The organism is Variovorax sp. J2L1-78 (genome assembly GCF_030317205.1).
Taxonomy (GTDB): Bacteria; Pseudomonadota; Gammaproteobacteria; order Burkholderiales; family Burkholderiaceae_C; genus Variovorax; species Variovorax arabinosiphilus.
The window spans coordinates 163,917-607,192 of sequence record NZ_JASZYB010000002.1 but is presented as its reverse complement, the minus strand read 5'-3'; the positions used below and the strand labels follow the sequence as shown (position 1 = coordinate 607,192).

Below are 443,276 nucleotides of genomic sequence, written 5' to 3'. Positions count from 1 at the left end.
AGCCCGGAATCGGCGGCCAGCTGTTGGGCTCGAAGTGCGGGCCGGCGGCCGGGCCGCGGTGGTAGTCGTCGTTGGGCACGCCCGAGGGGTCGATCGAGAAGGACTCCTTCAGGTCGCCCGGCGCGGCCTCCTCGAGGCTGTACGACAGGCCTTCCTCGCCGACCGCGCTGTAGCCGCGCACCGCGTCTTCGCGGGGCCGGTCGACCTTGCGCTTCTCGGCCAGCGGCAGCGCGAAGAACTGGCGCGAGAGCGCCGACACGCGCGCGATCAGCGCGGGGTCGATGCCGTGGTTCGTGATGACCAGGAAGCCGATGCTGCGGCAGGCCTCGTCCACCTTTTGCGCCAGCGCGGCGCGCGCGTCCGGCGTGCCCTCGAAGTAGGGGGCGAGGTCGATGATCGGTACGGACAGCAGCGTCATGTCGTCATTCCTTGATCCAGCGCGAAGACGGTCGCGACACGGTGTGGCATGCAACGTCCATGCCAGTTGGACCAAATGGACAAATGCGTTACCGTCGCCCCGCCGCACCAAGCGGGTACGGCTCGTGCAAGCAGATGTGCACGTTTGAAGAGCAATGCACAAGAAAGCACCAGGACATGGCAAAGATGACAGGGAGCACCGCGGGGAAGCCCACCACCAAGCCAGCTCCCAAGACAGTCGCCAAGCCGTCGCAGCGGGTGCTGGCCAAGCGGGCGCCGGCCGCGCGCGGGCCCGCCGCGATCAACCGGCGCCTGCGGCAGATCGAGGACAAGCGCAGCGTCATCCTGGCCGCGGCGCTCGGCCTGTTCTCGCGCTACGGGCTGCACGGCACCAGCGTCGACCAGGTGGCCGCGCGCGCCGACGTCTCCAAGAGCAACCTGCTCTACTACTTCGCCAACAAGGAGGAGCTCTACGTCTGCGTGCTGCGCGATCTGCTCACCGTGTGGCTCGAGCCGCTGCGCGGCTTCAGCGTGGAACAGGACCCGCACGAGGCCATCGCCGACTACATCCGCCGCAAGCTGGTGATCTCGCGCGACCGGCCCGATGCATCGCGGCTGTTCTGTCTGGAGATGATCCAGGGCGCCCCGCTGCTGCGCGACGAACTCAGTCGCGAGCTGCGCGACCTGGTCGAGCGCAAGTCGGAGGTCATCCGCGCGTGGGTCGCGGCCGGCAAGCTCGGCGCGGTCGACCCGCACCACCTGATCTTCGCGCTGTGGGCCACCACCCAGCACTACGCCGACTTCGGCGTCCAGGTGCAGGCCATCACCGGCCGCACGCTCGACGACCCGGCCTTCTTCGAGCAGACGGTGGAGAACGTGCAGCGCATCGTGCTGCAGGGCATCGCGGCGGACTGACCCGGCGGACGGATCAGTCTGCCGTTGTCATGAGGCCGTGATAGCGCCGGTCGAAGTACACGAGCCCGTGGGCCGTGTCGCCGAGCGTGATGGCGGCCACCTCGCAGAACAGCACGTCGTGCGTGCCGACGGCGGTGCTGCGCACCACGCGGCAATCGAAGGACACGGCGGCGCCGTCGAGCATCGGCGAGCCGGTGACGCCCGCGTGCCAGCGGCCGGCCGCGAAGCGCTCGTCCATCGGCGTCTTGCCGCCGAACACGCCCGAGAGCGCCTGGTGGTCCGGTGCCAGCACGTTCACGCACAGCACGCCGTTGGCCTCGAAGGCCGGGTACACCGACGCCGTGCGGTTCAGGCAGATCAGCAGCGTGGGCGGCTCGTCGGTCACGCTGCACACGGCCGAGGCCGTGAAGCCTGCGCGGCCGGCCGGGCCGTCGGTGGTGATGATGTTGACGGCCGCGCCCAGGCGAGACATCGCGTTGCGGTAGTCGGCCTTCTGCATGAGGATGAACGGGTTCAGGCGAGCGTGCAGGCCTCGGCGAAGTCCAGCCGCGGCAGGCGGCCGAAGACCTTCGACGCGTCGCCGTGGCCGAGGTTGATGAGGAAGTTGACGGTCCAGGTCGTGCCGCCGAAGAAGGCGGCGTTGACCTTGGCCTTGTCGAAGCCCGACATCGGGCCGGCGTCCAGGCCCAGCGAGCGGGCCGCCAGGATCAGGTAGGCCGCCTGCAGCGTGCCGTTGCGGAAGGCGGATTCGTGCGCCAGCTCCGGGGTGCCGGCCACCCAGGGGCGTGCGTCGGCATGCGGGAACAGCTTGGGCAGCTTGTCGTAGAAGGCCGTGTCCCAGGCCGCGATCACCGTGACGGGGGCCGTCATCGTCTTGTCGACGTTGCTGGGCGACAGGGCCGGCTTCAGACGTTCCTTGCCCTCGGGGGTGCGCACGAAGACGAAGCGGGCCGGCGAGCAGTTGACCGAGGTCGGGCCCATGCGGGCGAGTTCGTAGACCTGCTGGAGCAGGTCGTCGGACACGGGCTCGGCCGTCCAGCCGTTCTGGCTGCGGGCTTCGGTGAAGAGGGTCGCCAGGGCGGCGGTGTCGAGTGCTTGGGTCATGGGATGTCAGTAAGCGCCCGTCTTGGCGAGGAAGGCGAGCAGGGTGGCGTTGAAGGTGTCCGCGTCCGTCACGCTGTGGGCGTGTCCGCCATGCGGTACCCGGTCGAGTATCGCGCGGGGCAGGGCGTCGGCCAGGCGCTGCGACATCGTCCAGGGCACGAGCACGTCGTCCATCGCGGCGGCGACCAGTGTCGGCACCGCGATGCTGCCCAGTCGCGCGTCGACGTCGAAGGCGCGCAGCGCGCCGATGCGCGCCCGCATGTTGGCTTCGCCGGGGAAGTGCGCGAAGGCGTGATCGACTTCGGCCTGCACCTCGTCGGCATGCGCGGCGCACCAGTCGGCCGGGTACAGGAAGATTGGCTGCGCCTCGACATAGGCACGCGGGCCGACCGCGCCCAGCAGCGCCAGCCGCGCCTCGAAGCAGCGCGCCGAATGCGGGTTGGGCCGGGACCAGGCGTTGACCAGCACCAGCCCGGCCACGCGCGACGGTGCATCGAGCGCGAACTGCAGGCCGACCAGGCCGCCCAGGGCATGGCCGATGACGATGCATTGCGCGGTGTCGGTCGCGTCGAGCACCTCGACCACGTCGTGTGCCATGTCGGCGATCGTGTAGTCGGCCTTCAGCGCTTCGGGGCTGCGGCCGGTGCCGCGCTGGTCGTACGCGACCACGCGCCAGCCGGCAGCCACCAGCGCCGGGATCTGCGGCTTCCAGAAATTCGCCGAGCCGCCCAGGCCGGACGACAGCAGCAGGCTGGGCGCGCCGGGCGTCGCCTGGCCGTGGACCTCGTGGTACAGCGGCATCAGGGCTTGCCGACGTGGGCGATGGAGGCGATTTCCACCAGCGCGTCGGGCTTCACCAGGCCGCACTGGATGCAGTAGCGCGCCGGCTTCACGCCCGGGAAGTACTCCGCATAGACCGCGTTGACCTTCGCGTAGTCGGCCCAGTCCTTGATCATGATCATGTTGAAGGTCACGTCGTCCATCGTGCCGCCGGCGGTGGTGATGACGCTCTTGATGGTCTCGAGCACATGGCGCGTCTGCAGCGTCGCATCGCCCACGTGGACCACGTTGTTGTCCTTGTCGAAGGGCAGCGTGCCCGACACGTAGACGACGCCGTCGGCCATGGTGCCGGGAACGAAGGGCGCGATGGGGGTGGTGGTGCCGGGCGGGATGATGGCTTGCTTGGGCATGGACGAAGTTCCTGAAAAACGAGGGGTGGAGGAAAGGGGTCAGGCCGCGGTGGTCTCGCGTGCGGTCATGGCGGCGGCCGGCGTGCTCGGCGCAGCCACGGTGCGGCAGAAATCGTCCACGGTCGAGACCCAGCCGAAGAAGGTCTCGACGTTGTAAACGGCGGCCTTCTGGATGGCCGCGCCGCCCAGCTCGTGCGTCGCGTCTTCCAGCATTACGGCGAAGTACTCGAGGTGGAAGGCGTCGCGCAGCGTGGACTCGACGCACACGTTGGTCGCGATGCCGGTGAACACCAGATTGCGGATGCCGCGGGCGCGCAGGGTGCTGTCGAGCGTGCTGTTGAAGAAGCCGCTGTAGCGCGTCTTGGGGATCACGATGTCGCCGGTCTGCGGCTTCATCACGTCGAGCAGTTCGTAGTCCCAGCCGCCTTTGGCGAGGAACTTGCCGGCCAGCTCGGGCTTCTTGCGCATGGTCTTGAGCGCGTTCGACTTGTACCAGTTGGGCGAGCCCGGGCCGCCGGCATCGACATACGCGGCGTCCCAGCCGTTCTGCAAAAAGATGACCAGGATGCCCGCCGCGCGCGCCGCCTCGACGGTGCGCACGATGTTGGCGATGGTGCCCTGCGCGCCCGAGATGTCGAAGCCCGCCGAGTCGACGTAGCCGCCCACCGAGGCGTAGGCATTCTGCATGTCGACCACGATCAGCGCCGAATTGGCCGCGTGCAGCGCCACCGGTTCGGGCCGCGCGGGCAGCACCAGTGGGGCGGGCGCACCGGGCGCATTCGGCACGCCGACCGGCACGGTCGAGGTGAGGGTGGTGTTCTTCGGTGTCGTCATGGGGCGATTCCTTCGGGGATCAGGCGGCCAGCGCCTGCGGTTGGACCTGGGAGGGCACGGGCGAATCGACATTGACGCGGCTCTTCATCAACGGCTGGATGCGTTCACCGAAGGCCCCGACGCCCTTCACGAAGTCGTCGAAGGTCAGCAGCACGCCCTCGGTGCCGGGCACCTCGGCCACCTCGTCGAGCATGCGCGCCACGTTGGCATAGGAGCCGATCAGCGTGCCCATGTTGATGTTCACGGCGGAGGTGGGGTCGGCCATCTGGCGCACGTTGGTGTCGGCGCCCGATTTGGTGTCGGCCGCGCCCTGCACGCCCAGCCAGGCGATGGCCTCCTGGTCGGCGCCGGCCTTGTAGTGTTCCCACTTGGCGCGGGCGGCCTCGTCGGTCTCGTCGGCGATCACCATCATCAGCACGTAGGTCGTGACGTGGCGGCCGGTCTTGGCGGTGGCCTCGATCAGCTTCTGCGCCGAGGGCGCGAAGGCCTTGGGTGTGTTCACGCCCTTGCCGAAGCAGAAGTTGTAGTCGGCGTACTTGGCCGAGAAGTCCATGCCGGCGTCGCTCGCGCCGGCGCAGATCACCTTCATGTCGGCCTGCGGCTGCGGGCTCAGGCGGCAGTCTTCCATCTGGAAGTGCTCGCCCTTGAAGTCCGACTGGCCCCGGCCCCACAGGTCGCGCAGCACCTGCACGTACTCCGAGAGGTACTGGTAGCGCGTGCCGAAGAACTGGTCGCCCGGCCACATCCCCATCTGCGAGTACTCGGGCCGCTGCCAGCCGGTGACCAGGTTCACGCCGAAGCGCCCGTTGGAAATCGAATCGATGGTCGAGGCCATGCGCGCCACGATGGCCGGCGGCATCACCAGCGAGGCCGCGGTGGCGAAGAGCTTGATCTTGGTGGTCACGGCCGCCAGGCCGGCCATGAGCGTGAAGGACTCGAGGTTGTGGTCCCAGAACTCGGTCTTGCCGCCGAAGCCGCGCAGCTTGATCATCGACAGCACGAAGTCCAGCCCGTAGTGCTCGGCCTTGAGGGTGATCTCCTTGTTGAGCGCGAAGGTGGGCTTGTACTGGGGCGCGTTCTCCGACAGCAGCCAGCCGTTGTTGCCGATGGGGATGAAGATGCCGATGTTCATGGCGGACCATTCCAGGAGGGGACGAGGGCCGAGGCCGAGCCTGCGGAGCGATGGACATCGCTTTGCATGCTTCGTGCCATCTTGAAAAGTCCTTGTGCATCAAGGACTTGTTCGGCTCAACGTGTCAAGTTTTGACCAAATGGTCCAAAGTGGATCGTTCGGCCGGGCCGAGCCGGTGCGCAGTGCGCGCCGGTGGTGCGTCACCGGTCAAACGACATATTGCAAGCACGCGGCGCACTTTCAGAATGGGTGGTCCACCACCGGAGAGTTGCCATGAAAGCCGTCGGTACAGCGCTGGCCGCGTGTCTCCCGCTCTTCGCAGTCGCGCAGACGGCGCAGATGTGGGACGGTAAATGGCAGGTCGCCTTCAAGACCGAACGCGGCATCGATCGGGACGGCACCATCATCGTGGCGGGCAACGCAGGCACCTGGGACCTGAATGTGGCCCAACGCAACGACCCCTGCGCCGGCCGCGCCTATCCGATCGAGGTGCAACGCGCGACAGCGGAAGAACTTGTCTTCAAGGTGGCACGCTCGACGGCGTTGGCGGGCTGCCAGGACAACACGATGCGAATGAAGGCGACGGACGCGAACACGCTGGAAGGCACCTTCATGGGAAGGCCGTTCAAAATGACCAAGGCGAACTAGCGGGCAAGAAGTAAGCGCGCTCGCCGCCGGCCTGCGTGCGTGCCGTTCAGACGTTGCTGGTCGCGCGCACTTCGTCGATGGTCGTCGTGCCCGCCAGCACCTTCTCGATGCCGTCCTGGCGCAGCGTGCGCATGCCCTCGCGCAGGGCGGTGGCCTGCAGCGCCTCGGCGCGTGCGCCGGTCTGGATCAGGTGACGCAGCTCGCGCGAGATCATCATCAGCTCGTGCAGGCCGGCGCGGCCCTTGAAGCCGCTCTGGTCGCAGGCGGCGCAGCCGGGGCTCGTGTGCATCTGCAGCCGCCCGTCCTTGCCGTGCTGCGACGCCCAGCGCGCCAGCACTGCGTCGCGCGATTCGGGCAGGTCGGCCTCGCCGAAGGCGTGCAGATAGTCGGCCAGCAGTTCCTCGATCTCCACCTGCTCGGCATCGCGGCTCGTGCGGCAGTGCGTGCAGAGCCGGCGCACCAGGCGCTGGGCCAGCACGCCGAGCAGCGAGTCGGCGAAGTTGAAGGGGTCCATGCCCATGTCGAGCAGGCGCGTCACCGTCTCGGGGGCGCTGTTGGTGTGCAGCGTGGAGAGCACGAGGTGGCCCGTGAGCGAGGCTTCCACCGCGGTCTTGGCGGTTTCCTCGTCGCGGATTTCGCCGACCATGATCACGTCCGGGTCGGCGCGCAGGAAGGCGCGCAGCGCCTTGGCGAAGGTCCAGTCGATGCGCGGGTTCACCTGCACCTGGCGCAGGCCGGGCTGGGTGATCTCGATCGGGTCCTCGGCCGTCCAGATCTTGCGTTCCGGCACGTTGATGTGGCTGAGCGCCGAGTGCAGCGTGGTGGTCTTGCCCGAGCCGGTCGGGCCCACGCACAGCACCATGCCGTATGGGCGCTCGATGGCGTCGCGCAGGCGCTCGAGGTTCGGCTCCGACAGGCCGAGCCGGTCGAGCGCGATCGGCTTGGCCGAGGCCAGGATCCGCATCACCACGTCTTCCAGGCCGCTGTTGGTCGGGATGGTGGCCACGCGCAGCTCGATGCGGTGCTGTGGCGAGAACTTGGCGAAGTTGATCTTGCCGTCCTGGGGCTTCCGGCGCTCGCTGATGTCGAGGTCGCACATGATCTTGATGCGCGCGATCATCGCATTGCGGTAGTTCGGCGGCAGCTCGAGGTAGGTGCGCAGCTGGCCGTCCTTGCGAAAGCGGATGCGGATCTTCTCGCGGCCCGGATAGCTCTCGATGTGGATGTCGGAGACGCCGGCGCCATGGGCTTCCAGGATCATCCGGTTGATCATGCGCACCAGCGAGTTGTCCGACTGCTCGATGGGCGTGTCGTCGTCGGGGCGGTCCTGCTTGCCCTCTTTCTCGAGGGTCTGGAGCAGTTCGCTGGTGTCGTCCGGCACGAACTCGATGGGCTGCAGCGCCACGCTGCCCGGGCGGCTGTCGGTCGTCGCGCCGATCTTGTCGTAGGCGGCGAACATCATGCGTTCCATGTCGCGGCACTGGGCCAGCACCGGCACGGCCTTCATCTGGGCGATGAACTCGACCTCGTCGACCGCGCTGCGCCGGTTCGCCGGGTCGTCCAGTGCGACGATCAGTCGGCCGTCGCGCACCAGCAGCGGCATCACCTGCAGACGCTGGGCCGCGCTGTAGCTGATCTTGCGCAGCGCCTCGGCTTCCGCCGGGAAGGTGTCGAGGTCGACCAGCGGGTAGCCCATCTTGCGGGCCAGCGCGACCTGCAGGTCGGCGCGCGACACGGCGTTCTGCCGCACCAGCAGCTCGCCCAGCGGCACGCGGCGGTCGCCCTGCTGCGCACCGAGCGCTTCCTGCAGCTGCGCGGCGGTGATCATGCCCAGCGAGATCAGCGCCTCGCCGATGCGCACCATCGGCATGCGGGTCTGCTGCTCGATCGCCTCGAGCAACTGGTCGTGCGTGGTCACGACGCGCGACAGCATCATCTCGGCGGCGGCGCTCGGGGGCGCGGCGACGCTGCTGTCCAGTTCGAACTTCACGTACGCGCTGCGCGGGATGAACAGGCGCTGCACGCTGCCGTCGTCGCTCACCGGCGGAAAGAGGAAGAGGCCGACGCCGTTCTCGACATGGCCGACCGTCTCACCCGCGAGCTTGCTGCCGCTGGTGAAGCGCAGCTTGAAGCGGCTCTGGCCCGGCTGGCGCAGCGCACCCGATTGCGGGTCGAGCGCCGGCGGGTTCAGCGGCGCGATCGGCGCGGTGAGGGTGATGGCGCGGATCTGGTCGAAGCGCAGTGCCAGGGTGGTGCGGGCCCGCGGCAGCTGCACGTGCAGCACCCGCTCTTCCGGCACGAAGAAGGTCATGCGCCCGGCCACGCGCTGGTCGTTCAGGCTGTGGATCTCGCAGGGCAGCGGCTCGGTCTGCGGCTTGGCCGCCGGATAGCCGCCCTGGGGCGGGTTGGGCCACAGGAAGCCCTCGCGCTTGCTCGCACGTCCCCCCGGGATCTCCTTGGGGGGATCCCAGTCGATCGGCTTCAATGTGACTGTCATTCGTGAACTCCAGGGTCCTGGCCCGTTCAACGGCCCCGCTGCCGCTTCGGGTCGGCTTGTCGCGGGCACTTCTCCCATGTCGACATCACTCTACAGCGGTCGAGCCGACGGTGAAGCGCCAATGAATGCAGGAAAACCCCTTCGCTTCGCGCAATGGCGAAGTCGAAAGTTCGCGTCTGCTTGCGTCTACATCAGCGCGCCGGGGCGGGCGTCGCGTCGGGCAGCTCGATCTTGATGTCGAGCACCTCGAGGTCGTCCTGGCGTTCCAGGTGGACCTTGATGTCCTCGGGGTTGATGGACACGTACTTCGAGATCACCGCCACCAGCTCGCGCTGCAGGTCGGGCAGGTAGTCTGGGCGCTTCTTGCCGCTGAGGCTCGAGCGCTCGTGGGCGAGGATGATCTGCAGCCGCTCCTTGGCGACGCTGGCCGTCTTCTTCTTTTCGCCGAGCAGGAAGGAGAGGAAGGACATGGCTTACTTCCCCCCGAAGATGCGCTTGAAGAAGCCCGGCTTTTCCGCTTCGATGAAACGCATGGGACGGTCTTCGCCCAGGAAGCGCGCGACCACGTCCGAGTAGGCCTCGGACACGTCGGTGCCCTTGTCGTGGATGGCCGGCACGCCCTGGTTGGACGCGTTGAGCACCGTCTCCGACTCCGGGATCACGCCGATCAGCTTGATGCGCAGGATGTCCTGGATGTCTTCCAGCGACAGCATCTGGCCGCCGGCCACGCGGTTCGGGTTGTAGCGCGTGATGAGCAGGTGTTCCTTGATCGGGTCGCCGCCTTCCTTGGCGCGCTTGGTCTTGCTGCCGAGCATGCCCAGGATGCGGTCGGAGTCGCGCACCGACGAGACTTCGGGGTTGGTCACGATCAGCGCCTCGTCGGCGAAGTACATGGCCATCATCGCGCCGGTCTCGATGCCCGCGGGCGAATCGCAGACGATGTAGTCGAAGTCCATCGCCGACAGGTCGTTGAGGACCTTCTCGACGCCCTCTTGCGTGAGCGCTTCCTTGTCGCGCGTCTGCGAGGCGGCCAGCACGAACAGGTTGTCGCACTGCTTGTCCTTGATGAGCGCCTGGTTCAGGTTGGCCTCGCCCTGGATCACGTTGATCAGGTCGTACACCACGCGGCGTTCGCAGCCCATGATGAGGTCGAGGTTGCGCAGGCCCACGTCGAAGTCGATCACCGCCGTCTTCTTGCCGGCGAGCGCCAGGCCCGTCGCGAAGCTGGCGCTCGTGGTCGTCTTGCCGACGCCGCCCTTGCCCGAGGTCACCACCACAATTTTGGCCATTGCCGTTCCTTCTTCGTTTTTCGGTTGTTCAGGGTGCGGAGCGGCGATCAAAGGATCGGCTCCATCAGAAGCTTTTTGTCGTCCAGATGGATCTGGACGGCCTTGCCCGCGATGTCGGCCGGCAGCGCGACCTCGGAGGTCCGGTAGATGCCGGCGATCGCCACCAGCTGCGCTTCCATGCAGGTGGTGAAGATGCGGGCCTCGGTGTTGCCGCGCGCGCCGGCGATCGCCTTGCCGCGCAGCGGTGCATACACGTGGATGTTGCCGTCGGCGATCACTTCGGCGCCGAAGTTGACGACCGCCATCACGATCACGTCGCCGCCGCGGGCATAGACCTGCTGGCCCGAGCGCAGCGGCTTGTCGATGACCAGCGTGCCGGCCGCGGGCACCGGCACCTCGCGCACGATCTGCGGCGCTTCACTCACCGGTGCGGGAGCCGGCGCCCGTGGCGTGGGTGTGGGCGCGACCGGCATCGCCGCGATGGACAGCCCGGCATCGCGCGCCGCGGCGTTCTGCGCATCGCTGCCGCCGCGCACCGCGATCGGTTGCGTCTGGTGGCGCGCCAGCAGGTTGCGCAGGGCCGTGAAGTCGATGTCGGCGGCCTCGCCTTCGTCCTGCAGCAGCGACAGGTCGATCACCACCGGCTCCTGCTCGAAGAAGTCCGGCGAGTCGGCCAGCTGGGCGTCCAGCGCATCGGCCAGCACGTCCAGCTTCGCCGTCTTGAGGATCACCGCCACCAGCGGCAGTGTGGCGCTCTTGAATTCGAATACCGCCTTGTTGCGCGCGGCGGAAGCATCGGCCATGGGAAAAGGTCGTCCGAAAAGCGCTGAAGTCTAACGGCTGGGCCCGGCACGGCAGCTGCCTGGGGGCGCAAGAGCGGGTTCTGCAACAGTTTCTTGCATCGCGTTTCAATTCCGCCGGCACGTTGTGGCCGGCGAGAGATCGAACACCAACGGCGCGCCGACGCCGGTAACTAGAACAGAGCAGGGATGGCATCCAAGAAATTCGCTGTACTCGACGGCTTGCGGGGCCTTGCCGCGCTGCTGGTCCTCACGCGCCACACCGAGGCGTACTGGGCCGCGCCGTCGCTCTCACACAACCACAGCTACCTCGCGGTCGATCTCTTCTTCGTGCTGAGCGGCTTCGTGATCAACCACGCCTACGCGCAGCAGCTCCGGGAGGGCCGGCTGTCGGCCGGCCGCTTCATGCTGACCCGCTTTATTCGCCTGTGGCCGCTGCATGCGCTGGGGGCCGCGCTGGGGACGGCGCTGGTGGTGACCAAAGATCTGTACGCGCCGGACGTCTGGGTGCTGCCCCTGGTCCTGATGCTGCTCTTTCTGCCCTCGCGCATGCCCGAAGCCGGGCACGGCCTCTTCGAACTCAACCCGCCGGGCTGGTCGCTGTTCTACGAAATGGCGGTGAACCTGCTGTACGCGCTGACGCACCGCTGGCTGACGCACCGGGTGCTGGTGGCGGTGCTGGCCGCGAGCGGCGCCGGCCTGGTCGCGACCGGTCTGTACAACGGCAGCCTCGACGTCGGCTTCACGTGGAGCCTGCGCTCGCTGGCGGGCGGCACGCTGCGGGCCGTCTTCGGCATCTTCCTGGGCATCGGGCTGCATCGGCTGTACCTGGCACGCCAGCGGCGGCCTCGGAAGGCGGGCCCGGGGCCGTGGGCCCTGTGTGCCGCAGTCACGGCGCTGCTGATGGTGCCGCGCATCGAGGGCCTGGGAAGCACGGTCGATCTTCTGGCCATCTTCGTCGTGTTTCCGGTGTGCGTGTACCTCGGCGCGCAGGCGTCCGTCGGCGCGTCCTCCGTGAAGCTGTTCGCGCTGCTCGGCCTGCTGAGTTACCCGGTCTACGTGCTCCACGTGCCGCTGGGGAGTTGGCTCGAGGGCGCCCTGGCCGCGCCGCTGGCGCCGTATGCCCCGTTGGCCGGCGTGCTGTTCGCTGCAGGACTGGTGGGCCTGGCCTGGGCGCTCGACCGCTGGTTCGACCAGCCGCTGCGGCGCTTCCTCACCCGCGTGACCGCCGCCCGGAAGGCATCGCGCCCCGCCTGAGAGCCTGGATCAGGCGTTGCGTGCCCGCCCCAGCAGCGCCCACAGCAGGATCGCGCCGAAGGTCGCGGTGCCGATGCCGCCGAGCGCGAACTGGCCGAACTTCAGCGTGAAGTCGCCGGTGCCGATGATCAGCGTGATGGCCGCGACGATCAGGTTGCGGTTCTGCGAGAAGTCGACCCGGTTGTCGACCCAGATCTTCGCGCCGGCCACCGCGATCAGCCCGAACACCACGATGCTCACGCCGCCCATCACCGGCAGCGGAATCGCCTGGATCAGCGCGCCGAACTTGGGCGAGAAGCCCAGCACCAGCGCGATGATCGCCGCCACCACGAACACCGCCGTCGAATAGATGCGCGTGGCGGCCATCACGCCGATGTTCTCGGCATAGGTCGTCACGCCCGTGCCGCCGGCGGCGCCGCTCACCACCGTGGCCACGCCGTCGGCGATGAAGGCCCGGCCGATCAGCGGGTCGAGGTTGCGGCCGGTCATGGCGGTCACGGCCTTCAGATGGCCCAGGTTCTCGGCCACCAGGATGATCGCCACCGGCGCGATCAGCAGCATCGCGCTGCCCGTGAAGACTGGCGCGGTGAAGGCCGGCAGGCCGAACCAGGCCGCGTTGGCGATGCCGCCCAGGTCCACCGGCTTGCCCAGGCCCAGGCCGTTGGTGAGCAGCGCGTAGACGACGGTCGCGAGGATCAACCCGACCAGGATCAGCAGCCGCTGCACCATGCCGCGCGCGAACACCGCGACCAGGCCGACGCACAAGAAGGTCACGGCCTGCATCCAGGCGTCGAAGTTGCCGGCCTGCATGTTCTTGATCGGCACGCCCGCCAGGTTGAGCCCGATGACGGCCACCACCGCGCCGGTGACCACTGGCGGCATGAAGCGCTCGATCCACCCCGTGCCGATGGCCTGCACCAGCGCGCCGATCGCGATGTAGAGCACGCCGCAGGCGACGATGCCGCCGAGCGCCACCGCCAGGTTGGCGTTCGGGCCCGAGCCCGAATAGCCGCTGGCCGCGATCACCACGCCGATGAAGGCAAAGCTCGAGCCCAGGTAGCTCGGCACCCGCCCGCCGGTGATGAAGAAGAAGAGCAGCGTGCCCACGCCGCTCATGAGGATGGCGATGTTGGGGTTGAAGCCCATCAGGATCGGCGCCAGCACGGTTGCGCCGAACATCGCGATCACGTGCTGCACGCCCATCGCCGCGGTCTGCGGCCAGGGCAGGCGCTCGTCGGGCGCAACGACGGCGCCCTCGGTGGCCTGCACCTCGCGCCACTGGAAAATCTTGCTCACGGTTGTCTCCTCGTTTGAATTTATGCGGGGTGCGTTATGCGGGTGCGCGGGCGTTGGGCTGGCCGCGCGGCAGCAGCATGGACATGGTCAGGCGTGACACGCAGGTCAGGTCGCCCGCGTCATTCACCATGTCGATCTGCCAGACCTGGACCGTCCGGCCGCGGTGCACCGGGCGCGCGGTGCCAGTCACCCAGCCGCTGCGCGCCGAGCGCAGGTGGTTGGCGTTGATGTCGAGCCCGACGGCGCCGTGGCCTTCGGGCGACGAGTAGTAGGCGCCGCTGGAGCCGAGCGTTTCGGCCAGCACCACCGACACGCCGCCGTGCAGCAGTCCGAAGGGCTGCACCGTGCGTTCGTCCACCGGGACGCGGCCACGCAGGAAATCGTCGCCGATCTCGGTGAACTCGATGCCGAGTCGACCTGCGGCGGTCTTTCCGTTCGCGGCGGCGAGCAGTTCGAGCGAGATCGGTTTTTGCCAGATGGCCATGGAAACTCCGAAGAAGAAATGGTCAAAACTATAGCGAGCGTCCAACTCGGGCCGCCGGCCGACAGGCCGCCTGGGACCCCGCGGCTAAGCTTGCGGCATGACACGCACAGGTCGATGGCTGGTACGGGGCGCGGCAGGGCTGGTCGCGCTGGGCGTCGTCGGCGCGGCGCTGGTCGCATGGTGGCTGCCGAGTGACGCCGAACTCGCGGCTCGTGTCGGTTCCGAGTTCGAGCAGCGCACCGGCATCGGCCTGACGGTGGGCGGATTGCATTGGGCGCTGTTCCCGGTGCCGCGCGTGGTGCTGGAAGACGTCGCCACCGTGCAGGACGAACCGATCCGCGTGCACCGGCTCGAGGTCAACCCGCGGCTGCGCTCGCTGCTCGCGCGCGAGGTGCGGATCGACAGCGTCTCCGCCGACGGTGTCGCACTGCCGCGCCAATCGGTCCGGGCCTTTCGCGGCCGCGCCGAGGCAGCGCCGGCGCCGCGCGGCAACTGGACGCTGGCGGCGGTGCCGGTCGAGCAGGTGCGTTTCACCGAGCTGACCTGGGTCGACCGCCGCAACATCCCGCTGGCCTACGACGGCCGCGTCGACTTCGATCCGCACTGGCGCCCGCGCACCGCGGAATTCAGCCGCCACGGCGTGACGCCGCCGGCGCGACTGCGCCTGGAGCGCGACGGCGATGCCGACCGCTGGCGCACCCTGATCGACGTCGCCGGCGGCACGTGGAACGGCAGCAGCGAACTCGCGATCCAGAAGGACGACACGCTGCTGCTCACCGCGCAGCTGGAGCCGCGCAGCGTCGACATCGAGCAGTTGATGCAGACCTTCGATCGCCGAGCGCCGGTGGCCGGCAAGGTCAACGGCCGCACCGAGGTGCGTGCCACCGGCGCCAACGTGGCGGAACTCTGGCGCAACGCGACCACGCGCACGCGCTTTTCGGTGCAGCCCGCAACGCTCACGCGCTTCGACCTGGCCAAGGCGATCCAGACGGCCGGGACCAGCCGCGGCGGGCGCACGCCGCTGGATGAACTCACCGGGACCCTCGCTACCGAGAACACCGACGACGGCATGCGTTTCAGCTACACCGGACTGAAGGCACACTCGGGCCTGCTCACCGCCAGCGGCAGTGCGCGCATCTACCACCGGGCGATCGATGGCGAGGTGGCGGTCGACCTGGTCGACGGCGTGGTCGGCGTGCCGCTCAAGGTCAGCGGGTCGCTCGACGACCCGACGCTGTCGCTCACGGGGGGCGCGCTCACCGGTGCCGCCGTCGGCACCGCAGTGCTGCCGGGCGTGGGCACGGCCATCGGCGCGCGCATCGGGCAGCAGGTCGAACGCCTCTTCGGCGGCGACGACAGGAAGACGCCGCCCAAGGGCCCGCGGGCACCTTGACGGCGCGTCGCGCGCGGGACAGGCGCGCGACGCCCATGGGACATTCCCCGGGACCGCGCAAGGCCGGCGCGCCGTAAGCTCCCGGGCGACATGACCGCTCCCAACGTCCCCCAACTCCGCCTCTACCAGGACTGGCTGCGCGACACGCGCGGCCTCGCCTTCGACCGCTACGACGACCTCTGGCGCTGGTCGACCACCGACCTGGACGGCTTCTGGCAGAGCATCTGGGACTACCACGGCATGCAGTCGCCGACACCGCACAGCGCCGTGGTCGCCGATCGCAAGATGCCCGGTGCCGTGTGGTTCCCCGGCGCCCAGGTCAACTACGTGCGCGAGGTGCTGCGCCATGCCGACGCGGCGCACGCCGCGGGCATGCCCGCCATCGTGAGCGACAACGAACGTGGCGAGGTGCGCGAGCTGTCGTGGCCCGAGCTGCGTCGCCAGGTCGCCTCGGTCGCGCTCACGTTGAAGTCGCATGGCGTGCAGCGCGGCGACCGCGTCGCGGCCTACCTGCCCAACGTGCCCGAGACCATCGTCGCCTGCCTGGCCTGCCTCTGCATCGGCGCCGTGTGGAGCGTGTGCGCGCCCGACATGGGCACGGCCGCCGTGGCCGACCGCTTCCGGCAGATCGAACCCAAGGTGCTCATCGCCGCCGACGGCGTGTACTACGGTGGCAAGGCCATCGACCGCAGCGCCGTCGTGCAGGAACTGCGCGGGCAGCTGCCCAGCGTCGAGACGCTGCTGCTGCTGCGCACGCCGTATGCGGCGAGCCCAGTCGATCCCGAGATCGACTGGACCGACGCCATCGCGCGCGACGACGCCGAGGTGGCCGCCTTCGCGCCCGAATGGCTGCCCTTCGACCATCCGATCTGGATCGTCTATTCGAGCGGCACCACCGGCCTGCCCAAACCCATCGTCCACGGGCATGGCGGCATCGTGATGACGATGTACGCCTGCGGCCTCCACAACGACATCGGCGCCAGCTACGGCGCCAACAACCTCGGCGAGCGCTTCCACTGGTACAGCTCCACCGGCTGGGTCATGTGGAACTGCCAGATGGCGGGCCTCGCGCACGGCGCGACCATCGTGCTGTACGACGGCCACCCGGCCGGCAGCAAGGACAAGCCCGACTGGGCCGTGCTGTGGCGCTTCGTCGCCAAGCACCGCGTCACCTTCTTCGGTGCCGGCGCCGCCTACTTCACCAACTGCATGAAGGCCGGCGTGAGCACGGCCGCCTGCGGCGACCTGTCGTGCGTGCGCGCCCTGGGCAGCACCGGCTCGCCGCTGTCCGAAGAAGTACAGCGCTGGGGCACGGAACAGTTCCGCGCCGCGGGTTCTGAGGACATCTGGTGGTGCAACATTTCAGGCGGCACCGACTTCTGCGGTGCCTTTGTCGGCGGGAACCGCGAGCTGCCCGAAGTCCCCGGCCAGATGCAGTGCCGCCAGCTCGGCCATGCGGTCGAGGCGTGGAACGCGCAGGGCGAGCCGGTGATCGGCGAAGTGGGCGAGCTGGTGTGCGTGCAGCCCATCCCGTCGATGCCGCTCTACCTGTGGAACGACGAGGGCAACGCGCGCTACCTGTCGAGCTACTTCGACACCTATCCCGGTGTCTGGCGCCACGGCGACTGGCTCAAGATCGGCGAAGACGGCGGCTGCATCATCTACGGCCGCAGCGACGCCACCATCAACCGCCAGGGCCTGCGCATGGGCACCAGCGAGATCTACAGCGCGGTCGAGGCGCTGCCCGAGGTGCTCGACTCGATGGTGGTCGACCTCGAGTACCTGGGGCGCGAGAGCTACATGCCGCTCTTCGTCGTGCTGCGCCCCGGCGTCGTACTCGATGAGGCGGTGCGCGCCAAGATCGAGGGGGCGATCAAGACCTCGCTCTCGCCGCGCTTCCTGCCCAACGACATCTTCGAGGTGCCCGAGATCCCGCGCACGCTGTCGGGCAAGAAGCAGGAGCTGCCGATCAAGAAGCTGCTGCTGGGCCTGCCGATCGAGAAGGTGGTCAACAAGGAGGCGATGGCCAATCCGTCGAGCCTCGACTGGTTCGTGGCGCTCGCCGCGCGGCGCGCCGAGGCGCCGGTCGTTGCGTCGTAGCCGACTGTTGAGGCAGGTCAAGGCGCGAAAGCGCCCGCCTCGATAGCCTGGGGTTTTCCGATCCAAGGAGTGCCCCATGGCCGTACTGCAATGGTCCGAGTCGCTGTCGCTCGAACTGCCCGCAATGGACGAGACGCATCAGGAGTTCGTCGCCTTGCTGGCCCGCGTCGAAACCGCCGACGACGCGCATCTGGTGGCGGCGTGGCGCGCCCTGGTCGACCACACGGCGGATCACTTCGGCCGCGAGGACGACTGGATGCGCCGCACCGGCTTCTCGTCGGCCAACTGCCACACCGTGCAGCACCGCGTGGTGCTGGAGGTCATGTGCGAAGGGCTGGTGCAGGGCCTCAAGGGCCAGAACGAGGCGATCCGCCAGATGGCGCGCGAGCTGGCCGTGTGGTTCGTGCAGCATGCGCAGACCATGGACGCTGCCTTGGCGCTGCACCTGCGCAGCGTGGGCTTCGATGCCGCCAGCGGCGAGGTGCGCATGCCGCAGGCGCTGCCGGCGGCGCCGGTGCACGGCTGCGGTTCGGCCGCCTGCGCGACCTGACCGGCCGCCAGGCCCGGCTTACAGCCAGTTGCCGCCGCTCGGCATCTGGATCGTCGTCGCCGGGTCGCTGCCGCCGACCAGCGCGCCGATGGCGATGCTCAGCAGGGAGATGAAGATGCTGGCGAAGAAGGCGGTCCAGAAGCCCGACACCTTGAAGCCCCGCACCAGCGCCGACACGAGCAGGATCATCAGTGCGTTGATGACGAGCAGGAAGAGCCCGAAGGTCAGCAGCGTCAGCGGCAGCGTGAGCACGATGAGCAGCGGCTTGACCACCGCGTTGGCCAGGCCCAGCAGCAGGGCCGACACCACGAGCGCGCCGGTGCTGTCGAAGGTAAGCCCGCGGAACAGGTAGCTCGCGATCCACAGCGACAGCGCGGTGATGGCCCAGTGGATGAGGAAGGGGGTCAGGTTCTGCAGCATGTGGAGGACGCCGAAAGGTGGCGGTGGAAGGCGAGGAGAGCGATGCGACCCATCATATCGGCGCCTCGCCCGTGACTGACGCAGCGCGCCGGATCGGCTATGGTCCGGTGCATGTCGCCACTCCCCATCAATCACTTCAAGCGCGCGCTGGCCGAAGGCCGTGCGCAAATCGGACTCTGGTGCAGCCTGCCCGACCCCTACGTCTCGGAGATCGTCGCCGGTGCCGGCTACGACTGGCTCATGTTCGACACCGAACACACGCCCACCGACGTGCCGCGCATGCTGCAGCAACTGCAGGCCGCCGCCTCGGCCGTGCCTGCGGGCGCGGTGCCCTCGTCGGCCGTCGTGCGCCCGGCGTGGAACGATACCGTGCTGATCAAGCGCTACCTCGACATCGGCGTGCAGACGCTGCTGCTGCCCTTCGTGCAGAACGCCGACGAGGCCCGCGCGGCCGTGCGCGCCATGCGCTATGCGCCCGAAGGCATCCGCGGCATGGGCGGCTCCACGCGTGCCACCAACTACGGCCGGGTGCAGGGCTACGTGCAGCACGCGCACGAAGAGCTCTGCCTGCTGGTGCAGGTCGAGACGCGCGAGGCGCTCGAGCACCTGGAAGAGATCGCGAACGTCGACGGCATCGACGGCGTGTTCATCGGCCCGTCGGACCTGTCGGCCAGCATGGGCCACCCGGGCAACCCGAACCATCCCGAGGTGCGTGCGGCCATCGACGGCGCCATCGCCCGCATCCGCGCCTGCGGCAAGGCGCCGGGCATCCTGCTGCTCGACGAGGCGCGGGCGCGCGAGTGCCTGGACCTGGGCGCGCTGTTTGTCGCCGTCGCGATGGACCTGCAGATCCTCGCGCGCGGCGCCGAGGCCGTGGCCGCGCGCTTCGGTGCCGGCGGCGGCGCGGCGAAGGCCAGCTACTGACGCCGCGCCACCTCGCTCAGCGCCGGTGACGGGGCCGCGGCGCGCAGCGCCCGCACCGGCAGCGTGATCAGCACGACGCTGCGCTCGCCGTCCGGGCCTTCCGCCTCGATGCGCAGGCCGATGCTGCCGCCGTCGCCGTCCAGGTGCGTCAGCGCGACATCGGTGGGAATGGGGCAGCGGTGGTAACCGGCGATCTGCGGGCCGCAGGTGGTGCGCACCGCCGCGACCGCGCGGGCGCCGGGGCGGTCGGGCCGCGCCGCGACCGCGACGCTCACCTGCCGCAGCGGGTCGGTCGCCATGAAGGTCAGCGCGGCGTGGCCCTGGCCGCTTCGCGTCGGCTCGCCGCCGAGGCTGCGCGGCGCGATGTCGAACACGACGAAGGGCGCCTCGTTGGCGAGGTACTCGATGCGGGCCGGGTCCATGCCCAGCGGCGAAGGCGCACTGGCCGCGGTCGCGTGCAGCCATGGACAGAGCGCGAGCGTGAACACGAGCGTGCGTGCGGTGCGGATGTGCTTCATGGGGCTCTCCACCGTTCGTCTGCCCCGCAGTGTGGTCCCCGGCAAGCGCCCTGTCTTGAGGGTGGACCCGGAGAGCGCGTCGGCCCGCTGCCTACATTCGCAAGATTGCCGTGCGCGTCAGCCGCCCGCGCACCCGCCACAGCAGCGTCGCCGCGATCGACAGGTTCAGCAGGTTCCACGCGATGCCGTTCACGAACGCGGCGTGGTAGCTGCCGGTCAGGTCGAACACCTTGCCCGACATCCAGCCACCGAGCGCCATGCCGAGCAGCGTGCACATCAGCACCGTGCCGACGCGCGCCCCGGCCTCGGCCGGCGGGAAATGCTCGCGCACGATGATGGCGTACGAGGGCACGAGGCCACCCTGGAACAGCCCGAACATCGCCGACACGACGAAGAGCGGCACGAGTCCGTCGAAGGGCAGGAACAGCAGCAGTGCCACGCACTGCAGCGCCGAGCCCAGCAGCAGCGTGCGCAGTCCGCCGATGCGGTCGCAGATGGCGCCCGACACCAGCCGGCTGACGATGCCGCAGGCCAGCATGAGCGACAGCATCTGCGCCCCACGGGCCGCGCCGAAGCCCAGGTCGGTGCAATAGGCCACGATGTGCACCTGCGGCATCGCCATCGCGACGCAGCAGGCGACACCGGCCACGCACAGCAGGCCCTGCGCGGTGCCCAGGCTCAGGCCGAAGGGGCGCAGGGTGTCGGCCGCGATCGGCGACCCGGCGACAGGTGCAGCGTTCAGCACCACGGCGGGTGGGCGCGGGCGCATGAGCAGCGCCAGCCCGAACATCGTGACGCCGCAGAACACGCCCATGCCCAGGTAGGCCTGGCGCCAGCCCACCGTCTCGACGAAGTGCTGCACGATGGGCGGCCACACGGCCCCGGCGATGTAGTTGCCACTGGCGCAGATCGCCACCGCGATGCCGCGCCGCTTCACGAACCAGAGCGAGGTGTCGGCCACCAGCGGCGCGAAGGCGGCCGAGCTGCCGAGCAGCCCCACCAGCACCGCTTGCGCTGCCACGAAGACGACGATGTTGGGCGCGAGGGCGCACGCGACGTAGCCCAGCCCGAGCGCGACCGCACCGCCCAGCAGCGGCCACATCACGCCGAATCGGTCGGCCAGCCGGCCCATCACCACGCCGCCGACACCGAAGCCGATCATCAGCAGGGTGTACGGCAGCGAGGCCTGGGCGCGGTCGATGCCGAAGTCGGCCTGCACCGCGGGGATGACCACCGACACCACGTACATGCCGCTGCTGCCCACCGTCATGATCAGCAGCGTGACGAGCAGGCGCCACAGGGCGTAGCGCGAATCGGGCTGGTGCGCGTCGGGCAGACGCGGCGGGGGCGCGGTGGTGGGCATGTGGTGTGTCTCGTCGTTCGCCATCTCGGGGTGGCATTCATCGGCAGCGGCCTGGCGCCGCGCCTGTGTGCATTGTGGCCGGTGCGGCGGCGATCAGCCGGTCAGCGGCAGGGTGAGGGTGGCCGTCAGCGGCACGCCGTCGACGCGCTCGCCGCTGGCGACGATCACCGCACGGCCGCCTTCCTGCGCCACCTCCGCCAGCGTGCGCCACAGGCAGCGCATCGAGCCGGCGTCGAGGCCGGCGGTCGGCTCGTCGAGCAGCGTCAGCGGCCGGCTGGATGCGAGCGCGGCGGCCAGCCACACCTTGCGCTTGGAGCCCGTCGACAGCATGAACATCTTCTTCGCGAGATGCGGCGCGAGCGAGAAGCCGTCGACCAGCGCCTGCCAGCGTGCCGCGTCGAAAGGCACGTCGGCCGAGCGCGACGCGGCGCATTCCTCGACGCCCATCGCATCGAAGGCGTCGGTCGACGGGTCGACGAAGAACACCTGGCGCCGGTAGGCCTCGGCCGCATCCGGCAACGCCGCGCCGGCCAGCGTCAGCCGGCCGCCGGTGGCGGGCAGGACGCCGGCCAGCACGCGCAGCAGCGTCGACTTGCCGCTGCCCGTGTCGCCGTGCAGCAGCGTCACGCCGGCCCCGATGCGGGCCGACCAGCCGGCCGCGATCGGCGGGTCGCCGGGATAGGCGAAGCGCAGGTGGTCGATGTGGAGGATCGGGGGTGTCGCAGCGAGGCTCATGGCGCCAACCCTAACGCAAGCGCGCCTGCGCCCCCAGCCACTCGGCGAAGGCGGCCAGCAGCGGGCGCGGTTCGCCGCGGTCCGGTGTGACGAGGTAGTAGTTGCGCTGGCCGGAGAGGGGCCGCGCGCAAGCCACCATCAACTCGCCGCGCGCGATCTCGTCGTCGACCAGCATCGTCGGCATCAAGGCCACGCCCAGGCCGTGCGCCGCCGCCGTGGCCAGCATCGAGAACAGCTCGTAGCGCGGCCCGGTGCGGGCGCGCGGCGCGTCGACCTGCTGCGCGTCGAACCACTGGCGCCAGCCGTCGGGCCGGGTGCTCTGCTGCAGCAGCGGCATCTGCGCGATGGCGGCCGGCGCCACCGGCTTGCCGCGCGGCAGCAGGCGCGGGCTGCACACCGGCACCACGTCCTCGGGCATCAGCAGCAGCGCGCGCGTGCCGGCCCAATTGGCGACCTGCGCCGGCGTGCCGGCATAGAGCGCGGCGTCGAACTCGCCGTCGGCGAAGAGGAAGGGGCGGGTGCGGGTTTCGATGTGCACCACCGCGTCGGGCTGCAACTGGGCGAAGCCGGGCAGGCGCGGCAGCAGCCAGCGCGTGGCGAAGGTGGGCACCGCCGCCAGCGCGAGCGAGCCGCCGCTGCCCTGGTCGGCCATCGCATCGAGCGTGTCGCGCTCCATCGATTCGAGCCGCAGCGCGGTCTGGCGCGCATAGGTCGTGCCGCTGGGTGTCAGCGCCACCCCGTGCCGCGTGCGGCGGAACAGCGCCACGCCGAGGAAGGCCTCGAGCGCGCCGATCTGGCGTGACACGGCGCTCTGCGTGAGCGACAGCTCCTGCGCGGCGCGCGTGTAGCTCTCGTGGCGGGCAGCGGCGTCGAAGCAGACAAGGGCTTGCAGGGGTGGGATCTTGCGGCGCATGGGCAACCTCAGACATTCTCGAAAGTCATATCTGGCTGAGTATTGCTCGTTTGCCTCGACCTGGCGCGGCGGCTAGGATCGTCCGATCCTTTTCCCCCGATTCCTCTCTTTTCCGGAGACAGCACATGGCCGCCAAAGCGCAATTCCACTGGGACGATCCCCTTCTTCTCGACCAGCAACTGACCGACGAAGAACGCATGATCCGGGACGCGGCCAACGCCTACTGCCAGGAACGCCTGCTGCCCCGCGTCACCGAAGGCTTCCGCACCGGCGAAACCGACCCGGCCATCTTCCGCGAGATGGGCGCGCTGGGCCTGCTGGGCCCGACGATCCCCGAGCAGTACGGCGGCCCCGGCCTCAACTACGTGGCCTACGGCCTGATCGCCCGCGAGGTCGAGCGCGTCGATTCGGGCTACCGCTCGATGGCCAGCGTGCAGAGCTCGCTGGTGATGGTGCCGATCAACGAATTCGGCACCGAAGCGCAGAAGCAGAAGTACCTGCCCAAGCTCGCCACCGGCGAATGGATCGGCTGCTTCGGCCTGACCGAACCCGACCACGGCTCCGACCCCGGCAGCATGGTCACCCGCGCCAAGAAGGTGCCGGGCGGCTACGCCATCAGCGGCGCCAAGATGTGGATCAGCAACTCGCCCATCGCCGATGTCTTCGTCGTGTGGGCCAAGGAAGTCAGCGAGTCCGGCACGGTTGGTCCGATCCGCGGCTTCGTGCTCGAGAAGGGCATGAAGGGCCTCAGCGCCCCGGCCATCCACGGCAAGGTCGGCCTGCGCGCCAGCATCACCGGCGAGATCGTCATGGACAACGTGTTCTGCCCCGAAGAGAACGCCTTCCCCGAAGTGCAGGGCCTCAAGGGCCCCTTCACCTGCCTCAACAGCGCACGCTACGGCATCTCGTGGGGTGCCCTCGGCGCCGCCGAAGACTGCATGCACCGCGCCCGCCAGTACACGATGGACCGCAAGCAGTTCGGCCGCCCGCTTGCCGCCAACCAGCTGATCCAGAAGAAGCTGGCCGACATGCAGACCGAGATCGCGCTGGGCCTGCAGGGCAGCCTGCGCCTGGGGCGCATGAAGGACGAAGGCATCGCCGCGGTCGAGATCACCTCGATCCTCAAGCGCAACAACTGCGGCAAGTCGCTCGACATCGCCCGCCAGGCGCGCGACATGATGGGCGGCAACGGCATCAGCGACGAGTTCGGCGTGGCGCGCCACCTGGTGAACCTGGAAGTGGTGAACACCTACGAAGGCACGCACGATATCCATGCCTTGATTCTGGGCCGGGCCATCACGGGCATCGCCGCCTTCGCGAACTGAGCATGAGCAGCCCGTCGAAGGAAGGTGCGCTCGCGGGCCTGAAGGTGCTCGACCTGTCCCGCGTGCTCGCGGGCCCGTGGTGCACGCAGATCCTCGCGGACCTGGGTGCCGACGTCGTGAAGATCGAACGCCCCGGTGTGGGCGACGACACCCGCGGCTGGGGCCCGCCCTTCCTGAAGGACGCGGACGGCCACGACACGACGCAGTCGACCTACTTCACCGCCTGCAACCGCAACAAGCGCTCGGTCACGGTCGACATGGCCACGCCCGAGGGCCAGGCGCTGCTGCAGCGCATGGCCGCGCAGAGCGACATCGTGGTGGAGAACTTCAAGACCGGTGGCCTCGCGCAGTACGGGCTCGACTACCAGAGCCTGAAGGCCGCGAACCCGCGCCTCATCTACTGCAGCGTGACCGGCTTCGGCCACGACGGTCCGCATGCGCAGCGCGCCGGCTACGACCTGATGATCCAGGCCACCAGCGGGATGATGAGCATCACCGGCCGGCCCGACGACGAAGCCGGCGGCGGCCCGCTGCGCGTGGGCGTGGCGCTGACCGACCTGTTCACCGGCGTGTACGCCAGCACGGCCATCCTCGCCGCGCTCGAGGTGCGGCACCGCACCGGCGAAGGCCAGCACATCGACATGGCGCTGCTCGACGTCGGCATGGCGATCCTCGCGAACCAGGCCAGCGCCTTCCTCAACACCGGCGACGTGCCGCAGCGCCAGGGCAATAGCCACCCGAGCCTGGCGCCGTACCAGGACTTTCAGACGCAGGACGGCGCCATGCTGCTGGCCATCGGCAACAACGGCCAGTTCGCGCGCTTCTGCGAAGCAGCCGGCCATGCCGAGTGGGCGGCCGACGAACGCTTCGCCACCAACACGCTGCGCGTGAAGCACCGCGGCGTGCTGATCCCGCTGATGCAGGCCGTGACGCGCACGCGCACCACGGCCGCATGGATCGCGCTGCTCGAGGACAAGGCCGTGCCCTGCGGCCCGATCAACAACATCGCGCAGGCCTTCGACGACGAACAGGTCAAGGCGCGTGGCCTGGCGGTGACGCTGCCGCGCGAGGCGGGCGACGGCATCGCGAGCATCACCGGCGTGGCCAGCCCGCTGCGCCTGTCGGCCACGCCGCCGGTGCTGCGCCGCGCACCGCCGGCGCTGGGCCAGCACACCGACGAGGTGTTGGCCGAATGGGGCGTGGACGCGCAGCAGATCGCTGCGCTGCGCGCCGCCGGGGTGGTCTGACGGCGCGTTCCGAGGCGCGCCGCCGGGCGCTCAGAAGGCGCGGCCGACCACCGCGAGCGCGACCACCCCGACGCCCAACATCAGGTTGACGGCGACCAGCTTGCGGATGTTGCCCAGCTGTACCGCCGCCACCGGCCATTCGCGCGCAGCGACGGCGCGCTGCAGCCGGGCGTAAGGCGCAAAGCGGATGTGCAGGAACAGCACCATCATCACCAGGCCCACGGTGAACATGCCGTGCACGCTCCAGTGCACACGCGCGAATCCCCCGGCCGCCATCACCAGGCCCAGTCCGCTCACGAGCACCGTCGCCACCGCGATCGACACACCGACAAAGAAGCGCGACAGGGCGGCCGCCATGAAGGGCAGCCGCTGCGGTGGCTCGAGTGTGGCCACGGCGGCGGGCCGCACGGCGACATGCATCACCGCCATGCCACCGACCCAGAAGGTCACGGCGATCAGGTGGAGAAAGAGGAGGAGCGAGGTCGTGAGCATGGCGCAGCGTAGACCACAAAGCCCGACATTCTTGCTGCCAAGGGCTTCAGCCTTGGCGCTCGCGTGCCGATAGCTGTCTCAGACAGGGGCCGGCGTCGAGGGTCGCGCATGGTGCGCGGCGCGCGCGGCCCTCGTCGCCCAGGCGGTGTGCGCCGCACGTCACCCACGGCGCACCAGACCACCGGAGAGATTTCGATGAGCACCTACACGGCCGTCCGACTGTCGTTCGCCAAGCGCAAGCAAGGCGGTTCCACCGCGCACGTGCGGGTTGCCGGGCGCGGCTCCATCTTCGAACCGCTGCGCACGCGTGGCCCACGCCCTTCGGACATTCATGCGGCCGCTGTGCTGGCCGAGCGCGAGGCATCAGACGCTGAGGCGTTCAAGGCCATCGTGTTGTCGGTGCTCGACGTTCGCTGGCGCTAGCCGACCATCGCCCAGCTTGCGCAGCACCGTGCGTTCAGTGGTTCCAGGGCGAGCGGTGGGTGATCTCCGTCGCGACCACTCCTGAACTTCGCTGCGGCCGATGCCCAGGTCGTTGAGTTCGTGATCGCTCATGCCGCGCAGTTCGAGCGTGTCGCCCGATGCAGCGCCGGTGCCGCGCACGCGGCTCAGCCAGCGGCGCAGCAAGGCAAGCAGACTGGGGGCGGTGGCGTCGTGCGGGCGGGTCATCGAAAGCTCCTTGGCTGAAGTGAGCCGCCATCTTCAGCATTCGCATGCTATTGTGGAAGTTGAGATTTCTGAGGCCGTCGATCAGCCTTCCTGATAGCTCACCACACCCACGACGCCATGCGCCAACTCAACCTCGACCAGCTGCGCACGCTGGTGGCCATCACCGATCTCGGCACCTTCTCCGCCGCCGCGAAGGCGCTGCATCTCGCGCAGCCGACCGTCAGCCTGCACATCAGCGAACTCGAATCGCGCCTGGGCGCCCAATTGGTGGCGCGCGGCAGCCGCAGCGTCACCCTCACGCCGGCCGGTGCGGCGCTGGTCGAGCGCGGTCGGCGCCTGCTGCGCGATGCCGACGACGCCGTCGACGCGGTGCGCCGGCAGGCCGAAGGCCGCATCGGCCGTGTGCGGCTGGGCACCTCGACCGGCGTGGTGATCGACCTGCTGCCGCAGGTGCTCGAAACGCTGCAGGCGAACCACCCGGGCATCGATGTCGAAGTGAGCATCCTCGGCTCCGCCGATGCGATGTCGCGCCTGGCGCAGGGCACGCTCGACATCGGGCTGGTCGCGATGCCGCAGCCGCCGCTGCGCGACCTGGTGGTCACCGCCTGGCGCAGCCAGCCGATGATGGCCTTCGTGCCACCGAAGTGGAAGGCGCCCAGGCGGGTCACGCCGGCCTGGCTCGCCGCCCAGCCGCTGATCTTCAACGACGCCACCACCCACATGTACCGGCTCGCCGTCGAATGGTTCGCCAACGCCGGCCAGGCGCCGCGCGCACGCATCGAGCTGAACTACGACGTCGCCATTCGCAGCCTGGTCGCCGCCGGCTACGGCGCGGCCATGCTGCCGCTGACGCCCAGCACCGACGACGCCTGGCGCGAGCGCGTGCAGATCCTGCCGCTGAGCCCCAAGCTGACGCGGCACCTGGGCATCGCGCACCGCAGCCAGGCCTCGCTCGACGGCGCGACCGAATGGGTCATCGAGACGCTGATGGGGTTCCGGCAGGCTTGAATCCGGCCCAGGTCTCGACCTGTGTCGCGACCCAGTCGGGGTCGTCCAGTGCGAGGTCATGGCCGGCCGTCGGATGCTCGGCGATCGGCAACCGCCACGCCTGCGCCAGGCGGCGCGAACATCCCGGATCGACGAGCACATCGCCCCCGCCCACCAGCACCAGCAACGGCACGCCCGGCGCCTGCACCGGCGCCCGGTAGCGCGCCGCCGCAAGCAGCTGGCGCAGCGCGTTCGTCGTCGACACCGGGTGCCGTTCGCGCAGCGCGACCCAGGCATCGATGACGGCCATCTTCTGCGCCGCGGTGAAGCGGCGCCGGCTGGTGAGCTGCAGCACGACGGCTTCGCGCGCCTGTGCATCGCGCCAGGGCCACAGCACGCCGAGCAGCGCGGGGTAGTGGCGGGGCCGCAGGCGCTGGTGCCACGCGCTGAAGGGGCGCAGGCTGGTGTTGACCAGCACGGCGCTGGCGACCTCCTGCGGATGCCGATGCGCCCACTCGACCGCGACCATCGCGCCGAGCGACATGGCGAGCAGGTGGCAGCGCGTCACGCCGAGCGCGTGCAGTTGCGTGCGGCAGTCGTCCATCGTGGCGCGGATCGACGTCGGGCTGCGCACCGCGTGCCGTTCGCCGGCACCGGGCAGGTCGAGCGTGAGGATGCGGGCGCCAGGCAGCCGCTCGGCCAGCAGTGATGGCAACGGCCCCCAATGGCCGGCTTCGCGCGTGAGGCCGCGCAGCAGCACCCAGGGCAGGTCGTCGGCCATCGTGCTCACACCGCCTCGTACCAGCGCGCCAGCGCCTGCGCATGGTGGCGGCGCCGCGTCTCGTCGACCGGCACCCACTGCTGATAGCTGCTGGCCGCGCGCGTGATGAAGTCCATCCACCACAGGTGACGCCTCAGCACGCGCTGCTGCCGGTGCGCGATGACCGGGTTGAAGATGCCGTGCCGCGAGAAGAGCTGGCGTGGGTTCTTCTTCACCCACAGCCACGAGCCCATCTCCAGCGTGAGCGGCAGGAAGAGCGTGTCGGGCCGCGTGCAGGCTGTGAGGTAGAGGTGGTCCCACAGGTCGCCGTGCGCGGTGTACTGCCGGCTCTGCGGCTCGAGCACGTAGGGGTGGTGCATCAGGTTCAGGTCGATCAGCTCGCCCAGCGCATGCATCTCGGGCAGGTGCGCCATCGGTTTGGGCGTGTGCGCGTACGGGAACCACAGGCGGTCGGCCAAGCCGAAGCCGGAGTGGCAGTCGAGCGCGATGCTGAAGGGGCGGCTGAGCAGTTCGCGCTCGACCAGCGCGCACAGCGCCTGGCTTTCGTCCTCCATCGCGGCGCCTTCCACGCCGCGGTACCAAGGCAGCGTGGCGCTCAGGCGTTGTCCGCCGAGCAGCCAGGGCACGCGGCCGAGCGCATCGACCGGTGCGTTGCGCATCAGGTCGACGCCGCGCGGGTTGGCACGCGTGCCCAGCCACAGGCCGCCGGGGTTGACGATGGGCAGGAAGACGAGCCGCAGCGTCTCGAGCTGCCGCTGCAGCGTGGTGTCCCACTGCAGCCGCGTGACGATGTTGCGCAGGTAGGCGATGGTGACCTGCGCGCCGATGCGTTCGAGCCCGTGCACGCCGCCGAAGAAGCCCACGGCCGGCACGTCGCTGCGTTCGCTGCCGAGCAGGAAGGCCTGCACCTCGAAGCGTTCGCCGCCGGCGTCGACGCTGCACAGCACGCGCCGCTCCATGGCCGGTCCGGCGAGGTCGACGAGGGCCTGGAGCTCCAGGAGTTCGGGCAGGTCGGAGGGGCTGGCGGGGCGCATGGCAGGGGGTGGAATCCGCCGTGAGCATAGCCATCGGCCTGCCATCAAAACGTCATGTTCGGCGCGTAGGGTGGCGGTGTTCCTCCCTCTTGTCGAAACCTTGCCATGCGCGCTGCCCTGCACCTGCCGACGACCGCGTTCCACGTGTGCCGCGTGCTCGCTGGCGCCCTCGTGTGGGGCGTGACGGAATCGATCGCGCTGGCGCGCTCGCGCCGCCGTACCGCGCGCTGATCAGCGCCGCGATCAGCCAACGCGGATCGCGTTGCCGGCCAGCGTGCCCAGGCGCCGCAGGGCCGTGTCGAGCCCATCGTCATAAGGCCAGCCGCAATTGATGCGCAGGAAGCGGTCGCTGCGTGCGTTGTTCGAGAACAGCCAGCCCGGTGCGATCGCGATGCCTTCCTGCAGCGCGGCATCGAACACCACGGCCGACGAGCAGCCCTCGGGCAACTCGACCCACAGCTGCAGGCCGCCCGGCGGCAGGTTCATGCGTGTGCCCTCGGGGAAGTAGGTGGCGATGGCTTCGGCCGTGCGCTCGCGCTGCCCGCGCAGGGCGGTGCGCAGGCGCCGCAGGTGGCGGTCGTAGGCGCCGGTGCCCATGAACTGCCCGGCGCCCAGCTGCGAGAGGATCTCGTTGTTGCGCGTCTGCGTGTACTTGAGCATCTCCACGCGCGCCTGCCAGCGACCGGCGGTGATCCAGCCCAGCCGCAGGCCGGGCGCCAGGATCTTGTGCATCGATGCGCAGTGCAGCACGTTGCCCGTGCGGTCCCACGACTTGAGCGCGCGGGGCGTGCCCTCGGCGTCGAGCAGCTCGGTGTAGGTGTCGTCCTCGATCAGTGCGATGCCCTGCGCCTCGCACAGCCGCACCAGGCGTTCCTTGTGCGCATCGGGCATCACGCTGCCCAGCGGGTTCTGCAGATGCGGCACCACCACCAGGGCCTGGATGTCGCCGTAGGTCTGCACGGCGAGTTCGAGCGCCTCGATCGACAGGCCGGTCTGCGGGCTGGTCGGGATCTCCAGCGCGCGCAGGCCGAGGCTCTCGAGCACCTGCAGCAGGCCGTAGAAGGTGGGCGACTCCACCGCGATGGTGTCACCGGGCTTGGCCACCGCGCGCAGCGCGAGGTTGAGCGCCTCGATGCAGCCGTTGGTGACCAGCACGTCGTCGGGCGCGATCGCCATGCCGGCGGCCACCGCGCGCTGGGCGATCACGCTGCGGAAGTGCGGGTCGCCCTGCAGCGGCGGCACGCTGGAGACGACGTCCGGCCACAGGCGCAGGGCGCGGGTCATCGCGGCGCGCAGTTCCTCGGCCGGGTAGAACTGCGGTGCCGCACGGGCGATCGAGAGGTTGAGCTTGACCTTGGCCGCACGCCGCCGTGCCACGAAGTCCGACACCTGGCCGTGGATGCCCACGTACTGCGCCGGGTCGGGGCGCAGGCCGGCGAGCGGCTCGTCCATCTGCGCCATGCGCAGGCGCTGCGGCCGCCGCACGAAGTAGCCCGAGCGTTCGCGTGCCTCGGCCCAGCCGTCGGATTCGAGCGTGCGGCACAGCTGCAGCGCGGTCGACAGGCTGATGTCGTGCAGCCGCATCAGACTGCGCAGCGACGGCATGCGCGTGCCCGGCTGCAGCGCGCCGGCCTCGATCGCGCCCCGGTAGTGGGTCGCGAGCTGGCGGTAGAGCGGCGGTGTCGTCGTCGTGGACATGGGCCGATGCTGGCCCGTGCCCGGGCCGTGGAACAGATGCAGATTCTCGGAAAGTGACCATAACAGAGGGCGCCGCAGCCCCGCTGTTCCGGTTGTATCGCCGCCGCCTGTGCCTGTTGCGGGATGGCCTCGCGGCGGAGCATCGAGGCCTCGCTTCAAGGAGTTTCCGATGACCTCGATCTCGACCTCGACCCGGCCCTCGACGATCCGCACCCTGCGGCTGCAACGCGGCCAGGCCGTGCACGCGGCCTTCGACGCCGGCACCGTGCTGCAGGTCGCGGCCGGTGCGCTGGTGCTGCGCGAGCCGATGCGTTGGCTGGCCGACACCGTGGTGGCGCCCGTGCGTCGGCTGGACGAAGGCCAATGCCATGCACTGGCGCAAGGCGGTGGTTGCGTGCTGGAGGCAGCCGATGGCGACGTCGAACTGCTGCAGCATGCGCCGGCCGCGCGCTGGCACGGGCTGTGGCCTCGCTGGGGGCGGCCCGCAGCGTTGGCCTGACCGGGTGCGCACATGGCCTATGCTGGGGGCCGTCCGAACCGTCAGGAACCTATGAAAAGCACCACCCTCCTGCTGGCCGCCGTGCTGGCCGCAGCCGCCTTCCCTGCCACCGCGCAGGTCTCCGTGAACATCAACGTCGGTGGCGACGTGGTGCGCAGGGCGCCACCGCCGCCGCGCCATGAGCGCATGCCCGGCCTGCGCGCCGGCCACGTGTGGGTGCCCGGTCACTGGCAATGGAACGGCCGGGACTACGTCTGGATGCGCGGCCACTACCAGGCCGCGCGCCCCGACTACGCCTATGCGCCGGGCGCCTGGGTGCGGGTCGACGACGGGTGGCGCTGGCGCGAGGGCGACTGGCGCCGCGCGGAGCGGCGTGCCGAGCGCCGCCATGACCGGCATGACGACCGCCACCACTGCCCGCCCGGACAGGCCAAGAAGGGCAACTGCTGAGCGCTGCGCGCGCTCACGGCGCGCGCCCCAAACTCACTGCATCCGGCCGCTGAGGTAGGGCTCCGGGTCGACCGCCACGCCGGCCTTGCGGATCTCGAAGCGCAGCTTCACGCGGTCGGTGCCGCTCTGGCCCATCTCGGCGATCGGCTGGCCGCGCGCCACCTGGTCGCCCTCGGCCACCAGGGGACGGCTGATGTGCGCATAGGCGGTGATGAAGTCGTTGTCGTGCTTGAGGATGACCATCGTGCCGTAGGCCGGCAGCGCACTGCTCACCAGCACCACCTGCCCGGCGCGGGATGCGCGGATCGGGTCGCCCATCCGCCCGCCGATGTCGATGCCCTTGTTCGCGTTGCCGTCGAAGCGTCCGATCACCGGGCCGGCCGCGGGCGCGCCGAAGGTGGCGCCGGGGGCGTCGCGCAGGCCGGGCGGCGTCGGGGCGGGGAGGGGCGCCGGCGGCGGCGCGGCCGGCACGGGGTAGGTGGGCAGCGGTGCCATGGGCGGCAGCGGCGTGGTGGTGCCGCAGGCAGCGAGGGCGGCGGCCGCGACGGCCACCAGCGTCGAGCGGCGCATCACGGACGGAAGAGGAAAGAGGTGCATGTTCGAGCCCATGGTGTGTGCATTGCCTTCTGGCGAGGTTCGTCGGCGTTCGATGGTTCCCTGTTCGACGCGATCATCGCGCCGATGTTCCGGGCCGGCGGCGGGGAAGTCCCTGAGGGGCGGCCGGCTATCGCGGCTTCGAAGGGTAGCCGTTCTCGACCCAGGCCTCCGCGCTGGTGGCCGTGAGCTTGAAGGTCGGCGCCACGCGCGCTTCGCCGAGCGTCGTGCCCGATTCGTCCTGCGCGCTGAGCAGGCCGTGCGGGTTGTCCTCGTCCGGCACGATGCGCAGCGCCACGCGGATGCGTTCGGTGCCGTGCCCGACGAACACGTGCTTGTTGAGCTGCGCATGCAGCTGCTGCTCGTGACGGCGCAGCACCTCGTTGGCGGTCTTCACCAGCGTGTGGAAGGCCGGCGTGTCCAGCGGCTTGGGGTTCTTCTTGTCGCGGCCCATGGTCCAGGGGCCGACCAGCGCGGGTTCGGGGTCGCCGTGGCGCGTCATCGCGACGGCCCAGCCGTCGTCGTCTTCGTTCTTGATGATGCGGGCGGTCCACTGCTCGTCGCCCCACAGCGTCGGCGTCTGGATCGGTTCGGTGCCGGATTCGTCGGCGGTGCTTGAAATGTCGGTCATGAGGGGTCGAGTCTTGCACAGCTGCACGACACGGCGCCGAGCGGCTCAGAACACCGACAGCCCGGTCTTCGCGACGAACAGCTCCAGCGCCTTCAGGCCGAGCAGCGAATTGCCCGTGGCGTCGAGCGCGGGCGACCACACGGCCAGCGTGAGGTGGTCGGGCACCACCGCCACGATGCCGCCGCCCACGCCGCTCTTGCAGGGCAGGCCGATCGAGAAGGCCACGTCGCCGGCCGCGTCGTAGGTGCCGCAGGTGAGCATCAGCGCATTGAGCCGGCGCGTCTGGCGCTCGGTGCACACGGCCGGCTGCCCGCCGAGCGGATGGGCGCCGTCGCGGCTCAGAAAGGCCGCGGCGCGCGCCAGCTGCAGGCAGGTCATGCGCAGCGCGCACTGGTGGAAGTACACATCGAGCACCGGCGTCACGTCGTTGTCGATCTTGCCGAAGCTCTTCATGAAGTTGGCCAGCGCGTAGTTGCGGTAGCCGGTGGCCGCCTCCGACGCGGCCACCTCCTCGTCGAAGCCGATCGGCTCGCCCGCCAGGTCGCTCATCAACGCGAGGATGTCGCGCTGGGCATCCCCCTGGCTCAGCAGCCGGTCGGCCACCGCGATGGCGCCGGCATTGATGAAGGGGTTGCGCGGCTTGCCCTGCTCGTTCTCCAGCTGCACCAGCGAGTTGAAGGGATTGCCCGAGGGCTCGCGGCCGATGCGCTCCCACAGCGCGTCGCCCATGCGCCGCATGGCGAGCGTCAGGGTGAAGAGCTTCGAGATGCTCTGGATCGAGAAGGGCACGGCCGCGTCGCCGGCGCAGGCCTCCTCGCCGTGGCAGGTGCGCAGCGCGATGCCGAACTGCTGCGCCGGCACGCGCGCCAGCGCCGGGATGTACCTGGCCACCGTGCCGGCCTGCCCGAGCAGCGGGCGCAGTTCGGCGTCGATCTCGTCGAGGACGGGCTGGAAGTTCATCGAGGCGCTTCGGCGCCGTCGGCCTTCATGATGGTTTCGCCGCGCAGCATGCCCATGTCGCGGATGTTGAAGCGGTGGCGCTTCCAGCCGGCATAGGTGCGGCGGAAGTTCAGCAGTGAGACGAAGTAATAGACCACCTTGAACATCAGCAGCGAGCGCCGGTAGCGGGGCCCTTCCTGATGGATGTCGGCGGCGAGCAAGGACATGAGCCCCTGCTTCACGTTGAAGATGTTCTGCGGGTGCATGAACATGTCGCGGATGGTCGGGTTCGTCACGCGGTAGATGAACCACGAGTAGTCGCGCGGGCCGACGCGCATGCGTTCCTCCAGGGCTTGGCGCGCCGCGGTCAGTTCGGCGGGCCGGTCGAGCGCCGTCTGCACCAGCTTCGCGCCGTCGAAGGCGCTCTGCATCGCCAGGAACACGCCCGACGAGAACATCGGGTCGATGAAGGTGAAGGCATCGCCCACCATCAGGTAGCGGTCGCCGGTGGCGTGCGTGCTCGAATAGGCGAAGTTGCCCGTGGCGTGCACGGCGTCGTCCACCAGCGTCGCGTCCTTCAGGCGGTCGTGCAGCTCGGGGCAGAGCGCGATGGTGTCGAAGAAGTAGTCCTTCAGCGGCTTGTCGCGCGCCTTCAGGTAGTAGGCCCAGCACACCGCGCCGACGCTGGTGGTGCCGTCGGCCAGCGGAATGAACCAGAACCAGCCGTGCTCGAACCAGCAGATGCTGATGTTGCCTTCGCGCCTGCCCTCCAGGCGCCGCGCATTGCGGAAGTGCCCGAAGAGCGCCGTGCTGTTGTGGTCGGGGTTCTTCTTCTTGCTCTTGAACTTGCTGGCCAGCACCGTGTCGCGACCACTGGCGTCGACCACGAAGCGCGTGCGCCAGGTGCGGTTGGCACCGTCGTCGAGCACCGCCTGCACGGTGGCGCCGCTGTCGTCGAAATCGATCTCGCGCACCTTCGCGCCCTCGAGGGTCAGCGCGCCCAGCGTGGCCGCATTGCGGAACAGCAGCTCATCGAGCTCCGAGCGGCGCACCTGCCAGGCCGAGTCCTTGCTCGGGTCCCAGCCTTCGGAGAAGTCGACGTAGCTGCAGTAGTCGAGGTCGGGCGGCACGAACTCGATGCCGAACTTCGGCATGCCGATCTTCTCGACCTGCTCGCGCACACCGAGTTTTTCGAACAGCTCGACATTGCCTGGCAGCAGCGATTCGCCGATGTGGAAGCGCGGGTGGTGCGCCTTCTCGAGCAGCACCACATGGCGGCCTTCGCGCGCCAGAAGCGCCGCGATGGTCGACCCCGCGGGGCCGCCGCCGACGACGAGCACATCGCATTCCTGAACTGTTGGCATGGGTCGCGTTCTCCTTTTTGGTGTGTTGTGCGGGGCTTCAGGCCCGTCGTGCGCCGTCGGCCGTGGCGTCGTGGCTGGGACGGGCGATGAGGCTGAGCAGCGGGCCGGTCGAGGCCGTCGTGACGAGCGCCATCACGAGCAGCATCGTGAACAGCTCGGGACCGATCAGGCCGGCATCGAGGCCGACCTTGATGACGATGAGTTCCATCAGGCCGCGCGAGTTCATCAGCGCGCCGGTCGCCAGGCTGTCCCGCCAGCCGTAGCCGCTGACCCGCGCGCCGGCGGCTCCACCGGCGATCTTGCCGACGCTGGCGACCACCAGGATCAGCGCCATGGCGCCAAGTCCCGCGTGGGCGAAGGCGCCCGAGGTGGTGCCCAGCCCCGCCAGCGCGAAGAAGATCGGCATCAGCACGATGATCGACAGCGGCTCCAGCCGCTCGACCAGGTGCTTGAGCAGGCGGTCGTCGCGCGGCAGGCTCAGGCCGAACAGGAAGGCGCCGAAGACGGCGTGCAGGTGCAGCCACTCGGTCACCATGGCGCAGGCGAACAGGCCGATCATCAGCGTCGCCAGCACCGTCGGCGACGGCACGCCGCCCGGCGCATGCACGCGCAGCATGCGGGCAACGAGCGGCTTGACGACGAGGAAGATGACGGCCACCAGCACCGCGAGCCCCAGGCTGATGCGCATGAAGCCCGCCAGCCCGGCGCCCGAACTCGCGAAGGCGACCACCAGCGCGAGCAGCACCCAGGCCAGCGAGTCGACCACGCCGGCGGCACCGAGCGCCAGCTGGCCCACCGGCGTGCGCGTCATGTGGCGGTCCTTCAGGATGCGGGCGAGCACCGGGAAGGCCGTGATCGACAGCGCCACGCCGAGGAACAGCGCGAAGGGCCAGAAAGGCAGGCCCGCCGGTGCCAGCGTCGGGTGTAGCACCGGCGCGATCGCCAGGCCCAGCACCATCGGCAGCAGCATGCTGCACACGCCCACCCAGCCGGCCGACTTGACCTGTGCCGCCATGCCGCTCGGCGACCGAAGCTCGGCCCCGACGACGAACATGAAGAGCACGATCCCGAGCGAGGCCAGCGACGACAGGCCCTGCAGCGAGGCCGGCGGAAACAGCTGCGCGTGCCACGCGGGGAAGAGGGCGCCGAAGACGATCGGCCCGAGCAGGATGCCGGCCGTCATCTCGCCGATGACCATCGGCTGACCGAACGCGCGCAAGAGCAGGCCGCAGCCGCGGGCGACCACCAGGATCACGGTGAGCTGCAGGAGCAGGAGGGCGAGTGTCATGGCGGGCATTCAAAAATGGCGGCTTGCAGTATGTCGCATCGCTGGGGGCCGATGGGCAGCTCGGCCGCAGGGCCGGCACCGGCCGAAAGGGTGGTGCGGGCGCGGACAGGCCACCGCACAATCGCCGGGGCAGAAGGTCTGCACTTCGAGGGATTTCGTTATGCGCCGTATCGCGGCACTCATCGGGCTGATGCTCGTGGCGGCCTGCGCCGCCGTCGTCACCGGGTCGGGCTTCGCGTCGCGCTTCGGCGCGGCCGACACCGAACGCTTCGACGTGCGGGTCACCCAGCTCGATGCGCCTTCCTACGAGGGCGTGATCCAGCCGATCCTCGACCGCCGCTGTGTCGTTTGCCATGCCTGCAACGACGCACCGTGCCAGCTCAAGGCCACCAGCTGGGAAGGCCTGGCGCGCGGCGCCAGCAAGACACCGGTGTACGACGCCACGCGCCTGCTGGCGGCCGCGCCGAGCCGGCTCGGCATCGATGCCGACAAAGCCTCCGAATGGCGCGAGCGCGATTTCTTCGCGGTGCTCAACGAGCACGCGCCCACCGTCGAGGCCAACCGGACGGCCGGCCTGATGCACCGGCTGCTGGCGCTCAAGCAGCAGCACCCCTTGCCCGCCGGCGAGGTGGCCGACGCCAGCCTGGATTTCTCCATCAACCGCGAAGCCAGCTGCCCGGCCGGCACCCAGATCGATGCCTACGAGCGCACCACGCCGCTCGGCGGCATGCCCTTCGGCCTGCCGGGCCTGGCCGCGGACGAGTACCGAGCGCTCACGCGCTGGCTCGAACTGGGGGCGCCTGCCAGCCCCGCGCGGGCGCCGACACCGCTCGCGCTGCAGCGCGTGGCGCAGTGGGAGCTGTTCTTCAACGGCGATGCGCTCAAGCAGCAGCTGTTCAGTCGCTACGCCTACGAGCATCTCTTCCTCGCGCATCTGTACTTCGACGACGATGCCGATCGCCAGTACTTCAAGCTGGTGCGCTCGGCCACGCCGCCAGGGCAGCCCGTGCAGCTGGTGCGCAGCCGCCGGCCGGTCGACGACCCGGGCGTGGCGCGGGTGTACTACCGGCTGGTGCCCGAACGCGAAACCATCGTCGCGAAGACGCACATGCCCTACGCGCTCGGTGCCGATCGCATGGCGCGCTGGCGGTCGCTGTTTCTCGATGCGTCTTACAGCGTGGACACGCTGCCGGGCTACAGCGCGGCCACGGCCGCCAACCCCTTCGCCACCTTCGCGGCGCTGCCGGTCGGCGCGCGTTACCGCTTCATGCTCGACGAGGCGGAGTTCACCATCATGGGCTTCGTCAAGGGTCCGGTCTGCCGCGGCCAGATGGCGCTCGACGTGATCCGCGACCGCTTCTGGGTCACGTTCATGGCGCCGACCGAGCGCTACGACGCGGCGATGGCCGATCTGCTGTCGCGCGACGCCAACCTGCTGCGCCTGCCGACCGGCCACAGCAACACCGATGTGCTGATTCCGTGGCTGCATTACGCGCGCCTGGAGAACCGCTACCTGAAGGCGCGCACCGACTTCTACGCCGGCGAGCTGCGCGGCCCCGAGAACCTCGACCTGCGCCTGCTGTGGGACGGCGAGGGTCGCAACGCCAACGCCGCGCTCACCGTGTTCCGCCACTACGACAGCGCGAGCGTGGTGAAGGGCTTCGTCGGCGACACGCCCGAGACCGCCTGGGTCATCGGCTACCCGCTGCTCGAGCGCATCCACTACCTGCTGGTCGCCAACTTCGACGTGTACGGCAACGTCGGGCACCAGCTCAACTCGCGGCTCTACATGGACTTCCTTCGCATGGAAGGCGAGTTCAACTTCATCTCGATGCTGCCGCGGGCGCAGCGTACGGCCGTGCGCGACCGCTGGTACCGCGGCGACAGCCTCGGCACGCGCGAGCAGGTCTATGGCGGCGCGTCCACCACGCTCGATGTCGAGAGCGGCATCCGCTTCCGGACGGCGGACGTCAAGCGGGAGCTGCTCGACCAGATGAAGACGCGGCTCGCGCCGGTGCTCGGCGACGGCCTCGCGCTGAGCCGGGACGCGCCGCCGGCCCTGCGTGAGCTCGCCGCCCTGCGCGGTGCTGCGCTGCAGTGGCTGCCGGAGTCGTCGGTGCTCGTCGTCGACATGCCGGGTGCACCGGGTGCGCCGCCAGCCACCTTCAACCTGCTGCGCAACACGGCGCACGGCAGCGTGTCGCATCTGCTCGGCGAGCGCCGGGAACTGAGGCCCGACGAGAACACGGTGACCGTGACGCCCGGCCTGGTCGGCAGCTACCCGAATGCCTTCTTCCGTGCGACGGCCGGGGAGCTGCCGGCGATGACCGAGGCCATCCGCCGGCTGCGTTCAGACGCAGACTACACCGCCTTCGTCGAGCGCTGGGGCGTGCGGCGCACCAGCCCGAGCTTCTGGGCCGTGAGCGACGCGGTGCACGCGCGCTACGCGCGCGATCAGCCCTTGAGCGCCGGGGTGCTGGACTTCAATCGGCTGGAGAACCGCTGAACGCCGAGAGGGGTTCCTAGAATCTTTGCATGTCGCACCCCGAGTCGCTTGTCCCACCCTCGTCACCCCTGCCGGCGCCACCGCGCCGCCGCGGCACGGGCCAGGTGACGATCCGCGACGTGGCCCGGATGGCCGGCGTCGCGCCCATGACGGTCTCGCGTGCACTGAACAAGCCCGACCAGGTCTCCGCGCAGGTGCGGCTTCGCATCCGGGACGCCATCAAAGCGAGCGGCTACGTGCCCAACCTGACCGCGGGCGCGCTGTCGTCCGGCCAGAGCCGTCTCATTGCCGCCGTGGTGCCGACGATCTCCACGCTGACCCTGCATCCGATGTTGCAAGCCCTTGGCGATGCCCTGGAGGCCAACGGCTACCAGCTGTTGCTCGGACAGACCGGCTACGACAACGCACGGCGCGATGCGCTGCTGGAGACCATCCTGGGCCGACGGCCGGGCGGCATCGTGCTGACCGGTGTGCTCGAGGATGCAGCGTGGTCCGAGCGGTTGCGCGCCAGCGGTGTCCCCATCGTGGAAACCTGGGACCTGACGCCCACGCCGCTCGACATGCTCGTCGGCTTTTCGCACGCGGCCATGGCGCGGGACGTCGTGCGTTACTTCCACGGACGGGGCTATCGGCGCCTGGCGCTGTTCGGCGGCGACGACACGCGCTCGCGGCTGCGCAGCGAGGCCTTCTGCGACGAAGCGGCCCGCCTGGGGCTGCATCCGCCCGTCACCCATGCGGTGAAGGCGCCGGCGACCTTGATGGATGGGCGGATCGGATTGGCCTCCGTGCTCGCGGGCACGCCCGAGGTCGATGCGGTCTTCTGCAGCTCCGACCTCGTGGCCCTGGGTGTTCTCGCGGAGGCGCGGTTGCGCGGGCTCGCGGTGCCGGCCCGCCTGGCCGTGATGGGTTGCGGCGATCTTCCGTTCGGGAGCGACCTCGAGCCTTCGCTGAGCACCGTGCATGTCGACGGCGAAGCGATCGGCCGAACGGCGGCCGGCATGCTGATGGCGCTGATCGAAGGGCGCGCAGAGGCTGTGAAAGCAGTCGACGTCGGCTTCTCGATCGCGCAGCGCGGCACCAGCTGATCGGGTGCCCACCCCAGGGATAACCATGAGGATTCGCGGGTTGACGCCCCAAATGGTACCGATACCATTCCCGCTCCGCATCCAACAAAAACTCGGAGACAGCCATGCACCTTCCTCTCAGCCGGCGTGCTTTTGCAGCGATGCTGGGCACCGCCATGCTTCCGGCCGCCGTGTGGGCGCAGGGCGAGCCGTGGCCTTCCAAACCGGTGCGGCTGATCGTTCCGACCCCGCCCGGTGGCGCCACGGACCGGCTGGCACGCATGCTGGCTGTCGAACTTGGAAAGGCTTTCGGACAGCCCTTCGTGGTCGACAACCGCGGTGGCGCAGGAGGCTCGCTCGGGACCGCGGTGGTCGCCAAGGCGCCGGCCGACGGCTACACGTTGCTGTTCACCGGGGTGTTCAACACGATCAATCCCGGCCTGTACCCGAAGCTGCCCTACGACTATGTGAGCGACTTCGTCCACATCGCGCCCATGACCCAGGGACCGAACATCCTGGTCGCCAAACCCGACTTCGAAGCCAGCACCGTGGCGCAGCTGGTGGCGCTGGCCAAAAAGAAGCCGTCGAGCATCGACTTCGGCAGCGGCGGCAACGGCACCTCGGGACACCTGACGATGGAGATGTTCCAGCGCCTGGCCGGCATCCGGATGAATCACGTCGCCTACAAGGGCACCGCACCCGCCTTGCAAGATGTGCTCGCGGGGGTTGTCCCGCTGATGGCGATCAATCAGGACACGGCCATCCCGCACATCCAGGGTGGCAAGCTCAAGGCCCTGGCCGTGACGAGTCGCCAGCGCAATCCGGTGTTTCCGGCCGTGCCGACCTTCGTGGAGGCCGGCTTCTCCGAACTCGTGGTGACATCGTGGGCCGGCCTGGATGCGCCGAAGGGCACGCCGTCGGCCATCGTCGAACGGCTGCACGACGCCACCCTCAAGGCCGTTCAGTCCAAGGATGTGCAGGATCGGCTGAGTGCCGAGGGATGGATCCCCTTTGCCACCACCTCCCAGGCCGACTTCGACAAATTCGTGCGTGCCGAAACCACCCGCTGGCTTCGCACCATCAAGGATGCAGGAATCCAGATTGAGTAGTACCCAGACCCTTTCGATCGGCGAATTCCGGCTGGCCTCCGGCGTCTCCTTGCCCGCGGTCTCCGTGGCTTACGCCAGCTATGGACAGCTGGCCGCCGACGGCCGCAATGCCATCCTCGTCACGCACGGCTACACCGCGAGCCATCAGATGCTCGCGCACGGCGACGGCGTGGCGGAAGGCTCGTGGGCACCCTTGATCGGCCCTGGCAAGCCGCTGGACACGGACCGCTACTTCATCGTCTGCTCGAACGTGCTCGGTTCGTGCTACGGCACGACCGGCCCGGCCAGCATCGATCCGCGCACCGGGGCTCCTTACGGGCCGGACTTTCCCGATGTGTGCTTCGCGGACATCGTCCATGTCCAGCGCGAACTGCTCGGGCGGCTCGGCGTGCGCCACCTGCGTGCGGTGGTCGGGCCGTCCCTCGGTGGCTTCCAGGCCTTGCAGTGGGCACTGGACCATCCCGGATGGGTCGATGCGATCGGTGTCGTCGTGTCGGCGCCCTACCTGCCCCCGAACCCGCTCATGAATCTGCGGTCGCTGCAAGCCGAGCTGCAGGCCGATCCGTCGTGGAACGCCGGGCGATTCCATGCGGGCGGCGGTATGCCGGAGACGATGAAGCGTCTGCGGCGGGCCACGCTGCAGGCCTATGGGATGGATGCGGTCCTGGCGGCGCAAGGGATGACACCGCGCGAACGCGATCAGCGAATGGACCGGATGGCGGCGGCGTGGGCGGCCGAATTCGATCCGCACTCGCTGATCGTGCTGCTCAAGGCCGCGCTGGGTTTCGATGTCCGGCCGCGGCTCGAAGGCCTGCGTGCCGACGTGCTGTACGTGGTCGCCAACAGCGATCAGCTCTTTCCACCCGATCCGGCGGTGCGTGCGGCCCTGGCTCCCGCCAGCCGCCCGCAGGCTCTGCGTTACGTGGAAATGGACACGGCCTTCGGGCACCAAGCGTCCGGGCCGGCGCATGCGCTGTGGGGCCATGCGCTGCGCGATCTGTTGGGCGATCGTTAGCGGATCAGCCCCACAGCCGATACTGCAGGACCAGCGCACCGAGCGCAGCGGCCAGGGCGAGCGGCATCGCCACCGCGCCGACGCGCAGGAACTGCCAGGCCGTTACGTTCTCGCCCTCGCGCCGGATCGCGACCAGCCACAGCAACGTGGCGAGCGAGCCGGTGAGCGACAGGTTCGGCCCCAGGTCGATGCCGATGGCCACCGCGCTGCGGATCAGCGGCGAGGCATCGGCACTCGCCAGCACCGACCCGGCGATCAGACCGGCCGGCAGGTTGTTCATCAGATTGCACAGCAGGGCGACGAGCGCGCCGCTGCCGAGGGCGGTGCCGGTCGGCGAGGCCTTCGCGGCGTCGGCCAGCGTGTGGCTCAGCAAGGGGATCAGGCCCGAATGCACCAGCCCTTCGACGAGCACGAAGAGGCCGGCGACCAGCGCCAGCACGCTCCACGACACGCCGCGCAGGAGCGGCCAGGGCGCGCTGCGTTCGCGCAGCAGCACGCCGATGCAGGCCAGCGCACTGGCGCCGAGCGTCATCGCGCCGAGCGGTCCGTCGAGCGCCGACGTGACCACCAGCACCACCGCCACGATCGCGATGCCCCAGCCCGCCCAGCGGCCACCGGTGGACAGCACGGGCTGTTCGATGTCGCGTGCGATCGGCGCGGCCAGGGCGCCCCGCTGCAACCAACGCAGCACCGCGTAGGTGACGACGATCGACGCCACCGAGGCCAGCGCGAACTGCGCGATCCACGTCCCCAGCGGCGGCAGGTGCGCGCCGAAGATCACCAGGTTGGCCGGGTTCGAGATCGGCAGCACGAAGCTCGCCGCGTTGGCGATGAAGGCGCAGGCCAGCAGGTAGGGCAGGGGCTTGGCGCCGGCCTTCTTCGCGGCCGCGTACACGGCCGGCGTGAGCACCACGGCCGTGGCGTCGTTCGACATGAACACCGTCACCACCACGCCGATGGCATACACGCCGAAGAAGAGCCGCGTCGCCGAGCCGCGCGCGTGGCGCACCGCGCGTGCCGCCAGAAAGTCGAACAGCCCCTCGCGCCGCGCGAGCTCCGAGATCAGCATCATCCCGGCGAGAAAGAGGTACACGTCGAGTCCCTTGCCGACCGCGTGCAGCGCCTCGCGCCACGGCAGCAGCTGCGCCGCCACCAGCAGCAGTGCGCCGGCCACGGCCCAGACGGCCTCCGGCCAGCGGCCCGGCCGCAGGATGACGGCGGCGGTGGCGAGTGCGGCGATGGCCCAGGTGGCGAGGTGGGCCGGGGGGATGGCGGCGAGCGTCATGCGGCAGGCGCCTTCCGGTTCACCAGCAGGATCCCCACGCCCACCCCCAGCAGCGCCAGCACGAGCTGCACCGTGAGCGGCTCCTTGAGCAGCACCACGCCGAACACCAGCGCGAACAGCGGCGTGAGAAAGGTGAACGACGAGATGCGCGTGGCCGGGTAGTGCCGCACCAGCCACATCCACGCCAGGTAGGTGGCGAAGGCGCCGATGCCGGTCTGCAGCGCGATGGAGAACCAGGCGTAGCCCGAGTACGACCAGCCGCGTTGCTCGCCGAGCAGGAGCGACATCAGGGGCGAGGCCGCCGCCGTGACGGCGATCTGATAGAAGAGCGCCTTCTCGGCCGTGGCCGTCGCCATCTTCGTGGTGCGCAGTGCCAGCGTGGTCAGCCCCCACAGCAGGCCGGCCAGCAGTGCGAGCGCATCGCCGCGCAACTGCGTCGAGCCGGCCGGGTGCGTGAAGCTCTCGCTGAACGCGAACACAACCCCCGCGAAGGCCAGCGCCAGGCCGATCCATTGCACGCCGCGCAGCTTTTCGGAGGGCACGAAGCGCGGCAGCAGCAGCGCCACGGTGAAGGGCGCGCAATAGAGAAACACCGTGAGCCGCGACGCGCTCGTGTACTGCAGCCCGGTGTAGATGCAGAGGAACTCTCCCGCGAAGAGCCCGCCGACCAGCAGCCCACTCCCCAGCGTGCCGTCGCGCTCGAACAGCTTCACGCCGCGCGCCAGGCACCACAGCATCAGCAACACGACCGCACCCGTCATGCGGATGGTGGCCTGCCACATCGGCGGCACCTCGACGACCGTCGTCTTGATGAGGATCTGCTGCAGGCCCCAGAAGGCGCAGCAGGCGACGAGGATGGTGGTGGCGCGGGGGTCGAGGTGGGTCTTGCGGTCGGTCATGTCTCTGGAGGGCGCGAGGTGTCGGCCCGGGATCGTAGCTGGCCGCTTCAGACCGCGAACTTCACGGCCGCCAGCGCCGAGCCCGCACCCTCGAAGCGCTTGGCGATGGCCGTGAGCTGCGCCTCCAGGAATTCCAGGAACATGCCCATCGCGACCGTCGTGGTCTGGCCGCTGCGCTGGTACAGGCAGTCGTGCGACCAAGCGCCGGAGTCGGCCAGGCCCTGCCACGCCAGCGTGCCGGCGGCCACGTCTTCGACCACGTTCTCCGGGATCAGGAAGCCGATGCCGACGCCGCTGCGCACCAGGCGCCGCACCATCGCCACCGAACTGGTCTCGACCAGCGGCCGCGCCTTGCGGTGTTCGCGGTGGTCGATCTGGTCGACCATGGCGCGCAGCTCGGTGTCGGGCGTCATGAGGATCAGCGGGTGGTCGAGGCAGTCGCGCAGCCGTGGCGCGCGGCCCAGTTGCGTGAGCGCGTGGCCGGGCGGCGTGACCAGGCCCAGCTGCTGCGGGAAGCCGCGCACCTCTTCCACGCCGGGCGGAGGCTTGCGGCGCAGGCAGAAGCCGATGTCGGCTTCGCCGGTGGCCACCCATTTCAGGATGTTCTCGCCGCTGCCCGAGCGCACGCTGTAGGTCACGCCGGGGTAACGCTGCATCGCGATCTCGATCACGTCGGGCACCAGTTGCTCGGCCGACGAATGCGACACCGCCAGGCTGATGTGGCCGCGCCGCAGCGCGCGCAGGTCTTCGACATGCGACAGCGCGCTGTCGAAGTCGCGCTGGCTGCGGCGCACCGCCGCGACCATGATCTCGCCCGCGCTGGTCAGCTGCATGCCGCGCGGCAACCGGTCGAACAGCGGGGTGCCGACCTGAGCCTCGAGGTTGAGGATCTGCTGGTGCACCGCGGCGGCCGTGAGGTGCAGCGACTCGGCCGCCTTGCGAATGGAGCCGCGCCGTGCGACCTCGTCGAAACAGCGGAAGGACTGGGAAATGGCGGCCATCCGCGGACTGTACGGAATTTACGAACACGTCGTTCAAAACAATCAGGTTTTCCAGACGCTAACAAGCGCCTAGATTCCGCTCCATCGACAGGCTGCAACGGTGCGGCCTGCGCACCTCAGGAGCCCGAATTGACCACCACCGTCGACCAGATCACCCAGCGCCGCCGCGGCGTCGGCCTCATCGCCCACGACCCGGCGGCTTCGGCCGGCGGCTACACGCTGATCGCGCCGCAGACGGCCGACGGCAACGTCTACCTCGTCGGCATGGACGGCGAGGTGATGCACCACTGGAAGATGCCGCTGCGCGCCGGTCGCCACGCGGTGATCCTGCCGAACGGCAACATGGGCTACAACGGCAACCACGCGAAGTCGCCCGACCTCTACCCGGCCTGGTCGATGTGGCACGGGGGCGATTTCTCCGAGGTCACGCCCGAGGGCGAAGTCGTCTGGCACTACGAAGACCCGACGCATCACCACGACGCCAAGTGGCTGGCCAACGGTCACCTGCTCTACGCCGCCTGCGCGCCGGTACCGGCCGGCTTCGCCGACCGCGTGCCGGGTGGCACGGCGCACGGCCCCGACGAACAGATGTATGGCGACGTGATCCGCGAAGTGAACCGCGCGGGCGAGCTGGTCTGGGAGTGGAAGTCGTGGGAGCACCTGAAGCCCGAAGACTTCCCGATCCACCCCGGCTTCGGCCGCTACCACTGGCCGCTGGTCAACGGCCTCGACGTCGACGCCGAAGGCCGCGTGCTGATGAGCCTGCGCACCACGGCCGGCATCATCGGCGTCGACAAGGCGAGCGGCGGCGTGACGCTGCACATCCCGCCGAGCGTGGTGTCGCACCAGCACGCACCGATGGCGCTGTCCAACGGCCACATCCTGGCCTTCGACAACGGCAACTTCCGCACCGGCAGCCACGTGCCGTTCTCGCGCGTCGTCGAGATCGACCCGAAGACCGGCGAGGTCGTCTGGTCGTACGCCGACGAGATGGTCAATGCCTTCTTCACCGCCTTCATGGGCAACGCCCAGCGGCTGTGGAACGGCAACACGCACATCACCGAATCGGCCACCGGCCGGCTGTTCGAGGTGAACCCCGAAGGCGAAGTCGTGTGGGAATACATCCTGCCGTGGTTCGCCGAATACCCCGATGCGGCGGCCCGCAAGACCGGCCCCGGCCGGCTGAACAGCGTGTTCCAGACCTGGCGCTACCAGGCGGCGCAGCTGCCCTGGTTGCGTGCCTGAAGCGCGACCTTTCGATCCGATTCACGAACACTCACCGAGCACCCTCATGTCCACATTCACGTCTTCCATCACAGCCACGCGCCGTCGCTTCGCCGCGCTCGCGCTCCTGCTGACCATGCCCTTGGCCGCCTTCGCGCAACCGGCCGCCTGGCCCGCCGAACCCATCACGGCGGTCGTGCCGTTCTCGCCGGGCGGCAGCGTCGACGTGGCCGCGCGCCTCCTCATGCCCAAGCTGGCCGAGCGGCTCAAGCAGACCATCGTGATCGAGAACACCGTCGGCGCGTCCGGCACCATTGCGACGCAGCGGGTCATCCGCGCGAAGGCCGACGGCACCACGATGCTCTTCGGCGTCGCCAGCCCGGTCAGCGTGGCGCCGCTGGTGTCGCCCAACGTCTACAAGTACGACGCGCTGAAGGAGCTCACGCCGGTCGTCCCGGTCGCGGCCTCGCCCTTCGTGCTGGTGGGCCGGCCCGACCTGCCGGCGCGCACTGCGGCCGAGCTGGTCAAGCTCGTCCGCAGCCAGCCGGGCAAGATCAATTTCGGCACCGACGGCGTGGGCACCGGCCTGCACGTGACGGCCGAGATGATCAAGCAGCAGGCCGGGCTGGACATGGTGCACGTGCCCTACAAGTCGGGGCCGCAGGTGCTGACCGAGCTGGCCGGCGGGCAGATCGACCTGGCGGTGCTGCCGGTCGCGCTGGTGCAGGCCTTCATCCGCGACGGCAAGGTGCGCGGCTACGGCGTGACCTCGCGCCAGCGCTGGGCCACGCTGCCCGACGTGCCGAGCCTGTCGGAGACGGCCGAGTTCAAGACGCTCGACGTCGAATCGTGGCAAGGCCTGCTGGTGCCGGCGAAGACCGACCCGGCGATCGTCGAGCGCATCGCCCGCGAGATGACGGCGGTGCTGGCCGATCCCGACACCGTGCGGCGCCTCGCCGAGGCCGGCTTCAAGCCGATGACGATGACGCCCGCGCAGTTCGCGACCTACCTGGCCGAGGAGCGGCGCGACCTGGCGCGCATCATCGCGGCGGCGGGGATCAAGGTCGAGTAAGCCGCTGCTTGGCGTGCAACACGAGCGGTTGTCGCGTCGGAGAATGCAGCCATGCACGACATTCCCCTCATCGACATCGCGCCGCTCGCGTCCGACGACGCGGCCGACCGCCGCGCCATCGCCGCGCAGATCGGCCGAGCCTGCCGCGAGGTCGGCTTCTTCGTGATCACCGGCCACGGCGTGCCGGTGCCGCTGACCGATGCGACCTTCGCCGAGAGCGCGCGCCTCTTCGCGCAGCCGGCCGAGGTCAAGCGGAAGATGGCGATCGACCAGCTCGGCAGCAACCGCGGCTATGTCGGCCTCGGCGTCGAAGCGCTCGACGAGAAGACCGCGGCGGACCACAAGGAAGCCTTCAACCTGATCTGGACCGACGGCGCGACCCGGCCCGACAACGCGTGGCCCGAGTTGCCCGGCTTCCGTGACACGGTGCAGCGCTATTTCGACGAGGTGCTCGCGGTCGGCGCGCGGCTGCACCAGGCCTTCGCGCTGGACCTCGACCTGCCCGAGGACTACTTCGCCGACAAGATCGATCGCCCGCTCGCCACGCTGCGCCTGCTGCACTACCCGGTGCCCGCGCAGGCGGTGCCGGCCGGCCGGCTCGGCGCCGGCACGCACACCGACTACGGCAACGTCACCCTGCTCGCGACCGACGGCGTGGCCGGTCTGCAGGTGCAGCGGCGCGACGGCGTGTGGCTCGACGCGCCGGCGCTGCACGGTGCCTTCATCTGCAACATCGGCGACTGCCTGATGCGCTGGACGAACGACCTCTACGTGTCGACGCCGCACCGCGTCTTGAAGCCCGCGGCGGAGCGCTATTCGATCGCGCTGTTCGTCGACCCCAACCCCGATGCGCTGGTGAGCGCCATCCCGTCGTGCGTGCGCGCCGGCGAATCGCCACGCTACGCGCCGATCACGACGCACGACTACCTGCAGCAGCGCTTCGCCGCGACCTACGGCACGTCCTAAAGAGGCAACCGGCAGGCGGGAGTGGGAAGAGGAACGTCTTGCCGGTCGATCCAGTATGTTGGATACTCATCCAACATGAAGGAAGACAAGACGGCGAGCGTCGACGACATCAACACCCGCATTGCAAAGCGGGTGCGCGACCTTCGGGCGGCGCGTTCCGAGACTCTGGACGCACTCGCCTCGAACAGCGGTGTCAGCCGGTCGATGATTTCCCTGATCGAGCGCGCCGAAGCCAGCCCGACCGCCGTGGTCCTCGAGAAGCTGGCCGCGGGGCTGGGCGTCTCGATGGCCAGCCTCTTCGGCCCCGAGGAGGCAGACGAAGAACGACGGCCCCTGGTTCGGCGCGCGGCGCAGGCCATCTGGAAAGACCCTGAATCGGGCTACCTGCGGCGCAACCTGTCGCCACCGAACTGGCCGACGCCGATCCAGCTGGTCGAGGTCCACTTCCCCGCGAAGGCACGGGTCGCCTATGAATCGAGCGCGCGCCGGCCGGCGCTCGAGCAGCAGATCTGGGTGCTGCAAGGCCAGATCGAGGTCACGCTGGGCGATGCGCGCCATTTGCTGCGCAGCGGCGACTGCCTGGCGCTGCGGCTGGATAGACCGCTGGTCTACAGCAACCCTTCTTCTCAACCGGCCAAGTACATCGTGGCGATCTGCGACGAGGCGCTGGCCCGCTGGATTCAAGGTCCCATGCAATGACGAACGACGCCGTACGCCTCGTGGACTGCAACGAAGGCGCGCATGCCGCCGCGATCCTGGCCATCCTCAACGAGGCGATCGTCCACTCGACAGCGCTCTATGACTACGTGCCGCGTCCGCCGGAAGCGATGGCCACCTGGTTCGCAACCAAGCGAGCCCATGGCTTTCCCGTCGTCGGCGCCGTGGACGCCTCGGGGAAGTTGCTGGGCTTCGCGAGCTGGGGCACCTTCCGCGCCTTTCCGGCCTACAAGTACACCGTCGAGCACAGTGTCTATGTGCACCACGACCACCGCGGCCAGGGGCTCGGAAAGACGCTGATCGCGGAGCTCGTTCGCCGCGCTCGTGCGGCCGATCTTCACGCGCTCGTCGGCTGCATCGATGCCAGCAATCAGGGCAGCATCACCTTGCACGAGCGACTGGGCTTCACGCATTCGGGCACGCTCCAGCAGGTCGGGTTCAAGTTCGGCCGATGGCTGGATGCGGCCTTCTACCAGCTGCTGCTGACAACACCGGCCCGCCCGGTGGACGGCTGATCTAGAGCGGGTGTTCCGTGTAGAAGCGCCCGCCGTGGAACAGCAGCGGCGACGCGCCGGGCGTGTGCGAGCAGCGCTCCACCTCGCCGACGAAGATCACGTGGTCGCCTTCGTCGTAGCGGCTGCGGTTGAAGCACTCGAAGCTGGCCGCCGCGCCCGCGAGCACCGGCGCGCCGCCGATGCCTTCGGTGAAGGCGACGTCCTGCCAGCGGTCGTCGCGCTTCTTCGCGAAGCGCTCGGCAAGTTCTTTCTGGCTCGCAGACAGGATGTTGATGGCGTAGTGCGAGCCGGTGCTCAGCGTCGGCATCGAGCCCGCGCTCAACGCCAGGCTCCACAGCACCAGCGGCGGGCTCAGCGAGACCGAGTTGAACGAGTTGGCCGTGAGCCCGACCAGCGAGCCGTCGGCCGCGCGCGCCGTGACGATGGTCACGCCGGTGGCGAACATGCCGAGTGCCTGGCGGAACTCGTCGGCCGAGAAGGAGGGCGGCTGCGCCTGGACGGGAACGGTCACGGGGGAAGGGCAGAAGGAGAGGGAAGACCTATTCTGGCCGATGCGCCCCGCCCGCTCTGTCGCGCGGGCTATCCGAAGAACCAGTAGCAGACCGCGATGGCGGCGACCACGCCCGCGGCCTCGGCGGCCAGCGCGCACGCCACCGCATGCCGCGCGCGCTGGATGCCGACCGCGCCGAAGTAAACGGCCAACACATAGAAGGTGGTCTCGGTGCTGCCCTGGATGACCGCCGCCGCCAGTGCTGGAAAGCTGTCGACGCCCTGGCTCTTCATGGTCTCGATCAGCATGGCGCGGGCCGCGCTGCCCGAGAAGGGCTTGACCAGCGCGGTGGGCAGCGCGTCGACGAAGCGCGTGTCCCAGCCGGTCTGCACCACCAACCAGCGGATGCCGTCGAGCGCCATGTCGAGCGCGCCCGACGCACGCAGCACGCCGATGGCGCAGAGCATCGCCACCAGGTAGGGCAGCAGGTTCTTCGCGACGTCGAAGCCTTCCTTCGCGCCTTCGATGAAGCGCTCGTACACCGGCACGCGGCGCAGCGCGCCGATCACCAGGAAGGCGATCACCAGGCCGAAGAGCACGAGGTTGCCCAGCAGCGACGACAGGGCGGCCAGCGCCGCGGAAGAGAGCGTCGCCAGCAGCGCCATGAAGCCGCCGAGCAGCAGCGCACCGGGCAGCAGGTAGGCGAGCACGACCGGGTCCCACAGCTTCAGCCGTTGCACCAGGGCCACCGACAGCAGGCCGACCAACGTGGAAGCGCTGGTCGCCAGCAGGATCGGCAGAAAGATCAGCGTCGGATCGGCCGCGCCCTGCTGCGCGCGGTACATGAAGATGGTCACCGGCAGCAGCGTGAGTGACGAGGCGTTGAGCACCAGGAACAGGATCTGCGCGTTGCTCGCCGTCGTGGGGTGCGGGTTGAGCGTCTGCAGCTCGCGCATCGCCTTCAGGCCGATGGGGGTGGCGGCGTTGTCCAGCCCCAGCGCGTTGGCGGCGAAGTTCATGGTGATCAGGCCCAGCGCCGGGTGGCCGGCCGGCACCTCCGGCATCAGCCGGCGGAACAGCGGGCCGAGCAGCCGCGCCAGCCAGGCGACCAGGCCGGCCGCTTCGGCGATGCGCAGCAGGCCGAGCCAGAGCGTCAGCGTGCCGAAGAGCAGCACCATCACCTCGACGGCCAGCTTGGCCATGGCGAACAGGCTCTCGACCATGGCGGCGAACACGGTCGGGTCGCCGCCGACCAGCCAGCGGACCAGCCCGGCGACCGCCGCGACCAGGAAGAAGCCAAGCCACAGGCCGTTGAGCATCAGGCCACCTCGATCAGCAGGTCGGGGCGAAAGCCGTCCTGTTCGCCCTTGGCCGCGTAGCCCAGCGGGTTGGCGATTACCCGGCAGCCGTCCTTCACATAGTCGAAGGCGCAGTGCAGGTGGCCGTGCAGCCACAGGTCGGCCTGGGGCAGCAGGTGGTCCAGGCTGTTGCAGAAGCCGGCGGTGCCGGGGCGCAGGCCGTAGCGCGGGTCGGCACTGGCCAGCGTCGGCGCGAAGTGGGTGATGGCGACGGTCGTGCCGTCGAAAGGCTGGGCGAGGGCTTCGGTCAGCCAGGACTCGCAAGTGAGTGCATGCTCTCGCATTTGCGACGCCATGAAAGGGTGTCCGCCGCGCGTGGTGGCCGCCTTCGCCAGGTAGAAATCGGCGGCGCGCGTGGCCTTGCCGCGCTTCTTGAGCCGCTCGCCCAGGTCGTCGGTTGGGGCGACCAGCGCGTCGAAATCGGCCCACAGCGTCGTGCCGATGAAGCGCACGCCGTGGTGCACGACGATTTCCCGCTCCAGCCAGACGATGCCGAGTTCATCGCACAGTGTGCGCAGCCGCGCGTGCGTGTCGTCGAAATCGGTGGCGTCGTATTCGTGGTTGCCGGGCACGTAGAACACCGGTGTCGGCCAGCCGTGGCGCGGCGAGAAGCGGCCGAGGCCGAAATCCGTGTCTTCCAGCCGGGAGCCATTCTGGTAAGAGCCGAGGTCGCCCGCCAGCACCAGCAAGTCGGCACCGGGCGCGGGCGCGATGCGCAGGCGGGGGTGCGACTCCAGGTGCAGGTCGGAAAGCAGCTGAAGCTTCATTGGGTTCAGTCTAGGCGAATGCCCTTATGTGCAAGGCGCATGAAGTCGGGCTGGAAAGACTAGGGATAACCCTTAATCTACGGTCTAGTCCCAACACCAGCGCGGGATCCGGCCGCGCAAACATCATGTTCAGTCTGCTCGCCCACATCGCCCGTTTCTTCCGCTCCCCCGCCGACGAAACCCCCGCCAGCCCGGCATCGCTCCTGATGGAGAGCGCCGACCTTCGTGCCGGCCATGACGCCCACGATGCGCAAGACCTGCGCGTCGCTGCCAGCGCCTGGCTGCGCGTGGTGCGCTGAAGCGCGCCTGTCGGCCCCATACCAATACTCACGGCACCGCCGCCGTTCCCGGGGCGGGTTGCCCCAGCAGCGAGCGCGCGAACGCCGCCGCCGCCGCCCGTACCAGTGCCGCGCGCAGCCATTCGTGCGCATGCCCGTGCTGCGCACGCCGATGCCAGACCGCGTCCACGTGGACCAGCGGCTGGTCGAAGGGCAGATCGCGCAGCACCAGTTGCTCGTCGATGCCGGTCACCCGCACGAAGTGCCGCGGCAGGACCGTGAGCAGGTCCGAGTTCGCCACCACGCGGCCGGCCGTGAAGAACTGATTCACCGTGACCGCGATGCGGCGCTCCCGACCTAGAGCCGCGAGCGTCTGGTCGATGAAGCCGTAGGGCCGACCCGAGAAGCTCACCAGCAGGTGGCGCGCCGCGCAGTAGTCGTCGAGCGTCAGCGGCTTGTCCGCCAGCGGATGGCCGCGCCGCATCACACACACATACTGACCCACATAGAGCCGCTGCGCCTCGAAGGGCACTGCCACGCCGGACTGGCCGCGCGCGGTCAGGCTGGCGATCACGGCGGGAAAGTAGCCGATGGCCATGTCCGCTTCCTCGTTCTCGAGCAGCTGGCGCGGGTCGCGCGTGGTCAGCGGCACGACGCGCACCGAGATCGCCGGCGCCTCGGCCTGCATGATCTGGACAAGGCCGGGGATCAGCTCGGCGGCGGTGGCGTCGGCCATCGCCAGCACGAAGGTGGTGTCGGCCACGGCGGCGTCGAATTCGCTGGGTGCCAGGGTGTGCTGGAGCTGCTGCAGGGCGTCGCGCACGGTCGGCCACAGGGCGAGCGCACGGGGTGTCGGCTCCACGCCGGCACCGGAGCGGCGCACCAGCTCGTCGCCCAGCACCTCGCGCAGCCGCCGCAGCGCATTGCTCACGGCGGGCTGGGTCAGCGACAGGTTGCGGGCGGCGCGGGTCAGGTTGCGCTCGGCCATGACCTCGTCGAAAACGCGCAGGAGGTTGAGATCCAGCGTGCGAAAGTTGACGTTCATCATCCTGGTGAATGATAAACATCAGAAAGATAAAGTGGCGGAACACTAGGGTAACCCCTAATATTCGTTCCATCGGCTTCGGCCATTCACCCCTTGGAGGGAATTCTCATGACCAGCTTTGTCCACGTCGAACAACCCGCGGCTCATCCGGGCGTCGCCCGCGCCGAAGCCGTTTTTGACCATCTCCGCGCCACGGGCAACTTCAATGGTTCGCGCGGCCTGGCCGCCCTGCTGCTCGCCGCCATCGTCTCGGCCATGCTCGTCGTCGCCGACAAGCTGGTGTCGAACCTGAACGAAGGCGGCCTGCTCGCCGCCTGGCTGGTGATGTGGGGCGTGGCTTTCGTCGCCCTGGCCTTCTTCGCCGACACGGCCCGCACCCTGGCCGTCCGCGCCACCGCTGGCTGGACCGCCTACGCCCGTCGCCGCCACGCCGCACAAGCCGATGCACGCTTCCTGGCCTACGCCAAGTACGACCAGCGCATCATGAACGACATCCAGGCCGCCGTGACCCGTCACGAAGCGGTGATCGGTGCCCCGGCCGCCGTGCCGGCCCAACTGGCCCGCGCCATGATGGCCCAGCGTTCGGCCGACGTGAAGGTGCCGACGCTGTACGAAGCCATGCGCCGAGTGAACCTCGGCAAGTACTACTGAGCCCTGCGCTGAGCGCAAAGAAAAAGCCGCCCTCGGGCGGCTTTTTTCATGGGCGCGCGAAGCGCCCGTTGCGCGTTCAGGCCGCGAGTCGCTGGGCGATGGCCGCCTTGGTTTCCGGCAGCTCCTTCGGCAGGTGGTGCGCGAGTTGCTCGAACAGCTCGGTGTGCAGCTTCAGTTCGGCCTGCCAGGCGGCCTTGTCGATGCTGGTGACCGTGTCGAACTGGGCGGCGCTGAAATCCAGCCCGGTCCAGTTGAGGTCCTCGTAGCGCGGGCTCACGCCGGTGACGTGCGCGACGCCGTCGCCGGCCTTGCCCTCGATGCGGTCGATCATCCACTTGAGCACGCGCATGTTCTCGCCGTAGCCCGGCCAGACGAACTTGCCGTCCGCGCCCTTGCGGAACCAGTTGGTCGTGTAGATCTTGGGCAGCACGGCGCCCGAGGCCTCCAGCTTCTTGCCCAGGTCGAGCCAGTGCTGGAAGTAGTCGCTCATGTTGTAGCCCATGAAGGGCAGCATGGCGAAGGGGTCGCGGCGCACCACGCCGGCCTGGCCGGTGGCGGCGGCGGTGGTTTCCGAACCCATCGTGGCGGCCATGTAGACGCCCTCGGTCCAGTTGCGCGCTTCGGTCACCAGCGGCACGGTGGTCGAGCGGCGGCCGCCGAAGATGAAGGCGTCGATCTTCACGCCCTTCGGATCGTCCCAGGCGTCGTCGAGCGCCGGGTTGTTGGTCGCGGCCACGGTGAAGCGGGCGTTGGGGTGGGCAGCGGGCTTGAGCTTGCCGCCGACGCCGTCTGCCTTGGCGCTCTCCGGCGTCCAGTCCTTGCCCTGCCAATCGATGAGGTGTGCGGGCAGCGCCTTGCCTTCCGCGTCCTGCTCCATGCCCTCCCACCAGACGTCGCCGTCGTCGGTGAGCGCGACGTTGGTGAAGATCACGTCCTTGTCCAGGCTGCGCATGCAGTTCGGGTTGGTCGTGTAGTTGGTGCCCGGCGCCACGCCGAAGTAGCCGGCTTCCGGGTTGATGGCGCGCAGCGAGCCATCGGCCTGCGGCTTGATCCAGGCGATGTCGTCGCCGATGGTCGTGACCTTCCAGCCCTCGAAGCCGGCCGGCGGCACGAGCATCGAGAAATTGGTCTTGCCGCAGGCGCTCGGGAAGGCGGCGGCCACGTGGTACTTCTTGCCTTCGGGGTTGGTCACGCCCAGGATCAGCATGTGTTCGGCCAGCCACCCTTCGTCGCGGCCCATGGTCGAGGCGATGCGCAGCGCGAAGCACTTCTTGCCCAGCAGCGCGTTGCCGCCGTAGCCCGAGCCGTAGCTCCAGATCTCGCGGGTTTCCGGGTAATGGACGATGTACTTCGTCGTGTTGCAGGGCCAGCTCACGTCCTTCTGGCCGGCTTCCAGCGGTGCGCCCACGGTGTGCACGCAGGGCACGAACTCGCCGTCGGCGCCCAGCACGTCGTACACGGCCTTGCCCATGCGGGTCATGATCTTCATGTTCACCGCCACGTACGCGCTGTCGGACAGCTCGATGCCGATGTGCGCGATCGGCGAGCCCAGCGGACCCATCGAGAAGGGCACGACGTACATCGTGCGGCCCTTCATGCAGCCGTCGAAAAGAGGCTGCAGCGTCGCACGCATCTCCGCCGGCGCCATCCAGTTGTTGGTCGGGCCGGCGTCCTCCTTCTTGGCCGAGCAGATGTAGGTGCGGTCTTCGACCCGTGCCACGTCGACCGGATCGGAATTGGCAAGGAAGGAGTTGGGCCGTTTGGCCGGGTTCAGCTTCTTGAAGGTGCCGGCATCGACCAGTTGCTGGCAGAGGCGGTCGTACTCTTCGGTGCTGCCGTCGCACCAGTAGACGCTCTCGGGCTTGCACAGGGCGGCCATCTCGGCCACCCAGGCGATCAGCTTGGCGTTCTTGACGTAGCTCGGCGCCTGAATGGGCAGGCCCTTCATCGTGGGTGCGTTCATCGAAAGTCTCCAGGAGTTGAAAAATCGTCTTTTCGAGCGGGGCTCGGTGGCGGCGTGAGGGCCGTTTGAAAAAACGTTTTCGCTCTGTGCGGCTCGTGGGCCGCGTCGATGGAAGCAATGCGCCGCAGGCGAAGCGCTCAGCCTGCGACGTTGAAGGTGTGGTGGGACCGTCGCGAGCGGTTCGAGCTTGCGCCGAGAACCGCAGCCGTACTGCTGTACGGCGAGGACCGCAGGTGCGAGATCGAGCCGCGCAGCAGGTCCAACCGCACCTTCAGGCCATGTAGATGGCGATGGAGGCTAGGAGCAGCATCAGCACGCCCCCCACCAGCGGCAGCACGAGCGGCATCAGGTGCACGACCGATTCGACCGCGTCTTTCTCGACCAGGGCGTCGTGGCCGGGCTCAACAGGCGTGGGGGTGGACATGAGTAGTTCCTTTGTATTCAAACCGGGGATTGCCTTCATTTTAGCCAACCGACCCGGTCGCCGTCCAAGGGCCTTCCCGGGGCAGGGGTCAATGCGACTGCTGTTCTTCCGCCTCGAAGCCCGCCTGCCGCAGGGCGGCGAGCACGGCGGCCAGGTGCTCGCGCCCCCGCGTCTGCAGCACCAGTTCGATCTCCACGTTCTGTGCCGCCAGCATGGTGAAGGCCCGCTGGTGGTGCACCTCGTCGATGTTGGCGCCCGCTTCGGCGACCGTCGTGGTGATGCGGGCCAGCATGCCTGGCACGTCGCGCGCGCTCACGCGCAGCCGGGCCAGCCGGCCGGCCCGCACCATGCCGCGCTCGATGATGGCCGCCAGCAGCAGCGGGTCGATGTTGCCGCCCGACAGCACCAGCCCGACCTTCTTGCCCTGAAAGCGCGCCGGATGCCGGATCAGCGCCGCCAGCCCGGCCGCGCCGGCGCCCTCGACCAGCGTCTTCTCGATCTCCAGCAGCATCAGCACGGCCTGCTCGATGTCGCCTTCGTCGACCAGCAGCAGGTCGTCGACGTGCTTTTCGATGACGTCCCGCGTCAGCACGCCGGGCGTGCCGACCGCGATGCCTTCCGCGATGGTGCTGGTGCCCTGCACGTGGTGCGTGCCCTGCACGGCGTTCACCATCGCCGGAAAGCGCGTGGTCTGCACGCCGATGATCTCGATGCCCGGCTTGCGCGCGCGCGCCGCGATCGCCATGCCGGCGATCAGCCCGCCGCCGCCGACCGACACCACCAGCATGTCGAGGTCGGGCACCGCATCGAGCATCTCCAGCGCGACGGTGCCCTGGCCGGCCATGATGGCTTCGTCGTCATAGGGGTGCACGAAGGCCAGGCCGTCGCGCTCGGCCAGCTCGAAGGCATGGGCGCGGGCGGCGTCCAGGGTGTCGCCGTGCAGCACCACCTCGGCGCCGAAGCTGCGGGTGCGCTCGATCTTCACGCCCGGCGTGAAGCGCGGCATCACGATGGTCGCCTTCATGCCCAGCCGCTGCGCGTGGTACGCCACGCCCTGGGCGTGGTTGCCGGCGGACATGGCCACCACCCCGCGGACGCCGCTTTCACTGAGGTCGACCAGTTTGTTGCACGCGCCGCGCTCCTTGAACGAGGCGGTGAACTGCAGGTTCTCGAACTTGAGGAAGACCTGCGCGCCGACGATGTCCGAGAGCGTGCGCGACTCCACGCAGGGCGTCGCCAGCAGCTGGCCCTGCAGGCGCACCGCAGCGCGCTCGATGTCCTGGATTCCGATCATGCCTTGCATTGTGGATGGATTTGCAACATCGGGAGATTTACCGATGCGCTGTCTTCCCCAACACAAAACTCTGCGTTATGGTCGCGCTGAGATTTCCCTTAGCCAGAGGTTGTCGAATGGTCAAGCGTGTCGGCGTCGATGCGGTGGTTGCTCCCTTGCGCGGGCAGGCGCTGCCGTCGCCCGGACTCAAGGAAGCGCCGGTGCTCGAGCTCATGTGCTCGCACTTCGTGCTCACGCTCGCCGCCAAGCAAGGCCCGCGCTTCAATGTGCGGCGCGACCTGAACGGCCTTCTGTCGCTCACCGGCCGCCATCTCGTCTGGCCCATGCCGGTGTTGCAGCGCCTGCGCGAATTCCTCGGCCGCCGCTGCGTCGGGAACGAGGTCTGGAAAGGCGTCGAGCATTTCGACGGCCGCACGCTGCTCGAGCGCCACGGCGTCTGGCGTGGCCCGTATGAAGAAGGCACGCTCTTCTTCTACCTCGACGAGTACGTGAAGGACCAGCCGAAGGACCTGCTGTCGGTGCTCTCGGTTACGCGCGACTGGCTGACGCATGCGCTGCGCAAGCAGTCGACACTGGTCGAGAAGAACATCGACGCGCTCGCCGGCCTGCTGCAGCTCAACAAGGCCGAGCGCGCGCTGCTGCTCTACGGCACGCTGGCGCGCTACCAGCGCGACCTGCGCTCGCTGCTGGTCGAGTTCAAGGTCAACAACGCGCCCGAGGCCTATGCCGCCATCGCTGAGGTGGCCGGTGTCAGCGCGAGCGACGTGGGCGAGGCGCTGCGCGCCGGCTCGCGGCTCGAACGCATCGGCCTGGTCGAGAACCTCATCTCCGAACACAACATCACCGACCTGGCCGACCTGATGAAGGTCAGCGAGAAACTGCCGCCGGTGCTGATGCGCGAGTACCGCGACCACAACGAGCTGATGGCGGTGTTCACCCGGCCGTCGGCCAAGAGCGCGCTCACGGTCGACGACTTCTCCTTCGCCGCGGACGACACGCAGATGCTGGTCACGCTGCTGCGCGCGGCCGTGCAGCGCAAGGAGCCCGGCGTGAATGTGCTGCTCTACGGCCCGCCCGGCACCGGCAAGACCGAGCTGGCCAAGGTGGTGGCGCAGGCCGCGGGGCTCGAACTGTTCGAGGTCGAATACGCCGACCGCGACGGCAACTCGCTCTCGGGCCGTGACCGCTACCGCTCGCTGCAGATCGCGCAGGTCTTCCTCAAGGGCAGTGCGCAGGCCGCGCTGCTGTTCGACGAGGTCGAGGACGTCTTCCCGCCCATCAGCACCGAGGCCGCGCAGTTCATGTCGCGCGCCGAGCAGATGCCGTCGCCCGCCAGCGGCAGCGTGAGCGGCAAGGCCTGGGTCAACCAGATCCTGGAGTCGAACGCGGTGCCCACGCTGTGGGTCACCAACCGCATCGAGCAGATCGATCCGGCTTTTCGTCGTCGCTTCGCCTACCACCTCGAGCTCAAGTCGCCACCGCCCGGCGCGCGCGAGCAGCTGGTGCGCAAGACGCTCGAAGGCGTGACCGTGTCCGACGCCTTCACCGCCAAGCTGGCCGGGCGCAAGGGCCTGACGCCGGCGCAGATCCGCACCGCGGTGCGTTTCGCGCAACTGGCGAAGACCGACGACGCCTCGGTCGAAGGGCTCATCGAGCGGCAGCTGAAGAACGCGGACCTCGCGCTCGGCACCATCGACCGCCAGCATGGTGCGCGCCGCGCCGTCACCACCTACGACCTCGACATGCTCAACGTCGAGACGCGTTTCGAGATCCCGCGCATCGTCGAAGCCTTGAGGGTGCGCGGCCACGGTACGCTGTGCTTCTACGGCGCGCCCGGCACCGGCAAGACGGCGCTGGCCGAGCACATCGCCAAGGCCATCGGCCGCCCGCTGATCGTCAAGCAGGCGAGCGACCTGATGAGCAAGTACGTCGGCGAGACCGAGCAGAACATGGCCGCCATGTTCAAGGAAGCCGAGGCCGAGAAGGCGGTGCTGCTGCTCGACGAGGCCGACTCCTTCCTGCAGGACCGGCGCGGTGCGCAGCGCACCTACGAGGTCACCGAGGTCAACGAGATGCTGCAGGGCATGGAGCGCTTCGGCGGCATCTTCGTCTGCACCACCAACCTGCTCGACCGGCTCGACCAGGCGGCGCTGCGTCGCTTCACCTTCAAGATCAAGTTCATGCCACTGACCGACGCGCAGCGCGAGCACATGTTCGTGACCGAGGCGCTGGCGGGTGACGGGGTGCTCATGACGTCGGAATTGCGCCAGCGGCTGCAGCGTTTGCCGCAGCTGTGCCCCGGCGACTTCGCGGCGGTGAAGCGGCAGACCGACATCCTCGCCGCCGAGTTCAGCGCGACGGAGTTCCTCGACCAGCTCGAGGCCGAGCACCGCATCAAGCCCGAGGTTCGCGAATCGCGCGGCATGGGCTTCGTTCAATAGACACGCACGCACCCGGCGCCGCGACGATCCGATCGCGTGCGCCAAGGGTGGCGCGCGCAGGGAGGGAATCGCATGACAAACCGTTGGACAGGTGGTGAGGCGCGTGCGCTTCGGACGTTCTCGATCCTGGCCGCCGCCGTGGCGTTGGCGCTCGTGGGTTGCGGCGGCGGAGGAGGAGGCGATGGCGGTGCGGCGTCGCCCGCGCCCGCCGACGGCGGCAGCGTCCCGGCGATCGTGCCGTCGGCCAGCGTGGCCGACCGCTGCGTCGCACCGCGCGCCGGCACGAACCCCGACACCGGTCTTCCCTTCGCGGACGCGGCCGGCACGCTCGACGACGAGAAGACCTGGGTGCGCAGCTGGATCGACGAGACCTACCTCTGGTACAGCGAGGTGCCGACCACGCTGCAGTCCGCCGCCTACGCCACGCCGGTCGCGTACTTCGCCGATCTGAAGACGCCGGCGCTCATGCCCTCGGGCCGTGCCAAGGACCGTTTCCACTACACCTACGACACCGCGCAGTACCGCAGCATCCTGCAGAGCACCGAATCGGGCTACGGCGTCGAGTTCGCCTACCTCGCCCGCACGCCGCCGCGGCAGATCCGCGTGGCCTACACCGAACCCGGGTCGCCGGCGGCGCAGGCCGGCCTGGTGCGCGGCATGACCTTGCTCGCCATCGACGGCATCGACGCGGTCAACGCCGGCAGCCAGACCGACGTGGACCGCCTCAACGCGGCGCTGGCGCCATCGGCGAACGGACAGGCCCACGCCTTCCAGCGGCGCGCGGCCGACGGCAGCGTGGCGACCGTCAACCTCACGTCGGCCAGCGTGCTGCGTTCGCCGGTGCAGGCGGTGCGCACCCTCCCCACGCCCACCGGCAACGTCGGCTACCTGCAGTTCAACGACCATGTGGAGAAGGCCGAGGTTCAACTGGTCGATGCGGTGAACCAGTTGCAGGCCGCGGGCATCGCCGACCTGGTGCTCGACATGCGCTACAACGGCGGTGGCCTGCTGGCCGTCGCGAGCGAGCTGGCCACCATGGTGGCGCCGGCAGCGTCCACCCAGGGCGCGGCCTTCGAGCGACTCGTGTTCAACGCGAAGAACCCGTTCCATCTGAGCGCGTCGCAGTCCACGCTGCCGTTCTATGCCACGGGGCGCGGCTTGTCGGTGACCGCCGGCCAGGCCCTGCCGCGGCTGAACCTCCCGCGGGTCACGGTGTTGACCGGCCCGGACACCTGTTCGGCCAGCGAATCGGTGGTCAACGGCCTGCGCGGCGTCGGCGTCACGGTCCACCTGATCGGCGGCGCCACCTGCGGCAAGCCCTATGGCTTCTATCCCGAGGACAACTGCGGCACCACCTACTTCGCGATCCAGTTCCAGGGCGTGAACGCGCAGGGCTTCGGTGACTACGGGGACGGCCTCGTGCCCACCTGCACCGTGGCCGACGACTTCGACCATGCGCTGGGCGACGCGGCCGAAGCGCGGCTGGCGGCCGCCCTGCAGTACCGCAGCAGCGGCACCTGCCCGACGGCGCCGTCGTCCAAGAGCCTGAGCGCCGGCCTGCAGAAGGCCGAAGGGGCCGGCACGCCCTACCTGAACCGCAGCGCCCTGCGCACCAGCCGCATCGTGCGGCCGGTCGATCTGCCGAACTGATGAACCGAGGCTGGGGTCGCCGCCCGGTCAGCTGCACACCCGCAGCACATCGCTCCCATAAGCCTCGAGCTTCTTGGTGCCGATGCCGCTGATGCCCTGCAGGTCTTCCAGGGTGGCGGGCGCGCGCTCGGCGATGGCGGCGAGCGTGGAGTCGTGGAAGATCACGTAGGCCGGCAGGTTGTGCTCACGCGCCACCTCGCCGCGCCAGGCCTTGAGGGCCTCGAAGCGCTTCTGCGCGTCCGCGTCCAGCGTGGCCGCTGCGGGGGAGGGCGCACCGCGCGCCGCACGCTCGCGCCGTGGCTTGCGCTCGGCAGGGGACGACACCGACTCGCGCAGGCGCACCGTGGTCTCGCCCTTGAGCACCGCGCGCGAACCGTCGGTCAGCTGCAGCGTGTTGAAGGCTTCCGAGTTGACCGCCAGCGCGCCGGTCGCGATCAGCTGGCGCAGCACGCCGCGCAGCTGCACCTCGCTGAACTCCGCGCCGATGCCGAAGGTGCTGATGCGCTCGTGGCCGAACTGCTTGACCTTCTCGGTCGCCTTGCCGCGCAGGATGTCCATGATGTGCCCGGCACCGAAGCTGATGCCGCTATGCTGGCTCACGCGGTAGATCGTGCTGAGCAGCTTGCGTGCGGCATCGGTGCCGTCCCAGACCTGCGGCGGATTCAGGCAGTTGTCGCAATTGCCGCAAGGCGTGGAGGCCTCGCCGAAATAGCCCAGCAGCCGGACGCGCCGGCAGTCGCTCGCCTCGGCCAGCGACAGCAGCGCGTCGAGCTTGCCGCGCATCACCTGCTTGAACTCCTCGCCGGCGGGGCTCTCGTCGATCATGCGGCGCTGGTTCACCACGTCCTGCAGACCGTAGGTCATCCAGGCGTCGGCGGGCAGGCCGTCGCGGCCGGCGCGGCCGGTCTCCTGGTAGTAGCCCTCGATGTTCTTGGGCATGTCGAGGTGGCCGACGAAGCGCACGTCGGGCTTGTCGATGCCCATGCCGAAGGCGATGGTCGCGACCATCACGATGCCTTCCTCGCGCAGGAAGCGGTCCTGGTGCCGCTGGCGCACCGCCGCGTCGAGGCCGGCGTGGTAGGGCAGGGCGTTGATGCCCGCGTCCTGCAGCATGACGGCGGTGTCTTCGACGCGCTTGCGCGACTGGCAGTACACGACGCCCGCATCGCCTTCGTGCTCGCGCTGGATGAAGCGCAGCAGCTGCGTCGTCGCGTCCTTCTTCTCGACGATGGTGTAGCGGATGTTCGGCCGGTCGAAGCTGCTGACGAACTGCCGTGCTTCTTCGAGCTGCAAGCGCTCGACGATGTCGGCCCGCGTCAGGTCGTCGGCCGTGGCGGTCAGCGCGATGCGCGGCACGCCAGCGTAGCGCTCGTGCAGCACGGTGAGCGCCCGGTACTCGGGGCGGAAGTCGTGGCCCCACTGGCTCACGCAATGCGCCTCGTCGATGGCGAAGAGGCTCAGCTTGCCGCGCTCCTTCAGCGTGTCGAGCTGCTGCAGGAAGCGCGGCGTGTTCACCCGCTCGGGTGCGGCGTACAGCAGCGTGATCTCGCCGCTGAGCATGCGGCGCTCGACGTCCTGCGTCTGCTGCCAGTCGAGCGTGGAGTTGAGGAAGGCGGCGTCGACGCCGGCCTCGTGCAGCGCACCGACCTGGTCGTGCATCAGCGCGATCAGCGGCGACACCACGATGGCCACGCCGTGGCCCGCCCGTTGCCGGGCGATGGCGGGGATCTGGTAGCACAGTGACTTGCCGCCGCCCGTGGGCATCAGCACCAGCGCGTCGCCGCCGCCCACCACGTGGTCGACGATGGCGGCCTGGGCACCGCGGAACTGTTCGTAGCCGAAGACCTCGTGGAGGATGTCGGCGGGCGCGGCGGAGGGAAGGGGGGAAGACAGGTCGGACACGGGCGGGCTCTCAGGGAGCCTGCATTGTCGCGGCTTGCGTGCCTAGTGCTTGGGCGCGAGCTGCAGGGTCCTGGCGAAGGCCCGCCAGTCCCGGTGCCCGCGCGGCAGGCCGGCCAGCTGCGCCCGGGTCAGCCAGACGACCTCGGCGGTCTCCAGCACCTCGCGCACGCGCGGACGGCTCGGCACGGGGCCCAGCGCGATCAGGTCGTCGAACAGCTGGGCCGCCGGCATGGCGCTCTCGCACTGCAGCCCGGCGAACTTCTTGGCGCGCGACGCGCCCCGCAGGCGTTGCACGCGCAGGTCTCCGCCGCCGCCGTTGCGCTCCCACAGTGCCACGGCCTCGACGGAGGCCGCCGGTTCGACGAAGCCGTCGATGCGCCGGCAGGCCGTCTGCAGCATGTGCTCGGCCCAGGTCGACAGGTCCGCCGAGGTCGTCTTCGCTCGGAGCCCGAGCAGGTCGGCAACGTTTTCAATGAGTTCATCGGGCAGGCTCTCGCGCAGCGGCATCGGGGCTCCAGGGGACGGGAAGTAGAGAGGATGGTCGCGCTTTCTCCAGAAATCGCGGGTTTCCGATGGTACCGACACATTTCGTCACCAATAGGCGCGCGGGGCGGGACGCATGCCGGGCGCCGGGATCGAGGGGTTCTCTGTATAGACAGCTTGAGGCGCTGGATCGATCCTGCGCCAACTTGGGGCTCGCTCTCCCTCGTGACAGCTGTTCTCACTGGCATCCTTTTTGCGTGCGAGCTGTCTAGACTGATTTGGAAAGGCCTGTGCATGGAGACTTCGACTTCCGCCCCGGTATCCGCCCTCGTGAGCGCGGCCGATGTGGCGGCGTTCCAGCGCGACGGCGTGATCGTCCTGCGCCAGGTCTTCACCGACTGGGTCGAACCCCTGCGCGCCGGCATCACGGCGCTGATGGCCGACCCCAGCCCGCTCGAGCGCTCGGTGGTCCCGGCCGACGGCACCGCCCCCTTTTTCCAGGACCTGTGCAACTGGCAGCGCATCCCGCCGTTCCGCGACTTCGTCTTCGGGTCCCGTGCCGCCGAGATCGCCGCCGCGCTGATGCGGTCGAAGACCGCGCGCTTCTTCCACGACCACGTGCTGGTGAAGCAAGCGGGCGGAAGCACCGTCACGCCCTGGCACCAGGACCAGCCCTACTACTGCGTCGAGGGTCGCCAGAGCGCGAGTTTCTGGATCCCGCTCGACCCGGTCGGGCGCGACGTCGTCATGGAATGCGTGCGCGGCTCGCACCGCTGGGGCAAGGACTTCCGCCCGATGCGCTTCAATGGCACGCGGCTCTACGAGAACGACGACTTCGAGGTCATGCCCGACATCGAGGCGATGCGCGGCGAGCTCGACCTGGCCGGCTGGGACATGCAGCCAGGCGACGCCATCGCCTTCGACTTCCGCACAGTGCACGGCGCACCGGGCAATGCCTCACCCCGCGCACGCCGCGTCTTCTCGGCGCGCTGGGTGGGCGACGACGCCACCTACGCCGAGCGCGCAGGCAAGGGGTCACCGCCCTTCACCGGGCTGACCATGAAGCACGGCGACCCCTTCGACGCGCCGATCTTCCCGCTGGTGCACCCGACCTCTCAAGGCGACCAGGCCGGCACGACTGCTGCTTAGTTCCTTCTCTTTTCCCTTCATCCACCTTTCCCTACGGAGTCACGATGTCCTCTTTGAAGCAACTCGCCGCCTGCGCCCTGGCTGCCGCCACCCTCGTCGCCGGCCTGGTGTCGCCCGCCGCCGCCCAGGAGACCGCCGTCGCCGTCGGCATCTCCGGCTGGACCGGCTTCGCACCGCTGACGCTCGCGAAGGAAGCCGGCATCTTCAAGAAGAACGGCCTGGACGTGTCGATCAAGAAGATCCCGCAGAAGGACCGCCACCTGGCCATGGCCTCGGGCGACATCCAGTGCGCCGCCACCACGGTCGAAACCTGGATCGTCTGGAACACCAACGGCATCGCCGCCACGCAGATCTTCAAGATGGACCAGGGCATGGGCTCCGACGGCATCGTTGCCAAGAACGCCATCACCAAGGTCAGCGACCTGAAGGGCAAGACCATCGCCGCGTCGGCGCCCGGCACCAGCCCGCACTTCTTCCTGTCGTGGGTGCTCAAGAAGAACGGCCTGACGCTCAAGGACGTGACCGTCGTCACGCTCGAGCCGTCGCCCGCCGCCACCGCCTTCGTCGCCGGCAATTCGGGCCTCGACGCCGCCGTCACGTACGAGCCCTACCTGAGCCTGGTCAACGACAAGCCGGACGCTGGCAAGATGCTCGCCAACTCGCTGCAGTACCCGATGGTGTTCGACACCTTCGGCTGCACGCCGAAGTTCCTCAAGGAGAACCCGAAGGCCGCCAAGGCGCTGACCGAGAGCTACTTCGAGGCGCTGGACCTGATCAAGGCCGACAAGATCAAGGCCTTCACCATCATGGGCGCCGACGTCAAGCAGTCGCCCGAGCAGTTCGAGAAGTCGCAGTCCAAGATCCAGTGGGCCGACCGCGAAGCCAACATGAAGTTCTTCAGCGGCGACATCCAGGCCTTCAACAAGGAAGCGGCCGTGCTGCTGCAGGAAATCGGCGTCATCAAGACCGCGCCGACCAACATGGACGCGCTGTTCGACACCAGCTTCCTGAAGAAGTAATCGAGCGATGCAAGCTGCGCCTCTCCATGCCGCCGAGCCCGCCGTTACGCCCGCGGCGGTGTTTGCCGACAAGCCCCGCATGAAATTGCTCGTGCCCGTTTCTCCGCGCCGACGCGTGTGGCTGGGTGTCGCCTTCTTCGCCGTGTTCATCGGCTTCTGGTGGGCCATCACCGCCAGCGGCTGGGTCCCGCCGCACTTCCTCGCGTCGCCGTGGAAGACGCTGCAGTCGGGCTACGACCTCTTCGCCACGCAGAACTTCATCCGCGACGTCGGCATGACGGTGTGGCGCGTGGTCGGCGGCTTCCTCATCGCCGCCGTCATCGCGGTGCCGCTGGGCATCGCGATGGGCGCGTACAAGCCGGTCGAGGCCTTCTTCGAGCCCTTCGTCTCGTTCGCGCGCTACCTGCCGGCCTCGGCCTTCATTCCGCTCTTGATCCTGTGGGTCGGCATCGGCGAGGCGCAGAAGCTGTCGGTCATCTTCCTCGGCTGCTTCTTCCAGCTCACGCTGATGATCGCGATGATCGTCGCCGGCACGCGGCGCGACCTGGTCGAGGCGGCCTACACGCTGGGCGCGAAGGACCGCGGCGTGATCCGCCGCGTGCTGCTGCCCGGCGCCGCCCCCGAGATCGCCGAGGCGCTGCGCCAGGTGCTCGGCCTGGGCTGGACCTACGTCATCGTCGCCGAACTCATCGGCGCGTCCTCGGGCATCGGCCACATGATCACCGACAGCCAGGCGCTGATGGCCACCGAGAACATCATCGCGGGCATCGTCGTCATCGGCCTTGTGGGGCTGTGCTCCGACCTGCTGTTCAAGAAGGCCAACCAAAGAATGTTCCCGTGGAGCCTGCTGCGATGAGCCGCCTTTCCATCCGCCAGGTCGGCAAGACCTTCCCCGGCAACCGTGGCAAGGCGCCGACGCAGGCGCTGCAGCCGGTCAGCCTCGACGTGGTCGACAACGACTTCATCACCGTGCTCGGCCCCTCGGGCTGCGGCAAGTCGACGCTGCTGCGCCTGGTGGCCGGCCTCGAGACGCCAAGCACCGGCGAGATCCTGCTCGACGGCGTGCCCATCCACGGCCCCGGCGCCGACCGCGGCGTGGTGTTCCAGAGCTACACGCTGTTCCCGTGGCTTACGGTCCAGAAGAACATCTGCTTCGGCCTGCGCGAGAAGGGCATGCCCGCCGCGCAGCAGAAGGAGATCAGCGAACGCTTCATCGCGCAGGTCGGCTTGCGCGGCTTCGAAGACCATTTCCCCAAGCAGCTCTCGGGCGGCATGCAGCAGCGCGTGGCCATCGCCCGCGCGCTGGCGAACGACCCGAAGATCCTGTTGCTCGACGAGCCCTTCGGCGCGCTCGACAACCAGACCCGCGTGCTGATGCAGGAACTGCTGCTCGGCATCTGGGAATCGGCCCGCAAGACGGTGCTGTTCGTCACGCACGACATCGACGAGGCCATCTTCATGGCCAACCGCGTGGCCGTGTTCAGCGCGCGGCCGGGCCGCATCAAGGCCGACGTCGCGGTCGACCTGCCGCACCCGCGCCATTACACGATCAAGACCTCGCCCGAGTTCATGGACCTGAAGGCGCGGCTGACCGAAGAGATCCGCGCCGAATCGCTGGCCGCGGCGGCGCATTGAGGGCTCCGATGTCCGTCGCCTCGAGTCCCCGCGCTTCCGTGGCCGCACCCTCGGCGCTCTACCAGCAGGTCAAGGACTTCGTCGCGCGCAAGATCGCCGACGGCTCCTGGAAGCCCGGCGACCGCGTGCCGTCGGAGCAGGAACTGGTCGCCGAGTTCGGCATGGCCCGCATGACGGTCAATCGCGCCCTGCGCGAACTGGCCGAGCAGGGCAAGATCGTTCGCGTGGCCGGTGTCGGCTCCTTCGTGGCCGAAGAAAAGCCCCAGTCCACGCTGCTGCAGATCGCCAACATCGCCGACGAGATCCGCCAGCGCGGGCACGATCATCGCTGCGAGCTCGTCTCGCTGGCGCGCGTCGCGGCACCCCTCGACATCGCGGCGTCGCTCGACCTGCGCACCGGCGAATCGGTCTACGCGCTGACCTGCGTGCACTTCGAGGACGACGTGGCCGTGCAGCTCGAAGACCGCTACGTCAACCCGCGCATGGCGCCCGACTTCATCCGCCAGGACTTCACCCTCGCGCTGCCGTCGGAGTACCTGGTCAAGCACGTGCCCTTCGACCAGATCGAGCATGTGGTCGACGCCATCCTCCCCACGCCCGAGCAGGCCGAGCTGCTGCAGATGCCCGTGACGCAGCCCTGCCTGATGCTCACGCGCCGCACCTGGGCGGGCGGCACGCCGGTCACGCTGGTGCGCTGCCTGCACCCGGGGACGCGCTATCGGCTGGGCAGCCGCTTCCGGGCCGACGGCGCGGTGCCGCAGGGCTGAGCGGCTGTTGCACGCCGAGGAAATCTCCTGGACATTTCAGCTGTATAGACAGGATTAGACCAATGAACACACCACCCTTGGAACTGCACCCCGGTGCAGTGTCGCTCGTCGAGCTGCGGCGCATCCACGCGGGTGGCGTCGCGCTTTCGCTCGACCCCCGCGCACGCGCTGGCATCGCAGCGGCGCAAGCCACCGTCGACCGTATCGTGGCCGGCGGCGAGGTGGTCTACGGCATCAACACCGGCTTCGGCAAGCTGGCGCAGACGACCATCCCGCACGAACGGCTGGCCGAGCTGCAGCGCAACCTCGTGCTGTCGCACAGCGTAGGCACCGGCGCGCCGCTGGCCGATGGCGTGGTGCGCCTCGTGCTCGCAACTAAGGCGGTCAGCCTGGCGCGCGGCCATTCGGGCGTGCGGCCGCAGCTCATCGATGCGCTGCTCGCGCTCTTCAACGCCGGCGTGCTGCCGCGCATCCCGTGCAAGGGCTCGGTCGGTGCGTCGGGCGACCTCGCGCCGTTGGCGCACCTGGCCTGCGTGCTGATCGGCGAGGGCGAGGCGACCTTGCCCGATGGGCGTGTCGTCGGCGGCGCCGAGGCGATGCGCCAGATCGGCCTCAAACCCTTCGTGCTCGGCCCGAAGGAAGGCCTGGCGCTGCTCAACGGCACGCAGGTGTCGACCGCACTCGCGCTGGCCGGCCTGTTCGGTGCCGAGACCGTCTTCGCGGCCGGGCTGATGGCGGGCGCGCTGTCGCTCGAAGCCATCCAGGGGTCGATCAAGCCCTTCGATGCGCGCATCCATGCCGCGCGCGGCCAGCCGGGCCAGATCGCGGTGGCCGCGGCGGTGCGCACGTTGCTCGAGGGCAGCGACATCGTGCCTTCGCATGCCGATTGCGGCCGCGTGCAGGACCCGTACTCGGTCCGCTGCGTGCCGCAGGTGATGGGCGCCTGCCTCGACAACCTGGTGCATGCGTCGCGCGGGCTGGTCGTCGAAGCCAATGCCGCGTCGGACAACCCGCTGGTCTTCACCGACACCAGGGAGGTCATCAGCGGCGGCAACTTCCACGCCGAGCCGGTCGCCTTCGCGGCGGACATCATCGCGCTGGCCATCGCCGAGATCGGCGCCATCTCGGAGCGCCGCCTGGCGTTGATGCTCGACAGCGGCCTGTCGGGCCTGCCGCCCTTCCTGGTGCGCGACGGCGGCGTCAACTCCGGCTTCATGATCGCGCAGGTCACGGCCGCGGCGCTCGCCTCGGAGAACAAGTCGCTCGCGCACCCCGCCAGCGTCGACAGCCTGCCGACCTCGGCCAACCAGGAAGACCACGTCTCGATGGCGACCTTTGCCGCACGGCGATTGGGCGATATGGTCGAGAACACGGCGGTCGTCGTCGGCATCGAGGCGATGGCCGCCGCGCAAGGCATCGAGCTCAAGCGCGACCCGGCGGCACCGCTCAAGAGTTCGCCGCTGATCGAAACCGAACTGGCCCGCATCCGCATGACTGTCGCCTTCCTCGATCAAGACCGCTACATGGCGCCCGACCTCGAAGCGATGCGCCGCTGGGCGCTCGCCGACGACTGGCCCGAGCCGCTTCTGGCCGTGCTGCCCAGCCGTATCGGGCTGTCGCAATGAATTTGAAAGACGCCGTCTGCATCGTCACCGGCTCCGCCACCGGCGTGGGTGCGGCCGTGGCCACGCGCCTGGCCGGCAAGGGCGCGCGCGTGGTCGTCAACTACACGCGCAGCCGTGACGAGGCGCTGCAGACGCAGGCCGCCTGCGAGGCGCTGGGCGCGGAGACGCTGCTGGTGCAGGCCGACATCTCGAGCGATGCCGACTGCCGCCGCATGGCGGCCGAGACGCTGGCGCGCTGGGGCCGCATCGATGGCCTGGTCAACAACGCGGCGACCACGGTCGCGGCCGATCCCTTCGACCTCGAGTCGCTCGACGCGCAGGCCTTCAGCCGCATCTTCGACGTCAACGTGATCGGCACGTACCAGATGGTGCGCGCCGTGGTGCCCGCCATGCGTGCCGCGGGTGGCGGCGCGGTCGTCAACGTGTCGTCGTCGTCGGCCTTCACCGGCGGAGGCAGCTCCATCGCGTACACGGCGTCGAAAGGCGCGATCAATTCGATGACGCTCGCGCTGGCCCGTACGCTCGGCCCCGAAATCCGCGTGAACGCGGTGTGCCCCGGCCTGATCCAGACGCGCTGGATGCCCGCCGCCGTGGGCGCCGCGACCTTCGACACGCTCAGCCAGCGCTTCGCGCAGAGCGCGCCCATGGGTCGCATCGCGTCGGCCGACGACGTGGCCGAGCCCATCGTCTGGCTGCTCGAAGGCGCCGACTACGTCACCGGCGAACTGCTGATGCTCGACGGCGGCATGCGCCTGTCGGGCGGCGTGCAGCGCAAGAAGCCATGAGCACCGCGGCCACTCTCGACGACGACACGCTGCCGCTCGCGGGGCTGAAGGTGCTCGACTTCTCGCGCGTGCTGGCCGGCCCCTTCTGCACGGCGATGTTCGCGGACGCGGGCGCCGACGTGCTCAAGGTCGAGCCCTTCGAGGGCGACGACTACCGGCACATGGGCTTCCAGGTCGACGGCCGCAGCACCAACTTCGCCTTCGTCAACCGTGGCAAGCGCAGCCTCTGCCTCGACCTCAAGCGTCCGGCGGCGGCCGAGGTCATCGCGCGGCTCGCCGCCTGGGCCGACGTGGTGGTCGAGAACTTCAAGCCCGGCGTGGCCGACCGGCTGGGCATCGGCTACGCGCAGCTGTCGGCGCTGAACCCGGGGCTCGTCTACTGCAGCATCTCCGGCTTTGGCCAGCAGGGCGTGTGGTCGGGCCGGCCGGCCTATGACACCATCGTGCAGGCGCTCAGCGGACTGATGGCGGCCACCGGCGACGCCGACGGCCCGGCCACGGTGGTCGGCGAATCGATCGCCGACGTGGCGGCCGGCACCTTCTCGGCCTGGGGCGTGATGGCGGCGCTGTGGCAGCGCACGCGCACCGGCCGTGGCCGCCATCTCGACATCGCGATGGTCGACTGCCTGATGAGCATGATGCCCACGCTGGTGTCGCGCTCGGTGGCCGGCGGTGCGCCGCCGATGCGCGTGGGCAACCGCCACCTCAACTCCGCGCCCTTCGGCGCCTTCCGCGCAGCCGACGGCGTGTACGTGCTGGCCGTCGCGAACAACAAGTTGTTCCAGCAGCTCGCGCGCGCCATGGGGACGCCCGAACTCGCGCAGGACGCGCGCTTCGCGAGCAACGCCCTGCGCAAGCGGCACGAGGCCGAGCTCACGCAGGCCATCGAGGCCTGGTCGTCGTCACTGAGCGTGCAGGCGGTCGTCGCCGCGCTGCAGGCGCACGATGTGCCGGCGGCGCCGGTGCTCGACGTGCAGCAGGCCGTCGACTCGGCCCACGCCGTCGACCGCCAGCTGGTGGTGCGCCGCCCGAACGCCGGCGGCGGCATCGACTGCCACATCGAACAACCTGTGCACTTCGGCGACCTGCCGCGCGGCACGACATCGCCCGCGCCCGACCTGGGCGCCCACACCCGCGCGACGCTGGAGCTCTTGGGCTTCGGCGCCGACGACATCCAACGCTTCCAGAACGAAGGACTCACCGCATGACCACCACCGACCCCCGCCACGACCCGACCCGCGTGATCCGCGCCCCGCGCGGCAGCCAACTCACCTGCAAGAGCTGGCTCACCGAAGCGCCGTTCCGCATGCTGCAGAACAACCTCGACGCCGAAGTGGCCGAGCGCCCGCAGGACCTGGTGGTGTACGGCGGCATCGGCCGCGCCGCGCGCAACTGGGAATGCTTCGACCAGATCCTCGCGTCGCTGAAGGAACTGAACGACGACGAGTCGCTGCTGATCCAGTCGGGCAAGCCGGTCGGCGTGTTCAAGACGCACGCCAACGCGCCGCGCGTGCTGATCGCCAACTCGAACCTGGTGCCCAAGTGGGCGACCTGGGAGAAGTTCAACGAGCTCGACCGCGCCGGCCTCTTCATGTACGGCCAGATGACGGCCGGCAGCTGGATCTACATCGGCGCGCAGGGCATCGTGCAGGGCACCTTCGAGACCTTCGTCGAGGCCGGCCGCCAGCACTACGGCAACGACCTGTCGGGCAAGTGGATCCTCACCGCGGGCCTCGGCGGCATGGGCGGTGCGCAGCCGCTGGCGGGCGTGCTCGCCGGCGCCTGCGTGCTGGCGATCGAGTGCCAGCAGTCGAGCATCGACTTCCGCCTGCGCACGCGCTACGTCGACAAGCAGGCCAAGGACCTCGACGACGCGCTGGCCCTCATCGCGCACCACACGGCGAGGAAGGAAGCCGTGTCGATCGCGTTGCTCGGCAACGCCGCGGAAATCGTGCCCGAGCTCGCGAAGCGCGCGAAGGCCGGCACCGCGATCAAGCCGGATCTGGTGACCGACCAGACCTCCGCGCACGACCTGATCCACGGCTACCTGCCCGTGGGGTGGACGGTGCCGCAATGGCAGGCCGCGATGAAGGACGCGTCGCAGCACGCCGCGCTGACCGCCGCTGCAGCCCAATCCTGCGTCGTGCACGTGCAGGCCATGCTCGACTTCCAGGCCATGGGCGTGCCCACGGTCGACTACGGCAACAACATCCGCCAGGTCGCATTCGACGAAGGCGTGGCCAACGCCTTCGACTTTCCCGGCTTCGTGCCCGCGTACATCCGCCCGCTGTTCTGCGAAGGCAAGGGTCCGTTCCGCTGGGTCGCGCTCTCGGGCGACCCGGAGGACATCTACAAGACCGACGCCAAGATCAAGGAGCTGTTCCCGGAGAACAGGCACACGCACCGCTGGCTCGACATGGCGCGCGAACGCATCGCCTTCCAGGGCCTGCCCGCGCGCATCTGCTGGCTGGGCCTGGGCGAACGCCACAAGGCCGGCCTGGCCTTCAACGAGATGGTGAAAAGCGGCGAACTGAAGGCGCCCATCGTCATCGGCCGCGACCACCTCGACACCGGCTCGGTCGCCAGCCCGAATCGCGAGACCGAAGCCATGAAGGACGGCACCGATGCCGTCAGCGACTGGCCGCTGCTCAACGCGCTGCTCAACACCGCCGGCGGCGCCACCTGGGTCAGCCTGCACCACGGCGGCGGCGTCGGCATGGGCTACTCGCAGCACGCCGGCATGGTGATCGTGTGCGACGGCACCGACGCCGCCGCCCAACGCATCGCCAACGTGCTGTGGAACGACCCGGCCAGCGGCGTGATGCGCCATGCCGACGCGGGCTACGACATCGCCGTCGCGACCGCGAAGAAGCACGCCCTCAACCTCCCCATGATCCACAAGGCCTGAAGCACATGTCCGATTCGACCGCGGAGATCCATCTCCAGTACCTCAACTACCCCGACGTCCAGAAGCTGGCGATGACCGACGCCGAGATCATCGCGGCCGTCGAGCAGGGTCTGGTCGCGCAGGCGCGCGGCGAGGCGACCATCGAGCCGCGCATGCACCTGGTGCCCGAGAAGGACTACCCGGGCCACTTCAACGTGCTGCGCGGCTACATCCGCACGCTCGGCGAGCGCGGCGTGGCGGGCGTGAAGGTGGTGGGCGACTTCTATCGCAACTACGAGATCGGCCTGCCCTCGGAACTCGCCATCCTCAACCTGTTCAACCCGAAGAACGGCGTGCCGGTCGCGATCATCGATGCGTCCGACATCACCGACATGCGCACCGGCGCGGTGACGGCCATCGGCGCCAAGCACCTGGCGCGCAAGGACTCGAAGATCCTCGGCCACATCGGCGCGCGTGGCACGGCCTACTGGAACGTGCGCCTGCTGAATTCGATCTTTCACTTCGACGAGATCCGCGTGCATTCGCGCCGCAAGGAAAGCCGCGACGCCTTCGCCGCCAAGCTGGAACAGGACCTGGGCGTGAAGATCACGGTGACCGAGGACTGGGAAAGCTGCGTGCGCGGCGCCGACATCGTGGTCGAGGCCTCGCGCCTGGAGAAGCCCGCACCGATGCTCAAGACCGAGTGGATCAAGAAGGGCGCCTGCGTCATCCCCTACGGCACCAACAGCGCGGTGGAGCTGTCGCTCACCGACATCATGGACAAGATGGTGATGGACGACTGGGGCCAGGCCAAGGCCGGCCCCTTCGGCGCGTTGCGGGCGCACGTCGACAGCGGCAAGCTGTCGGAGACGACGCTGTACGCCGAGCTCGGCCAGATCGTCGCGGGCATGAAGCCGGGCCGTCAAAGCGACGACGAGACCAACCTGTTCTGGCACCGCGGCCTGTCGCTGTCGGACATCGCGCTTGGCTGCGCGATGCTCGACAAGGCGAAGGCGATGGGCATCGGACAAACCTTGCGCTTCCGCTGAGCAGGCCGCCATGCCCCTTGTCGCCAATGCGCGCATGTACTCGGCCACGCCGGCCGTGCGCGACGCCTGGAAGGTGCTGCTGCGCTGGGTGCTGGCGCGCGCCGGGCTCGCGTGGGAGGTGATCGACTACGACGCGCCCGCGCCGCTGTCGGCGTTGTGGGCGCGCGACGACCTGGGCCTGGCGATGATGTGCGGGCTGCCCTTCGCGCAGCGCGGCGTGCGGCCGACGCTGGTGGCCGCGCCCATCCCGTCACCGGCGCGCTACGGCGGCCGGCCCGTCTACTTCACCGACATGGTGGTGCGGGCCGACTCGGCATTCGAGCGGCTCGAGGACACCTTCGGCGGCACGGTCGGCTACACGCTGGCCGACTCGATGTCGGGCGGCGTCGCCTTCCGCGACCACCTCGCGCCGTACCGCGAACGCGAGGGCACGCGGCTCTACGCCCGAGCGGTCGGCAACCTCATCCACGCGCGCGGGGTCATCGAGGCGCTGGCCGCCGGGCGCATCGATGTCGGCCCGCTCGACAGCTATTACCACGACCTGTTGCGCCACGACGAGCCCGCGCTCGCCGCGCAGGTGCGCGTGGTCGCGAGCACCGGCGCGATGCCGATCCCGCCGCTCGTCGCCACCGCGGCGCTGGCGCCCGAAGACCTGCAGCGCCTGCGCCAGGCGCTGGCCGACGTGGCGAAGGCACCCGACCTGAAACCGGTGAGGGAACGCTTGTTGCTTGCAGGTTTTGCTTCCGCCGATCCGGCGGCCTATGACGCGCTCGCGGCCATGGCCCGGCGCCCCGTCCCATCCTTCGAGGAACTTTGATGATGAAGCGTTTTCTGTCGGCCACCTCCGCGGTGGCCGCATCGCTGCTGCTGGCGGTCGCGCCGTTGCAAGCCTCGGCGCAGGCCTACCCGACCAAGCCCGTGCACGTGATCGTGCCTTTCGCGCCAGGCGGCCCCGTCGACGTGCTCGGCCGTGTGCTGGGCCAGGACTTCGCCGAAGCCTGGGGCCAGCCCTTCGTGATCGAGAACAAGGTCGGCGCGGCCGGCAACATCGGCGTCGACTTTCTCGCCAAGGCCATGCCGGACGGCTACAACATCGGCATCGTGCCGGCGGGCAACATCGCCGTGAACCCGTCGCTCTTCCCCAGCCTCTCGTACAAGGCCTCGGAGCTGCAGCCGGTGGCGATGCTCGCGACGGTCGAGAACGTGCTGGTCGTCAACCCGGCGCTGCCGGTGAAGAACCTCAAGGACCTGCTCGCGATGGCGGCGGCGAAGCCCGAGTCGGTGAGCTTCGCGTCGCCCGGTGCCGGCAGCCAGGCGCACCTGGCCGGCGAGCTGATGGCGCTCAATGCCAACGTCCGCCTGATCCACGTGCCGTACAAGGGCACCGGCCCCGCGCTCGTGGACGTGATCGGCGGCCAGGTCACGATGATGTTCGGCCAGATGTCGTCGGTGCTGCCGCAGATCAAGTCCGGCAAGCTGCGCGCCATCGGCGTCGCCAGCCTCAAGCGCTCGGCCGTGCTGCCCGACGTGCCCACCATCGCCGAACAGGGCATGCCGAACTTCGAGGCGGTGTCGTGGTACGCGCTGATGGTGCCGGCCGCCACGCCCAAGGCCATCGTCGACAAGCTCAACGCCGAAAGCCTCAAGATGCTCGCCAAGCCGGCGATCCAGGAGAAGTTCGCGGGTCTCGGCCTCGAGCCCGGCGGCGGCACGCCGCAGGCGCTGGCCGCCACCATCCAGACGGAAACCGTGCGCTGGGCCGACGTGATCCAGAAGAAGAACATCAAGGCCGAATGAGCGCCGCCGCCCCGAACCACTCTCACCGCTTTCCAGGAACCCCCATGACCCTCCGCCGCAACCTCCTCGTCGCCGCACTCGCCATCGCCGGATTCACCGGCATCGCCCACGCGCAAGCCGTGCTCACCGTCGGCACCGACGCCACCTTCCCGCCCATGGAGTTCGTCGAGAACAACAAGCGCACCGGCTTTGACATCGAACTGGTCGAAGCCATCGGCCAGGCCATGGGCCGCAAGGTCGAATGGGTCGACATCGACTTCAAGGGGCTGATCCCCGGCCTCATGTCCAAGCGCTTCGACATGGCGGTGTCGGCGATCTACATCACCGACGAGCGCAAGAAGGTGGTCGACTTCAGCGTGCCGTACTACGCGGGCGGCCTGGTCGCGATGGTCAAGGCCGACAACACGACGATCAAGTCGCCGGCCGACCTGAACGGCAAGAAGGTCAGCGTGCAGGTGGGCACCAAGTCGGTCAGCTTCGTGAAGGAGAAGTACCCGCAGGTGCAGCTGATGGAAGTCGAGAAGAACCAGGAGATGTTCAACCTGGTCGACATCGGCCGCAGCGACGCCGCCGTGACCGGCAAGCCCGCCGCCTACCAGTACGTGCGTACCCGCCCGGGCCTGAAGGTGCTCGACGAGCAGCTCACCACCGAGGAATACGGCATGGCGATCCGCAAGGACACGCCCGAGCTCACCAAGGCGGTGGACACCGCCATCGCGAAGCTCAAGGCCGACGGCACCTACGCGGCCATCGTGAAGAAGTGGTTCAGCAACACCGCGGCGAAGTGACCCGGCCGCATTGATGGATCTGGATTTCACACCGGTATGGGCCGGATGGGCCAACCTGCTGCGCGGTGCGCTGGTCACGGTGGAGATCACCGCCTGCGCGCTCGCGCTCGGCTGCCTGCTCGGGCTGCTGGTGGGCATCGGCCGACTGAACCCGAAGCGCCGATGGCTCTATGGCGTGTGCACCGCCTACGTGGCGGTGATCCGTGGCACGCCGCTCCTGGTGCAGCTCTTCATCCTGTTCTTCGGGCTGCCGCACTTCGGCATCCTGCTGCCGGCCTTCCTGTGCGGGGTGCTCGGCTTGGGCGTGTATTCGGGCGCCTATGTGTCGGAGATCGTGCGCGGCGCCATCCAGTCGATCGACCGCGGCCAGACGCTGGCGGCGCAGTCGCTCGGCATGACGCCCGCGGTGGCGATGCGCCATATCGTGCTGCCGCAGGCGGTGGTGCGCATGATTCCCCCACTCGGCAACGAGTTCATTGCGTTGATCAAGAACTCCGCCTTGGTATCGTTGCTGACCATCCACGATGTGATGCACGAAGGCCAGAAAATCATCAGCGTGTCGTACCGATCGCTTGAGGTGTATCTGGCCATTGCCCTTGTTTACTTCCTGTTGACAGGCACCGTGACGCTCGTGCTGCGACATTGGGAACGGAAACTCGGACAAGGAGGATTGGTTCGATGAGCCTGCAGCGTTTCTCGCGTTCAGCCCTGGCGGAGACGCCGTGGAAGAACGGCGGGGGCACCACGCAGGAGGTCGTTTGCTTTCCGCCGGGCGCCGGCCTGGACGACTTCGATTGGCGCGTGAGCATCGCCACCATCGCGATGGGCGGCCCCTTCTCGGTCTTTCGCGGGGTGGACCGCACGATCATGCTGCTCGAGGGCGACGGTGTGCGCCTGCAGTCGGCCGCCTTCGACCACGTGCTCGACGCCCCGCACCAGCCCTTCGCCTTCGACGGCGATGCGGCGGTCGAATGCCACCTGCTCGGCGGCCTGTCGACCGACTTCAACCTGATGGCGCGGCGCGCCCGCGGCGAGGCCACCCTGCGCGTGCTCTCCGAGATGGCGGTGCTGGACCGCAGTGCCCACGGCCTGCTGATGACGCTGGATGGCCAGTGGCGCGTCGGCGGCGGTACGCTGAAGCAGGGCCAGGGCGTCTGGTGGACCGAAGAGCCCCACACCTGGACCGTCAAGCCGGCCAGCCGCGGCGCACGCCTGGCGGTGGTGCAGTGGCGGCCCGACGATGCCGTGCCCGCCCTCGACGATCTTCACATCTGACCCATGAAACCCTTCGACACCTGCCCCTCCGCCGACGGCCTCTGGACCGGCCTGCGGCTTGCCGACGCACCGACCGTGGCCGCTGCCATCGCGGTCATGGAGGGCGTGGTCCGCTGGGTCGGGCCGCAGGCCGATGTGCCGGCCGAGTTCCACGCACTGCCACGGCACGACGGTGGCGACGCGCTCGTCACGCCGGGCCTGGTCGACTGCCACACGCACCTGGTCTACGGCGGCCAGCGCGCCAACGAGTTCGCGATGCGGCTGGCCGGCGCGAGCTACGAGGAGGTGGCGAAGGCCGGTGGCGGCATCGTCTCCAGCGTGCGCGCCACGCGCGAGGCGAGCGAAGACGAACTGTTCGCCAGCGCGGGCAAGCGCCTCGAATCGCTGCTGGCCGAAGGCGTCTGCGCGATCGAGATCAAGTCCGGCTACGGCCTGTCGCTGGAACACGAGCGCAAGCAACTGCGCGTGGCGCGCCGCCTCGGTATCGCGTATGGCGTGACGGTGCGCACCACCTTTCTCGGCGCGCATGCACTGCCGCCTGAATACGCGGGCCGAAGCGGCGCGTACGTCGACCTCGTGTGCGACGAGATGCTGCCCGCGCTCGCGGCCGAGGGATTGGTCGATGCGGTCGATGTGTTCTGCGAGCGCATCGCCTTCTCGCTGGAAGAAACCGAGCGCGTGTTCCGTGCGGCGAAGCGCTTGAACCTGCCGGTCAAGCTGCATGCCGAGCAGCTGTCGGACATGGGCGGCGCGGCGCTGGCCGCACGCTACGGTGCGCTGTCGTGCGACCACATCGAGCACCTGTCGCAGGTCGGCATCGACGCGATGCGCGATGCGGGCACGGTGGCGGTGCTGCTGCCGGGCGCGTTCTACACGCTGCGCGACACGACGGTGCCGCCGATCGCCGCGCTGCGTGCGGCCGGCGTACCGATGGCAGTGTCGACAGACCACAACCCCGGTACCTCGCCGGCGCTGAGCTTGCTTCTGATGGTGAACATGGCGTGCACCCTGTTCCGGTTGACGGTGCCGGAGGCGATTGCTGCGGTGACTTCGCATGCAGCGCGCGCGTTGGGGTTGCAGGCGACGCATGGTTCTATTGGCGTGGGGATGCCGGCGAACTTCGTGCTGTGGGATGTGCGGGAGGTGGCGGAGCTGGCTTACTGGTTTGGGCAGCGGCCTGTGCGTTCCGTCGTTCGGCAGGGGAGGGTGGTGCTGTGATCGTTGGCGTTGGTGGGAGCGCCCGGCAGGCGGTGCGGGCCGGGCTTGGGCCTGCGCAATCGCTGCGCTCGCTGCGTAGCGGGATGTACCACGACCGTGTCCACGTCGGTGGGCGGTATGCCTTTGGGCGGCTGTTGAGGCTCCGGCGAGCACCGCAGGGGCAGGCGGATCAGGGCCGCGCGTGTTTGAGCGAAGCGAGTTTGCGCGGACCCCGCCTGACGCGAGGAGCAGCAGCGAAGCCCGAAGGGCCGGAGACGTCTGCCGCCCAAAGGCATATCGCCCGCCGACGCCCCACGCACAACACGATCACCACATGACACAGAGCATCCTTGCAAGCCACGCATTGCTCCCGACAGGTTGGCAAAAGAACGTCCGCCTCGCGTGGAACGACAAGGGCCAACTGACCCACGTCGAACCCGACACGAGAGAACCTGCAACGACACAAGGCCCCGTCATCCCCGGCACGCCCAACCTCCACTCCCACGCCTTCCAGCGCGCCATCGCCGGCCTCACCGAATACCGCGGCGAGGCGAGCGACAGCTTCTGGAGCTGGCGCACGCTGATGTACCGCTTCGCGTTGCGGCTCGACCCTGCGCAGCTCGAAGCCATCGCGCTGGGCCTGTACGTCGAGATGCTGGAGGCGGGCTACACGTCGGTGTGCGAATTCCACTACGTGCACCACCAGGGCGATGGTCGGCCCTATGCCGACGATGCCGAGCTCGCGCATGCGCTGATGCGCGCGGCGCAGCGCGCGGGCATCGGCCTCACGCTGCTGCCGGTGCTGTACCAGACGAGCGGCTTCGGCGCCAAGCCGCCGAGCGAAGGGCAGCGGCGCTTCATCCGCTCGACCGAATCGATGCTGCGCCTGCTCGAAAGACTCAAGCCGCTGTGCGACGGCCAAGGCGCACGCCTCGGCCTGGCGCCGCATTCGTTGCGCGCGGTGCCGCCCGATGCGCTGCACGACGTGCTCGCCGGCCTCGACGCCATCGACCCGACCGCGCCGGTGCACATCCACATCGCCGAGCAGACGCAGGAGGTCGACGACTGCATCGCATGGAGCGGCCAGCGCCCGGTCGCCTGGCTGCTGGACCATGCGCCGGTCGACGCGCGCTGGTGCCTGGTGCACGCGACGCACATGGACGCCGAGGAATACCGTCGCGCCGCCGCGAGCGGTGCGGTCGCGGGCCTGTGCCCGACCACCGAGGCGAACCTCGGCGACGGCATCTTCGACCTGCCTGCATGGCGTGCAGCCGGTGGCACATGGGGCATCGGCTCCGACAGCCACATCTGCGTGAACGCCGCCGAGGAACTGCTGATGCTCGAGTACAGCCAGCGTCTGGCCACGCGCCAGCGCAACGTGGCGGCGGCGGCGTCGCAGCCGAACGTCGCGAGCGCGATGACGCTGGCGGCGGTGCAGGGCGGGGCGCAGGCATCCGGCCGCGCCGTGGGTGGCCTGGTCGTCGGTCAGCAGGCCGACTTCACCGTGCTCGATGCCGCGCACCCCGCACTCGCCGGTCTCGACGCGCCCGACATGCTGTCGTCGCACGTCTTCGCCAGCCACCGCACCAGCGCGATCGACGCCGTGTGGGTGGCAGGCCGACCCCGCGTGCAGGCCGGCCGCCACCCGCTTCACGACAGCGCGTCGGCCGGCTTCGTTGCCGCGCGCCATCAACTGCTTCAGGATTCACGATGAGCTTTCAAACCACCGAACCCCCCTTCCGCTTCCGCCAGGGCACGCGGCCCTTGCTGATCTCCATGCCGCACGTCGGCACGCACGTGCCGCCCGCGCTGGCCACACGGTTCACCGCCGAGGCGCGCGAAGTGCCCGACACCGACTGGCACCTCGAGCGGCTCTACGACTTCGCCGACGAACTCGGCGCGTCGGTGCTGGTCGCCACGCACTCGCGCTACGTGATCGACCTCAACCGTCCGCCGGACGGCGCCAGCCTGTACCCGGGCCAGAGCGTGACCGGGCTGTGCCCGGTCGACACCTTCGACAACACGCCGATCTACGAAGCCGGCGACGTGCCGGAAGACGACGAGATCGCCGAGCGCCGCGACGCCATCTGGCACCCGTATCACGCGAAGCTCACCGAAGAACTCGCGCGCATCAAGGCGCAGCACGGCATCGCCGCGCTGTGGGACGCGCATTCGATCCGCTCCGTGCTGCCGCGCTTTTTCGAGGGCAAGCTGCCCGACCTGAACCTGGGCACCGGCAAGGGGACGAGCTGCGACCCGGCGCTCGCGCAGACGCTGCGTGATATCGCCGAAAACGCGACCGGCTACACCGGCGTGCTCAACGGCCGCTTCACCGGCGGCTACATCACGCGCCACTACGGGCAGCCCGCGCAAAACGTGCATGCGGTGCAGCTGGAGATGACGCAGTCGAGCTACATGCAGGAGTCGCTGCCCTTCGACTACCTGCCCGACGTGGCGGCCGGCGTGCAGCCGCATGTGCGTCGCATGATCGAAGCCATGCTCGTGTTCGTCGAGGCGCCGCATGGCTGATGTCGACTTCATCGCGGCGCTGATCGCCGCGGCTGGCGCTGACGCCGTGCAGACCGGCGACGCCGTGCCGCCGCGCCATTGCACCGACTGGAGCGGCGTCACGCCGGTGCAACCGGTCGCGCTCGTGCGCCCGCGCAGCACCGACGCGGTCGCGGCCGTGCTGCGCGCGTGCAGCGAATTCTGCGTCCCGGTCGTGCCGCAGGGCGGCCTCACCGGCATGGCCGGCGGCGCGGTGCCGGTCGCCGGGGCGATCGCGCTGTCGCTCGACCGCATGAACGCCATCGAGTCGCTCGACGTGGCGGCGTCGACCCTCACCGTGCAGGCCGGCGTCACGCTGCAGGCGGTGCAGGAGGCTGCCGCGGCGCAGGGCCTGCAGTTCGGCGTCGACCTCGGCGCACGCGGCTCCTGCCAGATCGGCGGCAACCTCGCGACCAACGCCGGCGGCAACGGCGTGCTGCAGTTCGGGATGATGCGCGAGCAGGCGCTCGGGCTCGAGGTGGTGCTGGCCGACGGCACGGTGCTGCCGATGCTGCGGCCCATGATCAAGAACAACACAGGCTACGACCTCAAGCAGCTCTTCATCGGCGCCGAAGGCACGCTCGGCGTCATCACGCGCGCTGTGCTGCGCCTGCACCCGGCACCGCGCGCCAAGGCGACCGTGCTGGTCGCGGTCGGCAGCTTCGAACAGTCGCTGGCGCTGCTCGGCCGGCTGCAGGCGCGTTTCCCCGGTGCGGTCGCGGCTTTCGAGCTGATGTGGCGCGACTTCGTCGCCGCGTCGCTGCAATGGCAATCGCTGCGCGAGCCCTTCGGTGCGCAGCACCCGTTCGCGGCGCTGATCGACGTGACGGGCAGCGACGAAGACACGCTGCGTGCCGCGATCGAGGAATTGCTCGGCGAATCGATGGAAGCTGGCGAGGCGCTCGACGCCGTCATCGCGCAGTCGCAGGCCCAGGCCCGCACGCTGTGGAAGATCCGCGAAGCCACGGCCGAACTGCCAGCCAACATGCACCCGCCGATCAATTTCGACGTGAGCCTGCCGATGGCCGACATCGGCCGCTTCGCCGACACCTGCCGCGCCGCGCTCGACGCGCGCTGGCCCGGCAACATCGCGGTCTTCTTCGGCCACGTGGGCGACAGCAACCTGCACCTTTCGGTGGACGCCAGCACCGTCGGCGGCGATGAGCACGGCGTCGAAAAGCTGGTGTATGACCAGGTCGCCGTGTTCAACGGCAGCGTGTCGGCCGAGCACGGCATCGGCACGCACAAGAAGCCGTATCTGGGTGCCAGCCGCACGCCGGCCGAACTGGCCGCGATGCGCGCCATCAAGCAGGCGCTGGACCCGCAGCACCTCATGAACCCCGGGAAGCTCTTCGACCGCGTCTGAGGAGGCGCGGCGTGGGCGCCGCGATCACCCACCGCGGCAAGCCCTTTGGCCGCTTCCTACAATCGCGGGCTATGAAGCCCCTCGTCTACACCCGCGGCCAGGCCCTGCCTGGCATCCTGGCCCAACGCATCGCCGTGCTCGATGGCGCCATGGGCACGATGATCCAGCGCTTCAAGCTGACCGAAGAACAGTACCGCGGTGAGCGTTTCAAGGACTTCGAGCGTGACGTGAAGGGCAACAACGAACTGTTGTCGTTGACCCGGCCCGACGTGATCCGCGACATCCACGAGAAGTACCTCGCGGCCGGTGCCGACCTGATCGAGACCAACACCTTCGGCGCCACCACCGTCGCGCAGGAGGACTACCAGATGGCGCATCTGGCGCGCGAGATGAACGTCGAATCGGCCAAGCTGGCCCGTGCCGCCTGCGACAAGTACAGCACGCCGGACAAACCCCGTTTCGTCGCCGGCGCCCTCGGCCCGACGCCCAAGACGGCCAGCATCAGCCCCGACGTGAACGACCCGGGCGCCCGCAACGTCGACTTCGAAACCCTGCGCGCGGCGTACTACGAACAGACCGAGGCACTGGTCGAAGGCGGCGCCGACGTGATCCTGGTCGAAACCATCTTCGACACGCTCAACGCCAAGGCCGCGCTGTTCGCGGTCGACGAGTACTTCGAAGCCTCGGGCGAGCGCTTGCCGCTCATCATCAGCGGCACCGTGACCGACGCGTCCGGCCGCATCCTGAGCGGCCAGACCGTGACCGCCTTCTGGCACAGCGTGCGCCATGCGCAGCCGCTGGCCATCGGCCTGAACTGCGCGCTGGGCGCGGCGCTGATGCGCCCCTACATCCAGGAACTGGCGCGCGTGGCGGAAGACACCTTCATCAGCTGCTACCCCAACGCCGGCCTGCCCAACCCGATGAGCGACACCGGCTTCGACGAGACGCCCGACGTCACGGCGCGCCTGCTGCACGAGTTCGCGTCCGACGGGCTGGTGAACATCGTGGGCGGGTGCTGCGGCACCACGCCCGACCACATCGCCGCCATCGGCCGCAGCGTCACGCCGCTGGCGGGGCGTACGCTGCAAGGCACGGCCTTCTACCGCGAAGCGGCGTAGCGCTTGGCTGATTGACAGTGCTTTCCGACAGGGCCTACCCTGCCGTGAAAGGACTTCACTATGAAAACCACCGTGTGGCGCTGGGTCGGTGCCGGCGCACTCGCTTTGTCGATGCCGCTGGCGGCGACTGCGCAGCAGGCCTTCACCCGCATTTCGGTCAACCTGCGTGCCGGACCAGCGGCCGACTATCCGGTGGTGGCAGTCCTCGGCGGTGGGCAGCCGCTCGATGTGATGGGCTGCACCGGTGGGTACAGCTGGTGCGACGTGGTGTTGCCCGACGGCCTGCGTGGCTGGGTCTTTGCGCAGGGTCTCGACTACGCCTACGAGCAGCAGCGCGTGCCGCTCGCCAGCTATGGCGCGGTGATCGGGGTGCCGATCGTGACCTTCGCATTGGGCAGCTACTGGTCGAACTATTACCGCGACCGCCCCTGGTACGGTGACCGCCGCTGGTGGGGTTCGCGCCCGCCGCCGCCGCCGCCGGTGCAGGGCTGGCGTCCACCGCCACCGCCTCGCCCCGAGTGGCGACCGAATCCGTGGCGACCCGGAGGCCCGGGCGGGCCGGGGCCGGGCTTCCGTCCGCGGCCGGACCGTCCACCGCCGCCGGGTCCGGGCGTGCGCCCGCCGCGGGACGACGGTTTCCGCCCGCGCCCCGACCCGGGCTTCCGTCCGCCGAGCCCGCGGCCCGAGTTTCGGCCGGACCGGCCGAGGCCACCGCAAGGCGCCGAGTTCCGGCCGCAGCGGCCGAATCCGGCCATGGAGGGCCGCCCCGGCCGCCCGCCGCCGGACGCCGGTCGACCCGACCGCGGTCCGCGCGAAGGCGGCGGTCCGCCGGGACGCGGCCGCGAGCACCGGGGCGGCGGGGAAGGTCGAGGCCCGGGCGAGGGCCGCGGCGGCCCGGGACGCTGAGCGGCGCGCGACGCGGCCTCAGGATTTGTCGCGCGCAATCAGCGCCACGAAGCGCTGCGCCCCCAGCCCCAGCGGCCGCTCGCGCGACCACACCACGTCGACCCAGAGGTCGAGCCCGTTGCTGAGGTTCTCGAACGGAATCTCCAGCAGCGCCCCCGCCGCCACGTGCGGCTTGGCGAAGGCGCGCGGCAGCCAGCCCCAGCCGAGACCGGCGGTGATCAGGCTCAGCGCGGCCAGCGCGTTGTCGGTGCGCCAGACGTGCCGGCCGAAGACGAAGCGCGGGTCGCTGGTCGCGAGGTCGCGCCCTGCCACCACGATCTGCCGGGTGTTGTGCAGGTGCTCCTCGCGCAGGCGCCCGCCGGCGGCGGCCAGCACCGGGTGGGCCGGGGCCATCACCGCGACCATCGTGTCGCTCGCCACTTCCTGAAAGCCCTCGCGGCCATCGAGGCTGGGCCGCTCGAACACCAGTGCCAGCTGCGCGCGCCCGGCATGCAGCAGCGCCAGCGCGTCGGCCTGCGGCGCAGCGAGCACTTCGACTTCGAGCAACGGATATTCCGCCGCCAGCGCCGCGAGCGCACCGCTCCAGGGCGCCGCCAGCAGTTCGGGCGCGATGGCCAGCGTCAGCCGGTTCTCCAGGCCTTGGGTGAGCGCCAGCGCCTGCACCTCGAGTTGTTTGAACTGGGCGGCCAGCAGGCGCGCCTGCGGCTCCAGGGAGCGGGCGGCGGCGGTCGGCTTGGGCTCGCGGCCGCTGCGGTCGAACAGCGGCAGTTCGAGCTCGGCCTCCAGCCCCGCGATCGCCATGCTCACGGCGGACGGCACGCGCCCCAGCGAGCGCGCGGCCGCGGAGAACGAGCCGTGGTCGAGCACGGCGAGAAAGACCTGCAGGTTGTCGGTGGAGAAGGCCATGCACCCGATCTATCAGTTGAATTGAAAGAAGATGACTTTTTATATCAGTCGGTGACACATAAAGTCCAGCACCTGTTCACTGTTTTCCGGGGATTTCCATGCAAGGGCTCAAGCGCCGCGTCGTCTACATCACGCTCTACGAAGGCATCGCCATCGTCGCGGCCAGCCTGGGGCTGGCACTGATGTCGGGCCAGGGCGTCGGCCATTCGGGCGTGCTGGCGGTCATGGCGTCGGTGGTCGCGGTGCTCTGGAACCTCGTGTTCAACACGCTGTTCGAGCGCTGGGAGGCGCGCCAGGCCGTGCGCGGGCGCAGCGTGTGGCGCCGCATCGCCCATGCCATCGGCTTCGAGGTCGGGCTGCTCTGTTTCCTGGTCCCGATCTTCGCCTGGTGGATGGACGTCACGCTGCTGCAGGCCCTGCTGATGGACCTGGGCCTGGCGATGTTCTTCCTGGGCTACACCTTCGTCTTCAACTGGGCCTTCGACGCGATCTTCGGGCTGCCGGCATCCGCCGCTGGCGCCGCCCAACCGGCCTGACGCGCAGCCCGTGTCGGGCGGCCGTGCAACACTCGGCGCATGTCTTCTTTGGAATGGGCCGCGTCCGCCCTGCAGGCGTTCGACGGGGTGGTCCAGGCCAGCGCCGGTTTCCGCAGCCGCGCCGGCCAGCGGCGCATGGCCGAGCAGGTGGCCGACACGCTGGCTGCGGCCACCCTCGGCAAGACCGAGGGGGATGACGGCGACGGCCCGGTCGACCCGCCGGTGCGCGCCATCGCGGTGATCCAGGCCGGCACCGGCGTCGGCAAGTCGCTCGCCTATTGCGCCCCGGCCATCGCGCTGGCCCTGGCGCGCAACACCCGCGTTGTGATCTCCACCGCCACCGTGGCGCTGCAGGAGCAGCTGGTCCACAAGGACCTGCCGGCCCTCGCCAAGCTGATGCCGCAGCCCTTCCGCTTCGCCCTGGCCAAGGGCCGCGGTCGCTACGTCTGCCAGCAGAAGCTGGAGCGTCTGACCGGGATGATGGCCGAGCACGATGACGAGGAGGACGAGGTCGAAGACGACCTCTTCGCCGACGACGACGTGGCCGCACAGGCCCGGCCCGCCAGGCCTGCGCACGAAGTGGAGGCTCGCCTCCAGTTCTACACGGGCATCGCCCAGACGCTCGCGACCGGCGCCTGGGACGGCGACCGCGACACCCTCGACACCCCGCCCGCTGCCGACGCCTGGCTGCCGATGGCCGCCGACGCGGCATCGTGCACCGGCAAGCACTGCCCGTCGTTCAACCAGTGCGTCTACTACGAGCGCCGCAAGACATTGGTCGGTGCGCAGGTGGTGGTGGTCAACCACGACCTGCTGCTGGCCTCCATCGGCAACCGCCAGCTGCCCGAGCTGGACAACTGCCTGCTGGTGCTCGACGAGGCGCACCACCTGCCGGCCACCGCGCTCGCGCAGTTCGGCTGCCGCATGGACCTGGGCCGCCACGGCTGGGTCGAACGCTTGGCGCAGCGTGCGGTGCGCGTGGGCGTGCGCTTCGAGGTGACCGAGGTGGCCGACGTGCCGATGCACGCCGCGCAGATGCGCCAGGCGCTGCAGGAAGCCGAGCGGCTCGTGATGGATTTGTACGGCGACGGCCTGAAGACCGACCTCGCCGGCCCGGCGGGCCTGCCCGGCCGCGGTCCCGCGCGTGCCCGCCTGCCGCTGGGTGCGCTTCCCGAGGTGCTGCAGGGCCCGCTGGGGCGGGTCGCGCATCACGCGTCAGGTTTCCTCGATGCCCTGCGCGTGATCGCCAGCGCCCTGCGCACCGAGATGCGCGAGCAGCCCGCCATGGCCCGCAAGCTGTCGACGATGTACGCCCAGCTCGGCGCGCTGGCCCCACGGCTGGAACAGACCCTCGACACCGCCCAGCTGCTGCTGCGCGACGCCGCGCCCGACGCGGTGCCGGCCGCCAAGTGGTTCACGCTGCAGGTCGACGGCGATCAGGCCACGCTGCAGGCGCACGCCAGCCCGCTGCTGCCCGGCGCAACGCTGCGCCACCACCTGTGGAACAAGGTCCGCGGCGCGGTGCTGACGTCGGCCACGCTCACCAGCTGCGGCCACTTCGACTTCTTCCTGCGCGAGTCCGGCCTGCATGGCGACGAGGCGGCGACGACGCTGGAGGTGCCCAGTCCCTTCGACTACGCGGCCCAGGGCAAGCTGATCGCCGTCGAGACCCGGGCTGACCCGCGCGACGCGGCCGGCTATGTCGCCGAGATGGTCCAGTCGCTGGTGCGCGATCTGGCCGAGGTGCGGCACGGCGCGCTGGTGCTGTTCACCTCGCGCGACCAGCTGCGCCAGGCCGTCGAGGCACTGCCCGCCCCGCTCAAGCCGCGCGTGCTGCTGCAGACCGCCATGCCGCGCCAGCAACTGCTGGCCACCCACCGCCACCGCGTGGCCGAGGGGCTGCCGTCGATCATCTTCGGCATGCAGTCCTTTGGCGAAGGGCTCGACCTGCCGGGCAAGCTCTGCGAATCGGTCTTCATCGCCAAGCTGCCCTTCGCACCGCCGGACGATCCGGTCGGCGAGGCACGGGCCGAATGGCTGCGCACGGTGGGGCGCGACCCATTCACCGAACTGGTGGTGCCGGCAACGGCCATTCGGTTGGCGCAGTGGGTGGGGCGGGCGATTCGCAGTGAGGAGGATCGGGCTTCCGTGTACTGCTACGACCGGCGGCTGGTGCGGACGTCGTATGGGCAGCGGCTGTTGAAGGGGTTGCCGCCGTTTGCTTTTTCTACAGTGCGGGTGGATGGGGTTGTTGCTGCCTGATCGTTGGCTTGGGTGAGGGCGCCCGGCAGGCGGTGCGGGCCGATCGACCCCGGTGCGCCGGCCCTTCGGGCTGCCTTGCGGTGCTCGCCTTTCGCGGGGTCCCGCCCAAACTCGCTGCGCTCAGACAAGGGCGAGCCCTGATCCGCGAAAGGCTGCGCTCCTCAGCGACGCACAGGGGATCGCCCGACCCGCACCGCCTGCCGGGCTTGGTGGGCGCAATCGCTGCGCTCGCTGGACAGAGATGCATAACGGTCGCGTCCACGTCGGTGGGCGGTAGGGCTGTGGGCGGCTGTCCGGCTGCGGCGAGCACCGCAGCGAAAGGCGGATCAGGGCCGCAGCTGTTTGAGCGCAACGAAGTGAAGCGAGTTCTGCGGACCCCGCCTTTCGTGAGGAGCAGCAGCGAAGTCCGAAGGACCGCAGTCGTCTGCCGCCCACAGGCCTACCGCCTGCCGACGCCCCTACACCACACCGAAACCCTGAACAACCATCCCTCCAACCAAAGGCAACTAAAATCGACGACCCCGAGGAGCGTTGCAGCGGCCAGCTTTCCAGCTACCGCCAGGCTCGGGTCCTTCCCCGCAACGACGCTCACCTGACCATCGCGAATCCAGGTGAGCCCATGTCCGAATCTTCTTCCTCTGCCGTCACGCCTGTTCCCCCGATGAAGCTGTCGGGCCTCGAGCCCGTGCGCATCGGCGACGGCACGCTGTTCGTCAACATCGGCGAGCGCACGAACGTCACCGGCTCCAAGGCCTTCGCGCGGATGATCCTAAACGGCCAGTTCGAAGAGGCCCTGGCCGTCGCGCGCCAGCAGGTCGAGAACGGTGCGCAGGTGATCGACATCAACATGGACGAGGCCATGCTCGACAGCAAGGCCGCGATGGTCCGCTTCCTGAACCTGATCGCGTCGGAACCCGACATCGCGCGCGTGCCGATCATGGTCGACAGCTCCAAGTGGGAGGTCATCGAGGCCGGCCTGCGCTGCATCCAGGGCAAGGGCATCGTCAACTCGATCAGCATGAAGGAAGGCGAGGATCAGTTCCGCCACCATGCCAAGCTGCTGCGTCGCTACGGCGCTGCCGCGGTCGTGATGGCCTTCGACGAGAAGGGCCAGGCCGACACGTATGAGCGCAAGGTCGAGATCTGCCAACGCGCCTACCGCATCCTGGTCGACGAAATCGGCTTCCCGGCGGAGGACATCATCTTCGACCCGAACATCTTCGCGGTCGCCACCGGCATCGAGGAACACAACAACTACGCGGTCGACTTCATCGAGGCCACACGCTGGATCAAGCAGAACCTGCCCGGTGCCAAGGTGTCGGGCGGCGTGTCGAACGTGAGCTTCAGCTTCCGCGGCAACGACCCGGTGCGCGAGGCGATCCACACCGTGTTCCTGTACCACGCGATCAAGGCCGGCATGGACATGGGCATCGTCAACGCCGGCATGGTCGGCGTGTACGACGACCTCGAGCCGGTGCTGCGCGAGCGCGTCGAAGACGTGATCCTCAACCGCCGCCCCGATGCCGGCGAACGCCTGGTCGAAGTGGCCGAGACGGCCAAGAGCGGCGCCAAGGACGAGAGCAAGCGCAACGACTGGCGCGGCACGCCCGAGGCGCCGGTGAGCGTCGGTGATCGGCTCAGCCATGCGCTGGTGCACGGCATCACCGAGTTCATCGTCGAGGACACCGAAGAGGCCTACCAGGACATCCTGGCCAAGGGCGGCCGGCCGCTGCACGTCATCGAAGGCCCGCTGATGGACGGCATGAACGTCGTCGGTGACCTGTTCGGCGCCGGCAAGATGTTCCTGCCGCAGGTGGTGAAGTCGGCCCGCGTGATGAAGCAGGCCGTGGCCCACCTGCTGCCCTACATCGAGGAAGAGAAGCTGCGCGACGAGGCGGCCGGTCGTGATGTGCGCACCAAGGGCAAGATCATCATCGCCACCGTGAAGGGCGATGTGCACGACATCGGCAAGAACATCGTGACCGTCGTGCTCCAGTGCAACAACTTCGAAGTGGTGAACATGGGCGTGATGGTCCCGTGCCACGAAATTTTGGCGCGCGCCAAGGTCGAGGGCGCGGACATCGTGGGCCTCTCCGGCCTCATCACCCCGAGCCTGGAAGAGATGCAGTACGTGGCCGGCGAGATGCAGCGCGACGACCATTTCCGCATCAAGAAGATCCCACTGATGATCGGCGGCGCCACCACCAGCCGCGTGCACACGGCCGTGAAGATCGCGCCGCACTACGAAGGCCCGGTCGTCTACGTGCCCGATGCCTCGCGCAGCGTGAGCGTCGCGCAGAGCCTGCTGAGCGACCAGGCGACCAAGTACATCGACGAACTCAACGCCGACTACGACAAGGTGCGTCTGCAGCACGCCAACAAGAAGCAGGTGCCGCTGTGGCCGCTGGCCAAGGCACGCGCCAACAAGACGCCGATCGACTGGACGGGCTACACGCCGCCGGTGCCGAAGTTCATCGGCCGCCGCGTGTTCAAGAACTTCGACCTGACCGAGCTCGCCAAGTACATCGACTGGGGCCCGTTCTTCCAGACCTGGGACCTGGCCGGGCCGTTCCCTGCGATCCTGAAAGACGAGGTTGTCGGCACCGAAGCGGTCCGCGTGTATGCCGACGCGAAGCGCATGCTGCAGCGCCTGATCGAAGGCCGCTGGCTCAGTGCGAGCGGCATCGTGGGCTTCTGGCCGGCGAACACCGTGAACGACGACGACATCGAGCTCTACACCGACGAGACGCGCAGCGAGGTCGCGATGACCTGGTACGGCATGCGCCAGCAGACCGAGAAGCAGGTGATCGACGGCGTGATGCGCCCGAGCCGATGCCTGTCCGATTTCGTGGCGCCGAAGGACAGCGGGCTGAAGGACTATGTCGGGATGTTCGCCGTGACGGCGGGCCTGGGCGTCGAGAAGAAGGAGAAGGCCTTCGTCGACGACCTCGACGACTACTCGGCCATCATGCTCAAGGCGCTGGCCGACCGGCTGGCCGAGGCCTTCGCCGAATCGTTGCACCACCGCGTGCGCACCGACCTGTGGGGCTACGCTGCGGACGAAGCCTTGAGCAACGAAGACATGATTGCCGAGAAGTACCGCGGCATCCGCCCGGCGCCCGGCTACCCGGCCTGCCCCGACCACAGCGTGAAGCGCGAGATGTTCGAGCTGATGCAGTGTGCCGACATCGGCATGACGCTCACCGAGAGCCTCGCGATGACGCCTGCGGCGAGCGTGAGCGGCTTCCATCTGAGCCACCCTGCGTCGACCTACTTCAACGTCGGCAAGATCGGGCACGACCAGCTGGCCGACCAGGCGGCACGCCGTCGGCTGCCGGAGAGCGAACTCGAACGCCTGTTGGCCCCCAACCTGTAGGCCGTGGTCGCAGTTACGGTTTTTACAGCGGGGGTGGGAGCCGCGGCGGGGTCGCGCTGTCTAAGCTTGGAACATCGAAAGTTTCGAGCGAAGGACATGACCATGGAAAGCCCGATGACGAACGGCGCCGACCCCCTGCAACGCACACCCGCACACCGCGGCGCGACCTCGCCCAAGGTGCTGTGGGGCACCATCGGCGCACTGGCCGCCGTGGTCGCCGCACTGGGCGGCACCATGCTCTACCAGCACAGCGCCAGCGATGGCGGCGCGCCCAGCGCGATCGCAACGCCGCAATCGCTCCATGGCCCGGAAGACGGCGACCGGCCCTCGGCCGCCCTGCCGGCGCCAGTGCGTGCCCCGGACAACGCGGGCACTGTCAGCCGCACAGCGCCGCCCCCGACCACCCCCTCGACCGCCGGCATGAACCCGTCACCGGGCAGTGGTGCCGTCGCTGCGATGCCGGCTCCCCAACGGGCGCCGGTCTGCGCGACCTGCGGCCGCGTCGAGTCCGTACGCACCGTTCAACACGCGGCCCCGCCCACGGGCGTCGGCGCGGTGGCGGGGGGTGTACTGGGTGGCGTGCTCGGCAACCAGATCGGCCATGGCGGCGGGCGCACCGCGGCCACGGTGATCGGCGCCGTCGGCGGTGGCTATGCCGGCCACACGATCGAGAAACGCACGCGCACCGAGACCCGCTACCAGGTCAGCGTGCGCATGGACGATGGCCGGCTGCGCACGGTCGAAACGCGCACCGCGCCGCCCATCGGCAAGCCGGTGACCCTGCAGGGTGACGTGCTGCGTCCCGCCGACGGTCGCGTCTGAGCGTCTAGCCTGAGCTGGCCCGGCGCGCGGTGCGCTTGCGTGTCGGCATCGGCTTCAACTCGTGCGGCTGCAGCACGAACTCGCTGTTGTCCGACAGCATCTCGACCGCGAGATCGATGAAGGCGCGCACGCGCAGCGGCTGCGCCACCCGGCTGCCGTAGTAGACGTAGAGGCCGAGGTGGTCCGTCACATGCGGCGTCAATAACGGCACCAGTTGGCCGTTGCGCAGGAAGGGGGCTGCCGTTGATCCGATCAACTGGCCGATCACCTGGCCCGCCGTCACTGCGCGAAGCTCGAGGTCGACATCGTTGGTGCACAGCGCGGGCGCGATGTCGCGCCCGACGACCTGCTCGCCGACCTTGAACTCCCAGGGCATCAGCTTGCCGCTGGTCGGGTGCCGGAAGCAGCTGCAGCGGTGGCGTGTCAGGTCGTCGATGGTCGCGGGCGCGCCGAAGCGTTCGATGTATGACGGTGCAGCACACACCACCAATTGCACCGGCATCAGCCGCCGCGCGATCAGGCCGTCCTGCGGCGCCGGGCCGGAGCGGAAGCCGACGTCGACCCGCTCCTCCACCCAGTTGGCGATGCGGTCGTCGAGCTGCACATCGGGCTCGATCTGCGGGTGCTGCGCGCAGAAGGCCTCCAGCACCGGCCACAGGATCTGCAGCATGGTCGCACGCGGGGCCACGATGCGCAGCGGCCCGGCGATCTCTTCCCGGCTGCGGCTGGCGCCGCGCAGCGCACGCTGCAGCGCCGCCAGCCCCGGCTGCGCCGCCTGCAGGAATTGCTGGCCTTCCTCCGTCAGGCTGAGGCGCCGCGTGGTGCGGTGGAACAGCCGCACACCCAGATGGGATTCGAGCTGCGCGAGCGCCTGGCTGGCGGCCTGCGGCGTGATCGCCTGCGCGGCGGCGGCCTGCCGAAGGCTGCCCAGCTCCGCCGCCTGGATGAAGGTGGTGATCGCGCGGAGTTCGTTGAAGGCCATGGCCGGATTATCACGATTGTCTTGCGGATGAAGCGAGCGAATGTGGGCTATTCCGATGCAGATGCAAAACCTACATTTCCCTCACCGCAACCCTTCATCACCCTGATTTCAAAGGAACCGACATGACTGCAACGAACGAATTCAAGCGCGTCTGGATGATCACCGGCGCCTCCCGCGGCCTCGGCGCCCGCATGGCCGAAGCCGCACTCGCCCACGGCGACGCGGTGGTGGCGACAGCCCGCAACGCCGCCGACGTGGCCAAGCGTTTCGGCGACCATCCCGCGCTGCTGGGTGTGTCGCTCGACGTGACCGACGAGGCGCAGGCCGCGCGTGCCGTCGAGGCGGCCATCGCCCGCTTCGGCCGCATCGACGTGCTGGTCAACAACGCCGGCTTCGGCCTGCTCGGCGCGGTGGAAGAAGCCACGGCCGAGGAGGTGCGCAAGCTCTACGAGACCAACGTGTTCGGCCTCTTGAACGTGACGCGCGCCGTGCTGCCATCGATGCGAGCGCGCCGCAGCGGCCATGTCCTCAACCTCTCGTCGCTGGGCGGCCACCAGTCCGGACCCGGCTTCGGGCTGTACTGCTCGACCAAGTTCGCGGTCGAAGGCATCAACCAGGCGCTGCACCAGGAACTCGCCCCGCTGGGCATCCATGTGACGGCGGTCGAGCCGGGCTACTTCCGCACCGAGTTCCTCGAAGGCAACTCGCTGACCGTCTCGCCGACGCTCATCGCCGACTACGAAGGCACGTCGGGCCAGGTGCGCATCGCCGCGCGGAACATCAGCCTCAACCAGCCGGGCGACCCGGTCAAGCTGGCGCAGGCGGTGATCCGGCTGGTCGAGTCGCCGAAGCCGCCGATGCGCCTGCCGCTGGGCACCGACACGCTGCAGGTGATCCGCGACCACATCGATGAGCTGCAGCGCGAAACCGCGGAATGGGCCGAGGTGGCAGCGTCGACCGACTACGCCGCAGCCTGATGCGGCGCTTGCGCCGGGAGCTCGCCCTGGTTGAACATCCGTTCGCTCGCGAAATCGACGAAGGCGCGCACCTTGGGCGACAGCTGGCGGCTCGACGGCCAGAGCGCGGAGAACTGGCCCTGGCGCACCAGGTGCGCGGCCAGCACGCGCTGCAGTTCGCCGCGGCACAGCGCATCGCGCGCGAGAAAGTCGGGCATGTAGGCGACACCGAGGCCCGCCACCGCGGCGCCGAGCATGGCTTCCATGTTGTTCGAGAGCAGGCCCGGCGGCAACTGCGTCGGCAGGCCGGGCAGGTCCCAATCCTCGATCCTGCCCCCGGTCACGAACTTGTAGCGCAGACAGGCATGGCGTGCCAGGTCGGCCGGCACCTGCGGCACGCCGTGGCGCGCCAGGTAGGCCGGCGAGGCCACCAGCACGAAGTCGAAAGGCCCCAGCCGCCGGGCCACCAGCCGCGAGTCCGCCAGGTCGCCACTGCGGATCGCGACGTCCACGTTCTCGGCGATCACGTCGACCAGGCGGTCGTTGAAGTCGAGGTCGAGTTCGATCTCGGGGAAGCGCGCCTTGAAGTCCGGCAGCACCGGCAGCAGGAAGCGGTAGCCGATGGTCGGCAGGCTCACGCGCAGGCGGCCGCGCGGCGTGGCCACCGCGTCTTGCATCATGGTGCGCGCATCGTCGAGCTCGTCGAGGATGCGGCGGCAGCGCTCATGGAACATCGCGCCTTCCGCCGTGAGCCGCACCTGGCGGGTGGTGCGGTGGAACAGGCGCAGGCCGAGTTGCGCCTCGAGCCGCGCGACGTTCTTGCCCACCGCCGACGCCGAGATGCCCAGGTGCCGACCGGCGGCGGCAAAGCTCAGCAGGTCGGCTGCCCGCACGAAGGATTCGAGCCCGCTGAAACTGTCCATGGTGATTGGCAACCTGGGGTTGGGAGTGCGAGGAGTCTGGCCGCCATTTTCATTCCATTGAATCCTTTTTATCTTCTGCTCCTCCATCCCCTTCCCGTGTGAAAGCCATCGCGATGTCCTCCTCCGTCTCCAAGAACTGGCTGCTGGCCGCCGTGTGCCTGGCGGCGCTGGGCATGCCGCTGAGCTTCACCGGGCCCGCCGTGGTGCTGCCCGCGATCCGCGACGCGCTAGGCGGCAGCCCGGTGCAGCTCAACTGGATCACCAACGCCTTCATGCTGAGCTTCGGCGCCACGCTGCTGGCGGCCGGCGCGCTTGCCGACGCCTGGGGACGCAAGCGCGTCTTCCTGCTCGGACTGGTCGTGGTGGCACTGAGCTGCGCGATGCTGGTGGGGGCGCCGGGCATCGTGACGTTCGACGCGGTGCGCGCGCTGCAGGGGCTGGGGTCGGCCGCCGCATTTGCCGCCGGCACCGCCGCGCTGGCCCAGGTGTTCGACGGCGCGGCGCGCACGCGGGCCTTCAGCCTGATCGGCACCTCGTTCGGCGTGGGGCTGTCGTGCGGCGCGATGCTGTCGGGCTGGCTGGCCCAGACCTTCGGCTGGCAGGCCGTGATGCTGAGCCCCGGCGCGGTGTGCCTGCTGGCGCTGGGCATCGCTGCGCCGGCCATGCGCGAATCGCGCAACCCGCAGGCGCAGGGGCTCGATCTGCCCGGCGCGCTGAGCTTCACCGCGGCGCTGAGCCTGCTCACGCTGGGCGTGCTGCAGGCGCCCGACAGCGGCTGGGGCAGCCCGTGGGTGATCGCTGCGCTGGCCGGTGCGGCGCTCATGGGCGCGGCCTTCATCGCCATCGAGCGCCGCGCCGCGCATCCGATGCTCGACCTGTCGCTGTTCCGCTTCCCGCGTTTCGTCGGCGTGCAGTTGCTGGCCGCCGCACCGGCCTATGGCTTCGTCGTGCTGCTGGTGCTGTTGCCGCTGCGCTTCGTCGGGCTCGAAGGGCGCAGTGCGCTGGAGGCGGGCGGCTTCATGTTCGCGCTGTCGGGGCCGATCCTGGTGGTGCCGACGCTGGCGGCCTGGCTCGCGCAGCGCTACCCGGCCGGCGCCCTGTCGGCGCTGGGCCTGCTGGTGTGCGCGGTGGGCCTGGTCTGGCTCAGCCGCTGCGCGCCCGGCACCCCCTTGCACGCCATGGTGTGGCCTCTGTTGCTGATCGGCGCGGGCATCGGCCTGCCCTGGGGCCTGATGGACGGCCTGGCGGTGAGCGTGGTGCCGCGCGAACGGGCCGGCATGGCCTCGGGCATCTTCAACACGGTGCGCGTGGCCGGCGAGGGCATCGCGCTGGCGCTGGTCGGTGCCGGGCTGACCGCGCTGGTGGCGCTGCAGCTTGCCCACCTGCCGGGGCACACGGTGCTGGCCGCCTCGCAGGCCGCGCAGCGCATGACGACCGGTGACCTGCCGCAGGCCCTGGCGCTGCTGCCAGGGCTGGGCCGCGAAGCGCTGCTGCACGCCTACGGTGCGGCCTTCGCGACGCTGCTGTGCGTGCTGGCGGCCGTCACCGTGCTGACCGCACTGGCGGTGTTCAGCTTCCTGCGGGGGGAGACGCAGCCGGTCGTCCCCGAGACCTCGGCGCTGGCATCGGAGCCGCGCGCCTGCTGAGCGCGCGCAATGGGCGCCCTGCCGGTGCGGCCGCGCGGCGCGCCGTGTGACATGTGGAAACCTGATCCCGGCGCCAACCGACAACCAAAGGCTTCACTTTCATGCACAGTGAAGCGCTATGTTCAATGCCAAGTCGTCGACGATCGCCTGCCCCGAATGCGGCCAACGCAACCGTGCCGAGGCTCGCTTCTGCGAGGCGTGCGCCGCCCGGCTCGGCGCCGAGCCGTCGATCGCGTCGGCGCGGGCTCCGACGCGCGCACCTCTGCCGCAGGCGACGGCCCCGGTGCCGCTCGCGGCATCGACGGCGGCAGGGGGCGACAGCCGCTTCGACGCGCCGCGCACCGTCCATTCCCGGCCCCTGCCGCTTCAGGCGCAGGCGACCAACAACAGTGGTTTCTGGTTCAAGTTCTGCATGGCCGGCCTGGCCGTGATGATCGGCTTCATCGCCTGGAGCCTCTACATCCTCACCGGCAGCAAGGCGCCGACGCAGTTGCCGGCGGGGCAGGTCAGTGCGGAGGTGCCGCCGGTCGCGGCATCGGCGGCACCCGCCGGCCCGAGCCCAGCGCCGAGCCCTCTGCCGGCGACCGTGGCGCCCGTAGCGCCATTGCCCACCACCGCGGCCGCAGCAGCCGACGCACCGCCCCGATCGGCCAGCCCGACAGCACGCGCGCCGCGGCCATCGTCGATCGTGCCGCCCGCGGCCCCACGCCCCGCCATCGACGCTGGCGAAAGGCCCACGCCTCAGCGCCAGGCCGCCGCCCGTGAACGCGTGCGGCCACCGCCTTCGGGGGTGCGTCCCGCCGATTTCGGCGGCTGGGTCGAACCCTCGCGCCCGCCCGCGATGACCTCGTCGCCCAACTACCAGGATGCCGGTCCGCCCATCGTGGCCGGCCCGGGTCCGCGCGAGCCGCTGCCCACGGCACCGCCAGCGCAGCCCGCCGGCAGCGTCGCCACCACGGGCCGGCAGGACCTGGGCCCGCCGGTCAGCGCCGGCCCCGGCCCGCGCTACGACTATTCGACGCCGGGCGCCGTGGGGCGTTAACGGCGACAGCGCCGAACCGCGGCGCGGAAGCGTCAGTCGTTCAGCGGGAACAGGCAGGCCACGGTGCGCGTGTCCGCGTCGGTCCGGCGTGTGAGCACCGGGTCTTCCAGACGACACGCCGCGCGGACGTCGGGGCAGCGCGACGCGAAGCGGCAGCCCTGCGGCAGGTCGATCGGGCTCGGGATCTCGCCGGCCAGCGACGCCTTCAGCGGCCGCTCGAAGCTCGGGAAGGCCTGCATCAGCGCCCGCGTGTACGGGTGCAGCGGCCGGGCCATCACCTCCGCCGTCGGGCCTTCTTCCACGATGCGGCCGAGGTACATCACGGCCACGCGCTGGCACAGGTAGCTCGCCACGCCCAGGTCGTGCGTGATGAAGACCAGCGTGAGCCCCATGTCGCGGCACAGGTCGCGCAGCAGGTTCAGCAATTGCGCCTGCACCGACACGTCGAGGCCCGCGACCGATTCGTCCGCGACGAGGGTCGTCGGCTCGCCGGCCAGCGCGCGCGCCACCGCCACGCGTCGTACCTGGCCGCCCGAGAGTTCGGCCGGGAAGCGGTCGGCCAGGGCCGCCGAAAGCCCGACGCGCTGCAGCAGCGCGGCCACGCGTGCCGCCTCGTCGGCCGGCGGGCAGATCTTGTAGAGCCGCAGCGGCTCGATCAGGATGTCGCGTACCCGCAGCCGTGGGTTCATGGAGCCGCGCGCGTTCTGGTAGATGAAGGCGACCTCGCGCGCGAAGCGCTGGCGGCCGGCCGCGTCGAGCGTGCCGAACTCGGCCTGCCGGTAGCGCAGGCGACCGTCGCTGGGCGGCTCCAGGCCGAGCATGAGGCGCACCAGCGTCGACTTGCCCGACCCGCTCTCGCCCACCAGCGCGACCGAGTCGCCGGCCGCGATGTCCAGCCGCACACCGTCGAGCGCCTTCAGGCGGCGCGGTGCACGCCGGCCGAACAGGCTCGTGCGCGGGCCATGCCCGACGGCGTACGACTTCTCCACGTCGTGCATTTCGAAGAGCAGGCTCATGCGGCGACTCCTTCGCTGGCGGCCGCGAGGAGGCGGTCGATCTCCCAGCAGGCCAGGCTGCGCCCCTCACGCTGAACCAGAGGCGGGCGCTCCGCCGCGCAACGGGGGCGGACGTGCGGGCAGCGGGTCGCGAAGCGGCAGCCCGCCGGCATGTCGGCCGCGCCCGGCACGGTGCCGGCCAGCGGTTCGAGCCGCACCGCGTCGAGTTCGACCACGCAGCGGCGCAGGCCCACGGTGTAGGGGTGCAGCGGGTGGCCGAGCACGGCGCGGGCGGGCCCGGTCTCGACGATCTGGCCGGCGTACATCACCGCGATGTCGTCGCACACCTGCGATGCCAGCGCCAGGTCGTGCAGCACGAAGATGGCGCTCGAGCCGAGCGCGCGCACCCGCGTGAGGATCAGCTCCATGATCTGCGCCTGGATGGTCACGTCCAGCGCGCTGGTCGGCTCGTCGGCGATCAGCAGCTCGGGGTTGCAGGCCAGCGCGATCGAGATCATCACGCGCTGCTGCATGCCGCCCGACAGCTGGTGCGGGTAGGCGGCCAGGCGCGTGCGCGCGTCGGGAATGCCGACGCTGTCGAGCAGTTCCACGGCACGTTCGATGGCCTGCCGGCGGTCGAGCCGCAGGTGGCGGCGCAGCGGCTCGCAGACCTGGTCGCCGATGGTGAAGCAGGGGTCGAGCGCCGCCGATGCGTCCTGGAAGACCAGGCCGATGCGGCGCCCGCGCAGCGTCTGAAAACGCTTCTCCGGCAGGCCGACCAGCTCTTCGCCGTCGAAGCGCATGCTGCCCTGCATCCGCACCTCGGGCGCCTGCAGCAGACCGATCAGCGCCATCGCGAGCGTCGACTTGCCGGCGCCTGATTCGCCCAGCAGGCCGAGCGTGCGGCCCGCACCCAGCGAGAGCGTCACGCGGTCGAGCACGGCGTTGCCGCCGCGTTCCAGCGTGAGGTCTTGCACCGCCAGCAGCGGCGGCCCGGCCAGCTCGGGCGCGGGGTGGCCGGCGTCGGCGGGCGCTGCGGCAGGAATGCCGTTGTCGACGTACATGCTCACCGGCCCTCCGATCGCGGCGCGAAGGCGTTGCGCAGCCCGTCGCCCATCAGCGTGAGGCCGACCAGCAGCACCGCCAGCGCGAGGCCGGGCCAGGTCGAGATCCACCAGGCCATCGTGATGAAGCCGCGGCCTTCCGCGATCATCAGGCCCCAGTCCGGCGTCGGCGGTACCACGCCCAGGCCGAAGAAGGACAGGCCCGACTCCAGCAGGATGGCCGTGCTGATGCGGATGCCCGCCTGCACCAGCAGCGAGGAGGTCACGTGCGGCAGCAGATGCCGTAGCACGATGCGCAGTTTGGGCACGCCCATCAGGCCGGCGGCCTCGACGAAGGGCAGCGACTTCACCTGCAGCACGTCGGAGCGCACGATGCGCGCGAACGGGCCGATGAAGGACACGGCCAGCGCGTACACCAGCTTGTCCACGCCCATGCCGAGCACGGCGATGAAGGCGATGGCCAGGATGATCTCGGGGAAGGCGAGGATCGCGTCGACCAGGCGCATCAGCGCCCATTCGATGCGCCCGCCGGCCAGGCCCGCGACAAGGCCGACGACCAGCCCGCCGGCCAGGCCGAGCGCCACCGAGCCGAAGCCGATGCCCAGCGCCAGCCGCGCGCCGTAGAGCAGGCGCGAATACAGGTCCTGCCCAAAGGAGTCGGTGCCCAGCCAGTGGTCGGCGCTCGGCGGCTGCAGCGCCACGGCGAAGTCCTGCACGGTCGGGTCGTGCGTGGCCAGCCACGGCGCGAACAGCGCCATCAGCGCGAAGAGGCCGACGATGCCGATGCCCACCAGCGCGGCGGGCTCGCGCCGGATCGGGTGCCACCAGCGCTGGCGCCAGCCGGCTGCGGGCGCCATGGCCTGCGGGGCCACCGCGGAAGAAGAAGGAGGAAGGACGACGCTCATGGGTACCCGTCGATGAAGAGCATGCGGCGCTCGGGCGTCATCGCCGGCGCAGCCGTGGATCGAGCCATTGGTAGGTCTGGTCGACCAGCAGGTTGACCAGCACGAAGAAGAGCGCGGTGAGCATGATCCCGGCCTGCACCACGCCGTATTCGCGGTTGAGCACGGCGGTGGTGATCATCATGCCCAGGCCGGGGATGGCGAACACCACCTCGGTCATGACGGCACCGCGCAGCAGCCCGCCCAGCTGCAGCCCGATCACCGTGACCAGCGGCATCAGCACGTTGCGCATCGCGTGCACGCCGACCACGCGCCACATCGGCTCGCCGCGTGCGCGCACCGCGCCGATGAAGGGTTGGGCCATCACGTCGATCAGGCTCGCGCGGGTGGTGATGGCGATGAGGCCGGCGTAGTACGCGCCCAGTGTGATGGCCGGCAGCGCCAGGTGGTGCATGCCGGCGGCGAAGTCTTCCCACGGGCGCACGAAGCCCATGGTCGGGAACCAGCCCATGCCCACGCCGAACACCCAGACCAGCACGATGCCCAGGTAGAAGCTCGGCACGGCCGAGCCGAGCACCGACAGCGACGAGACCAGCCAGTCGACCGGCCCGCCGCGGCGCAGCGCCGCGAGCATGCCGGCCGGCACGCCGATCAGCAGCGCCATCGCCAGGGCCAGCGCCGACAGCGTGAGCGTGATCGGCAGCGCCTCGTACACCGCCTGCTTGAAGATGTCGGCGTGGCTGATGTACGAGGTGCCCCAGTCGCCGCGCACGAAGCCACCGAGCCAGTTGAGGTACTGCTGCGGCCAGGGCAGGTCGAGCCCGAGTTCGCGCGTGAGCTTGGCGTGCGCCGCCGGCGAATACTCCGCGCCCAGCATCAGCGACACCGGGTCGCCCGGCGCCAGCTTGAGAAACCAGAAGGCGGCGATCGAGACCACCGCCAGCACCAGCAGTGTCTGCATCAAGCGGGAGAACAGCGCACGGGCCATCACGCGGTCGACCTCTTAAGCCTTCAGGCTGACCGTGTGCATGTTCATCAGGTTCACCGGCACGTACTTGAAGCCGTCCACGCGCTTGTTGAAGATCTTGTAGACCTTGGTGTGCGCGAGCACGGCCATCGGCGCGTCCTGCATCAGCATGATGTCCTCGGCCTGCTCGTAGAGCTTCTTGCGCGCGGCGACGTCGACGATCTGCGACGCCTGCAGGATCAGCGCGTCGAAGGCCGGGTTGGCGTAGCCCACGCGGTTCCACGGCATGCCGCTGAGCCACTCGGGGCGAATGGTCTCGTCCGGGTCCAGGTCGGCTTCCCAGGCGGCGTCATAGAAGTCGTAGTCGCCGGCGTTGGTGCGCTTGTTGAGCACGGCCGGGTCCATCAGCTCCAGCTTGGCCTTGATGCCGATCTTCGCCAGCATCGGGATGATGAGCTGCGCATTGCGGCTGCCGCTGCCGCCGTTGGAGGTGAAGGCCTCCGACGCCAGATACACCGGCGCCACCTCGCCCTGGTCCTTGGCCTTGGCGCGGTAGGCCTGCGCCTTCTTGAGGTCGAAGAACTGGCCGCGGCCCGACTTGGCGATGGCCGGGTCGTAGAAGTTCGACATCGGCGGCGAGACCATCGAATAGGCCGCGATCGCATCGCCGAAGTAGCCCTGCTTGACCAGCACGTCGCGGTCGATCGCGTAGGCCACGGCCAGGCGCAGGTTCGGGTCGTCGAACGGGGCGCGCTTGGTGTTCATGCCCAGGAAGGCGTAGTTGCCCTCGACCTCGCCGAAGACCTGCAGGTTCTTGTTCGCGCGCAGCTGCGACATGAACTGGAAGGGGCAGGCGTCGAGCGCATCGATCTGGCCCGAGATCAGCGCCGCCACGGCGGACGTCGGCTCCTTGATCAGCTGGATGTTGATCTTGTCGAGGTAGGGCAGGCCCTTCTCGAAGTAGTCGGGGTTGCGCTGCAGCTCGATCATCTCGTTCTCTCGCCACTGCACGAACTTGAACGGGCCGGTGCCCACCGGGTTGCGACCGAAGTCCTTGCCGAACTTCTCCACCGCGCGGCGCGAGACGATGGTGCCCGCGCGGCCGGTGGCGCCGTTCATGGCCACCGGGAAGAAGGCGAAGGGCTTGTTGTAGCGCACGCGGATCGTCAACGGATCGATGATGTCGATGCCTTCGAGCGAGGCCACCATCCAGGCGTGCGGCGAGCCGGTCTTGGGGTCCTTCACGCGCTCGATGCTCCACTTCACGGCGGCGGCGTCGCAGGCATCGCCGTCATGGAACTTGACGTCGGGGCGCAGCTTGAAGACGTGCGTCTTGTCGTCGGTCATCTCCCAGCTCGCGGCCAGGTCGGGCACGAAGGTGACCTTCTTGCCGTCGTACGCCACCTTGAGCAGGCCGTTGTAGATGTTGTTGTGGATCTTGATGGCGGCCAGCGAGCCGGTGAAGTGCGGGTCGAGCGTGTCAGGCGGCACCACCTGGCCCCACTTCAGCGTGCCGCCGCGCTTGGGCTCGGCGGCCGCTGCCACGTTCGGGCCGAGCAGCGCGGCACCGCCGGCTGCCGCCGTGGCCGCCGACAGGGCGCCGGCCTGCATCACGCGCAGAAAGTCGCGCCGGCCGAAATCGGTGGCAAGGCGTTCGGCGAGTTGGCGTTTGAAATCGGGCTGGTCCATCGAAAACTCCGTTGCGGTTGATGAGAAGAAGGGAAGGAGGAAGGGCTCAGTGGCCGAGCGCGCAGCCGTCCTTGCGCGGGTCGGAGGCGCCGTGCAGCACGCCCGTGTCCCAGTCGATCCAGATCGCCTGCGCGCCGCCGATGGGCATCTCGGGCTTCACGAGTTCGAAGCCGCGGCGCGTGAGTTCGTCGCGCGTGGCCGTCGGCAGCGTGCCTTCGACCTCGACCTGCGTGGTGCCCGGCACCGGGAACACGCGCGGCAGGTCGATGGCCGCCTGCGGGTCGAGCCCGAAGTCGAGCACCTTGGAGATGAAGTGCGCATGGCCCATCGCCTGGTACTGCCCGCCCATCACGCCGAAGGGCATGCGCACGCGGCCGTCCTGCACGACCATGCCGGGGATGATGGTGTGCATCGGCCGCTTGTGCGGGCCGATGGCGTTGGGGTGCGCCGCATCGAGCGAGAAGCTCTGGCCGCGGTTGTGCAGCAGCACGCCGCCCGGCGCGAGCTGGCCGCTGCCAAAGGGGTGGAAGATGGAGTTGATGAAGCTCGCGCAGTTGCGGTCGCGGTCGACCACGCTGATGTAGACCGTGTCCCGGTGCGCCGCCGGTTGCGGTGCCGGCACGTGCACCGCCGCGGTCCGTGGGTCGATGCGCGCGCGCAGTTCGTCGGCCAGGCCCGGCGACAGCAGCCAATCGGCGTCGACCGGCACGTGCTTCGGATCGGCCAGCCAGGCATCGCGCGCCGCATAGGCCAGGCGTGCCGCCTCGATCTCCCGATGCAGCCGGTCGGCCGACAGCGGGTCGCCCTCGGCCGCGAAACCCGAGAGGATGTTGAGCAGCAGCAGCGCGATCACACCCTGGCCGTTGGGCGGGCATTCGAGGATGTCCATGCTGCGAAAGCGCGTGCGGATCGGCTGCACGTACTCGCCGCGGTAGCGCGCGAAGTCTTCCGCCGTGTGCAGGCCGCCGCGCGACTGCAGGAACTCGACGATGCCGCGGCCGATCGCGCCTTTGTAGAACGCATCGCGCCCGCCGGCCGCGATGGCGCGCAATGTGGCGGCGAGTTCGGGGAAGCGGTGCACGGTGCCCTCGGCCGGTGCGTGGCCGTTCTGCAGGTACACGCGCGCGGCGTCGGCGTCATCGCGCAGCAGGGTGGCCTGCAACGCCCAGTCGCTGGCGCAGCGCGGCGCCACCGCGAAGCCTTCTTCGGCCAAGGCGATGGCCGGCTGCAGCAGCGCTGCGAGCGGCATCGTGCCGTGTTCGGCCGCCAGCGTGGCCCAGGCGTCGACCGCGCCGGGCACCGTCACCACATGGGGCGACTGGCGGGTCCATTCGGTCACGCCGCGGGCCTGTAGCGCAGCCGGCGTGGCCGCGGCCGGTGCCCAGCCGGAGCCGTTGAAGGCGACCACGTCGTCGCGGCCCTGGCGGGCGTACAGCGCGAAGCAGTCGCCGCCGATGCCGGTCGAGCCGGGTTCGACCACGCCCTGCACCGCGCAGGCCGCGATGGCCGCGTCCATGGCGTTGCCGCCGGCCTGCAAGATGTTGACCGCAGCGAGCGTGGCGCTGGGGTGCGAGGTGGCGGCCATGCCATTGCGGGCCATGACCACGGAGCGGCCGGGTCGTTCGAAGTTGCGCATGGGAGCGGTGTGAGGGCGAAAAAGGGGATGGAAAAAAGGTGCGGCTGGTCTATGCCTGGCGCGACACCGCCGCGGGCAACGGCACGCCGTCGGCCATCAGCTTCTCCAACGGCGGGATGGTGGAGACGATGTGCTCGCGCATCGCCTCCTCGACCTCGTCAGGGTCGCCGCGCCGCAGCGCGTGCAGCAGGGCGTGGTGGTCGTGCTCGGTGCTGTTGGGCTTGGCCGTGTGCTCCATCCACAGGCGCATGTGCGGCTCGACGAAGGAATGCAGCGCGGCGATCTGCGCGATCAGCCGGGGCCGCTGGCTCAGGCCGCAGAGATATTCGTGGAGGTTGCGGTGGTGCGTCACCCACTGCTGCACGTCGGCACCGTGGCGGTCCATGCGCTCGAGCAGGTTCTCGACGTCGCGCAGTTCCTGCGCGCCCAGATGGGGCAGTGCGACGCGCACCGCCTGGGCCTCCAGCACGGCGCGCATCTCGAACACCTCGCGCATCTCGGCCACGGTGATGCCGCGCACCGTCGCGCCGCGGTTCGGCCGGATCAGCAGCAGCCCTTCGGTCGCCAGGCGGCGGAAGGCCACGCGCACCGGCATGCGGCTGGCCGAGATGGCGACGGCGATGTCCTCGGCGATCAGCCGGTCACCGGCGCGGAACGCCCCATTGCGGATGCGCTGCAGCACGTAGTCGTAGGCCTCCTGCTCGGCGCTGGCCAGCAGGCGGTCCATCAGGCGTGCGCTCCGTCATCGTGACCGTCGCATTGCCTCGGCGAGGCGATCACGGCCCATTTGTAATATTGGATCCACGTATGCATGAAAGGCCCCGTAAGCACGGAGCGTGCCCGGCATTTCAGGCCTGCGGAGACGCATTTCGGGCGTGCGAGCGCCGACGTGGGGCGCAGCGCGCACCGTCACGTCCTGGAAAGGGGGTGGGGATGCTGGAGCGCCGGCAGTCGAGCGGCGCCCCGGCGGCGGGCGTCAGTGCCCGGAGAGAACGACCGGCACTTCGGTCGCCGGCGGCGTGTTCCGGCTGCGGCCGGCGCGCACGATGCCGTCGATCATCACCATGCCCACGCCCGGGATGTCGCCGAGCGCGACGCTCTCGAGCAGGCCGGCGGCGGGTGAATGCTGCGCGCGGTCCATGAAGACAAAGTCGGCATCGCGGCCCACTTCGATCAGCCCGCAGTTGAGGTTGCGGATGCGCGCCGTGTTGCCGGTTGCGAAGCAGAACACCTGCTCGGCCGGGATGTTGGCGAAAGCCGTGATGAAGGACACCATGCGCAGGATGCCCAGCGGCTGCACACCCGAGCCGGCCGGGCCGTCGGTGCCGAGGATCACGCGGTGCGGGCACTTCAGCTCGATCGCGGCGCGGGCCGCGGCGATGGCCGTCTTCTCGTTGCCGTTGTGCACGATCTCGATCGCGCGCGAGGACTTCTCGCACAGCTCGCACACATGCGCCTCGGGCAGCGAGGTGTGGCCGCCGTTGATGTGGCCGATGACGTCGGCGTCGGCCTCGAGCACCACGTCCTTGTCGATATAGCCCGAGCCCGGCACGGACGGGCCGCCCGTGTGGATGGTGCTCTGGATGCCGTACTTGCGCGCCCAGGCCACCATCTCCTTGGCCTCGTAGCCAGCCTTCACCGTGCCCAGGCCCACTTCGCCGAGCAGGCCCACGCCGGCCTCGGCCAGCTCCTTGAAGTCACTCTCGACCATGCCCTTCTCGATGACCGGCGCACCGGCCAGCACCTTCACGCCGCTGGGGCGGAAGTTGTCGTAGGCGCGCTGGGCGGTGATGGCCAGCGCCTTCAGGCCGACGATGTCCTTGGGACGGCCGGGCAGGTGCACTTCGCCGGCCGAGATCATCGTGGTCACGCCGCCGTTCATCGACGAATCGATCCAGCCCAGCTGGCTCTGGCGCGGCGTCCAGTCGCCGAAGACCGGGTGCACGTGGCTGTCGATGAGGCCGGGCGCGACGGTGGTCTTCCTGCAGTCGATGACGGTCTTGGCGCCCTCGACGTCGCAGTCCTTGTACTTGCCGACTGCGGTGATCAGGCCGTCGACGACGACGATGGTGTCGGCGTCGAGGATGGGGTGGTCGATGTCGCCTGAGAGCAGCAGCCCTATGTTCTGGATGACGACCTTGCCCGACTTGCCGCCGGCTGCGATTTCTGCCATTTGATGTCCTCGTGGGGGGATGTTGTGTCTGATATGTCGTCGGCGCGCACCGTGCGCAGCAGCGTTTCGATCACGAAGTCTTCCCAGTGCGTGACCGCCGCCGGCAACTCCAGCGGCTCGCCGAGGAAGGCGGTGAGCGTGTGGCGGTTGGCCGTGTAGAAATAGCCGGTGGCCGCGATCAGCAGGTAGACATCGCGTGCCACCAGGTCGGTGCGGAACAGGCCCTGCGCCGCACCGCTTTGCAGGATCTCGGAAACGATGGACACCGCGCGCGACGAGTACTCGCGTGCCCGCAGCGACTTCGAGATGTGCCGGCCCTTGTGCAGGTTCTCGGTGTTCAGCAGCGTGACGAACTCGGGGTTCTTGCGGTAGTAGCCGAGCACGAAGCGGATGACCGCGGTGAGCGCGTCCACAGGCCGCGTGGTGTCGAGGTCGAGCGCCGCCTCGGCATCGTCCATGCGCTGGTAGATGCCCTCGAGCACCGCGATGAAGAGGCCTTCCTTGCTGCCGAAGTAGTAGTAGATCATCCGGTCGTACGACTTCGCCGCCTTCGAGATCTTCTCGACACTGCCGCCGTCGTAGCCGTACTTGGCGAACACCTTGGTGGCCGCCTTCAGGATCGCATCGCGCGTGGCCTGCGCCGCAGCCTCGCGCACGCCCGTCTTGCGCTGGGGCTTGGCGGCAGGCTTGCGGGTGGTCATGCGTCGGCGCAATGCAGGAGTGCTCGGGACATGCCAGCGACATCCGCGGGCCTGGCTTTGCCAGACCGCAGGATGTGCCCCCCTGGGGGGGAGCCGCGCAGCGGCACGGGGGGGTTCATTTCTCGGCGAAGGCGCGTTCGACGACGAAGTCGCCGGGGGTGCTCGTGTTGCCTTCCTTGAAGCCGCGTGCTTCCAGCATGTGCTTCAGGTCGACCAGCATGCCGGGGCTGCCGCACAGCATCACGCGGTCTTCGGCGGCGTTGATCGGCGGCAGGCCGAGGTCGTCGGTGAGCTTGCCGCTTTCGACCAACTCGGTGATGCGGCCCATGTTGCGGAACTCTTCGCGCGTGACCGTCGGGTAGTACAGCAGCTGCTTCTCGATCAGCTCGCCCAGGAATTCATGCTTGGGCAGGTGGTCGATCACGAGGTCGTGGTACGCCAGTTCGTCGACCTGGCGCACCCCATGCACCAGGATGACCTTCTCGAACTTCTCGTACGTATCCGGGTCGCGGATGATGCTCATGAACGGTGCGAGGCCGGTGCCCGTGCCGAACAGGTACAGGCGCTTGCCCGGCAGCGTGTAGTCGATCAGCAGCGTGCCGGTGGGCTTGCGGCCCACGATGATGGTGTCGCCGACCTGGATGTGCTGCAGCTTCGAGGTGAGCGGGCCATCATCCACTTTGATGCTCAGGAACTCGAGGTATTCCTCGTAGTTGGCGCTGGCGATGGAATAGGCACGCAGCAGCGGCTTGTTGTTCACCTTGAGGCCGATCATGGTGAAGTGGCCGTTCGAGAAGCGCAGTGCCGGGTCGCGCGTGGTGGTGAAGGTGAACAGGCGGTCGGTCCAGTGGTGGACCGAGAGGACGCGTTCTTCGCTGAATGCACTCATGAAATGACTCGATGAAAAGTGGACGAAATGGCGGGCGACAAAATGCTTGCGAACGGGGCTGGCGGCGTCAACCTGCTGAAGTCGCCCAATTGTCGTTCACCGTATGCACCATGCCGGTGAGCCCAGGAAAACACCCATGCAAACATCGGGCCGGATTGGTAGATTCCGGACCGTTGATGTAGTGAACACCACATGAACGTGGAGTGGATGCTACACAAATGACAAATTGCGCACAAGCGTGAAACCGGCATGTTTGTTGCACGCGGTGGCAGCACGCTTTCTGAGAGAAACGCCACGATGACTGAACACACCAAGACAGATGGACTGCCGGGCATGGACGTGCCGGTGATCCCCGACGCCGCCGGTTTCGGCAAGGCCCCGCCGCGCAACGAACGCATGAGCACGGCCAAGGTCGAGTGCAACGCCTGCCCGGTGCTCTGCCAGATTTCCGACGGCCGCACCGGTGCCTGCGACCGCTACGCCAACCGCGACGGCGTGCTGGTGCGCGTCGACCCCGTCGTGCTGCTGCGCCGCGCGCTGAGCAACCCGTCGCCCGCGCTGGTGCCTTTCGCCCGCGACGGTGCCGAGCCCGCCGCTGAAGGCGCGGAAGCCGACTGGAACGGCGACCTGCTGCATGCCGACGAGGTCTTCGTCACCGGCGTCGGCTCCTCCACCACTTACCCTGACTACAAGCCCGCGCCTTTCATCGTCGGCTCCAAGGCGCGCGACGTCGACATGGTCACGGTCGTCACCGAAGGCATTTTCAGCTACTGCAGCCTGAAGGTGAAGATCGACACCGACCGCTTCCTGGGCGCCGAACAGGCCAACGTCCGCTACAAGGGCGAGGTGGTCGGCCACGTCACCACGGCCGAGTACGGCTCGCAGATGCTGTCGCTCGGCGGCGTGCACCACCTCACCGGCGGCAGCAAGAAGGAAGGCCGCATGGCGCTGGAGCTGATGCAGAAGCTCGGCAACAAGCAGGCGGCCGAATGCACCATCGACGGCGGCTCCAGCCTCGTCATCCAGGCCGGGCGCGCGCCCATCGTCAACGGCGTGGAAGAACAGCGCATGCGCGTGGGCTGCGGCTCGGCCGCCGTGGGCATCTTCGCGCGCCAGTTCGCCGGTGTGGCCGACGAGGTGGTGGTGGTCGACGACCACATCACCGGCGTGCTGACGCAGCACCAGGCCGGGCGCTGCCTGGACATGCCCGAATCGGGCATCAAGATGCTGGGCCGCAAGTCGACGCCCGGCCGCTACTTCCAGGTGGCCAACCCCGGCAACGGCTGGGGCGGCACCGACATCGCCGACCCGCTCTCGATCATCGAGGGCTGGGAAGAGGGCGTGGCCAAGCCGGGCCTGCGCCTGCTCATGACCTCCACCACCGGCGAGCATGCGCAGTGGTACGTGCTCGACGAGGCCCTGAAGCCGGTCGAGCAGCCGATGCCCGCCGAAGTGAAACGCATCGTCGAGCGCATCGGCGAGAACTGCGAACCCTCGCTCTGCACCGTGCTCTTCCTCGGCGGCGCGGGCGGCAGCCTGCGTGCGGGCGTCACCGAGAATCCGGTGCTGCTCACCCGCGCCATCAAGCGCGCGCTGGTCAACGTGACCTGCGGCGGTGCGCCGGCCTACGTGTGGCCGGGCGGCGGCATCACCGTGATGGTCGACGTCATGCGCATGCCCGACAACAGCTTTGGCACCGTGCCCACGCCGGCCATCGTCGCGCCCATCGAATTCAGCATGCGGCTCGAGGACTACGCCGCGCTCGGCGGCCACGTCGAGCATGTGTTCCCGCTGCAGGAGGCGCTGGCGCGCGGTGCGTGGCAGGACGACGGCGCGCCCGTCACGCGCCAGTGGGTGCGCATCGATGACGCCAACCCCTGGCCGCTCGGCCAGCCGCCGATGCTGGGCTGAACCTTGCACGCCGAACGCCATCTGCTCGACGCCCAGCGTTGGCATCTGCACCACGGCCCGATCGATCTGGTGATCGAGGCCGAGGGCGATGCTGCGGCCGTGGCGTCGGCGCATGCGGCGGCATGGGCGCGCTTCGAATCCCTGCTGGGTGAGTTGGTGGGTGAGCTGCCGCTGCTGCGCCAGCCCGTCGGTGCGACCTGTGGTTTGCGAGGCCCGATCGCGCGCCGCATGTGGAACGCCTGCGCGCCGTTCCGCCCGGCTTTCATCACGCCGATGGCGGCCGTGGCTGGCTCGGTGGCCGACGAGATCATCGCGCTCTATCGCCGACCCGGCATCGAGCGCGCCTGGGTCAACAACGGTGGCGACATCGCGCTGCACCTGGCGGCCGGGCGTTCGGCACGCGTCGGTCTGTTCGCGGACATCACCCGGTTCGACCTGGCCGACGCCGGCCCGCTCACGACCGACGGCCAGTTCGTCGTCGAGGCGGCCCAGCCGGTGCGCGGCGTCGCCACCAGCGGCTGGCGCGGCCGCAGCTTCTCGCTGGGCATCGCCGACAGCGTGACGGTGCTCGCCGCCACGGCCGCGCAGGCCGACGCGGCCGCGACCATCATCGCCAATGCCGTCGATGTCGACGACGGCGCGATCCGCCGGTTGCCGGCCAGCCAGTGCAAGGACGACAGCGACCTCGGCGACATCCCGGTGACGGTCGACGTGCCGCCCCTTGCCCCCGCGACGGTGCGCCGTGCACTCGATGCGGGCGCGGCCCGCGCGCGCAGCCTGCAGACCGGTGGAAACGCCTGGGCCGCGATGCTGGTTTGCCAGGGGCAGTGGCGTCTTGTCGAACCCTTATGCTCCATCACCGCGGCGACGCCGCGCGATGCAGTTGGTTCAGTATTTGCTTAACGAATGGCGAGCTTCATTCCATGATCGATATCCGCCGCGTCTTCACCCATGTCGAGCACATCCACCACGAGTTCGGTCCCCGCGCCGCAACGCCGCTGGTGCGTGGCGCCATCGGCGTGGTGATGACCAACCCCTTCGCGGGCCGCTACGAGCCCGACATCCTGCCCATGATGGCCTTGCTCGACCCGGTGGGCGTCGACATGGCGCACAGGCTGCACGCCGCCATGGACGTGCCGCTCGAGCAGATCGCCACCTACGGCAAGGGCGCCATCGTCGGCGCCGCCGGCGAACTGGAGCACGGCGCCCTGTGGCACGTGCCCGGCGGCTACGCCATGCGCGAGCTGCTCGGCTGGAAGGGCGACCGCGCCGCCTACACGGCCGGCAAGGCCGAGGAGAAGTCCGGCCAGCCCGGCAACGCGCTGTCCATCGTGCCCTCGACCAAGAAGGTCGGGCCGCCCGGCGCGGCGCTCGACGTGCCGCTGACCAACATCAACGCCAGCTACGTGCGCGGCCAGTTCGACGCCATCGAGGTGCGCGTGCCTGGTGCACCGGCCGCCGACGAGATCGTCTTCATCCTCGCGATGAGCACCGGCTACCGCGTGCACGCCCGCGTCGGCGGCCTGCTGGCCAAGGACATCAGCAAGTGGGACGGCCTGCGCTGAGCCCCGAGACAAAGGAAAACATCATGAGCGCCAACATCCGCAAACTCATCGTGCAGGTCGACGAGACCCGCAAGGAAATGGGCCAGGACATCACGCCGCCCACGCGCCGTGCCGTGGCCATCGCCGTCATCGAGAACCCCTACGCCGGCCGCTACAGCGAGTCGCTCGACGAACTCATCGCCATCGGCGAAGAACTGGGCGCGCTGCTGGGCCAGAAGGCGGTCGCGGCACTCGGCATCGCACCCGGCGAGGCGCAGAGCTATGGCAAGGCGGCCATCGTCGGCGAAGCCGGTGAGCTCGAACACGCCGCCGCCATCCTGCATCCGAAGCTGGGCGCACCGCTGCGCGCGGCGGTCGAAAAGGGCGCTGCGCTGGTGCCGTCGGCCAAGAAACGCGGCACGCTGGGCACCGCCATCGACGTGCCGCTGGGCCACAAGGACGCAGCCTTCGTGCGCAGCCACTTCGACGCCGTCGAGGCGCGCGTGTCCGATGCGCCGCGTGCCAACGAGATCGTCGTGGCCGTCGCCGTGACCGACAGCGGTCGTCCGCTGCCGCGCATCGGCGGCCTCCAGCATTCCGAAGTCAAGGGCGAAGACGGTCTGCGCTGACCGCACCGTCAGCGAGCCTGCCCCGTTGTGTTTTTTCTGTTCGACCTCTCCAGGAGTTTCCCCATGAACCCATTGCGTCATGTCTTCAGCGCGGCCGCCGTCGCCACGCTCGCCACCGCTCTCGTTCCCGCGCATGCGCAGGGCGTGATCAAGATCGGCGAAGTCAACAGCTACAAGGCGCAGCCCGCCTTCCTCGAGCCCTACAAGAAGGGGATGGAACTGGCCGTCGAAGAGATCAATGCCAAGGGCGGCATCAACGGCAAGAAGGTCGAGCTCATCACGCGCGACGACAACGCCAACCCGGGCGACGCGGTGCGTGTGGCCGAAGAACTGGTCGCCCGCGAAAAGATCGACGTGCTGACCGGCACCTTCCTGTCGAACACCGGCCTGGCCGTCGCCGACTTCGCCAAGCAGAAGAAGGTGTTCTTCCTGGCCGGCGAACCGCTGACCGACAAGATGACCTGGCAGGGCGGCAACGAATACACCTTCCGCCTGCGCCCCGGCACCTACATGCAGGCCGCGATGCTGGTGCCCGAGGCCGTCAAGCTCAAGAAGAAGCGCTGGGCCTTTGTGTACCCCAACTACGAATACGGCCAGTCCGCCGTCGCCGCGTTCAAGACGTTGCTGAAGGCCGCGCAGCCCGACGTCGAGTTCGTCGCCGAACAGGCGCCGCCGCTCGGCAAGGTCGATGCCGGCGCCGTGGCGCAGGCGCTGGCCGATGCCAAGCCCGATGCGATCTTCAACGTGCTCTTCGGTGCCGACCTCTCGAAGTTCGTGCGCGAAGGCAACACGCGCGGCCTCTTCAAGGACCGCGCGGTGGTGAGCGTGCTCACCGGTGAGCCCGAGTACCTCGACCCGCTCAAGGACGAGACGCCCAACGGCTGGATCGTGACCGGCTACCCGTGGTACGGCGTGCAGACGCCCGAGCACAAGGCCTTCTTCCTGGCGTACCACGAGAAGTACAAGGACTACCCGCGCCTCGGCTCGGTGGTCGGCTACAGCATGATCAAGTCGGTGGCAGCCGGCGCCGCCAAGGCCAAGAGCACCGAAACGGCCAAGATGGTCGCGGCCTTCAAGGGCCTCGTGGTCGACACGCCGTTCGGCAAGATCACCTACCGCCCCGAAGACCACCAGTCGACCATGGGCGCGTTCGTCGGCAAGACCAAGAACGACAACGGCAAGGGCGTGATGGTCGACTACACCTACTTCGACGGCGCCAAGTTCCAGCCGAGCGCCGCCGACGTCAAGAAGTCGCGCGCAGCCGACTGATCATCTTTCCGGAACGCTCGCACCCATGAGTCTCTCGTCCTTGCTGCTGCAGTTCCTCACCGGGCTGTCGTCGGCTTCTTCGCTGTTCCTCGTGGGGGCGGGCCTGTCGCTGATCTTCGGCGTCACGCGCATCGTCAACTTTGCGCACGGCTCCTTCTTCATGGTCGGCATCTATGTCGCCTACACGCTGGTCGACAAGCTCGGCACGGGCTTCGGCTTCTGGCCCGCGCTGGTGATCGCGGCGCTGTCGGTCGGCGTGCTCGGCGCGCTGATCGAAATGGTGCTGCTGCGCCGCATCTACAAATCGCCGGAGCTGTTCCAGCTCCTGGCGACCTTCGCGCTCGTTCTCGTCATCAAGGACGCGGTGCTCTATTTCTGGGGGCCCGACGAACTGCTCGGCCCCCGCGCGCCGGGCCTGTCGGGCTCGGTCGAAATCCTCGGCCGGCAGTTCCCGACCTACGACCTCTTCCTCATCGTCGTCGGGCCGGTCGTCCTCTTCCTCATGTGGCTCCTGCTCACGCGCACCCGCTTCGGCACGCTGGTGCGGGCCGCCACGCAGGACCGCGAGATGGTGAGCGCGCTGGGCGTGAACCAGGCGTGGCTCTTCACGGCCGTGTTCGCGCTCGGCGCGATGCTGGCGGGCCTCGGCGGCGCGCTGCAGTTGCCGCGCGAACCGGCCACGCTGGCGCTCGACCTGAACACCATCGGCGCCGCGTTCGTGGTGGTCGTGGTCGGCGGCATGGGCTCGATCCCCGGGGCCTACGTGGCGGCGTTGCTGCTGTCGCAGATCAAGGCCATCTGCATCTGGCTCGGCGTCGTCGATGTCTTCGGCTTGAGCATTTCCTTTTCCAAGCTCACGCTGGTGACCGACTTCGTCGTGATGGCGATCGTGCTGGTGTGGCGCCCATGGGGCCTGTTCGGCCGCCCGCAGGCACCGAGCCGCTATGTCGGCATGCCTGAAGAGCCGTTGCGCCGCGCGAGCAAGGGCTACCTGTGGCTGGTGGGTGCGCTCGGCCTGGTGCTGATGGCGATGCCGCTGCTCACGGCCGACTCGCCGTACACGACGGTGCTGATGATCGACCTGCTGATCGCGGCGCTGTTCGCGGCCAGCCTGCACTTCATCATGGGTCCGGCCGGCATGCATTCCTTTGGCCATGCCGCGTACTTCGGCCTCGGCGCGTACGGCGCCGCGCTGCTGGTGCGCGCCAGCGGCTTGCCGATGGAAGTCGCGCTCATCGTCGCGCCACTGGTTGCCGCCATCGGCGCGTTGATCTACGGCTGGTTCGCGGTGCGGCTGTCGGGCGTGTACCTCGCGATGCTCACGCTGGCCTTCGCGCAAATCACCTGGGCGGTGGTCTACCAATGGGATTCGTTCACCGGCGGCAGCAACGGGATCACCGGCGTCTGGCCGTCGGAATGGCTCGCGGACAAGCGTGCCTACTACTGGCTCACGCTGGTGCTGGTCGCGGCCGGCATCCTGCTGCTGCGCCGCGTGCTGTTCTCGCCCTTCGGCTATGCGCTGCGGGCTGGTCGCGATTCGGTGCTGCGTGCCGATGCCATCGGCATCGACGTCAAGCGCATGCAATGGACCGCCTTCGTCATCGCCGGGGCCGCAGCCGGTCTCGCGGGTTCGCTCTACGCGTTCTCGAAGGGGAGCATTTCGCCGGAGAGCCTGAGCGTCGACAAGTCGGTCGACGGCCTGGTGATGGTGCTGCTCGGCGGCATCCAGACGCTGGCCGGCCCGGTGGTCGGTGCGGTCACCTTCAGCTGGCTGCACGACACGGTGGCGCGCAACACCGACTACTGGCGCGCGATGCTCGGCGCGATCATCCTGCTGCTGGTGCTGTTGTTCCCGCAAGGTATCGCGGGCTTCGCCAAGCAGCTGTTCGACAAGCGCAAACGCAAGCCCGCAGCGGCTGCAATCGAAGAGGCCAAGGCATGAGCGGCACACCCCTTCTCAAGGTCGAGAACCTGGGCAAGTCCTTCGGCGGCGTGAAGGCCGTCGACGGCATCAGCTTCGACCTGGCGCCGGGTGAACTGCTGGCGCTGATCGGGCCCAACGGGGCCGGCAAGTCGACCACCTTCAACATGGTCAACGGCCAGCTCAAGGCCGACCAGGGCTCGATCAAGCTCAATGGCGACGAGCTCGTCGGCCGCAAGCCGCGCGAGATCTGGCGCCTGGGCGTGGGCCGCACCTTCCAGATCGCCGAAACCTTTGCGTCGCTGACCGTGGTCGAGAACGTGCAGATGGCGCTGCTCTCGCACGACGGCAAGCTCTTCTCGATGTGGCGCCGCGCGGCCGACCATCGGCGCGACGACGCGCTGGCGCTGCTCGACCAGGTCGGCATGAAGGCGCAGGCCGACCGCCCCTGCAGCGAACTCGCCTATGGTGACGTCAAGCGCGTCGAACTCGCCATCGCCATGGCCAACGAACCCAAGCTGCTGCTGATGGACGAGCCCACCGCCGGCATGGCGCCCAAGGAGCGCAATTCGCTCATGGCGCTGACCAAGGACCTGGTGATCCAGCGCGGCATGGCGGTGCTCTTCACCGAGCACAGCATGGACGTGGTTTTCGCCTATGCCGACCGCATGATCGTGCTGGCCCGCGGCCGCCTCATCGCGCAGGGCAAGCCGCTGGAGATCCGCGACCACCCGAAGGTGCAGGAGGTGTATTTCGGCAGTGGCAAGACTTTCGAGAAGATCGCAGAGAAGGCCGCGGAAGTGAACGCGGCAGTGGGAGCCTGAGCATGAGCAAGCACGAGACACTGCTGACCGCCCAATCGCTGTGCGCCTGGTACGGCGCCGCGCAGATCCTCTACGACGTCGACCTCGAAGTCCGCCGCGGTGAAGTCGTCGCGCTGATGGGCCGCAACGGCGCGGGCAAGTCGACCACGCTGAAGGCGCTGATCGGCATGCTGACCAAGCGCAAGGGCGCGGTGAGCTTCCTCGGGCACGACATCTCCAAGAGCGAACCGCACCACGCGGCCAAGATGGGCCTGGGCTTCGTGCCCGAGGACCGCCGCGTGTTCACCGACCTCACGGTCATGGAGAACCTCGAGGTCGGCAAGCAGCCGCCGCGGCGCTGGGCCGACGGCAGCGAGGCACCGCTGTGGACGCCCGAGCGGCTGTTCAAGCTCTTCCCGAACCTCGGCGAGATGCCGCAGCGCCCCGGTGGCCGCATGAGCGGCGGCGAGCAGCAGATGCTGACCGTGGCGCGCACGCTGATGGGCAACCCCTACCTCGTTCTGCTCGACGAGCCGTCCGAAGGCGTGGCGCCGGTCATCGTCGAGCAGATGGCGAACATGATCCTCGAACTCAAGGCGCAGGGCGTGAGCATCCTGCTGTCGGAGCAGAACATGCACTTCGCCGAGCTGGTGTCCGACCGGGCCTATGTGCTCGAGAAGGGCCAGATCCGCTACCAGGCGACGATGGCCGAACTCGCCGCGAACGACGACGTGCGCCGCGCCTACCTGAGCGTTTGAACGCGGCGTCCGATCACCGTTCTTCTCCACCTTTGCCAGGAGCCCCGCCATGCAACGCAGAACCTTCCTTCACGCCGGTGCCGCCCTCGGGCTCGTGGCGCTGTCGCCGCAGCTCTTCGCTGCGGGCAAGCGCAAGCCGGCCGCCAACGCCGCGCTGATCGTGGTCGATGTGCAGAACTGCTTCATCGAGGGCGGCACGCTGCCGGTGAAGGGCGGTGCCGAGGTGGTGCCGGTGATCAACAAGCTGGCCGGCGCCTTCCGGAACGTGGTGGTCACCCAGGACTGGCACACGCCCGGCCACGCGTCCTTCGCGACGGCCTACCCCGGCAAGAAGCCCTTCGAGACGACCACGCTCACCTACGGCACGCAGGTGCTGTGGCCCGACCACTGCGTGCAGGGCACCGACGACGCGTCGCTGCACAAGGACCTGAAGCTGCCGACCGCGCAGCTCATCATCCGCAAGGGCTACAACAAGGGTGTCGACAGCTATTCGGCCTTCGAGGAAGCCGACCACAAGACGGTGACCGGCCTGGCCGGCTACCTCAAGGCACGCGGCATCAAGACGGTGTACATCACCGGTCTGGCCACCGACTTCTGCGTCGCCTGGACCGCCATGGACGCGCGCAAGGCCGGCTTCGAGGCCTACGTGATCGAGGACGCTACGCGCGCCATCGACCTCAACGGTTCGCTCGCGGCCGCCTGGAAGCAGATGGCGGCCAAGGGCGTGAAGCGCATCCAGTCCAGCGATATCGAAACGGCCTGACGCGTGATGCCCGTCTCCCGCCGCACGATGGTGGCCCGCAGCGCCGCCGCCGTGATGATCCCCGCCGTGTCCGGTTTCGCCCGTGCCGAGAACGGCGTGTCGGACAACGTGATCCGCATCGGCCAATCGGCCGTGTTCAGCGGTCCGGCCAAGGACTTCGGTGTGGACTACCGCGCGGGGCTGCAGGTCTGCTTCGGCCGCATCAACAAGGGTGGGGGCATCCACGGCCGGAAGATCGAGCTGATCTCGTACGACGACGTCTACGAGCCGGCGAAGACCGCCGTCAACACCGCCAAGCTGATCGACGAGGACAAGGTCTTCGCGCTGATCGGCTACGTCGCCACCGGCAACCTCGCTGCGGCGATGCCGCTGGCCGACAAGGCCGGCGTGCCGATGTTCGCCCCGCTGGTGGGCACCACGTCGTTCCGCACCAGCTTCAACCGCAACCTGTTCCATGTGCGCGCGGGCTACGACTTGGAGCTGCGCAAAATCATCAGCCACCTGTCGACCATCGGCATCGGCAACATCGCCGTGGTCTTTCAGGACAGCGCCTTCGGCAAGTCGAACCTCGCCACCTGCGAACAGCTGGCGGCCGACTACAAGGTGCAGGTGGTCAAGGCCGTGCCGATGGCGATCGCCGCGACCGACGCCAAGGAGATCAGCGCGACGCTCGCGGGCGCCAGGCCCGGCGCGGTGGTGATGATCATGGCGGGGCGCATGGTCGAGGTCTTCATCCGCGATTACCGCGCCGGCGGCGCGGCGGCGCCGCTGTACACGCTGTCGGTGGGCATCACCGATGCGCCGGGCTCGGCCGAACGGCTGCAGGGCAAGCTCGAAGGCCTGGTCACGGCCAGCATCGTGCCGCCGCCGCAGTCGCTGTCGGTGCCGATCGTGGCCGACTACCAGCGCGACCGGGCCGAGGCCGGCGAGAAGATCGACAGCTACACGGCGCTCGAGGGCTACATCGTGGCGCGCGTGTTCGCCGAGGGCTTGCGTCGTGCCGGGCGCACCCTCACGCGCGAAGCCTTCGTCGCGGGCATGGAGGGCATCGGCAATGCACGCTTCGGCGAGTTCCCGGTGACCTATGGCCCGAGGAACCACAACGGCTCGACCTTCGTCGACCTGGAGATGTACAAGCGTGACGGACGGCTGCAGCGCTGACACCACGGCGCATGCGGCCAGCCTGGTCACCTTGACCGTCAACGGCGAGCCGCAGGCGCTGGCCGTGTCCCATGAGACCTCGTTGCTGCAGCTGCTGCGCAACGACCTCGGCCTCAATGGCCCCAAGTACGGCTGTGGCCTCGGGCAATGCGGCGCCTGCACCGTGTGGGTCGACGGCGTCGCAGCGCGCTCCTGCGTGATTCCCGCGCATGGCGTGGCCGGCCGTGCCATCACCACGCTTGAAGGCCTGGGCTCGCGCGTGAACTGGCACCCCGTGCAGGCGGCCTTCGAAGACGCCCAGGCCGCGCAGTGCGGCTACTGCCTCAACGGCATGGTGATGCAGGCCGCGGCGCTGCTCGCGCGCGAGCCGCACCCGAGCGAAGAACGCATCCGTGCCGAGCTCTCGGGCAACCTGTGCCGTTGCGGCACGCACGTCGAGATCGTGCGCGCGGTGCAGCTCGCCGCATCGCGGCTGGCAGCGAACGCATGACGAGCGTGCGTCGGGCCGACACGCCGCACACGCGCGGCGATTTCCTGACGGCCGACGGCGTACTGGTCATCACCCGGCCGACGCCGCTGCCGCCGCCTCCGGCCCAGGGCCAGCCCATCGCGGTGTCGGGCAACCCGGCCGAAGGCGACGAGATCCTGCTCGCGGTGTGGGACGACGGCAGCGTCACCGCGCTGCACGGCCACGTCGACCTGGGCACCGGCATCCGCACGGCCCTGGCGCAGATCGTGGCCGAAGAACTCGACATCCCGCTCGGCGACCTGAACATGGTGCTGGGCGACACCGCGCGCGTGCCCAACCAGGGCGGCACCATCGCCAGCGCGTCGATCCAGATCCACGCGGCGCCGCTGCGCGCCGCGGCCGCCCAGGCGCGCGCCTGGCTGCTGGCACAAGCCGCGGTGCGGCTCGGTGTGCCGGCCGATGCGCTGTGCATCGAGGCCGGCGTGGTGCAGCTGCGCGACGACGACGGTCGTCGGCTGCCGCTGGGCCAGCTGGTCGCGGGCCAGCGCACCGTGCTGTCGCTCGACACGTCGACACCGACCAAGAGCGCCGCGGACTACCGCCTCGTCGGCACGCGCCAGCCGCGCGTCGACATCCCCGCCAAGCTGGCGGGCGAGCTGGTCTTCGTGCACGACATGCGCGTGCCCGGCATGCTGCACGGCCGCGTCGTGCGGCCGCCGTACGCGGGCGCCGACCATGGCGACTACATCGGCAATACGCTCGAATCGGTCGACGAATCGTCCATCGCGCACATCCCCGGCATCTGCGCCGTGGTGGTGCTGCGCGACTTCGTCGGCATCGTGGCCGAGCGCGAGGAGCACGCCGAGCAGGCCATGCGCGAACTGCGTGTGACGTGGAAGGCCTGGCCTGGCATGCCGGACCTGTCGAACGTCGAACAGGCGCTGCGCAACAACCCCGCGACGCAGCGCCTGCTGATCGACGACGGCGATGTCGACGGTGCCATCGCGCGCGCGGCGCAGCCGATGCGGCGCACCTACGTGTGGCCCTATCAAATGCACGCGTCGATCGGGCCGTCGTGCGCGCTCGCCGATTGGCGTGCCGATGCGCCTGACGGCTTTCCCTTGCGCGTGTGGGCCGGGTCGCAAAGCCCGCACGTGCTGCGCGACGACCTCGCCAGACTGATGGGCCTGCAGGACCTGCAGGTCGACGTGGTCCGCATGGAAGCTGCCGGTTGCTACGGCCGCAACGGTGCCGATGACGTGGCCGCGGATGCCGCGCTGCTGGCCCGCGCCGTCGGTGCACCGGTGCGCGTGCAGCTCACGCGCGAACAGGAGCACGCGTGGGAGCCCAAGGGTGCTGCGCAGCTGATGGACGTCAATGGCGGGCTCGACGCCGACGGCGGCATCGCCGCCTACGACTTCGAGACCTCGTACCCGTCGAACGGCGCCCCCACGCTGGCGCTGCTGCTCACGCGCACTGTCGAGCCGGTGGCCCAGGCCTACGAGATGGGCGACCGCACGGCGCGCCCGCCCTACACGGTCGACAACCTGCGCGTGAAGGTCAACGACATGGCGCCGATCGTGCGCGCCTCGTGGCTGCGTGGCGTGTCGGCGTTGCCGAGCTCGTTCGCGCACGAGTCGTATATCGACGAACTCGCCACCGCGGCGGGCGTCGACCCGGTGCAGTTCCGCCTGCGTCACCTGCACGACGAGCGAGCGGTCGAGCTGGTGCAGGCCACCGCGCAGAAGGCCGGCTGGCGCATGCGCACCGGGCCGCAGGAGAACGCGGATGGCGGACTTGGCCAAGGGGGCGACATCCTCTTCGGCCAGGGCTTCGCCTATGCGCGCTACGTGCACAGCAAGTGGCCCGGCTTCGGCGCGGCCTGGGCCGCCTGGGTGGCCGACGTCGAGGTGAACCGCAAGACCGGCGAGGTGCACGTGCGCCGCGTGGTGGTCGGCCACGACGCGGGGATGATGGTCAACCCCGCGGGCATTGAGCACCAGATCCACGGCAACGTGATCCAGACCACCAGCCGCGCGCTGATGGAGGAAGTCCGCTTCGCGCCGCAGCAGGCGGGTGGCGCGCCTGCCGGTGAGGTGATGGCCGGCCGGCCGGCGTCGGGCGTGGTCGCGAACCGCGAGTGGGGCGGCTACCCGATCCTCAACTTCCGCCAGGTGCCGGTGATCGAGGTGATGCACATGCCGCGGCAAGGCGAGGCGCCGCTGGGGGCGGGCGAGTCGTCGTCGGTGCCGGGCACGGCGGCCATCGCGAACGCGATCTTCGATGCGACGGGGGTGCGTTTTCGTTCGCCGCCCTTCACGCCGGAGGTGGTGCGTGCGGCGCTGAACCCTTTGATGCCGCCCGATGGTGAGGGTGCCACTGCAGATCTACCACGCGCGCACGCGCCAGGGGCCACGCCGCCGTTACGCATGCCGACCGATGCGCCCTGGCCGAAGCGCAAGGGCATGTGGGCCGCGGCGAGTGCCGTGCTCATCGGCGGCATCGGCGTGTTCGCCGGCGTGCTGGGCTGGCGCTCGGCCATCGCGCCCGTGTCGCTCACCGCACCGGTCTACAGCGCGACGACCATCGAGCGGGGCCGCGTGCTCGCCGCGATGGGCGACTGCGCCGTGTGCCACACCGCCGAGGGCGGCACGCCCAATGCCGGCGGCCGTGCGATGAACACGCCCTTCGGCACGATCTACACCACCAACCTCACACCCGACCCCGAAACAGGACTGGGCCGCTGGTCCTTCAGCGCCTTCCAGCGCGCGATGCGCGAAGGTGTCTCGCGCGATGGGCATCACCTGTACCCGGCCTTTCCATACACGGCCTTCGCCAAGACCAGCGACGACGACCTGCAGGCGCTGTACGCGTACTTCATGTCGATGCCACCGGTGCAGTCAGCCACGCCGAAGTCGGACCTCAAGTTTCCCTTCAACATGCGCCCGCTGATGGTCGGCTGGAACGCGCTGTTCCACGACCCCACGCCGTATGCACCGGTCGCCACGCAAAGCGCCGAATGGAATCGCGGGGCCTACCTGGTCAACGGCCTGGGCCATTGCGGCGCCTGCCACACGCCGCGCAATGCGCTGGGCGCGGAGCAGGGCGGCCGTGCCTTCTTGTCGGGCGCGATGGTCGACGGCTGGGAGGCGCCTGCGCTCACGGCGCTGTCGAAGTCCGCCGTGCCCTGGAACGCCGACGCGCTTTATGGCTACCTGCGCAACGGCCATGCGCCGTCGCACGGCACCGCTGGCGGGCCGATGGCCGAGGTGGTGCGCGAACTGCAGCAGGTGTCCGACGAAGACATCCGCGCGATGAGCACCTACCTCGCATCCTTCAACCCGGCCGTGCCCGACCCGCAGGCCCTGGCCGCGCAAGCCGTGCAGACGGCTGCCGCCACCAAAGGCCGGCTGCTCGGCGCACCGCAGCGCCTGTTCGACAACGCCTGCGCCGCCTGCCACCACGACGGCGACGGGCCGACGCTGTTGGGCGTGAACACGCCGCTGGCGCTCAACACCAACTTCACGAGCGACCGGCCCGACAACCTGCTGCGCACCATCCTCGACGGCGTGCGCGAGCCGGCCACGAAGGACATCGGCTTCATGCCGGCCTTCGGCGGTGCGCTGGACGACGCGCAGATCGTCGAGCTCGCCGGCTACATGCGCGCGCGCTTCGCGCCGCAGGCTGCGCCGTGGGCCACCCTGGCGAAGGATGTGGCGCGGCTGCGTGCCGAAACCACCGTCAGGCGCTGATCAAGTCTTCGCGGCCGCCGTATCGGACGGTGCGGCCTGTGGCGGCATCAGCGCGTCGATCTCCGCATCCTTGGCGGCCCAGATGCCCGCCAGCCATCGGTGGAACCGGCCGCGGAAGACCGAGTCGGCGACGTAGTCGCCCTGCGCGAAGTCTGCCGGGATCGCCACTTCGCGCGCCCGCACGACGACGCGTGTCGTGCGGCCGCAGAGAAAGTCCCAGAAGCTCGGCACGCCGTCGGGGTAGACGATGGTCACGTCGATCAGCGACTGGAACTTGGCGCCCATCGCTTCGAGTGCCAGTGCGAGCGCGCCGGACTTGGGCTTGAGCAGGTGGCGGTAGGGCGAGCCCTGCGCCTGGTGCTTGGCGGCGGTGAAGCGCGTGCCCTCGGCGAAGTTCATCACGCTGGTGGGCACCAGCGCGAATTTCTCGCAGGCGCGGCGCGTGGTCTCGCGGTCCTGGCCGCGCAGCGCGGGGTTCTTGCGCAGGTCGGCCTTCGAGTGGCGCGCCATGAAGGGGAAGTCGAGCGCCCACCAGGCCAGGCCGATCACCGGCACATAGATGAGCTGCTGCTTGAGGAAGAACTTCAGCATCGGAATGCGGCGGTTCATCGTGTGCTGCAGCACGAAGATGTCGACCCACGACTGGTGGTTGGCGTTCACCAGGTACCAGCCGCGGTAGGCCAGGTCGTCGACACCCTGCACGTCCCATTGGGTCCGCTGCGTGAGCCGCATCCAGCCGCTGTTGCAGGCGATCCAGGCCGTGGCCACGCCGTTGAGCACCGGGTCGATGGCTTTGCGCACGGCGGCGAAGGGCAGCACCAGCTTCACCAGCGCGAGCACGAAGACCAGGCTGCACCAGAACAAGGTGTTGACGACCAGCAGCAGGAAGGCGATGACGCCGCGGACGACGGGGGGCAGAAAACCGAGCATGGGACGGGCGGCGCCGCGAAGGCGCGAGTGAGCGCGAGGACTGCGATTGTGCGCACAAGATGGCCCGAGGCTTCCTGCGCCAGATCAGGCCGGTGCGGAATCCCTGCGGCACGCACGCGGCGGCCGGGCGCGTTATCGTTGCGGCGCACGGCCTTCGCGGCCGGTGCGTCCTTCAGAACTTCAGAGCCGAGACAACACCATGCCCCTCTCCCTCCGTGCCTCTTCCTCTCTTCCGCACGATACCGCCCAGGCCACGCTGGTCGGCCGCCTTTGGCAGCCGGACGTCGGCCCGGTGCTGGTGGCGGTGCATGGCGACCACCTGCACGACCTGTCGCGCGTCGCGCCCACCATGAGCCAGCTGCTCGAAGGCGACGCGCCCGCAGCCGCTGTGCGCGCGGCGCTGCAGGACGGCATCGCGCATCGCATCGCATCACTCGAAGGAGCCCTGGCCAACAGCGACGAGACGGCACGCGACACGACCCAGCCCTGGCTGCTCGCGCCCTGCGACCTGCAGGCGGTGAAGGCCAGCGGCGTGACCTTCGTCGCGAGCCTGCTGGAGCGCGTGATCGAGGAGCAGGCGCGCGGCGATGCGTCGCGGGCCGAGGCCACGCGCCAGGCCATCGGCGACGTACTCGGCGACAACCTGGCGGACATCGTGCCGGGCTCGCCCGAGGCGGCGCGCGTGAAAGAGGTGCTGATCGCCCAGGGCGCGTGGTCGCAGTACCTGGAGGTCGGCATCGGACCGGACGCCGAGATCTTCACCAAGGCGCCGGTGCTGTCGGCCGTGGGCACGGGTGCCGACGTGGGCATCCATTCGGGGTCGGTCTGGAACAACCCCGAGCCGGAGGTGGTGCTGGCCGTGAACAGCCGGGGCCAGACCCTGGGCGCGGCGCTGGGCAACGACGTGAACCTGCGCGACTTCGAAGGCCGCAGCGCGCTGCTGCTGGGCAAGGCCAAGGACAACAACGCCTCCTGCGCCATCGGGCCTTTCATCCGCCTGTTCGACGCCGGCTTCGGCATCGACGACGTGCGGCGCATCACGGTCGGCCTGCAGGTCACGGGGCCGGAAGGCTTCACGATGGAGGGGTCGAGCTCGCTCGCGAAGATCAGCCGCGATCCGCTCGACCTGGTGGGCCAGGCCATCAACCAGCACCACGACTACCCGGACGGGCTGATGCTGTTCCTGGGCACGATGTTCGCGCCCACGCAGGACCGCCACGGCCCAGGCCAGGGTTTCACCCACGTCGTGGGCGACCAGGTGCGCATCTGGGCCCCGGAACTCGGCGCGCTGGTCAACCGCGTGGTGCACGCCGACCAGGCGCCGCGCTGGCGCTTCGGCATCACCGCGCTGATGCGCAACCTCGCGCACCGCGGGCTGCTCTGAGCCCGAACGTTCTCACCAGGGCAGCGGGTCGCCCAGATGGAAGAAGCCACCGCTGGGGCCATCGGCCGGCAGCGTCGCCAGCTGCACGCTGGTCTTGGCGCCGTCGACCACGTTCATCGGCGCATTGCTGCCGCCCATGGCGGTCTGCACCCATCCGGGGTGGGCCGAATTGACTTTGGTGGTGCTGCCCTTGAGCTCGTAGGCCAGGTGCACCGTGTAGGCGTTGAGGGCCGTCTTGGAGGCGTCGTAAGCGGTCGCCTTCGCATCGTAGATCGGTGAGGCGGGGTCGCTGTGCAGCGTCAGCGAACCGAGGATGCTCGACAGGTTGACGATGCGGCCGGCCGGCGCCAGGCGCAGCAGCGGCAGCAGCGCCTGCGTGACGGCGATGGGCGCGAACAGGTTGGCGTCGAAGGTCGCGCGCAGCACCTTGTCGGGCACCGTCGAGGGCAGGTAGCGCGGCGCGCCGCCGGGCTCGCCTTCGAGGTAGACGCCGGCGTTGTTGATCAGGATGTCGAGGCGCCCGGCCTTCTTCTGGAAGAAATCGAAGGCGCGGCGGTGGTCGGCGTCGTCGGTCACGTCGAAGACGATCGATTCGGCCTCGATGCCTTCCTCGCGCAGCTGGGCGACGGCGTCGCGGCCGGCTTCGGCGCTGCGGGCGCCGATCACCGGCAGGATGCCGAGCGCGCCGAGCTGGCGCGCGGTTTCGAAGCCGATGCCGCGGTTGCCGCCGGTGATGAAGGCGATCTTGCGATCGAGGGGGGTGCTCATGGGGTTCTCCTGGGTTTGAGGGATTGACCGCGCCCGGTGCGCTGCCATGGCGCGATGGTCGCGCAGCCGGTCGTTGCAGGCGCGGTTGCTTTGCGAATGCAGTGTTCGCCGAAAAGCCAACAGTGGCAGGGAACCCGTTCAGCGCAGCGCGCGCCGGTACTGCACCGCCTCGGCCACGTGCGGCTGCTGCACGGTTTCGGTGGCCGCCAGGTCGGCAATGGTGCGCGCCACCTTGAGCGCACGGTGTGTGCTGCGTGCCGACCAGCCCAGCCGCGCGGCCGCGGTGTGCAGAAAGCCGAGCGCGGCCGGCGCCAGCGCGGCATGGCGGTCGATCGCCGCACCTGCCAGCGCTTGGTTCGGCATGCCCTGGCGGGCGATGGCGCGTTCGCGGGCGGCGACGACGCGCGCACGGATGTCGGCGGTCGATTCCCCCGGGGCGGCGTCGAGCAGTTGCCGCGGTGCGATCGCCGGCACCTCCACGTGCAGGTCGATGCGGTCGAGCAGCGGGCCGCTGAGCTTGCCTTGGTAACGCGCCACTTGCTCCGGCGTGCAGCGGCAGGCCTTGAGCGCGGAGCCGAGGTGACCACACGGGCACGGGTTCATGGCCGCGATGAGCTGGAAGCGCGCGGGGAATTCGGCCCGGCGAGCCGCGCGCGAGATGGTGATCGTGCCGGTCTCGAGCGGCTCGCGCAGGGCTTCGAGGGCGGCGCGGGCGAACTCGGGGAATTCGTCGAGGAAGAGGACGCCTCGATGCGCCAGCGAGATTTCGCCCGGCCGCGGCGGCGAGCCGCCCCCGACCAGCGCCACCGCGCTGGCGGTGTGGTGCGGCGCCGCGGTCGGCCGGCGCATCCATGCATCGACGGTGAAGCGCCCGCCCAGGCTGGCGATGGCGGCGCTCTCGAGCGCTTCCTCGACCGTCATCGGCGGGAGCAACCCGGCGAAGCGCTGGGCCAGCATCGACTTGCCCGAGCCCGGCGGGCCGACCATCAAGAGCCCGTGCTGGCCGGCGGCCGCGATCTCCAGCGCGCGCTTGATGCCGGCGTGGCCCTTCACGTCGGCCAGGTCGGCGTAGGGCGTAGCGGCCGCGGCCGGACTGGGCGTCACACGGGCCCAGCCTGCGGCCGGCGGCGTTTCGGGTGTGCCCGCCGGCTGGTGCAGGAACTGCCCGACCACGTCGAGCAGGTGCTGCGCGCCATACACCACCGCGTCGGGCACCAGCGCGGCCTCCTGCGCGCTGTCGGTCGGCAGCACCAGCCGCGTCGCCACGCCGCGCGTGTGCAGCGCAAGCGCCATCGCGAGCGCACCACGCACAGGCCGAAGATGGCCGGAGAGTGAGAGCTCACCTGCGAACTCGTGACCGGCCAGCCGCTCGGGGTCGATCTGGCCGCTGGCGGCGAGGATGCCCAGGGCGATCGGCAGGTCGAAACGGCCGGAATCCTTCGGCAGATCGGCCGGCGCGAGGTTGACGGTGATGCGCTTGTTGCTGGGGAATTCCAGCCCGGCGTTGTGGATCGCCGAGCGCACGCGCTCGCGGGCTTCCTTGACCTCCACGTCGGCCAGACCCACCAGCGTGAAGCTGGGCAGACCGTTCGCCAGGTGCACTTCGACCGTGACAGCGGTCGCTTCGAGCCCGAGCAGGGCGCGGCTTTGCACCAAAGACAGACTCATTCTTCTCCCTTTCACCAATATGGTGCGATCTTGTATGTCCAGAGCGACAACGTTCACATTGGTGCGCACCTGCGGTTTGAAACAATTTTGGCTACGTTTCAAGCCGTGACAGCGCTTACGTGATCACTCTCGCGCCCAAGACCCGTGCAGTTTGGCACGCTCCCTGCTTTGACAGGCTTCCCCCTACCTTCAATTCCCGCACAGGAGCCAAATCGATGATGCACCGTAAAACTGCCCAGGCCTTGGCCGTGGTCGCCCTCGCTACCCTGCCGATGCTCGCCAGCGCACAGCTGACGGCCAATGTGGCACTCACGAGCAACTACAAGTTCCGCGGGCAGGACCAGGACACGGGCCGCACGCGTGCCTTCAAGCCGGCGATCCAGGGCGGCTTCGACTACGCCTTCGGCGAGAGCGGCTGGTACGTGGGCAACTGGAACTCCAGCGTCAACTGGCTGTCGGGCAACAGCATCGAGAGCGACCTGTACGGGGGTTACAAATTCACCGCCGGTGGCGTGAACTGGGACGTGGGCGCGTTGACCTACATCTACCCGGGTGCCAAGGGCGCCAACACCACCGAGCTGTACGGTGCCGGCAGCTTCGGTCCGCTGACGCTGAAGTACTCGCACACGATCTCCAAGGACTACTTCGGCTGGGCGGGCGAGGACGCGGGCTCGGGCTACAAGGGCCGCAACACGGGGTACCTGAACCTGGCGTTCGCACAGGAAGTGGCGCCCTCGTTGACGCTGAAGGCGGCGGTGGGCTACACGCGCTTCAACGGCGGCATCAAGGACAACGTCCCTGGCATCCCGAACTACGTGGACTACGCGCTGGGCGTGTCGTACGACTTCGGCAGCGGCGTGGCGCTGTACGGCGGTGTGCAGGGCGCGAACAAGAAGGACTTCTACGGCTTCGTGAACAAGGCGCGTGGCATCGTCACGCTCAGCAAGACGCTGTAAAGAACAAAGGCGCGGCCCATGCTGCCGCGCCGACCCATTTCATCTCTAGGAGAAACGCCATGAAGCTGGTCACAGCCATCATCAAACCATTCAAGCTCGACGAGGTGCGGGAAGCACTGTCGACGATCGGTGTCCAGGGGATCACCGTGACGGAAGTCAAGGGCTTCGGTCGCCAGAAGGGCCACACCGAGCTCTATCGCGGCGCGGAGTACGTGGTCGACTTCCTGCCGAAGGTCAAGATCGAAGCGGCTGTGGCCGACGAACTGGTCGAACGCGTGATCGAAGCGGTTGAGGGCGCCGCCCGCACCGGCAAGATCGGCGACGGCAAGATCTTTGTCTACAACCTGGAACAAGTGGTGCGCATCCGCACCGGCGAAACCGGCCGCGAGGCACTCTGACCCGTATCGAGGCACGAAAGAACAATCGACATGAAAAAACTGCTTGTCTCACTCGCGCTCGGCCTGAGCGTGCTCACTGCCGGGGTGACCGGTTTCGCACAGACACCCACGCCGAACGCCCAGGAAGCCGGCGCTACGTCGGCCTCCGCACCCGCCGCCGCGACGCCTGCGGCAGCCCCCGCGCCCGCCGCCGCGACGGCCGCAGCCCCTGCTGCTGCCGCGCCCGCGGCCGACGCTGCTGCCGCACCCGCCGCCGCGCCGTCGTTCAACAAGGGTGACACCAGCTGGATGATGCTGTCCACGCTGCTCGTCATCATGATGACGATCCCCGGCCTGGCGCTCTTCTATGGCGGCCTGGTCCGCAGCAAGAACATGCTGTCGGTGCTCATGCAGGTGATGGTCACCTTCTCGATGATCGTGGTGCTCTGGCTGATCTACGGCTACAGCCTGGCGTTCACCGAGGGGAACGCCTTCATCGGCGGCTTCGACCGGCTCTTCATGAAGGGCATCTTCGATGCGGCCACCGGCACCTTCGCGCCGGGCGCGACCTTCAGCAAGGGCGTCTACATCCCCGAGCTGCTGTTCGCCGCCTTCCAGGCCACCTTCGCCGGCATCACCTGCTGCCTGATCGTCGGCGCCTTCGCCGAACGTGCCAAGTTCGCGGGCGTGCTGGTGTTCATGGTCATCTGGTTCACCTTCAGCTACGCGCCGCTGGCGCACATGGTCTGGTTCTGGATGGGTCCTGACGCCTACACTGCCGCCAACGTGGTGGACGGCATGAATGCCAAGGCCGGTCTGATCTGGCAATGGGGCGCGCTCGACTTCGCCGGCGGTACCGTCGTGCATATCAACGCAGCCGTTGCCGGCCTCGTCGGTGCCTACGTGATCGGCAAGCGCATCGGCTACGGCAAGGAAGCCTTCACGCCGCATTCGCTGACGCTGACGATGGTCGGTGCCTCGCTGCTGTGGGTGGGCTGGTTCGGCTTCAACGCCGGTTCGGCCCTCGAAGCCGGCACCAGCGCCGTGCTCGCCTTCATGAACACCTTCTCGGCCACGGCAGCGGCGGTGCTCGCCTGGTGCATCGGTGAAGCGATGATGCGCGGCAAGGCCTCGATGCTGGGTGCAGCGTCGGGCGCCGTCGCCGGCCTCGTGGCCATCACCCCGGCCGCCGGCAACGTCGGCCTGATGGGCGCGATCATCATCGGCTTCATCGCCGGCTTCGCCTGCCTGTGGGGCGTCAATGGTCTCAAGAAGCTGCTGGGTGCGGACGACTCGCTGGACGTGTTCGGCGTGCACGGTGTCGGCGGTATCGTCGGTGCGCTGCTGACCGGCGTGTTCAACACGCAGGCCCTCGGCGGCCCGGGCCTGGTCGGCGACTGGGTCACGGCATCGGTCACGTCCAACGGCATCGGCGCCCAGGTCTGGATCCAGCTCAAGGGCGTGCTGCTGACCATCGTGTGGTCGGGCGTGGTGTCCTTCATCGCCTTCAAGATCGCCGATCTGACGGTGGGCCTGCGTGTGACGGAAGAAGAAGAGCGCGAAGGCCTCGACATCTCCGCCCACGGCGAAACCGCCTACAACCGTTGATCGTCCGAAGCGGCCGTTGCAACCCGCAGCGGCCGCTTCGTCAAAGAATCTTCAAAGAGTTTTCAGCGAGAGTCTCCTTTGGATGTTCAGCCCGCAGCGCTTTGGCGCCGCGGGCTTTTTTTTGTCCTCGGCGTGTGGGCCGGGCCACGGCCGCGCCCCACAATGGCCGCATGAACTGGACTCCCCTCGACGACAGCGTGTGCGAGCTCGGCGAATCGCCGTTCTGGCATCCGGACGAACAGGCCCTCTACTGGCTGGACATCCCGGCGCGCACCGTGCTGCGCACCCGCGGCGACGGCAGCGCGATGCGCATCGAACGCTGGCCACTGCCCAGCGAGCCCGGCTGCATGGCCCCCGCACGCAGCGGCGGCCTGGTGCTGGCGCTGCGCGACGGCATCTACCGCGCCCGCGCATGGGGAGGCGAGCTGCAGTTGCTCGTGCGCGCCGACCACGACACGCGGACCATGCGCTTCAACGACGGCAAGTGCGACGCGCAGGGCCGCTTCTGGGCCGGCACGATCAACGAAGCGAAGGACCGCGCCAACGCGGCGCTCTTCTGCCTCGATGCGCGCGGCGGGCGGTCGCCCGTCTTCACGCAGATGGCGAACGAGGCCACGACCGCCAACGGCCTGGCCTTCTCGACCGATGCCCGCACGCTCTACTGGGCCGACACCGCCGCGCATGCGGTGCGCGCCTGGGACTGGGATGCGGCGGCCAACGCGCTCTTGGGCGAACGGGTCTTCGTGCGCTTCGACCCCAAGCCGGCGGGCTGGACGCCCGAGTCCGGCCTGCGCTACGACGGCCGGCCCGACGGTGCCACCTTGTCGTCCGACGGCCACTACTGGGTGGCGATGTTCGAAGGGGCGCAGGTGTTGCGCTTCGATCCGTCGGGCGCACGGGTCGAGGCCTTGGTGCTGCCCGCCCAGTGCCCGACGATGCCCTGCTTCGGCGGGGCCGACCTGCGCACGCTCTTCGTCACCACGGCGGTCAAGGGCCGCAGCGACGCAGAGCGCGCGCGCCTGCCGCATTCCGGCAGCGTGTTCAGCACCCGCGTGGCGACGGCCGGCCTGCCGGTCCATTTCTTCGAGGACTGATCTTCGAGGACGGATGCCGGCCGGCAGCGGGCAGCACGGCAGTACCATCGACCGCATGAACCCCGAGCTTCACGCCATCGCGGAGCGCATTCGCGCCGCCACCGCCGCCGGCACCCCGCTGCGCATCCGGGGCGGTGGCTCCAAGGACTTCTATGGCGAGCCGGTCGACGGCGATCTGCTCGATACCCGGGCGTTGTCGGGCATCACGAGCTACGAGCCGAGCGAACTGGTGGTGACGGCGCGGGCCGGCACGCCGCTGGCCGAACTTGAAGCCGTGCTGGCCGAGAAGGGCCAGTGCCTGCCCTTCGAGCCGCCGCATTTTTCCGAAGGCGGCACCGTAGGCGGCATGGTCGCCGCTGGCCTCTCGGGCCCGGCGCGCGCCAGCGTCGGCGCGGTGCGCGACTACGTGCTGGGCGCGACGCTCATCAACGGCCGCGGCGAGCTGCTGAGCTTCGGCGGCCAGGTGATGAAGAACGTCGCAGGCTACGACGTCTCGCGCGTGCTGGCCGGATCGCTGGGCGTGCTGGGCCTGATCACCGAGGTGAGCCTCAAGGTGCTGCCGGTGCCGCCGGCCGAGGCCACGCTGCGCTTCGAATGCGGGCAGGCCGAGGCGCTCGAACTGCTCAATGGGTGGGGCGGGCGGCCGCTGCCGCTCAACGCGAGCTGCTGGGTGTCCGAGGCCGGTGACGGCGTGCTGTACCTGCGCCTCAGCGGCGCCGTGGCGGCGGTCGACGCCGCCTGCGCGCACCTGGGCGGCGAACGGCAGGGCGACGTGCAGGCCGACTGGAATGCCTGCCGCGACCAGCGCCTGCCCTGGTTCGCCGACGCCCCGGCGGGCCACGACCTCTGGCGCCTCTCGGTGCCGCAGAGCACGCCGGTGCTGGCGCTGGGTAGCCCCCCGCTCGTCGAGTGGCACGGCGGCCAGCGCTGGTACTTCGCGCCGGTCGGTGAAGGCGCGCGACTGCGTGCGGCGGCGCGGGCCGCCGGCGGCCATGCCACGCTGTTCCGTGCGGCGCAGCACGACGCGGCGGTGCCGCGCTTCGATGCGCTCACGCCGCCGCTCGCGCGCATCCACCATGCGCTGCAGCGCGAGTTCGACCCGGCCGGCATCTTCAACCGCGGCCGCCTCTACCGCGCCGAGCCCGCGCTCGGCTAGCCGGAGCCCCACACCGCCGCCATGCGCCGCCTGCTCCATCTCACCGGCCAGCATCGGACCGCCTCGGTCGACCGGATCTTCGGCCTGCTGCTGGCCTTCAATGCCGGGGCGGTGAATGCGGGGGGGCTGCTGGTGGTGCACATGTACACCTCGCACATGTCGGGCTTTGCCTCGCAGGTGGCCGACGGGCTGGTGCTGGGCAACGTGGCGCTGCTGCTCGGTGCGCTGGGCGCGTTGCTGGCGTTCATCGCCGGTGCGGCCACGACGGCCGTGATCGTGCACTGGGCCCAGCGCCACCATCTGCGCAGCGCCTTCGCGCTGCCGCTGATGCTCGAGGCCGCGCTGCTGCTGGTCTTCGGCCTGCTCGGCGCCATCACGCTTACCTGGCCGACGCCGTTCGCGGTGCCGCTCACCGTCCTGCTGCTGTCGTACATCATGGGCTTGCAGAACGGGCTGAGCTCGGCGATGTCGCACGGCAAGATGCGCACCACGCACATGACGGGGCACGTCACCGACCTGGGCCTCGAGCTCGGCCGGCTCGTCTATCGCAACCATCGTCTGACCCCCCCGGAACAGCGGGTGCGCGCCAACCGCGTGGCGCTGCGCTTCTACGGAGGGCTGATCGGCATGTTCATCGTCGGCGGCATCGTCGGCGCCACCGGTTTCAAGTACATCGGCTTCGTCTGGGTGGTGCCGCTGGCCGCGCTGTTGCTGGCGCTGTCGCTGCCGCCCTTCCGGCGGGACCTGCGGCGTTCGGTCTACCTGCAACTGCTGCTCGGCTCAGCCGTGCGGCGCTTCGGACGACGCGCGCCACCGTCCGGCCCGTAGGGCGCTCACAATCGACGCAGAACGAGACAACCCACGATGCAAACCCAACTGGCCCCCGAATTCCAGGGCACGGCGGACGGCCGCGAAGCCGAAGCCATCCTGCGCAAGTGCGTGCACTGCGGCTTCTGCACCGCCACCTGCCCCACCTACCAGCTCCTCGGCGACGAGCTCGACGGCCCGCGCGGCCGCATCTACCTGATGAAGCAGGTGCTCGAGGGCCAGCCGCCCACGCGCGCCACGCAGCTGCACCTGGACCGCTGCCTGACCTGCCGCAACTGCGAGACCACCTGCCCGAGCGGCGTGCAGTACGGCCACCTGGTCGACATCGGCCGCCGGATCGTCGACGAGAAGGTGCCGCGCCCGGCGATGGAATCGGCCACGCGCTGGCTGCTGAAGGAAGGCCTGACCTCGCCGCTCTTCGCGCCGGCGATGAAGCTCGGCCAGTCGGTGCGCGGCCTGCTGCCCGAGAAGCTGCGCGCCAAGGTGCCGGCCCGGCAGGACGCCGGCGCCTGGCCGACGCGCACGCACGCGCGCAAGGTGCTGATGCTCGCGGGCTGCGTGCAGCCGTCGATGATGCCCAACATCAACAGCGCGACCGCGCGGGTGCTGGACGCCGCGGGCATCCAGACCGTGGTCGCGCCGGAAGCCGGCTGCTGCGGCGCGGTGAAGTTCCACCTCAACGACCACGAAGGCGGCAAGGCGCACATGCGCGCCAACATCGATGCGTGGTGGCCGCATGCCGAGCGCGACGACGTGGAAGCCATCGTGATGAACGCTTCCGGCTGCGGCGTCACGGTGCGTGACTACGGCCACCTCTTCAAGGACGACCCGGCCTACGCGCTGAAGGCCGAACGCATCAGCGCGCTGACGCGCGACCTGAGCGAGCTGCTGCCCGACTTGGTGCCCACGCTCAAGCCGCGCGTCAGGGCACCGGCCGGCGTGGTGGCCTACCACCCGCCGTGCACGCTGCAGCACGGCCAGAAGCTGCGCGGCGGCGTCGAGGTGAACCTGCGCGCGCTGGGCTTCGACATGCAGGTCGCGAAGAGCGAAGCTCATTTGTGCTGCGGCTCGGCCGGGACGTATTCGGTGCTGCAGCCCGAGCTGGCCTACCCGCTGCGCGACCGCAAGCTGGGGCATCTGAACCAGCTGCAGCCGACCACCATCGTCTCGGCCAACATCGGCTGCATCACGCATCTGCAGAGCGGCAGCGCCACGCCGGTGCGGCATTGGATCGAGCTGCTGGACGCGGCGCTGACGGCGGCCTGATCGGACAGTGGGAGCCGTCATCCGCCGACGCATGCGGGCCGGGCTGTGCGGCATGGTGCCGGCATGTTCAAGTTCGAGGAGTTCCGCATGTCCCCCCGCCGTCTGCTGGTCGTTCAAACGTATGTCGCGCTGGCCTGTGTCGGTGCCAGCGCGCTGACCTTGGTTCAGGCACAGGGCGCCGTGCCCGCGATGCGCAGCGAAGGCCCGGTCCGCTACGCCTGCGGCGGGATCGGCGTGGACGAGTCCACCGCCATGCGCGCGGCGATGAAGTCGCACCCGCTTTCGCTGCTGTTCGCACGCACCGATGGCGCTTACTTGGCGGATGTGGTGGTGACGTTGACCGGTGCGGGTGGGGCGCCGGTGACGCTGCGTGCGGGCGGGCCCGTGTGTCTGCTGAACCTGCCCGCCGGCAGCTATACCGTGGAGGCGGTCACCGACAGCATGAGCAAGCGCCAGAGCGTGACCGTGGGCGGTACGCCCAAGACACTTGATTTCCGTTTCTAAGCGGGTGCCCTCGCCTCGGGCGCGCACTGCGGCAGCCCGATCATGAACTGCGTACCGGCGCCCGGGCTGCTGGTCACGTCGATCCAGCCGCCGTGGCGCGACACCACGGTATTGACCACGGCCAGCCCCAGGCCCCAGCCGTGCGCCTGACCCGAGCCGGTCCGGCGATGGCCTGCTTCACGCACCCGTGAGAGGCGCTCGCTGTCCATGCCGGCGCCTTCATCGCGGATCGACAGCAGGACCTCGGAAGACTGCTGGTCCAGCGAAAACTGCGTGGCCACGCAGACATCGATCTGGCTGCCCGGCGGGCTGTGGCGGATCGCGTTGTCCAGCAGGTTGCGCAGGGCGCGCATCAGCAGCGCGCCATCGGCCAGCACGAAAGCCTCGTTGTCGTGCAGCCGCTCGCGCAGCGTCACGCTGCTTTTCTGCGCGTAGGCCCACACGGCATCGAGCGCGTCCATCGTCACGCTCGCGATCGACACGGCCATGATGCGGTAGTCGGTGGAATCGGCCTCGAGCATCGCCATGAAGCTGTCGGCCATGGTGAGCGTGCGCTGCGCTTCACGCGCGACGGCGGCGTTCAGATCGCGCGCGGCCATGGCCGAATCGCCGGACGCATGCAGTTCGAGCAGGCTCAGGATCGACACCTGCGGCGCTCGCAGATCGTGCGAGAAGAAGGAGAACAGCGCGGCGCGTTCGCGCTCCGCCTGGCGCTCGCGGGTGAGGTCGCGCAGCACGACGATCCAGCGCTCCGACGCGGGGCCGGCGGCGCCCTTGCCGATACGCACCGCCTGCGCGCGGAAGACCGAGCCGACGCCTGTCGTGTACTCGCCGGTCGCGGCCTCGCGCCACAGCGAGGGCAACGCCGACACGGCGGTGGGGGGGCCGTCGACGATGTCGAGGCGCGTCAGGGGGGCCAGCAGACTGAACAGCTGGCGTCCGGCCAGCGCATCGCCTGGGCCTTCGGGGGCGACGCGGCCCCAGCTGGACGGTGTCAGCAGCGCGCGTGCCGCAGCGTTGGCCTGGCCGATCAGGCCATCGCCGCGGCAGATCAACACCGCGACCGGCATCAGCGCCAGACTGTCGCTGAGTGTCGACTGCAACGTCACCAGGCGGTCGATGGCGCGGTCGAGCGAGTGGGTGCGCTGCTCGAGCGAATCCATGGCCACCGCCCGGGCCACCGGTGCCGGCTCGAACGCGCCGGCGGGCACGGCGTTCAGGACGTCGACGCGCTGCCGGAAGAACTGCATCAGCGCCGCCAGGCGCCGCCAGCTCCACATCACATAGGCCAAGGCGATGCCGGCGAGCGGCGTGGCGATGGGCAGTGCGGTGCGGGCCTCCTGCAGCGCGACGATGCCCAGCCCCGCCGTGACGGCGCCGAGCACCAGGGCGCCGATCGCTGCGTGCCGTGCGAGCACGAGAAAGAGGGTCAGGGCCGCCCACATCGGCAGCGCGATCCACAGCCACACCGTGCGCATGCCGGGAAACTCGATGGTGCGGCCCTGCATCAACACGTCGAGGGCATTGGCGTGGACCTCCACCCCGGGCAGCGCGGCGCCCCGCGCGCCCATACCCGTCACGGCCAGCTGATCGTCGAGCCGCGAGTCTTCCACCGCGCCCACCAGCAGGTTTTTCCCGCGAAAGCTCTCCGGCGGCACCGTGCCCAGGAGTACGTCCACATAGGACACCGTGCGGTAGCTGCCCGCCGGCCCGGCCAGCCGGAAACCGAAGCGCGACAGCCGCGTCCACTGGCCGTCGGGCTCGAAGGCCGGCCGTGCCGGTGCCGCGTCCTGCGCGCCGGAGGCGACCAGCACCCCGACATAGGGCGCCAGTCGTGCCGATGTGCCTTCGTAGCGAAACAGGGTCCGGACCCGATCGTCGCTGTCGGCGCTGGCATTGACGTGGCCGAGGCCGCGGGCCGCCGCGGCCAGAACCGGGACGGGTGCGCTGTAACCGACGGTGGGGGGCGTCAGCTTGGACGTGCCCGTGGGCACTGCGCCGAAGTTCATCGGCAGATAGACCGGCAACTTCGTCATGGCGGCGGCCAGCCACGCGTCGTCTGCCGGCGGCCCCGGGGTGTCGAAGAACACGTTGAACAGCACGCTGCGCGGCGCATGGGGCGCCAGTTGTTCCAGCAACCGCGCATGGATGGTGCGGGACCAGGGCCACGGGCCGAGCGCCGCGATGCTGCGCTCGTCGATGCCGATGATCACGATGTCGGGCGAAGGCGCGGCGCGTTGGTCGGCGCGCAGCACCTGGTCGTAGAGCAGACGGTTGATGTCGCCCAGGCCGGGGCGATCGTTGGCCCACAGCAGGACCAGGGGAAGCAGCGCGGCGATCAGCAGCCACTCGATCAGGAAACGGCGGCGCATCGGAGGCTTTGGGGAAGCGCCGTCGTCTCAGGAGGTGGCGGGAGCCACATGCGAGCGGACCCACTCGAGCCGATAACCCTGGCCGTACACCGTCTGGAGTCGAATGCCGTTGGCGGGGTGAAGGCCGAGTTTGCTGCGTAATCGGTAGATATGGCTGTCGAGGGCGCGGGACGACAAGGTTTCGCCCCGGTGGCTGCCTTGCTCGAGCAGGTACGAGCGCGACACCGGCTGGCCGATGTGCCGGAACAAGGCCAGCGCCATGCGGAATTCGCGGTCGGTGACCTCGCATCGATGGGGAATGTCGCCCGACGGCGATGCAATCTCCACCATCAGCAAACCGCGGTCGAACAGCCAGGCGCCATAGCGTTCCTGCAAGGGCGTCTGCGTGGCCGCGTTGGCCTGCGTCAGGTCGCTGCGCTGCTTCAACAGGCGGCGCACGCGCGCGCACAGCTCGAGCGAGCGAAAGGGTTTGACCACGTAGTCGTTCGCGCCTTCGTCCAGCGCTTCGGCGATCTGCCGCTCCGAGCCGTGCACGCTGAGCATCAGCACGGGGGTTTCGTCCTTCTGGTAGTCGCGCAGCCAGCGGAGCAAGTCGATGCCGTCCAGGTCGGGCACCGTCCAGTCGAGGAGCAGCAGGTCGAAGGTGTCCAGGCGCAGGGCCCGGCGCAGCGCCTCGCCCTTGTCGAAGGCAACGATCGTGATGTGCTCCTCCGGCAGTGCCATTTGCTGATTGAGGGCCCTGATCACGTGCACCCGTTGATGGGTGTCGTCTTCGAGTACTGCGATTCGCATTCGTGGAATGTCCTACATCTCAAGAGTTTCCGCGGCAAATGTCGCCGAATCTGAGGCTTCGTACGAGCTCGTTGCTGCATCTTCGACGGAGGGCCTCGGCTAAATTGTAACTTCAAGGTTAAATCACGCCAATTAAGTAACAGTTCTACGTGGAAATCGATACCAAATCTCGCAAAAACTCGCACCTTTTGTCGCATCGCTGCTGCCTCGACACCATCCGCCCCTCGCAGGGAGAGCCGGGCCAAGGGCATCAAACAACGTTGCGTCGAGGCCTTCATCAGAACAGACAAAGGAGCGAAATAGTGAAAAAAACTTATCGATTGATTGGGAATGAGGGACTCGGCGTCGAGGCGTTGGTCCCGGCGTTCATCGGTGGCCGCCGACGTCAACAGCACCGAATCCTGATGAGAGGGGGCCACCAACCCACCTGAGCCTGAGAACAGGCGAGCGGCTGCGGACCGTTCGCCCCGGGGAGGGGCACAAGAGACTCGGCCAACGAGCCTGTGCCATCGCGCAATAAGTAACGTCCTGTTGGTTTGTTGGCGGCAGTTCCTCGCGAACTGTCGCAACCCACACGTTCGTGCACGTCCCCCGGCCACCATCGCGCCCGCCATCAAGGGGCGCCTGGGCGCCCGCTGCAAATCCATTCATTCGCAAGCGTACACAAGGGGGAAAGACATGAACAAGACGTATCGATCAATCTGGAACGAGGCGCTCGGCGCCTGGGTCGCCACATCGGAAATCACATCCGGGCGTGGCAAGAAGAGCAGCAGCAAGAGGCTCGCCGCCACAGCCGCGCTGCTGACCACGGTGCTGGCGCTGGGCAGCACGGCTGCGATGGCCGGCGATGTCGTGCAGACGACGGGCGGCACGCTGGGTGCGACAGCAACCGGTGCCGCTGCCATTGCTTTGGGCAACAACGCGGAAGCCAGCGGCACCAGCATGACGGCCATCGGCGGGTCGGCGGGCACCGGGACGACGGGCTCCGACATCATCGTCATCGGCAACAACGCTGGCCAGGACATGAACGGCGCCTACATCACGGTGATCGGCAACGGCGCTGGTACCAACATGACGGGTCAGTACAACGCGGTGGTCGGCTACAAGTCGGGCGAGGGCGTCACGGGCAGCTCCAACACGCTGCTCGGCGGCTATGGGGCGGGCACGGGCACCACGGGCAACTTGAACACCAGCGTGGGTAGCTTCAGCGGTCAGGGCATCACGGGTGATCGCAACACCAGTATCGGCACACGTGCCGGCCAAAACAACAACGGCGCAGCGGGCGGCAACGACAACACCGCCGTGGGCTACCGCGCCGGTCAGAACGCTGCGAGCAGCGGCAACACTGCGCTCGGCAATGTCGCAGGCAATGGTGTGACCGATGGCGGCAAGACCTACCAGCTCACCACGGGTGAAGGCTGGACCATGAGCGGCGTCTTCAACAGCGCCGTGGGCGCGGGTGCCGGCCAGCTTGTCAGCGGTGCCGACAACGCGGCGCTGGGCACCAACGCCGGTGTCGGCATCACCGGCAGCGGCAACGTCGCGGTCGGCAAGGGCGCAGGCAGCGGAGCCATCACCCCGGGCGGAACGGTCAATTGCATGCAGCCTGGCGTGAATGACGGTTGCAGCCAGGCAGGCACCACTGTCGGAACGCTGGCCGTCGACAACACGGTGGCCATAGGCACCGCCGCCATCGCTAAGGCCAATGGCGCCATGGCCATCGGGCAGGAAGCCGGCGCCACCGGTAGCAACGCCATCGCGCTGGGCGTGAAGGCGATGGCGGGCATCAACGGAGCGGGCACGACCGGCGTACTGAGCGGCGGGATTGCCATCGGCGCGGAAGCAAAGGCGATGTCCACCGGCGCTGGCAGCACCATCGCGATCGGCGCCCGGTCCGTGGCATCGAGCCCGAGTGGGCTCGGCGATTCGATGGCGCTGGGCACCGATTCACAGGCCATAGGGCCAGATTCGCTTGCCGTCGGCGGGCAGACCGTCGCCAGCGGCAAGTACTCCGTGGCGGTCGGACACGACTCAACGCGTGCTTCCGGAGACCTGAGCTCCGCCTTCGGCGTCGGCGCCGTGGCGAGCGCCAACAGGTCGACCGCACTTGGTGGCGACTCCGCGGCCGCGCAGGTGGGGGACGTGGCACTCGGCTACGGTTCCAAGACCGCCCCGGTCGTCAACACGGCAGGCACCACGATCCGCGGCACGCCCTACACCTTTGCCGGCACCGATGCGAGCAGCACTGTGAGCGTGGGTTCGGGCGCGGCGGTCGACGGCGTGCGCACCATCACCAACGTGGCCGCCGGCCGCATCAGCAGGACCAGCACCGACGCGATCAATGGCTCGCAGCTGTATGCCACGAACTCGGCGATCGAGGACCTCTCGGTCACGGTGGCCGCCAACAAGACCAAGTACTACAGCGTCAAGTCGACCGGCGGCACCAACGAGGACAACCTGGGCGCCACCGGCGTCGACGGCATCGCCGCAGGCAAGAACGCCGTGACCAGCGCCGACGCGGGCGTCGCGATGGGGCTCGGCGCCACCGCCAGCGGGGCCGGCAATGCGGTCGCTGTCGGCAGTGGGGCCGTGGCCTCTGCGCAGAACGCACTTGCCTTGGGCGCGGGTTCGACCGCCGGCGCCGAGAACACGATTGCGATGGGCTCGGGCTCGCAGAGCAGCGCGGCCCAGGGCACGGCCATCGGCAACGGCGCCCAGGCCCTGACGGCGTCGAGCGTGGCGCTGGGCAGCGGCTCGGTGTCCGACCGCGCGGTCGTGGCGACGCAGGGCCAGATCCCGGTCGTGCTGACGCCCGAAGGCGGCAGCATCAGCGTGCCCTACAACACCACGGACAAGACGCTGCTCGGCGCCGTGTCCGTCGGCAACGCCACCGGCTACCGGCAGATCATCAACGTGGCCGACGGCACGCAGGCGAGCGATGCGGTCACGATCCGCCAGCTGACCGGTGCGCTCAGTGCGTTCTCGACCACGCCAACCAAGTACTTCCATGCGAACTCGGCGGCCATCGATTCGGTCGCCGCAGGGGCCGAATCGATCGCGGTCGGCCCGCAGACGGTGGTCAACGGCGACAACGGCATCGGCATGGGCAACGGTGCCATCGTGCAGCAGACGGCACCGGGCGGCATCGCGATCGGCCAGGCGGCGACCTCGCACCTGGCGGATTCGATCGCCGTCGGCACCGGCGCCTCGGCGGCGGCTGTGCAGGGCGTGGCGGTCGGCCGGGGCAGCAGCGTGACGCAGGTCGGCGGTGTGGCACTGGGCGCAGGCTCGGTGGCGAGCACGGCAGCCGGCGTCGCGGGCTACATCCCGCCGACGGCCACGGCCGAGCAGCGCACGGCGATCGGCGCGACCACCAGCACGCTGGCGGCGGTGTCGGTGGGCGATGCGGCCAACGGCCAGTTCCGCCAGATCACCGGCGTGGCGGCGGGCACGGTGGACAGCGACGCGGTCAACGTGAGCCAGCTCAAGGCGGTGCAGGGCCAGGTCACGCAGATCGACCAGGGCTCGGTGAAGTACGACACCAACGTCGACGGCTCGGTCAATTACAACAGCGTGACCATGGGCGGCAACAACACGACCGGCCCCGTCAGCATCCACAACGTGGCACCGGGCGTGGCCGGCACCGACGCGGTCAACGTGAACCAGCTGAACGCCGTCAACAGCAACCTCAACAGTCGCATCGATTCGGTCAACAACCGCATCGACGGTGTCGCCAGGAACGCCTATGCGGGCGTGGCCTCGGCGATGGCCTTGCAGATGCCGGCGAGCTACGTTCCGGGCAAGACGGTCATGCGTCTCGGCGTGGGTACGTTCAAGGGCGAGAGCGCCGTAGGCATCAGCTTCCGGCGCACCTCCGACAACAACGCCTGGAGCCTCACCGGCGGCCTCGCCACCAGCCGGGCCGGCGTGGGTGCCACGGTCGGCGCCGAGTGGGTTTTCAACTGATCACGACACGGACTGCATTCATCATGAAAACGATTCTTCAAACCAAGACCCCCGTTGTCGGCTACGCGCTCCCGCTCATCGCGGCCTGCGTATCGGCGATCGTGACCATCGGTTGCGCCGCGCCGAGCCACACCATCACGCCCGAAATGCAGGCGCGCGCTGCCGCAGACAACCCGGCGCCGCCGAAGGACGCGGACTTCCCGGCAATGAACTCGGCCAAGTGGCAGCAAGGCAGCTTTCCGAGCCTCGAGGCCCTGCGCGCCATGCGCACCGGCATGGGCAAGGACCAGGTGCGCGAACTGCTGAGCTTTCCGCATTTCAGCGAAGGCCTGGGCGGCGTGCGCGAGTGGAACTACATCTTTCACTTCCGCACCGGCGCCGGCCCCGAGTACATCACCTGCCAGTACATGGTGCGCTTCAACGCCGACGTGCTGACGAACGGCATGTACTGGAAAGGCCCGGGCTGCGCGGACCTGCTGGCGCCCGCGGTGGTCGCGGCCAAGCCGACGCCGCCCGTCGTGCCGCCACCGCCCGTGGTGGCGGCGAAGACCACGCTGGGGGCCGACGGCCTGTTCCGCTTCGACCGCAGTGCGGAAGGCGACCTGCTGCCCGACGGCCGGCAACGCGTCGAGCGGCTTGCCGCCGCCTTGCGCGGGCAGGCCTTCGACCAGGTGGTGGTCACCGGTCACACCGACCGGCTCGGTTCCACCGCCTACAACGATGCGCTGTCGCTGGCACGCGCGCAGACGGTGCGGCAGCTGCTGGTGCAAAACGGCGTCGACGCCGCGCGCGTGCGCGCCGAAGGCAAAGGCGAGCGGCAGCCGGTGGCCCATTGCGCCGGCACCGCCCGGACGCCCGAGCTGATCGCCTGCCTGCAGCCGGACCGTCGCGTCGAGATCGAGGTCACCGGTCTGCGATAGGACGCAGGGCGCCCCCAAGCCCCTCACACGGCCCGCCTGGCTTCAGGCGGGCCGTTCTTTTTCGAGCGGTTGAAGCGCGTTGATGCGCCGCAACGGGCGCGCATCGTCCGCCTAGCCGATCGCAGGCAGGCGAGCACGCACCCGGGACACAACGGTGAACCTTTGTTGCGAACTAGTTTGCATTTTTGCTACGAAATGCATCTCAAATCTCGCGAAACCTCGCATCTGCGGCCGTCCCCCCCGCGTCCTCGACACCATCCGCCTCCGTGACAGGGAGCCGGGCCCGAAGCAACCAGACGACGTTGCGCTGAGGCCTTCAATCGAAACGTAAACAGGGGCGAGAACATGAACAGAACCTATCGATCGATCTGGAATGAGGCGTTGGGCGCCTGGGTGGCGACGTCGGAAATCTCCGGCCGCCAGGGCAAGGGGAGCGCACGCGCCGGCATGGGCATCGCCCTCTTGGTGCTGGCGACCGGGCTGGCGCATGGCCAGACGAAGATTGGCAACAATTCGACCGTCATCAACCCGGGCTCGCAGTTGGAAATCGAGGACCCCACCCGCGGCGTCCTGATGCCGCGCGTGGCGCTGACCGACCGGGCCACCTGGACCCTCAACGGCAACCAGCCGGTCGACGGGATGATGGTCTACAACACGAACGCCACCACCGGCGCGAACGGCCTGCAGGCCGGCATGGCGGTCTGGAAGGGCGGCCAGTGGGTCAGCGTCGACGAGACGCCCTACCTGCATGTCAATTCCACGGCGGTGGGCAATTCGACCCTCTCGAACTCGGGTGCCACCGGTGCGAACGGCATTGCGCTCGGTGGGGATGCGACCGCCACCAGCTTCAACGCGGTCGCGCTGGGGACCAGCGCGGATGCCACCGGTATTGGTAGCACCGCGATCGGTGGGGATGCGGCCGCCACCGGCTTCAACGCGGTCGCGCTGGGCACCAGGGCGGCTGCGGGCGACAACGGAGCGGGCGGGGGCGGCATTGCCATCGGTGTCGGAGCGCGGGCGCTGTCCGCTGTCTCTGGCAGCACCATCGCGATCGGCGCCCGGTCCGTGGCCTCGAGCCCCACCGGACTTGGCGATTCGATGGCGCTGGGCACCGATGCGAATGCCACCGGCCAGGATTCGCTCGCCGTTGGTGGGCAGACCACCGCCAGCGGCAGGTACTCCGTGGCGGTCGGACACGACTCAACGCGTGCTTCCGGAGACCTGAGCTCCGCCTTCGGCGTCGGCGCCGTGGCGAGCGCCAACAGGTCGACCGCACTTGGTGGCGACTCCGCGGCCGCGCAGGTGGGGGACGTGGCACTCGGCTACGGTTCCAAGACCGCCCCGGTCGTCAACACGGCAGGCACCACGATCCGCGGCACGCCCTACACCTTTGCCGGCACCGATGCGAGCAGCACTGTGAGCGTGGGTTCGGGCGCGGCGGTCGACGGCGTGCGCACCATCACCAACGTGGCCGCCGGCCGCATCAGCAGGACCAGCACCGACGCGATCAATGGCTCGCAGCTGTATGCCACGAACTCGGCGATCGAGGACCTCTCGGTCACGGTGGCCGCCAACAAGACCCACTACTACAGCGTCAATGACGGCGGTGCGCCGGCCGGCAACTACGACAACGATGGTGCCACTGGCAGTTATGCCGTGGCGGCTGGCGTCAATGCCACCGCTAAAGGTTCCCAAAGTGTGGCACTGGGTCTTGATGCTGCCGCGACGGGCAGAGGGGATGTCTATGTTGGCAACGCTGCCGGTCTCGGCGGCCTGACGACGAATTCCGACAACGTGGGTATGGGTTCTTTCGCGGGTCAAAACGTGAACGGCATTCTCAATACGGCGGTTGGTGCCCGGGCGGGTGACAACGTGAATGGCACTGGCAATATCGGGATGGGTTATCAGGCGGGCAACAATGTGGTGGGCAATGACAATGTCGCACTCGGAAGCTATACCGGTGTGTCGGTGACCGGCAATCGAAACATCGCCATCGGGGCGGGTGCCGGTCTCAATGTGACAACCAGCCAGACGGTGAGCATCGGCACCAACGCCATCGCATCAGGTAGCAATTCCATCGCAGTGGGTTTGGGTGCTACTGCAACCGGCTCGGGTGGCCCTCAAGACAACAACATTGCCATCGGCCCCAGCGCATCGGCTGCAACCCAGGGGGCGACGGCGGTGGGTCAAGCGTCCCAGGCGATCGGCGTCAATTCATCGGCCTATGGCAACGGTGCCATGGCGCTCAACGGCAACGATGCGGCCATGGGCAGTGGCGCGAAGGCTTCGGGTGGCGGCAGCTCTGCTTTCGGGACCGGGACGGTGGCTTCTGCCAGAGTGGCGACAGCGGTCGGTTACGCAGCCTCCGCATCGGGTGACTCTGCAACCGCACTGGGTGTGGGTGCCACCGCGAACGGTATCAATTCGCTGGCATTGGGCGCCTCAGCGGTTGCGGTTCCGACTGGCGCCGTGGCGCTGGGCTCGGGCGCGGTGTCCGACCGCGCCATTGCCGGCACGCAGGGCGACATCCCCGCGGGCAGTTCGCTCATTCACTACAACACCACCGACCGCGCACTGCTGGGCGCCGTCTCGGTGGGCAACACCACGAGCTACCGCCAGATCACGAATGTGGCCGACGGGACGCAACAACAAGACGCCGTCACGGTGCGCCAACTCTCGGGCGCCCTGCAATCCTTTGCTGTCACGCCGACGATGTACTTCCATGCCAACTCCAGCGCGGCTGATTCGCTGGCGGTTGGCATGGATTCCGTCGCCATCGGACCGCAGACGGTGGTCAACGGCAACAACGGCATCGGCATGGGCAACGGGGCGACCGTGCAAGCCAGCGCGCCGGGCGGCATCGCCATCGGCCAGGCATCGACCTCGGGCGCGGCCGACGCGGTGGCCCTGGGAACGCAGGCCTCGGCGAACGCGGTGCAGGGCGTGGCCCTCGGTGCGGGCAGCAACGTGACGCAGGCGGGCGGTGTGGCACTGGGCGCAGGCGCGGTGGCCAGCACGGCCTCCGGTGTGGCGGGCTATGTGCCGCCGACGGCGACGGCCGAGCAGCGCACGGCCATCGGTGCGACCACCAGCACGCTGGCGGCGGTGTCGGTGGGCGATGCGGCCAACGGCCAGTTCCGCCAGATCACCGGCGTGGCAGCGGGCACGGTCGACAGCGACGCGGTCAACGTGAGCCAGCTCAAGGCGGTGCAGGGCCAGGTCACGCAGATCGACCAAGGCTCGGTGAAGTACGACACCAATGTCGATGGCTCGGTCAACTACAACAGCGTGTCCATGGGCGGCAGCAACACCACCGGGCCGGTGACGGTGCACAACGTGGCAGCGGGCGTGGAAGGCACGGACGCCGTCAATGTCAACCAGCTGAACGCCGGCCTCGAGGGCAACCGGCAGTACACCGACCAGCGCTTCAACCAGCTGAGCGGCGATCTGCGCAAGAACGCCAAGCGCGCCAGCGCTGGGACGGCCGGCGCCATCGCGATGGCGAACCTGCCGCAGGCTTACCTCCCCGGCAAGAGCATGGTGTCGGTGGGGGTGGGCGGCTTCGACGGCGAGGCCGGCCTGGCCCTCGGTGTTTCGAAACTGTCCGACAACGCGCGCTGGGTCGTGAAGTTCAGCGCCACCGGCAATTCGCGCGGCAAGTTCGGTGTGGGTGCCGGTGCCGGCTTCCATTGGTAAGCAGTGCTCGACGAACGCATCACAGAGGAAACGAACATGACGAACAAGATGATTCAACGCACCGCGCTGGCCGTGGGACTGGTGGCATTGCTGACCTTGCAGGCCTGCGGCACGTCGACGGTGAGCCAGCGAATTTCAGGCGAGGGCACGGCCGGCGAGGTCGTGTTCCCAGCGCAGAAAGACGCCTGGTTCAAGGAGGGGACCTTTCCCAACCTCGACAACCTGCGCCGCATCGCGCCGGGCGTGACCAAGGACCAGCTCTACGACTTCGTCGGGCGGCCGCATTTCAGCGAAGGGATGGGCGCGGTGCGCGAGTGGGACTACATCTTCCACTTCCGCACGCCGACCGGCGTGAAGACCTGCCAGTACAAGGCGATCTTCGACAAGCACGTGGTGGCGCAGAGCTTCCATTGGCTGCCGACAGATTGCGCCGATGTGCTCAAGGTCGCCGCGGCGCCGATGCCGCCTGCCCCGGTGGAGCGCGTGGTGGCGCGGCCGGCACCCAAGCGCGTGGAGCTGTCGGCCGATGCATTGTTTGCCTTCGATGGCTCGGCCACCAGCGATCTGTTGCCGCAGGGTCGGCAGGAACTCGACGCACTCGCCGCCAGCCTGCGTGGCGCCCAGGGCGTGGAGCGCATCGACATCACCGGCCACACCGACCGGCTCGGCTCGTCGCGCTACAACCAGCAACTGTCGCTGGCCCGTGCGGCCACGGTGCGCGACTACCTGGTGAAGGCCGGCGTGCCCGCGCGCGGCATCCAGGTGCAGGGCCTGGGCGAGACGGCACCGAAGGTGCAGTGCGCCCAGGCGAACCGGAATGCACTGATCGCCTGCCTGGCGCCCAACCGCCGCGTCGACATCAGCGTGCAGTCGGCATCCTGAGCTTGCGCAGCGCACCGGCGACGACTGTCTGCGCAGGACGCATTTTTGAATCTTTGTTGTTGAATAGTTTGCACTTTGACAAAGAAATGCGTCCCAAATCGCGCAGAACCTCGCTAACGCTGCCGCGAGCCCGCACTTGCCGACACCATCCGACCTCATCAGGGAGTGACACCGCGCGCCAAGACGCTCAGACGTCGCGCGGTATTTTTTAGAACACACAAAGGTACATGCCATGGACGGGATGCAGCACGGGGCGGGAGGAAGCATCGAGGATCACTCGGTGTGGTCTGCAGCGTCCCGTCTCCAGCGCGCTGCCTACACCGTCCCGGCCCGGCCATTCCGCAGGGCACGCGCCACCGACGACACCCCACACCAAGATGCCATCACGGTGCGCCAACCCCAGAGCGCACCGCCACCCTTTGCTGTCACGCCGACGCTGTACTTCCACGCCAACACCAACGCTGCTGTAGCGCTGACTGTTGGCGTGGAATCCGTCGCGATCGACTCGCCCAGGGTGGTGACCCACGTTCGGGCCGTGCCCTGAGTCGCCAGCCGGACGGAGTCATTCCATGCGTATTTCATCGGTGATGGGCATTGCCGCCGCGCGTTTGCATCTCACCGTCTTCGGCGCGGTGCTCATGGCGGCATCCATGGCCTTTGCTCTGCCTGCGCTCGCCCAGCAGCAGGACGCCGCATCGTCGGTCGGTACCGTGGCCCGCCTGGCCGGGCGCCTCGGTGTGCAGACCTGCCTCGACGCAACCCGCCGCTTCGGGCCGGCGCTGACCGGCACCACGGGCAGCCATTCCGCGGTCGTCATGACCCACCCAGCGGCGCCGGATGCCGCGACGCTGGGCGTGGCGATCGAGCGGAACGACGCGGAAGCGACGAGCCTCGTGAGCGCGACCTTCGCGCCGACCTTCCGTGGTGGTTGCGACCTGAGCTACGACAAGGTCGATGTGTGGCGCAAGTCGTGCCAGGACGTCGCACTGGAAGAGCTGCGCTACACCCAGGCGCTGGAACGTCTGGGCGAGCAGATCGCCGTCATCCCCTACAGCCCGACACACCATGTCTACCTGATCCGGATCGCGGGCGGCTGCGTCAGCGTGACGAAGGAAGTGGTGTACCCGTGACGGCGCCGCCGGCCAAGGGGAGATGAGCATGGATTTCTGGATCGCGGCCCTCGCCATCTGGCTGGCGCTCCTGTGCACCATCGTCGGCGTGCGGAGGGGCTGGAGCGATGCGAACTGGGCCCGCGGCATCGCGTTCGCACCCACCGAGGCGATCGCGGCGCATCAGCTCTTCGGGCTTCTGCTCAGCGCGAACCTGGCGCTGCTCGAACACGATGACTTCAACCAGTTGGCGAGCACACTGCCCCGCCGGCGCATCCGAGAACTCCTCGCGCGGTACTGGAACGTGCGGTCTGCACGTGACTTCCAGCAGGTGATCGACACGCGACTTCGCACGCTGGGTGCGGTGTCGTCGGACGAAGCCGAGGCCTTCGAGGCCTGGCGGGTTGGCGAGCCTGTCGACACCGCGGCGTACCGATCGCTGCGGGATGTGCTCGTCTTCCTGTCGGCCCATGCCGGCATCGTGAAGCCCGGCGAGATCCGCGACCAGCACTGCCACCTGATGGCCTGGGATGTCCAGCAGGTGGCCTACCTGCTGCGGCTCGGCTTCACGATGGGTTACGCGTCCCGCGAATCCGTCTGGCGCACGCTCGATCGCCTTCAGCCGACGGCGCGCATGCGCTACACGTCCTGGAAGGACTACTCGCTGTCGGCCCTCGTCGGCATGGGGGTGCGTGGTGTGCTCGATCTGGACGACATCGGCGACTGGCACCACATTGCACGCAGCCACACGGTGCTGCTCGCCGCGCGGCGCTCGCTGCTGGCGCGGGCCACCGACTGGGCCGCCCCCGCCGATGCGCCAGACGTCGAATTGGTGAGCAGCTTTCTCACCGCTGGAATGCCGATCACGGCTTTCGATCCGCTCCGCTGACGGAGCGCAGCGTGCTCAGCCCCTCAGCGCGGCCTCGATGTCCTTGGCCAGCGATGCCGGCGTGTCGAGCGGCGCATAGCGCTTGATCACCTGCCCGTCGCGGCCGACCAGGAACTTGGTGAAGTTCCACTTGATGACGGTGCTGCCGAGCAACCCTGGCTTCTCCTGCACCAGCCATTGGTACAGCGGCACGGCCTCGCTGCCCTTGACGTCGACCTTCTGCATCATCTGGAAGCTGACGCCGTAGTTCTTCGTGCAGAAGGCGCCGATCTCGTCGTTGCTGCCCGGGTCCTGTCCGCCGAACTGGTTCGACGGAAAGCCCAGCACGCTCAACCCTTCGGCGGCATAGCGCTGGTGCAGTTCCTCGAGCCCGGCGAACTGCGGCGTGAACCCGCACTGGCTGGCCGTGTTCACGATGAGCAGCACGCGGCCGCGGTAGTCCGCCAGCGAGAGGGTGTGGCCATCGATGGCCTGCGCGGTGAAGTCGTAGATCGATGCCATGGGCGTTCCTCGGAGGTTGAAGAAGGTCGCGCCGTCGGCGGCGCTCAGTGGTGCTTGTCGCTGCGCGCGATCGACAGCAGGTGCTCGACTTCTTCGGGGTACCTGCGCAGGTTGTTCTCGTGCCAGCGCTTGATGAGCCACATGAAGCCCGCGACCACCACGCCGAAGGCGGTGATGGCCGTGTACGCCGACAGGCCGAGGCCGGTGCATGCGCTGTAGAACGCACCCAGGATCAGGATGCAGGCCTGCTCGTTGAAGTTCTGCACCGCGATCGACCGGCCCGCGCCCATCAGGTTGTGGCCGCGGTGCTGCAGCAGTGCATTCATGGGCACCACCAGGAAGCCGCCCAGCCCGCCCAGCAGGATCAGGAAGGGCACGGCCACCCAGATGTTGCCGATGAAGTTCATGCCGATCACCAGCAGGCCCATGCTGATGCCCAGCGGAATCACGCGCGTCGCCATGTCCAGCCGCATCTTCATCGACGCGACCACCGCACCGACGGCCGTGCCGATGGCGACCACGCCGGTCAGCGAGGACGCCTGCGCCGTGTTGTAGCCCAGCGCGAGCGATGCCCAGGCCAGCACGATGTACTTGAGATTGCCGCCCGCGCCCCAGAACAGCGTGGTGGTCGCCAGCGAGATCTGGCCGAGCTTGTCGCGCCAGAGGCGCGCGTTGCAGTGCCAGAAATCGGGCAGCAGCGCGGCCATGTTGCGCGCGAAGCCGTGCTGCGGATTGGCGCGCAGCGGGCGCATCTCCACGCCGGTGTGCGGGATGCGCGTGTTGAACCACGCGGCCAGCATGTAGACGAAGATCAGTGCGGCGATGGCTGCTTCGGGCGGCGTGTCGATGCCGGTGTCCATCCCTGGCAAGTCCCAGGCCAGCAAGTGGCTCGACACCATGTGGCCCACCAGTTGGCCACCCAGCACGATGCCCAGGATGATCGACGCGATGGTCAGCCCCTCGATCCATCCGTTGGCCTTGACCAGCTGCGACGCCGGCAGCAACTCGGTGAGGATGCCGTACTTGGCCGGGGAGTAAGCGGCGGCGCCCAGGCCGACGATGGCGTAGGCCAGCAGCGGGTGCGAACCGAACAGCATCATCAGGCAGCCGATCACCTTGATGAAGTTGCTGATGAACATGACGCGCCCCTTGGGGTAGGCGTCGGCAAAGGCGCCCACCAGCGGGGCGAGCGCCACATAGAAGAGCGTGAAGATCGGCACCAATGCCGCCCGCTGCCATTCGGGAGCGCCCGAGGACCGCATCAGTTCGACGGCCGCGACGAAGAGCGCGTTGTCGGCCAGTGACGAAAAGAACTGGGCCGACATGATGGTGTAGAAACCGCGCTTCATCGATGGGCTGGCTGGCCAGGGTGGGACTGGCGATGTGGTGGTGCGGTAGAAAAAAGACCTCGCCCCGGCGGCGAATGCGCGGTTATAGCATGGGGGTGCAATGCCAAAATGGCGTTCCCCCACGACGGCGCCGCCCATGGGCCCAGGGGTTTTCCATCCTCCGAGAGATCCAGTTTCGTGCCCCGCCCCATCCTCGCCACCATTCATGCCGGCGCGCTGCGCCACAACCTGGAGCGCGTGCGCCGCTCGGCGCTCGACTCGCGCGTCTGGGCCGTCGTCAAGGCCAATGCCTACGGCCACGGCATCGAGCGTGTCTTCGATGCGTTCCGCGGGGCCGACGGCTTCGCGCTGCTCGACCTGGCCGAGGCCGAGCGCGTGCGCGCCCTCGGCTGGCGCGGACCGATCCTGCTGCTCGAAGGCGTGTTCGAAGCGCGCGACCTGGAGCTCTGCTCGCGCCTGGGCCTTTGGCATGCGGTGCATTGCGACGCGCAGATCGACATGCTCGCCGCCCACAAGACGCAGGTGCCGCACCGCGTCTTCCTCAAGATGAACTCCGGCATGAACCGCCTGGGCTTCTCGCCCGAGCGCTATCGCGCGGCGTGGACCCGGCTCAACGCGTTGCCGCAGGTCGACGAGATCTCGCTGATGACGCACTTCAGCGACGCCGATGGGCCGCGCGGCATCGCCGATGCGCTGGCCGCCTTCCACCGCGCCACGCAGGACCTGCCGGGCGAGCGTTCCATCGCCAACAGCGCCGCCGTGCTGCGCCATGCGCCCGAGACGCGCATCGACTGGGTACGGCCCGGCATCGTCCTCTACGGTGGCGTCCCCGACTTTCCCGAGCACGACAGCGCGCATTGGCAGCTGCAGCCGGGCATGACGCTCTCGACGCGGCTCATCGGCACGCAGGAACTGCAGCCCGGCGCGACCGTCGGCTACGGTTCGCACTTCGTGGCCGAGGCGGCGATGACGATCGGCGTCGCCGCGGTCGGCTATGCCGACGGCTATCCGCGCCACGCGCCCACGGGCACGCCGGTGCTGGTCGACGGCGTGCGCACGTGCGTGGTCGGCCGCGTCAGCATGGACATGGTCACCGTTGACCTCACGCCGCTGCAGGCGGCGGGTCGCCCGGTCGGCTTCGGCAGCGAGGTCACGCTCTGGGGCCGCGCGTCGAACGGCAACGCGCTGCTGCCAATCGACGAGGTCGCGCGCGCCGCGGGCACCGTCGGCTACGAGCTGATGTGCGCCGTGGCGCCGCGCGTGCCGGTGGTGCTGGGCGACTGAGCACGCTGCACTGCACCCATGAAGGTTCTTTCCAACTGGCGCTCGGTGCGGCTCTGGGAAAGCGCCTTCGAGCGCGACCTGCACCGGCGCCACAGCCTGCGCACGCACGGGTTGCTGCTGGGCACTTGCACGCTGCTGCTGATGTGGGCCGTGTCGGCGCTGCAGATGATGGCCGGCAACGACTCGCTGGCGCTGCGCTACGCCGTCACGCTCGGCGTCGGGTACCTCGGCTACCTGGGTCTGCTGCGCTGGTGGGCGCAGCGGCTGGTCGAGGGGCGCACGGAGATCGACCCCGACATCCCTGATGTGCTCGACCTCACGTCGAACCATTCGGCGCATGTCGAGACAAGCGATGCCTCGGCGATCGGCGACCTCGCCGGTGGCGCGCTCGAAGCGGCCGCCGGTGCCGACGAGGGCGCCGTCATCGTGGTGCCGGTGGTCGCCATCTTCCTGGTCGGCATCGCGCTCGTGACAGGGGCAGGTGCCCTGGCGTTGCTCTACTTCGGGTGGGACGCATTGCTCGCCGTGGCGGTCGAGATCGCGTTCTCGTATGTGTCGGCGCGCGCCGCCGTGCGCGTGGCGCGCGAAGGCTGGCTCACCGTCGCAGTCAAGCTCACCTGGAAGCCCCTGTTGGGTGCGCTGCTGTGCGCCGTGCTGCTCGGCGCTGTCATCGATCGCTTCATGCCGCAGGTGAACTCGCTGCCGCAGGCGGTGCGGGTGCTGCTGCACCGTTAGCAGCGCAACCGTTCAGTACAGCCCGAGCTGGCGCGTGCGCAGACGGGCCAGCCCCAGCAGGGCGGCGGTAAAGGGTGTCGGCACGCCGGTGCGCTGGCCGAGTTCGTGCACCACGGTCACCAAGGCATCGAGTTCGACCGGCCGGCCGGCTTCCACATCCTGCAGCATTGAGGTCTTGAAGGCACCGAGCTTGCGCGTCACCGCATGGCGGTCTTCTGGCATTTCGGCGATCGGGATGCCGATGCGCGCGCCGATCTCCTTGGCCTCGAGCATCACCGCCGAGATGAAGCCGCGCACCTCGTCGTCGGCCAGGATCCGGTCAGTCGTGACGCCCGTCAGCGCACTGATCGGGTTGACCGTCATGTTGCCCCAGAGCTTGTACCAGACGTCCTTCTGGATCTGCGGCGAGACGCGCGCCTCGATGCCGCCGCGCACCAGCAGCGCGACCAGCGCGTTCACGCGCTCGCTCGCCTCGCCGGAGGGCGTGCCCACGATCAGCCCATTGCCGAAGTGGTGGCGCACCACGCCCGGCGCGTCGAGTGCGCAGCTCGCATGCACCACGCCGCCGACCACGTGCCGCGCCGGGATGGCCGCCGCGATCGCGCCGTCGGGGTCGATCGCCTGCAGGCGCGTGCCGGCCAGCGCGCCGCCGAAGCCGCCGTCGAGAAACCACCACGGCACGCCGTTCATGGCCGTGAGCACGAGCGTGTCGGGGCCGATCAGCGGTGCGATGCGCGCGGCCACGGCCGCCAGTGACGGCGCCTTCACGGCGATGACGACCACGTCCTGCACGCCGAGCGCGGCCGGGTCGTCCACCGCATTCACCGGCACTTGCGTGCGCTGCTCGCCACGCATCAGCACCAGGCCGTCGCGCCGCAAGGCGTCGAGCGTGGCACCGCGGGCCACCACGTTCAGTTGCTGGTCGGCCTGCGCGAAGGCAGCGCCGATCCATCCGCCGATCGCGCCGGCGCCGTAGATGCAGATGTTCATGGTCGCGATGGTGCCAGATGCACAGCGCACTCAGAACGTGTGGAGGAACCGTCGCGAGCGCCCCGAGCTTGCGTCGAGGACCGGAGCCGCACTCGCGTGCGGTGAGGACCGCAGATGCGAGATCGGGGCGCGCAGCAGGTTCATCCGCACGTTCTCAGCCTTCGGCGGTGAAGCCGACTTCCTTGACGATCGGGCCCCACTTGGCCGTGTCCTTCTTGATGAGGTCGGCCAGCTCGGTCGGCGTCGACGACATGGCTTCGAGGCCGAAGGTGCCGAGGCCGTCGACCACGTCCTTGGAGGCCAGCGCGTTCTTCATGGCCGCGTTCAGGCGCGCCACCAGCTCGGGCGAGGCCTTGGCCGGCAGGAAGAAGGCGAACCACTCGCTGTGCGCCATGTTCGCGATGCCTTGCTCACCATAGGTCGGCACGTCTGGCGCGAAGCGGCTGCGCTTGGCGCCCGACACCCCCAGGATGCGCACCTTGCCGCTGGGCAGATGCTGCGTGATGTCGCCGATTGGGCCCGATACCGCCGAGATGTTGCCGCCCAGCAGGTCGAGCATGGCCGGTTGTGTGCCGCGGTACGCCGCGTGCTTGAGCTCCACGCCGCCGCTCTTGCCGAGCAGCGCGCCGATGAAGTGCGGCGTCGAGCCGGCGGCCGGCGAACCGAAGTTCGCGCCGGCCGGGTTGGCCTTGGCCCAGGCCAGGAACTCGGGCACGTTCTTCACGCTGGCCGGCACCGACGGGCCGACCGCGAAGCCGAAGTCGAACACGCAGCCCAGCGACACCGGCGTCAGGTCGGTCTGCGGGTCGTACGGCAGCTTCTTGTAGATGTGCGGGTAGATGGTGAGCATCGACGTCGGCGTCTGCAGGATCGCCGAGCCGTCGGCCGGACGGCCCTTGATGTAGCCGATGGCGATCTGGCCGCCCGCGCCGGTGCGGTTCTCGACCACGGCGGCCTTGGCGAACTCGGGGCTGATCTTCTGCGCCAGGCGGCGGCAGATGGTGTCGGACGTGCCGCCGGCCGCGAAGCCGGTGACGATGGTGGTGGTCTCGAGCTGGGCCTGGGCGAAGGCCTGCTGGCCGATGCCGGCCAGCAGGGCCGAGGCGCCCGTGGTTTGCAGCAGGTGGCGGCGGGTGATGTGCATGAGGTCTGTCTCCGATGGATGAATCGTTCGCGGCACGCCGCAACTCCCGGCGCGCTGAACCGCGTATTTTTCCAGCAGGAAGGACTTCGGCACCCCCGCGTTTACGCCACGTCCGGGGGGCTTTTTTTCAGTAGCCGCTCACCGTCGGCGTGCCCGTGCCTTGTTTGTAGCGTGCCAGCAGCGCCTTGGCCGCCGACGTCAGCACCACGGTGTCGACGCCCACCGCCACGAAGCGCGCCCCCGCCGCCAGCCACTTGCGCGCCTGCTCCTCGGTCGTCGCCAGGATGCCCGGCGCCTTGCCGGCCTTCAGGATGCGCGCCACGCCGTCGGCGATGGCGGCCTGCACCTCCGGGTGGTTCGGCTGGCCCGGGAAGCCCATCGACGCCGACAGGTCGGCCGGGCCGATGAAGACGCCGTCGACGCCCGGCGTGGCAGCGATGGCGTCGAGGTTCTTCATCGCCTCCACCGTCTCGGCCTGCACCAGCAGGCAGGCCTGCGCGTTGGCCTCGTGGATGTAGTTGGGGTGCGCCTGCCAGCGCGAGGCCCGCGCCAGCGCGCTGCCCATGCCGCGGATGCCCTCGGGCGGGTAGCGCATCGCCTGCGCCAGTTGCGCGGCCTGCTCTGCGGTGTCGACCATCGGAATCAGCAGCGTCTGCGCGCCGATGTCGAGGTACTGCTTGATCAGCGCAGTCTCGCCGACCGGCAGGCGCACCACCGGTTGCGTGCGGTGCGGCAGCGCGGCCCAGGCGCTCGAGATGGCCTGCAGCTGCGCGAGCACCGAGCGCACGTCGTTGGGCGCGTGCTCGCCGTCGATCAGCAGCCAGTCGTAGCCAACGCCGGCCAGGATCTCGGCGGCATAGCCGTCGGCCAGGCCGACCCACAGGCCGATCTGGGCGGGGCCGTCCTGCATGGCTTTCTTGAAGGTGTTGAGTGGTGTGTGCATGGCGTTTTCAGGCGGGGATTCAGGTTGGGAAGAGAGGCATGAGGTTGTTGTTCCGGCCGTCGTAGACCATGCCGGGGTTCTCGTCGATCTGCAGCGTGAGGCCGAAGTGCCGGCGTTCGAAGACGGGGTCGAAATGCGCCTTGGCCGCAGCCAGTACGGCGTCGCCGATGCGCTGCTTGGTGGCGTCCGATCGCCCGGCCGCCATGCGCAGGTTCAGGTAGACGAAGCCATGGTCGCCGGAGCCGTCGGCCACCGCGTAGTGCGCGGCCGGGTAGGCCAGTACGCGCGTGCCGCCGGTCGGAAAGACCTGCTTGCCGTCGTCGTCGCGCTGGGCGAGCAGGGTGTTGCACAGCGTGCGGCACAGGGCGTTCATGTCGGTGTCTGCGGCCACGTTGGGCGTGCAGAGGATCACGAGATGGGGCACGGCGGTCTCCGTTTGTTCGGTTGGAGCGCCGATTATTCAACGCGGGCCGCGCCGCTCCCTACACTCGTGCGATGGCCAAGGAAAAAACCAACTACGTCTGTACCGAATGCGGCGGCACCAGTGCCAAATGGCTGGGCAAGTGCCCGAGCTGCGGTGCCTGGAACACGCTCGTCGAACAGGTGGCGCCCCCCGCGGGCGGCGCCGCCAACAACCGCTTCGGCACGCAGTTCGCCGCACTCGGTGGCACGGCCGACCTGGCGGTGCTGTCGGAGATCGAGGCGAGCGACGTCGACCGCACGCCCACCGGCATCGACGAGCTCGACCGCGTGCTGGGCGGCGGCATCGTGCCCGGCGGCGTGACGCTGATCGGCGGCGACCCGGGCATCGGCAAGTCGACGCTGCTGCTGCAGGCGGTCGACGCGCTGCAGCGCCAGGGGCAGAACGCGCTCTACGTGTCGGGCGAGGAGAGCGGCGCGCAGGTCGCGCTGCGTTCACGCCGGCTCGGCCTGGAACGCTCGCAGGTGCAGGTGCTGCCCGAGATCCAGCTCGAGAAGATCATCGCCACGCTCGACGCGCACCGGCCGGCCATCGCGGTCATCGACTCGATCCAGACGGTGTATTCGGACCAGCTCACGTCGGCGCCCGGTTCGGTCGCGCAGGTGCGCGAATGCGCGGCGCACCTCACACGCTTCGCCAAGGCGAGCGGCACGGCGATCGTGCTGGTCGGCCACGTCACGAAGGAAGGCGCGCTGGCCGGCCCGCGCGTGCTCGAGCACATGGTCGACACGGTGCTGTACTTCGAGGGCGACACGCACTCGAGCTTCCGCCTGGTGCGCGCGATCAAGAACCGCTTCGGCGCGGTCAACGAGATCGGCGTGTTCGCCATGACCGAGCGCGGCTTGAAGGGCGTGAGCAACCCCAGCGCGATCTTCCTGAGCCAGCACACCGAGCCGGTGCCCGGCAGCGTGGTCATGGTCACGCTCGAAGGCACGCGGCCGATGCTGGTGGAGATCCAGGCGCTGGTCGACAACGGCGGCCCGAGTCCGCGGCGCCTGTCGGTCGGCCTCGACCGCGACCGGCTCGCGATGCTGCTGGCGGTGCTGCACCGGCACGCCGGCGTGGCCTGCATGGACCAGGACGTGTTCGTCAATGCGGTGGGCGGCGTGCGCATCACCGAACCCGCGGCTGACCTGGCGGTGATGCTGTCGATCACCTCGAGCCTGCGCGGCAAGCCCTTGCCCAAGGGCTTCATCGCCTTCGGCGAAGTCGGCCTGGCCGGCGAGGTGCGGCCCGCGCCGCGCGGGCAGGAACGGCTGAAGGAGGCTGCCAAGCTCGGCTTCAGCGTGGCCGTCGTGCCCAAGGCCAATGCGCCGAAGAAGGGCAGCAAGGAGATCGAGGGGCTGACCATCCATGCCGTCGAGCGCGTGGAAGAGGCCCTGGACATCGTGCGCCGGCTGGACTAAGCGGTCGGCCGTCGCGGCGACAATGCGGCCCATGAATTTTCAGAAAGTCTTCGTCCCGCTGACCGGCCTGCTGCTGCTCGGCCTGTCGTACCGCAGCTTCGGCTGGAGCGGGGTCGCCGTGGCTTGCACCGGCATCGTGATGTTCCTGCTGCTGCACTTCACCCGCACGATGCAGGTGCTCAAGCGCGCGGCCGAACGGCCGATCGGCTACGTGGCGAGCGCGGTGATGCTCAACGCCAAGCTCAAGCCGAACGTGACGCTGCTGCATGTCGTGGCCATGACGCGCTCGCTGGGTGAACTCAAGACGCCGAAGGACCAGCAGCCCGAGACCTACCGCTGGACCGATGGCGGCATGTCGTACGTCGAGGCCGTGTTTCTCAACGGCAAGCTTCAGAGCTGGACGATGACGCGGCCACCGGCGGAAGCCGATGCCGCAGCTGACGCACCGCAGGAAGGCGGCACGCCGCCTGCGGCCTAGAACGGCGCGTCTTCTTCGGCCTCGGCGGTCGCCGAGGCCACGGCTGCGGCAGGTGGGGCCGGCTCGGCCACCGCCGCCGTGAAGGCGGCCTCGCCACCCAGTGCATCGAGCAGTGCCGGCATCAGCTCGCCGAGCTCACCGGTGGCGATCGCCACATCGGCGTCGAAGTTGTCTTCCTTCTTGCCGTCCTTTGCATCGTCGGTGCCTTCGAGGAACACGATCTTGCGCAGCTGCATCGTTTCGCTCAGCTCGAAGGACACGCGGTCTTCCCAGGTCATGGCCAGGCGCGTCGGGCGCTTGCCGGCGGCGATGTGCTGTTTGACTTCCTCGATGTCGAGCGGGTGCTTGGCGTAGCGCACCACCGACTTCGATTCGTCGGTGGCCTTCAGCTCGCACTCGCGATCGATGGTGAAGCCGGCCGGCGGTTCCTGGCTCGACAGCCAGCCCGACATGGCGGTGGCCGGCTCGATGTGGGTGTTGACCTGCGTCACGGCGAAGCCCTCGAACGATTTCACCAGGCTGGTCACCACCTCGTCGGCGCGCGCCGCGTTGCTGGCATTGATCACCAGGCGGTGTTCCTTGGGGTCGATCCACACGGCCACGCGCGCATGCCGGGTGAAGGCCATCGGCAGCAGTTCCTGCGTGATGTCTTCCTTCAGGTCGCGCTTTTCCTTCTTGCCCGGCTTGCGGCCGGTGGCGGCTTCGATCTGTGCGCAGCGCTCGTCGACCTTGCGGCGCACCACGGAGCCGGGCAGCGTCTTGGCCTCGATCATGAATTCGAGCACCCACTGGCCGCCGACGGATTCGACCAGCGGGCCGTGGTCCTGCCCGCGCGGCTCGGTCCAGCCGGTGGACTTCTCCTGCGAGGGGGTGCAGGGCACGAAACGGAACTTGTCGAGCGCGGCTTCGGCCTCGGTCAGCGAGGCGGACCAGCCGCCTTCGATGCGGTAGACGATGACGTTCTTGAATACGGACACGAAATCCCTTTACGGACGGATTGGCAAAGCCGGCCATTGTCGCGGGAACCCGGCCGCGCCCGCCGCCGTAAAATCGAAAGCTTTTGCGACATCTCCCTCCGGAGGTGCCTTTTCCCCCGAAGGACAAACAACATGAGCGTGCTCCCCCCCTCGCTGGACGACCGCGACGGCAAGATCTGGATGGACGGCCAGCTGGTCGAATGGCGCGATGCCAAGATCCACGTCCTGAGCCATACCCTGCATTACGGCTGCGGCGCCTTCGAGGGCGTGCGGGCGTACAAGACGGTCGACGGCACCGCGATCTTCCGCCTGCAGGAGCACACCGACCGCCTCTTCAACAGCGCGAAGATCCTGCGCATGACGCTGCCCTTCACCCGGGAAGAGCTCAACGAGGCGCAGAAGCAGGTCGTGCGCGAGAACAAGCTCGAGAGCTGCTACCTGCGTCCGCTGGTGTGGATCGGCTCCGAAAAGCTGGGCGTCAACCCGCGCGGCAACAAGATCCACGCCATGGTGGCGGCCTGGGCCTGGGGCGCCTACCTCGGCGAAGAGGGCATGAAGCGCGGCATCCGCGTGAAGACCTCCAGCTACACGCGCCACCACGTCAACATCACGATGACGCAGGCCAAGGCGGTCAGCAACTACAGCAACTCGATCCTCGCCAACATGGAAGCGCTGGACGACGGCTACGACGAGGCGCTGCTGCTCGACGCGAGCGGCTTCGTCTCCGAAGGCGCCGGCGAGAACGTGTTCGTGGTGAAGGACGGCGTGGTCTACACGCCCGACCTGTCGGCCGGCGCCCTCAACGGCATCACCCGCAACACCATCCTGCACATCTGCAAGGACCTGGGGCTCGAACTCGTGCAGAAGCGCATCACGCGCGACGAGGTCTACATCGCCGACGAAGCCTTCTTCACGGGCACCGCCGCCGAAGTGACGCCCATCCGCGAGCTCGACCGCGTCGAGATCGGCAACCGCGGCGACGGCGGCTCGCGCGGCCCGGTCACCGAGAAGATCCAGGCAGCGTTCTTCGACATCGTGAACGGCAAGAATCCCAAGTACGCCCACTGGCTCACCAAAGTCTGATCATGGCCACCACCCAAGCAGCCGTCGAATTGCTCGCCACCGACCTGAACGCCCAGGGCGGCGTGTTCTGCCCCAGCCCCAAGGCGGACATGAAGCTCTGGAACAGCCACCCGAAGGTCTACCTCGACGTGGCCCGCAGCGGCGAGGCCAAGTGCCCGTACTGCGGCACGGTGTACCGGCTCAAGGCCGGCGAAACCGTCGGCCACGGCCATTGAGCCCGCGCGCGTGTCCGAAGCGGCCGGCGCCCGTCCCACGCTGACCATCGGCGTCCTCGCCAAGAACGAGGCGCACCGCATCGAGGCCTGCCTGCGCAGCGCCGCCTTCGCCGACCAGCTGCTGGTGATCGACAGCGGCAGCACCGACGACACGGTGGCGTGCGCCCAGGCGGCCGGCGCCACCGTCGTGGCCTACCCCGACTGGCAGGGCTTCGGCGTGCAGCGCACGCGGCTGCTCGCGCACGCGACGGGCGACTACCTCTTCTTTCTCGATGCCGACGAAACGATCACACCCGCGCTGCAAGCCGAACTGCAGGCCGTTGTCGCCTCGGGCGCGCTCGGTGTGTGGTGCGTGCGCTGGCGGCTGGTCGCCTTCGGTCAGGAGCTCAAGTACTTCCGCTCCCAGGCCAAGCCGGAGCGGTTGTTCAGGCGCTCGACGCTGCTGGGTTACGAAGGCGTGGTGCATGAAGAGGCGAAGCTCAGCGAGCCTGGATTGCCGCGCCATGTGTTCCGCAGTCCGTTGCTGCACCATTCGCGCGAGACGGTGCGCAGCAGTCTCGTCAAGCTCACCCAGTACACGATGCTGGGCGCCGCCAAGCGTGCGCAGCGCGGCAAACGCGGTGGCGTACTGCGCGGCCTGGCCTCGGGGCTGTCGATGTTCGTGCGGCTCTACGTGCTGCACCTGGGCTTCCTGTGCGGCGCGGCGGGCTTCCTGTACTGCGTCTTCGTGTCGCTGGAGAGCTTCTTCCGCTACGCCGCGATGCGCTTCGACCGCGACCAGCTGACCCAGACCGAAGGCCGCTGAACGACGCCGTCGGCTACTTGCGGCCCGACGGCGCGAAGGCCGAAGCCCAGGCCGAACAGCTCCAGGCCGCCCACTTCAACGCGTGCTTCGGCTGCAGCAGCAGGCCGTAGAGCACGGCTGCCGGCGGTCCGCCCACCATCGTCTTGAGCAGGTAGCGCCAGGCGGCGCCGACGCCGAGGTACTTGCGGATCGCCAGGTGCCGGGAGCGCGCGTAGTGGTAGTGCTTCCGAAAACTGGTCTTCCAGCTGGGCGTGGACGAGGCGCCGCCGATGTGCTGCGCATTGGCCGCCGGCTCGAACAGGCAGTCGAAGCCGGCCTGGCGAAGCCGCAGGCACAGGTCGTCGTCTTCGTAGTAGAGGAAGAAGCGCTCGTCGAAGCCACCGATCGCGTTGTAGGCCTCCGTGCGCACCAGCAGGCAGCAGCCATGCAGCCACTTGGCCGAACAGGTGCCGTCCGGCACGCGGTAGGGCGAGCGCAGCCGCGGCTCGTAGAACGCCTGGCGAAAGCACATCTGCGCGCTGCCGTCGGCCAGCCAGCTCTGTGGCGCGACCACGCCGGCCGTGGGGTAGCGCTGCAGCGTGGCGAGCAGCGTGAGCAGGTCGGGCACGTCCAGCGAACAGTCGGGATTGAGCAGCAGGGCGTAGGGCGTGCGCACATGGCGCATCGCGTCGTTGTTGCCGGTGCCGAAGCCGCCGTTCTTTGCGCGTTCGACCAGCGTGGCGCGCGGCAGGTGTTGCCGCACGGCGTCGACCGTGCCGTCGCCGCTGGCATTGTCGACGACCACCACATGTTGGAACGGCGCCAGCACCGAGGCCAGATGCTCGATGAGTGCATGGCTCTTGTAGGTCACGCAGACGACGGTGACGAGGTCTGTTTCAACACTCATGGGTCGACGCGCGCGGGGAGCACGGGCTGTTTCTTCGTCGATGCGAGAGGAATGCAGGCAAGCAACAGGATGAAGACGTGCCGGTGCGAGAAATCGGCCCAGAGCCCGTTGGCAAGCCCGGCCGTGACGTAGATCAGGAGGATGCCGGCGTAGATGTCGCGGTAGGGTGCATCCAGCCGTCGGATGTAGCGCGCCAGCGCCACCAGCAACGCCAGGTAGGCCAGCAGGCCCACGGTACCCTGCTCGGTCCAGATCAGCAGCATCTCCTGGTGCGGATGGCCCATCAGGAACGCGTCGAACTGCGGCAGGTTCTCGATGGCTGCGCGGTAGAGCGGCTGCCACTGGCCCAGGCCATGGCCGAAAACCGGCGCGTCCTCGATGAGTGGCAGGGTGCGACGCCACAGCTCCAGCCGGATGCCCATCGAGGTCGGTTCACGTTGCGTGGCATAGCGCGTGATTTCCTGGGTGACGGACTGCAGCAACCGTTCGCGTACCGGCTGCACCGCCCACGAGAGCGCGGCGATGGCCAGCAACAACCCGCCCGTTGCCGCGACAGCGCGCCACCCGGCGCCTCGCCGCCCGAACAGGCGCCACGCCCAGTAGACGATCAGCGGCACCAGTGTGATGTAGGTGGTGCGGCTCTTCAGGATGAACACCACGTTGACGAGCGTCAGCAGCGCCAGCGCACAGGCGAGCATCCGTTGCTTCGGCCGCTGTGCGACCAGGGCGACGGCCACGGCCATCGACGCCAGCATGAGGAAGGTCAGGCCCTGCTGCGTGTATTCCTTGAAGACCGTGTTGCGCATGGCGGGCAGCGCCAGGGCCACCTCGCGCTGCGGGAAGAGGCCGAGGAACTGGCCGCACGAGATCAGCAGCACCCCGCCCACCGCCACAGCGAAGGCGATCAGACCGCGCCGGCGCCATGCCGTGTCGGTGAGCAACGTGCCGAGGATGAGCGGATACCACAGCGCCCAGACCGGCGAGCCGGTGAGCTGGCTCGCATGGCCTGCGGCCCAGGCGTGCAGGCCGCTGAGCACCATCACGCCCCACCACGCCAGCGCGCCGATGACGACCGGGTGCCGCGCCGAGGCCATCCAGCGCGCGCGCGTCTGGCTGCCGAGCAACGCGCAGACCAGGCTCAGGGCGAGGAGGATGTTGGTCGCCGGCTTGTTGAGGGAGACGGCGAAAAGACTCAAGACCGCGAACCAGCGCCCGGAGACAAGCAGCGCATCGCGGGCGGTTTCCACCCATCGGGCGGGCGCGGAGGTCATCAAGGGTGGGGACGAGGGCAAGGACATGCCGCAGTGCGTGCCCGATGCGTGTCGGGCCAGATCGTTGGGGCATCGATCTTAGCCCGCGCCCAGGGGCCATCTGCGGCGCCTGCCGCACTCGGCATTCAAGTCCGCGGCAGCTCGAGCACGAAGCTCGCCCCGCCGCCGGGCCGTTCTTCGCAGCGCACGCTGCCGCCGTGCCGCTCGGCGATCGATTTCACCAGCGCCAGGCCCAGGCCCACACCGCCTTCGCGCTCGCTCGCGCCGGGCAGGCGGTAGAACGGTTCGAAGATGCGCTCGCGCAGGGCGGGCGGCACGCCCGGGCCGCGGTCGTCGACGCGCACGCGCGCCCAGCGCCCGTCGGATTCCAGGCGCAGTTCGATCGTGCCCGCCCCGTAGCGCCGCGCGTTCTCCAGCAGATTGCGGATGGCGCGGCGCAGCAGGCGCGATACGCCCTGCACCTGCAGCGTGGCGCTGTCGGTGCCCTCGACCAGGTCGAGTTCGGCGTCGACACGCGCGCTCTCCTCGGCGGCCAGGCCGATCAGGTCGACCGTCTCGATCGTGCCCAGGTCGGCCTCGCTGGCGTCGAGCCGGCTCGACAGCAGGATCTCGTCGATGAGCTGGTCGAGTTCGCCGATGTTGCGCGAGATCTCGTCGCGTGCGGACGGGCTCGGCCGTTCGCCCATCAGCTCCAGCCCCATGCGGATGCGGGTGAGCGGGGAGCGCAGTTCGTGCGAGGCGTTGGCCAGCAGCGACTTGTGCGAGCGCACCAGCGTTTCGACGCGGGCCGCCGCGGAATTGAAGCGGATCGACAGGTCGGCCACCTCGTCCTGCCCGTCTTCGGGCACGCGGGCCGACAGGTCGCCATCACCCCAGCGCTGCACGCCACGCTGCAGGGTTTCCAGGCGCTGCGTCAGGCGCCGCACGATCGGGAAGAGGCCGATGGCCGTCGCCAGCCCGACCAGGCCCAGCAGCCAGAAGAAGCCGGTCTGCGGACGCACCCACGGCGGCGGGCCGCCCTGGCGGTCCTGGCGCGGGCCGAACTGCATCTGGAACACCTGGCCGTCCTTCAGCGAGATGGTGAATTCCAGCGCCTCGCCTGGCCGGCTGGTGCGCAGCGAGGTGCCGGTGCCGATCACGCGGTCCTGCGTGTCGCGCAGCACCACCTCGCGCGGCAGCGGCGCCGAGCGCTGCTCGTCGGCCATCTGCCACGCCCAGCCGGCCGCGAAGGTGACCACGGCCACGCCGGCCAGCACGGCCAGCCAGATGCGGACGTAGAGGTGGCGCGTGAAGAGCTGGATCATCGGCGGCGTCAGTCCTGCTGCTTGGCGAAGACGTAGCCCACGCCGCGCACGGTGAGGATGCGCTTGGGGTTCTTGGCGTCGGCCTCGATGGCGGCGCGGATGCGCCCCATGTGCACGTCGATCGAGCGGTCGAAGGCCTCGAGCTCGCGGCCGCGCACGGCTTCCATGATCTGGTCGCGCGTGAGCACGCGGCCGGCGCGCTCGGCCATGGCGACCAGCAGGTCGAACTGGTAGGAGGTGAGGTCGGCCAGCGCGCCGCCGACGGTGACGGTGCGCGCGTTGCGGTCGATCTCCAGCGTGCCGAAACGCATCATCGTCGCGGCCGCCGCCTCGCTGGTGTTGTCGCCGCGGCGGCGCAGCACGGCGCGGATGCGCGCCAGCAGCTCGCGCGGCTCGAAGGGCTTGGGCAGGTAGTCGTCGGCGCCGATCTCCAGGCCGATGATGCGGTCCATCGGGTCGCCCTTGGCCGTGAGCATGAGGATCGACACCTTCGCCAGCGCGCCGGGCAGCGACCGGATGCGGCGGCAGACTTCGAGGCCATCGATGTCCGGCAGCATCAGGTCGAGGATGACCAGGTCGGGCGCGTGCTGCTGCAGCTGCTCCAGGCCGGTCTGGCCGTCGGCCGCGTGCGCCACGCCGAAACCCGACTTCGTCAGGTACTCGCTCACCATCTGGGCGAGGCGGGCGTCGTCTTCGATCATCAGGATCTGGGGGGTGCTCATTGCAGCCATGATGGGTCGGCGCCGCCAAGGCGGCTTGAATGCTCCGTAAAGTTAAAGTAAACGGTCCGTCCTGGTCCTGCAGTTGTAGACGGGCCTGCCCGCTACGGGAGGGCGGCACTCGCGGCCCGGCTCAAGCCGCTTCCACGGCGTTCCCGGACACCGCGTCGAACAACATGGTGCATTCGACGGCGGCGTTCGCGGGCCAATGCTGGGCCAGCAACGCGCGCAGGTCGCCGTCGTCCAGTGCCGGGTCGCACGCCATCGCACGCGCATGGATCTCCAGGGCCAGCTGGCGCAGCAGCGCCACCGACGCATGGATGCGCGCGCTGAACTGCGCGTCGTCCAGCGTGTCCGTGAGGCTGCGGTTGAGCTCGGCGAACCAGGGCAACGCGGCATGGTCGAGCATCTGCGCCACGTTGCGCTTCTCGCTCGAGCCCGACCACGCGCGCAGCAGCGCCTGCACCGCGGTGTTCAGCCGCTGGCAGTGCTGCAGCTCGTCCTTCAGGCTGCCCAGCAACGCCAGGTCGGTCAGGCGGTCGTGGAAGAAGATCTGCGAGAGCACGCCCCAGTAGTAGCTGTAGTCCCAGATGACCTTCACCGGCAGCACCTCGGGGTCGCCGAAGAGGCCGTACTGGTCCTGGTAGAGCGCCAGGGTGCTCTCGTAGAACGAGTGGTAGATCTGGTCGTAGAGCTGGGCCCGCGCTTCCACCGAATGGCCGGCGCGGTCGTGGCCGATCAGGTCGGTGATGTAGGTGTTGGCGATGGCGATGAAGTCGCTGCCCGGCGAATAGAAGGGGTCGAGGAACAGGCCCGCCTCGCCGGTCAATGCCCAGCGCTGGCCCGAGAACACCTGCTTGCAGCCGTACGAGAAGTTCTTGAAGAAGGCGAAGTCCTGCAGCAGGTGCCGCTTGCCGTCGAGCTCGTCGAACAGGCGCGGCTGGTACTGGGCGAACCAGTCCATCGCCTTCTCGAAGCTGTCCATGGTGTCGAGCGGGTGGTAGCGCGGGTCGGCCACGATGCCGACCGAGTGCGAGCCCGAGGCCAGCGGAATCAGCCAGACCCAGTAGCCCGCGCCGACCAGGTGGTTGGTCGAGAGCCAGCGCGCCTGCGGCGTGCAGCGGGCGCGCCATTCGGGGTCGTCGCTCCAGTCGTCGAGCGTGATGCGGTCGCTGATGCGGAACCACACCGCGTGGGCGTCGTGCGCGTTCGGCGCGGCCAGGCCCAGCTTGCGCTTGAGCAGGCCGGCGCGGCCGCAGGCGTCGACGATCCAGCGCGCGGCAATGACGTTCGTCTGCCCGTCCTGCGTCCAGCTCAGGCGGTGCAGGCCCTGGGCGTCGTCGGCCAGGTCGATCTGCCGCACCATCGCGTGGTCGGTGAACTTCACGCCGCGGCGCGCGGCCTCTTCGGCCAGGTAGTTCTCGAAGATGCCGCGGTCGATCTGGTAGCTGGGCACCGAGAGGTAGCGGCTGGCGCCGATCTCGGTGACCCGGTCGATGTCGCGCCGGCCTTCGCTGAAGAAGAAGCGGAAGCCGAACTTGCGCAGCTGTTCGCCATGCATGTGCGGCTCCAGGCCCAGCACCGTGTCGAAGTAGTGGGCGCCGATCTCCACCGACGACTCGCCCACCTTGTGCGCCGCATGCGGCACCGGGTGGGCACGGCGCTCGAGCACCAGCACGTCGATGTCGGGAAAGCGCTTCTTGAGCTGCAGCGCCAGGGTGAGCCCCGCCAGGCCGCCGCCCATGATCACCACGTCGTGCTGTTGTTCCTGCGTTGTCGTGGTGATCGTCATCGGCTTCAGCCTTGGGTGAGTTGGAGTTGCAGCGACAGGCGCGCCGACAGCGGCATCGCGAGCGTCTCGCTGCGGCCTGTCGCCAGTGCTTCGAACAGCGGCAGCGCGTCGGCCATGGCGTTGGTGGTCAGCGCCTGGGCGGCCTCCGAGCGTGGCGTGATCGGGTGCGACGGGCCGGGCAGCAGCGACCAGTCGAAGGCCGCCACGGTGTGCTCGGTGCGTTGCGGCGCGATCACCAGCGCCACCGCGAGCAGGCCGCGGCTGCGCGTGATCGACGCGAGCGCGCCCACGGCCGGCATGTCGTAGCCCACCAGCAGCACCGGCTGGTCGTCGGCCGCGCACTGCGCCGCGGCTTCGAGCAGGGCCGACGCGAAGGTGGTCTCGTAGGCGGCGACCGAATTGCTGGCCGCCATGCAGCCCACGCCGATGGTCCAGTAGCCGACCGCGGCGTTGTGCACCGAGTTGTGGAACTTGATCGGCGACAGCACCGTCGGGTCGCTGGCCAGCACGCCGCACATGTAGTCGTTGATGCCCAGGTCGCCGTGCGCCGACGCGAAGATGCAGGGCAGGTCCTTGGCGTCGCGGCCGGACGCGGCGATGGCGTTGGACGCGACCTCGAGCGCCAGCGCCACGGTGTCGGGCGCGCGGCGGCGCTCGGCCGGGGCCAGCACCTGCGGCGACGGCCGCTTGGCCGGCGGGTCGACCGGCGCGCCGGTGCCAGTGAAGGCAGCGCGGGCGATGTCCCAGCCGGGCAGCGTCGGCGCCCAGAAGGCCGGGCCTTCGATGTAGAGGGTCGGGGTCTTCACGGTCGCGTTCATGCCTGCACCCCCTTGCCGAAGACCAGCGCGCAGTTGTTGCCGCCGAAGCCGAAGGAATTGGACAGCGCCACCTTCACGTCGCCGCGCGCGGGTTCGAGCTTGATCTGCGGGCCGCAGTCGGTGTCGAGCTGCGTGGTGTTCACGGTGCCCGGCATCAGGCCGGTCTCCAGCGACAGCAGGCTGATGGCCGCCTCGACGATGCCGGCGGCACCCAGCGTGTGGCCGGTGAAGCCCTTGGTCGAGCTGGCGTGCGTGCTTTCGGGGAAGCGCCGGGTGACCAGCGCGCCCTCGACCTCGTCGTTCTTCATGCTGGCCGTGCCGTGCATGTTGATGTAGTCGACCGCATCGGTCGTGAGGCCGGCGCGGGCCAGCGCGTCGTCGAGCGCGCGCTCGGCGCCCAGGCCCTGCGGGTGCGGCGTCGACATGTGGTGCGCGTCGCTCGCCTCGCCATAGCCCAGCAAGTACAGGCCGTCGGCCTGGGTGGCCGCGGCGCGTTCCACGAGCGCAAAGCCGGCCGCCTCGCCCAGGCTGATGCCGTCGCGCGTGGCGTCGAAGGGCTTGCACGGCCGGGGCGACACCAGCTCCAGCGAATTGAAGCCGTACAGCACGCTGCCGCAGAGCGTGTCGACGCCGCCGACCACGGCCGCGTCGATCAGGCCCAGGCGGATCAGCCGTTCGGCCGACGCGAAGACCTTGCCGCTCGACGAGCAGGCGGTCGAGATCGTTTCCGACGGCCCCTCCAAGCCCAGCACGGCCTGCACGAACATGCCCAGGGAGTGCGGCGTGTGCACCAGCGGGCGGTCCTGCCCGGGCGGGAAGGCGCCCTCGGCGGTGAGCTTCGTGTAGGCGTCCTCGGTCTCGCCGATGCTCGACGTCGACGTGCCGAGGATCACCGCGATGCGCGACGGGCCGTATTTGGCGCGCGCCGCCGCCACGGCGTCCATGAAGCCGTCGGCCTGCAGGCCCATCCAGGCCAGTCGGTTGTTGCGGCAGTCCCAGGCGGCCAGGGTGTCGGGCAGGCGCACGTCTTCCACCCCCGCCACGCGGCCGATCCACGTCGTCAGGCGCGCGCCGCTGGCGGGCACCTCGCCGAAGTCATTGGCCCGCAGGCCGCTGCGTGAGGTTTCGAGGGCGTCGAGCAGCGACGCCTTGCCCACGCCGACGGCCGAAGTCGCGGTGTAGGCGCTGATCTGGAGAGGGGGGATGCGGGACGGCACGGTGGTGGAAAAATAAGTGGCGAAGCGCGAACGATGCCACAGACTAGCAGCCGGCCGCAGGTCGCCGCGTCGGCCGGCATCCCGCCATCGCAGGGTCTTAGCGCTGCCCGCGTGCCGCCAGTGCCACCAGCACCAGCACCGGCAGGCCCAGCAGCGCCGTGCCCACGAAGAAGGGGACGTAGCCGTAGGCGTCGACGAACACGCCCGAATAGCCCGCCAGGAACTTGGGCAGCAGCAGCATCAGCGAACTGAACAGCGCGTACTGCGTGGCCGAGTAGCTGATGTTCGTCAGGCTCGACAGGTAGGCGATGAAGGCGGCCGACGCGATGCCGCCGGCCAGGTTGTCGGCCGACACCACCAGCACCAGCATCGTCATGTCGTGGCCCTGGGTGGCCAGCCAGGCGAAGAGCAGGTTGCTCGCGGCGCTGAGCACCGCGCCGAGCATGAGCACCCGCATCACGCCCAGGCGCATCGACAGGATGCCGCCCACGAAGGCGCCGACCAGCGTCATCACCACGCCGAACACCTTGCTGACCGCCGCGACCTCTTCCTTGCTGAAGCCCATGTCGACGTAGAAGGGGTTGGCCATGATGCCCATCACCACGTCGCTGATGCGGTAGATGGCGATCAGCGACAGGATCAGCACCGCTTGCCACTTGTAGCGGCGGACGAAGTCGGCAAAGGGCTCGACCAGCACGTTCTTGAGCCACTCGGCCGCATTGCGTGCCCGGGGCATCACCCGCTGGGCGGGTTCGGACGACAGCAGCACCGTGATGACGCCGACCGCCATCGAGGCGGCCATCACCAGGTAGGCGGCCTTCCAGCCGGCGTTCTGGTAGCCGCTGGCGCCGGTGATCTCGGTCCACGCGGCGATCGACAGCACGCCGGCGCCGGCCCAGATCATCGCCAGGCGGTAGCCCGTCTGGTAGGCGGCGGCCAGTGCGGCCTGCTTGCGCGTCTCGGCCGATTCGATGCGGAAGGCGTCCAGCGCGATGTCCTGCGTGGCCGAGCCGAAGGCCACCAGCAGCGCACACCACACCAGCGGCGCCAGGCCGCCGCGCGGGTCGGCCAGCGCCATGCCGACCAGCCCGCCGATCACCAGCGCCTGCGCCAGCAGCAGCCAGCTGCGGCGGCGGCCCATGCGCCCGGTAAGCAGCGGGATGGGCAGCCGGTCGACCAGTGGCGCCCAGGCCCATTTGAAGGCGTACACCAGGCCGACCCAGCTCAGGTAGCCGATGTCGCTGCGCGCCACGCCGGCCTCGCGCAGCCGGAAGCTGAGCGTGCCCAGCACCAGCAGCAGCGGCAGGCCGGCCGAGAAGCCCAGGGCCAGCATGCGCAGCGTCGCGGGTTCGAGGTACACCTTGAGCGCATCGCGCCAGGACAGCGGCGCAGTAGGCGAGGGGGCGGAGGTGGCTTCGGCGGCCGAGGGTGGGGACATTGAAGGGGCAATCGGGGTGGCTGCTTATTATTCCCGCATGTGTTCACGCTGCGAGCTTTCCATCGGTCCCTGGCCAGCGCGCCGGGCGTTCCTGGCGTTGGCGGGTGCCGCTGCGGTGACGCCCGCGCTGGCGCAGGTCGAGGTGGGCAAGGCCTCGGTCGCGCGCAACCTGGTGCCGGCCGACACCATCGAGCAGGCCGGCGTGCAGCAGTACGACCAGTTGCTGCAGCAGGCGAAGGCCAAGGGCGCGCTCGCGCCCGACGGCCACCCGCAGCTGCAGCGGCTGCGCACCATTTCCGCGCGGCTCATCCCCTTCGTCGAGCCCTGGAACGCACGCGCGGCGCAGTGGAAGTGGCAGGTCAACCTGATCGGCAGCTCGCAGATCAACGCCTTCTGCCTGCCGGGCGGCAAGATCGCCTTCTACACGGGCATCCTCGACCAGCTCAAGCTCAGCGACGACGAGGTCGCGATGGTGATGGGCCACGAGATGGCGCATGCCTTGCGCGAGCACGCCCGCGCGCGCCTGGCCAAGAGCGCCGGCACCGGCGCGGCGCTGTCGATCACGGCACAGCTGCTCGGCCTGGGGCAGATGGGCGACATGGCGGCGCGCGCCGGCACGCAGTTGCTGTCGCTCAAGTTCAGCCGCGGCGACGAGACCGACGCCGACCTGGTCGGCCTCGAACTCGCGGCGCGGGCCGGCTACGACCCGCGCGCCTCGGTATCGCTCTGGAAGAAGATGGCCGCCGCTTCGAAGAACCAGGGCGGCCTGAGCTTCCTCTCGACCCACCCCAGCGGCACCGACCGCATCCGCATCCTCGAAGCCAACATCGGCAAGGTCGACGGCCTGTACCGGGCGGCGAAGCGCGGTTGAGCCCGCGCCCCATCTTTTCCTGACGCACCGAATCCAGGCTGCCGGGGCTTGCTGAGCCCCGGCAGGCGTTGGCACGCCACTTGCATCTCAACATGTACACAAGACAGGATGCTTGATGATGGTGCATGCAAGGATTTCGCAGCCGACCGATGACGGGCAAACCGCCGACCCCGGCGCCGCTGCCTGGATCACGCGGATCGACCCACCGATCGCCGCCTCTGGCGCCGCGGCCGCTGGCCCGCTGGCCGGGCTGCGCTTCGCGGTCAAGGACAACATCGACGTGGCGGGCCTGCCGACCACCGCGGCCTGCCCGGCCTTCGCTCGCGAGGCGGCGAACCACGCTCAAGTGGTGCAGCGCCTGCTCGACGCCGGTGCGGTGCTGGTCGGCAAGACCAACCTCGACCAGTTCGCCTGCGGCCTGAACGGCACGCGCTCGCCGTACGGCGCGGTCCCCAACAGCTTCGACGCGCGCTATGTGTCGGGCGGCTCCAGCTCCGGCTCGGCGCGCGTGGTGGCGACCGGCGAGGTCGACTTCTCGCTCGGCACGGACACGGCGGGCTCCGGCCGCGTGCCGGCGGGGCTCAACAACATCGTGGGCCTCAAGCCGACCAAAGGATTGATCAGCACCCGCGGCGTGGTGCCGGCGGCGCAGAGCGTCGACTGCGTGTCGATCTTCGCGCGCACCGTCGAGCTGGCGGCGCGCGTGCTGAGCGTCGCGATGGGGCATGACGCCCACGACCCGTACTCGCGCGCGCTCACGCCGATCACCGCGCCGCTGCCGCCGCGCCTGCGCATCGGCGTGCCCTCGACGCTCGAATTCTTCGGCGATGCCGAATCGGCCGCCGCCTTCGAGCGCTCGCTCGCGCAGCTCGAAGCGCTGGGCGCCACGCGCGTGCCGATCGACTACGCCCCGCTGGCCGAGGCCGCGGCGTTGCTCTACGAGAGTGCGCTGGTGGCCGAACGCTACGCGGCGGTGCGCCCGTTCTTCGATGCGCACGAGGACGAGGTGATCGAGCCGGTGCGCAGCATCCTGGCGCGCGGGCGCCAGTACAGCGCCGCCGACTTCGTCGATGCCCAGACCCGGCTGCGCGCGCTCGCGCAGCAGGCCGCACCGATGTGGCAGAACATCGACATCCTGGTGGTGCCGACCGCGCCCACGCACTACACCATCGAGGCGATGCGGGCCGATCCGGTCGCGCTGAACCAGCATCTCGGCGCGTACACCAACTTCGTCAACCTGCTCGACTACGCGGCGCTCTCGGTGCCGACCTGCCTGCGCAGCGACGGCCTGCCCTTCGGCCTGACGCTGATCGGCCCGTGCGCCAGCGACTTCCAGCTGGCCGAACTGGGTCAGCGGCTTCATCACGCCACCGGCCTCACGCTCGGCGCGACCGGCGCACCGATGCCGGCACCCGCCGCCCTGCCGCTGGTGAAGCCCGCCGCCACCGTGAAGGTGGCCGTGGTCGGCGCGCACCTGTCGGGCATGCCCCTCAACGGCCAGCTCACCGAGCGCGGCGCGACGCTGCTGCGCGAGATGCTCACCGCCCCGCAGTACCGCCTCTACGCCTTGCCCGGCACGGTGCCGCCGAAGCCCGGCATGGTGCGCGTGCCCACAGGTGGCGCCTCGCTCATCGTCGAGGTGTGGGAGATGCCCGCGACGGCCTACGGCTCCTTCGTCGCGCTCATTCCCGCGCCGTTGGGCATCGGCACGCTCACGCTGGACGACGGCAGCAGCGTGCAGGGCTTCGTCTGCGAGTCGATCGCGCTCGACGGTGCCGAGGACATCACGCACCACGGCGGCTGGCGCTCGTACATCGCCTCCCGCCAGGCCGCGCTCGCCTGAGCGCAGCAACTACCTCTTTCTTTCGCTTCCACCATCACGCAGGAGTCGGACCCATGGGATCTCAGCACACGTCAACCGCAGCGCTCAAGCCATCGCGCCGCCATGTCCTCCAGGCCGGTGCCGCCGGCCTCGCCGCGCTCGCGGCACCATCGCTGGTGCTGGCCCAGGCCACGCCCAAGATCCGCATCGGTTTCTGGCCGGTGGCCGCGGGCCTGCCTTTCTTCGCCGCCGTCGACAAGGGCTACTTCAAGGAGGCCGGCCTCGACGTTGAGCCGCTGAAGTTCGCCGGCGCGCAGCAGGTGATGGAGGCGATGCTCTCGGGCCGCTCCGACGGCAGTTCGAACGGCACCGGCTCGGCCAACCTGGCCATCGGCGAGATCGCGCAGCCCGGCCTGTTCAAGATCTTCTGCACCAACCCGAGCAACGCGAAGTTCGTGCTCGACGAGTTCATCACCGCCAAGGACAGCCCGATCAAGACGACGGCCGACCTGAAGGGCAAGAAGGTCGCCTCGGGCCCCGGCATCCAGAACGTGACGCTGTGCAAGACCATGCTCGAACGTGCCGGCGCCACCGGCGCCACGGTGAGCGAACTGCCCATCGGCCAGCACGTCGCCGCGCTGGTCGCCGGCCAGGTCGACGCCTGCTACACGCTCGAGCCGACCGGCACGGTCGGCCGCATGAACGGGACGACGCGGGTGATCGAGGCCGGCGTTGTCGCCAAGTACATCCTGGGCGATCCGATGGCCCCATGGCATGGCGGCGCCGCCAGCCTCACGACCGAGTTCATCAAGAAGAACCCCGAGGCGACGAAGAAGTTCATCGCGGCCTACGCGCGCGGCGTCGAGCTGGTGCGGACCAAGCCCGACGAGGCACGGCAATACATGAAGGGCTACACCGCCATCGAAGGCGCGCTGACCGCCGAGGTGCCCCTTGCGTCGTACATGCTCTACAACGAGTTCAAGCCGAGCGACGTCGCCTACTTCCAGAAGTTCTACGACCTGTTCACCGAGAAGGGCATCTTCGAGAAGAAGGTCCTGGTGGACGGCCTGCTCTACAAGGCCTGAGCCATGGCCGACACCAGCATCGCGCCGACCGCAGGCGCCAAGCCCTGGGCGCCGCCGGCCGGCACCGCCAGCGCCGTGCCCAAGCCGCCGGTCTGGGAAAAGCTGCTGCCCTTCATCGGGCCGGTCGTGCTCTTCATCCTCTGGGACCTCGTCGTGCGACTCGGCTTCATCAAGCCGATCCTGCTGCCGGCGCCTGCCGACACGGTGTCCACGCTGATCACCGGTCTGGCCGGCGGGCCGCTGCTCGCCGACTTCGCGGTGACCGTGTGGCGAACGCTGCAGGCCTTCCTGATCGCGGCCGTCGTCGGCGTGCCGCTGGGCGTGCTGCTGGGCAGCAACGAGAAGGCGTACCGCAGCGTCGAGTTCCTGATCGACTTCTTCCGCTCGACGCCCTCGTCGGCACTGATCCCGCTCTTCCTGATGATCTTCGGCACCTCGGACGTCAACAAGATCGCGATCGCCGCTTTCGGCGCGCTGCTGATCGTGGTGTTCAACAGCGCCTACGGCGTGATCAACGCGCGCAAGCAGCGGGTGATGGCGGCCAAGGTGATGGGGGCGACGCGCTGGCAGACCTTCCGCGACGTGCTGGTCTGGGAAAGCCTGCAACCGAGCTTCGTCGGACTGCGCTCGGCGGTCTCGATGGCGCTGGTGATCGTGATCGTCGCGGAGATGTTCATCGGCGCCGACTCGGGCCTGGGCAACCGCATCATCAATTCGCAGCAGGTGCTCAACGTCAAGAGCATGTACGCGTCCATCCTCGCGGCAGGTGCGCTGGGCTATGCGCTCAACATCCTGTTCCTTGTCGCCGAACGCAAGATCGTCCACTGGTCCGGAAGGTAACGCCATGTCCGCAGTCCTCAACGGCCCGGTGTACGCCGACGTGCCCACCCCCGCCTTCCAGCCCGGCCCGGCCGGTACGCACATCACCATCCGCGGCCTCACCAAGTACTTCGCGGGCTGGCCGTTGTACGAGAACTTCGACCTCGACATCCCCAAGCACAAGATCGTCTCGGTCTTCGGGCCGAACGGTTGCGGCAAGTCGACGCTGATCAACATGATCGCGGGGCTGATCCCCATCGACTCGGGCGAGATCCTGTTCGACGGCAAGTCGCTCAAGGACACGAAGATCGGCTACGTGTTCCAGAACTACCGCGAGGCGATGTTCCCGTGGATGCGCACCATCGACAACATCGCCTACCCGCTCAAGCTGGAAGGCCGGTCGAAGGCCGAGGTGGACCGCCGCATGGAAGAGCTGGTCGCGTCCTTCGACGTCAAGTTCGACCTCAAGCGCTTCCCCTACGAACTCTCGGGCGGGCAGCAGCAGACGGCGTCGATCATGCGGGCGCTGGCGCCCAACCCCGAGGTGCTGTTCCTGGACGAGCCCTTCTCGGCGCTCGACTTCGAGATGACGCTGTTCATCCGCGAGAAGCTGCAGGAGGTTTTCATGAAGACCGGCACCACCATGCTGCTGGTGTCGCACGACCTGGAAGAAGCCGTGTACCTGGCCGACGAGGTGCTGCTGCTGACCAAGCGACCGACCAAGGTCGCGGAGATCCTCAAGTACGACGACGCGCGACCCCGCACGCTCGAGACGCTCAGCTCGGCCAGCTTCGTCGCGATGAAGAAGCTGAGTCTGGAGATCTTCCAGCGCGAAGTGCGCCGCTGACCACGCGCACCGAAGGAGCCGCGATGACCCCCGCACAGACCGAAGCCTATGTCGACGCGGCGGCTGCCGCGCTCGGCCTGAACCTGCGGCCCGACCACCGCCCCGGCGTGCTGCGCTTCTTCGCGCTGGCCGCCGAGATGGCGGCTGTGGTGGACGCCGTGCCGCTCGAGCCGCATGCCGAATCGGCGGTGAGCTTCGTGCCGGTGGCGCCCAAGGAGGCCGAGGCATGAGCGCCGATGCACTTCTGTTGAAGGACGGCGGGGCGATGGCCGATGCCGTCCGCCGTGGCGCCGTGAGCGCAGTCGCGCTGGTGCAGGCCAGCCTCGACCGCATCGCGGGCACCGACGGCCGCGTCAACGCCTTCACCGACGTGGTGCGCGAACGCGCGTTGCGCCGCGCCGGCCAGGTCGATGCGTCGCTGGCCTCGTCAAACGGGCACCGCACCCGCGAGCTGCCGTTGCTCGGCGTGCCCTTCGCCGTGAAGAACCTCTTCGACATCGCCGGTCTGCAGACGCTGGCGGGTTCGAAGATCGAGCGCGACAGCACGCCGGCACGCAGCGACGCCGCGCTGGTGCGCCGGCTCGAAAGCGCCGGCGCGGTGCTGGTCGGCGCGCTCAACATGGACGAGTACGCCTACGGCTTCACCACCGAGAACAGCCACGTCGGTCCGGCCCACAACCCGCACGACCTGACGCGCATTGCCGGCGGCTCGTCGGGCGGTTCGGGCGCCGCGGTGGCGGCCGGCCAGGTGCCACTCACGCTGGGTTCCGACACCAATGGCTCGATCCGCGTGCCGGCCTCGCTGTGCGGCATCTTCGGGTTGAAGCCGACCTTCGGCCGGCTGCCACGCACCGGCAGCTACCCGTTCATCTCCAGCCTCGACCACCTCGGGCCCTTCGCGCGCTCGGTGCGCGACCTGGCGCTCGCGTACGACGCGATGCAGGGCCCTGAAACGCGCGCGCCGCTCGACCCGGGCTGCGCGCAGCGCGCGGTCGAGCCGACCTTGTCGCAGCTGTCGCATGGCACGCGCGGCCTGCGCATCGGCGTGCTGGGCGGCTACTTCCGCGAGCGGGCTCAGCCCGAGGCCTTGAGCGCGGTCGACCGCGTGGCCGAGGCGCTGGGCGCCAGCAAGACGGGCGAGCTGCCGATGGTCGAAGCCGGCCGGGCTGCCGCCTTCCTCATCACCAACGCCGAGGGCGCCGCGCTCCATCTGCACGACCTGCGCGAGCGTCCGCAGGACTTCGAGCCGTTGTCGCGCGACCGCTTCCTGGCCGGCGCACTGATTCCGGCGGCCTGGGTGGCGCGCGCGCAGCGTGTGCGGCGCCTCTATGCTGAGCAGGCCGCCAAGCTGTTCGAGCGCTTCGACATCCTGCTCGCGCCGTCGACGCCCTGCGCCGCAACGCCCATCGGTGCCGAATGGTTCGAGCTCAACGGCCAGCGTCTGCCGGTGCGCCCCAACATGGGGGTGCTGACCCAACCGATCTCGTGCATCGGCTTGCCGGTGTGCGCCGTTCCGGTGTGGGGCGCGCACGCCAGCCTGCCGATCGGCGTGCAGGTGATCGCAGCACCGTGGCGCGAGGACCTGGCGTTGCGCGTGGCCGCGACGCTGGAGGCCGCGGGCATCGCGCAGGCCCCCGTCGCCGCACTCGCCTGAGGCGTACGCCAGCCAATGGGCGCAGGCACACTTTATGCACACCGTCTTGTATCCAAGAAAGAACAAGCCGATGACCTTGCCGCGTTCCGCCTTCGTCGAGTCTTCCTCGTGCCGCGATGCGCTGTCGCGTCGACGCGTACTCCAGGCGGCCGCGCTCACGCCGCTGTTGGGACAGATCGGTTTCGGCATGGCGCAGCCCGCCGCGTATCCGAGCCATGCATTGAAGATGGTCATCCCCTTTCCGGCCGGGGGTGCGACGGACTACGCGGGACGTGCCATCGGCACCGCGCTGGCGACCACGTGGAAGCAGCCAGTGGTCTTCGAGAACCGCGTCGGTGCGGGCTCGACCATCGGCACCGAAGCCGGCGCCAAGAGCGCCCCCGACGGCTACACGCTGGTGATGGGCATCCCGGCCGGCGTGACCATCGCGCCGCACATCTACCCCAAGCTGGGCTACGACCCGATCAAGGACCTGGTGCCGGTGGCCGGCTTCGCCACGTCGCCGCTGGTGGTCGTGGTGCCGATCGACTCGCCCTTCAAGACCTTCCCTGACCTCATCGCCTTCGCCAAGGCGCACCCGGGTGAACTGAGCTACGCGTCCAACGGCAGCGGCTCGCTGCCGCACCTCACGGCCGAGTGGTTCCTGTCCGAGGCCAAGCTGAAGATGACGCACGTGCCCTACCGGGGCAGCGCGCAGGCTTTGCCCGACCTGATCGCCGGGCGAACGCAGGTGATGTTCGACATCATCGTGTCGGCCCTGCCGCTGATCGAAGGCGGCAAGCTGCGCGTGCTGGCCGTCACGGGCGCCAAACCGACCACGCGCTTGCCCGGCGTGCCGACCGTCGCGAGCTTCGGCTACCCGGGCTTCGCGGCCGACCAGTGGTACGGCCTCTTCGTGCCGGCCGGCACGCCCGACGCGGCGGTTCGCAAGGTCGAGGCCGACGTGCAGGCGGCCACCGCCGACCCGCGGCTGCGCGGCCAGATGTGGCAGCGCGGTGCCGAGATCCAGTACCTGCCGGCCAAGGCGCTGTCGGAGGCCGTGCGCACCGACTCGCAGCGCTGGGCCGTCATCGCCAAAGCCACCGGCGCGCGCGCCGAGTAGGCCTGTCGCACCGCCCGCGTTTTCTCTGCAAGACCCATCCGTTCATTCCTACCGGAGCCCACCCATGAGCCAGATCAATCGCCGCGACTCCCTCAAATCCATCGCCGCGCTCGGCGCCGCCGGCACGCTGGGCGGCTGGAGCGCGCTCGCCAGCGCACAGGCCAAGCCGCTGACCGTCGGCGTGATCTACGTCGGCCCGCGCGACGACTACGGCTACAACCAGGCGCACGCGCAGGCCGCGGCCGAAGTCAAGAAGATGCCCGGCGTGAAGGTGGTCGAGGAAGAGAACGTGCCTGAGACCGCAGCGGTGCAGAAGACCATGACCGGCATGATCTCGCAGGACGGCGCCAAGCTGCTGTTCCCCACGTCCTTCGGCTACTTCGACCCGCACATCCTGGCGCTCGCGCCGAAGAACCCCGACGTGCGCTTCTCGCATTGCGGCGGCATGTGGACCGAAGGCAAGCACCCGAAGAACGTCGGCAGCTTCTTCGGCTACATCGACGAGTGCCAGTACTTGAACGGCGTGATCGCCGCGCACATGACGAAGAGCAACAAGATCGCCTTCGTCGCGGCCAAGCCCATTCCTCAGGTGCTGCGCAACATCAACGCCTTCACGCTGGGCGCGCGCTCGGTCAAGCCCGGCATCACCTGCAGCGTGATCTTCACCGGTGACTGGTCGATGGCGGTGAAGGAGGCCGAGGCTACCAACAGCCTGGCCGACCAGGGCTGCGACGTCTTCACGATGCACGTCGACGGGCCGAAGGTCGTCGTCGAGACGGCGGCCAAGCGCGGCAAGATGGTCTGCGGCTACCACGCGAGCCAGGCCAAGCTGGCACCGCAGGCCTACCTGACGGGCGCCGAATGGAACTGGCTCACCGCGTACAAGACCATCATCGACGCGGCCCAGGCCGGCAAGCCGCACCCCAACTTCCTGCGCGGTGGCCTCAAGGAAGGCTACGTGAAGATGTCCGCCTACGGCCCGGCCGTGACCGACGCTGCCAAGAAGCAGGCCGACGGCGTCAAGGCCCAGATGATCGCGGGCACCTTCGACATCTTCAAGGACGGCATCAAGGACAACAAGGGCGCGGTCGTGGTGCCGGCCGGCAAGTCGCTCAAGCAGACCGACCTCGAGCTCGAGAAGATGAACTACCTGGTCGAAGGCGTTCTCGGTTCCATCTGAGCGCACGGCCATGCGCAACGCGCTGAAGGAAATCGCCCTGCCGGCCTTCGCCATCGCGGCGGCGCTGCTCGTGTTCGGGGTGCTCGTGTGGTTCGCCGGCGTGAGCCCGGTGGACGTGTGGGTCACGCTCTTCAAGGGCGCCTTCGGCGACTGGTTCTCGTGGCAGAACACACTGCAGCGCGCCGCGCCGCTGATGCTCACCGCGCTGTGCGTGGCGATCCCGGCGCGCGCGGGGCTGGTCATCATCGGCGGCGAGGGTGCGGTGGTGCTCGGCGGGCTGGCCTGCGCCGCCTTGCCCTATGCCATTCCGCTGCCCGGCAACATCGTCGGCACGGTCGCCATCTGCTTCGCCGGTGCGGTGGTGGGCGCGCTGTGGATCATGTTGGCGGGGTGGCTGCGCCAGTACCGCGGCATCAACGAAACCATCAGCAGCCTGCTGCTGGCCTACATCGCCATCGGCATCTTCAAGCACCTGGTCGAAGGCGCGCTGCGCGACCCGGCCAGCCTGAACAAGCCGTCGACGCGCTCGCTGCCCGACGGGCTCGGCATCGGCGGCATCGCGGGGTCGGACGTGCACTGGGGCCTGGTCATCGGCATCGTGGCCTGCGTCGGCCTCGGGCTGTGGCTGCGCGCGACTGCATCGGGCTTCTCGATCCGCGTGGTGGGCGGCAACCCGCGCACGGCGCAACTGGTCGGCCTTCCGGCCACGCAGCTCATCCTGGCGGCCTGCGGTGTGGGCGGTGCCTGCGCCGGCGTGGCGGGCGCGGTCGAGGTGGCGGCGGTGCACACCAACGCCAATGCCTCGATCATCGCGGGCTATGGCTACGCGGGCATCCTGGTGTCCTTCATCGCGCGGCACAACCCCATCGCGATCATCCCGGTCGCCATCCTGTTCGGCGGCTTCGGCGCGGCCGGCAGCCTGCTGCAACGGCGGCTCGGCCTGCCCGATGCGTCGGTGCTGGTGCTGCAGGGCATCGCCTTCGTGCTCATCCTCGCGAGCGAGGGCCTGCGGATGATCGACTGGAAGACGCTGCTGAAGAACCGCATGCCGCGCGCGGTGCAACCCAAGCTGGTCAAGGAGAGCACATGACGGCCGACCAATGGATCGCGCTGGTGGCCGGCATCGTCGGCGGTGCATTGCGCGTGGGCGCCCCCTTCCTGTTCGTGAGCCTGGGCGAATGCCTCACCGAGAAGTCGGGTCGCATCAACCTCGGCCTCGAAGGCGTGCTGGTGCTGTCGGCCATGGCGGCCTTCGGCGGCGCCTACCTCACCGACTCGGCTTGGCTCGGCGTACTGATCGGTGCCGCCGCCGGCGCCGTGCTCGCACTGCTGCACGGCCTGCTGTGCTCGCTCGACCGCGTGAACGACGTGGCCACCGGCATCGCGCTGATGCTGCTGGGCACCGGGCTCGCGTTCTACCTGGGCAAGCCGCTGATCCAGCCACAGGCGCCGCAGCTGCCGGCCATTCCGCTGGGCTTCTGGAGCGACAACACGGTGGTGCAGTCGGCGCTCCAGGTCAATGCGCTGGTGCCCGTCGGCATCGTGCTGGCCGGCCTGATGTACTGGGGCTTCGCGCGCACCCGCGCCGGCCTGCTCGTGCGCATGGCGGGCGATTCGGCGAACGCGACACGCGCGCTCGGGTATTCGGTGTCGGGCATCCGCGTCGCGGCGACAACGGCCGGCGGCTTCATCGCCGGCCTCGGCGGCGCGTCGCTCACGCTGTTCTATCCGGGCAGCTGGAACGAAGGCATCTCCAGCGGGCAGGGCCTGATCGCGGTGGCGCTGGTGATCTTCGCGCGCTGGAGCCCGCTGCGCTGCGTCGGCGCGGCCTTTCTCTTCGGCGGCGCGGGCGCCATCGGCCCGGCGTTGCAGTCGATCGGTGTCGGCTGGGGCTACCACCTGTTCAACACCGTTCCCTACGTGCTGACGCTGGTGATTCTGGTACTCACGTGCAAGCCGGGCAGTGTCGCCATCGGCAGCCCTGGCGAGCTGTCATCCACACGTTGAGGAACATCCCATGAGCGGTTTCGGTGGTTTGAACAAATCGGAAAACGGCGTCGTCATCGGCCTGGTGCAGTGCCAGCTGCCGGTGGTGCGCACGACGGAGGAACTGGCGGCGCAGACGCGTCGCATCGTCGAGCTGGTCGGCAAGGCGCGGCGCAACCAGGGCACGATGGACCTCGTCGTGTTCCCGGAGTATTCGCTGCACGGCCTGTCGATGGACACCTCGCCCGAGATCATGTGCACGCTCGACGGGCCCGAGGTCGCGGCCTTCCGCAAGGCCTGCATCGACAACACCATCTGGGGCTGCTTCTCGATCATGGAAGCCAACCCCGGCGGCAACCCGTACAACAGCGGGCTCGTCATCGACGACATGGGTGCGATCCGCCTGTACTACCGCAAGATGCATCCGTGGGTGCCGGTCGAGCCGTGGGAGCCGGGCAACCTGGGCATCCCGGTGTGCGACGGCCCCAACGGCAGCAAGCTCGCGCTCATCATCTGCCACGACGGCATGCTGCCCGAGATGGCGCGCGAGGCCGCGTACAAGGGCGCCGAGATCATCCTCCGCACCGCCGGCTACACCGCGCCGATCCGGCACGCCTGGAAGATCACCAACCAGGCCAACGCCTTCTGCAACCTGGCCTACACCGCGAGCGTGTGCATGTGCGGCAGCGACGGCACCTTCGACTCGATGGGCGAGGGCATGTTCTGCAGCTTCGACGGCACCGTGATGGTCGAGGGCGGCGGCCGCGTCGACGAGATCATCACCTGCGAGCTGCGGCCCGACCTGGTGCGCGAAGCCCGCACCGGCTGGGGCGTGGAGAACAACATCTACCAGCTCTACCACCGTGGCTACGTGGCGGTGAAGGGCGGTGCGCAGGACTTTCCGTACACCTACATGCAGGACATGGCGTCGGGCCAGTACAAGCTGCCGTGGAGCGACCAGGTGAAGGTGGTCGATGGCACGTCCTGCGGCTTCACGGCGCCGCTGCGCGCGTACAAGGGCCCCGAATCGCACCCGCTGGTGCCGCAGGTGCCCCGGACCGTGCCCGACATCCCCGAACAACCCGACTCCTCGCACCGCAAGGCCACCGGCGCATGACGACCGTCTCCGCCCAACCCTACGCCTGGCCCTACAACGGCGACCTGCGTCCTGAGAACACGGCACTCATCGTGATCGACATGCAGACCGACTTCTGCGGCCAAGGCGGCTATGTCGATGTGATGGGCTACGACCTGTCGCTGGTGCAGGCGCCGATCGAGCCGATCCGGAAGACGATGGCGCACCTGCGCGAAGGGGGCTTCCACATCATCCACACGCGCGAAGGCCACCGGCCCGACCTGGCCGACCTGCCGGCCAACAAGCGCTGGCGCTCGCGCCAGATCGGCGCCAACGGCGTGGGCATCGGCGACGACGGGCCGTGCGGGCGCATCCTGGTGCGCGGCGAGCCGGGCTGGGAGATCATTCCCACGCTGGCGCCGTTGCCCGACGAGGTGGTGATCGACAAGCCGGGCAAGGGATCGTTCTATGCGACCGACCTCGAACTGATCCTGCGCACACGCGGCATTGAGAACCTGATCCTCACCGGCATCACGACCGACGTGTGCGTGCACACGACCATGCGCGATGCGAACGACCGCGGCTTCGAATGCCTGCTGCTGTCGGACTGCACGGCCGCGACCGACCACGGTAACCACCTCGCGGCGCTGAAGATGATCACGATGCAGGGCGGCGTGTTCGGTGCGCATGCCGACTCCGAAGCGCTGCTGGCCGCCCTGGCCTGAGCCCCATGCAAGGACCGAGTCCATGAACGCCGTCGCCACGCCCATCGGTGCTTTGCCCGCCGCCACCGGCGCGCTGGCGCTCGACACCTACCAGCTCACCAAGCGCTTCGGCGCCTTCACCGCGATGGACAGCGTGACGATGCATGTCGAGCCCGGCACGGTGCACGCGCTGCTCGGTGAGAACGGCGCAGGCAAGAGCACGCTGGTCAAGTGCGTGGCCGGCTTCCAGCGCGCGGAGGAGGGCAGCATCCTGATCGACGGGCGCGAGCAGGACATCGCCAACCCCATCGTCGCGCGCGCGCTGGGCATCGGCATGGTCTACCAGCACTTCACGCTGGCGCCCGGCATGACGGTGGCGGAGAACCTGCTGCTGGCCGGCGGCAAGACGCCCGCGCTGATCGACTGGAAGAAGAAGCGCGCCGAGCTCGAAGCATTCCTCGCGACCACGCCGTTCCGCCTCGACCTCGACGTAACGCCCGCGTCGCTGGCCGCCGGCGAGAAGCAGAAGCTCGAACTGCTCAAGCAGTTATACCTGCGCCCGCGCCTCTTGATCCTCGACGAGCCGACCTCGGTGCTCACGCCGCAGGAGGCCGACGAGGTGCTGGGCCATGTGCGCGATTTCGCGAAGAGCGGCCTGTGCACCGTGCTCATCATCACGCACAAGTTCCGCGAAGTGATGGCCTACGCCGACGGCGTGACGGTGCTGCGCCGCGGCAAGGCGGTGCACCACTGCCAGGTGGCCGCCACCACGCCGGCACTGCTGGCCGCGGCCATGATGGGCGAGGGCGTACAGGCGCCTGCCGAAGACGGCGCACCCGTGGCGGCCGCAGTGACCGGCCGTGCGCTGCACACCATGAAGGCGGTAGCTGCTGATGCGCCGGTCGCGTTGAACGTCGATCGCCTGCAGGCCATGGGCGACCGCGGCACGCTGGCCGTGCACGACCTCAGCCTGTCGGTGAAGGCGGGGGAGATCCTCGGTGTGGCCGGTGTGTCGGGCAATGGCCAGCGCGAACTGGTCGAGGCGCTCGTCGGCCAGCGCGCGCGCTTGTCGGGCCAGGTCACGGTGATGGGCCAGCCCTATGCCGCGACCCGCAGCGAGAACCGCGAACTCAAGGTGCGCAGCCTGCCCGAGGAGCCCTTGCGCAACGCCTGCGTCGGCGACCTGAGCGTGGCCGAGAACATGGCGCTGCGTGACTTCGACCAGGTGCCGCTCGCGCGCGGCGGGCTGCTCAACTTCCCGACATGGCGCAGCCGTGCCCGCGAATGGATCGCCGAGTACGGCGTGAAGACGCAGGGCGAGGGCGCACCGATTCGCAGCCTGTCGGGCGGCAACGTGCAGCGTGCCGTGCTGGCGCGCGAGCTGGCGGGCGACATCAACGTGCTGATCGCCGCCAACCCGGTGTTCGGCCTCGACTTCGCTGCGGTCGCGGAAATCCATTCGCGCATCGTGCAGGTGCGGGAGAAGGGCGGGGCGGTGCTGCTGATCAGCGAAGACCTCGACGAGCTGCTGGAGCTGTCGGACCGCATCGTGGTGATGAGCGAGGGGCGGGTGGTGTTCGAGACGCCGGCGGCGACGGCGGAGCGACATGAGCTGGGGGCGCATATGGGGGGAGGGCATCATTGATGTCTTCTTGTTCGTTCGCTTGGCTTGCGGAGGGCGCCCGGCAGGCGGTGCGGGCCGGCCGACCCCGGTGCGCCGGCCGCTTCGCGGCTGCCCTGCGGTGCTCGCGCCATCGGCTGCGTCGCAGAACTCGCTGCGCTCACTTCGTTCTCTGCGCTCAAACAGCTGCGACGAGTCAGTGGTTGAAGCGCGCTGCGCGCGCAGCCGATGGCGCTGCGCGCCTCGGCGACGCACAGGGGATCGCCCGGCCCGCACCGCCTGCCGGGCTTGGGGTGGCGCAATCGCCGCGCTCGCCGGGGAAAGATCACAACGATCGCGCCCACCGACGCTCCCCGCACCACACAACGAACGCACGCTGAGACAACCCATGCGCATAGCCCAAGCCCAACCCTTCCCCTACGACTTCGACCTGCAGAAGACCGCACTGGTCCTCATCGACATGCAGCGCGACTTCATCGAGCCCGGTGGCTTCGGTGAGACCTTGGGCAACGACGTGTCGCTGCTCGAGGCCATCGTTCCCACGACGAAGGTGGTGCTGCAGTCGTGGCGCGCCGCCGGCGGCCTGGTGGTGCACACGCGCGAGGCGCACCAACCCGATCTGTCGGACTGCCCACCGGCCAAGCTGAACCGAGGCAACCCGACCTTGCGCATCGGCGACGAAGGGCCGATGGGGCGCATCCTCGTGCGGGGAGAGCCAGGCAACCAGATCATCGACGCGCTCGCGCCCATCGCCGGTGAATGGGTCATCGACAAGCCGGGCAAGGGCATGTTCTATGCGACCGGGCTGCACGAGAAGCTGCAGGCGCGCGGCATCACGCACCTGCTGTTCGGCGGCGTGACGACCGAGGTGTGCGTCCAGACCAGCATGCGCGAGGCCAACGACCGCGGCTACGACGGCCTGCTGCTCGAAGACTGCACCGAGAGCTACTTCCCCGCCTTCAAGGCGGCCGCCATCGAGATGATCCGCGCGCAGGGCGCCATCGTCGGATGGACGGCGCCGAGCGCTCAGTTGCTGGCCGCGCTCAAGGGCTAACATCGACCCCGTGTCCGTCCTCGCTCCCACCTCGACTCCCGAACCCGACGCCGCCGTGTTTCGCACGCGCGCGGACGAGGTCTACGCGCAGCTCAAGCGCGACATCTCCGAATTCAAGCTCGTCCCCGGCGACCGTTTCACCGAGAACGAAATCAGCGAGCGCCTGGGCGTCTCGCGCACGCCGGTGCGGCAGGCGTTGTTCCGGCTGCAGCAGGAGGGCTTCGTCGAGGTGCTGTTCCGCAGCGGCTGGCGCGTGCTGCCCTTCGACTTCGATCAGTTCGAGCAGTTCTACGACCTGCGCATGATCCTGGAGACGACGGCCGTGCACCGCCTCTGCGAAACCGATCGCCATGTCGACCGCGGCATGCTCGATGCGCTCGCGGGCATCTGGCTCGTGCCGGCCGCGCAGCGCAGTAGCGACACCGTGCAGGTCGGCCTGTGGGACGAAGAGTTCCACTGCGCCCTGGTGGCCGCGGCCGGCAATGCCGAGATGGCCCGCGTGCACCGCGACGTGACCGATCGCATCCGCATCATTCGACGGCTCGACTTCACCAAACAGCCGCGCATCGACGCCACCTACGACGAGCACGCGAAGATCCTCAAGGCCGTGCGCGCCAACCGCGGCGACCAGGCCGCGATGCTGCTGCGTGCGCACATCGAGACCAGCCAGGCCGAGGTGCGCAAGATCACGCTGCACCAGGTGCACCTCGCGCGTCGTAGCGGACAAAGCAGCAGCCGGTAAGCGGCGCCGGCAATCACCCACGGGAACGTGCGGGCTTCCCAGGGGTGTCACAGAGTGTTTTTCTAATGGGTGACGGCGCCCCGCATGACGCGGCGCCCGCCGGCAAGCGATGGGGTCCATGCCTTCTTCGCGCCGGTGATCCCTCATCCTCGAAGAGATCCTCTCCATGAAAAAGACACTCGTCGCCGTTGCGGCACTGACCGCCGCAGCGGGCGCATTCGCCCAGTCCACCGTCACCCTCTTCGGCGTACTCGACACCTCCGTCGCCCACATCTCCAGCGGCAACAGCAAGGTCACCGGCCTGGCCAGCGGCGGCGTGTCCAGCAGCCGCCTGGGCTTCCGTGGCACCGAAGACCTGGGCGGCGGTCTCGCGGCCGGCTTCTGGCTCGAAGGTGGCCTTGCCGTCGACAACGGCAACAGCAGCGGCTACGCCTTCGAACGTCGCTCGACCGTAAGCCTCTCGAGCAACGCCATCGGCGAACTGCGCCTGGGCCGCGACAAGGCGCCCGCGTACCTGAACATCGAAACCTTCGACCCCTTCGGCGACGTCGGTGTCGGCGGCGTGAACGGTTCCAACCTCGTCGGCAGCGCCACGTCGGCCGCCGGCACGGCCGAAGGCAGCGCGCCCAAGCGTGCCAGCAACAGCATCAACTACCTGCTGCCGGCCACGCTGGGCGGCTTCTACGGCCAGGTGCAGTACGCCTTCGGCGAACAGATCAAGTCGCCGGGCGTCACCAACGACACACTGCGCAACAGCATGGGCTTTCGCCTCGGCTACGGCGCGGGCCCATTGAACGTGGCGCTGGGCTACGGCCAGGTGCGCGGCGGCACGACGACGACCGAGATCGACTACCGCGCGACCAACGTCGGCGCGTCGTACAACTTCGGCTTCGTCAAGCCGATGGTGTTGATCGCATCGGAACGCGGCAACGGCCGCAAGGTCGAGCTGTACGAAGTCGGCGCGACCGTGCCCGTGGGTGCCGGCGAAATCCGCGCGGCCTACAGCATGTACAAGCGCAAGGACATCTCGGACGCCGACTCGAACCGCTTCGCGCTCGGCTACGGCTACAACCTGTCCAAGCGCACCCAGCTCTATGCGACGGTCGCACGGGTCGACAACGACGACCGCGCCAACCGCGGCCTCACCGTGTCGTCGTCCTCGCTGGCCAGCCCGACCATCGCGGCCGGCCGCAACGTGACGGGCTACGAGTTCGGCATCCGCCACAGCTTCTGATCGACGCTTCAGCCGGGCACCGCGGACCACTCGGCGCCCCGGAGCCCGGACTTCGTCCAAGCAACGCCTACTGCGGCAGCTCCCCGGCGGGCTTGCCCAGCCACTTGACCGCGAGCTTGTCGGTCTCGCCGCTCTTGCGCGCCTGCATGACGATCTCGTTGACCTTCTGGCGCAGCGCGTCCTCGCCCTTGGCCACGCCGATGAAGTTCGGGGAGTCCTTCAGGCCGAACTTGTAGTCGACGCCCGTTTGCGGATTGCGCGCCGTGATGCTCGCGGCGGTGGCGATGCTGGTGGCGATCAGCTGCGTCTGACCCGAGACGTAGGCCGACACGGTGCCGGCGTTGTCCTCGAAGCGGCGGACCTCGGCACCGGTGGGCGCCACCTTGGTCAACTCCTGGTCGTCCACCGAACCGCGCGTGACGGCGATGGTCTTGCCCGCCAGGTCCGCGGGGGTCTTGACCTCGGTCGCCTTCGGACCGAACACGCTGATGAAGAAGGGCGAGTACGCCACGGTGAAGTCGATCACCTTCTCGCGCTCGGGGTTCTTGCCGAGCGTGGAGATCACCAGGTCAACCTTCTTGGTCTGCAGGTAGGGGATGCGGTTGGCGGTGCTCACCGGCACCAGCTCGACCTTCACGCCGAGCTTCTCGGCGATGTAGTGGGCGGTGTCGATGTCCAGGCCGCGCGGGGCCATGTCCGCGCCCACCGAGCCGTACGGCGGGAAGTCGGTGGGGATGGCGATCTTGATCAGCTTGGACTTCAGGATGTTGTCGAGCGCGGCTTGCGAATGCGCGGCGGTGCCCGCGAACGCGCAAGCGCCGACGGTGGCCAGCAGGGCGAACTGGAAAGTGCGACGCGATGGCGTGCAGCGGGTGCGGGAAGGGTTCATTGCAGCGTTCCTGTGAGAGTGGAGGGAGGGCGGGAAGAAGACGACGTGCGTGGGGCGCCCGGATGTACCGGCTCCAGCGCTTGCCTCAGCTGGTCCAGTGGATCGCTGGGGTTCTCTGGCACATGCAGCTTGCTCTGCCAGCTGCCCAGGTGGTCGGCCAGGCGCTGCTCCGCGAGCGCCATGTCGCCCGCCTCCAGTGCCGCCACGATCTGCGCATGCTCGGCGCACGAGCGCATCGCCTCGCGCGGCGACTGGTGGCGCATGGCCACCAGCATGGTGCGGGCCGTCAGATCGCGCAGTGCTTCGGTCAGCATCGCATTGCCCAGGAGGCACTCGGCCAGGCAGACATGAAAGTCGCCCAGCAGAAAGCTGCGCAGGCCGGCATCGTCTTCGCGGATGGCTTCCTCCTGCCGCTCGACATGGGCACGCAGGCGCTTCACCGTGGCGGGCGCGACCGCCTGAACGCGGCGCAGCACCGAGGTCTCGATCAGCTCGCGGGCCTCGAAGGCCTGGCGTGCCTGCTCGGGCGTCAACTCGACGACATACCAGCCGCGACGCGCGCTCGATGCCACCAGGCCTCGCACGGCCAGCTCGGTGAGCGCTTCGCGCACCACGGTGCGGCTGCAGTCGAACAGCGTGGCCAGCGGCTGCTCACCGATGCGGTCGCCCGCGCCCAGCTTGCCGGCCAGCACGGAATGAAGAATGCGTTGCGCGATCTCGGATGAACTTCCCATGCGGGATGCCAAGCACGTCCCGTGCCACTGGAATGCAAGAGGAGATCCATCTGGTATGCCAGATCTTCACCGTCTGATCTGCACAGAAGCAGGGCGCCACGCGCCGCGCGTGTGCGCGTCTGCCGCGCTTACCGGGCTCGGGAAACCGGCTCGACGTCGAGCGCGGAAAGCCTGTTCTTCAGGAACTCGGCAAACGCGTAGGCGATCACCGGCAACTGGCGCCCGCGCAGGTTCGCGAGCACCAGTTCTCCGCGTGGGAAGCCGCGGTCCTCGATCTCGCGCGCGACGATGTTCGGGTCGTCGAGGGCCGTACCTATCGCCATCTGGAAGGAAATGGATTCGCGATCGTCCAGGCAGCCGCGCAGGAACTCGAAGCTGTTGCTCTCGACCATCGGCTGGAAGCGGATCGAGCTGCGCGCGAGAAAGCGCTCCAGCAGTTGCCGCCCGCCGGTGTCGCGGTTGGGCAGCACCACCGGGTAGTCCACACAGTGGCGCAGCCGCAGGCCGGGCTCGCGGGCCAGCGGATGCTTCGCATGCATCACGGCCATCAGCTTCTGCTCGACCACGGCCAGGCGGTCGATGTCGGGTTCGGGCGTGAGGTTGAAGACCACGGCCAGTTCCGTCTCGAGCCCGCGCAGCGCCTCGGCCGCCTGCACGTGGTCGCCGATGCGCGCCTCGAAGGCGACCAGCGGATGGGTCTTGCGGAAGGCCGCGATGGCCGCCGGCAGGAAGCGCGGCGCCAGCGCCTGGCTGGCCACCAGCCGCACCGTGCCGCGGCGCAGGCTCTGCAATTCCTCGATCTCGGAGCGCACGCGGTCGAGTTCCGCACTGCGGTCGCGGATGTAGCGCACGAACAGTTCGCCCGCCGCGGTCAGGCGCATGCCGCGCGGCAGTCGCTCGAAGATCGGCGTGCCGAGTTCCTCCTCGATGTCCTGGATGCGGCGGTTGACCGCCGAGGGTGCGACGTGCAGCCGTTCGGCCGCCTGGCGGATCGAGCCCACACGGGCCACTTCGTCGACGTAGCGCAGCAGGCGAAGATGGTTCATGCGGCTGGATCTTGCAACGATCGTGCCGCGGGGAATGGTGCCGTTTCGGCAACGGTCGTGACGCGATAAAGCGGCAAAGCAGAGCGGTCTTTGGCACGTCGGGTGCATGGCTTTCGGCATGAAAGCTCCCTCGCGCTCCCCACGCCCCAAGTTGGCGCCGACGATGCCCGAAAGCGCGGCATCGTTTGGGCCTGCGACGCACAACGCCTGGCAACTGCAGGGCGGCACGGCAGACCAGCGCGTGAGCTTCATTCGCAAAGCGCGTAAGCCGCGACCACTGACCATCGCCGATGCGGCGCCGCAGCCCGTGGAGATCGACCTCGCCCGCACGGCGCTGATCGTGGTCGACATGCAGAACGACTTCTGCCACCCCGAAGGCTGGTTCGCGCAGAAGGGCCTGGGCACCAAGGCGGCACGCCAACCGATCCCGGTGCTGCAGAAGCTGCTGCCGGCCTGGCGCCAGGCCGGGGGCGCACTGGTGTGGCTCAACTGGGGGATTCGTGCGGACCGGGCGAACCTCTCGCCGACCATCCATTTCAAGGGCAAGCGCACGGCCGACGGCGTGGGCTATGCCGAAGCGTCGCCGATCGACCATGGCCCCTCGCTGGTGCAGGGCAGCTGGGGTGCGCAGGTGATCGACGAGCTCGCCATCGCGCCAGGCGACCTCACGGTCCACAAGCATCGGCTCTCGGGCTTCTGGGACAACGAGCTCGACAGCGTGCTGCGCCAGCAGGGCATCACCACGCTGCTCTTCGCCGGCATCAACACCGACCGCTGCGTGTTCTCGACGCTGCAGGACGGCGCCTTCCTCGGCTACGACTGCGTGTTGCTGCAAGACGCCTGCAGCACGCCGTCGCCGGCCTACGTCACGAAGGGCGTGCTCTACATCGTCGAACTGCTGCACGGCTTCGTCGCGAGCGCGGCGTCGCTGATGCGTGCGCTGCCTTCTTCTTCCCCCCGTTCCTCTTCGTCCCAACCCAAGGAGTCCTGAACCATGAAATTCCTTTCCTCCCCGCTGCTGTCCGCCTGCGGTCTCGCGCTGGCGCTGGCCGCCACGACGGCATCGGCCCAGGTGCCGATCAAGATGGTGCTCAACTGGAAGTACGAAGGCGCACAGGCCTGGTTCTTCCTGGCCCAGGACAAGGGCTACTTCAAGGAAGAGGGGCTCGACGTGACCATCGACCAGGGCGAAGGCTCGGCCGCCTCCATCCCCAAGGTCGCAGCCGGTGCCTACCAGGCGGGCTTTGGCGACATGAACGCGCTGATCGACCTGGCGTCGAAGCGCCCGGCCGACGCACCGGTGGGCGTGTACATGCTCTACAACACGCCGCCCTTCGCGCTGGTGGTCAAGAGCGACAGCCCGATCAAGACGCCGAAGGACCTCGAAGGCAAGACCGTTGGCGGCCCGGCGAACGACGGCGCGCTGAAGCTGTTCCCGGCCTTCGCCAAGATCGCGAAGATCGACGCGAGCAAGGTGACCATCACCAACATGGCGCCCAACCTGCGCGAGCAGATGCTGGTGCGCGGGCAGATCGACGCCGGCTTCGGCTACGTGACCACCGTGAGCTTCAGCGCCAAGGGCATGGGCCTGGACCCGGCGAAGGACCTGCGCTTCATCCGCTACGGCGACCACGGCATGGACCTGTACTCCAACACCGTGTTCTTCGCACGCAGCTTCGTCAAGGAGAACCCCAAGGCGGTGCAAGGCTTCGTGAAGGCGCTCAACCGCGCCGTCAAGGAAGTCATCGCGAACCCCGAGGCCGGCATGGACGCCGTCATGAAGCGCGAGCCGCTGCTCAAGCGCGAGGTCGAGAAGGAGAAGCTGCTCGCCACGCTCAAGAACGACATGAGCCACCCCGAGATCGCCCGCATCGGCCTGGGCGATGTCGACGACGCCCGCCTGACGAAGAACATCACCATCGTCGTCGAGGCCAACCAGCTGCCGCGCGCGCCCGAGACCAAGGAGGTGTTCGACCGCAGCTTCATGCCGGCGCGTGCCGAACGGCCTTCCACCACCAGCGCGCCCTGATCCCCCACACCCGCTACACGAGATACTTTTCATGGACCTGCAACTCAAAGACAAGGTGACGCTGATCACCGGCCCTGCCAAGGGCATGGGCGCCGCGATCACGCTGGCCTTCGCACGCGAAGGCGCGAAGCTGGTGCTCGCCGGACGCGACACCGCCGCCATCGAACCCGTGGCCGCCGAGGCCCGCTCGCTCGGTGTCGAAGCCATCGTGGTGCCCTGCGACCTCACGAAGTCCGAGCAGACCGAGGCGCTCGCCGCCGCGGCACTGAAGAGCTTCGGCCGCATCGACGTGCTGGTCAACGTCGCTGGCGGCTCCGGCCCCATCGGCAAGACCGGTTGGGAGACGACGACCGACGAGTTCAACGAGATCGTCGAGCTCAACATGACCGGCTGCTTCAACACCATCCACGCGGTGCTGCCGTCGATGATCGAGCGCCGCAGCGGCAAGGTCGTGAACGTGGGCGGCACCTTCGGCCTGCGCGGCCGGGCAGGGCGCACCGCCTACTCGGCCTCCAAGTGGGGCCTGCGCGGCATCACCAAGAGCTTCGCGCTCGAAGCCGGCCCCTACAACATCAATGTGAACAACGTCGCGCCCGGCATGGTCGACGGCCCGCGCTTCCGTGAGAAGGTGTGCGCCAACATGGCCCAGAAGCTGGGCATCACGCTCGAAGAAGCGATGACGCGCCACGCGGCTGACTACGCCCTCAAGCGCGTGTCGACCGACATCGACGTGGCCAACGCCTGCCTGTTCATGGCGAGCGAAGTCTCCAAGCAGATCACCGGTGTCGACCTCCCGGTCGATGGCGGCTGGGCCGCACTGTAAGGAGCCGAGCATGAAAGAAGTCGACCTCGTCATCCGCGGCGCGCGCATCGTCTCGCCGGACCAGATCATCGAAGCCTCGGTCGCCATCGCGGGCGAGCAGATCGTGGCCGTCGGCCACGACGACACCATGCCGCCCGCGCGCGAAGAGATGCGCGCCGACGGCCTGTACCTGCTGCCCGGTGCCATCGACAGCCACGTGCACTTCCGCGACCCGGGCTACCCCAACAAGGAAACCTGGAAGACCGGCTCGGCGGCCGCCGCGATGGGGGGCGTGACCACCGTCTTCGAGATGCCCAACACCAACCCGGCCACCGGCACCCTCGAGGCGCTGCGCATGAAGCAGAAGGCGGCCGAGGCGTCGTACTGTGACTTCGGCATCCACGGCTTGCTGGGCGACGACACCGTCGACCGGCTCGAAGAACTGCTCGATGCGGGCGTGACCAGCTTCAAGGCCTTCGTCGGCAACACCTTCGGCAATCTGCCGGCACCGACCGACGGCGCGCTGCTCGAAGGCTTCGAGAAGCTCGCGCCGCTGGGCATCCGCACGGTGGTGCACGCGGAGAACTCGTCGATCCTGTTCCGCCGCCAGAAGAAGATGCAGGACGCTGGCCGCATCGATGCGATGGCGCACCTGGCCGCCCGCCCGGCCGTGGCCGAGATCGAGGCCATCGGCCGTGTGCTCACGCTGGCCGAATGGACCGGCGCGCGCGTGCACATCGCGCACCACAGCGCGGCCGATTCGCTCTTCCTGCTGCGCGAGGCCAAGCGCCGCGGTGTCGACGTGACGGCCGAGACCTGTCCGCAGTACCTGCTGCTCAACACCGACCACATGCTGAAGCTCGGCGGCGTGATGCGGCTCAACCCGCCGATCCGCGAGGCGCGCCACAACCAGCCGCTGTGGGACGCGTTGATGGACGGCACGCTCGACATGATCGCGACCGACCATGCGCCACACGCGCCGGAAGAAAAGACGCGCGAGAGCATCTGGGACTGCGACTGCGGCTTCCCCGGCGTCGAGACGCAGATGCCGCTGATGCTCACCGAAGTGAACCGCGGCCGGGCGTCGCTGATGGACTACGTGCGCTGGAGTTCGGTCGCACCGGCCAAGGCCTGGGGCATCTACGGCCCCAAGGGCGTGATCGCGCCGGGAGCGCATGCCGACATCGCCTTCGTCGACATGGAGCGCGCGGGCATCCTGTCGCAGAACAAGCTGCAGAGCATCAGCAAGATCTCCCCGTGGAACGGTCGCCCCGTGAAGGGCTACCCGTTGCACACGCTGCTGCGCGGGCGCTTCGTGATGCGCGACGGCAAGCTGGTGACCGATGCGGTGGGTTGGGGCCGCTCGGTGAAGACCGTGCAGCAGATGCCGACGGCGAAGCCGCGCAACACCGAGCACTACAGCAGCGCGATCCTCGAGACACCGCCCGGCGTGCCGCGCACTGCGGTGCCGGTGGGCGAGGTGGATTGGAGCGCGTCGTGAGCCAGAAGGTCGGCGTGCACGTGGTCGCGTGCCGTGGCCCCGGCGACCTGAGTGGCGTGCAGGCGCTGATCGACGCGGGTGACATCGACCCACGCCACATCGTCGCGGTGATGGGCAAGACCGAAGGCAACGGCTGCGTCAACGACCACACGCGCGACTTCGCGGCCACGGCCTGGTGCCATTTCCTCGCGCCGCACCTGGGCTGCACGGCCGAGGCGGTGCATGCGCGCGTCGCGCTGGTGATGTCCGGCGGCACCGAGGGCGTGCTGTCGCCGCACTTCACGATGTTCACGCGTGAGACGGTCGAGGCCGAAGCGATGCACGCCGAGAAGCGGCTGGTCGTCGGCATCGCCCACACCCGCGACTTCGCACCGGAAGAGATGGGCCGCATGGCGCAGGTGCACGCGACCGCCGAGGCAGTGCGCGAAGCGATGCGCGACGCCGGTATCGCGGACGCGGCCGACGTGCACTTTGCGCAGGTGAAGTGCCCGCTGCTCACCTCGGCCAAGGTCGACGATGCGCTGCGGCGTGGCGCCGAGCCGGTCACGCGCGACACCTACGAATCGATGGGCTATTCGCGTGGCGCCTCGGCGTTGGGCGTGGGCCTGGCGCTGGGCGAGATCGCGCCCGAGCGCCTGAGCGACGCGGCGGTGCTGCACGACGCCACCCTGCATTCGGCGCGCGCGTCGGTGTCGGCCGGTATCGAGCTCGAAGGCAACGTCGTCATCGTGCTGGGCGAGGCACAGGGCAGCGCGTCGGCGTTCCGCATCGGCCACACGGTGATGCGCGATGCGGTCGATGGGATGGGTGTGCGCACGTTGCTGCGCACGCACTTCGGGCTCGATGCGGAGCGCGATGCCGACGCCATCGCATCGCGCCTGGTCAACCTGCTCGCCAAGGCCGAGGCCAGCCCCGACGGCCGCGTGCGCGGCGCGCGCCACACGATGCTCAACGACTCCGACATCAACTCGACGCGCCATGCGCGTGCTGCCGTGGGCGGCGTGCTGGCGTCGGTCGTGGGGCGCACCGCGCTCTATGTGTCGGGGGGTGCCGAACACCAGGGGCCGCCGGGCGGCGGGCCGGTGGCGGCCATCGTGCGGATGCCTTCCTCTTGAGCCAACTCTTTTCCCGAAAGACACCATGAGCCAGAGCTTCATCCAACTGTCCGACGTGATGCTGCGCTACGGCGGCGGCACCATCGCGCTCGACCACACCACGCTGGGCATCGCCGAGGGCGACTTCGTCACGCTGGTGGGGCCGAGCGGCTGCGGCAAGTCGACCATCCTCAAGCTGGTGGCCGGGCTGCTCAAGCCGACGGCCGGCGCGGTGATCGCCGGCGGGCGCGAGGTCGGTGCGGTCGGCACCCAGCCGTCAGGCGCACACGCGGCGCAGGCACCGCGCCTGCGCATCGGGCTGGCCTTCCAGAACCCGACGATGCTGCCGTGGCTCACCATCCGCGAGAACGTGATGATCCCGCTGAAGATCGTCCAGCCCTTCCGCCAGGACTTCGCGAAGAAGAAAAAGGGCGAGTACCGGGACCGCGTCGATGCGCTGCTCGCGCAGGTCGGCCTCAAGGGCTTCGGCGACAAGCGGCCGTGGCAGCTGTCGGGGGGCATGCTGCAGCGCGCGTCGCTGTGCCGTGCGCTGGTGCACGAGCCTGAGCTGCTGCTGCTCGACGAGCCTTTCGGCGCGCTCGACCAGTTCACGCGCGAGGAGCTGTGGGACATCATGCAGAGCCTCTGGATGGCGCGCCGCCCCACGGTGCTGCTGGTGACGCACGACCTGCGCGAATCGGCCTACCTCGCCAACCGCATCTGCGTGATGAGTTCGCGCCCCGGCCGCATTCTGGAGACGCGCGACGTCGGCTTCGCCCGGCCGCGCACGCTCGAGAGCAGCTACGCGCCCGAGTTCGCGACGTTGGTGCAGCAACTGCGCATGCGCATCGCGGAGGCCCGGCGCGACGGCGATGCCACGCCGCCTACGGTGGCAAGGCCTTCGATCGAAGAGGTGGCGGCATGAACGCGATGTCCCCGGTCGTGCGCCAACGCGTGCTGTCCGCCGCTGCGCTCGTCGGCTTCTTCGTGCTGTGGGAAGTGGTCTGCCTCGCCTTCGGCGTGTCCGACCTGATCCTGCCGCGCCCGAGCCAGATCGCCCATGTGCTGGTCGAGAAGATGCCGCTGCTGTGGCCACACGCGCTGCAGACGCTCTACACCACCTTCGTCGGCTTCGCGTTCGGCGTGCTGGTGGGCATCGTGATCGGTGTCGGCATCGGTTCGTCGAAGCTGGCCTACGACGTGACCTACCCGCTGCTGGTCGGCTTCTCCAGCATCCCGAAGGTGGCGGTGGTGCCGCTCTTCGTCGTGTGGTTCGGCGCGGGCACGGTGCCGGCCATCCTCACCTCGATGGTGATCAGCATCTTCCCGGTGGTGGTGAACGTGGCCACCGGCCTGGCCAGCACCGAACCCGAGCTCGAAGACGTGCTGCGCGTGCTCGGCGCCCGCAAGCGCGACATCCTCTGGAACGTCGGCCTGCCGCGCGCCATGCCCTATCTGTTCGCGTCGCTCAAGATCGCGATCACGCTGTCCTTCGTCGGCACCGTGCTGGCCGAGACGGTGGCGTCGAACAAGGGCATCGGCACCGTGATGATGATCGCCAGCGGCAACTTCGACGTGCCGATGGTGTTCGCCGGGCTCTTCCTGCTGGCGGCGATGGGCGTGGTGCTCTATGGCATCTCGTCGCTGGTCGAACAGCGCGTGACCGGCTGGTCGCAGCGTAAGACCGACCTGGCGATGGGCTGATGCGCATGCCTCTTCTCTCTTCCCCATCTCACACAGGAGCTTTCATGCGTCCCCGTCTTTCCCGCCGCACCGCTGTCGCAGCGCTCGTCGCACTGGCGTCCTTCGCCGCGCTGGTGCCGACGCGCGAAGCCGCTGCGCAGGCCGTCACGCCCATCAAGTTCGTGCTCGACTGGAAACTGCAGGGCATCCACGCCTGGTACTACCTGGCCGAGGACAAGGGCTACTTCGCAGAGGAGAAGCTGGCTGTGACCATCGACCAGGGCGAAGGCTCGGCCGCCACCGTGACCAAGGTGATGGCAGGCGCCTACCAGGCCGGCTTCGGCGACGTCAACGCCATCGTGCAGAACGCTGCGGCCAAGCCGGGCCAGGCACCCGTGATGGTCTACGTGCTCTACAACCGCGCGCCCTATGCGCTGATCGTGAAGTCGTCGAGCCCGGTCAACACACCGAAGGACCTCGAAGGCCGCACGCTCGGCACCCCGGCCGGCGGTGCGGCCGCACGCATGTTCCCGGTGATCGCGGCCAAGGCCGGCATCGACGCGGGCAAGGTGAAGTGGACCAACGTGGCGCCCAACCTGCAGGAGCAACTGCTGCTCAAGGACCACGTCGACGGCGCCGCGGTGTTCTCGGTGACCAGCTACATGAACCTGGTCGCGCAGGGCGTCGACCCCGACAAGGACATCCGCTGGTTCCACTATGGCGACTACGGCGTCGAGCTCTACGGCAACGGCGTGATGGTGTCCCAGCAGCTCGTGAAGGACAAGCCCGAGGCCGTTGCCGGCCTGGTGCGCGCGGTGAACAAGGCCGTGCGCGACACGATCGCCAACCCCGATGCCGCCATCGCCGCGCTGATGAAGCGCGAGCCGCTGCTCAACAAGGACCTGGAGAAGCGCCGCCTGATGTACACGCTCAAGACCGTCATGCTCACGCCCGAGGTCGCGACGCAGGGCCTGGGCGACGTGAGCGATGCCCGATTCGCGCGCGCCTTCCTGCAGCTCAAGGCAGCCTTCGACCTGCAGCGCGTTCCGACGGCGGCCGAAGTGTTCGACCGCCGCTTCCTGCCGCCGCTGGCCGAGCGCAGGATACTGGCGAAATGACGACTGCCGAACCCACCACCCTCGACTGCGCCTGGCTGCTGGCCGACCCCGGCGCCGCGCCCGCGCAGCGCGACATGCGCATCGCGTTGGCCGACGGTCGCGTCGATGCGCTCACGCCGCTGCACGATGCGGTGCCCGGCCGACGGCGGCTCGCCCTGCCGGCGCTGGCCAACGCGCACGACCATGCGCGCACCCACCGCAGCGCCACGCTGGGTGCCTTCGGCCAGCCGCTGGAAAGCTGGCTCCCCTTTCTCGGCCTGACGCCGGCCATGGACCCGTACCTGTGCGCCGCCACGTCCTTCTCGCGCTCGCTGCGCAACGGCGTGGTCGACCTGATGGTCCACTACACCCGCGTGCAGGGCGGCATGCCTTACGCCGACGAGGCGGCCGCGGTGGCGCGTGCCGCGCGCGACGTGGGCGTGCGCATCGGCTTCGCCGTGTCGATGCGCGACCGCCATGGCATCGGCTACGGTGACGACGCGACGGTGCTTGCGGCGTTGCGGCCGGGCATCCGCGAGGCCGTTGCGCAGCGCCTGTCGGTGCAGCCGGTCGAGCCGGCCCGGCAGCTCGCCGTGGTCGACGAGGTCGCGGCCATGGTGGCGACAGACGGCCACGGCACGCATGTCGATGTGCAGTACGGGCCGACGGCCGTGCAGTGGTGCAGTACGCCGTTGCTCGAAGCCATCGCGCAGGCTTCGGCCGACACCGGCCGGCGGGTGCACATGCACCTGCTCGAAACCAAGTACCAGCGCGCCTGGGCCGACGCGGCGCATCCCGGCGGCATCGTCCGCTTCCTCGATGACATCGGCCTGCTGAGCCCGCGGCTCACGCTCGCGCACTGCACCTGGGCACGGCCGGAAGACCTGGCGCTGATCGCTGAACGTGGCGCGACCATCGCGGTCAACACCAGCTCGAACCTCGGTTTGAAGTCGGGCATCGCGCCGCTGGCCGAGATGCTCCAGCAGGGCTGCAAGGTCGCGATGGGCCTCGACGGCATGGCCTTCGACGAGGACGACGATGCGCTGCGCGAAGCGCGCCTGGCCTATGCGCTGCACCGCGGCTGGGGCTACGACGCGACCATGACGCCGGCCCAGCTGTGGCGCTTCGCCTCCCGCGGCCGCATTGCGCCCGGCGCGCCGGCCGACATCGTGCTGCTCGACTGGGATGCGCTCGACGACGACGCGCTGTTCGACGACGTCGACCCGCTCGACCTGCTGCTGGCGCGCGGCAACGGCCGCCACATCCACACGGTGATCGCGCGTGGCCGCACGGTGGTCGATGCCGGCCGGGTGTGCGGCGTCGACGAGCTCGCGCTGCAGGCAGAATTGCGCGGCCGCCTGCGCGCCGCGCTCGCGTCCGATGACGCCCACCAGGGCTGGCGTGGCACCGTGCAGGCCCTGGCCCGGGACCTCGCTCCCTTCTACCGCGACGGCCGCCTCGGCGGCTGCTGCGGCTGACTTCAACTCACCCACCCATGACCCGACTCAAGATCACCGCCGGCGGCTATGAATTCATCGCTGAAACCCACCCCGACGCGCCGCTCACCGTCGCAGCGTTCGCCAAGCTGCTGCCCTACCGCCAGAAGCTGATCCACGTGCGCTGGAGCGGCGAAGGCTGCTGGGTGCCGCTGGGCGAATTCAAGCTGGAGAACGACGGCACGCCCGTGGGCTTCGAGAACCACACCAGCCATCCGTCGGTCGGCGACATCCTGTTCTACCCCGGTGGCTACAGCGAGACCGAGATCATCCTGGCCTACGGCGCCTGCAGTTTTGCCAGCAAGATGGGCCAACTCGCCGGCAACCACTTCCTCACCATCGTCGAAGGCAAGGAGAACCTGCGCGCGCTGGGCGTGAAGGTGCTGTGGGAAGGCGCGCAGGACGTGGTGTTCGAAACGTACGAATGAGCCGACTGCGCGACAGGCGCTTCGTGAAACGTGCCTAACGGCTGGCCCGCGCCGCAAGTTGCCGCGCAAGTGCCTCTCGGGCCCGTCGTGCGCTTTCTGCGTCGACGCGATCGGCCAACACCTGCGTCAGCTGCTTCAGCTGACTGGCCGTGAGGCCCACGTTCATGCTGATGCCCATGTGCGACTGCACTTGCGAATCGGCGCCCTGCAGTGCCGACAGCATCGCGACGGTCGCGAGTTCGCGGCTTTGCCAGTCGAGGTTGTCACGTTCGAAGATGTCGCCGAAGAGGTGCGCTTTCAGGTACGCATCGATCGCCGGTGCGAACTCGAACAGCGCCCCCTTCACGGGGCTGCCCACGAGCCGGGTCTGATTGGCCGTGCCGGCCGCCAGCAGTGCCTCGCCCTGGGGGATGGGACGACTCGGTAATTGACCCTGAGCATCGTGCACACCGCGCTGTCGGCGAGCCTCGACCACTTTCATCAATTCGCCCAGCGCATTGAGGCTGCGCGGAAATCCTGCGTACGCATAGAGCTGGACCAGGACTTCCTTCGTGTCGTTCACGGTCAGTCCGGCGTCGAGGCCCTCGTTCAATGCCGCATGGAGGCGTGGCATGTCCCCTGCGGCGCCGAATGCTGCGATCGGAATGATGGCCTGCTGGCGCACGGAGAGTGATTCCGACGTTGGGGTCTGGGTCATGGCGGGTGAGCTCTGTGCGTTTGAATGGGCTTGGCTGAACAGGGCGGCAAAGCCCAGTGCCAGGCTGGCACCGACCCGCGACGAACGACTAAGGTGCCGTGTATTGCTCATCGCTCACCTTTTCCATCCAGTTGACGTTCTTGCCGTCGAGCGTGCCTGTGACCGCGAGGTGGGTCATGGCCGTCGTCGGAGAGGCGCCGTGCCAGTGCTTGACGCCTGGAGGACACCACAGGACGTCGCCGGGGCGGATTTCCTGGACCGGCTTGCCCCACTCCTGCGTGAGACCGACCCCCGACAGCACGACCAGTCGTTGGCCGGCCGGATGGGTGTGCCAGGCCGAGCGAGCACCGGGCTCGAAGGTCACGTTGGCGCCTGATGCATTGATGTGGTCGTCGCCGGGCCAGACCGGGTCGACGCGCACACGTCCGGTGAAGAACGCGTCGGGGCCCGCGGCGGAGGGTTGCGATCCTGCGCGCGAGATCTGGACGGCGCCCGAGGCGGGTGCGGCCTGTGCATCAGCCAGCGATGTCTGCATCAGTGCGAGGCACGCGACGATCGATGGCAGATGCGGAAGGGTTGTGGAATTCATAGTGGATTGGAACGATTGCCGGGTGTTCGCCCACTGTATTTACGGACCCTTTGGTTGAGAAGGCTGCAAAATCAGAATGCACATGTGCAAGCTAATCACCAATGGCCAAAGAAAACCTCAATGACCTGCAGGCCTTCGTGGTGGTGGCGCGCGAGCGCAGCTTCACCCGTGCCGCCGCGCAAATGGGCCTGTCGCGTTCGGCGTTGAGCCACGCGATGCTGGCGCTGGAAGCGCGCCTGGGCGTGCGTCTGCTCACCCGCACCACGCGAAGCGTTTCGACCACGGAGGCCGGCGCCCGGCTGCTCGCCACGGTGGCGCCACGCCTGCAGGAGATCGAGGCTGAACTGGGTCAGCTCAGTGCGATGCGCGACAAGCCGGCCGGCACGGTGCGCATCACGGCCCACGACCACGCCATCGGCACCGCGCTCTGGCCCCGCTTGATGCCCTTGCTCAAGCAGTACCCGGACATCCGGATCGAGTTCAGCGTCGACTACGGCTTCACGGACATCGCGGCGCAGCGCTTCGATGCCGGCGTGCGCGTCGGCGACCGCATCGACAAGGACATGGTGGCCGTGCGCATCTCTCCCGACATGCGAATGTCGGTGGCGGCCTCGCCCGACTATCTGCGAGGCAAGACGCCGCCGAAGAAGCCGCAGGACCTGACCGACCACCAGTGCGTGAACCTGCGCCTGCCGACGCGCGGCAACCTGTACGCGTGGGATTTCCAGAAAGGCAAGAAATCGGTCAACGTGAAGGTCGATGGCCAGACCATCTTCAACAGCACGAACCTGATGCTGCAAGCGGCGCTCGATGGCCTGGGCTTTGCCTACGTGCCCTTCGACCTGATGAAGCCGCACATCGATGCCGGCCGGCTGGTTCCGGTGCTGGAGGACTGGTGGCCGCGCTTTCCGGGGTATCACCTGTATTACGCCAACCGGCGTCAGATCGCACCGGCGCTGGCCTTGGTGATCGACGCATTGAGGTACCGCGAAACGTCGCAGCGCTGACTCGAGCGTCGCCTTACGGCGCCCGTGATCCGTCGAAGCGCAGCGCCTTCACGACCAGCGAAAACGCCGGTGAGGGTTGGCGCTTGCTGGGGTAGTACAGGTGGTAGCCGGCGAACTTGGGGCACCAGTCCTGCAGCACGCGCACGAGCCGGCCCGATTCGATGTGCGACATCAGTTCATCTTCCGGCAGCAGCGAGATGCCCAGCCCTGCGAGGGCTGCGTCCACCTGCGGTGCTGAGGTGTTGAAGATCAGCGGTCCATCGACGCGAACGTTGACCTTGCGGCCGCGCTTCTCGAAGTCCCAGACATACAGCCCACCCGACGTCGGCATGCGCTGGTTGATGCACTGGTGCCGGGTCAGGTCGGCCGGCGTCTTGGGGATCGGGTGGACGGCGAAGTAGCCGGGTGACGCCACCACCGCCATCTGCAGCGGCGGGCCGATGGGCACGGCGATCATGTCGTTGTCGATCGTGTTGCCCATGCGGACCCCGGCATCGAAGCGGTCGGCCACGATGTCGCGAAACCCGTAGTTCATGTCGAACTCCAGCTTGATGTCGGGGTAGTCGCGCAGCAGGGGTGTGAGCTTGGGCAGCAGCACGCTGTGCATGATGTGATCGCCGCAGGTGATGCGCACGGTACCCGCAGGCTTGTCGCGCAGCTCGGTCAACGCCTCGAGCTCGGCCTCGATCTCGTCGAAACGGTAGCCGATGGCCTTCATGAGCCGCTCGCCGGCCGAGGTCGGCGCAACGCTGCGCGTGGTGCGGGTCAACAGGCGGATCTGCAGCCCTTCTTCCAGCCCGCGGATCGCCTGGCTGAGGGCCGACTGGGTCACGCCGAGCGTGCCGGCCGCCTTGGTGAAGCTGCCCTCGCGGGCCACCGTCACGAAAGCCAGCAGGTCGTTGAGATTCCGTCTGGGCATGTGGCTTTCCGCATCGCGCGGACTGATTAGCTGAGTTAATAAATGTATTAAGCATTCATTACCTAGTCAACATCCACCTCGCTCGGCAAACTTCTTCGCATTGCAAGGCCCCACCGCATCCGAAGGAACATCGACCATGAAAACCGCAGCAGACACCGCAGCCGAACGCCGCGAATTCCTGAAGAGGGCCGGTACCGGCGTGGCGGCCGTCGGCATGTTGTCGACGACCGGCGCAGCCATGGCAGCGGGCCCAGGGAAACGCGCCCAGCTGCGCAACGGTGCCGACAACTTCTACGTGAGCGACAAGGTCACCGTGCAGAAGGTCGGCTTCAAGAACCAGTACCGGATGTCCGTTGCAGGGAACCTCTTCCTGCCCAAGTCGCTCGACCGGAAAAAACAGACCGCGGCGCTCGTCGTCGGCCACCCGATGGGTGCGGTGAAGGAGCAAAGCGCGAACCTGTACGCGACCAAGATGGCGGAGCAGGGCTTCGTGACACTGTCGCTGGACCTCGCGTTCTGGGGCGGCAGCGACGGTCAGCCGCGCAATGCGGTCTCGCCCGACATGTACGCCGAGAGTTTCAGCGCTGCGGTCGACTTCCTCGGCAGCCAGGCGTTCGTCGACCCCCAACAGATCGGCGCCATCGGTGTCTGCGGCAGCGGCAGCTTCGTCATCAGTGCGGCGAAGATCGATCCGCGCATGAAGGCCATCGCCACGGTGAGCATGTACGACATGGGGGCGGCCAACCGCGACGCGCTCAACCACTCGCAGACGCTCGAGCAGCGCAAGCAGATCATCGCGGCCGCCGCCAAGCAGCGTCAGGCAGAGTTCAACGGCGGCGCCGTCCAGTACACCGGCGGCACGGTGCTCACGCTCGCTGCCGACACGCATCCCATTCAGCGCGAGTTCTTCGATTTCTATCGCACGCCGCGCGGCGAGTTCACGCCCAAGGGGGCATCGGCGCGGACCACCACCATGCCGACCTTGAGCAGCAACGTCAAGTTCATGAACTTCTATCCGTTCAACGACATCGAGACGATCTCGCCGCGGCCGATGCTGTTCATCACCGGGGATCAGGCGCATTCCAAGGAATTCAGCGAAGACGCCTACAAGCGGGCTGCCGAACCGAAGGAGCTGTACGTGGTCCCGGGCGCCGGCCACGTGGATCTGTACGACCGGGTGTCGCTGATCCCGTTCGACAAGCTGACGTCGTTCTTCAACAAGCACCTCGTGCCGGCGAGCGCCTGATGGCAGCGCAGGCGATCGGCACGCAAGCAAGCGGCGCCTTGTTCGACGACCGCGCCGAAGCGCGGCCCGCACACTGGGGTGGCGTGTTCGCGATGACGCTGTGCGTCTTCGCGCTGATCGCGTCGGAGTTCATGCCGGTCAGCTTGCTGACGCCCTTGGCGTCCGACCTCGGGGTCACCGAAGGCATGGCGGGGCAGGGCATCGCCATCTCGGGCGTCTTCGCGGTGCTCACCAGCCTGTCGATTTCGGCGATCGCCGGCAGGATCAACCGCAAGAAGTTGCTCCTGTCGCTGACGGCGATGATGTGCCTGTCCGGCGCCGTCGTCGCGATGGCGCCGAACTACATGACGTACCTGGCCGGCCGCGCGTTGATCGGCATCGTCGTCGGCGGCTTCTGGTCCCTGTCGGCGGCCACGGCCATGCAGCTGGTGCCGCCGTCCAAGGTGCCGCGGGCACTGGCGATCTTCAACGGCGGCAACGCGCTGGCCACGGTCGTGGCAGCGCCGTTGGGCAGCTATCTCGCCGCGATCGTGGGCTGGCGCGGTGCCTTCTTCTGCCTGGTGCCGGTCGCGGCGATCGCGTTCGTCTGGCAATGGTTCAGTTTGCCCGCCATGAAGCCTCAGCCGCGCGCGAGAGGGGCGAGCAACGTCTTCATGCTTTTCAGGCACCGGCGGGTCGTGCTCGGCATGCTCGCCGTTGGCGTTTTCTTCATGGGGCAGTTCGCGCTGTTCACTTACCTGCGTCCGTTCCTGGAGACGGTGACGCGGGTCGACGTGTCGATGCTGTCGCTCGTGCTGCTGACCCTGGGTGTCGCGGGCTTCATCGGCACCACGGTCATCGGCCGATTCCTGACGATCGGCTTCTACGGCACGCTCACGATCATCCCGGTGCTGATGGCGGCGATCGCGGTGCTGCTGATGGCCGTTGGCACTTCCGTTGCTGCCACCACCGTGTTGCTGGGCATCTGGGGGCTGGTGGCCACCGCTGCGCCGGTGGGCTGGTGGCTGTGGATCGCACGAACGCTCCCGCACGACGCCGAAGCCGGCGGCGGGCTCATGGTCGCCGTGGTCCAGCTTTCCATCGCGCTGGGCTCGACGCTCGGTGGCTTGCTGTTCGACGGCAGCGGCTACCAAAGCACCTTCGCTTTCAGCGCCGGCCTCTTGCTGGTCGGCGCGTTCCTGGTGGTCATGACAGCGCGTGCAGACCGCACGCCATTGACATGACTCCCAGCCGCAGTCCTCTTGCAATGAAGATGAAGCCCTGGCACCTGCGTCTTGCGGGCTTGTGCATCGGCTTGCTCTCCGTCGGTGTCGGCCACGCCGAATCACGAGTGTGGATGACCGTTGGCGAACGGCGCATGGCCGTGACCCTGGCCGACACGGATGCCGCCCACGCGTTCGCTGCGCGACTTCCGCTGACGCTCGACATGAGCGATCTCAACGGCAACGAAAAGAAGTTCGACCTGCCGCAAGCGTTGCCCGCAAATCCAAGCCGGCCGGGAACGATCCGCAACGGTGACCTCATGTTGTATGGGGCGCACACCGTGGTCCTCTTCTACCGGACCTTCGACTCTCCCTACGCGTACACGCGGTTTGGCCGCGTGGAGAACCCGGATGGCTTGGCACAAGCGCTCGGCCAGCGCAATGTGAAGGTCGGGTTCGCGCGGGACTGAACGCCCGCACTGCGCCACGAAGTGATTAGCCAGGCTAATAAAGGCATTAAGCGTTCATCGGGTAGTCGATCGGCGGCGTGTTTGACACAGTCAGGCGCGGCGAACTGCCGACGCATCTTTCATCAAGGACGAAGTCCATGCCCCACGAAATCCAGAACGACACACCGGCGGAACTCAGTGCCGACGAATCGGCGCTGCTCGCAGAGATGCCGGCGCTGAATGGCGTCGGCACGTCACGCCGCACTTTCATGATGCAGACCGGCGGCAGCGGCATCGGCCTCTTCGCCGCGAACCTGCTGGCGACCGAGTCCGCGCTTGCGCAACTGCCGCCGGTGCCCGGTGCGGCGTCGGCGCCTGTCGTGGTGCAAAACGTCGTGAAGGTCAGCTTTCGGGTCAACGGAACGCCGCAGACGCTGGACGTCGACTCACGCGTCGTGCTGCTCGATGCGCTGCGTGAACGGCTTGCGTTGACCGGCTCCAAGAAAGGCTGCGACCAGGGCCAGTGCGGTGCCTGCACCGCGCTGGTCGACGGGCAGCGCGTGCTGTCCTGCCTGACGCTGGCCGCCACGCTCGAAGGCCGCGAGGTCACGACCATCGAAGGCTTGGCGACGGGTGACCAGCTGCATCCCATGCAGGCGGCCTTCATCAAGCACGACGGCTTCCAGTGCGGCTACTGCACATCGGGCCAGATCTGTTCGGCCGTCGGCATGCTGGGCGAGGTCCAGCGCGGCCAGGTCAGCCACGTCACCGAGAACGTCGGCAAGACCACGACGCGCCTGACCGACGACGAGATCAAGGAGCGCATGAGCGGCAACCTCTGCCGCTGCGGTGCCTACCCCGGCATCGTCGCGGCGATCCAGGAGGTGCATTCGGGTCGACAGGCCGCGCAGACCTGGGGCTTCGCCACCGAGACGCAACTGGCCATGACCACCGATGGAAAAAAGGAGGACGGCCATGCGACCGTTTGAGTACGTCCGCGCGGCAGATGCCGCCTCCGCGACCGCCGCCCTGTCGGCCATGCCGCAAGCCAGGTACCTCGCGGGCGGCAGCAATCTGCTGGACCTGATGAAGGAGGACGTCGAGCGCCCGACGCGCCTGGTCGACATCACCCGCCTGCCGCTGCGCGAGATCCAGCGCACGCGCGCCGGTCTGTCGATCGGGGCCCTGGCCACCAACACCGAGACGGCCAACCATCCGCTGGTCCGCGAGAACTACCCGCTGCTCACGCAGGCGATCGTCGCGGGCGCCTCGGGGCAGTTGCGCAACATGGCCACCAACGGCGGCAACCTGCTGCAACGCACGCGCTGCAACTACTTCTACGACACGTCCATGCCGTGCAACAAGCGCGAGGCCGGCAGCGGTTGCGGCGCGCGCGAGGGCCTCAACCGGATCAGCGCGATCATGGGCTGGAGCGAGGCCTGCGTGGCGACCTATCCCGGCGACATGGCCACGGCGTTGTACGCGCTCGATGCCCGGGTGCGCGTCCGCGCGCCGGACGGACGCGAGCGGCTGATCGCCATCACCGACTTCCACCGGCTGCCGGGCGACACGCCCGAGCGCGACAACAACCTCGCGCACGGTGAACTCATCGTTGCCATCGAACTGCCCGTGCCCGCGGGTGAGTTCGCGCGACACTCGCACTACCTCAAGGTGCGCGACCGTGCCTCGTACGCGTTTGCGATGGTCTCGGTGGCTGCCGCACTCGACATGGACGGCAGCCGGATCCGCCAGGCGCGCGTGGTGCTGGGCAGCGTCGCGCACAAGCCCTGGCGCAGCGCCGAGGCCGAAGCGGTGCTCGTGGGCCAGCGTGCCGACGAGGCGACGTTCAAGCGCGCGGCCGACGCCGCGCTGCGCGATGCGCGCCCGCTGGCGCACAACGCCTACAAGGTGGAACTGGGTCGACGTTCCGTCGTGCGTGCGTTGATGCGCGCGTCGCGCCTGGCGTGAAGAAAGGCATCACATGGCACGCTATCTAGGCAAAGAGACGACCCGCGTCGACGGGCTCGCCAAGGTCACCGGCAAGGCGAAGTACACCGCCGAGTTCCAGATCCCGAATGTCGCCTACGGCTTTATCGCGCTGAGCACTGTGGCCAAGGGCCGCATCACCGCCATCGACACGCGCGCAGCAGAACAGGCGGGCGGCGTGATCCGCGTCTTCACCCACCTGAACGCGGGCAAGCTCGGCCCCGCACCGGCAGCCGGCGCAGCACCGGCGTGGTCGTGGCCGCTGCAATCGGACCGGGTGTTCTTCAACGGCCAGCCGATCGCACTCGTCGTGGCGGAGAGCTACGAACAGGCCCGGTATGCGGCGCGGCTGGTGAAGGCCACCTACGAGACCGAGCCGCACAACACCGACTTCTCGGCGGTGCTGGCGCGCGCGCAGCCGGACCCCGCCACGGCGCAAGGCGCGCCCCGAGGCAACCCGGTTGCCGCGATGCAGGCGGCGGCTGTCAAGATCGAGGCGGAATACCGCATTCCGATCCACCACCACAACCCGATCGAGCCGCACGCGGCCATCGCGTTCTGGCAGGGGGATCAACTCACGATCTTCGACAAGACCCAGGAAGTCTTCGGTGTGCAGAAGCATCTGGCGGAAAGCCTGGGCGTGCCTGCCGAGAACATCCGCGTGGTGTCGCCGTTCGTCGGCGGTGCCTTCGGCGCATCGCTCAAGCCGAACTACTACCCGTCATTGACGGCGATGGCGGCGCGGGAACTCAAGCGTCCGGTCAAGGTCGTCTACACGCGTACCCAGATGTTCACCGGGCACGGCTACCGGCCATACACCATCCAGAAGATCGCGCTGGGCGCCGATCGCAGCGGCAAGCTGTCGTCGATGATCCACGAGGCGTTCCACAACACCTCGTCGTTCGAAGCCTTCTCGGATTCGACCACCGGCTTCACGCGACAGGTCTATGCCTGTCCCCATCTGCACGCGCCGCTGAAAGTCGCGGCAACGGATCTGGCCACGCCCACGTGGATGCGCGCACCGGGGGCGGTGAGCGGCATGTTCGCGCTGGAATGCGCGATGGACGAACTGTCGTACGCGCTCAAGATCGATCCGATGGAACTGCGCCTCGTCAACTACGCAGAGACCGACCCGGAGAGCGGCAAGCCCTTCTCCAGCAAGGCGCTGCGCGAGTGCTATCGGCTGGGTGCCGAGAAGTTCGGCTGGAAGAACCGCAAGGCCGAGCCGCGCTCCATGCGCGACGGCCGTCTGCTGGTGGGCTGGGGCATGGCCTCGAGCGTCTGGGGCGCTTTTCAGCAGCCTGCGAGCGCGCGCGTCACGTTCCGCGCCGACGGAACAGCCGGCGTGACCAGCGCGACCAGCGACATCGGGCCGGGCACCTACACGGTGATGACCATGATCGCGGCCGAATTCCTCGGGCTTCGGCTGGACCAGGTGCACTTCGAGCTGGGCGACACGCGCCAGCCCAAGGCGCCGGCGCAAGGCGGCTCGTGGACGACCTCCAGCGTGGGCTCGGCCGTGCGCGGGGCCGCGCTGACGATCGTCGCGAAGCTGCTGGATCTGGCGAACCGGGACGCCGCATCGCCGCTGAAGGACGCGAACGCCGCAGAGGTGGAGATGCTCGACGGTCTGTTGCGCCGCAAGAGCGACCCGTCGCGGGCCGTCGTCATCGCCGACGTCATGCGCCGCACCGGCACCCACGAGATCACCGAGACCTACGATTCGACGCCCTCGCCCGAGCGCGCGAAGTACGCGTCGCTCGCGCACGGCGCCCAGTTCGTCGAAGTGAAGGTCGATCCGGACCTGGGCACGGTGAAGGTCACCCGCGTGATCGAGGTCACCGCCTGCGGCAAGATCCTCAATCCGCTCGCCTCCCACAGCCAGGAGATCGGCGGCGTGGTCTGGGGCATCGGCATGGCGCTGGAGGAAGCGACTGAGATCGACCACCGCTACGGCCGCATCATGAACGCCAACCTGCAGCACTACCACGTGCCGGTGAACGCGGACATTCACGCCATCGAGACCATCTTCGTCGAGGAAGACGACACCATCGTCAATCCGCTGGGCGTCAAGGGCATGGGCGAACTCGGCATGGTGGGTATCCCGGCGGCCATCGCCAACGCGATCTTCCACGCTACCGGCAAGCGCGTGCGCGACCTGCCGATCACGCCGGAGAAGCTGATGTGAGCACGCGCGGCGTTCGGATCCAGCTGACCGTCGACGGCGCCGTGGTGGCGACGGCGACCCTCGAGGGCCACGCCAGCGCCAGAGACTTCGTCGCCTTGCTGCCGCTGGAACTGAGCCTGGAAGACTACGCGGCGACGGAGAAGATCGCCGTGCTGCCGCGCCCGCTCACGACGACCGAGCCCATGGCGGCCTGCACGCCGTCAGCCGGCGACATCAGCTTCTACGTCCCATGGGGAAACATCGCGATCTTCTACAACGACGGCCAGCTCTCGCAGGGACTGGTTCGACTCGGAAGGCTCGATTCGGGGCTGTCGGCGATCCGGCGCAAAGGTTCGATGGTGGTGACCTTCGAGCCGGCGCGCGAGTGACATGGGTGCGCTCGCGCCCTCGAAGAGCGGCCGGCCTCAGAGATCGAAGTCGTAGTCCACCGTGATCGGCGCATGGTCGCTGAACTTCACGGTCTTGTAGATCGACTCGTGCCGCGCCAGCGCGCCCAGCGCCGGCGTGGCCAGGTGGTAATCCAGCCGCCAGCCCACGTTCTTCGCGTAGGCCTGGCCTCGGTTGCTCCACCAGGTGTAGGCCTCGCCGGTGGTGTCGGGCTTGAGCATGCGGTAGACGTCGACCAGGCCCGCCCCGTCGGCACCCGCGTCGAGCAGGCGGGTCATCCAGGCGCGCTCCTCGGGCAGGAAGCCGCTGTTCTTCATGTTGCCCTTCCAGTTCTTCAGGTCGATCTCCTGGTGGGCGATGTTGATGTCGCCGCAGAGGATGAATTCGCGTTCGCGCTTGAGCGCATTCAGGTGCGGGAAGAAGCCCTTGAGGAAGCGGAACTTGGCGGCTTGGCGCTCCTCGCCGGACGAGCCGCTCGGGAAGTAGCAGCTGATGATCGACAGCTTGCGTGCCGGCGTGTCGAAGCGCAGTTCGAGGTAGCGGCCTTCGGCGTCGAATTCGGCGTCGCCCCAGCCCACCACCACCTCGCTGGGGGCGTGCTTGGTGTAAATCGCAGTGCCGGCGTAGCCCTTCTTCTCGGCAAAATGGAAGTGACCTTTGAGGCCGGCCATCTCTTCGAAGCGGCCTTCGATGTCGCTGGCCTGGACCCGGATCTCCTGCATGCAAATACAATCCGGCGCCAGTTCGGCCACCCAGTCGGCCACGCCCTTGGTGGCGGCCGAACGCAGGCCATTGAGGTTGAGGCTGGTCAGTTTGAACAAAAGGAATTCCCGATGGCTGAGGTGAAGGGGGCGGGCGACAGGCTCGCGCTGGATTTCGTGCAGTTCGCGCTCGACGCCGGTGTGCTGCGATTCGGCGAATTCAAGACCAAGGCCGGACGGCTCAGTCCCTACTTCTTCAATGCCGGCCTGTTCGACGACGGCGCCAAGATGCTGCGGCTGGCGGAATTCTATGCAGAGCGCCTGATCGACAGCGGCTTGGAGTTCGACATGCTCTTCGGCCCGGCCTACAAGGGCATTCCCCTGGGCGCCGTGCTGGCCGCCGAGCTCGCCCGGCGCGGGCGCAACGTGCCCTTCGCCTACAACCGCAAGGAAGCCAAGGCCCATGGCGAAGGCGGCACGCTCGTCGGCGCCAAGCTGCAGGGGCGCGTGCTGATCGTCGACGATGTGATGTCGGCCGGGACGGCGGTGCGCGAATCGATCGCGATGATCCGCCAGGCCGGCGCCACGCCGCACGCGGTCATGATCGCCCTGGACCGACAGGAGATGGCGACGGAAGACGGCGTCGACGTGGCGCACAGCGCCGTGCAATATGTGCAGAACCAGTTGGGGCTGCAGGTGCTGTCGATCGCCAGTCTGGACGACTTGCTAAAGTACTTGGCCGAACGCGGCGGCGGCGAACTCGACGCCCACCGCGACAAGGTGCTGGCATACCGCCAGCGCTACGGCGCCGTCTGAAGTCGGACCGTCACGGGAGAACGGATGCTGCTGCCGAACCGAACCTTCTTGGCGACCTGGTCGCTGTGCGCGCTGGCAGCCTCCGCTTCGGCGCAGGGGCCGACGGCCTCGCCCGGCATCTACAGCTGCACCGACAGCCGGGGACGCACCCTCACCGCCGACCGGCCGATCGCCGATTGCGCCGACCGCGAACAGCGCGAGTTCGGCCCGAGCGGCACCGTGCGCCGCACCCTCGAACCCACCTACACCCCGCGCGAGCAGGCCGAGCGCGAAGAGCGCGCTCGGCAGGCGGCGATGCAGGCGTCGCGGCTGAACGAGGAGCGGCGGCGCGAGCGCGCCCTGCTGATGCGTTACCCCAATCCGACGGCGCACGAGCGCGAGCGGTCCGAAGCCATGCTGCAGATCGATGCGGTCATCGACGCCGCCCGCAAGCGGCTCGGCGAGCTGGGCAAGGAGCGCCAGGGCATCGACGACGAGATGGAGTTCTACAAGAAGGACCCGAGCAAGGCCCCGCCGTCGTTGCGTCGCAAGCTCGACGACAGCGAGCAGAGCGTGGCGGTCCAGAACCGCTTCATCGCGGCGCAGGAAGACGAAAAGAAGCGCGTGAACGCGCGCTTCGACGAGGAGCGCGCGCGGCTCAAGCCGCTGTGGTCGGCGAACGCGGCCGGTGGCGCCGGCCGCTGAGTCCGCTCAGCCCAGCTTGCTCTTCAGCAGCGCATTGACCTGCGCCGGGTTGGCCTTGCCCTGGCTGGCCTTCATCACCTGACCCACCAGCGCGTTGAAGGCCTTGTCCTTGCCGGCGCGGTATTCGGCGATGTTCTTCTCGTTGGTGGCGAGCACGCCGTCGATGATGGCTTCGAGGGCGCCGGAATCGCTCATCTGCTTGAGGCCCTTGGCCTCGATCACCGCATCGACATCGCTCGCTTCGCTGGTCCACAGGGCGTCGAAGACCTGGCGTGCGGCGGCATTGGAGATGGTGCCGTCGCCGATGCGCACGATCAGCTTCGCCAGCTGTGCCGCCGTGACCGGCGCTTCGCCGATGGCGATGTCCTGCGCATTCAGGCGTCGGGCGATCTCCCCGGTGATCCAGTTGCTGGCCAGCTTGGGCGACGCGCCCGCGGCCACCGTCGCATCGAAGTAGTGCGCCAGCGCCACGCTCTGCGTGAGCTGCGCGGCGTCGTACGCCGACAGGCCGTGCGTCGTCACATAGCGCTCGGCCATCGCGCGCGGCAACTCGGGCATCTCGCCACGCACCCGCTCGATCCATTCGGGCGCGATCGCCAGCGGCGGCAGGTCCGGGTCGGGAAAGTAGCGGTAGTCGGCCGCGTCTTCCTTGGTGCGCATCGCGCGCGTCTCGCCGGTGTCGGGGGCGAACAGCACGGTGGCCTGCTGGATCGCGCGGCCGTCCTCGATCTCCTCGATCTGCCAGCGGATCTCGTAGTCGATCGCCTGCTGCATGAACTTGAAGCTGTTCAGGTTCTTGATCTCGCGGCGCGTGCCCAGCTTGGCGCCGGGCTTGCGCACCGACACGTTGGCGTCGCAGCGAAAGCTCCCTTCCTGCATGTTGCCGTCGCAGATGCCGATCCAGGTGACGATCTTGTGCAGCTCCTTCGCATAGGCCACGGCCTCGGCGGTGGAGCGCATGTCGGGCTCGGTGACGATCTCGAGCAGCGGCGTGCCGGCGCGGTTCAGGTCGATGCCCGACTGGCCGATGAAGTCCTCGTGCAGCGACTTGCCGGCATCTTCTTCCAGGTGCGCGCGCACCAGGCGCACGGTCTTGGATTCGTCGCCGACGAAGAAGCTCACGGCGCCACCCTGCACCACCGGGATCTCGAACTGCGAGATCTGGTAGCCCTTGGGCAGGTCGGGGTAGAAGTAGTTCTTGCGCGCGAAGACGCTGCGCGGCGCGATGGTCGAGCCCAGCGCCAGGCCGAGCTTGATGGCGCGTTCGACCGCGCCCTTGTTCATCACCGGCAGCGTGCCCGGCAGCGCCAGGTCGACGGCGCAGGCCTGCGTGTTGGGCTCGGCGCCGAAAGCCGTCGAGGCGCGGCTGAAGATCTTGCTGGCGGTCGACAGCTGCGCGTGCGTCTCGAAGCCGATGATGACTTCATAGCCCTGCACCAGCGGGCCGGTCGGACGGCCTTCCTGCTGCGCTTCGAATGTGTTCACGGGGTCGCTCATCTCAATTTCCCTTGGGCGCGCGCGCATGCCAGTCGGTGGCCTGCTGGAAGCGGTGCGCGGCGTTCAGCAGCTTCGCCTCGGCGAAGTAGTTGCCGATCAGCTGCAGGCCGACCGGCATGCCGGCTTCGCCGAAGCCTGCGGGCAGGCTCATGCCGGGCAGGCCGGCCAGCGAGGCGGGCAGGGTGTAGATGTCGGCCAGGTAGTCGGCGACAGGGTCGTCGCCGTGCTCGCCGAGCTTCCAGGCCACCGTCGGCGCCACCGGACCAGCGATCACGTCACAGCCTTGGAAGGCCTGCCGGAAGTCGTCGGCGATCATGCGGCGCACCTTCTGCGCCTGCAGGTAGTAGGCGTCGTAGTAGCCGTGGCTCAGCACGTAGGTGCCGATCATGATGCGGCGCTTGACCTCGTCGCCGAAGCCTTCTTCGCGGGTCTTGCCGTACATGTCGGCCAGGTCGCGGTAGTCCTTGGCGCGGTGGCCGAATTTGACGCCGTCGAAGCGGCTCAGGTTGCTCGATGCTTCGGCCGCCGCCAAGATGTAATAGACGGGAATCGACAGCGAAGTTCGTGGGAGATGCACAAATTTGTAGGTCGCCCCCAAATCCTCATAAACCTTCATGGCGTCCCAGAATGCATCGGAGACCCCCGCTGACGGTCCTGGATTGGTCGGGTCCATGTCTTTCGCCGCTTGATCCGCAGGCTTGGAAATCCATTCGAGCGGCACTCCAATAACTAAGCCCTTGAGCGGCGCGTTCAGTGAGAGCGAGAAGTCTTCGGCCGGTCGGTCGATCGAGGTCGAGTCGCGGTCCAGGTCGGGGCCGCACATCGCCGACAACAGCAGCGCGCAGTCTTCGGCCGAACGGCCCATCGCCCCGGCCTGGTCGAGGCTGGAGGCGAAGGCGACCATGCCGTAGCGCGAGGCGCGGCCGTAGGTCGGCTTGATGCCGGTGATGCCGCAGAAGGAGGCGGGCTGGCGGATCGAGCCGCCGGTGTCGGTGCCGGTGGCGGCCGGCGCCAGGCGCGCGGCCACGGCCGCCGCACTGCCGCCGGAGGAGCCGCCCGGCACGCGGGCGGTGTCCCAGGGGTTGCGCACCGGCACGGCCTTGTCGGAGCCCACGGCGGGCACGGCCACGTTCTCGTTGGCCGACCCCATCGCGAATTCGTCGCAGCTGAGCTTGCCCAGCGTCACGGCACCGGCCTCGGCCAGCTTGCGCACCACGGTCGCGTCGAAGGGCGAGCGGTAGCCGGCCAGCATGCGCGAACCCGCGGTGGTCGGGAAGTCGGTGGTGACGAAGATGTCTTTGTGCGCGATCGGCACGCCAGCCAGCGCCGGTGCGTTGCCCTTGGCGATCCGCGCGTCGGCGGCCCGGGCCTGCGCCAGCGTCACGTCGGCATCGACCGCGACGAAGGCGCCGAGCGCCTGGTGCGCATCGATGCGCTGGAGGAAATGCTGGGCGGCCTCGACCGCCGAGACCTCGCGCGATGCCAGGGCCTTGGCGAGGCCGGCCACGCCCAGTTGATGCAGGTCCGCGCTCATTCGATCACCTTTGGCACGAGGAACAGGCCGCGTTCGACGGCGGGGGCGCTCTTCTGGTTGGCCTCGCGGTTGTTCGGCTCGCTCACCACGTCGTCGCGCAGGCGCAGGGTGATGTCTTCGATGGCGGCCACGGGGTGGGCCAGCGGCTCGAGGCCAGTGGTGTCGACGGCGCGCATCTTCTCGACCAGGTCGAAGAAGCTGTTGATCTGGCCCTGCAGGCGCGTGCTCTCGTCGGGCGCCAACTGGAGGCGTGCCAGCGTGGCGATGCGGGCAATATCGGTGGAGGTGAGTGACATTCGGAAATGAGGGCGAAACGGTGTCGAAACCGGCCCCGCCGGGGGGCGAAAACGAGGGAAGTCCAGGGGATTCGGGTATTATCCCGCCTTTGCCGCAACCCCCGCGAACGCGCCGGCTTTTGCTGCAAAAACCATCAATCCATCCCTTCAGACGACCCAAAAAATAGAGCGACGACCTGCCGATGCGCATGCCGTGCTCCAGAGGAATTCCACATGTTTGGAGCTTTCCGTCGGTACTTTTCGACCGACCTCGCCATCGACCTCGGCACCGCCAACACCCTGATCTTCGCCCGCAACAAGGGCATCGTGCTGGACGAACCGTCGGTCGTGGCCATCCGCCATGAAGGCGGCCCGCACGGCAAGAAGGTGATCCAGGCGGTCGGCCGCGAGGCCAAGGCCATGCTGGGCAAGGTGCCCGGCAACATCGAGGCGATCCGCCCGATGAAGGACGGCGTGATCGCCGACTTCGTGATCACCGAGCAGATGATCAAGCAGTTCATCAAGATGGTGCACCCACGCTCGCTGCTCGCGCCGAGCCCGCGCATCATCATCTGCGTGCCTTGCGGCTCGACCCAGGTCGAGCGCCGCGCCATCAAGGACGCGGCCGAAGCGGCGGGCGCCACTTCGGTCTACCTCATCGAAGAGCCCATGGCCGCGGCCATCGGCGCCGGCCTGCCGGTGTCGGAAGCGTCGGGCTCGATGGTCGTCGACATCGGCGGCGGCACCACCGAAGTCGGCGTGATCTCGCTCGGCGGCATGGTCTACAAGGGCAGCGTCCGCGTTGGCGGCGACCGCTTCGACGAAGCCATCATCAACTACATCCGCCGCAACTACGGCATGCTGATCGGCGAGCCGACGGCCGAAGTCATCAAGAAGACCATCGGCTCGGCCTTTCCGGGCTCCGAGGTCAAGGAGATGGAAGTCAAGGGCCGCAACCTCAGCGAGGGCGTGCCGCGCAGCTTCACCATCAGCAGCAACGAAGTGCTGGAAGCGCTGACCGATCCGCTCAACAACATCGTTTCGGCCGTGAAGAACGCGCTGGAGCAGACGCCGCCCGAACTGGGCGCCGACATCGCCGAGCGCGGGATGATGCTCACGGGCGGCGGCGCGTTGCTGCGCGACCTCGACCGCCTCCTGGCCGAGGAAACCGGCCTGCCGGTGCTGGTCGCCGAAGACCCGCTGACCTGCGTGGTGCGCGGCTGCGGCATCGCCCTCGAGCGCATGGACCGTCTCGGCAGCATCTTCACCTCGGAATAACCCCGGCGGTCGCGTATGCCGCTCGGCACGCTGGATCGCTCCGCGCCACCGCTCTTTCACCAGGGCCCGTCGGCGCTCAGCAAGCTGATCTTCTTCAGCGCGCTCGCCGTGTTCCTGATGGTGGCCGATGCGCGCTTCCATCTGACGCAGCCGGTGCGCGCTGCCGTCGGTGCCGTGCTCTATCCCTTCCAATGGCTGGCGCTCAAGCCGGTGCAGCTGTTCGCCCAGGGCGGCACCTACCTCGAAGATCTGCAGGTGGCCCAACGCAACGAGGCCGAGGCGCGCCGCGCGCTGACGCTGCAGGCCGAACGTGCGGGCCAGGCCGACAGCCTGGCCAAGGAAAACGAACGGCTGCGCTCGCTGCTCGAACTGCGGCAGACGACGCAGACGCCGGGCCGTGCGGCCGAGGTGCTCTACGACGCGGCCGACCCGTACACCCGCAAGGTCGTCATCGACCAGGGCCTGTCCAGCGGCATCGCCCCCGGCTCGCCGGTGATCGACGAGCGCGGCGTGATCGGGCAGGTGACGCAGGTGCTGCCCTTCAGCAGCGAAGTCACCCTGGTGATCGACCGCGACCTCGCCATCCCGGTGCAGAACACCCGCACCGGCGCACGCAGCGTGGCCTTCGGCGACGCCAGTGCGCACGGCGGCGGGCTCGAACTGCGCTTCATGGCCGCCAACGCCGACCTGCAGGAGGGCGACCTGCTCGCGACCAGCGGTGTCGATGGCGTCTACCCGCCGGGGCTGCCGGTGGCGAAGATCGAACGCATCGAACGCCGTGCCGATTCCGGCTTCGCCCGCATCTACTGCCTGCCGCTCGCGCAGGTGACGGCGGCGCGCTATGTGCTGGTGCTGGCGCCGATCGGCAGTGCGGCGTCGATGCGCTCGGCCGCGGCCGCATCGGCAGCGGCGTCCGCCGCCAGCGTCAAGAAGAACGCCGACGCCAAGCCGAAGGCACCGGCGGCTTCGGCGCCGAAACCCGCTGCTCGCCGGGAAGGGCGCACACCATGATCATGCGTCCCGGCCAGCAGCAGCTCCTGCTGCCCGTCAACCCGGTCTTCATCTGGGCCAGCCTGATCGTCGCGCTGCTGTTCGACATGGTGCCGCTGGGCCGCGCGGCCTGGACGCCCGATCTGCTGGCGCTGGCGATCGTGTTCTGGAGCGTGCATCAGCCCACGCGGATCGGCATCGGCGCGGCCTTCGTGTTCGGCCTGTGCATGGACGTGCACCAGTCGGCCATGTTGGGCCAGCACGCGCTGTCGTACACCACGCTGGGCTTCTTCGCGATCATGTTGCACCGCCGGCTGCTCTGGTACCCGGTGCTGTCGCAGGCGCCGCAGGTGCTGCCGCTGTTCGCCGTGTCGCACCTGATCGAGCTGGCCATCCGCATGATCGGCGGCGGGGTGTTCCCGGGCTGGTCGCTGCTGATCGCGCCGGTGATCGAGGCGGCGCTGTGGCCGCTCATCAGCCTCATCCTGCTGGCGCCGCAGCGGCGCACGCCCGAGCCCGATGCCAATCGACCCCTGTGAACTTGCTCCGCGCGCCCTGCGCGCGTAGTCTGCGTCCCGCATGACCGAGATCCGCAATGTCGCCGCCGACCTCGCCCGCTTCAAGCGGCGGGTGATCGTCATCGGCCTGGTGGTGCTCACCGCCTTCGGGCTGCTGTGCTCGCGGCTGGTCTACCTGCAGGTGGTGCGACACGTCGATCTGGCCGAGCAGGCCGAGAGCAACCGCACGGCCGTGTTGCCGGTGGTGCCCAACCGCGGGCTGATCCTCGACCGCAACGGCGTCGTGCTGGCCTCGAACTACTCGGCCTACACGCTGGAGATCACGCCGTCGAAGGCCGGCAAGGTCGATGAGACCATCGACGCACTGGCCGAGGTGGTCGACGTCACGCCGCGCGACCGTCGCCGCTTCAAGCGCCTGCGCGAGGACTCGCGCAGTTTCGATTCGGTGCCCATTCGCACGCGCCTGTCGGACGAGGAGGTGGCCCGTTTCGCGGCGCAGCGTTACCGCTTCCCGGGCGTCGAGATCAAGGCGCGGCTCTTTCGCAATTACCCCTATGCCGAGACGGCGAGCCACGTGCTCGGCTACATCGGCCGCATCAACCAGCGCGAGAAGGAAGCGATGGAAGACTGGCCGGAGGAAGAGGTGTCCAACTACAAGGGCACCGACTACATCGGCAAGCTCGGCGTGGAGCAGAGCTACGAAAAAACCTTGCACGGGCTGACCGGCGTGGAGCAGATGGAAACCTCCGCGGGCGGGCGCGCTGTGCGCCGGCTGGCCAGCCATCCGTCGACCCCGGGCGACACGGTGATGCTGTCACTCGACATCAAGCTGCAGAAGCTGATCGAGGACATGTACGGTGATCGCCGCGGTGCGCTGGTGGCCTTCAACCCCAAGACCGGCGAGGTGCTGGCCTTCGTCAGCAAGCCGACCTTCGACCCCAACCTGTTCGTCGAGGGCATCGACAGCGAGAGCTGGAAGGAACTGAGCGAGTCGCTCGACAAGCCGTTGCTCAACCGCGCGCTGCGCGGCACCTACCCGCCGGGCTCGACGTACAAGCCCTTCATGGCGCTGGCTGCGCTGCAGACCGGATCGCGCGGGCCGAATGTCGTGGTCAACGACCCGGGTTATTTCAATTTTGGCGGGCACCGCTTCGGCAGCCCGGAAGGCAACATCGGCGGCGTCGACATGCGCCGCTCGATCCAGCTGTCGAGCAACATCTACTACTACTCGCTGGCCAACGAGATGGGCGTGGACAAGATCCACGACTTCATGAAGCCGCTGGGCTTCGGACAGATCACCGGCATCGACCTGGGCGGCGAACTGCGCGGCGTGCTGCCCAGCACCGAATGGAAGCGCAACGCCTACAAGCGGCCCGAGCAGAAGAAGTGGTACGCCGGCGAAACCATCTCGCTGGGCATCGGCCAGGGCTACAACACCTTCACCATGCTGCAGCTGGCGCAGGCGACGTCGATCGTGGCCAACGGCGGCGTGCGATACCGGCCGCACGTGGTGCTCGCCACCCGTGACACGGTCACGGGCCAGGTCAAGTCGGTGATCCAGCCGCCTGCGGAGAACCTGGGCTTCTCGCCGGCCAATGTGGCCGTGGTGCGCGAAGGCCTGGTGAGCGTGGTCACCAGCGGCACGGCGCGCGGCGTGTTCGCCGGGGCGGGTTACCAGGCCGCGGGCAAGACCGGTACAGCGCAGGCCGTGACGCAGGCTCAGAACACCAAGTACAACGCCAAGGCCCTCGAGGAGCACCAGCGGGACCACGCACTCTTCATGGGTTTCGCGCCGGCCAACGACCCGAAGATCGCAGTGGCGGTGATCGTGGAGAACGCCGGCTGGGGCGCCGGCGCGGCCGCGCCGATCGCGCGGCGGGTGATGGACTACTGGCTGCTCGACCAGTACCCGAGCGAGGCCGACATGGCGGCAATCCGCGTGGGCAAGGCGACGGCACCGATCGGTAAGCCGCGCGTGGCGAGCGAGGTCGCGTGGCCACCAGCGGGCGCGAACGCCGCGGCGACGGCGCCCTGAGCGCTCACCTCACCATTCGCCGAGCTGGCGTACGCGCTGGTCGAGGTCCATGCGCTCGAAGGCGTCGGCGGACGGACGCGCGACCGGGATCTGCAGGGTGGGAGCGGTCGCGCGGGAAGACGTCTTGCGGCGTCCCATGGCTTGCGCGATGCGCTGGCGCCACGTGGCCGCCGACGCATCGGCAGTGCGGTAGGTGGGGGTGTGGGCGGGCATCGCAGCTCCTTTGAGGGGATCTGCCGATCTTCTGCCTGACGCGCGTCCCGCGGGAAAAAGTTTCCGTGAACTCTGTCGTGTTTCCAGGCGTTGGTCGCGCCACTGTGTGCGGCGCACCACAATGAAGCCATGCCGCCGACGATCGCCGTCCGACCCCGCCAAAAAAAAGACGCCGTCCAGCGGCGTCTTTTTCTTTTGTGCGGCTTCTCTGTGGAAGCCTGTTGTCTCGGGTCTTCGAGTTTTGTGCGAAAGCTATGTCTCCTCGGCACCCCGCGGGACGGGCAGGCCCGTTTGCGAGTGGCGCGACTTTAGAGTGCGCACCGCGGCAGTGCATTAGGACTAACCCGTTACCAGACGCGTCGCTTCGCCCAAGATGTATCGAGACGTGAGAGGCCCCGATCTCAACTCGCCGCGAGCGCGGCCTTGCGGATGCTCTGCAAGGTGCTGCCGGGCGTGATCGCCTCCGGGTCGAGCAGGCAATGCAGGATGGCCGGCTTGCCGCTGGCCCGCGCGCGCGCCAGCGCCGGGCCGAACTCTTCCGTCGTGGTCACGCGTTCGCCGTGGCCGCCGAACACCTCGGCATAGCCGCGGAAGTCGGGGTTCTTCAGCTGCGTGGCGCTGATGCGGCCGGGGTAGTGCTTCTCCTGGTGCATGCGGATCGTGCCGTACATCGCGTTGTCGAGCAGCACCACGATGATCGGCAGCCCGTATTGCACCGCGGTCGCGAATTCCTGGCCGTGCATCAGGAAGTCGCCGTCGCCGGCGAACACGACCACTTCGCGCTGGGGCCACAGCCGCTTGCCACCCACGCCCGCCGGCAGGCCGTAGCCCATCGAGCCGCTGGTGGGGGCCAGCTGGCTCGCGAAGGTGGTGAAGGGCCAGAAGCGGTGGACCCAGGTGGCGAAGTTGCCGGCGCCGTTGCAGAAGATGGTGTCGGCCGGCAGCACTTCGCGCAGGTGCGTCATGATCTCGCCCATCTGCAGTGGGCCGGGAATGCGGATCGGCGCCGGGTCGCTCCAGGCCAGGAAATCCTGGTGCGCCTGGGCCGTGGTGGCCGCCCACGCCGGCGGCGCCGAGGGCCGCAGCGGGGCGACCGCTGCTGCAAAGGCCTGCGGCGTTGCATGGATGGCCTGCGTGGCGCGGTACAGCTTGCCCAGCTCGTCGGCGTCGGCGTTCACGTGCACCAGCGCCTGCTGCGGCGTCGGGATGCCGATCAGCTCGTAGCCCTGCGAGGGCACTTCCGACAGGCGCCCGCCGATCAGCAGCACCAGGTCCGACCCGCGGATCGCTTGCAGCAGCTTCGGGTTCGCGCCCAGTCCCAGGTCGCCGCCGTACGACGGGTGCCGGGCGCTGAACAGCATCTGCCGGCGGAACGAGCAGTACACCGGCAGCGCGAAGGCTTCGGCGAAACCGGCGAACTGCTGCACCGCCGAGTCGGACCAGCGGCTGCCGCCGAGGATCACGACCGGCCGCTCGGCCGCCTCGAGGCGCTGTTGCAGCTCGGCGATCTGCGCCGCGCCCGGATGCGTTTCCGCGACGGCATAGGGCAGCGCGTCGGCCACGGTCGCGGCCTCGGTCAGCATGTCCTCGGGCAGCGCGATCACGACAGGGCCGGGCCGGCCGGAGGTCGCGACGTGGAAGGCGCGCGAGATCAGTTCGGGCACGCGCGCCGGGTCGTCGATCTGCACGACCCACTTGGCCATGCTGCCGAACACCGCCCCGTAGTCCAGTTCCTGGAAGGCCTCGCGGCCCAGCGCATCGCGCGCCACCTGGCCGACGAAGAGCAGCAGCGGCGTCGAGTCCTGGTGCGCGATGTGCACGCCGGCCGACGCGTTGGTCGCCCCCGGGCCGCGCGTGACGAAGCAGATGCCCGGCTTGCCGGTGAGCTTGCCCTGCGCCTCGGCCATCATGGCCGCGCCGCCTTCCTGGCGGCACACGGTCACGGCGATCGAGGCGTCGTGCAGCGCGTCGAGCACCGCGAGGAAGCTTTCGCCGGGCACGCAGAACAGCTGCTCGACGCCGTGGGTGATGAGTTGGTCGACCAGGATCTGGCCGCCGGTGCGGGGTGAGGTCATAGGGATTCCGAGAGGATGGATGGGTTCATTCGAGCGCGGCACAGGCCGCGGTGATGCGCGCGCAGGCTTCTTCCAGCTGCGCCATCGAGGTCGCATACGAGATGCGGAAGTACGGCGCCAGCCCGAACACGCTGCCCGGCACCACGGCCACCTCGACCTCCTGCAGCAGGTAGCGGCAGAAGTCGCTGTCGGTCTGCAGCAGCGTACCGCCGCGTGTGTGCTTGCCGAGCACCCCGGCGCAACTGGCGTAGGTGTAGAAGGCGCCTTCGGGCACGCGGCAGTGCAGGCCGGGCGCCCGGTTCAACGCCGCCACCACGACGTCGCGCCGCGCCTGGAAATCGGCACGGCGCGTGGCCACCACGTCCTGCGGCCCGGTCAGCGCCTCGATGGCCGCGGCCTGGCTGATCGACGATGGGCAGGAGGTCGTCTGGCTCTGCACCACGGCCATGGCCGCGATCAGCGCGCGGGGCCCGGCCCCGTAGCCCACGCGCCAGCCGGTCATGGCGTAGGCCTTCGACACGCCGTTGACCGTCAGCGTGCGCTCGCGCAGCCGCGGCTCGACGGCCACGGGCGTCGCGAAGGCGAGGCCGTCGTAGAGGATGTGTTCGTAGATGTCGTCCGCCAGCACCCACACCAACGGATGCCGCAGCAGCACCTCGCACAGCGGCGCGAGTTGCGCCGCGCTGTAGGCCGCGCCGCTCGGGTTCGACGGCGAATTCAGGAAGAGCCAGCGCGTGCGCGGCGTGATCGCCGCTTCGAGCTGCGCCGCGTCGAGACGGAAGCCGTTCGCTTCGGTGCACGCGACCGGCACCGGCACGCCGCCGCAGATCTGCACGATGTCGGCGTACGAGGTCCAGTACGGCGCCGGCAGGATGACCTCGTCGCCCGGGTCCAGACTGGCCATCATCGCGTTGAAGATGACCTGCTTGGCGCCGGCGCTCACGCTGATCTCGTCGAGCGCGAAGTCCAGCCCGTTGTCGCGCTGGAACTTGTGCTGCACCGCGGCCTTCATGGCCGGGCTGCCGTCGAGCACCGTGTAACGCGTCTCGCCGCGGCCGATGGCGCGCACGGCGGCGTCGAGCACGTTCTGCGGCGTGTCGAAATCCGGCTCGCCCGCGCCCAGCACGATCACCGGCCGGCCGGCGCGCTTCTGCGCATTCGCGTGGTCGGTGATGCGCAGGATCTCGGACACGCCGATGGCGCGCACGCGCTGCGCCGGCACGAAAGCGGTCGTCACGCTCAGTCCCCGATGTCGAAGGTCACGCCTTGCGCCAGCGGCAGGGCGGTCGAGTAGTTGATGGTGTTGGTCGCGCGGCGCATGTAGGCCTTCCAGGCGTCGGAGCCGGCTTCGCGCCCGCCGCCGGTTTCCTTCTCGCCACCGAAGGCGCCGCCGATCTCGGCGCCGCTCGGGCCGATGTTCACGTTGGCGATGCCGCAGTCCGAGCCCGCCGCCGACATGAAGCGCTCGGCCTCGCGCATGTCGAGCGTGAAGATCGACGACGACAGGCCCGCGCCCACCGCGTTGTGCCATTCGATGGCTTCGTCGAAGGACGCATAGCGCACGACGTAGAGGATGGGCGCGAAGGTCTCGCGCAATGCCGGGCCTGCGTGCGATTTCAGCTCGACCAGCGCCGGGCGCACGTAGTAGGCGTCCTGCGTGCCGATGCCGTCGACGCGCTGGCCGCCGTGCACCGTCGCGCCCAGCTCGCGGCATTCGCCCAGCGCCTTCTGCATGCCGTCGAAGGCGGCGCGGTCGATCAGCGGGCCGACCAGCGTGCCGGCCTCGCGCGGGTCACCGACCTGCACGCTGGCGTAGACCTTGGCCAGCTTGGGCACCAGCGCGTCGTACACGCTGTCGTGCACGAACAAGCGGCGCAGCGTGGTGCAACGCTGGCCGGCCGTGCCCATGGCGGCGAAGGCGATGCCGCGCAGCGCGAGGTCGAGGTCGGCCGAGGGCGCCACGATGGCTGCGTTGTTGCCGCCCAGTTCGAGGATGGCGCGGGCGAAGCGCGCGGCCAGCTTGGGCGCCACCTGGCGGCCCATCGCGGTGGAGCCCGTGGCCGAGAGCACCGGCACGCGGTGGTCGTCGACCAGCACTTCGCCGATGTCGCGCTGGCCGATGAGCAGATCGAGCAGACCCTCGGGCGCATCCGCGCCGAAGCGGGCGATGGCGCGCTGGGCGATGGCGTGCGTGGCGAGCGCGGTCAGCGGCGTCTTCTCGGATGGCTTCCACACCACCGGGTCGCCACAGACCAGCGCCAGCGCGGCGTTCCACGACCACACGGCCACCGGGAAGTTGAAGGCCGAGATGACGCCGACCACGCCCAGCGGATGCCAGGTTTCCATCATCCGGTGCTCGGCGCGCTCGGTGGCGATGGTCAGGCCGTAGAGCTGGCGCGACAGGCCGACGGCGAAGTCGCAGATGTCGATCATTTCCTGCACCTCGCCGGCGCCTTCGGACGGCACCTTGCCGGCTTCGAGCGTCACCAGCCGGCCGAGGTCGGCCTTGTGCAGGCGCAGCTCTTCGCCGAGCAGGCGCACCAGTTCGCCGCGGCGGGGCGCCGGCACGTTGCGCCATGTCAGGTAGGCGGCATGGGCACGGCCGATGGCCTCGGCGGCCTGGGCGGTGGAGGTCTCGGCGACGGCCGCGATCTGTTCACCGGTGACGGGCGAGCGCACCGGCAGCGAGCCGCCGGTGTAAGCGTCGCGCGGCACACCGAGGCGCTGCAGCAGTTCGGCGACTTCGGTCGGCAGGGAGGAGGGGGTGGAAGCGTTGGGCATGGCAGGGTCCGGCTGGGAAAGACGATGGCGACACTGTCCGCCACCGCGGCCGGCTTGCATAGCGAAAATGTGGAACGAGTTGATGCGAAGAGGGAATGAAGTCGGCAGAATGCTCCCTCGATGCTTGTAGAGGACGGAGATGGAGTCACGGCTTCATTCCCCCTCCGAATGACGATGTTCAAGAAATCCTTCCTCCCGCCGGTCGCCGACCTGCTCGCCTTCGAGGCGGCCGCGCGGCACCACAGCATCTCGCGCGCGGCGGACGAGCTGCACCTGACGCAGAGCGCGGTGTCGCGGCAGATCCGCCAGTTGGAGCAGCAACTGGGCATCGCGCTGTTCCACCGGGTGCGCCAGCGCATCGTGCTCACCGACATCGGCCGCGTCTATGCGGCCGACGTGCGCGCGGTGCTGCAGCAGCTGTCGGGCGCCAGCCAGAAGGTGATGGCGTCGGCGGGAGGCGGGCTGCTCAACCTGGCGGTGCTGCCGACGCTGGGCACGCGCTGGCTGATCCCGCGCCTGGGTGGCTTCGTCGCGCGGCACCCGGAGGTCACGGTGAATTTCGCCGCCCGCTCCGAGCCTTTCGACTTCGCGCAGGAGCCCTTCGACGCGGCCATCCACTTCGGCGCGCCGCACTGGGCCGGCGCGGCCTGCGCCTACCTGATGCACGAGGCGGTGGTGCCGGTCTGCAGCCCGGCCTTCGCCGAGCGCCATGCCATCCGGCAGCCGCAGGACCTCGCGACGGTCGTGCTGCTGCAGCAGAGCACCCGGCCGACGCAGTGGGCGGAGTGGTTCGAGCAGGTCGGCGTGGCCGGCGCGCCGGCGCTGCGCGGCCCGCGCTTCGAGCAGTTCGCGATGATCGCGCAGGCGGCGGTGTCGGGCCTCGGCGCGGCGCTGCTGCCCAGCTTCCTGGTCGAGGCGGAGATCGCCGCCGGTGCGCTGACGGTGCTGTTCCCCCAGGCGCTGACCAGCGCCGACGCCTATTACCTGGTCTACCCCGAATCGCGTGCGCAGGTGCCGCTGCTGCTGGCCTTCCGCGACTGGATCGTGGGCGAGGCGCAGGCGGACGCAGCGGCGATCAATCCGCCGGCGGCAGCTCGATCTTCTGCGCGGCCGGCGAGCTCGCCAGGCTCTGCGTCGGCCGGCGCAGGGTCGCGTCGAAGGGGTTGATGCGCGGGCCGATGCCGGCCGCCTCGCGCTTGAGCAGCTCGACCACCGTGGGCAGCCGGTCGGCGCTCAGGCGGTCGGCGATGGTGCCCACGCTCAGCGCGGCCACGGCGCGGCCCTCGCGGTCACAGATCGGCACCGCCACGCCGGCCATGCCTTCGAGCAGGCCGGTGTTGCGCCCGGCGTAGCCCTGCTGGCGAACCTTCTCGATCTCGGTGCGCAGGTAGACCTCGTCGTACACGCCGTACTCGCGCACCCGCGACAGGTTGAAGCGGATGACCTCCTCGCGCTCGGCCTCCGGCAGGAAGGCGAGGATCGCCAGCGCGCCCTGGCCCACGCCCAGCGCGATGCGCCCGCCGATGTCGCCGGTGAAGGATCGGATGGGGAAGGGGCCTTCGCTGCGGTCGAGGCAGACAGCGTCGAAGCCGCTGCGCACCAGCAGGAAGATGCTGTCGCCCAGGCTGGCGCTCAGTCGCAGCAGCGCCGGGCGGCACAGGGCGCGCAAGCCGCCGCCGTCGCCGGCCTTCGACGCCAGCGCGAAGAAGTCGATGCTGAGCCGGTAGAGCTTGCTGCGCTCGTCCTGTTCCACCATGCCCTCGGCCACCAGCGACTGCAGCAAACGGTGCGTGGTGGCCTGGGTCAGGCCCACATTTCGTGCAATCTGGGTCACGCGGCCGCCTTCTGCCTGCAATTCGGCCAGCGCGCGGATCACCAGGAAGGCCCGGGGCACGCCCCCGGTGGCGGTGGAAGTCGTCGTCATGGTGGGTCCTGTGGAATCTCTGGCATCCAGTCTATCCCAATCATTCCATTAAACGGAATAAAAGATAGAAATCTTCCGTTTAATGGAATACCACGAGGATTCTGGTTCGGTTATTGCAATAGATTGATCCGAACGCCGCGGAGATTCGAACCGTGGCGGCTTCCCGATCGATGAAAGGCCGTCCATGTCATTTCTTCAACTCACCGGCGTGACCAAGTACTACGGCACGACCTGCGCCGTGTCGGCCATGAACCTGTCCGTGGAGAAGGGCGAGTTCGTCTCGCTGCTCGGCCCGTCGGGCTGCGGCAAGACCACCACGCTGCAGATGGTGGCCGGTTTCGAAGCCGTCAGCAGCGGCCGCATCGAACTCGACGGCCAGGACATCACGACCGCCAAGGCCAACACCCGCGGCCTGGGCATCGTGTTCCAGACCTACGCGCTGTTCCCGCACATGACGGTGGCGGACAACGTGAGCTTCGGCCTCGAGATGCGCAAGATGCCCAAGGCCGAGCGGCAGGAACGCGTCGCGCAGGCGCTGGCGCTGGTGCATCTGGAGATGCATGCGAAGAAATACCCGCGCGAGCTCTCCGGCGGCCAGCGCCAGCGCGTCGCCCTGGCCCGCGCGCTGGTGATCGAGCCGCCGGTGCTGCTGCTCGACGAGCCGCTGTCGAACCTCGACGCCAAGCTGCGCGAGGAGATGCAGTTCGAGTTGCGGCAGATCCAGCGCAAGGTCGGCACCACCACCATCATGGTCACGCACGACCAGAGCGAGGCGATGTCCATCAGCGACCGCGTGGTCGTGATGGAAGGTGGCCGCGCCACGCAGATCGACCATCCGCACCGCGTGTACGAGCACCCGCGCACGCGCTTCATCTCGACCTTCGTCGGCAAGGCGAACCTGCTGGAAGGTCGGGTCGCCTCCGTCGGCAGCCGCACGCGCGTCGAGATCGGTCCGCTCGCGGTCGACGTGGACGACGCGGGCTTCCGCCCCGGCGCCGCGGTGCTGCTGAGCGTGCGGCCCGAGAAGGCGCAGTTGGTCGCCGCCGGCAGCGGCCGGCTGCAGGGCGTGGTCGGCGAGCGCTTCTTCCTCGGCAGCCAGTGGCTCTACCGTGTTGCCACGCCGGTCGGCGACATCATGGTGCTGAGCCCCAACGACGGTCGCGACGCGCTCGACGAAGGCCAGGCTGCCGGCATCGACTGGCCCGACCACTGCACGCGCCTGCTGCCGGCCGATGAGTCCACTGTCGAACAGGTGCCTACATGAGCGCACTCGCCAGGAAATCCACGCCCTGGTGGCTCTCGGCCCCGGCGCTGGTGCTGTTCACCGTGCTGCTGCTGGTGCCGCTGGGGCTCACCGCGGTGCTGTCGTTCAACGTGTACGACCCGGCGCTCGGCGTGAAGAGCGGCGAGTTCACGCTCGAGCACTACATCCACCTCTTCACCGACTCGTACTACTACGGCATCTTCTGGCGCACCTTCTGGATCTCGGCGCTGGTCGCACTGATCTGCGTGCTCATCGGCACGCCCGAGGCCTACGTGCTCAGCCGCATGCGCAACCCCTGGCGCTCGATCCTGCTGCTGGTGGTGCTCGCGCCGCTGCTGGTGTCGGTGGTGGTGCGTGCCTTCGGCTGGAGCATGCTGCTCGGCCCCGAGGGCCTGGTCAACGGGCTGCTCGGCGTCTTCGGCCTCGGCCCGGTCAAGATCCTCTACACCGAGACGGCCATCGTCATCGCGCTGGTGCATGTGATGCTGCCCTTCATGGTGATCCCGGTGTGGACCTCGCTGCAGAAGCTCGACGCCGGCGTGGAGAACGCGGCCCTGTCGCTCGGCGCCACGCCCTTCACCACGCTGCGCCGCATCGTGCTGCCGCAGGTCATGCCCGGCATCCTGTCGGGCAGCCTGATCGTCTTCGGCCTCGCCGCCAGCTCCTTCGCGATTCCGGGCCTGCTCGGCGGCCGTCGCCTGAAGATGGTCGCCACGGTGGTGTACGACGAATACCTGCACGAGCTCAACTGGCCGCTCGGCGCCGCTGTTGCGCTGGTGCTGCTCGTTGCCAACCTCGTGGTGATGCTCAGCTACAACCGCCTCATCGAAGGCCAGTACAAGAAATCCCTGGGCTGAACCATGACCAAGAACGGCCCCCTCGCCCTCGCGTTCAACGCGCTCGTCATCGCCTTCATGCTGGCGCCCCTGGTGGTCGTCTGCGTGGTGGCCTTCACGCCCGAAAACACGCTCACGCTGCCGACCACCGAGTTCTCGCTGCGCTGGTTCCGCGCGGTCTTCGAGCACTCGGACTTCATGCAGTCCTTCTGGAACAGCCTGTGGCTGGCGCTCGCGTCCGCGACCATCGCGACGCTGCTCGCGGTGCCGGCGGGCATGGCGATCACGCGCTACGCCTTTCCGGGGCGCGACTTCCTCAACGCGCTCTTCCTGTCGCCACTGATCATTCCGCACCTGGTGCTGGGCGTCGCGCTGCTGCGGATGTTCGCGCTGGTCGGCGGCACCGGCAGCTTCGGCTTCCTGATCTTCGCGCACGCGCTGATCGTCACGCCCTACACGCTGCGCCTGGTGGTGGCCGCGCTGGTCGGCTTCGACCGCAGTGCCGAGCAGGCCGCGCTGTCGCTGGGCGCGAGCCAGGCGACGGTGTTCAAGCGCATCACGCTGCCGATGATCCTGCCGGGCGTCACGGGCGGCTGGCTGCTGGCCTTCATCAACAGCTTCGACGAAGTGACGATGTCGATCTTCGTCACCTCGCCGAGCACGGTGACGCTGCCGGTGCGCATGTACATGTACGCGACCGAGTCGATCGACCCGCTGATGGCGGCCGTGTCGGCGCTGATGGTGGCGGTCACGGCGGTGGCGATGATCGTGCTCGACCGGCTCTACGGGCTCGACCGCGTGCTGGTGGGCGGGCACAAATGAGCCTTGGCACCGCACAACCCTTGCTGCGCCGCGTCGCCGAGACGCAGCGCGCAGCGGTGTCGTTCACGCTCGACGGCCGGCCGGTGCAGGCGCTGGAAGGCGACACGGTGCTGACCGCCGTGCTCACGCAAGGCGCGCAACTGCGCCGCAACGAATTCAGCGGCGAGCCGCGCGCCGGCTTCTGCATGATGGGCGCCTGTCAGGACTGCTGGATCGCCACCGCCGACGGGGCGCGGCTGCGGGCCTGTTCGACCTTCATCGTGTCCGGCATGGCATTGCTGAGCGAGATGCCGGCATGACAAGTACGCCCGAACTGCAGCCCGTCATCGTCGGCGCCGGCCCGGCCGGCATCCGCGCGGCGCAGACGCTGGCCGCGCATGGCCTGCGGCCGATCGTGATCGACGAGGCCGCACGCGCCGGCGGCCAGATCTACCGCCGCCCGCCCGCACATTTCAAGCGCACGCCGCAGACGCTCTACGGCACCGAGGCCGCGCGCGCTGCAGCCGTGCATGCGGCCATCGACGGCCTGCAGGGCCGCATCGACCACCGCCCCGACAGCCTCGTGTGGAGCGTGCAGGACCAGCAGCTCGACGTGCTGCACGGCCCCACGCAGACCACGCACACCGTGCCGTACGGCCAGCTCATCGTCGCCACCGGCGCGACCGACCGCGTGCTGCCCGTGCCCGGCTGGACGCTGCCCGGCGTGTACACGCTCGGCGGCGCCCAGGTAGCGCTCAAGTTCCAGGGCTGCGCCATCGGTTCGCGTGTGGTGTTCGCGGGCACCGGGCCGCTGCTCTATCTGGTGGCGTACCAGTATGCAAAGGCGGGTGTGGAGGTGGCGGCGGTGCTCGACACGGCACGCTTCGCCGATCAGCTCGCGGCCGTGCCCGCGCTGCTGCGGCAGCCCGCGGTGTTCGCCAAGGGCGTGTACTACGTCGCCTGGCTGCGAGCGCATGGTGTGGCGCTGCACAGCGGCGTGCGGCTGGTCCGCATGCAGGGCGACGAACGCGTGCGGTCGGTGGTCTGGGCCGAAAGCGGCCGCGAGCACACGCTCGACTGCGATGCCGTCGGCTTCGGCTACGCACTGCGCTCCGAAACCCAGCTGGCCGACCTGCTCGGCTGCCGCTTCGCCTTCGCGCCGCTGCACCGCGCGCACCTGCCCGAGCGCGACGCGGCCGGGCGCTCCAGCGTGCCGGGCGTGTACCTCGCGGGCGACGGCGCCGGCATCATGGGCGCCGACGCGGCGGAGTGGGCCGGCGAGCTCGCGGCCCTCACGTTGCTGGCCGACCATGGCGTGGCTGTCGATGCGCAGCGCGCCAATAGGCTGCAGCAGAAGCTTGAAAAGCTCATGGGCTTCCGCGCAGGGCTGGAACGCGCCTTTCCCTTTCCCGAAGACTGGGCCGCGCAGGCGTCGGACGACCTCGTCGTGTGCCGCTGCGAGAACATCACGGCCGGCGAACTGCGCCGCGCCGTCGCCAACAGCGGGGCCGACGAAATGAACCGGCTCAAGGCACTCACGCGCGTCGGCATGGGCCGTTGCCAGGGCCGCATGTGCGGCGTCGCGGCGGCGGAGATCCTCGCGCACGCCACCGGCCGGCCGGTGGCGCAGGTCGGCCGCTTGCGTGGGCAGGCACCGATCAAGCCGATCCCGATCCATCTGGTGCCTGCGGACAGTCCAACGCACGAAGAGGTGACCGCATGACGCAACGCATCGTGACCGATGTCGCCATCGTCGGCGGTGGCATCGTCGGCAGCTCGGCCGCGCTGGCCCTGCGCCGCATGGGGCTGCGCGTGGTGCTGCTCGAGCGCGACCTGTGCGGCTCGCGCTCGAGCGGCGTCAACTACGGCGGCGTGCGCCGCCAGGGTCGGCCGATTAGCCAGCTGCCGCTGGCGCAGCGCGCGCACGGCATCTGGGGCCGGCTGCCCGAACTGCTCGGCACCGACGGCGAGTACATCCGCTCGGGCCACTTCAAGATCGCCCGCAGCGAGGCCGACCTGGCCGCGCTCGAGGCCTACCGCGACAGCGCGCGCGACTTCGACCTGGGCATCGACATCCTCTCCGGCGCGCGGCTGCGCGCGCAGTGCCCGTGGCTGGGCGGTAAGGCCGTCGGTGGCTCGCTGTGCATGGAGGACGGCCAGGCCAACCCGCGCCTGGTGTCGCCGGCCTTCGCGCTCGCGGCACGGCGCGCGGGCGCCGACATCCACGAACGCACGCGGGTCGACGAGATCGCCCACGATGGCCAGTTCTTCCATCTGCGCGCGGGCAACACGCTGGCGGTGAGGTCGCAGGTGTTGCTCAACTGCGCCGGCGCCTGGGCCAACCGCATCGCCGAGCAGTTTGGCGACGCGGTGCCGATGCACTCCGGCCACCCGGCCATGGCGGTCACCGAGCCGCTGCCCTTCTTCATGCACTGGAGCCTGGGCGTGGAAGGCGGCAGCGTGTACTGCCGCCAGGTCGCACGCGGCAACCTGGTGCTCGGCGGCGGGCCGGGCCGTGCGCTCGATGCCGACCGCGCGCGTTCCGATCGCGCGTCGATGGCCGCGCTCGCCACGCAGGCGATCGAACTGCTGCCCGTGCTGCGGCACGCCCATTTCATCCGCACCTGGAGCGGCACCGAAGGCTACCTGCCCGACCGCCAGCCGGTGATCGGCCCGAGCCGAACCACGACCGGGCTGTTCCACGGCTTCGGCTTTGCCGGCGCCGGCTTCCAGGTCGGGCCCGCCGTGGGCGAGGTGCTGGCGGAGCTGGTGAGCGATGGCCGCAGCACCACGCCCATCGACGCCTTCGGCATCGGCCGTTTCGCCCACACACCCGTCGTCGAGCCTGCGCTCGCGCATTGAACCGTTCTCTCTCAGCGTCCCCTTCACCCACCGAAAGGAAAGCCATGTCCATCTCCCGCATCGCCCCCCACTCCGGAGCCCTGCGCCGCGCCGTCTTCACCACGCTGGCTGCTGCGGCCCTGGCCGCCAGCGGCGTGGCCGGCGCGCAGACCAAGACGCTCTACATCGGCATGAACGGCGGCACCTTCGAGAAGGCGTACACGCAGTACGTCTTCCCGGCCTTCGAGAAGGCCAACAACGTCAAGGTGGTGGTCGTGCCCGGCACCTCGTCCGATATCCTGGCCAAGGCGCAGGCCAACAAGGACAAGCCGCAGATGCACGTGATGTTCCTCGACGACGGCATCATGGCGCGTGCCATCGGCATGGGCCTGTGCGAGAAGCAGCGCCCGAGCGCCGCGCTCAACGAGATCTACCCGGCCGCGCGCTTCAAGGGCGACATGGCCAGCGGCGTGAGCCTGGGCATGACTGGCTTGGCCTACAACGCCAAGATGTTCAAGGAAAAGGGCTGGGCGCCGCCCACCTCGTGGATGGATCTGGCCGACCCGAAGTACAAGGGCAAGGTGGTGTTCCAGTCGGCCTCGGCGTCGTCCTTCGGCCTGCATGGCTTCCTGATGTTCAACCGCATCCAGGGCGGCAACGAGAAGAACGTCGAGCCCGGGTTCAAGGCCTGGCCGACCACGATCGGGCCGAACGTGCTGGAGTACATCCCCAGCTCGGCCAAGATTTCCGAGATGGTCCAGACCAACGAGGCCGCGGTCTTCCCGCTGACACCGACGATCGTGGCGGCGATGAAGACCAAGGGCATCCCCGTCGAATACGCGAACCCGAAGGAGGGCTCTGTGGTGCTCATCGTCGGCCAGTGCGTGATCGCCAACAACAGCGAGCCCGAGCTGGCGCAGAAGCTCACCGAGTTCCTGCTCTCCCCGCTGGCGCAGGCGAACGTGCTGCAGTACGGCAGCCAGATCCCGACCAACCCCAAGGCACCGGTCGTGGGCGAGGGCGTCGCGCAGGTGGCGGCGATCAACGGCTACATGAAGACCGCGATCACGGTGGATTGGGAGAGCATCAATGCGAACCGGCCGGCGTGGAATGCGCGGTGGAACAAGACGATCGAGCGTTGATCGCTTGATGGGGTGGGCGTCGGCGGGCGGTAGGGCTGCGGGCGGCAGACGCCTGCGGCCCTTCGGGCTTCGCTGCTGCTCCTCGCGAAAGGCGGGGTCCGCAGAACTCGCTTCGCTCAAACAGCTGCGGCCCTGATCCGCCTTTGGCTGCGGTGCTCGCCGCAGCCAAAGGCCGCCCACAGCCCTACCGCCCACCGACGTGGACGCGATCGTTGTGCATCCTTTCCGGCGAGCGCAATCGTTGCGCCCCCAAGCCCGGCAGGCGGTGCGGGTCGGGCGATCCCCTGTGTGCCGCCGAGGAGCGCAGTGCCATCGGCTGCGCGCGCAGCGCGCTTCAACATCTGACTCGTCGCAGCTGTCTGAGCGCAGAGAGCGAAGTGAACGCAGCGAGTTCTGCGACGCAGCCGATGGCGCGAACACCGCAGGGCAGCCGCGAAGCGGCCGGCGCACCGGGGTCGATCGGCCCGCACCGCCTGCCGGGCGCTCTCCATAGCGCCCAGTGCAAGCGACTACCGCCCCAAAACCCACCCCGCAGCCTTCTCCGCCATCATCAAGGTCGGACTGTTCGTGTTCCCGCTCGTGATCGTCGGCATCGCCCCCGCATCGACGACGCGCAGGCCGGCGATCAAACCCCCGCGCCCGTCCCGCACCCGCAAGCGCGAATCCAGCACCGCCATTGGGTCGCCATCCGCACCCATCTTAGTGGTGCCTACCGGATGAAAGATCGTGGTCGCGATGTCGCCAGCGAGGCGTGCCAAGTCGTCGTCGCTCTCGTACTGCGGCCCCGGCTTCCATTCGATCGGCTTGTACTTCGATAGCGCCGGCTGCGCAGCGATGCGGCGGGTCACGCGCAGCGAATCGGCCGCGACCTTGCGGTCCTCGTCGGTGCTCAGGTAGTTGGGCGCGATCGCCGGTGCGTCCTCGAAGCGCGCGCTCTTGATGCGCACCGAGCCGCGGCTGGTCGGGTTCAGGTTGCACACGCTCGCGGTGAAGGCCGGGAAGGCGTGCAGCGGGTCGCCGAAGGCGTCGAGCGACAGCGGCTGCACGTGGTACTCGAGGTTCGGCCATTCGTGGTCGGGCGAACTGCGCGTGAAGGCGCCCAGCTGCGACGGCGCCATGCTCATCGGTCCGCTGCGCTTCATCAGGTACTCGAGGCCGATCTTCGCCTTGCCCATCATCGACGACGCCAGCACGTTGAGCGTCGGCGCGCCGTCGATCTTGAACACGGCGCGGATCTGCAGGTGGTCCTGCAGGTTCGCGCCCACGCCGGGCAGGTCGGCCACCACGTCGATGCCGCGCTCCCGCAGCAGGTCGGCCGGGCCGATGCCCGAGAGCTGCAGCATCTGCGGCGAACCGATGCTGCCGCCGCACAGCAGCACCTCGTCGGTGGCGTGCGCCGTCACCATCTCCTGGCCGTCCCACACCTGCGCGCCGGTGCAGCGTTGCGTGCCGTCGGGCTGCGTCTCGACGATCAGCTTCGTGACCTGCGCGCCGGTCCACATCTCGAAGTTCGGCCGGCCGTAGCAGGTCGGCCGCAGAAAGGCCTTGGCCGTGTTCCAGCGCCAGCCATTCTTCTGGTTGACCTGGAAGTAGCCCACGCCTTCGTTGCTGCCGCGGTTGAAGTCAGTGGAGTGCGGGATGCCGGCTTCCTGCGCGGCCTGTGCGAAGGCGTCGAGGATGTCCCAGCGCAGGCGCTGCTTCTCCACCCGCCATTCGCCGCCCGCGCCGTGCATCTCGTCGGCGCCGAGGTAGTGGTCCTCGTGCTGCTTGAAGGCAGGCAGCACGTTGTCCCATTTCCACGCATCGTCGCCGGTGAGCTGCGCCCACTGGTCGTAGTCGCGCGACTGGCCGCGCATGTAGATCATCCCGTTGATGCTGGAGCTGCCGCCGAGCGTCTTGCCGCGCGGGTAGCGCAGCGTGCGGCCGTTGAGGCCCGGGTCGGGCTCGGTGCTGTAGAGCCAGTCGGTGCGCGGGTTGCCGATGCAGTAGAGGTAGCCGACCGGGATGTGGATCCAGTGGTAATCGTCGCGGCGGCCCGCCTCGATCAGCAGCACGCGCTTGCGCTTGTCCGCCGAGAGTCGGTTGCACATCAGCGCGCCGGCCGTGCCGCCGCCGATGACGATGTAGTCGAATGTGGTGTCGCTCACGCGTTGTCTCCAAAACAAGGAAAGCCCGGGCCGGTGTATCCGGGCCTCGGGCTTTGCAGTTTAGGGGGCAATCGCTGGCGCGATGCTTACGTCACGGGTCGTTCAGGCGACCTCGGCGAGCGCGTCACCGACGGCGTTGATCAGCCGGTCGATTTCCGCCTTCTCGGTGATGAAGGGCGGAGCGAGCTGGATCGTGTCGCCGCCGTAGCGCACGTAGAAGCCCTTCTTCCAGCACGCCATGGCCACTTCGTACGGGCGCTTGGCGGGTTCGCCGGGCACCGGCGCCAGCGTGATGCCCGCGGCCAGGCCGAAGTTGCGGATGTCGACGACGTGTTGGCTGCCCTTGAGGCTGTGCACCGCGTTCTCGAAATGCGGCGCCAGCGTGCGCACGCGGCCGACCATGTCCTCGCGGGTCAGCACGTCGAGCGCCGCGAGGCCGGCGGCGCACGCCACCGGGTGGGCCGAGTAGGTGTAGCCGTGCGGGAATTCGACCATGTAGTCCGGGCCGCCGGCCGCCATGAAGGTGTCGTAGATCTCCTTGCTGGCGATCACGGCGCCCAGCGGCTGCGCGCCGTTGGTCACCTGCTTGGCGACGTTCATGATGTCCGGCGTCACGCCGAAGGCATCGGCGCCGGTCATTGCGCCCATGCGGCCGAAACCGGTGATGACCTCGTCGAAGATCAGCAGGATGTTGTTGGCGGTGCAGATGTCGCGCAGGCGCTGCAGGTAGCCCGCGGGCGGCACGATCACGCCGGCCGAGCCGGACATCGGTTCGACGATGACGGCGGCGATGTTCGAGGCGTCGTGCAGCGCGATCAGGTCGAGCAGGCGGTCGGCCAGGTGCGCGCCCTCGGTCGGCATGCCGCGCACGAAGGTGTTGCCGGGCAGCACGGTGTGCGGCAGGTGGTCGGCTTCCACGGCCTGGCCGAACAGCTTGCGGTTGCCGCCGATGCCGCCCACCGAAATGCCGCCGAAGTTCACGCCGTGGTAGCCCTTCTCACGGCCGATCAGCCGGGTCTTGCTGGCTTGGCCTTTGGCGCGCCAGTAGGCGCGGGCCATCTTCAGCGAGGTATCGGCGGCCTCGGAGCCCGAGCCGGTGAAGAAGACGTGGTCGAGCCCGGCGGGCGTGAGTTCCTTGAGCTTGTTGGCCAGCTCGAAGGAGGCCGGGTGACCGAACTGGAAGGCCGGCGCGTAGTCGAGCTTGGCGACCTGGCGGCTCACCGCTTCGGTGATTTCCGGGCGGCCGTGGCCGAGGCCGGTGCACCACAGGCCCGACAGCCCGTCGAACACCTTGCGGCCGGTGTCGTCGGTGAAGTAGGCACCCTTGGCCTCTACCACCATGCGCGGGTCGGCCTTGAAGTTGCGGTTGCCGGTGAAGGGCATCCAGTGCGCGTCGAGCCAGGCGGCGTCGGTGCGGGAGGCGGCGGGCGGGGTCGGGGCGGTGAGGGTGGTCATGGCGGCGGGCGTTGGGTGGAAGGGATGAATCGGCTCGCCGGATTGTTCGTCGCGCGCTTATTCCTGAAAATGGCGCAATATCGAAGTTCACTTGAGCGTCCATGCAAGTAAAGCAACCTCCGAAGTCCTCCGAGAAATCACGCGCCCTGCTCGGCCAGCTGAGCGACATGGATCTGCGCCTGCTCAAGGTGTTCAAGAGCGTCGTCGAATGCGGCGGCATGGCGGCGGCCGAGCTGGAACTCAACATCGGCACCTCCACCGTGAGCCGCCACGTCAAGGACCTGGAGACGCGCATGGGCCTGGTGCTGTGCCGGCGCGGGCGGGCCGGCTTCGCGCTCACGCCCGAGGGCCAGCGCGTCTACGACGAGACGCTGCGCCTGCTGGCCTCGGTCGAGGCCTTCCGCAGCAGCATCGACGACATCCACCACCGCATGGGCGGGCAGCTCGACGTGGCGGTGTTCGACAAGACGGCGAGCAACCCGCAGGCGCACGTGGGCGATGCCATCGCGCGCTTCGCCACGCGGGCGCCCGAGGTGCGGCTGAACATCCACGTCGGCTCGATCAACGCCATCGAGCGCGGCGTGATCGATGGCGCCTTCCAGGTCGGCATCATCCCGGCGCACCGCAGCTCGAAGACGCTGGCCTACGCCGACCTGTTCGGCGAGACGATGCTGCTGTACTGCGGTGCGCGCCACCCGCTGTTCGGCGCGGCGCATGCCGGCCTGACGTGGGAGAGGCTGCGCGCCCATGCCTTCGCCGGCCTGGGCTTCCACTCGCCCAACATGGAGCTCAGCCATCGCGCGCGGCTGGTGCGCAAGGCCACCGGCTTCGACCAGGAGGCGATCGCGATGCTGGTGCTGTCCGGCCAGTACCTGGGCTTCCTGCCCGACCACTACGCCAAGGGTTTCGAGCAGGAGGGGCTGATGCAGGCGGTGGCGCCGAAACGCTTCCGCTATGCCTGCCGCTTCGTCAGCGTGCTGCGGCGTTCGCCGGCGCCGTCGCGTGCGGCGCAGCTGTTCCAGGAATGCCTGGTGGCGGCGCACGAGGCGGCGTGAGCCTCAGCGTGCGGCGCTCCGCTTGAGGCGCGAGCGCCCGCCTTCCGCCGCCAGGTAGCGATAGAGCCGCGCATCGTCGGCATAGCCCACGTTGAAGCGCAGCCACGGCGTCGGGCGCAGGTCGGTGCGGAACAGGTCGCCCGGCGCCAGCAGGAAGCCCTCGGCGATGGCGCGCTGCGCGAGCGCGCGCATGTCGACGTCGTCGCGCTCGAAGCGCGCCCACAAGAAGGGCCCGCCCGCGGGCCGCAGGAAGAGCTGCATGCCGGCCGCCTCCAACCCGTCGCAGACCTTCTCCTGCGCCGCGCGCAGCTGCTCGGCCAGGCGCGTCAGGTGCGTGCGGAAACGGCCCTCGGCCAGCACGCCGTGCAGCAGCTTCTCGTTGAGCTCCGAGGTGGTGAGGCTGTTGACCATCTTGTGCAGGATGAGCTTCTCCGCGAACTCCTCGCTGCACGCGACGAAGCCCACGCGCAGGCTGGGTGACACCGTCTTCGAGAAGCTGCCGATGTGGATCACGCGCTGCAGGCGGTCGAGGCTGGCCAGCGAGGTGGCGCCCGGCGGCTCCAGGCCCGACATCGTGTCGTTGTCGACGATGTGGAAATCCAGCTGCTCCGCCAGCCGCAGCAGCTGGTAAGCGACGGCCGGGCTGCACTGGCTGCCGGTGGGGTTGTGCAGGTTGGCGGTGGTGAAGAAGGCCTTGGCCCGGTGCCGCTGCGCGAGCGTGCGCAGGGCTTCGAGGTCGGGGCCCTGCGTGGTGCGCTCGATGCCCACGAGCTTCAGGTCGAGCGAGCGCAGCATGGCGAACAGGTTGGTCGAGCTGGGCTCGTCGACCAGCACCACGTCGTGGGGCTGCAGCAGGCAGCGCGCCGCGAGGATGAGCGCCTGCGACGCGCCGTGCGTCAGCACGATCTGGTGCGGCGGCGCTTCGATGCCCTTCTGCGCCAGCAGCACCTGGATCTGCTGGCGCAGCGGCAGGTAGCCGTACGGGTTGCCGTAGTTGGCCAAGCCCGCGGCCGACTTGCGCGACAGCGCGGCCAGCGCGCGTCGCACGCCCTCGGTGTGCAGCAGCTCGGGCGGCACCCAGCCGCAGCCGGCGTTCAGCAGGCTGCGGTCGTCCTCGTACACATGCTTGAGCAGCCACAGCGAATCGACCGAGGTGCGGCCGGCGAAGGGCTTGCGCCGCGTGCCCGAGCGCTCGGCCGCCGCGACGTAATAGCCGCTGGCGCTGCGCGCTTCGACATGGCCTTCGGCCACCAGGCGCTGGTAGGCGTTGGTCACCGTCATGGTGCTCACGCCGCAGGCTGCCGCCAGCCCGCGGACCGAGGGCAGCCTGTCGCCCGGCTTCATCGCGCTCGACGAGATGTCGCGCAGGAGGGCGTCGTAGACCTGGCGCACCAGGGGGGTCGCAAGCGTGGGGTCGATGGCGATCATGGGATGTCGATGCACGGTTTGTGTGCGGGGCGCGGCCCCAATCGGGTGATCGTGCCAGAACTGTTCTACAACAGAAAACCAAACTGTATATATGCGTTCGGGGCGTTTGGATTTTCAATCCGCAGCACGCCGGCCCTGATGGGCAGGCTGCGCTCATCAACCTGAATACCCCAACGTCCATGCAGCAACGCTCTCCCGGGCCCGTCGGCCCCACCGGTTTCCTGTCGCGCCGTGTCACGAAGTGGGCCGCCACCGCCTTGCTCGCGGGCGCGGTCATGGCCCCGGCCATGGCGCAGACCAGCACCCTCAAGATCATCCCGAGCAGCAACATCACCGTGCTCGACCCGATCTGGACCACGGCCTACGTCACGCGCAACTTCGGCTACATGGTCTACGACACCCTGTTTGCGACCGACCTCGAAGGCCACATCAAGCCGCAGATGGTCGACAAGTGGAAGGTGTCGGCCGACAACAAGACCTGGACCTTCACGCTGCGCGACGGCCTGGAGTTCCACGATGGCAAGCCGGTCACCGGCGAAGACGTGGTCGCCTCCATCAAGCGCTGGGCCAGCCGCGACACCTTCGGCGCCCAGCTGGCCAAGAACACCGAGCGCTACGAGACGCCCGACGCCAAGACCTTCGTGATCGTGCTGAAGGAGCCCTTCGGCCTGGTGCTCGAGGCGCTGGGCAAGCCGTCGTCGAACGTGCCGTTCATCATGCCCAAGCGCATCGCCGAGACCTCGGGCGACACGCAGATCAAGGAGTCGATCGGCTCCGGCCCGTACGTGTTCAAGGCCGACGAGTTCCGCCCGGGCGAGCGCGTGGTGTTCACCAAGAACACGCGCTACAAGCCGCGCGCCGAGGCGCCCTCGGGCACGGCCGGCGGCAAGAACGTGTATGTGGACCGCGTCGAGTGGCTCATCATCCGCGACGCGCAGACGCAGATGAACGCGCTGCTCAACGGCGAGGCCGACATCCTGGAGCAGCCCGCGTTCGAGCAGTACGCCACGCTGCGTACCAACCCCGACATCAAGCTGGTCGACGCCCAGCCGGCCGGCAACCAGTTCATCCTGCGCTTCAACTTCCTGCAGCCGCCCTTCAACAACGAGAAGGTGCGCCGCGCCGCGATGCTGGCCCTGGGCCAGGAGGCCTTCCTGCGCACGCAGGTCGGCACGCCAGGCCTCACGCGCTACTGCAAGAGCATGTTCCCCTGCGGCACGCTGTTCGAATCGGAACAGACCGGCGAGTACACCGGTGTCGCCAACCCGGCCAAGGCCAAGGCGCTGCTGGCCGAAGCCGGCTACAAGAGCGAGCCGGTGGTGCTGATGCGCCCGACCGACAACCCCACCATCGGCAAGCTGCCGCTGGTGGCCAAGCAGCAGCTCGAGCAGGCCGGCTTCAAGGTCGACATGCAGGCCATGGACTGGTCGACGCTGGTCGCGCGCCGCGCCAAGAAGGACGCGCCTTCGGCCGGCGGCTGGAGCGCCTTCATGACCTCGTGGACCGCGTCGGACATCCTCAACCCGATCACCATGGCGATGATGAACGCCACCGGCGACAAGGGCTGGTTCGGCTGGCAGACCGACGCCAAGCTCGAAGAGATCAAGGTCCAGTTCACGCAGGCCAAGACCGACGCCGAGAAGAAGAAGCTGGCGACCGCCGCCCAGCTGCGCGCCTTCGAGACCGCCACCCACGTGCCGGTCGGCCAGTACAACCAGCCCGCGGCCGTGCGCAAGAACATCGACGGCCTGGTGCCGGCGGGTGCGCAGGTGTACTGGAACATCAAGAAGCAATAAGCGACACGCGCGGGGGCCTTGCGGGCCGCCGCCCGGTTGCGGAGTCCTCGTCCCATGCTCAACTTCCTCGGCAAACGCCTGCTCGCCACCCTTCCCGTGCTGCTGGTCGTGGCCATCGCGATCTTCATGATCGTGCGGCTCACGCCCGGCGACCCGGCCGCCGTCATCGGCGGCAACAGCGCCACCAGCGAAGACCTGGACCGCATCCGTGTGCAGCTCGGCCTCACCAAGCCGCTGTGGACGCAGTTCGCGATCTGGGGCAACGGCGTGCTGCACGGCGACCTGGGCTTCTCCTTCTTCCTGAACAAGCCGGTCACCGAACTCATCGGCCAGCGCATGGAGCCCACGCTGTCGCTGGCGGCCGGCACGCTGCTGCTGGCGGTGCTCATCGCGCTGCCGCTGGGCACGCTGGCGGCCTGGCGCATGGGCGGCTGGCTCGACAAGGCCGTGATGGCCTTCTCGGTGGCCGGCTTCTCGGTGCCAGTGTTCGTGGTCGGCTACGTGCTGATCTACCTGCTCGCGATGAAGCTGCAGTGGTTCCCGGTGCAGGGCTACCGGCGCATTGCCGACGGCGTCGGCCCGTGGCTCAACCAGCTGGTGCTGCCCTGCCTGACGCTGGCCATCACCTACGTCGCGCTGCTCTCGCGCGTGACCCGCGCCGCGGTGAGCGAGGCGCTGACCGAGGACTTCATCCGCACCGCGCGCGCCAAGGGCATCACCGAGCTGCAGGTGCTGATGCACCACGCGCTGCGCAACGCCGCGGTGCCGGTGGTCACGGTCATCGGCGTGAGCGCCGCGCTGCTGCTCGGCGGCGTGGTCGTCACCGAGACGGTGTACGCCATCCCGGGCCTGGGCCAGCTCACGGTCGACGCGGTGCTCAACCGCGACTTCCCGGTGCTGCAGGGCGTGGTGCTGTTCTTCGCGCTGGTCTATGTCGGCGTCAATCTGCTGGTGGACATCAGCTACCTGTTCCTCGACCCCCGGATTCGCTACTGATTCCGCGACTGACATGAGCAACCTCCAAAGACTCTGGCGCAACAGCGCCGTGCGCGGCGGCGTCGCCGTGCTGGTGGTGCTGGCGCTGCTGGGCGTGTGCGCGCCCTGGCTCGGCACCTTCGATCCGTCGGCCATGGACCCGAGCTTCATCTCGGTCGATGCCGGCACCGCTGGCCAGGTCACGCTGCCCGATGGCAACCAAATCGCCCACACCTTCTGGATGGGCAGCGACAGCGTCGGGCGTGACGTGTGGAGCCGCGTGCTCTACGGCACGCGCATCTCGATGCTGGTGGGCCTGTTCACCGCCTTCGTCGCCATCGCCTTCGGCTGCGTGCTCGGCATGCTGGCGGGCTACTTCCGCGCGGTCGACGCGGTGCTGATGCGGGTGATGGACGGCGTCATGGCCATCCCGGCCGTGCTGCTGGCGATCACGCTGGTGGCGGTGCTCGGCGCCAACCTGCCGACCGTGATCCTCGCGATCGCAGTGCCCGAAGTGCCGCGCGTCACGCGGCTGGTGCGCGCACTGGTGATGAGCCTGCGCGACGAGCCCTTCGTCGAGGCCGCGCGTGCGCTCGCCACGCCGGACGCCACCATCCTGTGGCGCGACATCCTGCCGAACGCGCTGGCGCCGCTGATCGTGCAGGGCACCTTCATCGCCGCCTCGGCCGTGCTGACCGAAGCCATCCTGAGCTTCCTCGGCCTGGGCCTGCCGTCGGACGTGCCGACCTGGGGAAACATCATGGCCGAGGGCCGGGTGCAGTTCTCGCAGAGCCCGGGCAACGTGCTGTTCCCAGCGCTCTTCCTGGTGCCGACGGTGCTGGCGATCAACCTGCTGGGTGACGGCCTGCGCGACGTGCTCGACCCCAAATTCTCCAAACGCGTGTGAGCCTGCGACCCATGAATGCGATGACCGAACCCGTGGCTCCGAGCGCGCCGATCCTCGAAGTGCGCGGCCTGCAGGTGGGCCTGCCGTCGGACGCGGACCGCCCGCATGCGATCGAACACCTGGACCTGCGCCTGGACGCCGGCCGCACGCTCTGCATCGTGGGCGAGTCCGGCTCCGGCAAGTCGGTGCTGGCGACCACCGTGATGGGGCTGATGGCCAAGGGCCTGACGCTGTCGGCGGGCGACGTGGTGCTGGCCGGCGAGACGCTCGTCGATCAGGGGCGCTTCATCTCCGACAAGCGCCTGCGGCAGCTGCGCGGCACCGGCATGGGCATGGTGTTCCAGGAGCCGATGACCGCGCTGAACCCGGTGCTGAGCTGCGGCGAGCAGGTCGACGAACTGCTGCGCACCCACACCGACTGGAACGCCGCGCAGCGCAAGGCCCGCATCCTCGAGATCTTCGAGCGCGTCCGCCTGCCCGATCCGGCGCGCATCTTCGCGAGCTACCCGCACCAGCTCTCGGGCGGCCAGCGCCAGCGCATCGTGATCGCGATGGCGATCATCCTGAAGCCGCGCCTCTTGATCTGCGACGAGCCGACCACCGCGCTCGACGTGACCACGCAGGCCGAGATCCTCAAGCTCATCGCCGAGCTGCAGGCCGAGCAGGGCAGCGCCGTGCTCTTCATCACGCACGACATGGGCGTGGTCGCCGAGATCGCCGACGAGGTGATGGTGATGCACCGCGGCCAGCTGGTGGAGCAGGGCGCCTGCGCACAGGTGCTGCACCACCCGCGCGAGGCCTACACGCGCATGCTGCTCGACGCCGTGCCCGGCATGACGCCGCCGCCGGCGCGCACGCTGCCCGGTGGCCCGGCGCTGATCACCGGCACCGGCGTCGGCAAGGTCTACACGCGGCGCGACTGGATGGGCCGCACCAAGCACAACACCGCGCTGCAGGACGCGAGCGTGGCGGTGCACCGCGGCGAGACGGTGGGCGTGGTGGGCGAGTCCGGCTCGGGCAAGTCGACCTTCGCGCGCTGCATGATCCGGCTGATCGAGCCGAGCGAAGGCAGCATCCTCTGGGGCGATGCGCCGGTGCACGCCCTGCCCGAAGGCCGGCTGCGGCCGCTGCGCTCGCGGGTGCAGGTGGTCTTCCAGGACCCGAACCGTTCGCTGAACCCGCGCCGCACCGTCGGCTCCTCGATGGTCGAGGGCGCGATGAACTTCGGCATGGACAAGCTGCATGCACACCGCACCGCCGAAGAGCTGATGGACCGCATCCAGCTGCCGCGCACCGCGCTCGAACGCTACCCGCACCAGTTCTCCGGCGGCCAGCGCCAGCGCCTGGCCATCGCGCGCGCCATCGCCTGCCAGCCGCAGGTGCTGGTGGCCGATGAAGCCGTATCGGCGCTCGACGTGTCGGTGCAGGCGCAGATCCTCGACCTGCTGCGCGAGATCCAGCGCGACCTTGGCCTGGGCATCCTCTTCATCACGCACGACCTGCGCGTCGCGGCGCAGCTGTGCGACCGCGTGATCGTGATGAGCCAGAGCCGCATCGTGGAGCAGGGTGCCACGGGGCGCGTGTTCAACGCCCCCGAGAACGACTACACGCGCCGGCTGCTGGCCGCCGCACCGCGCGCTGAGCTCGCGGGCCAGCCGGTACCGACGGGCGCCTGATGCAGCGATTCGACGACCCCGCGTGGCGCCGCGAGTTCAGGCTGGGTTGCCGCGACATCCGGGGCCCGGCGCTGGGCACCCTGGCGATGGGCCTGGTGGCCGGCGTGGCCATGGCCAAGAGCGGCGTCGGCCTGGGCGTGATCCTCGGCATGTCGCTGCTGGTGTTCGCCAGTGCGTCGCAACTGGCCTGCCTGCCGCTCATGGCCGCCGGTGCGCCGCTGTGGGTGATCGCCGCGACCGCCTGCGTGCTCAACCTGCGCTTCGTCGTCTTCAGCGTGAGCTGGCGGCGCTACTTCGGTGGGCACGGCCGGCCGCAGCGGGTGCTGCTGTCGTACCTGGCGGGCGACCCGGTGTACGCGCAATTCGTGCAGCGGCATCCGGTGCCGTCGCCGACCGGCCGCGCGACCGTGGCGCAGCAGGGCTACTTCCTCGGCCTGGCGCTCACCAATTGGGCCGCCTGGCATGTCGCGTCGCTCGCGGGCATCTTCCTGGCCGACGCCATCCCCACCGCCTGGGGCCTGCGCTTCGTCGGCGTGCTGGCGCTGCTCGCGCTGGCGCTGCCGATGCTGACCGACCGCGCGGTGCGCTGTTCGGCGCTGGCCGCCGCGTCGGTCGCGCTGGCCACGGCCTCGTGGCCGATGGGGCTGAACGTGGTCGCGGCCATCGCCACCGCCTTCGTGGCCGGGCTCTGGGCCGACCGCCACTGGAACCTGCGCTGATGCACGCGGCCCATGGGGTGTACGCCTGGCTCGCGGTGCTGGCGCTGGTGGCGGTGACCGTGCTCACGCGCAGCTTCTTCCTGCTGCCCGACCGCGAGCCGCACCTGCCCGGCTGGCTGCGACAGGGCCTGCGCCATGCGCCGGTGGCGGCGCTGCTGGCGATGGTCGTGCCCGAGGTCTTCCTGAGCAACGGCCACCTGCTGGCCGACTGGCGCGACGCGCGGCTCTTTGCCGTGGCCGCGGCATTGCTGTACTGGCTGGCTCGGCGAAACGACGTGACCGGAACGATCCTGGCAGGGGCGGCTACGCTCATGCTGTTCAGGCTGGGATTCGGCTGGCCTTGATTCGACAACTGAAGAGAAACGGAAACTGAAATGACGATGGCAATGAGCTGGTCCGAATGGGCGGACCACGATGCGGTGGCACTGGCCGACCGGGTGCGCAAGGGCGACGTGAGCCCGGCCGAACTGGCGGCGCAGGCGAAGGCGGCCATCGACAAGGTCAACGGCCCGCTCGATGCGGTGGTCGAGGTGTTCGACGACGCCGTGGCCGACCCGGTGGGCAACGGCACGAACACCGGCGGCACCTTCGCCGGCGTCCCGTACCTGATGAAGGACCTGGGCCCCACGCTCAAGGGCCGGCTGCAGGAATTCGGCTCGATGCTGATGCAGGGCCATCGCCCGGCCGAGGACAGCTTCCTCACCGGCAAGATCCGGCAGGCCGGGCTGAACATCATGGGGCGCACCACCACGCCCGAGTTCGGCGTGTGCAGCTCCGCAGAAAACTCGCTGTATGTCACGCGCAACCCCTGGGACACGGCCTACACCACCTACGGCTCCTCGGCCGGCACCGGCGCCATCGTGGCCGCGGGCGTGCTGCCGATGTCGCATGCCACCGACGGCGGCGGCTCCATCCGCATCCCGGCCGGCGCCAACGGCAACATCGGCCTGAAGGTCTCGCGCGGCGTGTTCTCGCTGGCGCCAAATCTGTCGGACCTGTCGGGCCTGGTGTCGATCCAGGGTTGCCACAGCCGCACGGTGCGCGACACCGCGGCCTTCGTCGACCAGTGCCGCGGTGGCGCACCCGGCGAGTTCATGCCCTTCTGGTCGCCGGCCGAGCCGTACAGCGAACTGATCCGGAAGGACCCGGGCCGCCTGCGCATCGCGCTGTCGCACGAATGGGGCGACTACCGCGCCGTGCCGCATTTCGTAGCCGAGCTGGAGCGCGTCGGCCGCTTCCTCGAAGGCCTCGGCCACCATGTCGAATGGGCGCTGCCGAAGGTCGATTTCCAGACCGCCTTCGCCGCGCAGACTACCTGCTACATCAGCAACTTCGCGCAGGTCATCGCCGGCCAGATCGCGCGCCTGGGCCACGAGCGCCCGCCGGCCGATCTGCTGGAGCCGATCAACATCAAGATCTGGGAAGCAGGCCTCGACACCACCTACGGCGAGCGCTCGAAGATGCAGGCGGTGTTCAACACCACCTCGCGCGCCTTCGGCAACTTCTTCGAGGACTGGGACATCATCCTCACGCCGGTGACCGCGCTGCCCACGCCCAAGGTCGGCACCACCGAGTACCTCACGGTCAGCGACAACCCGTCCGTCTACGACTGGTTCGGCAACCTGTGGAAGAACTTCGCCTACACGCCGCTCGCCAACCTGTGCGGCATGCCCGGTATCTCCCTGCCGCTGGCGGCGCAGGAGAACGGCCTGCCGCTGGGTATTCAGGCGCAGGCGCGACAAGCCAACGATGGGTTGCTGCTGCAACTGGCGGCGCAGATCGAACGTGCGATCGGGGGCAAGTGGAACGCTGGGTTGCGGCCTGGGGTGCATGTGGCGGCTTGAAGTCCTTCAGGGCGAGCCTCAGGCCGGCGGGGTGCACTGCTCCGTTCGTGTCCTCCGGCCTTCGGCCTCCCCCTTAACCTCACTGCGCAGTACACCCCACCGGCCTGAGCCTTGGACGCAGCGGAGGTTGATCGCGCGAAACGACACAGCGTGTCCCAGGCCGAGGGTGATGGGTAGCCCCTGCAGCGAAATCAAGGAGGAGGCCGTAGGCCGGGGGACATTCGCGGAAGGGGCTACCCGTCGCCCTCGAGCCCACCCCGAACAGCAGCCAACAAAGAGAAACGCCGCGGACCAGCAAAGGCCCGCGGCGTTCTTTCATGGAAAGCGGTCGAGTTACTTCGCCGTAGGCATCACGAACTCAGCCCCCTTGCCGATGCTCTCCGGCCAGCGCTGCATGATTGACTTCTGCTTCGTATAGAAGCGCACGCCTTCTTCGCCATACGCGTGCATGTCGCCGAACAGCGAGCGCTTCCAGCCGCCGAAGCCATGCCAAGCCATCGGCACCGGGATCGGCACGTTGATGCCGACCATGCCGACCTGGATGCGGCGGCCGAACTCGCGCGCCACGTTGCCGTCGCGGGTGAAGCACGACACGCCGTTGCCGAACTCGTGGGCGTTGATGAGGTCCACCGCTTCCTTGAGGTCGGCCACGCGCACGCAGCCCAGCACCGGGCCGAAGATCTCTTCCTTGTAGATGCGCATCTCGGGCGTGACGTGGTCGAACAGCGTGCCGCCCATCCAGTAGCCGTCGTCGCAACCGGTGCCGGCCTTGGCGCCGTCGAACTTCCGGCCGTCCACCAACAGCTTCGCGCCTTCCTTCTCGCCCTGGTCGATGTAGCCGGTGATGCGTTCATGCGCGGCGCGCGTGACGATCGGACCCATCTCGGCCTCGAGGTTCTCGCCGTCGAGCACCTTCAGCGCCTTCGTGCGCTCGATCAGCTTGGGCAGCAGACGGTCGGCCACGTCGCCCACCAGCACCGCCACCGAGATCGCCATGCAGCGCTCGCCGGCCGAGCCGTAGCCGGCACCGATCAGCGCGTCGACCGCCTGGTCGATGTCGGCGTCGGGCATCACGACCATGTGGTTCTTCGCGCCGCCCAGGGCCTGCACGCGCTTGCCGTGGCGGGCGCCGGTTTCGTAGATGTAGTTGGCGATGGGGGTCGAGCCGACGAAGCTCACCGCCTTGACGTCGGGGTGCTCGAGCAGCGCATCGACCGCGACCTTGTCGCCCTGCACCACGTTGAACACGCCGTCGGGCAGGCCGGCCTGCTTCAACAGTTCGGCCATCTTCAGCGATGCGCTCGGGTCGGTCGGGCTCGGCTTCAGCACGAAGGTGTTGCCCGCGGCGATGGCCACCGGGAACATCCACATCGGCACCATCACCGGGAAGTTGAACGGCGTGATGCCGGCGACCACGCCGAGCGGCTGGCGCAGCGTCCAGTTGTCGATGCCGGTGCTCACCTGGTCGGTGAAGTCGCCCTTGAGCAGCTGCGGAATGCCGCAGGCGAATTCCACGATGTCGATGCCGCGGCTGACTTCGCCCTGCGCATCGGTGAAGACCTTGCCGTGCTCGGCGGTGATCAGGTGGGCGAGTTCGTCCTTGTGCTCGTTGAGCAGCTGCAGGAACTTGAACATCACGCGGGCGCGGCGGATCGGTGGCGTGTCGGCCCAGGCAGGGAAGGCGGCCTGGGCCGATGCCACGGCGGCGTCGACCGCCGCCTTGTCGGCCAGGCCGACCTTGCCGGTGACCTTGCCGCTGGCGGGGTTGGTCACGTCCTGGCTGCGGCCGGATTCGTTGGCCACGGCGCGGCCGTGGATGTAGTGGTCGATGGAGGCGATGGTCATGCGAGCTCTCGTGCGGGTGTCGTTCGGGGGAGGATGCCGGCAGTTTAGGCACGCGCCAACGCGGCGCCAAGCCATCCCGGGCTTAACTGATTGTTCGCATTGGTGAACAATGGCGCCATGGACTCCCGAAAGATCGAAGCGCTCTGGACCCACCTGCACGCGCTCACCGTGCTGGCGCAGCAGTGCAGCTACACGGCCGCGGCGCAGCGCCTGGGCGTGAGCAAGGCGGCGATGAGCCAGCGCATCGCCGAGCTGGAGCAGGCGGCGGGCGTGCCGCTGGTGCAGCGCACCACGCGCAGCGTGCGGTTCACCGAGGCGGGCCAGCGGCTGGTCGAAGAGATGCGGCCCAACTTCGAGCAGATCGCTCACAGCTTCGCCGGCGTGCGCGACCTGGCCGGCGTGCCGCGCGGACGGGTGCGGGTGACGGCGCCGGTCGCCTTCGCGCGCCAGCAACTGGTGCCGCGGCTGGCGGACTTCCTGCGCGCCTACCCCGAGGTGCGCATCGAGCTCGACCTGTCGGACCGGCTCAGTTCGCTGGCAATGGAGGGCTTCGACCTCGCGATCCGCCACACGGCGTCGCCCCCCGACACGCACGTCGCCTGGGTGCTGTGCCCGACGCGCTCGGTGCTGGCGGCCAGCCGCGGCTACCTGCGCCGCCGCGGCACGCCCGATTCGCCGGCCGCGCTGGCCGCGCACGACTGCCTGCACTACCCACGTGCGCAGGACACGCCGACCTGGCACCTGGAGCGCCGCGCCGGCCGAGCGGGCGGTTCGGGGAGCGACGGCCAGCGCGTCACGGTGCCGGTGTCGGGCCCGCTCGCCGCCAACAACAGCGAGGCCCTGCGCGACGCGGCTCTGGCGGGGTTGGGCATCGCGCTGCTGCCGGACTTCAGCGCGCAGGCGGCGCTGCGTGCGGGCAAGCTGGTCGAGGTGCTGCCGCAATGGACGCCGGTCGGGGCCTTCGGCGAGCGGCTGTATGCCATCCGCCCTTACGCGAGCCATGTGCCGCGCGCGGTGGCGGCCTTCGTCACGTGGCTGCGCGTATCGCTGGCCGAGGGTTTTGGCGCCGAACATTGACGCGCGCGTCATACCCTCCGGTTAGGATGACGCGCCGTCACCAACGAGCCCTTCCGGAACTGACTGCCTCCATGCCACCCTCCGCGCCGAACACTGCGCCCACCACGCTCGCCGCGGCGCCGGACGAGCCGGTGCGTGTACCGCCCCGCGTGGCGCGCGGCGGGGAGGGCGCGGTGGTGGCGCAAGGCCAATGGACGGCCCTGGCCTTCTCGTCGCGCCGGGACTGGACCGCCCTCGCCGACAGCCTGCATGCGCTGCCCAAAGGCGATGACGCCTGGGACCTGCGCCCCATCGAACAACTCGACCACATCGGCGCCCAGGTGCTGTGGCGGCATTGGGGTGGCGCCTGGCCGCAGCGCATCGAGATGGACCCGCCGCACAAGGCCGTGCTCGAGCACGTGGCGCAGTTCACCTGCGCCGCGCCGCCCGACGCCGGCCCCACGCTGGCGGATCGCTTCAAAGACTTTGCCCACCACGGCCCGCGCGCGCTGCTGCTGGGGCGCGACGTACTGCGCATGATCGGCCAGCTCGTGCTCGACATCGGCACGCTGATCCGCGCGCCGCACCGCGCGCCCTGGCGCGACCTGTCGGGCCAGCTCTACCAGTTCGGCACCACGGCGCTGCCGATCACCGCGCTGGTCGGGGCGCTGATCGGCGTGGTGCTGGCCTACCTCATGTCGAACCAGCTGCGCAACTTTGGCGCGGAAGCGTTCATCGTCAACATCCTGGGCCTGTCGCTGATCCGCGAGCTCGGGCCGGTGCTGGCCGCGGTGCTGGTCGCCGGCCGCTCGGGCTCGGCCATCACTGCGCAGATCGGCGTGATGCGGGTAACCGAGGAGCTCGACGCGATGCGCGTCATGGGCATTCCGCACGGCTACCGGCTGGTGATGCCGCGGGTGCTGGCGCTGGCGGTCGCGATGCCGCTCATCAGCATGTGGACCTCGATGGCGGCGCTCGCCGGCGGCATGTTCGCAGCCAACCTCACGCTGGACCTGTCGCCCGCGTACTTCATGCAGGCGCTGCCGCGCGCGGTGCCGCTGTCGAACCTGTGGTTGTTGCTCGGCAAGTCGGCGGTGTTCGGCATCCTGATCGCGCTGGTGGGCTGCTACTTCGGCATGAAGGTCCAACCCAACACCGAGAGCCTCGGGCGTGGCACGACCTCGTCGGTCGTGACCTCGATCACCGTGGTGATCCTGGTCGACGCGCTGTTCGCGGTGCTGTTCCGCGGCGTGGGGTTCCGATGATCGACGCGCCCGCATCCGACGCGCCGGTGGTGGTCGACATCCGCAAGCTGTGGACGGTGTTCCATTCGCCCGAGGGCGACCAGGTGGTGCACCGCGACCTCGACCTGTCGATTCGCCGCGGCGAAGTGCTGTCGCTGGTCGGCGGTTCGGGCACCGGCAAGACGGTGCTGCTGCGCCAGATCCTGGGGCTGGAGCACCCGAGCCGCGGCGAGGTGACGGTGCTGGGCCAGCGGCCAGGGCAGCTGGGCGCGCGCGACGCGGCGAAGGTCGGCATGCTGTTCCAGCACGGGGCGCTGTTCTCGGCCTTCAGCGTGCTCGAGAACATCGCCTTCCCGCTGCGCGAGTTGCGCCTGCTGCCCGACGACCTGATCCGGGACGCGGCGCTGGTCAAGCTGCAGATGGTGGGCCTGAAGCCGGAGCACGCGAACCGCAGCCCGTCGGATCTGTCGGGCGGCATGATCAAGCGCGTGGCGCTGGCGCGCGCACTCATCATGGACGCGCCGCTGCTGCTGCTCGACGAGCCGACCGCCGGCCTCGACCCCGCGGCCTCCGACAGCTTCTGCGACCTGCTGCGCAGCCTGCACCGCGAGCTGGGGCTGACGGTGGTGATGGTGACGCACGACCTCGACACGCTGTTCGACCTCTCCACGCGCATCGCGGTGCTGGCCGACCAGCGCGTCATCGTCTCGGGGCGGCCGCGCGAGGTGATCGCCTACGAGCATCCCTTCATCCAAGACTACTTTCTGGGCGGGCGCGGCAAACGCGCCATGGAAGCCCTGCACGAGACCCCTGCCGGCGACACGCCGGCCGAAAGGTAGACCCCATGGAAAACAAGGCCCATGCCCTCGCCGCCGGCGCCTTCGTGCTCGGCCTGGTCGCCGTGCTCGTCGCGCTGGTGGTCTGGCTCACGCGCGACGACACGGTGCGCAACACCTACGAACTCTCGACCCGCGACGCAGTGAGCGGCCTGCAGCCCCAGGCCATGGTGCGCTACCGCGGCATCGCGGTGGGCAAGGTCACGGCCATCGATTTCGACCCGAAGGTCAAGGGCAACGTGCGGGTGCGCATCACCGTGGACGAACGCGTGCCGCTCACGCAATCGAGCTTCGCCACGCTGAGCTACCAGGGCGTCACCGGCCTGGCCTTCATCGCGATCGACGACAAGGGCGAGTCGCAGGTGGCGCTGGCGCCCGACGAGGCCAACCCGCCGCGCATCCCGCTCAAGCCCTCGGTGCTGGCGCAGTTGCAGGACCGCGGCGAAGTCATCCTCAACCAGGTCGAGGAAGTGACCAAGCGGGTCAACGTCGTGCTGGGCGAAGCCAACCAGAAGCGCATCGCCGACGCGCTGGAGAACATCGCGCAGGCCGCGGCCAGCGCCAACCAGTTGACCAAGCAGCTCGACAGCACCGTCAAGACCGGCCTGAACCCCGCCCTCACCGCGCTGCCGCCGCTGATCGACCGCACGCGCGACACCATGGGCAGCGTCAAGACCGCGGCTGGCGACATCTCGCGCGTGGCCAACAACCTCAACACGACCGCCAACCGGCTCAACGCGCCCGACGGCCCGATCGACCGGCTGGGCGACGGCACCAAGGCGCTGTCGCAGGCGGTGGACAGCTTCAACATGGCGACGCTGCCGCGGATCAACCGTGTGGCCGACGACACGGCGGGTGCCGTGCGCCGCCTCGGGCGCGCGGCCGACGGCATCAACGACAACCCGCAGTCGCTGCTCTTCGGCAACGGCGGCGCCGTCGCCGGCCCAGGTGAGCCGGGCTTCTCCGCCCCCGCCGCAGCCCGTCCTTGAGGTGATGACCATGCCCGCCACACGCTTTCTTCCCGTCGCTGCCTTTGCCGCGACCGTCGCTCTTCTGGCCGGATGCGGCTCGCTGCCCGACCGGCCGTCGCGCGCGATGCTCTACGACTTCGGGCCGGTGTTGACGGCCCGCGCCCCCACGCCCGCCGATGCCGCGCCACGCCCGACGCTGTCACTGGCCGAGATCGACGCCAGCACGCGGCTGGAGGGCACGCAGATCCTGTATCGCCTGGCGTATGCCGATGCCAACGAGTTGCGGCCCTACGGGCAGTCACGCTGGAGCGTGGCGCCCAATCAGCTGCTCTACCAGCGCCTGCGCGATGCGCTGGCCGAGCGCCGCACCGTGCTCAGCCGCGAAGAGAGCGCGACGATGGCGCGCACGGCCGGCCGCGTGCCGCGCACGCTGCGCGTGTCGCTCGACGAGTTCAGCCACTACTTCGCATCGCCGACGCAGAGCGCCGGCCTGGTGCGGCTGCGTGCCACGCTCGTGCAGAGCGCGCCCGGCGGCGACAGTGTGGTGGCGCAGCGCAGTTTCATGGTGCAGCGCCCGGCGCCGAGTGCCGATGCGCCGGGGGGCGTGCGGGCGCTGACGCTGGCCAGTGATGCGGTGATCGCCGAACTGGTCGCCTGGGTCGACCAGCAGCCCTGAAACAACGCCCCACCCCCGCAGCGCCTGCGGCGCCTCCCCCTCAAGGGGGCGATACCGGCGGCCCGGCAAAGCCGGTTCCGCGGTATCCCTGGTACTGCGGACCTATGCGGCGGTGCGGCCCAAAATCGGGAACAGCTTGCCCAACCCGTCGGCCATCACCTCGACCGCCAGCGCGGCGAGGATCAGGCCCATCAGCCGTGTCATCACGTTGATGCCGGTCTTGCCGAGCACGCGCGCGATCGGCTCGGCCAGCGAGAAGGCGATGCCGGTCGCCAGCCCGATCACCACGCCGTAGCCGACCAGCACGGCCAGCTCCCAGAGGTGACGCGTCTTCTCGGCGTAGATCACCATGGTCGACATGGTGGCCGGCCCGGTCAGCAGCGGGATGGTGAGCGGCACCACGGCGATCGACGCGCCGAGCGAGGCTTTCACCTCGGTCGCGCGGATCTCTTCCTTGTTGGTCTTGGCCTCGGCCGGCTGCGCGTTGAGCATGTTGAGCGAGCTGATGAGCAGCAGCATGCCGCCGCCGACCTGGAAGCTCGCGATCGAGATGCCGAAGAAGCCCAGCAGCTGCAGGCCGAGCAGCGCGCTGATCGCGATCACCACGAAGGCGCTGAAGGCCGAGATCCAGGCGGTGCGGCGGCGCTGGCGCTCGTTGTATTCCTGCGTGTAGTGGATGAAGAAGGGCACGATCGCCAGTGGGTTCACGATGGCCAGCAGCGTGATCAGCGGCTTGATCAGGTCCATCGTGGGGCTGGCCATCAGCGTCCCCCGGTGACGTCGAGCAGGGCCGCCGTCGTGTAGCTGGCCTCGGGCGAGAGCAGCCAGACGATGGCGCCGGCGATTTCCTCGGGCGTGCCGGTGCGCTTCATGGGCACGGTGGGCGCGAGCATGGCGGCGCGCTCGGGCATGCCGCCGGAGGCGTGGATGTCGGTCTCGATGAGGCCCGGGCGCACCGCGTTGACGCGGATGCCTTCGTCGGCCACTTCCTTGGCCAGGCCGAGCGTGAAGGTGTCGATGGCGCCCTTGCTCGCGGCATAGTCGACGTACTGGTCCGGCGAGCCCAACCGCGACGCGGCGCTGGAGACGTTGACGATGGCGCCGCCGCTGCCGCCGTGCTTCGTGCTCATGCGCCGCACCGCTTCGCGCGCGCAGACGAAGCTGCCGATCACGTTGATGCGGAACATGCGTTCCAGCCGCGCGACGCTCATCTCGTCGACGCGCGCCTTCATGTCGACCACGCCGGCGTTGTTGACCAGCGCGGTGAGCCGGCCGAGCTTGGCGTCGACCTTCTCGAACATCGCCAGCACCTGGGCCTCGTCGCCCACGTCGGCCTGCACCGCGATGGCGGTGCCGCCACCGGCCCGGATGGTGCGTACCACCTCGTCGGCGGCCAGCGAGTTGCTCGCATAGTTGACGGCCACCGCGAAGCCGCGCTGCGCGGCGAGCAGCGCGGTGGCGGCACCGATGCCGCGGCCGCCGCCGGTGATCAGAAGTACCTGCTGGTTCAATTCCCGCCTCCTGCACGAAAGCCGTGCGTGGGTTAAAAAAGCGCCCCGGCACGATTACATCATCGCCGCCTTTCAGGAGACAGCCATGCCTCGTACCGTCGACTACTACTTCACCCCGCAGAGCCCCTGGACCTACCTCGGCCATGCCCGCTTTGCCGCCATCGCGAAGGCCGCCGGTGCCACCGTGCGGGTGCGGCCGGTCGACTTCGGCGCGGTGTTCCCGGTGTCCGGCGGCCTGCCGCTGGGCAAGCGTGCGCCGCAGCGCCAGGCCTACCGGCTGGTCGAGATGGCGCGCTTCTCGCAGCACCTGGGCCTGCCGATGAACGTCAAGCCGCGCTTCTTCCCGGTGTCGGGCGACGATGCGTCCAAACTGATCATCGCGGTCGACATGCACGACGGCGTCGAGGCGGCGATGCCGGTCTGCGGTGCGATCTTCGCCGCCGTGTGGGTGCAGGAGCGCAACATCGCGGACCCGAAGGTGCTGTCGGCGATCGCCGTCGAATGCGGCCTGCCGTCCCAGCGGGTCGAGCAGTCGCAGAGCCAGGCCGTGCAGGAGCGCTACGAGGCCTTCACGCAGGAGGCGATCGACGCGCAGGTGTTCGGGGCGCCCACGTACGCGATCGACGGCGAACTGTTCTGGGGCCAGGACCGGCTCCACTTCGTCGAACGCGCGCTGCAAGGCAAGCCCAACTGATTCCCTCAATCCGACAGGAGCAACGACCATGGGTCAATTCATCGATCTCACCGCCAAAGACGGCTTCACCTTCCCCGCCTACGTGGCCGAACCCGCGGGCCAGCCGAAGGGCGCCATCGTCGTGCTGCAGGAGATCTTCGGCGTCAACTCGCACATCCGTTCGGTGGCCGACGGCTACGCGGCCGCGGGTTACCTCGCCGTGGCACCGGCGACCTTCCACCGCGTGAAGCCAGGGGTCGAACTCGGCTACACCGGCGACGACATGCAGGCCGGCTCGGCGCTGAAGGCCGCGGTCGAGGCGCTGCCCGCGCCCGGCGTGCTGCAGGACGTGCAGGCCGCGGTCGCGTACGCGGCGAAGGCGGGCAAGGTCGGCATCGTCGGCTACTGCTGGGGCGGCCTGCTGACCTGGCGCTCGGCCGCGGGGGTCTCGGGCATTGCGGCGGCCGTGCCGTACTACGGCGGCGGCATGACCACGCCCGAGGAATCGGCCCGCAGCCCGAAGGTGCCGGTGCTCGCGCACTTCGGCAGCAAGGACCACTGGATCTCGCTCGAATCGGTCGAGGCCTTCAAGAAGGCGCAGCCCGCGGTCGAGGTGCATGTGTACGAAGCCGACCACGGCTTCAACTGCGACCAGCGCGGCTCCTACGATGCGGCTGCTGCAAAGCTCGCCAAGGAACGCACGCTGGCCTTCTTCGCCAAGCACGTGGGCTGACGCCTATTTCTTGCTCGGCTTCGCGCGGGTCCCGATGCGGGTCTGCAGGAAGTCGAGCAGAGCCTTGAGCGCGGCGCTGTTGTGGCGCCGCTGGAGGTAGGCGGCCGACAGCCACATGTCGCTGCGCACATAGGGCTGGAGCACCGGTACCAGCTCGCCACGGTCGATGTGCGGCTGCACCAGCAGTGCCGGCATGTAGACCACGCCAAAGCCGTGCAGGGCCACCACGATCAAGGGCCCGGCCTCGGTGGCGTCCATGCGGCTCTTGACCGACACGTCCAGCGGCTTGCCTTCCACATCGAAGCGCCATTGCGGATGCGTGCCCAGGCGCGAATGCGTCAAGGCGTCGTGGCCGGCCAGATCGGACGGGTGTTCGGGCGTGCCGTGCTTCTTCCAGTACCGCGGCGATGCACACACCACCAACGGCATCTGCAGCAGCTTGCGCACGATCAGGTTGTCGTCGGCGATGGGCCCGAAGCGCAAGGCGACATCGATCGCTTCCTCGGCCATGTCGACCGTGCGGTTGCTCAGGTGCAGGCTGATGCTGACGTCGGGGTAGTAGCCCATGAACTGCGCCAGCAGCGTGGGCAGGTCGCCTTGGCCCATGCCATGCGGGGCCGAGATGCGCAAGCGGCCGGTGGGCCGGCTCGCGTGCTCCTGGATCTCGGCCTGCGTGAGCGCCACCATCTCCATCACGGGCGTGCTGCGTTCGAGCAGCAGCGCGCCGGCGTCGGTCAGGCTCACCGAGCGTGTCGAGCGGTTGAGCAGCCGCACGCCGAAGCGGGTCTCGAGTTCGGCGACGTACTTGCTGACGGTTGCCTTCGACATGTCGAGCCGCTTGGCTGCACGCGAAAAGCTACCGAGTGTCGCGACTTCGCGGAAGGTCTTCAGGAGGTCGAAGCTGTCCATTGGTGTGCGGTGGAAAGGCTGGGATGCAGCGCGTCCGATTGTTTCGTATTCATGAACACCGTGGTTCGTTTTTCCGCGGGCTTGCGCCGCATTTTCCTTCGAGAATCCGTCGCACGGGCCAGCCGCCAGAAGCCTGCCCGATCTTTGAACAACATCCGAGGAAACGACCAATGAAGACCGCTCAAATCATCGCCGCTGCAGCCCTGACCCTTTTCGCCGCTGTCGGCGCCCAAGCTGAAACCTACGACGGCGTTCAGCAAGTCGTGTCGGTCAAGAGCCGTGCCACGGTCGACGCCGAAGCCGTCGCCGCTGCGAACGCGCCCGACCAGAACATCAACCGCAGCTCGAAGGTGGCGCCGGCCCTGACGTCGCCCGCCAGCCGCGCTGCCGTGGCCGCCGAAGCCGTGGCCGCCGCCAACGCCGCCAACCAGAACCTGGACCGCAAGTCCTTCGTGAACAGCACGGTGCCTGCCGAGTACACGAACGGTTCGCTGGCCACCAAGCGCGCGGGCCTGTGATCGCGACGGCCGCGCCGAGCGGCCGTGGTTGATTCGGACCTCTGACAAAAAGGCCGGACGGTGCAGTGCACCGCCCGGCCTTTTTGCGTGCGGGCTCAGTGGGCGGTGCGCGCCAGGTAGCGCTTGCGCCAGAACACCAGCACCAGTGCCACCGCGATGACGCCCATCGAGCCCATCGCGATCCAGAAGCCGTCGGCCTTGTGCACCAGCGGGATGAATTCGAAGTTCATCCCGAAGATGCCGGCGATCAGGTTGAGCGGCAGGAAGATGGCAGTGAGCACCGTCAGCACCCGCATGATGTCGTTGGCGCGGTGGCTCTGCACGCTGAAGTGCATCTGCACGGCGGTCTCGGCGTTCTGCTCGAGCCGGCGCACGTGGTGCACCACGCGCTCGATGTGTTCGAGCACGTCGCGGCTGCGCACCATGATCAGTTCGCGCTCGCGCAACTCGGTGGGCAACTCGGGCGTCGGCAGGGTTTCCATCGCGTCGATCCAGTCCTGCACGGCCGAGCGCTGGTCTTCGCAGATCTCGTCGAGGTGGTGCAGCGACTGGCGCGCTTCCATCAGCGCGCTCCAGTTGGTGAAGCGGCTGCGCGGGTCGATCAGCTCGGCCTGCCAGTGGTCGAGCTGGCGCGTGAGTTCGCGCCGCAGGTCCAGGTACGCGTCGACGATCTGGTTCACCACGCGCAGCATCAGGTCGGCCGGACCCGTCGGCACGCGCGCGCTGGTGGCGCGCACGTCGAGGGCCGGTGCTGCGGCGTCGCCGCGGTCGCTGCGCGCGGCGGCCATCAGCTTGGCGGCGTACACGTCGCGTACCGCGCCGTCTTCCGGATGGACCGACAGCAGCACCCGGTCGAACACCGCGAAGCCGACCGGCCGGGTGTCGACGCGACGCAGCACCGGCGGGCCGCTGCGTGCCGTCGGCGGTTCGCTGGCCGACGGCGCGGCACGCTGGGACGCGGCCAGTCGACGGAACACGAGCACGTCGTACTGCGAGGTGTAGTCGTAGTGCGAGGGCAACTGGTCGTTGAGCAGGTCGCTCACGTGCAGGTCGACCAGCTGCGTGCCGCACAGTGTCTGCAGGATGCCCTGGACATCGGCCAGCGACGCGCGGAACTCGTCGCGCGTCAGCGAGAGCCACAGATAGCCGTTGGCGCAGGCGCCGGGCAAGGCCAGGGGCGCCAGGGCGTCGTGCTCGGCGACCTGCGAGCCGGTGATCTCGAAAATTCGCACGGGCGTTGCCGCGTCAGCGCTGCTGCTTCAGGAGGCGGGCGGCGTCGCGCGCGAAATAGGTCAGCACGCCATCGGCGCCCGCGCGCTTGAAGGCCAGCAGGCTTTCGAGCATGACCGCGTCGTGGTCGAGCCAGCCGTTCTGCGCGGCGGCCTTGAGCATGGCGTACTCGCCGCTCACCTGGTAGGCGAAGGTGGGCACGCGGAACTCGTCCTTCACGCGTCGCACGATGTCGAGGTAGGGCATGCCGGGCTTCACCATCACCATGTCGGCGCCCTCGGCGATGTCGATGCCGACTTCGCGCAGGGCCTCGTCGCTGTTGCCCGGGTCCATCTGGTAGACCTTCTTGTTGCTCTTGCCGAGGTTGCCGGCGGAGCCGACCGCGTCGCGGAACGGGCCGTAGAAGGCGCTCGCGTACTTGGCGCTGTACGCCATGATCCGCGTGTGGATGTCGCCGTTGCCCTCGAGCGCGTCGCGCACCGCGCCGATGCGGCCGTCCATCATGTCGCTCGGTGCGACGATGTCGACGCCGGCCTCGGCCTGGGTCAGCGCCTGCTTCACCAGCACCTCGACCGTCGGGTCGTTGAGCACGTAGCCGGTGTCGTCGAGCAGGCCGTCCTGGCCGTGGCTGGTGTAGGGGTCGAGCGCCACGTCGGTCATCACGCCCAGTTCGGGGAAGCGTGCTTTCAGCGCAGCCACGACGCGTGGGATCAGACCGTCGGGATTGAAGGCTTCGTCGCCCGCCGGGGTCTTGAGGGACGCGTCGATCACCGGGAACAACGCCATCACCGGAATGCCGAGTGCCACGCACTCCTCGGCCACCGGCAGCAGGGTGTCGAGGCTGAAACGCTCCACGCCCGGCATCGAGGCCACCGCATCGCGCTTGTTCAGTCCTTCCTGCACGAACACGGGATAGATCAGGTCGTGCGCACTGAGCGCGTGCTCGCGGACCAGGTTGCGCGTGAAGCTGTCACGGCGAAGGCGGCGCGGCCGGCCGGCGGGGAAGGGGGCGTGGAGGGTCATCTGGAAAATTGTGCCCGATGTGGCGTGCGCGCCGCTTCGGTGTCCCGATCGGGTCGTGCGCGACGCGGAATCGGGCACCGGCGCGACAGGAGGTGACGGAATGTGCAAATGTCAGAAAAAGTTAACCATTTGCTTGATACGTTGATTTTGCTTTGTTAAATTCTGTCCTGGGCGGCTTGCCGCTCCCCGCTTTTCCTCCCTGAGCGGGTGCCTTGATGTGTGACAGCAAAAGGGCTTCCCAGCCCGACGCTTTGGCGTCGGGCTTTTTTTTGGGCTGTTTCTCGCCCCCAGGTCGCGCGCACTGCGTGTCGCGCTCCGCACCCCTACCGGGGGCAACACCGGCGGACGGGCGGAGCCCGTTCCGCGGTGTTCCACGCGAAGAGCGCGCCTCGCGCGTGGAATGGCGTGAGCCCAGCCTGTCGCCACTAAACTGCCACCATGCTCTGGATCAAATCGCTGCACATCGTCTTCATCGCCAGCTGGTTTGCCGGGCTCTTCTACCTTCCGCGCATCTTCGTGAACCTCGCCATGGTGCCGCCCGGCTCGGAAGCCGAGCGCGCCCGCTTGCTGCTCATGGCGCGCAAGCTGCTGCGCTTCACTACGTTCCTGGCCGTCCCGGCGCTGGTCTTCGGCGTCTGGCTGTGGATGGGCTACGGCATCGGGCGCGGTCCGGGCAACGGATGGATGCACGCCAAGCTGGCGCTGGTGCTGGTCGTGATCGGCTACCACCACGGCTGCGCCGTGATCCTGCGCAGGCTCGCAGCCGGCACCGATCGGCGCAGCCATCGCTGGTATCGCTGGTTCAACGAACTGCCGGTGCTGCTGCTGCTGGCCATCGTGATCCTGGTCGTCGTCAAGCCGTTCTGACGCGCCGCCCGCCCACCGCCCGAAGCGCCCGGTGACCACGCCGCACAAGACCGCCGCGCTACCGCTCGCGCTGGCCTACGCGGCGCTGATCGTCTACGCGAGCCTCTATCCCTTCGCCGACTGGCGCGACCAGGGCATCGCGCCGTGGTCCTACCTGTGGGCGCCGTGGCCCAAGTACTGGACCGGGTTCGACTTCGGCGTCAACGTGGCGGGCTATGTCCCGCTGGGTTTTCTCATGGCGCTGGCCGTGCTGCGCACGCGCGCGGAGGCCGGCGGTTGGCAGGCGGTGCTGCGCGCCGGACTGGCCGGCAGCGCGATCGCCTTTGCGATGGAAACGCTGCAGAGCTACCTGCCGGCACGCATCCCGTCGAACGTCGACCTCGGCCTGAATGCACTCGGTGCTTTCGCTGGTGCGGTGCTGGCCGCCGGCCTCGAGCGCATCGGAGCGGTGGCCCGGTGGAGCCGCGCGCGCTCGTACTGGTTCGTCGACGACGCACGCGGCGGTCTCGTGCTGCTGGCGCTCTGGCCCGTCGCGCTGCTCTTTCCGGCGGCGGTGACTTTCGGGCTGGGCCAGGTGTTCGAACGGCTCGAGGCGGCGATCGCCGAGTGGCTGGTCGACACGCCCTTCCTCGACTGGATGCCCCTGCGCGAATTCGAACTGCAGCCGCTGGTGCCGGCCGTCGAACTGCTGTGCGTCATGCTGGGCGCGCTGGTGCCGTGCCTGCTGGGCTTCCTGGTCACGCGGTCGGTGGCGCGGCGTGCGCTGCTGATGCCGGCGATCCTGGCCGCCGGTGTCGCGGCCAGCGCGCTGTCGGCGGCGCTGAGTTGGGGCCCGGAGCATGCGTGGGCCTGGCTGAGCCTGCCGGTGCAGGTCGGCATCGCTGCGGCGGTGGTCGTGGGCGTACTGCTGCTCGGTGCGCCGCGGCGGCTCTGCGCCGCCCTGCTGCTGGCGGCGCTGGTGCTGCACCTGAGCCTGCTCAACCAGGCGCCCGAGAGCGCCTATTTCGCGCAGACGCTGGCCACCTGGGAGCAGGGGCGTTTCATCCGTTTCCACGGGCTGGCGCAATGGCTGGGCTGGCTGTGGCCCTTCGCGACGCTGGGCTACGTGCTGGCGGCGCTGTCGCGGCGGACGCGTCAAACCTAGAATCGGTCGATGCCTTCTTCCACCTCGGCCGGCACGTCCGGCATGCCCGGCTACTACGAACGCCACATCTTCTTCTGCCTGAACGAACGCAAGAACGGCGAAGACGCCTGCGCCAAGCACAACGCGCAGGAGGGCTTCGACCGCTGCAAGTCGAAGGTGAAGGAGGCGGGCCTGGCCGGCGTCGGCAAGGTGCGCGTCAACAAGGCGGGCTGCCTCGACCGCTGCGCCGGCGGGCCGGTGGCCGTGGTGTACCCGGAGGCCGTCTGGTACACCTTCGTCGACGCCGACGACATCGACGAGATCGTCGACTCGCATCTCAAGAACGGCCAGGTGGTCGAGCGCCTGCTGCTCCCGCCCGACGTGGGCCGCTGAACCCGACCCTGCCTCCGTGATGAATTCTCAGACCGAAAAACTCCGCCTGGAAGGCGCGGTGGGCATCATTGAAGCTCAGCGCGATCTGCCGCCCGACGCGGCCGCATCGCGCGGCGTCGCGGTGATCGCCCACCCGCATCCGCTGTTCGGCGGCACCATGGACAACAAGGTCGTGCAGACGCTGGCCCGCGCCTTCGTGGCGAGTGGCTGGACGGCGGTGCGCTTCAACTTCCGCGGCGTCGGCGCCAGCGAAGGCGTGCACGACGAAGGGCGCGGCGAGACCGAGGACTTCGCGGCGGTACTGGCGCAGGTTGCGCCCGACGGGCCGGTCGCCGTGGCGGGCTTTTCCTTCGGCGGCTTCGTGACGGTGAACGCGCTCCAGGCGCTGTGGCCGGCGCGCGAGGTGCAGCAGGTGGTGCTCGTGGGGACCAGCGTGGCGCGCGTCGTGCCGCCGCCGTTGCCCGAGGGCACGCTCGAGCGCACGCTGGTCGTGCATGGCGAGGCCGACGACACGGTCGCCCTGTCGGCCGTGATGGATTGGGCGCGCCCGCAGTCACTTCCTGTCACAGTCGTTCCCGGGGGTGGCCATTTCTTCCACGGACAATTGCCGCTCTTGAAAAATCTCGTGGCCCGCCATCTGCGCGCAGGCTGATCTGCGGTCTTCCCATCTCCCATGACGCGTATCTCTGACGCGCTCCGCGCGCTGGTGCTGGCTGCCGCCGCATCGTTCTGCATGCTGGCTGCGGCCCAGGCGCCGGTGCCGCCCGAAGTTGCTGCCCGCAGCTATCTCCTGCTCGACGTCACGGCCAACCAGATGCTGGCGCAGAAGGACATCGACAGCCCGGTCGAGCCCGCTTCGCTGACCAAGCTGATGTCGGCGTACCTCGTCTTCGACGCGCTGAAGTCCAAGAAGATCAGCCTGACCCAGACCCTGCCCATCAGCGTGCGTGCTTGGAAAATGCCGGGGCCGCGCATGTTCATAGACCCGAAGATGCAGGTGCCGGTCGACGACCTGATCAAGGGAATGATCGTCCAGTCGGGCAACGACGCGACCATGGCGCTCGCCGAGGCCGTGGGCGGTACGGCCGAGCACTTCATCGAACTCATGAACGAGCAGGCCAAGGCGCTCGGCATGAAGGGCACCAGCTACAAGAATCCCGAAGGCCTCACGGAGCCGGGCCACACCACGACGGCGCGCGACCTGAGCATCCTGGCCACCCGGCTCATGCGCGACTTCCCGGAGTACGTGCACTACTACGCCATCAAGAAGTACCGCTACCCGGGCACGCCGTCGACCAACGACACCAACCGCAACCTGCTGCTGTTCCGCGACCCGACCGTCGACGGCCTGAAGACCGGCCACACGGATGCCGCCGGCTACTGCATGATCGTGACGGCCAAGCGCGACTTCCCGAACCTGGCCGACGGCCGACGGCTGCTCTCGATCGTGCTGGGTGCCTCCAGCGAGAACGTGCGCGCCAACGAATCGCAGAAACTGCTGAACTGGGGCTACACGGCCTTCGACGCCGTCAAGCTGTTCGACGCCAACCAGCCCGCGGCCACGCCGGCGGTCTGGAAAGGCAAGTCCGACACCGTCAAGCTGGGCCGTCCGGAGGCGATCGTGGTGTCGGTGCCGGCCGGTTCGGCCAGCAAGATCAAAACGCAGGTCGCGCGACCCGACCCGCTGGTGGCGCCGTTCGCCAAGAATCAGGCCGTCGGTTCGCTCAAGGTCATCCTGGGTGACGAGCCGGTGGCCGAGGTGCCGCTGCTGGTGCTGGAACCGGTGGAGCAGGCCGGCATTCTGGGCCGCGCCTGGGACGCCATCCGCCTCTGGATCAAGTAAAACGCCCAAGACCTGGGCGGACTGCTATACTCGCGGGCTTTTCGGAAATTTCCGAAGGGTTTCACGTTTTCGTCATTTCCCGGCCTCTCATGTCACGATGAGGCGCAAGGTCGGGGTGTTTTGGGACTTATTCATTCATGCCAACCATCAATCAACTGGTGCGTCAGGGTCGAACGGTCGAAAAGATCAATTCGAAGAGCCCTGCCATGCAGAACTCGCCGCAACGCCGCGGTGTCTGCACCCGCGTCTACACCACGACGCCTAAGAAGCCCAACTCGGCGCTTCGTAAAGTTGCCAAGGTCCGCCTGACCAACGGCTTCGAAGTCATCTCCTACATCGGCGGCGAAGGCCACAACCTGCAGGAACACAGCGTGGTGCTGGTTCGTGGCGGTCGTGTCAAGGACTTGCCCGGTGTTCGCTACCACATCGTGCGCGGTTCGCTCGACTTGCAAGGCGTGAAAGACCGCAAGCAGTCGCGTTCCAAGTACGGCGCGAAGCGCCCCAAGAAGGCCTAAGCCTTCTTTTTGTCGATTCAACGGTGTTCGGTTGCCTTGGCGGGCACATCGAACGAAGTGACCCACTATCGGGTCGAGTAAGTGAGAGTTCTTGTTGGCTCTCGCGGTACCGCAAACGGTGCCAACTGAAGCAAAGAGGTTAGAAACATGCCACGTCGTCGCGAAGTCCCCAAACGTGAAATCCTGCCGGACCCGAAGTTCGGCAATGTCGAGCTGTCCAAATTCATGAACGTGATCATGGAAGGCGGCAAGAAGGCTGTGGCCGAACGCATCATTTATGGTGCGCTCGAGCAGATCGAGAAGAAGAACCCGGGCAAGGACCCGGTGGAAGCCTTCACGATGGCCATCAACAATGTGAAGCCGATGGTCGAAGTGAAGTCGCGCCGCGTCGGTGGCGCGAACTACCAGGTGCCCGTCGAAGTGCGCCCGGTGCGCCGTCTGGCCCTGTCGATGCGCTGGATCAAGGAAGCCGCCCGCAAGCGTGGCGAGAAGTCGATGGCCCTGCGTCTGGCCAACGAACTCATGGAAGCCACGGAAGGCCGTGGCGGTGCCATGAAGAAGCGCGATGAAGTGCACCGCATGGCCGAGGCCAACAAGGCCTTCAGCCACTTCCGCTTCTAAAGAACCGTCCCTCAATCAGACAGGCTGGAAGCCCGACCTACCGTGTGGTGGGCGGGCTTTCATCCGTTAACGGAGTAATTTCTCATGTCCCGCAAGACCCCCATCGAGCGCTACCGCAACATCGGTATCTCCGCGCACATCGACGCTGGCAAGACCACGACGACCGAGCGCATCCTGTTCTACACGGGTGTGAACCACAAGATCGGTGAAGTGCATGACGGCGCCGCCACCATGGACTGGATGGAACAGGAACAAGAGCGCGGCATCACGATCACCTCGGCTGCCACGACCTGCTTCTGGAAGGGCATGGCCGGCACGTTCCCCGAACACCGCATCAACATCATCGACACCCCCGGTCACGTGGACTTCACCATTGAAGTCGAGCGCTCGATGCGCGTGCTCGACGGTGCCGTGATGGTGTACGACGCCGTCGGCGGCGTGCAGCCCCAGTCGGAAACCGTCTGGCGCCAGGCCAACAAGTACCGCGTGCCCCGCCTGGCGTTCGTCAACAAGATGGACCGTACCGGCGCCAACTTCCTGCGCGTTCGTCAGATGATGATCGACCGCCTGAAGGCCAACCCCGTCGTGATCCAGATCCCGATCGGCGCCGAAGACAAGTTCCAGGGCATCGTCGACCTCGTGAAGATGAAGGCCATCATCTGGGACGAGGACAAGGGCGTGACCTTCCAGTACGGCGAGATCCCGGCCGACATCGTCGACGTCTGCAACGAGTACCGCGAGAAGCTCGTGGAAGCCGCTGCCGAAGCCAGCGAAGACCTGATGAACAAGTACCTCGAAGGCGAAGCGCTGACCGAGGAAGAGATCAAGGCCGCCATCCGTCAGCGCACCATCGCCGGCGAGATCCAGCCGATGCTGTGCGGCTCCGCGTTCAAGAACAAGGGCGTGCAGGCCATGCTCGACGCGGTCATCGAATACATGCCCGCGCCGACGGACATCCCGCCGGTCAGCGGCACCGACGAAGACGAGGCGCCGGTCAGCCGTAAGGCCGACGACAGCGAGAAGTTCTCCGCGCTGGCATTCAAGCTGATGACCGACCCGTTCGTGGGCCAGCTGACCTTCGTGCGCGTCTACTCCGGCGTGCTGACCAAGGGCGACAGCGTCTACAACCCGGTGCGTGGCAAGAAAGAGCGCATCGGCCGGATCGTTCAGATGCACGCGAACAACCGCGAAGAAGTCAACGAAATCCGCGCCGGCGACATCGCCGCCTGCGTGGGCCTGAAGGAAGTGACCACGGGCGAAACCCTGTGCGACCCGACGGCCATCGTGACGCTCGAACGCATGGTGTTCCCGGAATCGGTGATCTCGCAGGCCGTCGAGCCCAAGACCAAGGTCGACCAGGAAAAGATGGGCATCGCGCTGCAGCGCCTGGCCCAGGAAGATCCGTCCTTCCGCGTGAAGACCGACGAAGAATCCGGCCAGACCATCATTTCGGGCATGGGCGAGCTCCACCTCGAAATCATTGTGGATCGCATGAAGCGCGAATTCGGTGTGGAAGCCAACGTGGGCAAGCCGCAAGTGGCCTACCGCGAAACCATCCGCAAGACGGTCGAAGATGCCGAAGGCAAGTTCGTGCGTCAGTCGGGCGGCAAGGGCCAGTACGGTCACGTGATCCTGAAGGTCGAGCCGCAGGAAGCCGGCAAGGGCTTCGAGTTCGTCGACGCGATCAAGGGCGGTGTGGTTCCTCGCGAATACATCCCTGCGGTCGAGAAGGGCGTGATCGAGGCGCTGAACCAGGGCGTGCTGGCCGGTTACCCGGTCGTCGACGTCAAGGTCACGCTGCACTTCGGTTCTTACCACGACGTGGACTCGAACGAAATGGCGTTCAAGATGGCCGCCATCTTCGGTTTCAAGGAAGGCTGCCGCAAGGCCAGCCCCGTGATCCTCGAGCCGATGATGGCCGTGGAAGTCGAAACGCCGGAAGACTACGCCGGCAATGTGATGGGCGACCTGTCCAGCCGTCGCGGCATGGTGCAGGGCATGGACGACATGATCGGTGGCGGCAAGGCCATCAAGGCCGAAGTGCCGCTGTCGGAAATGTTCGGCTACTCGACCACGCTGCGCTCGATGTCGCAAGGCCGCGCCACGTACACGATGGAGTTCAAGCACTACGCTGAAGCGCCGCGTAACGTTGCCGAAGCCATCGTGGCCGCTCGCGCGAAGTAAGTTGCAAGAATGTGGGGCAGCGCAGTGCGCGGCCTTTCTTGTCTGCGATCCGGTGCCGCCCTGTTCCCGTGCGGGGCGAACCAGCAATCGGATGCAGACATAAAACCAATACACGGGACTGCTCTTTCTAAGGATTGAAAATGGCAAAAGGTAAATTCACCCGCACCAAGCCGCACGTGAACGTGGGCACGATCGGTCACGTTGACCACGGCAAGACCACGCTGACGGCGGCGATCGCAACCGTTCTGTCGGCCAAGTTCGGCGGCGAAGCCAAGGCGTACGACCAGATCGACGCGGCGCCCGAAGAAAAGGCCCGCGGCATCACGATCAACACCGCGCACGTCGAGTACGAAACGGCCAACCGTCACTACGCCCACGTCGACTGCCCCGGCCACGCCGACTATGTGAAGAACATGATCACCGGCGCCGCCCAGATGGACGGCGCCATCCTGGTGTGCTCGGCCGCCGACGGCCCGATGCCCCAGACCCGTGAACACATCCTGCTGGCACGCCAGGTGGGTGTGGGCTACATCATCGTGTTCCTGAACAAGTGCGACATGGTCGACGACGCCGAGCTGCTCGAGCTGGTCGAAATGGAAGTGCGCGAGCTGCTGGACAAGTACGAATTCCCGGGCGACGACACCCCCATCATCCACGGCTCGGCCAAGCTCGCCCTGGAAGGCGACAAGGGCCCGCTGGGTGAACAAGCCATCATGAAGCTGGCCGACGCCCTGGACACCTACATCCCGACGCCCGAGCGCGCCGTGGACGGCACCTTCCTGATGCCTGTGGAAGACGTCTTCTCGATCTCGGGTCGCGGCACGGTCGTGACCGGTGCTGTCGAGCGCGGCATCATCAAGGTCGGCGAGGAAATCGAGATCGTGGGCATCCGCCCGACGGTCAAGACCACCTGCACCGGCGTGGAAATGTTCCGCAAGCTGCTGGACCAGGGCCAGGCTGGCGACAACGTCGGCGTGCTGCTGCGCGGCACGAAGCGCGAAGAAGTCGAGCGCGGCCAGGTGCTGTGCAAGCCCGGTTCGATCAAGCCGCACGTGCACTTCACCGCTGAAGTCTATGTGCTGAGCAAGGACGAAGGCGGCCGCCACACGCCGTTCTTCAACAACTACCGTCCGCAGTTCTACTTCCGCACGACGGACGTGACCGGCGCGATCGAGTTGCCCAAGGACAAGGAAATGGTCATGCCTGGCGACAACGTCAGCATCACCGTCAAGCTGATCAACCCGATCGCCATGGAAGAAGGCCTGCGTTTCGCCATCCGCGAAGGCGGCCGTACCGTGGGTTCGGGCGTCGTGGCCAAGATCCTCGATATCTAAGCCGGACGCAAAGGAATCACCATGGCTACCAAGCAAAAGATCCGCATCCGCCTGAAGGCATTCGACTACAAGCTGATCGACCAGTCGGCGGCCGAGATCGTCGACACCGCCAAGCGCACCGGCGCCATCGTCAAGGGCCCCGTGCCCCTGCCGACGCGCATGAAGCGTTTCGACATCCTGCGTTCGCCGCACGTCAACAAGACGTCGCGCGACCAGTTCGAGATCCGCACGCACCAGCGCCTGATGGACATCGTCGACCCGACCGACAAGACCGTGGACGCGCTGATGAAGCTCGACCTCCCGGCCGGCGTGGACGTCGAGATCAAGCTGCAGTAAGTCTTTCGACTTCTGCATGCGTCAAAGCCCGTCGGCAGTCATGCCGGCGGGCTTTTTTTCTGCGCTTCGTGCCATGCGGCTGTGGCATTCTCCGAAGAGCGGGTGGCGATGGCTGCCACCGGCGCAAGGAGTTCTACATGGGTCGAAAGTGGTTGTTCCGGGTGTACCTGGTGCTTTGCGTCGCGACACTTGCCGCGTGTGGCGGCGGCGGGGGAGGCGGTGGGACCGCGCCCGCGAGCGCGCCGGCTTCGACCGACGGCACGGTCGCGATTCAAGGCGTGGCGACCTTCGACTCGGTGCCGAATGCAAGCAGCGGACGGCTCGATTACAGCGCCATCAGCGCCAAGCCGATCCGGGGCGCGCTCGTCGAGGCCGTGGCCGACAATGGCAGCCGGGTGCTGGCAAGCGGCACCACCAGCGAAACGGGTGCCTATGCGTTGTCGGTTCCGGTGAACACGACGATGCAGATCCGAGTGCGCGCGCAGCTCCAGCGCAGCGGCGCACCGAGCTGGGACGTGACGGTGCGCGACAACACCGCTTCTGGCGCGATCTACAGCATTCAGTCGGCCGCCTTCGACAGCGGCAGCGCGGCGTCCCTCCAGCGCGATATCCATGCGCCGTCCGGCTGGAGCGGCAGCGCCTATGCGAGCACGCGCGCCGCCGGCCCCTTTGCGCTGCTCGACACGGTGCATGTGGCGATCGACAAGGTCGTGTCCGTCGCCCCCGCGCTGAACTTCCCTGCATTGCGCGTCTACTGGAGCGTCAACAACGTCCCATCGTCGGGTGACCCGGCACTGGGCCAGATTGGCACCACGTTCTTTCGCTCGGAAAGCAACGGCATGCGCGCCATCTACGTTCTCGGTCGGGCCGACGTCGACACCGATGAGTACGACGCGTCGGTGGTGGCCCACGAGTGGGGCCACTACTACCAGTCGGCGTTCAGCCGCGATGATTCGCCGGGCGGGCAACATGGCCCAGGAGATTTGCTCGACCGTCGACTGGCCTTTTCGGAAGGTTGGGGCAATGCGTGGTCCGGCATCGCCTTGGGCCGCTCCACCTACAGCGATTCGGGCGATGTCGGTCAGGCCGCCGGCTTCTCGCTCGATCTGAGCGCCGCCCCCGCCGCGAATCGAGGCTGGTTCAACGAGCAGTCGATGCAGGCCATCTTCTGGAACCTGGAGCGGGCCACCGGCTTCGGCCCCATTCACGCGACCATGACCGGACCGTTCAAGAACGGTTTGCCGGTGACTTCCATCCACCCGTTCGCGGCCGCCTTCGCCGTGGCCGCGCCCTCCCAGGCGAGCACGCTGGCGAACCTGCTGGCCGGCCAATCCATCAGTTCCTCGACCAACGATCCCTTTGGAACGCTGGAAACCAACAATGGCGGTGTGGCACTCGCCACGCCGCTCTACGGCACCACGGCAACGCAGGCCTGCGTGACCAACCAGGCCGGGTCCGCCAACAAGCTCGGCAATTTCGCGTACGTCCGCTTCACCCTGGCGAGTGCCGGCCCCCACCGCATCATCGTTTCCGGTCCGGGCACCACCGACCCCGATTTCGTGGTCTACCAAGGCGGGGTGATCGGTGCGAGTGATGTCCTGCTGCCCGCCACGGAAGACGCCACCCTGAACCTGCCGGCAGGCGAAAGTGTCCTGGTGATCCAGGACTTCAATGCGACCAGTGCATGTTTCAACGTCTCGATCACCTGAGGAGTGTGGCCATGAGCGCACCGTCATCCTTCGCCCATCCACGTCTCGCGTTGCTGGTCTTGCTGGCAGTGGCCGTTGCCACGCCAGCCTGTGCCGATGCAGGTCCGGGGCACACCCGGCAAGCCGGCGCAGCCCCGGCCGCCCTGAAGGCCGTCGCACCCCGCAAGGCGAATGGCTCCGGCATCGAGGTGCAGTTCCGTATCGACGGTACCCCGCGTCTGGGCGAGGTGCTGCCGGTCACCCTGAGCTTCGTCGGCATCACCGACCCCTCCGGGGCGAGCGTCCGCTTCACGGCCGATGCCGGACTGTCGTTGCCCGCCACCTACCTGGCTAGGCTTCCGCTCGCGGCCGGCCAGCCCGTGCCGACGATGACGGTTCCCGTCACGCCGACCGCCGATGGCTTGGCCTACCTCAACGTCTTCACCGCGCAGGGTGGCTCGACCAGCGCCAACTCGGTGCCGATCCAGGTCGGCAGGCCGGTGGCCGCCAAGGCCGGCGGTGAACTCAAGTCGACGCCGACCGGCGACAAGATCTTGATCCTGCCGGTCCCTTAACCGGGGCCTTGTGCTATCGCGTCGGCGCAGGCTATAATCGCCGGCTCTGCCCGTTTTGCGCCTTAAGGGGTGCAATGCGGTCGGGATTTATCAACCTCCTTTCGTGGCCGATTCCCTTCGGGGCGCGGTCAACGCTGTCGCCAATTGAAGTGGCAGCGGCGAAGGGAGACTTCCATTTTTTGGAGAAAACAAATGAGTCTGAGCAACTCCCTCGGGTTGCTGGGCCGCAAGGTGGGGATGATGCGTCTCTTCACCGATGACGGGGACGCAGTTCCTGTCACGGTGGTGGATGTGTCCAACAACCGTGTGACCCAGATCAAGTCGCAAGAGACCGACGGCTACGTCGCGCTTCAAGTGACGTTCGGCTCGCGCAAAGCATCGCGCGTGACCAAGCCGCAAGCCGGCCACCTCGCCAAGGCGGGTGTCGAAGCTGGCGAGATCATCCAGGAATTCCGCGTGACCGCCGATACGGCCGGTCAGCACAAGGCTGGTGGCGTGATCGCCGCGGGCAGCGTGTTCGCGGTCGGCCAGAAGGTGGACGTGCAGGGCACTTCCATCGGCAAGGGCTTCGCTGGCACGATCAAGCGTCACAACATGAGCTCGCAGCGCGCGTCGCACGGCAACAGCCGTTCGCACAACGTGCCGGGCTCCATCGGTATGGCGCAGGATCCGGGCCGTGTGTTCCCGGGCAAGCGCATGACGGGCCACCTCGGCGACGTCACCGTGACCACGCAGAACCTCGACGTGATCCGCATCGACGAAGCCCGTCAACTGCTGCTCATCAAGGGTGCGATTCCGGGTTCGAAGGGTGGCTTCGTCACCGTGCGTCCTGCGATCAAGGCCAAGCCGCAAGCGGCTGAAGGAGCGAAGTAATGCAACTCGAACTCCTGAACGAACAAGGCCAGGCTGCGTCGAAGTTCGACGTCCCCGAAACCGTGTTCGGCCGTGACTACAACGAAGACCTGGTGCACCAGATCGTCGTCGCCTTCCAGGCCAACGCCCGCCAAGGCACGCGCGCCCAGAAGGACCGCGAACAGGTCCATCACTCGACCAAGAAGCCTTTCAAGCAAAAGGGAACGGGCCGTGCCCGCGCCGGTATGACGTCTTCGCCCCTGTGGCGTGGCGGCGGCCGCATCTTCCCGAACATGCCCGACGAGAACTTCACGCAGAAGATCAACAAGAAGATGTACCGCGCCGGTATGGCTTCGATCCTCTCGCAGCTCGCTCGCGAAGGCCGTCTGGCCGTGGTCGATTCGATCAAGGTCGACTCGCCCAAGACCAAGCCGCTGGCTGACAAGTTCAAGGCGATGAACCTCGCGTCGGTCCTCGTGATCGCCGAAGAAGTCGACGAGAACCTGTACCTCGCCTCGCGCAACCTGGTGAACGTGCTCGTCGTCGAGCCGCGTTACGCCGATCCGGTGTCGCTGGTGCATTACAAGAAGGTGATCGTCACCAAGGGCGCCGTCGACAAGCTCAAGGAGATGTTCGCATGAGCCGCATGAATCCTACGCCTGCCTTCCGGACCCAGTTCGCTGAAGGCCGCCTGATGGCCGTGCTGGTCGCACCGATCGTGTCCGAAAAGGCAACGATGGTCGGCGAGAAGTCGAATGCCGTCACTTTCAAGGTGCTGCAGGACGCCACCAAGCCCGAGATCAAGGCCGCTGTTGAACTGATGTTCAAGGTCGAAGTCCAGGGCGTGTCCGTGCTCAACACCAAGGGCAAGACCAAGCGCTTCGGCAAGTCCATCGGTCGTCGCGACAACGTTCGCAAGGCCTATGTGACGCTCAAGCCTGGTCAAGAGCTCAACCTCGTCGGGGAAGGTGCTTAAATCATGGCCGTCATCAAGATGAAGCCGACTTCGCCGGGCCAACGTGGCGCGGTGAAGATCTCGCGGGACCACCTGTTCAAGGGTGCTCCTCACGCTGCGCTGCTGGAACCTCAGTTCCAGAAAGCCGGCCGTAACAACAACGGTCACATCACGACCCGTCACAAGGGTGGTGGCCACAAGCACCACTATCGCGTGGTGGACTTCGTGCGCAACAAGGACGGCATCCCGGCCAAGGTCGAGCGCATCGAATACGACCCGAACCGCACCGCCCACATCGCGCTGGTGTGCTACGCCGACGGCGAGCGCCGCTACATCATCGCCCCGCGCGGTCTGGAAGCCGGTGCCACGCTGCTGAGCGGTTCGGAAGCCCCGATCCGCGCCGGCAACACGCTGCCGATCCGCAACATCCCCGTGGGTTCGACCATCCATTGCATCGAACTGCAGCCCGGCAAGGGCGCGCAGATCGCTCGCTCGGCCGGCACCTCGGCGACGCTGCTGGCGCGTGAAGGCGTCTACGCTCAAGTGCGCATGCGCTCGGGTGAAGTGCGTCGCGTGCACGTCGAGTGCCGCGCCACGATCGGCGAAGTCGCCAACGAAGAGCACAGCCTGCGCCGTCTGGGCAAGGCCGGTGTGAAGCGTCACATGGGTATCCGTCCGACCGTTCGCGGCGTGGTGATGAACCCGGTCGACCACCCGCACGGTGGTGGCGAGGGCAAGACCGGCGAAGGCCGTCATCCGGTCGACCCGTGGGGCAACCTCACCAAGGGCTATCGCACCCGTAACAACAAGCGCACGCAGGTCTTCATCGTGTCGCGTCGCAAGAAATAAGGGGATAGCACATGACTCGCTCTCTCAAGAAGGGTCCTTTCGTCGACCACCACCTGGTGGCCAAGGCCGACAAGGCCGTGACGACCAAGGACAAGAAGCCGATCAAGACCTGGTCGCGTCGCTCGATGGTCCTGCCCGAGTTCATCGGTCTGACCATTGCCGTTCACAACGGCAAGCAGCACGTGCCCGTGTACATCACCGACCAGATGGTCGGCCACAAGCTCGGCGAATTTGCGCTCACGCGCACGTTCAAGGGGCACCCCGCGGACAAGAAAGTCCAGAAGAAGTAAGGAACGACCATGTCTGAAACACGTGCAGTCCTCCGCGGTGTCCGCCTGTCGGTCGACAAGGGCCGTCTGGTCGCGGACCTCATCCGCGGCAAGAAGGTCGATCAAGCGCTCAACGTTCTGCAGTTCACGCAGAAAAAGGCCGCTGTGATCATCAAGAAGGTGCTCGAGTCGGCGATTGCCAACGCCGAGCACAACGACGGTGCCGACATCGACGAGTTGAAGGTCAAGACCATCTACGTCGAACAAGGTGCCACGCTCAAGCGCTTCACCGCCCGCGCCAAGGGCCGCGGCAACCGCATCAGCAAGCCCACGTGCCATGTGTACGTGACGGTTGGCAACTAAAGGCCGGAAGACTATGGGACAAAAAATCCACCCCACTGGCTTCCGCCTTGCGGTCAGCCGTAACTGGTCCAGCCGCTGGTATGCCAGCAACAAGGACTTCGCCGGCATGCTGGCGGAGGACATCAAGGTGCGCGAGTACCTCAAGAAGAAGCTCAAGAACGCGTCGGTTTCCCGCGTGATGATCGAGCGTCCCGCCAAGAATGCGCGCATCACGATCTACTCGGCACGTCCGGGCGTCGTGATCGGCAAGAAGGGTGAAGACATCGAGAACCTCAAGCGCGAACTCGGCAAGCAGCTGGGTGTGCCGGTCGCAGTGAACATCGAAGAAGTGCGCAAGCCGGAAATCGATGCCAAGCTGATCGCCGACAGCATCACGCAGCAGCTCGAGAAGCGGATCATGTTCCGCCGTGCCATGAAGCGTGCGATGCAGAACGCCATGCGTCTGGGTGCCCAGGGCATCAAGATCATGTCGTCGGGCCGCTTGAACGGCATCGAAATCGCCCGTTGCGAGTGGTACCGCGAAGGTCGCGTGCCGCTTCACACGCTGCGCGCCGACATCGACTACGGCACCTCGGAAGCCAAGACCACGTACGGCGTCATCGGCGTCAAGGTCTGGGTCTACAAGGGCGACACGCTGGGTCGCAACGATCTGCCGGCCGTCGAAACGCCGCGTCCTGACGACGAGCGCCGCCCCCGCGGTCCGCGTCGCGATGGCCGTCCGGGTGGCGACCGTCCGGGTTCGGACCGTCGTGGTCCTGGCCCCCGCGCCGGTGCCCGCGGCCCGATCGGTGGCAACACCGCGCCGGCCGATGGCAGCGACAAGCCCGCAGAAGCCACCGGTGCAGCCGCACCGGGTGCAGACGCCCCGAAACCCGCCGTTAAGCGCGTCCGCAAAGCCGCGCCAGCTGCAGCAGCTGACGGTGCCAAGACCGAGTAATCGGTCGCTCCCAGGCGCGCAAGCGCCTGGGGTCATCACGGAGTAAGAAAACATGCTGCAACCTGCACGTAGAAAGTTCCGCAAGGAACAAAAGGGCCGCAACACCGGTGTTGCGACCACGGGCAATTCGGTCGCCTTCGGCGACTTCGGCCTGAAATGCACCGACCGCGGCCGTCTGACGGCGCGCCAACTCGAAGCGGCACGTCGCGCGATCTCGCGTCACGTGAAGCGCGGTGGCCGCATCTGGATCCGCGTGTTCCCCGACAAGCCGATTTCGACCAAGCCGGCCGAAGTGCGGATGGGTAACGGCAAGGGCAACCCCGAGTACTACGTCGCGGAAATCCAGCCCGGCAAGATCGTGTTCGAGATCGTCGGCGTGCCCGAAGAACTCGCCCGCGAAGCATTCCGCCTGGCCGCTGCCAAGCTGCCGCTGCGTACCACCTTCGTCGCGCGCCAGCTCGGCGCCTGATCGAGGAGAGAACACTCATGGCAACACGTAAGAAGAAGGACGCCGCGGCCAAGCCGGTCAAGGTGTCGAAGGCTGCAGCACTGCGCGAAAAAGACGTCGCCGGCCTGCAGACTGAAATCAAGGATCTGCAGAAGGCGCATTTCGGCCTTCGCATGCAGAAGGCCACGCAACAGCTGTCGAACACCTCGACGCTGCGCGTGACACGTCGCGACATCGCTCGCGCCAAGACCATTCTTGCGCAGAAGTCGCAAGAGACCGCCGCCAAGTAAGGAGCAAACATGACGGAAGCTAAAAAATCCCTCAAGCGCACCTTGATCGGCAAGGTCGTGAGCGACAAGCGTGAGAAGACCGTGACCGTGCTGGTCGAGCGCCGTGTGAAGCACGAGCTCTACGGCAAGATCGTGGCGAAGACCAGCAAGTACCACGCCCATGACGAAAAGGGCGAGTACCACCTGGGCGACACCATCGAGATCACCGAAAGCCGGCCGATCTCGAAGACCAAGAACTGGGTCGTGACCCGCTTGGTCGAGAAGGCCGCCCTGGTCTGACCCTCGGCACACAGCCACCCCGGAAACGGCCCACAATGTGGGCCGTTTTCTTTTTTGTCTGGAGCATTCTCATCATGATCAAAGTCGGCGATTCCCTCCCCTCGGTCACCCTCATGGAGTATTCGGAAGTCGAAGGCGAGGGCTGCAGCATCGGGCCGAATGCCGTGGATGTCACGAAGGCCGCGGCCGGCAAGACGATTGCCGTGTTTGCCCTGCCCGGTGCCTTCACGCCCACCTGCTCGGCCAAGCACGTGCCCGGCTACGTGCAGCACTTCGACGACTTCAAGGCCGCGGGGGTCGACGAGATCTGGTGCCTGAGCGTCAACGACGCCTTCGTGATGGGCGCCTGGGCACGCGACCAGAAGACCGGCACCAAGGTCCGCATGCTGGCCGACGGCAGCGCCGACTTCGCCAAGGCGACCGGCCTGACGCTCGACCTCACCGGCCGCGGCATGGGTCTGCGCAGCAACCGCTACTCGATGCTGGTGAAGGACGGCAAGGTGGCGTCCCTCAATGTCGAGGCGCCGGGCAAGTTCGAGGTCAGCAACGCCGAGACGCTGCTGGCCCAAGCCAAGGGCTGAGCCCGCGCTCGCGCTACAGCTCGACCTTGAGGTAGTGCGAGCCCGCGATCGGGTTGTGATAGTAGGGCGGCACCTCGGTGAAGCCCAGGTCTTCGTAGAGCGCCCGCGCGGATTCCATGTCGTCCAGCGTGTCCAGCAGGACGCATGCGTAGCCCGCGGCACGTCCCGCATCGAGGATGGATTCGGCCAGGCGGCGTCCGAGCCCCAGGCCGCGAAAGCCCGGGCGCACGTAGAGCCGCTTCATCTCCGCGGCATTCGGGTAGTCGGCGGTGTCCAGCGGCCGCAAGGCGCAGCAACCGGCCACATGGGCGGCCCGGCCGTCCGACAAGGTCAGCGCTGGCGTGCCGGGTGCCTCGTGCGCACCGGCATCGACCAGGGCCAGCAAAAGCGCACCTCGAGGCTCGGCATAGTCGCCAGGGAGGCTCTCCAGTTCGTGGTCGAAGTTCTGGAAGCACAGGTCGATGCCGAGTCCCGACGCGTACTCCAGGAAGATCGATCGCGTGGCCGCGAGCGCTGCCGGGTCGTCCGGCGTGAGCAGCACGATGTCGGGCGCGCCAGCCAGCGGGAGGGGGCGGGAGGGCGAGAAGCTCATGGGCGAATGGTGCTGATCCAGGTCGCCACGGCCACGCAACCGGCAAACAGGACCAGGGCTAGCCAGCGCGAGCCGGCACCGTCGCGGCTGGGCGCCACCGGCGTGGCCGACGGAAACAACTTGTCGCCCGTGATCATCGGCGCCACGAGCGTGTGGCGACGCACCACGGCGTAGTACAACACCGCCGCCAGATGAAGCACGATGAGCGCGAGCACGACCCACTTGCCCCATTCGGCGTGCCAACCGGTCGCGAGGCTGCTCACCGCCCCCGACACGGTGTGCGCCAATGGTCCCGCGTAGGTGATCGCGTCGTCGGCCACGAGGCCGGTCGCGACCTGGAGAGCCAGCATGGCCAGCATCGCGAAGACCGAGAGTGCGCCCAGCGGGGTGTGGCCGACGAGATGGTCCGGATGCGCCTGGCCCCGCAGATAGGCCACGACCGAACGCGGCCCGTGGACGAAGGCCGCAAAGCGCGACCAGCGTCCACCGACGAAGCCCCACACGAGCCGGAACAGCAGCAACGCCAGCACCGCATAGCCCAGGCGGAAATGCCACTCCATCACGCCGGTCCAGCCGGTGATCAGGACCCCGGTGACCGTCACAGCCAGCAGCCCGTGGAACAGCCGAGTCGGCAAATCCCAGATGCGCGTGCGCGCCATGCCGGGGTCCGGCATCGCGGGGGAGGGGGCGGGAGGCGTCATCGGGGCATGAAGGGCTGCGGAAGGCGCAGATTAGCAAATCCGCCGTGCGAGCGGGAATTCCCTCGCCCCGCGTTCATCCCATGGTGCGCCCCTAAACTGCCCGCGGCGCCGCGCCGCGGCGTCACCCCACGATACAAAAAAGGAAACCCATGATTCGCCTTGCCACCCTCGCATGTGCCGTGACGCTTGCCGTCTCGGCGCTGCCTGCCCTGGCCCAGCCGCAGAAGTTCGACAAGCCCGAGGACGCGATCAAGTTCCGTCAGGCCACCTTGAAGGAACTGCAGCAGAACTTCAAGCGGGTCGCCGACATGGCGTCCGGCCGCGACGCCTTCAACGCCAAGGTGGCCGACGAGAGTGCCGCTCGTGTGGCTGAACTCATCAAGCAGCCGTGGCCGGCGTTCGGCCCCGGCACCGAGGGCGGCAAGGCGCGCCCGGAAGTCTGGACCGAGCAGGCGAAGTTCCAGGACCTGGCCGGCAAGGCGCAGGGCGAGATGGTCAAGTTGGCCGCCGCCGCCAAGACCGGCAGCCTGGATGCCATCAAGGCCGCCATCGGACCGGCCGGCGCCTCCTGCAAGGCGTGCCACGACAGCTTCCGCGCGCGCTGATCCGCGCCGCACAGCCGGTAGACACACAAAAAAGGCACCTCGCGGTGCCTTTTCTCGATGGCCGTGGACGGTTCAGGCCTCGGCCAACAGCTTCTCGATCAGCTTGTGCAGCTCGGCGAAGTCGGGCTCGCCCACGTAGCGCTTCACGATCTCTCCCCGCTTGTTGACGATGTAGGTCGTCGGCGTGAGTGCCACATCGCCCCAGGCCTTGGCGACGGCACCGGTGTTGTCGATTGCGACCTTGAAGGGCAGCTTGCGCGTTTCGGCGAAGTTCACCACGTAGCTCGGCGGGTCGTAGCTCATGGCCACAGCCAAGGTGTCGTAGCCTTGTGCCTTGTACTTGTCGTAGGTGGCGATCACCTTGGGCATCTCGCCCACGCAGGTCACGCAGCTGGTGGCCCAGAAATTCACCAGCGTCACCTTGCCCTTGAGGTCGTCGGTGGTCTTCTTGCTGCCGTCGAGCAGGACGAAGGTCGATGCCGGGGCGGCCGAGACCCCGGTGCTCAGGTAGACGCCTGCGCCGGCGGCCAGGGCGATCGCAAGGGCGGCGACAGGGATGAATTTTTTCATGGGAGATGATCGATGAAACGCCGCAATTTTAGTTCCGCCTGCCTCGCCGTGCCGGCCTCTCTGGTATTGCTCGCCACGCAGCGCGCCCACGCCTTGTCGCTCGGCGATCTCAGTGCCGCCGATGCCTCGGGCGGCGTCAAGGCTGCGCTCGAGAAAGGCGCCACCGTCGCGGTGAGCCTTCTGGGCCGGCCGGACGGCTTCCTCGGCAATCCCAAGGTGCGCATTCCCTTGCCCGGCTACCTGGAGGACGGCTCGAAAGTGCTGCGCATGATGGGCCAGGGCAGCCGCATCGACGAACTGGTGACGGCCATGAACCGCGCCGCCGAGCAGGCGGTGCCCGCCGCCAAGGACCTGCTGATCAACGCCGTGCGAACCATGAGCGTCACCGATGCGAAGGGCATCCTCACCGGCGGCGACAACTCGGTGACGCAATTCTTCGCCGAGAAGACGCGCGCGCCGTTGACCGAGCGCTTCCTGCCTATCGTGAGCGCTGCCACCGTGAAGGTGAAGCTCGCAGAGAAGTACAACAAGTTCGCCGGCAAGGCCGCGGGCTTCGGCCTGGTGAAGAAGGAGGACGCCAACCTCCAGGGCTATGTCACGGGCAAGTCGCTCGACGGTCTGTACCTCGTGATCGGCGAGGAAGAACGCAAGATCCGCCAGGACCCGGTCGGCAGCGGCAGTGCGATCCTGCAGAAGGTGTTCGGCGCCCTCCGTTGAGAACGCGCGCGACGGCCGGGTCGGCCCGTCGGCTCGATAATCGCGGCCCGATGCGCCTCCCCTCCCGTGCCGGCCTGACGGCCGCCTTTCTCGTCGCTGCCGTTTCGGCGGCGTGCAGCCCGACCTTCAACTGGCGCGAGGTGCCGGTCGGCGACGCCGGCCTGGTCGTCATGCTGCCCTGCAAGCCCGACCGCGCCACCCGTGCCCTGCCGCTGGGCGCGGCGTCGGTCGACGTGGAAGTGGTGGGCTGCGAGGCCGGTGGTGCGACCTTCGCCGTGGCGCATGCGCGTGCCGCGGATGCGGCCCAGGCCGAGGCCTGGCTGACCGCCTGGCGCGCGGCCACGCGCGCGCAGTTGGCCGATGCGCAGCCCACCGAAAGCGCCGCCACGCTGCCGCGCGCCGCGCCGCAACCGGCGCCCGTCCGCCTCGATGGCATCGGCAATGCCCAAGCGCATCTGCGGTGGTTCGCGCAGACACGTGCTGGCGGCGTCTCGCTCTACCAGGCCACGGTGCTCGGCCGGCCATCGGCCGCGGATGCGGTCGCCACCTTCGACGAAGGGCTGCGGCTGCCATGAGTGCCGTCACCGATCGTTCCTCGACTTCCTCGGGCGGCCCGCATAATCGATGCCCGACTCATCGCGCCGCATGAACAGCATCTTCATCATTGCCCACGCTCCGCTCGCTCAGGCGCTGCGTCAGTGTGCGCTGCATGTGTTCCCCGACTGCGAACGCCACATCGCGGCGCTCGACGTGCTGCCCAACGTGTCGCCCGAAGAAACGCTGGCGGCCGCGCGCATCACGCTCGAGATGGCGCTGCGCACCCCGCGCTCGCAGGTGCTCGTGCTGGCCGACGTGTTCGGTGCCACGCCCTGCAACGTCGCGCAGAAGCTGGTCGACGGGGCGCGTTCGCGGCTGGTCGCCGGCGTCAACCTGCCCATGCTGCTGCGCGCGGTGAGCTACCGCAACGAGCCGCTCGATGCGCTGGTGCAGCGGGCCATGGCCGGGGGCACCGCCGGCGTCATGCAAGTCGCGGTTTCCGCTCCTCAGAACCAGGCGAGAAGAAAGCACAGTGATCAAGACATCCGTGACCATCAGCAATAAGCTGGGCCTGCACGCGCGCGCGTCGGCCAAGCTCACCAAGCTCGCCGGCAGCTTCCCGTGCGACGTCTGGCTGGCCCGCGGCGACCGCCGCGTCAATGCCAAGAGCATCATGGGCGTGATGATGCTGGCCGCCGGCATCGGCACGACCGTCGAACTCGAGACGAACGGTGACCAGGAGCAGCCGGCGATGGATGCGCTCGTTGCCCTGATGAACGACAAGTTCGGCGAGGGCGAGTGATGTCGCCCCCCCGCTCCGCACTGCGTGTCGTCGCTGCCCCCCAAGGGGGCGCGGCCGGCTTGGTGCGGCTGTCGCCCGCGCGCCTCATGCCATGACTTTCGCGGTCCACGGCCTCCCGGTCGCCCGAGGCATCGCCATCGGGCGTGCTGTGCTGGTGGTGTCCAGCCGCATCGACGTCGCGCATTACTTCATCAAGCCGGAGCAGGTCGAGACCGAGATCCAGCGCGTGCGCAGCGCGCGCAACGCCGTCGCCGACGAGCTGACCAAGCTGCAGGCCAGCGTCGCGCTGATGGGCCCCAGCGAGGCGCCGCACGAGCTGGCCGCGCTGCTCGAGGTGCACCAGATGCTGCTGCAGGACGAAGCGCTCAGCGACGGCGTCAAGCACTGGATCACCGAACGCCTCTACAACGCCGAATGGGCGCTCACCACCCAGCTCGAGGTCATCGCGCGCCAGTTCGACGAGATGGAGGACGAGTACCTGCGCGAGCGCAAGGCCGACCTGGAGCAGGTCGTCGAGCGCATGCTGCATCGCATGAAGGGCACCGCCGCCGTGCTGGCGCCGACGCCGCCCAAGCGCAAGCGCGCGGCGGCCGACGACGAGCACCACGACCCGACCAGCGGTGAAGGCGTCGATGCCCCGCTGGTGCTGATCGCGCATGACCTGTCGCCCGCCGACATGCTGCAGTTCAAGAAGAGCGTGTTCGCCGGCTTCGTGACCGACGTCGGCGGCCGCACCTCGCACACCGCCATCGTCGCGCGCAGCATGGACATCCCGGCGGTGGTCGGCGCCCGCACGGCGAGCCAGCTGGTGCGGCAGGACGACTGGGTGATCATCGACGGCGATGCCGGCGTGGTGATCGTCGACCCGTCGCCGATCATCCTGGCCGAGTACGGGTTCAAGCAACGCCAGGGCGAACTCGAGCGCGGCCGTCTCACGCGCCTGCGCCACAAGCCGGCCGTCACGCTCGACGGTGAGCGCGTCGACCTGCTCGCCAACATCGAGATGCCCGAAGACACCCTCGGTGCGGTCAAGGCCGGCGCGGTGGGGGTCGGCCTCTTTCGCAGCGAATTCCTCTTCATGGCGCGCGAGGCGCAGCAGCTCACGCGCCTGCCCGACGAGGAGGAGCAGTACCAGGCCTACCGGCGCGCGGTCGAGGGCATGCAGGGCATGCCCGTGACCATCCGCACCATCGACGTCGGCGCCGACAAGCCGCTCGACGGCAAGGCGGCCCGGCAGGAGCACCTGAACCCGGCGCTGGGGCTGCGCGCCATCCGCTGGAGCCTGGCCGACCCGGCCATGTTCCTGACCCAGCTGCGGGCCATCCTGCGGGCCGCCGCCCATGGCGAGATCCACCTGCTCATCCCGATGCTGGCGCACGCCAGCGAGATCCGCCAGACGCTCGCGCTCATCGACGAGGCGCGCGCGCAGCTCGACCGGCGCGGTGCGGTGTACGGCGTGGTGAAGCTCGGCGCCATGATCGAGATTCCGGCCGCCGCCTTGACGCTGCGGACCTTCCTCAAGCACTTCGACTTCCTGTCGATCGGCACCAACGACCTGATCCAGTACACGCTGGCCATCGACCGCGCCGACGAAGCGGTGGCGCACCTGTACGACCCGGCGCATCCGGCCGTGCTGCGCCTGGTGGCCGACACCATCGCCGAGTGCCGTCGGCAGGGCAAGGGCGTGAGCGTGTGCGGCGAGATGGCCGGCGACGTGACGTTCACGCGCCTGCTGCTCGGCCTGGGGCTGCGCAGCTTCTCGATGCACCCGTCGCAGATCCTCGCGGTCAAGCAGGAGGTGCTGCGGGCCGACGCCGGCAAGCTCGCGTCCTGGGCGCAGAGCGTCCTCGAGGCCGACGATCCGGCCGCCGTGCTCAGCGCGCCGCGCTGAACGGCGTCCCGCGCGCCGCGCTGCCGGCGTCGCAATAAAACGAAACACGCCGATACGGCGGCGAAAGGACTTCGCCGCACGCGGATCGCACCATCGAGGCTCCTTCACTTCCTTGAGACCAGGAGCCCGACATGACCGTTCGCCAGACCTTCCTCGCCATCTCCGCCATCGCGCTGCTCGGCACCTCAGCCGCCCAGGCCGAGAGCTACCAAGGGGTGCTGGTGGCGCCGCGGGATCGCAGCCGCGCCGACGTGATGCACGACGCCATGCGCACGGCCCATGCACCCGACCAGAACGTGGTGCGCGGTTCGCGCGGTGCGGAGCCGATCGGCGTGTCGCAGGACCGCGCCGCGGCGCGGAGCGAGGCCGTGCGCGCCGCGGCGGCACCCGACCAGAACGTGAGTGCGGGTTCGCGCGTCAACAGCCGCGTGGTGTCTACCCAGCCGCACCCCCTGGATGTGCGCGCGGAACGCCGCGCTGGCGGCAGCCTGTGAACGCGCCGGCGTCCCATCACTCGACCATCACGGAAACCGCATCATGAAGACATGGATTCAACGCAGCCTCGTCGGCCTTTTCGGCGGCGCCCTGGTGGTCGGCAGCATCGCCGGCTGTGCCGCCCAGCGCCACGGCTGGGGGCACGGCGATCCGGCCGAGCTCCGCGCCCGGATGGTCGAGCGGGTCGGCAGCAAGCTCGACCTCGACGCCTCGCAGAAGCAGAAGCTCGAGGTGCTGGCCGACAAGCTGCAGGCGCAGCGCGCGGCCCTGCGCGGCGGCGGCGACCCGCGGGCGCAGTTCAAGACGCTGTTCGCGGGCAGCACCTTCGACCAGGCCAGCGCCACACGGCTGGTGGAAGAAAAGACGGCGGCCCTGCGCACCGGCAGCCCCGAGGTCATCGCCGCCGCTGCCGACTTCTTCGACCACCTGCGGCCCGCGCAGCAGCAGCAGGTGCGCGACTTCATGGAACGCGGTCGCCGCTGGGGCCGGCATGGTTGAGGTGGCCGCATGCGCCGCGTTGCGCCGATGCCCGCGGGCCTGATCGCCGGCCTGCTGTGGGCCGGCGTCGCTAGGCACAATCCGCTCATGTCCCGCATCCTGCTGATCGACGACGACGAACACCTGGCCGCGCCGTTGGCCACCTACTTCGCGCGCTTCGACTGCGTGCTCGACAGTGCGACGCGGCCGAGCGACGGGCTGGCCAAGCTGCGGGCCGCGCACTACGACGCCGCCATCCTCGACGTGATGCTGCCCGAGATGGACGGCTTCGCACTGTGCCGCGCGATCCGTGCGGAGAGCGACATTCCCATCGTGATGCTCACGGCGCGGGGCGACGTGATGGACCGGGTGGTCGGGCTCGAACTCGGTGCCGACGACTACCTGCCCAAGCCCTTCGAGCCGCGCGAGCTGGTGGCGCGCGTGCAGACCATCCTGCGGCGACAGCGCAAACCCACCGTGCCGGCGGCGACGCCGCAGCGCTTGGTCTTCGACGGACTCGTGGTCGACCTCGACCGCCGCGAGGTGCTGCGCCAGGGCGAGCGGGTGGAGCTCACCGGCACCGAATTCGAGTTGCTGGCATTGCTTGCGCGGCAGCCGGGCAAGGTGTGGAACCGCGACGACATCCTGAACCAGCTGCGTGGCCAGGAGGCCGAGCTGTACACGCGCGCCGTCGACATCGTGATCAGCCGGCTGCGCAAGAAGCTCGAGCCACTCGACTGCATCAAGACGCTGCGCAACGCGGGCTACGCACTGGCCGTCGCCCCATGAGGCGCCGCGCGAGCGCCGAGCGCCGCTGGCGGCACCGCTGGAAGCATTCGCTGCGGCTGCGGCTCATCACCGTGTTCGTGCTGCTCGCGCTGGCCATGGGCGTCGTGTTCCTGGGCGGCATGCAACGCGTCTTTACGACCGGCTGGCGTGACGCGGCCAAGCCGCTGCTGGTCGACTACACCGATCGCCTGGTGGCCGAGATCGGCAGTCCGCCCGACATCGCGCGTGCGCAGGCGCTGGTCGCGCGGCTGCCGATCACGATCCGCATCGACGGGCCGACGGTGCAGTGGGACTCGCACCCGGACAAGGACCGCCGCGGCTGGTGGTCCGACCGGCACGACCGGCGGGCGACGGGCGATGACGGCGACGGGGCGCCGCGCGACGCCTGGTTCCGCCGCAGCACCGCGGACGGCCACGTCGTCACCTTCGGCCTAGGCGCCTCGCCGTGGCAGGACAAGCCGCACGGCATCGGCTGGCTGACGCTGGCGCTGCTGCTTGCGCTCATCCTGGCCGCCTATGGCTATGTGCGCAAGCTGCTGCGCCCGCTCGACGACATCCGCATCGGCGCCGAGCGCTTCGGCCGCGGCGACTTCGACCAGCCCATTCCGCTGCGGCGGCGCGATGAGCTGGGCGACCTGGCACAGCGCATCAACACGATGGCGCACGACATCCGCGGCATGCTCGACGCCAAGCGCGCGCTGCTGCTGGCGCTCAGCCACGAGCTGCGCTCGCCGCTCACCCGCGCGCGGCTCAATGCCGAGCTGCTGCCCGCCACCGACGAGGGCGCGGTCGAACGTGACGCACTGCTGCGCGACCTCAACGAGATGCGCGACCTGATCACCGACCTGCTCGAAAGCGAGCGCCTGGCCGGCCCGCACACCGCCCTGCACCGCGAACCGGTCGACCTGGCCGCACTGGTCCGCGACAGCGCGGGCGAAATGCCGGGCGCCGTCACGGTGCGGCTCGATCTGGCAGACAACTTGCCGACGCTGGCGCTCGACCGCACGCGCATGCGGCTCCTGGTGCGCAACCTGCTGGACAACGCGCAGCGCTACGGCGCCGGGGCCGTGCAGCCCCCGGTGTTGAGCCTGCGGCCTGCCGCCGATGGGGGCGTCGTGCTTGAGGTGCGCGACTTCGGTCCGGGCGTCGACGATGCGCAGCTCGCGCACCTCACCGAGCCCTTCTTCCGCGCCGACAGTGCGCGGCAACGCACCACCGGCGGTGTCGGGCTCGGCATGTACCTGTGCCGGCTGGTGGCGGAGGCGCATGGCGGCACGCTGCAGGTGCGTCAGGCACGGCCGGGGCTCGCCGTCGAGGTGCGCCTGCCGCCCGAGGGCGTGTCAGCGGGCCCGCGTGCCGATCACGGCGGCCGAGATGATCATCAGAGCGGCCAGCGCGATCGTCCATGACAGCGGTCGGCCGGTCAGCACCAGCAGCAGGCCGGTCGACGCCAGCGGCGTGAGGTAGCTCAGGATGCCGATCTGCCGCGCATCGCCGCGCTTCAAGGCCATGTCCCACAGGTAGAAGGCGGCGCCGAGCGGGCCGAGGCCGCACAGCGCGATCAGCACGAGGTCGCGCGTGCTCAGCGTCACCGACGGTTCCAGTGCGGCGTGGCAGCCCAGCGCCAGCAGACCGGACACCAGCCCGAACAGGCCGATCGCCGCCGTTGGAAAGGCGGGCACCCGCTGCGTCCACAGCGAATAACTGGCCCAGATGAAAGCCGAGCCCAGCGCCGGCACGAAACCCCAGTACGCGGGCGTGGCGCCCATCGTCACGCCGCCGCCACGCGCGCCGAGGATGGCGATGGCCGCGCCGGCGAAGCCCAGCAGCGCCGCGACCACATGCAGCGGTCGCAGCGTGATGCCCTTGAGCAGCAGCGGGGCGAGCACCACCATGAAGAGCGGCCACAGGTAATTCACCAGGTTCGCCTCCACCGGCGGCGCGTGGCGCAGCGCGACGAAGAGCAGGAAGTGGAAACCGAACAGGCCGTAGAGGCCCAGCGCCAGCGTGCGCGGCGGCACGGCCCAGGCGCGGCGATCGCGCAGCAGGTGCGGCAGGCTCAGCACGCTGCCGATCGCCAGGGCCAACCCGGTCAGGAGGAAGGGCGGCACGTGCGAGAGCGCGGTGCCCAGCGAGGCGAGCGTGGCCCAGAAGGCGATGGCGCCGAGCGCGAGCAGGGTGGCGGGGGACATGCGCCGAGCTTAGAGGGCCCGGTCGTCGCATGGCGACGGCGCATCGTCGCGCAACGCGCCTCGTTCAGCCGTCGGGTTGAGCCTGGCGACGCAGGGCGGCGGTGAGCGCCGAGGGTGAGCGGTAGCCGGTGCGGCGAGCCGTCTCGGCGACGCTGGTGCCGGCGTCGCGCAGTACGCGCGCCTGCGCCAGCCGAAGGCCGCGCAGCCAGTGCATCGCACTCGTGCCCATCTCGTCGCGGCAGCGCGCGTTGAACTGGCTGGCACTGAGGCAGCAGCGCGCCGCCAGCGCGGCGACGTCGAGCGGTGCGTCGTGCCGGGTGGTCGCCCAGGCGGCGAGGGCGGCCCAGTCGACGGGGCGCCGTGCGCTGCGCGGCGTCGGCGTGCCGTGCCAGGCCTCGAGCAGCAGCAGGGGCCCGTAGAGCGTGGCCAGCGGGTGGTCCTGTGTGACGCTCTGGGCGAGGCATTGCGCTAGGGCGCGCGCCTGGGGCGACGGCGTGGCCTGCCCGGCATGCTGCGCCCAGGCGCTCAGGGTGCTGTCGAGCACCAGGCAGCGGCTGCTGCCGTCGGCGCCGAAGTCGTGGCGCTCGCCCGGCGGGATCACGCAGCCGTCGCCAGCGGCGATGCGCCGGCCGCGTCCTTCGACCTCGAGTTCGAGCACGCCGTCCAGGCCGATCAGCACCTGGAAGTGGTCGTGTGCATGGCTGCCGTGCGATGCGCCGTAGTGGCGCAGCGTCAGGGTGCCACCGGCGGCCATGGCGCGGGCCTCAGACGCCGGCGGCGTGCGCCTGTTCGTCGGCGTGGTAGCTCGAGCGCACCATCGCGCCCACGGCCGCGTGGCTGAAGCCCATCTTGTAGGCCTCTTCCTCGAACATCTTGAAGGTATCGGGGTGCACGTAGCGGCGCACCGGCAGGTGCGAGTTCGACGGCGACAGGTACTGGCCGATGGTCAGCATGTCGATGTCGTGCGCGCGCATGTCGCGCATCACCTGCAGGATCTCTTCGTCGGTTTCGCCCAGGCCGACCATGATGCCGCTCTTGGTCGGCACGTTCGGGTGCAGCGCCTTGAATTTCTTGAGCAGGTTCAGGCTGAACTGGTAGTCGCTGCCCGGGCGCGCTTCCTTGTAGAGGCGCGGCGCGGTCTCCAGGTTGTGGTTCATCACGTCCGGCGGGGCGGCCTTGAGGATCTCCAGTGCGCGGTCGTCGCGGCCGCGGAAGTCGGGCACCAGGATCTCGATCTGCGTCATCGGCGAGAGCTCGCGGATGTTGCGGATGCACTCGACGAAGTGGCCGCTGCCGCCGTCGCGCAGGTCGTCGCGGTCGACGCTGGTGATCACCACGTACTTCAGGCGCAGCTTGGCGATGGTGCGCGCCAGATTCAGCGGCTCGTCCTGGTCGAGCGGGTCGGGCCGCCCGTGGCCGACGTCGCAGAACGGGCAGCGGCGCGTGCACTTGTCGCCCATGATCATGAACGTCGCCGTGCCCTTGCCGAAGCATTCGCCGATGTTCGGGCAGGAGGCTTCCTCGCACACCGTGTGGAGGTTGTTCTCGCGCAGGATCTGCTTGATCTCGTAGAAACGCGTGGTCGGCGAGCCGGCCTTCACGCGGATCCATTCCGGCTTCTTGAGCATCTCGCCCTGGACCACCTTCACCGGGATGCGCGACAGCTTGGCGCCGGCCTTCTGCTTGGCCAGCGGGTTGTAGTTTTCGGCGCTTTGCGCCTCGCGGACGACTTCGGTGGTGCTCATAGGGGCTCTCAAGGCGCCAGGTAGGTGACGAGCTTCTGGCTCAGCACGTGCGCGGCTTCTTCCCAGGGGATGTGGACCCCGATTGTAGAAAGGTCGACCGTTCGCAGCCCTGCGTAGCCGCAAGGGTTGATGCGGGAGAAGGGTTCCAGGTCCATCGCGACATTGAAGGACACGCCGTGGTACGTGCCATGACGCGCCACCTTGATGCCCAGCGCGGCGATCTTGCCGAGGCCGCGGAACGGGTCCGCCGGCGAGAAGGGGCCGGTCAGCGCGGCATGGGAGAACGGGTCGTCCAGCCGCACGTAGATGCCGGGCGACCCGGCCACGCGGTGCCCCGTCACGCCGAAGTGCGCCAGCGTGCGGAGCACCGATTCCTCGATGCGGTAGACGTACTCCTTCACGAAGTAGCCGGTGCGGCGCAGGTCGAGCAACGGATAGGCCACCACCTGCCCCGGGCCGTGGTACGTCACCTGCCCACCCCGGTCGGTCTGGACGACCGGGATCGCGCCGGGGTTCAGCAGGTGGTCGGCCTTGCCGGCCAGGCCCTGCGTGAAGACCGGGGGGTGCTCGCACAGCCACAGCACGTCGGGCGTGTGCTCGCCGCGCTCGGCGGCGAAGCGTCGCATCGCGTCGTAGGTCTCCAGGTACTCGACGTGGCCGAGCAGCGTCGGCGCCAGCGTGGGCCGCACGGCCAGGGTCAAAGCACCACCTTCACCATCGGATGCGACGACAAGGTGCGGTAGATGTCGTCGAGCTGCTCGCGGCTGGTGGCCGTCACGGTGATGGTCACGCCCAGGTAGTTGCCTTCCTTGCTGGTGCGCAGCTCGATCGTGCTGGCGTCGAACTGCGGGTCGAACTTCTCGGCGACCTGCGTGACCGCATGGACGAAGCCGTCGACCTTGGCGCCCATCACCTTGATCGGGAACAGGGAGGGGTACTCGATCAGCGACTCCTTGCGGATGTCGGTCGGGGTGTCAGGCGTCGGGGCTGGAGTCGTCATGGGCGTCGGTGATGGTGTCAAGCAGTGGAAGTTCCCCGTTGATGTGCTTGGTCATGGCGGAATGCAAGGGGTTTTTACTTATAATCAATGGCTTTGTAAATTTTAGGCAGCCTTCGGCCACCGGCAGTGCACACAACCATGACAACAAGCACGCCAGAGTCCGAGATGGATGTCGAAGACGCCGATTTCAAGCCGCTCACCGCCGAACAGGCGCAGCAGCTGCGCGATGCCAATCCCGAACCTTCGCCCTGGTGGGTGATCGTGGCCCAGGTGGTCGCAGGACTGGTCGTGGCAGGCATCGCTTGGGTTTGGACGGGTCGGCCGGTGGCCGGCGTGTCGGCACTTTACGGGGCATTGGCAGTGGCGATTCCGGCGGCTTTGTTTGTCCGGGGTGCGATGAGGGGCACGCAGGCGGGGCATCCGTCGGCCGCCATGCTGAGGTTTTTTGTCTGGGAGCTGATCAAGCTGGCGTTGACCGTGGCCTTTCTGGCGGCGGCGCCCTGGGTGATCGGCGACCTGAGTTGGCTGGCAATGCTGGCTGGCATCGTGGCAGCGATGAAGATGTACTGGGTCGCCCTCGTGGTGCGGCCCAGATTGTTGAACCGGATTTGATTCTTTAAAGAGACGCTGAAAGATGGCCGCAGAAGGACACGCACCGACCGCGAGTGAATACATCGTTCACCATTTGCAGCATTGGCAGGTGAACTGGGGCCTCGAGCCGGTGACCCAAAAGGCCATCGTCGACTTCAATGTCATCAACCTGGACTCCGTGCTGTGGGCGCTGGCGGTCGGCGTGATCGGCTGCTTGGTGCTGTGGCTCGCCGCGCGCAAGGCGACCGCGGGCGTGCCGGGCCGCTTCCAGGCGGCCGTGGAAATCCTGGTCGAGATGGTCGACAGCCAGGCCAAGGCCAACGTGCACAACGCCCAGAGCCGCAAGTTCATCGCGCCGCTGGCGCTCACCGTGTTCGTCTGGATCTTCCTGCTGAACGCGATGGACATGCTGCCGGTCGACCTGCTGCCGGCCCTCTGGGCGCAGGCGTTCGAGGCCGCGGGCCACGACCCGCACCACGCCTATATGCGTGTCGTGCCGACCGCCGACCTCTCCACCACGCTGGGCCTGTCGACCTCCGTGCTGCTGCTGTGCCTGTTCTACGGCATCAAGGTCAAGGGCCTGGGCGGCTGGGGCCATGAACTCATCACCGCGCCCTTCGGTGCGCACCCGGTGCTGTGGCCCATCAACCTGCTGATGCAGGTCATCGAATACCTCGCCAAGACCGTCTCGCACGGCATGCGGCTGTTCGGCAACATGTATGCCGGCGAACTCGTCTTCATGCTGATCGCACTCATGGGTGGTGCGATGGCAGCTTCGTTCTCGGGAGTGCTGCTGCCAGTCGGGCACATCATTGCCGGAACCGTCTGGGCGATCTTCCACATCCTGGTGATCACGCTGCAGGCATTCATTTTCATGATGCTGACACTCATCTACCTGGGTCAGGCGCATGAGGGCCACTAGGCCTGGTTACCCTTCTCGTTTTCGTTTTTTCTTTTCGCTTTCATCTGTAATCTAAGGAGTCATCATGGCAAACATTCTCGGTCTCGTCGCTCTGGCATGTGGTTTGATCGTCGGTCTCGGCGCGATCGGTGCGTCCATCGGCATCGCACTGATGGGCGGCAAGTTCCTCGAATCGTCGGCACGCCAACCCGAGCTCATGAACGACCTCCAAACCAAGATGTTCATCTTGGCCGGTCTGATCGACGCGGCGTTCCTGATCGGTGTGGCCATCGCCCTGCTGTTCGCCTTCGCCAACCCGTTCGCCGCGACCTTCCTGGCCAACCTGCCGAAGTAATCCCGTTCAACGCCACTCAAGAAAGGTGTTGCCGTGAGTATCAACGCGACCCTGTTCGTTCAGGCCATCGTCTTCCTGCTGCTGGTGCTGTTCACGATGAAATTCGTGTGGCCGCCCATCGCGAAGGCGCTGGATGAACGCGCACAAAAGATCGCCGCGGGCCTGGCGGCCGCCGAGAAGGCCAAGGCGGAACTCGCTTCTGCCAATCAGCGCGTCGAGCAGGAACTGGTGAAGTCCCGCAACGAGACGACCAACCTGCTGGCCGACGCCGAGCGCCGTGCCCAGCAGATCGTCGAAGAGGCCAAGGGCCGTGCAACCTCGGAGGCCAACAAGATCGTGGCCGCCGCGCACGCCGAAGCCGAGCAGCAATCGGTGCGTGCCCGCGAGGTCCTGCGCGAGCAGGTCGCCGCGCTGGCCGTCAAGGGTGCCGAGCAGATTCTCCGCAAGGAAGTCAACGCCGGCGTCCACGCCGACCTGCTCGACCGCCTGAAGACCGAGCTCTGAGGACGACATGGCCGAACTCGCCACCATCGCCCGTCCTTACGCCGAAGCGCTGTTCCAGGCATCGGCAAGCGACCTCGACGGCGCGGCCGGCTGGCTCGACCAGCTCGCCGCCGTCGCTGGCAACCCGCAGCTGCTGCAGTTCGCTTCCGACCCGAAGGTTGCGCCCGAACAGGTGTTCGACCTGGTGTCGGGGTTCGTGTCCAACGGCCTTCCGGCTGCCGGCCAGAACTTCCTGCGCACCGTGATCGACAACGGTCGTCTGGCCGCGCTGCCCGAGGTCGCCGTCCAGTTCCGTCTGCTGAAGAACGTCCAGCGCGGCGCGTCGGATGCCGTGGTCTACAGCGCCTTCCCGATCGACGAGGCCGGTCTCAAGACCGTGGCCGAGTCGCTGGAACGCCGCTTCGGCCGCAAGCTGAACACGCGGGTCGAACTCGACCCGTCGCTCATCGGCGGCATCCGCGCCGTGGTGGGCGATGAAGTCCTCGACACGTCCGTCAAGGCGCGTCTCGAGCAAATGAAAGCAGCGCTCACCGCTTGATGCGGCGAGGCGGTTGGCCCCATTTATTGAAAGAAGGAAAGAGTCATGCAACTCAATCCCGCAGAGATTTCCGAACTGATCAAGAGCCGCATCGAGGGCCTTGGCGTCAGCGCTGACATTCGCAACCAGGGCACCGTGGTCTCGGTGACCGACGGCATCGTGCGCGTGCACGGCCTGTCGGACGCGATGCAGGGCGAAATGCTCGAGTTCACGCCCACCGCCGACGGCACGCCGTCGTACGGCCTAGCCCTGAACCTTGAGCGCGACTCGGTCGGCGCCGTGATCCTGGGCGAGTACGAGCACATCTCCGAAGGCGACACCGTCAAGTGCACGGGCCGCATCCTGGAAGTGCCGGTCGGCCCTGAACTCATCGGCCGCGTGGTGAACGCACTGGGCCAGCCGATCGACGGCAAGGGCCCCATCAACGCCAAGATGACCGACGTGATCGAGAAGGTCGCACCGGGCGTGATCGCACGGAAGTCCGTCGACCAGCCCCTGCAGACCGGCCTGAAGTCGATCGACTCCATGGTGCCGATCGGCCGCGGCCAGCGCGAGCTGATCATCGGCGACCGCCAGACCGGCAAGACCGCCGTGGCGATCGACGCGATCATCAACCAGAAGGGCCAGGGCGTGACCTGCGTCTACGTCGCGATCGGCCAGAAGGCGTCGTCGATCAAGAACGTGGTGCGCGCACTGGAACAAGCCGGTGCGATGGAATACACGATCGTGGTCGCTGCTTCCGCGTCGGAATCGGCCGCGATGCAGTACGTGTCGGCCTACTCGGGCTGCACGATGGGCGAGTACTTCCGCGACCGCGGTGAAGACGCCCTGATCGTGTACGACGACCTGTCCAAGCAAGCCGTGGCCTACCGCCAGGTCTCGCTGCTGCTGCGCCGCCCGCCAGGCCGCGAAGCCTACCCCGGCGACGTTTTCTATCTCCACAGCCGTCTGCTCGAACGCGCAGCCCGCGTGAACGCCGATTACGTCGAAGCCTTCACCAAGGGTGAAGTCAAGGGCAAGACCGGTTCGCTGACCGCGCTGCCGATCATCGAGACGCAAGCCGGCGACGTGTCCGCCTTCGTGCCGACCAACGTGATCTCGATCACCGACGGCCAGATCTTCCTGGAAACGTCGCTGTTCAACGCCGGCATCCGCCCCGCCATCAACGCCGGTATCTCGGTGTCGCGCGTGGGTTCGGCTGCCCAGACGAAGATCATCAAGAGCCTGTCGGGCGGTATCCGTACCGACCTCGCCCAGTACCGCGAGCTGGCTGCGTTCGCGCAGTTCGCTTCCGACCTGGACGAAGCCACCCGCAAGCAGCTCGACCGCGGTGCCCGCGTGACCGAACTGCTCAAGCAGGCCCAGTACAGCCCGCTGCCCATCTCGCTGATGGGTGCCACGCTGTTCGCGGTGAACAAGGGTTTCATGGACGACCTGGACGTCAAGAAGGTTCTGCCCTTCGAACACGGCCTGCATCAGTTTCTGAAGACCAGCCACGCGGCGCTGCTCGACAAGGTCGAGAAGGCCAAGGCGCTCGACAAGGACGCCGAAGCCGAACTCACCGCCGCGATCACGACGTTCAAGAAGTCCTTCGCCTGATGGCGATCGACAGCAAGGCTTAAGGAGCATCTATGGCAGCCGGCAAGGAAATCCGCGGCAAGATCAAATCGGTGGAGAACACCAAGAAGATCACCAAGGCCATGGAAATGGTGGCCGCGTCGAAGATGCGCAAGGCGCAGGAGCGCATGCGCGCCGCGCGTCCGTACAGCGAGAAGATCCGCACCATCGCGGCGAACCTCGGCCAGGCCAACCCGGAGTACACGCACGCGTTCATGAAGACGAACGATGCGAAGGCGGCGGGCTACATCCTGGTGACGACCGACAAGGGCCTGTGCGGCGGCATGAACACCAACGTGCTGCGCGCGCTGACCACCAAGCTGCGCGAGCAGCAGGCGGCCGGCGTGGCGGTCGAGGCGGTGGCCATCGGCAACAAGGGCCTCGGCTTCCTGAACCGCATCGGCGCTCGCGTGGTGTCGCATGTCACCCAGCTGGGCGACACGCCGCACCTCGACAAGCTGATCGGCCCGGTGAAGGTGCTGCTCGACGCGTATGCCGAAGGCAAGGTCAATGCGGTCTACCTCTGCTACACCAAGTTCATCAACACGATGCGCCAGGAGTCGGTGGTCGAGCAGCTGTTGCCGCTCGCGGCCGACACGCTGAAGGCCGAGAAGGGCCAGCATGCGTGGGACTACATCTACGAGCCCGACGCAGCGAGCGTGATCGACGAACTGCTGGTGCGCTATGCGGAGTCGCTGGTGTACCAGGCGGTGGCCGAGAACATGGCGTCGGAGCAGTCCGCGCGCATGGTGGCCATGAAGTCCGCCACCGACAACGCCGGCAACGTGATCGCCGAACTCAAGCTGGTCTACAACAAGACCCGCCAGGCCGGCATCACCAAAGAGCTGTCGGAAATCGTGTCGGGCGCTGCGGCGGCCGCCGGCGTCTGAGCCAGTCTCGACGTCAACCAGATTCAAAAATTAATTGGAGCAGATGATGGCTCAAGCCAATGCAGTGCAAGGCAAGATCGTTCAATGTATCGGTGCCGTGGTCGACGTGGAATTCCCGCGCAACCAGATGCCCAAGATCTATGACGCCCTGAAGTTCGAAGGCAGCGCGCTCACGCTCGAAGTGCAGCAGCAGCTGGGCGACGGCGTGGTGCGCACCATTGCCCTCGGTTCGTCCGACGGCCTGCGTCGCGGCCTGATCGTGACCAACACCGGCAACCCGATCACCGTGCCCGTGGGCAAGGCCACGCTCGGCCGCATCATGGACGTGCTGGGCGCGCCGATCGACGAGCGCGGCCCCGTCGGCCAGGAAGTCACGGCGTCCATCCACCGCAAGGCACCGGCCTACGACGAACTCTCGCCGTCGACCGACCTGCTGGAAACCGGCATCAAGGTGATCGACCTGGTGTGCCCGTTCGCCAAGGGCGGCAAGGTGGGCCTGTTCGGTGGTGCCGGCGTGGGCAAGACCGTGAACATGATGGAACTCATCAACAACATCGCCAAGGCTCACTCGGGTCTGTCGGTGTTCGCCGGTGTGGGCGAACGGACCCGCGAAGGCAACGACTTCTATCACGAGATGGCCGACTCCGGCGTCGTGAACCTCGAGAAGCTCGAGGACTCGAAGGTGGCCATGGTCTACGGCCAGATGAACGAGCCCCCGGGCAACCGTCTGCGCGTGGCGCTGACCGGCCTGACCATCGCCGAGTCGTTCCGCGACGAAGGCCGTGACGTGCTGTTCTTCGTGGACAACATCTACCGCTACACGCTGGCCGGTACCGAAGTGTCGGCACTGCTGGGCCGCATGCCTTCCGCCGTGGGCTACCAGCCGACGCTGGCCGAGGAAATGGGCCGCCTGCAGGAGCGGATCACGTCGACCAAGGTCGGCTCGATCACCTCGATCCAGGCCGTGTACGTCCCTGCGGACGACTTGACCGACCCGTCGCCCGCCACGACCTTCGCCCACTTGGACTCGACCGTGGTGCTGTCGCGTGACATCGCCTCGCTGGGTATCTACCCCGCCGTGGACCCGCTGGACTCGACCTCGCGCCAGCTCGACCCGAACGTGGTCGGCGAAGAGCACTACAACGTGGCCCGCGCCGTGCAAGGCACGCTGCAGCGCTACAAGGAACTGCGCGACATCATCGCGATTCTGGGCATGGACGAACTGGCACCGGACGACAAGCTGGCCGTGGCCCGCGCCCGGAAGATCCAGCGCTTCCTGTCGCAGCCCTTCCACGTGGCCGAAGTGTTCACCGGCTCGCCTGGCAAGTACGTGCCGCTGTCGGAAACCATCCGTGGTTTCAAGATGATCGTGGCCGGCGAATGCGACCACCTGCCGGAACAGTCGTTCTACATGGTCGGTACCATCGACGAGGCTTTCGAGAAGGCCAAGAAGGTCGCGTAAAGCGGCCGAGGAAAGCACATGGCAAACACCATTCACGTCGACGTGGTCAGCGCGGAAGAGTCGATCTTCTCGGGCGAGGCCAAGTTCGTCGCGCTGCCCGGTGAAGCCGGCGAGCTCGGCATCTACCCGCGCCACACCCCGCTGATCACGCGCATCCGCCCCGGTGCCGTGCGCATCGAGACGGCCGACGGCGGCGAGGAATTCGTCTTCGTGGCCGGTGGCATTCTGGAAGTGCAGCCGAACACCGTCACCGTGCTGTCCGACACCGCGATCCGCGGCAAGGACCTCGACGACGAGAAGGCCAACGCCGCCAAGGCCGCGGCCGAGGAAGCGCTGAAGAACGCCAAGAGCGACATCGACATCGCGATGGCACAGTCGGAACTGGCCGTGATGGCCGCGCAGATCGCTGCGCTGCGCAAGTACCGCCAGAAGAAGTAAGACGGTTCGCCGTCTGCGACGAAGCCGCCTCCGGGCGGCTTTTTCATTGGCGCGGTCGAAGCCGAAGAAATGCAAACGAAGTTTGGCCTGTAAATGGTCGAAGTTCAGCCTTGTCCGGCTGAAGCGGGCTCTCTAGTATCCGGCTTCCGCCTCGGCCATCCGATGCCGGCGCGAGAGACGGAGACAAACCCATGGAACGCTGGCGCGGCCTGACGGCCGACGAGATGCAGCTGCTCGAGACGACCTTTTGGTCGGCGGGCGGCTCGCGCCATGGCATGGCCGAGCAGCTCGGCTTCTCCAAGAGCAAGGCCAACGCGCTGATCGCCGGCCTGGTCGACCAGGGCCTGCTGGCCGAAGCCGGTTTGCAGCGCTCCTCGGGCGGCCGCCGCGCCGAGCACCTGCAACTCAATGGCACGCTCGGCGTGTTGGTGGGCATCGACATCGGCGCCACCAGCCTCGACCTCGCCGTGCTCGGCCCCGACCTGCGGCCGCTCGCCCAATGCGCCGAAGCGGCCGACGTGCTCCAGGGGCCCGGCGTCGTGCTGGCGCGGGTGCGGGTGCTGATGCGTGAGCTGCTGGCGCAGTGCGGGCTCGACGCGTCGAAGGTGATGGGCATCGGCATCGGCGTGCCTGGGCCGGTGAACTTCCAGATCGGCCAGCTCGTGAACCCGCCGCTGATGCCGGCCTGGGACGGCTTCTCGATCCGCGAGGCGCTGCGCGAAGACTATGCGGCGCCCGTTTTCGTCGACAACGACGTCAACCTGATGGCGCTGGGCGAGCTCTGGCGCCTCAAGCGCACCTTGAGCAACTTCCTCGTCATCAAGGTCGGCACCGGCATCGGCTGCGGCATCGTCTGCCATGGCGAGGTGTACCGTGGCGCGGCCGGTTCGGCCGGCGACGTGGGCCACATCTGCGTCGACCAGGAAGGCCCGCGCTGCCACTGCGGCAACGTCGGCTGCGTGGAGGTGATGGCGGCCGGGCCCGCCATTGCGCGCATGGCGGTCGAGGCGGCGGAGGCGGGCGACAGCGCGATGCTCGCCGAGCGTCTGCGCACGCAGGGCCGGCTCGACGCGCTCGACGTGGCGCATGCCGGCCGCGCGGGCGACGCCGCGGCCAACGCCATCATCCAGCGCGCCGGCAACCTGCTGGGCCAGATGCTGGCGTCGGTGGTCAACTTCTTCAACCCGTCGCATGTGTTCATCGGCGGGGGCATCACGCACATCGGGCCGCTGTTCCTCGCGGCGGTGCGCCAGAGCGTGTACCAGCGCTCGCTGGCGCTGTCGACGCGGCACCTCGAGATCCAGTACACGCCGCTGGGCGCGCAGGCCGGCCTCATCGGCGCGGGCGTGCTGGCGATGCAGGAAACGCTGAAGGTGAAAGGGATCGCGCCATGAAGGGACTGGCCGTCGACTTCGACGCCATCGAGAAGGCCTTCGGCCCGGTGCAGGTGCTGCACGGCGTGAGCTTCTCGCTGGAACCTGGTCGGGTCTACGGCCTGCTCGGCGAGAACGGCGCGGGCAAGTCCACGCTGATGAAGATCCTCGCGGGCTACGAGCGGCCGAGCGGCGGCACGCTGCGCATCGACGGCGCGCCGCAGCAGTTCGCCAGTTCGCGCGACGCCGAGGCGCTGGGCATCGTGCTGATCCACCAGGAGTTCAACCTCGCCGAAGACCTGAGCGTGGCGCAGAACATCTTCCTCGGCCACGAGAAGAAGAAGGGCTGGCTGCTCGACGACGCGGCCATGGAACGCGAGGCCGCCGCCGCCCTGGCGCAGGTCGGCCTGGCCATCGATCCTGCTACCCGCGTCCGCCGGCTCATCGTCGCGGAAAAGCAGCTGGTCGAGATCGCCAAGGCCATCGCGCGCCGCGCTCGCCTGCTGATCATGGACGAGCCCACCGCCACGCTCACGCCGGGCGAAACCGAACGCCTGTTCGGTCTGATCGCCCAGCTGCGTGCCGAAGGCGTGACCATCGTCTACATCTCGCACAAGCTCGACGAAGTCGAGCGCGTGACCGACGACGTGATCGTGATGCGCGACGGCCGCTTCGTCATGCGCTCGCCCACGGCCGAGATCACCCGCCACGAGATGGCGAACCGGATGGTCGGCCGCGAGCTGACCGACCTCTACCCGCCGCGCGACATCGTCGTGCGCGCCGCCGCACCCGCCATGAAGGTGCACGACTTCAACGTGCCCGGCTGGGCGCAGGGCGCGAGCTTCGAGGTGCGGCCGGGCGAGATCCTGGGCTTCGCCGGCCTCGTCGGCGCGGGCCGCACCGAGTTGTTCGAAGGCCTGATGGGCTTGCGTCCCGCCAGCGGCCAGGTCGAGATGCTCGGCCGCGCGGTGCCCGGCGGCAGGGGCTGGCGCAGCCCGCGCGATGCTGCGAAGCACGGCTTCTCTTATCTGAGCGAAGACCGCAAGGGCAAGGGGCTGCACGTGCACCTCGGCTTGCGCCAGAACCTCACGCTGATGGCGCTCGAACGCTACGCCACGCCGTGGCTCAAGCCCGACGCCGAGCGCGCCGCGCTGACCGAGGCGGTGAAGGACTACGGCATCCGCACCGGCAACCTCGACGCACGCGCCTCGTCGCTGTCGGGTGGCAACCAGCAGAAGCTCGCACTCGCCAAGGTGCTGCAGCCGCAACCGAAGGTGGTGGTGCTCGACGAGCCCACGCGCGGCGTCGACATCGGTGCCAAGCGCGACATCTATTTCCTGATCCAGCGACTCGCCCGCGAAGGGCTTGCCGTGATCGTCGTCTCGTCGGAGCTCATGGAACTGATCGGCCTGTGCCACCGCGTCGCGGTGATGCGCGCCGGCCGGCTGGTGACCACGCTCGACGCCGAGCACCTGACCGAAGAACAACTCATCGCCCATGCCACAGGAACCGCCCATGACCACGCCAACGCCTGAGGCCGCCACGCACCGCGCCGAGAACAAGCCCGGCTGGGCCGAGCGCCTGCACGGCATCGGCCCGGTCATCGGCCTGGTGCTGCTGTGCATCGCGGGCACGCTGCTCAACAGCGACTTCGCCACGGCCGACAACGCGATGAACGTGCTCACGCGCACGGCCTTCATCGGCATCATCGCGGTGGGGATGTGCTTCGTGATCATCTCGGGCGGCATCGACCTGTCGGTCGGTTCGATGGCCGCGCTCATCGCCGGCAGCGTGATCATGTTCATCAACTGGGCCGGGCCCGCCACCGGCTCGCCGCTGATGGCGGTGATGCTCGGCGCCACGCTCGCGGTGGTGCTGGGCGCGATGTTCGGGCTGGCGCACGGCCTGCTCATCACCAAGGGCCGCATCGAGCCCTTCATCGTGACGCTGGGCACGCTGGGCATCTTCCGCGCCTACCTCACGTACTTCGCCGACGGCGGCGCGCTCACGCTCGACAACGAGCTGTCGGACCTCTACGCGCCGGTCTACTACGCGAGCCTCGCAGGCATCCCGGTGCCGGTGTGGGTCTTCTTCATCGTCGCGGTGATCGGCGGCGTGATCCTCAATCGCACCGCCTACGGCCGCTACGTGCAGGCCATCGGCTCGAACGAACAGGTGGCGCGCTATGCGGCCGTCGATGTGGACCGCGTGAAGATCCTCACTTACGTGCTGCTCGGCGTGTGCGTGGGCATCGCGACGCTGCTGTACGTGCCGCGCCTCGGCTCGGCGTCGCCCACCACCGGCCTGCTGTGGGAGCTGGAAGCGATCGCGGCCGTGATCGTCGGCGGCACCGCGCTCAAGGGCGGCGCGGGCAGCATCACCGGCACGGTGATCGGCGCGATCCTGCTCTCGGTCATCAGCAACATCCTGAACCTCACCAGCATCATCAGCGTGTACCTGAATGCGGCGGTGCAGGGCTTCGTCATCATCATCGTCGCGTTCCTTCAACGCGGCCGACGCTGAGCTTTCCGTTCCGTTCCATCCAACCACAAGGAGACATTCCTCATGACACGCTTCACCCGCCGCATCGCGCTCACGGCCATCGCAGCCGCTTCCCTGACCAGCCTGCCCGCACTCGCCGCCGAGAAGGTCAACCTCGGCGTGTCGATTCCTGCGGCGACCCACAGCTTCATGGGCGGCATCAACTACTGGGCCAACCAGGCGAAGAAGGACCTGGAGAAGGAACACAAGGACCTGAAGATCACGATCAAGACCGCCAGCGGCGCGCCCGAGCAGGCCAACCAGCTGCAGGACTTCACGACCGTCACCAAGATCAATGCGCTCGTGATCTTCCCCTTCGAATCGGCCGCGCTGACCAAGCCCGTGGCGCAGGTGAAGGCCAAGGGCGCCTACGTGACGGTGGTCGACCGCGGCCTGACCGACACCAGCGCGCAGGACGCGTATGTCGCTGGCGACAACACCGCTTTCGGCAAGATCCCGGCCGAGTACATCGTGAAGAAGCTGGGCGGCAAGGGCAACGTGGTGGCACTGCGCGGCATCGCGACCACGCTCGACAACGAGCGCATGGACGCCTTCAACGCGGTGCTCAAGAACCACCCCGACGTGAAGCTGCTCGACGCCAAGTACGCCAACTGGAACCGCGACGACGCCTTCAAGGTCACGCAGGACTACCTCACGCGCTTCAAGAGCATCGACGCCATCTGGGCGGCCGACGACGACATGGCGGTGGGTGTGCTCAAGGCCATCGAGCAGGCCAAGCGTGACGACATCAAGATCGTGTTCGGCGGCGCCGGCGCCAAGGGCATGGTCAAGACCATCATGGACGGCAAGAACAAGATGATCGACGCCGACGTGAGCTACTCGCCCAAGTTCATCTACGACGCGATCAAGCTCACCGCCGAAGCGCGCCTGAAGGGCGAGAAGCTGCCGGCCACGACGATCATCCCGTCGGTGCTGATCACGAAGGACAACGCGAAAGACTTCTACTTCCCCAACTCGCCGTTCTGATGTGACTGCGGACAACGCTCCCCGCAAGCTGCGCTACGCCATGGTCGGCGGCGGCCGCGACGCCTTCATCGGCGCCGTGCACCGCCATGCCATCGCGCTCGACGGCCAGTGCGAGCTGGTGGCCGGCGCGCTGTCGTCGAGCGCGGAGAAGGCGCGCGCCTCGGGCCGCGACCTGTTCCTGGCCGACGACCGCAACCATGGCGACTGGCAGGCGCTGCTGGCCGACGAGCTGAAGCGGCCGGCGCACGAACGCATCGACTTCGTCGCCATCGTCACGCCGAACCATGTGCACTTCCCGGTGGCGCAGGCCTTCGTGGAGGCGGGCTTCCACGTCGTGTGCGACAAGCCGCTGGTGCACACGCGCGCCGAGGCCGATGCGCTGGTCGCCGCGGTGGCGGCGCAAGGCACGGTCTTCGGCGTGACCTACAACTACAGCGGTTATCCGATGGTGCGGCAGGCACGCGCGATGGTGCGGGCCGGCGAGATCGGCGAGGTGCGCAAGGTCATCGTCGAATACAGCCAGGGCTGGCTCGCCGCGCCGCTGGAAGCCAGCGGCAACAAGCAGGCCGGCTGGCGCACCGACCCCGCCAAGAGCGGGGCGGCCGGCGCCATCGGCGACATCGGCACGCATGCGGAGAACCTGATCGCGACCGTCACCGGCCTCGCCATCGAGCGCCTGTGCGCCGACCTCGGCGTGCTGGTGCCGGGCCGAGCGCTCGACGACGACGCCAACGTGCTGCTGCGCTTTTCCAACGGCGCGCGCGGCGTGCTGGTGGCGTCGCAGATCAACACCGGCCTCGAGAACGACCTGCGCCTGCGCGTGACCGGGACGCAGGGCACGCTCGACTGGCGGCAGGAGCAACCGAGCGAGCTGGTGCATTTCCCGGCCGACGGGTCCAAGCGCATCCTCACGCGCGGCGCACCCTGGCTGCATGAATCGGCACGGCGTGCCAGCCGACTGCCCAGCGGCCATCCCGAGGGCTTCATCGAGGCTTTCGCCAACGTCTACGCGGGCGTGGTGGCGGACATCCGGGCGCGGCGCGATGGCGTGCCGGCCGACCCGCTCGCGGCGGACTATCCGCGCGTGGAAGACGGCGCACGCGGCGTGCGGTTCATCGAGCGCACGGTCGCCTCGGCGGCCAGCCCCGCTAAGTGGACGGACTGGTAGGTGCCGCCAAGGCCGCGTCACCGAAGGGCCTGCGGCCCGTCAGCTGCCGGGTGATCGCGGCCTTGAGCGGGGGAAAGCGTTGCGCGCCTTCGAGCACCAGTTGCCGCAGCAACCGAAGCGGCGCGCGGTTGTCGGCATAGAGCTTCGCGACCGCATTGGTGCCGTGGTAGATCAGCCGGGTCTGCCGGCGGTGCGTGGCTTCGTAGGCGGCCAGCAACGAGGCGGCACCAATGTCCTGGCCCGCGCGATGCGCCTGCAGCACGAGTCCGGCCAGCGTGCCCACGCCCTGCAGACCGAGGTTGTAGCCGTGCGCCGTCACCGGGTGCATGCCCACCGCGGCATCGCCGACGAGCGCGCTGCGCATGCTCCGGAAGCGGTGCGCATAGGTCGCGACCAGCGGATAGGCATGGCGCTCGCCGGCCATCGCCATGCGGCCGAGCCTGTCGTGGAACTGGCGTTGGACCAGTGCGGTGAATGCGTCCGCGGGCAGCGCCATCAGTTGCGCCGCCGCGCCCGCATCGGCCGTCAGCACGACCGACGACGCATCGCCCGGCAGCGGCAGCACGGCCAGCGTGCGTTCGTAGCCGAAGCACTCGTGCGCCACCTCGCGGTGCGGCTGCGCATGGTGCATGCGGCAGACCACCATCGTGCGGCCGAAGTCGTGCAGGTCGGCACCGATGCCCAGCTGGCGGCGCGTGACCGAGAAGCGGCTGTCGGCCGCCACCAGCAGCCGGGCGCGCAGGCACTCGCCGGTGGGCGAGGGCAGGGCGTCGAAGAAGACCTCGGCGTGGGTCGGCAAGGGGCGCACCTGCGAGGCTTGCGCGTCGCAGACGATGCGCAGCGACGGCAGGGCGCTCGCCACCTCGAAGCTTGCACGCCGCAGCGCGTGGTTGGGCACGATCCATCCCAGCACGTCGGCATCGGTGCCGCCGCCGCGCCCCCCGCGCGCGTTGAAGTCCAGCAGGGCACGGGCGTGGCCACCGTCGTGCACCTGCGCTTCGCGGATGACGCCGATCTCGTGCGTGGCGAGCCGTGGCCAGATGCCGAGCTGCTTCAGCAGCGCGACGCTGTCGTGCGTGAGCGCGATCTCGCGGCCGTCGTCCTTCGGTGCCGACAGGGCGTGGCGCGCCTGCGAGTCGAGCACGATGACCGAAAGGCCGGCCTGCCCCAGTGAGATGGCCAGCGCCAGCCCGGCCGGGCCGGCACCGATGACGAGGACATCGCTGTCCAGGGGCTGTTGCATCGCGCGCCTCGAAGTGTTGACACTCCACAGTGTGCGGTGTGCCACCCATCCGTTCGTTGATGGTCGTCAACGTCGCGTGCACGCGCCGCCCGCTCAGAACGTGTGAAGGAACCGTCGCGAGCGCCCCGAGCTTGCGTCGAGGACCGGAGCCGCACTCGCGTGCGGTGAGGACCGCAGAGGCGAGATCGGGGCGCGCAGCAGGTTCATTCACACGTTCTCAAGTCATCAGGCTGACATGCGCCGACACCACCCGCCAGCCCTCGGGCAGGCGCACCCAGGTCTGGCTCTGGCGGCCGATGCGGTCGCTGCCGGCACGCTTGAACTCGATGTTGGTCACGGCCAGGTCCTGGCCATAGGTCGTGATGGCGGTGACGGTCACTTCGCGCTCGAGGTTCACCGCGGGGCGAGCCTGGCGGAAGGCGCGGATCGCGTCGTAGCCGTACAGGTTCTCGCCCGCGCCGTAGCGCAGCGTATGCGGCGAGTCGAAGAAGAGCTTGTCGAGCACGGCCACGTCGTTGGTGACCAGTGCCTCTTGGTACTCGGCGAAGGCGGCCGTCACTTCTTCGAGCACGGCGGGAAGGTTGATATCGGAGAGGGGAACGGTCACGGTCTTACTTTCCACCCCAATGCACGAAGCGACGCTCCGCCATCAGGAACACGAGGTTCATCACATAGCCGAGCAGGCCGGCCGCGAAGATCGAAGCGTACATGTCGGGCATGTCGAAGATGGTCTGCGCGTTCATGATGCGCTGGCCCAGCCCGTCGGTCGAGCCGATGAACATCTCGGCCACGATCACGATCACCAGCGCGATCGACACGCCCGAGCGCATGCCCACGAACACCTGCGGCATCGACTCCAGCAGGATCACGTCGGTCAGTACCCGCCAGCGCGGCGCGCCCATCACCTTGGCCGCGAGCTGGCGCTGCTTGCGGGCGCTCATCACGCCATAGGCCACGTTGAAGAGGATCGCCAGCGCCGCGCCGAAGGCCGCCACCGCGATCTTGGTGGCTTCGCCCACGCCGAACAGCACGAGGAAGAGAGGGAACATCGCCGAGGCCGGCGTCGACCGGAAGAAGTCGATGGCGAACTCGATCGACTGGTAGATCTTTTCGTTCGAGCCCAGCACGATGCCCAGCGGCACCGAGATCACCAGCGCCAGCCCGAAGGAGCTGAGCGTGCGCACGATGGTCTTGTAGAAGTCGCCCCACAGCGTGCCGTGCGCGATGCCGTTCCAGAAGGCGGCGAGCGCCTCCATCGGCGACGGCAGCAGCACCGGGTCGATGGCGCGCGTCGCATGCACGAAGGCCCACAGGGCGATCAGCACCGCCATGCCGACGAGCGGGCGCAGCCGGGCGGCGGTGCGTTCGGAGATCGCGCTCATGGCTTGCGCACCTCGCGCTGGAAGATCTCCAGCGCGCGGGTCTTGGTCGTGATGAAGGCGGGGCTGAGCGTGGTGTCGGCGGTGCGCGGGCGCGGCACGTCGAAGGGCAGGTTCTCGGCCACGCGCGTGGGCCGCTTGGTCAAGAGCAGCACTTCGTCGGCCAGCAGCACGGCCTCGTCGAGGTCGTGCGAGACCAGCATGGTGGTGGTCTGCCGCTCGGTCAGCACCTTCTGCAGGCGCTCGCGCAGGAACATCACCATCTCGTAGTCCAGCGCGGAAAAGGGTTCGTCGAGGAACAGCACCTCGGGGTCGACCACCAGCGCCCGCATGATCGACACCAGCTGCTGCTGGCCGCCGGACATCTGGTACGGGTAGCGGTTGAGGTCGAACTTCACCTCGAAGCTTTCCACCAGCCGGTCGAGCCGCGCCTGCCGCTCGCCCTTGGCGATGTCCAGGTACTGCAGCGGGTAGCGGATGTTGTCGATGGCGCGCATCCACGGGAACACCGCCTCGCGGTAGTTCTGGAAGACGTAGCCGATGCGCGTGTCGCGTGCCTCCTTGCCCTCGAACAGGATCTGCCCGGCGTCGTACGGCAGGATGCCCGAGATCATGTTGATCAGCGTGCTCTTGCCGCAGCCGTTGGGGCCGAACACCGAAACGATCTTGCCCTTCGGGATGTCGAGGTCGAAGTCGTCGTAGATGGTCGCATCCTGGAAGCGCTTGGTCAGGCCGCGGATGGTGATGTGCGTGCCCTCCGGGTACCAGCGGTGCGACTTCTCGCTGTCCGCGGCATCGGGCGAGGCGGCCCCGATGGGCAGGTTCGAATCCATCACGCGCATCAGAACGAACGGACCAACGTCTTGCCGTCGATCTTCTCCTTGACCACGCCCAGTTCGGTGCCGATGTCGAGAAACTTCTGGAAGTCGCCCACGTCCGCGGCGCTCATGTCCTTGACCATCACGATGCGTGGCAGCGGCACGGTGGCGGCCAGCTCCGGTGGCACCTTCATGCCCTGCACCAGGTAGCCGCGCGCGCTGCTGTCGGCCTGCGCTTCCTTCACGCCGCGCGCCCAGGCCGCGGCGAAGCGTTTGGCCACGTCGGGCTTGTCGGCCATGAACTTGCCCGACATCACGGCGCCGGCGGCGAAGGCCGAGGCGCTCTTGTTGCCCAAGAGGTAGGTCGAGATCACGCCGGTCTCCACGCGCTTGCCGACTTTCTGCGCCACCATGATCGTGGCCGACGGCTCCAGCGTGTAGCCGCCGTCGAAGTTGCCCAACTGCAGCGCGCCGATATGGACGCCGATCTGCTGCTCCTGGATGGTGAAGTCCTTGCCTTCGACCAGGCCCACCTTCTTGAGCACCGCGCGCGCCGCGCCGATGTTGGCGGGGCCGGGCGCCGAGAACAGCTTGAAGCCGTTCTTGAAGTCCTTCAGCGACTTGGCCGGGCTGTCGGCCTTGACGACGAACTGCTCGATCACGTGCTGTGAATTCTGGCCGTTCAGCGAGATGTACTTCAGCGTGTTGGGCCGGCGCGCTTCCATGTTGGCGCCTTCGAGCGTCACCAGGTTCACGGCCGCGTCGATGCCGTTCGACACCAGCGCCTGCACCGTCAGCGGATGGCTGGTCATGGGCACTTCCTCGATTTCGAGGTCGGCGTCCTTGAAGTAGCCGCGGTTGACGGCGACGTAGAACGGCAGCGCCGCGCTCGAAGGGAACACGCCGACCTTGATCTTGTCGGCCGCGGCGGCCGGCAGGCAGAGCGTGGCGGCGGCGAGGGCGAGCACGCCGGCGATCAGGCGGCCGGTGTGCCGAGGAGCAGAAAGGAATGCGGGGCGCGACATCGTGGGTTACTCCGGAAGATGGAAAGGCGATGAAAGGGTGGGGTAGGACAGCGGATCGAAGAAGCTCTGGCCCGCGCGGTACACGCGGGGGGCCGACATGTCGGGCGGCGCGCCGGGCTCGACCGCACCTTCGAAGGTGAGCTCGAGCTGCACGCCGCTCGGGTCGTAGACGAAGAGCTGCCACAGCGTGGTGCCAGGCACCAGGAACTCGCGCCAGTCGAGCTGCGCCGCACGGAAGCGCGCGACGTACGCGTGGTAGCCCGAGCAGGCGAGCGACACGTGGTCGATGGCGCCGGTGCCGCTGGGCACCTGGCCCGCAGCGCCCAACGCGGGGCCGCCCGCGTACACATGGATGATGGCTTGGCCGCCCGGCTGGCCGCAGGCGAGCCAGGCGCCGGGGTAGCCGAAGTCGGGGCGGGCGATCTCGCGCAGGCCGATCACGCCGGTCCAGAAGGCGCGCGTGGTGTCGAGGTTCGCGGTCTTGATCGCGAGGTGGAACAGGCCGTGGGTGATGGCGGTACTCATAAGAAAACCTCCGCCCTACGGGCTGCGGTGCGAGCGCCTTCGGGCGGCCGGGCGGCGCTCATGCGCTCACCTTCATCGGCTCGACCGAGGCGCCGAGCGACACGTCGCGGAACAGCGCCGAGAGGTCGTCGAGGAAGCCCGGCTCGGTCTTCCAGCGCGTGCCCTCGACCGGGTCGGCACCGGCCAGCATGGTGTCGGTCGCGTCGATCGACAGCGCCATCGCGAAGCGGATGCGCTCGCCCCGCGCGGCCTCGACCTGTGCGAGCCAGTCGCGCGGCGACAGGCGGCCGGCGCCGATCTCGCGCGCCAGGATCATCGCGGCCGCGCAGGCATCCTCCATCGACTGCGTGGCGCCCTGGCCCAGCGTCGGCGCCATGCCGTGCGCGCTGTCGCCGAGGTACATCACCTGGCGCACCGGCTCGACGAAGCGCACGTCCGACTCCTGCATGCGCGCCCAGTGCGTCTGCGCGAGGTTGGCGCACAGCGCGTCCATCAGCCACTGCGCCTGCGCGCTGAAGGCCCCGCCCGCCGGTTGGTAGGCCGCGCGCAACACGGCCTCGGTGTTCCAGGCGTCGTCGATGGGCGCACCGGGCTCGATCGGGAAGGTGGCGGCGATGTACACGTGGGCCGGTGGCACGCGGAAGGCCAGCAGCCGGTGCGCGCCGTTGAACCACTGGCCGTAGTCGTCGATGAGGCCGCCGCTGGTGTCGGGCACCAGCGTGCGCACGATCGCCACGCCCACGTGGCGCGGTTCGGGCAGGCCCGAGAAGGCCGCGCGCGTGGCCGAGTAGCGGCCGTCGGTGCCCACCAGCAGGTCGATGTCGTCGATGGCGTGCTGCACGCCGCCCTGCGTGTAGCGCACGGTGGTTCGCGTCGAATCGTTGGCGCTCGGGCCGATGGCGTCGATCTCGCAGCCATAGCGGATCGCCGGGCCCGCCCCGGCGCGCAGCACGCGGTACAGCTCCGACCAGCGGATGCGGATGCCCGGGTTGTCGGCCACCTGCGCGATCGGCAGGTCGAACAGCACCGAGCCGTCGGTCAGCGACACCTGCCAGCGTTGCCAGGGCAGGCTGGCGGCTTCGACCTCGGCGGCCAGGGCCGGGTCGCACAGGCGCAGCGCCTTGATGGCGTTGGGGCCGACGTTCAGGCCGGTGCCCGCCTCCGAGTGGTCTTCGGGGCTCACGCGTTCGAGGCAGTGCAGTTCCACGCCGGGCAGCAGGGCCAGCCGCCGCGCCAGGATGGCACCGGCCACGCCGGCGCCGATGATCACGATCTTCATGCGGGTTGACTTTCGGAGAGGGACGGGAGCGGCCAACGGCGGGCCGGCGGCTGCTGCCGCTCGAAGGCGAGGCCCAGCGCACACAGCAGCGCGTCGCTGCCGTGCCGGCCGATCAGCTGGAAGCCGATGGGCAGGCCGTCGGATGACGGTGCGGCCGGCAACGCCAGCGCGGGCAGGCCGGCGCCGTTGACGAAGGCGGTGAACACCGCGTGGCCGCGCGGGTCGACGCGCTGGCCGGCGATGGTGGTCGGGTGACTCTGTTCGGCGGGCCAGGGCATGGCGGCGCAGGCGGGCGTGAGCACCAGGTCGACCTCCTCGAAGACCTGGTCCATCGCGTCGCGCAGCGCGTGCTGGTGGACCTGCGCGTTGAACAGGTCGACCGCGCGCAGCGAGCGACCGGTGACCAGCATCGCGTCCAGGGCGGGCGTCATGCGCGCATCGTCCTTCGGCGTGCTGTCGTGCAGCACGGCGGCCAGGCCGGTGGCGCTCAGCACCGGCCAGGCGAGCCGGTTGAACACATGCACCGCGGCCGGGGCGTTGGCTGCCGTCACGTGGTGGCCCAGGCCGCGCAACTGGGCCGCGACGGCGGCCATGCGCTGGTCGATGACCGGGTCGACCGGGCTGCCGGCGATGCGCGACCAATGCGCGATGCGCAGCGGCTGCGGCGCGGGCAGAGAGAGCGGATCCAACGGGTCGAGGGGGCGCAGGGTCGGCGCGATCACCTGCAGCACGCGCACCAGGTCGGCCGTGCTGCGGGCGATGGGGCCGATCACTTCCAGGCCCGGCAGCATCTCGGGCAGGCCGTGTGCCCGCGGCACCATGCCCCACGAGGGCTTCAGGCCGACCAGGCCGGTGTAGGCGGCGGGCCGGCGGATCGAGCCGCCGCCGTCGGTGGCCAGCGCGGCCGGGCCGATGCCCGCCGCCACGGCCGCGACCGCGCCGCCGCTCGAACCGCCGGGCGTGAGCGCGGTGTTCCACGGGTTGCGCGTCGTGCCGAACACGAGGTTGTCGGTGTAGCCCTGCAGCGTGAACTCGGGCACGTTGGTCTTGGCGAACAGCAGCGCACCGGCATCGCGCAGGCGCTGCGCCGGCGACTCGTCGCGCAGCTGCGCATGGGCCGGGTACAGCGCACTGCCCCAGCGGCAGGGCATGCCGGCCACGGGGATGTTGTCCTTCACGCTGATCGGCACGCCGTCGAGCGCCGACAGCGGCGCACCACGCAGCCAGCGGCGTTCGCTCTCGCGCGCCGCGGCGAAGGCGGCGCTGTCGTCGCGCGCGATCACCGCGTTGATCCGCGGGTTGACCGCGTCCAACCGCGCCAGCACGCTGCCCAGCGCCTCGACCGGCGAGAGCGTGCGGGCCGCATAGGCCTGTGCCAGCGCGCCGATGTCGAGCTGCCAGGGGTCGGTCATGTCATGCCTCGCGCGATCACGGCGACCAGCCCGCCGCCGTCGGGGCCCTGGTGCTCCGCGCCGCCGGACACGAAGATGCGCCCGTCGCCCAGCACGCCGGCCACCAGCCCGCCCACCGCGCCGCGGATGTGGCGCTGGGCGTTGATGTCGGTGTCGTCGAGCATGGTGTGGCGCGCACCGCGCACGCGGCCACGGCGGTCGGGCTCGCACTTGACGAAAACGGCGGCCACGCGGGCCGCATCGGCCTCGCTCAACTGCGGCTCGGCCGTCAGCCCCAGCGGGCGCAGCGCCTGCGCCACGGCGCCCAGGTCGAGGGCGTCGCGCATCGGCGCGCAGCCCATGCGCAGGTCGCCTTGCCACCGCGGGCTGTGCCCCAGCACGATCACCTCGTTGGCCTCCACCTCGACGCCGGACGACACGCTGGCGCGCGCCGAGAAGCGGCTGAAGTCGCTGAGCATCGCGGCTTCGAGCCCCGCATCGTCGGGCAGTTCACCGAGCGCGATCGCGACGCCGAAGGCGCCGGCCGCCCGGGCCGTGGCCATCGAGCGGTTGGCGTCGGCCGTCAGCACCGTGTGGCCCGCCGCGGCGGCCGCCTGGGCGCGCGCGGCGGTCACGCAGGGGCACTTGACCTGCACGAAGGCGACGTCTTCGGTGCGCGCGATGCCGGCGTCGCGCATGGCCGCGCGCACCGCGTCGGCCACCGAGCGCACATGCGCCCAGCGGCCCACGTGCTGCGCGGCCAGCGGCGCGCTCACGGCAGTGCCGATGCCGAGCGCACCGGGGCCGGTGGCCTCGTGCCCTGACGCATCGGGCCGGCCGCTGCGCGCGAACACCACGTAGTGCGGGCTCAGCACGCCCTCGGTGCCGCCGGAGAGGATGCAGGGCAGCTCGCGCAGCAGCGTCGCCGCCGGGCGGCCGGTGCGCTCGGCCAGCAGTGCCATCAGCGTCTGCGTGAAGTAGCCGCGGGTGAAGTCGTTGACACCGCCGTTGCCCTCGGTCTTGCCGATGACGGCCACGATGTCGGCGGCCCGCAGCGCACCGGCGTCGAGCAGCGCCGCCAGTTCGGACAGGTCGCCGGGGTGCGCCATGCCCAGGCGTTGCACGCGCAGCGTGGGGCGTGTGTCGACCAGCGGTTCGGCAGGGTCGGGGGCGGCGGGAGCAGGGGTGAGCAGGGCGTCCATGGATGCTGCAATGCAACGAATGCACGCAGTATGGAGAGCGCCTCTGCAAACTTCCAGCGCATAGTTTCGCTCGCACTGCACACATTTTGTGTGCGCTCAGGCGCTGTCGAGGGCGCTCAGCCCGGGAGTGCCGCCAGCCGGTTGACCAGCGCTTCCATGAAGGACAGCGTGGCGATCGGCAGCGTGCGGCCGGCGCGCGACAGCAGCACCAGCTGGCTGTTCGTGAGCGTCCGGTCGGTCAGCGGGATCGCCACCAGCGCGCCTCGCCGCGCCTCGTTCTGCGTGCCGATCTGGAACTGGAAGCTGATGGCGCCGGTGCGCAGGGTGAATTCCTTCAGCGTCTGCACCGTGCTGGCCTCCAGCGCCACCTGCAGCGTCATGTGCGAACGCGCCATCAGCGCGTCGAGCAGGCGCCGGCTGCCGAAGGACCGGTCGCCCAGCGCCACGGTGTAGGTCTGGCAGTCGGCCAGGCGCAGCGTCTCGCGGCCGGCCAGCGGGTGGTCGGGCCGCAGCATCGCGCAGAGTGGTTGAGGAACGGCGGCGATGACGCGCAGTGCGTCCGAAGGCACCGGGTCGTGCACCAGGATCAGCTCCACGTCGTCGGCCAGGAGCGCCGCCACCAGCACGCCGGTCACGCCCGCGGCGATCTGGAACTGCACGCCCGGGTGCGTCTGCTGGTACTGCGCGATCGTGTCGGGGATCAGGTCGACGGCGACCGATTCGGCGCAGCCGATGCGCACCGTGCCGCGCACCAGGCCGCGCAGCTGCTCGATCTGCGACTCGGCCGATCGCATGTCGGCCATGCTGCGCCGGACTGCCGCGATCAGCACCTCGCCGGCCGAGGTGAGCCGCACGCCGCGCGGCAGCCGCTCGAACAGCGGCGTGCCCACGTCGGACTCGATCTCCAGGATCTTCCGGTTGAGCGCGGTCGACGCCACGTGCAGCTTCTCGGCCGCCTTGCGGATCGAGCCGGCCCGCGCGACGGCGTCGAGGTAGACGAAATGGCGGGGCGGGTGGAGCATGGTGCGTGACGGTGCCGGTGCGTCAGGCACCGCCTGTGCCGCCCGCGCCCATCGGCGCGGCGCGCACCGTGTCGCGGCCGGCGGACTTGGCCGCGTAGCAGGCCGCGTCGGCGGCCTGCAGCCAGTCGTTGACCGTCGCGATATCCGCCTGCAGCGCCGCCACGCCGACGCTGGCGCCGACGCTCAGCGGGCCGTGCGTCGAAGGCACCGCGACCTCGGTGACGGCGCGGCGCACCTCGTCGGCAATGGCCATCGCCACATCGGGCGAGCAGTCTTCCAGCAACAGGGCGAACTCGTCGCCACCCATGCGGGCCACGAGATCACCGGGGCGCACGCGCGCGGCGATCGCCGTCGCCACCGTCAGCAGCATCAGGTCGCCGACCAGGTGGCCGGCGATGTCGTTCACCGGCTTGAAGCGGTCGAGGTCGAGAAAGACCAGCGCGGCCGGCCGTGAATCGGGCTGCGTCGCGACCAGCCGCCGCGCCTGCTGCTCGAAGGCCTCCCGGTTGGCCAGGCCGGTGAGCGCGTCGTGCGTGGCCGACCATTCGAGCTGCTTGCGCACGGCGCGCTGGTCTTCGATGTCGCTGACGATCCAGATGGTGCCAAGCGTGCGGTCGGCCAGGTCGACCGGCTTGGTGCGCAGGGCGGCCCAGAACTTCGACCCGTCGTGCCGCAGCAGCTGCCATTCGCCGCTGTACGGCTGCAACGCGCGGAAGTCGGAGCGCTCGCGCTTGAGGAAGGCCGCGTGGTCGTCGTCGGAAGCGAACAGCGTGCGCAGCGGCTGGCCGAGCAGGTCCTGCGACGTGGCGGCGACCAGGCGGCAGAGTTCGGCGCTGGCCAGTTCGAAGCGGTCGTCGCGCGTGAAGGCGATGCCCACCGGCGCGGCGCTCATCACCGAATTCAGCTTGCGCATGGTCTTGGCGTTCTGCGCCTCGAGCGTGAGCCGATCCAGGCCCACCCGGCGCAGCACGTCGCCCAGGCGCCCGATCTCGCCACGTCCGCCCGGCCAGCCGGCCTCTGGCGGCAGCGAGCCGTCGAACAGATGCTGCGCGCGGTGTTCGAGCAGCGTCAGCGGCCGCAAGGCGCGCCAGAGCATCACGAAGAGCAGCGGCGACAGCAGCGCCAGCAGCACCACCGCACCGAGGATCGCGTCGGTGCGGGCCGCGCGCAGCGGCGCCAGCACATCGGCTTCGGCGCGCACGCGCCAGACCATCCAGTCCGGCCCCGGCACGCCCGCCGCACTGACCAGTTCGCCGCGCTGCGGCAGGCGGATGCCCGTCGGCTCGACCGGGGCGCCGATCGCCTGCCAGGCCGCGAACGCCTGCGCCAGGCGCGGTTCGCCGCTCAGCAGCGTCAGCAGGCGGTCATGGCTCGGATGGGCGAGCACGCGGCCGGTCTGGTCGGTCACGACGACCAGCGCGGCGGCATCGCCGGTATCGTCCTCGACCAGGCCGTCGAGCAGGTCGCGTGTGTTCAGCCGCAGCGAGCCGCCGAGGATCAGCATCGCCCCCGACGCATCGCGTGCCGGCTGCGTCATGAAGATCTGCGGCTGGCCACTCACGCGGCCCGGTATGGCATCGGAGATGATCGCCCGGTTCTCGCGCACGGTCTTCTGGAAGTAGTCGCGGTCGGCGATGTTGAGGGACATCGGGAGGTACACCTGTCGCTTGTCGGCGGTGACCAGCACCCGCCCATCGGTGGATGCCGCGAACAGGTTGGTGAAGAGCTGTCGCAGCACCTGCTGCGAATCGATCAGGCGCATCACCGCGCCATGGTCGTCCGCCGCGATGCCGCCGACCTGGGGCGCGACGCTCGCCAGCGCGCGCTGCAACTCGACCATCTGGCGCGACAGCAGCCCCGCCGTGCGCACCGTCTCGCTCGACTCGCGCACCAGCTGCGTGTTCAGCGTGTCGCGCTGGGCCCGCATCACCAGCAGCGCCGTGATCAGTCCGATGCCGACCACCAGCGCTGCGATACCGCCCAGGGTGATGCGCAGCTTGAGGGAGCCGAAGGCTGCGGGCCAGTGGAAGTCGCGGCCGGTCATGGGCGGTCGTTGGGGCAAAGTTCGCACGGCGCGGGCCGGGCGTCCAAACAGGAGTCGGTGGGTGGGCAGGTGGAAGGCATTGTCGCGTGTCTCCACGGCGCCCGGCGAAAAGCACCTGCTACCTGTGTAGGCCAAGCCACACAGCACAACGCGCCGGCGAGCGTCTGCTTTCCGACGGGCGGCGGGCTAGCATCGCTGCATGGACCTCGTCGTCGCCCGCCCCGAAGGCCTCTACTGCCTGCCCGGCGACTTCTACATCGATCCCTGGCGACCGGTGGCGCGCGCCGTCATCACGCACGCGCATTCCGACCATGCGCGCGTGGGCCACGGCCACTACCTGGCGCACACCGACAGCGAAGGCACGCTGCGCACGCGGTTGGGCGCCGACATCCACCTGCAGACGTTGCCCTATGGCGAGGCGATCGACCACCACGGCGTGCGCATCTCGCTGCACCCGGCGGGGCATGTGCTCGGCTCGGCGCAGGTGCGGCTCGAGCACGGCGGGCGCGTGTGGGTCGCCTCGGGTGACTACAAGACCGAGCCCGACGGCACCTGCACGCCCTTCGAGCCGGTGCCCTGCGACACCTTCATCACCGAGTCCACCTTCGGCCTGCCGATCTACCGCTGGCCGACGCAGGCCGTGCTGTTCGCCGAGATCGACGACTGGTGGCGCCGCAATGCGGACGAGGGCCGCGCGTCGGTGCTGTTCTGCTACGCCTTCGGCAAGGCGCAACGCATCCTGCACGGCGTGGATGCAAGCATCGGCCCGATCGTGGTGCACGGCGCGGTCGAGCCGCTGAACGCGGTGTACCGCGCGGCCGGCGTCGCGCTGCCGCCGACCATGCGTGTGACCGACGCCGGCGTCGACGCGCAGATGCTCAAGCGCGCACTGGTGCTGGCCCCGCCCTCGGCCCAGGGCACGCCGTGGATGCGGCGCTTCGGCCACTACGCCGATGCCTTCGCGAGCGGCTGGATGCAGCTGCGCGGCACGCGGCGCCGGCGCGGCGTCGACCGCGGCTTCGTCATGAGCGACCATGCCGACTGGCCCGGCCTGCAGAAGGCCATCGCCGGAACGGGCGCCGAGCGCGTGTTCGTCACGCACGGCAGCGTCGCGGTGCTGGTGCGCTGGCTCACCGAGAATGGGCTGGAGGCACAGGGCTTCAAGACCGAGTACGGCGACGAGGACGTGGCCGACCAGGGCGAGGCCAAACCCGCGGCGGCCGATGTCGAAGCGGCCCCCGACGCCGCGTCATGAAGGCCTTCGCCGCGCTCTACCGCGAACTCGACGCCACCACCTCGAGCCTCGCCAAGCAGGGCGCGCTGCAGCGCTACCTGCAGGCCGCCGCGCCGGAAGACGCGGCCTGGGCCGTCTACTTCCTCGCCGGCGGCAAGCCGCGGCAACTGGTGCCGACCAAGCTGCTGCGGCTGCTCGCGCAGGAAGCGGCCGGCCTGCCCGAGTGGCTGTTCGACGAGAGCTACGAAGCCGTCGGTGACCTGGCCGAAACGATCGCCTTGTTGTTGCCGCCGCCGACCGAGTCGCACGACCTCGGCCTCGCGACGTGGGTCGAGCAGCACCTGCTCCCGTTGCGCAAGACCCCGTCCGACGAACTCGCCGACACGCTGCGTTCGCAGTGGCGCCAGCTCGCGGCCGATGAGCGGCTGATCTACTTCAAGCTGATGACCGGCAGCTTCCGCGTCGGCGTGTCGCGGCTGCAGGTGACGCAGGCGCTCGCGGCGGTCGGCGGGCTCGACCCCAAGCGCGTGGCGCAGCGGCTGATGGGCTACACGCACATCAGTGGGCAGCCCAGTGCGGTCGACTACGCGGGGCTCATCGGCGCGGAAAACGACAGCGAGCTCAACCAGAAGACCAGCGGCCAGCCGTACCCGTTCTTTCTCGCGCATCCGTTCAACCAGCCGGTCGAACAGTTCGATGCCTTGCTCGGTCCGCCCGCCGACTGGATCGTCGAGTGGAAGTGGGACGGCATCCGCGCGCAGCTCGTGAAGCGGGGCGGCGCGGTGTCGCTGTGGTCGCGCGGCGAGGAACTGGTCACCGACCGCTTCCCCGAGCTCGCGACCATGGGCGAGGCGCTGCCCGACGGCACGGTGCTCGACGGCGAGATCGTCGTGTGGCGAGACGACAAGGTGCAACCCTTCGCCGAACTGCAACGCCGCATCGGCCGCAAGACGCTCGGCCCCAAGCTGCTGCGCGAGATCCCGGTGGTGCTGCTCTGCTACGACCTCCTCGAATGGCAAGGCGGCGACCTGCGCACGATGCCGCAACAGGAACGCCGTGCGCTGATGGACGAGCTCGTCACCCAGGTGCAACACCCGCAACTCATCGCCAGCCCGATGCTCACCGGCGACAGCTGGAGCGACCTGTCACGCCAGCGCGAGGCCGCGCGCGCGATGGGCGTCGAAGGGATGATGCTCAAGCAGCGCCACGCGCACTACGGCGTCGGCCGCACCAAGGACGTCGGCACCTGGTGGAAGTGGAAGATCGACCCGCTCAGCATCGACGCCGTGCTCATCTACGCTCAACGCGGCCACGGCCGCCGCGCCAGCCTCTACAGCGACTACACCTTCGCCGTGTGGGACGGCCCGCCCGGGCAGGCCGACCGCAAGCTCGTGCCCTTCGCCAAGGCCTACTCCGGCCTCACCGACGCCGAGATGGGCCGCGTCGATGCGGTGATCCGAAAGACCACCATCGAGAGCTTCGGCCCCGTGCGCAGCGTCAAGCCGACGCTGGTGTTCGAACTCGGCTTCGAAGGCATCGCGAAGAGCACGCGCCATAAGAGCGGCATCGCGGTGCGCTTTCCGCGCATGCTGCGGTGGCGGGAGGACAAGCCGGTGGAGGAGGCCGACACGCTCGAGACACTGGCGGCGCTGCTGCCGGCCGCGGCATGAAGCTCGCCGACCTCGTCGCCTGGTTCGCGGGCCGTGGCTGGAAGCCCTTCGCATTCCAGCGCGAGGTGTGGAAGGCCATCGGCGACGGACGGTCGGGCATGCTGCATGCCACCACCGGCGCAGGCAAGACCTATGCGGTGTGGCTCGGCGCGCTCAAGGCCTTTGCGACCGCGCCGAGGCCGGCCGCGCGCGCGACCGCGAAGAAGGTGGCGCCACCACTCACCGTGCTGTGGATCACCCCCATGCGCGCGCTCGCATCCGACACCCTGCGCGCCTTGCAGCAACCGCTCGACGTCCTCGCCCCCGACTGGTCCGCCGGTGCGCGCAGCGGCGACACATCGAGCGGCGAGCGCAGCGTGCAGAACGCGCGGCTGCCCACCGTGCTCGTCACCACGCCCGAGAGCCTGTCGGTGCTGCTCTCGCGCGCCGATGCGGCCGAGGTGCTGGGCACGGTGAAGATGGTGGTGGTCGACGAGTGGCACGAGCTGCTGGGCAACAAGCGTGGCGTGCAGGTGCAGCTGGCGCTGGCACGCTTGAAGCGCTGGAACGCGGCGCTGTGCGTGTGGGGCATGTCGGCCACGCTGGGCAACCTCGACGAGGCGATGCGCACGCTGCTCGGCCGTGAGGACGGGACATTGGTGCAGGGCCAAGTGCCCAAGAAGCTCGTGATCGATTCGCTGCTGCCTGGCCGCGCCGAGCGCTTTCCGTGGGGCGGGCACCTCGGGCTCACGATGCTGCCGCAGGTGGTCGACGAGATCGCGTCAAGCAGCACCACGCTGGTCTTCACCAACACGCGCTCGCAGTCGGAGATCTGGTACCAGGCGATCCTCGAGGCGAAGCCCGAGTGGGCCGGGCTGATCGCGCTGCACCATGGCTCGCTCGACCGCGCGGTGCGCGAGTGGGTCGAGGCGGGACTCAAGAGCGGCGCATTGCGCGCGGTGGTGTGCACATCGAGCTTGGACCTGGGCGTCGACTTCCTGCCGGTCGAACGCGTGTTGCAGATCGGCTCGCCGAAAGGCGTCGCGCGCCTGCTGCAGCGCGCGGGGCGCTCGGGCCACGCGCCGGGACGGCCGTCGCGCATCACGCTCGTGCCGACGCACAGCATCGAGATGGTGGAGGGCGCTGCCGCGCGCGACGCCATCGCGGCCGGGCACATCGAGGCGCGGAGCACGCCCGAGCAGCCGCTCGACGTGCTGGTGCAGCACCTGGTCACCGTGGCGCTGGGTGGCGGCTTCGTGCCGGACGATCTGTACGACGAAGTGCGCGGCACCGCGGCCTACGCGAAACTGTCGCGCGACAGCTGGGACTGGTGCCTGAGCTTCGTGCGGCAGGGCGGCCCGTCGCTCGCGGCCTACCCCGACTACCAGCGCGCGGTGCCCGATGCGGACGGCGTCTGGCGCGTGCCCGATGCGCGGCTGGCGCGCCGGCACCGCATGAACATCGGCACCATCGTGAGCGACGTGAGCATGGCGGTGCAGTACGTCGGCGGCGCGAAGATCGGCAGCGTGGAGGAGAGCTTCGCGGCGCGCATGAAGCCGGGCGACTGCTTCCTCTTCGGCGGCCGCCTGCTCGAACTCGTGCGCATCCGTGAGATGACGGCGTGGGTGCGGCGCGCCAGCGGCAAGCGGGCGGCGGTGCCGCGCTGGAACGGCGGGCGCATGCCGCTGTCGACCACGCTGGCCGATGCGGTGGTGCAGCAGCTCGCGCTGGCCGGCGAGGGCCGCTACGACACGCCCGAACTGCAGTGCGTGCGCCCGCTGCTCGAGATCCAGCAGCAGTGGTCGGCGCTGCCGACGCCGCAGACGCTGCTGGCCGAGGTGCTGAAGACACGCGAGGGCTGGCACCTGTTTCTCTACCCCTTCGCCGGTCGCCATGTGCACCTGGGGCTGGCCAACCTGATCGCCTGGCGCGTGGCACAGCACGCGCCGCGCACCTTCTCGATCGCGGTCAACGACTACGGCTTCGAGCTGCTCTGCGCCACCGAGGTCGACTGGCCCGTGCTGCTGCCGCAGGTGCTGCGCGCGGGCCATGACGCAGAGGCGCAGGACGCCATCGCGCACCATGACGCCGACGCGGCACTGCTGCACGAGGTGCTCGAAAGCCTCAACGCCAGCGAGCTGGCGCAGCGGCGCTTTCGGGAGATCGCGCGGGTGTCGGGGCTGATCTTCCAGGGCTACCCCGGCGAGAAGCGCAGCAACAAGCAGCTGCAAGCCTCGTCGTCGCTGTTCTGGGAGGTCTTCCGCAAATACGATCCCGCCAACCGGCTGCTGTTGCAGGCCGAGCAGGAGCTGCTCGCACAGGAACTGGAGATCGGCCGCCTGCGCACGAGCCTGACGCGCATGAACGCGCAGGCGCTGGTGGTGCAGACGCTCGCGCGGCCGACGCCCTTCGCCTTCCCGCTGATGGTCGAGCGCTTCCGCGAGAAGCTCAGCAACGAGAGCGTGGCCGACCGCATCGCGCGCATGGTCGAGCAGTTGGAGAAGGCGGCGGGTGGGGCGGTGCCGGTCGGTGGCGTCGACGAGGTCAAGGCGGGCATGGCCTTCGGGCAGGAAGGCGGCGGTGGTCGCGGCGGTGCGCAGCCCTCGCCGCAACGCCCGCGGCGCGAGCGCAAGCCGTCGCGCCCGCTGCCGCCGCTGTGAGCGGCAAGGTGTGTTTGCCTGCAAAATCGCCGGGCTCCCAGCCACGCTGGCGAGCGCATGCGTCGCGGTTCTCGCGCCATGCCACACCGATGAGGCCTTGACGTGATCACCTGTCATCTTCGCTACGTGCTCGATCCCACCAAGCTGGCCGAGTTCGAACATTACGGTCGGCTCTGGATTCCGCTCGTGCGGAAGTTCGGCGGCATCCACCATGGCTATCTGCTGCCGTCGGAAGGCGCCAACAACATCGCGCTGGCCTCCTTCTCGTTCCCGTCGCTGGCCGCCTACGAGGCGTACAGAACGGCGTCCTTCGACGATCCGGAATGCAAGGATGCGTTCAGGTATGCCGAGGAGACACGCTGCATCCTGAGCTACGAGCGCACCTTCTTCCGCCCGGTGTTCGAGTGAGGTGCGGGTCCATGCTGCACGATGGCGCATGGACCGTTCGCCTGGGGCCAAGAGATCGCGGTATCGCCAATGGCGAGAGACGCGTCGGTCGTTTAAGCTGCCGCCCATGAGCAGCCTCAACCCCAAAACCTACGACTCCGTTCCCTCGCGCCAGGTGGCCTTCCTCGGCCTGGGCGTGATGGGCTTCCCCATGGCCGGCCACCTCGCCAGGGCCGGCCACCGCGTGACGGTCTACAACCGCTCGCCGGCCAAGTCGGCCGCCTGGGCCGCCGAATTCGGTGGCAAGAGCGCACCCACGCCGCGTGAGGCGGCGGCCGGCGCGGAGATCGTGTTCTGCTGCGTCGGCAACGATGACGACCTGCGCTCCGTGGTGCTGGGCGACGACGGCGCCTTCGCCGGCATGTCGAAGAATGCGGTGTTCGTCGACCACACGACGGCGTCGGCCGACGTGGCGCGCGAGCTGTCGAAGATCGCGCTCGACAAGGGCCTGCAGTTCATCGATGCCCCGGTGTCCGGCGGCCAGGCCGGCGCGCAGAACGGCCTGCTGACCGTGATGTGCGGCGGCGACAGCGCCACCTTCGACGCGATCAAGCCGATCGCCATGGCCTTCTCGCGCGCGGTCACGCTGCTGGGCGACAGCGGCGCCGGCCAGCTGGCCAAGATGGTCAACCAGATCTGCATCGCCGGCCTGGTGCAGGGCCTGTCGGAAGCCATCGCCTTCGGCATGCGCGCGGGCCTGGACATGGAAGCCGTGCTCGGCGTCATCAGCAAGGGCGCGGCCCAGAGCTGGCAGATGGAGAACCGCGGCAAGACCATGATCGAGGGCAAGTTCGACTACGGCTTCGCGGTCGACTGGATGCGCAAGGACCTGGGCCTGGTGCTGGACGAGGCCAAGCGCAACGGCGCGCGGCTGCCGGTGACGGCGCTGGTCGACCAGTTCTATGCCGACGTGCAGCAGGCCGGCGGTGCGCGCTACGACACGTCGAGCCTCATCACCAGGCTCAAGTAAAAAACAAGGGCCCCACTGGGCCCTTGTTTCGTTCAACGGATCGGCGTGGCAGTTGCGCCGCCGGAAGGCGAGGCCGGCAGCGGTTCCATCGGCGGCAGCGGCACGCGCGAGCTGCTCGGTGCCGGCGCGGCCGCAGGAGCGGCGGTGCCGCCCTGGCGCAGCTGGCCGGCGAGTTCGGCTTCGCTCACCACCTCCACCACGCGCACGACCTTCTGCACACCGCTCACGCCGCGCGCGATGTCGGTGGCACGGTCGACTTCGCGTCGCGTGGCCAGGCCCATCAGGTAGACCACACCGTTCTCGGTGATGACCTTGAACGAGGTCGCGAAGACATCCTTGGCATCGAGCAGCGAGGCCTTGACCTTGCCGGTGATGAAGGTGTCGTTGGAGCGCACCTGGAACGACCGCGCCTCGCCCACCTGCACCTCGTTGACGATCGAGCGCACGTTGTCGATGCCCTGCACGGCCGCCTCGACCCGGCGGCGGTCGGCCTCGTTGGCGACCGTGCCGGTCAGCAGCATCTGGCGGTTGAAGCTGGTGACGCTCACGTACATCTGGTCGTTGGCGATCTCGCGGATGCGCGAAGCGCCGCGCAGTTCGATCGCCTGGTCGTCCAGCTGGGCGCCGGAGGTGCGGCGGTCGGTGGCCATCAGGCCGGCGCCGACGGCGGCGCCGCCCACCACCAGCGGCACGCACGCCGAAAGGGCCGTGGCCAGCGCAGCCGCGGCGGTAAGGGTCAGCACGAGGCGGTGGGTCGATGAGGTCGTCATGTGGATGCTTCCTGTTCTCCGAGTAACTGGGCGTCCACACCGTCGCACAGGCAATGCAGGGCGAGCAGGTGGACTTCGTGGATGCGCAACGCACGTTCGTGCGGCACGGAAACCTGGACATCGGTCTCGCGCAGTGCGCGTCCGATCGCACCGCCGTGGGCGCCCAGCAGGGCCACCACCGTCATGTCGCGCGCATGGGCGGCTTCGACGGCGGCGAGCACCGCGGCCGACTGGCCGCTGACGCTCAGCGCGAGCAGCACGTCGCCGGTCTGGCCGAGTGCGCGCACCTGCCGCGCGAAGCGGTCGCCGTCGCTGGCGCCGGCCGTGTCGGCGGCGGGGTCCGTCGCATCGCCGGGCAGGGCGATGGCGGCCAGCTCGGGCCGGTCACGCTCGAAGCGGCCGACGAACTGGGCGGCGAACTGTGCCGCCAGCAGGCCGGACACGCCGGCGCCGCAGGCCAGGATCTTGCCGCCGCTGGTCACGCAGGCCAGCAGCGCCTGCATGGCCTGGCCGATGGGTTTGCTGAGCACCGGGCCTGCCTGGTATTTGAGGTCGGCGCTGTCGATGAAGTGCTGCTGGATCCGTTGCTCGAGCATGGGCGGCGATGATAACTGGGGGTGATGAAACAAAAGGTGTGATGCGTGGAACGTGCCGGGGTTCAACCGGTTCCCGCATCGAAGGCGGCGACCAGCCATTGGATGCCCTCGGGCTCGACCAGCACCACGTCGAAGCGGCAGGGCGGCGGGGTGCGCAGCGTCATCAGGTAGTGCCGCGCGGCGAACACGAGGCGGCGCTGCTTCACGCCGGTGATGCTGCCGCCGGCCCCGCCATGGCTGCGGCTTGCGCGCTGGCGCACCTCGACGAAGACCAGCGTGCCGTCGCGCGGGTCGCGCACGATCAGGTCGATCTCGCCGCCGCCGCGGCCGGGGGTTCGATAATTGCGCGCGACCAGGCGCAGGCCGGCCTTCTGCAGATGCGCCAGCGCGGCGTCTTCCGCCGCGTCGCCGCGCTGCTTGGTCGTCGTGCTCCCTGTCGTCTTGTCGTTGTTCTGGAGAAATCCCATTGAATGCTCTCGCTCCCGCCTCTTTCGGCGCCGCCCTGTCGGCCGCGCGCGATGCCGCGGGTGCCCAGCATTATCCGCAGGGCACGCTCTACGTCGTCGCCACGCCGATCGGCAACCTCGCCGACATCACGCTGCGCGCCTTGCATGTGCTGGCCATCGTCGACGCCGTCGCCTGCGAGGACACGCGCCACACGCAGGGCATGCTGCGCGCCTACGGCATCGACCGGCCCGGCGCGCAGCTGCTCGCCGTGCACCAGCACAACGAGGCCGAGGCCGCACAGGCCGTGGTCGCGCGCCTGGCGCAGGGTGAGCGCATCGCCTACGTCAGCGACGCCGGCACGCCGGGCGTGAGCGACCCTGGCGCGCGGCTGGCCGCCGCGGTGCGTGGCGCCGGCCATCGCGTGCTGCCACTGCCCGGCGCCAGCAGCGTCATCACGCTGATCGCCGCGGCCGGCCTGGTGGCCGAGGGCGGCGATGAACGCAGCGCCTTCGTCTTTGCCGGCTTCCTGCCGAGCAAGGCCGGCGAGCGCGATGCGGCGGTGCAGGCGCTCGCGCACGAGCCGCGCAGCGTGGTGCTGCTGGAAGCGCCGCACCGCATCGAGGCCCTGGCCCGCGCGCTGGCCGTGCTGGGCGAGCGGCGCGTCACCATCGGCCGCGAGCTCACCAAGCAGTTCGAGGAGATCGCCACCGTCGCGGCCAGTGCCTTGCCCGACTGGTTCGCCGCCGGCCGCGACCGCACGCGCGGCGAATTCGCGCTGGTGCTGCACCCGGTCGCGGCGGCGGCCGACGACGGGGCCGATGCCGAGCGCGTGCTGCGCCTGCTGCTGGCCGAACTGCCGCTCAAGGGTGCGGTCAAGCTGGCCGCCGAGATCACTGGCGCGCCGAAGAACGCGCTGTACGACACGGCGCTGCGTCTGCGCGACGGCGGCTAGCGCTCTCAACGCTGTGTCCACGAAAAAGGCCGGAAGCTTTTGCAAGCTTCCGGCCTTCGTAGGTGGTCCCGCCGCCAGGAATCGAACCTGGATCTCAGCCTTCGGAGGGCCGAATTCTATCCGTTGAAATACAGCGAGAGAGCGTCGCGGATCAGACCGCGAGCCGCCGATTATCGCCCATCACGCGCCCAGTGGACACGGCGCGGCCTGAAGTTCGGCGGATGCGCGCGGCAGCGCGAAGCCCAGGCCCGCGACATACACGCCGAAGGTGCGCCGGCCGGTCTGTACGAGCTCGAACGCGTCGGGGTCGAGCAGCCAGTTCTGGATCAGGCCGCTCACCAGGGCGTGCAACCCCTGGGCCGCCACGGCTGCGGGCACCGCGAGGCGGACATGCTGGCGGCGCGCGGCCAGGCGCAGGGCGCGCTCGAAGTCGGCCACGCAGGCGTTGCGCGCGTCGAGGTGGCGCTGCTGCACCGACTGCATCTCCTGCGTGTACTCGACCTTGTGCGTCGCCACTTCGAAGACGCGGCGCACCTGCGGGTCGGTGGTCATGAGCTTGAGGGCGGCGACCAGCACGCGCTCGACTTCGCGCAACGGGTCGTCCTCGGACCGTCCCGTGGCCTGCGCCGCCGCCTCCAGGGGCAGGGTGACGCGTTCCATCATGGCGTTGAAGAGGTCGGCCTTGTCCTTGAAGTGCCAATAGATGGCGCCCCGCGTCGCACCCGCCTGTTGGGCGATCTGCTGCAGCGAGGTCTGGGAAACGCCCTGCGCCTGGAACAGCACCTCGGCCGCATCGAGCAGCCGGTGGCGTGTGGCGAGAGCCTCTTCCTTCGTGTGGCGGGCCAATGTGTCTCCTGAAAAAATCACTCGGGTCACGAGGTCGGTGGACTATACATGCACGAATGTATGTAAACTCGCCGACTTTCGATGACCCAGCTGACCACCTGGCCTTGATGGCGATCAAGGTCATCGCACGTCGTCCCCTTCTTCTGCTTCAAAGGAATCACATGCCGCAATCGCATGTCTCTTCACGTCCCTCCCTGTCTTCATGGCGCCTGGCGGTTGCCGGTGCGGTCGTGCTGGCCGTCGTCGCACTGACGGCGTGCGGCAAGGGCAAGGAGCCCGCGGCTGCAGGGGGCGCGCCCGGTGGCGCGGCGCCGCCACCGCCCGAGGTGGGTGTGGTGGTCGCGACGCCGACCGATGTCGGCCTGGTGACCGAACTGCCGGGGCGGCTCGAAGCCTCGCGCGTGGCCGAAGTCCGCGCCCGTGCCGCCGGCATCCTGCAGGAGCGCCTGTTCCGCGAAGGCAGCGACGTGAAGGCTGGCCAGCCGCTGTTCCGCATCGATTCGGCACCGTATGCCGCGGCTGCCCGCAGCGCGCAGGCCAGCCTGGCGCGCGCCGAAGCCAATGCCGTGCAGGCCAAGGCGCTGGCCGACCGCTACAAGCCGCTGGTCGAGGCCAATGCGGTGAGCAAGCAGGAATACGCGAACGCGGTGGCCTCGCAGAAGGCTGCGGAGGCCGATGTGGGCGTGGCCCGCGCGTCGGTGACCACCGCCAACATCAATCTCGGCTATGCCGCCGTGACCGCGCCCATCTCGGGCCGCATCGGCCGCGCGCTCGTCACCGAAGGCGCCCTGGTGGGCCAGGGCGAAACCACCGCGCTCGCCGTGGTCCAGCAGATCAACCCGCTGTACGTGAACTTCACCCAGTCGGCCAACGACGTGCTGAAGCTGCGCCGTGCCATGGCCGACGGCCAGTTCAAGCGCGCCGACGGTGCCGACGCCGCCAGCGTGCGCGTGGTGCTCGAAGGCGGCGGCGAATACCCGACGCCGGGCAAGCTGCTGTTCTCCGACCTCACGGTCGACGCGACCACCGGCCAGGTCACGCTGCGCGCCGAGCTGCCCAATCCCAAGGGCGAGCTGCTGCCCGGCCTGTACGTGCGCGTGCGCATCGAGCAGGCCCAGGTGAGCAACGCCATCACGCTGCCGCAGCAGGCCGTGACGCGCACCCAGCAGGGCGACACGGTCACCGTGGTCGGCGCCGATGGCAAGCTGAGCAAGCGCACCGTGAAGGTCGGCACCGCCAAGAACAACCAGTGGGTGGTGATGGAGGGCCTCAAGGCTGGCGAGCAGGTGATGGTCGACGGCTTCCAGAAGCTGCAGATGCTGCCGCCCGGCACGCCCGTGAAGGCCGTGCCGTGGACACCGCCGAGCGCCGCGGCTGCAGCGCCGGCGGCACCGGCAGCACCAGGTGCAGCCGCTTCGGCGCCGGCCGCACCGGCCTCGGCCGCCAAGCAGTAAGAGGAGCCCGCCCGCATGGCTAAATTCTTCATCGATCGCCCCATCTTCGCGTGGGTGATCGCGCTGTTCGTCATCGTGATGGGCGCCGTGTCGATCACGCAGCTGCCGATCTCGCAATACCCGCCGGTCGCACCACCGGCCATCGTCATCAACACGGCGTACCCGGGCGCGTCCGCGCAGACCCTGGAAGACAGCGTGCTGTCGGTCATCGAGCGCGAGATGAACGGCGCACAGGGGCTGATCTACATGGAGTCGGTGGCGCAAGCCGACGGCACCGGCACGATCACCGTGACCTTCGAGACCGGCACCAACCCCGATCTGGCGCAGGTCGACGTGCAGAACCGCCTGGCACGCGCCACGCCGCGCCTGCCGGCGTCGGTGACGCAGCAGGGCGTGCGCGTCGACAAGTCGCGCAATAACTTCCTGCTGTTCACCATCCTGTCCTCGGACGATCCTGCGATCGATCCGGTCGCGCTGGGCGACTACGCGTCGCGCAACGTGCTGCCTGAACTGCAACGTGTGCCGGGCATCGGCCAGGCGCAGCTGTTCGGCACCGAACGCGCGATGCGCGTGTGGATCGATCCGGCCAAGCTGCAGGGCTTCAACCTGTCGCCGGGCGATGTGAACGCGGCCATCCGCGCGCAGAACGCGCAGGTGTCGTCCGGCTCGATCGGCGACCTGCCCAACATCACCGGCCAGGCCATTGCGGCCACCGTGGTGGTGCGCGGCCAGCTCAACACGGTGGACCAGTTCGGCAACATCGTGCTGCGGGCCAACACCGACGGCTCGGCCGTGCGGCTCAAGGACGTGGCGCGTATCGAACTCGGTGGCCAGAGCTACGCCACCTCGGCCCGCCTGGACGGCCAGCCGGCGGTCGGCATGGGCGTGCAGCTCGCGCCCAGCGGCAACGCGCTGCAATCGGCCAAGGCGGTCCGGGCCAAGATGGAGGAGCTGTCCAAGTTCTTCCCCAAGGGCGTGAAGTGGAGCATTCCCTACGACAGCTCGCGCTTCGTGAGCATCTCGATCACCGAAGTGGTCAAGACGCTGTTCGAGGCGGTGGCGCTGGTGTTCATCGTGATGTTCCTGTTCCTGCAGAACTGGCGCTACACGGTCATCCCGACCATCGTGGTGCCGATCGCTCTGCTGGGCACGTTCGCGGTGCTCTCCGCGCTGGGCTTCTCGATCAACGTGCTCACCATGTTCGGCATGGTGCTGGTGATCGGCATCGTGGTGGACGATGCCATCGTGGTGGTCGAGAACGTCGAGCGCATCATGACCGAGGAGGGCCTGGGCCCACTCGAGGCCACGCGCAAGGCGATGCAGCAGATTTCGGGCGCCATCATCGGCGTGACCGTGGTGCTGATCTCGGTGTTCGTGCCGCTGGCCTTCTTCGCGGGTTCGACCGGCAACATCTACCGCCAGTTCTCTGCGGTGATGGTGACGTCCATCGCCTTCTCGGCCTTCATGGCGCTGTCGCTCACGCCGGCGCTGTGCGCCACGCTGCTCAAACCGGTGGAGAAGGGCGGCCACCACGAGAAGAAGGGCTTCTTCGGCTGGTTCAACCGTGGCTTCACGCGCACGGCCAAGGGCTACGAAGGCGTGGTGGCGCGGCTGCTCAAGCGCGCCGCGCGTTACCTGATCATCTACGTGGCCATCGTCGGTGCGGTGGTGGTCCTGTTCCGCGGCCTGCCGACCTCGTTCCTGCCGCAGGAAGACCAGGGCAACATCATCGTGAACGTGCAACTGCCGCCGGGTGCGACGCAGGAGCGCACGCTGTCGGTGATGAAACAGGTCGAAGGCTTCATGCTCAAGCAACCCGAAGTGCAGAGCATGGTGGGCGTGCTGGGCTTCAGCTTCTCGGGCCAGGGCCAGAACTCCGGCCTGGCGTTCGTGACGCTCAAGGACTGGGACGAGCGCAAGGGCGCCGGCCAAGGGGCCGACGCGCTGGCCGGCCGCGCCTTCGGTGCGCTGTCGGGCATTCGCGATGCGTTCATCTATCCGCTGAGCCCGCCGCCCATTCCCGAACTGGGCAACGCCAGCGGCTTCACCTTCCGGCTGCAGGACCGCAGCGGCGCCGGCCATGAAGCGCTGATCAACGCGCGCAACCAGATGCTGGGCATGGCGGGCAAGAGCAAGCTGCTCGTGCAGGTCCGGCCGGACGGCCTGGAAGACGCGCCGCAGCTGCAGATCGACATCGACCGCGACAAGGCGAGTGCACTGGGCGTGACCTTCGATGCGATCAACACCACGCTGTCTACCGCGTTGGGCTCGAGCTACATCAACGACTTCCCGAACCAGGGTCGCCTGCAGCGGGTGGTGGTGCAGGCCGACGCGCCGGCGCGCATGCAGCCCGACGACCTGCTCAAGCTCAACGCGACCAACACGCAGGGCAACCCGGTGCCGCTGTCGACCTTCGCCTCGACGCGCTGGGCCAATGGCGCGCAGCAGACGGTGCGCTACAACGGCTACCCGGCCGTGCGCATCACCGGCTCGGCCGCACCCGGCCTGAGTTCGGGTGAGGCGATGGCGGAGATGGAGAAGCTGGCGGCACAGCTGCCGGCGGGCTTCGGCTTCGAATGGACCGGCCAGTCGCGTGAGGAAAAGCTCGCGGGTTCCCAGGCCATGATCCTCTACGGCTTCGCGATCCTGGCGGTGTTCCTGTGCCTGGCGGCACTGTACGAAAGCTGGTCGATCCCGTTGTCGGTCGTCCTCGTGGTGCCGCTCGGCGTGATCGGCGTGCTGCTGGCGACGATGCTGCGGTCGTACTCGAACGACGTTTACTTCCAGGTGGGTCTGATCACCATCATCGGCCTGTCGGCGAAGAACGCGATTCTGATCGTGGAGTTCGCCAAGGACCTGCAGGCGCAAGGCATGGGCGTGGTCCAGGCCGCGCTGACGGCGGCCCACCTTCGGTTCCGGCCGATCATCATGACGTCGCTGGCCTTCGGCCTGGGCGTGGTGCCATTGGCGATCGCTTCTGGGGCCGGTTCGGCCAGCCAGCGCGCCATCGGCACCGGCGTCATCGGCGGCATGATCACCGGCACCGTGCTCGCGGTGTTCTTCGTGCCCGTGTTTTTCGTTGTCGTGCGCACCTTGTTCAAGGGCAGCAAGCGTCAGCTAGAGGCGGACCGGCGCCACGCCGCGGCCGCAGGAATCGAGCCTACCCATGACTAAGCGATCCAACTTTCGCGGCACCCTGAGCGTGGTGGCTGCGGCTGCCTTGCTGGCTGGCTGCTCGCTCATCCCGACCTACGAGCGGCCGGCCGCTCCGGTGCCGACGACCTTCCCCAGCGACCCCGCGCAACCGGCCGGCCCGGCCGCGGCCACGGTGCCGTGGCAGGACTACTTCGCCGACCCGCGCCTGCAGGGATTGATCCAGACGGCGCTGGCCAACAACCGCGACCTGCGGGTGTCGGTGCTCAACATCGAGCAGGCGCGCGCGCAGTTCCAGATCCAGCGCTCGGCGCTGTTCCCGGCGGTCGGCGTGTCGGCCAGCGGCTCGCGCTCCAGCCCGAACGCGCTCCAGGCTTTCGGCCTGGGCGGTAGCGTGAGCTCGAACTATTCGGTCAACCTCGGCATCACGGCCTGGGAGCTCGACTTCTTCGGCCGCATCGGCAGCCTGAAGGAGCAGGCCCTGGCGCAGTACCTGTCGACCGAAGAGTCGCGCAAGGCGGCCCAGATCAGCCTGATCGCCTCGGTCGCCAACGGCTGGCTCACGCTGATCGCCGACGACGAGCTGCTCGAACTCACGCGGCAGACGCTCGACACGCGCGAGGAATCGGTGCGGCTCACCAAGCTGCGCTTCGACAACGGCGTGGTGTCGGAGATCGACTACCAGCTGGCCAACTCGCAGGCCGAGAACGCACGCGCCACCTATGCGCAGCAGCAGCGGCTGCGCGCACAGGACGAGAACGCGTTAGCGCTGCTGCTCGGTGCGCCGGTGCCTGCCCAGGCCCTGGCGGGCGGCGCCCTGCGGCTCGACGGCGCAGCGCCGATGCGCGACCTGCCGGCCGGCCTGCCGTCGGACCTGCTGATCGAGCGCCCGGACATCCGCGCCGCCGAACAGCAGCTGATCGCGGCCAATGCCAGCATCGGTGCGGCCCGCGCGAATTTCTTCCCACGGATTTCGCTCACCACCAGCGTCGGGACGGCCAGCACCGAGTTCTCCAATCTGTTCGACAAGGGCACCAAGGCGTGGTCCTTCGCACCGTCGATCACGTTGCCGATCTTCAACGCGGGTGCGAACCAGGCCACGCTGGACTCGGCACGCGCCGGCCAGCAGATCGCCGTGGCGCAGTACGAGAAATCGATCCAGACGGCGTTCAGCGAAGTCGCCGACGCGCTCGCCGGCCGCGCCACGCTGGGCGAACAGGTGCGTGCCCTGCGCGCGCAGGCCGATGCCGAGGGCGTGCGCTTCAAGCTGTCGGACCTGCGCTACCGCAACGGCATCGCCAGTGCGCTCGACCTGCTCGACGCGCAGCGTTCGCTGTTCGCCGTGCAACAGGCGGCGGTGCAGACGCGCCTGCTGCAACTGCAGAACCAGGTGCTGCTGTACAGGGCGCTGGGCGGCGGCTGGACCAGCCGCTGACGCCGGCGGGACTGCATGGCGCAAAGCCCCGGCCGGTGTGCCGGGGCTGCTCCCTATAATCGCCGGTTGGTTCGAAGCCCCCCGCGAAGCCCCCGATATTGAGGACGCCATGAGCGCAGACCCGCATTACCAGGCCACAGAAGAAGCCCACACCGGCCCGATCAAGAACCCGAAGCAGCTCCTGCTGGCGGTTTTCTTTTCGTTCATCGCACCCATCGCCATCATCGTGGGCCTCGTGTCCTTCGTCGTGTCGGGCACCCGGCCTTCGGGCACGGCCGAGGGCGACAGCATGGCGCTCTACGGCGTGTCGAAGGACGCGCGCGACCGCGAGCTGGCCGATCGCCTGAAGAAGGTCGGCGCGATCGAGATCCGCGACGCCAACCGGGCGCTGGCCGCCGGCGATGCCGTCTTCAAGGCGCAGTGCATCGCCTGCCACGGCGCGCCGGGTATCCCGGGCGCCCCGCACCTGAACGACGCGGCGGCCTGGGGCCCACGCATCGGCCAGGGCTACGCCACGCTGCTCGAACACGCCCTCAAGGGCAAGGGCGCGATGCCGCCGCAAGGCGGGGGCGACTTCGAAGACCTCGAGATCGGCCGTGCGGTGGTCTACATGGCCAATGCGGGCGGCGCGACCTTCCCGGTGCCCGACCGCCCGGCCGCCGGGGCCGCACCGGCCGAAGGTGCCGCCTCGGCAGCGGCGCCGGCCGCCAGCAAGTAAGCGGCGTTTCGCCACGCCTCACCGAAGCCGGCTGCATGCCGGCTTTTTTCATGGGTCGGGTCCGGGCAGGTCAGCCGGCCTGGCGTGCTGCCGGGCTCAGCACATGGCCGAAGCGCCGCGGCAGCTCGATGGCCTGGACGTCCTCCGGCGCGGGCCAGCGGCCCTGCTCGATGGCATCGGCGGCCAGGCCCACGTCCTGCGTGTGCACCAGGCCCAGCCCCAGCGGCGTGGCCAGGTACACGCGGCCGGCTTCGTCCAGCAGGCAGGCGTCGATGGTCGTCGGGGTGCCGGCGTGCGACGACACCGAGAAGTCCTCGGCCACGCGCCAGACCCAGGGGGCTGCTTCGAGCTCGACATACACGCGCTGCGGCCCGTTCTGGAAGAACCACTGCCCGGCCTCGTCGTGCTCGTAGTTGCGCTGGATGAAGTCGATCAGCTTGTCGTGCCGCAGCAGCGAGCCCTTCGACGCGGGGAAGGGTCCCGCCGCCTGCGTGCGGTCGTCCCGCATGTACCAGTTGCCGCGCGCGTCGAGGCCGAGCCAGCCATGGCAGTGCGGCACGTTAGGCCACTTCGCGAGCGCTTGTTTGACGATGTCGTCCATGCGGCGATTCTGCGCGTCGGCGAGGGCCTGTTCACGCTCTTTCCGGAGATTGCGTCAACAGGCGCTACACGTGCTGCGTGAGCCAATCGCCCACGTGCGCCGGCAGCCCGCGCACGTGGCCGGGCGGCAGGCCCAGCGGAAAGCCGACGTGCCCGCCGTGCGCCGGCTGCCACAGCGTGACGTGCGCGCCGACCTCCGCCTGCCGCGGCAGGCTGGCGGCGGGCACGAAGGGGTCGTTCAGCGCGTTCACCACCAGCGTCGGCACGCGGATGTCGGCCAGGTGCGGCTTGGACGATCCGCGCGACCAGTAGTCGTCCACGTCCCGGAAGCCATGCAGCGGGGCGGTGAACACGTTGTCGAAGGCGTACAGGTCGCGGGCCGCCAGCAGCGCGTCGCGGTCGAACAGGCCGGGGTGCTGCGCCAGCTTGGCCAGCGCCTTGGGCTTCATGGTTGCCAGGAACATGCGGGTGTAGACCAGCCGGTTGAAGCCGCGACCGATGGCCGCGCCGCCGGCCGCCAGGTCGAGCGGTGCCGAGATCGACACCACCGCGCGCACCCGTCGTGCCGCCTGGGCGCCGGCTTCTTCGGCCCAGCGCAGCAGGGCATTGCCACCGAGCGAGACGCCGGCCGCCAGCATCGGGCCGGTGTGCTGCGCGGCAAAGCGCGCGAGGATCCAGTCGACCTCCTCGAAGTCGCCGGAGTGGTAGGCCCGCGGCGCGAGGTTGATCTCGCCGCTGCAGCCGCGGAAGTGCGGCACCGCGAAGGCCCAGCCGCGGGCGGCGGCGAAGGCGGCGAAGGCTTCGGCGTAATGGCTGCGCGAGGAACCTTCGAGGCCGTGGAAGAGCACCAGCAGTGGCGCCGACGGCGTGGCGGCATCCACGCAATCCACATCGACGAAATCGCCGTCGGGCGTGGTCCAGCGCTCGCGCCGGTAGGTGGGCGGCGGCCCGTCGGTGCGGCGCGCATACAGCGCCGGCCAGATCGTCTGCAGGTTGCCGCCGGGCAGCCAGCGCGGGGCGACGTAGCGCATGGGGTTCGGGATCAGGGCACCGGTCAGTGCAGGGTCTGGCGCGCGTCGTTGTCGTCGTCGGGCTCGTGCGCGCTGCCGGGGCTGGCATGGTGCGCCACCAGGTGCCAGCCCTGGGCGGTCTTGTGATAGACGTTGGTGGCCAGCACGAAGGCATGGTGCGGGCCTTGGGCGGTCAGCACCTCGACGCGTTCGAGCACGTTGTGCACGGCGCTGGCCAGCGACTCGACCTTGCGCACCCGCGCCGGCCGGGCGTGGATGGCGCCGTTGGCGAACATCTGCTCGAAGGCCGCGCGGATGGCGCCCGTGCCCACCAGCCGCGGGCCGCCGGGATGCACGCAGAACACTTCGTCGTCGTCGGCCCAGCAGGCCATGAGGGCTTCGATGTCGCCGCGTTGCAGCGCCTCGTAGAACGCGGTCTCGACATCGTCGGCGGTGCCGCCGACAGCTGCGGCGCGGAGCTTGGTCTTGGTGGACATGGGTGGAGATGTAGGAGGAGAGGGGATTTTGCCTGTGCCGCATGTCCGCTGGGCTATGCTTGCCGCCCACCCCGCCGGCTGCCGCGTCGACGCGCCGCTCGGCATCGAACGACCAAGGGAAACAACACCATGAAACGCTGGCTCCTGATCCTTCTCGCGGCACTGTCGCTCAGCCTGCTCACCGGCTGCGGCTACAACCAGTTCCAGTCGCTCGACGAGGCCAGCAAGTCGGCCTGGAGCGAGGTGCTCAACCAGTACCAGCGCCGCGCCGACCTGGTGCCGAACATCGTCGCGACCGTCAAGGGCGAAGCGAACTTCGAGCAGGAGACGCTCACCCGCGTGATCGAGGCGCGCGCCAAGGCCACGTCGGTGCAGGTCACGCCCGAGACGCTCAACAACCCCGAGGCCTTCGCCAAGTTCCAGCAGGCGCAGGGCGAGCTGTCGTCGGCACTGTCCCGCCTGCTGGTGGTGTCGGAGCAGTACCCGAACCTCAAGGCCAACCAGGCCTTCCGCGACCTGCGCGTGACGCTCGAGGGCACCGAGAACCGCATCACCGTGGCGCGCAACCGCTACATCCAGACGGTGCAGGAATACAACGTGCTCGCACGCAGCTTCCCGACCAACATCACGGCGAAGATCTTCAGCTACGACCCCAAGCCGAACTTCAGCGTGCAGAACGAGGCGCAGATCTCCACGCCGCCCACGGTCGACTTCGGCGCGCCGAAGAAGTGAGTTGCGTCCCATGAACGCGGCGCGGCTGCTGCGGCGGGTCCGGAATGGGGTCGGCCTGGTCGCGCTGGCGCTGTGCCTGTTCGGAGGCGCGCAGGCGCAGGCGCTGTTGCCCGTGCCGGCGCTCGACGCGCGCGTGATCGACCAGACCGGCACGCTCGACGCCGCGCAGCGCCAGGCGCTCGACGCCAAGCTGGCCGCCTTCGAACAGCAGAAGGGCAGCCAGATCGTGGTGCTGATGGTGCCGACGACGCAGCCCGAGGACATCGCCAGCTACGCCAACCGCGTGGCGAACAACTGGAAGATCGGCCGTCGCGCGGTCGGCGACGGCGTGTTGCTGATCGTCGCCAAGGACGACCGCAAGATGCGCATCGAGGTCGCCAAGACGCTCGAGGGCGCGGTGCCCGACATCGCCGCGGCACAGATCATCGACGACGCGATGAAGCCACGCTTTCGCGGCAACGACTTCGCCGGCGGGCTGAACGCGGCGGCCGACCAGCTGATCGCGCGCATCTCCGGCGAGGCGTTGCCCGAGGTCGAGCGCCGCGACGACGCGCGCTCCGGCGGCTTCGACTTCGACTGGGAGAGCCTCGCGATCTTCCTGTTCTTCGCGGTCGTCGTCGGTGTGCCGATCGCGCGCCGCATCTTCGGCGCCAAGCTCGCGCCCTTCGTGATGGCGCTGGGCGTCGGCGGGGTTGCCATGGCGATCACCGCGACGGTGCTGGTGGCCGCCCTCGCCGGCATCGCGGCGCTGGTCGTCACGCTGATGGCGGGGGCCGGTGCCATGGTCGGCGGCGGTCGCCGAGGCGGTGGCTTCGGCGGCGGCTGGACCACCGGCGGCAGTGGGGGCGGGTGGAGCGGCGGTTCGTCCTCGGGTGGCGGCTTCAGTTCCGGCGGCGGCGGCGATTTCGGGGGCGGCGGCGCCTCGGGGGACTGGTAGCCATGGCGTCACTTCTTGCCAAACTGGGCCGGCTCTGGCGCCATCGCTCGGCCGACGAGGCCGCCGTGCGGCGTGTGCTGCCGCCGGAGGTGCTCGACCGGCTGCAGGCCCGCGTGGCCGCCAGCGAGCGCCGCCATACCGGCGAGATCCGCCTGTGCATCGAGGCGGGTCTGCCCACCAGCTACCTCTGGCGCGATGCGCCGGCGCGCGAACGGGCGATCATGCTGTTCGGCAAGCTGCGCGTCTGGGACACCGAGCAGAACAACGGCGTGCTCATCTACCTGCTGCTGGCCGAGCACGCAATCGAGATCGTGGCCGACCGCGGCATCGACCGCCATGTCGACGCCGAGGCCTGGCGCGCGATGGCGCAGCGCATGGGCGCGGCCTTCCGCGAAGGCCGCTTCGAGGACGGGCTGACGCAGGCGCTGGAAGAGGTGTCGGCCCTGCAGATGACGCATTTCCCGCGCGCCGAGGGCGAGCCCGACGTCAACGAACTGCCGGACGCGCCCGTCGTTATCTAACGGCCGTCGAGCGGCCCGAAGTTCGACGGCGCCAGGTCGGTGTCGAAGCCCGAGTCCAGCGCGGGCAGGCTCGGTGGCTGCAGCGCCGCGTTGACGCTGCTGGGCGCGTCGATGTCGTGCGCGCGCAGCAGCCGGCGGTTGATGGCGTGCGTGGCGTCGAGTTCGCGCTGCATGGCCTTGGCCACCTGCGACAGGGTGCGTAGGCGCCGGTTGTTCTCGCGCACCCGCCCCCCCAGCAGCCCGGCGACGGTCAGCAGCAGCCGCGCCGCGACGGCCGGCTGCACCTCGACCAGCCCGCGCAGCGCCTCGCGCGAGAGGATGGCGAGCTTCAGGTCGGTGAGCGCCGTGCAGGTGGCCGAACGCGGCGCACCGTCGATCAGCCCCATCTCGCCGATCAGGCTGCCCGCGCCGATGAGCGAGATCACCATGTCCTCGCCCGGCGCGCCGGTGGCGTTCTCGGCGCGCACCTGACCTTCGATCAGCAGCGCCATGAACTCGTTGCCGTCGGTCTGGCCTTCCTCGATGAAGACGGTGCCGGCCTCGACGAAGACCGGCTGCATGGCGTCGACCACCAGGCCTGCGTCGTGGAGGTCGAGCTCGGCCACCGGCGATGCGCGCATGAGCATCAGCGCCGCCTGGTCGCGCAGGGGGGTGGCAGGATTGCGCAGCTTGTTCATCGTCCGACACCTCCGGCGCCCGCCGCTTCGGGCAGCGCCCACACCGCGTCGCCACCGACGCCATAGAAACGCCGACCGGGGCCGACCGGCACCTGCCAGCCGCCGGTGAACTCGCCGAAGGCCGGCAGGATCGCCTGGCCGCCTTCCTGCACGAAGCAGGGCAGCCGCAGCCGGTCGCGGCCCCGGCCCTGCAGGCTGCAGACAGGATGCAGGTGGCCGGCCAGCACGAAATGCGTGGGATGCGTTTGCGGGTGGTGGCAGCAGGCGAAGGGGCCGAGCAGGTGCGGCTCGTCGACCACCGCGATGTCCAGCGCGGTCGGTGGGTCGCCGGCGCGGCTGTCATGGTTGCCGCGCACCAGCGTCATGGCCAGTGCGCCGTGGGCTGCGCGCCAGGCCTGCAGCGCGGCCAATACCTGCGGCGTGCGGGCCTGCGCCGCGTGCAGGAAGTCGCCGAGGAAGATCAGCGCGGCCGGCGCGTGCCGTGCGATCAGTGCGTCGAGACGGTCGAGGTTTTCCTGCGTGGTCCCGCCGGGTACCGGCTGGCCCAGCGCACGGTAGGTCGCGGCCTTGCCGATGTGCAGATCGGCGATGAAGAGCGTGCGCCGCGCGGGCCACCACAGGGCGCGTTCGGGGAGCAGTTCGAGGGATTCGCCCGCCCAGTCGACGGGGCAAGCGGTGGAGACATCGGAAGGCACCGAAGGAGTGTCCCAGATGTCAGGGAACATGCGCCACCCGCATCGCACGAAACCGGTGCAGCCCATGCCAGGGCACCCGCGGAACTGGCTTCGCCAGGCCGCTGGGTGCGCCCCCTTGAGGGGGAGGCGGCGACACGCAGTGCGTCGCATCGGGGGTGGGTCAGACGATCGCGAAGTGCTCGGTGCCCGCGGAGAGGTCGGTCGAGCGGGCGCGCTGGCTGTTGAGCTTGATCTGCAGGCGCAGGTCGTTGGCCGAGTCGGCGTTGCGGATCGCGTCCTCGAAGCTGATCTGGTTGCATTCGAACAGGTCGAACAGGGCCTGGTCGAAAGTCTGCATGCCGAGGTTGCGGCTCTTCTTCATGATCTCCTTGATCTCGCCCACCTCGCCCTTGAAGATCATGTCGGAGATCAGCGGCGTGTTCAGCAGTACTTCAACGGCGGCGACGCGGCCCAGGCCGTCCTGCGTGGGCACCAGCCGCTGCGACACCAGCGCGCGCAGGTTGAGCGACAGGTCCATCAGCAGTTGCGCGCGGCGTTCTTCGGGGAAGAAGTTGATGATGCGGTCGAGCGCCTGGTTGGCGCTGTTGGCATGCAGCGTCGCCATGCACAGGTGGCCGGTCTCGGCGAAGGCCACCGCGTGTTCCATCGTCTCGCGGTCGCGGATCTCGCCCATCAAAATGACGTCGGGCGCCTGGCGCAGCGTGTTCTTGAGCGCGGCCTCCCAGCTGTCGGTGTCGATGCCCACTTCGCGCTGCGTCACCACGCAGTTCTTGTGCGGGTGCACGAACTCGATCGGGTCTTCGACCGTCACGATGTGGCCGAAGGAATTCTCGTTGCGCCAGTCGACCATCGCCGCCAGCGTGGTCGACTTGCCCGAGCCGGTCGCACCCACCAGGATGGTCAGGCCGCGCTTGGTCATCGACACGTCCTTGAGGATCTGCGGCATGCCCAGCCCGTCGATCGTCGGCAGCGTCGCGGGAATGGTCCGCAGCACCATGCCGATCTTGCCCTGCTGCACGAAGGCGTTGACGCGGAAGCGCCCGATGCCGGTGGGCGAGATCGCGAAGTTGCATTCCTTCGTGCGCTCGAACTCCGCCACCTGGCGGTCGTTCATGATCGAGCGCGTCAGCGCCACCGTGTGCTGCATGCCCAGCGACTGGCCCGACACCTTGGTGATCTTGCCGTCGACCTTGATCGCCGGCGGGAAGTCCGCGGTGATGAACAGGTCGCTGCCGTTGCGGCTCACCATGAGCTTGAGCAGATCGTTGATGAACTGACTGGCCTGATCGCGTTCCATGATGGTCTCTCGGGCTGCAGGTGGCGCGCAGCGCGTCAGCCTGGGAAGTTTTCGGGGGTCTTGGCCTTGCCGCGGGCTTCGGCGGCGCTGATGACGCCGCGGCGCACCAAGTCTGTCAGATTCTGGTCGAGCGTCTGCATGCCCTGGCCGCTGCCGGTCTGGATCGAGGAATACATCTGCGCCACCTTGCCCTCGCGGATCAGGTTCCGGATGGCCGAGGTGCCCAGCATGATCTCGTGCGCCGCCACGCGGCCCTGGCCGTCCTTGGTCTTGCACAGCGTCTGCGAGATCACGGCCTGCAGCGACTCCGACAGCATTGCGCGGATCATTTCCTTCTCTTCGCCCGGGAACACGTCGATGATCCGGTCGATGGTCTTGGCGGCCGACGAGGTGTGCAGCGTGCCGAACACCAGGTGGCCGGTTTCGGCGGCGGTCATCGCCAGGCGGATGGTCTCCAGGTCGCGCATTTCGCCCACCAGGATCGCGTCCGGGTCCTCGCGCAGGGCGGAGCGCAGCGCGTTGGCGAAGCTCAGCGTCATCGGGCCGACTTCGCGCTGGTTGATCAGGCACTTCTTGGACTCGTGCACGAACTCGATCGGGTCTTCGACCGTCAGGATGTGGCCGTACTCGGTCTCGTTGAGGTAGTTCACCATCGCCGCCAGCGTGGTCGACTTGCCCGAGCCCGTGGGGCCGGTCACCAGCACCAGGCCGCGCGGCTTGAGCGCCAGGTCGCCGAAGATCTTGGGCGCGTTGAGCTGCTCGAGCGTGAGGATCTTCGACGGAATCGTCCGGAACACCGCCGCCGCGCCGCGCGCCTGGTTGAAGGCGTTCACGCGGAAGCGCGCCAGGCCGTCGATCTCGAAGGAGAAGTCGACCTCCAGGAATTCTTCGTAGTGCTTGCGGTGCGTGTCGCTCATGATGTCGTACACCATGGCGTGCACCGCCTTGTGGTCGAGCGCATCGACGTTGATGCGCCGCACGTCGCCGTGCACCCGGATCATGGGCGGCAGCCCCGACGAGAGGTGCAGGTCGGAGGCTTTGTTCTTGACGCTGAATGCCAGCAGTTGGGTGATGTCCACGAAGACCCTCGGTGACGTTTTGATACGCTTTGGATGATTATGACGATGATTGCCGCCAACCTCCACCAAGTTCGATCACGGATCGTGACGGCATGTGCGGCCGCCGACCGCGACCCGGCCGGCGTGCAGCTGCTGGCCGTTTCCAAAACCTTCCCGGCCGAGGCGGTGCGCGAGGCCGTGGCCGCGGGCCAGACCGCCTTCGGCGAGAACTACGTGCAGGAGGGCGTGGCCAAGATCGAGGCCCTGGCCGACCTGCGTGCGCAGCTCGTGTGGCACTGCATCGGCCCTCTGCAAAGCAACAAGACGCGCGTGGTGGCCGAGCACTTCGACTGGGTCCACAGCATCGACCGGCTGAAGATCGCCGAGCGACTGTCGCAGCAGCGGCCCGACGGTCTGCCGCCGCTGCAGGTCTGCCTCCAGGTCAACGTCGACGGCGGCGCCAACAAGTCGGGCGTGTCGGTCGACGAGGCGCTGGCGCTGGCGCAGGCCGTGGCGTCGTTGCCACGGTTGCGGCTGCGCGGGCTGATGGCGATCCCCGAACCGGCCCCCGATTTCGACGCGCAGCGGACCTTGTTCCTGCGCGCAGCGGCCGTTTTCGAGGAAATCCGCGCGGCTGGCATCGCGCTCGACACCCTGTCGCTGGGGATGTCAGCCGATCTCGAAGCCGCGGTCGCCGCGGGCAGCACCCTGGTCCGCGTGGGCACGGCGATCTTCGGCCAGCGCTAGCGCCGCAGCCTGCTCTCGGCGCCATTCGACGACCGGACGGCCACCCACGCCCCAGTTGTCCAGATCCACTTCGTCGATCACGACGAAGGTGCTGGCCGGGTCCTTGTCGAGCACCCGCACCATCAGCTCCGTCGCGCCTGCGATCAGCTGCTTCTTCTGTGCCTGGGTCACGCCTTCGCGCGTGATCTCGATCTTGATGTAGGGCATGGCGGATCACCAGTGGCCGGCGGCCTGCCCGCCGTCGACGTGAAGGATCTCGCCCGTCACGAACTTGGCGTTCTCGAGGAACAGCACCGCGTCGACGATCTCCTCGACGTCGGCCATGCGGCCCAGCGGATGCAGGCCACTGAGCGTCGCGTGGGTTTCGGGCGGATGCATCGGCGTTTTGACGATGCCGGGCGCGACCGCATTCACGCGGATGCCGCGCGACGCGTACTCGATGGCGAGCGACTTGGTGGCGGCGTTCAGGCCGCCCTTGGTCAGCGACGCCAGGACCGACGGCACGCCGTTGATCGGCTGGTCGGCCAGGCTCGTCGTGATCTGGACGATGTGGCCCGACCCCTGTGCTTCCATCCGCTTCACGGCCAGTTGGCCGATGTGGAAGAAGCTCGCGAGGTTGGTGCCGATGTTCGCCGCCCAGTCCTCGCCCGTGAACGCGGTGAACGGCTTGGCCGTGAAGATGCCGGCGTTGTTGACCAGCGTGTCGATGCGGCCGAAGCGCGCCACGCCGTCGCTGAAGATCCGCTCGGCCGTGGCGCGCTCGGCGACGTCGCCCGCGATCGCGAGGATGTCCGGATCCGCGCTGGGGCCGATCGACCGCGAGTTGGCGACGACCCGGAAGCCGGCCTTGCGGTAGGCCTGGACGAGCGCTGCGCCGATGCCGCTGGAGGCGCCTGTGATGACGGCGACCTTGGAAGCGTTGGAAGTCATGAGGAAGGTCCTTTCAAGGGGATGACATGCAGACCGTGGCGGGTTGCTGGATCTGTTGGATCGACTTTATTGATGTTCTTTCATGGCTTAAAGTGGGCTTGTTGAACATCTATGAGTACATGATGTAATGAATAAGGCGAGCCACACCCCATGAACCGGCAGTTCGACGACGTCATGCTGGGCAGCATCGAGTTGTTCTGCCTCGCTGCAGAGCACGGCAGCTTCACGGCCGCAGCGACGACCGCCTCGGTCACGCCGGCGGCCGTCAGCCGTTCGGTCTCGCGGCTCGAGGAGCGGCTCGGCGTGCGGCTCTTCACGCGGACCACCCGGCAGATGCGCCTGACCGAGGCGGGGCGTGGGTACTTCGAGCAGTGCCGGCAGGCCCTGAACCAGCTGGTCGAAGCCGAGCGCGAAGTCACGGGCCACCAGGCCGCGCCCTCGGGCCTGCTGCGCATCAGCGCGCCGACCACCTATGGCCACTACCGCCTGCTGCCCCTGCTGCCGGCCTTCCGCGAGCGCCACCCCGACGTGAAGGTCGAGGTCAACGTCAGCAACCGCAACATCGACTTCGCGGAAGAGGGCTACGACCTCGCGATACGGGCGCGGGCGACGGGCGACTCCACGCTGGTGGCGCGGCATCTGGAAGACACGCCGCTGGTCGTGGTCGCCTCGCCCGACTACCTGCGGCGTCACGGAACGCCCGCGACCCTCGATGACCTACGGGCCCACGAGTGCGTCCAGTTCGAACTGCCCAGCAGCGGGCGCCCCATTCCGTGGCTGTTCCGCCAGGAGGGCCAGGACGTCGAACTGCAGACCACCGGCGGCTATGCGTGCTCGGACGACGTGGTCGCCGGCGCCACGCTGGCGCGCCACGGCGCGGGTGTGTTCCAGGCCTATCGCTTCGTGGTCGAGGAGGACCTGCGCACGGGTCGGCTGGTCGAGCTGCTGAAGGACTTCGGCGGGCGGTCGCGGCCCCACAGCCTGTTGTATCCGCACCGGCGCTTCGTGCCCTTGCGGGTGCGGGTGTTCGTCGACTATCTGCTCGGCCAGCGCCCCGCGTAGCCTCAGCCGGGCAGCGGAATCCGCGCGCTGCTCTTCACCTCTTCCATCACCGCGTAGGTCCGCGTCTCGCGCACGCCGGGCAACTGCCACAGCACGGTGCCCGCGAATTCGCGATACGCCGCCATGTCGGCCATGCGGGTCTTGAGCAGGTAGTCGAAGCCGCCGGCCACCATGTGGCATTCCATGATCTCGTCGCGTACCTGCACCGCCGCCTTGAAGGCGTCGAACACGTTGGGCGTCGTGCGGTCGAGCAGCACCTCGACGAAGACGGTGAATCCTCGCCCCAGCTTGTGCGGGTCGAGCCGCGCCTCGTAGCCCTGGATGTAGCCCTCGCGCGTGAGGCGCTGCACGCGCGCCAGCACGGCGGTGGGTGACAGCGCCACCATCTCGGCCAGCTTGAGGTTCGACAGGCGGCCGTCCTCCTGAAGAATCCTCAGGATTTTCATGTCGATGCGGTCGATGCCGGGTAATTCGCTGCTCATTGGCTTCAAATTATCCGGTGTATGGGGTGAATTTTGGTGAATAACTCGATGATGCCAGCGGCACGATCACAGCCATCCCTCCTGGAGTTCTTTCATGCGCCTGCCGATCCCGTACCGCCCCGAACCCGACGTCGTCGCCCACCGTCTCGCCGCCCTTGAAGGCGCACTCGACTGGCACCAGGCCGCGCTGCGCGCGGCGCCGTGGGTCCAGGCCGTGCGGAACAACCCGCCCCCTTTCTGGGCCATGGAAAGCCTGTTGCGCGAGTACCCGATCTCCAGCGCCGAAGGCTTGGCGCTGATGCGGCTGGCGGAGGCGCTGCTGCGCGTGCCCGACGCCGAGACCGCGATCGCGCTGACCGCCGACCAGCTCGGCCGCGCCGACTTCGACGGCGCGGCCGATTCCACGCTGGCGCGGCTGTCGTCCTCGGCCATCGCGCTGTCGAAGCGCTTCCTGCCGGAGAGCGACCATCCGCCGGGGCTGCTGGCGCGCCTGGGCTCGCGCACCGTGGTGGCCGCGACGCTGCGCGCGGTGCAGCTGCTGGGGCGCCAGTTCGTGCTCGGCCAGACGATCCGCGAAGCCATGGGCGAGGCGCGCAGCGCGCAGAAGAAGCAGCCGGCGCTCTGCTTCAGTTACGACATGCTGGGCGAGGGCGCCCGCACGGAGGCGGATGCGCAGCGCTACCTGCAGAGCTACGCCGACGCGATCCGCGCCATCGGCGCGCAGTCGGACGCCGCGCGCGCCCCCGAGCACAACGACGGCATCTCGATCAAGCTGAGTGCCCTGCACCCGCGCTACGAAGACGCGCAGCACGAGCGCGTGATGGGCGAGCTGGTGCCGCGCGTGTGGCAGCTGTGCGCGCTGGCCGCCGACGCCAACCTGAACCTCACGATCGATGCGGAGGAGGTCGACCGGCTCGAACTCTCGCTGGACGTCTTCGAGGCGCTGGCGGCGCGCATCGCTGCCGAGCGGCCGCAATGGCGCGGCTTCGGCCTGGCGATGCAGGCCTACCAGACACGCGCGCTCGAGCTCATCGACGAGGTGGTTGCCATCGCGCGCCGGCACGGTCTGCGCCTCATGTGCCGCCTGGTCAAGGGCGCCTACTGGGACGCCGAGATCAAGCGTGCGCAGGAGCTCGGCCTGCCGCACTACCCGGTGTTCACGCACAAGCACCACAGCGACGTGAGCTACCTCGCCTGCGCCCGCGCCATGCTGGCCGCGCCCGACGCGATCTACCCGCAATTCGCCACGCACAACGCGGGCACCATCGCGGCGATCTTGCAGATGGCTGGCGATCATTCCTTCGAACTCCAGCGTCTGCACGGCATGGGCGAGGGCGTCTACCGCGAAGTCATGAAGGCAACGACAGCCCATGTGCGGGTGTATGCGCCGGTCGGCCAGCACAAGGATCTGCTGGCGTATCTGGTGCGCAGGCTGCTGGAGAACGGCGCCAACTCCTCCTTCGTGAACCAGCTGGGCGACGACGAGGTGCCGGTCGACCAGTTGCTGGCGTCGCCGCTGCATGCGTCGCCGGTGTCGTCGTTGCCCCTGCCGCCACTGCTCTACGGGCCGGTGCCGGCGCGCCGCAACAGCGAAGGTCTCGACCTCGCCGTGGCCACGATGCGCGCGCCCTTGCTGGCGGCGCTGGCGAATACGTCCGTGCCGGTGGTACCGCTGTTCGACGTGTCGCGCGCCGAGCGGGCGGTGGCCCTGGCCCTGCACGCGCTGCCGGCATGGCGCGGCACGCCCGTCGCCCAGCGCGCGGCCCGGCTGCGCCACGCCGCCGATGCGTTGCAGGCGGACCTCCCCCGCTTCTGCGCGCTGCTGGTGAAAGAGGCCTTCAAGACCTGGGGCGACGCCGTGGCCGAGGTGCGCGAGGCCGTCGACTTCCTGCGCTATTACGCCGACGAGGCCGAGCGCATCATGCAGCCGGTGGCGCTGCCGGGACCGACCGGCGAATCGAACGAACTGCGGCTTGTCGCGCGCGGCCCCTGGGTCTGCATCAGCCCCTGGAACTTCCCGCTGGCGATCTTCATGGGCCAGGTCGCGGCCGCGCTCGCCACTGGCAACACGGTGCTGGCCAAGCCAGCCGAGCAGACGCCGGGCGTCGCGCTCGAAGCCGTCAAGCTGCTGCATGCGGCCGGCGTACCCGCCGATGCGCTGCAGCTGCTGCACGGCCCGGGCGAGACGGTGGGCGCCGCGCTGGTGGCCGCGCCCGGCGTCGCCGGTGTCGTGTTCACCGGCTCGACCCAGGTGGCGAAGATCATCCATCGCGCGCTGGCCGCGAAGGACGGTCCGATCGTCCCGCTCATTGCCGAGACCGGCGGCATCAACGCGATGGTGGTCGACTCCAGCGCGCTGCCCGAGCAGGTGGTCGATGCCGTCGTGCAGAGCGCCTTCCGCTCGGCCGGCCAGCGCTGTTCGGCGCTGCGCCTGCTGTGCGTGCACGAGGGCATCGCCGACGGCGTGATCGAGATGCTCGGCGGTGCGGTGGCCGAGCTGGCGGGTGGCGACCCGGCGCTGCTCGCGACCGACGTCGGCCCGCTGATCGACGCCGAGGCCTTCGACAACGTGGCGCGCGCGGTCGATGCGCTGGCCGCGCACGGGCGCCCGATCGTTGCGTCGCCGGTCGCGGTGCCGATGCAGAACTTCATCGCCCCGCAGGCCTTCGAGGTTCCGTCCATCGAGCATGTCCGCAACGAGATCTTCGGGCCGGTGCTGCAGATCGTGCGCTGGTCGGGCGACCCGGCCGCCGTGGTCGAGCGCATCAATGCGCTCGGCTATGGGCTCACCTTCGGCATCCAGACGCGCATCGACTCACGTGCACTCGCGATGGCCGCGCAGGCACACATCGGCAACGTCTACGTCAACCGCAACACCATCGGTGCCGTGGTCGGCGTGCAGCCCTTCGGCGGTGAAGGGCTCAGCGGCACCGGGCCGAAGGCGGGCGGGCCGCACTACCTCTACCGCTTCTGCGCCGAGCAGACGCTGACCATCAACACCGCGGCGGCCGGCGGCAATGCGGCGCTGCTGGCCGCCATGCACTGACGCATTTCCGCCGCACTGATCGATCTCATGGGCCCGGCCCTGTGGCGTTCTCGCCGCAGGCCGGGCTCAGTGCTTTCCCTGAGAATAATCTCATTGCAATTGAAGAGTGCACTATGCAATTCATTGGCATGGGGTTTGCGTACACTGGACAGACGCATTCGCGGGCCGTGCGGCCCTCACCCAAATGGTGCAAAAGATGACCTTGAACGAACAGCTGATCGCCCTTCTCGGCGCCGGTGCGGTTCTCACCACCGAAGACGACGTGGCCGGCTTCACCGAGGACTGGCGCGGCCGCTACCGAGGCACGGCAGCGTGCGTGGTGCAGCCCTCGAGCACGGCGCAGGTGGCCGCGGTCGTGCGCCTGTGCGTGGAACACGGCGTCCCGGTGCTTCCCCAAGGCGGCAACACCAGCCTCTGCGGTGGGGCGGTGCCCGGCACCGATGGCGCGGCGCCGGTCATCGTGAACCTCGCCCGCATGCGGCGCGTGCGCACGGTCGATGCAGCCAACAACTCGATGGAAGTCGAGGCCGGTTGCGTGCTGGCCGCCGTGCAGGAAGCCGCCGCCGCGCAGGGGCGCCTCTACCCGATCAGCCTGGGCGCCGAAGGCTCCTGCCAGATCGGCGGCACCATCGCGACCAATGCCGGCGGCACCGGCGTGCTGCGCTACGGCAACACGCGCGACAACGTGCTCGGCCTCGAAGTGGTGCTGCCCGACGGCACCGTCTGGGACGGGCTCTACACCCTGCGCAAGAACAACACCGGGCTGGACCTGAAGCACCTGTTCATCGGCGCCGAAGGCACGATGGGCATCGTCACGGCCGCCACGCTCAAGCTGCATCCGCTGCCGACCTCGCACGCCATCGCCTGGGTGGCGCCGCGTACGCCCGCCGCGGCCTTGCAGTTGCTGGGCCTGTTCCAGTCGGCCTGCGGCGCGAGCCTCTCGGCCTTCGAGATGATCGACGCGAACCAGCTGCGCATCGTGACCGAGCAGTTGCCCAGCCGGCGCAATCCGCTGTCGGCATTGCATCCGTGGCATGTGCTGATCGAACTGTCCGACACCGGTCCGGAGGACGCGCTGCAGGCCACGCTGGAGCAGGTGCTCGAACGCGCGGCGCAACAGGATCTGCTCCTCAACGGCGTGCTGGCGACGAGCGGCGCCCAGCGCGCAGCGATGTGGGAGATCCGGCACAGCGTGTCCGAGGCCAACAAGAAGGCCGGCGTGGGCCTGACCACCGACAGCGCCGTGCCCGTGTCGTCGGTGCCCGCGTTCATCGAGCGCGCCACCGCCGCCGTGCACGCCATCGTGCCCGGCCTGCCGATCGTCATCGTGGCGCACCTGGGCGACGGCAACGTGCACTTCATCCCCTTCTTCACTTTCGCCGAATGGGAGGCCGTGCCCGACCCCGAGGCGATGGCCCAGCGCATTCGCCACAGCGTGAACGACGTGGCGCACAGCCTGCACGGCACCTTCAGTGCGGAGCACGGCGTTGGCCGAACCCTGCTCAACGAGATGGCGCACTACAAGTCGCCCGTCGAGCTGGGCCTGATGCGTCGCATGAAGCAGGCGATCGATCCGCAGAACCTGTTCAACCCGGGCCGCCTGGTGCCCGACGCACCGCCCCCCCCGGCGCACTGATTTCCGTTCCCGTCCCGCGCTTCCATCTCGCCTCATTTCTTTCACCGAAGGAGTTCGCCATGCACACACTGCCCCCCAGCAAACCGTCCCGTCGCAACGCCCTGAAGGCGGCTGCCAGCGGCATCGTTGCCCTTGCCGCGCCCGCGATCTGGACGCCAGCGCGTGCGGCCAGCAAGCGCATCGTGGTGCGTGACGACGGCGGCATCTACAGCCAGGCCTACGCGGCCGCGTTCTACAAGCCCTTCACCGCGAAGACCGGCATCGAGGTTGTTCCGGTGCAGGCGAACGCCGAGCCCACCGCGCAGATCAAGAGCATGGTCGAGACCGGCAACTACACCTGGGACATGGCGAAGATCAGCCAGCCGGCCATCCTCATCCTGACCAGCGGCAGCAAGGTCTACCTCGAGAAGCACGGTGTCGAGTCCGACCCGAACGTCGCGAAAATCCCCGCGCAGTACATGTCGCCCTACGGCGTGGGCACCAACGTGTACAGCACCGTCCTGGCGTATCGCAACGCGGCGTTCAAGGGCCGCAAGGCGCCCAATTCGTGGGCCGACTTCTGGAACACCAAGGACTTCCCCGGCCGCCGCTCGCTGCGCAAGCACCCCTTCGACACCATCGAGGAAGCCCTGATGGCCGACGGCGTGGCGCCGGGCCAGGTCTACCCGGCCAACCTAGACCGCGCCTTCGCCAGCCTGGACAAGGTCAAGTCGAAGGTCGACGTGTGGTGGAACTCCGGCGCGCAGGTCGAGCAGATGCTGATGTCGAACGAGGTCGACATGGTCGCCACTTGGGTGTCGCGGCCGCAGCAGGCGATCGGCAAAGGCGCCGACGTCACGATCGTCTGGAACCAGAACCTCTGGGGTGTCGACAACTGGTCGATCCTCGCGGGCACGCCCAACGCCGACGCCTGCCGCGAGTTCATCCGCTTCGCGTCCGACCCGAAGCGCCAGGCGGTGCAGGCCGAGTTCTTCGCCGCCGGCTTCACGCAGCCCGAGGCCTTCAACTACGTGAAGCCCGAGATCGCGAAGAACAGCCCGACCAGCCCCGAGAACATGAAGAGCGGCGTGCAGATTAATGCGCGCTACTGGCTCGACAACCAGGCCGCCGTGATCGAACGCTTCAACGGCTGGGTGCTCGCCTGACCACTTCGCCCCGATCGCTTCCCGAACCCACACCATGCCTTCGTCCAATCTGACCATCTCCGGCCTGTGTAAGCGCTATGGCGACGTCACCGCCCTCGCGCCCACCGACCTGGAGGTCGCCAACGGCGAGTTCCTCACGCTGCTCGGGCCCTCGGGCTCCGGCAAGACGACGCTGCTGAGCCTGATCGCCGGGCTCTCGCAGCCCGACAGCGGGACGATGCTGATCAATGGCGTCGACGTGACCTACGGCGCGCCGTACGAGCGCGACATCGGCATGGTGTTCCAGAACTACGCGCTCTTCCCGCACATGACGGTGGAAGACAACATCGCCTTCCCGCTGAAGATGCGCGGCGTGAAGCCGACGCAGGCGCGCCAACAGGCGCGGGAGGCGCTGGAGATGGTGCGCCTGCCGCACGTGGCGCAGCGCTTTCCGAAGGAACTGTCGGGCGGCCAGCAGCAGCGCATCGCGCTGGCGCGCTGCATGGTCTACCGGCCGGCCATCATCCTGATGGACGAGCCGCTCGGCGCGCTCGACAAGAAGCTGCGCGACCACATGCAGATGGAGATCAAGCGCATCCACCGCGAGCTGGGCACGACCATCGTCTACGTCACGCACGACCAGGAAGAGGCGATGACGATGTCCGACCGCATCTGCCTGATGAATGGCGGCCAGATTGAGCAGCTGGGCACGCCGGCCGACCTGTACTTCCGCCCGCGCACGCTGTTCGTCGCCGACTTCCTCGGCGAGTCGAACCTGTTCGAGGCGACCGTCACCGGCACGAACGGCGACGGCCTGTCGCTGTCGCTCGACGGCGGCCGCGTGCAGGCCGGCGCCGCCGTGCACGGCACCGTGCCGGCACCGGGCCACAAGGTGCGGGTGCTGGTGCGTCCGCAGAACCTCGGCGTCAAGCGCGTCGAGCCCGATGCGCCCGCGCTGTCGGCGCAGGTGCTCGACGTGATGATCACCGGCAGCCTCACCAAGCTGTACCTGCAGGCGCCCTTCGCCGGCGAGACGCCGATCACCGTCGCCTTCCCGACCTCGCAGCAGAGCATCCGCTACCGCGTGGGCGAAACGCTCTCGCTGCACTGGCAGGCGGCCGACGCGGTCGCCATCGCGGAGTAGGCGCATGTCGTCGGCCGTTCATCCCGCCCACGTCCCAGCCAAGCGCCCCGCAGGCCATGCGCTGCGCCGCAACCTGCTGCTCGCGGCACCGATGCTGCTTCTGCTGCTGGCGCTGCTCGTCTACCCGGTGGCGCAACTGCTGCTGCTGAGCTTCTACAAAGACGGCGCGCTGAGCCTCGCGTCTTACCGGCAGCTTTTCGCGTCGTCGGTGTACGTCAACGTGCTGCTGATCACGCTGAAGATCTCGCTCTGGACCACCTTCTTCTCGGTGCTCGCCGGCTACCCGGTGGCCTACCTCATTTCGTCGCTGCCGCAGCAGAAGAAGGGGCGGCTGCTGTTCTGGGTGCTGCTGTCGTTCTGGAGCAGCTTCCTGGTGCGCGCCTTCGCCTGGATCGTGCTGCTGGGCCGCAACGGCGTGGTCAACCAACTGCTGCTGGCGCTGGGCATCGTCGATGCGCCGATGAGCCTGCTCTACAGCTTCGGCAGCACGCTCGTGGGCATGGTGCACGCGCTGATGCCGCTGGCCGTGCTCACGATGCTGTCGGTGATGGAGAACATCGACCGCAACCTGCCGCGCGCCGCGCTCACGCTGGGCGCACGGCCCGGCTCGGCGTTCTGGCGCGTGTACTTCCCGCTCTCGCTGCCCGGTGTGGCCGCGGCCGCCATCATGGTGTTCGTCACGGCGATCGGCTTCTTCATCTTCCCGGCGCTGCTGGGCGGCCGCCGCGAAACCATGATCACGCAGATCATCATCGACCAGGTGCAGCAGACGCTGAACTGGGGCTTCGCTGGCGCCGTGTCGGTGGCCCTGCTGATCGTGGTGCTGGCGGTCTTCGCGCTCTACGACCGGCTGCTGGGCCTGTCGACGATGACCGGCAGCGCGTCGGACCGCGCACGGCCGATGGCGGCCTCGGGCTGGTCGCACGCGGCCGGCGAGGCGATCCTCACTGCACTCGGCAAAGCCAGCGATGCACTCGCGCGCCTCATGCCGCACCGCCGCCGCCGTGCGCATGCCAGCGAGCCGGGCCAGTCGCGCGGCATGCTGATGGTGGTGTTGGTGCTGCTCGGCTTCCTCAGCATCCCGACGGTGCTGATGATCCCGCTGTCCTTCGCCGGCAACTCGGGCCTCAACTGGCCGCCGCGCGGTTTCTCGCTGCAGTGGTACGAGCAGATGTTCGCGTCGCCGCTGTGGATGCAGGCGCTCACGCGCTCGCTGGTCGTCGGTGCCGGCGCCGGTGTGCTGTCGATGCTCATCGGCACGCCGATGGCCTTCCTGCTGGCGCGCTCGCAGATGCGCGGCAAGTCGCTCCTGCTGGCCTTCGTGCTGTCGCCGATCATCGTGCCGCGCATGATCATCGCCGTCGGCATGTTCTATCTGTTCGCGAAGGTCGGGCTCGTCGGCACCTCGCTGGGCCTCATCCTCGGCCACACCGTCATCTCGGTGCCCTACGTGGTGATGACGATGATGGCCGTGCTGCGCAACTACGACACGCGGCTCGACCTGGCTGCGCAGAGCCTCGGTGCGCGCCCACTGCAGACGCTGCGCTACGTGACCTTCCCGATCCTGATGGCGGGCCTGTTGTCGTCCTTCCTGTTCGCCTTCGCGACCTCGTTCGACGAACTCACCATCTCGCTGTTCGCCTCGGGCGGCCTGAACTCGACGCTGCCCAAGCAGTTCTGGGACGAGGTCACGCTGCAGATCTCGCCGGTCATCGCCGCCGTGTCGACCTGTCTCTTCGTCTTCGTCGCCGTGCTCATCGGCGTGGCCGACCGGCTGCGGCGACGCAGCCTGGCCCGCTGAGCGCCACGACTGCACGCTCTCATTTCTCTCTCGATACTTCTCAAGGATCTCCCATGGACGCGACCCGTCTGCGCGGCGTACTGCCCGCCATCCCCACCCCCGTTCACGCCGACGACACCATCGACGTTGCGGCCACACGCACGCTGATCGCCTACCTGCTGAAGCAGGGCATCGACGGCCTGGTGCCGCTGGGCGGCACCGGCGAATACGGCGCGCTGTCGCGTGCCGAGCGCGCCAAGATGGCGGCGCTGTGCGTGGAGGCCGTGGGTGGCCGCGTGCCGGTGGTGCCGGGCGTGCTCGATCCGGGGTATCACGATGCGATGGCGTCGGGCCGCGCCTTCGCCGATGCCGGCGTCGATGCGCTGATGGTCGTGACGCCGTACTACACCAACCCCACCCAGGCGGGCGTGCGCGACTACTTCCTGCGCTTCGCCGATGAGTCGCCGCTGCCGATCCTGATCTACGAGATTCCGTACCGCACGCGCGTGGCGATCCAGCCCGAGGTGCTGCACGAGCTGTCGCGGCACGAACGGATCATCGGCATGAAGGCCTGCAACACCGACATGTACCACTTCCTGCGCGTGATGGCGGGCGTGGACCCGAGCTTTGCGGTGCTCAGTGGCGAGGACTCGCTGTTCCCCCTGCACCTCGCGGCCGGCGCACGCGGCGGCATCGTCGTGACCGCGACCATGCTGCCGCGGGCCTGGCGTGCGATCTACGAACTGGCCTTCGCCGGCCGCACGGCGGACGCCCTGGCCGCGCACCGCGAACTGATTCCGCTGATGGACATGGCTTTCGCCGAGACCAACCCGGGCCCGATGAAGTCGGTGATGGACCTGATCGGCGTCGACGCGCCGGGCATGCTCGCACCGCTGGTGCCGCCGGCCGCCGACCTCCAGGCGCGCTTGCGCGTCGAAGTCGCCCGGCAGCTCGCGCGCTCCGAAGACCTGGGCTGAGGGGCCGCCCCGTGCTGCCCGCCGTCAAGGACTACCGCGCGCTGGCGCGCCGGCGCCTGTCGCGCTTCGCCTTCGACTATCTCGACGGCGGCGCGGAGGATGGGCGCACGCTGCTGCGCAACCGCGCCGCGTACGAGCAACTGATCTTCCGGCCCCGCGTGCTGCAGGACGTGACCCGCATCGACCCCTCGGTGCAGGTGTTCGGCCAGACGCTCGCGATGCCGGCGGTGGTCGGACCGACAGGACTCAACGGCCTCTACTGGCCGCGCGCCGAAGAGGTGCTGGCCCGCGCCGCCCACGCGGCGGGCCTGCCCTTCGCGATGTCGACCGCGTCGACCTCGCTGCTCGAGAGCGTCCGTGAAGCGACCGATGGCGAGCTGTGGCTGCAGCTCTATGTCCAGCAGGACCGCCGCATCGCCGAAGACATGATGCGTCGGGCTCGGGCACTGGGCTTCTCGGCGCTCATGCTCACGGTGGACACCATGGTGCACGGCAAGCGCGACCATGACGTGCGCAACGGCTTCCGCATGCCGTTGCGCCTCACGCCGAAGCTGCTGCTCGACCTGGCCACGCACCCGCGCTGGTGCGCCCGGATGCTGCGCCAGGGCGGCTCGCCGCAACTGGTGAACCTCGCGCGCAGCGCGGGCGTGAAGGCGCAGCTGCAGGCGCAGGCCGCCGCCATGAGCCGGCAGATGGACATGTCGCTCGACTGGGGTGCAGTGGACTGGCTCAGGAAGCACTGGCCCGGTCCGGTGCTGCTCAAGGGCGTGCTGTCGGTGGAAGACGCGCGCACCGCGCGGCGCCATGGCGTCGACGGCGTGATCCTGTCCAACCACGGTGGCCGGCAGCTCGAGAGCGCGCCGAGCCCGCTGGAGATCCTGCCCGAGGTGGTCGACGCCGTCGGCACCGGACTCGACGTCTTCGTCGACAGCGGCATCCGCCGCGGCGGCGACATCGCCAAGGCACGGGCACTGGGTGCCAAGGCGGTGCTGTTGGGTCGGGCGCCGTTGTACGGCCTGGCGGCGCAGGGCCCGCAGGGCGTGGCCGACGTGCTGCAGATGTTGCGCGGCGAGTTCGAGATCACGCTGCGTCTGCTCGGCGTGCCGCGTGCGGCCGACCTCGACACCGACGCGCTGTCGGTCGACCACCGGGCGCGGCTCGCGCGGCTGTAGCCCGGGATGCGCTAGCCGGCGTACGCGCCGAATTTCGCCTTCGAGATCGAGGTCGCGGCCACCTGCACGTGGGGCGCCAATTCCTTCTCGACGCGCGCCACGGTCCAACGCGTGGTCGGTACCGAGATGTTGATCGCGGCCACGGCCATGCCGCGGTGGTCGGTGATCGGCGCGGCCACCGAGATGTCGCCCAGCACGTTCTCGTTGGCCATGACCGCATAGCCCTTCTCGGCCATCGACTGCACCCGCGCCAGCAGCCGCTGGGGATCGATCTCGGTGAACGGCGTGATCTGCGTCAGTGGCGTGCGCTCCAGGATCGCCACCCGCTCCTCGTGCGAGAAGCGCGTGAGGATCGCGTTGCCCGACGCGGTGAAATAGGCCGGCAGCCGCGCACCCACGTTGAAATCGATGTTCACCAGATGCTGGCCGTGGAAGCGCGCCACGAACACGATGTCGATGCCGTCGAGTTCATGCAGGTTGGTCGTCTCGCCCAGCGTGCGGCTGATCTCCAGCAGATAGGGCGAGGCCTTGTCGATCAGCTCGTTGGCGCGCAGGTAGTTGTACGACAGCTGCAGCACCTTGGCGGTCAAGCCATAGTGCCGCGACTCCGGGATGCGGCGCAGGTAGCCCAGCTGTTCGAGCGTGTAGACCACGCGCTGCGTCGCGCTGCGGTCCAGGTCGGCGGCGCGCGCGATGTCGGCCAGCGTCATGTGGCGCTGCGAGCCGTTGAAGGCCTGCAGCACCTGGAACGATTTCTCGGTCGACCCGATGAACAGCGAGGACGTGCGGGGCGTCTTGGTGGCGGGTGCGGCGCTGGGGTCGTGGGAGTCGCTGGGATTGGGCGGCAATCGGGCGCCTGGCTTCGCTGGCATGTGGTGGTCCAAAGGTCCCGGGTTCGCGGTGCGTCCGCCAAGCCGCAGAGGGGGAAAAACGAGTTTAGCCGAGAGCGCCGGCCGGCGGTCCGTGACGACTTGTGCATAGAGGCGCCCGCGCGGCGCATAACCCTTGGCACGGCGCCGGACCGGGGCTATCGTCCGCCCAGTCCATCCAACGAGGGTCTTCCCATGAGCGAGAAACTGTCCTTTGTCCATCCCACGCCCAACAGCCCGTGGGGTACCTACCTGCAGCAGGTCGACCGCGTGGTGCCGTACCTGGGCGACCTGGCCAAGTGGGCCGAGACGCTCAAGCGGCCCAAGCGCGCGCTGATCGTCGACGTGCCGATCGAGATGGACGACGGCCGCATCGCGCATTACGAGGGCTACCGCGTGCAGCACAACATGAGCCGCGGCCCGGGCAAGGGCGGCGTGCGCTTCCATCCCGACGTGACGCTCGAAGAAGTGATGGCACTGTCGGCCTGGATGACGGTCAAGACCGCGGCGGTGAACCTGCCCTACGGCGGCGCCAAGGGCGGCATCCGCGTCGACCCGAAGAAGCTGTCGCTCAAAGAGCTGGAGAAGGTCACGCGCCGCTACACCAGCGAGATCGGCATCATCATCGGCCCGCACACCGACATCCCCGCGCCCGACGTGAACACCAACGGCCAGATCATGGCCTGGATGATGGACACCTATTCGATGAACGTCGGCGGCACGGCCACCGGCGTCGTCACCGGCAAGCCGCTGCACCTGGGCGGCTCGCTCGGCCGCGTCAAGGCCACCGGCCGCGGCGTGTTCGTCACCGGGCGCGAGGCGGCGCGCCGGTTGGGCCTCGACCTGCGCGGTGCACGCATCGCGGTGCAGGGCTTCGGCAACGTCGGTTCGGTCGCGGCCGAGCTCTTCGCCGAGGCGGGCGCGAAGATCGTCGCGGTGCAGGACCACACCGGCACGGTCGTCAATGAGAACGGGCTGGACCTCGAGAAGCTCATCCCGATCTCGCGCACGCCGGCCGGCGCGGCCGGCTTCGAGGGCGGCGACAAGGTGCCGAACGAGCAGTTCTGGGACGTCGCCTGCGACATCCTGATTCCTGCGGCGCTCGAAGGCCAGATCACGGCCGAGCGCGCCAAGAAGACCCATGCCAAGCTGGTGCTCGAAGGCGCCAACGGCCCGACCGTGCCCGAGGCCGACGACATCCTGGCCGAACGCGGCGTGCTGGTGGTGCCCGACGTGATCTGCAACGCCGGTGGCGTGACGGTGTCGTACTTCGAATGGGTGCAGGACTTCTCGTCCTTCTTCTGGGACGAGGACGAGATCAACGTGCGGCTCGACCGCATCATGATGAATGCGCTCAACCACATCTGGGACACGGCCGACAAGCACAAGATCACGCTGCGTACCGCCACCTACGCGGTGGCCTGCGAGCGCATCCTGATGGCGCGGCAGGAACGCGGCCTGTATCCCTGAACGCGCGGTCGCGGGAACATTGGGCGGCGCAGCGGCTCTGACCGCGGGCCGGCTTCCACCGGGTAGCATTCCACGCCGATGTCGCCTCACTCTTCCCGCTTTTCTTCCGGCCGCCTCGCGGCGGCCCTCGTCCTCCTGGTCCTGGCCGGCTGCGCCGGTACGTCCAAGCGCGTTGTCTACGACCCCGAGGAATTCGACTCGACCACCACCCACGCGCGCGGCTACGCCGCCACCGAGGCGCAGACCTGCGAGGCCGCGCGCCGGGCGCTGCTGAGCCAGGGCTACCTGATCACGGCCGCCAACCCCGACCTGGTGACCGGCCGCAAGAGCTTCCAGCCGGCCAGCGAGGTGCATGTCGAGGTCGAATTCCGGGTGGTCTGCGCACGCGACCAAGCGGCGGCGAAGGGCCAGCGCAAGAGCATCGCCTTCGTCACCGCCCTGCAGGACCGCTACGGCATCAAGAAGACGAACAACGCGGCCAGCGTAGGCGTGGGGGTCATCGGCTCGCTGTCGCTGCCGTTCTCGTCCAGCGACGACGCGATGGTGAAGGTGGCCAGCGAGACGCTCACCGACGAACGTTTCTACGACCGCTTCTACGCGCTGCTCGACCGCTACCTGGTGCCGGGCGCCGTCGACGAGAAGGTGGAAGAGCCCGCGCCCCCGGTGCCGGCGGTCACCACGCCGGTCGTGCCGCAGAGTGCCCCCGTCACGGTGCCGTTGAGCCCGCCCCCCGTGCCGGCCGGCACGCCGGTGGAGCCGAGCCCGAACCGCGGCTGAGCGCCGGCCCGGCGCTCAGCCAACCGGCCGCTCGATGCCCTGCAGGGCCGCCTGCAACTCGTCCACACCGAAGGGTTTCTGCAGCCAGACCGTGCCGGGGATCGGGTTCGCCGGGCGCGGCTGCCCGGTGGCGAAGATGACACGCAACTTGTGCTGCGCCTGCAGGATCTCGACCAGGTCCAGCCCGGAGAGGGCCGGCAGCCCGACGTCGGTCAGCAGGACATCGAAGGCACCGTCGAGGAAGCGGTCTCGTGCGACCTCGGCGCTTTTCACGCCCGCGACCCAATGGCCCAGCAGCTCCAGCATGTCGACCATGGCGGACAGCGTGGCCGGATCGTCCTCGACCACCAGGATCCGCAGGCCTGAAACGGCATCGGTGTCGGCCGGGGCGGAGGTGGGGGGCGCAGGAGGTTGCATGTCGCGGAGGGCTGGGAAAGGCCCACTTTACGCGCAGGCGGTCATCGCAGGCTTCCGTCGGGTCGCTTTCGCACGTAGGAAGGCCGCTGAAGCGCACGCGGTCAGCGTGCCAGGGTCGATTTGCCCAGCAGGCTTTCGATGAGTTCGACCGCCACTTCGGCCGTGCGGTTGCGCACATCGAGCGCCGGGTTGAGTTCGACCACGTCGAGCGAGCCGAGCCGGCCGGTGTCGGCCGCCATCTCCATGCACAACTGCATCTCACGGTAGGTGGGCCCGCCGCGCACCGCGGTGCCCACGCCCGGCGCGTCGGCCGGGTCCAGGCAGTCGAGGTCGAAGCTCACGTGAAGGTGCGTGTCGTCGTCCACGTCCTGCAGCGCCTCGGTCATCGTGTTGCGCATGCCGTGTTCGTCGAGGTGGCGCATGTCGAACACGGTCAGGCCGAGCGCGCGGATCGCCTGCTTCTCCTCGGCATCGACGCTGCGGATGCCGATGAAGCGGATGGCCTCGGGGCCGAGAGCGGCACGCTGGCCGCTCCAGCCGGTGAGCGCCGCCGGCCCATGCCCGAGCAGGCAGGAGACCGGCATGCCGTGGATGTTGCCGCTCGGGCTGGTCCCGTGGGTGTTGACGTCGGTGTGCGCATCGAGCCACAGCACGCGCAGCTTCTGGCCGCGTTGCCGTGCGTGCCAGGCGACGGCGCTGATCGAGCCGATCGCCAGGCTGTGGTCGCCGCCCATCATCAGCGGCAGCCGGCCGGCACCGAGCGCGGCGTCGACCGCGTCGTACACCGCGCGGTTCCAGGCGACGGCTTCGTCCAGGTGCCGCAGGCCGTCCGAGGGCGCGCTCCACGGTGTCGCCGGGCCGGCCAGGTTGCCAGCGTCGACCACCGCAAAGCCGAGGCGCGCCAGGGTGCCGGGCAGGTCGGCCACGCGCAGCGCGTCCGGCCCCATGCCGGCGCCGCGCACGCTGGCACCGATGTCGGTCGGTGCACCGATGAGTTCGACGGTCTGGATCATGGTTGCCATGATGCCCAGAAGGCGTGCTGCCGTGTGTGGGAAAACGGCGTCAGCGCAAGCCGAGCACGCGCCATGCCAGCTTTGAAAGCGCCGCCACCGTCTCTTCCGCCGTGAACCGCCCGCCGGGCCGGTACCAGGTGTAGAGAAAGCCCGGCAGGCTGCAGGCCGCCAGCGCGGTGATCATCGGGTCGTCGAAGTCGAAGTCGCCGTCGTGCCGGCCTTCTTCCAGCAAGGCGCACAGCTTGTCGTAGAAATGGCGCGCCAGCTTCTTCTGCGCCGCGCGGTAGGCCGGGCGATAGGCCTGTGGCTCGCGGTACGGGAACACGGCGCAGGGGTGGTGCGCGATGGTGGCGCGGATCAGCCGCTCGATGCCCTCGGTCACCTTCGCACGCGCGGGGCGCGTGTCGTCGGGCGGGAAGTCCATCGACGTGAAGCAGTCCACGGCCGGGCGCCACGACAAGCGCTCGAAGATCTCCTGCTTGTCGCGGAAGTAGTAGTAGACGAAGGGCTTGGTCACGCCGAGCTTGCGCACGATCTGCGCCATCGTGGTGGCGGCGTAGCCCTGCTCGGCGAAGAGCGTGGTCGCGGCCTGCAGGATGCGCTCGCGCTGCAGGTCGGTCGCCTCGGTGGCGGCGCGCTGCCGGCCCGTGGTCTTGGATGCGGAGCGGGAAGGCTGTGCTGTCATTGTTGTTCTACCTATGGGTAGGATTGTTGGTGGCGCCCCGGGCCGTGACAAGCCACGGACGCTATCGCAAACCCTGATCTGCCCCTCTCGCGGCGATACAGCGCTACACAAGATTTCGCGCGTCGCTTACATCGCCTTCACACGGCAGGCGCAGCATGGAACTTCCTTCATTCCTGAGACCAGGAGATTCCATCATGAAAAAACTCACGCTCTCCCTCGCGACCTGTGCCGCCGTGCTGCTGCCGCTCGGTGCCATCACGCTGCCGACCGCCGCCCAGGCACAGCCCTCGATCTTCATCCAGACCGCCCCGCCCCCGCCGCGCGCCGAACGCGTGCCGCCGCCGCGCCGTGGTTATGTTTGGGCACCCGGCCACTACGAGGCGCGGGGCGGTCGCTACGTGTGGGTGCGCGGTGAGTACGTCCGGGCGCGCCCGGGCTACGCGTACCGCGCGCCGCAATGGCAGGATCGCGGTGGCCGCTGGGAGTACCGCCGCGGTGGCTGGGACCGCGACGGCGACGGCGTGCCGAACCGGGCCGATCGCCGCCCGAACAACCCGTACCGCAACTGAAGCGGTCAGAACAGCCGAAAGACCAGCGGCAGCAGCAGCGCGGCCAGCACCACCTGCAGGCCGAGCGCCAAGCCGGCATAGGCGCCGGCATCGGCGTTCACCTGCAGCGCACGCGCGGCGCCGATGCCGTGCGCCGCGGTGCCCAGCGCGAAGCCGCGGGCTCGCCAGCCGGCGTGCGTGGTGCGGATGCGCAGCGCGTCGAACAGGTACTTGCCCGACAGCGCGCCGATCAAGCCGGTGAGCACCGCGAAGACCGCCGACAGCGCCGGAATGCCGCCGATCTTCTCGGCGATGCCCATGGCCACCGGTGCCGTCACCGACTTGGGCGCCAGTGACATCACCACGTCGTGCGGCAGCCCCACTGCCCAGCCCAGCGCCACCGCCGAACCGCCCGCCGCCGCACCACCGAGCAGGGCTGCCAGCAGCACGCGGCCGAAGCGCGCCCGCAGCTCGACCCGACGCTGCCACAGCGGCCAGCCCAGCGCGACGACCGCCGGCCCCAGCAGGAAGTGGATGAACTGCGCACCGGCGAAATAGGTCGGGTAGTCGACCTTCGTCAACGTGAGGCCGCCCGCGATCGTCACGATCGACCACAGCACCGGATTGGCCCAGGGCGCATGACCGAGGCGCACGTACGCCGCCTGCGCGAGGAGATACACCACCAGCGTCGCCGTGAGCCCGAAGAGGGGCGAGGCGGACAGGTAGACCCAGAGCTGGACGAAGTGCGGCATGGCGTCAGGGGGCCTTTCGGTCCGGCCAGTAGAGCACCAGCGCCGTGACGGTCAGGCCGATCCAGGTCGACAGGGCGATCACCAGCAGCATGCGCCCCCCGTACTGCGACAGCAGCGCCAGGTGCGTCATCACGCCGACGCCCACCGGGATGAACAGCAGCGAGAGGTGCGAGAGCAGGAAGTCCGCGCATTCGGCCACCGGCTCGCGCACGAGCGCGAAGCGCAGCGCCGGCACCAGCAGGATCAGGCCCAGCACCGGCCCGGGCAGCGGCAGCGAGAAGCCGCGCGACAACACCTCGCCGATCGACTGGAACACCAGCAACCACGCCAGACCGCGCAAGCCCTTCATGCGGCAGAGGCGCTAGAAGCGCGGCAGGTCCGGATGCGGCAGGCGACCGCCGCGCACCACCTGCTTGCCGTACTCGGCGCAGCGCTGCAGCGTCGGGATCACCTTGCCCGGGTTCAGCATGCCTTCGGGGTCGAAGGCGCGCTTGACGCCGAACATCTGCTCGTTCTCGGCGGCGGTGAATTGCACGCACATGCTGTTGAGCTTCTCGACGCCCACGCCGTGTTCGCCCGACACCGTGCCACCCATGGCGACGCTAGTCTCGAGGATGTCGGCGCCGAAGAGCTCGCAGCGGTGCAACTCGTCGGGGTCGTTGGCGTCGAACAGCACCAGCGGGTGCAGGTTGCCGTCGCCCGCATGGAACACGTTGCAGCAGCGCAGGTTGTACTTCTTCTCCATCTCCTGGATGGCCAGCAGGATGTCGGCCAGCCGCTTGCGCGGGATGGTGGAGTCGAGGCACATGTAGTCAGGGCTGATGCGGCCGGACGCGGGGAAGGCGTTCTTGCGACCGCTCCAGAACTTCAGGCGCTCGTCCTCGTTGTTGCTCACGGTGATGGCGGTGGCGCCGCAGCCGCGCAGCACGGCGGTCATGCGGCCGATCTCTTCCTCGACTTCCTCGATCGTGCCGTCGGATTCGCACAGCAGGATGGCGGCGGCGTCGAGGTCGTAGCCGGCCTTGACGAAGTCTTCGACGGCGGCGGTCATGGGCTTGTCCATCATCTCGAGGCCGGCCGGGATGATGCCGGCGGCGATCACCGCCGCCACCGCGTCGCCGGCTTTGCGCACATCGTCGAAGCTGGCCATGATGCAGCGCGCCAGCTGCGGCTTGGGCACGAGCTTGACGGTGACCTCGGTGGTCACGGCCAGCATGCCTTCGCTGCCGATGACCAGCGCGAGCAGGTCGAGCCCTGCGCCGTCGAGCGCCTCGCTGCCGAACTCGATCGACTCGCCCTCGGCGGTGAAGCCGCGCACGCGCAGCACGTTGTGCAGCGTCAGGCCGTACTTCAGACAATGCACGCCGCCCGAGTTCTCGGCCACGTTGCCGCCGATGGTGCAGGCGATCTGGCTCGACGGGTCGGGCGCGTAGTAGAGGTTGAAGGGCGCCGCCGCCTCGCTGATGGCGAGGTTGCGCACGCCGCACTGCACGACCGCGGTGCGACTGTAGGCGTCGATCTTCAGGATCCTGTTGAACTTGGCGAGCGACAGCGTCACGCCCATCGCGTGCGGCATCGCGCCGCCCGACAGGCCGGTGCCCGCGCCGCGCGCCACCACCGGCACGCCGAGCCCGTGGCAGGTCTTGAGCACGGCGGCTACTTGCGCCTCGGTCTCGGGCAGCGCCACCACCAGCGGACGCTGCCGGTAGGCCGTGAGGCCGTCGCATTCGTAGGGTGTGGTGTCTTCGGACTGCCAGATCAGCGCATGGGCGGGCAGGTGCGACTGCAGTGCGCGCACGATCTGCGCCTGGCGCTCGCTGCGCTGCAGCAGGTCGTGCTGGCTGGGCGTGGTGGGCGCGTTCATGGCGTCACTCTATTCCGAATCGACGCCGACGGGCGGTCGGCGGCTACTTGAAGATGACCGTCTTGTGGCCGTTCATGAGCACGCGGCGTTCGCTGTGCCACTTGACGGCGCGGGCCAGCACCTGGCTTTCGGTGTCGCGGCCGCGGGCCGTGAGGTCTTCGACCGTGTCGGTGTGGTCGGCGCGGGCCACGTCCTGCTCGATGATCGGGCCCTCGTCGAGGTCGGCCGTCACATAGTGGGCGGTGGCGCCGATCAGCTTCACCCCGCGGTCGTGCGCCTGGTAGTAGGGCTTGGCGCCCTTGAAGCTGGGCAGGAACGAGTGGTGGATGTTGATGGCGCGGCCGGCCAGCTGGGCGCACAGGTCGTTGCTCAGCACCTGCATGTAGCGCGCCAGCACCACCAGTTCGGAGCCCTCGGCCTCGATGATCTCCAGCTGCTTCGCCTCGGCCTGCGGCTTGGTCGCCGCCGTCACCGGGATATGGTGGAAAGGCACGTTGTAGCTGGCGGCCAGCTGGTAGAAGTCGCGGTGGTTCGAGACGATGGCGCGCACGTCGATGGCCAGCAGGCCGCTCTTCCAGCGGAACAGCAGGTCGTTCAGGCAGTGGCCTTCCTTGCTCACCAGGATCACGGTCTTCACCGGCTGGGCGGCGTCGTGCAGCTTCCAGTCCATGCCGAAGCCCACGGCGAGCTCGCCCAGTTCCTTGGCGAGGGCATCGCGGCCGTGCGCGGTGCAGGCGAAGCGCACGCGCATGAAGAACAGGCCGGTGCCGTGGTCGTTGTACTGCGCCGCTTCTTCGATGTTGCCGCCGCGCTCCAACAGGAAGCCCGAGACGGCGTGGACGATGCCGGTGCGGTCCGGGCAGGAAAGGGTCAGGATGTACGCGCTCATAAGGGCGCAGATTGTCGCAGCCCTGCCGGAATGCGGTCGGAGTGCCAGAATGACCGTTCTTTTTTCCCGTGTCCGTTCAGCAGAGGAGCGACCCATGACCACCCCCGACTTCAACATGGACAATCAGTGGTTGCCCTTCACCCCCAACCGCGCCTTCCGCAAGGACCCGCGCGTGTTCACCGCCGCCGACGGCATGGAGTTCACCACGCACGACGGCCGGAAGGTGGTCGACGGCATCTCGTCGCTGTGGTGCGTGGGCGCGGGCCACAACCGCAAGCCGATCAACGAGGCGATCAAGAAGCAGCTCGACACGCTCGACTACGCGACCGCCTTCCAGGTCAGCAACGACAAGGCCTTCAAGGCCGCCGAGATGATCGCGGCGATGGCGCCGGGCGACCTGAACAAGGTGCTGTTCTGCAACTCGGGCTCGGAAGCCGCCGACACGTCGCTCAAGGTGGCGCTGGCCTACCACCGCGCACGCGGCGAAGGGCACCGCAATGTGTTCATCGGCCGCGAGAAGGGCTACCACGGCGTGGGCTTCGGCGGCATGTCGGTCGGCGGCATCCCGGGCAACCGCAAGACCTTCGGCACGGCCTTCCTGCCGCGCGTGGACCACATGCGCTTCATCCACGACCCGGTGAACCATGCCTACATCCACAACCAGGAGCCGGTGTGGGCCGAAGACCCGCTGCTGGAGCTGGAGCAGCGCATCCTGCCGTTGCACGACCCGAGCAACGTGGCGGCCATCATCGTGGAGCCGATCGCCGGGTCGGCCGGCTGGTATGTGCCGCCGAAGGGCTACCTCAAGCGCCTGCGCGAGATCTGCGACAAGCACGGCATCCTGCTGATCTTCGACGAGGTCATCACCGGCTTCGGCCGCCTGGGCACCAACTTCGGCGCCGACTACTACGGTGTGGTGCCGGACATGCTGAACTTCGCCAAGGCGGTGACCAATGGCGTGATCCCGATGGGCGGCGTGATCTGCCGCGACAAGCTGTACGACGCGATGATGAAGACCGACGCGCCCGAGCATGTCGTCGAGTTCTTCCACGGCTACACCTACTCGGGCCACCCGGTGGCGGCGGCCGCGGCCATCGCGACGCTCGAGCTGTTCCAGAAGGAGCAGCTCTTCTCGCGCGCCGGCGAGATGGGCCCGGTGCTGGGCAACGCCTTCCACAGTACGCTCAAGGGGCTGCCCAACGTGATCGGCATCCGCAGCCTGGGCCTGGCGGCGGCGGTGGAACTCGCGCCGATGGCCGGCGCGCCGGGCAAGCGGGCCTACGACATCTTCGTGGACTGCTTCCACAAGGGCGCGCTGGTGCGCCCGGCCGGCGACGTGATCGTGATCGCGCCGCCGTACATCGTGGAGAAGTCGCACATCGACACGCTGGTCAACACGCTGGCGGATGCGATCAAGAAGGCGGCCTAAGCAGCACGCCTGAAGCTGGCGCAGTAGTCCTGCGGGGGCAGGGGCGGCGTGACCCAGGTGCTGTCGTAGTTGGGGGTCGGGCCCTGGGGCGCGGCTGTCGCCGGCGCGGCGAGCAATTGCACGGTCGCCACCTTCAGGTCGCTCGGCAGGTGCTGCGGGACGCCCAGCGAGCGCAGCACATGGCCGGCCCCGGCGATCAGCAGCACCGTCTTGCCCGGCTGGCGCGCCTTCATCACCGCCTGCGCCATGGCGCGGTCGCGGGCGATCTGGATGCGTGTCATCGGCCCGATCTGCGACTCGGGCAACAGGTTGCAGTGGCCCTCGCGTACGGCCTTCTGCTGCGCCTGCCGGGCGCTCTCGCTCAGCTGCGCGTCGAGGGAGACATCGGCCATCGCGTCCTTCATGCGCTCCCGCGGCAGGTTGCCACCCAGGACCGGTACGCCGGCGCGCACCGCGGCCATCACCGCGGGGCCGTAGTCAGACCAGGGCCAGGCCTTGTCGTTCCAGCTCAGTGCGGTGCGGATCTGTTCTTCGGTGGCGTCGGACGGCAAGTGGCCGGTCCCGTTGCCTTCCTCGGCCATCTCCAGCGCCAGCGCGGCCAGCCTGCCACGTGCGGCCAGCGCCTCGACGACCTCGCGCTCGATGACATGGTGCTCAGGCGCGTCGTGCTGCTCGCCGATCAGCACGACGTCGGACGGCAGCAGGGCGGCCATGCGGCGGGCCGTCGGTGAGTCGGCCGCGGGCGGCGAAGCCGCGCAGCCGGCGAGCAGGGCAAAGCCCAGAAAAAGGGCGAGATGCGATGCGGCCAGGCGTGAACGAGGCATGGCCGCTCGCCAGATCAGTGGACCAGCACGGGGGTGTGTGCCAGTTCGGCGTAGCCCTCGAGCGTGTCTTCGACCTCTTCCTGCGTGGGCGTGTTCAGCTGCCAGGCCGAGATCTGCTGCTGGAACAGCTCGGCCCAGGAGCCGTCGAGGTACACCTCTTTGCCCGAGCGCTTGTCGACGATCTCGAAGCCGTGCCGGGCCAGCACCGGCAGGTGCGGCTCGATGGGGGCGTCGCCCTCGGTGGGCTGCACATGCACGACGACGAACGATTCGGAGTCGTACAGCATGTTCATGGCGGGGCCGGTGAGGATGTCGATGGCGTTCATGGGTGTTAGATAGCAATCAACGCGCCAGTTTCAAGAAGCATCGCAGTTTCTGTGCGCGAAAGGGCATTGACCCCTCAATTCGGCCCGCCGGCCGGCAGTTGTTCGCGCAAACGCATGTCGGCAAAGTCGCCGTTCGCCTGTGTCAATTTGAACCGTACCGGGAGATAACCCAGGGCCGGCGCCAGCCATAGCTCGACGGTGTCGTCATACGGCTTGCGCGCGTTGCGGGTCAGCTTGCGGGCGACGAAGTCGCCGGCCGGCAGGTGCAGTTCCTCCTCCTCGCCGATCTTGAAGATCCAGAGGTCGGCGTCGCGCGTTCCCACGGTCTGGATGGCGATCGCCCCGTCGGTCGTGTAGCGCGCCGGGTCGCCCGCCATCAGCGCGCCCAACTGCAGCATCACGCTCAGGCGGTCCTGCGCGCCGGGCATGAGGGCCACCGGCGGCGTGTTGTTGCTGAACACGACCTGGCCCTTGTCGCGCACGAAATGCGATGCGACCTCGGCCTTGCGGCTGTCGGAAAAGCGCACGGGCTCGATGCCGCCCGGGCCGATCGTGCCCTGGCTGTGCTGCGAGCGCAGCGTGACGAAGAGCGCGCCCATCGACAGGCGCGCGTCGTAGGCCTGCCCGTCCTGCTTCCATTCGAGCTCACCGAAGAGGTTCATCGGCGCCGACCCGAGCTGGCCGGTGGCGGAGAACTTCAGCCGGACCGAACCGGGCAGCTTGGCGGTGGCGGGGGGCTCGGTCGCCGCGGATGCTGCGGGTGGCGCGCTCGCGGCCGGCTCGGGCGCCGATGCCTGGGCTGGGCCGGCGTCGCTCGAGCTGGCCGCCGTCGTGGGGGTGTCGGGTTCGGCCGGTGCAGCCGGTGCTTCGGCCATCGTGGCGGGCTGCGGCTCGACGGCGGGTGCCGGCGCGGGCGGCGCCGGGCGGGGTTTGGGCGGTGGTTTCGGCTTCGGCGTCACGGCCAGCTTCGGCGGTGGCGGCTTCGGCGCCTCCACCACCGGCGGCGCGGGCGGCGTGACCACGATCGTCCGCGTGATGAAGGTCTCGGCCGGGGTCGTGCTCGGCCGCCGCATCGCGCCCGACACCCAGCCCAGCAGCGCCAGATGCACCGCGACGACCACGGCCGCCACCGCGGCCAGCGTGCGCCAAGGCGGGCGCTCCGGCGGCGCGGCACCGGGGGACGGGAGGAGGGCGGACGTCATGGTCAGGGGTTGATCGGGCGGCGCGCCGGAGGTTCACCTCGGTACACTGCCGCCCGTTCAACCAGTTTAGTTGCGATGCCGCCACCGGCACCGACGTTCCCATGAAACTCGCCACCCTCAAGGACGGCTCGCGCGACGGCCAGCTGGTCGTTGTCTCGCGCGACCTCACGCTCGCCCACTACGCCACCGGCATCGCCAGCCGGCTGCAGCAGGTGCTCGACGACTGGGGCTTCCTGAGCCCGCAGCTGCAAGACCTGTACGACGAGCTCAACACCGGTCGCGCGCGCCACGCCTTCCCCTTCGACCCGGCCCAGTGCATGGCCCCGCTGCCGCGCGCCTACCAGTGGGCCGACGGCTCCGCATACCTCAACCACGTGGAACTGGTGCGCAAGGCTCGCAACGCCGAGGTGCCCGAGAGCTTCTACACCGACCCGCTGATGTACCAGGGCGGCAGCGACGACTTCATCGGACCGATGGACGACGTGGTGGTGCCGAGCGAATCGATGGGCATCGACTTCGAGGCCGAGATCGCGGTCGTCACCGGCGACGTGCGCATGGGCGTCACGCCCGAGCAGGCGCTCGACGGCATCCGCCTGGTCATGCTGGTCAACGACGTCAGCCTGCGCAACCTCATCCCCGCCGAACTGGCCAAGGGCTTCGGCTTCTTCCAGAGCAAGCCCGCCACCGCCTTCAGCCCGGTGGCCGTCACGCTCGACGAGCTGGGCGAGGCCTGGCGCGAAGGCCGCGTCCACCTGCCGCTGCAGAGCAGCTGGAACGGCCGCAAGGTCGGCCTGTGCGACGCCGGCGACGAGATGACGTTCCACTTCGGCCAGCTCATCGCGCATGTCGCCAAGACGCGCAACGTGCGCGCCGGCAGCATCGTCGGCAGCGGCACCGTGAGCAACAAGGGGGTGGAGAAGAACGGCCGCATGGAGTGGCCCAAGGGCTACTCCTGCATCGCCGAGAAGCGCTGCATCGAGACCATCCAGGACGGCCAGCCCAGCACCGACTTCATGCGCTACGGCGACACCATCCGCATCGAGATGAAGGGGCTGGACGGCCGTTCCCTGTTCGGTGCGATCGATCAGGAGATCGTGGCGCCGGGTGGGCGGGAGCGGGCGGCGGCTGCTGCAGCGGCCACGAGTGCACTCAAGGCGCAGGCCGACGCGGCTGGCGAGCCCTGAGACGCGGCGGACGGCGCCTACTTCGCGTACGCCCGCCGCGACCCGTCCGGGAACACCTCGTCGTCGCGGTCGGGCTGACCGTTGGCGTCCCAGGTGCGCTCGCGCATGACGCGGCCCTTGTCGTCGTAGGCCGACTCGCTCTGGAGGCGGCCCGCGTCGTCGAAGCGGCGGTGCAGGCCCACCGGCAGCAGGCGGCCGCGCGGTGCGGGGGCGCTGAACCGGCCCTGTGCGGCGCGCTGGCCGTTGTCGTGGAACTCGGTGATGTCGGCCACGCGTGCCAGGCCCTCGCCGCTGTAGACGGTGGTGCTGCGCGGCTGGCCGTTGAGGTAGAAGCTGTTGTCGCTGAGCGCCGCACCGGCCGGGTTCCAGCGCTGCTCGCGCACCAGCGAACCGCGCTCCGAATACTCCGCCTCGCGCTGCTTCACGCTGCCGCGCTCGACCACGAGCGCTGTCAGTTCGTAGCGCTTGACGCCTTCGGACGAGAAACGCTGCTCGATGCGCTGGTTGCCCGCGAGCTCGTCGATCGATTCCGGCTTGCCGTTGTCGTAGAGGCGCTCGCTGCGCACCCGCTTGCCGGCCACGAAAGCCAGGCGCGCGCGCAGGCCGCCCTTGGCGTCGAACAGCTCGACCTGCGACGGCGCACTGCCGCTGAAGCCGCACAGCCGCGCATCGTCCGCCGCCGGCGCGAGCACCGCCTTGTCGGCACAGCGCAGCGCCGACAGCTGGCCCGTGGGCGTGAACTCGGCCGACGCGCGCTCGCCGCCCGGATCGGCGTAGAACGCGACCCGGCGCAGCTGGCCGTTGGGGTGGAAGCTGCGCACCAGGCCCACCTCGTGGCCGTCGTCGTAGGTCGCCTCGCGCAGCACCTGGCCGTCGGGGTAGAACTCGCGGGCGCGGCCGTGCAGGTTGCCCTTGGCGTTCACGCTGTGTTCCTTGGCCAGCTTGCCGCGGTCGTAGTAGCGCACCGCGCCCATGAAGACGCCGTTGCGCAGCTCCTGCTCGCGCTGCAGTTCGCCGCTGTCGCGGTCCTTGCAGCGCATCACGCCGGTCTTGCCCTGGGTCGTGTTGCCGTTGGCCGGGTTGACGCGCTCGCCGTGGAGGTCGCAGTCCTGCACGGCATGCGCGGCGGCGCCGGACAGCGCCAGCAGCAGGGCGGCCGCGCGGGCCACGAAGCCGCGCGCGCTCAACGGCCCATCTCCAGCGCCAGCGACTTGAGGCCGCGGATCATCATCTCCACCGCGACCGCCACCAGGATCAGCCCCATCAGCCGTTCGAGCGCCAGCACCACGCGGTCGCCGATCAGGCGCTGGATGCGGTCGGACAGCACCAGCACCAGCGCGCAGACGGCCATGGTCACGCTGAGCGCGGCGATCCATTCGAGCCGGCGCTGCGGCGCCTGCGACACCAGCAGCATCACGGTGGCGAGCGCCGATGGGCCGGCCAGGGCGGGAATGGCGAGCGGCACGATCAGCGGCTCGCGCGTGTCGGTGCTCTCGTAGGCCGTGTGGTTCGGGAAGATCATGCGCAGCGCGATGAGAAAGAGCACCACCGCGCCCGCGATCTGCAGCGACAGGCCCGACAGCCCCATCACCCGCAGGAAGCTGTCGCCGACGAACATGAAGGCCAGCAGCAGCACGAAGGCGATCAGCACCTCGCGCAGGATCACACCCGCGCGCCGCTCGGGCGCCACGTGCCGCAGCGCGTTGGCGAAGATGGGGATGTTGCCCAGCGGGTCGCAGATGAGCAGCAGCAGCACCGTGGCGGAGGCGAAGGTATAGGTCACGGGTCGATTATCTGTTGCAAGACGTGTCGATGTCGGCGCCGATAATTGTTCGCGGCACCGCCGCAACGCCATGTCGTTGAACTCGCGCACCGCCTTCCACTCCACCGTTCTTCACCCGATCTTCCGGAGACCTGCATGACTTTGATCCCCTCGCTGCGGCGCGCCGCGCTTTGCATGGCGCTCGCCGCCGCCGGCGCATCGGCGCTCGCCCAGCCGGCTGCGCCGGTCGAGGTGCAGGACGCCTGGGTCCGCGCCGCCGTGCCGGGCCAGAGCGGCACCGGCGCCTTCATGAAGCTCACGGCGCACGCCGGTCTGCGCCTGGTCGGCGTCACGACACCGGTCGCCGCCGTGGCCGAGGTGCACGAGATGAAGATGGAAGGCGACACGATGCGCATGCGCGCCGTCGCCGGCCTCGACCTGCCGGCGCACAAAACGGTCGAGTTCAAGCCTGGCGGCTACCACCTGATGCTGATGGACCTGAAGCAGCCGATCGCCCAGGACACGACGGTCCCGCTGACGCTTCAGTTCCAGGATGCGCAGGGCGCGAAGAGCACGCTCTCGCTGAACGCGCCGGTGCGTTCGGCGGCGCCCGCCGGCGCGGCCCCGGCGCACATGCACAAGCACTGATCGCCGACGGCGCCGCAGGCACCCTGGAGTAAGCTGGCGAGCCCACAGCCGGAGACACCCATGAACGATGCGACATCCCCTTTCGCCTTCAGCCAGTTTGTCCCGGGCTTCGACTTCCTGAAGAACCTCGCCGGCGGCGCGAACCCGGGCGGCGGCGCCGTTCCCGGCATGCCCAGCCTGTCGAGCTGGGTGGCCCCGACGCTGTCGGTGGAAGAGGTCGACAAGCGCATCCAGGAGCTCAAGACGGTCCAGTACTGGCTCGAGCAGAACGGCCATGCGCTCAAGGCGACCATCCAGGCGCTCGAGGTGCAGAAGATGACGCTGTCGACCCTGCGCGGCATGAACGTGCAGATGGAAGACCTGGCGAAGGCCTTCACCCGCACCGCCGCGACCGAGCCGATGGCGCCCCCGGCCGCGCCGCCGAGCGCACCCGCCGAGGCGGCCGCCCCCGAGCCCATCGAGGCCGAACCGTCGCCGGCCGAGCCCCCGCCGAAGACCAGCAAGAACGCGGCGGCCACGCCCGGCGTGGTCGACCCGCTGCAGTGGTGGAACGCGCTCACGCAGCAGTTCCAGCAGATCGCCCAGACTGCCGTGGAGGACGCCGGCCAGTTGAAGATGCCTGGCACCGCCGCACCGGCTGCCCGGCCGGCGCCCGCGAAGCGGGCCACAGCGAAGAAGGCCGCAGCGAAGAAGACCACCAAGACCACCGCGCGCAAGACGCCGGCCGCATCGCGCTCACGGAGCCGATGACGCCGCCTTGCGCCCCTCCCGAACCTTCCGGACCCCGCGCATGAAACTCTTTCCCACCGGCCACGCCACCCATCCGCAATGGATCATGGCGGCCGGCCTCGCCCTGGCCCAGGTGCGCGCACAGATGGCGCTGCCCGAGTACGCCTCCGCGCCGACACTGGGCCTGCTCTACATCACCGATCACTACGCGGACGACGCGCAGCAGATCCTCGACCACTTGAGCGCCGAGCTGCCGGAGGTGACGGACTGGTCCGGCACCGTCGCCGTCGGCGTGGCCGCCAACAACGCCGAGTACTTCGACGAGCCCGCGCTCAGCCTGATGCTGTGCGCGCTGCCCAGCGACCAGTACCGCGTGTTCTCCGGCGTGGCGCCGCTGGGCAGCTCCGAGATGGCCGGTTTCGAGGCGCACACGGCGCTGGTCCATGCCGACCCGCGCACGCCCGAGCTCGCCGAACTGGTGGGCGAGATGGCCGGGCGCACCGACACCGGCTACCTGTTCGGCGGCCTCTCGTCGGGGCGCGACGAATCGCTGCAGTTCGCCATCGGCGGCAACGGCAACATCCGCGGCCACGGCGCGGCCGGCGGCGTTTTCTCGGGGGGCATGTCGGGCGTGCTGTTCGGCGAAGGTGTGCGGCTGGTGTCGCGCGTCACGCAGGGCTGCCAGCCGGTGTCGCGCGAACGCGAGATCACCGAGGCCGACGGCAACCTGCTGCTCACGCTCGACGGCGAGCCGGCGCTGGACGTGCTGCTGGCCGAGCTGCAGGTGTCGCTGGACGAGCCGCAGGCCGCGATCGAAGCGGTGCGCGCGACCCTGGTGGGCCTGGTCGATGCGGGCAGCGACGGCATTCGCCGCACCGGTGACCTCGGGGCCGACGTGCTGGTGCGCCACATCATCGGACTCGACCCGACACGCCGCGGCATCGCGATCGCCGACGTGGCCGAAGCCGGCATGCGGATGAGCTTCTGCCGGCGCAACGCGCAGGCCGCGCGGGCCGACCTGATGCGCATCTGCGCCGAGATCCGCGAGGAACTCGAGCCCGAGGAGCAGACGCTGGCGACCGCACGCGCGGTGGCGGCCGGCGAGGCCGAGGCGGCGCCGCATCCGGCACGGCGCGTGGCCGGTGCGGTGTACGTCAGCTGCTCGGGCCGCGGCGGGCCGCACTTCGGCGCCCCCAACGCCGAGATGCAGATCGTGCGGCATGCGCTGGGCGACGTGCCGCTCGTCGGCTTCTTCGCGGCCGGCGAGATCGCCCGCCACCACGTGTACGGCTACACCGGCGTGCTGACCGTCTTCGTCGCCTAGCCCTTCGCGAAGGCGAATTCGACCTCGGGCGACATCCCGCTGACGATGCGGGCGATCGACTTGCCGGCGCCGCAGGCGTGGATCCAGCCGGGTGCGCCCGGTGCGACGTTCAGGAACAGGTTGCGCATGCGGGTGCGGCCGATCAGCGGCAGGCCATTGGCGCTGCGTGCATAGGGGGTGGTGGTCAGCACCGCGCCGCGCGCGTCGACCAGGCCGGGAAGCAAGGTCTCGACCCGCGCGAGCATGCGCGCCAGCCGCACGTCGTCGCGCAGCGCGGCGGCGGCACTCCCGGCCCGCACCGTCGTCCAGACCCGCAGGCGGTCGCCGTCCGGCGTCGTGACGCGCTGCAGGCGCAGCCGGCTGTGGAGGTCCTGCAGCATGACCTGCGGGGCCTGCGCCGGGTTCTTCAGCGGCAGCAGCACCACATGCTCGTGGACCCGCCGCAGCCGCAGCGGCACGCCCAGTCCCTGCGCCACGGGCGCGCTGCCGCTGCCCAGCGCCATCACGTACGCGTCGGCACGCAGCGTGGTGCGTTCGCCGTCGGCGTTGCGCAGTTCCACATGGTCGACCCGGCCCTCGCGTGCATGCAGCTGGGTCACCGTGTGGTTCATGAGGAAGTGAACCCCGGCGGCGCGGCACATGAAGATGGCGCTGCCCACGAAACCGGCGGCGTCGGACGAGGTGCCTTCGCGCGTGAAGGCGGCGCCGGCAAGTTGGCCGCGCAGGGGTTCGAGCGCGGGCTCGATGCGCAGGGCCTCGTCCGCCGAGAGCAGGTGCATCACACAGCCCAGCGCATGGAGGCGCGGCACATTGCGTGCGAATTGCCCGAAGGCCTCGGCGTCGGTGTAGATCCGCATCCAGCCTGCACCCCGGGACGGCTGCGTCACGCCCGCCTCGCGGCCCAGCGCACGCACGCTTTCACGGCTGTAGGCGCCCAGGCGCGCCAGATGTTCCATGCGCTCCGTGGGCCGATGGGCGGTGCCGGTCAGGTAGCCGGTCCAGCCATGCACGCGGTTGCGCACGCGTTCGAACGCGGCGCGCCACGAGGTGCCGGGACGGTAGGTGGGCAGAGGGGCCGCCGGCGTGGGCGTGTCGACCAGGCCCCGGACCTTGGCCGCGGGCGTGCCGTGGCGGTCGATCACGGTCACCTCGTGGCCGAGTTGCTGGAGGTAGTAGGCCGAAGCGACGCCAAGCAGCCCGCCGCCCAGAACAATCACGCGCATGGTCCAAATCCTTGTGGGATGGCACAAACGGCGGATGCACGACCAGCCCTGTGGTCGCTGGTCGGATCCGGGGTTCGGGTTGCCGCTCCCTCTGTCCTTGGTACCTGAGAGATTCGCCCGCACGCGACGTGCGACGGGGTTGCTCCTTCGGTGCATCGCGCCAGGGCGATGGCTCTCCAGACGGCTAGATCAATAGACGGCAGTCATCGAACCGGCATGCGGTTCACCTCGGCGTTCATGGGAGTTTGCGCGTACGGTGGGGTGGGAACACCCGCTCTCCTGCAGACCTAGAGTTTACCCTTGTTGACAATTTGGTGCGACTGGCCATTCGGCCTATGTGCCGTTGTTGTTTTTCAGGGTTCTCGCCCCGACTTGGCCGGTTTGGCGTCGCCGCGGCGCAGGCGGGTGAAGGCCTCGAACTCCCAGTTGCGCATGCCCAGCAGCAGGGTGTAGCCCTCGCGGTCGTTGGGCGAGAGCTTCTGGTCGGTCTGGTGCTGCTGCGCGAAGTCCTGCGCCACCCGCTGCAGCCGCTCGAGGAAGGACGGCGCCAGCGCCCGGCTGATCGAGCCGTGCACCAGCAGCAGGCCCTCGGCCGGGCCGTCGAAACCGCCGCGGTAGTAGTCGAGCACCACGTTCTCGCGGAAGAAGTCCATCACCGGCCCGTGCGGCCGCCAGCGGAAGGTCTTGGCCAGCTTGAGCCGGTATCGGTTGAGTGGCCGCAGCTCGATGATGCCGATGCGGTCGAGCTGCACCAGGCAGGCGATGCACTCGGCCTCGGTGATGCGGTAGGCCGCCACGATCTGCTCCAGCGTCCATTGGCTCAGCACGTTGATGGCCACCAGGAGCAGTTTCTTGTCGCGCACCACCGCCTTCTCCTGCTCCTGCGTCAGCTCGCGCAGCAGCGGCTGGGCGTCGGCCACGCGGCGCGCCAGCTCGGCGAAGTCGATCTTGAGCGCCCGGCAGATCGCGTCGACCCGGCTGAGCGGCATGTCGCCCTTGGCCAGCATCCGCTTGACGCTGGACTCGGCCATGCCCAGGCCGCGCGCCAGATCGGCGTAGGTCATGCGGGCGCTTTTGAGTTCGTTCTTCACGGCCTGCACGAGGTCGATGGTGGTGCTCATGGAGACAGGTCCTTGGTACTGATTTTCGATACCGTTCGGCTTGGATTGGCAGACCGTATCGATTTTCGATGCCAAATTGTGCCGGTGGCAACTAGATTCCGCTCCCACCGCACCACCGGAGCCCACCATGAACCGATCCAAGCGCTTCCCGACCTGGCCGCTGTTCCAACGCCTGGCGCCGCAGCTCCCGCCGCTGGAGGGGCGCGAGCGCGCGCTGCTCTGGCTCGTCGCGGCCTTCGTGCTTATCGCCTGCTTCGGGCCGGCCGTGCCGGACCCCTCGGCGGCAGGTGGTGCGGGTTTTGCAGATGCGCGCGCCTGGCGCGGGCTGCCTTTCGCGATGGACGTGCTGAGCAACCTGCCGTTCGCGGCCTTCGGCCTCTGGGGCCTGTGGCGGCTGCGGCGCTTCGACACCCTGCATGAGCGCCTGCGGTCGACCGCCGCGCTGGACTGTGCCTGGCTGTTCTTCGCGGGCTTGATCTTCACCGCGGCCGGCTCGGTCTTCTATCACCTGCAACCCGACGCGCTGCGGCTCGCGGCCGACCGCGCCGGCATGGCGATCGCCTTCGCCGGCATCCTCGGCCTGGCGGTGTGCGAGCGGGTGAGCCTGCGCGCCGGCTGGCCGGCCGCCTGCGTCGCCTTCGCAGGCGGTCTGATGGCGGTGGCGGTGTACCACGAGCGTGGCGACGTCCTGCCCTGGGCGGTGGTCCAGTTCGGCGGCATGGCGCTGGTGCTGGGGCTCGCCCTGCTCCGGCCGGTGCCGGGCGCGATGGGCCTCAAGCTCGGCGCGGTCATCTTCTTCTATGCCGTGGCAAAACTCCTCGAGCTGGGCGATCACGGGATCTTCGAGGCGACCGGCCAGATCGTCCCGGGCCACACGCTCAAGCACCTGGTCGCGGCCTGCGCGGCCTGGCCGGTGCTGCGGGCGGTCGACGGGCTGACCTGCCCGGCCCTGCGGCACAATCCACGCGCCACTGCCATGACGGTCCGAGGAGCCCCGACAGGGACATTCGAATGACGACACCCGCCGCTGCTGCTTCGACCGACGTCCACGCGAACCAGTTCGCCCTGTTGGGCCAGCGGCGCTTCGCCCCCTTCTTCTGGACGCAGTTCGCCGGCGCGGCCAACGACAACCTCTTCAAGTTCGCCTTCACCGTGATGGTGACCTACCAGCTCCAGCTGAGCTGGATGCCGCCGGCCATGGCGGGCCTGGCGATCGGTGCGCTCTTCATCCTGCCTTTCCTGCTGTTCTCGGCCACCGCCGGGCAGCTGACCGACAAGTTCGACAAGACGAGGATGATCCGCGTCGTCAAGAACCTCGAGATCGTCATCATGGCGATCGCCGCCTGGGGTTTCGTGCGGGCCGACGCGGTGGTGCTGCTGGGGTGCGTCTTCCTCATGGGGCTGCATTCCACGCTGTTCGGCCCGGTCAAGTTCGCCTACCTGCCGCAGGTGCTCGACGCGCGCGAGCTCACCGGCGGCAATGGCATGGTCGAGATGGGCACTTTCGTCGCCATCCTGCTCGGTCAGGTGGCCGGTGGCCTGCTGGTGGCGCTGCCGGGCGTGGGCCACACGACGGTGGCGGTGGCGTGCGTGGGGCTGGCGCTGGTGGGGCGCGGCGTGGCGCAGGCGATTCCCCCGGCGCCCGCCACCGACCCGGGCCTGGTCGTCAACTGGAACCCCTTCAGCGAAACCTGGCGCAACCTCAAGCTGGCGCACGGCAACATCGTGGTGTTCCGCTCGCTGCTGGGCATCTCGTGGATGTGGTTCTTCGGCGCGGTCTTCCTGAGCCAGTTCCCGAGCTTCGCCAAGGAGGTGCTGCACGGCAACGAGCAGGTCGCCTCGCTGCTGCTGGTGGTGTTCTCGATCGGCATCGGCATCGGCTCGCTGCTGTGCGAGACGCTCAGCCGCCGCCAGGTCGAGATCGGCCTGGTGCCGCTCGGCGCCATCGGCATGAGCGTGTTCGCGATCGACCTGTATTTCGCCTCGCGCGGCCTGCCGGCGGTGCCGGAGATGGGCCTGGGCGCGTTCGTGGCGCAGGCGGCGCACTGGCGGGTGATGGCCGACCTCGGCCTGCTGTCGCTCTTCGCCGGCCTCTACAGCGTGCCGATGTACGCGCTGATCCAGCTGCGCAGCCAGCCGACGCACCGCGCCCGCATCATCGCCGCGAACAACATCCTCAACGCGCTCTTCATGATCGCCAGCTCGGTCATCGCCGGCGCGCTGCTCAAGGCCGGCTTCACCATTCCGCAGATCTTCCTGTTCACCGGCATCGCCAACGCGGTGGTGGCCTTCTACATCTTCATGCTGGTGCCCGAATACCTGCTGCGCTTCGTGTCGTGGCTGCTGTCGCACTTCATCTACCGCTTTCGCATCCGCGGCGACGAGCACATCCCGACCGAGGGCGCGGCGGTGCTGGTGTGCAACCACGTGAGCTTCATCGATGCGGTGCTGCTGATGGCGGCCAGCCCGCGGCCCATCCGCTTCATCATGGACCACCGCATCTTCCGCGTACCGGTGCTGGGCTGGCTCTTCAGGCTGGCCAAGGCGATCCCGATCGCACCGCAGAAGGACGACCCGGTCGCCTACGAGCGCGCCTTCGCGCAGGCGGTCGACGTGCTGCGCGAGGGCGACCTGCTCGCCATCTTCCCCGAGGGCGCGATCACCCGCGACGGCACGCTGCAGCCCTTCAAGGGCGGGGTGATGAAGATCCTCGCGGCGGCGCGTGACGAGGGCCTCGAACCGCCCGTGATCCCGATGGCGCTGACCAACCTGTGGGGCTCGTTCTTCAGCCGCATCGAGCAGCGTGACGGGCAGAACGTCGCGATGGTGCGGCCCTTCCGCCGCGGGCTGTTCAGCCGGGTGGGTCTGCATGTCGGCCCCGCCGTCCCCGGGCCCGAGGTGCAGCCCGAATCGCTTCAGTCGCGCGTCAGCGGGCTGCTCGCGACCTGATGGCGGGGCTGCGCGACGCTTTCTGGGGCGGCCTCGGTGCGGTGCCGCCGGCGTTCTGGCACGCCTTCACCTGGCTGGGCGACAGCGGGCTGCTGCTGCCGGCGTCGGTGCTGATCGCGCTGCTGCTGTGGCTGTCGCCGGGCGGCGGACGCTGGACTGCCTTCAGCTGGTGCCTGGCCTTCGGTGTGGGCGGCGCGCTGATCGTGGCGTCGAAACTGGCCTTCATGGGCTGGGGCCTGGGCAGCGCGCGTTTCAACTTCACCGGGTTCAGCGGCCACACGGCGATCAGCACCAGCGTGTGGTCGGTGGCCCTCTGGATGGTCGCGGCGCGGCGGTCGCCGGCCCTGCGCTGCGTGGCGGTGGCCGCCGGCTGGGCCCTGGGCGCGGCCATCGGCGCCTCGCGCCTGGCAATCTTCGCGCACTCGGTGTCGGAGGTGGCGGCGGGCCTGCTGCTGGGCATCGCGATCTGCCTCGTTTTCCTGTGGCTGGTGCGCCGTCAGCCGGCGCCCCGGGCGCCCTGGCCGGTGATGCTGCTCGGGCTGTTGCTGCCGCTGGCGTTCCAGACGCCGGGCGCGCCGGCGCCCACGCAGGACCTGCTCGAAGCCATCGCCGTCCGGCTGGCCGGCATCGAGCAGCCCTACACCCGGGACGATCTCCAGCGGATGTGAGGCGACGAGTCGGTATCGAAATTCGGTACCGATGGCGCTGCGTAGGAGGTCTGGTGCATGGATATGCGCCTTTTCGGCAAGCGGAGGGCGATCATCCGATCACCTTCACAACGCCGCGAGGCTTTCATGCAAAACCTTCCCTCCACCGTCTCCCTTCAGCGCGACACGCGGGCCTGGCAGTTCCAGGTGTGGACCTCCTTCGGCATCGCCGTGTCGCTCTGCGCGATCGGCCTGGGCTGGCTGCCCGGTGCGGCGCTCGACCGCGCCTTCATGGTGATGGGCTACGTGTTCTGCCTGTCGGCGGCGTTCGTGCTGGCGAAGTTCGTGCGCGACAACCAGCACGGCGCGGCCCGCTCCGCCGGCGACACGCCGATGTGGAAGCTGGTGGTCTGGGGCGGCTTCCTCACGGCCATGGCGCTGACCGGCTGGGGCCTGCTGCGCATGGAGATCCACGAGACCTACAAGGCTTTCCTGGGCGTGAGCTGGCTGTTCCTCATCAGCACGGCGTTCACCCTGGCCAAGACCCTGCGCGACCGCCACGAGGCCGACCTCGCCGAAGCCCGGCTGCAAGGCCGCCGCGAAGCCCGCGCTGCCGACAGCGCTGCGGAATGACGCGCGACATCCCCCTCTTTCCCAGGAGCACTCCCATGAAAAAGATGTTTGTTGTTTCCCTGCTGGCCGCCTGCACCGTGTTCTCGGCGCAGGCGCAAAGCGAGGCCTCCGCGGCCCTGTCGCTGCTGCCGGTCGCGTCGGTGGTCGGTACTGCCTCGGTGGCGGGCGCCACCGCCAGTGCCGTGGTGGCCGTGCCGGTGGCCCTGTCGGTGGGCGGGGCGGCGCTCACGGTGGTGGCGGTCGAGGCGTCGGCCGAGGGCACCGTCTACCTGCTGGCGCGCGCGTCGGACGGCGCCCGCGCCAGCGTCCACCTCGCCGGCGCTGCCGCGCAGGGCAGCGCGATTGCGGTGGGCACCGTCGTCACGGTGAGCGTGATCGGCAGCGGTGTCGTGCTGTCGGCCGCGGGCGAGATGATCGCCTTCATTCCCAACACCATCGGCCGCGCGCTGCTGCACAACGAGAGGCTGATGTGAACCCGCGCGCGCCCACCAACTTCGGCCGGTACGACGACTTCGGGCGCCCCGTGGCGGCGGCGCGCTGGCCCTGCCGCATGCGCGTGGCGCTGCGCACCGCGCTGCTCGTGGCGGCGGTCGTGCTGGCCGGCCTGTTCCTCTTCCCGACCGAATCGCACGCGGGCCGCTCGTGCGAGCCGGCGCGTCCGACGGCACAGCAGGTGCAGCAGGGCTTGACCTTGGCCGAACGCACGGCGCAGGCGCTGGACGCCAGCGGTGCGCGCGTGGTGCTGCTGGCGCGCGCCGGCCAGGACCTCGGCAAGTACGGGCTGCGCTGGTCGCACGTCGGCATCGCCTACAAGACCGACGCCGGCCCGTGGCGCGTGGCGCACAAGCTCAACCAGTGCGGCACGGCAGTCTCCGGTCTCTATCGCCAGGGCTTGGGCGAGTTCTTCCTCGACGACCCCTGGCGCTACGAGGCGGCGTGGTCGGTGCCCACACCGGCCGTGCAGGCGCAACTGTCCGCGCTGCTGGGCGTGGCGCCGGTCGATGGCATCGGGCGCCTGCACACGCCGGCCTACAGCCTGGTGAGCTATGCGTGGGCCGACAAGTACCAGCAGTCGAACCAGTGGGTGATCGAGACGCTGGCGCTGGCCATGGCGCCGTCGACCATCGCCGACCGCGGCCAGGCGCAGGCGTGGCTGCGCTTGAAGGGCTACACGCCGACCACGCTCAAGCTCGGCCCGCTCACGCGGCTGGGCGGGCGCATGAGCAAGGCCAATGTGGCTTTCGACGACCATCCGAACGACAAGCGCTTGTCCGACCGCATCGAGACCGTCACGGCCGATTCGGTGTTCGCCTGGCTGCAGCGCAGCGGGCTGGGTGCGGCGCCGGTCACACTCGGCCTGTAGATCAACGAGGAAGAATTCATGAGCAAATCTTTGCGACTGTCGGAGAAATGGTTTCGCCGCGGGCTGTGGCTGGTGGCGGTGGTGTTCGCCAGCTTCCTGATCGGGCTCGGCGGCGCGCTGGTGGGCGACCTGCCGCAGGTCGAACGGGCCCTGCAGCTGGACGACTTCATCGACCGCGCGGCGGCGGAGCCCTTGCGGGCCGGCGTGCGCGAGGCCGAACGCACCGAACGCCAGGCCGCCCGCGAGCTGGAGCAGGCCGAGCTGAAGCTGTCGGTCGCCCAGCAGGCCAGCCACACGGCCCGCGAGACCTTCGGCAACTGGGTCGCGACGCGCCGTGCCACTGCCCAGCCCGACCAGGACGCCGAACTCATCGCACGCACCCGTGCGCTCGACGGGCTGAAGGCGAAGGAAGACGAGGCGCAGCAGAAGGTCGACGCGCAGCAGCAGGTCGCGCTCGATGCCCGCCAGGCGCAGGAAGCGGCGCAGCAGAAGCTGGCCGTGCTGGAGGCCGACGCGCAGGAGAAGCTGCGTGCCGAATACCGCCGCGTCGAGCTGCGCGTGTTCGGCTACCGGCTGGCGCTCACGCTGCCCCTGCTGCTCGTGGCGGGCTGGCTCTTCGTGAAGAAGCGCAAGAGCACCTACTGGCCCTTCGTCTGGGGCTTCATCTTCTTCGCGCTCTTCGCCTTCTTCGTCGAGCTGGTGCCCTACCTGCCAAGCTACGGCGGCTATGTGCGCTACGTGGTGGGCATCGTGCTGACGGTGCTGGTCGGGCGCTACGCGATCGTCGCGCTCAACCGCTACCTGGCGCGCCAGAAGCTGGCCGAGGCGCAGCCCGACATCGTGCGGCGCGAGGAGCTGAGCTACGACACCGCGCTGGCGCGCCTGGCCAAGAGCGTGTGCCCCGGCTGCGAGCGCCCGGTGGACCTGAAGAACCCGGCGATCGATTTCTGCCCGCACTGCGGCATCGGCCTGTTCGACCACTGCGGCGCCTGCGATGCGCGCAAGAGCGCCTTCTCGAAGTTCTGCCACGCATGCGGCACGTCGGCACAGACGCAAACACTTTCGGCCCAGCCAACCCTGGCCGGCGCGTCGCCTGCGTGATAGAAGCTCGTGCGGCGCCCGGCGCCGCGTTTCACAGAACCAGTCTGATATTCAAGGAGTACCCATGAGCATTTTCGGCAAGATTTTTTCCAAGATTTTCCCGTCGGCCAACGCGGCTGAAGTCCAGGCCGCCCCGGCGCCTGCACCCACGGCCAGCGCGCCCGCGGCGCCGGCACCGCCACCCTCGATCCCGCTGGGCGACGTCCCGGCCATCCTGGATGCGATGCCCGGGGCCGCCGGCCTGAACTGGCGCACGTCGATCGTCGATCTGCTCAAGTTGCTCGGCCTGGACAGCAGCCTTGCCGCGCGCAAGGAACTGGCTAGCGAGATCCTCTACAGCGATGGCGAGCCGGGTTCGGCCGAGTGGAACATCGGCCTGCACAAACAGGTGATGACCCGCATCGCCGCGAACGGCGGTACCTTGCCGGCAGAACTGCGCGACTGAGTCGCCCCCGCCTGCACCCGAAGCCCGTCGCCGACGGGCTTTTTTGCGCCTGGGCCGAGCGGCGTATGGCTTCCGTCGAATGGGCGGCGCGCGCGTGCCCGCCTACGCTTGCCGGCTTTCCATGCGACGGGATCCCGCGATGTCCTTCTCCTACTGCCGTGCCGTGGTGCGGCTCGTCCTCGTCTCGGCGAGCGCCTGGGTGCTGACCGCGCACGGCGAAGCCGCTGCCGGCGTGAAGCTGTTCAAGATCGTCTCGCCGCGCGACGACATCGTCGTCGGTGTCGACGTCGAGCAACTCGGCAGGGGCAGCGAGCCCGCGGTGCAGCGGCTGGCCGCGCTGCTGGCCGACAAGGGCCAGGTCACGCTTTGGCAATATGCCTCCGCCAAGGAGGCAGACGGTGCGCTGGTGCAGGCGCCGCTGCGGCAGATCGCGGTGTTCAAGAGCGAACTGCTGCGCATCGAGCCTTACAGCACGCCGCTGCCGATCAGGCCTTTCCTCGCCACCGCTAAATAGCCGCCGACCCGTTCACACGCCGCGGGCCCGATCCGACTTGAACTGCTGCCGGAACTCGGCGAAGCGCCCGGCGTCGAGCGCTTCGCGAATCTCGCGCATCAGGTTCAGGTAGTAGTGCAGGTTGTGGATGGTGCAGAGCATCGGCCCGAGCATCTCGCCGCAGCGGTCGAGGTGGTGCAGGTAGGCGCGGCTGAAGCCTTCGCGGCCGCCATCGTTCCAGCTCACGCCTGAGGTGCCGGCACAGGCGTGGCAGGTGCAGCTCGGGTCGACCGGCTGCGGGTCCATCTTGTGGCGCGCGTTGCGCATCTTCAGGTCGCCGAAGCGCGTGAACATCGTGCCGTTACGCGCATTGCGCGTGGGCATCACGCAGTCGAACATGTCGACGCCGTCGGCCACGCCCTGCACCAGGTCTTCGGGCGTGCCCACGCCCATCAGGTAGCGCGGCTTGTGCGCCGGCAGTTTGTGGGGCGTGTGGCCCATGATGTGCAGCATCTGTTCCTTGGGCTCGCCCACGCTCACGCCGCCGATGGCGTAGCCGGGAAAGTCCATCTCGACCAGCGCGGCCAGCGATTCCTCGCGCAGGTTCTCGAACATGCCGCCCTGCACGATGCCGAAGAGCGCGTTCGGGTTCTCGAGGCGCGCGAACTCGGTCTTGCAGCGCGCGGCCCAGCGCAGGCTCAGTTCCATCGACGTGCGCGCCTCGGCCTCGGTCGTGATGTGGCCGTTGGTGTCGTAGGGCGTGCATTCGTCGAACTGCATGACGATGTCGCTGTTGAGGATGGTCTGGATCTGCATCGAGACCTCGGGCGTGAGGAAGAGCTTGTCGCCGTTGACCGGCGACGCGAACTTCACGCCTTCCTCGCTGATCTTGCGCATCGCACCCAGCGACCACACCTGGAAGCCGCCCGAGTCGGTGAGGATCGGCTTGTTCCACTTCTCGAACTGGTGCAGCCCGCCGAAGCTGGCCATGACGTCGAGACCCGGGCGCATCCACAGGTGGAAGGTGTTGCCCAGGATGATCTGCGCGCCCATCTCTTCGAGGCTGCGCGGCATCACGCCCTTGACGGTGCCGTAGGTGCCCACGGGCATGAAGATCGGCGTCTGCACTGGGCCGTGGTTGAGCGTGAGCGTGCCGCGGCGCGCGTGGCTGGTCGGGTCGGTGGTGAGGATGTCGAAGTTCAGCATGGGATTCAGTCCTGTCGTGCCAGCAGCATGGCGTCGCCGTAGCTGAAGAAGCGGTAGCGCTGGGCGATGGCGTGGGCATACAGCGCCATCACGCGCTCGTAGCCGGCCAGGGCGCTCACCAGCATCATCAGCGTGCTCTTGGGGAGGTGGAAGTTGGTGATCAGCAGGTCGACGTGCGCGAAGGCGAAGCCCGGCGTGATGAAGATGCGCGTGTCGCCGGCGGCTTCGCCGCTCTTGGCCCACGACTCGAGCGTGCGCACGGTCGTCGTGCCGACCGCGACGACCCGGCCGCCGCGCGCCTTGCAGTCGGCGATGGCGCGCTGCGTGGCTTCAGGCACCTCGTAGCGCTCGGCATGCATGGTGTGCTCGGCGATGTTCTCGGTCTTTACCGGCTGGAAGGTGCCGGCGCCGACGTGCAGCGTGACATTGGCGCGCTGCACGCCACGCGCTTCGAGCTGCGCGAGCAGGCCTTCGTCGAAGTGCAGCGCCGCGGTCGGTGCGGCCACGGCGCCGGGGACGCGCGCGAACACGGTCTGGTAGCGGCGCTCGTCCTCGGCGGAATCGGTGTGCGCGATGTAGGGCGGCAGGGGCACGTGGCCGCAGCGCGCCATCAGTGCGTACGGGTCTTCGCCGGCCGGGCTCTGGAAGGCGAAGCGGAAGAGGGCGCCGTCTTCGTCCGGCCAGCGGCCGAGCAGCGTGGCGCTGAAGCCGCCGACCATCGCCAGCGTGGTACCGACGGGCGGCTTCTTGCTGACCTTCATGTGGCAGACGGTCTCGTTGCCGGTGAGGACGCGCTCGACCAGCAGCTCCAGCTTGCCACCCGTCGGCTTCTCGCCAAACAGACGCGCCTTGACCACACGGGTGTCGTTGAAGACCAGCAGGTCGCCGCGCTTCAGCAGGCTCGGCAGGTCGCGGAAGATGCGGTCGACCGGCGCGTCTCCGGTGCCGTCGAGCAGGCGGGAGGCGGTGCGTTCGGTGGCGGGGTGCTGCGCGACCAGATCGGGCGGCAGGGCGAAGTCGAAGTCGGAAAGCGTGAAGGCGCGCATGGTGCTTGAGGGCCGGACGGGCCCGTGCCAAGGAGGCATGGGAAGGACAGAAGTGCGGGCCGGATTCTCCCATGGCGGAAAAGGCCGGGTGCGCCATGGGGCGGCGCGGCAGAATCGGCGCATGACCACGCCATCCGTTCCGAACCCCGATGCCGCGGGCGTGCCGGCGCTGCACTTCGCTGACGCGCCGCAGCATGTGCTGCTCACGGGCGGCACGGGCTTCGTCGGGCGCCACCTGGTCGCGGCGCTGCGGGCCGACGGCCACAGCGTGACCGTGTGGACGCGCGATGTGGCCGCCGCCGCCCGGCGCTTCGGCGCGACGGTGCGCTGTGTCCGGCAGCTCGACGAGATACCGGCGACGCCTGCGGTCGACGTGGTGGTCAACCTGGCCGGCGCGCGCATCGTCGGTCCGCGTTGGACGGCCGCGCGCCAGGCCGTCCTGCTCGCGAGTCGTGCCGGGCTGACCGATGACCTGGTCGCGTGGATCGCCCGGCGCCCCGTGAAGCCGTGGCTGATGCTGTCCGGCTCGGCGGTCGGCTATTACGGCGTGCAGCCGCAGGGCGATGTGGCAGAGCTGACCGAGGCGAGCCCGCCGCAGCCGCTCTTCATGTCGCGCCTGTGCCAGGCGTGGGAGGCGTCGGCACACGCTGCTGCCGCGCACGGCGTGCGCGTGAACTGCCTGCGTTTCGGCCTGGTGCTGGGACACGGCGGTGCGTTGCCGGGGCTGCTGATGCCGGTGAAGATGGGTGTCGGCGGACGGCTCGGCACCGGCCGGCAGTGGGTGTCGTGGATCCATCTGCAGGATCTGCTGGGCGCCATGGCCCACGTGTGGCGCGTCGCGGCGACCCCCGGTGCGCCCGCCGAACCGCAGGCCTGGAATTTCACGGCGCCCGAAGCCTTGCAGCAGGAGGACTTCATGCGCACCGCCGCGCAGGTGCTGCACCGTCCGTTCTGGCTGCCGATGCCGGCCACGCCGGTGCGTCTCGCGCTCGGCGAGCAGGCCGACGTGCTGCTGGAAGGCCAGCGCGTGGCGCCGAAGCGGCTGACGGACACTGGCTTCCGCTTCCGTTTCCCCGATGCGCGCAGCGCGCTGCAGGACCTCTGCTGAACGTGCCGCGCAAGCCGTCATCGCCCACGCCCGATCCGTCCAAGCCGACGGCTGCGCCCGTGTCCCCGGGGACGGGCCCGAGCCTCGTGCAGCGGGCGCTGCGCAAGCTCGGCCTGCTGCGCGACATCGACTTCGCGCTCTATCTGCCGATGCGCTACGAGGACGAGACCCGCATCGTCCGCCTGGCCGACCTGCGCGACGGCGACATGGGCCAGATCGAGGCGGTGGTGACCGAGAGCGAGGTGAGCTTCCGGCCCCGCCGCCAGCTGGTCGTGACGGTCGACGACGGCAGCGACACCTGCCAGCTGCGCTTCTTCAATTTCTATCCGTCGCAGCAGAAGCAGCTCGCCGTTGGCGCCCGGGTGCGCGTGCGGGGCGAGGTGCGCGGCGGCTTCCTCGGGCGGCAGATGATGCACCCGACGGTGAAGGCCGCCGGCACCGTGCTGCCCGATGCGCTGACGCCGGTCTACTCCACCATCGCGGGCCTGGCGCAACCGGTGCTGCGGCGCGAGGTGCGCGCGGGCCTGGCGCGCGCCGTGCTCGACGAAACGGTGCCCGCGCAGATCGGCCTGCGCGGCGCGTGGCCGCTGCGGGATGCGCTCAACTTCCTGCACTACCCGACGCCCGACGTGTCGATCGCCGCGCTGGAAGACCACAGCCACCCGGCCTGGCAGCGCCTGAAGGCCGAAGAGCTGCTGGCGCAGCAGCTGTCGCAACTGCAGGCGCGGCGCGAGCGGGCGGCGCAGCGCGCGCCGGTGCTGGCGCCGTCGCCGGCCGCAGATTCGCTGCACGCGCGACTCCTGGCGGTGCTGCCCTTCGCGCTCACCGGCGCACAGCAGCGCGTGGGCGAGGAGATCACGCACGACCTCGCGCGCACGGCGCCGATGCATCGCCTGCTGCAGGGCGACGTCGGTTCGGGCAAGACGGTGGTGGCCGCGCTCGCGGCGGCGCGCTGCATTGATGCGGGCTTCCAGTGCGCGCTGATGGCGCCGACCGAGATCCTTGCGGCGCAGCACTTCGGCAAGCTGATCGGCTGGCTCGACCCGCTGCTGGCCGAGCGCGGCCTGCGCGTGGCCTGGCTCACCGGCAGCCAGAAGAAGAAGGAACGCGACGTGATGAGTGCGGCCGTCGAGAGCGGCGAGGCGGCGCTGGTGATCGGCACGCATGCCGTGATCTCCGAGAAGGTGCGCTTCAAGCGCCTGGCGCTGGCCGTCATCGACGAGCAGCACCGCTTCGGTGTCGCGCAGCGGCTGGCCTTGCGCGGGAAGGCCGTTGGCGACCTCGAGCCCCATCTGCTGATGATGAGCGCCACGCCCATTCCGCGCACGCTCGCTATGAGCTACTACGCCGACCTCGATGTCTCCACCCTCGACGAGCTGCCGCCCGGCCGCACGCCCATCGTCACCAAGCTGGTGGCCGAGCACCGGCGCGACGAGGTCATCGACCGCATCCGCCACCAGTTGGCGCAGGGGCGGCAGGTGTACTGGGTCTGTCCGTTGATCGAGGAGAGCGAGGCGGTGGACCTGCGCAACGCCACCGAGACACGCGACGAGCTCGCCGGCATGCTGGGTGATGCGGTGCAGGTCGGCCTCTTGCATTCGCGCATGCCGACGGCCGAGAAGCAGGACGTGATGGCGCGCTTCACGGCCAATACGGTGCACGTGCTGGTGAGCACGACGGTGATCGAAGTCGGTGTGGATGTGCCCAACGCTTCGCTGATGGTGATCGAGCATGCGGAGCGCTTCGGGTTGTCGCAGTTGCACCAGCTGCGCGGGCGTGTGGGACGCGGCGCCGCGGCGTCGGCCTGCGTGCTGTTGTACGCGCCGAACGAAGGCGGGCGCGTGGGGGAGACGGCGCGGGCGCGGCTCAGGGCGATGGCGGAGACGAGCGACGGCTTCGAGATCGCCCGGCGCGACCTGGAGATCCGCGGGCCCGGCGAGTTTCTCGGCGCGAAGCAGTCGGGCGCCCCGCTGCTGCGTTTCGCGGACCTCACCGACGACGCGCTGTTGCTCGACTGGGCGCGCGAGCTGGCGCCGAAGATGCTCGACCAGCATCCCGAGCTCGCGCAGAAGCATGTCGACCGTTGGTTGGGCAGCAAGGCGGAGTACCTGAAAGCCTAGGGCCTGTTAACGCCATTTCCGGAGATTGCGTTGCCCGGCGCAGGGGCTGGACGCAAGGCGCCCGGGCGCAGCAAGGCTGAAGCCTTGCAAGCGCGGGCAACGCCGCAGACGGCCCCTGGGCCGGGCAACCCGAAGGGAAGGCATGCCCAGGCCGACCACTCGGCGTTGCGCTCCTTGCATGTGCCGACGCACATGCGGCGTCACGCGCCTTGATTGGCCGGCCTGGGCATGCCTTCGCAACTCCGGAAATAGCATTAACAGGCCCTGGCCCGATCGCGGACAAGGGGTCTTGCGCATAATCGACGCGGTGACCCTCACCGAACTCAAATACATCGTCGCGGTCGCCCGGGAGCGCCATTTCGGCAAGGCGGCCGACGCCTGCTACGTCTCGCAGCCGACCTTGTCGGTGGCGATCAAGAAGCTCGAGGACGAGCTCGAAGTCAAGCTCTTCGAGCGCAGCGCCGGCGAAGTGACGGTCACGCCGCTGGGCGAGCAGATCGTGCAGCAGGCGCAGAGCGTGCTCGACCAGGCCGCCAGCATCAAGGAGATCGCCAAGCGCGGCAAGGACCCGCTGGCGGGCGCCCTGAACCTCGGCATCATCTACACCATCGGGCCGTACCTCTTGCCCGACCTGGTGCGCCAGAACATCGCGCGCACGCCGCAGATGCCGCTGATGCTGCAGGAGAACTTCACCGTCAAGCTGCTGGAGATGCTGCGGGCCGGCGAGATCGACTGCGCCATCATGGCCGAGCCCTTCCCGGACACCGGCCTGGCCGTGGCGCCGCTCTACGACGAGCCCTTCGTCGCGGTGCTGCCTACCAGCCATCCGCTGGCGGTGCGCGAGTCGATCAGCTCGGACGAGCTCAAGAACGAGACGATGCTGCTGCTGGGCACCGGCCATTGCTTCCGCGACCACGTGCTCGAGGTGTGCCCCGAGTTCGCGCGCTTCTCGAGCAACGCCGAGGGCATCCGCAAGAGCTTCGAGGGCTCGTCGCTGGAAACCATCAAGCACATGGTGGCCTCGGGCATGGGCGTGACGCTGGTGCCGCGGCTGTCGGTCCCGGCCGAGGCGCTCAAGCCGAAGGCGCGCAGCCGCAAGGAGCCCGAACCGATGGTGCGCTACCTGCCCATCCATGACGGCGAAGGGCGCGAGCCGCCGATGCGGCGCGTGGTGCTGGCCTGGCGCCGCAGCTTCACCCGCTACGAGGCGATCGCTGCGCTGCGCAATGCGGTCTACGCCTGCGAATTGCCGGGGGTCAAGCGCCTGTCCTGATCGAGGCGCGGCGGTTGCCTGCGCCGCACGTGCGGCGCGGGGCAATGGCTGCGATAGAGTCTCGCTGTTGCGACGCGGCCTGCGGGCTCCTAAAGTTGCCAACGTCTCCCCATTCAAATCCATCGAGGAAATCGTCGTCATGGCCAAAGCACCCAACAAGCCCCAGAAAAAGACCAAGTCTCCGATCACGTCCGCCCCGGCGGCCGGTGCCGGCAAGGTGCCCGCCAAGGGCGGTGCCAGCGTGGCGCAGGAGTCGGGCAGCCGCAATGCGCCGATCATCAACATCGGCATCGACCGGCAGGACCGCGCGGCGATCGCCGAAGGCCTGAGCCGCGTGCTGGCCGACACGTACACGCTGTACCTGACCACGCACAACTTCCACTGGAACGTGACGGGCCCGCACTTCAACTCGCTGCACGCCATGTTCATGGGCCAGTACACCGAACTGTGGACGTCGACCGACGTCATCGCCGAGCGCATCCGTGCCCTGGGCCACTACGCGCCGGGCTCGTACGCCGAGTTCAGCAAGATCGCGACGGTGCCCGACGTGCCGCCGGTGCCGCCCAAGGCCATGGAGATGGTGCGCATCCTGGTGAAGGGCCACGAGACCGTGTCCCGCATCGCCCGCGAGTTCATCCCCGTGGCCGAGGAAGCCGGCGACGACCCGACCGCCGACATGCTGACCGCGCGCTGCACGGTGCACGACCAGACGGCGTGGATGCTGCGTTCGCTGCTCGAGGAGTGATCTAAGTTCGAGCGGGGCGCAGGCCCCGTCGTGATCAGGAGCGGCACAATGCCGCTCTTTTCGTTTCTGGAGCTTCCGTGAAGGCTGGCGGGCGCCTGGCGCTGTACCTCGACTTGATCCGTTGGAACCGGCCTGCCGGGTGGCTGCTGCTGCTGTGGCCGACGCTGGGCGCCCTGTGGTTCGCCGCGGGCGGCTGGCCTGGCTGGCGTCTGCTGGCCGTCTTCGTGGGGGGCACGGTGCTCATGCGCAGCGCGGGCTGTTGCGTCAACGACGTGGCCGACCGCGACTTCGACCGGCACGTCAAGCGCACGGCCCAGCGGCCGGTGACCAGCGGCGCCATTTCGGTCAGGGAAGCGCTCGGTCTGGGCGCCGTGCTGGCGCTGATCGCTTTCGGGCTGGCGCTGACGACCAATGCGGCGGTGATCGTCTGGGCCTTCGTGGGCCTGGCGGTGACGCTGGCCTACCCCTTCGCCAAGCGCTTCGTCTCGCTGCCGCAGGCGGTGCTGGGCATCGCGTTCTCGATCGGCATCCCGATGGCCTTCTGCGCCGCTGGCGGCGCGGCGGTGCCGGCGTCGGAGGCGTTCACGCGGGTGCCGGGCATCGGCTGGCTGCTGCTGCTGGGCAACCTGGGTTGGGTGCTGGCCTACGACACCGAGTACGCCATGGTCGACCGCGACGACGACCTGAAGATCGGCATGAAAACCTCGGCGATCACTTTCGGGCGCTTCGATGTGGCGGCCGTGATGCTCTGCTATGCCGTCTTTCTGGCGCTCTGGGGGGCTGTCGGCCTTCGTGCCGGGCTGGGCGTTGCCTTCGCGCTGGGGCTGGCCGCGGCGGCGGTGCAGGTCGCCTGGCACTGGCGCCTGATCCGCGATCGCACGCGCGAGGGCTGCTTCCGGGCCTTCCGGCTGAACCACTGGGTCGGGTTCGCCGTCTTCGCCGGCATCGTGGCGGACTACGCGGTCCGCTGAGCCCCCAGCCTCAGGCGCGACCGAATTCCGCCGCCAGCTCGCGTGCGCGCTGCTCGGCCGCGCGGATCGCGGTCTTGAACTGCGCCTTGACGCCCGCCGCCTCCATCGCGCTCAGCGCCGCGTAGGTGGTGCCGCCCTTGGACGTCACGCGCTCGCGCAGCACCGACGGTGGCTCGGTCGAGGCCTGTGCCAGCGCAGACGCGCCGGTGAAGGTGCCGATGGCCAGTTGCTGGGCCTGCGCCGGCGGCAGGCCCATCTCGATGCCGGCCTCGGTCATCGCCTCAATGAAATAGAAGACATAGGCCGGGCCCGAACCGGAAACGGCCGTGACGGCGTCGAGCGCGCTTTCGGTGTCGACCCACAGCAGTTGTCCGGTCGGCGCCAGCACCTGTTCGACCAGGCGGCGCCCGTCGGCGCTCACGGCGGGCCGGGCGAACAGGCCGCTCATCCCCTGGCCGACGAGCGCGGGGGTGTTGGGCATGGCGCGCACGACGTTGTCGGTGCCTAGCCAGCCCGCGATGCTCTCCGACGGAATGCCGGCCGCCACGCTCAGGTGCAGCGCGCCCGGGGTGAAGGCGCGCACGGGACGCGCGGCGTCGGCGAAGGTCTGGGGCTTGACGGCCCAGACCACGACCTGGCAGCGCCCCAGCGCGGCACTGGCGCTGGGCTGCGGCGTGATGCCGAAGTCGCGGGCCAAGCGCGCGCGCGCGTCTTCGAAAGGCTCGACCACCTCCACCGAGGCGGTCGGCAGGCCCTGCCGAAGCAGGCCGCCCAGGATGGCGCTGGCCATGTTGCCCCCCCCGATGAAGGCGATGGCGGGCAGGGCGGCAGGGGTGAGATCGGACATGGCGAGGGTGGCGGATAAGGGTGTCGGGAGGGGCGAGGCGGAATTGTCGCTCCGCCGGCTTCCCCGATCTGTTTGCACAGCGGCAGTTGACAAGCCTGGAAGGGACTGCAACAATCGCGGGCTTCGCTTCAAAAAGGCGAAGCATTCCGCCCAGACGGATGCACCCCAAGTGGTTTGGGGTGCGGACGACGGGCCCAAGACTGACCGCGCAGCGCCATGAGGTTCTGCTCGGTACAAGTTGGGAACTACTAGCAATGATCCAAACTGAATCCCGGCTCGACGTGGCCGACAACACGGGCGCGAAATCCGTCCTGTGTATCAAGGTGCTCGGTGGCTCCAAGCGGCGCTATGCCAGCGTGGGCGACGTCATCAAGGTCAGCATCAAAGAGGCTGCTCCTCGTGGGCGCGTCAAGAAGGGCGAGATCTACAGCGCCGTCGTGGTGCGTACCGCCAAGGGCATCCGTCGCGCCGACGGCTCGCTCGTCAAGTTCGACGGCAATGCCGCCGTGCTGCTCAACGCCAAGCTGGAGCCGATCGGCACCCGCATCTTCGGACCCGTGACGCGCGAACTGCGTACCGAGAAGTTCATGAAGATCGTCTCGCTGGCTCCCGAAGTTCTGTAAGGACAACTAGCCATGAACAAGATTCGCAAAGGCGACCAGGTCATCGTGTTGGCCGGGCGCGACAAGGGCAAGCGCGGCACGGTGTCGCTGCGCACCGACGACTCCTACCTGATCGTCGACGGCGTCAACATCGTCAAGAAGCACGCCAAGCCGAACCCGCTCAAGGGTACGACCGGTGGCATCGTCGAGAAGACCATGCCCATCCACCAATCGAACGTGGCGATCTTCAATGCCGCGACCGGCAAGGCCGATCGCGTGGGCATCAAGGTCGCGGACGGCAAGCGCGTTCGCGTCTTCAAGTCCAGCGGCGACGAAATCAAGATCGCCTAAGGGGTACTCACATGGCACGTCTCCAACAAATCTACCGCGACAAGATCGCGAAGGACCTGACCGAGAAGTTCGGCTACAAGTCGCCGATGCAGGTTCCGCGTCTGACCAAGATCACGCTCAACATGGGTGTGGGTGAAGCAGTCGCCGACAAGAAGGTTCTCGACAATGCTGTCGGCGACCTCACCAAGATCGCCGGCCAGAAGCCGGTCGTCACCAAGTCGAAGAAGGCCATCGCCGGTTTCAAGATCCGCGAAATGCAACCGATCGGCTGCATGGTCACGCTGCGCGGCGTGCAGATGTATGAGTTCCTGGACCGTTTCGTGACCGTGGCTCTGCCGCGCGTTCGCGACTTCCGCGGGATCTCGGGTCGCGCCTTCGACGGCCGCGGCAACTACAACATCGGCGTGAAAGAGCAGATCATTTTCCCCGAGATCGAATACGACAAGGTCGATGCCCTGCGCGGTCTCAACATCAGCATCACGACGACGGCCAAGACCGACGAAGAAGCCAAGGCGCTTCTCGCTGGTTTCCGTTTCCCGTTCAAGAACTGAGGCGAACCGTGGCTAAACAATCCCTGATCCAACGCGAACTCAAGCGCGACAAGCTGGTCGCCAAGTTCGCTGCAAAGCACGCCGAACTGAAGGCTGCCTCGAACGACCTGACGAAGAGCGACGAAGAGCGCGCTGCTGCCCGCCTGGGCCTGCAGAAGCTCCCGCGCAACGCGAACCCCACGCGTCAGCGCAACCGTTGCGCCATCACCGGTCGCCCCCGCGGCACTTTCCGTCAATTCGGTCTGGCTCGCGCCAAGATCCGTGAACTGGCTTTCGCTGGCGACATCCCCGGTGTCACCAAGGCCAGCTGGTAAGCCAGGCAGGAGCAAACAACATGAGCATGAGTGATCCCATTGCCGACCTGCTGACGCGTATCCGTAACGCGCAGATGGTGGCGAAGCCCACCGTGTCGATCCCGTCTTCCAAGGTGAAGGCCGCGATCGCACAAGTCCTCAAGGACGAAGGCTACATCGACGGTTTCGAGGTCAAGACCGAAGCCGGCAAGTCCGAACTCGTCATCACGCTGAAGTACTACGCTGGCCGTCCGGTCATCGAGCGCATCGAACGCGTGAGCCGCCCCGGCCTGCGCGTCTACAAGGCCAGCGCAGCCATCCCGCAAGTCCAGAACGGCCTCGGCGTCGCCATCGTCACGACCCCCCAGGGCGTGATGACCGACCGCAAGGCACGCGCTACCGGTGTCGGTGGCGAAGTCCTGTGCTACGTCGCCTAACCGAGACATTGAGGAGTCACTGAAATGTCCCGAGTCGGAAAAATGCCGGTCGCCATCCCCGCAGGTGTGGATGTGTCGATCAAGGACGACCAGATCAACGTGAAGGGCACGGGCGGCACGCTCGCGCTCACCCGCAATGCCCTGGTCAACGTCGTCAACAAGGACGGCAAGCTGAGCTTCGAGCCCGCCAACGAATCGCGTGAAGCCAACGCGATGAGCGGCACGTTCCGCCAGCTCGTCAACAACATGGTCGTCGGCGTGACGAAGGGCTTCGAGAAGAAGCTCAACCTCGTCGGCGTCGGTTTCAAGGCTGCGGCCTCGAACAACAAGTTGAACCTGCAAGTCGGTTACTCGCACCCGGTCAACATCGAGATGCCCCAGGGCATCACGGTGGCCACCGCGACCCCGACCGAAATCGTGATCAAGGGTGCTGACCGTCAGCGCGTTGGTCAAATCGCCGCTGAGATCCGCGCTGTTCGTCCGCCTGAGCCTTACAAGGGCAAGGGCATCCGTTATTCGGACGAGAAGATCGTGATCAAAGAGACCAAGAAGAAGTAAGGGGCAGCAAAATGATGTTGACCAAAAAAGCACAACGTCTGCGCCGCTCGCGTCAGACCCGCATCCGGATCGCGACGCAAGGCGTTGCGCGCCTGACGGTGAACCGTACCAACCTGCACATCTATGCCACCGTCATCTCCGACGACGGCACCAAGGTGATCGCCACTGCATCGACGGCCGAAGCCGAAGTGCGCACGGCGCTGGGCGGTTCGGGCAAGGGCGGCAACGCCGCCGCTGCAACGGCCATCGGTAAGCGCATCGCTGAAAAGGCGAAGGCCGCCGGTGTCGAGAAGGTCGCTTTCGACCGCGCTGGTTTCGCCTACCACGGCCGCGTCAAGGCGCTGGCCGAGGCCGCCCGCGAAGCCGGCCTGCAGTTCTAAACGGACACGAGATTCAAAATGGCAAAGATTCAAGCAAGAACGCAGAACGAAGGCCCTGAAGACGGTTTGCGCGAGAAGATGATCGCGATCAACCGCGTCACCAAGGTGGTGAAGGGCGGTCGTATCCTCGGTTTCGCCGCACTCACCGTGGTCGGCGATGGCGACGGCAAGGTCGGCATGGGCAAGGGCAAGTCGAAGGAAGTGCCGGCAGCCGTGCAGAAGGCCATGGAAGAAGCACGCCGCAACCTGTTCCAGATCTCGATCAAGAACGGCACGCTGCATCACCGCGTGACGGGTCACCATGGCGCCGCTTCGGTCGTCATGATCCCCGCTCCCAAGGGTACCGGCATCATCGCCGGCGGCCCGATGCGCGCCGTGTTCGAAGTCCTGGGCATCACCGACATCGTGGCCAAGAGCCATGGTTCGTCGAACCCCTACAACATGGTCCGTGCCACGCTGGACGGCCTGAAGAACTCGACGACCGCGTCTGCCGTTGCTGCCAAGCGCGGTCTGACGGTCGAAGAGCTGTTCGCGTGAACAGGAGCATCGACATGACGACGCAACAACAGACCACCGTCAAGGTGCAGCTCGTGAAGAGCCCGATCGGCACCAAGGAATCGCATCGCGCGACCGTGCGTGGCCTCGGCCTGCGCAAGCTCAACAGCGTGAGCGAGCTGCAGGACACGCCCGCCGTGCGCGGCATGATCAACAAGATCAGTTATCTGGTCAAAGTTCTGTAAGAGAGACTGATATGGAACTCAATGGCATCAAGCCGGCCGCCGGCGCCAAGCACGCGAAGCGTCGCGTCGGCCGCGGTATCGGCTCCGGCATCGGCAAGACCGCGGGTCGCGGTCACAAGGGTCAGAAGTCCCGTGCGGGCGGCTTCCACAAGGTCGGCTTCGAAGGCGGTCAAATGCCGCTGCAGCGCCGTCTGCCCAAGCGCGGCTTCAAGTCGCAATCGCTCAAGTACAACGCTGAAGTCACGTTGACCTCGCTCGAAGTGCTCGGCGCTGCCGAAGTCGACATGCTGACGCTCAAGCAGGCTGGCCTGGTCGGTCACATGATCAAGGTCGTCAAGGTCATCAAGACCGGCGAACTGACCAAGGCCGTCAAGCTGACGGGCATCGGCGCGACCGCCGGCGCCAAGGCTGCGATCGAAGCTGCCGGCGGCAGCGTCGCCTAAAAGACCGGACCGAAAGAAGATCTCCGTGGCAACTAACGCGGCAACGCTCGCAAAGACAGGCAAGTTCGGTGACCTCCGTCGCCGGCTGGTCTTCTTGCTGCTCGCGCTCGTGGTCTACCGGATCGGCGCGCACATCCCTGTGCCGGGCATCAACCCGGACCAGCTGGCGCAGTTGTTCCAGGGCCAGCAGGGCGGCATCCTGAGCCTGTTCAACATGTTCTCGGGCGGTGCGCTGTCGCGCTTCACCGTGTTCGCGCTGGGCATCATGCCGTACATCTCGGCGTCGATCATCATGCAGTTGATGACCTACGTGCTTCCGAGCTTCGAGCAATTGAAGAAGGAAGGCGAGTCGGGTCGCCGCAAGATCACGCAGTACACGCGTTATGGCGCGCTGGGTCTGGCACTGTTCCAGTCCTTCAGCATCGCTGTCGCCCTCGAATCGTCGGCCGGTCTGGTGATCACCCCGGGCTTCGGCTTCCGGATCACCGCCATGGTCAGCCTGACGGCCGGCTCGATGTTCCTGATGTGGCTCGGCGAGCAGATCACCGAACGCGGTCTGGGCAACGGCATTTCGATCCTGATCTTCGCGGGCATCGCCGCCGGTCTGCCCAACGCCATCGGTGGCCTGGCTTCGCTGGTGACCACCGGTGCCATGAACCCGGTCATCGCCTTGTTCATCATCGCGGTCGTGGTCCTGGTGACCTACTTCGTGGTGTTCGTCGAACGCGGGCAGCGCAAGATCCTCGTGAACTATGCGCGGCGCCAGGTGGGCAACAAGGTGTATGGCGGCCAGTCGTCGCATCTGCCGCTGAAGCTGAACATGGCTGGCGTGATTCCGCCGATCTTCGCGTCGTCGATCATCCTGCTGCCGGCCACCGTGGTGGGCTGGTTCAGCACCGGTGACAGCATGCGCTGGATCAAGGACATTGCCGGCGCGCTCACACCGGGTCAGCCGATCTATGTGATGCTCTACGCGGCTGCGATCGTTTTCTTCTGCTTCTTCTACACGGCCCTCGTGTTCAACAGCAAGGAAACGGCCGACAACCTGAAGAAGAGCGGGGCGTTCATTCCGGGCATCCGTCCGGGTGACCAGACGGCGCGCTACATCGACAAGATCCTGGTTCGCCTGACGTTGGCCGGCGCGGTGTACATCACCTTCGTCTGTCTGCTGCCGGAGTTCCTGATCCTCAAATACAACGTGCCGTTCTATTTCGGCGGCACCTCCCTGTTGATCATCGTGGTTGTCACGATGGACTTCATGGCCCAAGTACAGAACTACATGATGTCGCAGCAATATGAATCGCTGCTCAAGAAGGCCAACTTCAAGACATCTTGAGCACTGCTGCAACATCGAACACGTTTTAGGAGAGTCATATGAGAGTTTCGGCTTCGGTCAAGACCATCTGCCGCAATTGCAAGATCATCCGCCGCAAGGGTGTGGTGCGTGTGATCTGTACCGACCCGCGCCACAAGCAGCGCCAGGGTTGATCAAAGAGTATTAGAGGACGCACATGGCACGTATTGCTGGCATCAACATTCCGCCGCACAAGCACGCTGAGATTGGCCTGACCGCCATCTTCGGTATCGGTCGCACCCGCGCCCGTCAAATCTGCGAAGCGAGCGGCATCGACTATTCGAAGAAGATCAAGGATCTGACCGACGCCGATCTCGAAAAGATCCGCGACCAGATCGCTCTCTTCACCATCGAAGGCGACCTGCGTCGCGAGACGACGATGAACATCAAGCGATTGATGGACATCGGCTGCTATCGCGGCTTCCGCCATCGCCGTGGCCTGCCGATGCGCGGCCAGCGCACGCGCACCAATGCCCGTACCCGTAAGGGTCCGCGCAAGGCCGCGCAGTCCCTGAAGAAATAAGGATTGAAACAGCATGGCTAAAGCTCCTGCCAATAACGCCGCACAGCGCGTTCGCAAGAAGGTTCGCAAGAACGTTGCGGACGGTATCGCCCACGTGCACGCCTCGTTCAACAACACGATCATCACGATCACGGACCGCCAGGGCAATGCGCTGTCGTGGGCCTCGTCGGGTGGCCAGGGTTTCAAGGGCTCGCGCAAGTCGACGCCTTTCGCTGCCCAGGTGGCGTCGGAAGTGGCCGGCCGTGCTGCTGTCGAACAAGGCATCAAGAACCTCGACGTCGAGATCAAGGGCCCCGGCCCGGGTCGCGAATCGTCGGTGCGCGCCCTGGCGGCGCTCGGCATCCGGATCAATTCCATTGCCGACGTGACGCCGGTGCCGCACAACGGTTGCCGCCCGCAGAAACGTCGCCGCATCTGATCGTCGGCGATCAGGTGTCCTGGCCTCCGGGCCGAGATGCCACCGCGCAGTCTGCTTCACCGCGGCTGCGCATTTTGTTTTAACAAGCCCACCGCCATCGGCACGCCGCTGATGGCTCCTGCAGACAAGTGCTGCAGCAGATGACACAAAGGAAGATCAAGTGGCACGCTACCTCGGCCCCAAGGCCAAACTCTCCCGCCGTGAAGGCACCGACCTGTTCCTCAAGAGCGCCCGTCGCTCGATCCAGGACAAGTCGAAGTTCGACTCCAAGCCCGGCCAGCACGGTCGCACCTCGGGTCAGCGCACCTCCGACTTCGGCCTGCAACTGCGTGAAAAGCAGAAGGTCAAGCGCATGTACGGCGTGCTCGAAAAGCAGTTCCGCCGCTACTTCGAGGAAGCCGATCGTCGCCGTGGCAACACCGGCGCCAACCTGCTGTTCATCCTCGAATCGCGCCTGGACAACGTCGTCTATCGCATGGGCTTCGGCTCGACCCGCGCCGAGGCACGCCAGCTCGTGTCGCACCGTGCCATTACGGTGAACGGCCAGTCGGTCAACATCGCGTCGTACCTGGTCAAGACCGGTGACGTGATCGCCGTGCGCGACAAGTCCAAGAAGCAGACCCGCATCGCCGAAGCGCTGCAGCTGGCTGCACAGGTCGGCATGCCGGCCTGGGTGGAAGTGAACGCCGACAAGGCCGAAGGCACCTTCAAGAAGGTTCCGGATCGCGACGAATTCGCCGCCGACATCAACGAATCGTTGATCGTCGAACTCTATTCGCGATAAACGGACGATAACGAGGCTGCTGCGCGGCCTCGTCCTTGTGATTTTTTGTTCCCTCCGCGCTGCACCGCGACAGGGCACTTCACCAGCCTTACCGGTGTAACGAACCGGGGGTATTGAGAGGAAGTCTGCATGCAAACCACCCTGCTGAAACCCAAGACCATCCAGGTCGAGCAACTGGCCGCCAACAAGGCAAAGGTCACGCTCGAGCCTTTCGAGCGCGGCTACGGCCACACGCTCGGCAACGCACTGCGTCGCGTGCTGCTGTCGTCGATGGTCGGTTATTCGGCCACCGAAGTGACGATCGCCGGCGTGCTCCACGAGTACTCGTCGATCGATGGCGTTCAGGAAGACGTCGTCAACATCCTGCTGAACCTCAAGGGCGTGGTGTTCAAGCTCCACAACCGCGATGAAGTCACGCTGAGCCTGCGCAAGGACGGCGAAGGCCCAGTGCTGGCCTCCGACATCCAGACGCCGCACGACGTCGAGATCATCAATCCCGACCACGTCATCGCCCATCTGTCGCAAGGCGGCAAGCTGGACATGCAGATCAAGGTCGAGAAGGGCCGCGGCTATGTGCCGGGCACGATGCGCCGTTACGCGGACGAGCCGACGAAGTCGATCGGCCGCATCGTTCTCGACGCCTCGTTCTCGCCCGTCAAGCGTGTGAGCTACACCGTCGAAAGCGCCCGTGTCGAACAGCGTACCGACCTGGACAAGCTGCTCATCGAGATCGAGACCAATGGCGCCATCACCGCTGAAGACGCGGTTCGCGCTTCGGCGAAGATCCTGGTGGAACAGCTCGCCGTGTTCGCGCAGCTCGAAGGCGGCGAACTCGCGGCATTCGATGCACCCGCACCGCGCAGCGCCCAGCAGTTCGACCCGATCCTGCTGCGCCCGGTCGACGAGCTCGAGCTCACGGTCCGTTCGGCGAACTGCCTGAAGGCCGAGAACATCTACTACATCGGTGACCTGATCCAGCGCACCGAGAACGAGCTGCTCAAGACCCCGAACCTGGGTCGCAAGTCGCTCAACGAAATCAAGGAAGTCCTCGCATCGCGTGGCCTCACCTTGGGTATGAAGCTCGAAAGCTGGCCGCCGGCCGGCCTCGACAAGCGTTAATCCGACAACGCAAAAACCGGGCAGTACCTGACACGGCTGCCTTTATTAAAACCTTTCAAAGGAAATCACCATGCGTCACGGTCACGGCCTCCGCAAACTCAACCGCACCAGCTCGCACCGCCTCGCGATGCTGCAGAACATGATGAACTCGCTCATCGAGCACGAAGTCATCAAGACCACGGTCCCCAAGGCCAAGGAACTGCGCCGCGTCATCGAACCGATGATCACGCTGGCCAAGAAGCCCACGCTCGCCAACAAGCGCCTGGCCTTCGACCGCCTGCGCAGCCGCGACAGCGTCGTGAAGCTCTTCGCCGAACTGGGTCCGCGCTACAACACGCGTCCGGGCGGCTACACCCGCATCCTGAAGATGGGTTTCCGCGTGGGCGACAACGCCCCGATGGCGCTCGTCGAACTGGTTGACCGTCCCGAAGTGAAAGAAGTGGCTGCCGACGAGCAGACCGCTTCAGAATAAGCTATAATTCCATCTTGCCGCGCGATGGAGCAGCCTGGTAGCTCGTTGGGCTCATAACCCAAAGGTCGCAAGTTCAAATCTTGCTCGCGCAACCAAATTGAAAGGCCCTGTTTTCGAACAGGGCCTTTTTGTTTTTGTCGATGAATATCGGGCAAAAAATAACGGCCTGCCAGCCTGCATAGGGCCAAAGAAAAGGGGCCGCAGCCCCTTTCTCGTCGACTTTGTTCTGCTCAGTCCGGCAGCACTGCCGTGACTTCGATCTCGACCTTGGCACGCGCTTCCACCAGCGCCGCCACCTGAACGCAGGTCATGGCCGGAAAATTCCTGCCCATCGCATCGCGGTAGACCGGTCCCAACTCGCTCAGACGTGCGTTGTACTCGTCGCGGTCGGTGATGTACCAGGTCATGCGCACCATGTGCTCCGGCCCAGCACCGGCCTCGCGCAGCACCTCGGCGATGTTGCGCAACGCCTGCCCGCACTGGGCGATGAAGTCGTCGGTCTCGAACTGTTGTTGGCCGTTCCAGCCGATCTGGCCGCCGACGAAGATCTGCGTGCCGCGCGCGGCGATGCCGTTGGCATAGCCCTTGGGCGGCAACCAGCCGGCGGGTTGAAGAAGCTTGTTCATCATGATGTCTGTCTCAGTTTGAAGCGCTGGAGCTTGCCGGTCTCGGTGCGGGGCAGCACGTCGACGAATTCGATCTCGCGCGGGTATTTGTAGGGAGCGATGGAGGCCTTGACGTGGTCCTGCAGCGCCTTGCACAGGGCCGCGTCGCCGGTGTGGCCGGGCTTGAGCACGCAGTAGGCCTTGACGATCATGCCGCGGTCCTCGTCGGCCTTGCCGATGACGCCGCACTCGGCCACGGCCGGGTGCTGCAGCAGCGCGTCCTCGACCTCCGGGCCGCCGACGTTGTAGCCGGCGGTGATGATCATGTCGTCGGCGCGGGCCTGGTAGAAGAAGTAGCCGTCGTCGTCCTGCATGAAGGCGTCGCCGGGGTAGTTCCAGCCGTTCTTCACGTAGGCGGTCTGGCGCGCATCGTCGAAGTAGCGGCAGCCGACCGGGCCCTGAATGGCGAGCTTGCCGACAGTGCCGCGCGGCACCTCGTTGCCGTCGTCGTCGACCACCTTGGCGATGAAGCCGGGCACGGCCTTGCCGATCGCGCCGCGCTTGACCTCATGGCCTGCGGCCGAGATGTAGATGTGGAACACCTCGGTGCCGCCGATGCCGTCGAGCATCTCGATACCGGTCGCGTCCTTCCACAACTGTCGCGTCGCATCCGGCAGTGCCTCGCCCGCGCTCACGGTGATGCGCAACGTCGGCACGCCGTGCTGCTTCGCAAAGGGCGCCATCTGCCGGTAGAAGGTCGGCGCGGTGTAGACGATGGTCGCACCGGTCTCGTTGATCAGCTTGACCATGCCTTCCGGCGTGTACGGGATGTCGGGGTAGTAGATCGACGACCCGGCCCACATCGGATAGACCAGCAGACCGCCGAGCCCGAAAGTGAAGGCCAGTGGCGGCGAGCCCATCACGATGTCGTCGCTCGTGGCCTTCAGGATGTGGCGCGGCCAGGTCTCGCACATCGCGAGCACATCGCGGTGCGTGGTGGCTGGCGCCTTGGGCTTGCCGGTGGTGCCCGACGTGAAGGCGAGCAGCGCGATGTCGTCCGCGGCCGTCGGGCATGCGGGGAAGACGCCGCTCTTCTTGGCCGCCATCGCCTCGAGCCCCTCGGGTGCGTCGGTCTTGAAGGCCACGACCTGTTTCAGCACGGGGTTCGCGCGTTGGGCGATGAGCATCTCGTCGATGAGCTTGGCTTCGCACAGCGCGACCGCCGGCTTCGCCTTGTCGATGATGTCGCCCAGTTCACGCGCACGCAGCAGCGGCATCGTCGCCACGGCGATGAGGCCGGCCTTCACCACTGCCAGCCATGCGAGTGCCATCGGAATCGAATTGCCACCGCGCAAGAGCACGCGGTTGCCCGGCACCAGGCCGAGGTCTTCCGTCAGCACCTGCGCCATGCGGTTCACTTCCACGGCGGCCTGCGCATAGGTGAGCGTGCGCGTGGGTGAACGCAGCATCGGCTTGTCGGCGAAGCCCTTCGCCGCGGCCTTGTCGAGCAGCTCCTCGACCAGGTTCAGCTGGTCGGGCAACTGCAGCTCCGGCAGGTCATAACGGAAGACCGGGAGCAGTTCGGGGGGGGGAAGTCCGTCGTGGACGAAACGGTCGATTTGTGCGCTCAAGGTCTACTCCCGCAGGACGGATTTGCCGATGATCAATTGCTGGACTTCCGTCGCGCCTTCGTAGATGCGAAGCGCGCGGATGTCGCGGTAGAGACTCTCAACTTTCGTGCCCACTTGCACGCCGCTGCCACCGTGCATCTGCACCGCCATGTCGATCACGCGCTGTGCGTTTTCAGTGGCGCACATCTTGGCCATCGCGGCGGCTGCGGTGTAGTCGCCAAAGGGCCGGCCGGTGCGCTCGCCCTCGTCGCGCATCCACGCCGCGCGGTAGGTGAGCAGGGCGGCGCTGTCGATGAGCGCGGCCATGTCGCCGAGCTTGGCCTGCGTGAGCTGGAAGTCGGCCAGCGTCTGCCCGAACATGCGGCGCGACTTCGCATGCGCGATGGCTTCGCTCAATGCACGACGTGCCATGCCGAGCGCCGCAGCGGCCACCGATGCGCGGAAGATGTCGAGCGTGCGCATCGCGAGTTTGAAGCCGCCGTTGCGTTCGCCAAGCTGTGCACCGTGCGGCACTTCGCAGGCACCAAAGCGCAGCGTCGCGAGCGGATGCGGTGCCATCACCTGGATATGCTCGCGGGTGTCGAGGCCCTTCGCATCCGCATCGACGATGAAGGCCGTGATGCCGCGCGTGCCGCCGGTCGGGTCAGTCTTCGCGAACACGCAGTAGAAATCGGCGATGCCGCCGTTGCTGATCCAGGTCTTCGCGCCGTCGAGCCGCCAGGCGGCGCCGGTGTCGATGGCTTGCATCGCCATCGCGCCGACGTCGGAACCGGCCTCCGGTTCGCTCAACGCGAAGGCTGCGATCTTGTCGCCGCGCGCCACGGCACGCAGGTACTCGGCCTGCTGCGATGCACTGCCGGCCAGCGTGATCGCACCGCTGCCCAGGCCCTGCATCGCGAAGGCGAAGTCGGCCAGCGGCGAATGGAAGGCGAGCGTCTCGCGCAGCAGCACGAGTGCGCGCGAGTCGAGCTTGTCGAGCGCACCGCCGAACGCGGCGGGCACGCAGTAGCGCAGCCAGCCGCCGTCACCCAGGCGCTTGACCCAATCGCGGCAGGCGGCGCGGTCATCGCGCTCGTCCACGTCCTGCGCCGCGGCCCACGGCAGCAGGCCGCGCGCGAGTTCGCGGTGCGCGTCGTCAAAGAAGGGGAGCGCGAGATGCGCCGTCGAGGGATCGACCTTGGAGGCAGACATGTCAGTCTCCGCCGAAGACCGGCTTCTGCTTGGCCGCGAAGGCCTCGTAGGCGCGCGTGAAGTCCGCGGTCTGCATGCAGATGGCTTGTGCCTGGGCTTCCGATTCGATCGCCTGCTCGATGGTCATCGACCATTCCTGCGACAGCATCGTCTTCGTCATGCCATGGGCGAAGGTCGGGCCGGCCGCGAGCTCGCGTGCCATCAGCGTCGCCGCACCGAGCACCGCATCGCTCGGATGCAGCGCGTTGAAGAAGCCCCACGCGAGGCCTTCGTCCGCCGTCATCGAACGGCCGCTGAACAGCAGTTCCGATGCGCGGCCCTGGCCGATCATGCGCGGCAGCAGGGCGCAGGCACCCATGTCTGCACCGGCCAGGCCGACGCGCGTGAACAGGAAGGCGGTGCGCGCGGCCGGGGTGCCGTAGCGGATGTCGCAGGCCAGCGCGATCATCGCGCCGGCGCCGGCGCAGATGCCGTCGATCGCGCCGATGATCGGCTGCGGGCACTGGCGGATCGCCTTCACCAGGTCGCCCGTCATGCGGGTGAACTCCAGCATCTCCGGCATGCTCATCTTCGTGAGCGGGCCGATGATCTCGTGCACGTCGCCGCCCGAGCAGAAGTTGCCCCCGGCGCCGGTGACGACCACCGCCTTCACGTCCGTGGCGAAATGCAGCGCGCGGAACAGGTCGCGCAGTTCGGCGTAGGACTGGAAGGTCAGCGGGTTCTTGCGCTCGGGCCGGTTGAGCGTGATGGTGCCCACGCCGTCTTCGTAGGACCACTGGAAGTGCGTGGCCGTGTAGCCGGCCTTCGCCTCGAATTGCGCGTGCATGGGGTTGCTCGCGCCGATGTAGTGCTTCATGCCGTCTCCGTCGTTGTCGTGAAGGGGGTGGTGTGCTGCTTGACCTTGCCGAGCAGCTTGTGAAGTTGCGAGATCTCCTTGGCGTTGAGGCCGGCAAAGGCCTCGACGATCCAGGCCTCGTGCTGCTGTGCCATCTCATGGAAGAGCTTGCGGCCGCGCACGGTGAGGCGAACGCGCCAGGCACGCCGGTCGCCCTCGACATTGACACGCTCGACCAGTTCTTCGGCCACCAGCTGGTCGGTGATGCCGGTGACGTTGCCGCCGGTCACCATCATGCGGCGCGACAGCTCGTTCATCTTCAGGCCTTCGGGCGAGCGCTCGAGCTGCGCCATCAGGTCGAAGCGCGGCAGCGTGGTCGCGAACTGCTCGCGCAGGCCGTTGCGCACTGCCTTCTCGATGAGCTGCGTGCAGGTGAGCAGGCGCAGCCACAGCCGCAACTCGTCGGGGTGTTCGCTGTGGGCGCGGGCTTCGAGGTCCATTCAGCGCTCCTCTTCGCTCGCGACGTTCACCGGCACCGCCGCCATCGCCTGCTGCTTGGCGATCTCGCGGTACATCTGGTCGCGGCCTGCCGTGTATTGCTTGGGCCAGTCGACGTAGCGGCTCTGCAGCTTGGCGGCTTCGTGCAGCGTCCAGGCCGGGTCGGCCAGGTGCGGGCGCGCGACAGCGCACAGGTCGGCGCGGCCGGCCGCGATGATGCTGTTGGCCTGGTCGGCGTCGGTGATGGCGCCGACGGCGATGGTCGCGATACCGACCTCGTTGCGGATGCGGTCGGCAAAGGGCGTCTGGTACATGCGGCCGTAGACCGGCTTCGCGGCGCGGGTGGTCTGGCCGGACGACACGTCGATGAAGTCGCAACCCGCATCTTTGAACAGGCGCGCGATCGCGACCGCATCGTCGTCGGTGTTGCCACCGGGGGCCCAGTCGTGTGCCGAGATGCGCACGCTCATCGGGCGTTCCGCCGGCCAGGCGGCCCGCATGGCCGCGAACACTTCGAGCGGGTAGCGCGCGCGGTTCGCGATGTCGCCGCCGTATTCGTCGGTGCGCTGGTTGGTGAGCGCGCTGAGGAAGGACGCGAGCACGTAGCCGTGCGCGCAGTGCAGCTCGAGCCAGTCGAAGCCGGCCTCGGCCGCGCGCTGGGTCGACGCCACGAACTGGTCGCGCAGCCGGTCCATGTCGGCGCGCGTCATCGCGGTCGGCGTCTGGTTCTGCTCGCCATAGGCCAGGGCGCTCGCGGCCATCAATGGCCAGTTGCCGGCAGGCAGCGGTTCGTCGGTGCCTTCCCAGCCGACCTGCGTCGAGCCCTTGGGGCCGCTGTGGCCCAGCTGCATGCCGATCTTCGCGCTGCTCTGCGCGTGCACGAAGTCGACGATGCGCTTGAAGGCGCTTGCCTGTTCGTCGCTGTAGAGGCCAGGGCAGCCCGGCGTGATGCGGCCTTCGGGCGTCGGGCTGGTCATCTCGACGAAGACCAGCGCCGCACCCCCCAGGGCGCGTGCGCCCAGGTGCACCAGGTGAAAGTCCTGCGGCACGCCGTCGACCGCGCTGTAGGTCGCCATCGGCGAGACGACGATGCGGTTCTTCAGTTCGAGACCGCGGACCTTGAACGGTGTGAGCATCGGCGGGATCTGCCGGCCGCCGGCCAGCCACTTCTCGTAGCCGCCCAGCCATTTCGCGTCGCGCAGCCGCAGGTTCTCGTGGCTGATGCGCTGACTCCGCGTGAGCATCGAATAGGCGAACTGCTCGATCTGCATGCCGGTGTAGCGCGAGACGTTCTCGAACCACTCGGTCGAATTGCGTGCGGCGTTCTGGATCTTCAGCACCTCGACGCTGCGGCGTGCCTCGTAGCCGGTCAGCACTTCGTCGATGCTGCCGCCGTGACCGAACTCGTCGGCCAGGTCGATCGCATCTTCCAGGGCGAGCTTGGTGCCGGAGCCGATCGAGAAGTGGGCCGTGTGCGCCGCGTCGCCCATCAGCACGACCGGCACCGTTTTGCCTTCGATGTCGACGCGGTGCGTCCAGTGCTTGCAGATCACGCGCGGGAAGCGGATCCAGTTGGCCGAGCCGCGCAGGTGCGACGCATTGCTGATGAGCGAATGGCCCCCCAGGTACCTGGCGAACAGCTTCTCGCAGAAGGCGATGGCCTCGGGTTGCTCCATCTGGTCGAGGCCGTGCGCCTTCCAGACTTCTTCCGGCGTCTCGATGATGAAGGTCGAGGTCGTGTCGTCGAACTGGTAGGCGTGGGCCTGGAACCAGCCGTGCTCGGTCTGTTCGAAGGCGAAGGTGAAGGCGTCGAAGGTCTGGTGCGTGCCGAGCCAGACGAAGCGGCATTTGCGCAGGTCGATGTCGGGCTGGTAGACCTCGGCGTAGCGCGTGCGGATGCGGCTGTTGAGGCCGTCGCTGGCGATCACCAGGTCGGCCTGGTACTGCGCGGCCAGGGCCTGGTCGTCGGTGGCGTCGGTTTCGAAGACCAGGTTCACGCCCAGTTCGAGGCAGCGCTCCTGCAGGATGTTCAGCAGGCGCTTGCGGCCGATGCCGCAGAAGCCGTGGCCGCCGGAGCGCACCTGCCCACCCTTGAAGAAGACCTGGATGTCGTCCCAATGGTGGAAGGACTCGCCGATCATCCGGGCCGTGCCGGCCTCGGCCACCTGGAGGTTGGCCAGCGTCTGGTCGCTCAGCACCACGCCCCAGCCGAAGGTGTCGAACGGGCGATTGCGCTCGACCACGGTGATCTCGAGCTGGGGGTGCCGCGCCTTCATCAGCAGGGCGAAATACAGCCCCGCGGGGCCGCCGCCGATGCAGAGGATGCGCTGGAGTCCGGGTGCGAGGATATTCATGAATAAATAGTTTAGACATAAACATTCTGGTGTCAATGGGGACAGGGTCATCCGGACCGGTCGGTTGACGGGCGTCGCGGTGCTGGGAAAAATCATCGACATGGCCAGCCTGATACCCAAAATCGAATCCCAACTGGCGTCGCTGCCGGTTCCCATCGCGCTCCAGCTGCCTGACGGCAGGACCGTGTCGCAGCCCGGCTCGCGGGTGACGCTGGCCTTCACCGACTGGACCTCGCTCGCCAAGCTGGCCGCGCGACAGGTCGGGGCGATCGGCGAGGCCTATGTCGAGGGACGGGTGCAGATCGAAGGTGCCATGCGCGACCTGACCGATGCCGCAGCCGGCCTTCTGCCCGGCAACCCGGTCGAGACGGACACCGGCTGGTGGTCGCGCATGATGCGGCGGGCCAAGTCCCGCGGCTCGCACACGCTGGGCAAGGACGCCGCGCAGATCGAGTTCCATTACGACGTCTCCGATGATTTCTACGCGCTCTGGCTCGATGCGCGACGGGTCTACTCGTGCGCGTACTACCGCACCAGCGATCTCACCCTCGCGCAGGCCCAGGAAGCCAAGCTCGACCACATCTGCCGCAAGCTCATGCTCCAGCCCGGCGAGCGCTTCCTCGACATCGGCTCCGGCTGGGGCGGGCTGTTGCTGTGGGCGGCCGAGCACTACGGGGTGGACGCCACCGGCATCACGCTGTCGAAGAACCAGCATGCGCACGTCACGCGGCTCATCGAAGAGAAGGGCTTGCAAGGACGGGTGCGTGTCGAGCTGCGCGACTACCGCGAACTCGATCCGGCCCAGCCTTTCGACAAGATCTCGTCGGTCGGGATGTTCGAGCACGTCGGTCGCGCCAACATGCCGACCTACTTCCGGCAGATCTACGCGCTGCTGGCGCCCGGCGGCCTGGTCATGAACCACGGCATCACCTCCGGCCGGCTCGACTACCAGCAACTGGGCGCCGGCATGGGCGACTTCATCGAGAAGTACATCTTCCCTGGCGGTGAGCTGCTGCACGTGACGCAGGTGCTGCGCGACATGGCCGGCGCCGGGCTGGAGATGGTCGACACCGAGAACCTGCGGCCGCACTATGCGCGCACGCTGTGGGCCTGGTCGGACGCGCTGGAAGCGCAGCTCGACGAGGCGCGCGCTGTGCTCCGTCGCACCAGCGGCGACGACGCGCGCGCCGAGCGCATCCTGCGGGCCTACCGGCTGTACCTGGCCGGTTCGGCGATGAGTTTCGAGCGCGGGTGGATCTCGCTGCACCAGATGCTGGCGACGCGACCGGACGGCGATGTGGCCAAGGGCCCGATGCGCGGTGCGCAATCGGTGTACCCTTTCGCCCGAGACTTCATCTACAAGTAAACAACATGCTCTACCGCTTCAAATCGCAGGCCACCGCCGATGTCGTGATGCTCGAACCCAACGCGCGCCAGTTGCTGGACATCATCGGCAAGGCCCCCGGCCCGCAGGGCATCATCACCAGCGAACAGATCCCTGCGGCCGTTTCGGCCCTCGAAGCCGCGGTCGGCCGCGAGCACGAACAGCACCGCCACAACGGCGATGCGTTCGCTGCCGAGAACCATGAAGAAACTGCCGAGCGCGAGCATGTCGCGCTGCACCAGCGGGCCGCCCCGCTGATCGACATGCTCAAGCGCTCCGCCGCCGAAGGCAAGGACGTCGTCTGGGGCGTCTGACCTCAGTCGACCTTGGCGCCGGAGTCCTTCACCACCTTCGCCCACTTCGCGTGCTCGCGCTCGATGTGCTTGGTGAACTCGGCGGGTGAGTTTCCGCTGGGGATGGCGCCCTGGGCCAGGAGCTTTTCCTGCATCGCCGGCGTGCCGAGCGACTTGGCCACTTCCTGCTGGATGCGGTTGACGATCTCGGGCGGGGTGCCGGCCGGAGCCAGCAGGCCGAACCATGAGCTGGCCTCGAAGCCCTTGAGCTGAGGGCCGCCGGCTTCTTCCACCGTCGGCACATTGGGCAGCGCCGGCGATCGCTTCGAACTGGTCACGGCCAGCGCCACGAGCTTGCCGCCCTTGATCTGCTGCATCGACGACGGCAGGTTGTCGAACATCACGTCGGCGTTGCCGCCGACCATGTCCATCAGGGCCGGGCCCGAGCCCTTGTACGGGATGTGCGTCATGAAGCTGCCCGTCATGCTCTTGAACAGCTCGCCGGCCAGGTGGATCGAGGTGCCGCTGCCGCTGGACGCCATGTTGAGCTTGCCCGGGTTGGCCTTGGCGTACTTGATGAAGTCCTGGACGTTGTGGATGTTCAGTTCCTTCGCCTTGTCGGTGTTCATCTCCATCACGTTCGGCACGGCGGCCACGAGCGTGATCGGCACGAAATCCTTGATCGGGTCGAAGGGTAGCTTGGGGTAGAGCGCGCGGTTGATGCCGTGCGTGCCCACGGTGCCCATCAGCAGCGTGTAGCCGTCGTTCGGCGCCTTGGCGACGATGTCGCTGCCCACGTTGCCGCCGGCGCCCGCGCGGTTGTCGACGATGAACTGCTGGCCGAGCGCCTTCGAGAGCTCGGGCGCCATCGCGCGCGCGAGGATGTCGGTGGTGCCGCCGGCCGCGAAGGGCACGACGATGCGCACCGGCTTGTTGGGCCAGGCGCCCTGTGCCCAGGTGGGCGCGGACAGCAGGAGAAGGGCGCCGGCCGCCGTAGCGGAAAGGACGGCGCGGCGGGAGCGACGGGTGGAAAAGTTCATCCCGGGGTTGTACAGGCGAAGCCCGGCGCGGTGTCGCAGGTAAAACCCCCGTTCAGAAACGCGCCGCGATGCCGATAACGTCAGTCGACCAGCCGGCGCGCCGCCGCCGAGATTGCCTCGGCGCCGACGCGCGACTGCGCCTCCAGCACCGCCGCGTAGCCGACCGGAATGCGCGGTGCGCCGAGCCGCGCGATGCGGCAGCCGGTGGCCTCGGCCGCCGTCGCGGCGATCTCGGCGCCGAAGCCGGCCGCCTGCACCGCCTCGTGCACCACCAGCAGGCGCTGCGTCCGGCCGCAGGATTCGAGCACCGTTTCGCGGTCCCACGGCCACAGCGTGCGCAGGTCGATCAGGTCGATGGCGATGCCCTGGTCGGCCAGGGCGGCGCAGGCTTCGGCGCAGGCATGCACCTGCTTGCCCCAGCTCACCAGCGTGAGTGCGGTGCCTTCGCGCAGCCGCGCGGCCTGCCCCAGCGGGATCGTGACCGTTTCGTCGACCGGTTCGCGCAGGCCCCACAGCGCCTTGTGCTCGATGTAGACCACCGGGTCGCCGCACTGCATCGCCGCGCGCAGCAGGGCGTGGTTGTCCTGCGGGGTCGACGGGCACACCACCACCAGGCCCGGCATGTGCGCGAACCAGGCTTCGAGCGACTGCGAATGCTGCGCGGCCGAGGCGTCCCAGATGCCGCCCGGCATGCGCGCGACCAGCGGCACACGGCCCTGGCCGCCGAACATGAAGCGGTTCTTGGCGGCCTGGTTGACCAATTCGTCCATGCCGCACAGCGCGAAGTCGACCACACGCATCTCGACCACCGGGCGCAGGCCGGCCAGCGCCATGCCGACGCCGGCGCCCATGATCGCCGCCTCGCTGATCGGCGTGTCGATCACGCGCTGGTCGCCGAAGCGCTGCTGCAGGCCCTTGTACTGGCCGAAGATGCCGCCGCGGCCGACGTCCTCGCCGATCACGACCACCTTCGGGTCGGCTTCCATCTCGCGCTGCACCGCGAGCGCGGCGGCTTCGGCGTAGCTCATGTCGACAGGAGCGGTTGTCAGTGCCATTGGCCGGCTCCGGTGGTCTGGACATCGGTGAAGGCGGCGGCGGCATCAGGCCAGGGCGCTTCGGCGGCAGCCACCAGTGCGGCCTCGACTTCCGCATGCGCATCGGCATCGGTGCCGTCGAGGGCCGCTGCTGCGATGCCCGCACGCAGGCAGGCGGCGCGCGCCCGGGCGATCGGGTCGGTGTCCAGCGCCGCGGCCAGTTCGGCCGGGTCGCGGTAGGCCGCGGGGTCGACCGACACGTGGCCCTTCACCCGGTAGGTCAGTGCGTGCAGCAGGCGCGGCCCGCTGCCGCTGCGCACCGTGTCCACCAGCCGGGCGGCGGCGGCATGCACCGCGAACACGTCGTTGCCGTCGACCTGCGTCGCGGCGATGCCGAGCGCCTCGGCGCGGGCCGACGCGCCGTCGCCCGCCGTCATCGGGCCGCTGGCGGTGGTGGCGCTCCAGCGGTTGTCCTCGCAGACGAAGAGCACCGGCAGGCCATACACCTGCGCCCAGTTGAGCGATTCAAGAAAGGGCCCGCGGTTGATCGCGCCGTCGCCGAAGAAGCACACGGTGATCGCGTCCTTCTTCTGGAGCTTCTGCGCATGTGCCGCACCCACGGCGATCGGCAGCCCCGCCGCCACCACGCCATTCGCGCCCAGCATGCCCACCGAGAAATCGGCGATGTGCATCGAGCCGCCCTTGCCGCCGTTGAAGCCGGTCGCCTTGCCGAAGAGCTCGGCCATCATGCGACGCAGGTCGGCGCCCTTGGCCAGCGTATGGCCATGGCCGCGATGGGTCGAGGTGAGGTAATCGGCCGGCTTCAGGTGCACGCACACGCCGGCGGGCACGGCCTCCTGCCCGGTCGACAGGTGCAGCGGCCCGCGGACGCGAACGCTGCCGGTGGCCTGCTGGCCGTACGCGCTGACGCCGCCCTGGCTCGCGATCTCGGCGGCGTTCTCGAAGGCGCGGATGCGCGCCATGGTGCGGTAGAGCGCGAGCGCCCGTCCGGGGTCGGGAAAGTGCGAATCCATGAATCTCCGGCGCACGCGGGGCGCATGCTTTTCGTGGCCGGAATCGTAGGCGGCGCATCCGGTACGGTCTGCGCGGAGTAACCCGGAACGGGAGCGAAAAAAAGCCGCCGGACCCGAAGGCGCGGCGGCTCGTGGCGATGGCGGTTGGCGATCAGTCCGCGTACGCGCCGGCAGCCTTGATGACCGGGCCGAAGCGGGCGACTTCGGACATCACGAACTTCTTGTGCTCGGCCGGCTCCACGCGGTTGTCGGTCACCACGACCGCGCCCAGGCCTTCTTCCTTCTTGATGAACTCCGGGTCCTTCAGCGCAACCTTCAGGGCGTCGTTCAGCTTCTTGAGCACCGGTGCCGGCGTGCCCTTGGGCGCGTACAGGCCGTGCCAGATCGTCACCTGGAAGCCCTTGAGGCCCGATTCGTCGGCCGTCGGGATGTCCTTGAGCGCCGGCGTGGTCAGGCGCTTGAGTGTGGTCACGGCGTAGGGCTTGACCTTCTTGGCTTCGATCTGGCTCGTGGTGTTGGTGGTCTGGTCGCACAGCAGGTCGATCTGGCCGCCCAGCAGGTCGGCGATGGCCGGTGCCGTGCCCTTGTACGGCACGGTGGTCATCTCGGTCTTGAGTTCGTTCTGGAACAGCAGGCCGCACAGGTGCGAGGCCGAACCGATGCCGGCATTGCCCAGGTTGACCTTGCCCGGGTTCTTGCCGATCCACTCGCGCATTTCCTTGAAGTTCTTCGCTTCGAGCTGCGGCTTGCCGATGATGGTCATGGGCACGTCGTTGATCATGCCCAGGTACTCGAAGTCGGTCTCGTAGTTGTAGGGCAGCTTGCGGTAGAGCACCGGCGTCGTGGCCATGCCCACGTGCGTCAGCAGCAGGGTGTAGCCGTCGTTCTTGGCGCGGGCCACCTTGGCGTTGCCGATGGTGCTGCCGGCGCCGGCGGTGTTGTCCACGACGATGCTCACACCGTCGAGCGGCTTGCGCAGCGCTTCGGCCAGGTCGCGCGCGACGCGGTCGGTCGGGCCGCCGGCCGCGAAGGGCACCACGATGGTGATGGGCTTGCCGCCCGGGAAGTCCTGGGCCAGGGCGCCCGTGGCCATCGTGGCGAGTGCGGTCAGGGCGAGCAATTTCTTCATGATGCAAACACTCCGGAGGGTCGAAAGGGCGCGATCTTATCGGCTGAGCAGCACCTGACGAATCCCGAAAAGCCCTTGGTCGACGGGCATTTGTGCGCATTCTTTCGGTCCACATGCGGCATTGGACGACAGCACGGCACACGCGGCGGCGGAAGCATCGTCTTTTCACTTTCCAAGTCCAGGAGTCGCTGCATGGCCCGCACCCCCGCCTCGAAGACAGGCACCCGTTCGCTCGTCGACACCCACCGCGCCATTCAGCGCAGCCAGGACGCGCGGGACCGCGCCGCGCCCGCGCCGCGCAAGACGACGAAGGCCGTGCAGGCCGGCGCTCGCGTGCAGCCCGAGACGCTGACCGGCCAGAAACTCGCCAAGCCCGGCCGTGAGAAGGACATGGCGCTGCGGCCGCGCTACACGGCGCCCGGCTACCAAGGCAGCGGCAAACTCGCCGGCATGAGCGCCATCGTGACTGGCGGCGATTCGGGCATTGGCCGCGCCGTAGCGGTGCTGTTCGCACGCGAGGGCGCCGACGTCGCGATCGTCTACCTGAGCGCGGAGAAGGCCGATGCGGAAGAAACCCAGGCCGCTATCGAGGCCGAAGGCCGGCGCTGCCTGCTGATCCAGGGCGACGTGCGCAAGTCCGCCTTCTGCCAGCGCGCCGTCGAACGCACCGTCAAGGCCTTCGGCCGGCTCGACGTGCTGGTGAACAACGCCGCCTTCCAGATGCATGCCGACGCGCTGGAAGACATCAGCGACGAGCGCATGGACCTCACGCTGCAGACCAACATCGGCGGCTACATGCGCATGGCGCGCGCGGCGCTGCCGCACATGAAGACCGGCGCGTCGATCATCAACACCGGTTCGCGCACCGGCCTGCAGGGCAGCCGGAACCTCATCGACTATTCGGCCACCAAGGGCGCCATCCATGCCTTCACCAAGGCGCTGGCGCTCAACGTGATCGACCGCGGCATCCGCGTCAACGCGGTGGCGCCGGGGCCGGTGTGGACACCGCTCAACCCGGCCGACAAGAAGGCAGCCGACGTGAAGAAGTTCGGTAAGGAGACCGACTTCAAGCGCGTGGCGCAGCCGGAAGAGCTGTCGCCGGCGTACGTCTTCCTGGCCTCGCCGGTGTGTGCCGGCTACATCACCGGCATCGTGCTGCCGGTGACGGGCAGCGTGGCGGCGATCTAGGGCCTGTTGACGCTATTTCCGGCGTTGCGAAGGCATGCCCAGGCGGGCCGATCAAGGAGCGCAACACCGAGTGGCCGGCCTGGGCATGCCTTCCCTTCGGGTTGCCCGGCGCAGGGGCCGTCTGCGGCGTTGCCCGCGCTTGCAAGGCTTCAGCCTTGCTGCGCGCGGGCGCCTTGCATCCAGCCCCTGGGCCGGGCAACGCAATCTCCGGGAATAGCATTAACAGGCCCTAGGCGGCCATCAGGGCGTCGAGCTCGCGGTAGTCGGGCAGCGTGGTGTCGATGGCGCGCCCCGCGCGGATCACCGTCCGGTCGAACTGCGTGCGGGCGAGCATCTCGGAATAGCTGCGCGCCTTGAGCACCAGCAGGTCGGCCGGCCCGCCGACCTTGAGAATGCCGCGGTCGAGGCCCATGATGGCCGCCGGCGTTTCCGTCGCGGCGCGGATCCAGTCGCCCAGCGGATGGTCCAGGTGCAGGATCTTCACGGCCTGCGTGAAGGTGTCGAGCATGTCGTGGTCGCCGTAGGCATAGAAGGGGTCGCGGCAGTTGTCGCCGGCCACCGCCACCCGCAGGCCGCGTGCCTTCATCTCGTGCAGCACCGTCACGCCGCGCCAGCGCGGGGTGCGTGCCTGGGGGCTGCGGTCCTGCAGATACATGTTGACCGTCGGCAGGCTTACGATGTCGATGCCGGCTTCCTTGCAGGCCGCGATCGTCTCCTCGATGAAGTCGTCGGTCTGCAGCGCGAGCGAGGTCACGTGGCCGCACAGGATGCGGCCTTTGAACTTCTGCGCGATGGCCGTGCGCGCCACGCGAATCAGCGCGCGCGCGGCCGGGTCGGTCGACTCGTCGACATGCAGGTCGAGATCGAGCCCGCGCTCCGCCGCCAGCTGGAACACGCGCACCAGCGCCTCGTCCAGATCGGGCGGCATCGTGTCGGCGGGGTAGGTCATCGACTTGGTGACGCAGCCCAGCCGTCCGCAGCTCTCGGCCACGATGTCGGCCAACTGCCGGCCTTCGTCGGTCAGAAAGATGTTGAGCGGCGCGATGGAGGAGGCCTGCAGTTCGATGCGGCCTGCCCAGCGCTCGCGCATCTCGCGGAACACCGGGAACGAGATCGCGGCCTGCGGGGCCAGGGAGTCGAGGTGGGTGCGGATCGCGACCACGCCCTTGGCGTAGGCGGTGCGCAGGCCGAAGTCCATGCGCTGTCGCACGTCGTCGGCATGCCAGTTGGCGGTACGGTCGCGACCGGTCGCTGCGCCCGCACCGGCCCCGTCACCGGTGGGGTTGGGCTGGCGCGGCCAGATGTGGCCCTTGTCGAGGTGGGTGTGCACGTCGACCATGCCGGGCAGCACCATCGAGGCGTCGAGGTCGGGCCCGCTGGCGGCGTCGAAGCTGCCGGCCGGCGCGATCGCGTCGATGCAGCCGTGGGCGATGCGCAGGTCGACGGCGATCAGGTCGCCGTCGCTGCGTGGCTCGACCGCCGGCAGGTCGGCCTTGAGCAGGCAGCGCGGGGCGCGCAGGTTGCGCAGCACATAGGCGTCTTGCGCGGGCGGCTGGAAGAAGGAATGGGTCATGGGAAAAGTATGGCCGAAGGCGCTCGGTGCTGCCCGTGGTCGGATGAACGGCCGGGTAGGATCGCGCTCCGCCGCTCGCACGCCACGCCTTGATGCCCTCGCTCGACCCAGACCCGCTGTTTCCCGTCCCGCTTTCGCCATTGGCCTTTCGCCGCTTCCCACGCACGCTGCGGCGATGGACGGCCGGACTGCTCGCGCACCGGCTCGGCCAACCGCTCAAGCGCTGGCGTTTGGGGCTCGCCAACTGGCGCGCGTCGAAGCCCTACCGCCGCGATCCGGCGACGATCTTGCTAGCGGAAGACCAGGGGTGCGTGGTGGCCGTCGGGGATTTCGGCGGCAAGACCGGGCTGTCTCGGGCCGCGCATTACGAAGCCGTGCGGCTGCAGCGTCGGCATCCCGGCCTGGTCCTGCTCAGTTTGTCACCGCAGCCTGCCGGTATGCCTGCCGTCGATGGCCGTGACCTGGGCACGGTGTCGCGCCTGTATCTGCTGTGCCAGCCGAATCGCTATCGGCGTGCGCTCCGGCTGTTCAGCCCCGAGCAGCTTGCCGGGGCCCACCGCACCGGGCTTTGGGCCTGGGAGAACGAGGTTTTCCCGCGTGCCTGGCGCTTTGCGCTGCGCATCGTCGACGAGGTCTGGACGCCCTCTGCCTTTTCGCAGGCTGCGATCCGCAACGCCTCGACTTTGCCCGTGGTCGTCGTGCCGCACCACGTCATGGTCGACCTTTCGATCGCGGCGACCGAGCGCGCCGCGTTCCATGTGCCTGCCGCCGCCTTCCTCGGCATCGCGATCATGGACATCAAGATGTGCCCGGAACGCAAGAACCCCTGGGCCCACGTCGAGGCTTGGCAGAAGGCCTTCGGCGACAGCGCCGAGCATGTCCTGCTGATCAAGATGCGCTGTTCGTCGGCGACGCGGGTGGTCGAGCATGAGTTGCGCGAGATGATCGGCGCGGCTGGCAACATCCGGCTGGTGCGGCAGGACTTCTCCGATGCCGAGCAGGTCGCGTTCCAGCGGATGGCCGACGTCTATGTGTCGCTGCACCGCGCCGAGGCCTACGGCCTGAACATCCGCGAGTTCCTGGAGATGGGTACGCCGGTGGTCGCCACGCACTGGTCGGCCAACACCGAGTACGGCCCTGACTTCGCGCATTACCGCGGCGTGCGCGCCGGCCTGGTGCGCTACCGCGACTGGATGGGTCACTACCCCGACGCCGGCTTTTCCTGGGCCGATGCCGATACCGACCACGCAGCGCGCTTGCTGCGGGAAGTCGCCGACGCCTCACGCTGATGACGAGAGGCCAGCCTCGATCGCCTCTCTCAGCCGCGGCGCCGCGACATCGAGAAACCGGCGCATTTTGAGCGGCATCTGCCCGCGCGAGACATGCACGAGGTGCACGGGGGCAGGCTCCGGTTCGTAGGCTTCCAGAACGATCCGAAGCGCGCCGCGCCCGATGGCCTCGACGGCCTGGTAGTGCAGCAGGCGCGTCACGCCCACGGACAGGCTCGCTGCGTCGGCGGCGGCCTCCGTCGTCGTCACCGACAGGCGTGGCCGGATGGGCACGTCGATGGCCGTTCCTGAGCGCGGGTGTCGGAAGCGCCAGGACGGCGAGGGCAGGGGCGTGTCGACCGCCACGCACGCGAAGCGAAGCAGATCGGTGGGCGCCTGCGGCACGCCCTGCGCCGCGAGCAGCGCAGGGCTGGCGCAGGTCACCATCCGCATCGTGCCGATGGCGGTCGCCACCATCGAACTGTCCGGGAGCTGGCCGATGCGCACGGCCATGTCGACATGGTCGTCGACCAGGTTCACATGGCGGTCGGACAGCACGAGCCGAACGTCGATCGCGGGGAAGGCCGCCAGGAAGTCGGCCACGACGGGCAGCACGTGCAGGCGGCCGAACATGATCGGCGCGGTCACCACCAGTTGGCCTTTGGGTTCCATGAATTCGCCGGCGGCGGCGTGCTCGGCCTCCTCGACCTGTTCGAGGATGCGGCGGGCCGCGGCGACGTAGGCCACGCCGGCATCGGTCAGCGTGAGCTTGCGCGTGGTGCGGATCAGCAGCCGCGCACCCAGCCGTGCCTCGAGCTCCGAAATCTTGCGGCTGAGCGTGGCCAGCGGGACCCGCAACCCACGCGCCGCCGCCGACAGGCTGCCCGTCTCGGTGACCGACACCAGCATCGACATGGCTTCCAGGCGGTCCATCGATCATCCTTCCGAAATTCGGGAGAGAGTTTCCTGAAATCGCTGGATTATCAAGTTGAATGGAAGGGCGCACCATCGAGCCTTCATCGATTGGAGGTTGGCATGGCTTACGGTTTCATGGACATCGCATCGACACCCAGCGTCCGGGCAGCGCAGGCGTCGATGGGCGCCGATCACCTGTGGCAGGACTTCAAGGGGCACCGCGACTTCGACCGCTTCACCGAGAACGAGGCCGCCTTCATCGCCGAACGCGACAGCTTCTACCTGGCCACGGTGTCGGAAACAGGATGGCCCTACGTCCAGCACCGTGGCGGCCCGCGTGGCTTTCTCAAGGTGGTCGACGACCGGACGCTGGCCTTCGCCGACTACCGAGGCAATCGCCAGTACATCAGCACGGGCAACCTCGCGGCCACCGACCGCGCGAGCCTGTTCCTGATGGACTATGCCCATCGCGCACGCCTGAAGATCTACGCGCACATCGAAGCCGTCGCGCTCGATGCCGACCCTGCGCTCACGGCGCTCGTCACCGTGCCGGGCTACAAGGCCAAGCTCGAGCGCATCTTCCGCGTGCGGCTGGAGGCTTTCGACTGGAACTGCCCGCAGCACATCACGCCACGCTTCACGGAGGAACAGGTCACCGAGGCGGTCCGCCCGCTCCGGGAAAAGCTGGAGGCGTTGCAGGCCGAGGTCGATGCACTGCGTGCGCGGCCCCAAGGCGAAGGGGCCATTGAGCTTCAGACCGGCGCGTAGGAGCCCGTGCCGCCCGGCCACGGCGTCAACACCTCGTAACCCTCGGGCGTGACCGCGACCATGTGCTCCCACTGCGCGGACAGGGACCGGTCCTTGGTCACGACCGTCCACCCATCGGGCAATTGACGGGTTTCGCGCTGGCCGGCGTTGAGCATCGGCTCGATGGTGAAGACCATCCCCGCCTCGAGCCGGAGCCCGTCTCCGCGCCGCCCGTAGTGCAGCACCTGCGGCTCGTCGTGGTAGATCTGCCCGATGCCGTGCCCGCAGTATTCGCGCACCACGCTGAAGTGCTCGCGTTGCGCGACCGACTGGATGGCATGGCCGACATCGCCCAGCGTCGCGCCGGGCTTCACCTGCCGAATGCCGGCCAGCAGGGCTTCGTAGCTTGTCTCCACCAGACGCCGAGCCAGGGGGCTGGGCTCGCCGACGAAGTACATGCGGCTGGTGTCGCCGAACCAGCCATCCTGGATGACGGCGACATCGATGTTGACGATGTCGCCCCTCTTCAGGATCTTGCTCGCGGACGGGATGCCGTGGCACACCACCTGGTTGACGGAGGTGAGGATGGTCTTGGGATAGCCCTGGTACCCGACGTTGGCGGGAATGGCACCCTGGACATTCACGATGTGCTCGTGGCAGATCCGGTCGAGCGTCTCCGTGCTCACACCCGGCACGACATGGGGCGCGATCATGCCGAGGACTTCCGCAGCAAGCCGGCCGGCCCGCCGCGCCATCTCCAGTTGTTCGGCGGATTGGATGGGCACGTCGTGCGCCATCAGTGCTTTCTCGTCGCAGCCGCGCGAGGCTTGCCCGGTTGGGGCGTGGCAGCCATGGTGATGTCCAGCCCCCCCGCGAGTTCGGCCCGTATCAACAGCTGGCAGATCTCGCGGTGGTCCAGTTCCGGATGCATCTCGGTCAGCATGCCGACCCGCATCCAGTGCTCTGCCTGCGCATTGATCGACCGGCTGAGAGCATTCCCTGCGACACGCAGGTTCTCGTGCATCAGGTCTGAAATCTTGACGATACCCATGGATGGCCTTTGTATGAAACGTATACGAAGTATATGCATTTCATGTGGCGATGGCCCTTCGGCCGCCTGCCGTCGGCGCTGCTGCAAAATCCGGGCATTCAGTCCATGCCGAGTTATTTGTGGCGGAGACCCCGTTCCACGCAACGGCCGTACGCACCATGACGCTATCGATCGAACCGTTGGAAGAGCGCCACTTTCCCGGCCTTCGAGAGGCGCTGGACTCCGTTGCACGCGAGCGGCGCTTCCTTGCCTTCACGGAGGCGCCACCCCCAGAACAAGCGTTGGCCTTCTACACCGCCGTGCTCACCAACCGATGGTGCCTTCGGGTGGCCACTGTGGAAGGCCTGGTCGTCGGATGGTGCGACGTCCTGCCGACGCATGGTCAAGCGCGCGCGCATGTCGGTCACCTGGGAATGGGCGTCGTCTCGGAGGCAAGAGGACGAGGCATTGGTTCGGCGCTCCTGCGCGCTGCCGTGGAGGCGGCCTGGGCATCCGGTCTTACCCGCATCGAACTGTCCGTGCGCTGCGACAACGCAAGAGCCAGGGCGCTGTACGAACGTCACGGCTTCGCGGCCGAAGGCCTGCTGCGCCGCGCCTTCAGGCTGGACGGCAAGTACTTCGACGCCGTCGCGATGGCCCTTCTGCGGGACTGACGGACGGACCGTCGCGAGAGCGTGCGCCGGAGCGGTTCGCCGCGCGCGGCCTGACCCTCCTGCAAGCCATCTCGCCTTCGAGCCATTGCCAAGGCGGCATGCAAGATGGCGGGGAAGCGCTCAACCGCGCTGTACCGCCGTCTCCGCATGGGCATGCTTGTTCAAACCGAGGTAGCTCAGGACGCCTCCCGCGGCCAGGAGAGCGACCGCCAGGGCAATCGACACATGCATGCCATGCAGAAAGAGGCCTGGTTCCGTGTCCCGCACGAAGAACCCGCACACGGCCACCCCCAGCATGCCGCCGATCTGACGAGCCGAATTGAGGACGCCTGAAGCGATGCCTGCGTGCGCGGCATCGACCGATGACAACGTCGCGTTGGTCATGGTGGGGACAACCAGCGCGATGCCGCTGGCTGCGAGCAGCATCGGCAATACCAGTGTCAGATAGGCGTGGTCTGCGCTGACCGGAAGGAGCAGCAGATAGCCCAGCGACGCGAGCGCCAGTCCGGCGACCATCAGTGCTCGCGTGCCGACGCGCGCGACCAGCCGTCCGGCAACGATGTTCATGACCATCAGGATGGCCGTCATCGGCAAGAAGGCCAGGCCGGTCTGTTGCGGAGAGAGCTGCTGGACCGCCTGAAAGAACAGGCTGAAGACGAACACCAGCCCGTAGTAGGCAAAGTTCACCACCAGGCCCACGGCAGTCGCGATCGAGAAGGTCGCGCTCCGGAACAGCGACAGTGGCAGCATCGGCGCCTGGCTGCGTTGCTCCAGCCAATAGAACGCGGTTGCGCTGAGGAACGACAGGGCCATGCCGCCGCAGACCCAGGGATGCAACCATCCCAGCCGACCCGCCTCCGTCAGCGCGGCGGTCAGCGATGCGAGTGCGAGGATGGCTGCGAGCTGACCCGGCACGTCGAGTCCACGGCCTGCCTTCGCGACGGCGGTGGGCGCATAGCGCAGGGTCAGTGCCAATCCGAGCGCGCCGATCGGCAGGTTGATGAGAAAGATGCCGCGCCATCCCACCTGCGCGATGAGCAGGCCGCCCAGCACCGGGCCGGCGGCCAGCGCGATACCTCCGGCCGCTCCCCACCAACCGACCGCGCGGCTGCGTTGAGAAGGGGTCGGAAATGCCTGCTGAAGCAGCATCAGGGAACTGGGAACCAGCAGCGCCGCGCCCATGCCCTGGACGATGCGCGCGACCACCAGCAAGGCCAGGCTCGGCGCAAGACCGCATGCGAGGGAGGCTATCGTGAACACGACGAACCCCGCCACGAAGATCCTCTTGGCGCCTAGCCGGTCACCCAGCGCGCCGCAGGTCAGGAGCAGCGCCGCAAACACCAATGTGTAGGCATTGACGACCCACTGCAGCCCCGCGACATCGGTGCCGAAATTGAGGCGCAACGTCTCGAGCGCGACGTTGACGACGCTGACATCGAGCAGCACCACGACGAAGCCCAGGCCTGCTGCGACCAAGGTCGCGCGCTGGCGGCGGTCAAGTGAAACGGTAGCCATCGATCGGCGCCCCATGAGAAAGAGAAGGGCGAATGCTAGGCAGGGCATCACCGTGCGTAAATTCCCAGAAAATGCACTCCATGCTGGAGAAAATGCACAGATGTTCGATTGGGAAGACTTGAGGCATTTCCTCGCGGTCGGCCGCGTGGGCACGCTGTCGGGCGCGGCACGCGAATTGAAGGTCGACCACGCGACCATCAGTCGCCGATTGGCCTCCTTGGAGCGCGACTTGCAGGTGCGCCTCGTGGAGCGGCTGCCGCGCGCCTGCCGCCTGACCGACGTGGGGTCGCACGTGTTCACGCTGGCGCAGGCCTTGCAGGACGATGCCTTCGCCATCGAGCGAGCGGTCCGCGCCAGCCAGTCGCCACTCGCCGGCAAGGTATCTCTCAGCGTGCCGCCGGTCTTGGTGGCCAGCTTCCTGGCGCAGCATCTGACCGAGTTCCGCCGGCGGTTTCCTGCCATCCAGTTGTCCGTGGCCGGCCAGGCGCAGCAGGTGTCACTGAGTCGGCGCGAGGCGGACATTGCCGTTCGACTGGTGCGTCCCACGGAAGCGGGCAGCGTCGTGCGGAAGTTGGGAACCATGGCGTTCGCTCTGTACGCGAGTCGCAGCTACGAAGCGCTCACGCATCCGGAGCGCTGGGAGTTCGTCGCCTACGACGCGCGATTCGAAGACATGCCACAGCAAAAGTGGCTTCGCAGCCTGGCAGGCAAGCGGGCCATTGCCTGCGAACTCAGTGACATCAACAGTCACCACGCGGCAGTCCGTGCGGGCGCAGGCGTGGGCGGGCTTCCCTGCTTCCTGGGCGATGCCGACGAGACATTGCTGCGCGTCGCCGATGAGGAGCCATCGTTTGCCAGAGACATCTGGCTGGTGGTCCATCGCGACCTGAAGAGCACGGGACCGGTGCGCGCAGCGATGGATTTTCTCGTCGAGGTGATGAAGCGAAACGCCGCATTCAACGGCGCCTCGGTGCGCCGCTGACCGGGTGACGTGTGGTGCAGCGCCCCGCGCCTACTTGTAGCTGCGCGCGTCCTCGATCACCTTGCCGTCGTTCGGCAGCGCGCCCGGTGCCACGCGCACGATGGTGCAGCGCAGCTTGGTGGCCTCGCGCATGGCTTCGGCGATGCGGGGCTCGAGGGTTTCGTCGGCCGGCGTCTCGACATGGAGCGTCATGCGGTCGTCAGCCATCTCGCCCTCGACCACCAGGCGGGCGCGCAGCACGGCGGGGAAGCGCTTGATCACCGCCGCGACCTGGCCGGGGTGCACGAACATGCCGCGTACCTTCGTCGTCTGGTCGGCGCGGCCGAGCCAGCCCCGGATGCGGGTGTTGGTGCGGCCGGTCGGGCAGGGGCCGGGCAGCACGGCGGAGAGGTCACCGGTGCCGAAGCGCACCAGCGGGTAGTCGCGGTTGAAGGTGGTGACGACGACTTCGCCCACCTCGCCGTCGGGCACCGGGTCGCCGGTGCCGGGGCGCACGATCTCCAGCAGCACCCCTTCGTCGAGCACCAGGCCTTCGTGTGCGCTGGTCTCGTAGGCGATGAGGCCCAGGTCCGCAGTGGCATAGCACTGCATGCCGACGACGCCGCGCTCGGCCAGCCAGTCGCGCAGGCTCGGCGGAAAGGCCTCGCCGGTGAGCAGCGCCTTGGTGAGGCTGGGCAGCGCCATGTTCAGCGTCGCCGCCTTCTCCAGCAGGATGCGCAGGAAGCTGGGCGTGCCGACGTAGCCGTCGGGCCGCAGTTCGGCCATGGCTTCGAGCTGCTGCTCGGTCTGGCCGGTGCCACCGGGGAACACGGTGCAGCCCAGGGCATGGGCGCCGTTCTCCAGGATCGCGCCGGCGGGCGTCATGTGGTAGCTGAAGCTGTTGTGCAGCAGGTCGCCGGCGCGGAAGCCGGCGGCATGCAGCGCGCGCGCGGTGCGCCAGTAGTCGCGCGATGCACCTTCCGGTTCGTAGATGGTGCCGGGGCTGGCGAACACGCGCAGCATCGCCGGGCCGCGCACCGTGGCGCTGAAGCCGCCGAAGGGATCGCTCGCGCGTTGCCGCTTCTGGCGCTCCAGCAGCTCCGACTTGCGCGTGACCGGCAGGCGCGCCAGCGCTTCGCGGGTGGTGACGGCGGCGCAGTCGATGCCAGCCAGGATCTCCGCGAAGGCCGGCGCTGCCGTCTGCGCATGCACCAATTGCTTCGGCAACGTGGCGAGCAGATCGGCCTCGCGCTCGGCCGGGTCGCGCACCTCGAGCTTGTCGTAGAAGTCGCTCATGCCAACCACCGTTTCCTGCGCTTGTAGCTCTTCACGTCGCGGAAGCTCTTGCGGTCGGCGCCGCCGACACCCAGGTAGAACTCCTTGACGTCCTCGTTCTCGCGCAGGCCCTTCGCCTCGCCGTCCATCACGACGCGGCCGTTCTCCAGGATGTAGCCGTAGTCGGCGAAGCGCAGCGCCATGTTGGTGTTCTGCTCGGCCAGCAGGAAGGTCACGCGCTCTTTTTCGTTCAGGTCCTTCACGATGGCGAAGACCTCCTCGACGATCTGCGGTGCCAGGCCCATCGACGGCTCGTCGAGCAGCACCATCGTCGGGTTGGCCATCAGTGCGCGGCCGATGGCGCACATCTGCTGCTCGCCGCCGGACGTGTAGGCCGCCTGCGAGGTGCGCCGCGTCTTCAGCCGGGGGAAATAGGCATAGACCTTCTCCAGCGTCTGGGCCACCGCGGCCTTGCCGTCGGTGCGCGTGTAGGCGCCGGTCAGCAGGTTGTCCTCGATGGAGAGGTGCGCGAAGCAGTGGCGCCCTTCCATCACCTGCACCAGGCCGCGCTGCACCAGCGCCGAGGGCGTGAGCGCCTCGATGCGCTCGCCGCGCAGCTCGATCGTGCCCTTGGTCACCGCGCCGCGTTCGCCGGCGAGCAGATTGCTCACGGCGCGCAGCGTGGTCGTCTTGCCCGCGCCGTTGCCGCCGAGCAGCGCCACGATGCCGCCTTCGGGCACCGTGAGCGAGACGCCCTTGAGCACCAGGATCACGTGGTTGTAGATGACCTCGATGCCGTTGACGTTGAGAAGGATGTTGGGTTCGCTCATGGTGGTGTCCGAAGCATGCGAAAGGCGCCGACGCTGCGCGCCTTTCACATGCCGGCTCTCGCGAGCCGGCACGGAAGAGGCCGATCAGCAGGTGCGCGGCTTGATGTTCTTGTCCTTGGCGTACTTGGCGGCGTACTCCTTCACCAGCGGGTCGATGAAGCTTTTGTCGGACTGGTACCAATCGGACTTGATCTCCCACTTGCCGCCGTCCCACTGGACGATGCGCGCCCAGTCGTCGCCCATGTGGTTGGCGCACGAGGTCTTCACCGGCCGCATGATCTCGCCGAAGCCCAGGGCCTTGAGCTTGTCGGCCGAGAGGTTCAGGTTCTCGAAGCCCCAACGCACCTGTTCGGGCGTGAGCGACTTGCCCTTGCCGTACTTCTCCTGCGCAGCGCGGATGGCTTCCACCTGCAGCATCGAGATCATCATCCCGCGGGTGTGGGCCAGCGAGCCGATGCTGTCGGCCGGACCGGTGCCCTGGCCCTTGTCGTACACGGCCTTCTTGAGTTCGTCGTGCACCTTGTCCTTGGCCGCACTGTTGTGGATGGTGATGGCGTTGTAGCCCTTGGCACCGGCGCCGATGTCCTTCACGTCGTGGTCGGAGCCGGCCCACCACACCGCATAGATCTTCTCGCGCGGGTAGCCGCTGGCCTGCGCCTCGCGGATGCCGGCAGGCGTCATCACGCCGGCCGACCAGAACAGCACGTAGTCGGGCTTCTGCTGGCGGATCTGCAGCCACACCGACTTCTGCTCCACGCCGGGCGGCGTGACCGGGAACAGCGCCAGCTCGAAGCCCTGCGCCGCGGCGCGCTTCTGCAGCAGTGCGATCGGCTCCTTGCCGTAGGGTGAGTCGTGGTAGACCAGCGCGATCTTCTTGCCCTTGAGGTTGCCTTTCTCCTTCTTGGCGATGTCCTGCATCATCACGTCGGCGGCCGTCCAGTAGGTGCCCAGCAGCGGGAAGTTCCACTCGAACACCGTGCCGTCGGCCGATTGCGAGAGGCCGTAGCCGGTCGTCTCCACCGGGATCTTGTCGACGATGGCCTTGTCGCTCACCGCGAAGGTCACGCCGGTCGACTGCGTGTCGAAGCCCGAGGCGCCCGTGCCCTTGCCCTTCAGGCGTTCGTAGCACTCCACGCCCTTGGCCGCGTCGTAGGCGAATTCGCATTCCTCGAAAGTCAGCTTGACGCCGTTGACACCGCCGTCGCGCGCGTTCACCAGCTTGAGGTAGTCCTGCTTGCCGTCGGCCCATGGGATGCCCAGCGGTGCGAACTGGCCGGTGCGGTAGACCAAGAGCGGCACGAACTGCTCGGCCGGCTGGGCCTGCGCGAGCGTGCCCGCGACGACCATCGAAAGCCCCGCGGCGGCGAGTGCCGCGGTGCGTGCGAGATTCCTGAATTGCATGGCTTGTCTCCTTGTAATGAGCACGGTGTGTGCGGGAACGAAATCAGTGAGGGAAGGGCCACAGCCGCAGCTTCTGCCGCGCGGTCGACCAGAGCCGCGCCAGGCCGTGCGGCTCGACGATCAGGAAGAACACGATCAGCGCGCCGAAGATCATGTGTTCCAGGTGCGACGCCGTCGCCGTCGAGATCGGCAGGCCCAGCCAGTGCGGCACGTAGTTCAGCAGCAGGGGCAGCAGCACGATGAAGGCCGCGCCGAAGAAGCAGCCGGCGATCGACCCCAGCCCGCCGATGATGATCATGAACAGCAGCTGGAACGACTTCTCGATGCCGAAGGCCGCCGGCTCCCAGGCGCCCAGGTGCACGAAGCCCCACAGCGCACCGGCCACGCCGACGATGAAGCTGCTGACCGCGAAGGCCGTGAGCTTGGCGTACACCGGGCGGATGCCGATGACGGCGGCCGCCACGTCCATGTCGCGCATCGCCATCCATTCGCGGCCGATGGCCCCGCGCACCAGGTTCTTCGCCAGCATGCCGAACACCACCACGAAGCACAGGCACAGCAGGTACTTCTGCACCGGCGTGCTGAACTCGTAGCCCAGCATTTCCAGCGAACGCACGCCCACCGAGCCCGAGGGCGAGTCGTTGGTCACCCACTTCACGCGGTTGGTGAACCAGTCGATGAAGAACTGCGCGGCCAGCGTCGCCACCGCCAGGTACAGCCCGCGGATGCGCAGGCTCGGAATGCCGAAGACCACGCCCAGCGCCATCGCCGCCACCCCGCCGCCGAGGATCGACAGCACCAGCGGCATGCCGTCGATGCGCACCTGCAGGTTGTAGGCCGCATAGGCGCCCACCGCCATGAAGGCGCCGGTGCCCAGCGAGATCTGGCCGCAATAGCCCACCAGGATGTTCAGGCCGATGGCCGCCAGCGACAGGATGAGGAAGGGGATGAGCACCGCGCGGAAGGCGTAGTCGCTCACCAGCATCGGCACCGCGACGAAGCAGATCGCCATCAGCGCAAGCATCGCCCAGCGGTCCTGCGCGATCGGGAACAGCGCCAGGTCCGCGCGGTAGCTGCTTTTGAATTGACCGTTTTCTCTGTAGAACATGGTGTGGCTTCTTCAGACGCGGTCGATGATCTTGTCGCCGAACAGGCCCTGCGGCCGGATCAGCAGCACGGCGAGTGCGAGCACGTAGGCGAACCAGTTCTCAATGCCACCACCCACATACGGGCCGAGGTAGATCTCCGACAGCTTCTCGCCCACGCCGATGATCAGCCCGCCCAGGATCGCGCCCGGCACCGAGGTGAGCCCGCCGAGGATCACGACCGGGAAGGCCTTCAGCGCCACCAGCGAAATCGAGTACTGCACGCCCAGCTTGCTGCCCCAGATGATCCCGGCGACCAGTGCCACGAGTCCGCCCACCGACCACACGATGACCCAGATGCGCCCGAGCGGAATGCCGATCGACTGCGCCGCCTGGTGGTCGTCGGCCACCGCCCGCAGCGCGCGGCCGGTGCGCGTCTTCTGGAAGAAGAGGGTGAGCAGCGCGACCAGTGCCGCCGCAGCGACCGCTGCATACAGGTCTTCCTTGTTGAGCAGCAGGCCACCCTCGAAAGCGCTCTCCAGCACCAGCATCGGGTCTTTCGGCATGCCGATGTCGATCTTGTAGGTGGCGCTGCCGAAGATCAGCTGGCCGCCGCCGTCGAGCACGTTGGCGATGCCCAGCGTGGCCATCAGCAGCGTGATGCCTTCCTGGTTGACCAGCCGCCGCAGCGCGAAGCGCTCGACCGCCCAGGCCACCGCCACCATGCACAGCGCGGCGGCGACGAAGCCGAGCACGTTCGCCAGCAGCTTGCTCTCGAAATGGAACCACTGCGGGAACCATTCCGAGAAGCGCGCCATCGCCAGCGCCGCGAACAGCACCATCGCGCCCTGCGCGAAGTTGAAGACGCCGGAGGCCTTGAAGATCAGCACGAAGCCGAGCGCGACCAGCGCGTACAGCATGCCGACCATCAGGCCACCGAACAGGGTCTCAAGAAAAAATCCCATGGTCAATGTTCCACGCCGAGGTACGCCCGGATCACGTCTTCGTTGTTGCGGACTTCGTCCGGGGTGCCGTCGCCGATCTTCTTGCCGTAGTCGAGCACCACCACGCGGTCGGAGATGTCCATCACCACGCCCATGTCGTGCTCGATCAGGACGATGGTCGTGCCGAACTCGTCGTTCACGTCGAGGATGAAGCGGCTCATGTCCTGCTTCTCCTCCACGTTCATGCCGGCCATCGGCTCGTCGAGCAGCAACACTTGCGGCTCCATCGCCAGCGCGCGGCCGAGGTCGACGCGCTTCTGCAGGCCGTAGGGCAGCTGGCCGACCGGCGTCTTGCGAAAGGCCTGGATCTCGAGGAAGTCGATGATGCGTTCGACGAATTCGCGCTGCTGCAGCTCCTCGCGCTCGGCCGAGCCCCAGCCGAAGGGATTGCGGAAGGCTTGTGCCAGCAGGCCGCTCTTCATCTGCAGGTTGCGGCCCGTCATGATGTTGTCGAGCGCGCTCATGCCTTTGAAGAGCGCCAGGTTCTGGAAGGTGCGCGCCACGCCCATCTGCGCGACCTGGCGCGAGTTCATGTGCTTGAAGACCTGCCCGCGGAAGGTGATGGAACCCTGCTGCGGCTGGTACACGCCGTTGATGCAGTTGAGCATCGAGCTCTTGCCCGCGCCGTTGGGGCCGATGATGGCGCGCACCTCGTGCTCGCGCACGTCGAAACTGATGTCCGTCAACGCCTTCACGCCGCCGAAGCTCAGCGAGATGTTCTGGATGTCGAGGATGACATCGCCGGTCTTTCTGTCGCTCATGCCGCCGCCTTCACTGCCGGATAACGCTTCGCATCGACGATCGTCAGCGTCGCGCTGACCGAGCCCGTGCGGCCGTCCTCGAACTTCACCTGCGTCTCGATGAACTGCTCGGCCTTGCCGCCGTACAGCGCATCCACCAGCACCGCGTACTTCTGCGCGACGAAGCCACGCCGCACCTTGCGCGTGCGGGTCATCTCGTCGTCGTCGGGGTCGAGCTCCTTGTGCAGCACCAGGAAGCGCGCGATCTGCGTGTCGGCCATGCCGGTTTCGGCGGCCAGGTCGGCGTTCACCTTCTGCACGCAGTCGGCGATCAGCGTCAGCACCTCCGGCTTGCCCGCCAGGTCGACGTAGCCACCGTAGGCCAGGCCGCGCCGCTCGGCCCAGTTGCCGACCGCTTCGTAGTCGATGTTGATGAAGGCGCAGACCTGGTCGCGTGCGTCGCCGAAGCACACGGCCTCCTTGATCTGCGGGAAGAACTTCAGCTTGTTCTCGATGTAGTTGGGCGCGAACATCGCGCCGCCGTGCATGCGGCCCACGTCCTTCGCGCGGTCGATGATGCGCAGGTGGCCCTCGCTGTCGAGCACGCCGGCGTCGCCGGTGTGGAAGTAGCCGTCGGCATCGAGCACTTCGGCCGTGGCGTCGGGGCGCTTGTAGTACTCCTTGAGCACCGACACGCCGCGCACCAGCACCTCGCCGTTGTCGGCGATGCGCAGTTCCATGCCCGGCGCCGCGGTGCCCACTGTCTGCAGCTTGACCTTGCCGTCCTGCTGCAGGCAGACGTAGGCACAGGTCTCGGTCTGGCCGTAGAACTGCTTGAGGTTGACGCCGATCGAGCGGTAGAAGCGGAACAGGTCCGGCCCGATGGCCGCGCCCGCGGTGTAGGCCACGCGGATGCGGCTCATGCCCAGCACGTTGCGCAGCGGCCCGTACACCAGCAGGTCGCCCAGCGCGTACTTGAAGCGGTCGAAGGCGCTCACCGGCGCGCCGTTGAGGATGTCGGCGCCCACGCGCTGGGCCAGCGCCATGCACTTGGCATAGAGCCAGCGCTTGGGCGCGGCGGCGTCTTCCATGCGGATCGACACGGCCGTCAGCAGGCCTTCGAAGGTGCGCGGCGGGCCGAAGTAGTAGCTCGGGCCGATCTCGCGCATGTCGTTCATCACCGTCGCCGCCGACTCGGGGCAGTTGAGCGTGAAGCCACCGACCAACCACTGCGCCACCGAGAACAGGTGGTCGCCCACCCACGCCATCGGCAGGTAGCTCATGATGTTGTCGCCCGGCCCGAGCTTGTCGGTGACCACGCCGCCGTGGCCCGCGGCGATGAAGCTCGCATGCGTCTGGCACACGCCCTTGGGCCGGCCGGTGGTGCCCGAGGTGTAGAGGATCACCCCGACGTCGCTGCTGACGCCGCTGGCCACGGCCGCGTCGTAGAAGCCACGGTTCAGGGCCTCGAAGGCGCGCCCGCGTTCGCGCAGCTGCTCGAAGCTCATCAGCCCCGGCTGCGTGTAGTGGCGCAGGCCGCGCGGGTCGTCGTAGATGATGTGGCGGATGGCGTGGGCCTGGCCCTGCGCCAGCTGCAGCTCGCGGCACTCGAGCAGCTTGTCGACCTGCTCCTGGTCTTCGGCGATCACGAATTCGATCGATGCATCGTTCAGCATGAAGACCATCTCGGCCGCGACCGCATCCTGGTAGAGCGGCACCGGCACGCCGCGCAGGCTCTGCGCCGCGACGACGGCCATGTACAGGTGCGGCCGGTTGGCGCCGACGATGGCCAGGTTGTCGAAAGGCTTGAAGCCCAGGCTCGCCAGGCCGCAGGCCATCTCGCGCACGGCCTGTGCCGTGTCGGCCCAGCTCCAGGTCTGCCAGATGCCGAGGTCTTTTTCGCGCACCGCGGGCGCGTCGGGCTGCTGCGCCGCGTGGGCGAGCAGCAGGCGAGGGAAGGTGTCGGCGGCGGGGGGGACCGGTGTGCGAGTGTTCACGATGGGCGGACTGTAGGCCTCGCTTTGACGCCAAGTTGTCGTTCCAACGACAATCCTAGGGTCACCACTCCCCCGGACTTTCCCGATGGTTCATGCCGATCGCGGTCGCAACGCCATCCGTGACCGCGCCCGCGCCGCGCGGCCGGACGAACTGCGCAACATTCCCTGGCTCGACGCCCTGAGCGCCACCGAGCGCCGCCGCACCGAGGTCGCCCTGGTGGTCGGCGAAGCGGAGCCAGGCGACCTGGTGTGCCGCATCGGCGGCTCGCCGACCTACTGGTTCGGCGTGGTCGAAGGCCTGCTCAAGATGAGCAACGACAACGCCGACGGCACCTCGATGACCTACAGCGGCCTGCCGCCCGGCGGCTGGTTCGGCGAAGGCACGGCGATGAAGCGCGAGCCCTATCGCTACAACATCCAGGCGTTGCGCCGCAGCGTGGTGGCCGGCCTGCCGATCGACGACTTCCACTGGCTGCTCGACCATTCCATCGGCTTCAACCGCTTCGTCATGAACCAGCTCAACGAGCGGTTGGGCCAGTTCATCGCCGCGCGCGAGGCCGACCGGCAGAACAACCCCGACGTGCGCGTGGCGCGCAACCTCGCGGCGCTGTTCAACCCGGTGCTGTTCCCGGGCGTGGGCGAGCTGCTGCGCATCACGCAGCAGGAGCTGGCCTACCTGATCGGTCTGTCGCGCCAGCGCGTGAACGAGGCGCTGCGCACGCTCGAAGCACAGGGCATGATCCAGGTCGAGTACGGCGGCCTGCGCGTGCTCGACCTCGCGGCCCTGCGCAGCAGCGCGCTCGCACCCAATTCCATCTCTCCCACCTCTCTTCCTCAGGACAAGAAGCAATGAGCGCAACACATCTCACCCTCCTCACCGGCGCCTCCCGCGGCATGGGCCGCGCCATGGCCGAGCAGCTGCTCGACGCCGGCCACACGCTCGTGTGCATCTCGCGCAAGACCGACGATGCGCTGGCCGCCAAGGCCAAGCAGAGCGGAGCCACGCTGCTGCAGTGGTCCTTCGACCTGGCCGCACCCGAAGCCGCCGCCGAGCGCGTCGGCGCCTGGCTCAAGGAACAAGACGCACAGACCTTCGACAGCGTCACCCTCATCAACAACGCCGGCACCGTCGGCCGCCTGGGCCCGCTCGAGAAGGCCGAGGCCACCGACCTGGTGCAGTCGCTGCGAATCGGCCTCGAAGCGCCGCTGCTGCTCACGGCGGCGTTCCTGCGCGCCACGGCCGACTGGCGCGGCGTGCGCAAGGTGCTCAACATCTCCTCGGGCCTCGGCCGCAACTCGATGGCCAGCCAGGCCCCGTACTGCGCCGCCAAGGCCGGCATGGACCACTTCTCGCGCGCGGTCGCGCTGGAAGAGGCGCTGCGCCCCAACGGCGCGAAGATCGTCTCGCTCGCCCCCGGCGTGATCGACACCGACATGCAGATCGCCATGCGCGGCACCGATGCGGCGCTGTTCCCAGACCGCGGCCGCTTCGAGAAGCTCAAGGCCGACGGCCTGCTCGATTCGCCCGCCACGGCGGCCGGCAAGGTGCTGGCCTACCTCGCCCGCGCGGACTTCGGCGCCAAGCCGACCGCCGACGTGCGCGACCCCGCCTGAGCGCACGCCATGGCCACCGCCCAAGCCATCACCACGGGGGAGTACAAGCTCTTTCCCAACCCGCGCAACCTGCACCGGGTGGTGTTCGCACACCAGGTGTTCGTGCCCTACCCGTACATGTTCATCGAGATGGAGAGCTACTACCTGAAGGGCCGCTACAGCCTGTTCGCGGCGCATCGGCTGGCCGACAACAAGGCCGGCCAGCTCGCCACCTTCGAGGACGCGGCCGACGAGGCCAAGTTCAAGGCGAAGTTCGTGCCGGACTGACAGGCGGCGGCCGGTAAGTCGG

The 443,276-nt window shown here is 68.6% G+C and carries 443 protein-coding genes, 2 tRNA genes and 2 riboswitches (1 of these 447 only partly in view); of the genes, 274 read left to right on the top strand and 171 right to left on the bottom strand.

The genetic code is table 11. The features are described 5' to 3' along the window. Positions 1–418, bottom strand: the 5' end (the start) of a protein-coding gene (locus QTH86_RS16780) for an isopenicillin N synthase family dioxygenase (RefSeq protein WP_286647335.1). It extends 584 nt beyond the left edge of the window; 418 of the gene's 1,002 nt are visible here — the first part of the coding sequence; the start codon lies at positions 416–418; its stop codon lies off the left edge, out of view. 176 nt (positions 419–594) lie between these two features. Here QTH86_RS16780 and rutR point away from each other — a divergent pair, with 176 nt between their 5' ends. Next, positions 595–1,332 (top strand): HTH-type transcriptional regulator RutR, encoded by a 738-nt coding sequence (gene rutR / locus QTH86_RS16775; protein WP_286647334.1) that lies wholly within the window; start codon positions 595–597, stop codon positions 1,330–1,332. Positions 1,333–1,345: 13 nt separating this feature from the next. Here rutR and rutF read toward each other — a convergent pair whose 3' ends face one another. Genes rutF through rutA form a run of 6 tightly spaced genes read right to left on the bottom strand, consistent with a single transcriptional unit; the run spans position 1,346 to position 5,592 of the window. Beyond that, entirely contained in the window at positions 1,346–1,831 is a 486-nt protein-coding gene (gene rutF, locus QTH86_RS16770; protein ID WP_286647333.1) for an NADH-dependent FMN reductase RutF, read from the bottom strand. A 14-nt stretch (positions 1,832–1,845) separates the two neighbouring features. After that, positions 1,846–2,436: a malonic semialdehyde reductase gene (locus tag QTH86_RS16765; RefSeq protein WP_286647332.1), complete on the bottom strand. Its 591-nt coding sequence runs from the start codon at positions 2,434–2,436 to the stop codon at positions 1,846–1,848. Positions 2,437–2,442: 6 nt separating this feature from the next. Further along, on the bottom strand, positions 2,443–3,237 hold the full coding sequence (gene rutD, locus QTH86_RS16760) for a pyrimidine utilization protein D (RefSeq protein ID WP_286647331.1): 795 nt from the start codon (positions 3,235–3,237) through the stop codon (positions 2,443–2,445). Beyond that, a complete protein-coding gene (rutC, locus tag QTH86_RS16755) occupies positions 3,237–3,626 on the bottom strand; it encodes a pyrimidine utilization protein C (protein ID WP_286647330.1) in 390 nt (129 codons plus the stop codon). Before rutC ends, rutD begins: the two co-directional genes overlap by 1 nt. Positions 3,627–3,665: 39 nt before the next feature. After that, on the bottom strand, positions 3,666–4,460 hold the full coding sequence (gene rutB, locus QTH86_RS16750) for a pyrimidine utilization protein B (RefSeq protein ID WP_286647329.1): 795 nt from the start codon (positions 4,458–4,460) through the stop codon (positions 3,666–3,668). Positions 4,461–4,479: 19 nt separating this feature from the next. Then, positions 4,480–5,592, bottom strand: a complete 1,113-nt coding sequence (rutA, locus tag QTH86_RS16745; RefSeq protein ID WP_286647328.1) for a pyrimidine utilization protein A — start codon at positions 5,590–5,592, stop codon at positions 4,480–4,482. A 273-nt stretch (positions 5,593–5,865) separates the two neighbouring features. Between rutA and QTH86_RS16740 the strand changes: the two genes are divergently transcribed. Further along, positions 5,866–6,240 carry a hypothetical protein gene (locus tag QTH86_RS16740; protein ID WP_286647327.1) on the top strand — a complete coding sequence of 125 codons (375 nt, stop codon included), beginning with the start codon at positions 5,866–5,868 and terminating at the stop codon, positions 6,238–6,240. A gap of 46 nt (positions 6,241–6,286) precedes the next feature. Here QTH86_RS16740 and QTH86_RS16735 read toward each other — a convergent pair whose 3' ends face one another. The 4 genes from QTH86_RS16735 to minC form a co-directional block, all read right to left on the bottom strand. Then, on the bottom strand, positions 6,287–8,173 hold the full coding sequence (locus QTH86_RS16735; RefSeq protein WP_286647688.1) for a GspE/PulE family protein: 1,887 nt from the start codon (positions 8,171–8,173) through the stop codon (positions 6,287–6,289). A 755-nt stretch (positions 8,174–8,928) separates the two neighbouring features. After that, a complete protein-coding gene (gene minE, locus QTH86_RS16730; protein WP_286647326.1) occupies positions 8,929–9,207 on the bottom strand; it encodes a cell division topological specificity factor MinE in 279 nt (92 codons plus the stop codon). Positions 9,208–9,210: 3 nt separating this feature from the next. Next, positions 9,211–10,026, bottom strand: a complete 816-nt coding sequence (gene minD / locus QTH86_RS16725; protein ID WP_286647325.1) for a septum site-determining protein MinD — start codon at positions 10,024–10,026, stop codon at positions 9,211–9,213. Between the two features lie 47 nt (positions 10,027–10,073). Continuing rightward, a complete protein-coding gene (gene minC / locus QTH86_RS16720; RefSeq protein ID WP_286647324.1) occupies positions 10,074–10,829 on the bottom strand; it encodes a septum site-determining protein MinC in 756 nt (251 codons plus the stop codon). 186 nt (positions 10,830–11,015) lie between these two features. On the opposite strand from minC, the gene QTH86_RS16715 reads away from it, so the two are divergent. Continuing rightward, positions 11,016–12,083, top strand: a complete 1,068-nt coding sequence (locus QTH86_RS16715) for an acyltransferase family protein (RefSeq protein WP_286647323.1) — start codon at positions 11,016–11,018, stop codon at positions 12,081–12,083. Positions 12,084–12,092: 9 nt separating this feature from the next. On the opposite strand, the gene QTH86_RS16710 is transcribed toward QTH86_RS16715, so the two are convergent. Both QTH86_RS16710 and QTH86_RS16705 read right to left on the bottom strand, forming a co-directional pair. Further along, positions 12,093–13,379 (bottom strand): solute carrier family 23 protein, encoded by a 1,287-nt coding sequence (locus QTH86_RS16710; RefSeq protein ID WP_286647322.1) that lies wholly within the window; start codon positions 13,377–13,379, stop codon positions 12,093–12,095. Between the two features lie 34 nt (positions 13,380–13,413). Beyond that, positions 13,414–13,863 (bottom strand): hotdog fold thioesterase, encoded by a 450-nt coding sequence (locus QTH86_RS16705; RefSeq protein WP_286647321.1) that lies wholly within the window; start codon positions 13,861–13,863, stop codon positions 13,414–13,416. A 97-nt stretch (positions 13,864–13,960) separates the two neighbouring features. Here QTH86_RS16705 and QTH86_RS16700 point away from each other — a divergent pair, with 97 nt between their 5' ends. From QTH86_RS16700 to QTH86_RS16690, 3 genes are all read left to right on the top strand, one after another. Beyond that, positions 13,961–15,256, top strand: coding sequence for an AsmA-like C-terminal region-containing protein (locus QTH86_RS16700; RefSeq protein ID WP_286647320.1), 1,296 nt, complete (start codon positions 13,961–13,963; stop codon positions 15,254–15,256). Positions 15,257–15,346: 90 nt separating this feature from the next. Then, on the top strand, positions 15,347–17,356 hold the full coding sequence (locus tag QTH86_RS16695; RefSeq protein ID WP_286647319.1) for an acetoacetate--CoA ligase: 2,010 nt from the start codon (positions 15,347–15,349) through the stop codon (positions 17,354–17,356). Between the two features lie 76 nt (positions 17,357–17,432). After that, the gene (locus QTH86_RS16690) at positions 17,433–17,906 is read left to right on the top strand and encodes a bacteriohemerythrin (protein WP_286647318.1); all 474 of its coding nucleotides are present in this window, start codon (positions 17,433–17,435) and stop codon (positions 17,904–17,906) included. Positions 17,907–17,924: 18 nt separating this feature from the next. On the opposite strand, the gene QTH86_RS16685 is transcribed toward QTH86_RS16690, so the two are convergent. Then, on the bottom strand, positions 17,925–18,326 hold the full coding sequence (locus tag QTH86_RS16685) for a phage holin family protein (RefSeq protein ID WP_286647317.1): 402 nt from the start codon (positions 18,324–18,326) through the stop codon (positions 17,925–17,927). A gap of 111 nt (positions 18,327–18,437) precedes the next feature. Between QTH86_RS16685 and QTH86_RS16680 the strand changes: the two genes are divergently transcribed. Then, on the top strand, positions 18,438–19,250 hold the full coding sequence (locus QTH86_RS16680) for an aldolase/citrate lyase family protein (protein ID WP_286647316.1): 813 nt from the start codon (positions 18,438–18,440) through the stop codon (positions 19,248–19,250). On the opposite strand, the gene QTH86_RS16675 is transcribed toward QTH86_RS16680, so the two are convergent. The 4 genes from QTH86_RS16675 to QTH86_RS16660 form a co-directional block, all read right to left on the bottom strand. Continuing rightward, positions 19,244–19,768 (bottom strand): hypothetical protein, encoded by a 525-nt coding sequence (locus QTH86_RS16675; RefSeq protein ID WP_286647315.1) that lies wholly within the window; start codon positions 19,766–19,768, stop codon positions 19,244–19,246. The two genes, QTH86_RS16680 and QTH86_RS16675, sit on opposite strands and share 7 nt — an antisense overlap. Before the next feature lie 91 nt (positions 19,769–19,859). Continuing rightward, positions 19,860–21,131 (bottom strand): MFS transporter, encoded by a 1,272-nt coding sequence (locus tag QTH86_RS16670; RefSeq protein ID WP_286647314.1) that lies wholly within the window; start codon positions 21,129–21,131, stop codon positions 19,860–19,862. Between the two features lie 93 nt (positions 21,132–21,224). Beyond that, entirely contained in the window at positions 21,225–21,866 is a 642-nt protein-coding gene (locus QTH86_RS16665; RefSeq protein WP_286647313.1) for an ABC transporter ATP-binding protein, read from the bottom strand. A gap of 10 nt (positions 21,867–21,876) precedes the next feature. Continuing rightward, entirely contained in the window at positions 21,877–22,779 is a 903-nt protein-coding gene (locus QTH86_RS16660) for a LysR substrate-binding domain-containing protein (RefSeq protein WP_286647312.1), read from the bottom strand. Positions 22,780–22,904: 125 nt separating this feature from the next. On the opposite strand from QTH86_RS16660, the gene QTH86_RS16655 reads away from it, so the two are divergent. Beyond that, positions 22,905–24,104, top strand: coding sequence for an acyl-CoA dehydrogenase (locus tag QTH86_RS16655; protein ID WP_286647311.1), 1,200 nt, complete (start codon positions 22,905–22,907; stop codon positions 24,102–24,104). A 2-nt stretch (positions 24,105–24,106) separates the two neighbouring features. Next, positions 24,107–25,351: a CaiB/BaiF CoA transferase family protein gene (locus tag QTH86_RS16650; protein WP_286647310.1), complete on the top strand. Its 1,245-nt coding sequence runs from the start codon at positions 24,107–24,109 to the stop codon at positions 25,349–25,351. A gap of 30 nt (positions 25,352–25,381) precedes the next feature. On the opposite strand, the gene QTH86_RS16645 is transcribed toward QTH86_RS16650, so the two are convergent. Beyond that, positions 25,382–25,843 carry a CopD family protein gene (locus tag QTH86_RS16645; protein ID WP_286647309.1) on the bottom strand — a complete coding sequence of 154 codons (462 nt, stop codon included), beginning with the start codon at positions 25,841–25,843 and terminating at the stop codon, positions 25,382–25,384. 195 nt (positions 25,844–26,038) lie between these two features. Here QTH86_RS16645 and QTH86_RS16640 point away from each other — a divergent pair, with 195 nt between their 5' ends. After that, a complete protein-coding gene (locus tag QTH86_RS16640) occupies positions 26,039–26,266 on the top strand; it encodes a hypothetical protein (RefSeq protein ID WP_286647308.1) in 228 nt (75 codons plus the stop codon). Here the strand turns inward: QTH86_RS16640 and QTH86_RS16635 are convergent. Further along, positions 26,207–26,512 carry a DUF1127 domain-containing protein gene (locus QTH86_RS16635; protein ID WP_286647307.1) on the bottom strand — a complete coding sequence of 102 codons (306 nt, stop codon included), beginning with the start codon at positions 26,510–26,512 and terminating at the stop codon, positions 26,207–26,209. The genes QTH86_RS16640 and QTH86_RS16635 overlap by 60 nt on opposite strands. A 117-nt stretch (positions 26,513–26,629) precedes the next feature. Here QTH86_RS16635 and QTH86_RS16630 point away from each other — a divergent pair, with 117 nt between their 5' ends. Further along, entirely contained in the window at positions 26,630–27,520 is an 891-nt protein-coding gene (locus QTH86_RS16630; protein ID WP_286647306.1) for a LysR family transcriptional regulator, read from the top strand. Here QTH86_RS16630 and QTH86_RS16625 read toward each other — a convergent pair. After that, positions 27,486–28,280 (bottom strand): alpha/beta fold hydrolase, encoded by a 795-nt coding sequence (locus QTH86_RS16625; protein WP_286647687.1) that lies wholly within the window; start codon positions 28,278–28,280, stop codon positions 27,486–27,488. The genes QTH86_RS16630 and QTH86_RS16625 overlap by 35 nt on opposite strands. Positions 28,281–28,285: 5 nt before the next feature. Then, complete coding sequence (locus tag QTH86_RS16620; protein ID WP_286647305.1) at positions 28,286–29,314, bottom strand: M14 family zinc carboxypeptidase; 1,029 nt, start codon at positions 29,312–29,314, stop codon at positions 28,286–28,288. Positions 29,315–29,419: 105 nt separating this feature from the next. Between QTH86_RS16620 and QTH86_RS16615 the strand changes: the two genes are divergently transcribed. Further along, positions 29,420–29,545 (top strand): hypothetical protein, encoded by a 126-nt coding sequence (locus QTH86_RS16615; RefSeq protein ID WP_286647304.1) that lies wholly within the window; start codon positions 29,420–29,422, stop codon positions 29,543–29,545. A 12-nt stretch (positions 29,546–29,557) separates the two neighbouring features. Here QTH86_RS16615 and QTH86_RS16610 read toward each other — a convergent pair whose 3' ends face one another. After that, positions 29,558–31,012, bottom strand: coding sequence for an aminotransferase-like domain-containing protein (locus tag QTH86_RS16610; protein ID WP_286647303.1), 1,455 nt, complete (start codon positions 31,010–31,012; stop codon positions 29,558–29,560). Positions 31,013–31,181: 169 nt separating this feature from the next. On the opposite strand from QTH86_RS16610, the gene QTH86_RS16605 reads away from it, so the two are divergent. Together QTH86_RS16605 and QTH86_RS16600 are read left to right on the top strand one after the other, a co-directional pair. Beyond that, positions 31,182–31,511 carry a hypothetical protein gene (locus tag QTH86_RS16605; RefSeq protein WP_286647302.1) on the top strand — a complete coding sequence of 110 codons (330 nt, stop codon included), beginning with the start codon at positions 31,182–31,184 and terminating at the stop codon, positions 31,509–31,511. A gap of 51 nt (positions 31,512–31,562) precedes the next feature. Beyond that, the gene (locus QTH86_RS16600; RefSeq protein ID WP_286647301.1) at positions 31,563–31,961 is read left to right on the top strand and encodes a hypothetical protein; all 399 of its coding nucleotides are present in this window, start codon (positions 31,563–31,565) and stop codon (positions 31,959–31,961) included. Positions 31,962–31,994: 33 nt separating this feature from the next. Here the strand turns inward: QTH86_RS16600 and QTH86_RS16595 are convergent, their stop codons facing one another. From QTH86_RS16595 to QTH86_RS16575, 5 genes are all read right to left on the bottom strand, one after another. Further along, entirely contained in the window at positions 31,995–32,570 is a 576-nt protein-coding gene (locus QTH86_RS16595) for a murein hydrolase activator EnvC family protein (RefSeq protein ID WP_286647300.1), read from the bottom strand. 115 nt (positions 32,571–32,685) lie between these two features. After that, positions 32,686–33,186: a hypothetical protein gene (locus QTH86_RS16590; RefSeq protein WP_286647299.1), complete on the bottom strand. Its 501-nt coding sequence runs from the start codon at positions 33,184–33,186 to the stop codon at positions 32,686–32,688. 45 nt (positions 33,187–33,231) lie between these two features. Then, positions 33,232–34,146: a glutaminase gene (locus QTH86_RS16585; protein WP_286647298.1), complete on the bottom strand. Its 915-nt coding sequence runs from the start codon at positions 34,144–34,146 to the stop codon at positions 33,232–33,234. Continuing rightward, the gene (locus tag QTH86_RS16580) at positions 34,143–35,489 is read right to left on the bottom strand and encodes an NAD(P)/FAD-dependent oxidoreductase (RefSeq protein WP_286647297.1); all 1,347 of its coding nucleotides are present in this window, start codon (positions 35,487–35,489) and stop codon (positions 34,143–34,145) included. The genes QTH86_RS16585 and QTH86_RS16580 overlap by 4 nt, the downstream gene beginning before the upstream one ends. 37 nt (positions 35,490–35,526) lie before the next feature. Continuing rightward, positions 35,527–36,777 (bottom strand): cation:proton antiporter domain-containing protein, encoded by a 1,251-nt coding sequence (locus tag QTH86_RS16575; RefSeq protein WP_286647296.1) that lies wholly within the window; start codon positions 36,775–36,777, stop codon positions 35,527–35,529. Between the two features lie 160 nt (positions 36,778–36,937). Between QTH86_RS16575 and QTH86_RS16570 the strand changes: the two genes are divergently transcribed. The 4 genes from QTH86_RS16570 to QTH86_RS16555 all read left to right on the top strand — a co-directional run bounded on the left by QTH86_RS16570 (position 36,938) and on the right by QTH86_RS16555 (position 42,471). Further along, positions 36,938–39,283, top strand: a complete 2,346-nt coding sequence (locus tag QTH86_RS16570) for a fatty acid cis/trans isomerase (RefSeq protein WP_286647295.1) — start codon at positions 36,938–36,940, stop codon at positions 39,281–39,283. Positions 39,284–39,387: 104 nt separating this feature from the next. After that, complete coding sequence (locus tag QTH86_RS16565) at positions 39,388–40,368, top strand: LacI family DNA-binding transcriptional regulator (RefSeq protein WP_286647294.1); 981 nt, start codon at positions 39,388–39,390, stop codon at positions 40,366–40,368. Positions 40,369–40,472: 104 nt separating this feature from the next. After that, on the top strand, positions 40,473–41,456 hold the full coding sequence (locus tag QTH86_RS16560) for a Bug family tripartite tricarboxylate transporter substrate binding protein (RefSeq protein ID WP_286647293.1): 984 nt from the start codon (positions 40,473–40,475) through the stop codon (positions 41,454–41,456). Continuing rightward, the gene (locus tag QTH86_RS16555; RefSeq protein ID WP_286647292.1) at positions 41,434–42,471 is read left to right on the top strand and encodes an alpha/beta fold hydrolase; all 1,038 of its coding nucleotides are present in this window, start codon (positions 41,434–41,436) and stop codon (positions 42,469–42,471) included. The genes QTH86_RS16560 and QTH86_RS16555 overlap by 23 nt, the downstream gene beginning before the upstream one ends. Before the next feature lie 4 nt (positions 42,472–42,475). On the opposite strand, the gene QTH86_RS16550 is transcribed toward QTH86_RS16555, so the two are convergent. The 3 genes from QTH86_RS16550 to QTH86_RS16540 are packed head-to-tail and all read right to left on the bottom strand — an operon-like array spanning position 42,476 to position 45,656. Then, positions 42,476–43,756, bottom strand: a complete 1,281-nt coding sequence (locus tag QTH86_RS16550; protein ID WP_286647291.1) for an arsenic transporter — start codon at positions 43,754–43,756, stop codon at positions 42,476–42,478. Continuing rightward, positions 43,753–44,655, bottom strand: a complete 903-nt coding sequence (locus QTH86_RS16545) for a DMT family transporter (RefSeq protein WP_286647290.1) — start codon at positions 44,653–44,655, stop codon at positions 43,753–43,755. The genes QTH86_RS16550 and QTH86_RS16545 overlap by 4 nt, the downstream gene beginning before the upstream one ends. A 47-nt stretch (positions 44,656–44,702) precedes the next feature. Further along, positions 44,703–45,656, bottom strand: coding sequence for a LysR family transcriptional regulator (locus QTH86_RS16540; protein WP_286647289.1), 954 nt, complete (start codon positions 45,654–45,656; stop codon positions 44,703–44,705). Positions 45,657–45,785: 129 nt separating this feature from the next. Between QTH86_RS16540 and QTH86_RS16535 the strand changes: the two genes are divergently transcribed. The 5 genes from QTH86_RS16535 (at position 45,786) to QTH86_RS16515 (ending at position 50,150) form a co-directional block, all read left to right on the top strand. Further along, positions 45,786–46,901: an aryl-sulfate sulfotransferase gene (locus QTH86_RS16535; protein ID WP_286647288.1), complete on the top strand. Its 1,116-nt coding sequence runs from the start codon at positions 45,786–45,788 to the stop codon at positions 46,899–46,901. A gap of 46 nt (positions 46,902–46,947) precedes the next feature. After that, positions 46,948–47,952 carry a Bug family tripartite tricarboxylate transporter substrate binding protein gene (locus QTH86_RS16530; protein WP_286647287.1) on the top strand — a complete coding sequence of 335 codons (1,005 nt, stop codon included), beginning with the start codon at positions 46,948–46,950 and terminating at the stop codon, positions 47,950–47,952. A 51-nt stretch (positions 47,953–48,003) separates the two neighbouring features. Continuing rightward, entirely contained in the window at positions 48,004–48,918 is a 915-nt protein-coding gene (locus tag QTH86_RS16525) for an isopenicillin N synthase family dioxygenase (RefSeq protein WP_286647286.1), read from the top strand. Between the two features lie 75 nt (positions 48,919–48,993). Further along, positions 48,994–49,617 (top strand): helix-turn-helix domain-containing protein, encoded by a 624-nt coding sequence (locus QTH86_RS16520; RefSeq protein ID WP_286647285.1) that lies wholly within the window; start codon positions 48,994–48,996, stop codon positions 49,615–49,617. Beyond that, entirely contained in the window at positions 49,614–50,150 is a 537-nt protein-coding gene (locus tag QTH86_RS16515) for a GNAT family N-acetyltransferase (protein ID WP_286647284.1), read from the top strand. Before QTH86_RS16520 ends, QTH86_RS16515 begins: the two co-directional genes overlap by 4 nt. A 1-nt stretch (position 50,151) precedes the next feature. On the opposite strand, the gene QTH86_RS16510 is transcribed toward QTH86_RS16515, so the two are convergent. From QTH86_RS16510 to QTH86_RS16500, 3 genes are all read right to left on the bottom strand, one after another. Beyond that, positions 50,152–50,595, bottom strand: coding sequence for a flavin reductase family protein (locus tag QTH86_RS16510; protein ID WP_444813899.1), 444 nt, complete (start codon positions 50,593–50,595; stop codon positions 50,152–50,154). A gap of 134 nt (positions 50,596–50,729) precedes the next feature. Continuing rightward, positions 50,730–51,959, bottom strand: a complete 1,230-nt coding sequence (locus QTH86_RS16505; RefSeq protein WP_286647282.1) for a spore maturation protein — start codon at positions 51,957–51,959, stop codon at positions 50,730–50,732. Continuing rightward, complete coding sequence (locus QTH86_RS16500) at positions 51,959–52,765, bottom strand: metallophosphoesterase (RefSeq protein WP_286647281.1); 807 nt, start codon at positions 52,763–52,765, stop codon at positions 51,959–51,961. Before QTH86_RS16500 ends, QTH86_RS16505 begins: the two co-directional genes overlap by 1 nt. Positions 52,766–52,890: 125 nt before the next feature. Between QTH86_RS16500 and QTH86_RS16495 the strand changes: the two genes are divergently transcribed. Beyond that, entirely contained in the window at positions 52,891–53,064 is a 174-nt protein-coding gene (locus QTH86_RS16495) for a hypothetical protein (RefSeq protein ID WP_286647280.1), read from the top strand. 28 nt (positions 53,065–53,092) lie between these two features. Here QTH86_RS16495 and QTH86_RS16490 read toward each other — a convergent pair whose 3' ends face one another. Beyond that, positions 53,093–54,088: a LysR family transcriptional regulator gene (locus QTH86_RS16490; protein ID WP_286647279.1), complete on the bottom strand. Its 996-nt coding sequence runs from the start codon at positions 54,086–54,088 to the stop codon at positions 53,093–53,095. Between the two features lie 108 nt (positions 54,089–54,196). Here QTH86_RS16490 and QTH86_RS16485 point away from each other — a divergent pair, with 108 nt between their 5' ends. Next, positions 54,197–54,739 (top strand): hypothetical protein, encoded by a 543-nt coding sequence (locus QTH86_RS16485; RefSeq protein ID WP_286647278.1) that lies wholly within the window; start codon positions 54,197–54,199, stop codon positions 54,737–54,739. A gap of 76 nt (positions 54,740–54,815) precedes the next feature. On the opposite strand, the gene QTH86_RS16480 is transcribed toward QTH86_RS16485, so the two are convergent. The 3 genes from QTH86_RS16480 to QTH86_RS16470 form a co-directional block, all read right to left on the bottom strand. Continuing rightward, complete coding sequence (locus tag QTH86_RS16480; protein ID WP_286647277.1) at positions 54,816–56,702, bottom strand: phosphoenolpyruvate carboxykinase (GTP); 1,887 nt, start codon at positions 56,700–56,702, stop codon at positions 54,816–54,818. A 271-nt stretch (positions 56,703–56,973) separates the two neighbouring features. Continuing rightward, positions 56,974–57,126: a hypothetical protein gene (locus tag QTH86_RS16475; protein ID WP_286647276.1), complete on the bottom strand. Its 153-nt coding sequence runs from the start codon at positions 57,124–57,126 to the stop codon at positions 56,974–56,976. Positions 57,127–57,214: 88 nt separating this feature from the next. Further along, positions 57,215–58,420, bottom strand: a complete 1,206-nt coding sequence (locus QTH86_RS16470) for a threonine ammonia-lyase (RefSeq protein WP_286647275.1) — start codon at positions 58,418–58,420, stop codon at positions 57,215–57,217. A 116-nt stretch (positions 58,421–58,536) separates the two neighbouring features. Here QTH86_RS16470 and QTH86_RS16465 point away from each other — a divergent pair, with 116 nt between their 5' ends. Next, on the top strand, positions 58,537–60,861 hold the full coding sequence (locus QTH86_RS16465) for an ATP-binding protein (RefSeq protein WP_286647274.1): 2,325 nt from the start codon (positions 58,537–58,539) through the stop codon (positions 60,859–60,861). Positions 60,862–60,933: 72 nt separating this feature from the next. After that, entirely contained in the window at positions 60,934–62,511 is a 1,578-nt protein-coding gene (locus QTH86_RS16460; protein ID WP_286647273.1) for a S41 family peptidase, read from the top strand. A gap of 27 nt (positions 62,512–62,538) precedes the next feature. Here QTH86_RS16460 and recQ read toward each other — a convergent pair whose 3' ends face one another. Both recQ and QTH86_RS16450 read right to left on the bottom strand, forming a co-directional pair. Further along, a complete protein-coding gene (recQ, locus tag QTH86_RS16455; RefSeq protein WP_286647272.1) occupies positions 62,539–64,413 on the bottom strand; it encodes a DNA helicase RecQ in 1,875 nt (624 codons plus the stop codon). Between the two features lie 42 nt (positions 64,414–64,455). Beyond that, the gene (locus tag QTH86_RS16450) at positions 64,456–64,920 is read right to left on the bottom strand and encodes a hypothetical protein (RefSeq protein WP_286647271.1); all 465 of its coding nucleotides are present in this window, start codon (positions 64,918–64,920) and stop codon (positions 64,456–64,458) included. A gap of 306 nt (positions 64,921–65,226) precedes the next feature. On the opposite strand from QTH86_RS16450, the gene QTH86_RS16445 reads away from it, so the two are divergent. The 21 genes from QTH86_RS16445 to QTH86_RS16345 all read left to right on the top strand — a co-directional run bounded on the left by QTH86_RS16445 (position 65,227) and on the right by QTH86_RS16345 (position 86,806). Then, positions 65,227–66,045: a phytanoyl-CoA dioxygenase family protein gene (locus QTH86_RS16445; RefSeq protein ID WP_286647270.1), complete on the top strand. Its 819-nt coding sequence runs from the start codon at positions 65,227–65,229 to the stop codon at positions 66,043–66,045. Positions 66,046–66,089: 44 nt separating this feature from the next. Continuing rightward, the gene (locus QTH86_RS16440; protein WP_286647269.1) at positions 66,090–67,064 is read left to right on the top strand and encodes an ABC transporter substrate-binding protein; all 975 of its coding nucleotides are present in this window, start codon (positions 66,090–66,092) and stop codon (positions 67,062–67,064) included. Between the two features lie 7 nt (positions 67,065–67,071). Then, positions 67,072–67,920 carry an ABC transporter permease gene (locus tag QTH86_RS16435; protein WP_286647268.1) on the top strand — a complete coding sequence of 283 codons (849 nt, stop codon included), beginning with the start codon at positions 67,072–67,074 and terminating at the stop codon, positions 67,918–67,920. Beyond that, positions 67,917–68,699 (top strand): ABC transporter ATP-binding protein, encoded by a 783-nt coding sequence (locus tag QTH86_RS16430; protein WP_286647267.1) that lies wholly within the window; start codon positions 67,917–67,919, stop codon positions 68,697–68,699. Before QTH86_RS16435 ends, QTH86_RS16430 begins: the two co-directional genes overlap by 4 nt. Positions 68,700–68,707: 8 nt before the next feature. Further along, positions 68,708–69,466 (top strand): histidine utilization transcriptional repressor HutC, encoded by a 759-nt coding sequence (gene hutC, locus QTH86_RS16425; protein WP_286647266.1) that lies wholly within the window; start codon positions 68,708–68,710, stop codon positions 69,464–69,466. A gap of 62 nt (positions 69,467–69,528) precedes the next feature. Next, entirely contained in the window at positions 69,529–71,091 is a 1,563-nt protein-coding gene (hutH, locus tag QTH86_RS16420; protein ID WP_286647265.1) for a histidine ammonia-lyase, read from the top strand. After that, the gene (locus QTH86_RS16415; protein WP_286647264.1) at positions 71,088–71,876 is read left to right on the top strand and encodes an SDR family NAD(P)-dependent oxidoreductase; all 789 of its coding nucleotides are present in this window, start codon (positions 71,088–71,090) and stop codon (positions 71,874–71,876) included. The genes hutH and QTH86_RS16415 overlap by 4 nt, the downstream gene beginning before the upstream one ends. Continuing rightward, positions 71,873–73,084, top strand: coding sequence for a CaiB/BaiF CoA transferase family protein (locus QTH86_RS16410; RefSeq protein WP_286647263.1), 1,212 nt, complete (start codon positions 71,873–71,875; stop codon positions 73,082–73,084). The genes QTH86_RS16415 and QTH86_RS16410 overlap by 4 nt, the downstream gene beginning before the upstream one ends. Then, a complete protein-coding gene (gene hutU, locus QTH86_RS16405; RefSeq protein ID WP_286647262.1) occupies positions 73,081–74,784 on the top strand; it encodes a urocanate hydratase in 1,704 nt (567 codons plus the stop codon). The genes QTH86_RS16410 and hutU overlap by 4 nt, the downstream gene beginning before the upstream one ends. A 5-nt stretch (positions 74,785–74,789) precedes the next feature. Beyond that, positions 74,790–75,812: an ornithine cyclodeaminase family protein gene (locus QTH86_RS16400; RefSeq protein WP_286647261.1), complete on the top strand. Its 1,023-nt coding sequence runs from the start codon at positions 74,790–74,792 to the stop codon at positions 75,810–75,812. A gap of 10 nt (positions 75,813–75,822) precedes the next feature. Beyond that, a complete protein-coding gene (locus QTH86_RS16395) occupies positions 75,823–76,629 on the top strand; it encodes a phosphate/phosphite/phosphonate ABC transporter substrate-binding protein (protein ID WP_286647260.1) in 807 nt (268 codons plus the stop codon). A 2-nt stretch (positions 76,630–76,631) separates the two neighbouring features. Continuing rightward, complete coding sequence (locus QTH86_RS16390) at positions 76,632–77,609, top strand: Bug family tripartite tricarboxylate transporter substrate binding protein (RefSeq protein WP_286647686.1); 978 nt, start codon at positions 76,632–76,634, stop codon at positions 77,607–77,609. A gap of 44 nt (positions 77,610–77,653) precedes the next feature. After that, a complete protein-coding gene (locus QTH86_RS16385; RefSeq protein ID WP_286647259.1) occupies positions 77,654–78,397 on the top strand; it encodes a transporter substrate-binding domain-containing protein in 744 nt (247 codons plus the stop codon). Between the two features lie 13 nt (positions 78,398–78,410). Continuing rightward, a complete protein-coding gene (locus QTH86_RS16380; RefSeq protein WP_286647258.1) occupies positions 78,411–79,079 on the top strand; it encodes an amino acid ABC transporter permease in 669 nt (222 codons plus the stop codon). Then, positions 79,076–79,672 (top strand): HutD/Ves family protein, encoded by a 597-nt coding sequence (locus QTH86_RS16375; RefSeq protein WP_286647257.1) that lies wholly within the window; start codon positions 79,076–79,078, stop codon positions 79,670–79,672. Before QTH86_RS16380 ends, QTH86_RS16375 begins: the two co-directional genes overlap by 4 nt. Before the next feature lie 3 nt (positions 79,673–79,675). Beyond that, the gene (gene hutI, locus QTH86_RS16370; RefSeq protein WP_286647256.1) at positions 79,676–80,890 is read left to right on the top strand and encodes an imidazolonepropionase; all 1,215 of its coding nucleotides are present in this window, start codon (positions 79,676–79,678) and stop codon (positions 80,888–80,890) included. 313 nt (positions 80,891–81,203) lie between these two features. Next, positions 81,204–82,583 (top strand): formimidoylglutamate deiminase, encoded by a 1,380-nt coding sequence (locus tag QTH86_RS16365; protein WP_286647255.1) that lies wholly within the window; start codon positions 81,204–81,206, stop codon positions 82,581–82,583. Next, positions 82,580–83,398, top strand: coding sequence for an N-formylglutamate deformylase (hutG, locus tag QTH86_RS16360; RefSeq protein WP_286647254.1), 819 nt, complete (start codon positions 82,580–82,582; stop codon positions 83,396–83,398). Before QTH86_RS16365 ends, hutG begins: the two co-directional genes overlap by 4 nt. Then, positions 83,391–84,782 carry an FAD-binding oxidoreductase gene (locus QTH86_RS16355; protein ID WP_286647253.1) on the top strand — a complete coding sequence of 464 codons (1,392 nt, stop codon included), beginning with the start codon at positions 83,391–83,393 and terminating at the stop codon, positions 84,780–84,782. The genes hutG and QTH86_RS16355 overlap by 8 nt, the downstream gene beginning before the upstream one ends. 71 nt (positions 84,783–84,853) lie before the next feature. Then, positions 84,854–85,900: a homocysteine S-methyltransferase family protein gene (locus tag QTH86_RS16350; protein WP_286647252.1), complete on the top strand. Its 1,047-nt coding sequence runs from the start codon at positions 84,854–84,856 to the stop codon at positions 85,898–85,900. A 60-nt stretch (positions 85,901–85,960) separates the two neighbouring features. Beyond that, positions 85,961–86,806 carry an SH3 domain-containing protein gene (locus tag QTH86_RS16345; protein WP_286647251.1) on the top strand — a complete coding sequence of 282 codons (846 nt, stop codon included), beginning with the start codon at positions 85,961–85,963 and terminating at the stop codon, positions 86,804–86,806. Positions 86,807–86,824: 18 nt separating this feature from the next. On the opposite strand, the gene QTH86_RS16340 is transcribed toward QTH86_RS16345, so the two are convergent. Continuing rightward, a complete protein-coding gene (locus QTH86_RS16340; RefSeq protein ID WP_286647250.1) occupies positions 86,825–87,712 on the bottom strand; it encodes a LysR family transcriptional regulator in 888 nt (295 codons plus the stop codon). A 98-nt stretch (positions 87,713–87,810) separates the two neighbouring features. On the opposite strand from QTH86_RS16340, the gene QTH86_RS16335 reads away from it, so the two are divergent. The 4 genes from QTH86_RS16335 (at position 87,811) to QTH86_RS16320 (ending at position 94,708) form a co-directional block, all read left to right on the top strand. After that, positions 87,811–88,248 carry a PACE efflux transporter gene (locus QTH86_RS16335; RefSeq protein WP_286647249.1) on the top strand — a complete coding sequence of 146 codons (438 nt, stop codon included), beginning with the start codon at positions 87,811–87,813 and terminating at the stop codon, positions 88,246–88,248. A 39-nt stretch (positions 88,249–88,287) separates the two neighbouring features. Beyond that, on the top strand, positions 88,288–90,510 hold the full coding sequence (dinG, locus tag QTH86_RS16330; RefSeq protein ID WP_286647248.1) for an ATP-dependent DNA helicase DinG: 2,223 nt from the start codon (positions 88,288–88,290) through the stop codon (positions 90,508–90,510). 519 nt (positions 90,511–91,029) lie between these two features. After that, positions 91,030–91,107, top strand: a riboswitch (S-adenosyl-L-homocysteine riboswitch). A gap of 64 nt (positions 91,108–91,171) precedes the next feature. Next, positions 91,172–93,886 (top strand): methionine synthase, encoded by a 2,715-nt coding sequence (gene metH, locus QTH86_RS16325; RefSeq protein ID WP_444813897.1) that lies wholly within the window; start codon positions 91,172–91,174, stop codon positions 93,884–93,886. Between the two features lie 102 nt (positions 93,887–93,988). Next, the gene (locus tag QTH86_RS16320; RefSeq protein WP_286647246.1) at positions 93,989–94,708 is read left to right on the top strand and encodes an outer membrane lipoprotein; all 720 of its coding nucleotides are present in this window, start codon (positions 93,989–93,991) and stop codon (positions 94,706–94,708) included. 4 nt (positions 94,709–94,712) lie between these two features. Here QTH86_RS16320 and QTH86_RS16315 read toward each other — a convergent pair whose 3' ends face one another. After that, entirely contained in the window at positions 94,713–95,690 is a 978-nt protein-coding gene (locus tag QTH86_RS16315; protein ID WP_286647245.1) for a LysR family transcriptional regulator, read from the bottom strand. 122 nt (positions 95,691–95,812) lie between these two features. Here QTH86_RS16315 and QTH86_RS16310 point away from each other — a divergent pair, with 122 nt between their 5' ends. Then, positions 95,813–96,667 carry an oxidoreductase gene (locus QTH86_RS16310; protein WP_286647244.1) on the top strand — a complete coding sequence of 285 codons (855 nt, stop codon included), beginning with the start codon at positions 95,813–95,815 and terminating at the stop codon, positions 96,665–96,667. Here the strand turns inward: QTH86_RS16310 and QTH86_RS16305 are convergent. Beyond that, a complete protein-coding gene (locus QTH86_RS16305) occupies positions 96,652–97,569 on the bottom strand; it encodes a LysR family transcriptional regulator (protein WP_286647243.1) in 918 nt (305 codons plus the stop codon). The two genes, QTH86_RS16310 and QTH86_RS16305, sit on opposite strands and share 16 nt — an antisense overlap. Before the next feature lie 113 nt (positions 97,570–97,682). Here QTH86_RS16305 and QTH86_RS16300 point away from each other — a divergent pair, with 113 nt between their 5' ends. Continuing rightward, a complete protein-coding gene (locus tag QTH86_RS16300) occupies positions 97,683–99,215 on the top strand; it encodes an MFS transporter (RefSeq protein WP_286647242.1) in 1,533 nt (510 codons plus the stop codon). Positions 99,216–99,333: 118 nt separating this feature from the next. Further along, a complete protein-coding gene (locus QTH86_RS16295; RefSeq protein WP_286647241.1) occupies positions 99,334–100,257 on the top strand; it encodes a zinc ribbon domain-containing protein in 924 nt (307 codons plus the stop codon). A gap of 32 nt (positions 100,258–100,289) precedes the next feature. Here the strand turns inward: QTH86_RS16295 and QTH86_RS16290 are convergent, their stop codons facing one another. The 10 genes from QTH86_RS16290 to QTH86_RS16245 form a co-directional block, all read right to left on the bottom strand. Further along, on the bottom strand, positions 100,290–101,273 hold the full coding sequence (locus QTH86_RS16290; RefSeq protein ID WP_286647240.1) for an oligopeptide/dipeptide ABC transporter ATP-binding protein: 984 nt from the start codon (positions 101,271–101,273) through the stop codon (positions 100,290–100,292). After that, positions 101,270–102,316, bottom strand: a complete 1,047-nt coding sequence (locus tag QTH86_RS16285) for an ABC transporter ATP-binding protein (protein WP_286647685.1) — start codon at positions 102,314–102,316, stop codon at positions 101,270–101,272. The genes QTH86_RS16290 and QTH86_RS16285 overlap by 4 nt, the downstream gene beginning before the upstream one ends. A gap of 2 nt (positions 102,317–102,318) precedes the next feature. Continuing rightward, positions 102,319–103,221 carry an ABC transporter permease gene (locus QTH86_RS16280; RefSeq protein ID WP_286647239.1) on the bottom strand — a complete coding sequence of 301 codons (903 nt, stop codon included), beginning with the start codon at positions 103,219–103,221 and terminating at the stop codon, positions 102,319–102,321. A 37-nt stretch (positions 103,222–103,258) separates the two neighbouring features. Continuing rightward, positions 103,259–104,206 carry an ABC transporter permease gene (locus QTH86_RS16275; protein WP_286647684.1) on the bottom strand — a complete coding sequence of 316 codons (948 nt, stop codon included), beginning with the start codon at positions 104,204–104,206 and terminating at the stop codon, positions 103,259–103,261. A gap of 15 nt (positions 104,207–104,221) precedes the next feature. Continuing rightward, positions 104,222–105,874: an ABC transporter substrate-binding protein gene (locus tag QTH86_RS16270; protein ID WP_286647238.1), complete on the bottom strand. Its 1,653-nt coding sequence runs from the start codon at positions 105,872–105,874 to the stop codon at positions 104,222–104,224. 46 nt (positions 105,875–105,920) lie between these two features. Next, positions 105,921–107,510 carry a gamma-glutamyltransferase family protein gene (locus tag QTH86_RS16265; RefSeq protein WP_286647237.1) on the bottom strand — a complete coding sequence of 530 codons (1,590 nt, stop codon included), beginning with the start codon at positions 107,508–107,510 and terminating at the stop codon, positions 105,921–105,923. Positions 107,511–107,559: 49 nt separating this feature from the next. Then, entirely contained in the window at positions 107,560–108,237 is a 678-nt protein-coding gene (locus QTH86_RS16260; RefSeq protein WP_286647236.1) for a GntR family transcriptional regulator, read from the bottom strand. A 249-nt stretch (positions 108,238–108,486) separates the two neighbouring features. Next, on the bottom strand, positions 108,487–109,683 hold the full coding sequence (locus QTH86_RS16255) for an amidohydrolase family protein (RefSeq protein WP_286647235.1): 1,197 nt from the start codon (positions 109,681–109,683) through the stop codon (positions 108,487–108,489). Next, positions 109,629–110,384 carry a TetR/AcrR family transcriptional regulator gene (locus tag QTH86_RS16250; protein ID WP_286647234.1) on the bottom strand — a complete coding sequence of 252 codons (756 nt, stop codon included), beginning with the start codon at positions 110,382–110,384 and terminating at the stop codon, positions 109,629–109,631. The genes QTH86_RS16255 and QTH86_RS16250 overlap by 55 nt, the downstream gene beginning before the upstream one ends. A 115-nt stretch (positions 110,385–110,499) precedes the next feature. Further along, positions 110,500–111,273, bottom strand: coding sequence for a ferredoxin--NADP reductase (locus tag QTH86_RS16245; protein WP_286647233.1), 774 nt, complete (start codon positions 111,271–111,273; stop codon positions 110,500–110,502). A gap of 297 nt (positions 111,274–111,570) precedes the next feature. Between QTH86_RS16245 and QTH86_RS16240 the strand changes: the two genes are divergently transcribed. The 12 genes from QTH86_RS16240 (at position 111,571) to QTH86_RS16185 (ending at position 126,253) form a co-directional block, all read left to right on the top strand. After that, the gene (locus QTH86_RS16240; protein WP_286647232.1) at positions 111,571–113,184 is read left to right on the top strand and encodes a 6-hydroxynicotinate reductase; all 1,614 of its coding nucleotides are present in this window, start codon (positions 111,571–111,573) and stop codon (positions 113,182–113,184) included. A 3-nt stretch (positions 113,185–113,187) separates the two neighbouring features. Further along, positions 113,188–114,087, top strand: coding sequence for a UPF0280 family protein (locus tag QTH86_RS16235; RefSeq protein WP_286647231.1), 900 nt, complete (start codon positions 113,188–113,190; stop codon positions 114,085–114,087). Positions 114,088–114,107: 20 nt separating this feature from the next. Continuing rightward, on the top strand, positions 114,108–114,749 hold the full coding sequence (locus QTH86_RS16230) for an amino acid synthesis family protein (RefSeq protein ID WP_286647230.1): 642 nt from the start codon (positions 114,108–114,110) through the stop codon (positions 114,747–114,749). A gap of 23 nt (positions 114,750–114,772) precedes the next feature. Next, on the top strand, positions 114,773–115,357 hold the full coding sequence (locus QTH86_RS16225; RefSeq protein WP_286647229.1) for an amino acid synthesis family protein: 585 nt from the start codon (positions 114,773–114,775) through the stop codon (positions 115,355–115,357). Positions 115,358–115,420: 63 nt separating this feature from the next. Beyond that, positions 115,421–116,626, top strand: coding sequence for an ABC transporter substrate-binding protein (locus tag QTH86_RS16220; protein WP_286647228.1), 1,206 nt, complete (start codon positions 115,421–115,423; stop codon positions 116,624–116,626). Between the two features lie 25 nt (positions 116,627–116,651). Then, a complete protein-coding gene (locus tag QTH86_RS16215) occupies positions 116,652–118,568 on the top strand; it encodes an ABC transporter permease (protein WP_286647227.1) in 1,917 nt (638 codons plus the stop codon). After that, on the top strand, positions 118,565–119,371 hold the full coding sequence (locus QTH86_RS16210) for an ABC transporter ATP-binding protein (RefSeq protein ID WP_286647226.1): 807 nt from the start codon (positions 118,565–118,567) through the stop codon (positions 119,369–119,371). Before QTH86_RS16215 ends, QTH86_RS16210 begins: the two co-directional genes overlap by 4 nt. A gap of 2 nt (positions 119,372–119,373) precedes the next feature. Beyond that, the gene (locus QTH86_RS16205; protein WP_286647225.1) at positions 119,374–120,108 is read left to right on the top strand and encodes an ABC transporter ATP-binding protein; all 735 of its coding nucleotides are present in this window, start codon (positions 119,374–119,376) and stop codon (positions 120,106–120,108) included. A 49-nt stretch (positions 120,109–120,157) separates the two neighbouring features. Next, positions 120,158–120,871 (top strand): bifunctional nicotinamidase/pyrazinamidase, encoded by a 714-nt coding sequence (gene pncA / locus QTH86_RS16200; RefSeq protein WP_286647224.1) that lies wholly within the window; start codon positions 120,158–120,160, stop codon positions 120,869–120,871. 27 nt (positions 120,872–120,898) lie between these two features. Then, positions 120,899–122,032 carry an ABC transporter substrate-binding protein gene (locus QTH86_RS16195; RefSeq protein ID WP_286647683.1) on the top strand — a complete coding sequence of 378 codons (1,134 nt, stop codon included), beginning with the start codon at positions 120,899–120,901 and terminating at the stop codon, positions 122,030–122,032. Further along, entirely contained in the window at positions 122,010–122,522 is a 513-nt protein-coding gene (locus QTH86_RS16190; protein WP_444813851.1) for a (2Fe-2S)-binding protein, read from the top strand. The genes QTH86_RS16195 and QTH86_RS16190 overlap by 23 nt, the downstream gene beginning before the upstream one ends. Further along, positions 122,519–126,253 (top strand): molybdopterin cofactor-binding domain-containing protein, encoded by a 3,735-nt coding sequence (locus tag QTH86_RS16185; RefSeq protein ID WP_286647223.1) that lies wholly within the window; start codon positions 122,519–122,521, stop codon positions 126,251–126,253. The genes QTH86_RS16190 and QTH86_RS16185 overlap by 4 nt, the downstream gene beginning before the upstream one ends. On the opposite strand, the gene yihG is transcribed toward QTH86_RS16185, so the two are convergent. Next, complete coding sequence (gene yihG / locus QTH86_RS16180; RefSeq protein ID WP_286647222.1) at positions 126,254–127,183, bottom strand: 1-acylglycerol-3-phosphate O-acyltransferase, YihG family; 930 nt, start codon at positions 127,181–127,183, stop codon at positions 126,254–126,256. 199 nt (positions 127,184–127,382) lie between these two features. Between yihG and QTH86_RS16175 the strand changes: the two genes are divergently transcribed. Beyond that, positions 127,383–128,567 (top strand): fumarylacetoacetate hydrolase family protein, encoded by a 1,185-nt coding sequence (locus QTH86_RS16175; RefSeq protein ID WP_286647221.1) that lies wholly within the window; start codon positions 127,383–127,385, stop codon positions 128,565–128,567. A 12-nt stretch (positions 128,568–128,579) separates the two neighbouring features. Here QTH86_RS16175 and QTH86_RS16170 read toward each other — a convergent pair whose 3' ends face one another. Then, complete coding sequence (locus QTH86_RS16170; RefSeq protein ID WP_286647220.1) at positions 128,580–129,335, bottom strand: SDR family oxidoreductase; 756 nt, start codon at positions 129,333–129,335, stop codon at positions 128,580–128,582. Between the two features lie 138 nt (positions 129,336–129,473). Continuing rightward, complete coding sequence (locus QTH86_RS16165) at positions 129,474–131,003, bottom strand: YifB family Mg chelatase-like AAA ATPase (protein WP_286647219.1); 1,530 nt, start codon at positions 131,001–131,003, stop codon at positions 129,474–129,476. 215 nt (positions 131,004–131,218) lie between these two features. On the opposite strand from QTH86_RS16165, the gene QTH86_RS16160 reads away from it, so the two are divergent. The 8 genes from QTH86_RS16160 (at position 131,219) to QTH86_RS16125 (ending at position 138,792) form a co-directional block, all read left to right on the top strand. Further along, positions 131,219–131,959, top strand: a complete 741-nt coding sequence (locus QTH86_RS16160) for a TorF family putative porin (protein ID WP_444813849.1) — start codon at positions 131,219–131,221, stop codon at positions 131,957–131,959. Positions 131,960–132,018: 59 nt separating this feature from the next. Next, the gene (glnK, locus tag QTH86_RS16155; RefSeq protein WP_140844855.1) at positions 132,019–132,357 is read left to right on the top strand and encodes a P-II family nitrogen regulator; all 339 of its coding nucleotides are present in this window, start codon (positions 132,019–132,021) and stop codon (positions 132,355–132,357) included. A 30-nt stretch (positions 132,358–132,387) separates the two neighbouring features. Next, the gene (locus QTH86_RS16150; protein WP_286647218.1) at positions 132,388–133,944 is read left to right on the top strand and encodes an ammonium transporter; all 1,557 of its coding nucleotides are present in this window, start codon (positions 132,388–132,390) and stop codon (positions 133,942–133,944) included. Between the two features lie 170 nt (positions 133,945–134,114). Then, on the top strand, positions 134,115–135,038 hold the full coding sequence (locus QTH86_RS16145) for an SMP-30/gluconolactonase/LRE family protein (protein WP_286647217.1): 924 nt from the start codon (positions 134,115–134,117) through the stop codon (positions 135,036–135,038). Positions 135,039–135,093: 55 nt separating this feature from the next. Beyond that, a complete protein-coding gene (gene glcE, locus QTH86_RS16140; protein WP_286647216.1) occupies positions 135,094–136,194 on the top strand; it encodes a glycolate oxidase subunit GlcE in 1,101 nt (366 codons plus the stop codon). Positions 136,195–136,215: 21 nt separating this feature from the next. Continuing rightward, positions 136,216–137,022: a YoaK family protein gene (locus QTH86_RS16135; RefSeq protein WP_286647215.1), complete on the top strand. Its 807-nt coding sequence runs from the start codon at positions 136,216–136,218 to the stop codon at positions 137,020–137,022. Positions 137,023–137,058: 36 nt separating this feature from the next. Next, positions 137,059–138,288 carry a glycolate oxidase subunit GlcF gene (gene glcF / locus QTH86_RS16130; protein WP_286647214.1) on the top strand — a complete coding sequence of 410 codons (1,230 nt, stop codon included), beginning with the start codon at positions 137,059–137,061 and terminating at the stop codon, positions 138,286–138,288. 63 nt (positions 138,289–138,351) lie between these two features. After that, entirely contained in the window at positions 138,352–138,792 is a 441-nt protein-coding gene (locus tag QTH86_RS16125; RefSeq protein WP_286647213.1) for a carboxypeptidase regulatory-like domain-containing protein, read from the top strand. Here QTH86_RS16125 and QTH86_RS16120 read toward each other — a convergent pair. Both QTH86_RS16120 and QTH86_RS16115 read right to left on the bottom strand, forming a co-directional pair. After that, positions 138,789–141,164, bottom strand: a complete 2,376-nt coding sequence (locus QTH86_RS16120; protein ID WP_286647212.1) for a CHASE2 domain-containing protein — start codon at positions 141,162–141,164, stop codon at positions 138,789–138,791. The genes QTH86_RS16125 and QTH86_RS16120 overlap by 4 nt on opposite strands. A gap of 27 nt (positions 141,165–141,191) precedes the next feature. After that, positions 141,192–141,956: a response regulator transcription factor gene (locus tag QTH86_RS16115; protein WP_286647211.1), complete on the bottom strand. Its 765-nt coding sequence runs from the start codon at positions 141,954–141,956 to the stop codon at positions 141,192–141,194. A 678-nt stretch (positions 141,957–142,634) separates the two neighbouring features. Between QTH86_RS16115 and QTH86_RS16110 the strand changes: the two genes are divergently transcribed. The 7 genes from QTH86_RS16110 (at position 142,635) to QTH86_RS16080 (ending at position 153,418) form a co-directional block, all read left to right on the top strand. Further along, on the top strand, positions 142,635–145,922 hold the full coding sequence (locus QTH86_RS16110; protein WP_286647210.1) for an ESPR-type extended signal peptide-containing protein: 3,288 nt from the start codon (positions 142,635–142,637) through the stop codon (positions 145,920–145,922). 23 nt (positions 145,923–145,945) lie between these two features. Then, positions 145,946–146,842 (top strand): OmpA family protein, encoded by an 897-nt coding sequence (locus tag QTH86_RS16105; RefSeq protein WP_286647209.1) that lies wholly within the window; start codon positions 145,946–145,948, stop codon positions 146,840–146,842. Between the two features lie 345 nt (positions 146,843–147,187). Next, on the top strand, positions 147,188–150,538 hold the full coding sequence (locus QTH86_RS16100; RefSeq protein WP_286647208.1) for a YadA-like family protein: 3,351 nt from the start codon (positions 147,188–147,190) through the stop codon (positions 150,536–150,538). A gap of 36 nt (positions 150,539–150,574) precedes the next feature. Further along, positions 150,575–151,420 (top strand): OmpA family protein, encoded by an 846-nt coding sequence (locus QTH86_RS16095; RefSeq protein WP_286647207.1) that lies wholly within the window; start codon positions 150,575–150,577, stop codon positions 151,418–151,420. Between the two features lie 232 nt (positions 151,421–151,652). After that, a complete protein-coding gene (locus QTH86_RS16090) occupies positions 151,653–151,964 on the top strand; it encodes a hypothetical protein (protein ID WP_286647206.1) in 312 nt (103 codons plus the stop codon). A gap of 25 nt (positions 151,965–151,989) precedes the next feature. After that, a complete protein-coding gene (locus QTH86_RS16085; RefSeq protein WP_286647205.1) occupies positions 151,990–152,550 on the top strand; it encodes a hypothetical protein in 561 nt (186 codons plus the stop codon). Positions 152,551–152,578: 28 nt separating this feature from the next. Next, positions 152,579–153,418 carry a DUF1266 domain-containing protein gene (locus QTH86_RS16080; protein ID WP_286647204.1) on the top strand — a complete coding sequence of 280 codons (840 nt, stop codon included), beginning with the start codon at positions 152,579–152,581 and terminating at the stop codon, positions 153,416–153,418. Positions 153,419–153,433: 15 nt separating this feature from the next. On the opposite strand, the gene QTH86_RS16075 is transcribed toward QTH86_RS16080, so the two are convergent. Both QTH86_RS16075 and lplT read right to left on the bottom strand, forming a co-directional pair. After that, entirely contained in the window at positions 153,434–153,919 is a 486-nt protein-coding gene (locus QTH86_RS16075) for a glutathione peroxidase (RefSeq protein ID WP_286647203.1), read from the bottom strand. A 44-nt stretch (positions 153,920–153,963) separates the two neighbouring features. Continuing rightward, the gene (lplT, locus tag QTH86_RS16070) at positions 153,964–155,268 is read right to left on the bottom strand and encodes a lysophospholipid transporter LplT (protein WP_286647202.1); all 1,305 of its coding nucleotides are present in this window, start codon (positions 155,266–155,268) and stop codon (positions 153,964–153,966) included. Positions 155,269–155,445: 177 nt separating this feature from the next. Between lplT and alr the strand changes: the two genes are divergently transcribed. Further along, positions 155,446–156,552: an alanine racemase gene (gene alr, locus QTH86_RS16065; RefSeq protein WP_286647201.1), complete on the top strand. Its 1,107-nt coding sequence runs from the start codon at positions 155,446–155,448 to the stop codon at positions 156,550–156,552. Between the two features lie 18 nt (positions 156,553–156,570). Beyond that, positions 156,571–157,287, top strand: coding sequence for a hypothetical protein (locus tag QTH86_RS16060; protein WP_286647200.1), 717 nt, complete (start codon positions 156,571–156,573; stop codon positions 157,285–157,287). A 12-nt stretch (positions 157,288–157,299) separates the two neighbouring features. Here the strand turns inward: QTH86_RS16060 and QTH86_RS16055 are convergent, their stop codons facing one another. The 4 genes from QTH86_RS16055 to QTH86_RS16040 all read right to left on the bottom strand — a co-directional run bounded on the left by QTH86_RS16055 (position 157,300) and on the right by QTH86_RS16040 (position 160,788). Further along, complete coding sequence (locus QTH86_RS16055) at positions 157,300–158,277, bottom strand: 2-dehydropantoate 2-reductase (protein ID WP_286647199.1); 978 nt, start codon at positions 158,275–158,277, stop codon at positions 157,300–157,302. A gap of 154 nt (positions 158,278–158,431) precedes the next feature. Then, positions 158,432–159,421 (bottom strand): Bug family tripartite tricarboxylate transporter substrate binding protein, encoded by a 990-nt coding sequence (locus tag QTH86_RS16050; protein ID WP_286647198.1) that lies wholly within the window; start codon positions 159,419–159,421, stop codon positions 158,432–158,434. A 127-nt stretch (positions 159,422–159,548) separates the two neighbouring features. After that, a complete protein-coding gene (gene hpaI, locus QTH86_RS16045) occupies positions 159,549–160,364 on the bottom strand; it encodes a 4-hydroxy-2-oxoheptanedioate aldolase (protein ID WP_286647197.1) in 816 nt (271 codons plus the stop codon). Positions 160,365–160,383: 19 nt separating this feature from the next. Continuing rightward, on the bottom strand, positions 160,384–160,788 hold the full coding sequence (locus tag QTH86_RS16040) for a 5-carboxymethyl-2-hydroxymuconate Delta-isomerase (protein ID WP_286647196.1): 405 nt from the start codon (positions 160,786–160,788) through the stop codon (positions 160,384–160,386). A 71-nt stretch (positions 160,789–160,859) separates the two neighbouring features. Between QTH86_RS16040 and radA the strand changes: the two genes are divergently transcribed. Beyond that, entirely contained in the window at positions 160,860–162,251 is a 1,392-nt protein-coding gene (gene radA / locus QTH86_RS16035) for a DNA repair protein RadA (RefSeq protein WP_286647195.1), read from the top strand. A 22-nt stretch (positions 162,252–162,273) separates the two neighbouring features. Then, entirely contained in the window at positions 162,274–162,729 is a 456-nt protein-coding gene (locus tag QTH86_RS16030) for a glycerate kinase (protein ID WP_286647194.1), read from the top strand. Here the strand turns inward: QTH86_RS16030 and QTH86_RS16025 are convergent. Beyond that, on the bottom strand, positions 162,726–163,706 hold the full coding sequence (locus tag QTH86_RS16025; RefSeq protein WP_286647193.1) for a recombination-associated protein RdgC: 981 nt from the start codon (positions 163,704–163,706) through the stop codon (positions 162,726–162,728). The two genes, QTH86_RS16030 and QTH86_RS16025, sit on opposite strands and share 4 nt — an antisense overlap. Positions 163,707–163,838: 132 nt before the next feature. Here QTH86_RS16025 and QTH86_RS16020 point away from each other — a divergent pair, with 132 nt between their 5' ends. Genes QTH86_RS16020 through QTH86_RS16010 form a run of 3 tightly spaced genes read left to right on the top strand, consistent with a single transcriptional unit; the run spans position 163,839 to position 165,809 of the window. Continuing rightward, entirely contained in the window at positions 163,839–164,789 is a 951-nt protein-coding gene (locus tag QTH86_RS16020) for a branched-chain amino acid transaminase (RefSeq protein ID WP_286647192.1), read from the top strand. Between the two features lie 2 nt (positions 164,790–164,791). Beyond that, positions 164,792–165,004: a zinc-finger domain-containing protein gene (locus tag QTH86_RS16015; protein ID WP_286647191.1), complete on the top strand. Its 213-nt coding sequence runs from the start codon at positions 164,792–164,794 to the stop codon at positions 165,002–165,004. Between the two features lie 10 nt (positions 165,005–165,014). Continuing rightward, positions 165,015–165,809 (top strand): glycosyltransferase family 2 protein, encoded by a 795-nt coding sequence (locus tag QTH86_RS16010; RefSeq protein ID WP_286647190.1) that lies wholly within the window; start codon positions 165,015–165,017, stop codon positions 165,807–165,809. 13 nt (positions 165,810–165,822) lie between these two features. Here the strand turns inward: QTH86_RS16010 and QTH86_RS16005 are convergent, their stop codons facing one another. The 8 genes from QTH86_RS16005 to QTH86_RS15970 all read right to left on the bottom strand — a co-directional run bounded on the left by QTH86_RS16005 (position 165,823) and on the right by QTH86_RS15970 (position 175,254). Then, complete coding sequence (locus QTH86_RS16005; RefSeq protein WP_286647189.1) at positions 165,823–166,695, bottom strand: glycosyltransferase family 2 protein; 873 nt, start codon at positions 166,693–166,695, stop codon at positions 165,823–165,825. Continuing rightward, a complete protein-coding gene (locus QTH86_RS16000) occupies positions 166,692–167,966 on the bottom strand; it encodes an O-antigen ligase family protein (RefSeq protein ID WP_286647188.1) in 1,275 nt (424 codons plus the stop codon). Before QTH86_RS16000 ends, QTH86_RS16005 begins: the two co-directional genes overlap by 4 nt. Positions 167,967–168,091: 125 nt before the next feature. Then, positions 168,092–169,270, bottom strand: coding sequence for an ATP-binding protein (locus QTH86_RS15995; RefSeq protein ID WP_286647187.1), 1,179 nt, complete (start codon positions 169,268–169,270; stop codon positions 168,092–168,094). Between the two features lie 8 nt (positions 169,271–169,278). Further along, complete coding sequence (locus tag QTH86_RS15990; protein WP_286647186.1) at positions 169,279–170,001, bottom strand: response regulator; 723 nt, start codon at positions 169,999–170,001, stop codon at positions 169,279–169,281. A gap of 121 nt (positions 170,002–170,122) precedes the next feature. Further along, positions 170,123–171,781: an NAD(P)/FAD-dependent oxidoreductase gene (locus tag QTH86_RS15985; RefSeq protein ID WP_286647185.1), complete on the bottom strand. Its 1,659-nt coding sequence runs from the start codon at positions 171,779–171,781 to the stop codon at positions 170,123–170,125. A gap of 5 nt (positions 171,782–171,786) precedes the next feature. Then, on the bottom strand, positions 171,787–172,587 hold the full coding sequence (locus QTH86_RS15980; protein WP_286647184.1) for a beta-ketoacyl synthase chain length factor: 801 nt from the start codon (positions 172,585–172,587) through the stop codon (positions 171,787–171,789). A gap of 8 nt (positions 172,588–172,595) precedes the next feature. Beyond that, positions 172,596–173,816, bottom strand: coding sequence for a beta-ketoacyl-[acyl-carrier-protein] synthase family protein (locus tag QTH86_RS15975; RefSeq protein WP_286647183.1), 1,221 nt, complete (start codon positions 173,814–173,816; stop codon positions 172,596–172,598). Positions 173,817–173,913: 97 nt separating this feature from the next. Next, a complete protein-coding gene (locus QTH86_RS15970; protein WP_286647182.1) occupies positions 173,914–175,254 on the bottom strand; it encodes an AmpG family muropeptide MFS transporter in 1,341 nt (446 codons plus the stop codon). Between the two features lie 37 nt (positions 175,255–175,291). On the opposite strand from QTH86_RS15970, the gene QTH86_RS15965 reads away from it, so the two are divergent. From QTH86_RS15965 to QTH86_RS15885, 17 genes are all read left to right on the top strand, one after another. Continuing rightward, entirely contained in the window at positions 175,292–176,125 is an 834-nt protein-coding gene (locus tag QTH86_RS15965; protein WP_286647181.1) for a M48 family metallopeptidase, read from the top strand. Positions 176,126–176,240: 115 nt separating this feature from the next. Then, on the top strand, positions 176,241–177,968 hold the full coding sequence (gene atzF / locus QTH86_RS15960) for an allophanate hydrolase (protein ID WP_444813847.1): 1,728 nt from the start codon (positions 176,241–176,243) through the stop codon (positions 177,966–177,968). A 53-nt stretch (positions 177,969–178,021) separates the two neighbouring features. Further along, the gene (locus QTH86_RS15955; protein ID WP_286647180.1) at positions 178,022–179,032 is read left to right on the top strand and encodes an ABC transporter substrate-binding protein; all 1,011 of its coding nucleotides are present in this window, start codon (positions 178,022–178,024) and stop codon (positions 179,030–179,032) included. A gap of 3 nt (positions 179,033–179,035) precedes the next feature. Next, a complete protein-coding gene (locus QTH86_RS15950) occupies positions 179,036–179,872 on the top strand; it encodes an ABC transporter permease (RefSeq protein ID WP_286647179.1) in 837 nt (278 codons plus the stop codon). Positions 179,873–179,876: 4 nt separating this feature from the next. Then, complete coding sequence (locus tag QTH86_RS15945) at positions 179,877–180,698, top strand: ABC transporter ATP-binding protein (protein WP_286647178.1); 822 nt, start codon at positions 179,877–179,879, stop codon at positions 180,696–180,698. Positions 180,699–180,721: 23 nt separating this feature from the next. Next, positions 180,722–180,928, top strand: a complete 207-nt coding sequence (locus QTH86_RS15940) for a DUF4089 domain-containing protein (RefSeq protein WP_286647177.1) — start codon at positions 180,722–180,724, stop codon at positions 180,926–180,928. Then, entirely contained in the window at positions 180,925–182,352 is a 1,428-nt protein-coding gene (locus tag QTH86_RS15935) for an AtzE family amidohydrolase (protein ID WP_286647176.1), read from the top strand. Before QTH86_RS15940 ends, QTH86_RS15935 begins: the two co-directional genes overlap by 4 nt. 70 nt (positions 182,353–182,422) lie before the next feature. Continuing rightward, positions 182,423–183,454 carry a Bug family tripartite tricarboxylate transporter substrate binding protein gene (locus QTH86_RS15930; protein WP_286647175.1) on the top strand — a complete coding sequence of 344 codons (1,032 nt, stop codon included), beginning with the start codon at positions 182,423–182,425 and terminating at the stop codon, positions 183,452–183,454. 64 nt (positions 183,455–183,518) lie between these two features. Beyond that, the gene (locus QTH86_RS15925) at positions 183,519–184,634 is read left to right on the top strand and encodes a BMP family ABC transporter substrate-binding protein (RefSeq protein ID WP_286647174.1); all 1,116 of its coding nucleotides are present in this window, start codon (positions 183,519–183,521) and stop codon (positions 184,632–184,634) included. Between the two features lie 10 nt (positions 184,635–184,644). After that, positions 184,645–185,724, top strand: a complete 1,080-nt coding sequence (locus QTH86_RS15920) for an ABC transporter permease (protein ID WP_286647173.1) — start codon at positions 184,645–184,647, stop codon at positions 185,722–185,724. Further along, positions 185,721–186,641, top strand: a complete 921-nt coding sequence (locus QTH86_RS15915) for an ABC transporter permease (RefSeq protein ID WP_286647172.1) — start codon at positions 185,721–185,723, stop codon at positions 186,639–186,641. Before QTH86_RS15920 ends, QTH86_RS15915 begins: the two co-directional genes overlap by 4 nt. Before the next feature lie 10 nt (positions 186,642–186,651). Beyond that, the gene (locus tag QTH86_RS15910) at positions 186,652–187,737 is read left to right on the top strand and encodes a formamidase (RefSeq protein ID WP_286647171.1); all 1,086 of its coding nucleotides are present in this window, start codon (positions 186,652–186,654) and stop codon (positions 187,735–187,737) included. After that, complete coding sequence (gene biuH, locus QTH86_RS15905; protein ID WP_286647170.1) at positions 187,734–188,420, top strand: biuret amidohydrolase; 687 nt, start codon at positions 187,734–187,736, stop codon at positions 188,418–188,420. The genes QTH86_RS15910 and biuH overlap by 4 nt, the downstream gene beginning before the upstream one ends. A 22-nt stretch (positions 188,421–188,442) precedes the next feature. Next, the gene (locus tag QTH86_RS15900) at positions 188,443–190,044 is read left to right on the top strand and encodes an ABC transporter ATP-binding protein (RefSeq protein ID WP_286647169.1); all 1,602 of its coding nucleotides are present in this window, start codon (positions 188,443–188,445) and stop codon (positions 190,042–190,044) included. A 364-nt stretch (positions 190,045–190,408) separates the two neighbouring features. Further along, entirely contained in the window at positions 190,409–191,074 is a 666-nt protein-coding gene (locus QTH86_RS15895; RefSeq protein WP_286647168.1) for a cysteine hydrolase family protein, read from the top strand. A gap of 10 nt (positions 191,075–191,084) precedes the next feature. Next, on the top strand, positions 191,085–191,816 hold the full coding sequence (locus QTH86_RS15890; RefSeq protein ID WP_286647167.1) for a GntR family transcriptional regulator: 732 nt from the start codon (positions 191,085–191,087) through the stop codon (positions 191,814–191,816). A gap of 166 nt (positions 191,817–191,982) precedes the next feature. Continuing rightward, the gene (locus QTH86_RS15885; RefSeq protein WP_286647166.1) at positions 191,983–193,050 is read left to right on the top strand and encodes a porin; all 1,068 of its coding nucleotides are present in this window, start codon (positions 191,983–191,985) and stop codon (positions 193,048–193,050) included. 67 nt (positions 193,051–193,117) lie between these two features. Here the strand turns inward: QTH86_RS15885 and QTH86_RS15880 are convergent, their stop codons facing one another. From QTH86_RS15880 to QTH86_RS15870, 3 genes are all read right to left on the bottom strand, one after another. Beyond that, positions 193,118–193,939, bottom strand: coding sequence for a transporter substrate-binding domain-containing protein (locus QTH86_RS15880; protein ID WP_286647165.1), 822 nt, complete (start codon positions 193,937–193,939; stop codon positions 193,118–193,120). Beyond that, positions 193,936–194,673 carry a GntR family transcriptional regulator gene (locus QTH86_RS15875; RefSeq protein ID WP_286647164.1) on the bottom strand — a complete coding sequence of 246 codons (738 nt, stop codon included), beginning with the start codon at positions 194,671–194,673 and terminating at the stop codon, positions 193,936–193,938. Before QTH86_RS15875 ends, QTH86_RS15880 begins: the two co-directional genes overlap by 4 nt. A gap of 128 nt (positions 194,674–194,801) precedes the next feature. Beyond that, the gene (locus QTH86_RS15870) at positions 194,802–195,719 is read right to left on the bottom strand and encodes a LysR family transcriptional regulator (protein WP_286647163.1); all 918 of its coding nucleotides are present in this window, start codon (positions 195,717–195,719) and stop codon (positions 194,802–194,804) included. Positions 195,720–195,837: 118 nt separating this feature from the next. On the opposite strand from QTH86_RS15870, the gene QTH86_RS15865 reads away from it, so the two are divergent. Genes QTH86_RS15865 through QTH86_RS15820 form a run of 10 tightly spaced genes read left to right on the top strand, consistent with a single transcriptional unit; the run spans position 195,838 to position 205,849 of the window. Next, on the top strand, positions 195,838–196,710 hold the full coding sequence (locus tag QTH86_RS15865) for a cysteine hydrolase family protein (RefSeq protein ID WP_286647162.1): 873 nt from the start codon (positions 195,838–195,840) through the stop codon (positions 196,708–196,710). Between the two features lie 3 nt (positions 196,711–196,713). Beyond that, positions 196,714–197,748, top strand: coding sequence for an ABC transporter substrate-binding protein (locus QTH86_RS15860; RefSeq protein ID WP_286647161.1), 1,035 nt, complete (start codon positions 196,714–196,716; stop codon positions 197,746–197,748). Positions 197,749–197,779: 31 nt separating this feature from the next. Next, positions 197,780–198,571, top strand: coding sequence for an SDR family NAD(P)-dependent oxidoreductase (locus tag QTH86_RS15855; protein ID WP_286647160.1), 792 nt, complete (start codon positions 197,780–197,782; stop codon positions 198,569–198,571). A 10-nt stretch (positions 198,572–198,581) separates the two neighbouring features. Next, positions 198,582–200,051, top strand: a complete 1,470-nt coding sequence (locus tag QTH86_RS15850; protein ID WP_286647159.1) for a dihydroorotase — start codon at positions 198,582–198,584, stop codon at positions 200,049–200,051. Continuing rightward, positions 200,048–201,166 (top strand): cyanuric acid amidohydrolase, encoded by a 1,119-nt coding sequence (gene atzD, locus QTH86_RS15845; RefSeq protein WP_286647158.1) that lies wholly within the window; start codon positions 200,048–200,050, stop codon positions 201,164–201,166. Before QTH86_RS15850 ends, atzD (QTH86_RS15845) begins: the two co-directional genes overlap by 4 nt. 25 nt (positions 201,167–201,191) lie before the next feature. Beyond that, positions 201,192–202,070, top strand: a complete 879-nt coding sequence (locus QTH86_RS15840) for an ABC transporter ATP-binding protein (protein WP_286647157.1) — start codon at positions 201,192–201,194, stop codon at positions 202,068–202,070. After that, complete coding sequence (locus tag QTH86_RS15835; RefSeq protein ID WP_286647156.1) at positions 202,067–202,849, top strand: ABC transporter permease; 783 nt, start codon at positions 202,067–202,069, stop codon at positions 202,847–202,849. The genes QTH86_RS15840 and QTH86_RS15835 overlap by 4 nt, the downstream gene beginning before the upstream one ends. A 44-nt stretch (positions 202,850–202,893) precedes the next feature. Then, a complete protein-coding gene (locus QTH86_RS15830; RefSeq protein WP_286647155.1) occupies positions 202,894–203,946 on the top strand; it encodes an ABC transporter substrate-binding protein in 1,053 nt (350 codons plus the stop codon). Next, positions 203,943–205,403: an amidohydrolase family protein gene (locus tag QTH86_RS15825; RefSeq protein ID WP_286647154.1), complete on the top strand. Its 1,461-nt coding sequence runs from the start codon at positions 203,943–203,945 to the stop codon at positions 205,401–205,403. Before QTH86_RS15830 ends, QTH86_RS15825 begins: the two co-directional genes overlap by 4 nt. A 17-nt stretch (positions 205,404–205,420) precedes the next feature. Then, a complete protein-coding gene (locus tag QTH86_RS15820; protein ID WP_286647153.1) occupies positions 205,421–205,849 on the top strand; it encodes a DUF3830 family protein in 429 nt (142 codons plus the stop codon). Positions 205,850–205,883: 34 nt separating this feature from the next. Here QTH86_RS15820 and QTH86_RS15815 read toward each other — a convergent pair whose 3' ends face one another. Both QTH86_RS15815 and QTH86_RS15810 read right to left on the bottom strand, forming a co-directional pair. Then, positions 205,884–206,546, bottom strand: a complete 663-nt coding sequence (locus QTH86_RS15815; protein WP_286647152.1) for a carboxymuconolactone decarboxylase family protein — start codon at positions 206,544–206,546, stop codon at positions 205,884–205,886. A gap of 88 nt (positions 206,547–206,634) precedes the next feature. Further along, a complete protein-coding gene (locus QTH86_RS15810; RefSeq protein ID WP_444813894.1) occupies positions 206,635–207,081 on the bottom strand; it encodes a (R)-mandelonitrile lyase in 447 nt (148 codons plus the stop codon). A gap of 155 nt (positions 207,082–207,236) precedes the next feature. Between QTH86_RS15810 and QTH86_RS15805 the strand changes: the two genes are divergently transcribed. Then, positions 207,237–208,142, top strand: coding sequence for a LysR family transcriptional regulator (locus tag QTH86_RS15805; protein WP_286647150.1), 906 nt, complete (start codon positions 207,237–207,239; stop codon positions 208,140–208,142). Between the two features lie 13 nt (positions 208,143–208,155). On the opposite strand, the gene QTH86_RS15800 is transcribed toward QTH86_RS15805, so the two are convergent. Continuing rightward, on the bottom strand, positions 208,156–209,061 hold the full coding sequence (locus tag QTH86_RS15800) for a LysR family transcriptional regulator (RefSeq protein ID WP_286647149.1): 906 nt from the start codon (positions 209,059–209,061) through the stop codon (positions 208,156–208,158). A gap of 214 nt (positions 209,062–209,275) precedes the next feature. On the opposite strand from QTH86_RS15800, the gene QTH86_RS15795 reads away from it, so the two are divergent. From QTH86_RS15795 to QTH86_RS15765, 7 genes are all read left to right on the top strand, one after another. Further along, positions 209,276–210,307, top strand: coding sequence for an alpha/beta hydrolase (locus tag QTH86_RS15795; protein ID WP_286647679.1), 1,032 nt, complete (start codon positions 209,276–209,278; stop codon positions 210,305–210,307). Between the two features lie 92 nt (positions 210,308–210,399). Further along, a complete protein-coding gene (locus QTH86_RS15790; RefSeq protein WP_286647678.1) occupies positions 210,400–211,530 on the top strand; it encodes an MFS transporter in 1,131 nt (376 codons plus the stop codon). Between the two features lie 23 nt (positions 211,531–211,553). After that, positions 211,554–211,979, top strand: coding sequence for a cyclophilin-like fold protein (locus QTH86_RS15785; RefSeq protein WP_286647148.1), 426 nt, complete (start codon positions 211,554–211,556; stop codon positions 211,977–211,979). Positions 211,980–212,116: 137 nt separating this feature from the next. Next, positions 212,117–212,947 (top strand): 2Fe-2S iron-sulfur cluster-binding protein, encoded by an 831-nt coding sequence (locus tag QTH86_RS15780; protein WP_286647147.1) that lies wholly within the window; start codon positions 212,117–212,119, stop codon positions 212,945–212,947. Then, positions 212,934–213,926 carry an FAD binding domain-containing protein gene (locus QTH86_RS15775; protein ID WP_286647146.1) on the top strand — a complete coding sequence of 331 codons (993 nt, stop codon included), beginning with the start codon at positions 212,934–212,936 and terminating at the stop codon, positions 213,924–213,926. Before QTH86_RS15780 ends, QTH86_RS15775 begins: the two co-directional genes overlap by 14 nt. A gap of 13 nt (positions 213,927–213,939) precedes the next feature. Then, positions 213,940–216,132 carry a xanthine dehydrogenase family protein molybdopterin-binding subunit gene (locus QTH86_RS15770; RefSeq protein WP_286647145.1) on the top strand — a complete coding sequence of 731 codons (2,193 nt, stop codon included), beginning with the start codon at positions 213,940–213,942 and terminating at the stop codon, positions 216,130–216,132. Next, positions 216,129–216,500, top strand: a complete 372-nt coding sequence (locus QTH86_RS15765; protein WP_286647144.1) for a cyclophilin-like fold protein — start codon at positions 216,129–216,131, stop codon at positions 216,498–216,500. The genes QTH86_RS15770 and QTH86_RS15765 overlap by 4 nt, the downstream gene beginning before the upstream one ends. Before the next feature lie 36 nt (positions 216,501–216,536). Here QTH86_RS15765 and QTH86_RS15760 read toward each other — a convergent pair whose 3' ends face one another. Continuing rightward, positions 216,537–217,340, bottom strand: a complete 804-nt coding sequence (locus tag QTH86_RS15760; RefSeq protein ID WP_286647143.1) for an exodeoxyribonuclease III — start codon at positions 217,338–217,340, stop codon at positions 216,537–216,539. A 12-nt stretch (positions 217,341–217,352) separates the two neighbouring features. Between QTH86_RS15760 and pyrE the strand changes: the two genes are divergently transcribed. Together pyrE and QTH86_RS15750 are read left to right on the top strand one after the other, a co-directional pair. Beyond that, complete coding sequence (gene pyrE / locus QTH86_RS15755) at positions 217,353–218,036, top strand: orotate phosphoribosyltransferase (protein ID WP_286647142.1); 684 nt, start codon at positions 217,353–217,355, stop codon at positions 218,034–218,036. Positions 218,037–218,060: 24 nt separating this feature from the next. Beyond that, positions 218,061–218,720: a DUF4124 domain-containing protein gene (locus tag QTH86_RS15750; protein WP_286647141.1), complete on the top strand. Its 660-nt coding sequence runs from the start codon at positions 218,061–218,063 to the stop codon at positions 218,718–218,720. A gap of 6 nt (positions 218,721–218,726) precedes the next feature. Here QTH86_RS15750 and gatB read toward each other — a convergent pair whose 3' ends face one another. The 3 genes from gatB to gatC are packed head-to-tail and all read right to left on the bottom strand — an operon-like array spanning position 218,727 to position 222,047. Next, complete coding sequence (gene gatB / locus QTH86_RS15745; RefSeq protein ID WP_286647140.1) at positions 218,727–220,217, bottom strand: Asp-tRNA(Asn)/Glu-tRNA(Gln) amidotransferase subunit GatB; 1,491 nt, start codon at positions 220,215–220,217, stop codon at positions 218,727–218,729. Position 220,218: 1 nt separating this feature from the next. Continuing rightward, complete coding sequence (gatA, locus tag QTH86_RS15740; RefSeq protein WP_286647139.1) at positions 220,219–221,751, bottom strand: Asp-tRNA(Asn)/Glu-tRNA(Gln) amidotransferase subunit GatA; 1,533 nt, start codon at positions 221,749–221,751, stop codon at positions 220,219–220,221. After that, on the bottom strand, positions 221,748–222,047 hold the full coding sequence (gene gatC, locus QTH86_RS15735; RefSeq protein ID WP_286647138.1) for an Asp-tRNA(Asn)/Glu-tRNA(Gln) amidotransferase subunit GatC: 300 nt from the start codon (positions 222,045–222,047) through the stop codon (positions 221,748–221,750). Before gatC ends, gatA begins: the two co-directional genes overlap by 4 nt. Positions 222,048–222,260: 213 nt before the next feature. Here gatC and QTH86_RS15730 point away from each other — a divergent pair, with 213 nt between their 5' ends. Genes QTH86_RS15730 through mrdA form a run of 4 tightly spaced genes read left to right on the top strand, consistent with a single transcriptional unit; the run spans position 222,261 to position 226,847 of the window. Next, positions 222,261–223,304 (top strand): rod shape-determining protein, encoded by a 1,044-nt coding sequence (locus QTH86_RS15730; RefSeq protein ID WP_262075790.1) that lies wholly within the window; start codon positions 222,261–222,263, stop codon positions 223,302–223,304. Between the two features lie 15 nt (positions 223,305–223,319). Then, a complete protein-coding gene (gene mreC, locus QTH86_RS15725; RefSeq protein WP_286647137.1) occupies positions 223,320–224,315 on the top strand; it encodes a rod shape-determining protein MreC in 996 nt (331 codons plus the stop codon). Then, on the top strand, positions 224,312–224,833 hold the full coding sequence (gene mreD / locus QTH86_RS15720; RefSeq protein ID WP_286647136.1) for a rod shape-determining protein MreD: 522 nt from the start codon (positions 224,312–224,314) through the stop codon (positions 224,831–224,833). Before mreC ends, mreD begins: the two co-directional genes overlap by 4 nt. A gap of 40 nt (positions 224,834–224,873) precedes the next feature. Continuing rightward, complete coding sequence (gene mrdA, locus QTH86_RS15715) at positions 224,874–226,847, top strand: penicillin-binding protein 2 (RefSeq protein ID WP_286647135.1); 1,974 nt, start codon at positions 224,874–224,876, stop codon at positions 226,845–226,847. Positions 226,848–226,856: 9 nt separating this feature from the next. Here mrdA and QTH86_RS15710 read toward each other — a convergent pair whose 3' ends face one another. The 4 genes from QTH86_RS15710 to amaB form a co-directional block, all read right to left on the bottom strand. After that, on the bottom strand, positions 226,857–227,060 hold the full coding sequence (locus tag QTH86_RS15710) for a hypothetical protein (protein ID WP_286647134.1): 204 nt from the start codon (positions 227,058–227,060) through the stop codon (positions 226,857–226,859). A gap of 401 nt (positions 227,061–227,461) precedes the next feature. Further along, complete coding sequence (locus QTH86_RS15705; RefSeq protein WP_286647133.1) at positions 227,462–229,135, bottom strand: thiamine pyrophosphate-binding protein; 1,674 nt, start codon at positions 229,133–229,135, stop codon at positions 227,462–227,464. Positions 229,136–229,160: 25 nt separating this feature from the next. Then, complete coding sequence (locus QTH86_RS15700) at positions 229,161–230,372, bottom strand: pyridoxal phosphate-dependent aminotransferase (RefSeq protein ID WP_286647132.1); 1,212 nt, start codon at positions 230,370–230,372, stop codon at positions 229,161–229,163. Between the two features lie 2 nt (positions 230,373–230,374). Beyond that, a complete protein-coding gene (gene amaB, locus QTH86_RS15695) occupies positions 230,375–231,916 on the bottom strand; it encodes an L-piperidine-6-carboxylate dehydrogenase (protein WP_286647131.1) in 1,542 nt (513 codons plus the stop codon). A 174-nt stretch (positions 231,917–232,090) separates the two neighbouring features. Here amaB and QTH86_RS15690 point away from each other — a divergent pair, with 174 nt between their 5' ends. Next, entirely contained in the window at positions 232,091–233,083 is a 993-nt protein-coding gene (locus QTH86_RS15690) for a LysR family transcriptional regulator (RefSeq protein ID WP_286647130.1), read from the top strand. Here the strand turns inward: QTH86_RS15690 and QTH86_RS15685 are convergent. Continuing rightward, positions 232,992–233,840, bottom strand: a complete 849-nt coding sequence (locus QTH86_RS15685) for an IclR family transcriptional regulator (RefSeq protein WP_286647129.1) — start codon at positions 233,838–233,840, stop codon at positions 232,992–232,994. The genes QTH86_RS15690 and QTH86_RS15685 overlap by 92 nt on opposite strands. Before the next feature lie 184 nt (positions 233,841–234,024). On the opposite strand from QTH86_RS15685, the gene QTH86_RS15680 reads away from it, so the two are divergent. The 7 genes from QTH86_RS15680 to QTH86_RS15650 are packed head-to-tail and all read left to right on the top strand — an operon-like array spanning position 234,025 to position 240,724. Further along, a complete protein-coding gene (locus QTH86_RS15680; RefSeq protein ID WP_286647128.1) occupies positions 234,025–235,104 on the top strand; it encodes an ABC transporter ATP-binding protein in 1,080 nt (359 codons plus the stop codon). Further along, positions 235,101–235,961 carry an ABC transporter permease gene (locus tag QTH86_RS15675; RefSeq protein ID WP_286647127.1) on the top strand — a complete coding sequence of 287 codons (861 nt, stop codon included), beginning with the start codon at positions 235,101–235,103 and terminating at the stop codon, positions 235,959–235,961. Before QTH86_RS15680 ends, QTH86_RS15675 begins: the two co-directional genes overlap by 4 nt. A gap of 3 nt (positions 235,962–235,964) precedes the next feature. Continuing rightward, the gene (locus QTH86_RS15670) at positions 235,965–236,762 is read left to right on the top strand and encodes an ABC transporter permease (protein WP_286647126.1); all 798 of its coding nucleotides are present in this window, start codon (positions 235,965–235,967) and stop codon (positions 236,760–236,762) included. Further along, positions 236,759–237,061: a (2Fe-2S)-binding protein gene (locus QTH86_RS15665; protein WP_286647125.1), complete on the top strand. Its 303-nt coding sequence runs from the start codon at positions 236,759–236,761 to the stop codon at positions 237,059–237,061. The genes QTH86_RS15670 and QTH86_RS15665 overlap by 4 nt, the downstream gene beginning before the upstream one ends. Beyond that, positions 237,058–238,464 carry an FAD/NAD(P)-dependent oxidoreductase gene (locus tag QTH86_RS15660; RefSeq protein ID WP_286647124.1) on the top strand — a complete coding sequence of 469 codons (1,407 nt, stop codon included), beginning with the start codon at positions 237,058–237,060 and terminating at the stop codon, positions 238,462–238,464. Before QTH86_RS15665 ends, QTH86_RS15660 begins: the two co-directional genes overlap by 4 nt. Then, entirely contained in the window at positions 238,461–239,603 is a 1,143-nt protein-coding gene (locus QTH86_RS15655; RefSeq protein ID WP_286647123.1) for an NAD(P)/FAD-dependent oxidoreductase, read from the top strand. The genes QTH86_RS15660 and QTH86_RS15655 overlap by 4 nt, the downstream gene beginning before the upstream one ends. 44 nt (positions 239,604–239,647) lie before the next feature. Then, positions 239,648–240,724, top strand: coding sequence for an ABC transporter substrate-binding protein (locus QTH86_RS15650; RefSeq protein ID WP_286647122.1), 1,077 nt, complete (start codon positions 239,648–239,650; stop codon positions 240,722–240,724). Between the two features lie 509 nt (positions 240,725–241,233). Here the strand turns inward: QTH86_RS15650 and QTH86_RS15645 are convergent. After that, on the bottom strand, positions 241,234–242,871 hold the full coding sequence (locus QTH86_RS15645; protein WP_286647121.1) for a GMC family oxidoreductase: 1,638 nt from the start codon (positions 242,869–242,871) through the stop codon (positions 241,234–241,236). A 102-nt stretch (positions 242,872–242,973) separates the two neighbouring features. Next, complete coding sequence (gene aptA / locus QTH86_RS15640; RefSeq protein ID WP_286647120.1) at positions 242,974–244,326, bottom strand: omega-aminotransferase AptA; 1,353 nt, start codon at positions 244,324–244,326, stop codon at positions 242,974–242,976. Positions 244,327–244,427: 101 nt separating this feature from the next. Between aptA (QTH86_RS15640) and QTH86_RS15635 the strand changes: the two genes are divergently transcribed. Then, complete coding sequence (locus QTH86_RS15635; protein ID WP_286647119.1) at positions 244,428–245,381, top strand: LysR family transcriptional regulator; 954 nt, start codon at positions 244,428–244,430, stop codon at positions 245,379–245,381. Between the two features lie 3 nt (positions 245,382–245,384). Here the strand turns inward: QTH86_RS15635 and QTH86_RS15630 are convergent, their stop codons facing one another. Further along, positions 245,385–246,809 carry an aminotransferase-like domain-containing protein gene (locus tag QTH86_RS15630; RefSeq protein WP_286647118.1) on the bottom strand — a complete coding sequence of 475 codons (1,425 nt, stop codon included), beginning with the start codon at positions 246,807–246,809 and terminating at the stop codon, positions 245,385–245,387. A 179-nt stretch (positions 246,810–246,988) separates the two neighbouring features. Between QTH86_RS15630 and QTH86_RS15625 the strand changes: the two genes are divergently transcribed. From QTH86_RS15625 to QTH86_RS15595, 7 genes are read left to right on the top strand one after another with little or no spacing between them, the layout of a single operon-like run. Further along, on the top strand, positions 246,989–248,605 hold the full coding sequence (locus QTH86_RS15625; protein ID WP_286647117.1) for an ABC transporter substrate-binding protein: 1,617 nt from the start codon (positions 246,989–246,991) through the stop codon (positions 248,603–248,605). Positions 248,606–248,659: 54 nt separating this feature from the next. Then, entirely contained in the window at positions 248,660–249,601 is a 942-nt protein-coding gene (locus QTH86_RS15620) for an ABC transporter permease (RefSeq protein WP_262075730.1), read from the top strand. A gap of 13 nt (positions 249,602–249,614) precedes the next feature. Further along, a complete protein-coding gene (locus QTH86_RS15615) occupies positions 249,615–250,487 on the top strand; it encodes an ABC transporter permease (RefSeq protein ID WP_286647116.1) in 873 nt (290 codons plus the stop codon). 11 nt (positions 250,488–250,498) lie between these two features. After that, positions 250,499–252,163: a dipeptide ABC transporter ATP-binding protein gene (locus QTH86_RS15610; protein ID WP_286647115.1), complete on the top strand. Its 1,665-nt coding sequence runs from the start codon at positions 250,499–250,501 to the stop codon at positions 252,161–252,163. Then, positions 252,163–252,882, top strand: coding sequence for an AzlC family ABC transporter permease (locus QTH86_RS15605; protein WP_286647114.1), 720 nt, complete (start codon positions 252,163–252,165; stop codon positions 252,880–252,882). The genes QTH86_RS15610 and QTH86_RS15605 overlap by 1 nt, the downstream gene beginning before the upstream one ends. Continuing rightward, on the top strand, positions 252,882–253,226 hold the full coding sequence (locus tag QTH86_RS15600; protein ID WP_286647113.1) for an AzlD domain-containing protein: 345 nt from the start codon (positions 252,882–252,884) through the stop codon (positions 253,224–253,226). Before QTH86_RS15605 ends, QTH86_RS15600 begins: the two co-directional genes overlap by 1 nt. 42 nt (positions 253,227–253,268) lie before the next feature. Then, positions 253,269–254,726 carry an amidase gene (locus QTH86_RS15595; protein WP_286647112.1) on the top strand — a complete coding sequence of 486 codons (1,458 nt, stop codon included), beginning with the start codon at positions 253,269–253,271 and terminating at the stop codon, positions 254,724–254,726. Positions 254,727–255,059: 333 nt separating this feature from the next. Here QTH86_RS15595 and QTH86_RS15590 read toward each other — a convergent pair whose 3' ends face one another. Beyond that, complete coding sequence (locus tag QTH86_RS15590; protein ID WP_286647111.1) at positions 255,060–256,571, bottom strand: CoA-acylating methylmalonate-semialdehyde dehydrogenase; 1,512 nt, start codon at positions 256,569–256,571, stop codon at positions 255,060–255,062. Positions 256,572–256,688: 117 nt separating this feature from the next. On the opposite strand from QTH86_RS15590, the gene QTH86_RS15585 reads away from it, so the two are divergent. From QTH86_RS15585 to QTH86_RS15565, 5 genes are all read left to right on the top strand, one after another. Then, complete coding sequence (locus tag QTH86_RS15585) at positions 256,689–257,648, top strand: LysR family transcriptional regulator (RefSeq protein ID WP_286647110.1); 960 nt, start codon at positions 256,689–256,691, stop codon at positions 257,646–257,648. Positions 257,649–257,719: 71 nt separating this feature from the next. Beyond that, positions 257,720–258,892 carry an MlaE family ABC transporter permease gene (locus QTH86_RS15580; protein ID WP_286647109.1) on the top strand — a complete coding sequence of 391 codons (1,173 nt, stop codon included), beginning with the start codon at positions 257,720–257,722 and terminating at the stop codon, positions 258,890–258,892. Further along, positions 258,889–259,710 carry an ABC transporter ATP-binding protein gene (locus QTH86_RS15575; RefSeq protein ID WP_286647108.1) on the top strand — a complete coding sequence of 274 codons (822 nt, stop codon included), beginning with the start codon at positions 258,889–258,891 and terminating at the stop codon, positions 259,708–259,710. The genes QTH86_RS15580 and QTH86_RS15575 overlap by 4 nt, the downstream gene beginning before the upstream one ends. Positions 259,711–259,715: 5 nt before the next feature. Continuing rightward, positions 259,716–260,696, top strand: coding sequence for an MlaD family protein (locus QTH86_RS15570; RefSeq protein WP_286647107.1), 981 nt, complete (start codon positions 259,716–259,718; stop codon positions 260,694–260,696). Between the two features lie 10 nt (positions 260,697–260,706). Then, positions 260,707–261,354, top strand: coding sequence for an ABC-type transport auxiliary lipoprotein family protein (locus QTH86_RS15565; protein ID WP_286647106.1), 648 nt, complete (start codon positions 260,707–260,709; stop codon positions 261,352–261,354). A gap of 102 nt (positions 261,355–261,456) precedes the next feature. Here QTH86_RS15565 and QTH86_RS15560 read toward each other — a convergent pair whose 3' ends face one another. Both QTH86_RS15560 and QTH86_RS15555 read right to left on the bottom strand, forming a co-directional pair. Next, entirely contained in the window at positions 261,457–262,101 is a 645-nt protein-coding gene (locus QTH86_RS15560) for a MarC family protein (RefSeq protein WP_286647677.1), read from the bottom strand. 14 nt (positions 262,102–262,115) lie between these two features. Next, on the bottom strand, positions 262,116–262,865 hold the full coding sequence (locus QTH86_RS15555; protein WP_286647105.1) for an SDR family oxidoreductase: 750 nt from the start codon (positions 262,863–262,865) through the stop codon (positions 262,116–262,118). Between the two features lie 85 nt (positions 262,866–262,950). On the opposite strand from QTH86_RS15555, the gene QTH86_RS15550 reads away from it, so the two are divergent. After that, a complete protein-coding gene (locus tag QTH86_RS15550) occupies positions 262,951–263,559 on the top strand; it encodes a 2-hydroxychromene-2-carboxylate isomerase (protein WP_286647104.1) in 609 nt (202 codons plus the stop codon). A gap of 28 nt (positions 263,560–263,587) precedes the next feature. After that, positions 263,588–264,271, top strand: coding sequence for a dienelactone hydrolase family protein (locus tag QTH86_RS15545; RefSeq protein ID WP_286647103.1), 684 nt, complete (start codon positions 263,588–263,590; stop codon positions 264,269–264,271). 3 nt (positions 264,272–264,274) lie between these two features. Here the strand turns inward: QTH86_RS15545 and QTH86_RS15540 are convergent, their stop codons facing one another. Continuing rightward, positions 264,275–265,180, bottom strand: a complete 906-nt coding sequence (locus QTH86_RS15540; RefSeq protein ID WP_286647102.1) for a LysR family transcriptional regulator — start codon at positions 265,178–265,180, stop codon at positions 264,275–264,277. Between the two features lie 170 nt (positions 265,181–265,350). Here QTH86_RS15540 and QTH86_RS15535 point away from each other — a divergent pair, with 170 nt between their 5' ends. Then, on the top strand, positions 265,351–265,698 hold the full coding sequence (locus QTH86_RS15535; protein WP_286647101.1) for a hypothetical protein: 348 nt from the start codon (positions 265,351–265,353) through the stop codon (positions 265,696–265,698). Positions 265,699–265,793: 95 nt separating this feature from the next. Here QTH86_RS15535 and QTH86_RS15530 read toward each other — a convergent pair whose 3' ends face one another. Further along, positions 265,794–266,930, bottom strand: a complete 1,137-nt coding sequence (locus tag QTH86_RS15530; RefSeq protein ID WP_286647100.1) for a magnesium transporter CorA family protein — start codon at positions 266,928–266,930, stop codon at positions 265,794–265,796. 13 nt (positions 266,931–266,943) lie between these two features. Then, positions 266,944–267,951: a porphobilinogen synthase gene (gene hemB, locus QTH86_RS15525; RefSeq protein WP_286647099.1), complete on the bottom strand. Its 1,008-nt coding sequence runs from the start codon at positions 267,949–267,951 to the stop codon at positions 266,944–266,946. A 438-nt stretch (positions 267,952–268,389) separates the two neighbouring features. Here hemB and QTH86_RS15520 point away from each other — a divergent pair, with 438 nt between their 5' ends. The 23 genes from QTH86_RS15520 (at position 268,390) to QTH86_RS15410 (ending at position 285,253) form a co-directional block, all read left to right on the top strand. Continuing rightward, the gene (locus QTH86_RS15520) at positions 268,390–268,818 is read left to right on the top strand and encodes a CopD family protein (RefSeq protein ID WP_286647098.1); all 429 of its coding nucleotides are present in this window, start codon (positions 268,390–268,392) and stop codon (positions 268,816–268,818) included. A gap of 31 nt (positions 268,819–268,849) precedes the next feature. Further along, complete coding sequence (locus tag QTH86_RS15515; protein WP_286647097.1) at positions 268,850–269,962, top strand: VanZ family protein; 1,113 nt, start codon at positions 268,850–268,852, stop codon at positions 269,960–269,962. A 9-nt stretch (positions 269,963–269,971) separates the two neighbouring features. Then, the gene (locus tag QTH86_RS15510; RefSeq protein WP_286647096.1) at positions 269,972–270,334 is read left to right on the top strand and encodes a (2Fe-2S) ferredoxin domain-containing protein; all 363 of its coding nucleotides are present in this window, start codon (positions 269,972–269,974) and stop codon (positions 270,332–270,334) included. Between the two features lie 19 nt (positions 270,335–270,353). Continuing rightward, entirely contained in the window at positions 270,354–270,986 is a 633-nt protein-coding gene (locus QTH86_RS15505; protein ID WP_286647095.1) for an alpha/beta hydrolase, read from the top strand. A 21-nt stretch (positions 270,987–271,007) separates the two neighbouring features. After that, a complete protein-coding gene (locus tag QTH86_RS15500; RefSeq protein ID WP_286647094.1) occupies positions 271,008–272,177 on the top strand; it encodes a D-alanyl-D-alanine carboxypeptidase family protein in 1,170 nt (389 codons plus the stop codon). 137 nt (positions 272,178–272,314) lie between these two features. Then, positions 272,315–272,692: a 30S ribosomal protein S12 gene (gene rpsL, locus QTH86_RS15495; RefSeq protein ID WP_013543948.1), complete on the top strand. Its 378-nt coding sequence runs from the start codon at positions 272,315–272,317 to the stop codon at positions 272,690–272,692. Positions 272,693–272,839: 147 nt separating this feature from the next. Next, complete coding sequence (gene rpsG / locus QTH86_RS15490) at positions 272,840–273,313, top strand: 30S ribosomal protein S7 (RefSeq protein ID WP_114968651.1); 474 nt, start codon at positions 272,840–272,842, stop codon at positions 273,311–273,313. 84 nt (positions 273,314–273,397) lie between these two features. Next, the gene (gene fusA / locus QTH86_RS15485) at positions 273,398–275,497 is read left to right on the top strand and encodes an elongation factor G (protein WP_286647093.1); all 2,100 of its coding nucleotides are present in this window, start codon (positions 273,398–273,400) and stop codon (positions 275,495–275,497) included. A 140-nt stretch (positions 275,498–275,637) separates the two neighbouring features. Continuing rightward, on the top strand, positions 275,638–276,831 hold the full coding sequence (gene tuf / locus QTH86_RS15480; protein WP_286647092.1) for an elongation factor Tu: 1,194 nt from the start codon (positions 275,638–275,640) through the stop codon (positions 276,829–276,831). 21 nt (positions 276,832–276,852) lie between these two features. Further along, on the top strand, positions 276,853–277,167 hold the full coding sequence (gene rpsJ, locus QTH86_RS15475) for a 30S ribosomal protein S10 (RefSeq protein ID WP_028250951.1): 315 nt from the start codon (positions 276,853–276,855) through the stop codon (positions 277,165–277,167). 137 nt (positions 277,168–277,304) lie between these two features. Then, a complete protein-coding gene (locus QTH86_RS15470) occupies positions 277,305–278,876 on the top strand; it encodes a hypothetical protein (protein WP_286647091.1) in 1,572 nt (523 codons plus the stop codon). 11 nt (positions 278,877–278,887) lie between these two features. Beyond that, complete coding sequence (locus QTH86_RS15465) at positions 278,888–279,430, top strand: hypothetical protein (RefSeq protein WP_286647090.1); 543 nt, start codon at positions 278,888–278,890, stop codon at positions 279,428–279,430. Between the two features lie 192 nt (positions 279,431–279,622). Then, positions 279,623–280,303 (top strand): 50S ribosomal protein L3, encoded by a 681-nt coding sequence (rplC, locus tag QTH86_RS15460; RefSeq protein WP_286647089.1) that lies wholly within the window; start codon positions 279,623–279,625, stop codon positions 280,301–280,303. Beyond that, positions 280,303–280,923 carry a 50S ribosomal protein L4 gene (gene rplD, locus QTH86_RS15455; protein ID WP_286647088.1) on the top strand — a complete coding sequence of 207 codons (621 nt, stop codon included), beginning with the start codon at positions 280,303–280,305 and terminating at the stop codon, positions 280,921–280,923. The genes rplC and rplD overlap by 1 nt, the downstream gene beginning before the upstream one ends. Continuing rightward, the gene (gene rplW / locus QTH86_RS15450; protein ID WP_286647087.1) at positions 280,920–281,258 is read left to right on the top strand and encodes a 50S ribosomal protein L23; all 339 of its coding nucleotides are present in this window, start codon (positions 280,920–280,922) and stop codon (positions 281,256–281,258) included. Before rplD ends, rplW begins: the two co-directional genes overlap by 4 nt. A gap of 3 nt (positions 281,259–281,261) precedes the next feature. Further along, complete coding sequence (rplB, locus tag QTH86_RS15445; RefSeq protein WP_213958425.1) at positions 281,262–282,086, top strand: 50S ribosomal protein L2; 825 nt, start codon at positions 281,262–281,264, stop codon at positions 282,084–282,086. Positions 282,087–282,097: 11 nt separating this feature from the next. Further along, positions 282,098–282,376 (top strand): 30S ribosomal protein S19, encoded by a 279-nt coding sequence (rpsS, locus tag QTH86_RS15440; RefSeq protein WP_007838132.1) that lies wholly within the window; start codon positions 282,098–282,100, stop codon positions 282,374–282,376. 9 nt (positions 282,377–282,385) lie between these two features. Beyond that, positions 282,386–282,718: a 50S ribosomal protein L22 gene (gene rplV, locus QTH86_RS15435; RefSeq protein ID WP_007838134.1), complete on the top strand. Its 333-nt coding sequence runs from the start codon at positions 282,386–282,388 to the stop codon at positions 282,716–282,718. 13 nt (positions 282,719–282,731) lie between these two features. Further along, positions 282,732–283,655 carry a 30S ribosomal protein S3 gene (rpsC, locus tag QTH86_RS15430; RefSeq protein ID WP_286647676.1) on the top strand — a complete coding sequence of 308 codons (924 nt, stop codon included), beginning with the start codon at positions 282,732–282,734 and terminating at the stop codon, positions 283,653–283,655. 52 nt (positions 283,656–283,707) lie between these two features. After that, on the top strand, positions 283,708–284,124 hold the full coding sequence (rplP, locus tag QTH86_RS15425; RefSeq protein ID WP_286647086.1) for a 50S ribosomal protein L16: 417 nt from the start codon (positions 283,708–283,710) through the stop codon (positions 284,122–284,124). A 62-nt stretch (positions 284,125–284,186) separates the two neighbouring features. Beyond that, the gene (gene rpmC, locus QTH86_RS15420; RefSeq protein WP_286647675.1) at positions 284,187–284,393 is read left to right on the top strand and encodes a 50S ribosomal protein L29; all 207 of its coding nucleotides are present in this window, start codon (positions 284,187–284,189) and stop codon (positions 284,391–284,393) included. Positions 284,394–284,402: 9 nt separating this feature from the next. Further along, a complete protein-coding gene (gene rpsQ, locus QTH86_RS15415; RefSeq protein ID WP_262073158.1) occupies positions 284,403–284,672 on the top strand; it encodes a 30S ribosomal protein S17 in 270 nt (89 codons plus the stop codon). A gap of 74 nt (positions 284,673–284,746) precedes the next feature. After that, a complete protein-coding gene (locus tag QTH86_RS15410) occupies positions 284,747–285,253 on the top strand; it encodes a peroxiredoxin (RefSeq protein WP_286647085.1) in 507 nt (168 codons plus the stop codon). Positions 285,254–285,266: 13 nt separating this feature from the next. On the opposite strand, the gene QTH86_RS15405 is transcribed toward QTH86_RS15410, so the two are convergent. Together QTH86_RS15405 and QTH86_RS15400 are read right to left on the bottom strand one after the other, a co-directional pair. Beyond that, positions 285,267–285,845 carry a GNAT family N-acetyltransferase gene (locus QTH86_RS15405; RefSeq protein ID WP_286647084.1) on the bottom strand — a complete coding sequence of 193 codons (579 nt, stop codon included), beginning with the start codon at positions 285,843–285,845 and terminating at the stop codon, positions 285,267–285,269. Next, the gene (locus QTH86_RS15400) at positions 285,842–286,546 is read right to left on the bottom strand and encodes a cytochrome b/b6 domain-containing protein (RefSeq protein ID WP_286647083.1); all 705 of its coding nucleotides are present in this window, start codon (positions 286,544–286,546) and stop codon (positions 285,842–285,844) included. Before QTH86_RS15400 ends, QTH86_RS15405 begins: the two co-directional genes overlap by 4 nt. 149 nt (positions 286,547–286,695) lie before the next feature. On the opposite strand from QTH86_RS15400, the gene QTH86_RS15395 reads away from it, so the two are divergent. Then, positions 286,696–287,151, top strand: coding sequence for a c-type cytochrome (locus QTH86_RS15395; protein ID WP_286647082.1), 456 nt, complete (start codon positions 286,696–286,698; stop codon positions 287,149–287,151). Between the two features lie 72 nt (positions 287,152–287,223). On the opposite strand, the gene QTH86_RS15390 is transcribed toward QTH86_RS15395, so the two are convergent. Then, positions 287,224–287,721, bottom strand: coding sequence for a TlpA disulfide reductase family protein (locus tag QTH86_RS15390; RefSeq protein ID WP_286647081.1), 498 nt, complete (start codon positions 287,719–287,721; stop codon positions 287,224–287,226). A gap of 12 nt (positions 287,722–287,733) precedes the next feature. Here QTH86_RS15390 and QTH86_RS15385 point away from each other — a divergent pair, with 12 nt between their 5' ends. From QTH86_RS15385 to QTH86_RS15345, 9 genes are all read left to right on the top strand, one after another. Next, entirely contained in the window at positions 287,734–288,438 is a 705-nt protein-coding gene (locus tag QTH86_RS15385) for a DUF4197 domain-containing protein (protein WP_286647080.1), read from the top strand. A 50-nt stretch (positions 288,439–288,488) separates the two neighbouring features. Further along, complete coding sequence (locus QTH86_RS15380; RefSeq protein WP_286647079.1) at positions 288,489–289,013, top strand: hypothetical protein; 525 nt, start codon at positions 288,489–288,491, stop codon at positions 289,011–289,013. A gap of 70 nt (positions 289,014–289,083) precedes the next feature. Next, on the top strand, positions 289,084–289,539 hold the full coding sequence (locus tag QTH86_RS15375; protein WP_286647078.1) for a PTS sugar transporter subunit IIA: 456 nt from the start codon (positions 289,084–289,086) through the stop codon (positions 289,537–289,539). Then, the gene (locus QTH86_RS15370; RefSeq protein WP_286647077.1) at positions 289,508–289,777 is read left to right on the top strand and encodes an HPr family phosphocarrier protein; all 270 of its coding nucleotides are present in this window, start codon (positions 289,508–289,510) and stop codon (positions 289,775–289,777) included. Before QTH86_RS15375 ends, QTH86_RS15370 begins: the two co-directional genes overlap by 32 nt. Before the next feature lie 91 nt (positions 289,778–289,868). Then, a complete protein-coding gene (gene ptsP / locus QTH86_RS15365) occupies positions 289,869–291,668 on the top strand; it encodes a phosphoenolpyruvate--protein phosphotransferase (protein WP_286647076.1) in 1,800 nt (599 codons plus the stop codon). A gap of 131 nt (positions 291,669–291,799) precedes the next feature. Further along, complete coding sequence (locus tag QTH86_RS15360) at positions 291,800–292,162, top strand: DUF4148 domain-containing protein (protein ID WP_286647075.1); 363 nt, start codon at positions 291,800–291,802, stop codon at positions 292,160–292,162. Between the two features lie 43 nt (positions 292,163–292,205). Beyond that, a complete protein-coding gene (locus tag QTH86_RS15355; RefSeq protein ID WP_286647074.1) occupies positions 292,206–292,661 on the top strand; it encodes a Spy/CpxP family protein refolding chaperone in 456 nt (151 codons plus the stop codon). A gap of 87 nt (positions 292,662–292,748) precedes the next feature. Further along, complete coding sequence (locus QTH86_RS15350; RefSeq protein WP_286647674.1) at positions 292,749–293,429, top strand: response regulator transcription factor; 681 nt, start codon at positions 292,749–292,751, stop codon at positions 293,427–293,429. After that, positions 293,426–294,838 carry a sensor histidine kinase gene (locus tag QTH86_RS15345; RefSeq protein ID WP_286647073.1) on the top strand — a complete coding sequence of 471 codons (1,413 nt, stop codon included), beginning with the start codon at positions 293,426–293,428 and terminating at the stop codon, positions 294,836–294,838. The genes QTH86_RS15350 and QTH86_RS15345 overlap by 4 nt, the downstream gene beginning before the upstream one ends. Here QTH86_RS15345 and QTH86_RS15340 read toward each other — a convergent pair. The 5 genes from QTH86_RS15340 to QTH86_RS15320 all read right to left on the bottom strand — a co-directional run bounded on the left by QTH86_RS15340 (position 294,770) and on the right by QTH86_RS15320 (position 298,366). Continuing rightward, positions 294,770–295,621 carry a DMT family transporter gene (locus QTH86_RS15340; protein ID WP_286647072.1) on the bottom strand — a complete coding sequence of 284 codons (852 nt, stop codon included), beginning with the start codon at positions 295,619–295,621 and terminating at the stop codon, positions 294,770–294,772. The genes QTH86_RS15345 and QTH86_RS15340 overlap by 69 nt on opposite strands. A gap of 64 nt (positions 295,622–295,685) precedes the next feature. Further along, positions 295,686–296,375 carry an AraC family transcriptional regulator gene (locus tag QTH86_RS15335; RefSeq protein ID WP_286647071.1) on the bottom strand — a complete coding sequence of 230 codons (690 nt, stop codon included), beginning with the start codon at positions 296,373–296,375 and terminating at the stop codon, positions 295,686–295,688. 10 nt (positions 296,376–296,385) lie between these two features. Then, entirely contained in the window at positions 296,386–297,366 is a 981-nt protein-coding gene (gene lipA, locus QTH86_RS15330) for a lipoyl synthase (RefSeq protein WP_286647070.1), read from the bottom strand. A gap of 8 nt (positions 297,367–297,374) precedes the next feature. Beyond that, complete coding sequence (gene lipB, locus QTH86_RS15325) at positions 297,375–298,067, bottom strand: lipoyl(octanoyl) transferase LipB (RefSeq protein ID WP_286647069.1); 693 nt, start codon at positions 298,065–298,067, stop codon at positions 297,375–297,377. Beyond that, positions 298,064–298,366, bottom strand: coding sequence for a YbeD family protein (locus tag QTH86_RS15320; protein ID WP_286647068.1), 303 nt, complete (start codon positions 298,364–298,366; stop codon positions 298,064–298,066). The genes lipB and QTH86_RS15320 overlap by 4 nt, the downstream gene beginning before the upstream one ends. A gap of 165 nt (positions 298,367–298,531) precedes the next feature. On the opposite strand from QTH86_RS15320, the gene QTH86_RS15315 reads away from it, so the two are divergent. The 14 genes from QTH86_RS15315 (at position 298,532) to QTH86_RS15250 (ending at position 311,731) form a co-directional block, all read left to right on the top strand. Next, complete coding sequence (locus QTH86_RS15315) at positions 298,532–298,978, top strand: ATP synthase subunit I (protein WP_286647067.1); 447 nt, start codon at positions 298,532–298,534, stop codon at positions 298,976–298,978. A gap of 22 nt (positions 298,979–299,000) precedes the next feature. Beyond that, on the top strand, positions 299,001–299,879 hold the full coding sequence (gene atpB / locus QTH86_RS15310) for a F0F1 ATP synthase subunit A (RefSeq protein WP_286647066.1): 879 nt from the start codon (positions 299,001–299,003) through the stop codon (positions 299,877–299,879). Positions 299,880–299,943: 64 nt separating this feature from the next. Beyond that, entirely contained in the window at positions 299,944–300,213 is a 270-nt protein-coding gene (gene atpE, locus QTH86_RS15305) for a F0F1 ATP synthase subunit C (RefSeq protein WP_140844704.1), read from the top strand. A 33-nt stretch (positions 300,214–300,246) separates the two neighbouring features. Next, a complete protein-coding gene (locus QTH86_RS15300) occupies positions 300,247–300,717 on the top strand; it encodes a F0F1 ATP synthase subunit B (protein ID WP_286647065.1) in 471 nt (156 codons plus the stop codon). Positions 300,718–300,724: 7 nt separating this feature from the next. After that, positions 300,725–301,255, top strand: a complete 531-nt coding sequence (locus tag QTH86_RS15295) for a F0F1 ATP synthase subunit delta (RefSeq protein WP_286647064.1) — start codon at positions 300,725–300,727, stop codon at positions 301,253–301,255. A 45-nt stretch (positions 301,256–301,300) separates the two neighbouring features. Next, positions 301,301–302,854: a F0F1 ATP synthase subunit alpha gene (gene atpA, locus QTH86_RS15290; RefSeq protein ID WP_286647063.1), complete on the top strand. Its 1,554-nt coding sequence runs from the start codon at positions 301,301–301,303 to the stop codon at positions 302,852–302,854. Positions 302,855–302,886: 32 nt separating this feature from the next. After that, complete coding sequence (gene atpG, locus QTH86_RS15285; RefSeq protein ID WP_286647062.1) at positions 302,887–303,762, top strand: F0F1 ATP synthase subunit gamma; 876 nt, start codon at positions 302,887–302,889, stop codon at positions 303,760–303,762. Positions 303,763–303,808: 46 nt separating this feature from the next. Beyond that, a complete protein-coding gene (gene atpD, locus QTH86_RS15280; protein WP_286647061.1) occupies positions 303,809–305,224 on the top strand; it encodes a F0F1 ATP synthase subunit beta in 1,416 nt (471 codons plus the stop codon). 18 nt (positions 305,225–305,242) lie between these two features. Continuing rightward, positions 305,243–305,662 carry a F0F1 ATP synthase subunit epsilon gene (locus QTH86_RS15275; protein ID WP_286647060.1) on the top strand — a complete coding sequence of 140 codons (420 nt, stop codon included), beginning with the start codon at positions 305,243–305,245 and terminating at the stop codon, positions 305,660–305,662. 224 nt (positions 305,663–305,886) lie between these two features. After that, positions 305,887–307,056, top strand: a complete 1,170-nt coding sequence (locus QTH86_RS15270; RefSeq protein WP_286647673.1) for an ROK family protein — start codon at positions 305,887–305,889, stop codon at positions 307,054–307,056. After that, positions 307,053–308,570, top strand: a complete 1,518-nt coding sequence (locus QTH86_RS15265) for a sugar ABC transporter ATP-binding protein (RefSeq protein WP_286647059.1) — start codon at positions 307,053–307,055, stop codon at positions 308,568–308,570. Before QTH86_RS15270 ends, QTH86_RS15265 begins: the two co-directional genes overlap by 4 nt. Then, on the top strand, positions 308,551–309,558 hold the full coding sequence (locus QTH86_RS15260; protein WP_286647058.1) for an ABC transporter permease: 1,008 nt from the start codon (positions 308,551–308,553) through the stop codon (positions 309,556–309,558). The genes QTH86_RS15265 and QTH86_RS15260 overlap by 20 nt, the downstream gene beginning before the upstream one ends. A gap of 42 nt (positions 309,559–309,600) precedes the next feature. After that, entirely contained in the window at positions 309,601–310,563 is a 963-nt protein-coding gene (locus QTH86_RS15255) for a substrate-binding domain-containing protein (RefSeq protein ID WP_286647057.1), read from the top strand. A 40-nt stretch (positions 310,564–310,603) separates the two neighbouring features. Further along, entirely contained in the window at positions 310,604–311,731 is a 1,128-nt protein-coding gene (locus QTH86_RS15250; RefSeq protein WP_286647672.1) for a Gfo/Idh/MocA family protein, read from the top strand. On the opposite strand, the gene ubiM is transcribed toward QTH86_RS15250, so the two are convergent. The 11 genes from ubiM to QTH86_RS15195 all read right to left on the bottom strand — a co-directional run bounded on the left by ubiM (position 311,712) and on the right by QTH86_RS15195 (position 323,659). Further along, entirely contained in the window at positions 311,712–312,974 is a 1,263-nt protein-coding gene (gene ubiM, locus QTH86_RS15245) for a 5-demethoxyubiquinol-8 5-hydroxylase UbiM (protein ID WP_286647056.1), read from the bottom strand. The two genes, QTH86_RS15250 and ubiM, sit on opposite strands and share 20 nt — an antisense overlap. Before the next feature lie 217 nt (positions 312,975–313,191). Then, positions 313,192–313,581, bottom strand: a complete 390-nt coding sequence (gene hpxZ / locus QTH86_RS15240) for an oxalurate catabolism protein HpxZ (protein ID WP_286647055.1) — start codon at positions 313,579–313,581, stop codon at positions 313,192–313,194. Positions 313,582–313,585: 4 nt separating this feature from the next. Beyond that, the gene (locus tag QTH86_RS15235) at positions 313,586–314,356 is read right to left on the bottom strand and encodes an ABC transporter permease (RefSeq protein WP_286647054.1); all 771 of its coding nucleotides are present in this window, start codon (positions 314,354–314,356) and stop codon (positions 313,586–313,588) included. Continuing rightward, positions 314,353–315,195 carry an ABC transporter ATP-binding protein gene (locus QTH86_RS15230; RefSeq protein ID WP_444813839.1) on the bottom strand — a complete coding sequence of 281 codons (843 nt, stop codon included), beginning with the start codon at positions 315,193–315,195 and terminating at the stop codon, positions 314,353–314,355. Before QTH86_RS15230 ends, QTH86_RS15235 begins: the two co-directional genes overlap by 4 nt. Next, positions 315,195–316,196, bottom strand: coding sequence for an ABC transporter substrate-binding protein (locus QTH86_RS15225; RefSeq protein WP_286647052.1), 1,002 nt, complete (start codon positions 316,194–316,196; stop codon positions 315,195–315,197). The genes QTH86_RS15230 and QTH86_RS15225 overlap by 1 nt, the downstream gene beginning before the upstream one ends. Before the next feature lie 6 nt (positions 316,197–316,202). Then, positions 316,203–316,721 carry a VOC family protein gene (locus QTH86_RS15220; RefSeq protein ID WP_286647051.1) on the bottom strand — a complete coding sequence of 173 codons (519 nt, stop codon included), beginning with the start codon at positions 316,719–316,721 and terminating at the stop codon, positions 316,203–316,205. A 58-nt stretch (positions 316,722–316,779) separates the two neighbouring features. After that, positions 316,780–318,000, bottom strand: a complete 1,221-nt coding sequence (locus tag QTH86_RS15215) for an FAD-dependent oxidoreductase (RefSeq protein WP_286647050.1) — start codon at positions 317,998–318,000, stop codon at positions 316,780–316,782. Next, a complete protein-coding gene (locus QTH86_RS15210; protein ID WP_286647049.1) occupies positions 317,997–319,412 on the bottom strand; it encodes an amidase in 1,416 nt (471 codons plus the stop codon). The genes QTH86_RS15215 and QTH86_RS15210 overlap by 4 nt, the downstream gene beginning before the upstream one ends. After that, positions 319,409–320,593 (bottom strand): cyanuric acid amidohydrolase, encoded by a 1,185-nt coding sequence (gene atzD, locus QTH86_RS15205; RefSeq protein ID WP_286647048.1) that lies wholly within the window; start codon positions 320,591–320,593, stop codon positions 319,409–319,411. Before atzD (QTH86_RS15205) ends, QTH86_RS15210 begins: the two co-directional genes overlap by 4 nt. Before the next feature lie 116 nt (positions 320,594–320,709). Continuing rightward, positions 320,710–321,615, bottom strand: coding sequence for a LysR family transcriptional regulator (locus QTH86_RS15200; protein ID WP_286647047.1), 906 nt, complete (start codon positions 321,613–321,615; stop codon positions 320,710–320,712). 22 nt (positions 321,616–321,637) lie between these two features. Continuing rightward, entirely contained in the window at positions 321,638–323,659 is a 2,022-nt protein-coding gene (locus tag QTH86_RS15195) for a sensor domain-containing diguanylate cyclase (protein WP_286647046.1), read from the bottom strand. A gap of 199 nt (positions 323,660–323,858) precedes the next feature. On the opposite strand from QTH86_RS15195, the gene QTH86_RS15190 reads away from it, so the two are divergent. The 5 genes from QTH86_RS15190 (at position 323,859) to QTH86_RS15170 (ending at position 330,619) form a co-directional block, all read left to right on the top strand. Next, positions 323,859–324,914, top strand: coding sequence for a ligase-associated DNA damage response exonuclease (locus QTH86_RS15190; RefSeq protein WP_286647045.1), 1,056 nt, complete (start codon positions 323,859–323,861; stop codon positions 324,912–324,914). Further along, positions 324,911–326,563 (top strand): ATP-dependent DNA ligase, encoded by a 1,653-nt coding sequence (locus QTH86_RS15185; protein WP_286647044.1) that lies wholly within the window; start codon positions 324,911–324,913, stop codon positions 326,561–326,563. The genes QTH86_RS15190 and QTH86_RS15185 overlap by 4 nt, the downstream gene beginning before the upstream one ends. Beyond that, on the top strand, positions 326,560–329,202 hold the full coding sequence (locus QTH86_RS15180; protein ID WP_286647043.1) for a ligase-associated DNA damage response DEXH box helicase: 2,643 nt from the start codon (positions 326,560–326,562) through the stop codon (positions 329,200–329,202). The genes QTH86_RS15185 and QTH86_RS15180 overlap by 4 nt, the downstream gene beginning before the upstream one ends. 102 nt (positions 329,203–329,304) lie before the next feature. Continuing rightward, positions 329,305–329,610 (top strand): NIPSNAP family protein, encoded by a 306-nt coding sequence (locus QTH86_RS15175; RefSeq protein WP_286647042.1) that lies wholly within the window; start codon positions 329,305–329,307, stop codon positions 329,608–329,610. Between the two features lie 106 nt (positions 329,611–329,716). Then, the gene (locus QTH86_RS15170) at positions 329,717–330,619 is read left to right on the top strand and encodes an NAD(P)-dependent oxidoreductase (RefSeq protein WP_286647041.1); all 903 of its coding nucleotides are present in this window, start codon (positions 329,717–329,719) and stop codon (positions 330,617–330,619) included. Positions 330,620–330,651: 32 nt separating this feature from the next. On the opposite strand, the gene QTH86_RS15165 is transcribed toward QTH86_RS15170, so the two are convergent. The 3 genes from QTH86_RS15165 to QTH86_RS15155 form a co-directional block, all read right to left on the bottom strand. Then, a complete protein-coding gene (locus QTH86_RS15165) occupies positions 330,652–331,389 on the bottom strand; it encodes a BON domain-containing protein (RefSeq protein ID WP_286647040.1) in 738 nt (245 codons plus the stop codon). After that, a complete protein-coding gene (locus QTH86_RS15160) occupies positions 331,386–331,985 on the bottom strand; it encodes an SIS domain-containing protein (protein WP_286647039.1) in 600 nt (199 codons plus the stop codon). The genes QTH86_RS15165 and QTH86_RS15160 overlap by 4 nt, the downstream gene beginning before the upstream one ends. 62 nt (positions 331,986–332,047) lie before the next feature. Next, the gene (locus tag QTH86_RS15155) at positions 332,048–332,452 is read right to left on the bottom strand and encodes a YraN family protein (protein ID WP_286647038.1); all 405 of its coding nucleotides are present in this window, start codon (positions 332,450–332,452) and stop codon (positions 332,048–332,050) included. Here QTH86_RS15155 and rsmI point away from each other — a divergent pair. Continuing rightward, positions 332,452–333,384: a 16S rRNA (cytidine(1402)-2'-O)-methyltransferase gene (gene rsmI, locus QTH86_RS15150; protein ID WP_286647037.1), complete on the top strand. Its 933-nt coding sequence runs from the start codon at positions 332,452–332,454 to the stop codon at positions 333,382–333,384. The two genes, QTH86_RS15155 and rsmI, sit on opposite strands and share 1 nt — an antisense overlap. Before the next feature lie 63 nt (positions 333,385–333,447). Here the strand turns inward: rsmI and QTH86_RS15145 are convergent. After that, positions 333,448–333,522: transfer RNA gene (locus QTH86_RS15145), tRNA-Arg, on the bottom strand. A 42-nt stretch (positions 333,523–333,564) separates the two neighbouring features. Continuing rightward, entirely contained in the window at positions 333,565–334,230 is a 666-nt protein-coding gene (locus tag QTH86_RS15140) for a TetR family transcriptional regulator (RefSeq protein WP_286647036.1), read from the bottom strand. Positions 334,231–334,391: 161 nt separating this feature from the next. On the opposite strand from QTH86_RS15140, the gene QTH86_RS15135 reads away from it, so the two are divergent. The 4 genes from QTH86_RS15135 (at position 334,392) to QTH86_RS15120 (ending at position 340,990) form a co-directional block, all read left to right on the top strand. Continuing rightward, positions 334,392–335,684: an efflux RND transporter periplasmic adaptor subunit gene (locus QTH86_RS15135; RefSeq protein ID WP_286647035.1), complete on the top strand. Its 1,293-nt coding sequence runs from the start codon at positions 334,392–334,394 to the stop codon at positions 335,682–335,684. A 15-nt stretch (positions 335,685–335,699) separates the two neighbouring features. Next, on the top strand, positions 335,700–338,858 hold the full coding sequence (locus QTH86_RS15130) for an efflux RND transporter permease subunit (protein ID WP_286647034.1): 3,159 nt from the start codon (positions 335,700–335,702) through the stop codon (positions 338,856–338,858). Further along, on the top strand, positions 338,851–340,272 hold the full coding sequence (locus QTH86_RS15125) for an efflux transporter outer membrane subunit (protein ID WP_286647033.1): 1,422 nt from the start codon (positions 338,851–338,853) through the stop codon (positions 340,270–340,272). The genes QTH86_RS15130 and QTH86_RS15125 overlap by 8 nt, the downstream gene beginning before the upstream one ends. A gap of 109 nt (positions 340,273–340,381) precedes the next feature. Next, positions 340,382–340,990, top strand: coding sequence for a c-type cytochrome (locus QTH86_RS15120; protein WP_286647032.1), 609 nt, complete (start codon positions 340,382–340,384; stop codon positions 340,988–340,990). 70 nt (positions 340,991–341,060) lie between these two features. On the opposite strand, the gene QTH86_RS15115 is transcribed toward QTH86_RS15120, so the two are convergent. From QTH86_RS15115 to QTH86_RS15105, 3 genes are all read right to left on the bottom strand, one after another. Next, entirely contained in the window at positions 341,061–341,591 is a 531-nt protein-coding gene (locus tag QTH86_RS15115; RefSeq protein WP_286647031.1) for a DUF2946 family protein, read from the bottom strand. A 64-nt stretch (positions 341,592–341,655) separates the two neighbouring features. Beyond that, entirely contained in the window at positions 341,656–342,621 is a 966-nt protein-coding gene (locus QTH86_RS15110) for a YheT family hydrolase (protein WP_286647030.1), read from the bottom strand. Between the two features lie 23 nt (positions 342,622–342,644). Next, the gene (locus QTH86_RS15105; RefSeq protein WP_286647029.1) at positions 342,645–343,097 is read right to left on the bottom strand and encodes a YybH family protein; all 453 of its coding nucleotides are present in this window, start codon (positions 343,095–343,097) and stop codon (positions 342,645–342,647) included. A 129-nt stretch (positions 343,098–343,226) separates the two neighbouring features. On the opposite strand from QTH86_RS15105, the gene QTH86_RS15100 reads away from it, so the two are divergent. From QTH86_RS15100 to QTH86_RS15090, 3 genes are read left to right on the top strand one after another with little or no spacing between them, the layout of a single operon-like run. Next, on the top strand, positions 343,227–343,829 hold the full coding sequence (locus tag QTH86_RS15100) for a LemA family protein (protein ID WP_286647028.1): 603 nt from the start codon (positions 343,227–343,229) through the stop codon (positions 343,827–343,829). A gap of 10 nt (positions 343,830–343,839) precedes the next feature. Then, complete coding sequence (locus QTH86_RS15095) at positions 343,840–344,766, top strand: TPM domain-containing protein (RefSeq protein WP_286647027.1); 927 nt, start codon at positions 343,840–343,842, stop codon at positions 344,764–344,766. 2 nt (positions 344,767–344,768) lie between these two features. After that, positions 344,769–345,287 carry a TPM domain-containing protein gene (locus tag QTH86_RS15090; RefSeq protein WP_286647026.1) on the top strand — a complete coding sequence of 173 codons (519 nt, stop codon included), beginning with the start codon at positions 344,769–344,771 and terminating at the stop codon, positions 345,285–345,287. On the opposite strand, the gene QTH86_RS15085 is transcribed toward QTH86_RS15090, so the two are convergent. The 4 genes from QTH86_RS15085 to QTH86_RS15070 all read right to left on the bottom strand — a co-directional run bounded on the left by QTH86_RS15085 (position 345,284) and on the right by QTH86_RS15070 (position 349,035). Then, entirely contained in the window at positions 345,284–345,964 is a 681-nt protein-coding gene (locus QTH86_RS15085) for a cyclic nucleotide-binding domain-containing protein (RefSeq protein ID WP_286647025.1), read from the bottom strand. The two genes, QTH86_RS15090 and QTH86_RS15085, sit on opposite strands and share 4 nt — an antisense overlap. Further along, on the bottom strand, positions 345,961–346,689 hold the full coding sequence (gene pdeM / locus QTH86_RS15080) for a ligase-associated DNA damage response endonuclease PdeM (protein ID WP_286647024.1): 729 nt from the start codon (positions 346,687–346,689) through the stop codon (positions 345,961–345,963). Before pdeM ends, QTH86_RS15085 begins: the two co-directional genes overlap by 4 nt. A gap of 130 nt (positions 346,690–346,819) precedes the next feature. After that, positions 346,820–347,956, bottom strand: a complete 1,137-nt coding sequence (locus QTH86_RS15075) for a PilT/PilU family type 4a pilus ATPase (protein ID WP_286647023.1) — start codon at positions 347,954–347,956, stop codon at positions 346,820–346,822. Between the two features lie 35 nt (positions 347,957–347,991). Beyond that, complete coding sequence (locus QTH86_RS15070; protein ID WP_286647022.1) at positions 347,992–349,035, bottom strand: type IV pilus twitching motility protein PilT; 1,044 nt, start codon at positions 349,033–349,035, stop codon at positions 347,992–347,994. Between the two features lie 39 nt (positions 349,036–349,074). On the opposite strand from QTH86_RS15070, the gene QTH86_RS15065 reads away from it, so the two are divergent. Continuing rightward, entirely contained in the window at positions 349,075–349,761 is a 687-nt protein-coding gene (locus tag QTH86_RS15065; RefSeq protein ID WP_286647021.1) for a YggS family pyridoxal phosphate-dependent enzyme, read from the top strand. On the opposite strand, the gene QTH86_RS15060 is transcribed toward QTH86_RS15065, so the two are convergent. Both QTH86_RS15060 and QTH86_RS15055 read right to left on the bottom strand, forming a co-directional pair. Further along, complete coding sequence (locus QTH86_RS15060; RefSeq protein ID WP_286647020.1) at positions 349,684–349,968, bottom strand: tautomerase family protein; 285 nt, start codon at positions 349,966–349,968, stop codon at positions 349,684–349,686. The genes QTH86_RS15065 and QTH86_RS15060 overlap by 78 nt on opposite strands. Positions 349,969–349,974: 6 nt before the next feature. Next, positions 349,975–350,691: an SDR family NAD(P)-dependent oxidoreductase gene (locus QTH86_RS15055; RefSeq protein ID WP_286647019.1), complete on the bottom strand. Its 717-nt coding sequence runs from the start codon at positions 350,689–350,691 to the stop codon at positions 349,975–349,977. A gap of 150 nt (positions 350,692–350,841) precedes the next feature. Here QTH86_RS15055 and QTH86_RS15050 point away from each other — a divergent pair, with 150 nt between their 5' ends. After that, positions 350,842–351,753, top strand: a complete 912-nt coding sequence (locus QTH86_RS15050; RefSeq protein WP_286647018.1) for a LysR family transcriptional regulator — start codon at positions 350,842–350,844, stop codon at positions 351,751–351,753. Between the two features lie 2 nt (positions 351,754–351,755). On the opposite strand, the gene QTH86_RS15045 is transcribed toward QTH86_RS15050, so the two are convergent. Continuing rightward, on the bottom strand, positions 351,756–352,235 hold the full coding sequence (locus QTH86_RS15045) for an Lrp/AsnC ligand binding domain-containing protein (RefSeq protein ID WP_286647017.1): 480 nt from the start codon (positions 352,233–352,235) through the stop codon (positions 351,756–351,758). Positions 352,236–352,329: 94 nt separating this feature from the next. Here QTH86_RS15045 and QTH86_RS15040 point away from each other — a divergent pair, with 94 nt between their 5' ends. The 7 genes from QTH86_RS15040 to QTH86_RS15010 all read left to right on the top strand — a co-directional run bounded on the left by QTH86_RS15040 (position 352,330) and on the right by QTH86_RS15010 (position 363,114). Then, positions 352,330–355,281: an L-glutamate gamma-semialdehyde dehydrogenase gene (locus QTH86_RS15040; RefSeq protein ID WP_286647016.1), complete on the top strand. Its 2,952-nt coding sequence runs from the start codon at positions 352,330–352,332 to the stop codon at positions 355,279–355,281. Between the two features lie 196 nt (positions 355,282–355,477). Next, positions 355,478–356,917, top strand: coding sequence for an FAD-binding oxidoreductase (locus QTH86_RS15035; RefSeq protein ID WP_286647015.1), 1,440 nt, complete (start codon positions 355,478–355,480; stop codon positions 356,915–356,917). Positions 356,918–356,976: 59 nt separating this feature from the next. After that, positions 356,977–358,062 carry an ABC transporter substrate-binding protein gene (locus tag QTH86_RS15030; RefSeq protein ID WP_286647014.1) on the top strand — a complete coding sequence of 362 codons (1,086 nt, stop codon included), beginning with the start codon at positions 356,977–356,979 and terminating at the stop codon, positions 358,060–358,062. 34 nt (positions 358,063–358,096) lie between these two features. Further along, on the top strand, positions 358,097–359,185 hold the full coding sequence (locus QTH86_RS15025; RefSeq protein WP_286647013.1) for an ABC transporter ATP-binding protein: 1,089 nt from the start codon (positions 358,097–358,099) through the stop codon (positions 359,183–359,185). Between the two features lie 91 nt (positions 359,186–359,276). Beyond that, a complete protein-coding gene (locus QTH86_RS15020; protein WP_286647671.1) occupies positions 359,277–360,986 on the top strand; it encodes an ABC transporter permease subunit in 1,710 nt (569 codons plus the stop codon). A gap of 53 nt (positions 360,987–361,039) precedes the next feature. Continuing rightward, on the top strand, positions 361,040–361,942 hold the full coding sequence (gene dapA, locus QTH86_RS15015; RefSeq protein WP_286647012.1) for a 4-hydroxy-tetrahydrodipicolinate synthase: 903 nt from the start codon (positions 361,040–361,042) through the stop codon (positions 361,940–361,942). Positions 361,943–361,953: 11 nt separating this feature from the next. Beyond that, on the top strand, positions 361,954–363,114 hold the full coding sequence (locus tag QTH86_RS15010; protein ID WP_286647011.1) for an alpha-hydroxy acid oxidase: 1,161 nt from the start codon (positions 361,954–361,956) through the stop codon (positions 363,112–363,114). A gap of 11 nt (positions 363,115–363,125) precedes the next feature. Here the strand turns inward: QTH86_RS15010 and QTH86_RS15005 are convergent, their stop codons facing one another. Continuing rightward, positions 363,126–363,986 (bottom strand): IclR family transcriptional regulator, encoded by an 861-nt coding sequence (locus QTH86_RS15005; RefSeq protein ID WP_286647010.1) that lies wholly within the window; start codon positions 363,984–363,986, stop codon positions 363,126–363,128. A gap of 192 nt (positions 363,987–364,178) precedes the next feature. Here QTH86_RS15005 and QTH86_RS15000 point away from each other — a divergent pair, with 192 nt between their 5' ends. Further along, positions 364,179–365,453 carry a Glu/Leu/Phe/Val family dehydrogenase gene (locus tag QTH86_RS15000; protein WP_286647009.1) on the top strand — a complete coding sequence of 425 codons (1,275 nt, stop codon included), beginning with the start codon at positions 364,179–364,181 and terminating at the stop codon, positions 365,451–365,453. Between the two features lie 78 nt (positions 365,454–365,531). Then, complete coding sequence (locus tag QTH86_RS14995; RefSeq protein ID WP_286647008.1) at positions 365,532–366,230, top strand: DUF2242 domain-containing protein; 699 nt, start codon at positions 365,532–365,534, stop codon at positions 366,228–366,230. 15 nt (positions 366,231–366,245) lie between these two features. Here QTH86_RS14995 and QTH86_RS14990 read toward each other — a convergent pair whose 3' ends face one another. The 3 genes from QTH86_RS14990 to QTH86_RS14980 all read right to left on the bottom strand — a co-directional run bounded on the left by QTH86_RS14990 (position 366,246) and on the right by QTH86_RS14980 (position 368,345). Beyond that, positions 366,246–366,647: a response regulator transcription factor gene (locus tag QTH86_RS14990; RefSeq protein WP_286647007.1), complete on the bottom strand. Its 402-nt coding sequence runs from the start codon at positions 366,645–366,647 to the stop codon at positions 366,246–366,248. 101 nt (positions 366,648–366,748) lie between these two features. Beyond that, entirely contained in the window at positions 366,749–367,660 is a 912-nt protein-coding gene (rocF, locus tag QTH86_RS14985; RefSeq protein WP_286647670.1) for an arginase, read from the bottom strand. Positions 367,661–367,709: 49 nt separating this feature from the next. Next, positions 367,710–368,345, bottom strand: coding sequence for a TetR/AcrR family transcriptional regulator (locus tag QTH86_RS14980; protein ID WP_286647006.1), 636 nt, complete (start codon positions 368,343–368,345; stop codon positions 367,710–367,712). Positions 368,346–368,539: 194 nt separating this feature from the next. On the opposite strand from QTH86_RS14980, the gene QTH86_RS14975 reads away from it, so the two are divergent. Further along, complete coding sequence (locus tag QTH86_RS14975; RefSeq protein WP_286647005.1) at positions 368,540–368,914, top strand: YXWGXW repeat-containing protein; 375 nt, start codon at positions 368,540–368,542, stop codon at positions 368,912–368,914. Positions 368,915–368,919: 5 nt separating this feature from the next. On the opposite strand, the gene QTH86_RS14970 is transcribed toward QTH86_RS14975, so the two are convergent. The 4 genes from QTH86_RS14970 to purU are packed head-to-tail and all read right to left on the bottom strand — an operon-like array spanning position 368,920 to position 372,398. Beyond that, positions 368,920–369,645, bottom strand: coding sequence for an LrgB family protein (locus QTH86_RS14970; protein WP_286647004.1), 726 nt, complete (start codon positions 369,643–369,645; stop codon positions 368,920–368,922). A 4-nt stretch (positions 369,646–369,649) separates the two neighbouring features. Continuing rightward, complete coding sequence (locus QTH86_RS14965) at positions 369,650–369,994, bottom strand: CidA/LrgA family protein (RefSeq protein WP_286647003.1); 345 nt, start codon at positions 369,992–369,994, stop codon at positions 369,650–369,652. Positions 369,995–370,006: 12 nt separating this feature from the next. Beyond that, the gene (locus QTH86_RS14960; RefSeq protein ID WP_286647002.1) at positions 370,007–371,509 is read right to left on the bottom strand and encodes an FAD-linked oxidase C-terminal domain-containing protein; all 1,503 of its coding nucleotides are present in this window, start codon (positions 371,507–371,509) and stop codon (positions 370,007–370,009) included. Positions 371,510–371,552: 43 nt separating this feature from the next. Next, a complete protein-coding gene (gene purU / locus QTH86_RS14955; protein WP_286647001.1) occupies positions 371,553–372,398 on the bottom strand; it encodes a formyltetrahydrofolate deformylase in 846 nt (281 codons plus the stop codon). Between the two features lie 94 nt (positions 372,399–372,492). On the opposite strand from purU, the gene aptA (QTH86_RS14950) reads away from it, so the two are divergent. After that, positions 372,493–373,827 (top strand): omega-aminotransferase AptA, encoded by a 1,335-nt coding sequence (aptA, locus tag QTH86_RS14950; protein WP_286647000.1) that lies wholly within the window; start codon positions 372,493–372,495, stop codon positions 373,825–373,827. Here the strand turns inward: aptA (QTH86_RS14950) and QTH86_RS14945 are convergent. The 3 genes from QTH86_RS14945 to QTH86_RS14935 all read right to left on the bottom strand — a co-directional run bounded on the left by QTH86_RS14945 (position 373,824) and on the right by QTH86_RS14935 (position 376,179). Next, complete coding sequence (locus tag QTH86_RS14945) at positions 373,824–374,651, bottom strand: ChaN family lipoprotein (RefSeq protein ID WP_286646999.1); 828 nt, start codon at positions 374,649–374,651, stop codon at positions 373,824–373,826. The genes aptA (QTH86_RS14950) and QTH86_RS14945 overlap by 4 nt on opposite strands. 14 nt (positions 374,652–374,665) lie before the next feature. Further along, positions 374,666–374,977, bottom strand: a complete 312-nt coding sequence (locus tag QTH86_RS14940; RefSeq protein ID WP_435455677.1) for a BTH_I0359 family protein — start codon at positions 374,975–374,977, stop codon at positions 374,666–374,668. 74 nt (positions 374,978–375,051) lie between these two features. Continuing rightward, on the bottom strand, positions 375,052–376,179 hold the full coding sequence (locus tag QTH86_RS14935) for a DUF3108 domain-containing protein (RefSeq protein ID WP_286646998.1): 1,128 nt from the start codon (positions 376,177–376,179) through the stop codon (positions 375,052–375,054). A 101-nt stretch (positions 376,180–376,280) separates the two neighbouring features. Here QTH86_RS14935 and QTH86_RS14930 point away from each other — a divergent pair, with 101 nt between their 5' ends. Then, entirely contained in the window at positions 376,281–377,363 is a 1,083-nt protein-coding gene (locus QTH86_RS14930) for a fumarylacetoacetate hydrolase family protein (RefSeq protein WP_286646997.1), read from the top strand. A gap of 17 nt (positions 377,364–377,380) precedes the next feature. Here QTH86_RS14930 and QTH86_RS14925 read toward each other — a convergent pair whose 3' ends face one another. Further along, positions 377,381–378,550, bottom strand: coding sequence for a toxin-antitoxin system YwqK family antitoxin (locus QTH86_RS14925; protein WP_286646996.1), 1,170 nt, complete (start codon positions 378,548–378,550; stop codon positions 377,381–377,383). Beyond that, a complete protein-coding gene (locus QTH86_RS14920; RefSeq protein ID WP_286646995.1) occupies positions 378,547–379,146 on the bottom strand; it encodes a MarC family protein in 600 nt (199 codons plus the stop codon). Before QTH86_RS14920 ends, QTH86_RS14925 begins: the two co-directional genes overlap by 4 nt. A 135-nt stretch (positions 379,147–379,281) precedes the next feature. Between QTH86_RS14920 and QTH86_RS14915 the strand changes: the two genes are divergently transcribed. The 3 genes from QTH86_RS14915 to QTH86_RS14905 are packed head-to-tail and all read left to right on the top strand — an operon-like array spanning position 379,282 to position 381,826. Continuing rightward, complete coding sequence (locus QTH86_RS14915; RefSeq protein WP_286646994.1) at positions 379,282–379,773, top strand: copper chaperone PCu(A)C; 492 nt, start codon at positions 379,282–379,284, stop codon at positions 379,771–379,773. A gap of 60 nt (positions 379,774–379,833) precedes the next feature. Next, a complete protein-coding gene (locus QTH86_RS14910; RefSeq protein WP_286646993.1) occupies positions 379,834–380,523 on the top strand; it encodes a PhaM family polyhydroxyalkanoate granule multifunctional regulatory protein in 690 nt (229 codons plus the stop codon). 40 nt (positions 380,524–380,563) lie between these two features. Further along, on the top strand, positions 380,564–381,826 hold the full coding sequence (locus QTH86_RS14905; RefSeq protein WP_286646992.1) for an FIST signal transduction protein: 1,263 nt from the start codon (positions 380,564–380,566) through the stop codon (positions 381,824–381,826). Here QTH86_RS14905 and QTH86_RS14900 read toward each other — a convergent pair. Both QTH86_RS14900 and QTH86_RS14895 read right to left on the bottom strand, forming a co-directional pair. After that, on the bottom strand, positions 381,823–383,049 hold the full coding sequence (locus tag QTH86_RS14900) for an FAD-dependent oxidoreductase (RefSeq protein ID WP_286646991.1): 1,227 nt from the start codon (positions 383,047–383,049) through the stop codon (positions 381,823–381,825). The genes QTH86_RS14905 and QTH86_RS14900 overlap by 4 nt on opposite strands. A gap of 81 nt (positions 383,050–383,130) precedes the next feature. Further along, positions 383,131–383,239: riboswitch (glycine riboswitch) on the bottom strand. Between the two features lie 163 nt (positions 383,240–383,402). Then, complete coding sequence (locus QTH86_RS14895; protein ID WP_286646990.1) at positions 383,403–384,170, bottom strand: helix-turn-helix domain-containing protein; 768 nt, start codon at positions 384,168–384,170, stop codon at positions 383,403–383,405. 127 nt (positions 384,171–384,297) lie between these two features. On the opposite strand from QTH86_RS14895, the gene QTH86_RS14890 reads away from it, so the two are divergent. From QTH86_RS14890 to QTH86_RS14850, 9 genes are all read left to right on the top strand, one after another. Beyond that, the gene (locus QTH86_RS14890) at positions 384,298–385,185 is read left to right on the top strand and encodes a hypothetical protein (protein ID WP_286646989.1); all 888 of its coding nucleotides are present in this window, start codon (positions 384,298–384,300) and stop codon (positions 385,183–385,185) included. After that, the gene (locus tag QTH86_RS14885; protein WP_286646988.1) at positions 385,182–387,119 is read left to right on the top strand and encodes an MFS transporter; all 1,938 of its coding nucleotides are present in this window, start codon (positions 385,182–385,184) and stop codon (positions 387,117–387,119) included. The genes QTH86_RS14890 and QTH86_RS14885 overlap by 4 nt, the downstream gene beginning before the upstream one ends. Beyond that, positions 387,119–387,787: a phosphatase PAP2 family protein gene (locus QTH86_RS14880; protein ID WP_286646987.1), complete on the top strand. Its 669-nt coding sequence runs from the start codon at positions 387,119–387,121 to the stop codon at positions 387,785–387,787. The genes QTH86_RS14885 and QTH86_RS14880 overlap by 1 nt, the downstream gene beginning before the upstream one ends. Before the next feature lie 126 nt (positions 387,788–387,913). Then, positions 387,914–388,399: a YiaA/YiaB family inner membrane protein gene (locus tag QTH86_RS14875; protein ID WP_286646986.1), complete on the top strand. Its 486-nt coding sequence runs from the start codon at positions 387,914–387,916 to the stop codon at positions 388,397–388,399. Between the two features lie 35 nt (positions 388,400–388,434). After that, complete coding sequence (locus QTH86_RS14870; protein ID WP_286646985.1) at positions 388,435–388,872, top strand: hypothetical protein; 438 nt, start codon at positions 388,435–388,437, stop codon at positions 388,870–388,872. Positions 388,873–388,949: 77 nt separating this feature from the next. Next, positions 388,950–389,762 carry a DUF2145 domain-containing protein gene (locus tag QTH86_RS14865; RefSeq protein ID WP_286647668.1) on the top strand — a complete coding sequence of 271 codons (813 nt, stop codon included), beginning with the start codon at positions 388,950–388,952 and terminating at the stop codon, positions 389,760–389,762. A gap of 18 nt (positions 389,763–389,780) precedes the next feature. Further along, positions 389,781–390,863, top strand: a complete 1,083-nt coding sequence (locus QTH86_RS14860; protein WP_286646984.1) for a zinc ribbon domain-containing protein — start codon at positions 389,781–389,783, stop codon at positions 390,861–390,863. Positions 390,864–390,927: 64 nt separating this feature from the next. Beyond that, positions 390,928–391,308: a DUF3597 domain-containing protein gene (locus QTH86_RS14855; protein WP_286646983.1), complete on the top strand. Its 381-nt coding sequence runs from the start codon at positions 390,928–390,930 to the stop codon at positions 391,306–391,308. A gap of 139 nt (positions 391,309–391,447) precedes the next feature. After that, positions 391,448–391,822: a hypothetical protein gene (locus tag QTH86_RS14850; RefSeq protein ID WP_286646982.1), complete on the top strand. Its 375-nt coding sequence runs from the start codon at positions 391,448–391,450 to the stop codon at positions 391,820–391,822. 12 nt (positions 391,823–391,834) lie between these two features. On the opposite strand, the gene tgt is transcribed toward QTH86_RS14850, so the two are convergent. After that, positions 391,835–393,007 carry a tRNA guanosine(34) transglycosylase Tgt gene (gene tgt / locus QTH86_RS14845; RefSeq protein ID WP_286646981.1) on the bottom strand — a complete coding sequence of 391 codons (1,173 nt, stop codon included), beginning with the start codon at positions 393,005–393,007 and terminating at the stop codon, positions 391,835–391,837. Positions 393,008–393,012: 5 nt separating this feature from the next. Next, positions 393,013–394,053 carry a tRNA preQ1(34) S-adenosylmethionine ribosyltransferase-isomerase QueA gene (queA, locus tag QTH86_RS14840; RefSeq protein WP_286646980.1) on the bottom strand — a complete coding sequence of 347 codons (1,041 nt, stop codon included), beginning with the start codon at positions 394,051–394,053 and terminating at the stop codon, positions 393,013–393,015. Positions 394,054–394,174: 121 nt separating this feature from the next. Between queA and QTH86_RS14835 the strand changes: the two genes are divergently transcribed. From QTH86_RS14835 to ubiA, 5 genes are all read left to right on the top strand, one after another. After that, positions 394,175–395,161 (top strand): TIGR01777 family oxidoreductase, encoded by a 987-nt coding sequence (locus QTH86_RS14835; RefSeq protein WP_286646979.1) that lies wholly within the window; start codon positions 394,175–394,177, stop codon positions 395,159–395,161. A gap of 59 nt (positions 395,162–395,220) precedes the next feature. Next, on the top strand, positions 395,221–397,281 hold the full coding sequence (recG, locus tag QTH86_RS14830) for an ATP-dependent DNA helicase RecG (RefSeq protein WP_286646978.1): 2,061 nt from the start codon (positions 395,221–395,223) through the stop codon (positions 397,279–397,281). A 307-nt stretch (positions 397,282–397,588) separates the two neighbouring features. Beyond that, complete coding sequence (locus QTH86_RS14825; protein WP_286646977.1) at positions 397,589–398,554, top strand: LysR substrate-binding domain-containing protein; 966 nt, start codon at positions 397,589–397,591, stop codon at positions 398,552–398,554. A 139-nt stretch (positions 398,555–398,693) separates the two neighbouring features. After that, positions 398,694–399,299, top strand: coding sequence for a Dps family protein (locus QTH86_RS14820; RefSeq protein WP_286646976.1), 606 nt, complete (start codon positions 398,694–398,696; stop codon positions 399,297–399,299). A gap of 77 nt (positions 399,300–399,376) precedes the next feature. Continuing rightward, entirely contained in the window at positions 399,377–400,270 is an 894-nt protein-coding gene (gene ubiA / locus QTH86_RS14815) for a 4-hydroxybenzoate octaprenyltransferase (protein ID WP_286646975.1), read from the top strand. 10 nt (positions 400,271–400,280) lie between these two features. Here the strand turns inward: ubiA and proC are convergent, their stop codons facing one another. Further along, a complete protein-coding gene (gene proC, locus QTH86_RS14810) occupies positions 400,281–401,117 on the bottom strand; it encodes a pyrroline-5-carboxylate reductase (RefSeq protein WP_286646974.1) in 837 nt (278 codons plus the stop codon). Positions 401,118–401,371: 254 nt separating this feature from the next. Between proC and rplN the strand changes: the two genes are divergently transcribed. From rplN to QTH86_RS14720, 18 genes are all read left to right on the top strand, one after another. Then, positions 401,372–401,740 (top strand): 50S ribosomal protein L14, encoded by a 369-nt coding sequence (gene rplN / locus QTH86_RS14805; protein WP_068674584.1) that lies wholly within the window; start codon positions 401,372–401,374, stop codon positions 401,738–401,740. Positions 401,741–401,752: 12 nt separating this feature from the next. Then, positions 401,753–402,070 (top strand): 50S ribosomal protein L24, encoded by a 318-nt coding sequence (gene rplX, locus QTH86_RS14800; RefSeq protein WP_286646973.1) that lies wholly within the window; start codon positions 401,753–401,755, stop codon positions 402,068–402,070. Between the two features lie 11 nt (positions 402,071–402,081). Beyond that, a complete protein-coding gene (gene rplE / locus QTH86_RS14795) occupies positions 402,082–402,621 on the top strand; it encodes a 50S ribosomal protein L5 (RefSeq protein WP_286646972.1) in 540 nt (179 codons plus the stop codon). Between the two features lie 8 nt (positions 402,622–402,629). Beyond that, the gene (gene rpsN / locus QTH86_RS14790) at positions 402,630–402,935 is read left to right on the top strand and encodes a 30S ribosomal protein S14 (RefSeq protein WP_286646971.1); all 306 of its coding nucleotides are present in this window, start codon (positions 402,630–402,632) and stop codon (positions 402,933–402,935) included. Positions 402,936–402,955: 20 nt separating this feature from the next. Further along, a complete protein-coding gene (rpsH, locus tag QTH86_RS14785; protein ID WP_192194037.1) occupies positions 402,956–403,351 on the top strand; it encodes a 30S ribosomal protein S8 in 396 nt (131 codons plus the stop codon). 24 nt (positions 403,352–403,375) lie between these two features. Continuing rightward, on the top strand, positions 403,376–403,909 hold the full coding sequence (gene rplF / locus QTH86_RS14780; RefSeq protein WP_262073259.1) for a 50S ribosomal protein L6: 534 nt from the start codon (positions 403,376–403,378) through the stop codon (positions 403,907–403,909). Positions 403,910–403,923: 14 nt separating this feature from the next. After that, the gene (gene rplR, locus QTH86_RS14775) at positions 403,924–404,289 is read left to right on the top strand and encodes a 50S ribosomal protein L18 (protein ID WP_262073592.1); all 366 of its coding nucleotides are present in this window, start codon (positions 403,924–403,926) and stop codon (positions 404,287–404,289) included. Between the two features lie 18 nt (positions 404,290–404,307). After that, entirely contained in the window at positions 404,308–404,826 is a 519-nt protein-coding gene (rpsE, locus tag QTH86_RS14770) for a 30S ribosomal protein S5 (protein WP_183028316.1), read from the top strand. 14 nt (positions 404,827–404,840) lie between these two features. Further along, entirely contained in the window at positions 404,841–405,029 is a 189-nt protein-coding gene (rpmD, locus tag QTH86_RS14765) for a 50S ribosomal protein L30 (RefSeq protein WP_262073260.1), read from the top strand. A gap of 11 nt (positions 405,030–405,040) precedes the next feature. Continuing rightward, positions 405,041–405,472, top strand: coding sequence for a 50S ribosomal protein L15 (gene rplO / locus QTH86_RS14760; protein ID WP_286646970.1), 432 nt, complete (start codon positions 405,041–405,043; stop codon positions 405,470–405,472). 25 nt (positions 405,473–405,497) lie between these two features. Then, positions 405,498–406,808: a preprotein translocase subunit SecY gene (gene secY / locus QTH86_RS14755; RefSeq protein WP_286646969.1), complete on the top strand. Its 1,311-nt coding sequence runs from the start codon at positions 405,498–405,500 to the stop codon at positions 406,806–406,808. A gap of 38 nt (positions 406,809–406,846) precedes the next feature. Beyond that, entirely contained in the window at positions 406,847–406,960 is a 114-nt protein-coding gene (gene rpmJ, locus QTH86_RS14750; protein WP_038201958.1) for a 50S ribosomal protein L36, read from the top strand. A 23-nt stretch (positions 406,961–406,983) separates the two neighbouring features. Next, a complete protein-coding gene (gene rpsM, locus QTH86_RS14745; RefSeq protein WP_262073265.1) occupies positions 406,984–407,349 on the top strand; it encodes a 30S ribosomal protein S13 in 366 nt (121 codons plus the stop codon). 13 nt (positions 407,350–407,362) lie between these two features. After that, complete coding sequence (gene rpsK, locus QTH86_RS14740; protein WP_009124825.1) at positions 407,363–407,767, top strand: 30S ribosomal protein S11; 405 nt, start codon at positions 407,363–407,365, stop codon at positions 407,765–407,767. Between the two features lie 160 nt (positions 407,768–407,927). Continuing rightward, entirely contained in the window at positions 407,928–408,551 is a 624-nt protein-coding gene (gene rpsD / locus QTH86_RS14735) for a 30S ribosomal protein S4 (protein WP_140840879.1), read from the top strand. A 129-nt stretch (positions 408,552–408,680) separates the two neighbouring features. After that, positions 408,681–409,670, top strand: a complete 990-nt coding sequence (locus QTH86_RS14730; protein ID WP_262073266.1) for a DNA-directed RNA polymerase subunit alpha — start codon at positions 408,681–408,683, stop codon at positions 409,668–409,670. Between the two features lie 70 nt (positions 409,671–409,740). Beyond that, entirely contained in the window at positions 409,741–410,142 is a 402-nt protein-coding gene (gene rplQ, locus QTH86_RS14725) for a 50S ribosomal protein L17 (protein WP_286646968.1), read from the top strand. A gap of 18 nt (positions 410,143–410,160) precedes the next feature. Next, positions 410,161–410,237, top strand: a tRNA-Met gene (locus tag QTH86_RS14720). 135 nt (positions 410,238–410,372) lie between these two features. Here the strand turns inward: QTH86_RS14720 and QTH86_RS14715 are convergent. Genes QTH86_RS14715 through QTH86_RS14690 form a run of 6 tightly spaced genes read right to left on the bottom strand, consistent with a single transcriptional unit; the run spans position 410,373 to position 417,256 of the window. Further along, positions 410,373–410,771: a RidA family protein gene (locus tag QTH86_RS14715; protein ID WP_140840873.1), complete on the bottom strand. Its 399-nt coding sequence runs from the start codon at positions 410,769–410,771 to the stop codon at positions 410,373–410,375. Next, complete coding sequence (locus QTH86_RS14710; protein ID WP_286646967.1) at positions 410,768–412,378, bottom strand: AMP-binding protein; 1,611 nt, start codon at positions 412,376–412,378, stop codon at positions 410,768–410,770. The genes QTH86_RS14715 and QTH86_RS14710 overlap by 4 nt, the downstream gene beginning before the upstream one ends. A 3-nt stretch (positions 412,379–412,381) precedes the next feature. After that, a complete protein-coding gene (locus tag QTH86_RS14705; protein ID WP_286646966.1) occupies positions 412,382–413,569 on the bottom strand; it encodes an acyl-CoA dehydrogenase family protein in 1,188 nt (395 codons plus the stop codon). A gap of 1 nt (position 413,570) precedes the next feature. Further along, positions 413,571–414,425 (bottom strand): enoyl-CoA hydratase family protein, encoded by an 855-nt coding sequence (locus tag QTH86_RS14700; protein WP_286646965.1) that lies wholly within the window; start codon positions 414,423–414,425, stop codon positions 413,571–413,573. After that, on the bottom strand, positions 414,422–414,904 hold the full coding sequence (locus QTH86_RS14695) for a MarR family winged helix-turn-helix transcriptional regulator (protein ID WP_286646964.1): 483 nt from the start codon (positions 414,902–414,904) through the stop codon (positions 414,422–414,424). Before QTH86_RS14695 ends, QTH86_RS14700 begins: the two co-directional genes overlap by 4 nt. Next, positions 414,905–417,256, bottom strand: a complete 2,352-nt coding sequence (locus QTH86_RS14690; protein ID WP_286646963.1) for a bifunctional salicylyl-CoA 5-hydroxylase/oxidoreductase — start codon at positions 417,254–417,256, stop codon at positions 414,905–414,907. It abuts the gene before it with no gap. A 100-nt stretch (positions 417,257–417,356) separates the two neighbouring features. Between QTH86_RS14690 and QTH86_RS14685 the strand changes: the two genes are divergently transcribed. Together QTH86_RS14685 and QTH86_RS14680 are read left to right on the top strand one after the other, a co-directional pair. After that, a complete protein-coding gene (locus QTH86_RS14685; RefSeq protein ID WP_286646962.1) occupies positions 417,357–418,622 on the top strand; it encodes a class I SAM-dependent methyltransferase in 1,266 nt (421 codons plus the stop codon). A gap of 5 nt (positions 418,623–418,627) precedes the next feature. After that, positions 418,628–418,954, top strand: coding sequence for a DUF1840 domain-containing protein (locus tag QTH86_RS14680; RefSeq protein WP_286646961.1), 327 nt, complete (start codon positions 418,628–418,630; stop codon positions 418,952–418,954). 2 nt (positions 418,955–418,956) lie between these two features. On the opposite strand, the gene QTH86_RS14675 is transcribed toward QTH86_RS14680, so the two are convergent. The 4 genes from QTH86_RS14675 to QTH86_RS14660 form a co-directional block, all read right to left on the bottom strand. Continuing rightward, positions 418,957–419,973 carry a Bug family tripartite tricarboxylate transporter substrate binding protein gene (locus QTH86_RS14675; RefSeq protein ID WP_286646960.1) on the bottom strand — a complete coding sequence of 339 codons (1,017 nt, stop codon included), beginning with the start codon at positions 419,971–419,973 and terminating at the stop codon, positions 418,957–418,959. 80 nt (positions 419,974–420,053) lie between these two features. Continuing rightward, positions 420,054–421,028 carry an alpha-ketoacid dehydrogenase subunit beta gene (locus tag QTH86_RS14670; protein ID WP_286646959.1) on the bottom strand — a complete coding sequence of 325 codons (975 nt, stop codon included), beginning with the start codon at positions 421,026–421,028 and terminating at the stop codon, positions 420,054–420,056. Then, on the bottom strand, positions 421,019–422,041 hold the full coding sequence (locus QTH86_RS14665; RefSeq protein WP_286646958.1) for a thiamine pyrophosphate-dependent dehydrogenase E1 component subunit alpha: 1,023 nt from the start codon (positions 422,039–422,041) through the stop codon (positions 421,019–421,021). Before QTH86_RS14665 ends, QTH86_RS14670 begins: the two co-directional genes overlap by 10 nt. 151 nt (positions 422,042–422,192) lie before the next feature. Further along, the gene (locus tag QTH86_RS14660) at positions 422,193–423,170 is read right to left on the bottom strand and encodes a tripartite tricarboxylate transporter substrate-binding protein (RefSeq protein ID WP_286646957.1); all 978 of its coding nucleotides are present in this window, start codon (positions 423,168–423,170) and stop codon (positions 422,193–422,195) included. Positions 423,171–423,362: 192 nt separating this feature from the next. Here QTH86_RS14660 and QTH86_RS14655 point away from each other — a divergent pair, with 192 nt between their 5' ends. Then, entirely contained in the window at positions 423,363–424,358 is a 996-nt protein-coding gene (locus tag QTH86_RS14655; protein ID WP_286646956.1) for an SDR family oxidoreductase, read from the top strand. A 229-nt stretch (positions 424,359–424,587) separates the two neighbouring features. Here QTH86_RS14655 and QTH86_RS14650 read toward each other — a convergent pair whose 3' ends face one another. Further along, on the bottom strand, positions 424,588–425,931 hold the full coding sequence (locus QTH86_RS14650) for a cytosine deaminase (protein ID WP_286646955.1): 1,344 nt from the start codon (positions 425,929–425,931) through the stop codon (positions 424,588–424,590). Between the two features lie 92 nt (positions 425,932–426,023). Here QTH86_RS14650 and QTH86_RS14645 point away from each other — a divergent pair, with 92 nt between their 5' ends. Continuing rightward, on the top strand, positions 426,024–427,220 hold the full coding sequence (locus tag QTH86_RS14645; RefSeq protein WP_286646954.1) for a glycosyltransferase: 1,197 nt from the start codon (positions 426,024–426,026) through the stop codon (positions 427,218–427,220). Here the strand turns inward: QTH86_RS14645 and QTH86_RS14640 are convergent. Next, a complete protein-coding gene (locus QTH86_RS14640; RefSeq protein WP_286646953.1) occupies positions 427,212–428,132 on the bottom strand; it encodes a LysR family transcriptional regulator in 921 nt (306 codons plus the stop codon). The two genes, QTH86_RS14645 and QTH86_RS14640, sit on opposite strands and share 9 nt — an antisense overlap. Positions 428,133–428,234: 102 nt before the next feature. On the opposite strand from QTH86_RS14640, the gene QTH86_RS14635 reads away from it, so the two are divergent. Continuing rightward, positions 428,235–428,882, top strand: a complete 648-nt coding sequence (locus QTH86_RS14635; RefSeq protein WP_286646952.1) for a pyridoxamine 5'-phosphate oxidase family protein — start codon at positions 428,235–428,237, stop codon at positions 428,880–428,882. Here the strand turns inward: QTH86_RS14635 and map are convergent. Beyond that, positions 428,867–429,658 (bottom strand): type I methionyl aminopeptidase, encoded by a 792-nt coding sequence (map, locus tag QTH86_RS14630; RefSeq protein WP_286646951.1) that lies wholly within the window; start codon positions 429,656–429,658, stop codon positions 428,867–428,869. The two genes, QTH86_RS14635 and map, sit on opposite strands and share 16 nt — an antisense overlap. Beyond that, positions 429,658–429,912: a ParD-like family protein gene (locus tag QTH86_RS14625; protein WP_286646950.1), complete on the bottom strand. Its 255-nt coding sequence runs from the start codon at positions 429,910–429,912 to the stop codon at positions 429,658–429,660. Before QTH86_RS14625 ends, map begins: the two co-directional genes overlap by 1 nt. A gap of 158 nt (positions 429,913–430,070) precedes the next feature. On the opposite strand from QTH86_RS14625, the gene QTH86_RS14620 reads away from it, so the two are divergent. After that, positions 430,071–430,565: a GNAT family N-acetyltransferase gene (locus QTH86_RS14620; RefSeq protein WP_286646949.1), complete on the top strand. Its 495-nt coding sequence runs from the start codon at positions 430,071–430,073 to the stop codon at positions 430,563–430,565. Between the two features lie 120 nt (positions 430,566–430,685). Here the strand turns inward: QTH86_RS14620 and QTH86_RS14615 are convergent, their stop codons facing one another. Beyond that, positions 430,686–432,080, bottom strand: a complete 1,395-nt coding sequence (locus tag QTH86_RS14615) for an MFS transporter (protein ID WP_286646948.1) — start codon at positions 432,078–432,080, stop codon at positions 430,686–430,688. A gap of 100 nt (positions 432,081–432,180) precedes the next feature. Between QTH86_RS14615 and QTH86_RS14610 the strand changes: the two genes are divergently transcribed. Next, positions 432,181–433,062 carry a LysR family transcriptional regulator gene (locus QTH86_RS14610; protein WP_286646947.1) on the top strand — a complete coding sequence of 294 codons (882 nt, stop codon included), beginning with the start codon at positions 432,181–432,183 and terminating at the stop codon, positions 433,060–433,062. A 30-nt stretch (positions 433,063–433,092) separates the two neighbouring features. Here QTH86_RS14610 and QTH86_RS14605 read toward each other — a convergent pair whose 3' ends face one another. The 7 genes from QTH86_RS14605 to QTH86_RS14575 all read right to left on the bottom strand — a co-directional run bounded on the left by QTH86_RS14605 (position 433,093) and on the right by QTH86_RS14575 (position 441,373). Next, on the bottom strand, positions 433,093–434,337 hold the full coding sequence (locus QTH86_RS14605; RefSeq protein ID WP_286646946.1) for a phenylacetate--CoA ligase family protein: 1,245 nt from the start codon (positions 434,335–434,337) through the stop codon (positions 433,093–433,095). Beyond that, complete coding sequence (locus QTH86_RS14600) at positions 434,334–435,146, bottom strand: ABC transporter ATP-binding protein (RefSeq protein ID WP_286646945.1); 813 nt, start codon at positions 435,144–435,146, stop codon at positions 434,334–434,336. The genes QTH86_RS14605 and QTH86_RS14600 overlap by 4 nt, the downstream gene beginning before the upstream one ends. An 84-nt stretch (positions 435,147–435,230) precedes the next feature. Beyond that, positions 435,231–436,547, bottom strand: coding sequence for an ABC transporter substrate-binding protein (locus QTH86_RS14595; protein ID WP_286646944.1), 1,317 nt, complete (start codon positions 436,545–436,547; stop codon positions 435,231–435,233). A gap of 43 nt (positions 436,548–436,590) precedes the next feature. After that, complete coding sequence (locus QTH86_RS14590; protein WP_286646943.1) at positions 436,591–437,655, bottom strand: branched-chain amino acid ABC transporter permease; 1,065 nt, start codon at positions 437,653–437,655, stop codon at positions 436,591–436,593. Between the two features lie 12 nt (positions 437,656–437,667). After that, positions 437,668–438,597: a branched-chain amino acid ABC transporter permease gene (locus QTH86_RS14585; protein ID WP_286646942.1), complete on the bottom strand. Its 930-nt coding sequence runs from the start codon at positions 438,595–438,597 to the stop codon at positions 437,668–437,670. Positions 438,598–438,599: 2 nt separating this feature from the next. Beyond that, a complete protein-coding gene (locus QTH86_RS14580; protein ID WP_286646941.1) occupies positions 438,600–439,397 on the bottom strand; it encodes an ABC transporter ATP-binding protein in 798 nt (265 codons plus the stop codon). Further along, the gene (locus tag QTH86_RS14575) at positions 439,394–441,373 is read right to left on the bottom strand and encodes an AMP-dependent synthetase/ligase (protein ID WP_286646940.1); all 1,980 of its coding nucleotides are present in this window, start codon (positions 441,371–441,373) and stop codon (positions 439,394–439,396) included. Before QTH86_RS14575 ends, QTH86_RS14580 begins: the two co-directional genes overlap by 4 nt. Positions 441,374–441,458: 85 nt before the next feature. Here QTH86_RS14575 and QTH86_RS14570 point away from each other — a divergent pair, with 85 nt between their 5' ends. The 3 genes from QTH86_RS14570 to QTH86_RS14560 are packed head-to-tail and all read left to right on the top strand — an operon-like array spanning position 441,459 to position 443,254. Next, the gene (locus QTH86_RS14570; protein ID WP_286646939.1) at positions 441,459–442,226 is read left to right on the top strand and encodes a Crp/Fnr family transcriptional regulator; all 768 of its coding nucleotides are present in this window, start codon (positions 441,459–441,461) and stop codon (positions 442,224–442,226) included. Further along, positions 442,223–442,987, top strand: coding sequence for an SDR family NAD(P)-dependent oxidoreductase (locus QTH86_RS14565; RefSeq protein ID WP_286646938.1), 765 nt, complete (start codon positions 442,223–442,225; stop codon positions 442,985–442,987). Before QTH86_RS14570 ends, QTH86_RS14565 begins: the two co-directional genes overlap by 4 nt. A gap of 9 nt (positions 442,988–442,996) precedes the next feature. After that, positions 442,997–443,254 (top strand): hypothetical protein, encoded by a 258-nt coding sequence (locus tag QTH86_RS14560; protein WP_286646937.1) that lies wholly within the window; start codon positions 442,997–442,999, stop codon positions 443,252–443,254. The last annotated feature ends 22 nt before the right edge of the window (positions 443,255–443,276 follow it).

Coding starts and splice junctions, on each gene's coding strand:
- rutR (WP_286647334.1), top strand. CDS start 595: ATGGCAAAGATGACAGGGAGCACCGCGGGGAAGCCCACCACCAAGCCA.
- rutF (WP_286647333.1), bottom strand. CDS start 1,831: ATGCAGAAGGCCGACTACCGCAACGCGATGTCTCGCCTGGGCGCGGCC.
- QTH86_RS16765 (WP_286647332.1), bottom strand. CDS start 2,436: ATGACCCAAGCACTCGACACCGCCGCCCTGGCGACCCTCTTCACCGAA.
- rutD (WP_286647331.1), bottom strand. CDS start 3,237: ATGCCGCTGTACCACGAGGTCCACGGCCAGGCGACGCCCGGCGCGCCC.
- rutC (WP_286647330.1), bottom strand. CDS start 3,626: ATGCCCAAGCAAGCCATCATCCCGCCCGGCACCACCACCCCCATCGCG.
- rutB (WP_286647329.1), bottom strand. CDS start 4,460: ATGACGACACCGAAGAACACCACCCTCACCTCGACCGTGCCGGTCGGC.
- rutA (WP_286647328.1), bottom strand. CDS start 5,592: ATGAACATCGGCATCTTCATCCCCATCGGCAACAACGGCTGGCTGCTG.
- QTH86_RS16740 (WP_286647327.1), top strand. CDS start 5,866: ATGAAAGCCGTCGGTACAGCGCTGGCCGCGTGTCTCCCGCTCTTCGCA.
- QTH86_RS16735 (WP_286647688.1), bottom strand. CDS start 8,173: ATGCTGTCGCGCGTCGTGACCACGCACGACCAGTTGCTCGAGGCGATC.
- minE (WP_286647326.1), bottom strand. CDS start 9,207: ATGTCCTTCCTCTCCTTCCTGCTCGGCGAAAAGAAGAAGACGGCCAGC.
- minD (WP_286647325.1), bottom strand. CDS start 10,026: ATGGCCAAAATTGTGGTGGTGACCTCGGGCAAGGGCGGCGTCGGCAAG.
- minC (WP_286647324.1), bottom strand. CDS start 10,829: ATGGCCGATGCTTCCGCCGCGCGCAACAAGGCGGTATTCGAATTCAAG.
- QTH86_RS16715 (WP_286647323.1), top strand. CDS start 11,016: ATGGCATCCAAGAAATTCGCTGTACTCGACGGCTTGCGGGGCCTTGCC.
- QTH86_RS16705 (WP_286647321.1), bottom strand. CDS start 13,863: ATGGCCATCTGGCAAAAACCGATCTCGCTCGAACTGCTCGCCGCCGCG.
- QTH86_RS16700 (WP_286647320.1), top strand. CDS start 13,961: ATGACACGCACAGGTCGATGGCTGGTACGGGGCGCGGCAGGGCTGGTC.
- QTH86_RS16695 (WP_286647319.1), top strand. CDS start 15,347: ATGACCGCTCCCAACGTCCCCCAACTCCGCCTCTACCAGGACTGGCTG.
- QTH86_RS16690 (WP_286647318.1), top strand. CDS start 17,433: ATGGCCGTACTGCAATGGTCCGAGTCGCTGTCGCTCGAACTGCCCGCA.
- QTH86_RS16685 (WP_286647317.1), bottom strand. CDS start 18,326: ATGCTGCAGAACCTGACCCCCTTCCTCATCCACTGGGCCATCACCGCG.
- QTH86_RS16680 (WP_286647316.1), top strand. CDS start 18,438: ATGTCGCCACTCCCCATCAATCACTTCAAGCGCGCGCTGGCCGAAGGC.
- QTH86_RS16675 (WP_286647315.1), bottom strand. CDS start 19,768: ATGAAGCACATCCGCACCGCACGCACGCTCGTGTTCACGCTCGCGCTC.
- QTH86_RS16670 (WP_286647314.1), bottom strand. CDS start 21,131: ATGCCCACCACCGCGCCCCCGCCGCGTCTGCCCGACGCGCACCAGCCC.
- QTH86_RS16665 (WP_286647313.1), bottom strand. CDS start 21,866: ATGAGCCTCGCTGCGACACCCCCGATCCTCCACATCGACCACCTGCGC.
- QTH86_RS16660 (WP_286647312.1), bottom strand. CDS start 22,779: ATGCGCCGCAAGATCCCACCCCTGCAAGCCCTTGTCTGCTTCGACGCC.
- QTH86_RS16655 (WP_286647311.1), top strand. CDS start 22,905: ATGGCCGCCAAAGCGCAATTCCACTGGGACGATCCCCTTCTTCTCGAC.
- QTH86_RS16650 (WP_286647310.1), top strand. CDS start 24,107: ATGAGCAGCCCGTCGAAGGAAGGTGCGCTCGCGGGCCTGAAGGTGCTC.
- QTH86_RS16645 (WP_286647309.1), bottom strand. CDS start 25,843: ATGCTCACGACCTCGCTCCTCCTCTTTCTCCACCTGATCGCCGTGACC.
- QTH86_RS16640 (WP_286647308.1), top strand. CDS start 26,039: ATGAGCACCTACACGGCCGTCCGACTGTCGTTCGCCAAGCGCAAGCAA.
- QTH86_RS16635 (WP_286647307.1), bottom strand. CDS start 26,512: ATGACCCGCCCGCACGACGCCACCGCCCCCAGTCTGCTTGCCTTGCTG.
- QTH86_RS16630 (WP_286647306.1), top strand. CDS start 26,630: ATGCGCCAACTCAACCTCGACCAGCTGCGCACGCTGGTGGCCATCACC.
- QTH86_RS16625 (WP_286647687.1), bottom strand. CDS start 28,280: ATGGCCGACGACCTGCCCTGGGTGCTGCTGCGCGGCCTCACGCGCGAA.
- QTH86_RS16620 (WP_286647305.1), bottom strand. CDS start 29,314: ATGCGCCCCGCCAGCCCCTCCGACCTGCCCGAACTCCTGGAGCTCCAG.
- QTH86_RS16615 (WP_286647304.1), top strand. CDS start 29,420: ATGCGCGCTGCCCTGCACCTGCCGACGACCGCGTTCCACGTGTGCCGC.
- QTH86_RS16610 (WP_286647303.1), bottom strand. CDS start 31,012: ATGTCCACGACGACGACACCGCCGCTCTACCGCCAGCTCGCGACCCAC.
- QTH86_RS16605 (WP_286647302.1), top strand. CDS start 31,182: ATGACCTCGATCTCGACCTCGACCCGGCCCTCGACGATCCGCACCCTG.
- QTH86_RS16600 (WP_286647301.1), top strand. CDS start 31,563: ATGAAAAGCACCACCCTCCTGCTGGCCGCCGTGCTGGCCGCAGCCGCC.
- QTH86_RS16595 (WP_286647300.1), bottom strand. CDS start 32,570: ATGGGCTCGAACATGCACCTCTTTCCTCTTCCGTCCGTGATGCGCCGC.
- QTH86_RS16590 (WP_286647299.1), bottom strand. CDS start 33,186: ATGACCGACATTTCAAGCACCGCCGACGAATCCGGCACCGAACCGATC.
- QTH86_RS16585 (WP_286647298.1), bottom strand. CDS start 34,146: ATGAACTTCCAGCCCGTCCTCGACGAGATCGACGCCGAACTGCGCCCG.
- QTH86_RS16580 (WP_286647297.1), bottom strand. CDS start 35,489: ATGCCAACAGTTCAGGAATGCGATGTGCTCGTCGTCGGCGGCGGCCCC.
- QTH86_RS16575 (WP_286647296.1), bottom strand. CDS start 36,777: ATGACACTCGCCCTCCTGCTCCTGCAGCTCACCGTGATCCTGGTGGTC.
- QTH86_RS16570 (WP_286647295.1), top strand. CDS start 36,938: ATGCGCCGTATCGCGGCACTCATCGGGCTGATGCTCGTGGCGGCCTGC.
- QTH86_RS16560 (WP_286647293.1), top strand. CDS start 40,473: ATGCACCTTCCTCTCAGCCGGCGTGCTTTTGCAGCGATGCTGGGCACC.
- QTH86_RS16555 (WP_286647292.1), top strand. CDS start 41,434: ATGCAGGAATCCAGATTGAGTAGTACCCAGACCCTTTCGATCGGCGAA.
- QTH86_RS16550 (WP_286647291.1), bottom strand. CDS start 43,756: ATGACGCTCGCCGCCATCCCCCCGGCCCACCTCGCCACCTGGGCCATC.
- QTH86_RS16545 (WP_286647290.1), bottom strand. CDS start 44,655: ATGACCGACCGCAAGACCCACCTCGACCCCCGCGCCACCACCATCCTC.
- QTH86_RS16540 (WP_286647289.1), bottom strand. CDS start 45,656: ATGGCCGCCATTTCCCAGTCCTTCCGCTGTTTCGACGAGGTCGCACGG.
- QTH86_RS16530 (WP_286647287.1), top strand. CDS start 46,948: ATGTCCACATTCACGTCTTCCATCACAGCCACGCGCCGTCGCTTCGCC.
- QTH86_RS16525 (WP_286647286.1), top strand. CDS start 48,004: ATGCACGACATTCCCCTCATCGACATCGCGCCGCTCGCGTCCGACGAC.
- QTH86_RS16520 (WP_286647285.1), top strand. CDS start 48,994: ATGAAGGAAGACAAGACGGCGAGCGTCGACGACATCAACACCCGCATT.
- QTH86_RS16515 (WP_286647284.1), top strand. CDS start 49,614: ATGACGAACGACGCCGTACGCCTCGTGGACTGCAACGAAGGCGCGCAT.
- QTH86_RS16510 (WP_444813899.1), bottom strand. CDS start 50,595: ATGTTCGCCACCGGCGTGACCATCGTCACGGCGCGCGCGGCCGACGGC.
- QTH86_RS16505 (WP_286647282.1), bottom strand. CDS start 51,959: ATGCTCAACGGCCTGTGGCTTGGCTTCTTCCTGGTCGCGGCGGTCGCC.
- QTH86_RS16500 (WP_286647281.1), bottom strand. CDS start 52,765: ATGAAGCTTCAGCTGCTTTCCGACCTGCACCTGGAGTCGCACCCCCGC.
- QTH86_RS16495 (WP_286647280.1), top strand. CDS start 52,891: ATGTTCAGTCTGCTCGCCCACATCGCCCGTTTCTTCCGCTCCCCCGCC.
- QTH86_RS16490 (WP_286647279.1), bottom strand. CDS start 54,088: ATGAACGTCAACTTTCGCACGCTGGATCTCAACCTCCTGCGCGTTTTC.
- QTH86_RS16485 (WP_286647278.1), top strand. CDS start 54,197: ATGACCAGCTTTGTCCACGTCGAACAACCCGCGGCTCATCCGGGCGTC.
- QTH86_RS16480 (WP_286647277.1), bottom strand. CDS start 56,702: ATGAACGCACCCACGATGAAGGGCCTGCCCATTCAGGCGCCGAGCTAC.
- QTH86_RS16475 (WP_286647276.1), bottom strand. CDS start 57,126: ATGTCCACCCCCACGCCTGTTGAGCCCGGCCACGACGCCCTGGTCGAG.
- QTH86_RS16470 (WP_286647275.1), bottom strand. CDS start 58,420: ATGATCGGAATCCAGGACATCGAGCGCGCTGCGGTGCGCCTGCAGGGC.
- QTH86_RS16465 (WP_286647274.1), top strand. CDS start 58,537: ATGGTCAAGCGTGTCGGCGTCGATGCGGTGGTTGCTCCCTTGCGCGGG.
- QTH86_RS16460 (WP_286647273.1), top strand. CDS start 60,934: ATGACAAACCGTTGGACAGGTGGTGAGGCGCGTGCGCTTCGGACGTTC.
- QTH86_RS16450 (WP_286647271.1), bottom strand. CDS start 64,920: ATGCCGCTGCGCGAGAGCCTGCCCGATGAACTCATTGAAAACGTTGCC.
- QTH86_RS16440 (WP_286647269.1), top strand. CDS start 66,090: ATGTCCTCTTTGAAGCAACTCGCCGCCTGCGCCCTGGCTGCCGCCACC.
- QTH86_RS16435 (WP_286647268.1), top strand. CDS start 67,072: ATGCAAGCTGCGCCTCTCCATGCCGCCGAGCCCGCCGTTACGCCCGCG.
- QTH86_RS16430 (WP_286647267.1), top strand. CDS start 67,917: ATGAGCCGCCTTTCCATCCGCCAGGTCGGCAAGACCTTCCCCGGCAAC.
- hutC (WP_286647266.1), top strand. CDS start 68,708: ATGTCCGTCGCCTCGAGTCCCCGCGCTTCCGTGGCCGCACCCTCGGCG.
- hutH (WP_286647265.1), top strand. CDS start 69,529: ATGAACACACCACCCTTGGAACTGCACCCCGGTGCAGTGTCGCTCGTC.
- QTH86_RS16415 (WP_286647264.1), top strand. CDS start 71,088: ATGAATTTGAAAGACGCCGTCTGCATCGTCACCGGCTCCGCCACCGGC.
- QTH86_RS16410 (WP_286647263.1), top strand. CDS start 71,873: ATGAGCACCGCGGCCACTCTCGACGACGACACGCTGCCGCTCGCGGGG.
- hutU (WP_286647262.1), top strand. CDS start 73,081: ATGACCACCACCGACCCCCGCCACGACCCGACCCGCGTGATCCGCGCC.
- QTH86_RS16400 (WP_286647261.1), top strand. CDS start 74,790: ATGTCCGATTCGACCGCGGAGATCCATCTCCAGTACCTCAACTACCCC.
- QTH86_RS16395 (WP_286647260.1), top strand. CDS start 75,823: ATGCCCCTTGTCGCCAATGCGCGCATGTACTCGGCCACGCCGGCCGTG.
- QTH86_RS16390 (WP_286647686.1), top strand. CDS start 76,632: ATGAAGCGTTTTCTGTCGGCCACCTCCGCGGTGGCCGCATCGCTGCTG.
- QTH86_RS16385 (WP_286647259.1), top strand. CDS start 77,654: ATGACCCTCCGCCGCAACCTCCTCGTCGCCGCACTCGCCATCGCCGGA.
- QTH86_RS16380 (WP_286647258.1), top strand. CDS start 78,411: ATGGATCTGGATTTCACACCGGTATGGGCCGGATGGGCCAACCTGCTG.
- QTH86_RS16375 (WP_286647257.1), top strand. CDS start 79,076: ATGAGCCTGCAGCGTTTCTCGCGTTCAGCCCTGGCGGAGACGCCGTGG.
- hutI (WP_286647256.1), top strand. CDS start 79,676: ATGAAACCCTTCGACACCTGCCCCTCCGCCGACGGCCTCTGGACCGGC.
- QTH86_RS16365 (WP_286647255.1), top strand. CDS start 81,204: ATGACACAGAGCATCCTTGCAAGCCACGCATTGCTCCCGACAGGTTGG.
- hutG (WP_286647254.1), top strand. CDS start 82,580: ATGAGCTTTCAAACCACCGAACCCCCCTTCCGCTTCCGCCAGGGCACG.
- QTH86_RS16355 (WP_286647253.1), top strand. CDS start 83,391: ATGGCTGATGTCGACTTCATCGCGGCGCTGATCGCCGCGGCTGGCGCT.
- QTH86_RS16350 (WP_286647252.1), top strand. CDS start 84,854: ATGAAGCCCCTCGTCTACACCCGCGGCCAGGCCCTGCCTGGCATCCTG.
- QTH86_RS16345 (WP_286647251.1), top strand. CDS start 85,961: ATGAAAACCACCGTGTGGCGCTGGGTCGGTGCCGGCGCACTCGCTTTG.
- QTH86_RS16340 (WP_286647250.1), bottom strand. CDS start 87,712: ATGGCCTTCTCCACCGACAACCTGCAGGTCTTTCTCGCCGTGCTCGAC.
- QTH86_RS16335 (WP_286647249.1), top strand. CDS start 87,811: ATGCAAGGGCTCAAGCGCCGCGTCGTCTACATCACGCTCTACGAAGGC.
- dinG (WP_286647248.1), top strand. CDS start 88,288: ATGTCTTCTTTGGAATGGGCCGCGTCCGCCCTGCAGGCGTTCGACGGG.
- metH (WP_444813897.1), top strand. CDS start 91,172: ATGAAGCTGTCGGGCCTCGAGCCCGTGCGCATCGGCGACGGCACGCTG.
- QTH86_RS16320 (WP_286647246.1), top strand. CDS start 93,989: ATGGAAAGCCCGATGACGAACGGCGCCGACCCCCTGCAACGCACACCC.
- QTH86_RS16315 (WP_286647245.1), bottom strand. CDS start 95,690: ATGGCCTTCAACGAACTCCGCGCGATCACCACCTTCATCCAGGCGGCG.
- QTH86_RS16310 (WP_286647244.1), top strand. CDS start 95,813: ATGACTGCAACGAACGAATTCAAGCGCGTCTGGATGATCACCGGCGCC.
- QTH86_RS16305 (WP_286647243.1), bottom strand. CDS start 97,569: ATGGACAGTTTCAGCGGGCTCGAATCCTTCGTGCGGGCAGCCGACCTG.
- QTH86_RS16300 (WP_286647242.1), top strand. CDS start 97,683: ATGTCCTCCTCCGTCTCCAAGAACTGGCTGCTGGCCGCCGTGTGCCTG.
- QTH86_RS16295 (WP_286647241.1), top strand. CDS start 99,334: ATGTTCAATGCCAAGTCGTCGACGATCGCCTGCCCCGAATGCGGCCAA.
- QTH86_RS16290 (WP_286647240.1), bottom strand. CDS start 101,273: ATGAGCCTGCTCTTCGAAATGCACGACGTGGAGAAGTCGTACGCCGTC.
- QTH86_RS16285 (WP_286647685.1), bottom strand. CDS start 102,316: ATGTACGTCGACAACGGCATTCCTGCCGCAGCGCCCGCCGACGCCGGC.
- QTH86_RS16280 (WP_286647239.1), bottom strand. CDS start 103,221: ATGAGCGTCGTCCTTCCTCCTTCTTCTTCCGCGGTGGCCCCGCAGGCC.
- QTH86_RS16275 (WP_286647684.1), bottom strand. CDS start 104,206: ATGGCCCGTGCGCTGTTCTCCCGCTTGATGCAGACACTGCTGGTGCTG.
- QTH86_RS16270 (WP_286647238.1), bottom strand. CDS start 105,874: ATGGACCAGCCCGATTTCAAACGCCAACTCGCCGAACGCCTTGCCACC.
- QTH86_RS16265 (WP_286647237.1), bottom strand. CDS start 107,510: ATGCGCAACTTCGAACGACCCGGCCGCTCCGTGGTCATGGCCCGCAAT.
- QTH86_RS16260 (WP_286647236.1), bottom strand. CDS start 108,237: ATGGACCGCCTGCTGGCCAGCGCCGAGCAGGAGGCCTACGACTACGTG.
- QTH86_RS16255 (WP_286647235.1), bottom strand. CDS start 109,683: ATGGCAGAAATCGCAGCCGGCGGCAAGTCGGGCAAGGTCGTCATCCAG.
- QTH86_RS16250 (WP_286647234.1), bottom strand. CDS start 110,384: ATGACCACCCGCAAGCCTGCCGCCAAGCCCCAGCGCAAGACGGGCGTG.
- QTH86_RS16245 (WP_286647233.1), bottom strand. CDS start 111,273: ATGAGTGCATTCAGCGAAGAACGCGTCCTCTCGGTCCACCACTGGACC.
- QTH86_RS16240 (WP_286647232.1), top strand. CDS start 111,571: ATGACTGAACACACCAAGACAGATGGACTGCCGGGCATGGACGTGCCG.
- QTH86_RS16230 (WP_286647230.1), top strand. CDS start 114,108: ATGATCGATATCCGCCGCGTCTTCACCCATGTCGAGCACATCCACCAC.
- QTH86_RS16225 (WP_286647229.1), top strand. CDS start 114,773: ATGAGCGCCAACATCCGCAAACTCATCGTGCAGGTCGACGAGACCCGC.
- QTH86_RS16220 (WP_286647228.1), top strand. CDS start 115,421: ATGAACCCATTGCGTCATGTCTTCAGCGCGGCCGCCGTCGCCACGCTC.
- QTH86_RS16215 (WP_286647227.1), top strand. CDS start 116,652: ATGAGTCTCTCGTCCTTGCTGCTGCAGTTCCTCACCGGGCTGTCGTCG.
- QTH86_RS16210 (WP_286647226.1), top strand. CDS start 118,565: ATGAGCGGCACACCCCTTCTCAAGGTCGAGAACCTGGGCAAGTCCTTC.
- QTH86_RS16205 (WP_286647225.1), top strand. CDS start 119,374: ATGAGCAAGCACGAGACACTGCTGACCGCCCAATCGCTGTGCGCCTGG.
- pncA (WP_286647224.1), top strand. CDS start 120,158: ATGCAACGCAGAACCTTCCTTCACGCCGGTGCCGCCCTCGGGCTCGTG.
- QTH86_RS16195 (WP_286647683.1), top strand. CDS start 120,899: ATGGTGGCCCGCAGCGCCGCCGCCGTGATGATCCCCGCCGTGTCCGGT.
- QTH86_RS16185 (WP_286647223.1), top strand. CDS start 122,519: ATGACGAGCGTGCGTCGGGCCGACACGCCGCACACGCGCGGCGATTTC.
- yihG (WP_286647222.1), bottom strand. CDS start 127,183: ATGCTCGGTTTTCTGCCCCCCGTCGTCCGCGGCGTCATCGCCTTCCTG.
- QTH86_RS16175 (WP_286647221.1), top strand. CDS start 127,383: ATGCCCCTCTCCCTCCGTGCCTCTTCCTCTCTTCCGCACGATACCGCC.
- QTH86_RS16170 (WP_286647220.1), bottom strand. CDS start 129,335: ATGAGCACCCCCCTCGATCGCAAGATCGCCTTCATCACCGGCGGCAAC.
- QTH86_RS16165 (WP_286647219.1), bottom strand. CDS start 131,003: ATGAGTCTGTCTTTGGTGCAAAGCCGCGCCCTGCTCGGGCTCGAAGCG.
- QTH86_RS16160 (WP_444813849.1), top strand. CDS start 131,219: ATGATGCACCGTAAAACTGCCCAGGCCTTGGCCGTGGTCGCCCTCGCT.
- glnK (WP_140844855.1), top strand. CDS start 132,019: ATGAAGCTGGTCACAGCCATCATCAAACCATTCAAGCTCGACGAGGTG.
- QTH86_RS16150 (WP_286647218.1), top strand. CDS start 132,388: ATGAAAAAACTGCTTGTCTCACTCGCGCTCGGCCTGAGCGTGCTCACT.
- QTH86_RS16145 (WP_286647217.1), top strand. CDS start 134,115: ATGAACTGGACTCCCCTCGACGACAGCGTGTGCGAGCTCGGCGAATCG.
- glcE (WP_286647216.1), top strand. CDS start 135,094: ATGAACCCCGAGCTTCACGCCATCGCGGAGCGCATTCGCGCCGCCACC.
- QTH86_RS16135 (WP_286647215.1), top strand. CDS start 136,216: ATGCGCCGCCTGCTCCATCTCACCGGCCAGCATCGGACCGCCTCGGTC.
- glcF (WP_286647214.1), top strand. CDS start 137,059: ATGCAAACCCAACTGGCCCCCGAATTCCAGGGCACGGCGGACGGCCGC.
- QTH86_RS16125 (WP_286647213.1), top strand. CDS start 138,352: ATGTTCAAGTTCGAGGAGTTCCGCATGTCCCCCCGCCGTCTGCTGGTC.
- QTH86_RS16120 (WP_286647212.1), bottom strand. CDS start 141,164: ATGCGCCGCCGTTTCCTGATCGAGTGGCTGCTGATCGCCGCGCTGCTT.
- QTH86_RS16115 (WP_286647211.1), bottom strand. CDS start 141,956: ATGCGAATCGCAGTACTCGAAGACGACACCCATCAACGGGTGCACGTG.
- QTH86_RS16110 (WP_286647210.1), top strand. CDS start 142,635: ATGAACAAGACGTATCGATCAATCTGGAACGAGGCGCTCGGCGCCTGG.
- QTH86_RS16105 (WP_286647209.1), top strand. CDS start 145,946: ATGAAAACGATTCTTCAAACCAAGACCCCCGTTGTCGGCTACGCGCTC.
- QTH86_RS16100 (WP_286647208.1), top strand. CDS start 147,188: ATGAACAGAACCTATCGATCGATCTGGAATGAGGCGTTGGGCGCCTGG.
- QTH86_RS16095 (WP_286647207.1), top strand. CDS start 150,575: ATGACGAACAAGATGATTCAACGCACCGCGCTGGCCGTGGGACTGGTG.
- QTH86_RS16090 (WP_286647206.1), top strand. CDS start 151,653: ATGGACGGGATGCAGCACGGGGCGGGAGGAAGCATCGAGGATCACTCG.
- QTH86_RS16085 (WP_286647205.1), top strand. CDS start 151,990: ATGCGTATTTCATCGGTGATGGGCATTGCCGCCGCGCGTTTGCATCTC.
- QTH86_RS16080 (WP_286647204.1), top strand. CDS start 152,579: ATGGATTTCTGGATCGCGGCCCTCGCCATCTGGCTGGCGCTCCTGTGC.
- QTH86_RS16075 (WP_286647203.1), bottom strand. CDS start 153,919: ATGGCATCGATCTACGACTTCACCGCGCAGGCCATCGATGGCCACACC.
- lplT (WP_286647202.1), bottom strand. CDS start 155,268: ATGAAGCGCGGTTTCTACACCATCATGTCGGCCCAGTTCTTTTCGTCA.
- QTH86_RS16060 (WP_286647200.1), top strand. CDS start 156,571: ATGAAGGTTCTTTCCAACTGGCGCTCGGTGCGGCTCTGGGAAAGCGCC.
- QTH86_RS16055 (WP_286647199.1), bottom strand. CDS start 158,277: ATGAACATCTGCATCTACGGCGCCGGCGCGATCGGCGGATGGATCGGC.
- QTH86_RS16050 (WP_286647198.1), bottom strand. CDS start 159,421: ATGCACATCACCCGCCGCCACCTGCTGCAAACCACGGGCGCCTCGGCC.
- hpaI (WP_286647197.1), bottom strand. CDS start 160,364: ATGCACACACCACTCAACACCTTCAAGAAAGCCATGCAGGACGGCCCC.
- radA (WP_286647195.1), top strand. CDS start 160,860: ATGGCCAAGGAAAAAACCAACTACGTCTGTACCGAATGCGGCGGCACC.
- QTH86_RS16030 (WP_286647194.1), top strand. CDS start 162,274: ATGCGGCCCATGAATTTTCAGAAAGTCTTCGTCCCGCTGACCGGCCTG.
- QTH86_RS16020 (WP_286647192.1), top strand. CDS start 163,839: ATGAGCGTGCTCCCCCCCTCGCTGGACGACCGCGACGGCAAGATCTGG.
- QTH86_RS16015 (WP_286647191.1), top strand. CDS start 164,792: ATGGCCACCACCCAAGCAGCCGTCGAATTGCTCGCCACCGACCTGAAC.
- QTH86_RS16005 (WP_286647189.1), bottom strand. CDS start 166,695: ATGAGTGTTGAAACAGACCTCGTCACCGTCGTCTGCGTGACCTACAAG.
- QTH86_RS16000 (WP_286647188.1), bottom strand. CDS start 167,966: ATGACCTCCGCGCCCGCCCGATGGGTGGAAACCGCCCGCGATGCGCTG.
- QTH86_RS15995 (WP_286647187.1), bottom strand. CDS start 169,270: ATGATCCAGCTCTTCACGCGCCACCTCTACGTCCGCATCTGGCTGGCC.
- QTH86_RS15990 (WP_286647186.1), bottom strand. CDS start 170,001: ATGGCTGCAATGAGCACCCCCCAGATCCTGATGATCGAAGACGACGCC.
- QTH86_RS15985 (WP_286647185.1), bottom strand. CDS start 171,781: ATGACGATCACCACGACAACGCAGGAACAACAGCACGACGTGGTGATC.
- QTH86_RS15970 (WP_286647182.1), bottom strand. CDS start 175,254: ATGTCCCCACCCTCGGCCGCCGAAGCCACCTCCGCCCCCTCGCCTACT.
- QTH86_RS15965 (WP_286647181.1), top strand. CDS start 175,292: ATGTGTTCACGCTGCGAGCTTTCCATCGGTCCCTGGCCAGCGCGCCGG.
- atzF (WP_444813847.1), top strand. CDS start 176,241: ATGATGGTGCATGCAAGGATTTCGCAGCCGACCGATGACGGGCAAACC.
- QTH86_RS15955 (WP_286647180.1), top strand. CDS start 178,022: ATGGGATCTCAGCACACGTCAACCGCAGCGCTCAAGCCATCGCGCCGC.
- QTH86_RS15950 (WP_286647179.1), top strand. CDS start 179,036: ATGGCCGACACCAGCATCGCGCCGACCGCAGGCGCCAAGCCCTGGGCG.
- QTH86_RS15945 (WP_286647178.1), top strand. CDS start 179,877: ATGTCCGCAGTCCTCAACGGCCCGGTGTACGCCGACGTGCCCACCCCC.
- QTH86_RS15940 (WP_286647177.1), top strand. CDS start 180,722: ATGACCCCCGCACAGACCGAAGCCTATGTCGACGCGGCGGCTGCCGCG.
- QTH86_RS15935 (WP_286647176.1), top strand. CDS start 180,925: ATGAGCGCCGATGCACTTCTGTTGAAGGACGGCGGGGCGATGGCCGAT.
- QTH86_RS15930 (WP_286647175.1), top strand. CDS start 182,423: ATGACCTTGCCGCGTTCCGCCTTCGTCGAGTCTTCCTCGTGCCGCGAT.
- QTH86_RS15925 (WP_286647174.1), top strand. CDS start 183,519: ATGAGCCAGATCAATCGCCGCGACTCCCTCAAATCCATCGCCGCGCTC.
- QTH86_RS15920 (WP_286647173.1), top strand. CDS start 184,645: ATGCGCAACGCGCTGAAGGAAATCGCCCTGCCGGCCTTCGCCATCGCG.
- QTH86_RS15915 (WP_286647172.1), top strand. CDS start 185,721: ATGACGGCCGACCAATGGATCGCGCTGGTGGCCGGCATCGTCGGCGGT.
- QTH86_RS15910 (WP_286647171.1), top strand. CDS start 186,652: ATGAGCGGTTTCGGTGGTTTGAACAAATCGGAAAACGGCGTCGTCATC.
- biuH (WP_286647170.1), top strand. CDS start 187,734: ATGACGACCGTCTCCGCCCAACCCTACGCCTGGCCCTACAACGGCGAC.
- QTH86_RS15900 (WP_286647169.1), top strand. CDS start 188,443: ATGAACGCCGTCGCCACGCCCATCGGTGCTTTGCCCGCCGCCACCGGC.
- QTH86_RS15895 (WP_286647168.1), top strand. CDS start 190,409: ATGCGCATAGCCCAAGCCCAACCCTTCCCCTACGACTTCGACCTGCAG.
- QTH86_RS15885 (WP_286647166.1), top strand. CDS start 191,983: ATGAAAAAGACACTCGTCGCCGTTGCGGCACTGACCGCCGCAGCGGGC.
- QTH86_RS15880 (WP_286647165.1), bottom strand. CDS start 193,939: ATGAACCCTTCCCGCACCCGCTGCACGCCATCGCGTCGCACTTTCCAG.
- QTH86_RS15875 (WP_286647164.1), bottom strand. CDS start 194,673: ATGGGAAGTTCATCCGAGATCGCGCAACGCATTCTTCATTCCGTGCTG.
- QTH86_RS15870 (WP_286647163.1), bottom strand. CDS start 195,719: ATGAACCATCTTCGCCTGCTGCGCTACGTCGACGAAGTGGCCCGTGTG.
- QTH86_RS15865 (WP_286647162.1), top strand. CDS start 195,838: ATGAAAGCTCCCTCGCGCTCCCCACGCCCCAAGTTGGCGCCGACGATG.
- QTH86_RS15860 (WP_286647161.1), top strand. CDS start 196,714: ATGAAATTCCTTTCCTCCCCGCTGCTGTCCGCCTGCGGTCTCGCGCTG.
- QTH86_RS15855 (WP_286647160.1), top strand. CDS start 197,780: ATGGACCTGCAACTCAAAGACAAGGTGACGCTGATCACCGGCCCTGCC.
- QTH86_RS15850 (WP_286647159.1), top strand. CDS start 198,582: ATGAAAGAAGTCGACCTCGTCATCCGCGGCGCGCGCATCGTCTCGCCG.
- QTH86_RS15840 (WP_286647157.1), top strand. CDS start 201,192: ATGAGCCAGAGCTTCATCCAACTGTCCGACGTGATGCTGCGCTACGGC.
- QTH86_RS15835 (WP_286647156.1), top strand. CDS start 202,067: ATGAACGCGATGTCCCCGGTCGTGCGCCAACGCGTGCTGTCCGCCGCT.
- QTH86_RS15830 (WP_286647155.1), top strand. CDS start 202,894: ATGCGTCCCCGTCTTTCCCGCCGCACCGCTGTCGCAGCGCTCGTCGCA.
- QTH86_RS15825 (WP_286647154.1), top strand. CDS start 203,943: ATGACGACTGCCGAACCCACCACCCTCGACTGCGCCTGGCTGCTGGCC.
- QTH86_RS15820 (WP_286647153.1), top strand. CDS start 205,421: ATGACCCGACTCAAGATCACCGCCGGCGGCTATGAATTCATCGCTGAA.
- QTH86_RS15815 (WP_286647152.1), bottom strand. CDS start 206,546: ATGACCCAGACCCCAACGTCGGAATCACTCTCCGTGCGCCAGCAGGCC.
- QTH86_RS15810 (WP_444813894.1), bottom strand. CDS start 207,081: ATGCAGACATCGCTGGCTGATGCACAGGCCGCACCCGCCTCGGGCGCC.
- QTH86_RS15805 (WP_286647150.1), top strand. CDS start 207,237: ATGGCCAAAGAAAACCTCAATGACCTGCAGGCCTTCGTGGTGGTGGCG.
- QTH86_RS15800 (WP_286647149.1), bottom strand. CDS start 209,061: ATGCCCAGACGGAATCTCAACGACCTGCTGGCTTTCGTGACGGTGGCC.
- QTH86_RS15795 (WP_286647679.1), top strand. CDS start 209,276: ATGTTGTCGACGACCGGCGCAGCCATGGCAGCGGGCCCAGGGAAACGC.
- QTH86_RS15790 (WP_286647678.1), top strand. CDS start 210,400: ATGACGCTGTGCGTCTTCGCGCTGATCGCGTCGGAGTTCATGCCGGTC.
- QTH86_RS15785 (WP_286647148.1), top strand. CDS start 211,554: ATGAAGATGAAGCCCTGGCACCTGCGTCTTGCGGGCTTGTGCATCGGC.
- QTH86_RS15780 (WP_286647147.1), top strand. CDS start 212,117: ATGCCCCACGAAATCCAGAACGACACACCGGCGGAACTCAGTGCCGAC.
- QTH86_RS15775 (WP_286647146.1), top strand. CDS start 212,934: ATGCGACCGTTTGAGTACGTCCGCGCGGCAGATGCCGCCTCCGCGACC.
- QTH86_RS15770 (WP_286647145.1), top strand. CDS start 213,940: ATGGCACGCTATCTAGGCAAAGAGACGACCCGCGTCGACGGGCTCGCC.
- pyrE (WP_286647142.1), top strand. CDS start 217,353: ATGGCTGAGGTGAAGGGGGCGGGCGACAGGCTCGCGCTGGATTTCGTG.
- QTH86_RS15750 (WP_286647141.1), top strand. CDS start 218,061: ATGCTGCTGCCGAACCGAACCTTCTTGGCGACCTGGTCGCTGTGCGCG.
- gatB (WP_286647140.1), bottom strand. CDS start 220,217: ATGAGCGACCCCGTGAACACATTCGAAGCGCAGCAGGAAGGCCGTCCG.
- gatA (WP_286647139.1), bottom strand. CDS start 221,751: ATGAGCGCGGACCTGCATCAACTGGGCGTGGCCGGCCTCGCCAAGGCC.
- gatC (WP_286647138.1), bottom strand. CDS start 222,047: ATGTCACTCACCTCCACCGATATTGCCCGCATCGCCACGCTGGCACGC.
- QTH86_RS15730 (WP_262075790.1), top strand. CDS start 222,261: ATGTTTGGAGCTTTCCGTCGGTACTTTTCGACCGACCTCGCCATCGAC.
- mreC (WP_286647137.1), top strand. CDS start 223,320: ATGCCGCTCGGCACGCTGGATCGCTCCGCGCCACCGCTCTTTCACCAG.
- mreD (WP_286647136.1), top strand. CDS start 224,312: ATGATCATGCGTCCCGGCCAGCAGCAGCTCCTGCTGCCCGTCAACCCG.
- mrdA (WP_286647135.1), top strand. CDS start 224,874: ATGACCGAGATCCGCAATGTCGCCGCCGACCTCGCCCGCTTCAAGCGG.
- QTH86_RS15710 (WP_286647134.1), bottom strand. CDS start 227,060: ATGCCCGCCCACACCCCCACCTACCGCACTGCCGATGCGTCGGCGGCC.
- QTH86_RS15705 (WP_286647133.1), bottom strand. CDS start 229,135: ATGACCTCACCCCGCACCGGCGGCCAGATCCTGGTCGACCAACTCATC.
- amaB (WP_286647131.1), bottom strand. CDS start 231,916: ATGCCCAACGCTTCCACCCCCTCCTCCCTGCCGACCGAAGTCGCCGAA.
- QTH86_RS15690 (WP_286647130.1), top strand. CDS start 232,091: ATGTTCAAGAAATCCTTCCTCCCGCCGGTCGCCGACCTGCTCGCCTTC.
- QTH86_RS15685 (WP_286647129.1), bottom strand. CDS start 233,840: ATGACGACGACTTCCACCGCCACCGGGGGCGTGCCCCGGGCCTTCCTG.
- QTH86_RS15680 (WP_286647128.1), top strand. CDS start 234,025: ATGTCATTTCTTCAACTCACCGGCGTGACCAAGTACTACGGCACGACC.
- QTH86_RS15675 (WP_286647127.1), top strand. CDS start 235,101: ATGAGCGCACTCGCCAGGAAATCCACGCCCTGGTGGCTCTCGGCCCCG.
- QTH86_RS15670 (WP_286647126.1), top strand. CDS start 235,965: ATGACCAAGAACGGCCCCCTCGCCCTCGCGTTCAACGCGCTCGTCATC.
- QTH86_RS15665 (WP_286647125.1), top strand. CDS start 236,759: ATGAGCCTTGGCACCGCACAACCCTTGCTGCGCCGCGTCGCCGAGACG.
- QTH86_RS15660 (WP_286647124.1), top strand. CDS start 237,058: ATGACAAGTACGCCCGAACTGCAGCCCGTCATCGTCGGCGCCGGCCCG.
- QTH86_RS15655 (WP_286647123.1), top strand. CDS start 238,461: ATGACGCAACGCATCGTGACCGATGTCGCCATCGTCGGCGGTGGCATC.
- QTH86_RS15650 (WP_286647122.1), top strand. CDS start 239,648: ATGTCCATCTCCCGCATCGCCCCCCACTCCGGAGCCCTGCGCCGCGCC.
- aptA (WP_286647120.1), bottom strand. CDS start 244,326: ATGACCACCCTCACCGCCCCGACCCCGCCCGCCGCCTCCCGCACCGAC.
- QTH86_RS15635 (WP_286647119.1), top strand. CDS start 244,428: ATGCAAGTAAAGCAACCTCCGAAGTCCTCCGAGAAATCACGCGCCCTG.
- QTH86_RS15630 (WP_286647118.1), bottom strand. CDS start 246,809: ATGATCGCCATCGACCCCACGCTTGCGACCCCCCTGGTGCGCCAGGTC.
- QTH86_RS15625 (WP_286647117.1), top strand. CDS start 246,989: ATGCAGCAACGCTCTCCCGGGCCCGTCGGCCCCACCGGTTTCCTGTCG.
- QTH86_RS15620 (WP_262075730.1), top strand. CDS start 248,660: ATGCTCAACTTCCTCGGCAAACGCCTGCTCGCCACCCTTCCCGTGCTG.
- QTH86_RS15615 (WP_286647116.1), top strand. CDS start 249,615: ATGAGCAACCTCCAAAGACTCTGGCGCAACAGCGCCGTGCGCGGCGGC.
- QTH86_RS15610 (WP_286647115.1), top strand. CDS start 250,499: ATGAATGCGATGACCGAACCCGTGGCTCCGAGCGCGCCGATCCTCGAA.
- QTH86_RS15605 (WP_286647114.1), top strand. CDS start 252,163: ATGCAGCGATTCGACGACCCCGCGTGGCGCCGCGAGTTCAGGCTGGGT.
- QTH86_RS15600 (WP_286647113.1), top strand. CDS start 252,882: ATGCACGCGGCCCATGGGGTGTACGCCTGGCTCGCGGTGCTGGCGCTG.
- QTH86_RS15595 (WP_286647112.1), top strand. CDS start 253,269: ATGAGCTGGTCCGAATGGGCGGACCACGATGCGGTGGCACTGGCCGAC.
- QTH86_RS15590 (WP_286647111.1), bottom strand. CDS start 256,571: ATGACCATCGCCTCCATCGACCACTACATCCACGGCCGCGCCGTGGCC.
- QTH86_RS15585 (WP_286647110.1), top strand. CDS start 256,689: ATGGACTCCCGAAAGATCGAAGCGCTCTGGACCCACCTGCACGCGCTC.
- QTH86_RS15580 (WP_286647109.1), top strand. CDS start 257,720: ATGCCACCCTCCGCGCCGAACACTGCGCCCACCACGCTCGCCGCGGCG.
- QTH86_RS15575 (WP_286647108.1), top strand. CDS start 258,889: ATGATCGACGCGCCCGCATCCGACGCGCCGGTGGTGGTCGACATCCGC.
- QTH86_RS15570 (WP_286647107.1), top strand. CDS start 259,716: ATGGAAAACAAGGCCCATGCCCTCGCCGCCGGCGCCTTCGTGCTCGGC.
- QTH86_RS15565 (WP_286647106.1), top strand. CDS start 260,707: ATGCCCGCCACACGCTTTCTTCCCGTCGCTGCCTTTGCCGCGACCGTC.
- QTH86_RS15560 (WP_286647677.1), bottom strand. CDS start 262,101: ATGGACCTGATCAAGCCGCTGATCACGCTGCTGGCCATCGTGAACCCA.
- QTH86_RS15550 (WP_286647104.1), top strand. CDS start 262,951: ATGCCTCGTACCGTCGACTACTACTTCACCCCGCAGAGCCCCTGGACC.
- QTH86_RS15545 (WP_286647103.1), top strand. CDS start 263,588: ATGGGTCAATTCATCGATCTCACCGCCAAAGACGGCTTCACCTTCCCC.
- QTH86_RS15540 (WP_286647102.1), bottom strand. CDS start 265,180: ATGGACAGCTTCGACCTCCTGAAGACCTTCCGCGAAGTCGCGACACTC.
- QTH86_RS15535 (WP_286647101.1), top strand. CDS start 265,351: ATGAAGACCGCTCAAATCATCGCCGCTGCAGCCCTGACCCTTTTCGCC.
- hemB (WP_286647099.1), bottom strand. CDS start 267,951: ATGACCCTCCACGCCCCCTTCCCCGCCGGCCGGCCGCGCCGCCTTCGC.
- QTH86_RS15520 (WP_286647098.1), top strand. CDS start 268,390: ATGCTCTGGATCAAATCGCTGCACATCGTCTTCATCGCCAGCTGGTTT.
- QTH86_RS15510 (WP_286647096.1), top strand. CDS start 269,972: ATGCCTTCTTCCACCTCGGCCGGCACGTCCGGCATGCCCGGCTACTAC.
- QTH86_RS15505 (WP_286647095.1), top strand. CDS start 270,354: ATGAATTCTCAGACCGAAAAACTCCGCCTGGAAGGCGCGGTGGGCATC.
- QTH86_RS15500 (WP_286647094.1), top strand. CDS start 271,008: ATGACGCGTATCTCTGACGCGCTCCGCGCGCTGGTGCTGGCTGCCGCC.
- rpsL (WP_013543948.1), top strand. CDS start 272,315: ATGCCAACCATCAATCAACTGGTGCGTCAGGGTCGAACGGTCGAAAAG.
- rpsG (WP_114968651.1), top strand. CDS start 272,840: ATGCCACGTCGTCGCGAAGTCCCCAAACGTGAAATCCTGCCGGACCCG.
- fusA (WP_286647093.1), top strand. CDS start 273,398: ATGTCCCGCAAGACCCCCATCGAGCGCTACCGCAACATCGGTATCTCC.
- tuf (WP_286647092.1), top strand. CDS start 275,638: ATGGCAAAAGGTAAATTCACCCGCACCAAGCCGCACGTGAACGTGGGC.
- rpsJ (WP_028250951.1), top strand. CDS start 276,853: ATGGCTACCAAGCAAAAGATCCGCATCCGCCTGAAGGCATTCGACTAC.
- QTH86_RS15470 (WP_286647091.1), top strand. CDS start 277,305: ATGGGTCGAAAGTGGTTGTTCCGGGTGTACCTGGTGCTTTGCGTCGCG.
- QTH86_RS15465 (WP_286647090.1), top strand. CDS start 278,888: ATGAGCGCACCGTCATCCTTCGCCCATCCACGTCTCGCGTTGCTGGTC.
- rplC (WP_286647089.1), top strand. CDS start 279,623: ATGAGTCTGAGCAACTCCCTCGGGTTGCTGGGCCGCAAGGTGGGGATG.
- rplD (WP_286647088.1), top strand. CDS start 280,303: ATGCAACTCGAACTCCTGAACGAACAAGGCCAGGCTGCGTCGAAGTTC.
- rplW (WP_286647087.1), top strand. CDS start 280,920: ATGAGCCGCATGAATCCTACGCCTGCCTTCCGGACCCAGTTCGCTGAA.
- rplB (WP_213958425.1), top strand. CDS start 281,262: ATGGCCGTCATCAAGATGAAGCCGACTTCGCCGGGCCAACGTGGCGCG.
- rpsS (WP_007838132.1), top strand. CDS start 282,098: ATGACTCGCTCTCTCAAGAAGGGTCCTTTCGTCGACCACCACCTGGTG.
- rplV (WP_007838134.1), top strand. CDS start 282,386: ATGTCTGAAACACGTGCAGTCCTCCGCGGTGTCCGCCTGTCGGTCGAC.
- rpsC (WP_286647676.1), top strand. CDS start 282,732: ATGGGACAAAAAATCCACCCCACTGGCTTCCGCCTTGCGGTCAGCCGT.
- rplP (WP_286647086.1), top strand. CDS start 283,708: ATGCTGCAACCTGCACGTAGAAAGTTCCGCAAGGAACAAAAGGGCCGC.
- rpsQ (WP_262073158.1), top strand. CDS start 284,403: ATGACGGAAGCTAAAAAATCCCTCAAGCGCACCTTGATCGGCAAGGTC.
- QTH86_RS15410 (WP_286647085.1), top strand. CDS start 284,747: ATGATCAAAGTCGGCGATTCCCTCCCCTCGGTCACCCTCATGGAGTAT.
- QTH86_RS15405 (WP_286647084.1), bottom strand. CDS start 285,845: ATGAGCTTCTCGCCCTCCCGCCCCCTCCCGCTGGCTGGCGCGCCCGAC.
- QTH86_RS15400 (WP_286647083.1), bottom strand. CDS start 286,546: ATGACGCCTCCCGCCCCCTCCCCCGCGATGCCGGACCCCGGCATGGCG.
- QTH86_RS15395 (WP_286647082.1), top strand. CDS start 286,696: ATGATTCGCCTTGCCACCCTCGCATGTGCCGTGACGCTTGCCGTCTCG.
- QTH86_RS15390 (WP_286647081.1), bottom strand. CDS start 287,721: ATGAAAAAATTCATCCCTGTCGCCGCCCTTGCGATCGCCCTGGCCGCC.
- QTH86_RS15385 (WP_286647080.1), top strand. CDS start 287,734: ATGAAACGCCGCAATTTTAGTTCCGCCTGCCTCGCCGTGCCGGCCTCT.
- QTH86_RS15380 (WP_286647079.1), top strand. CDS start 288,489: ATGCGCCTCCCCTCCCGTGCCGGCCTGACGGCCGCCTTTCTCGTCGCT.
- QTH86_RS15375 (WP_286647078.1), top strand. CDS start 289,084: ATGAACAGCATCTTCATCATTGCCCACGCTCCGCTCGCTCAGGCGCTG.
- ptsP (WP_286647076.1), top strand. CDS start 289,869: ATGACTTTCGCGGTCCACGGCCTCCCGGTCGCCCGAGGCATCGCCATC.
- QTH86_RS15360 (WP_286647075.1), top strand. CDS start 291,800: ATGACCGTTCGCCAGACCTTCCTCGCCATCTCCGCCATCGCGCTGCTC.
- QTH86_RS15355 (WP_286647074.1), top strand. CDS start 292,206: ATGAAGACATGGATTCAACGCAGCCTCGTCGGCCTTTTCGGCGGCGCC.
- QTH86_RS15350 (WP_286647674.1), top strand. CDS start 292,749: ATGTCCCGCATCCTGCTGATCGACGACGACGAACACCTGGCCGCGCCG.
- QTH86_RS15345 (WP_286647073.1), top strand. CDS start 293,426: ATGAGGCGCCGCGCGAGCGCCGAGCGCCGCTGGCGGCACCGCTGGAAG.
- QTH86_RS15340 (WP_286647072.1), bottom strand. CDS start 295,621: ATGTCCCCCGCCACCCTGCTCGCGCTCGGCGCCATCGCCTTCTGGGCC.
- QTH86_RS15335 (WP_286647071.1), bottom strand. CDS start 296,375: ATGGCCGCCGGTGGCACCCTGACGCTGCGCCACTACGGCGCATCGCAC.
- lipA (WP_286647070.1), bottom strand. CDS start 297,366: ATGAGCACCACCGAAGTCGTCCGCGAGGCGCAAAGCGCCGAAAACTAC.
- QTH86_RS15320 (WP_286647068.1), bottom strand. CDS start 298,366: ATGACGACTCCAGCCCCGACGCCTGACACCCCGACCGACATCCGCAAG.
- QTH86_RS15315 (WP_286647067.1), top strand. CDS start 298,532: ATGGATGTCGAAGACGCCGATTTCAAGCCGCTCACCGCCGAACAGGCG.
- atpB (WP_286647066.1), top strand. CDS start 299,001: ATGGCCGCAGAAGGACACGCACCGACCGCGAGTGAATACATCGTTCAC.
- atpE (WP_140844704.1), top strand. CDS start 299,944: ATGGCAAACATTCTCGGTCTCGTCGCTCTGGCATGTGGTTTGATCGTC.
- QTH86_RS15295 (WP_286647064.1), top strand. CDS start 300,725: ATGGCCGAACTCGCCACCATCGCCCGTCCTTACGCCGAAGCGCTGTTC.
- atpA (WP_286647063.1), top strand. CDS start 301,301: ATGCAACTCAATCCCGCAGAGATTTCCGAACTGATCAAGAGCCGCATC.
- atpG (WP_286647062.1), top strand. CDS start 302,887: ATGGCAGCCGGCAAGGAAATCCGCGGCAAGATCAAATCGGTGGAGAAC.
- atpD (WP_286647061.1), top strand. CDS start 303,809: ATGGCTCAAGCCAATGCAGTGCAAGGCAAGATCGTTCAATGTATCGGT.
- QTH86_RS15275 (WP_286647060.1), top strand. CDS start 305,243: ATGGCAAACACCATTCACGTCGACGTGGTCAGCGCGGAAGAGTCGATC.
- QTH86_RS15270 (WP_286647673.1), top strand. CDS start 305,887: ATGCAGCTGCTCGAGACGACCTTTTGGTCGGCGGGCGGCTCGCGCCAT.
- QTH86_RS15265 (WP_286647059.1), top strand. CDS start 307,053: ATGAAGGGACTGGCCGTCGACTTCGACGCCATCGAGAAGGCCTTCGGC.
- QTH86_RS15260 (WP_286647058.1), top strand. CDS start 308,551: ATGACCACGCCAACGCCTGAGGCCGCCACGCACCGCGCCGAGAACAAG.
- QTH86_RS15255 (WP_286647057.1), top strand. CDS start 309,601: ATGACACGCTTCACCCGCCGCATCGCGCTCACGGCCATCGCAGCCGCT.
- QTH86_RS15250 (WP_286647672.1), top strand. CDS start 310,604: ATGGTCGGCGGCGGCCGCGACGCCTTCATCGGCGCCGTGCACCGCCAT.
- ubiM (WP_286647056.1), bottom strand. CDS start 312,974: ATGCAACAGCCCCTGGACAGCGATGTCCTCGTCATCGGTGCCGGCCCG.
- QTH86_RS15235 (WP_286647054.1), bottom strand. CDS start 314,356: ATGAGCGCGATCTCCGAACGCACCGCCGCCCGGCTGCGCCCGCTCGTC.
- QTH86_RS15230 (WP_444813839.1), bottom strand. CDS start 315,195: ATGCGCGTGATGGATTCGAACCTGCCCATCGGGGCCGCCTCGCCCGAT.
- QTH86_RS15225 (WP_286647052.1), bottom strand. CDS start 316,196: ATGTCGCGCCCCGCATTCCTTTCTGCTCCTCGGCACACCGGCCGCCTG.
- QTH86_RS15220 (WP_286647051.1), bottom strand. CDS start 316,721: ATGAGTACCGCCATCACCCACGGCCTGTTCCACCTCGCGATCAAGACC.
- QTH86_RS15215 (WP_286647050.1), bottom strand. CDS start 318,000: ATGAAGATCGTGATCATCGGCGCCGGCGTGGCCGGTGCCATCCTGGCG.
- QTH86_RS15210 (WP_286647049.1), bottom strand. CDS start 319,412: ATGACCGACCCCTGGCAGCTCGACATCGGCGCGCTGGCACAGGCCTAT.
- atzD (WP_286647048.1), bottom strand. CDS start 320,593: ATGGACGCCCTGCTCACCCCTGCTCCCGCCGCCCCCGACCCTGCCGAA.
- QTH86_RS15200 (WP_286647047.1), bottom strand. CDS start 321,615: ATGCTCCACCCGCCCCGCCATTTCGTCTACCTCGACGCCGTCGCGCGG.
- QTH86_RS15195 (WP_286647046.1), bottom strand. CDS start 323,659: ATGACCGGCCGCGACTTCCACTGGCCCGCAGCCTTCGGCTCCCTCAAG.
- QTH86_RS15190 (WP_286647045.1), top strand. CDS start 323,859: ATGGACCTCGTCGTCGCCCGCCCCGAAGGCCTCTACTGCCTGCCCGGC.
- QTH86_RS15185 (WP_286647044.1), top strand. CDS start 324,911: ATGAAGGCCTTCGCCGCGCTCTACCGCGAACTCGACGCCACCACCTCG.
- QTH86_RS15180 (WP_286647043.1), top strand. CDS start 326,560: ATGAAGCTCGCCGACCTCGTCGCCTGGTTCGCGGGCCGTGGCTGGAAG.
- QTH86_RS15170 (WP_286647041.1), top strand. CDS start 329,717: ATGAGCAGCCTCAACCCCAAAACCTACGACTCCGTTCCCTCGCGCCAG.
- QTH86_RS15165 (WP_286647040.1), bottom strand. CDS start 331,389: ATGACGACCTCATCGACCCACCGCCTCGTGCTGACCCTTACCGCCGCG.
- QTH86_RS15160 (WP_286647039.1), bottom strand. CDS start 331,985: ATGCTCGAGCAACGGATCCAGCAGCACTTCATCGACAGCGCCGACCTC.
- QTH86_RS15155 (WP_286647038.1), bottom strand. CDS start 332,452: ATGGGATTTCTCCAGAACAACGACAAGACGACAGGGAGCACGACGACC.
- QTH86_RS15135 (WP_286647035.1), top strand. CDS start 334,392: ATGCCGCAATCGCATGTCTCTTCACGTCCCTCCCTGTCTTCATGGCGC.
- QTH86_RS15130 (WP_286647034.1), top strand. CDS start 335,700: ATGGCTAAATTCTTCATCGATCGCCCCATCTTCGCGTGGGTGATCGCG.
- QTH86_RS15125 (WP_286647033.1), top strand. CDS start 338,851: ATGACTAAGCGATCCAACTTTCGCGGCACCCTGAGCGTGGTGGCTGCG.
- QTH86_RS15120 (WP_286647032.1), top strand. CDS start 340,382: ATGAGCGCAGACCCGCATTACCAGGCCACAGAAGAAGCCCACACCGGC.
- QTH86_RS15115 (WP_286647031.1), bottom strand. CDS start 341,591: ATGGACGACATCGTCAAACAAGCGCTCGCGAAGTGGCCTAACGTGCCG.
- QTH86_RS15110 (WP_286647030.1), bottom strand. CDS start 342,621: ATGCGCTACGTCGCCCCGCGCTGGCTGCCCGGCGGCAACCTGCAGACG.
- QTH86_RS15105 (WP_286647029.1), bottom strand. CDS start 343,097: ATGTCCACCAAGACCAAGCTCCGCGCCGCAGCTGTCGGCGGCACCGCC.
- QTH86_RS15100 (WP_286647028.1), top strand. CDS start 343,227: ATGAAACGCTGGCTCCTGATCCTTCTCGCGGCACTGTCGCTCAGCCTG.
- QTH86_RS15095 (WP_286647027.1), top strand. CDS start 343,840: ATGAACGCGGCGCGGCTGCTGCGGCGGGTCCGGAATGGGGTCGGCCTG.
- QTH86_RS15090 (WP_286647026.1), top strand. CDS start 344,769: ATGGCGTCACTTCTTGCCAAACTGGGCCGGCTCTGGCGCCATCGCTCG.
- QTH86_RS15085 (WP_286647025.1), bottom strand. CDS start 345,964: ATGAACAAGCTGCGCAATCCTGCCACCCCCCTGCGCGACCAGGCGGCG.
- pdeM (WP_286647024.1), bottom strand. CDS start 346,689: ATGTTCCCTGACATCTGGGACACTCCTTCGGTGCCTTCCGATGTCTCC.
- QTH86_RS15075 (WP_286647023.1), bottom strand. CDS start 347,956: ATGGAACGCGATCAGGCCAGTCAGTTCATCAACGATCTGCTCAAGCTC.
- QTH86_RS15065 (WP_286647021.1), top strand. CDS start 349,075: ATGACGATGATTGCCGCCAACCTCCACCAAGTTCGATCACGGATCGTG.
- QTH86_RS15060 (WP_286647020.1), bottom strand. CDS start 349,968: ATGCCCTACATCAAGATCGAGATCACGCGCGAAGGCGTGACCCAGGCA.
- QTH86_RS15055 (WP_286647019.1), bottom strand. CDS start 350,691: ATGACTTCCAACGCTTCCAAGGTCGCCGTCATCACAGGCGCCTCCAGC.
- QTH86_RS15050 (WP_286647018.1), top strand. CDS start 350,842: ATGAACCGGCAGTTCGACGACGTCATGCTGGGCAGCATCGAGTTGTTC.
- QTH86_RS15045 (WP_286647017.1), bottom strand. CDS start 352,235: ATGAGCAGCGAATTACCCGGCATCGACCGCATCGACATGAAAATCCTG.
- QTH86_RS15040 (WP_286647016.1), top strand. CDS start 352,330: ATGCGCCTGCCGATCCCGTACCGCCCCGAACCCGACGTCGTCGCCCAC.
- QTH86_RS15035 (WP_286647015.1), top strand. CDS start 355,478: ATGACCTTGAACGAACAGCTGATCGCCCTTCTCGGCGCCGGTGCGGTT.
- QTH86_RS15030 (WP_286647014.1), top strand. CDS start 356,977: ATGCACACACTGCCCCCCAGCAAACCGTCCCGTCGCAACGCCCTGAAG.
- QTH86_RS15025 (WP_286647013.1), top strand. CDS start 358,097: ATGCCTTCGTCCAATCTGACCATCTCCGGCCTGTGTAAGCGCTATGGC.
- QTH86_RS15020 (WP_286647671.1), top strand. CDS start 359,277: ATGCTGCTTCTGCTGCTGGCGCTGCTCGTCTACCCGGTGGCGCAACTG.
- dapA (WP_286647012.1), top strand. CDS start 361,040: ATGGACGCGACCCGTCTGCGCGGCGTACTGCCCGCCATCCCCACCCCC.
- QTH86_RS15005 (WP_286647010.1), bottom strand. CDS start 363,986: ATGCCAGCGAAGCCAGGCGCCCGATTGCCGCCCAATCCCAGCGACTCC.
- QTH86_RS15000 (WP_286647009.1), top strand. CDS start 364,179: ATGAGCGAGAAACTGTCCTTTGTCCATCCCACGCCCAACAGCCCGTGG.
- QTH86_RS14995 (WP_286647008.1), top strand. CDS start 365,532: ATGTCGCCTCACTCTTCCCGCTTTTCTTCCGGCCGCCTCGCGGCGGCC.
- QTH86_RS14990 (WP_286647007.1), bottom strand. CDS start 366,647: ATGCAACCTCCTGCGCCCCCCACCTCCGCCCCGGCCGACACCGATGCC.
- rocF (WP_286647670.1), bottom strand. CDS start 367,660: ATGATCCAGACCGTCGAACTCATCGGTGCACCGACCGACATCGGTGCC.
- QTH86_RS14980 (WP_286647006.1), bottom strand. CDS start 368,345: ATGACAGCACAGCCTTCCCGCTCCGCATCCAAGACCACGGGCCGGCAG.
- QTH86_RS14975 (WP_286647005.1), top strand. CDS start 368,540: ATGAAAAAACTCACGCTCTCCCTCGCGACCTGTGCCGCCGTGCTGCTG.
- QTH86_RS14970 (WP_286647004.1), bottom strand. CDS start 369,645: ATGCCGCACTTCGTCCAGCTCTGGGTCTACCTGTCCGCCTCGCCCCTC.
- QTH86_RS14965 (WP_286647003.1), bottom strand. CDS start 369,994: ATGAAGGGCTTGCGCGGTCTGGCGTGGTTGCTGGTGTTCCAGTCGATC.
- QTH86_RS14960 (WP_286647002.1), bottom strand. CDS start 371,509: ATGAACGCGCCCACCACGCCCAGCCAGCACGACCTGCTGCAGCGCAGC.
- purU (WP_286647001.1), bottom strand. CDS start 372,398: ATGAGCGCGTACATCCTGACCCTTTCCTGCCCGGACCGCACCGGCATC.
- aptA (WP_286647000.1), top strand. CDS start 372,493: ATGACCACCCCCGACTTCAACATGGACAATCAGTGGTTGCCCTTCACC.
- QTH86_RS14945 (WP_286646999.1), bottom strand. CDS start 374,651: ATGCCTCGTTCACGCCTGGCCGCATCGCATCTCGCCCTTTTTCTGGGC.
- QTH86_RS14940 (WP_435455677.1), bottom strand. CDS start 374,977: ATGAACGCCATCGACATCCTCACCGGCCCCGCCATGAACATGCTGTAC.
- QTH86_RS14935 (WP_286646998.1), bottom strand. CDS start 376,179: ATGACGTCCGCCCTCCTCCCGTCCCCCGGTGCCGCGCCGCCGGAGCGC.
- QTH86_RS14930 (WP_286646997.1), top strand. CDS start 376,281: ATGAAACTCGCCACCCTCAAGGACGGCTCGCGCGACGGCCAGCTGGTC.
- QTH86_RS14915 (WP_286646994.1), top strand. CDS start 379,282: ATGACTTTGATCCCCTCGCTGCGGCGCGCCGCGCTTTGCATGGCGCTC.
- QTH86_RS14910 (WP_286646993.1), top strand. CDS start 379,834: ATGAACGATGCGACATCCCCTTTCGCCTTCAGCCAGTTTGTCCCGGGC.
- QTH86_RS14905 (WP_286646992.1), top strand. CDS start 380,564: ATGAAACTCTTTCCCACCGGCCACGCCACCCATCCGCAATGGATCATG.
- QTH86_RS14900 (WP_286646991.1), bottom strand. CDS start 383,049: ATGCGCGTGATTGTTCTGGGCGGCGGGCTGCTTGGCGTCGCTTCGGCC.
- QTH86_RS14895 (WP_286646990.1), bottom strand. CDS start 384,170: ATGAGCACCACCATCGACCTCGTGCAGGCCGTGAAGAACGAACTCAAA.
- QTH86_RS14890 (WP_286646989.1), top strand. CDS start 384,298: ATGAACCGATCCAAGCGCTTCCCGACCTGGCCGCTGTTCCAACGCCTG.
- QTH86_RS14885 (WP_286646988.1), top strand. CDS start 385,182: ATGACGACACCCGCCGCTGCTGCTTCGACCGACGTCCACGCGAACCAG.
- QTH86_RS14880 (WP_286646987.1), top strand. CDS start 387,119: ATGGCGGGGCTGCGCGACGCTTTCTGGGGCGGCCTCGGTGCGGTGCCG.
- QTH86_RS14875 (WP_286646986.1), top strand. CDS start 387,914: ATGCAAAACCTTCCCTCCACCGTCTCCCTTCAGCGCGACACGCGGGCC.
- QTH86_RS14870 (WP_286646985.1), top strand. CDS start 388,435: ATGAAAAAGATGTTTGTTGTTTCCCTGCTGGCCGCCTGCACCGTGTTC.
- QTH86_RS14865 (WP_286647668.1), top strand. CDS start 388,950: ATGCGCGTGGCGCTGCGCACCGCGCTGCTCGTGGCGGCGGTCGTGCTG.
- QTH86_RS14860 (WP_286646984.1), top strand. CDS start 389,781: ATGAGCAAATCTTTGCGACTGTCGGAGAAATGGTTTCGCCGCGGGCTG.
- QTH86_RS14855 (WP_286646983.1), top strand. CDS start 390,928: ATGAGCATTTTCGGCAAGATTTTTTCCAAGATTTTCCCGTCGGCCAAC.
- QTH86_RS14850 (WP_286646982.1), top strand. CDS start 391,448: ATGTCCTTCTCCTACTGCCGTGCCGTGGTGCGGCTCGTCCTCGTCTCG.
- tgt (WP_286646981.1), bottom strand. CDS start 393,007: ATGCTGAACTTCGACATCCTCACCACCGACCCGACCAGCCACGCGCGC.
- queA (WP_286646980.1), bottom strand. CDS start 394,053: ATGCGCGCCTTCACGCTTTCCGACTTCGACTTCGCCCTGCCGCCCGAT.
- QTH86_RS14835 (WP_286646979.1), top strand. CDS start 394,175: ATGACCACGCCATCCGTTCCGAACCCCGATGCCGCGGGCGTGCCGGCG.
- QTH86_RS14820 (WP_286646976.1), top strand. CDS start 398,694: ATGGCCAAAGCACCCAACAAGCCCCAGAAAAAGACCAAGTCTCCGATC.
- proC (WP_286646974.1), bottom strand. CDS start 401,117: ATGTCCGATCTCACCCCTGCCGCCCTGCCCGCCATCGCCTTCATCGGG.
- rplN (WP_068674584.1), top strand. CDS start 401,372: ATGATCCAAACTGAATCCCGGCTCGACGTGGCCGACAACACGGGCGCG.
- rplX (WP_286646973.1), top strand. CDS start 401,753: ATGAACAAGATTCGCAAAGGCGACCAGGTCATCGTGTTGGCCGGGCGC.
- rplE (WP_286646972.1), top strand. CDS start 402,082: ATGGCACGTCTCCAACAAATCTACCGCGACAAGATCGCGAAGGACCTG.
- rpsH (WP_192194037.1), top strand. CDS start 402,956: ATGAGCATGAGTGATCCCATTGCCGACCTGCTGACGCGTATCCGTAAC.
- rplF (WP_262073259.1), top strand. CDS start 403,376: ATGTCCCGAGTCGGAAAAATGCCGGTCGCCATCCCCGCAGGTGTGGAT.
- rplR (WP_262073592.1), top strand. CDS start 403,924: ATGTTGACCAAAAAAGCACAACGTCTGCGCCGCTCGCGTCAGACCCGC.
- rpsE (WP_183028316.1), top strand. CDS start 404,308: ATGGCAAAGATTCAAGCAAGAACGCAGAACGAAGGCCCTGAAGACGGT.
- rpmD (WP_262073260.1), top strand. CDS start 404,841: ATGACGACGCAACAACAGACCACCGTCAAGGTGCAGCTCGTGAAGAGC.
- rplO (WP_286646970.1), top strand. CDS start 405,041: ATGGAACTCAATGGCATCAAGCCGGCCGCCGGCGCCAAGCACGCGAAG.
- rpmJ (WP_038201958.1), top strand. CDS start 406,847: ATGAGAGTTTCGGCTTCGGTCAAGACCATCTGCCGCAATTGCAAGATC.
- rpsM (WP_262073265.1), top strand. CDS start 406,984: ATGGCACGTATTGCTGGCATCAACATTCCGCCGCACAAGCACGCTGAG.
- rpsK (WP_009124825.1), top strand. CDS start 407,363: ATGGCTAAAGCTCCTGCCAATAACGCCGCACAGCGCGTTCGCAAGAAG.
- QTH86_RS14730 (WP_262073266.1), top strand. CDS start 408,681: ATGCAAACCACCCTGCTGAAACCCAAGACCATCCAGGTCGAGCAACTG.
- rplQ (WP_286646968.1), top strand. CDS start 409,741: ATGCGTCACGGTCACGGCCTCCGCAAACTCAACCGCACCAGCTCGCAC.
- QTH86_RS14715 (WP_140840873.1), bottom strand. CDS start 410,771: ATGATGAACAAGCTTCTTCAACCCGCCGGCTGGTTGCCGCCCAAGGGC.
- QTH86_RS14705 (WP_286646966.1), bottom strand. CDS start 413,569: ATGTCTGCCTCCAAGGTCGATCCCTCGACGGCGCATCTCGCGCTCCCC.
- QTH86_RS14700 (WP_286646965.1), bottom strand. CDS start 414,425: ATGAAGCACTACATCGGCGCGAGCAACCCCATGCACGCGCAATTCGAG.
- QTH86_RS14695 (WP_286646964.1), bottom strand. CDS start 414,904: ATGGACCTCGAAGCCCGCGCCCACAGCGAACACCCCGACGAGTTGCGG.
- QTH86_RS14690 (WP_286646963.1), bottom strand. CDS start 417,256: ATGAATATCCTCGCACCCGGACTCCAGCGCATCCTCTGCATCGGCGGC.
- QTH86_RS14685 (WP_286646962.1), top strand. CDS start 417,357: ATGGCCAGCCTGATACCCAAAATCGAATCCCAACTGGCGTCGCTGCCG.
- QTH86_RS14680 (WP_286646961.1), top strand. CDS start 418,628: ATGCTCTACCGCTTCAAATCGCAGGCCACCGCCGATGTCGTGATGCTC.
- QTH86_RS14675 (WP_286646960.1), bottom strand. CDS start 419,973: ATGAACTTTTCCACCCGTCGCTCCCGCCGCGCCGTCCTTTCCGCTACG.
- QTH86_RS14670 (WP_286646959.1), bottom strand. CDS start 421,028: ATGGCACTGACAACCGCTCCTGTCGACATGAGCTACGCCGAAGCCGCC.
- QTH86_RS14665 (WP_286646958.1), bottom strand. CDS start 422,041: ATGGATTCGCACTTTCCCGACCCCGGACGGGCGCTCGCGCTCTACCGC.
- QTH86_RS14660 (WP_286646957.1), bottom strand. CDS start 423,170: ATGAAGAAATTGCTCGCCCTGACCGCACTCGCCACGATGGCCACGGGC.
- QTH86_RS14655 (WP_286646956.1), top strand. CDS start 423,363: ATGGCCCGCACCCCCGCCTCGAAGACAGGCACCCGTTCGCTCGTCGAC.
- QTH86_RS14650 (WP_286646955.1), bottom strand. CDS start 425,931: ATGACCCATTCCTTCTTCCAGCCGCCCGCGCAAGACGCCTATGTGCTG.
- QTH86_RS14645 (WP_286646954.1), top strand. CDS start 426,024: ATGCCCTCGCTCGACCCAGACCCGCTGTTTCCCGTCCCGCTTTCGCCA.
- QTH86_RS14640 (WP_286646953.1), bottom strand. CDS start 428,132: ATGGACCGCCTGGAAGCCATGTCGATGCTGGTGTCGGTCACCGAGACG.
- QTH86_RS14635 (WP_286646952.1), top strand. CDS start 428,235: ATGGCTTACGGTTTCATGGACATCGCATCGACACCCAGCGTCCGGGCA.
- map (WP_286646951.1), bottom strand. CDS start 429,658: ATGGCGCACGACGTGCCCATCCAATCCGCCGAACAACTGGAGATGGCG.
- QTH86_RS14625 (WP_286646950.1), bottom strand. CDS start 429,912: ATGGGTATCGTCAAGATTTCAGACCTGATGCACGAGAACCTGCGTGTC.
- QTH86_RS14620 (WP_286646949.1), top strand. CDS start 430,071: ATGACGCTATCGATCGAACCGTTGGAAGAGCGCCACTTTCCCGGCCTT.
- QTH86_RS14615 (WP_286646948.1), bottom strand. CDS start 432,080: ATGGCTACCGTTTCACTTGACCGCCGCCAGCGCGCGACCTTGGTCGCA.
- QTH86_RS14610 (WP_286646947.1), top strand. CDS start 432,181: ATGTTCGATTGGGAAGACTTGAGGCATTTCCTCGCGGTCGGCCGCGTG.
- QTH86_RS14605 (WP_286646946.1), bottom strand. CDS start 434,337: ATGAGCGACTTCTACGACAAGCTCGAGGTGCGCGACCCGGCCGAGCGC.
- QTH86_RS14600 (WP_286646945.1), bottom strand. CDS start 435,146: ATGAGCGAACCCAACATCCTTCTCAACGTCAACGGCATCGAGGTCATC.
- QTH86_RS14595 (WP_286646944.1), bottom strand. CDS start 436,547: ATGCAATTCAGGAATCTCGCACGCACCGCGGCACTCGCCGCCGCGGGG.
- QTH86_RS14590 (WP_286646943.1), bottom strand. CDS start 437,655: ATGTTCTACAGAGAAAACGGTCAATTCAAAAGCAGCTACCGCGCGGAC.
- QTH86_RS14585 (WP_286646942.1), bottom strand. CDS start 438,597: ATGGGATTTTTTCTTGAGACCCTGTTCGGTGGCCTGATGGTCGGCATG.
- QTH86_RS14580 (WP_286646941.1), bottom strand. CDS start 439,397: ATGAGCGACAGAAAGACCGGCGATGTCATCCTCGACATCCAGAACATC.
- QTH86_RS14570 (WP_286646939.1), top strand. CDS start 441,459: ATGGTTCATGCCGATCGCGGTCGCAACGCCATCCGTGACCGCGCCCGC.
- QTH86_RS14565 (WP_286646938.1), top strand. CDS start 442,223: ATGAGCGCAACACATCTCACCCTCCTCACCGGCGCCTCCCGCGGCATG.
- QTH86_RS14560 (WP_286646937.1), top strand. CDS start 442,997: ATGGCCACCGCCCAAGCCATCACCACGGGGGAGTACAAGCTCTTTCCC.